Source organism: Aquipuribacter nitratireducens (assembly GCF_037860835.1).
GTDB classification, from domain to species: Bacteria; Actinomycetota; Actinomycetes; order Actinomycetales; family JBBAYJ01; genus Aquipuribacter; species Aquipuribacter nitratireducens.
The window spans coordinates 172,308-500,123 of the sequence record NZ_JBBEOG010000003.1 but is presented as its reverse complement, the minus strand read 5'-3'; the positions used below and the strand labels follow the sequence as shown (position 1 = coordinate 500,123).

Annotated in this window: 307 protein-coding genes, 1 tRNA gene, 1 pseudogene and 2 riboswitches (1 of these 311 cut by a window edge); of the genes and pseudogenes, 162 read left to right on the top strand and 147 right to left on the bottom strand. The window is 75.3% G+C overall.

The genetic code is table 11. The annotated features are described in order from the left end of the window. The first annotated feature begins 864 nt into the window (after window positions 1-864). The 6 genes and pseudogenes from WAB14_RS08625 (at window position 865) to WAB14_RS18225 (ending at window position 3,469) form a co-directional block, all read left to right on the top strand. Entirely contained in the window at window positions 865-1,161 is a 297-nt protein-coding gene (locus WAB14_RS08625; protein WP_340269155.1) for a type II toxin-antitoxin system Phd/YefM family antitoxin, read from the top strand. Beyond that, a complete protein-coding gene (locus WAB14_RS08620) occupies window positions 1,158-1,445 on the top strand; it encodes a type II toxin-antitoxin system RelE family toxin (RefSeq protein ID WP_340269154.1) in 288 nt (95 codons plus the stop codon). Before WAB14_RS08625 ends, WAB14_RS08620 begins: the two co-directional genes overlap by 4 nt. Window positions 1,446-1,583: 138 nt before the next feature. Next, the gene (locus tag WAB14_RS08615; RefSeq protein WP_340269153.1) at window positions 1,584-1,904 is read left to right on the top strand and encodes a nucleotidyltransferase family protein; all 321 of its coding nucleotides are present in this window, start codon (window positions 1,584-1,586) and stop codon (window positions 1,902-1,904) included. Next, entirely contained in the window at window positions 1,901-2,221 is a 321-nt protein-coding gene (locus WAB14_RS08610; protein WP_340269152.1) for a HepT-like ribonuclease domain-containing protein, read from the top strand. The genes WAB14_RS08615 and WAB14_RS08610 overlap by 4 nt, the downstream gene beginning before the upstream one ends. A 183-nt stretch (window positions 2,222-2,404) precedes the next feature. Then, window positions 2,405-2,967 (top strand): annotated as a pseudogene (locus tag WAB14_RS08605) (recombinase family protein). A gap of 106 nt (window positions 2,968-3,073) precedes the next feature. Further along, window positions 3,074-3,469, top strand: coding sequence for a DUF6572 domain-containing protein (locus WAB14_RS18225; protein WP_377002418.1), 396 nt, complete (start codon window positions 3,074-3,076; stop codon window positions 3,467-3,469). Window positions 3,470-3,579: 110 nt separating this feature from the next. On the opposite strand, the gene WAB14_RS08600 is transcribed toward WAB14_RS18225, so the two are convergent. Continuing rightward, the gene (locus tag WAB14_RS08600) at window positions 3,580-4,647 is read right to left on the bottom strand and encodes a hypothetical protein (protein ID WP_340269151.1); all 1,068 of its coding nucleotides are present in this window, start codon (window positions 4,645-4,647) and stop codon (window positions 3,580-3,582) included. An 18-nt stretch (window positions 4,648-4,665) separates the two neighbouring features. Between WAB14_RS08600 and WAB14_RS08595 the strand changes: the two genes are divergently transcribed. Together WAB14_RS08595 and WAB14_RS08590 are read left to right on the top strand one after the other, a co-directional pair. Next, window positions 4,666-4,917 (top strand): type II toxin-antitoxin system Phd/YefM family antitoxin, encoded by a 252-nt coding sequence (locus WAB14_RS08595; protein ID WP_340269150.1) that lies wholly within the window; start codon window positions 4,666-4,668, stop codon window positions 4,915-4,917. Beyond that, the gene (locus WAB14_RS08590; protein ID WP_340269149.1) at window positions 4,914-5,294 is read left to right on the top strand and encodes a type II toxin-antitoxin system VapC family toxin; all 381 of its coding nucleotides are present in this window, start codon (window positions 4,914-4,916) and stop codon (window positions 5,292-5,294) included. The genes WAB14_RS08595 and WAB14_RS08590 overlap by 4 nt, the downstream gene beginning before the upstream one ends. Before the next feature lie 168 nt (window positions 5,295-5,462). Here the strand turns inward: WAB14_RS08590 and WAB14_RS08585 are convergent, their stop codons facing one another. Next, on the bottom strand, window positions 5,463-5,900 hold the full coding sequence (locus WAB14_RS08585) for a VOC family protein (protein ID WP_340269148.1): 438 nt from the start codon (window positions 5,898-5,900) through the stop codon (window positions 5,463-5,465). A gap of 477 nt (window positions 5,901-6,377) precedes the next feature. Next, window positions 6,378-7,208, bottom strand: a complete 831-nt coding sequence (locus WAB14_RS08580) for an alpha/beta fold hydrolase (RefSeq protein ID WP_340269147.1) — start codon at window positions 7,206-7,208, stop codon at window positions 6,378-6,380. A 46-nt stretch (window positions 7,209-7,254) separates the two neighbouring features. Between WAB14_RS08580 and WAB14_RS08575 the strand changes: the two genes are divergently transcribed. Continuing rightward, window positions 7,255-7,890, top strand: a complete 636-nt coding sequence (locus WAB14_RS08575; RefSeq protein ID WP_340269146.1) for a TetR/AcrR family transcriptional regulator — start codon at window positions 7,255-7,257, stop codon at window positions 7,888-7,890. A gap of 203 nt (window positions 7,891-8,093) precedes the next feature. On the opposite strand, the gene WAB14_RS08570 is transcribed toward WAB14_RS08575, so the two are convergent. Both WAB14_RS08570 and WAB14_RS08565 read right to left on the bottom strand, forming a co-directional pair. Further along, window positions 8,094-8,711, bottom strand: coding sequence for a dihydrofolate reductase family protein (locus WAB14_RS08570; protein WP_340269145.1), 618 nt, complete (start codon window positions 8,709-8,711; stop codon window positions 8,094-8,096). Window positions 8,712-9,032: 321 nt separating this feature from the next. Next, complete coding sequence (locus WAB14_RS08565) at window positions 9,033-9,413, bottom strand: VOC family protein (protein WP_340269144.1); 381 nt, start codon at window positions 9,411-9,413, stop codon at window positions 9,033-9,035. A gap of 109 nt (window positions 9,414-9,522) precedes the next feature. Between WAB14_RS08565 and WAB14_RS08560 the strand changes: the two genes are divergently transcribed. After that, window positions 9,523-9,993 (top strand): hypothetical protein, encoded by a 471-nt coding sequence (locus tag WAB14_RS08560; RefSeq protein WP_340269143.1) that lies wholly within the window; start codon window positions 9,523-9,525, stop codon window positions 9,991-9,993. A gap of 43 nt (window positions 9,994-10,036) precedes the next feature. Here the strand turns inward: WAB14_RS08560 and WAB14_RS08555 are convergent, their stop codons facing one another. Then, window positions 10,037-10,900, bottom strand: coding sequence for an alpha/beta fold hydrolase (locus WAB14_RS08555; RefSeq protein ID WP_340269142.1), 864 nt, complete (start codon window positions 10,898-10,900; stop codon window positions 10,037-10,039). Between the two features lie 34 nt (window positions 10,901-10,934). Then, window positions 10,935-11,774: a GNAT family N-acetyltransferase gene (locus WAB14_RS08550; protein WP_340269141.1), complete on the bottom strand. Its 840-nt coding sequence runs from the start codon at window positions 11,772-11,774 to the stop codon at window positions 10,935-10,937. Window positions 11,775-11,918: 144 nt separating this feature from the next. Here WAB14_RS08550 and WAB14_RS08545 point away from each other — a divergent pair, with 144 nt between their 5' ends. Together WAB14_RS08545 and WAB14_RS08540 are read left to right on the top strand one after the other, a co-directional pair. Further along, complete coding sequence (locus WAB14_RS08545; RefSeq protein WP_340269140.1) at window positions 11,919-13,265, top strand: glutamine synthetase family protein; 1,347 nt, start codon at window positions 11,919-11,921, stop codon at window positions 13,263-13,265. Between the two features lie 9 nt (window positions 13,266-13,274). Continuing rightward, the gene (locus tag WAB14_RS08540) at window positions 13,275-16,349 is read left to right on the top strand and encodes a bifunctional [glutamine synthetase] adenylyltransferase/[glutamine synthetase]-adenylyl-L-tyrosine phosphorylase (protein WP_340269139.1); all 3,075 of its coding nucleotides are present in this window, start codon (window positions 13,275-13,277) and stop codon (window positions 16,347-16,349) included. A gap of 21 nt (window positions 16,350-16,370) precedes the next feature. Here the strand turns inward: WAB14_RS08540 and WAB14_RS08535 are convergent, their stop codons facing one another. Next, a complete protein-coding gene (locus tag WAB14_RS08535; protein ID WP_340269138.1) occupies window positions 16,371-17,621 on the bottom strand; it encodes an EAL domain-containing protein in 1,251 nt (416 codons plus the stop codon). Between the two features lie 198 nt (window positions 17,622-17,819). Here WAB14_RS08535 and WAB14_RS08530 point away from each other — a divergent pair, with 198 nt between their 5' ends. From WAB14_RS08530 to WAB14_RS08515, 4 genes are all read left to right on the top strand, one after another. Continuing rightward, window positions 17,820-19,406 (top strand): methyl-accepting chemotaxis protein, encoded by a 1,587-nt coding sequence (locus tag WAB14_RS08530; protein ID WP_340269137.1) that lies wholly within the window; start codon window positions 17,820-17,822, stop codon window positions 19,404-19,406. A 55-nt stretch (window positions 19,407-19,461) separates the two neighbouring features. Continuing rightward, entirely contained in the window at window positions 19,462-19,881 is a 420-nt protein-coding gene (locus tag WAB14_RS08525) for a YjbQ family protein (RefSeq protein ID WP_340269136.1), read from the top strand. Between the two features lie 234 nt (window positions 19,882-20,115). Then, window positions 20,116-20,295, top strand: coding sequence for a hypothetical protein (locus WAB14_RS08520; RefSeq protein ID WP_340269135.1), 180 nt, complete (start codon window positions 20,116-20,118; stop codon window positions 20,293-20,295). A gap of 61 nt (window positions 20,296-20,356) precedes the next feature. Further along, window positions 20,357-20,881, top strand: a complete 525-nt coding sequence (locus tag WAB14_RS08515; protein ID WP_340269134.1) for a flavodoxin family protein — start codon at window positions 20,357-20,359, stop codon at window positions 20,879-20,881. 13 nt (window positions 20,882-20,894) lie between these two features. Here WAB14_RS08515 and hutI read toward each other — a convergent pair whose 3' ends face one another. The 3 genes from hutI to WAB14_RS08500 are packed head-to-tail and all read right to left on the bottom strand — an operon-like array spanning window position 20,895 to window position 24,678. After that, on the bottom strand, window positions 20,895-22,070 hold the full coding sequence (gene hutI, locus WAB14_RS08510; protein WP_340269133.1) for an imidazolonepropionase: 1,176 nt from the start codon (window positions 22,068-22,070) through the stop codon (window positions 20,895-20,897). Next, window positions 22,067-23,446 carry a formimidoylglutamate deiminase gene (locus WAB14_RS08505; RefSeq protein ID WP_340269132.1) on the bottom strand — a complete coding sequence of 460 codons (1,380 nt, stop codon included), beginning with the start codon at window positions 23,444-23,446 and terminating at the stop codon, window positions 22,067-22,069. The genes hutI and WAB14_RS08505 overlap by 4 nt, the downstream gene beginning before the upstream one ends. Then, complete coding sequence (locus tag WAB14_RS08500; protein WP_340269131.1) at window positions 23,443-24,678, bottom strand: allantoate amidohydrolase; 1,236 nt, start codon at window positions 24,676-24,678, stop codon at window positions 23,443-23,445. The genes WAB14_RS08505 and WAB14_RS08500 overlap by 4 nt, the downstream gene beginning before the upstream one ends. Window positions 24,679-24,699: 21 nt before the next feature. Between WAB14_RS08500 and WAB14_RS08495 the strand changes: the two genes are divergently transcribed. Beyond that, window positions 24,700-25,188 carry an aminoacyl-tRNA deacylase gene (locus tag WAB14_RS08495; protein ID WP_340269130.1) on the top strand — a complete coding sequence of 163 codons (489 nt, stop codon included), beginning with the start codon at window positions 24,700-24,702 and terminating at the stop codon, window positions 25,186-25,188. 49 nt (window positions 25,189-25,237) lie between these two features. Here the strand turns inward: WAB14_RS08495 and WAB14_RS08490 are convergent, their stop codons facing one another. Together WAB14_RS08490 and hutH are read right to left on the bottom strand one after the other, a co-directional pair. Continuing rightward, the gene (locus WAB14_RS08490) at window positions 25,238-26,896 is read right to left on the bottom strand and encodes a urocanate hydratase (protein WP_340269129.1); all 1,659 of its coding nucleotides are present in this window, start codon (window positions 26,894-26,896) and stop codon (window positions 25,238-25,240) included. 31 nt (window positions 26,897-26,927) lie between these two features. After that, a complete protein-coding gene (gene hutH / locus WAB14_RS08485; protein WP_340269128.1) occupies window positions 26,928-28,478 on the bottom strand; it encodes a histidine ammonia-lyase in 1,551 nt (516 codons plus the stop codon). Between the two features lie 83 nt (window positions 28,479-28,561). Between hutH and WAB14_RS08480 the strand changes: the two genes are divergently transcribed. After that, a complete protein-coding gene (locus tag WAB14_RS08480; protein WP_340269127.1) occupies window positions 28,562-29,356 on the top strand; it encodes an IclR family transcriptional regulator in 795 nt (264 codons plus the stop codon). On the opposite strand, the gene WAB14_RS08475 is transcribed toward WAB14_RS08480, so the two are convergent. After that, on the bottom strand, window positions 29,334-30,179 hold the full coding sequence (locus tag WAB14_RS08475) for a sulfurtransferase (protein ID WP_340269126.1): 846 nt from the start codon (window positions 30,177-30,179) through the stop codon (window positions 29,334-29,336). The genes WAB14_RS08480 and WAB14_RS08475 overlap by 23 nt on opposite strands. 124 nt (window positions 30,180-30,303) lie before the next feature. Here WAB14_RS08475 and WAB14_RS08470 point away from each other — a divergent pair, with 124 nt between their 5' ends. The 4 genes from WAB14_RS08470 (at window position 30,304) to WAB14_RS08455 (ending at window position 34,270) form a co-directional block, all read left to right on the top strand. Continuing rightward, a complete protein-coding gene (locus WAB14_RS08470) occupies window positions 30,304-30,783 on the top strand; it encodes an Hsp20/alpha crystallin family protein (protein ID WP_340269125.1) in 480 nt (159 codons plus the stop codon). A 39-nt stretch (window positions 30,784-30,822) separates the two neighbouring features. After that, on the top strand, window positions 30,823-31,647 hold the full coding sequence (ppk2, locus tag WAB14_RS08465; RefSeq protein ID WP_340269124.1) for a polyphosphate kinase 2: 825 nt from the start codon (window positions 30,823-30,825) through the stop codon (window positions 31,645-31,647). A 125-nt stretch (window positions 31,648-31,772) separates the two neighbouring features. Continuing rightward, window positions 31,773-33,176: a hemolysin family protein gene (locus WAB14_RS08460; RefSeq protein ID WP_340269123.1), complete on the top strand. Its 1,404-nt coding sequence runs from the start codon at window positions 31,773-31,775 to the stop codon at window positions 33,174-33,176. Then, window positions 33,173-34,270 carry a hemolysin family protein gene (locus WAB14_RS08455; RefSeq protein WP_340269122.1) on the top strand — a complete coding sequence of 366 codons (1,098 nt, stop codon included), beginning with the start codon at window positions 33,173-33,175 and terminating at the stop codon, window positions 34,268-34,270. The genes WAB14_RS08460 and WAB14_RS08455 overlap by 4 nt, the downstream gene beginning before the upstream one ends. Window positions 34,271-34,290: 20 nt before the next feature. On the opposite strand, the gene WAB14_RS08450 is transcribed toward WAB14_RS08455, so the two are convergent. Both WAB14_RS08450 and WAB14_RS08445 read right to left on the bottom strand, forming a co-directional pair. After that, the gene (locus WAB14_RS08450) at window positions 34,291-34,536 is read right to left on the bottom strand and encodes a DUF2630 family protein (protein WP_340269121.1); all 246 of its coding nucleotides are present in this window, start codon (window positions 34,534-34,536) and stop codon (window positions 34,291-34,293) included. A gap of 7 nt (window positions 34,537-34,543) precedes the next feature. Then, the gene (locus tag WAB14_RS08445; RefSeq protein WP_340269120.1) at window positions 34,544-34,786 is read right to left on the bottom strand and encodes a DUF3072 domain-containing protein; all 243 of its coding nucleotides are present in this window, start codon (window positions 34,784-34,786) and stop codon (window positions 34,544-34,546) included. Window positions 34,787-34,874: 88 nt separating this feature from the next. Here WAB14_RS08445 and WAB14_RS08440 point away from each other — a divergent pair, with 88 nt between their 5' ends. Further along, window positions 34,875-35,600, top strand: a complete 726-nt coding sequence (locus WAB14_RS08440; protein WP_340269119.1) for a type 1 glutamine amidotransferase family protein — start codon at window positions 34,875-34,877, stop codon at window positions 35,598-35,600. A 19-nt stretch (window positions 35,601-35,619) separates the two neighbouring features. Here WAB14_RS08440 and WAB14_RS08435 read toward each other — a convergent pair whose 3' ends face one another. Beyond that, window positions 35,620-37,587 carry an acyl-CoA dehydrogenase family protein gene (locus tag WAB14_RS08435; RefSeq protein WP_340269118.1) on the bottom strand — a complete coding sequence of 656 codons (1,968 nt, stop codon included), beginning with the start codon at window positions 37,585-37,587 and terminating at the stop codon, window positions 35,620-35,622. 45 nt (window positions 37,588-37,632) lie between these two features. Next, window positions 37,633-38,547 carry a CPBP family intramembrane glutamic endopeptidase gene (locus WAB14_RS08430; protein ID WP_340269117.1) on the bottom strand — a complete coding sequence of 305 codons (915 nt, stop codon included), beginning with the start codon at window positions 38,545-38,547 and terminating at the stop codon, window positions 37,633-37,635. A 241-nt stretch (window positions 38,548-38,788) separates the two neighbouring features. On the opposite strand from WAB14_RS08430, the gene WAB14_RS08425 reads away from it, so the two are divergent. Beyond that, window positions 38,789-40,123, top strand: a complete 1,335-nt coding sequence (locus WAB14_RS08425) for a cytochrome P450 (protein ID WP_340269116.1) — start codon at window positions 38,789-38,791, stop codon at window positions 40,121-40,123. A gap of 4 nt (window positions 40,124-40,127) precedes the next feature. Here WAB14_RS08425 and WAB14_RS08420 read toward each other — a convergent pair whose 3' ends face one another. From WAB14_RS08420 to WAB14_RS08405, 4 genes are all read right to left on the bottom strand, one after another. Next, complete coding sequence (locus WAB14_RS08420; RefSeq protein ID WP_340269115.1) at window positions 40,128-41,819, bottom strand: long-chain-fatty-acid--CoA ligase; 1,692 nt, start codon at window positions 41,817-41,819, stop codon at window positions 40,128-40,130. Between the two features lie 9 nt (window positions 41,820-41,828). Continuing rightward, complete coding sequence (locus tag WAB14_RS08415; protein ID WP_340269114.1) at window positions 41,829-42,704, bottom strand: GNAT family N-acetyltransferase; 876 nt, start codon at window positions 42,702-42,704, stop codon at window positions 41,829-41,831. A gap of 47 nt (window positions 42,705-42,751) precedes the next feature. Beyond that, a complete protein-coding gene (locus WAB14_RS08410; RefSeq protein WP_340269113.1) occupies window positions 42,752-43,441 on the bottom strand; it encodes a hypothetical protein in 690 nt (229 codons plus the stop codon). A 76-nt stretch (window positions 43,442-43,517) separates the two neighbouring features. Further along, a complete protein-coding gene (locus WAB14_RS08405; RefSeq protein WP_340269112.1) occupies window positions 43,518-46,154 on the bottom strand; it encodes a winged helix-turn-helix domain-containing protein in 2,637 nt (878 codons plus the stop codon). A gap of 91 nt (window positions 46,155-46,245) precedes the next feature. Here WAB14_RS08405 and WAB14_RS08400 point away from each other — a divergent pair, with 91 nt between their 5' ends. Continuing rightward, window positions 46,246-47,292, top strand: coding sequence for a hypothetical protein (locus tag WAB14_RS08400; RefSeq protein WP_340269111.1), 1,047 nt, complete (start codon window positions 46,246-46,248; stop codon window positions 47,290-47,292). Here the strand turns inward: WAB14_RS08400 and WAB14_RS08395 are convergent. Continuing rightward, window positions 47,252-47,548, bottom strand: coding sequence for a DUF5808 domain-containing protein (locus WAB14_RS08395; RefSeq protein ID WP_340269110.1), 297 nt, complete (start codon window positions 47,546-47,548; stop codon window positions 47,252-47,254). The genes WAB14_RS08400 and WAB14_RS08395 overlap by 41 nt on opposite strands. 85 nt (window positions 47,549-47,633) lie before the next feature. Between WAB14_RS08395 and WAB14_RS08390 the strand changes: the two genes are divergently transcribed. The 7 genes from WAB14_RS08390 to ggt all read left to right on the top strand — a co-directional run bounded on the left by WAB14_RS08390 (window position 47,634) and on the right by ggt (window position 54,723). Continuing rightward, window positions 47,634-48,737 (top strand): M20 family metallopeptidase, encoded by a 1,104-nt coding sequence (locus WAB14_RS08390; protein WP_340269109.1) that lies wholly within the window; start codon window positions 47,634-47,636, stop codon window positions 48,735-48,737. Beyond that, window positions 48,727-50,154 carry an aminotransferase class I/II-fold pyridoxal phosphate-dependent enzyme gene (locus WAB14_RS08385; RefSeq protein WP_340269108.1) on the top strand — a complete coding sequence of 476 codons (1,428 nt, stop codon included), beginning with the start codon at window positions 48,727-48,729 and terminating at the stop codon, window positions 50,152-50,154. Before WAB14_RS08390 ends, WAB14_RS08385 begins: the two co-directional genes overlap by 11 nt. Window positions 50,155-50,208: 54 nt before the next feature. Beyond that, entirely contained in the window at window positions 50,209-50,358 is a 150-nt protein-coding gene (locus WAB14_RS08380; protein ID WP_340269107.1) for a hypothetical protein, read from the top strand. 372 nt (window positions 50,359-50,730) lie between these two features. Continuing rightward, the gene (locus WAB14_RS08375) at window positions 50,731-51,186 is read left to right on the top strand and encodes a universal stress protein (RefSeq protein WP_340269106.1); all 456 of its coding nucleotides are present in this window, start codon (window positions 50,731-50,733) and stop codon (window positions 51,184-51,186) included. Window position 51,187: 1 nt separating this feature from the next. Beyond that, window positions 51,188-51,652, top strand: a complete 465-nt coding sequence (locus WAB14_RS08370) for a universal stress protein (RefSeq protein ID WP_340269105.1) — start codon at window positions 51,188-51,190, stop codon at window positions 51,650-51,652. A gap of 66 nt (window positions 51,653-51,718) precedes the next feature. Further along, entirely contained in the window at window positions 51,719-52,672 is a 954-nt protein-coding gene (locus WAB14_RS08365; protein ID WP_340269104.1) for a DUF808 domain-containing protein, read from the top strand. Between the two features lie 266 nt (window positions 52,673-52,938). Then, window positions 52,939-54,723, top strand: coding sequence for a gamma-glutamyltransferase (gene ggt, locus WAB14_RS08360; protein WP_340269103.1), 1,785 nt, complete (start codon window positions 52,939-52,941; stop codon window positions 54,721-54,723). Between the two features lie 96 nt (window positions 54,724-54,819). Here the strand turns inward: ggt and glnA are convergent, their stop codons facing one another. Beyond that, complete coding sequence (gene glnA, locus WAB14_RS08355; RefSeq protein WP_340269102.1) at window positions 54,820-56,244, bottom strand: type I glutamate--ammonia ligase; 1,425 nt, start codon at window positions 56,242-56,244, stop codon at window positions 54,820-54,822. A 202-nt stretch (window positions 56,245-56,446) separates the two neighbouring features. On the opposite strand from glnA, the gene WAB14_RS08350 reads away from it, so the two are divergent. Next, entirely contained in the window at window positions 56,447-56,941 is a 495-nt protein-coding gene (locus WAB14_RS08350; RefSeq protein WP_340269101.1) for an RDD family protein, read from the top strand. A gap of 22 nt (window positions 56,942-56,963) precedes the next feature. Here the strand turns inward: WAB14_RS08350 and WAB14_RS08345 are convergent, their stop codons facing one another. Further along, window positions 56,964-57,683, bottom strand: a complete 720-nt coding sequence (locus WAB14_RS08345; RefSeq protein WP_340269100.1) for a DUF4191 family protein — start codon at window positions 57,681-57,683, stop codon at window positions 56,964-56,966. A gap of 21 nt (window positions 57,684-57,704) precedes the next feature. Further along, the gene (lipA, locus tag WAB14_RS08340; protein ID WP_340269099.1) at window positions 57,705-58,637 is read right to left on the bottom strand and encodes a lipoyl synthase; all 933 of its coding nucleotides are present in this window, start codon (window positions 58,635-58,637) and stop codon (window positions 57,705-57,707) included. Between the two features lie 74 nt (window positions 58,638-58,711). Between lipA and WAB14_RS08335 the strand changes: the two genes are divergently transcribed. Together WAB14_RS08335 and WAB14_RS08330 are read left to right on the top strand one after the other, a co-directional pair. Continuing rightward, window positions 58,712-59,638 (top strand): LLM class F420-dependent oxidoreductase, encoded by a 927-nt coding sequence (locus WAB14_RS08335; protein WP_340269098.1) that lies wholly within the window; start codon window positions 58,712-58,714, stop codon window positions 59,636-59,638. Window positions 59,639-59,732: 94 nt separating this feature from the next. Next, on the top strand, window positions 59,733-60,596 hold the full coding sequence (locus WAB14_RS08330) for a nucleoside hydrolase (protein WP_340269097.1): 864 nt from the start codon (window positions 59,733-59,735) through the stop codon (window positions 60,594-60,596). Window positions 60,597-60,620: 24 nt separating this feature from the next. Here the strand turns inward: WAB14_RS08330 and lipB are convergent, their stop codons facing one another. Both lipB and WAB14_RS08320 read right to left on the bottom strand, forming a co-directional pair. Then, the gene (lipB, locus tag WAB14_RS08325; RefSeq protein WP_340269096.1) at window positions 60,621-61,322 is read right to left on the bottom strand and encodes a lipoyl(octanoyl) transferase LipB; all 702 of its coding nucleotides are present in this window, start codon (window positions 61,320-61,322) and stop codon (window positions 60,621-60,623) included. Then, entirely contained in the window at window positions 61,319-61,783 is a 465-nt protein-coding gene (locus WAB14_RS08320) for a MarR family winged helix-turn-helix transcriptional regulator (protein ID WP_340269095.1), read from the bottom strand. Before WAB14_RS08320 ends, lipB begins: the two co-directional genes overlap by 4 nt. A 108-nt stretch (window positions 61,784-61,891) precedes the next feature. On the opposite strand from WAB14_RS08320, the gene WAB14_RS08315 reads away from it, so the two are divergent. After that, the gene (locus tag WAB14_RS08315) at window positions 61,892-64,423 is read left to right on the top strand and encodes an MMPL family transporter (RefSeq protein ID WP_340269094.1); all 2,532 of its coding nucleotides are present in this window, start codon (window positions 61,892-61,894) and stop codon (window positions 64,421-64,423) included. Window positions 64,424-64,459: 36 nt separating this feature from the next. Here WAB14_RS08315 and WAB14_RS08310 read toward each other — a convergent pair whose 3' ends face one another. Genes WAB14_RS08310 through WAB14_RS08295 form a run of 4 tightly spaced genes read right to left on the bottom strand, consistent with a single transcriptional unit; the run spans window position 64,460 to window position 68,553 of the window. Continuing rightward, a complete protein-coding gene (locus tag WAB14_RS08310; protein WP_340269093.1) occupies window positions 64,460-65,278 on the bottom strand; it encodes an adenosylcobinamide-GDP ribazoletransferase in 819 nt (272 codons plus the stop codon). Next, on the bottom strand, window positions 65,275-66,327 hold the full coding sequence (cobT, locus tag WAB14_RS08305; protein ID WP_340269092.1) for a nicotinate-nucleotide--dimethylbenzimidazole phosphoribosyltransferase: 1,053 nt from the start codon (window positions 66,325-66,327) through the stop codon (window positions 65,275-65,277). Before cobT ends, WAB14_RS08310 begins: the two co-directional genes overlap by 4 nt. Beyond that, window positions 66,324-67,058: a Type 1 glutamine amidotransferase-like domain-containing protein gene (locus tag WAB14_RS08300; RefSeq protein WP_340269091.1), complete on the bottom strand. Its 735-nt coding sequence runs from the start codon at window positions 67,056-67,058 to the stop codon at window positions 66,324-66,326. The genes cobT and WAB14_RS08300 overlap by 4 nt, the downstream gene beginning before the upstream one ends. 37 nt (window positions 67,059-67,095) lie before the next feature. Continuing rightward, entirely contained in the window at window positions 67,096-68,553 is a 1,458-nt protein-coding gene (locus tag WAB14_RS08295) for an FAD-dependent oxidoreductase (RefSeq protein WP_340269090.1), read from the bottom strand. Window positions 68,554-68,624: 71 nt separating this feature from the next. Between WAB14_RS08295 and WAB14_RS08290 the strand changes: the two genes are divergently transcribed. Continuing rightward, window positions 68,625-69,695, top strand: a complete 1,071-nt coding sequence (locus tag WAB14_RS08290) for a protein kinase domain-containing protein (RefSeq protein WP_340269089.1) — start codon at window positions 68,625-68,627, stop codon at window positions 69,693-69,695. Window positions 69,696-69,702: 7 nt separating this feature from the next. Here the strand turns inward: WAB14_RS08290 and WAB14_RS08285 are convergent, their stop codons facing one another. From WAB14_RS08285 to WAB14_RS08270, 4 genes are all read right to left on the bottom strand, one after another. Continuing rightward, window positions 69,703-70,593, bottom strand: coding sequence for a TIGR01777 family oxidoreductase (locus WAB14_RS08285; RefSeq protein WP_340269088.1), 891 nt, complete (start codon window positions 70,591-70,593; stop codon window positions 69,703-69,705). Window positions 70,594-70,603: 10 nt separating this feature from the next. Beyond that, window positions 70,604-72,574, bottom strand: a complete 1,971-nt coding sequence (gene sucB, locus WAB14_RS08280; protein WP_340269087.1) for a 2-oxoglutarate dehydrogenase, E2 component, dihydrolipoamide succinyltransferase — start codon at window positions 72,572-72,574, stop codon at window positions 70,604-70,606. A 47-nt stretch (window positions 72,575-72,621) separates the two neighbouring features. Beyond that, window positions 72,622-74,007, bottom strand: a complete 1,386-nt coding sequence (gene lpdA, locus WAB14_RS08275) for a dihydrolipoyl dehydrogenase (RefSeq protein ID WP_340269086.1) — start codon at window positions 74,005-74,007, stop codon at window positions 72,622-72,624. Window positions 74,008-74,075: 68 nt separating this feature from the next. After that, window positions 74,076-75,665, bottom strand: a complete 1,590-nt coding sequence (locus WAB14_RS08270; protein WP_340269085.1) for a leucyl aminopeptidase — start codon at window positions 75,663-75,665, stop codon at window positions 74,076-74,078. A gap of 133 nt (window positions 75,666-75,798) precedes the next feature. Between WAB14_RS08270 and gcvT the strand changes: the two genes are divergently transcribed. Then, complete coding sequence (gene gcvT / locus WAB14_RS08265) at window positions 75,799-76,950, top strand: glycine cleavage system aminomethyltransferase GcvT (protein ID WP_340269084.1); 1,152 nt, start codon at window positions 75,799-75,801, stop codon at window positions 76,948-76,950. Window positions 76,951-76,967: 17 nt separating this feature from the next. On the opposite strand, the gene WAB14_RS08260 is transcribed toward gcvT, so the two are convergent. Further along, window positions 76,968-78,200: a nicotinate-nucleotide--dimethylbenzimidazole phosphoribosyltransferase gene (locus tag WAB14_RS08260; RefSeq protein ID WP_340269083.1), complete on the bottom strand. Its 1,233-nt coding sequence runs from the start codon at window positions 78,198-78,200 to the stop codon at window positions 76,968-76,970. 253 nt (window positions 78,201-78,453) lie between these two features. Here WAB14_RS08260 and WAB14_RS08255 point away from each other — a divergent pair, with 253 nt between their 5' ends. Continuing rightward, window positions 78,454-78,603: a hypothetical protein gene (locus WAB14_RS08255; RefSeq protein ID WP_340269082.1), complete on the top strand. Its 150-nt coding sequence runs from the start codon at window positions 78,454-78,456 to the stop codon at window positions 78,601-78,603. A gap of 282 nt (window positions 78,604-78,885) precedes the next feature. Next, window positions 78,886-79,107, top strand: coding sequence for a hypothetical protein (locus WAB14_RS08250; protein ID WP_340269081.1), 222 nt, complete (start codon window positions 78,886-78,888; stop codon window positions 79,105-79,107). Between the two features lie 67 nt (window positions 79,108-79,174). Here WAB14_RS08250 and WAB14_RS08245 read toward each other — a convergent pair whose 3' ends face one another. Both WAB14_RS08245 and WAB14_RS08240 read right to left on the bottom strand, forming a co-directional pair. Then, entirely contained in the window at window positions 79,175-80,191 is a 1,017-nt protein-coding gene (locus WAB14_RS08245) for an aldo/keto reductase family protein (RefSeq protein ID WP_340269080.1), read from the bottom strand. Between the two features lie 45 nt (window positions 80,192-80,236). Beyond that, on the bottom strand, window positions 80,237-80,812 hold the full coding sequence (locus WAB14_RS08240; RefSeq protein WP_340269079.1) for a DUF3043 domain-containing protein: 576 nt from the start codon (window positions 80,810-80,812) through the stop codon (window positions 80,237-80,239). A 39-nt stretch (window positions 80,813-80,851) separates the two neighbouring features. Between WAB14_RS08240 and WAB14_RS08235 the strand changes: the two genes are divergently transcribed. Beyond that, window positions 80,852-82,303, top strand: a complete 1,452-nt coding sequence (locus WAB14_RS08235) for a M20/M25/M40 family metallo-hydrolase (protein ID WP_340269078.1) — start codon at window positions 80,852-80,854, stop codon at window positions 82,301-82,303. Window positions 82,304-82,371: 68 nt separating this feature from the next. Here the strand turns inward: WAB14_RS08235 and nadA are convergent, their stop codons facing one another. Continuing rightward, entirely contained in the window at window positions 82,372-83,610 is a 1,239-nt protein-coding gene (nadA, locus tag WAB14_RS08230) for a quinolinate synthase NadA (RefSeq protein ID WP_377002344.1), read from the bottom strand. A gap of 26 nt (window positions 83,611-83,636) precedes the next feature. Between nadA and WAB14_RS08225 the strand changes: the two genes are divergently transcribed. The 3 genes from WAB14_RS08225 to aat all read left to right on the top strand — a co-directional run bounded on the left by WAB14_RS08225 (window position 83,637) and on the right by aat (window position 86,021). Continuing rightward, window positions 83,637-84,827 carry a glycerate kinase gene (locus WAB14_RS08225; protein ID WP_340269077.1) on the top strand — a complete coding sequence of 397 codons (1,191 nt, stop codon included), beginning with the start codon at window positions 83,637-83,639 and terminating at the stop codon, window positions 84,825-84,827. 127 nt (window positions 84,828-84,954) lie between these two features. Next, entirely contained in the window at window positions 84,955-85,317 is a 363-nt protein-coding gene (gene erpA, locus WAB14_RS08220; RefSeq protein WP_340269076.1) for an iron-sulfur cluster insertion protein ErpA, read from the top strand. Between the two features lie 50 nt (window positions 85,318-85,367). Next, the gene (gene aat, locus WAB14_RS08215; RefSeq protein ID WP_340269075.1) at window positions 85,368-86,021 is read left to right on the top strand and encodes a leucyl/phenylalanyl-tRNA--protein transferase; all 654 of its coding nucleotides are present in this window, start codon (window positions 85,368-85,370) and stop codon (window positions 86,019-86,021) included. On the opposite strand, the gene WAB14_RS08210 is transcribed toward aat, so the two are convergent. Further along, window positions 85,916-86,245: a sulfurtransferase TusA family protein gene (locus WAB14_RS08210; RefSeq protein WP_340269074.1), complete on the bottom strand. Its 330-nt coding sequence runs from the start codon at window positions 86,243-86,245 to the stop codon at window positions 85,916-85,918. The genes aat and WAB14_RS08210 overlap by 106 nt on opposite strands. Further along, on the bottom strand, window positions 86,242-87,393 hold the full coding sequence (locus WAB14_RS08205) for a cysteine desulfurase family protein (protein ID WP_340269073.1): 1,152 nt from the start codon (window positions 87,391-87,393) through the stop codon (window positions 86,242-86,244). Before WAB14_RS08205 ends, WAB14_RS08210 begins: the two co-directional genes overlap by 4 nt. Before the next feature lie 185 nt (window positions 87,394-87,578). On the opposite strand from WAB14_RS08205, the gene ctaC reads away from it, so the two are divergent. Genes ctaC through WAB14_RS08190 form a run of 3 tightly spaced genes read left to right on the top strand, consistent with a single transcriptional unit; the run spans window position 87,579 to window position 90,732 of the window. Beyond that, the gene (gene ctaC, locus WAB14_RS08200; protein WP_340269072.1) at window positions 87,579-88,529 is read left to right on the top strand and encodes an aa3-type cytochrome oxidase subunit II; all 951 of its coding nucleotides are present in this window, start codon (window positions 87,579-87,581) and stop codon (window positions 88,527-88,529) included. Next, the gene (gene ctaD / locus WAB14_RS08195) at window positions 88,529-90,337 is read left to right on the top strand and encodes an aa3-type cytochrome oxidase subunit I (protein ID WP_340269071.1); all 1,809 of its coding nucleotides are present in this window, start codon (window positions 88,529-88,531) and stop codon (window positions 90,335-90,337) included. Before ctaC ends, ctaD begins: the two co-directional genes overlap by 1 nt. Beyond that, on the top strand, window positions 90,334-90,732 hold the full coding sequence (locus tag WAB14_RS08190) for a cytochrome c oxidase subunit 4 (protein ID WP_340269070.1): 399 nt from the start codon (window positions 90,334-90,336) through the stop codon (window positions 90,730-90,732). Before ctaD ends, WAB14_RS08190 begins: the two co-directional genes overlap by 4 nt. On the opposite strand, the gene WAB14_RS08185 is transcribed toward WAB14_RS08190, so the two are convergent. Next, complete coding sequence (locus WAB14_RS08185; protein ID WP_340269069.1) at window positions 90,722-91,447, bottom strand: HAD-IA family hydrolase; 726 nt, start codon at window positions 91,445-91,447, stop codon at window positions 90,722-90,724. The two genes, WAB14_RS08190 and WAB14_RS08185, sit on opposite strands and share 11 nt — an antisense overlap. A gap of 131 nt (window positions 91,448-91,578) precedes the next feature. On the opposite strand from WAB14_RS08185, the gene thyX reads away from it, so the two are divergent. The 5 genes from thyX (at window position 91,579) to WAB14_RS08160 (ending at window position 98,616) form a co-directional block, all read left to right on the top strand. Further along, window positions 91,579-92,268: an FAD-dependent thymidylate synthase gene (gene thyX, locus WAB14_RS08180; RefSeq protein ID WP_340269175.1), complete on the top strand. Its 690-nt coding sequence runs from the start codon at window positions 91,579-91,581 to the stop codon at window positions 92,266-92,268. A gap of 223 nt (window positions 92,269-92,491) precedes the next feature. Next, entirely contained in the window at window positions 92,492-93,379 is an 888-nt protein-coding gene (dapA, locus tag WAB14_RS08175; protein ID WP_340269068.1) for a 4-hydroxy-tetrahydrodipicolinate synthase, read from the top strand. 64 nt (window positions 93,380-93,443) lie between these two features. Next, window positions 93,444-95,129, top strand: a complete 1,686-nt coding sequence (locus WAB14_RS08170) for a ribonuclease J (RefSeq protein ID WP_340269067.1) — start codon at window positions 93,444-93,446, stop codon at window positions 95,127-95,129. Between the two features lie 81 nt (window positions 95,130-95,210). Then, window positions 95,211-97,961, top strand: a complete 2,751-nt coding sequence (locus WAB14_RS08165; RefSeq protein ID WP_340269066.1) for a DNA translocase FtsK — start codon at window positions 95,211-95,213, stop codon at window positions 97,959-97,961. Further along, a complete protein-coding gene (locus WAB14_RS08160) occupies window positions 97,954-98,616 on the top strand; it encodes an NYN domain-containing protein (protein WP_340269065.1) in 663 nt (220 codons plus the stop codon). Before WAB14_RS08165 ends, WAB14_RS08160 begins: the two co-directional genes overlap by 8 nt. An 18-nt stretch (window positions 98,617-98,634) precedes the next feature. Here the strand turns inward: WAB14_RS08160 and WAB14_RS08155 are convergent, their stop codons facing one another. Continuing rightward, complete coding sequence (locus WAB14_RS08155; protein WP_340269064.1) at window positions 98,635-100,218, bottom strand: CYTH and CHAD domain-containing protein; 1,584 nt, start codon at window positions 100,216-100,218, stop codon at window positions 98,635-98,637. Between the two features lie 39 nt (window positions 100,219-100,257). On the opposite strand from WAB14_RS08155, the gene rimO reads away from it, so the two are divergent. The 3 genes from rimO (at window position 100,258) to WAB14_RS08140 (ending at window position 102,935) form a co-directional block, all read left to right on the top strand. Beyond that, window positions 100,258-101,733 carry a 30S ribosomal protein S12 methylthiotransferase RimO gene (rimO, locus tag WAB14_RS08150; RefSeq protein WP_340269063.1) on the top strand — a complete coding sequence of 492 codons (1,476 nt, stop codon included), beginning with the start codon at window positions 100,258-100,260 and terminating at the stop codon, window positions 101,731-101,733. Next, complete coding sequence (gene pgsA / locus WAB14_RS08145; RefSeq protein WP_340269062.1) at window positions 101,730-102,362, top strand: CDP-diacylglycerol--glycerol-3-phosphate 3-phosphatidyltransferase; 633 nt, start codon at window positions 101,730-101,732, stop codon at window positions 102,360-102,362. The genes rimO and pgsA overlap by 4 nt, the downstream gene beginning before the upstream one ends. Before the next feature lie 183 nt (window positions 102,363-102,545). Continuing rightward, window positions 102,546-102,935 carry a helix-turn-helix domain-containing protein gene (locus WAB14_RS08140; RefSeq protein WP_340269061.1) on the top strand — a complete coding sequence of 130 codons (390 nt, stop codon included), beginning with the start codon at window positions 102,546-102,548 and terminating at the stop codon, window positions 102,933-102,935. 9 nt (window positions 102,936-102,944) lie between these two features. Here the strand turns inward: WAB14_RS08140 and WAB14_RS08135 are convergent, their stop codons facing one another. Both WAB14_RS08135 and WAB14_RS08130 read right to left on the bottom strand, forming a co-directional pair. Then, entirely contained in the window at window positions 102,945-103,817 is an 873-nt protein-coding gene (locus tag WAB14_RS08135; protein ID WP_340269060.1) for a DNA-formamidopyrimidine glycosylase family protein, read from the bottom strand. Beyond that, window positions 103,817-108,691 (bottom strand): Lhr family helicase, encoded by a 4,875-nt coding sequence (locus WAB14_RS08130; RefSeq protein ID WP_340269059.1) that lies wholly within the window; start codon window positions 108,689-108,691, stop codon window positions 103,817-103,819. Before WAB14_RS08130 ends, WAB14_RS08135 begins: the two co-directional genes overlap by 1 nt. Before the next feature lie 88 nt (window positions 108,692-108,779). Here WAB14_RS08130 and WAB14_RS08125 point away from each other — a divergent pair, with 88 nt between their 5' ends. From WAB14_RS08125 to WAB14_RS08110, 4 genes are read left to right on the top strand one after another with little or no spacing between them, the layout of a single operon-like run. Continuing rightward, window positions 108,780-109,022, top strand: coding sequence for a DUF3046 domain-containing protein (locus tag WAB14_RS08125; RefSeq protein WP_340269058.1), 243 nt, complete (start codon window positions 108,780-108,782; stop codon window positions 109,020-109,022). Further along, window positions 109,019-110,065, top strand: coding sequence for an App1 family protein (locus WAB14_RS08120; protein ID WP_340269057.1), 1,047 nt, complete (start codon window positions 109,019-109,021; stop codon window positions 110,063-110,065). The genes WAB14_RS08125 and WAB14_RS08120 overlap by 4 nt, the downstream gene beginning before the upstream one ends. Then, window positions 110,062-111,390 (top strand): MFS transporter, encoded by a 1,329-nt coding sequence (locus WAB14_RS08115; protein WP_340269056.1) that lies wholly within the window; start codon window positions 110,062-110,064, stop codon window positions 111,388-111,390. The genes WAB14_RS08120 and WAB14_RS08115 overlap by 4 nt, the downstream gene beginning before the upstream one ends. Then, window positions 111,387-112,358: an ABC transporter ATP-binding protein gene (locus WAB14_RS08110; RefSeq protein ID WP_340269055.1), complete on the top strand. Its 972-nt coding sequence runs from the start codon at window positions 111,387-111,389 to the stop codon at window positions 112,356-112,358. The genes WAB14_RS08115 and WAB14_RS08110 overlap by 4 nt, the downstream gene beginning before the upstream one ends. A gap of 31 nt (window positions 112,359-112,389) precedes the next feature. On the opposite strand, the gene WAB14_RS08105 is transcribed toward WAB14_RS08110, so the two are convergent. After that, window positions 112,390-113,472, bottom strand: coding sequence for an iron-siderophore ABC transporter substrate-binding protein (locus WAB14_RS08105; RefSeq protein WP_340269054.1), 1,083 nt, complete (start codon window positions 113,470-113,472; stop codon window positions 112,390-112,392). A gap of 132 nt (window positions 113,473-113,604) precedes the next feature. Here WAB14_RS08105 and WAB14_RS08100 point away from each other — a divergent pair, with 132 nt between their 5' ends. The 4 genes from WAB14_RS08100 (at window position 113,605) to WAB14_RS08085 (ending at window position 117,067) form a co-directional block, all read left to right on the top strand. Next, complete coding sequence (locus WAB14_RS08100; RefSeq protein WP_340269053.1) at window positions 113,605-114,438, top strand: ABC transporter permease; 834 nt, start codon at window positions 113,605-113,607, stop codon at window positions 114,436-114,438. Continuing rightward, a complete protein-coding gene (locus tag WAB14_RS08095) occupies window positions 114,435-115,277 on the top strand; it encodes an ABC transporter permease (RefSeq protein WP_340269052.1) in 843 nt (280 codons plus the stop codon). The genes WAB14_RS08100 and WAB14_RS08095 overlap by 4 nt, the downstream gene beginning before the upstream one ends. A gap of 198 nt (window positions 115,278-115,475) precedes the next feature. Next, a complete protein-coding gene (gene recA, locus WAB14_RS08090) occupies window positions 115,476-116,525 on the top strand; it encodes a recombinase RecA (RefSeq protein ID WP_340269174.1) in 1,050 nt (349 codons plus the stop codon). Between the two features lie 11 nt (window positions 116,526-116,536). Then, complete coding sequence (locus WAB14_RS08085; RefSeq protein WP_340269051.1) at window positions 116,537-117,067, top strand: regulatory protein RecX; 531 nt, start codon at window positions 116,537-116,539, stop codon at window positions 117,065-117,067. Here WAB14_RS08085 and WAB14_RS08080 read toward each other — a convergent pair. From WAB14_RS08080 to WAB14_RS08065, 4 genes are all read right to left on the bottom strand, one after another. Continuing rightward, window positions 116,992-118,050 carry an amino acid ABC transporter permease gene (locus WAB14_RS08080; RefSeq protein ID WP_340269050.1) on the bottom strand — a complete coding sequence of 353 codons (1,059 nt, stop codon included), beginning with the start codon at window positions 118,048-118,050 and terminating at the stop codon, window positions 116,992-116,994. The two genes, WAB14_RS08085 and WAB14_RS08080, sit on opposite strands and share 76 nt — an antisense overlap. Further along, entirely contained in the window at window positions 118,047-118,697 is a 651-nt protein-coding gene (locus WAB14_RS08075) for an amino acid ABC transporter permease (protein WP_340269049.1), read from the bottom strand. Before WAB14_RS08075 ends, WAB14_RS08080 begins: the two co-directional genes overlap by 4 nt. 75 nt (window positions 118,698-118,772) lie before the next feature. Further along, window positions 118,773-119,729 (bottom strand): glutamate ABC transporter substrate-binding protein, encoded by a 957-nt coding sequence (locus WAB14_RS08070; RefSeq protein ID WP_340269048.1) that lies wholly within the window; start codon window positions 119,727-119,729, stop codon window positions 118,773-118,775. 59 nt (window positions 119,730-119,788) lie between these two features. Beyond that, on the bottom strand, window positions 119,789-120,562 hold the full coding sequence (locus tag WAB14_RS08065) for an amino acid ABC transporter ATP-binding protein (protein WP_340269047.1): 774 nt from the start codon (window positions 120,560-120,562) through the stop codon (window positions 119,789-119,791). Window positions 120,563-120,760: 198 nt separating this feature from the next. On the opposite strand from WAB14_RS08065, the gene WAB14_RS08060 reads away from it, so the two are divergent. From WAB14_RS08060 to dapF, 7 genes are all read left to right on the top strand, one after another. Beyond that, window positions 120,761-122,179 (top strand): M28 family peptidase, encoded by a 1,419-nt coding sequence (locus WAB14_RS08060; protein ID WP_340269046.1) that lies wholly within the window; start codon window positions 120,761-120,763, stop codon window positions 122,177-122,179. 52 nt (window positions 122,180-122,231) lie between these two features. Next, on the top strand, window positions 122,232-123,764 hold the full coding sequence (miaB, locus tag WAB14_RS08055) for a tRNA (N6-isopentenyl adenosine(37)-C2)-methylthiotransferase MiaB (RefSeq protein ID WP_340269045.1): 1,533 nt from the start codon (window positions 122,232-122,234) through the stop codon (window positions 123,762-123,764). A gap of 250 nt (window positions 123,765-124,014) precedes the next feature. Then, a complete protein-coding gene (locus WAB14_RS08050; protein WP_340269044.1) occupies window positions 124,015-124,185 on the top strand; it encodes a hypothetical protein in 171 nt (56 codons plus the stop codon). Between the two features lie 49 nt (window positions 124,186-124,234). After that, complete coding sequence (locus tag WAB14_RS08045; protein ID WP_340269043.1) at window positions 124,235-127,303, top strand: helix-turn-helix transcriptional regulator; 3,069 nt, start codon at window positions 124,235-124,237, stop codon at window positions 127,301-127,303. 56 nt (window positions 127,304-127,359) lie between these two features. Beyond that, window positions 127,360-128,112: a hypothetical protein gene (locus tag WAB14_RS08040; RefSeq protein ID WP_340269042.1), complete on the top strand. Its 753-nt coding sequence runs from the start codon at window positions 127,360-127,362 to the stop codon at window positions 128,110-128,112. Then, window positions 128,109-129,059: a tRNA (adenosine(37)-N6)-dimethylallyltransferase MiaA gene (gene miaA, locus WAB14_RS08035; protein WP_340269041.1), complete on the top strand. Its 951-nt coding sequence runs from the start codon at window positions 128,109-128,111 to the stop codon at window positions 129,057-129,059. The genes WAB14_RS08040 and miaA overlap by 4 nt, the downstream gene beginning before the upstream one ends. After that, window positions 129,056-130,000, top strand: coding sequence for a diaminopimelate epimerase (dapF, locus tag WAB14_RS08030; protein WP_340269040.1), 945 nt, complete (start codon window positions 129,056-129,058; stop codon window positions 129,998-130,000). Before miaA ends, dapF begins: the two co-directional genes overlap by 4 nt. On the opposite strand, the gene WAB14_RS08025 is transcribed toward dapF, so the two are convergent. From WAB14_RS08025 to WAB14_RS08015, 3 genes are read right to left on the bottom strand one after another with little or no spacing between them, the layout of a single operon-like run. Beyond that, complete coding sequence (locus WAB14_RS08025) at window positions 129,961-130,581, bottom strand: class I SAM-dependent methyltransferase (RefSeq protein ID WP_340269039.1); 621 nt, start codon at window positions 130,579-130,581, stop codon at window positions 129,961-129,963. The two genes, dapF and WAB14_RS08025, sit on opposite strands and share 40 nt — an antisense overlap. Further along, window positions 130,578-131,573 carry a calcium/sodium antiporter gene (locus WAB14_RS08020; RefSeq protein WP_340269038.1) on the bottom strand — a complete coding sequence of 332 codons (996 nt, stop codon included), beginning with the start codon at window positions 131,571-131,573 and terminating at the stop codon, window positions 130,578-130,580. The genes WAB14_RS08025 and WAB14_RS08020 overlap by 4 nt, the downstream gene beginning before the upstream one ends. After that, window positions 131,570-132,691 (bottom strand): calcium/sodium antiporter, encoded by a 1,122-nt coding sequence (locus WAB14_RS08015; protein WP_340269037.1) that lies wholly within the window; start codon window positions 132,689-132,691, stop codon window positions 131,570-131,572. Before WAB14_RS08015 ends, WAB14_RS08020 begins: the two co-directional genes overlap by 4 nt. Window positions 132,692-132,770: 79 nt before the next feature. Between WAB14_RS08015 and hflX the strand changes: the two genes are divergently transcribed. The 3 genes from hflX to WAB14_RS08000 are packed head-to-tail and all read left to right on the top strand — an operon-like array spanning window position 132,771 to window position 137,434. Then, window positions 132,771-134,225: a GTPase HflX gene (gene hflX / locus WAB14_RS08010; protein WP_340269036.1), complete on the top strand. Its 1,455-nt coding sequence runs from the start codon at window positions 132,771-132,773 to the stop codon at window positions 134,223-134,225. A gap of 60 nt (window positions 134,226-134,285) precedes the next feature. Further along, window positions 134,286-136,388: an ATP-dependent DNA helicase gene (locus WAB14_RS08005; protein ID WP_340269035.1), complete on the top strand. Its 2,103-nt coding sequence runs from the start codon at window positions 134,286-134,288 to the stop codon at window positions 136,386-136,388. After that, entirely contained in the window at window positions 136,385-137,434 is a 1,050-nt protein-coding gene (locus WAB14_RS08000; protein ID WP_340269034.1) for an aminotransferase class V-fold PLP-dependent enzyme, read from the top strand. Before WAB14_RS08005 ends, WAB14_RS08000 begins: the two co-directional genes overlap by 4 nt. Here WAB14_RS08000 and lexA read toward each other — a convergent pair. Further along, on the bottom strand, window positions 137,421-138,137 hold the full coding sequence (gene lexA / locus WAB14_RS07995) for a transcriptional repressor LexA (protein ID WP_340269033.1): 717 nt from the start codon (window positions 138,135-138,137) through the stop codon (window positions 137,421-137,423). The two genes, WAB14_RS08000 and lexA, sit on opposite strands and share 14 nt — an antisense overlap. Window positions 138,138-138,387: 250 nt before the next feature. Between lexA and WAB14_RS07990 the strand changes: the two genes are divergently transcribed. The 3 genes from WAB14_RS07990 to WAB14_RS07980 all read left to right on the top strand — a co-directional run bounded on the left by WAB14_RS07990 (window position 138,388) and on the right by WAB14_RS07980 (window position 142,448). Then, entirely contained in the window at window positions 138,388-138,798 is a 411-nt protein-coding gene (locus tag WAB14_RS07990; RefSeq protein WP_340269032.1) for a LysM peptidoglycan-binding domain-containing protein, read from the top strand. Window positions 138,799-139,037: 239 nt separating this feature from the next. After that, window positions 139,038-139,499: a transcriptional regulator NrdR gene (gene nrdR / locus WAB14_RS07985; protein WP_340269031.1), complete on the top strand. Its 462-nt coding sequence runs from the start codon at window positions 139,038-139,040 to the stop codon at window positions 139,497-139,499. Window positions 139,500-139,568: 69 nt separating this feature from the next. Next, entirely contained in the window at window positions 139,569-142,448 is a 2,880-nt protein-coding gene (locus WAB14_RS07980) for a vitamin B12-dependent ribonucleotide reductase (RefSeq protein ID WP_340269030.1), read from the top strand. A gap of 189 nt (window positions 142,449-142,637) precedes the next feature. On the opposite strand, the gene WAB14_RS07975 is transcribed toward WAB14_RS07980, so the two are convergent. Both WAB14_RS07975 and WAB14_RS07970 read right to left on the bottom strand, forming a co-directional pair. Continuing rightward, window positions 142,638-143,141 carry a hypothetical protein gene (locus tag WAB14_RS07975; RefSeq protein WP_340269029.1) on the bottom strand — a complete coding sequence of 168 codons (504 nt, stop codon included), beginning with the start codon at window positions 143,139-143,141 and terminating at the stop codon, window positions 142,638-142,640. Window positions 143,142-143,211: 70 nt separating this feature from the next. Continuing rightward, window positions 143,212-143,922, bottom strand: a complete 711-nt coding sequence (locus WAB14_RS07970; RefSeq protein ID WP_340269028.1) for a hypothetical protein — start codon at window positions 143,920-143,922, stop codon at window positions 143,212-143,214. Window positions 143,923-144,051: 129 nt separating this feature from the next. Between WAB14_RS07970 and WAB14_RS07965 the strand changes: the two genes are divergently transcribed. After that, window positions 144,052-145,170, top strand: a complete 1,119-nt coding sequence (locus WAB14_RS07965) for a ThuA domain-containing protein (RefSeq protein ID WP_340269027.1) — start codon at window positions 144,052-144,054, stop codon at window positions 145,168-145,170. A gap of 78 nt (window positions 145,171-145,248) precedes the next feature. Here WAB14_RS07965 and WAB14_RS07960 read toward each other — a convergent pair whose 3' ends face one another. Next, the gene (locus WAB14_RS07960; RefSeq protein WP_340269026.1) at window positions 145,249-145,701 is read right to left on the bottom strand and encodes a hypothetical protein; all 453 of its coding nucleotides are present in this window, start codon (window positions 145,699-145,701) and stop codon (window positions 145,249-145,251) included. Between the two features lie 226 nt (window positions 145,702-145,927). Here WAB14_RS07960 and WAB14_RS07955 point away from each other — a divergent pair, with 226 nt between their 5' ends. From WAB14_RS07955 to WAB14_RS07940, 4 genes are all read left to right on the top strand, one after another. Continuing rightward, on the top strand, window positions 145,928-146,755 hold the full coding sequence (locus tag WAB14_RS07955; RefSeq protein WP_340269025.1) for a hypothetical protein: 828 nt from the start codon (window positions 145,928-145,930) through the stop codon (window positions 146,753-146,755). A 28-nt stretch (window positions 146,756-146,783) separates the two neighbouring features. After that, window positions 146,784-147,473 (top strand): NADPH-dependent F420 reductase, encoded by a 690-nt coding sequence (locus WAB14_RS07950; RefSeq protein WP_340269024.1) that lies wholly within the window; start codon window positions 146,784-146,786, stop codon window positions 147,471-147,473. A 136-nt stretch (window positions 147,474-147,609) separates the two neighbouring features. Continuing rightward, a complete protein-coding gene (locus WAB14_RS07945) occupies window positions 147,610-148,278 on the top strand; it encodes a HEAT repeat domain-containing protein (protein ID WP_340269022.1) in 669 nt (222 codons plus the stop codon). Beyond that, window positions 148,272-149,327: a MerR family transcriptional regulator gene (locus tag WAB14_RS07940; RefSeq protein WP_340269021.1), complete on the top strand. Its 1,056-nt coding sequence runs from the start codon at window positions 148,272-148,274 to the stop codon at window positions 149,325-149,327. Before WAB14_RS07945 ends, WAB14_RS07940 begins: the two co-directional genes overlap by 7 nt. Here the strand turns inward: WAB14_RS07940 and WAB14_RS07935 are convergent. Then, on the bottom strand, window positions 149,275-149,448 hold the full coding sequence (locus WAB14_RS07935; protein ID WP_340269020.1) for a hypothetical protein: 174 nt from the start codon (window positions 149,446-149,448) through the stop codon (window positions 149,275-149,277). The two genes, WAB14_RS07940 and WAB14_RS07935, sit on opposite strands and share 53 nt — an antisense overlap. 105 nt (window positions 149,449-149,553) lie before the next feature. Between WAB14_RS07935 and WAB14_RS07930 the strand changes: the two genes are divergently transcribed. After that, window positions 149,554-150,180 (top strand): phosphoribosyltransferase, encoded by a 627-nt coding sequence (locus tag WAB14_RS07930; protein ID WP_340269019.1) that lies wholly within the window; start codon window positions 149,554-149,556, stop codon window positions 150,178-150,180. A gap of 17 nt (window positions 150,181-150,197) precedes the next feature. Here WAB14_RS07930 and WAB14_RS07925 read toward each other — a convergent pair whose 3' ends face one another. Together WAB14_RS07925 and WAB14_RS07920 are read right to left on the bottom strand one after the other, a co-directional pair. After that, window positions 150,198-152,261, bottom strand: a complete 2,064-nt coding sequence (locus WAB14_RS07925) for a putative bifunctional diguanylate cyclase/phosphodiesterase (RefSeq protein WP_340269018.1) — start codon at window positions 152,259-152,261, stop codon at window positions 150,198-150,200. Window positions 152,262-152,642: 381 nt separating this feature from the next. Beyond that, window positions 152,643-153,470 carry a DNA-formamidopyrimidine glycosylase family protein gene (locus tag WAB14_RS07920; RefSeq protein ID WP_340269017.1) on the bottom strand — a complete coding sequence of 276 codons (828 nt, stop codon included), beginning with the start codon at window positions 153,468-153,470 and terminating at the stop codon, window positions 152,643-152,645. A gap of 147 nt (window positions 153,471-153,617) precedes the next feature. Between WAB14_RS07920 and WAB14_RS07915 the strand changes: the two genes are divergently transcribed. Further along, window positions 153,618-153,791 (top strand): hypothetical protein, encoded by a 174-nt coding sequence (locus WAB14_RS07915; protein ID WP_340269016.1) that lies wholly within the window; start codon window positions 153,618-153,620, stop codon window positions 153,789-153,791. Here WAB14_RS07915 and WAB14_RS07910 read toward each other — a convergent pair. After that, entirely contained in the window at window positions 153,778-154,467 is a 690-nt protein-coding gene (locus tag WAB14_RS07910) for an NAD(P)H-binding protein (RefSeq protein WP_340269015.1), read from the bottom strand. The two genes, WAB14_RS07915 and WAB14_RS07910, sit on opposite strands and share 14 nt — an antisense overlap. 33 nt (window positions 154,468-154,500) lie before the next feature. After that, complete coding sequence (locus tag WAB14_RS07905; protein WP_340269014.1) at window positions 154,501-155,100, bottom strand: hydrogenase maturation protease; 600 nt, start codon at window positions 155,098-155,100, stop codon at window positions 154,501-154,503. A 137-nt stretch (window positions 155,101-155,237) separates the two neighbouring features. On the opposite strand from WAB14_RS07905, the gene WAB14_RS07900 reads away from it, so the two are divergent. After that, a complete protein-coding gene (locus WAB14_RS07900) occupies window positions 155,238-156,392 on the top strand; it encodes an AI-2E family transporter (protein ID WP_340269013.1) in 1,155 nt (384 codons plus the stop codon). On the opposite strand, the gene WAB14_RS07895 is transcribed toward WAB14_RS07900, so the two are convergent. Then, window positions 156,366-156,626 carry a GlsB/YeaQ/YmgE family stress response membrane protein gene (locus WAB14_RS07895; protein WP_340269012.1) on the bottom strand — a complete coding sequence of 87 codons (261 nt, stop codon included), beginning with the start codon at window positions 156,624-156,626 and terminating at the stop codon, window positions 156,366-156,368. The genes WAB14_RS07900 and WAB14_RS07895 overlap by 27 nt on opposite strands. A gap of 137 nt (window positions 156,627-156,763) precedes the next feature. On the opposite strand from WAB14_RS07895, the gene WAB14_RS07890 reads away from it, so the two are divergent. Continuing rightward, window positions 156,764-157,843 carry a WD40/YVTN/BNR-like repeat-containing protein gene (locus WAB14_RS07890; RefSeq protein ID WP_340269011.1) on the top strand — a complete coding sequence of 360 codons (1,080 nt, stop codon included), beginning with the start codon at window positions 156,764-156,766 and terminating at the stop codon, window positions 157,841-157,843. A 35-nt stretch (window positions 157,844-157,878) separates the two neighbouring features. Then, the gene (locus tag WAB14_RS07885) at window positions 157,879-158,157 is read left to right on the top strand and encodes a MoaD/ThiS family protein (protein WP_340269010.1); all 279 of its coding nucleotides are present in this window, start codon (window positions 157,879-157,881) and stop codon (window positions 158,155-158,157) included. Between the two features lie 70 nt (window positions 158,158-158,227). Here WAB14_RS07885 and WAB14_RS07880 read toward each other — a convergent pair whose 3' ends face one another. The 4 genes from WAB14_RS07880 to WAB14_RS07865 all read right to left on the bottom strand — a co-directional run bounded on the left by WAB14_RS07880 (window position 158,228) and on the right by WAB14_RS07865 (window position 163,287). Then, a complete protein-coding gene (locus WAB14_RS07880; RefSeq protein WP_340269009.1) occupies window positions 158,228-159,916 on the bottom strand; it encodes a hypothetical protein in 1,689 nt (562 codons plus the stop codon). A 45-nt stretch (window positions 159,917-159,961) separates the two neighbouring features. Next, window positions 159,962-160,843, bottom strand: coding sequence for a M14 family zinc carboxypeptidase (locus WAB14_RS07875; RefSeq protein ID WP_340269008.1), 882 nt, complete (start codon window positions 160,841-160,843; stop codon window positions 159,962-159,964). A 171-nt stretch (window positions 160,844-161,014) separates the two neighbouring features. Further along, on the bottom strand, window positions 161,015-161,965 hold the full coding sequence (locus tag WAB14_RS07870; protein WP_340269007.1) for an alpha/beta hydrolase: 951 nt from the start codon (window positions 161,963-161,965) through the stop codon (window positions 161,015-161,017). A 104-nt stretch (window positions 161,966-162,069) separates the two neighbouring features. Beyond that, complete coding sequence (locus WAB14_RS07865) at window positions 162,070-163,287, bottom strand: pyrophosphate--fructose-6-phosphate 1-phosphotransferase (protein ID WP_340269006.1); 1,218 nt, start codon at window positions 163,285-163,287, stop codon at window positions 162,070-162,072. Between the two features lie 133 nt (window positions 163,288-163,420). Here WAB14_RS07865 and WAB14_RS07860 point away from each other — a divergent pair, with 133 nt between their 5' ends. From WAB14_RS07860 to metX, 13 genes are all read left to right on the top strand, one after another. After that, window positions 163,421-163,654, top strand: a complete 234-nt coding sequence (locus tag WAB14_RS07860) for a hypothetical protein (RefSeq protein ID WP_340269177.1) — start codon at window positions 163,421-163,423, stop codon at window positions 163,652-163,654. Window positions 163,655-163,766: 112 nt separating this feature from the next. Next, entirely contained in the window at window positions 163,767-164,090 is a 324-nt protein-coding gene (locus WAB14_RS07855) for a hypothetical protein (protein WP_340269005.1), read from the top strand. Between the two features lie 51 nt (window positions 164,091-164,141). Then, window positions 164,142-164,939 carry a matrixin family metalloprotease gene (locus tag WAB14_RS07850; RefSeq protein WP_340269004.1) on the top strand — a complete coding sequence of 266 codons (798 nt, stop codon included), beginning with the start codon at window positions 164,142-164,144 and terminating at the stop codon, window positions 164,937-164,939. Between the two features lie 48 nt (window positions 164,940-164,987). Further along, window positions 164,988-165,947: a proteasome assembly chaperone family protein gene (locus WAB14_RS07845; RefSeq protein ID WP_340269003.1), complete on the top strand. Its 960-nt coding sequence runs from the start codon at window positions 164,988-164,990 to the stop codon at window positions 165,945-165,947. Continuing rightward, window positions 165,944-166,411: a pilus assembly protein CpaE gene (locus tag WAB14_RS07840; protein ID WP_340269002.1), complete on the top strand. Its 468-nt coding sequence runs from the start codon at window positions 165,944-165,946 to the stop codon at window positions 166,409-166,411. Before WAB14_RS07845 ends, WAB14_RS07840 begins: the two co-directional genes overlap by 4 nt. 80 nt (window positions 166,412-166,491) lie before the next feature. Further along, complete coding sequence (locus WAB14_RS07835) at window positions 166,492-168,738, top strand: PAS domain S-box protein (protein ID WP_340269001.1); 2,247 nt, start codon at window positions 166,492-166,494, stop codon at window positions 168,736-168,738. Window positions 168,739-168,777: 39 nt separating this feature from the next. Next, window positions 168,778-170,583: a DUF885 domain-containing protein gene (locus WAB14_RS07830; protein WP_340269000.1), complete on the top strand. Its 1,806-nt coding sequence runs from the start codon at window positions 168,778-168,780 to the stop codon at window positions 170,581-170,583. Between the two features lie 135 nt (window positions 170,584-170,718). Next, window positions 170,719-171,087 carry a YkvA family protein gene (locus tag WAB14_RS07825; protein ID WP_340268999.1) on the top strand — a complete coding sequence of 123 codons (369 nt, stop codon included), beginning with the start codon at window positions 170,719-170,721 and terminating at the stop codon, window positions 171,085-171,087. A gap of 85 nt (window positions 171,088-171,172) precedes the next feature. Then, window positions 171,173-172,426, top strand: a complete 1,254-nt coding sequence (locus tag WAB14_RS07820) for a DUF4192 domain-containing protein (RefSeq protein WP_340268998.1) — start codon at window positions 171,173-171,175, stop codon at window positions 172,424-172,426. A gap of 191 nt (window positions 172,427-172,617) precedes the next feature. Further along, the gene (locus WAB14_RS07815; RefSeq protein WP_340268997.1) at window positions 172,618-173,295 is read left to right on the top strand and encodes an RNA polymerase sigma factor; all 678 of its coding nucleotides are present in this window, start codon (window positions 172,618-172,620) and stop codon (window positions 173,293-173,295) included. Beyond that, on the top strand, window positions 173,280-173,804 hold the full coding sequence (locus WAB14_RS07810) for a hypothetical protein (protein WP_340268996.1): 525 nt from the start codon (window positions 173,280-173,282) through the stop codon (window positions 173,802-173,804). Before WAB14_RS07815 ends, WAB14_RS07810 begins: the two co-directional genes overlap by 16 nt. A 111-nt stretch (window positions 173,805-173,915) precedes the next feature. Further along, a riboswitch (SAM riboswitch) is annotated at window positions 173,916-174,028 on the top strand. A gap of 29 nt (window positions 174,029-174,057) precedes the next feature. Next, window positions 174,058-175,380, top strand: coding sequence for a bifunctional o-acetylhomoserine/o-acetylserine sulfhydrylase (locus WAB14_RS07805; protein WP_340268995.1), 1,323 nt, complete (start codon window positions 174,058-174,060; stop codon window positions 175,378-175,380). Between the two features lie 14 nt (window positions 175,381-175,394). Further along, window positions 175,395-176,597 (top strand): homoserine O-acetyltransferase MetX, encoded by a 1,203-nt coding sequence (gene metX, locus WAB14_RS07800; RefSeq protein ID WP_340268994.1) that lies wholly within the window; start codon window positions 175,395-175,397, stop codon window positions 176,595-176,597. 49 nt (window positions 176,598-176,646) lie between these two features. On the opposite strand, the gene WAB14_RS07795 is transcribed toward metX, so the two are convergent. Continuing rightward, window positions 176,647-177,129, bottom strand: a complete 483-nt coding sequence (locus tag WAB14_RS07795) for an NUDIX domain-containing protein (protein ID WP_340268993.1) — start codon at window positions 177,127-177,129, stop codon at window positions 176,647-176,649. 143 nt (window positions 177,130-177,272) lie between these two features. Between WAB14_RS07795 and WAB14_RS07790 the strand changes: the two genes are divergently transcribed. The 8 genes from WAB14_RS07790 (at window position 177,273) to WAB14_RS07755 (ending at window position 186,004) form a co-directional block, all read left to right on the top strand. Continuing rightward, window positions 177,273-177,659 carry a universal stress protein gene (locus WAB14_RS07790; protein ID WP_377002417.1) on the top strand — a complete coding sequence of 129 codons (387 nt, stop codon included), beginning with the start codon at window positions 177,273-177,275 and terminating at the stop codon, window positions 177,657-177,659. Next, window positions 177,656-178,234 carry an HhH-GPD-type base excision DNA repair protein gene (locus WAB14_RS07785; protein ID WP_340268991.1) on the top strand — a complete coding sequence of 193 codons (579 nt, stop codon included), beginning with the start codon at window positions 177,656-177,658 and terminating at the stop codon, window positions 178,232-178,234. Before WAB14_RS07790 ends, WAB14_RS07785 begins: the two co-directional genes overlap by 4 nt. A gap of 225 nt (window positions 178,235-178,459) precedes the next feature. Further along, window positions 178,460-180,133: an RNA polymerase sigma factor gene (locus tag WAB14_RS07780; RefSeq protein ID WP_377002416.1), complete on the top strand. Its 1,674-nt coding sequence runs from the start codon at window positions 178,460-178,462 to the stop codon at window positions 180,131-180,133. Window positions 180,134-180,168: 35 nt separating this feature from the next. Beyond that, complete coding sequence (locus WAB14_RS07775; protein ID WP_340268989.1) at window positions 180,169-181,281, top strand: hypothetical protein; 1,113 nt, start codon at window positions 180,169-180,171, stop codon at window positions 181,279-181,281. Further along, a complete protein-coding gene (locus WAB14_RS07770) occupies window positions 181,278-182,603 on the top strand; it encodes a hypothetical protein (RefSeq protein WP_340268988.1) in 1,326 nt (441 codons plus the stop codon). Before WAB14_RS07775 ends, WAB14_RS07770 begins: the two co-directional genes overlap by 4 nt. A 91-nt stretch (window positions 182,604-182,694) precedes the next feature. Further along, entirely contained in the window at window positions 182,695-183,921 is a 1,227-nt protein-coding gene (locus WAB14_RS07765; RefSeq protein WP_340268987.1) for a hypothetical protein, read from the top strand. Window positions 183,922-183,966: 45 nt separating this feature from the next. Next, the gene (locus tag WAB14_RS07760) at window positions 183,967-185,118 is read left to right on the top strand and encodes a hypothetical protein (protein WP_340268986.1); all 1,152 of its coding nucleotides are present in this window, start codon (window positions 183,967-183,969) and stop codon (window positions 185,116-185,118) included. A gap of 142 nt (window positions 185,119-185,260) precedes the next feature. Beyond that, entirely contained in the window at window positions 185,261-186,004 is a 744-nt protein-coding gene (locus WAB14_RS07755; RefSeq protein WP_340268985.1) for a hypothetical protein, read from the top strand. Window positions 186,005-186,033: 29 nt separating this feature from the next. Here WAB14_RS07755 and WAB14_RS07750 read toward each other — a convergent pair whose 3' ends face one another. Next, the gene (locus WAB14_RS07750) at window positions 186,034-186,543 is read right to left on the bottom strand and encodes a DUF456 domain-containing protein (protein ID WP_340268984.1); all 510 of its coding nucleotides are present in this window, start codon (window positions 186,541-186,543) and stop codon (window positions 186,034-186,036) included. An 89-nt stretch (window positions 186,544-186,632) separates the two neighbouring features. Next, window positions 186,633-186,839, bottom strand: a complete 207-nt coding sequence (locus WAB14_RS07745) for a DUF7455 domain-containing protein (RefSeq protein WP_340268983.1) — start codon at window positions 186,837-186,839, stop codon at window positions 186,633-186,635. A 201-nt stretch (window positions 186,840-187,040) separates the two neighbouring features. Between WAB14_RS07745 and WAB14_RS07740 the strand changes: the two genes are divergently transcribed. Beyond that, window positions 187,041-189,173, top strand: a complete 2,133-nt coding sequence (locus WAB14_RS07740) for a DNA gyrase/topoisomerase IV subunit B (protein ID WP_340268982.1) — start codon at window positions 187,041-187,043, stop codon at window positions 189,171-189,173. Window positions 189,174-189,512: 339 nt separating this feature from the next. Next, entirely contained in the window at window positions 189,513-190,214 is a 702-nt protein-coding gene (locus WAB14_RS07735; RefSeq protein WP_340268981.1) for a GNAT family N-acetyltransferase, read from the top strand. A 27-nt stretch (window positions 190,215-190,241) separates the two neighbouring features. On the opposite strand, the gene WAB14_RS07730 is transcribed toward WAB14_RS07735, so the two are convergent. Continuing rightward, window positions 190,242-191,225 carry a sucrase ferredoxin gene (locus WAB14_RS07730; protein ID WP_340268980.1) on the bottom strand — a complete coding sequence of 328 codons (984 nt, stop codon included), beginning with the start codon at window positions 191,223-191,225 and terminating at the stop codon, window positions 190,242-190,244. After that, the gene (locus tag WAB14_RS07725) at window positions 191,222-193,606 is read right to left on the bottom strand and encodes a DNA gyrase/topoisomerase IV subunit A (protein ID WP_340269173.1); all 2,385 of its coding nucleotides are present in this window, start codon (window positions 193,604-193,606) and stop codon (window positions 191,222-191,224) included. The genes WAB14_RS07730 and WAB14_RS07725 overlap by 4 nt, the downstream gene beginning before the upstream one ends. Before the next feature lie 130 nt (window positions 193,607-193,736). Between WAB14_RS07725 and WAB14_RS07720 the strand changes: the two genes are divergently transcribed. The 4 genes from WAB14_RS07720 to WAB14_RS07705 are packed head-to-tail and all read left to right on the top strand — an operon-like array spanning window position 193,737 to window position 199,057. Next, complete coding sequence (locus WAB14_RS07720) at window positions 193,737-196,418, top strand: bifunctional acetate--CoA ligase family protein/GNAT family N-acetyltransferase (RefSeq protein WP_340268979.1); 2,682 nt, start codon at window positions 193,737-193,739, stop codon at window positions 196,416-196,418. Between the two features lie 25 nt (window positions 196,419-196,443). Further along, window positions 196,444-197,109: a DUF5998 family protein gene (locus WAB14_RS07715; RefSeq protein ID WP_340268978.1), complete on the top strand. Its 666-nt coding sequence runs from the start codon at window positions 196,444-196,446 to the stop codon at window positions 197,107-197,109. Beyond that, the gene (locus tag WAB14_RS07710) at window positions 197,106-198,236 is read left to right on the top strand and encodes an alkaline phosphatase family protein (RefSeq protein ID WP_340268977.1); all 1,131 of its coding nucleotides are present in this window, start codon (window positions 197,106-197,108) and stop codon (window positions 198,234-198,236) included. The genes WAB14_RS07715 and WAB14_RS07710 overlap by 4 nt, the downstream gene beginning before the upstream one ends. A gap of 23 nt (window positions 198,237-198,259) precedes the next feature. After that, on the top strand, window positions 198,260-199,057 hold the full coding sequence (locus WAB14_RS07705) for a thymidine kinase (protein ID WP_340268976.1): 798 nt from the start codon (window positions 198,260-198,262) through the stop codon (window positions 199,055-199,057). 9 nt (window positions 199,058-199,066) lie between these two features. Here WAB14_RS07705 and sepH read toward each other — a convergent pair whose 3' ends face one another. After that, the gene (sepH, locus tag WAB14_RS07700) at window positions 199,067-200,200 is read right to left on the bottom strand and encodes a septation protein SepH (protein ID WP_340268975.1); all 1,134 of its coding nucleotides are present in this window, start codon (window positions 200,198-200,200) and stop codon (window positions 199,067-199,069) included. A 167-nt stretch (window positions 200,201-200,367) separates the two neighbouring features. On the opposite strand from sepH, the gene WAB14_RS07695 reads away from it, so the two are divergent. The 3 genes from WAB14_RS07695 (at window position 200,368) to WAB14_RS07685 (ending at window position 202,803) form a co-directional block, all read left to right on the top strand. Then, window positions 200,368-201,522 carry a ferrochelatase gene (locus WAB14_RS07695; RefSeq protein ID WP_340268974.1) on the top strand — a complete coding sequence of 385 codons (1,155 nt, stop codon included), beginning with the start codon at window positions 200,368-200,370 and terminating at the stop codon, window positions 201,520-201,522. Further along, window positions 201,509-202,357: an inositol monophosphatase family protein gene (locus WAB14_RS07690; RefSeq protein WP_340268973.1), complete on the top strand. Its 849-nt coding sequence runs from the start codon at window positions 201,509-201,511 to the stop codon at window positions 202,355-202,357. The genes WAB14_RS07695 and WAB14_RS07690 overlap by 14 nt, the downstream gene beginning before the upstream one ends. Window positions 202,358-202,509: 152 nt before the next feature. Continuing rightward, window positions 202,510-202,803 carry a DUF4193 domain-containing protein gene (locus WAB14_RS07685; protein ID WP_340269172.1) on the top strand — a complete coding sequence of 98 codons (294 nt, stop codon included), beginning with the start codon at window positions 202,510-202,512 and terminating at the stop codon, window positions 202,801-202,803. Window positions 202,804-202,834: 31 nt separating this feature from the next. On the opposite strand, the gene WAB14_RS07680 is transcribed toward WAB14_RS07685, so the two are convergent. Further along, complete coding sequence (locus tag WAB14_RS07680; protein WP_340268972.1) at window positions 202,835-203,338, bottom strand: DUF3093 domain-containing protein; 504 nt, start codon at window positions 203,336-203,338, stop codon at window positions 202,835-202,837. Between the two features lie 81 nt (window positions 203,339-203,419). Between WAB14_RS07680 and dut the strand changes: the two genes are divergently transcribed. Genes dut through WAB14_RS07660 form a run of 4 tightly spaced genes read left to right on the top strand, consistent with a single transcriptional unit; the run spans window position 203,420 to window position 205,763 of the window. Then, window positions 203,420-203,947: a dUTP diphosphatase gene (gene dut / locus WAB14_RS07675; RefSeq protein WP_340268971.1), complete on the top strand. Its 528-nt coding sequence runs from the start codon at window positions 203,420-203,422 to the stop codon at window positions 203,945-203,947. Continuing rightward, window positions 203,944-204,678, top strand: a complete 735-nt coding sequence (locus WAB14_RS07670; RefSeq protein ID WP_340268970.1) for a DUF3710 domain-containing protein — start codon at window positions 203,944-203,946, stop codon at window positions 204,676-204,678. The genes dut and WAB14_RS07670 overlap by 4 nt, the downstream gene beginning before the upstream one ends. A gap of 9 nt (window positions 204,679-204,687) precedes the next feature. Beyond that, a complete protein-coding gene (locus tag WAB14_RS07665; RefSeq protein WP_340268969.1) occupies window positions 204,688-205,065 on the top strand; it encodes an OB-fold nucleic acid binding domain-containing protein in 378 nt (125 codons plus the stop codon). Beyond that, window positions 205,062-205,763, top strand: coding sequence for a DUF3159 domain-containing protein (locus tag WAB14_RS07660; protein ID WP_340268968.1), 702 nt, complete (start codon window positions 205,062-205,064; stop codon window positions 205,761-205,763). The genes WAB14_RS07665 and WAB14_RS07660 overlap by 4 nt, the downstream gene beginning before the upstream one ends. 127 nt (window positions 205,764-205,890) lie before the next feature. Here the strand turns inward: WAB14_RS07660 and WAB14_RS07655 are convergent, their stop codons facing one another. Then, the gene (locus WAB14_RS07655; RefSeq protein WP_340268967.1) at window positions 205,891-206,568 is read right to left on the bottom strand and encodes a potassium channel family protein; all 678 of its coding nucleotides are present in this window, start codon (window positions 206,566-206,568) and stop codon (window positions 205,891-205,893) included. Then, complete coding sequence (locus tag WAB14_RS07650; protein ID WP_340268966.1) at window positions 206,565-207,230, bottom strand: potassium channel family protein; 666 nt, start codon at window positions 207,228-207,230, stop codon at window positions 206,565-206,567. Before WAB14_RS07650 ends, WAB14_RS07655 begins: the two co-directional genes overlap by 4 nt. A gap of 32 nt (window positions 207,231-207,262) precedes the next feature. Between WAB14_RS07650 and WAB14_RS07645 the strand changes: the two genes are divergently transcribed. The 10 genes from WAB14_RS07645 (at window position 207,263) to ribH (ending at window position 220,986) form a co-directional block, all read left to right on the top strand. Further along, window positions 207,263-209,290: an APC family permease gene (locus WAB14_RS07645; protein WP_340268965.1), complete on the top strand. Its 2,028-nt coding sequence runs from the start codon at window positions 207,263-207,265 to the stop codon at window positions 209,288-209,290. After that, window positions 209,287-210,690: a class I SAM-dependent RNA methyltransferase gene (locus tag WAB14_RS07640; protein ID WP_340268964.1), complete on the top strand. Its 1,404-nt coding sequence runs from the start codon at window positions 209,287-209,289 to the stop codon at window positions 210,688-210,690. Before WAB14_RS07645 ends, WAB14_RS07640 begins: the two co-directional genes overlap by 4 nt. 87 nt (window positions 210,691-210,777) lie before the next feature. After that, a complete protein-coding gene (locus WAB14_RS07635; protein ID WP_340268963.1) occupies window positions 210,778-213,615 on the top strand; it encodes an aconitate hydratase in 2,838 nt (945 codons plus the stop codon). A 242-nt stretch (window positions 213,616-213,857) separates the two neighbouring features. Then, on the top strand, window positions 213,858-215,006 hold the full coding sequence (locus tag WAB14_RS07630) for a sugar ABC transporter substrate-binding protein (RefSeq protein WP_340268962.1): 1,149 nt from the start codon (window positions 213,858-213,860) through the stop codon (window positions 215,004-215,006). 108 nt (window positions 215,007-215,114) lie between these two features. Continuing rightward, window positions 215,115-215,918 carry an ATP-binding cassette domain-containing protein gene (locus WAB14_RS07625; protein WP_340268961.1) on the top strand — a complete coding sequence of 268 codons (804 nt, stop codon included), beginning with the start codon at window positions 215,115-215,117 and terminating at the stop codon, window positions 215,916-215,918. Continuing rightward, window positions 215,915-217,123 (top strand): sugar ABC transporter permease, encoded by a 1,209-nt coding sequence (locus tag WAB14_RS07620; protein ID WP_340268960.1) that lies wholly within the window; start codon window positions 215,915-215,917, stop codon window positions 217,121-217,123. The genes WAB14_RS07625 and WAB14_RS07620 overlap by 4 nt, the downstream gene beginning before the upstream one ends. A gap of 71 nt (window positions 217,124-217,194) precedes the next feature. Continuing rightward, window positions 217,195-217,322, top strand: a riboswitch (FMN riboswitch). A gap of 118 nt (window positions 217,323-217,440) precedes the next feature. Then, a complete protein-coding gene (gene ribD, locus WAB14_RS07615) occupies window positions 217,441-218,502 on the top strand; it encodes a bifunctional diaminohydroxyphosphoribosylaminopyrimidine deaminase/5-amino-6-(5-phosphoribosylamino)uracil reductase RibD (protein WP_340268959.1) in 1,062 nt (353 codons plus the stop codon). Then, complete coding sequence (locus WAB14_RS07610) at window positions 218,502-219,128, top strand: riboflavin synthase (protein WP_340268958.1); 627 nt, start codon at window positions 218,502-218,504, stop codon at window positions 219,126-219,128. The genes ribD and WAB14_RS07610 overlap by 1 nt, the downstream gene beginning before the upstream one ends. Beyond that, window positions 219,125-220,477, top strand: coding sequence for a GTP cyclohydrolase II (ribA, locus tag WAB14_RS07605; RefSeq protein ID WP_340268957.1), 1,353 nt, complete (start codon window positions 219,125-219,127; stop codon window positions 220,475-220,477). Before WAB14_RS07610 ends, ribA begins: the two co-directional genes overlap by 4 nt. Continuing rightward, window positions 220,474-220,986, top strand: a complete 513-nt coding sequence (gene ribH, locus WAB14_RS07600; protein ID WP_340268956.1) for a 6,7-dimethyl-8-ribityllumazine synthase — start codon at window positions 220,474-220,476, stop codon at window positions 220,984-220,986. Before ribA ends, ribH begins: the two co-directional genes overlap by 4 nt. A 6-nt stretch (window positions 220,987-220,992) precedes the next feature. On the opposite strand, the gene WAB14_RS07595 is transcribed toward ribH, so the two are convergent. Genes WAB14_RS07595 through WAB14_RS07580 form a run of 4 tightly spaced genes read right to left on the bottom strand, consistent with a single transcriptional unit; the run spans window position 220,993 to window position 226,326 of the window. After that, entirely contained in the window at window positions 220,993-222,549 is a 1,557-nt protein-coding gene (locus WAB14_RS07595; RefSeq protein WP_340268955.1) for a peptide ligase PGM1-related protein, read from the bottom strand. Beyond that, window positions 222,546-223,697 (bottom strand): response regulator, encoded by a 1,152-nt coding sequence (locus WAB14_RS07590; protein WP_340268954.1) that lies wholly within the window; start codon window positions 223,695-223,697, stop codon window positions 222,546-222,548. Before WAB14_RS07590 ends, WAB14_RS07595 begins: the two co-directional genes overlap by 4 nt. Continuing rightward, a complete protein-coding gene (locus WAB14_RS07585; RefSeq protein WP_340268953.1) occupies window positions 223,694-224,074 on the bottom strand; it encodes a response regulator in 381 nt (126 codons plus the stop codon). Before WAB14_RS07585 ends, WAB14_RS07590 begins: the two co-directional genes overlap by 4 nt. Then, window positions 224,071-226,326, bottom strand: a complete 2,256-nt coding sequence (locus tag WAB14_RS07580; RefSeq protein WP_340268952.1) for a hybrid sensor histidine kinase/response regulator — start codon at window positions 226,324-226,326, stop codon at window positions 224,071-224,073. The genes WAB14_RS07585 and WAB14_RS07580 overlap by 4 nt, the downstream gene beginning before the upstream one ends. 176 nt (window positions 226,327-226,502) lie before the next feature. On the opposite strand from WAB14_RS07580, the gene WAB14_RS07575 reads away from it, so the two are divergent. From WAB14_RS07575 to WAB14_RS07560, 4 genes are read left to right on the top strand one after another with little or no spacing between them, the layout of a single operon-like run. Then, the gene (locus WAB14_RS07575) at window positions 226,503-229,028 is read left to right on the top strand and encodes a bifunctional FO biosynthesis protein CofGH (RefSeq protein WP_340268951.1); all 2,526 of its coding nucleotides are present in this window, start codon (window positions 226,503-226,505) and stop codon (window positions 229,026-229,028) included. A 36-nt stretch (window positions 229,029-229,064) separates the two neighbouring features. Beyond that, complete coding sequence (locus WAB14_RS07570) at window positions 229,065-229,328, top strand: phosphoribosyl-ATP diphosphatase (protein WP_340268950.1); 264 nt, start codon at window positions 229,065-229,067, stop codon at window positions 229,326-229,328. 14 nt (window positions 229,329-229,342) lie between these two features. Then, window positions 229,343-230,236 carry an ATP phosphoribosyltransferase gene (gene hisG, locus WAB14_RS07565; RefSeq protein WP_340268949.1) on the top strand — a complete coding sequence of 298 codons (894 nt, stop codon included), beginning with the start codon at window positions 229,343-229,345 and terminating at the stop codon, window positions 230,234-230,236. Beyond that, a complete protein-coding gene (locus WAB14_RS07560) occupies window positions 230,233-230,700 on the top strand; it encodes a PH domain-containing protein (RefSeq protein WP_340268948.1) in 468 nt (155 codons plus the stop codon). The genes hisG and WAB14_RS07560 overlap by 4 nt, the downstream gene beginning before the upstream one ends. A 6-nt stretch (window positions 230,701-230,706) precedes the next feature. On the opposite strand, the gene WAB14_RS07555 is transcribed toward WAB14_RS07560, so the two are convergent. From WAB14_RS07555 to WAB14_RS07530, 6 genes are all read right to left on the bottom strand, one after another. After that, window positions 230,707-231,942: an osmoprotectant NAGGN system M42 family peptidase gene (locus WAB14_RS07555; protein WP_340268947.1), complete on the bottom strand. Its 1,236-nt coding sequence runs from the start codon at window positions 231,940-231,942 to the stop codon at window positions 230,707-230,709. Then, window positions 231,939-233,720: an N-acetylglutaminylglutamine synthetase gene (gene ngg, locus WAB14_RS07550; protein WP_340268946.1), complete on the bottom strand. Its 1,782-nt coding sequence runs from the start codon at window positions 233,718-233,720 to the stop codon at window positions 231,939-231,941. The genes WAB14_RS07555 and ngg overlap by 4 nt, the downstream gene beginning before the upstream one ends. Window positions 233,721-233,727: 7 nt before the next feature. Beyond that, window positions 233,728-235,539, bottom strand: a complete 1,812-nt coding sequence (locus WAB14_RS07545; protein WP_340268945.1) for an N-acetylglutaminylglutamine amidotransferase — start codon at window positions 235,537-235,539, stop codon at window positions 233,728-233,730. A gap of 5 nt (window positions 235,540-235,544) precedes the next feature. Beyond that, complete coding sequence (locus WAB14_RS07540; protein WP_340268944.1) at window positions 235,545-236,012, bottom strand: helix-hairpin-helix domain-containing protein; 468 nt, start codon at window positions 236,010-236,012, stop codon at window positions 235,545-235,547. Window positions 236,013-236,045: 33 nt separating this feature from the next. Beyond that, window positions 236,046-237,356 (bottom strand): GNAT family N-acetyltransferase, encoded by a 1,311-nt coding sequence (locus WAB14_RS07535; protein WP_340268943.1) that lies wholly within the window; start codon window positions 237,354-237,356, stop codon window positions 236,046-236,048. Between the two features lie 63 nt (window positions 237,357-237,419). Next, window positions 237,420-238,103, bottom strand: a complete 684-nt coding sequence (locus tag WAB14_RS07530) for an AAA family ATPase (RefSeq protein ID WP_340268942.1) — start codon at window positions 238,101-238,103, stop codon at window positions 237,420-237,422. Window positions 238,104-238,173: 70 nt separating this feature from the next. On the opposite strand from WAB14_RS07530, the gene WAB14_RS07525 reads away from it, so the two are divergent. Next, on the top strand, window positions 238,174-238,566 hold the full coding sequence (locus WAB14_RS07525) for a hypothetical protein (protein ID WP_340268941.1): 393 nt from the start codon (window positions 238,174-238,176) through the stop codon (window positions 238,564-238,566). Window positions 238,567-238,576: 10 nt separating this feature from the next. On the opposite strand, the gene WAB14_RS07520 is transcribed toward WAB14_RS07525, so the two are convergent. Further along, the gene (locus tag WAB14_RS07520; RefSeq protein ID WP_340268940.1) at window positions 238,577-238,981 is read right to left on the bottom strand and encodes a PPOX class F420-dependent oxidoreductase; all 405 of its coding nucleotides are present in this window, start codon (window positions 238,979-238,981) and stop codon (window positions 238,577-238,579) included. Between the two features lie 17 nt (window positions 238,982-238,998). Between WAB14_RS07520 and WAB14_RS07515 the strand changes: the two genes are divergently transcribed. The 3 genes from WAB14_RS07515 to WAB14_RS07505 are packed head-to-tail and all read left to right on the top strand — an operon-like array spanning window position 238,999 to window position 241,548. Beyond that, on the top strand, window positions 238,999-239,409 hold the full coding sequence (locus tag WAB14_RS07515) for a hypothetical protein (RefSeq protein ID WP_340268939.1): 411 nt from the start codon (window positions 238,999-239,001) through the stop codon (window positions 239,407-239,409). Further along, a complete protein-coding gene (locus WAB14_RS07510) occupies window positions 239,406-240,155 on the top strand; it encodes an SDR family oxidoreductase (protein WP_340268938.1) in 750 nt (249 codons plus the stop codon). Before WAB14_RS07515 ends, WAB14_RS07510 begins: the two co-directional genes overlap by 4 nt. A gap of 40 nt (window positions 240,156-240,195) precedes the next feature. Then, window positions 240,196-241,548, top strand: coding sequence for an HNH endonuclease (locus WAB14_RS07505; protein WP_340268937.1), 1,353 nt, complete (start codon window positions 240,196-240,198; stop codon window positions 241,546-241,548). Window positions 241,549-241,587: 39 nt separating this feature from the next. Here WAB14_RS07505 and WAB14_RS07500 read toward each other — a convergent pair whose 3' ends face one another. Next, the gene (locus WAB14_RS07500) at window positions 241,588-242,154 is read right to left on the bottom strand and encodes a dihydrofolate reductase family protein (RefSeq protein ID WP_340268936.1); all 567 of its coding nucleotides are present in this window, start codon (window positions 242,152-242,154) and stop codon (window positions 241,588-241,590) included. Window positions 242,155-242,196: 42 nt separating this feature from the next. On the opposite strand from WAB14_RS07500, the gene WAB14_RS07495 reads away from it, so the two are divergent. Together WAB14_RS07495 and WAB14_RS07490 are read left to right on the top strand one after the other, a co-directional pair. Then, window positions 242,197-243,492 (top strand): competence/damage-inducible protein A, encoded by a 1,296-nt coding sequence (locus WAB14_RS07495; RefSeq protein WP_340268935.1) that lies wholly within the window; start codon window positions 242,197-242,199, stop codon window positions 243,490-243,492. Between the two features lie 68 nt (window positions 243,493-243,560). Next, window positions 243,561-243,971 (top strand): DUF2695 domain-containing protein, encoded by a 411-nt coding sequence (locus tag WAB14_RS07490; protein ID WP_340268934.1) that lies wholly within the window; start codon window positions 243,561-243,563, stop codon window positions 243,969-243,971. A gap of 11 nt (window positions 243,972-243,982) precedes the next feature. Here WAB14_RS07490 and WAB14_RS07485 read toward each other — a convergent pair whose 3' ends face one another. From WAB14_RS07485 to WAB14_RS07475, 3 genes are read right to left on the bottom strand one after another with little or no spacing between them, the layout of a single operon-like run. Further along, entirely contained in the window at window positions 243,983-246,346 is a 2,364-nt protein-coding gene (locus WAB14_RS07485) for an ATP-binding cassette domain-containing protein (RefSeq protein ID WP_340268933.1), read from the bottom strand. Continuing rightward, entirely contained in the window at window positions 246,343-247,053 is a 711-nt protein-coding gene (locus WAB14_RS07480) for a Type 1 glutamine amidotransferase-like domain-containing protein (RefSeq protein WP_340268932.1), read from the bottom strand. The genes WAB14_RS07485 and WAB14_RS07480 overlap by 4 nt, the downstream gene beginning before the upstream one ends. A 53-nt stretch (window positions 247,054-247,106) precedes the next feature. After that, on the bottom strand, window positions 247,107-247,832 hold the full coding sequence (locus WAB14_RS07475; RefSeq protein WP_340268931.1) for an SDR family oxidoreductase: 726 nt from the start codon (window positions 247,830-247,832) through the stop codon (window positions 247,107-247,109). Window positions 247,833-247,880: 48 nt separating this feature from the next. Between WAB14_RS07475 and WAB14_RS07470 the strand changes: the two genes are divergently transcribed. Then, window positions 247,881-248,237: an ArsR/SmtB family transcription factor gene (locus WAB14_RS07470; RefSeq protein ID WP_340268930.1), complete on the top strand. Its 357-nt coding sequence runs from the start codon at window positions 247,881-247,883 to the stop codon at window positions 248,235-248,237. Further along, window positions 248,234-249,337: a cation diffusion facilitator family transporter gene (locus WAB14_RS07465; RefSeq protein WP_340268929.1), complete on the top strand. Its 1,104-nt coding sequence runs from the start codon at window positions 248,234-248,236 to the stop codon at window positions 249,335-249,337. Before WAB14_RS07470 ends, WAB14_RS07465 begins: the two co-directional genes overlap by 4 nt. Here the strand turns inward: WAB14_RS07465 and WAB14_RS07460 are convergent. Together WAB14_RS07460 and WAB14_RS07455 are read right to left on the bottom strand one after the other, a co-directional pair. Then, a complete protein-coding gene (locus WAB14_RS07460) occupies window positions 249,292-249,837 on the bottom strand; it encodes a hypothetical protein (RefSeq protein ID WP_340268928.1) in 546 nt (181 codons plus the stop codon). The genes WAB14_RS07465 and WAB14_RS07460 overlap by 46 nt on opposite strands. Next, window positions 249,834-250,787, bottom strand: coding sequence for an aldo/keto reductase (locus tag WAB14_RS07455; protein WP_340269171.1), 954 nt, complete (start codon window positions 250,785-250,787; stop codon window positions 249,834-249,836). The genes WAB14_RS07460 and WAB14_RS07455 overlap by 4 nt, the downstream gene beginning before the upstream one ends. A gap of 69 nt (window positions 250,788-250,856) precedes the next feature. On the opposite strand from WAB14_RS07455, the gene WAB14_RS07450 reads away from it, so the two are divergent. The 3 genes from WAB14_RS07450 (at window position 250,857) to WAB14_RS07440 (ending at window position 253,526) form a co-directional block, all read left to right on the top strand. Further along, window positions 250,857-251,678 carry a glycerophosphodiester phosphodiesterase family protein gene (locus WAB14_RS07450; RefSeq protein WP_340268927.1) on the top strand — a complete coding sequence of 274 codons (822 nt, stop codon included), beginning with the start codon at window positions 250,857-250,859 and terminating at the stop codon, window positions 251,676-251,678. A gap of 4 nt (window positions 251,679-251,682) precedes the next feature. Next, window positions 251,683-253,071, top strand: a complete 1,389-nt coding sequence (locus tag WAB14_RS07445) for an MFS transporter (RefSeq protein WP_340268926.1) — start codon at window positions 251,683-251,685, stop codon at window positions 253,069-253,071. A 110-nt stretch (window positions 253,072-253,181) separates the two neighbouring features. Then, window positions 253,182-253,526, top strand: coding sequence for an RNA polymerase-binding protein RbpA (locus WAB14_RS07440; RefSeq protein ID WP_340268925.1), 345 nt, complete (start codon window positions 253,182-253,184; stop codon window positions 253,524-253,526). A 64-nt stretch (window positions 253,527-253,590) separates the two neighbouring features. Here the strand turns inward: WAB14_RS07440 and WAB14_RS07435 are convergent, their stop codons facing one another. From WAB14_RS07435 to kamD, 6 genes are read right to left on the bottom strand one after another with little or no spacing between them, the layout of a single operon-like run. Further along, a complete protein-coding gene (locus tag WAB14_RS07435) occupies window positions 253,591-254,370 on the bottom strand; it encodes a polyprenol monophosphomannose synthase (protein WP_340268924.1) in 780 nt (259 codons plus the stop codon). Further along, on the bottom strand, window positions 254,367-256,097 hold the full coding sequence (lnt, locus tag WAB14_RS07430; RefSeq protein ID WP_340268923.1) for an apolipoprotein N-acyltransferase: 1,731 nt from the start codon (window positions 256,095-256,097) through the stop codon (window positions 254,367-254,369). Before lnt ends, WAB14_RS07435 begins: the two co-directional genes overlap by 4 nt. Beyond that, window positions 256,094-256,990 (bottom strand): ATP-grasp domain-containing protein, encoded by an 897-nt coding sequence (locus WAB14_RS07425; protein WP_340268922.1) that lies wholly within the window; start codon window positions 256,988-256,990, stop codon window positions 256,094-256,096. Before WAB14_RS07425 ends, lnt begins: the two co-directional genes overlap by 4 nt. After that, complete coding sequence (gene kal, locus WAB14_RS07420) at window positions 256,987-257,370, bottom strand: 3-aminobutyryl-CoA ammonia lyase (protein ID WP_340268921.1); 384 nt, start codon at window positions 257,368-257,370, stop codon at window positions 256,987-256,989. Before kal ends, WAB14_RS07425 begins: the two co-directional genes overlap by 4 nt. Next, entirely contained in the window at window positions 257,367-258,152 is a 786-nt protein-coding gene (kamE, locus tag WAB14_RS07415; protein WP_340268920.1) for a lysine 5,6-aminomutase subunit beta, read from the bottom strand. Before kamE ends, kal begins: the two co-directional genes overlap by 4 nt. After that, window positions 258,149-259,759, bottom strand: coding sequence for a lysine 5,6-aminomutase subunit alpha (kamD, locus tag WAB14_RS07410; protein ID WP_340268919.1), 1,611 nt, complete (start codon window positions 259,757-259,759; stop codon window positions 258,149-258,151). Before kamD ends, kamE begins: the two co-directional genes overlap by 4 nt. Before the next feature lie 146 nt (window positions 259,760-259,905). Between kamD and WAB14_RS07405 the strand changes: the two genes are divergently transcribed. After that, on the top strand, window positions 259,906-260,346 hold the full coding sequence (locus WAB14_RS07405) for a CHRD domain-containing protein (RefSeq protein ID WP_340268918.1): 441 nt from the start codon (window positions 259,906-259,908) through the stop codon (window positions 260,344-260,346). Window positions 260,347-260,369: 23 nt separating this feature from the next. Here the strand turns inward: WAB14_RS07405 and WAB14_RS07400 are convergent, their stop codons facing one another. Together WAB14_RS07400 and kdd are read right to left on the bottom strand one after the other, a co-directional pair. Then, window positions 260,370-262,046 (bottom strand): amidohydrolase, encoded by a 1,677-nt coding sequence (locus WAB14_RS07400; RefSeq protein WP_340268917.1) that lies wholly within the window; start codon window positions 262,044-262,046, stop codon window positions 260,370-260,372. Continuing rightward, window positions 262,043-263,095, bottom strand: coding sequence for an L-erythro-3,5-diaminohexanoate dehydrogenase (gene kdd / locus WAB14_RS07395; protein ID WP_340269170.1), 1,053 nt, complete (start codon window positions 263,093-263,095; stop codon window positions 262,043-262,045). Before kdd ends, WAB14_RS07400 begins: the two co-directional genes overlap by 4 nt. Window positions 263,096-263,178: 83 nt before the next feature. On the opposite strand from kdd, the gene WAB14_RS07390 reads away from it, so the two are divergent. Next, on the top strand, window positions 263,179-264,579 hold the full coding sequence (locus WAB14_RS07390) for a KamA family radical SAM protein (RefSeq protein ID WP_340268916.1): 1,401 nt from the start codon (window positions 263,179-263,181) through the stop codon (window positions 264,577-264,579). A 7-nt stretch (window positions 264,580-264,586) separates the two neighbouring features. Here WAB14_RS07390 and WAB14_RS07385 read toward each other — a convergent pair whose 3' ends face one another. The 3 genes from WAB14_RS07385 to WAB14_RS07375 all read right to left on the bottom strand — a co-directional run bounded on the left by WAB14_RS07385 (window position 264,587) and on the right by WAB14_RS07375 (window position 268,746). Then, the gene (locus tag WAB14_RS07385) at window positions 264,587-265,054 is read right to left on the bottom strand and encodes an Lrp/AsnC family transcriptional regulator (RefSeq protein ID WP_340268915.1); all 468 of its coding nucleotides are present in this window, start codon (window positions 265,052-265,054) and stop codon (window positions 264,587-264,589) included. Window positions 265,055-265,079: 25 nt separating this feature from the next. Next, window positions 265,080-267,329 carry a peptidoglycan recognition protein family protein gene (locus tag WAB14_RS07380; protein WP_340268914.1) on the bottom strand — a complete coding sequence of 750 codons (2,250 nt, stop codon included), beginning with the start codon at window positions 267,327-267,329 and terminating at the stop codon, window positions 265,080-265,082. 193 nt (window positions 267,330-267,522) lie between these two features. Next, window positions 267,523-268,746, bottom strand: a complete 1,224-nt coding sequence (locus WAB14_RS07375) for an acyl-CoA dehydrogenase family protein (RefSeq protein WP_340268913.1) — start codon at window positions 268,744-268,746, stop codon at window positions 267,523-267,525. A 117-nt stretch (window positions 268,747-268,863) separates the two neighbouring features. Between WAB14_RS07375 and WAB14_RS07370 the strand changes: the two genes are divergently transcribed. Next, window positions 268,864-269,814, top strand: a complete 951-nt coding sequence (locus tag WAB14_RS07370; protein WP_340268912.1) for a 5'-3' exonuclease — start codon at window positions 268,864-268,866, stop codon at window positions 269,812-269,814. Here WAB14_RS07370 and WAB14_RS07365 read toward each other — a convergent pair. From WAB14_RS07365 to WAB14_RS07290, 16 genes are all read right to left on the bottom strand, one after another. After that, the gene (locus tag WAB14_RS07365; protein ID WP_340268911.1) at window positions 269,804-272,581 is read right to left on the bottom strand and encodes a DEAD/DEAH box helicase; all 2,778 of its coding nucleotides are present in this window, start codon (window positions 272,579-272,581) and stop codon (window positions 269,804-269,806) included. The two genes, WAB14_RS07370 and WAB14_RS07365, sit on opposite strands and share 11 nt — an antisense overlap. A 10-nt stretch (window positions 272,582-272,591) precedes the next feature. Continuing rightward, the gene (locus WAB14_RS07360; RefSeq protein ID WP_340268910.1) at window positions 272,592-273,590 is read right to left on the bottom strand and encodes a diacylglycerol kinase family protein; all 999 of its coding nucleotides are present in this window, start codon (window positions 273,588-273,590) and stop codon (window positions 272,592-272,594) included. Further along, window positions 273,587-274,522, bottom strand: coding sequence for a twin-arginine translocase subunit TatC (gene tatC, locus WAB14_RS07355; protein ID WP_340268909.1), 936 nt, complete (start codon window positions 274,520-274,522; stop codon window positions 273,587-273,589). Before tatC ends, WAB14_RS07360 begins: the two co-directional genes overlap by 4 nt. A gap of 56 nt (window positions 274,523-274,578) precedes the next feature. After that, on the bottom strand, window positions 274,579-274,881 hold the full coding sequence (tatA, locus tag WAB14_RS07350; RefSeq protein ID WP_340268908.1) for a Sec-independent protein translocase subunit TatA: 303 nt from the start codon (window positions 274,879-274,881) through the stop codon (window positions 274,579-274,581). A 30-nt stretch (window positions 274,882-274,911) separates the two neighbouring features. Continuing rightward, a complete protein-coding gene (locus WAB14_RS07345; RefSeq protein ID WP_340268907.1) occupies window positions 274,912-275,088 on the bottom strand; it encodes a hypothetical protein in 177 nt (58 codons plus the stop codon). Between the two features lie 38 nt (window positions 275,089-275,126). Next, a complete protein-coding gene (locus tag WAB14_RS07340) occupies window positions 275,127-275,444 on the bottom strand; it encodes a hypothetical protein (RefSeq protein ID WP_340268906.1) in 318 nt (105 codons plus the stop codon). A gap of 178 nt (window positions 275,445-275,622) precedes the next feature. Then, window positions 275,623-277,758: a helix-turn-helix transcriptional regulator gene (locus WAB14_RS07335; RefSeq protein WP_340268905.1), complete on the bottom strand. Its 2,136-nt coding sequence runs from the start codon at window positions 277,756-277,758 to the stop codon at window positions 275,623-275,625. A gap of 95 nt (window positions 277,759-277,853) precedes the next feature. After that, window positions 277,854-278,870, bottom strand: a complete 1,017-nt coding sequence (locus tag WAB14_RS07330; protein ID WP_340268904.1) for an FKBP-type peptidyl-prolyl cis-trans isomerase — start codon at window positions 278,868-278,870, stop codon at window positions 277,854-277,856. 61 nt (window positions 278,871-278,931) lie between these two features. Beyond that, window positions 278,932-280,323 (bottom strand): Pup--protein ligase, encoded by a 1,392-nt coding sequence (pafA, locus tag WAB14_RS07325; RefSeq protein WP_340268903.1) that lies wholly within the window; start codon window positions 280,321-280,323, stop codon window positions 278,932-278,934. A 21-nt stretch (window positions 280,324-280,344) separates the two neighbouring features. Beyond that, window positions 280,345-281,046 carry a proteasome subunit alpha gene (gene prcA / locus WAB14_RS07320; protein WP_340268902.1) on the bottom strand — a complete coding sequence of 234 codons (702 nt, stop codon included), beginning with the start codon at window positions 281,044-281,046 and terminating at the stop codon, window positions 280,345-280,347. Then, window positions 281,043-281,900, bottom strand: a complete 858-nt coding sequence (prcB, locus tag WAB14_RS07315) for a proteasome subunit beta (RefSeq protein WP_340268901.1) — start codon at window positions 281,898-281,900, stop codon at window positions 281,043-281,045. The genes prcA and prcB overlap by 4 nt, the downstream gene beginning before the upstream one ends. Next, complete coding sequence (locus WAB14_RS07310; protein WP_340268900.1) at window positions 281,897-282,091, bottom strand: ubiquitin-like protein Pup; 195 nt, start codon at window positions 282,089-282,091, stop codon at window positions 281,897-281,899. Before WAB14_RS07310 ends, prcB begins: the two co-directional genes overlap by 4 nt. 110 nt (window positions 282,092-282,201) lie before the next feature. After that, the gene (dop, locus tag WAB14_RS07305; protein WP_340268899.1) at window positions 282,202-283,758 is read right to left on the bottom strand and encodes a depupylase/deamidase Dop; all 1,557 of its coding nucleotides are present in this window, start codon (window positions 283,756-283,758) and stop codon (window positions 282,202-282,204) included. A 405-nt stretch (window positions 283,759-284,163) separates the two neighbouring features. Beyond that, a complete protein-coding gene (gene arc / locus WAB14_RS07300; protein ID WP_377002414.1) occupies window positions 284,164-285,741 on the bottom strand; it encodes a proteasome ATPase in 1,578 nt (525 codons plus the stop codon). A gap of 214 nt (window positions 285,742-285,955) precedes the next feature. Further along, window positions 285,956-286,849 (bottom strand): tRNA (adenine-N1)-methyltransferase, encoded by an 894-nt coding sequence (locus WAB14_RS07295; protein WP_340268898.1) that lies wholly within the window; start codon window positions 286,847-286,849, stop codon window positions 285,956-285,958. Then, window positions 286,846-288,027 carry a site-2 protease family protein gene (locus tag WAB14_RS07290; RefSeq protein ID WP_340268896.1) on the bottom strand — a complete coding sequence of 394 codons (1,182 nt, stop codon included), beginning with the start codon at window positions 288,025-288,027 and terminating at the stop codon, window positions 286,846-286,848. The genes WAB14_RS07295 and WAB14_RS07290 overlap by 4 nt, the downstream gene beginning before the upstream one ends. Before the next feature lie 64 nt (window positions 288,028-288,091). Between WAB14_RS07290 and WAB14_RS07285 the strand changes: the two genes are divergently transcribed. The 3 genes from WAB14_RS07285 to WAB14_RS07275 all read left to right on the top strand — a co-directional run bounded on the left by WAB14_RS07285 (window position 288,092) and on the right by WAB14_RS07275 (window position 292,477). After that, entirely contained in the window at window positions 288,092-288,949 is an 858-nt protein-coding gene (locus tag WAB14_RS07285; protein WP_340268894.1) for a RecB family exonuclease, read from the top strand. 127 nt (window positions 288,950-289,076) lie between these two features. Beyond that, window positions 289,077-289,880, top strand: coding sequence for an ABC transporter ATP-binding protein (locus WAB14_RS07280; protein ID WP_340268892.1), 804 nt, complete (start codon window positions 289,077-289,079; stop codon window positions 289,878-289,880). After that, window positions 289,880-292,477 (top strand): ABC transporter permease, encoded by a 2,598-nt coding sequence (locus tag WAB14_RS07275; RefSeq protein ID WP_340268890.1) that lies wholly within the window; start codon window positions 289,880-289,882, stop codon window positions 292,475-292,477. The genes WAB14_RS07280 and WAB14_RS07275 overlap by 1 nt, the downstream gene beginning before the upstream one ends. A 3-nt stretch (window positions 292,478-292,480) precedes the next feature. On the opposite strand, the gene WAB14_RS07270 is transcribed toward WAB14_RS07275, so the two are convergent. From WAB14_RS07270 to metH, 8 genes are all read right to left on the bottom strand, one after another. Next, entirely contained in the window at window positions 292,481-293,254 is a 774-nt protein-coding gene (locus tag WAB14_RS07270; protein ID WP_340268888.1) for an LmeA family phospholipid-binding protein, read from the bottom strand. A 17-nt stretch (window positions 293,255-293,271) separates the two neighbouring features. After that, entirely contained in the window at window positions 293,272-294,300 is a 1,029-nt protein-coding gene (locus tag WAB14_RS07265; protein ID WP_340268886.1) for an ABC transporter ATP-binding protein, read from the bottom strand. After that, entirely contained in the window at window positions 294,297-295,340 is a 1,044-nt protein-coding gene (locus tag WAB14_RS07260) for an ABC transporter ATP-binding protein (protein WP_465251627.1), read from the bottom strand. Before WAB14_RS07260 ends, WAB14_RS07265 begins: the two co-directional genes overlap by 4 nt. A 5-nt stretch (window positions 295,341-295,345) precedes the next feature. Then, the gene (locus WAB14_RS07255) at window positions 295,346-296,314 is read right to left on the bottom strand and encodes an ABC transporter permease (RefSeq protein WP_340268884.1); all 969 of its coding nucleotides are present in this window, start codon (window positions 296,312-296,314) and stop codon (window positions 295,346-295,348) included. A gap of 1 nt (window position 296,315) precedes the next feature. After that, entirely contained in the window at window positions 296,316-297,350 is a 1,035-nt protein-coding gene (locus WAB14_RS07250) for an ABC transporter permease (RefSeq protein WP_340268882.1), read from the bottom strand. A gap of 49 nt (window positions 297,351-297,399) precedes the next feature. Continuing rightward, entirely contained in the window at window positions 297,400-299,106 is a 1,707-nt protein-coding gene (locus WAB14_RS07245; protein WP_340268880.1) for an ABC transporter substrate-binding protein, read from the bottom strand. A 106-nt stretch (window positions 299,107-299,212) separates the two neighbouring features. Next, a complete protein-coding gene (locus WAB14_RS07240; RefSeq protein ID WP_340268878.1) occupies window positions 299,213-299,950 on the bottom strand; it encodes an HAD family hydrolase in 738 nt (245 codons plus the stop codon). A 14-nt stretch (window positions 299,951-299,964) separates the two neighbouring features. Next, on the bottom strand, window positions 299,965-303,471 hold the full coding sequence (metH, locus tag WAB14_RS07235) for a methionine synthase (protein WP_340268876.1): 3,507 nt from the start codon (window positions 303,469-303,471) through the stop codon (window positions 299,965-299,967). A 62-nt stretch (window positions 303,472-303,533) separates the two neighbouring features. Here metH and WAB14_RS07230 point away from each other — a divergent pair, with 62 nt between their 5' ends. Further along, window positions 303,534-304,391, top strand: coding sequence for a PAC2 family protein (locus tag WAB14_RS07230; RefSeq protein ID WP_340268874.1), 858 nt, complete (start codon window positions 303,534-303,536; stop codon window positions 304,389-304,391). Between the two features lie 27 nt (window positions 304,392-304,418). Here WAB14_RS07230 and mshC read toward each other — a convergent pair whose 3' ends face one another. Genes mshC through WAB14_RS07210 form a run of 4 tightly spaced genes read right to left on the bottom strand, consistent with a single transcriptional unit; the run spans window position 304,419 to window position 307,831 of the window. Next, complete coding sequence (gene mshC / locus WAB14_RS07225) at window positions 304,419-305,669, bottom strand: cysteine--1-D-myo-inosityl 2-amino-2-deoxy-alpha-D-glucopyranoside ligase (RefSeq protein WP_340268872.1); 1,251 nt, start codon at window positions 305,667-305,669, stop codon at window positions 304,419-304,421. Window positions 305,670-305,696: 27 nt separating this feature from the next. Further along, window positions 305,697-306,530 carry an SCO1664 family protein gene (locus tag WAB14_RS07220; protein WP_340268870.1) on the bottom strand — a complete coding sequence of 278 codons (834 nt, stop codon included), beginning with the start codon at window positions 306,528-306,530 and terminating at the stop codon, window positions 305,697-305,699. Then, complete coding sequence (locus WAB14_RS07215; RefSeq protein ID WP_340268868.1) at window positions 306,500-307,057, bottom strand: DUF3090 domain-containing protein; 558 nt, start codon at window positions 307,055-307,057, stop codon at window positions 306,500-306,502. The genes WAB14_RS07220 and WAB14_RS07215 overlap by 31 nt, the downstream gene beginning before the upstream one ends. A gap of 9 nt (window positions 307,058-307,066) precedes the next feature. Further along, window positions 307,067-307,831, bottom strand: coding sequence for an MSMEG_4193 family putative phosphomutase (locus WAB14_RS07210; RefSeq protein ID WP_340268866.1), 765 nt, complete (start codon window positions 307,829-307,831; stop codon window positions 307,067-307,069). Window positions 307,832-307,875: 44 nt separating this feature from the next. Between WAB14_RS07210 and WAB14_RS07205 the strand changes: the two genes are divergently transcribed. Then, window positions 307,876-308,334: a DUF1232 domain-containing protein gene (locus WAB14_RS07205; protein WP_340268864.1), complete on the top strand. Its 459-nt coding sequence runs from the start codon at window positions 307,876-307,878 to the stop codon at window positions 308,332-308,334. On the opposite strand, the gene WAB14_RS07200 is transcribed toward WAB14_RS07205, so the two are convergent. Then, window positions 308,312-309,130 carry an undecaprenyl-diphosphate phosphatase gene (locus WAB14_RS07200; protein ID WP_340269167.1) on the bottom strand — a complete coding sequence of 273 codons (819 nt, stop codon included), beginning with the start codon at window positions 309,128-309,130 and terminating at the stop codon, window positions 308,312-308,314. The genes WAB14_RS07205 and WAB14_RS07200 overlap by 23 nt on opposite strands. After that, window positions 309,130-310,221: an LLM class F420-dependent oxidoreductase gene (locus WAB14_RS07195; protein ID WP_340268862.1), complete on the bottom strand. Its 1,092-nt coding sequence runs from the start codon at window positions 310,219-310,221 to the stop codon at window positions 309,130-309,132. The genes WAB14_RS07200 and WAB14_RS07195 overlap by 1 nt, the downstream gene beginning before the upstream one ends. Before the next feature lie 35 nt (window positions 310,222-310,256). On the opposite strand from WAB14_RS07195, the gene WAB14_RS07190 reads away from it, so the two are divergent. Beyond that, on the top strand, window positions 310,257-311,183 hold the full coding sequence (locus tag WAB14_RS07190; protein ID WP_340268860.1) for an aldo/keto reductase: 927 nt from the start codon (window positions 310,257-310,259) through the stop codon (window positions 311,181-311,183). A gap of 6 nt (window positions 311,184-311,189) precedes the next feature. On the opposite strand, the gene WAB14_RS07185 is transcribed toward WAB14_RS07190, so the two are convergent. Continuing rightward, window positions 311,190-311,603 carry a DNA primase gene (locus WAB14_RS07185; RefSeq protein WP_340268858.1) on the bottom strand — a complete coding sequence of 138 codons (414 nt, stop codon included), beginning with the start codon at window positions 311,601-311,603 and terminating at the stop codon, window positions 311,190-311,192. Window positions 311,604-311,706: 103 nt separating this feature from the next. On the opposite strand from WAB14_RS07185, the gene WAB14_RS07180 reads away from it, so the two are divergent. Beyond that, entirely contained in the window at window positions 311,707-311,910 is a 204-nt protein-coding gene (locus WAB14_RS07180; RefSeq protein WP_340268856.1) for a DUF5703 family protein, read from the top strand. 10 nt (window positions 311,911-311,920) lie between these two features. On the opposite strand, the gene WAB14_RS07175 is transcribed toward WAB14_RS07180, so the two are convergent. Both WAB14_RS07175 and WAB14_RS07170 read right to left on the bottom strand, forming a co-directional pair. Beyond that, on the bottom strand, window positions 311,921-313,231 hold the full coding sequence (locus WAB14_RS07175; protein WP_340268854.1) for a M20/M25/M40 family metallo-hydrolase: 1,311 nt from the start codon (window positions 313,229-313,231) through the stop codon (window positions 311,921-311,923). A 34-nt stretch (window positions 313,232-313,265) separates the two neighbouring features. Further along, window positions 313,266-314,078: a hypothetical protein gene (locus WAB14_RS07170; protein WP_340268852.1), complete on the bottom strand. Its 813-nt coding sequence runs from the start codon at window positions 314,076-314,078 to the stop codon at window positions 313,266-313,268. 176 nt (window positions 314,079-314,254) lie between these two features. On the opposite strand from WAB14_RS07170, the gene WAB14_RS07165 reads away from it, so the two are divergent. After that, a tRNA-Leu gene (locus tag WAB14_RS07165) sits at window positions 314,255-314,338 on the top strand. 67 nt (window positions 314,339-314,405) lie between these two features. Here WAB14_RS07165 and WAB14_RS07160 read toward each other — a convergent pair. Next, window positions 314,406-316,013, bottom strand: a complete 1,608-nt coding sequence (locus WAB14_RS07160) for a glycosyltransferase family 39 protein (RefSeq protein ID WP_340268850.1) — start codon at window positions 316,011-316,013, stop codon at window positions 314,406-314,408. A 114-nt stretch (window positions 316,014-316,127) separates the two neighbouring features. Here WAB14_RS07160 and WAB14_RS07155 point away from each other — a divergent pair, with 114 nt between their 5' ends. Both WAB14_RS07155 and WAB14_RS07150 read left to right on the top strand, forming a co-directional pair. Then, window positions 316,128-316,793 carry a class I SAM-dependent methyltransferase gene (locus WAB14_RS07155; RefSeq protein ID WP_340268848.1) on the top strand — a complete coding sequence of 222 codons (666 nt, stop codon included), beginning with the start codon at window positions 316,128-316,130 and terminating at the stop codon, window positions 316,791-316,793. Next, window positions 316,790-317,176 (top strand): SRPBCC family protein, encoded by a 387-nt coding sequence (locus WAB14_RS07150; protein ID WP_340268846.1) that lies wholly within the window; start codon window positions 316,790-316,792, stop codon window positions 317,174-317,176. The genes WAB14_RS07155 and WAB14_RS07150 overlap by 4 nt, the downstream gene beginning before the upstream one ends. An 18-nt stretch (window positions 317,177-317,194) precedes the next feature. On the opposite strand, the gene WAB14_RS07145 is transcribed toward WAB14_RS07150, so the two are convergent. Next, on the bottom strand, window positions 317,195-318,094 hold the full coding sequence (locus tag WAB14_RS07145; RefSeq protein ID WP_340268844.1) for a LysR family transcriptional regulator: 900 nt from the start codon (window positions 318,092-318,094) through the stop codon (window positions 317,195-317,197). 102 nt (window positions 318,095-318,196) lie between these two features. On the opposite strand from WAB14_RS07145, the gene WAB14_RS07140 reads away from it, so the two are divergent. Then, the gene (locus tag WAB14_RS07140; RefSeq protein WP_340268842.1) at window positions 318,197-318,427 is read left to right on the top strand and encodes a hypothetical protein; all 231 of its coding nucleotides are present in this window, start codon (window positions 318,197-318,199) and stop codon (window positions 318,425-318,427) included. Here WAB14_RS07140 and WAB14_RS07135 read toward each other — a convergent pair. Genes WAB14_RS07135 through WAB14_RS07110 form a run of 6 tightly spaced genes read right to left on the bottom strand, consistent with a single transcriptional unit; the run spans window position 318,402 to window position 324,155 of the window. Further along, window positions 318,402-319,256 carry a TrmH family RNA methyltransferase gene (locus WAB14_RS07135; RefSeq protein ID WP_340268840.1) on the bottom strand — a complete coding sequence of 285 codons (855 nt, stop codon included), beginning with the start codon at window positions 319,254-319,256 and terminating at the stop codon, window positions 318,402-318,404. The genes WAB14_RS07140 and WAB14_RS07135 overlap by 26 nt on opposite strands. Continuing rightward, on the bottom strand, window positions 319,253-320,035 hold the full coding sequence (locus WAB14_RS07130; RefSeq protein WP_340268838.1) for a sulfite exporter TauE/SafE family protein: 783 nt from the start codon (window positions 320,033-320,035) through the stop codon (window positions 319,253-319,255). Before WAB14_RS07130 ends, WAB14_RS07135 begins: the two co-directional genes overlap by 4 nt. Window positions 320,036-320,071: 36 nt before the next feature. Continuing rightward, window positions 320,072-321,655 carry a cryptochrome/photolyase family protein gene (locus WAB14_RS07125; protein ID WP_340269166.1) on the bottom strand — a complete coding sequence of 528 codons (1,584 nt, stop codon included), beginning with the start codon at window positions 321,653-321,655 and terminating at the stop codon, window positions 320,072-320,074. Window positions 321,656-321,684: 29 nt separating this feature from the next. Continuing rightward, complete coding sequence (locus tag WAB14_RS07120; RefSeq protein WP_340268836.1) at window positions 321,685-322,824, bottom strand: SPFH domain-containing protein; 1,140 nt, start codon at window positions 322,822-322,824, stop codon at window positions 321,685-321,687. Further along, the gene (locus tag WAB14_RS07115) at window positions 322,821-323,309 is read right to left on the bottom strand and encodes an NfeD family protein (protein ID WP_340268834.1); all 489 of its coding nucleotides are present in this window, start codon (window positions 323,307-323,309) and stop codon (window positions 322,821-322,823) included. The genes WAB14_RS07120 and WAB14_RS07115 overlap by 4 nt, the downstream gene beginning before the upstream one ends. A 24-nt stretch (window positions 323,310-323,333) precedes the next feature. Continuing rightward, entirely contained in the window at window positions 323,334-324,155 is an 822-nt protein-coding gene (locus WAB14_RS07110; protein ID WP_340268832.1) for an ABC transporter ATP-binding protein, read from the bottom strand. A 35-nt stretch (window positions 324,156-324,190) separates the two neighbouring features. Between WAB14_RS07110 and WAB14_RS07105 the strand changes: the two genes are divergently transcribed. Then, window positions 324,191-324,991 (top strand): hypothetical protein, encoded by an 801-nt coding sequence (locus tag WAB14_RS07105; protein WP_340268830.1) that lies wholly within the window; start codon window positions 324,191-324,193, stop codon window positions 324,989-324,991. Here the strand turns inward: WAB14_RS07105 and glgA are convergent. Beyond that, the gene (glgA, locus tag WAB14_RS07100; RefSeq protein WP_340268828.1) at window positions 324,975-326,192 is read right to left on the bottom strand and encodes a glycogen synthase; all 1,218 of its coding nucleotides are present in this window, start codon (window positions 326,190-326,192) and stop codon (window positions 324,975-324,977) included. The genes WAB14_RS07105 and glgA overlap by 17 nt on opposite strands. 36 nt (window positions 326,193-326,228) lie before the next feature. Here glgA and glgC point away from each other — a divergent pair, with 36 nt between their 5' ends. Together glgC and WAB14_RS07090 are read left to right on the top strand one after the other, a co-directional pair. Then, window positions 326,229-327,479 (top strand): glucose-1-phosphate adenylyltransferase, encoded by a 1,251-nt coding sequence (glgC, locus tag WAB14_RS07095; RefSeq protein WP_340268826.1) that lies wholly within the window; start codon window positions 326,229-326,231, stop codon window positions 327,477-327,479. After that, window positions 327,476-327,816: the beginning of an LLM class F420-dependent oxidoreductase gene (locus WAB14_RS07090; RefSeq protein ID WP_340268824.1), read on the top strand. It continues 466 nt past the right edge of the window; 341 of the gene's 807 nt are visible here — the first part of the coding sequence; the start codon lies at window positions 327,476-327,478; its stop codon lies off the right edge, out of view. Before glgC ends, WAB14_RS07090 begins: the two co-directional genes overlap by 4 nt.

Sequence of the window (327,816 nt, the reverse complement as noted above, 5' to 3'; positions counted from 1 at the left end):
GTGTCGACGAGCGCCGCGAGCTGGTCGAGGCACACGTGGTACCCGGCGGCGACCTTGTCCGCCCCGGGGGCCTTGGTGCCGACGCGAACGGGGAGCGCGAGGTCGGTCCCGCCGTCGACCGGCGTGAGGTCGAAGGGTGAGCAGCTCGTCGTTCCACAGCCAGACGAAGCGGCGCGGCGGGTCCCAGGTGAGGATCCATTGCGGCACAGCCGACGCCCGCCCGCGGCGCGAGCGCTGTTCGCGCCCCTGGCCTGGTCCGGTGCCGCATCATGGCGCGGTGGACGGCGTGTGGTCGGTCGTCGGGAGCGCCTTGGCGGCGTGCACCGTCGTGTTCGCCGTCTTCGGGCTGCGTGCCCTCAACCGCACTTGGCCGCACTACGGGCGGCGACCCGATAGGGCGACACAGCGACGCGTCTGGGCTGCGCTCCGTCGAGGCCAGCTCCCCGACGCCGACGACCCCGATCGTGAGGTCGCCATCAGCTCAGCCCGCTCGGGAGCGAGCTTGTTCTGGCCGGGGCTCATGATGGCCGGCATCGCGACCACTCGAGTCGTACCCAACCGGCCCCACGTCCTCACGGGCCCGGTCGACGTCACCCTCACGGTCGTCATGTTCGCCACGAGCGCCGTCATGCTCTCCTCGGCATGGAGATGCCGACGCCTACTCCGCCAGTTCGACGTGCGGGACCTGCTGGGGGCTCCGCCCTCAACAACACCCGGGCCTTCGATCAAGGGTGGTTAGCACCGTCTCCAACGGGCGTCTCTGGCACCGCACGCGCGACCATCCCGCACCGGCGCGCGTTCCGCGCGACCAGTCCCAGGCGGTCGTGGTGGACAGGGCGTCCTACAGTGGTCACACTTGTGACTATGACGCCGTCGACGTCCATGTCCCTGGCTGAGGCCAAGGCGCATCTGTCCGAGGTCGTCAGCCGTGTCGGCGCCCAGCACGAGCGAGTACTTGTCACCGTTCACGGCACCCCCTCGGCCGTGCTCATCGCCCCGGCCGACCTCGAGTCACTGGAAGAGACGATCGCCGTACTCTCCGACGGGGACGCCGTCGCCCGCCTGCGTGCTTCCGAGACCGAGCTCGCCGCCGGCCTCGGGGAGTCCGAGGCCGACCTCACCGCCTCCATGCACGCCCGTCGGGACCCAGCCCCCTCGTGAGCCCGTCGTCCGAGGACGACCGCTACACCTTGGTCATTGCCCCGACCGCCCGGCGACAACTGACCGAAGTCCTGCCCGAAGCAGCGGCCTTCGCCGCCTACGAGTTCATCATCGGCCCGCTGCTGGATAACCCCCACCGGGTGGGCAAGCCGCTGCGGCCACCACTTCAGGACCGCCACAGCGCCCGCCGCGGGACCTACCGCGTCGTCTACCGGATCGACGAGCACGAGCACACGGTGTCCGTCCTGGACATCGCACACCGCCGCGACGCCTACCGCCCCTGAACGTGTCGGTTCCCCGAAGTCGTACCCAGGAAGTCGTGAGCGACTCCACCATCCGGGGATCGTTCAGCGGCGACGGGTCTTGGCCGAGGGGGTCGCGCTTTCCCGTGCTCGGTTGCGGCACGTGGCTACCCTCGGAACATGAGCGAGCCGAATGCTGCAGCACGGCGGCTTCAGGCTGTTCTGGCCGCACACCGCGTGCACGTGGACGACGTCCTGCACCGGTACGGGGCGTCCAACCCGCGAGTGTTCGGGTCCGTGGCGCGCGGCGACGCTCACGACGACAGCGACCTCGACCTGTTGGTCGATCTTGCTCCCGGCCTCGGTAACGAGCTGCTGCGCGTGTCTGGTCTCGCTGAGGACCTGAGCAAGCTCCTAGGCGTCCATGTCGACGTGGTGGCGCCCCCGCTGCTGCGCGACACGGTATCGGCCACCGCGTTGGCTGACGCGGTCCCCGTGTGACCCGATCCGAGTCGGCTCGCCTTGACGACATCGCAGCCGCCATCGCCCGCTGCCTGGCCTACCGCGAGCACCTCGACTCCGATGAACTGGGCGCGATGGCGTACGACGCAGTGCTGCGGAACCTCGCGGTCATCGGTGAGGCCGTGAAGGGGCTTCCCGAGGACTTCAAGGCCGAGAATGCGGACGTTCCGTGGTCGTCGTTTGCGGGGCTGCGGAACGTCGTCGTGCACGAGCATTTCCGCGTGGACCCCGACTTGGTCCGCGACATCGTCGACGACCAGCTGTCGACGCTCCTGGCGGTCGTCACCCACAGCTGACACGTACGGGAAGCGGACGACCGGCGGTCCCGGTAGTAGGTCGACTGTCTCCTGCCACGGTCGGGCGTAGCCCGATGCCCGAGCCGCCCGCGCCCTGGCGGTGTCGGCCGAGCCCCACTCGGGAGGTGCGTCATGAACGCGCTGCTCATCGGGTAGGCCCGCTGCTCCACCGAGCAGCAGGACCTGACGGCGCAGCGGCAGGCACTGGCCGTCCTTGGTGTTGCGACCATCGGATCTATGTCGACCACGGCCTGACCGGCACCAACCGGGAACGACTGGGACTGCGGGAGGCACTGGCCGTGTGCCGGGGCGGTGACACCCTGGTCGTGACCGAACTCGAGCGCCTGGCCCGCTCGCTGCCCGACGCCCGGGCCATCGCCGACGAGCTCACCGCACGGCAGATCAGTCTGTCCCTCGGCGGGTCGGTCTACGACCCCACCGACGCGGTCGGACGGCTGCTCTTCAACGTCCTCGCGATGGTCGCCGAGTTCGAGTCCGACCTCATCCGTCTGCGCACTCGGGAGGGCATGAGGATCGCGAAGGCGAAGGGACGGCTACGGGGCAGGCAGTCGAAGCTCAACCGTCGCCAGGAAGCGCACCTCGTGTCCCTGGTGCACAGCGGGGAGTACAGCACCGCGGAGATCGCCGACCTCTTCGGCATCGGCCGCTCCACCGTCTACCGCGCCCTCCACCGGCAACGCGCCGAGGCACGAGCCGGACTCACGACGGCGGCATCACAGGGCTGACGCCAGATGGTGCCGGCGTCCCGCCGATCACACCGCTGCGGGACGTCGGCGCCCGCGCGGCTCCCCGCGCGCTCCCGCTCACCGCCGTCCCGTTGGACGGTCGTCTATCACGACCCGCTCGAAGCAGCCAGCGCGCACCGCGGGCGACCTACTCTTCCCTTGTGCGCTTCGGAAGACGAAGGACTTCACCTTCGACCCACTGAAGGTCGACCTGGTCGCCGAAGCGGCCGACCGGGTGACGGAGCTCATCGTCGTGCAATCAAGTCCCTGGACCGGCTCCGATGCTCAGATCCGATCGCTGCAGGACAAGGTGCACACGTACGTCTCCTTCCCTCTCGATGGCGAGATGGCCAGGCGGTTCCCCGAGTCGGTGGGGCGCCCTTGGCGCATCGTCATCAACAGCCTGAGCGGCGCCCCGGATGCCCGGACGCAGTCGGTTCTGGACATGCTTGCTGTACGGCTGCCTCGCCATGGAGGGTCCCTCCTCGTCCGTGTCAACTGACGCGCGCTCAGCAGCGCGCTTCGCTGTTCCATCCACGCTCCTCTTCCGCGGTGCGGACGCGACGTCGACTACCCCGAGACGCGATACTTAGCCGAACGCCGAGCACTCCCTCAACCGGCCGGTACGAGCGCGGACGTGACCCTCACGACGCCCGCGCCGTAACGGTCGTCGAGTTCTGACTGCAGGGATCCGTCGTCGTAGGTGACCGTGACGTCGACGGCACCTGTCACGACGTCAGCGCTGGAGCCCAGGACTCCGTCGCGGGTGGACACCTCGTCCTGGATGGCTCGCAGCTCGCTCTCGGTGCGCTCGGCAGTGGTCACGCACAGCGGGCCGTCCCACAGCTGTCGCAGCTCGGCCTCTGCGTCGGCCGGGTCACCGGTGACCCGGACGTTGACGATCGGCGGGACGACTCCTGTGTCCGGGTCGTCAGCCAGCGCCTGGTCCAGTTCCATGGGGTCCCTGGGGTCTCGCTGCGTCACCCACCCACCGGCGTAGTCCGGGCGCCGCTGGGCCGCCTCGAGGACGCCGTTCTCCGTGCCCATCGGCACAAGGTCGCTCGGCCACCCTTCGGCGGGCTCCATGCACGGTGAGCCGAATTCCACGTCGCGGGCGCCGCTGGACTCCTCGATCCACTCGTCGGCTGGAAGCGCGTCGGTGACCGTCAGCTCCGTGCCGTCGAAGGTGCCGGTGACGGCGAAAACACCGAACCGAACTCCCGCGGCCTCCTCGTAGGCGCCCTCGTGGTCGGCCCAGTCCCACCCGATGGCACGTGGCCCCCCGCACTGCGGCGGCAAGGACTCCGCGACGCCACCGAGGCAGACGACCGCCCCGTCGCCATCATCGATCACGGTCACCGGATACCGCGTGGCGACCGGGCCGCCCGACATCACCGACACCGCGGAAGGCGACCCGGCGCTGCCCCCGACACCCGTGGGGGTGGCCGGGTCTCCGCACCCAGCCAGCACCAGCGCCGCAGCCACGGCACCGACGACACCCCGCCTCATGCCGCTTGGACGACCGCGCCCCGCTCGTGGTTCCACCACACGACGGTCACGCACCTTCGCACCCACGCCGATGGGAGGAGCAGCTGACAAGCCCACGGCTCGGCGCGTGATCGCCGGATGACGATCCCTGATCGGCGAGGGGCAGACGAAGGGCGCCCCTCGCGGTAGCACTTGTGCAACACTAGAGCGGTGACCACGATCGGGCTGCGCGAGCTGCGCCAGCAGGCTTCTGACCTGTTGCGTCGCGTCGAGGGCGGGGAACAGGTCCTCATCACAGTCGCTGGACGACCCAGTGCTCGTCTGGTCCCGGTGAGACCGCGGGCCTGGCAGTCGTGGACCGAGGTTGCCGACGTCTTCGACGGGCCCGCCGATCCGCAGTGGGACACCGACCGCGACCGTCTCGACGGCGAGCTCCTCGACCCGTGGGACCGCGCCCGGTGAGAGCCCTGCTCGACACCTCCGTCGTCATCGCCACCGACGTCGCACCCTTGGAAGGCGAGCTGGCAATCAGTGCCGCCACGTTGTCCGAGCTGCACTTCGGTGTCCTGGTGGCCACCGATCCGGCCGTGCGGGCCGAGCGGCTGCGTCGCTTGTCGCGGCTGCAGCAGACCTTCGACGCGCTGCCGGTCGACGAGGCGGTGGCGGCCAGCTACGGCCGCCTCGCCGCCGCGGTCGTGGCGGCCGGGCGGCAGCCCCGAGCGCGGACGATGGACCTGCTCATCGCCGCGACAGCTCACGCGCACGATGCCCGGCTCTACACCCGGAACGTCGCTGACCTGCACGGGTTGGAGGACATCCTCGAGATCGTCGGCGTCTGACCCGCCGGCCTTGCCGGCCGGTAGCCGATCGTCACTGGCACGCTCCGCCGTGCAAGCCTCTGGCTGCGTTCTGGAAGCGCAGCATGACGGTGGCTAGCGCCTGACTGCGGCATCCCGGGGGACCCGTACCGGCGGGCGCGACTGGGATGGCCGGGTCGCGGCGGGTGATCAACTCGGCTGGAGCTTCTGGGCCAGCATCACGATGATGCCGCTGGGTCCGCGGACGTAGGTGAGCCTGTAGATCTTCCCGTAGGTCGCGACACCGCGCAGGGGGCGGCAACCGTGTCGTGCCGCGATGCGGAGGCTGTGCTCGAGGTCATCCACCGAGAAGGCGACGCGGTGCATCCCGATCTCGTTCGCCAGCGTGGGTTCCGTCTCGATCGGGTCCGGGTGGATGTACTCGAAGAGCTCGAGCCGGCCATCGCCGTCCGGCGTCTCCAGGAGAGCGATCTTGGCGTGGTTGCCGTCGAGGCCGACGGCGGTGTCGGCCCACTCACCACTCACCTCGTCACGGCCGAGGACGGTCAGCCCGAGGTCGGTGAAGAAGGCAATCGTGGCCTCGAGGTCTCGGACGGCGATGGCGACGTTCTCGAGCTTGATGGGCATGGTCGGCACGCTAAGCCCGTACGGAAGCCGGATGAGGATCGTCGCGCGGGACCCGCGCAGAGGGATCGGCTACCGGCGGCTTTGGGCAGTCTCTTCGAGAGTCGCGCGCAGGACCGGGCTACTCCCGGCCGCTCAACGGCCGCGCCGCATGCGCTTCTTGCGCCTGCGCCGGAGCGGCCGTTCCTTCTTCGCCGCCGCCTCGGCCACTCACATCGCGTGAGCGGGGTCGCCGTCCCGCTCTCCGCAGGCTCGGGTCCGGCCAGCGGCGGTTAGCCCACCGCGCCCACTCCCACAGCGCGCCGATCGCGAGGACGACCGCGACCAGAGCGACGATCCAGGCAGTGCGGGACTCGTCCCCAACAGCGGTTGCATCCCACGGACTGTCGGGGTCGTACACGACCTCGACCTCGTCGCCGAGCTCCAGATACTCGGATGGCTCGTCGGTCAGCTCGCGCGAGCAGGCGTCGAACGGGGGCTTCAGCTGGTGTGTGTGGTGCGTGCGGTGAGGAACTGGGCGAAGGGTTCGACGAAGGCGGGCCGGGCGATGTTCATGGCGTTGTGGGACGCACGTGGGATGCGCAGAGCGGACCCATCCGGCAGTGCTGCGGCGAGCGCCTCGCAGACGTCGCCGAAGTAGGAGGCGCTCCTGGCGCCGTGGGCCAGCAGCGTGGTGGCGGTGATGCCGGCGTAGGCCTCGGCGGGGGCGTCGTTCGCGATGATCTGCCCGACCTCGGTCTCCACCGTCGGCAGCTGTTCCCGCATGCGTCGGCCGACCGGCGTCCGCACGAACAGGCGGAGGACCGCAATCTGCAGCGGGAGCGGCAGTCGCGCGGCAGCTCCGTCGGGGTCCGCCCCCGCGCCCACCAGCGCCATCGCCCGCAGCGTGTCGCCGGAGCGCATCGCCTGCCGGTACGGCTCGAACCACGCCGTCGCGACCGATCCGTCGATCGAGATGCCCGGGTCGTAGACAGCCAGGCGCTCCACAGGCAGGCGGAGCGCGGCGCGCGCCGCCACGAACGCTCCGCCGGAGTGCCCGATCACGCGCGTGGCACCGACGTGGTCCAGCACGCGTGCGAGGTCGTCGACGTCGACCTCCACGGTGTGGCCCGGTCCGAGAGGTGGAGCGCCGGGCCGGCCTCTTCGGTCGTACAGGTGCACCGAGCAGTGCTCCCCGAGGGCGCGGGCGAACCGCTCGTACTCACGGGAGTCAATGCCACCGCCGTGGAGCACGACCACGGGAGGGCCCTGCCCGACCGAGCGGACCCGGAAGCTGCCGCCGCGCCCGTCGGACACCCACTGGTCCCGCACGCCGCTCTCCTTACTGTGAACGCTGTGCACAGTTTATGGTGACGGCGTGAGCGTGAGCAAGCCGACTGCGCGGCAGGGTCGGCGGGGACCCGCGCCAAGCCGCTCCAAGAGCGAGGTGGGCCGGGCCGCGGTGCAGCTCGCCGACCGTTCCGGCCTCGCCGCGGTGAGCATCCGCTCCGTCGCCGAGCAGGTCGGGCTGACCCCGACCGCGCTCTACCGCTACGTCGGTTCCAAGGACGACCTCGTCGAGGCCATGGTCGACCTCGCGCTGGAGGACCTGTCCCTCTCGATGCCGACGGGCGACATCACGGAGGATCTGACCGATCTCGTCCGCGCCCAGGTGGACGTCATGCGGGCGCACCCGTGGCTGGTCGAGACCCTGCCCACAGTCCGGCCGGGACCCGCCGCGGTCGCCGTCCTCGAGGCAGGGCTCCAGATCCTCGCCGATGAACCTGCGACCAGCACGGCGAAGCTCGAGCTGCTCGGGATGCTGACCGGCGCCGCATCCCTCTTCGCACGCGCGACGACCAGCCCACCTGCGGGAACCGTGGAGGCTCTTGCGGCCGCGGCACGCACACACCCGCACCTCGCCACCGCCTTCGCCGACTCGCGCCCGCCGGCTGCCGATGGAGATCTCCTGAGCAGAACGGTCGACGCCCTGGTGCTGGGCCTCCTCCGCTGAGCCCGGCCAGGGCGGCCACGGACCTCGACACGACCGCAAGACGCCGCGAACTCGGCGTCACCGACGCGGCACAGTCGGACGTGACGCCGTGGCGTCGCCCACGGCGATCGCTCGCGCGGAAGCGACCTCGCCCGTCATCGGCCACAAGCTCCCCTTGGACGATCCCTCGGTGGGTGCGCCGTCGTGCGGCGGAGCCCGGTCGGTCAGCGTGCCACCCGGTAGGTGGCGACCACGGCGCCTCGTTCCGAGGCCCAGGTCTGCTCGACCTCCAGCGTCACGTGGCTGCCCTCGAAGAGCCTGGCGCCGGAGCCGAGTACGACCGGGATGGTGGTGAGCACGAACCGGTCGACGAGCCCGGCCGCGGTCAGGTCCCGGACCAGCGCCAGACTGCCCAGGACGACGAGCTCCCCCTCACCGTGCTCCTTGAGTGCGGCGACGGTCTGGGTGGCCTCACCCACGAGGCGGTGGCTGTTCGGGTGGGGCAGGTCGACGGTCGCGTCCCGGGTGGCGACGTGCTTCGGCGTGGTCCGCAGCAGCTCGGTGAAGGGGTTGTCGTCCGGGGTGCTGAGCCAGTGCCCGACGAGCTGGTCGTAGGTGCGGTGGCCGAGCAGCATGGCGGCGGCCGGCTCACCGGACATGGCCCGTTCCATGGCTTCGGGGTCGGAGGCGAGGTGCTGGAACGCCCACCCGCCGTGCTCGAAGCCTCCCCGGCGGTCTTCCTCTGGGGACGCGGGCGCCTGGGCGACGCCGTCCAGCGAGACGTTCTCGACGACGGTGATCGTGTGCATGCCGGGTCGACCGAGCTGGGGCGCAGAACTCATCGCCGCATCGACGTACCGCCCAGGCGCACCCGGCTCACGAGGCGGAGGGTCAGCGGTCGGGACCTGGGCCAGACGTCCACGAGGCAGCGTGGCCACACGGTTCCGGCCGCCGATCGGCAACTGACCATCGGGCGACGGTCAGTCGACGTGCTGGCAGGGACAGGCGAGCGAACCCGGTCGAGCAGCTCGGGGAGGAACCGGCCAGGGTCGATGATGGGACCGTGGTGTCCCTCCCTCGCGGCTGGCGCTGCGCGTCGCGTGGTCTGGGCACTCCCGGTCCAGCAGACGATGCCCATGCCTCGCGCAGGGCTCTCCGGGTCGTCATCCGGTCGTGATTCGCCAGTAGTAGCCGGCCGGGTCGAGCAGGCGGAAGTCGACCAGCCCCCACGGTCGTGCGGTCAGGTCCTCGTCGAGGGGCCAGCCGGCGCCGACCGCCCGGTCGCGGGCTGCGACCAGGTCGCTGACCTCGTCGCCGACCTCGAGGACGAGCTCGACCCCGACCGGTGGACGTCGGTGATCGACGTCGACCGCCTCCTCACGCCGAGCAAGCCCCACGTGGACGGTGCCGCGTTCCAGCGCGACGTAGGGCGAGGCCGACGACCGCTCGTCGCGTTCGACCGTGAAGCCGAGGACGTCGACGTAGAACGTGACGGCGACGTCGAGGTCGCCGGGGAACAGCTCGCAGCGCATGCGCTCCACCATCACGACAGACTCCCAGCCACCGGTGGCCGCCCTGGGACGTGGCCGTGGCGATGACGGCGCCCCTACGCTGGTGCCGGTCGCGGCGGACGGACGGGGGCAGATGGACACGGTGACCGTGCGCATCCTGGGGCTGCCCCTGGACCTCGCCGAGCGCGCTCAGGAGCACCACGACGGCCTGGCCCGTGAGATGGCACTCATCTCGTTGGGCGTGAGCCGGGCGGGGGCCGACGACAGCGGACTGCCGGCGCGGTTCCTCGAGGTGGTGAGGAGCGTCACCACCGACGTCACGCCCTTCCGGGCGCTGCGGGAGGAGCGCATGGCGGAGGCGCGTGCGAGAGGGGAGACGTCCGTCGACATCGTCTACGAGGCGCCGACCGCGCTGGCGGAGGCGGTCGAACGTCTCCGCGCGCTGCAGGCGGAGGTCGACGCCTACTGCCGCCAGGGCAGGTACCTGCTCACCCTCGAGACACCCCCGGACGTCCTCGCCTACCGCATGTGGCTGTTCGACGAGTTCACGGGGCAGATCGCGGGTCGCCCGCCACGCCGGTGGGTGGACACCACCGCCACGCCCACCGCCTGACGGCGGTATGGGCGGCGCGGGAGCCGTCCGCCGCTCGCGGCCCTCAGCGAGGGAGGTCGCGGCCGCCGTCGGCCACGCGGGCGACGCTCGTCGCGATGGCTGGGTCGAACAGCATCGTGGCGTGGGTGGCCTGCGCACGTTCCCACGTGAGGCGCGGGAGGAGCCGTGCGGCCGCAGCCACCGCCCGGTCGGACAGGAACGGCCCGCGGGCCTCGTCGGCGCCGTGCACGGCCGCGACCAGGTGGACCGGGGCCGCGGTGCGCTGCAGCAGCGGCAGGTGCGGGGGTCTGCAGAGGCTGTCGACGGCGTCGGCCACGACGCGGCGGGGGTCCAGCGCGGGGCGCAGCGCCCCCTCGTGGGGACGGAGGACGGCCTCCGACCACGCGTGGAGGCCGTCGCGCAGGTCCGCTCTGCCGGCGGCCGCCCGGCCCTCCGCCGCCGCGGTGTAGGCCTCGACGTCCTCCCAGTCGCGGACGAGGCGCCTCATCTGGAGACCCACGAGGGTCCTCACGACGAGGGGCCGGTGCAACGGCGAGCGCTCCGGCGCGGCGCCCCCGTCCAGCAGAACAGTGCCCACTGCCCGGTCCCCGAGCCCGGCCACGACGAGCGGCGCCAGGAACGCGCCCATGGAGTGACCGACCACCACGACCCGCTCGAGCCCGAGGTCGTCCGCCACACGCAGGACGGCCGCCGCGAGCCCTGGCAGTCCCGGTGCCGCCCGCACGTCGACCGACGCACCGCGACCGGGCAGGTCGGGAGCGACCACGCCCGAGGCGAGACGACGGGCCAGGTCCGCCCACACCGCTGACGTGCTGGTCAGGCCATGCAGGGCCAGCACCACCGGGTCGCGGCCCGACGAGGACCCCCAGCGGCGGACACCGAGGCCGGCCACGGCGTCCACGTCCACCGCGCGAGCGTAGGCCCGCGCGGTCCTGTCGTCGTCAGGCCCGCTGCACCACCCACTGGTCCTGGACCAGGCCGAAGCCGCAGCGGCTCAGCACCCGCGACGAGGTCGAGCCGACCGAGGCGGTGGCGGCGGCGAGGTCGCAGCCGGCTGCGGCGGCGAGGCGGAGCCGGTGCCGGACCAGCGCCGTCTGCACGCCCCGCCCGCGAGCCGACGGGACCGTCGCCGCCGCTCCCAACCACCCCGTGCGTGTGCCGGCGTCCTCGACGACCCACAGCGAGCCGCAGCCGACCGGCTCCCCGTCGAGCGTCGCGAGCAGCTGTGTGGCCCCGGGGGAGGAGAAGTCCGCGGCCATGAACTCGTCGCTCGTGGTGCGGTCGCCGCCCGCCCGCAGCGTCTCGTCGACCATGACGTCCGCGGCGCACGCGGCCAGCGCGGTGTCGTCTCCCACCGCGACGACCTCCACCGAGCGCCCACCCGGCCCGGGCGACGGCGGGTCCGCGACGACGTCCCGCACGTCGACGGCGAGCACGGAGCGACACCAGGCCGGGACGAAGCCCGCCGCCCCCAGCGCGGCGACCGTGGTCGCCGGGGCCCACGACGACACCTCCACCGCAGGCGTCAGGCCCGCGTCCGCGTAGTGCCGCACGATGGCCTCGACGTCGACGGGACCCAGCTCCTCGAGCGTCACCCCGACCGCGCGGTTCACGTACCGCCGTGGGCCAGTGACCACCAGGCAGCCGCTCCCGAGAGGCACGGCGGTCGGGACGGGCTCCGTGCACCCCGTCGCGACCAGCCCGTCGACCAGCGTGCGGACGACGGCGACCTGGACCGCCTCGAGCCGCCGGATCGTGTCGATGGTCGGCACGGTACCCACGAGCCCCAGTGTGTCGGGGAGGGTCGGGCGGCAGAAGGACCGGCGGGCGGATCCCGGGACCCGCTCGACGGAACGGCCCGACGGCGCGGGCGACGCGGACCGGGCGCTGGGGTGCGGAGCCGGGCGACGCACTACGGTCGGGCCATGGACCGCCAGCAGGAGTTCGTCCTCCGCACCGTCGAGGAGCGCGACGTCCGCTTCGTCCGGTTGTGGTTCACCGACGTCCTGGGCTCGCTGAAGTCCGTCGCCGTCGCGCCCGCCGAGCTCGAGGCCGCCTTCACCGAGGGCATCGGCTTCGACGGCTCGACGATCGAGGGCCTCGCGCGCGTCATCGAGTCCGACATGCTCGTGCGCCCGGATCCCTCGACGTTCGCCGTCCTGCCGTGGCGCGGCGGCCCGGACGGCCGCCAGGGGACCGCGCGCATGTTCTGCGACGTCCTCACCCCGGACGGCGAGCCCGCTCCGCAGGACCCGCGCCACGTCCTCAAGCGGACGCTCGCGCGCGCCGCCGAGGCGGGTTTCGCGTTCTACACGCACCCGGAGATCGAGTTCTACCTCTTCGAGAAGGACCTCGACGCCCAGGGCGTGCCGGTGCCGGTCGACCAGGCCGGGTACTTCGACCACGTCCCGGCGGGCGTGGCGCACGACTTCCGCCGCGAGGCGATCACGATGCTCGAGGCGCTCGGCATCTCGGTGGAGTTCTCCCACCACGAGAACGGGCCCGGCCAGAACGAGATCGACCTGCGCTACGCCGACGCCCTCAGCACCGCCGACAACATCATGACCTTCCGCACCGTGGTGAAGGAGGTCGCCTTCAGCCAGGGCATGCAGGCCTCCTTCATGCCGCGCCCGCTCGCCGGCATGCCCGGGTCCGGCATGCACACGCACCTGTCGCTGTTCTCCGGCGAGGCGAACGCCTTCCACTCCGACGGCGCGGAGTACCAGCTGTCCCAGGTCGGCCGTTCCTTCATCGCGGGTCTCCTCGCGCACGCCCGGGAGATCACTGCCGTCACCAACCAGTGGGTGAACTCCTACAAGCGGCTGTGGGGCGGCAGCGAGGCGCCCTCCTACGTGTGCTGGGGCCACAACAACCGCTCCGCCCTCGTCCGCGTGCCGATGTACAAGCCGAGCAAGGGGCAGTCGACGCGCGTGGAGTACCGCGCACTCGACCCGGCGGCCAACCCCTACCTCGCCTTCGCCGTCATGCTCGCGGCGGGCCTCGACGGCGTCGAGAACGACCTCGAGCTGCCACCGGGCGCCGAGGACGACGTGTGGGGCCTGACGGACGCGGAGCGGCGCTCCCTCGGCATCGACCCGCTGCCGGGCAGCCTCGCCGAGGCCGTCTCGGTCATGGAGGCCTCGGAGCTCGTCGCCGACACCCTCGGCGAGGGGGTCTTCGACTTCTTCCTCCGCAACAAGCGGCAGGAGTGGGACGACTACCGGCGGGAGATCACCCCGTTCGAGCGGCGCCGCTACCTGCCCATGCTCTGAGGCGGGCGGGTGAGCACGAGCGGCGGTGACCGCGCGGCGTCGCTGCGCGCCCAGGTCGCGCGGCACGGGTTCACCGACGTCGACCGGGCCCTCGCACGGCTGTCGGAGCTCGCACGCTCCGACGAGGGCGCCCTCGGGCTCGCGGAGCTCCTCGCCGACACCGCCGACCCCGACCTCGCGCTCCTCGGTCTCGTCCGGCTCGCGGAGGTCGCCGACGGCGAGCTCGTGGGGCGCCTGCGCGACGTCGCCGTCGACGACCGGGAGGCACCCCGGCACGACGCCGGCGACCTGCCGGCCTCGGCCGCCGCCGGGTCCGCGGGCCCCCTGCGGCGCCTGGTCCGGGTGCTCGGGGCGAGCCGGGCCCTCGCCGACCACGTGGTGCGCCACCCCGCGAGCTGGCGCCTCGTCGCCGACGACGCGCTGGCTGTGGGCGCCGAGGAGCGCAGGGACCGGCTGCTGGCGGCCGTCGACGGGCGGACCGGCGACGACGCCCGCGACGCCCTCAAGGTCGCCTACCGCGACCAGCTCCTCGCCGTCGCCGCCGCCGACCTGTGCGCGCAGGACGCCACGGCGGTGCTGCCGCGCGTGGGGGAGTGCCTCGCCGACCTCGCCGACGCGGCGCTGGCCGCCGCCCACGACCTCGCCGGCCGCGAGGTCGCCCGCGCAGACCAGGTGCGCCTCGCCGTCGTCGCGCTCGGCAAGACCGGCGCCCGCGAGCTCAACTACATCAGCGACGTGGACGTCCTCTACGTCTGCGAGCCGCACCCCGACGGCGACCTCGACGACTCCCGGGCCCAGGCGGTCGGCTCGCGGCTGGCGGCCGCCATCGGCCAGATCTGCGGCGGTGTCACCTCCGCGGGCTCCCTGTGGCAGGTCGACGCGGCCCTGCGCCCGGAGGGCAAGGCGGGGCCGCTGACGCGCTCCGTCGCCAGCCACGTGGCGTACTACTCCCGCTGGGCCGAGCCGTGGGAGTTCCAGGCGATGCTCAAGGCACGCGTCGCCGCCGGCGACGCCGAGCTGGGGGAGCGCTGGCGCGAGCAGATCTGGCCGCTCGTGTGGCAGGTGACCGAGCGCGAGGGCTTCGTCGAGGCGTCGCGGGCCATGCGGCGCCGGGTCGTCGAGCACATCCCGGCGAAGGAGGCCGACCGCCAGCTCAAGCTCGGCCGCGGCGGGCTGCGCGACGTCGAGTTCTCCGTCCAGCTGCTCCAGCTCGTCCACGGCCGCACCGACTCCCGCGTGAGGGCGCCGAGCACGCTCGTCGCGCTGGAGGCGCTGACCGCGCACGGCTACGTCGGACGCGACGACGGGGCGGAGCTCGACCGGGCCTACCGCTTCCTCCGCGTCCTCGAGCACCGCCTGCAGCTGCAGCGCCTCGCCCGCACCCACGTGCTGCCGGACCGGCCGGAGGGCTGGCGGCGTCTCGCCCGCCTCGTGCTGCGCCCCGGCGCCGATGCCGACGACCTGCGCGAACGCTGGGCCGAGGTCAACCGCGCGGTCACGCGGCTGCACGAGAAGCTCTTCTACCGTCCCCTGCTCACGGCGCTCGCGTCGCTGTCGACGGACGAGGTGCGGCTGACGAGCGCGGCGGCCTCCTCGCGGCTGCAGGCCCTGGGTTACCGGGACCCGGCGGGGGCACTGCGGCACATGGAGGCACTCACCGGCGGGGTGTCGCGGCGGGCCGCGATCCAGCGCACGTTGCTGCCGGCGATGCTCGGCATGTTCGCCGACGGCGCCGACCCCGACGCCGGTCTCCTCGCCTTCCGGCGGATCAGCGACGAGCTGGGGACGACCCACTGGTACCTCAAGATGCTCCGGGACTCCGCCGGCGCGGCGCAGCGCTTCGCGCAGGTCCTCGCCTCGGGCCGGCTCGTCGCGCAGCTCATGGAGCGCTCCCCGGGCACGACGGCCCTGCTCGACACCGACGAGCGGCTGCGTCCGCCGGCGCCGGAGTCCCTGCGCGCGGAGGTGCTGGCCGTGGCCGGACGGACGGCCGGTGCCGAGGAGGCCGTGACGGCGGTGCGCGCCGTCCACCGGCGCGAGCTCGTGCGGACGGGCGTGGCGGACATCGTCGGCCTGCTCGACGGCGACGGCGTCGGCCGCGCGCTGGCCGCGAGCGCCGCCACCGCCGTCGAGGCCGCCGTCCTGGTCGCGGCCCGGGACCGGGCCGCCCGCGACGGCGCCGTCCCCGACGAGCTCGAGGACGTCCTCGACCGGCTGCCCACGCGGCTGCTCGTCGTCGGTCTCGGTCGCCTCGCGGGGCAGGAGGCGAGCTACGCGAGCGACGTCGACGTCGTCGTGGTGCACGAGCCGCGGGACGGCGTGGGCGTCGAGGCAGCGAGCGAGGCCGCGAAGGACGTCGTGACGCGGGCGCGGCAGCTGCTCCGCGCGCCGTCGGGCGAGCCCGCGATCGAGCTCGACGCCGGGCTGCGACCGGAGGGCCGGCAGGGCGAGCTCGTCCGCACCCTCGACGCGATGCGGTCCTACTACGGGCGCTGGTCGGTGCCCTCGGAGCACCAGGCCCTGCTGCGCGCGGTCCCGCTCGTCGGTGACGCGGGTCTGGCCGACCGGTTCCGGGAGGTCATCGACCCGCTCCGCTGGCCGGCGGGCGGGCCGTCGGCGGAGGCGGTGCAGGAGATCCGCCGCATCAAGGCACGGGTGGAGTCCGAGCGGCTGCCCCGCGGCGTCGACGCCCGCCGGCACGTCAAGCTCGGACGCGGCGGCCTCACCGACGTGGAGTGGACCGTGCAGCTGCTCCAGCTGCGCCACGCCCACGACGTCGAGGACCTGCGGACGGCCTCGACCCTCGAGGCGCTGCACGCCGCCCGGGACGCGGGCCTCGTCGGCGACAGCGACGCGGAGACCCTCGAGTCGGCGTGGCGGATGGGCTCGCGCCTGCGGGACGCGCTCACGCTGTGGCGCGGGCGCCCGACGGACGTGCTGCCGACGGACCGGCGGGACCTCGACGGCACCGCGCGCCTCATGGGGTACGACGCGGGTCGCGCGTCGCACCTGGAGGACGACTGGCTGCGGATCGCCCGCCACGCGCGCAGTGTCGTGGAGCGGGTGTTCTTCGGCTGGACGTGACGGACCCGCGGGACCCGGTGCTCAGGCGCTCGCGAGGGGTCGCGCGTCGACGGGAGCGGACTGCGCCGGCACCCGTGCGGTCGGCTGGTCGCCGGCCAGCGGCCGGTCGACGAGCTCGGCCGAAGGGACCGCGCGGCCCCAGTACCAGCCCTGCCCGTAGCCCACGCGCAGCTCCTGCAGCACGTCGGCGTCGACGCGCCGCTCCACGCCCTCGGCCACCACGACGGCACCGAGGCCCGCGGCGAAGTCGACGAGGGAGCGCACGAGGCTGCGGAGCACCCCGTCGCCCGCGACCCCGTCCACGATGCTCCGGTCGAGCTTGATGACGTCGGGCTCCGTGACGACGATGTGCCGCAGGGAGGAGAACCCGGCCCCGACGTCGTCGATCGCCAGGCGCATGCCGCGCCGGCGCAGCGGCGCCAGAGCGGCGCGCAGCGCGTCGTAGTCCTCGACCGGGTCGTGCTCGGACAGCTCGAGGAGCACGCGGTGCAGCGGCATCCCGTCGAGCAGGCGCAGCAGGCGCGGGGTCAGCAGGGTCGCGGGGGAGACGTTCATCGAGACGTAGCCGGAGACGTCGTCGAGGTGGGCGGCGGCGCGTCGTAGCGCGAGGAGCTCGAGCCGGTCCCCCTTGCCGACCTCGTGCGCCTGCGCGAAGACGACGTCCGGCGGGAGCCGCCAGTCGGCCGGGAAGCGGCTGAGCGCCTCGGCGCCGACCCGGTTGCCGGTCACGAGGTCGACGATGGGCTGGAGCAGGACGCGGGGTCCGCCCGCCTTCTCCACGGGCCGCAGGCGCTCGAGAACGGCGTCGCGCTTCTCGGCCGCCCGGACCTCCGGCTCGACGATGACCGACGCCGCCTGCGCGAGCACGTCCATCAGGGCCTTGTCCCGGGGCGTGAGGTCGGGGTCGCTCGTGAGCCCCGCCGCGCAGAACGTGCCGTACACGGTGCCGTCGCTGAGGGTGACGGGCACCGACACGAAGCTGCGGACGCGGGGCACCCACGCGGCGGGGGTCCGCATCGCGCCCGGCACCTTGGTGACGTCCGGCATGACCGGGGGCAGCTCGCCGTCGAGGATGCGTTGGCAGAACGACGTCGACTGCAGCTGGACGACCTTCTCCGGAAACAGCACCGGGGTGTCGCTCTCGACGACCTCGAGGTGCTGCAGGCGCCCGTCGAGACGGCTGAGGAACGCCGTGGAGAGGCCGAGGCTGTCCTTCGCCGTGCGCAGCAGCCCGGCGACCTGCTCCTCCGCAGGGGTACGGCGTCTCGTCACCCCTCTGCTATCGGTGGTCGACGGTCCGGTCCTGACCCGTGGGGGTGGCCCGGTCGTGTGGTCACCCGACCGGCGTAGAGCGACAGCAGAAGGGTGATTCCGTAAACGAGAGACCGGAACCCTACGGTCGACCGACTGGTGGTCGATCGTCGGGAGGTCCGGCGCGCGCTCGGCGCGCCACTGCCCGGAAGGCTGCTCATGACCACGTTCCGCGACCTGTCGGTCGGCACCAAGGTGTTCCTCGTCGGCGGCGTCGGGCTGCTCGCCCTCGTCATCGCCGGCGCCACGAGCTTCGTGGGGGCGCTGCGGATCGGTCACGACGCCGACGCCGTCCTCCAGATCCAGGAGACCAACGAGCGGCTCGGCGTCCTCAACATGTTCCAGAGCGACGTCCAGGTGGCCCAGCGGGGGATGCTGCTCGCGACGGACGACACCCAGCGCGCCGACGCGGCCGACCAGCTCGCGGCCACGGCGGCCGCCGCCGAGGCGACGTGGGCGGAGATCGACGACTACGACATCGGCGCCGAGGACGCGGCGACGGTCGCGGCGCTCCACGAGGAGTACTCCACGTACCTCGCCGACGTCGACGCGGTGATGGGGGAGCTGGCCGTGCTCGACCCCGCGTCGGCCGAGGCCGCCGACGTGCTCCGACGGGAGGCGGAGCGGGCCCAGACGCTGCAGGGCCACATCGACGAGGTCGTCGCCCTCCTCGACTCCCACCGGGTCGAGGTGCAGGCGGACCTCGACGCGACGATCCGCTCGATCGAGGTCACTGTCGTGGCCGTCACCCTCGTCGCAGCCGTCGTCCTCGTCGTCGCGAGCCTCGGCATCTCCCGCACCATCACCCGCCCGCTCGCGCAGGTCGTGGCGGCCCTGCAGGCCGTCGCCCGCAGGGACCTGACCGTCGAGGTCGACATCCGCACGCGCGACGAGGTCGGTGTCATGGCCGGCGCCCTGCGCGAGGCGATCGGTGGGGTCCGCGGCGCGGTGTCGACGCTCGCCGACTCCGCGACGACGCTGTCGGCGGCGTCGGAGGAGCTGTCGGCGGTGTCGACGCAGCTCGGGTCCAGCGCGGAGGAGACCTCGACTCAGTCCGGCCTCGTGTCGGGCTCGGCCCACGAGGTGTCGGGGTCGGTGCAGACGATGTCGGCGGCGACCGAGCAGATGAGCGCGTCCATCGCGGAGATCTCCGGTCAGGCGTCCTCGGCCGCCCACGTGGCCGCCGAGGCGGTCGGCACGGCGGAGGACACCTCTCGCGCGGTGCGGGCCCTCATGGCCGCGAGCGCCGAGATCGGCGAGATCGTCCGCACCATCACGTCGATCGCCGAGCAGACCAACCTCCTCGCGCTCAACGCGACGATCGAGTCCGCGCGGGCGGGCGAGGCGGGGAAGGGCTTCGCCGTCGTCGCCACCGAGGTGAAGGAGCTCGCCCAGGAGACGTCCCGCGCCACCGTCGACATCACCGCCAAGATCGACGGCGTCGAGGCCCTCACCCAGCAGGTCAACGACTCGATCTCGCGGATCGCGGACGTCATCCGGCAGATCGACGAGAACCAGACGACGATCGCGGCGGCCGTCGAGGAGCAGTCGGCGACCACCGCCGAGATCAGCCGGCACGTCGGCGAGGTCGCCACGGGCTCGGCACGGATCGCGGACACGACCGCCGCGATCTCGCGGAGCGCGACGAGCACCGCCGAGGGCGCGGCCTCGACCCAGCAGTCCGCGGGCGACCTCGCCGCGCTCGCGGCGCGGGTGAAGGACCTCGTCACGCAGTTCCGGTACTGAGTCCCGGGCTCGTGCCCGGGTGAGGCGACCGGAGCGGGTCGCTAGCGTGTCGCCGATGAGGTCCGAGCTGCTGCACGTGCGGACGGGGTCGCGGGTCGTCACCGACCTCACCGACGACGTCGTCCGGTTCTGCCGGTCCGGTGGCGACGACGTCGGGTCCGGTGACGGGCTGGTCCACGTCTTCGTGCCGCACGCGACGGCGGGTGTCGCGCTCCTCGAGACGGGCGCCGGCAGCGAGCCCGACCTCGAGCGCGCGCTCGAGCGCCTCCTGCCGCGCGACGACGGCTGGCAGCACCGGCACGGCTCGCCAGGGCACGGCCGCGACCACGTGCTGCCGGCGTTCGTCTCCCCGTCGCTGTCGCTGCCCGTCCTCGACGGCCGCCCGCAGCTCGGCACGTGGCAGAGCGTCGTCCTCGTCGACACCAACGCCGACAACCCGGACCGCCAGGTGCGGCTCAGCTTCCTGCCCGGCTGAGGCGTCTCGCCCGTCTCGACCGTCTCGGCCGCGTCCCGGCCCACGGCCGAGCAGTGCTCGGCACGGACGCGCGACGATCGAACGTGTGTACGACCGGTGTGCCATGCTGGTGGGGTGTCCGGCGGCCTCGACAGACGTCCTCCGGGGTCGGCACGCTCCCTCGCCGAGCGAACGGGTGCGGCAGCCGCGGCGCCGGCACCCGGCTCGGCGCCGCGTCCCCGGGAGCAGCCTCCGGTGCGGCACTGCTGGGTCGTCGACCCGACGGGGGCGCGTGCCCCGGGGCTCCTCGTCGAGTGGCGCCGCAGCCAGGGGTGGGAGGGGCGGGTGGCGTACGTCGTCGACGACGGCGGCGAGGCGACGCTCGTGGAGGCGTGGGTGCCCGCCGAGCAGCTCGAGCGCCGGAGGGGGCCCTGAGGACCAACGTCCCACGGCAGGGCCGGGCCGGGGCGCGACCATGGACCCGGAGGTGGTCAGGGTGCGCGCACTGGTGGTCTACGAGTCGATGTTCGGGTGCACCGAGCAGGTCGCGCTGGCGGTGAAGGACGGCCTGCGCGACGCCGGCGCCACGGTCGAGGCGGTGGAGGTGTCGCGGGCCCCGAGCCCCGGCGCGCTCCGCGAGGGCGCGGTCGACCTCCTCGTCGTGGGCGCCCCCACGCACGCCCTCGGTCTCAGCCGGCCCGAGACCCGCGCCGACGCCGCCGGCCGCGGGCGTCCCCTCGTATCGCGCGGACAGGGGGTCCGGGAGTGGCTGGCCGCAGCCGAGGGCTGCGACGTCGCGGCCGCGGCGTTCGACACGCACGTGCGCCGGCCCCGGGTGCCGGGTCACGCGGGCCGCGCCGCGGACCGGCGGCTGCGTCGGCTCGGGTGCCGGCGCGCCGCACGTCCCGAGAGCTTCGACGTCGAGGACGTCCAGGGCCCCCTGTGCGACGGCGAGGTCGAGCGGGCGCACGCGTGGGGTGTCGGGCTCGCCGCCTCCGTCGACTCCCTTCGGCCCCGCTGAGCGCCGCGGCGGGTCAGAGCACGAGGCCCCGGGCCAGCGGGACGCCCGGCCGGTAGGCGAGGTGCACGTACGACGGCGCGTCGAGCACGGCGAGGTGCGCGCAGGACCCGACCCGCAGGACGCCCACGTCGTCGCGACGCAGCGCGCGGGCGGCCCCGGCGGTCGCGGCGTGCACCGCCTCGGCCGGCGTCAGACCGCACTCGCGCACGGCGAGCGCCACCACGAACGGCACCGACGAGGTGTTGCTCGTGCCGGGGTTGCAGTCGGTCGCGAGCGCGACGACGACACCCGCGTCGAGGAGGCGCCGCGCGTCCGGGTAGGGGTGCCCCGTCGAGAACTCGACCCCGGGGAGCAGCGTGGCGACCGTGTCCGACCCGGCGAGGGCGTCGACGTCGTCGGCGTCGAGGTACGTGCAGTGGTCGACGCTCGCCGCCCGGAGCTCGACCGCGAGGCGCACCCCCGGCCCGGGCGCCAGCTGGTTGCCGTGCACCCGCAGCCCGAGCCCGGCCGCGCCGGCGGCGAGCAGCACCGTCCGGGCCTCGTCGGCGTCGAACGCGTGAGCGCTCGCCGGCTCGCAGAAGACGTCGGCCCACCGGGCGTGCGGCGCGCACGCCGCGAGCATCGTCCCGGCCGCGAGCGCGACGTAGTCGTCGTGGTCGGCGCCGGCGGGCACGACGTGGGCGCCGAGGTACGTCGTCTCCTCCGTCACCTCGCGGGCCAGTCGCAGCAGCCGGGCCTCGTGCGCGACGTCGAGGCCGTAGCCGGACTTCACCTCCAGCGTCGTCGAGCCCTGCCGACGCGCCTCGGCGACCCGCGCCGCCAGCAGCCGCCGCAGCGTCGCGTCGTCCGCGGCGCGCGTCGCGGTGACCGTCGTGGCGATCCCGCCGCCGTCGTAGCGTGCGCCCGTCGTGCGGGCGACGAACTCCGCCGACCGGTCCCCGGCGAACACGAGGTGGGTGTGGCTGTCGACGAAGCCCGGCAGCAGCGCCCGGCCGCCGAGGTCGCGGCGCCGGTCCGCGGGCGGGGCGGCCGAGGCAGGACCCACCCACGCGACCCGCCCGTCGGCGACGACGAGGGCCGCGTCGTGCAGGAGCCCGAGCGGTGAGCCGTCGCCGAGCGTCTGGTCGTTCGTCACGAGCTCGCCGACGCCGGTGAGGAGCGTCGTGGGCGACGCCGGGACGCGGGTCACGACCCCAGCCTGTCGTCGACCGCGGCCACCGCGTCGACCAGGAGGCGCCCGACGTCGCCGAGCACGTGTTGCCCGTCGACGACGACGTCGTGTCCGTCGACGACCACGCGGTCGACGTCCGCGGCGGTCGCCACCATGACGACCTGCGCCGGGGCGCCGCCCGCGGTCCGGGGAGTGTCGGTGCGGACCACGACGAGGTCCGCGCGAGCGCCCACCTCGAGCCGCCCCGCCTCCGGCCAGCCGAGCCGGTCGTGCGCGGTGGCCATCGCGAGGAGGTCCCGGGGGACGAAGCGACCGCGACGACCGGACGTGAGCCGTTCGTGCTCCTCGACGCCGCGCGCCTCGCCGAGGAGGTCGGCGGCCACGTGCTGGTCGGCGCCCACCGACAGCGGGCTGCCGGCGTCGGCGAGCGCACGCGCGTGGCCGGGACCGTCGGCGAGGTCGCGCTCGGTGCTCGGGCACAGGCACACCCCGGTGCCGCTGCCGCCGAGGGCCGCGACGTCTGCCGCGTCCAGGTGGGTCGCGTGCACCACCGTCGTGCGCGGTCCCAGGGCGCCCCCCGCCGCCAGCAGGCCGACCGGGCCCACCCCGTACGCGGCGCGGCACGCCGCCACCTCCGCGGGCTGCTCCGCGACGTGGGCGTGGAGCACGCCCGCCGACGTGGTGGCGGCGACGGCCGCGACCGTGCCGAGCGCCTCACGCGGCACCGCCCGCACCGAGTGGGCCGCCGCCCCGACCCGGGCCGTCGCGGTAGTCGGCACCTCGACGACGCGCGCCGCCCACGCGTCGACGTCGACGTCGGCGAAGCGACGCTGGACCCCGGCCACGGGCTCGGGCCCGGCCGGGCCGAGCCCTCCGGCGAGGTAGCAGGTGTCGAGCAGGGTGAGGCGGACCCCCGCATCGACCGCCGCCTGCCGCAGTGCCGCGCCCATGGCGTCCGCCTCGGCGTAGGGGCGCCCGGTGGGGTCGTGGTGGAGGTAGTGGAACTCCCCGACGCACGTGACGCCGGCGAGGGCGAGCTCGGCGTACGTCGCGCGGGCGAGGTCGAGGTAGAGGTCCGGGTCGAGGACGGCGGCGACGTCGTACGCACGCTGCCGCCACGCCCAGAAGTCCCCGGGCCGACACGGGTCCGAGGCGTCGACGAGGTGCGTGCGCCCGCGCAGCGCCCGGTGGAACGCGTGCCCGTGCCCGTCCGCGAGCCCGGGCAGCACGACGCCCCGGAGCCGTTCGGCGTCGGGCCCGGCCGCGGGCTGCGAGCCGACCTCGGGCTCCACGCGCGTGAAGCGCCCGTCGACGCTCTCGAGGAGCACGTCCGCACGACAGCCGTCGGGCAGCCACGCGTGCTCGGCGTGCCAGCGCCGGACGGTGCCGCTCACGTCGCGCGCCCGGCGACGGTGCCGGCAGCCGCCCGAGGAGCGACGAGGTCGACGAGCACGTCGGTGAGCGCCGCGACGCCCGCGAGGCAGTCGGCCTCCTCGGCGTGCTCGGCGGGGGAGTGGGAGACCCCGGTCGGGTTGCGGACGAACAGCATCGCGGTGGGCACCCCGGCGGCGGCGAGGACGCCGGCGTCGTGACCGGCGGCGGTCCCGAGGAGCGGTGCGTCGCCGAGCAGGCCGGAGAGCCGCCGCGCCAGCGCCGGGTCGAACGTCGTGGCCGCCGTCCACGACTCCTCCGTGACCCCGTCGGCCGGACGCAGGCCCCCGGTGGCGTCGGCGACGAGGGCCCGGACGGCCGTCTCGTCCGGTCCCCGCGCGTCGAGCCACGCCTCGACGGCGCCGGGGACGGCGTTCGCCGAGCCGGGGCGGACCTCGAGCCGCCCGACGGTGGCCACGCAGCCGTGCCGCTCGGCGGCGCCGCGCGCGTCCAGGACGAGACGCGCCGCACGCACGAGTGCGTCGTCCCGGTCGTCGAGCCGGGTGGTGCCGGCGTGGTCCGCGCGTCCCGTGAGGCGCACCCGCCAGCGCCCGTGGGGGTCGATGCCCGTACCGACGCCGACGGCACGTCCGAGGTCGACGAGACCGCGGCCCTGCTCGACGTGGAGCTCGACGAACGCGCCGACCCGGGCGAGGGCCGCCGGGTCCGACCCGAGCGAGGCCGGGTCGTGGCCGGCCGCGCGGTACGCCTCCGCGAGGGTCGTCCCGTCGTCGTCACGGAGCCCGCGTGCCCGGTCGGGGTCGAGGGCCCCGGTCAGGAGGCGGGAGCCCGCGCACGCCACACCGAAGCGGGCGCCCTCCTCGTCGGCCATGACGACGACACCCACCGGGCGGGACGGCGCGGCGCCGCGGTCCCGGAGCGCATCCAGCGCCGCGAGGGCCGACACCACCCCGAGGGGGCCGTCGAACGCGCCGCCGTCGCGGACCGAGTCGAGGTGGGAGCCGAGCACCACACCGGGCTGCCCGGCGCGGGCGGCCGCGTCCGGGTCGCCCCACCACGCCCACAGGTTGCCCGCCCGGTCCTGGCAGACGTCGAGGCCACGTGCCGAGGCCTCCCCGACGAACCACTCGCGCAGGACGGCGTCCACCGGGGTCCACGCGAGCCGTGTGTAGCCGCCGCTCCCGGTGTCGCGGCCGACCGGCGCGAGCGCGTCCCACGTGCGGAGGAAGGTCACGGTTGCCTACCCTCGGCGCTCGTGAGCGACGTGCCGTCCGAGGGCGAGCAGAGGGCCGTGGCCGCCGCCGACGCGCTGGGCCTGCGGTACCGGGTGGTGCGCCACGGCCCGGTGCGGTCGCTGGCCGAGGCGGCGGCGGCCCGCGGCGTCGCTCCCGCTGCCGTGGTGAAGACGCTCGTCGTGCGCCGCGGCGACGACGACGTCCTCCTCGTGCTCGTGCCCGGCGACCGGGAGATCTCGTGGCCGCGGCTGCGGGCGCTGCTCGGGGTGAACCGCCTGTCGATGCCGGACGCCGCGGCCGCCCGTGACGCGACGGGGTACGAGCGGGGGACGATCACCCCGTTCGGCGCCACGCGCGCGTGGCCCGTCGTCGCCGACGCCGCCCTCGCCGGGGCCGGCGAGGTCTCCCTGGGTGCCGGCGCCCACGGCGTGGCGCTGCTCGTCGACGCCGACGCCGCCATCGCGGCCCTCGGCGCGCGGGTCGCGGACGTCAGCGACCCGGTCGCCTGAGCCCGTCGCCCGGGACGACCTGAACCGCTGCGGTCCGGTCGGGCCGGCCTCACACGCCCTCCCGCAGCGGCACGCGCACGCCGTGCGCGGCGGCCGTCGCGTCGGCCTCCGGGTAGCCGGCGTCGACGTGGCGGACCACTCCCATGAGGGGGTCGTTCGTGAGGACGCGCTGCAGCTTCTGCGCCGCCAGCGGCGTGCCGTCGGCGACGCTCACCTGCCCAGCGTGGAGGGACCGACCGATGCCGACACCGCCGCCGTGGTGCAGGGACACCCACGTGGCGCCGCTCGAGGCGTTGACGAGCGCGTTGAGCAGGGGCCAGTCCGCGACGGCGTCGGACCCGTCGGCCATGCCCTCGGTCTCCCGGTAGGGGGAGGCGACGCTGCCGCAGTCGAGGTGGTCCCGCCCGATCGCGAGCGGCGCGGTGAGCTCCCCGCTCGCCACCATGGCGTTGAAGCGCTCGCCCGCGGCCGCGCGCTCGCCGAGCCCGAGCCAGCAGATCCGCGCGGGCAGGCCCTGGAAGGCGATCCGCTCGGAGGCCGCCTCGAGCCAGCGGTGGAGGCGCTCGTCGTCGGGGAACAGCTCCGCGACGGCCCGGTCGGTCGCGGCGACGTCGGCGGGGTCCCCGGACAGCGCCGCCCACCGGAACGGGCCCTTGCCCTGGCAGAACAGCGGACGGATGTAGCGGGGCACGAACCCGGCGACCTCGAACGCCCGCTCGCAGCCGCCGAGGCGCGCCTCGGACCGGATCGAGTTGCCGTAGTCGAAGACCTCCGCGCCGGCGTCCTGGAAGGCGACCATCGCCTCGACGTGGCGTGCCATGGACTCCCTCGCCCGGTCGGTGAACTCCTCCGGCTTCGCCGCGGCGTAGTCGTGCCAGTCCTCGAGCGCGACGCCGCTCGGCAGGTACGACAGGGGGTCGTGGGCGCTCGTCTGGTCGGTGACGACGTCGACGTCGACGCCGCGCCGCAGCAGCTGCGGGAGCACGTCGGCGCAGTTGCCGACGAGCCCGACCGACAGCGCCCGGCGCTCGGCCCGCGCGGCGAGGCACCGCGCGACCGCGGCGTCGAGGTCGGCGGCGACCTCGTCGAGGTAGCGGTGCTGGACCCGACGGTGCAGCCGCGCGGGGTCGACGTCGACGACGAGGCAGACGCCGCCGTTGAGGGTGACGGCGAGCGGTTGCGCGCCGCCCATGCCGCCGCAGCCGCCCGTGACCGTCAGCGTGCCGGCGAGGGAACCGCCGAACCGCTGGTCGGCGACGGCGGCGAACGTCTCGAACGTGCCCTGGACGATGCCCTGCGTGCCGATGTAGACCCACGAGCCGGCCGTCATCTGCCCGTACATCGTGAGGCCGAGCTGCTCGAGGCGGCGGAACTCCGGCCACGTCGCCCAGTCGGGCACGAGGTTGCTGTTCGCGATGAGCACGCGCGGCGCCCACTCGTGGGTGCGGACGACCCCGACGGGGCTGCCGGACTGCACGAGGAGCGTCTCGTCCGCCTCGAGCGTCGTGAGGGTGCGGACGATGGCGTCGTAGGCCGCCCAGCTGCGCGCCGCGCGCCCGGTGCCGCCGTACACGACGAGGTCGTCGGGGCGTTCGGCGACCTCCGGGTCGAGGTTGTTCATGAGCATCCGCAGCGGCGCCTCGGTCTGCCAGCTGCGGGCGGTGAGGGTGCTGCCGCGGGGGGCGCGGACGGGACGGGGACCGGTCATGGGTGTCCTCCTTCGGGACGGCGTGGGCGGCTCAGCGGAGGGTGCCGACGACGGCCGCCGCGTCGGCGACGGGCCGGCGGGCCCGGACGTGGTCGGTGGCGGCGAGCAGCTCCGGCGACAGCCACCGGTCGGGCCCGGGGCCCGGCACCGCCTCGCGCAGGCCGCGCAGCACGGCCGCGGTGCCCGGGGCCGGCTGCAGCGGGGCGCGGAGCTCGAGCCCCCGGCAGGCCACGACGAGCTCGACGGCGAGGACCTGCGTGAGGCCGTCGAGCGCGCGGCGCAGGTCGCGGGCGGCCGACCAGCCCATCGACACGTGGTCCTCCTGCATGGCGCTGGAGGGGATGGAGTCGACGGACGCCGGTGCCGCGAGCCGCTTGAGCTCGGACACGAGCGCCGCCTGCGTGTACTGGGCGATCATGAGCCCGGAGTCGACGCCCGGGTCGTCGGCGAGGAAGGGTGGCAGCCCGTGGCTGCGGGCGGCGTCGAGGAAGCGGTCGGTGCGCCGCTCGCTCATGCTCGCGACGTCGGCGACCACGATCGCGAGGAAGTCGAGGACGTAGCCCAGCGGCGCCCCGTGGAAGCTGCCGTTGGACTCCACCCGCCCGTCGGGCAGCAGGACGGGGTTGTCGACGACGGCGCCGAGCTCCCGCTCCGCGACGGCCCGGGCGTGGGCGAGGGTGTCCCGGGCGGCGCCGTGCACCTGCGGCGCGCAGCGCAGCGAGTACGCGTCCTGCACGCGCGTGCACTCCGGCGTGCGGTGGCTCGCCATCACCGCGGAGCCGGCGAGGAGACGGCGGAGGTTGTCGGCGCTGTCGAGCGTGCCAGGGTGCGGTCGCATCGCGACGACGTCCGCGGCGAAGGCGGCGTCGCTGCCGAGCAGCGCCTCCACCGACAGCGCCGCCGTGACGTCCGCGGTGCGGAGCAGCGCGGTGAGGTCCTCGCACGCGAGCAGGAGCATCCCGAGCATCCCGTCGGTGCCGTTGAGCAGGGCCAGGCCCTCCTTCTCCCGCAGCACGACGGGCGCGATCCCGGCCGCGGCGAGCGCCTCCCCGGCGGGGTGGAGGACGCCGTCGGCGTCGCGGACCTCGCCCTCGCCGGCGGCGGCGAGCGCGCAGTGGGCGAGCGGGGCGAGGTCGCCGGAGCAGCCGAGGGAGCCGTGCTCGCGGACCACCGGGGTGAGCCCGGCGCTCAGCATGGCCGCGTACGTGCGCGCGGTCGCCGGCTGGGCCCCCGTCGCCCCCGTCGCGAGGGTGGCGAGCCGCAGGAGCACGAGGGCGCGCACCACCTCCGGCTCCACCTCCGGACCCGTCCCGGCGGCGTGGGAGCGCACGAGGGAGGCCTGCAGCTGGGCGCGCCGCTCGGCGGGGATGTGACGGGTGGCGAGGGCCCCGAAGCCGGTGGAGACCCCGTAGTGGGGCGCGGGGTCGGAGGCGAGGGAGTCGACGACGGCCCGTCCGCGCGCCATCGCGGCCTCCGCCTCGGCGGACAACCGCACCGGCACCCCGTCGCGGGCCACCGCGACGACCTGCGCCGGGCTCAGCGGACCCGGTCCCACGACCACCTCGTCGAGCGTCTCCTCCACCCCTCCATGGCAGCGGGTGCGTGCGCCCCCGCGCGAGGGCACGGCGAGCACTATCGTCTCGTATCCCAGACAGGAGGCGGCTCGTGAGCCAGGTCCCGGCGGCGGCGAACGTCCTGTCCGTGCTGCGGTGGCTGGCCGCACAGGCCGCGCCCGCCCCGGCCGCCGCCATCGCGCGCGGTACCGGTCTGCCTCGCTCCACGACGTACCACCTGCTCGCCGAGCTGGCCCGGCAGGGCTTCGTCGTCCACCTCGCCGAGGAGCGGCGATACGGCCTCGGCGTCGCCGCCTACGAGCTCGGCCACGGCTGGTCCCGCCAGGCCCCGCTCGAGCGGCTCGCGCGCGCACCCCTGCACCGCCTCGTCACCGCGACAGGCCACACCGGGCACCTCGCCGTGCTCCACGGGAACGAGGTCGTCTACGTCATCGAGGACCGCGCCCCGCGCCGCGCCCCCCTCGTGAGCGACGTCGGCGTGCGGCTGCCGGCGCACCTCACCGCGACCGGGCGCGCCGTGCTCGCGGCCCTGCCCGCCGCGCACGTGCGCGCCCTGTTCCCCGACGGCGACTTCGTCACCCGCCACGGCGCCGGCCCCACGACGCTGTCCGCGCTGCGGGCGCTGCTCGTCGCGGTGCGCGCGCAGGGGTGGGCGGAGGAGGACGGCGAGGTGACGCCCGGGTTCGCCTCCGTCGCCGCCCCGGTCCTCGACGCCGCCGACCACCCCGTCGCGGCGGTCGCGCTCACGTTCCCGGCCGCGGAGGTCGACCCCGCGGCCAGGTCCGTGCTGGCGCGGGAGGTCGTCGGCACGGCGGGCGAGGTGCAGCGCCGGACGCGCGGCGAGGCGGTGGTCGGTGCGGTGGTCAGTGCGGGGCGGCGCCGGTGACGACCGTGCGGTCCGGGTCCCGCGACCAGCCCGAGAACGAGGCCGGCCACAGCCGCCCCGGTGGGAGCCCGGCCTGCTCGCGGACGAGGAGCGTGAAGCACGCCGTCACACCGGAGCCGCACGAGGCGACGACCGGGGTGCCCGGGCCGGCGCCGACGGCCGTCATGGCCGCACGCAGCTGCTCGACGGGACGGAGGCGACCGTCGTCGTCGAGGGCGTCGGTGGCCGGCAGGTTCCGTGCGCCCGGCACGTGGCCCGCACGGGGGTCGACCGGCTCGCTCTCGCCCCGGTAGCGGGCCGGGGCGCGGGCGTCCAGGAGCACCGGCCGCCCGCCGGCGCCGAGGTCGGCGACCTCGGCGGTCGAGGCGAGGAGGTCCTGCGGCCACGGTCGCACCTGCGGCGACGTGCGAGGGCGGTGGACCTCGCCGGTCTCGAGCGGGCCGGGCCACGCCTGCAGGCCGCCGTCGAGGACGGCCGCGCGCCGACCGGTGGCACGCAGCAGCCACACGAGCCGCGCCGCGACCGTCCCGCCCGCGTCGTCGTAGGCGACGACCGTGTCGTCGTCGTCGATCCCCGCCTCGGCGAGGCCGCCCGCGAACCGGGCGGGGCTCGGCAGCGGGTGCCGGCCCTCGGTCGGTGCCCCCGGTCCCGCGAGGTGCCGGTCGAGGTCGACGAACACCGCGCCCGGCAGGTGCCCGGAGAGGTAGGCGTCGCGCCCGGAGCGCCCGTCGAGGTACCAGCGGACGTCGACGAGGACCGGCTGCAGGCCGGACAGGTCCGTCGCCGCGACGAAGGGAGGCGGGCCGGTGACGTGGACGGGCACGACGTCGACCGTAGCCCCGGCCGGGACGTTCGTCCCTGCCCGCGCCGCCCCCGCCGGGCGGAGGATCGTCGTGGGCGTCCGCGCCTCGCGGGCGCCGCGACGAGGCGACCGGAGGAGCACGACCATGGACACCACCACGACCCCGCAGGACACCCGACCCGGTCAGGACCTCGCCCGCCGGCTGTGGGCGGGTTTCCCCTTCCTCGGCGACATGTGGCCCTTCGACGACACGGCGATCACCGGTGACGCGACGTCGGGCGAGGGCGCGACCGGCGGCATCCGGGTCGAGGAGATGCTCGACAACGGCCTGCTCGTCATCCGCGCCGAGCTGCCCGGCATCGACCCGGAGAACGACGTGGAGGTCACCGTCGACGACGGGATGCTGTCGATCCGCGCGCAGCGGGAGGAGCGGCACGAGGAGCGCGACAACCGCACCCGTCGCAGCGAGTTCCGGTACGGGACCTTCGTGCGCCGGGTGCCGCTGCCGCGCGGGTCCTCCGCGGACGTCGTCTCGGCGAGCTACCGCGACGGCATCCTCGAGGTGCGCATGCCCGCACCGAGCCCCAGCCGGACACCGCGACGCGTCGAGGTGGAGCGCGCCTGAGGTCGGCCCCGTCGCCGTCGGCGCTCGGTAGCCTCAGGCATGGGCTCGGGACGGACGACGGCGGCGGGGGCGGCGCGGCTGCCGAAGAAGCGGTACGAGAAGGAGCTCTTCCGGCTCCAGGGACGTCTCGTCGAGATGCAGGAGTGGGTCCGCGCGACCGGCAAGCGCCTCGTCGTCGTCTTCGAGGGGAGGGACGCCGCGGGCAAGGGCAGCACGATCACCCGGGTCACCCAGTACCTCAACCCGCGCGTCGCCCGGGTGGTGGCGCTGCCCGCGCCGTCGGACCGCGAGCGCAGCCAGTGGTACTTCCAGCGCTACGTCGCGCACCTGCCGACCGCCGGGGAGATCGTGCTGTTCGACCGGTCCTGGTACAACCGCGCGGGCGTCGAGCGCGTCATGGGCTACTGCTCCGACGCGGAGTACCATCGCTTCCTCCACCAGTGCCCGATCGTCGAGCGGATGCTCGTGGAGGACGGGATACTCCTGCGCAAGTACTGGTTCTCCGTGAGCGACGAGGAGCAGGAGGCGCGGTTCCGGTCGAGGCTCGACGACCCGATGCGGCGGTGGAAGCTGTCGACCACGGACGTGGAGTCCATCACGCGCTGGGAGGAGTACTCCCGGGCGAAGGACACGATGCTCGTCCACACCGACATCCCCGAGGCGCCGTGGTGGGTCGTCGACAGCGACGACAAGCGCCGCGCGCGCCTCAACATGATCCACCACCTGCTCGACAGCCTCCCGGTCGAGCCGGTGGAGCCGCCCCACCTCGTCATCCCGCCGCGCCCGGAGCCCACCGGCTACCGCCGTCCCCCCATGGAGCAGCAGCGGAAGGTGCCCGACCACGCGGCGACGCTGCTCGGCTGAGAGCCGGGCGCGGGCTCCGTATGCTGTGCGGTCATGGACCCCGAGTCACATCCCAGGCGCCGTGACCGCGTCGGTGACCGCACCGGCGCCCGTCACGGCGGGCCGGAGGGGTGGGAGCGCACCTGATGGACGTGGTGCTCTCGCTCCTTGTCGGCCTCCTCGTCGTCCTGCTCATCACCGCCGCGACCGGCTACTTCGTCGCCCAGGAGTTCGCGTACGTCGCGGTCGACCGCTCGGCGCTCGCCGCCCAGGCGGCCGCCGGGGACGCCACCGCCCGGCGGACCCTCACGATCACCCGCCGCACGTCGTTCATGCTGAGCGGTGCGCAGCTCGGCATCACCGTGACCGCGCTGCTCGTGGGCTACGTCGCCGAACCGCTCATCGGGCAGTCCCTCGGCACCGTGCTCGGTGGCGTCGGTGTGCCGCCCGGTGTCGGGGTCGCGGTCGGGACCGTGCTCGCGCTGCTCGTGTCGACGGTCATCCAGATGCTCTTCGGCGAGCTGTTCCCCAAGAACCTCGCGATCGCCCGGCCCGAGCCGGTCGCTCGGTGGCTGTCGCGCTCGACCGCGGTCTACCTCGCGGTCTTCGGCTGGCTCATCTGGGTGTTCGACCAGGCGTCGAACCTCCTGCTGCGCCTGCTGCGCATCGAGCCCGTGCACGACGTCGAGCACTCCGCGACCGCGCGGGACCTCGAGCACATCGTGCAGGAGTCCCGCGAGACCGGTGACCTCCCGGTCGAGCTGTCGATGCTCCTCGACCGCGTCCTCGACTTCCCCCGTCGCGACGTCGAGCACGCGATGATCCCCCGCCTTCGCGTCGACGCGGTCGGACCGCAGGAGACCCTTCACGACCTGCGCGTGCGCATGGCCGCGGGGCACTCCCGCTACCCGGTCCTCGACGCGGACGGCGACGTGCTGGGTGTCGTCCACCTCGACGACGTCCTCGAGACCGACCGGGCGCACCTCACGGCCGGCGACCTCATGCGGCCCGCGCTCGTGGTGCCGACCCTCATGACGTTGCCCGCCGCCGCCCACGAGCTGGGGACGACACGCAACCAGCTCGCGTGCGTCGTCGACGAGTACGGCGGGTTCGCGGGGGTCCTCACCCTCGAGGACCTCGCGGAGGAGCTCGTCGGGGAGATCACGGACGAGCACGACGAGGAGGAGCCGCCGAGCGCGGAGGAGACCGCGGAGGGCGGCTGGCTCGTCGACGGCGACGCCCACGTCGACGAGGTCGAGCGCCTGCTCGGCACCGACCTGCCGCGAGGGGACTACGAGACGCTCGCGGGCCTCGTCATCGCCGCGACCGGGTCGCTGCCGGAGCCCGGCGAGGTCGTCGAGCTCCCGCTGCCGGAGGACCCGGGCGAGCTCGTCCACGGCGACGTGGTGCCGCCGCGGCTGCTGCGGGCGGAGGTCGTCGAGGTCGAGCACCGCGTGCCCTCGTCGGTCCGTCTCGACCTCGTCGAGCCGGAGCCCGTGGGTGACGACGCGGCGGGCACCGACGACGTCGAGGGAGAGGAGGACCGGTGAGCAACCCGGCCGTCGTCGCCGTCGCGACCGTCCTCATCATCGCCGCGAGCGCGTTCTTCGTCGCGGTCGAGTTCGCCCTGCTCGCCGCCAAGCGCCACCGCCTGGAGGACGCGGCTCCCGAGAGCGCCGCGGCCCGGGCGGCCCTGCGCTCCTCCGCGGAGCTCACCGTGCTCCTCGCCGGCTCGCAGCTGGGGATCACCGTCTGCGCGCTCGCCCTCGGCGCCATCACGAAGCCCGCGGTCCAGTACTCGCTCACCCCCCTCATCGAGGGGTGGGGCGCCCCGCCGTGGCTCGCCGACGTCGCAGGCTTCGCCCTCGCGCTCGTCGTCGTGACGTTCCTCCACCTCGTCGTGGGGGAGATGGCGCCGAAGTCGTGGGCGATCGCACACCCCGAGCGCTCGGCCATCCTCCTCAGCCTGCCGATGCGGGCGTTCATGTGGCTGACGCGCCCCCTGCTCACGGCCCTCAACGACGCCGCCAACTGGTGCGTGCGCCGGGTCGGGGTCGAACCGGCCGCCATGGTCGCGACCGGGCACACCCCGGACTCGTTGCGCCAGCTCGTCGAGCACTCGGCCAACGTCGGCGTCCTCGACCCCTCCTACTCCGACCAGCTGCGGGGGGCCCTGGAGCTGCAGGACCTGCTCGTGCGCGACCTCGTGCGCCCGGACGCCCGGCCCACCTCCGTCGGATCCGGCGCACGGGTCGCCGAGGTGCAGGAGGCGAGCCGACGCTCGAGCCACCTGCGGATCCTCGTGCGGGACGGCGACGCGGTCACCGGTGTGATCCACGTCCGGGACACCCTCGCGCTGCCGCCCGACGCCGGGGTGGAGGGCCTCGTGCGGGCGCCGCTGGAGATCGCCGCCGACACCCCCGTGCACGAGGCGCTGGCGACGATGCGGGACACCAGCACGCACCTGGCGGTCGTCGTGGACGACGGGGGCTTCGCCGGGGTCGTCACCCTCGCCGACGTGCTGCGCCGGCTCGTGCCGGAGGTGGCGCAGGTCGTCGAGCGGGGTGCCGGCCGGGCGGGTCTGCACCAGCTCGGGCAGGGTCTCGCCGGGGCCCGCGTCGCCCGCGCCCCCCACCAGGGTTGAGGGTCCCCACACGCCCCGTGCTACTGGCGGTAGCGCTCGACGACCTGCTCCGGGCGGGCCTCCGCGTCGTCGGGGTCCTCCCCGGCGGCACGCCGGGCGCGACGCTGCCGCAGCAGGTCCCAGCAGCGGTCGAGGGCGACCTCGAGCCGCTCGACCTCCGCCTGCTCCTGCTCCGGTGTCAGCTCGTCCCGTTGCGCCGCCTCACGGGCCTCGTGCTCCGCGCGGACGATCCGGCCGATCTCGGCGAGGACGTCCTCGTCCCTCACGGCCTGCTCACCCCTGCCCGCCGCGCCCGGTGCTGCCCTGGAGCTCGTCGATGAGCTCCGAGGCCTCCGCCTTGGTGAGGCCCTCGGGCACGTCCCGCCCGGCCTCGCGCGCGAGGGTGGAGAGGTAGCTGAGCTGGGGGCCGGTCGCGGGCTCACCGCCCGTGGCCCACTGCTCGACCGGCTTCTCGGCGCTCGTGCCGGGGTCCGGGGTGGCAGCTCCGTCAGGTCCGTCAGGTGTCGCGTCGGTCATGCACCGAACGCTAGGCGCGGCCTCCGACACCTGCCCCTCGGCGCGGGGCAGACTGCGTCCGCCGCGCACCCGACACCCGGAGGTCACCGTGCTCGTCCAGCTGATCGGAGGCGGGTGGGACGACGCCGCCCGACCCGGCGTCTACGGGCCGCTCCTCGACGTGGCCGGCTCCGGCGCGCGGGTCGCGTGCGTCGTGCTCGACGAGGGCGACGGCCACGAGCAGTTCCGGCGCTGGGAGCGGGTGCTGCTGGACACCGCGCGCTGTGAGCCGGTCCCGGTCCTCGTCCCGCCCGGGGGGCTCCTCGACGTCGCCGACCTCGGCGACGCGGACGCGCTCCTCGTGTGCGGGGGGCTGACACCCGCCTACGCCGACGCACTGGTGCCCGCGGCCGGGGAGCTGCGGGCGTGGCTGGCGGCGCGGGACCGGCCGTACGCCGGCTTCTCGGCCGGCACCGCGGTCGCCGGTGAGCACGCCCTCGTCGGCGGCTGGCGCGTCGACGGCGTCCCGGTCTGCCCCGAGGACGCGGGCGAGGACCTCGACGAGGTGGGCGTCGTCGCGGGCCTCGGGCTGGTGCCGGGCTCGTTCGACGTCCACGCGAGCACGTGGGGGACGCTCGGTCGCGCGGTCGCCGCGGTGGCGTCCGGGCGAGCGCGGTCCTGCGTGGCCGTCGACGAGGGGACGGCCGTCCAGGTCGTCGACGGGGACGCCCGGGTGGTCGGCACCGGGGCGGCGTGGGTCGTCGCACGTGCCGCGGGCGGGTCGGTGGCGGTCACCCGCGTCACCGCGGGCGGCAGCGTCCCCCTCGGCGCCTGACGCGGACCCCCACGACCGGTCAGGCGTCCTCGCCGGCCACCTGCAGCAGGCGACCGGGCACCCCGAAGGCGTCGACGAGCTCCCGCGCGTGCGGACGCAGCGCGCCGCACGCCTCGTCGACGAGCCGCGTGAGCTGCCGGGCCGTCGCCCCGCTCATGCGACCGTGCTCGAGGAACCACGCCTTCTCCTGCTCGAGCAGGGAGAGGGCGAACAGGTCGCAGACCTGCTCGAGGACGGCCGCCGCGGCAGCGTCCTCGCAGCGCTCGATCCCCGTGACGAAGGCCTCGAGCTGGACCCGGTCGAGGTGGGCGCGGGCCGCGGCGAGCATGTGCGGCTGCGCGGCGTTCGTCGCCTCGAACGCGTCGCCGTCGCCGGAGCGGGCGTGGCGCACGCGGCGGGCGAGGCCCTCCACGACGTGGCGCTCCCGGTCGACCAGCAGCGCGAGCTGCTGCGCCCGGTCGGTGACGTCCGGCTCGCGGCCCGGCTGCGGCAGCACGTGCCGGGCCCGGTCGAACAGACCGCTCACCACGGTGCGGGCGAGCCCGAGGGTGTCGAGGTCCTCCACCCGGTCCTTGTAGGCGGCGAGGAGGCCCTTGGCCACGAGCTGCAGGAGCACGGTGTTGTCGCCCTCGAAGGTCGTGAACACGTCGGTGTCGGCCCGCAGCCCCGGCAGCCGGCTCTCCGCCATGTAGCCGGCGCCGCCGCACGCCTCGCGGCACGCCTGGATCGTCGTGGTGGCGTGCCACGTCGTGGCGGCCTTGAGCCCGGCCGCGTGCACCTCGAGCCTGCGCTGCTCGTGCTCCGGCAGGCGGGTGGCGGCGGTGGTGCCGGCGAGGCCCGCGACGAGCTCGGACTGCGCGAAGGACAGGGCGTACGTGCGGGCGAGGGCGGGCAGCAGCCGCCGCTGGTGGGCGAGGTAGTCGAGCAGGACCACCTCCTCGCCGTCGGGGCGGCGGAACTGGGCCCGCTCCTCGGCTCGCCGCAGCGCGATGACGAGCGCGACCTTCGTCGCGGTGGCGGCCGCGCCGCCGATCGTGATGCGTCCCTTGACCAGCGCCCCGATCGTGGTGAAGAACCGGGCTGCGGACGACTCGATGTCGCTGGAGTAGGTGCCGTCGCCGGCGACGTCCGCGAAGCGGTCGAGCAGCGCGGTACGGGGGACCCGGACGTGGTCGAAGGCGATGCGACCGTTGTCGACGCCGTTGAGGCCGGCCTTGTGCCCGTTGTCGGTGATGCGGACACCGGGGACGACGGATCCGTCGCGGTCCCGAAGCGGGACGAGGAGCGCGTGGACGCCGTGGCGCTCACCGGCGGTCTCCAGCTGGGCGAACACGACGGCGAGGTGGCCGTCGCGTGCCGCGTTGCCGATGTACGTCTTCTCCGCGTCGGCGTCCGGGGTGTGGACGACGAACTCCTCGGTCGAGGGGTCGTACGTCGCGGTGGTCCGCAGGCCCTGGACGTCGGAGCCGTGACCCACCTCCGTCATCGCGAAGCAGCCGAGGACCTCGAGGTCCATGAGCGCCCGGAGGAGCTCCTCGTGGTGGCGGGTCGTGCCGAGCGCCTGGACGGCGCCACCGAACAGGCCCCACTGGACCCCTGCCTTCACCATGAGCGAGAGGTCGCCGAGGCCGAGCATCTCGTAGACGACGACCGAGCCGTCGATGTCGTCGTGGCCACCGTGCCGGGCGTCGAACCCCAGTCTCTGGTGGCCGAGCGCGGCCAACCGGCGCAGCCCGTCGAGGGTGTGGACCCGGTGGGCCTCGTCGTCCGTGTGCAGACGGGGGGCGAACCAGTCGGCGTCGAGCTCCCGTCGCAGCCGCTCCCGCAGGGCGTGGCGGTCACCGTCGAGCGCCTCCCGGAGCGCCTCGGCGCGCGGCCCGCGTAGGGCCGGTGCCGCCGGGGCGTCCGGCGCGCTGGACGCCGTCCGCTCCTCCGGCGCGTCCGGCTCGTGGGGAGTGGGTCGCGGTGGGGACGTCGTCGTGCTCACGCTGCTCCTCGCCGGGTACCGGTCGGTAACCTTCGAGACCGTAGGTTACCAGCCGGTAACCGGGGCCTCCACCGCACGGTCCGCGCGGCGGCGCACGAGCGCCCACGACACGGCGCCGAGGGCCAGCAGCACCGCGGAGCCGACGAGGCCCAGCGGCCCTGCCAGGACGGGGTGGGCGCCCGGGGTGACGAGGAGGACGAGGGGAGCGAGGGCGTTCACCATCCCGTGCGCCGCGGCGACCGGCAGGACGCTGCCGGTGAGCTCGCGGAGCGCGGTGAGGCACAGGGACAGGGCGACGCAGAACAGGACCATGGCGGCCACGCCCGCGACCGGGTACCCCGGGTAGTTGTAGCCCTGCAGGACCACCGGTGCGTGCCACAGGCCCCATGCCGCGCCGATGGCGAGGTTGGCCCGGACCGGGCCGAGGTGCCGCAGCTGCTCCCACATGAGGCCGCGCCAGCCGTACTCCTCGCCCATGGCGACGAGCCCGTTGACGGTCCAGCCCGCGACGAGGGCGCCCCAGACGCCCGCGAGCAGCAGGACGGCGAACGGCGGAGGTGGTCCGGCCGCGGCGACGGCGGCCTCGCCGAGGAGGGCGGCGGCGCCGGCGACCATCTCCTCCCCGGTCGTCGCGACGGAGCCGACGGCGTCGACCCCCACGAGGTCGGCGGCCGCGGTGAGGACGAGCAGCAGTCCCACGAACGTGACGACGAGGACCGCGGGCGCGAGGAGGAACACGACGACGGCGCGCCAGCCGCCGTGCGGCAGCCGGAAGCGCTCGCGGACGAGCCCGCGCTCGGCGACGAGCGCCGCGACGAACGGCGACGGCATGTAGAGCAGCGCGAGGGCGAGGACACCCGGGACCGAGTCGAGCGACACGTCGGCCCACCACAGCCCCAGCCCCACGATCGTCGCCCAGCCTCCGGCGATCACGAGGAACCTCGTCAGTGTCGGGGTCACGGTCGTCTCCTTGGTCGAGGCAGCGGACCCGCTCGGGCCCGGCGCGGACGTTACGGCGCCACCGGCGCGCCGTCCTCGTCCTCGAGCAGGGTCACGCGTCCTCCTGGAGGAGGACGTCCCTGCCCCGGAGGAGTGACGCCGGAGGGTGCCGAGGAGCATCCTGGTCCGGCTCGACCGGGAGGGGGTCGCCATGCCGTCCACGTCAGCACCTGCGCACGTCCCACCTGGCCACGTCCCGCGGGTGCCGACCCCCCGGGTCGCCGGCCACCCGGTGATCGGATCCGCCCTCACGCTCCGCCGCGACCCGCTGGGGACGCTGACGGCGGCCGAGCGGGTGGGTCCTGTCGTCCGCATCGACGTCGGCCCGCCCGGCTGGCGGCAGGTGCTGCACGGGGTCTTCCACCCCGACGGCGTCGAACGGGTGCTCGTGGCGGACCCCCACCGGCTCACGAAGCAGTCGCCGATGTACCAGGAGCTGCGCCGCGCGCTGGGCGACGGTCTCTTCACGAGCGAGGGGGAGCGCTGGAAGCGGCAGCGGCGGGTGCTCGCCCCGGCACTGACGCGGCGGCGCGTGCTCGGCTCCTACGCCCCCATGGCGGTGACGGAGATGACCCGGGTCGCCGACCGGTGGGCGGCGGCCGCGGACGCCGGGGAGACCGTCGGCGCGCGCGACGACATGGTCGACTTCACCGTCCGCTTCATCGGGCGGGTCCTCGTCGGCGCCGACGTCGAGTTCGCGCTGCCCGTCGTCCGCTCGACGGTGCCCGCCCTCAACCGGTCGATCATGCGTCGCGGGCTCGCCGCCCACCGTCTCCCGTTCGCCGTGCCGACCCCGACGAACCGGCGCATGGCCGCGGCCGTGGAGGAGAACGAACGCCTCGTCGCCGAGCTCGTGCGGCGCCGCCGTGCGGCAGCTGAGGGCGACGACCTCGTGGGGCTGCTGCTGCGCACCGGCGAGCTCGACGACGCCGAGGTCGCCGACCAGGTCATGACGTTCCTGTTCGCCGGCCACGAGACGACGGCGACGACGCTCGCCATCGCGCTCCACCGGCTCGCCGTCGACCCCGTGCTCCAGGAGGCGCTGCGCGCCGAGGTGGACGCCGTCGCCGGCGACCGTCCCCCGACCGCGGCCGACCTGCCGGGGCTCGTGGGGACCGACCACGTGGTCCGGGAGGTGCTGCGCCTGTGGCCGTCGGCACCGTCGACGGCCCGGGTCGCTCCGGTGGAGGACGAGGTGCTGGGTCACCGGATCCCCGCCGGGGCGACGGTGCTGCTGTCGCCGTACGCCACCCAGCGCTCCGCCCGCTGGTGGCCGGAGCCGCAGCGTTTCGACCCCGGGCGCTTCGCCGACCCGCTGCCGGGTGGGCACCGGTGGGCGTGGTTCCCGTTCGGCGCGGGCGCGCACGCGTGCGTCGGGATGCACCTCGCCCTCATGGAGGCGGTGCTCGGGCTCGCGACGCTGCTGCAGCGCGTCGAGTGGACGACCGAGGAGACGTCGGTCGCCACGGACGTCGGGATCGTCCTGCGTCCCGCGGGTCCTGTCCCGCTGGCCGTGCGCCGCCGTCGTCGGGAGTGACGCGTCAGTCGTCGGCGAGCAGCCGGTCGCAGACCTCCCGGCGGAGCACCTTCCCGATCTGCGAGCGGGGGAGGTCCTCGCCGACGACGACGCGTCGCGGCACCTTGTAGCCGGCGAGCCGCTCGCGGCAGCCCACCCGTACCGCGTCGGGGTCGAGGTCCACGCCGTCGTCGGCGACAACGGCGAGCACCACCTGCTCACCGCCGTCCGGGCCCGGCAGCCCGACCGCGGCGGCGTCGGCGACGCCGGGGACCGCCCTCGCAGCGGCCTCGACCTCGGAGGGGCAGACGTTGAAGCCCCCGGTGATGATGAGCTCCTTGGTCCGGTCGACGACGGTGACGAAGCCGTCGTCGGAGCACGTGACGACGTCCCCGGTGCGCAGCCAGCCGCCGTCGAGGAGGACGCGCGCGGTCTCCTCCGGTCGACGCCAGTAGCCGGAGAAGACCTGCGGGCCCCGGACGAGCAGCTCTCCGGCCTCGCCGGGAGGGAGGTCACGGGAGGGGTCCTCCCGGTCGACGACCCGGATGTCGGTGGAGCGGAACGGCACGCCGATCGTGCCGGGTCGGCGCGCCTGCGACACCGGGTTGCCGAGGGTCACGGGAGAGGTCTCCGTCATGCCGTACCCCTCGACGAGCAGCCCGCCGGTGAGCCGTTCCCACCGCTCGGCCGTCGCGGTCGGCAGGGCCATGGCGCCGGAGATGCCGTAGCGCACGGACGACAGGTCGACGCCGCGCTCCGCGGCGCGCTCGGCGAGCCGCTCGTACACCGGGGGCACGGCGGGCAGGAAGGTGGGGGCGCGTCGTCCGACGGCGTCGAGGACCTGGTCTGCGTCGAAGCGGGGGAACAGGATGAGCGTCGCGCCGATGTGGACGGCGAACGTGAGGCACAGCGTGAGCCCGTAGGCGTGGAACAGGGGGAGGACCGCGTAGATCGTCTCCTCGCCCTCGCGCAGGCCGGGCACCCACGCCCGGCCCTGCAGGGCGTTGGCGAGCAGGGTGCGGTGCGTGAGGACCGCTCCCTTCGGGGTGCCGGTCGTCCCGCCCGTGTACTGCAGCAGCGCGGTGTCACCGGACGCCGGACTCGGTGTCCCGGCGTCGAGTGGCGTCGAGTCGCGCAGCAGGTCGTCCCAGCGCAGCGCGCCGGGCGCCGGGCCCGTCATGGCCTGGCGGGTGGCCCGTGCCCGCGGCAGGGGGAGGCGGAGGGCGAGGCGGCGGGTCCACGGCAGGGCGCGGGTGAGGTCGACGGCGACGACCCGCCGCAGCGACGTGCCCTCACCCGCCTCCCGCACGGCGCCGGCGACGCGGTCCCAGACGACGGCGGTGCCCGCTCCGGAGTCGGCGAGCTGCTGGTGCAGCTCGCCGGCCGTGTAGAGCGGGTTGTGCTCGACGACGACCGCGCCGAGCCGCAGCACCGCGTAGAAGGCGACGACGTGCTGCGGGCAGTTCGGCAGCACGAGCGCGACGCGGTCACCGGGCCCGACGCCGAGGTCGCGGAGACCGGCGGCGGCCGCGGCGACCTCGTCGAGGAGCGCCGTCCACGTCGTCGTCGCGCCGAAGAAGTCGAGGGCGACCTGGTCGCCGTAGCGCTCGGCGGCCCGCCGCAGCAGGTCGTCGAGCGGCACGTCCGGCACGTCGACGTCGGCGGGGACCCCCTCCGCGTAGGCGGCGAGCCAGGGACGCTCCGCGGTGGACGTCATCCCGAGACCCTACGGTCGCCCGCCCGGCTGCGCCCTGCCTCGCGCGCCCCGCCACTCCCCGGCGAGCATGCCGTACCCGACACCGTCGTACCACTGGCCCGAACGGTGGAGCGACTCCTGCACCGTGTGGCTCTCCCGTCGCATCCCGACGCGCTCCATGAGCCGCCACGAGGCGTCGTTCGCCGCGAAGCACCGGGCGTGCACCCGGCGCAGCCCGAGCTCCTCGAAGCACACGCGCAGCACGGCCTCGACCGCCTCCGTCGCGTACCCGCGGCCGCGGACTGCGGGATCCAGCACCCAGCCCAGCTCGGCCTGGACTCCCCTGGCGGCCGCGGCGACCTCCGCCTGCGCCCAGGCGTCCTCGACGCGCAGCATGAGGTCGCCCACGACCTGAGCGCCCGCCGACACGACGATCGTGGCGGCGAGCCGCTGCGGGTCGACGAAGTCGCGTGCGTAGGACTCCCGGTCCAGGGGCGCCCGCGTGATCCAGCGGGTCACCTCGTCGAGCCGCCGGTACCGCCAGGTCGCCGCCACGTCGCGGGGCGCCGCGGGGCGCAGCTCCAGCCGGAGGGTGCGCACGGGCCAGACGATGCCGTCGAGGGGGCGTGACACGGTCGGATCCTGGCAGGACCGCCGCTGGGCGACCGCGCCGTGCGGCGGCTGGGGTGGTGCAGCGGTTCCGACGCGGAGCCCGGCGACGGTCGCGCCGGTGTCGCGGAGCCGCCCCAGCAGCCCGTGGAGCGCCGCCTGGTCGACGAGGGTGCCGGACAGGACCGTCGAGCCGTCCGGGTCGTGGTGCACGTCGAGACCGTCGAAGCACGAGGCCCAGGGCGCGTCGAGCCGACCGGTGACCCGGATCCGGACGTGCGGCGACGAGCCGTCCACGGCGGGTCTCATCTCGGAGCGGACCGGGCGAGCGGCGGGTCGGACGCTCATCGTGGGCCCGCGACGCGCCCGCCGCGGACCAGGACGGCCGGGTCGACCGGAGCGGCTGCGGAACGGGTCGACCGCCACAGCGACCAGCCGAGTCCGAGGAGGGCCGCGCCGGCCGGGACGGCGAGGGCGCGGTCGAGGGCATGGGGCAGGACGGGCACCGCCAGCGTCGCGACCGTCGCCGCGACGAGGAGCCACGCGGCCCAACGGGCGAGGACGCGGGCGCGCACCTGCGCGATCCCGAACACGAGGCCGCCGAGGAGGTAGCCCGCGCCCTGGACCGCGTTGACCACGGGCCAGCTGCCGGTGTCGGCGGAGGTCGTCCCGCCGGTCGCGATGGTGAGGACGCCGTCGACGTACTCCGGTGCGCTGCCGGCGACGGCCGGCAGGACGTACCCGGCGACGAAGGCCACGGCACCGATCACGAGGTAGCCCGCCGAGAGGAGCAGGTACCCGACGAGCCCGAGGACGCCCGCCTCGCGGACCTGCCGGAGGTAGAGGCCGGTGACGCCCGCGAGTGCGAGCACGGCCATCAGCACCTTGGTGCTGTTGCGCACGACGAGCTCGGTCGTGGTGATCGTCGTGGCGTCCATGTGGGGGTGGGCGACCTGCACGGCGACGAAGAGGACGCCCGAGGCACCAGCGGCGACGGCGGCGGCCCGGAAGAGGGCGGGGGTGGTGACGGTCATGGTCGGCTCCTGTCCGGTGCCCGGGCGGTCGCCCGAGTGTGACGGGGACCGTAGGAACCGAGCAGGTGAGCGGTCGTCACCACATGTGGTGATCCTGCTGGTGATCTGCCTGGTGATCCGTCCGGCCGGGCGTGGGCGGCCGCCTCAGCAGACCGACCTCGTGGGCGCGCCGCACTGCGGCGGCGCGGCTGCTGACCCCGAGCTTCGTGTAGATCCGTCGGGTGTGGGTGCGGAGGGTGTTGAGGGAGACGTGCAGCGTCCTCGCGATCTCCGGGCCGCTCAGCTCGCCGCGGAGCAGCCTCAGGACGTCCAGCTCCCGGGCGCTGAGCGGCTCCGGCAGCCCCCCGTCCCGCTGGTCCCGCGACGACCGGTCGTCCGGGGCGCCGTCGCGGGCGGGCGGCGATCCGAGGAGGTCCTGGAGGTCCCGGACCTCGCGTGCGTCCCCGTGACGTCCGTCGGCCACGGCGGTCTCGTGCAGCCGCGACAGCAGTGCAGCCGCCGCCGGCAGGTCCGCGTCCAGCCCCGCGCGGGCCCGCGCGAGGTGGAACGCGACGAGGGCGAGGTGGTCGCGGAGGCGCAGGTGGACGGGGTCGTCGGCGAGGGTGACCCCTCGGGCGGCCACGACGGCCGCGGCCGCGCCGAGGTCACCGGCCGCGAGCAGGACCCGCACCCGGGAGGCCGCGACCGGGTGGACGTCCGGGTGGAAGCCGGCGCGGTACGCGGTTGCCGCCTCGTCGAGGAGCCGCAGGGCGGAGGCGTGGTCCCCGCGGGCGGCCCGCACCTCGGCGCTCACCTGGGCGAACCGGTGCCTCGCCTCCGTTCGCGGGGTCTGCGTGCGCAGCGTCGCCGCGGACGCGAGGTGCGAGTCGGCGGCGTCGAGGTCACCGTCGCGGAGCGCGAGGGCCGCGAGCGCCACGTGGAGGTCAGGTGCCGTCCGCGCCCCCGGTACCGATCCGTCGGTGGCCACCCGGAGCGCGGCCTCCAGACGTGCGCGGGCCGGGGCCGCCCGACCGGCCGCGACCTCGATGTCGGCGAGGACGAGGGTCCCGTCGAGGGCGTCCACGAGGTTCCCGGCTGCGCGGAGGCTGTCGACCGCCTGCGCGAACATCGCGAGCCCGGTCCGAGCGTCGCCCTCGGCCCACGCCGCGAGGGCGACGAAACCGGACGCCGCTCCCCGGACGAGGTGGTCGTCGGACCGGCAGAGGTCGAGCGCGAGTCGCGCGTGGTGGGCGGTGCCGGTCACGTCGCCCCTCGCCTGCGCCAGGGAGGCACGGAAGACCTCGAGCGTGGCCGGTGCCGCGAGGAGCTCGTCCGTCGCCGCCCACGACGCGGCGACGTCACGGTCGCGTGCGCCGGCCGCGAGCGCCTCGTCCGCCTCGTCGAGCCGACGGGCCACGAGGTCGAGGTCGCCGGCGACCATGGCCGCCCAGCCGGCGAACATGCTGAGGACGGGGTTGCCGCGGACGACGTCGCGGGGGAGGGCGGCGAGCCACTGCAGGAGGAGCCCGTCCTGCCGCGTGCGCCGCACCTCCGGCAGCGCGAGCTCGACGAGCCTCGCCGCACGGACGTGGTCGCCGGCCGCCAGTGCGTGCCCGACCGCGTCGGGCAGGTGGCCGTGGGAGGCGAACCACTCGCCGGCACGCCGGTGGAGACCGGGCACGAGGTCGGCGTGGTCGGAGCGGAGCCGAGCTCGCAGGACCTCGGCGAACAGGTGGTGGTAGCGGTACCACGTCCGGGTCGTGTCGAGGGGGACGACGAAGACGTTGTCGCGCTCGAGCTGTTCGAGCGTCCGGGCCCCGGTCCGCTGCCCCGTGATCGCGTCGCACAGGGACCCGGTCAGCCGGTCCGCCACCGAGGTCAGCAGCAGCAGCTCGCGCCGGTCGGGGGACTCCTTCGCCAGGACCTCGTCGAGGAGGTAGTCGACGACGAACCGGTCGCTCCCGGTGAACGACCGCACGAACCGGTCGACCTCGGTCTCCGCGGCGCCTCTCACCGACAGCGCGGCCAGCTGCAACCCGGCGGCCCACCCCTCGGTGCGCTGCGTGAGGGCGACGGACTGCTCGGGCGTGACGGGCGTCCCCATCACGCGGTGGAGGAAGTCGTACGCCTCCGCTGCCGTGAGACGCAGGTCGGCGGTCCGCAGCTCGGTCATCTCCCCGCGGCTGCGGAGCCTCGAGAGCGGGAACGGCGGGTCCGCCCGGGTGCTCACGACGATGTGCAGACGAGGCGGCGGGTGCTCCAGCAGGTGCGTGACGACGTCGTGGACGGCGGCTGCGCCGACGAGGTGGTAGTCGTCGAGCACCAGGACCCACCGCCGCTGGGGCGTCCGCGCGCCCTCGACCGCCACGGTGTTGACGAGCTGTGCGGCCGCCTGGACGGGTGAGCCCTCCGCCGCCAGCGTCGCCAGGTCCCCCGCGTCGAGGCCGACCCGACGCATGGTCGCGGCCACGTGGGCGAGGAAGCGGATCGGGTCGTCGTCGCCGGCGTCGAGCGACAGCCAGGCGGTCCGGACGTCCACGTCCGAGTCGGTGAGCGCGGCCAGCCACGCCGCGACCGTCGTCGTCTTGCCGAAGCCCGCGGGGGCGGCGACGAGCACGAGCGGGTGCTCGGCCCGGACGGCGGACGTGAGGAGGTCGTGCGCGCCCGGGCGAGGCACCAGCGAGCGGCGACGGCGCGGCGCGAACAGCTTCGTCTCCAGCACCGGGACCGGCACGTCGGCGATGGTAGGGCCGGGACGGGACGTAGGTCTCGGGTGCCCCGCCCCGGCGACCTGCGACGCTGGGGGACCGGCACGGAGGTGCGTCATGGGCAGGGTCCGGTCGTCCGACACACCGGCGATCGCCGCGCCCCGCACGGGAGGGCGTCGCGAGGCGGTGGACGTCGTCGTCGACGTCCTCGTGGGGCACGGGTTCGTGGCGAGGGAGGACCGTGACGCCGCCGTGCGCGTCGCGCGCGAGGCCGGCACCGGCGCCCGATCGGGCCGCCGGTGGTGGGCGGAGATCGCCGGCTACGTCGGCGGCGCGCTCGTCGTCGCGGCCGCCGTGCTGTTCGTCGCCCAGGAGTGGCCGGACCTCACGCGCACGGGGCGGGTCCTCGTCCTCGCGGTCACGGCCGTGGCGCTCGTCGCGACGGCCGCCGGTCTCGTCGCGAGCGGTGGGGGTCGCGGCGCGGTGCTCGCTCCGGCGGAGGCCGCCCGCCGGCGCCTCGTGGGCGCGGTGCTGCTCGGCGCCGCCGCGGCGACGGGGTTCGCGGTGGGGCTGCAGGTCGCGGGGACGGCCGTGGGGGCGCGTGACGCCGACGTGCCGCCGTTGGTCGGCGTCGTGACCGCGCTGGTCGTGGCGGTGGCGGCGTACGTGTGGGTGCCGGGGACGGTCGGGCAGCTCGGGGTGGCCGCCGCCGCCGTGGCGCTCGTGCCCCTCGCGCTCGAGGTCGTCGACGCGCAGGAGGCGCTGCCCGTCGGGATGACGTTCCTCGCGGTCGGGGTCGTCGTCCTCGTCGTCGCGGAGTCCGGGTGGTGGTGGGACACGACGGTGGGTCGGCTCACCGGCGTCGCCCTCGTGCTGGTCGGGGCGCAGTCCCCGCAGTTCGACCCCGAGCCGTGGCCGGGGCACCTCGCCACCGCACTCGTCGCCGTGGCCGGCTTCGCGCTCTACCGGCGGCTGCAGCAGTGGCCGTACCTCGCGCTGGGCGTCGCGGGCGTCACGCTCGTCGTGCCCGAGGCCGCCCTGCACTGGACGGACGGCTCGCTCGGCGTCTCCGGCGGGCTCCTGCTGGCCGGGCTGACGCTGCTCGTCGCCGCGGTCGTGGGGCTCAGGCTCCGGGGTGGCGGCGCAGCAGCCGCGCGAGGTTGACCGTCCAGCCGACCCCGAAGACGGTCGGCACGAACAGCCGCGGCTCCTCGGCGTCCCACAGCCGGTGCCGTACCCGCTCGAGCGTCGGTCGGCGCAGCTCGTAGGGCACCTCGACGGGCACCGTGCCGTGCCAGGTCCGCTCGGCCTTCGGCCGGCGCAGCTGCTGCCGCACCGCGGCGACGAGGAGGATGACGGAGACGACGGTCAGGAACCCGTCGCCACCGGAACGCTTCTTCGGGGACTCACCGGTGCTCATGAGCGCCCAGCCTGACGTGCGACACCCACGCCGTCGAGGGACGAACGTCCCGTCCGCGGCGCCTCCTCGCCCTAGCCTCGGCCCCGTGCGGGACGTGGGGACGGCGGCGGTGACCCTGCTCGCCGAGCTCGTCGGCATCGACAGCGTCAACCCGGGCCTCGTGCCCGGTGCGGCGGGGGAGGCCCGCATCGTCGAGCACCTCGAGGGTCGCCTCCAGGTCGCCGGCTTCTCGACGACCGTCGTCCCCGCCGCCGGTCGGGACGACCGCCCGAGCCTCGTCGCGGTCGCGCCCGGCGACCCGGGCACGCCGACCGTCCTGCTCAACGGGCACCTCGACACCGTCGGCGTCGCCGGCATGCCGGAGCCGTTCACCGCCCGCGTCGACGGGGACCGCCTCCGAGGGCGGGGGGCCGCCGACATGAAGGGCGGGGTGGCGGCGCTGGTCGCCGCGGCCGAGCACCTGGTGGCCGGTGGGACCCCCGTGCGGCCGGTGCTCGCCCTGGTGGCCGACGAGGAGGACGCGAGCCTCGGCAGCGAGGCCGTCGTCGCCGCGCTGCCCGTGCTGGGCGTCCGCCCGGACGTCTGCCTCGTCGCCGAACCGACCGACCTCGCCCTCTGCCGGTCCGTCCGCGGCTTCGCCGTCGTCCGGGTCGCCTTCACCGGGCGCGCCGCCCACAGCTCCCAGCCGGAGCAGGGTGTCAACGCCGTCACGCACCTCGGCCGGCTGCTGCACGCCGTCGACGCCCACCCGGACCTCATGGTGACGACCGCCCGCGGCGGCACCTCCGCCTTCGTCGTGCCGGACCACGCCGAGTGCCTCGTCGAATGCCGGACGCCACCGGAGCAGGGCAGCGCCGACGCCCTGGCCGAGGTGCGCGCCCTGCTGCGCACGGAGTGGCAGGCGGCGGCCTCGCTGCTCGCGCACCGGGACGGGTGGCGCCTGGACGGCGCGGGACCTGCCGCCGACCTCGCGCGCCGCCTCGGCGCGGCCCTCGGGACGGAGCCGACGTTCGACGCGCCCTACTGGCTGGAGGCGCCGCTGTGGCAGGAGGTGTGCCCGACGGTCGTGTGCGGGCCCTCGGGCGGCGGGCTGCACGCCGTCGACGAGTGGGTCGACCTCCGCCAGGTCCGGGCCTTCGCCGCGGCGCTCGTCGACGTGCTGTCCGGCTGGGGGTCCCGTGCCGACTGACCCGCGCGGTCTGCGGGAGGACGCGCCGCTGCTCGACGCCTGGCTCCGGTTCCGCGAGCGGCCTCCCACGCCGTTCACGATCCCCGGGCACAAGCAGCGCACCGACCTCGTCGGGGACGTCGTCGCGGGCGACGTCCCGCTGTACGCGGGGCTCGACACGATGAAGCTGACGGGCGGGCTGCTCGCCGACGCGGAGGCGCGCGCGGCCCGGCTGTGGGGGGCCGACGTCTGCCGGTTCTCCACCGGCGGGGCGACGCACGCCAACCAGGCCGTCGCGCTCGCGGTCGCGGGCGACGGCGACACCGTCGTGGTGAGTCGCACCCTCCACCGCTCGCTCCTGCTCGGACTCGTGCTCGCGGGCCTGACGCCGGTGTGGGTGCGGCCCGACGTCGACGCCGCGACCGGGCTGCCGCTCGGGGTACCGGCGGAGGCGGTGCGCCGGGCACTGGAGGCGCATCCCGAGGCACGGGCGGTGTTCGTCGGCGACCCCTCGTACGTCGGCACGGTCGGCGACGTCGGCGGGCTCGCCGCGGCCGCGCACGCCCACGCGGTGCCGCTCGTGGTCGACGCCGCGTGGGCCGCGCACTTCGGCTTCCACCCGGAGCTCCCCCGGCACGCCCTCGACCTCGGCGCGGACGTCGTCGTGACGAGCGCCCACAAGACGCTGCCCGCGTGGAGCCAGGCCGCGCTCGTGCTCGCCCGCACGGAGCGGGTCGACGCCGCCCGCCTCGACGCGGGCGTCGAGGCCACGGCGACGACGAGCCCCGCGGGAGCGGTCCTCGCGAGCACCGACGCCGCCCGCGCCCTGCTGGCCCGCGACGGGGAGGAGCTGCTGGGGACCGCGATCGCCGCCACGCGAGCCGCCCGCGACCGGCTCCGAACCGTCGACGGCCTCGTCGTGCTCGACGGCTCCGCGGTCGACCCGCTCAAGCTCACCGTGCTGCTGGCCGGGACGGGAGCGGACGGGAACGCCGTCGAGCGGGACCTCCTCGACGCCGGGCTGCCGGTCGAGTCCGCCGACCGCGACGTCCTCGTGGCGGTCGTGTCGCTGGCGGACACCTCCGACACCCTCGACCGGCTCGCGGACGCCGTCGCGCGGTCGGTCGAGCGGAACCGTCGCCTGCCGCGGGACGTCGTCGGCGCGGCCGTCTACCAGGTGGAGCCGGAGCCGGTCGTGCCGCCCCGCGAGGCCTTCTTCGCCGCGTCCGAGGTGGTGCCGCTGCCGGCGGCGGTCGGGCGCGTGAGCGCGGAGCTCGTGGCCCCGTACCCGCCGGGCATCCCGGTCCTGGCGCCGGGGGAGCAGGTGACGGCGGCGAGCCTCGACGCGCTGGCCCACGCACGGCGCAGCGGCGTGCGGATCGCGTACGCCGCCGACCCGACGCTCTCGACGCTCCGCGTGGTCACAGGCGTGGAGTGACGTGTACCGGGGTACTGCCGGTCCACGACCCGGACCACAGGAGGACCCATGGGCATGATCGGACGACTTCTCGGCACGGCCCGGCGCACGGCGTCGACCGGCGGCGGCACGGCGCGTCGCCGCCCGCGCGGCACCACGGGCACGACAGGCGCGACGCGGGGCGGCGGGCTGCTCAGCGGGCTGCTGCGACGCAAGGGGCTCTGACCCCGACCGGGACCGCCCGTCGCCGCTCGCACAGGGTGGCGGCCGGGCGGTTCCGGTGCCCGGATGAGGGGGTGCTCCGGTGGCACGCGAGCACCTTCCGGCTCGACGGCGAGCCGGTCGCGGGCCCGCGGTGTCGCCGCAGCCCCGCTTCGAGGTCCGCGAGGACGACGGCCGGGTGCAGGTCCGCGTCGTCACGCCGCCGGGAGTCGACGCGAGCTGAGCCGCCCGGGTGCACGACCGGCGTACCGGGCACACGGCCCGTCCCGCCGGCCGATGCGGGACCAACGTCCGTGGCGCTCCCGCCGTGCGGGGGCAGGCTCGACGGTGTCGGGTCCCCGCCGGGACGCACGCGTCCACGGAGAGGAGCGGACGATGGAGTACCGCACGGTGGTCGTCGGCTACGACGGGTCGGACGACGCCGAGAGGGCGGTCGACGCGGCCGCCGACGAGGTGAGCGAGGGCGGGACCGTCCATGTCGTGACGGCCTTCGTGCCGTCGCCGGTCGGTGACGTCCTGCTGCCCACGGAGCTGGTCGGTGCCGGGCCCGTCGCCGGTGACCCGCACGGCGTCGAGGCAGCCCGGCAGCGCGTCGCGCTCAAGCGGCTGCGGCGACAAGGGGTCGCGTGCGAGGGGCACCTCGTGCCCGACGGCGCCGCCGCGGCGATCCTCGACGTCGCCCGCCGCGAGCACGCCGACCTCGTCGTCGTCGGTGGTCGTGGGCGAGGCGGCTCCCGGCGGTTCGTCCGCGGGAGCGTCGCGGCTCGCGTGGCGTCGCACGCCCCGGTCAGCGTCCTCGTCGTGCACGAGCCGCGAGCCGAGGGGGACTGACGTGGTGGCGTACCGGACCGTGGTCGTGGGCTACGACGGCTCACCCGACGCCGACCGGGCGGTGGCCGCGGCAGCGGACGAGGTGGCGGACGGCGGCACGGTCCACGTGGTCACCGCCTACCACCCCGTTCCGGTGAGCGACGTCATGCGTCGCCTCGACGAGCTGCCCGAGGAGTACCGCTGGGTGTGGGACCCCCACGCGACCGAGACCGAGCGGCAGCAGGCCGCGCTCGCACGGCTCCGCGCGCACGGGGTCGGCTGCGTCGGCCACGTCGTCGCCGACGACCCCGCGAAGGCCGTCCTCGACGTCAGCGAGCGCGAGCACGCCGACCTCGTCGTGGTCGGCGGCCGCGGCCTCGGCGCGGTGCACCGCTTCCTCCGCGGCAGCGTCTCGGCGCGGGTCGCCGCCCACGCGACCACGAGCGTCCTCGTGGTGCAGGACGCGCGACCTGCGGCTGATGGCTGACTGACGCCCTACGCTCCCGTCACGCGGGTCGGTCGGTGACGGCCCGCAGGAGCGGGAGGAGATGCCGTGCCGGGTGGACTCGTCGCGCTGCTCGACGACGTGGCCGCGCTCGCGAAGCTCGCGGCGGCGTCCGTGGACGACGTGGGGCTCGCTGCCGGGCGGGCCAGCGCGAAGGCGGCCGGTGTCGTCGTCGACGACACCGCCGTGACACCCCGCTACGTCCACGGTCTCGCGGCACAGCGCGAGCTGCCGATCATCGGCAGGATCGCGCGAGGCTCCTTGATCAACAAGGTGCTCGTCATCCTGCCGGTGGCGTTGCTGCTCAGCCAGTTCCTCCCGTGGCTGCTGACCCCGATCCTCATGCTCGGCGGCCTCTACCTGTCGTACGAGGGGGCGGAGAAGATCTGGGAGAAGCTCGCCCACCACGAGGCTCCCGCTGCGCCGGCCGCGGCGGTGGGCCCGGACCACGAGGCCACGGTGGTGCGCGGCGCGGTCCGGACCGACTTCATCCTCTCCGCGGAGATCATGGTCATCGCGCTCGACGAGGTGGCCTCGGAGCCGCTCGTGTCGCGTGCGGTGATCCTGCTCGTCGTGGCGCTCGGCATCACGGCGCTCGTCTACGGGGTCGTCGCCCTCATCGTGAAGATGGACGACTTCGGGCTGCGCCTCGCGGAGCGCGAGAGCGCCGGCGCCCGACGCGTGGGCCGCGGCCTCGTCGCCGGCATGCCGAAGGTGCTCGCGCTGCTGTCGACCGTCGGCATCGTGGCGATGCTGTGGGTCGGTGGCCACATCCTGCTCGTCGGGCTCGAGGAGCTCGGCGTGCCGTGGCCGTACGACGTCGTGCACACCGCGGAGGAGGCCGTCCGCGAGGCGACGGGCGCCGTCGGTGGCGTCCTCGCGTGGCTGACGAACACGCTGGGCTCCGCACTGCTCGGGGCGGTCGCCGGTGCCGTCCTCGTCGCGGCGATGACAGCCGTGAGGCGGCTCCGGGGCGGACGTGGGGGGCAGCCCGCCCACTGACACCGGAACGCGCGGACGCTTGTGTCGATCCAGCGCGGCCGGCACGCGGGGCCGATGCCGTTGGGTCCGGTTTCCGTACGTCGTGGCGCGGCGGGTGTCGGTGGCGTGGCCGTTGGGTCCGGTTCCCGGACGTCGTGGCGCGGCCACCGCCGATCCCGAGCGCGGAGTCGCCCTCAGCCCCGACGCGCGCCCACCACCCTGGGCAGCGCTCCGGATCGCGGCTAACGTCCCATTCGCCCCGAGACGGCGCGACGAGGAGGTCGGCGATGACAGTCACGCGACGAACGGTGTCCGGTGCCACAGCCGTGGTGATGGCGGTGGGAGCGCTCGCCCTCACCTCTGCCCCCGCAGGTGCGCGACCACCCGCGCCGACGGACGGTCCGGTCACGACACAGCGGGAGATGGTCGTGACGGCCAACCCGCTCGCCACGGCGGCCGGCGTCAAGGTGCTGCGGCAGGGCGGGACCGCGGCCGACGCCGCCGTCGCGGTACAGGCGGTCCTCGGCCTCGTGGAGCCGCAGTCGAGCGGGCTCGGCGGCGGTGCATTCGCCGTCTGGTACGACGCCGACACCGGCGAGGTCACGACGTACGACGCCCGGGAGACGGCACCGATGGCGGCGACGGAGGACCGTTTCGCGGGGCTCTCCTTCGTCACGGCCTGGCAGTCCGGACTGTCCGTCGGCGTGCCCGGCACGCCGATGCTCATGGAGACGCTGCACGACGAGCAGGGGCAGCGGCCCTGGCCGACGCTCTTCACCGACGGCATCCGGCTGGCCCAGGGCGGCTACGCGGTGACGGACCGCACCGCGGACCAGGTGAACTCGCTGCTGGCGCTCAACCCCAGCTGCACGGACCGGCTGTTCTTCCGGGACCCCACGGCCTTCGAGTACTTCACGAACGGCAGCGCGACCGACTGCGCCGCCGTGCCGGCCGGCACGCGCGTGCAGAACCCCGACTACGCCGACACGCTCCGAACGCTGCGATCGCAGGGGGCCGCCGGCTTCTACACCGGCGACCTGGCCGACGCCGTCGTCGAGGCCGTCACGACCGACCCCGCCATCCCCGGCGACATGACGCTCGCAGACCTGGCCGCGTACGAGGTCGTCGAGCGGGAGCCGGTGTGCCACGACTACCGCGGCCACGAGGTGTGCGGGATGGGGCCGCCGTCCTCCGGCGCGCTCGCCGTGGGCCAGATCCTCGGCATCCTGGAGAACGTCGACCTGGGCGAGGACCCGCTGGGCGAGGAGTTCGTCCACCTCTTCGCGCAGGCCGGACGCCTCGCCTTCGCCGACCGGAACCTCTACGTCGGCGACACGGACTACGTCACGGTGCCGGTCGAGGGCATGCTCGACGAGGACTACCTCGCCTCCCGCGCCGCGCTCATCACCGACATGGACATGGGCACCGCCGCGCCGGGGACGCCGCCGGGGGAGTTCGACCCGACCGCGCCGCAGACGAACGACGAGGGCGCCGGCACGAGCCACGTCTCGATCGTCGACCGGTACGGCAACGCCCTGTCGATGACGACGACCATCGAGTCGTCGTTCGGTAACGGGGTGATGGTCCCCGGTGGCGGGTTCCTGCTGAACAACGAGCTCACCGACTTCAGCTTCGCCCCGGTCGGTGCGGACGGCGTCCCCGTCGCCAACCGCGTGGAGCCCGGCAAGCGGCCGCGCAGCTCGATGTCGCCGACGATCGTGTTCGACCCCGCGGGCGACCTCGAGCTCGTCACCGGGTCGCCCGGCGGGTCCTCGATCATCGGCTACACGGCGCAGTCGATCGTCAACGTCCTCGACTTCGGCCTCGACCCGCAGACCGCCGTCGACGTGCCGCACCACCAGAACCGCAACGGCGCGACGAACCTCGAGGCGCCGATCCCCGGGGTGACGCTCGACTACGACGTGGAGGCGCTCGCCGCCGCGCTCGAGGCTCGCGGGCACCCCGTGAGCATCGGGACGCTGACGAGCGGCCTGTCGGTCATCCAGGTGACGGACGACGGGCTGGTCGGTGGTGCCGACCATCGCCGCGACGGCACGGTCGGCGGTCGCTGACCGCAGCGTCCGCCCGGAACGCGGCGGAGCGGGCCCCGTGAGGGACCCGCTCCGCTGTGACGCCCGTCGAGGTCGGCAGCGCGCCGACACCCGACCTCAGATGTCGTAGTACAGCTCGAACTCGTGGGGGTGCGGCCGCGACTGGATCGGCAGCACCTCGTTCTCGGTCTTCCACTCGACCCACGTCTCGATGAGGTCGGAGGTGAAGACGTCGCCCTCGGTGAGGAAGTCGTGGTCCTCCTGCAGGGCCCTGAGGACCTCGGGCAGCGTCGTCGGCACCTGCGGGATGTTCGCGTGCTCCTCGGGCGGCAGCTCGTAGAGGTCCTTGTCGACCGGGGCCGCGGGTTCGATGCGGTTCTTGATCCCGTCGATGCCGGCCATGAGCATGGCCGCGAACGCGAGGTACGGGTTGCTCGAGGGGTCGGGCGCCCGGAACTCGATCCGCTTGGCCTTCGGCGAGGAGCCGGTGATCGGCACGCGGATCGCCGCAGAGCGGTTGCGCGCGGAGTACACGAGGTTGACGGGTGCCTCGAAGCCCGGCACGAGGCGGTGGTAGCTGTTGACGGTCGGGTTGGTGAACGCCAGCAGTGCGGGGGCGTGGGCGAGGATGCCGCCGATGTACCAGCGGGCTGTGTCGGACAGCCCGCCGTAGCCGGACTCGTCGAAGAACAGCGGCTCGCCGTCCTTCCACAGCGACTGGTGCGCGTGCATGCCCGAGCCGTTGTCGCCGAAGACGGGCTTCGGCATGAACGTCGCGGTCTTGCCGTGCTTCCACGCCGTGTTCTTGATGACGTACTTGAACTTCATGAGGTCGTCGGCGGCGTGGAGCAGCGTGTTGAACTTGTAGTTGATCTCCGCCTGACCGGCGGCGCCGACCTCGTGGTGCGCACGCTCGACCTCGAGACCGACCTGCGTCAGCGTGCGGACCATGTCGTCGCGCATGTCGGCGAAGTGGTCGGTAGGGGAGACCGGGAAGTACCCGGACTTGTACCGGGTCTTGTAGCCGCGGTTGCCACCCTCCTCCTGGCGCGCGGTGTTCCACTGCGCCTCGATGGAGTCGATCTCGTAGTAGCCGGTGTTCTGCTTCGTCTCGAACCGCACGTCGTCGAAGACGTAGAACTCCGCCTCGGGGCCGAAGAACGCGGTGTCGGCGATGCCGGTGCCCTTGAGGTACGCCTCGGCCTTCGCGGCGACGACACGCGGGTCACGGCTGTACGGCTCGCTCGTGAAGGGGTCGACGATCGAGTGGGTGATGACGAGCGTCTTGGCGCTGCGGTACGGGTCGACGTAGGCGGTCGCGGGGTCCGGGATGAGCTTCATGTCGGACTCGTGGATCGCCTGGAAGCCGCGGATGGACGAGCCGTCGAACATCTGCCCGTCCTCGAACGCCGAGGCGTCGAAGGCGGCGGCGGGCATCGTGAAGTGCTGCATGATGCCGGGCAGGTCGCAGAAGCGGACGTCGACGAACTCGACGCCCTCGTCGGCGATGTACTTGAGGACCTCGTCGGCGGAGCTGAACATCTGATCTCCTGTCGCAGGCGGTGCTCGGGCAGGGTGCACACCGGACGGCGTGCGCAGCGGGTTCGCGGGGCACGGTACGGATCACGGCGTCGACCGGCACGCTAGACACGGGCGGTGTCGCCACCGTGTCCCGTGTGTTTCGGGCACGTGACGAGCGGCGGGCGCCCGTCACAGCCGTGTGACGGCTCCGTAGGCTGGACCGGTGGCGACCGGACGGGACGGCAGCGCGGACGGCGACGGGGACGACGGGTCCGCCCGACGGGGGGCCCTCGGTGGCTGGCTGAGCGGACCCGGGGGGCCGCGCGAGAGCACGCAGGCGTACCCGGGTCAGCGTCTCGGGCGTCCGGCGGAGGGACCGGGCTCGGTCGCGGGCGTCGGGCGCCGTGCCCTCGCCCTGCTCGTCGACTGGCTCCTCGCCGTCCTCGTCGCGGGGGCGTTCCTCGACGGCCTCGGCTCCTTCGGTCCGCTCGTGGTGTTCGTCGTCGTCCAGGTGCTGCTCGTCGGGACGATCGGCACCGCGGTGGGTCACCGCGTGCTCGGCCTCGTCGTCGTGCGACCGGACGGTTCGGCCGTGGGTCCGCTGCCGGCGCTGGTCCGCACGCTCCTGCTCGCGCTCGTCGTGCCCGCCGTGGTCCTCGACGAGGACTCCCGCGGGTTGCACGACCGCGCAGCGGGGACCGTCGTCGTGCGCCGCTAGCCGGCCTCGACGCCGAGGGGCGTCAGCGGCCCCGCATCGCGCGCCGGTCGGCGCGGGCCCGGTAGGGGTCGATCCCCTTCGGCACGGCGGCGCGGAGGCCGCCGAGCGCCTGCATCCGCTTGACGACGGCGCTCACCTCGGCGCCGGTGAGGGTGCGCGGCATGCGCATGAGCCGTCGCGACACCTTGCGCAGCGGCGTCTGGTCGGGGCCGTTGCCGACGTGGACCACGTGCACCGGCACGCCGGACGCCACGCGGGAGTGCCGCTTCTTCTCCGACTCCGCGAGGCGGAGCGTCCGCGGCAGCGGACCCTCGACGAGCAGGACGATGCCCGGCTTGCCGACGGCGCGGAACACGAGGTCACCGGTGCGCGGGTCCGCCCCCACGGGCTCCTCCGACGTCGTCCACCCGCGCCGCAGCTGCTGCATGACGATGGCCGTGGCGCCCTGCCGTCCGTCGACCTGCGCGAACAGCGCCTTGTCGGCCCGGCGGGTGAGGACGAACAGCCCGACGAGCAGCGCCGTCAGCACCGCCGTGAGGACGCCCATGACGGTCGTGAAGACGCTGCCGGCCACGACCAGCGTGAGGACCACGCCGACGGCGAGCACGACGAGCGCGGAGCCGATCACCCACAGCGGCGCCGCCTTGTCGTACTGGGTCGTGAGGCGCCAGACGGCGGCGAACTGCTTGAGTCGGCCCTGCTTCTTCGGGGCGTCGGCGGCGGGGAAGTCCTTGCGGGCCATGGCCCCGAGGATAGGGGCGGCTCAGGCGACGGCGGAGCGCGCCGCCAGCGCCTCCCGGTACAGCCGGCCCGCGCGGTAGCTCGAGCGGACCAGGGGACCGGACATGACGCCGAGGAAGCCGATCTCCCGGGCCTCGTCCTGCAGCTCGACGAACTCCTCCGGCTTCACCCACCGCTCGACGGGGTGGTGGCGCGGCGTGGGACGCAGGTACTGGGTGATGGTGATGAGGTCGGTACCGGCCTCGTGGAGGTCCCGCAGCGCCTGCGACACCTCCTCGCGGGTCTCGCCCATGCCGAGGATGAGGTTCGACTTCGTCACCAGCCCCGCGGCGCGACCCTGCGTGAGGACGTCGAGGGAGCGCTCGTACGTGAACGCCGGTCGGATCCGCTTGAACACCCGGGGCACGGTCTCGACGTTGTGGGCGAACACCTCGGGTGCGGCGTCGAAGACCTGCTGGAGCAGCTCCGGCACGCCGTTGAAGTCGGGGACGAGGATCTCGACGCCGGTGTCGGGGTTGAGGGTGTGGATCTGCCGGATCGTCTCGGCGTACAGCCACGCACCGCCGTCGGGCTGGTCGTCCCGGGCGACGCCGGTGACCGTCGCGTACCGCAGGCCCATCGTCTGCACGCTCTCCGCGACGCGCCGCGGCTCGTCGCGGTCCAGCGGCTCCGGCCGGCCGGTGTCGATCTGGCAGAAGTCGCAGCGCCGGGTGCACTGCCCGCCGCCGATGAGGAACGTCGCCTCGCGGTCCTCCCAGCACTCGAAGATGTTGGGGCAGCCCGCCTCCTGGCACACCGTGTGGAGGCCCTCGTCCTTCACGAGCTTCTGCAGCGCGGTGTACTCGGGGCCGGTGCGGACCCGCGTCTTGATCCACGACGGCTTCTTCTCGATGGGGACGGAGGCGTTGCGCGCCTCGACCCGCAGCATGCGACGACCTTCGGGGGCGACAGTCACGCGTCCCACGGTACGCCGCGTCGCGACCGCGTCCTGCGGCGCGGTGCGCCGGCGCATTCCATAGGCTCCCGCGCATGGAGCTGCGCGTGTTCACCGAGCCCCAGGAGGGCGCCTCGTACGAGGACCTCCTCGCGGTCGCCCGCACGGCCGAGGAGTGCGGGTTCGGGGCGTTCTTCCGCTCCGACCACTACCTCGCGTTCAGCGGCGACGGCCTGCCCGGCCCGACCGACGCGTGGGTGACGCTCGCGGGGCTCGCCCGGGAGACCTCGACGATCCGCCTCGGCACGCTCGTCACGGCGGCGACGTTCCGGCACCCCGGCCCGCTCGCGATCTCCGTCGCGCAGGTCGACCGGATGTCGGGCGGGCGCGTCGAGCTCGGTCTCGGCGCCGGCTGGTTCGCGCGGGAGCACGAGGCGTACGGACTGGACTTCCCGCCGGTGAAGGAGCGCTTCGACCGCTACGAGGAGCAGCTCGCGGTCGTGACGGGTCTCCTCGGCACCCCGCTCGGGGCGAGCTTCTCCTACGAGGGCGAGCACTACCGCGTCGTCGACAGCCCCGCGCTGCCCAAGCCCGCGCAGGAGCACGTGCCGGTCATCGTGGGCGGCGGCGGGAAGCAGCGGACCCCGCGCCTCGCCGCGCACCACGCCGACGAGTTCAACATGCCGTTCGCCGCGCTCGACACCGTCGAGGCCCAGTTCGGGCGGGTGCGCGCCGCGTGCGAGGCCGTCGACCGCGACCCCGCGACCATGACGTTCTCGGCGGCGCTCACGGTCGCCGTGGGCGCCGACGACGCGGAGGTCGAGCGGCGAGCGGTGGCCGCCGGCGGCACGGCGGAGCGGCTGCGCGCCGACGGCGTCGCCGGCACGCCCGACGAGGTCGTCGAGACCCTGCAGCGGTGGGCGGCGATCGGGTGCGAACGCGTGTACCTGCAGGTCATGGACCTCCACGACCTCGACCACCTGCGGCTGGTGGCCGAGGAGGTCCTGCCGCGCGTGCGGTGAGCAGCCGGCCGCTGACCGTCGTCCTCGACGTCGACACGGGCGTCGACGACGCCCTCGCCCTGCCGTCGCCGAGCCGGCCCTCGACCTGCGGGCCGTGACGTGCGTCGGGGGCAACACCGACCTGCCCGACGTCCTCGCCAACACGACGGCCGTGCTCGCCGCGGCCGGTGCGGACCTCCCCGTCCACGCCGGGCTCGCGCACCCCGGCGGCGGGCCGGCGGTCGAGGTCGGCGAGCGGTGGCAGGGCGCCGACGGGCTCATGGGCTGCCGGCCGGCCCCGGACGCGTCACGCGGGCGTCCACCGCTGGCGGTTGTCGAGGAGCGCGCGACGGACGCGCTGGCGCGGCTGGCCGTCGAGGGCGGCCTCACGCTGGTCCCGCTCGGTCCCCAGTCGACCGTCGCCGACCTCGCGCGGGCACACGAGGCTGCCTTCGCCCGGCTCGGCCGCATCCACTTCATGGGCGGGAGCGGCAGCGGGGGCAACGTCACCCCCGCCGCCGAGTTCAACGTCCACCACGATCCCGCGGCCGCCGACACGGTCCTGCGGACGGCGGGCAGGTGCGGCGTACCGGTCACGATGTACGGGTTGGAGGTGTTCGGCCGGGTCCGCGTTCCCCCCGACCGGGTCCGCGCGCTGAGCGAGGCCGCGCACCCCGCGCTCCGGCTGGCCGGTCGCCTCCTCCTCGCCGCCGCGGCCAAGGAGGGCGCGCCGGACGCGACCATCGGGGACGCGGGCGCCGTCGCCGCCCTCGCGCGACCCGATCTCGTCACCGTGCGGCGCAGGCCCGTCGCCGTGCAGGTGGACGGCGGTCCCGCCCGGGGTCAGACCGTCGTCGACCGACGGGCGTCGGGCCCACCGGCAGGGGAGGGGTGGACCGACGTGGACGTCGTCGAGGACGTCGACGGGGCCGCCCTGGCGGCGTGGTTCGTCGACACCTTGGAGGCGTTCTTCGGCTGAGTCCGGGAGGCCCGTCCTGCCGGCTCAGCCGGCCGGCAGGACCGCGAGGACCTCGCGCTCGACGAGAGGCAGGACCGCCTCCACAGTGACCCGGCGGCCGAGCTCCTCGCTCAGCGAGGTCACGCCCGCGTCCGGGATGCCGCACGGGACGATCGGTGCGGCCCACGACAGGTCGCAGTCGCAGTTGAGCGCGAACCCGTGCATCGTCACGCCCCGCGCCACCCGGATCCCGATCGCCGCGACCTTGCGGTCGCGACCGCGCGGGCCGGGGGAGCCGTCGCCCCGGACCCACACCCCGGAACGCCCCTCGACCTGCTCGGTCGCGAGGCCGAGCGTCGCGCACACGGCGATGAGCGCGGTCTCGAGCCGCCGCACGTACGCGACCACGTCGACGGGCTCCGGCAGGCGCACGAGCGGGTAGCCGACGAGCTGTCCCGGACCGTGCCACGTGATCTTGCCGCCGCGGTCGACGTCGACGACCGGGGTGCCGTCGATCGGTCGTTCGTGGGGGGCGGTGCGCTTGCCGGCGGTGTAGACGGCCTCGTGCTCGAGCAGGAGCAGGCGGCCCGGTCCACCGTGGACGACCTTCTCGTGCTCCTCGCGCTGGCGCTGCCAGCCGTCGAGGTAGGGGACCAGGCCGTCGAGCCGCTCGACGAGGACGCGTGCCGAGGGAGCGGCTGCGTCGGTGGCCGCGGTCGTGGTGCTGGTCGTGATCGGGGCGCTCACGGCTCCATCGTCGCACCGAGGAGCGCGACGAGCGCCGCGCGGAAGTCCGCGAGGTCGCAGTGCTCCGCGACGACGTCGTCGACGATGCGCAGGTCGAGACCGGACCCGGCGACGTCGACGAAGGCCGCGCGGCCGGCGTCGGTGAGCCGGACGAGGCGGCGACGCCGGTCCGCCGGGTCCGGGGACCGCTCGACGTGTCCCGCCCGCTCGAGGCGGTCGAGGGTCCGCGACATCGTCTGGTCCTCGACCTTCGTGCGCGCCGCGACCTCGTGCTGCGACAGCGGCTGCTGCAGCAGGTGCGCGAGGACCCCGAAGCCGGCGTGGGTGAGGCCGTGCGCGGCGAGGCCCTCGTTCCAGCGCTGCTCGACGAGCCGCGCCGCCGTCGACAGCAGGCGCCCGGTCGCCCACGTCGTGACGTCGTCGTCGCCCGGTGCCGCCGCGGCGGCCGCAGGGTCTGGCACCGACGTCACCACAGGTCGCACGCTAGCCCCGTCGGCCTCGGCGTGCCGGGTCGGTCCCACCCCTATATCGTACGCCTGCTGATGGTTCGCAGACGAAAGGACACTGTCGTGGCCGACGGCAGCCCCGCCCACCGCGCCGCCCCGGCGGCGGCCGAAGCGGCACCGCCCGCCCCCACGTCCCGCGTCCGCTGGCTCGTGCCCGCGGTGCTGCTGCTCGTGTGGCTCGCGGTCGCGAGCGTCGGCGGACCCTTCCAGGGCCGCCTCGCGGAGGTGCAGGAGAACGACGCCGCCGCGTTCCTGCCGGACGGCGTCGAGTCGACGCTGGTCACGGAGCTCGCCGAGGGCTTCCGCGACGACGCGACCTTCCCCGCCTTCCTCGTCGTCGAGAGCACGGACGGCGAGCCGCTCGGCCCGGAGGAGCTGCAGGCCGTGGGGGACCTCGCCGCCGGTGTCCCCGACGAGCCCGTCGTCGTCGGGACGACGGACGACGACCTCGCCGACGCCGTGGTGGGCGACTTCCTCGCCCTCCCGGACGCCGGGGCGGCCCCGGCCGGCCCACCGGGAGCGGGCCCGCTGCCGCTGGTCCCCGCGGCGGACGGCGAGGCCGTGCTCGTCCTCCTCCCGTTCGACGCCGACGCGGTCGAGGAGCAGCTCGCCGACGGTGAGAGCGCGCTGCCCGTCGTCGTGGAGGCGCTCCGGGAGGCCGACGACGAGGCGCTGCCCGACGGTCTCACCTCGTACGTCGCGGGTCCGGCGGGCACCCTCGCCGACTTCACCGCGGCGTTCGGCGAGATCGACGGGATCCTGCTCGGGGTCGCGCTCACCGCCGTCCTCGTCATCCTGCTGCTCGTCTACCGCAGCCCCGCGCTGCCCTTCCTCGTCATCCTGTCGTCCGTCTTCGCCCTCGCCGCGGCCAGCGTCGTGGTGTACGTCCTCGCGCGGGAGGGCGTCGTCGACCTCAACGGCCAGAGCCAGGGGATCCTCTTCATCCTCGTCGTCGGTGCCGCCACCGACTACGCGCTGCTCCTCGTCGCCCGCTACCGGGAGGAGCTGCGCCGCACCGACGACCGCTACGCCGCCATGCGGACCGCCTGGCGCCGCGCGGTCGAGCCGGTCGTCGCCTCCGGCGCGACGGTCATCCTCGGCCTGCTGTGCCTGCTGCTGTCCGACCTCGGCAGCAACCGGGGCCTGGGGCCCGTCGCCTCCGTCGGCATCGTCACGGCGATGCTGTCGGCCCTCACGTTCCTGCCGGCCGCGCTCCTCGTCCCCGCGCCCGTCATCGGGCTGCTGGCGGTGGCGGCGGGGGCAGGCGTCCCGGCCGCGGTGACCGCGCTCTCGGGCGGGTCGGCGACCGCGGTCCTCGCCGCGGCGGTCGTCGGTGCCGTCGTCGCCGTCGCCGTCGCGGTCCTCGTGGGGCTCCGGCTGCGCCGACGTCGCCGGGCGCGGGCCGCGGCGGGGGAGCCGACGGGCGCCGGGCGCTGGGTCTTCTGGCCGGCGGAGCCGCACCTGGGGGAGGTCGGACCGGAGGGCCGCGGCGTGTGGGCGCGGGTCGCGGGCCTCGTCGGGCGCCGACCCCGCCGCGTGTGGGTGTCGACCGTCGTCGGCCTCGGCGCCCTGGCGGCGTGCCTGCCGCTGCTCGACGCCACCGGGGTCGCCCAGTCCGACGTGTTCCTCGTCGAGGTCGAGTCCGTCGCGGGCCAGGACGTGCTCGCGGAGCACTTCCCGGCCGGGGCGGACTCCCCGACCCTCGTCCTCGCCGACGAGGTCCTCGCCGACGACGTCCTCGACGTCGTCCGTGCGGACCCGGGCGTCACGTCCGCCGACCTGACGCGCGCGCCGGGGTCCGACCCGACGCAGCCCGGCGAGCCCGTCGTCAGCGACGGCCGCGTGCAGGTGGAGGCGGTTCTCGCCGACCCGGCGGACTCCCTCGCCGCGCAGGACACCGTCGAGCGGCTGCGGGAGGACCTGGACGCGGTGTCGGAGGAGGCACTCGTCGGCGGGTCCACGGCGCAGCAGCTCGACGTGCTGCAGGTGTCGACGGCCGACCTCTACCGGATCATCCCGGTGGTCCTCGGGGTGATCTTCGTCGTGCTCGCGCTCCTGCTGCGCAGCATCGTCGCGCCGGCGCTCATCCTCGCCGCGAACATCCTGTCCTTCGCCGCGACGCTCGGCGCCGCGGCCCTCGTCTTCACGTACGTGCTCGGCTACCCCGGTGCGGACCCGGCGGTCCCGCTCTTCGGCTTCGTCTTCCTCGTCGCGCTCGGGATCGACTACTCGATCTTCCTCATGACGCGGGTGCGGGAGGAGTCGGCGCGCGTCGGCACCCGGCCCGGGATCCTGTCCGGGCTGGCGGTCACGGGCGGGGTCATCACGTCGGCGGGCGTCGTCCTCGCGGCGACGTTCGCGGCCCTCGGGGTGCTCCCGATCCTCTTCCTCGCCCAGATCGCGTTCATCGTCGCGTTCGGCGTCCTCCTCGACACCCTCGTGGTGCGCTCGCTCCTCGTGCCGGCGCTGTCGTACGACATCGGGCGGCGGGTGTGGTGGCCGCACCGGCTGTCACGGGCTGACGCGCCGGGGGAGCAGGTGGCCGCCGGGCACGGCAGGCACGTGGAGGAGCCGGAGCCCGTCGCCGCCGGCTGAGGGAGGCGAGCCGGGCGCCGTCGCCCGTCGCGCCCGTCAGGTCGCGGCGAGCACGAGGATCGCCGCGAGGAGGGCGACCTCCACCCCGGCGCCGAGCACGTCGCCGGTGAGACCGCCGAGACGCCGGGTGCCGTGCCACGCCACGGCACCCGCCGCCGCGGCCGCGGCGACCGGCACGAGCACGGCGGGAGCGGGGCCGAGCCCGGCGACCGCTCCCACCGCGCCGCACAGCAGGAGCGGCACGGGCGCGAGCGCGACGGGGACGCTGCCGACGACGGCCGCGCCGAGACCGCCGGAACGGGCAGGGCGCAGGCCCCGCACGCACAAAAGGGCGAGGACCGCGCGGGACGCCGCCCACGCCAGGACGAGCTGCGCTCCGGACCACCACGGCGCCGCACCCGAGGCGACCCCGGCGACGACGGCGCCCACGCCGAGCACCTGGCCGCCGAGGACGAGCACGAGCACGGTCGCGCCGGCAGGCCCGACATCGCCCCGCCGCATCACCTCGAGGGCGCGCTCGGCGGTACGACCGGCCACCAGGCCGTCGGCGGTGTCGGCGAGGCCGTCGACGTGGAGGAAGCGCGTGAGGAGCACCCCCGCGCCGACACCGGCCACCCCTGCGGGCGCGGCGGGCACCCCGAGCAGGACGAGCAGCGTCGCGGTCGCCGCGACACCCAGCCCGACCACGGCGCCCGGCAGGACGGCCGTCACCATGGCGACGGCCGCGGCGTCCCGGTCGACGCTCCTCGGCGCCGGGACCTGCAGCACGGTGAGGGTCCCGAAGCCGAGCCGCAGCCCGTCGACCACGTGTCCGGAGCGCCCGCGCGACCCGGCACGCCCGCTGCGGCGGCTCACCCGGGCAGCACGTCGGCGAGGAGCGCCGTCTCGGCGAGCAGGGTCGCGGCCGAGCTCAGCAGCGGCAGGGCGGCGAGCGCCCCGCTGCCCTCGCCGAGACGCATCCCGAGGTCGAGCAGGGGGTCCAGGCCGAGGGCGACGAGGGCGGGGGAGTGCGCGGGCTCGGCGGAACGGTGCCCGGCCGCCCACCACGCCGCTGACCCGGGGGCCGCCCGCTCCGCGGCGAGTGCCGCGGCCGTGACGACGACCCCGTCGAGCAGGACGGGCGTGCGGCGGCGGGCCGCCCGCGCGCACAGACCCGCCATGGCGGCGAGGTCGGCACCCCCCAGCCCACCCAGCAGCCGCCGGGGGTCGTCGCCGTGCGCGTCGCGGGCGCGGGTGACGGCGGCCGTGACGACCTCCCGCTTGCGTGCGAGGGCGTCCCCGTCGACGCCCGTCCCCCGCCCGGTGAGGACAGCGGGGTCGCCGTCGAGCAGCGCGCACACGAGCGCCGCCGCCGGCGTCGTGTTGCCGATGCCCATGTCCCCGACGAGGAGGAGGTCGGCGCCCGCGTCGACGGAGGCGTCCGCGAGCGCGGCGCCCGCGGCGAGCGCGGCGTCGGTCTCCTCGGGGGTGAGTGCGTCGTCGGTGTCGATGCTGCCGGAGCCGCGCCGCACCTTGTGCGCAGTGAGGGCGGGGTCGGTGCCGGGCGGCCAGTCGGTGTCGACGGCGAGGTCGTGGGTGTGGACGTGGACGCCGAGCTGCCGCGCGAGCACCGTGGCCGCCGCGCCGCCGTCGAGGAACGCCCGCACCATGAGGGGGGTCACCGCGGCGGGGAACGCCGACACGCCCCGCGCGACGACGCCGTGGTCGCCGGCGACGACGTGGAGGTCGACGCGCCGGGGCGCCGGGGGCACCGGCACCCCCCGCACGCCCGCCCACCAGACGGCGAGCTCCCCGAGCCGGCCGAGGGCGCCCGGCGGTGTCGCGAGCGAGGCGAGCCGCTCACGGGCGGCGGCCGCGGCGGCCGCGTCGGGCGCCGGGACGTCGGTGGCGTCGGGCGCCCTCACGCCGGCAGCCGGCGCACGTCGAGCGGCTCCTCGACGGCCGTGCCGTCCGGTCCCCGCTCCACGACGTAGGCGCCTGCGCCGGGACGCTCCGCGACGGCCTCGACGAGGGCGGTGCCCCGGTAGACGAGCCCGACGCCGTCGTCGGTGCAGTACGTGCGCCCGAGGGTCCCGTCGCCGACGAGGGCGTGGACCAGGGGACGGCGCCGCTCCTCCGAGTCGTAGTGGACGCCGTTGGCGTACGGCAGGAGCCCGAGCGCGTCGGTCACGGGGTCGAGGTCCGGGCCGAAGGAGTCGGTGGTGCCGCCCGTGTGCCAGCAGATGGAGCCCGCGCTCACCCCGCCGAGGACCACACCGGCCTGCCACACGTCACGGAACACCCGGTCGAGGCCGTGGGCGCGCCAGACGGCGAGGAGGTTCACGACCGAGCCGCCGTTGACCCACACCACGTCGGCGTCGTGCAGGTGCCCGGGCGCGTCGTCGACGCTCGGCATGGGGAACAGCGCGAGGTTCGTGAGGTCCACCCCGGCGGCGCGGCCGGCCTCGCTCGCCCACTGCTGCCAGTGCGCCTGGTCGCCGCCCGCCGTGTGGAGCACGGTCACGCGGGGGGTGCGGCCGTGCGCGCCGGACAGGTCGAGGCAGTGGTGGAGCAGCGGGCCGAAGGCGAGGCGGGTGCGGTGCCCCGGCACCCACCCCCCGGACGTCGCGACGATGGTGGGGGCGTCGGCGGGCACGGGCGGTCCTCCTGCGGGTCGGGTCGGGTGGGGGGGCTCAGCGGGGCGGCGTCAGGCCGAGGTGGCGGACGACCGCCGCCGCGCCCCGCCGCCCCGACACCAGCGCCCCCTGGATGGACGGGGTGTCGCGGTGGTCGCCGACGACGAAGCGCCCGTCGGTGAGGTCGACCGGGCGCCGCACCGCGAGCGGGGGCTCGGCGCGGGGCAGGGCCCTCGGCACCTCGTGCACCGCCACCTCCTCGCCGAGGAGCGCCGGCGGGACACCCAGGACGCGCGCCGCCTCTCCCCGCACGTGCGCGAGGGCGGCGGCACGGTCCTCACCGAGCGTCCCGAGGACGCTCGTCGCGACCAGGTCGCGGCCGCCCCGCAGCGGCGCCGGGAGGTACGACGGGGCGCTGCGTGACACGACGACCGTGTTCACCAGCCCGAGGCGGCGCCGGTGCGCGCCGCCGCCGTCGACGTGGAGGTACGGCGCCCGCCGTCCCAGCGGCAGGGGCTCGGGCGTGAGGTGCCAGACGGTCGTGAGGGCGCGCTCGCCCGGGGCCGGGCGCTGCAGGAGCGCTGCGGTCGTCGAGGCCTCGGCGGCGAGCACGACGCAGCGGGCGCGCAGCTGCTGCTCCCCGGCCGCACCGGTCACGGGCCCGTCGGCGGTCGACGTGCTGAGGGTCCAGGCGTCCCCCGTCGGGGTGACGGCGTCGACGCGGACGCCGGTGCGCACGGTGTCCGGCGGCAGGAACGAGGCGACGGTGTCGGGCAGTGCCTGCATGCCCCCCGCGGGCAGTCCGGGGGGACGCCCCAGCGCGGCGAGGACGAAGGAGCGGAGGACCAGGTCGACGTAGCGGCGCGAGGTGGAGCCCTCGGCGTCGGCGAGGGTGCCGGTGAGGAACGGCTCCACCACCTGCCGGCGCAGCGGGCCGGTCAGCCCGGCGCGGTCGAAGGCCTCGTGCCAGCCCACGTCCGGGGCGTCCTCCAGGCGCCGCACCGGCGAGAGCACGGCCCGCAGCGCGAGCCGCACGACGCCGAGCAGGTCGCGGGCGTCCAGCAGACCGGAGCGGAGCATGCCGGGCAGCGCGGCCGGCTCGCGGACGGGGTCGGCGAGCAGGGTCGTGCCGGTGCCCGGCCTGGTCGTCGCCACCCCGGCGGGCAGGGCCTGGAGCCCCAGGTCGTCGACGTCGAGGAACCACGGCAGGACGGGGTAGGCCGGGTTGAGCAGCTGGAATCCGCGGTCGGCGTAGACCCCGTCGGTGCTGTCGGTGCGCACCCGGCCGCCGACCGCGTCGCCTGCCTCGAGCACGACGACGTCGAGCCCGGACCCCATGAGGCCGCGCGCGGACGCGAGACCCGCGAGACCTGCGCCCACCACGACGACGTCGGCGGCGGCCGGGACGCCGGACCGCGCCACGTGCGCGACGGGGCCGCCCGGCGCGTGGACCGAGGGGACCCCCGGCGCGCGTACCGAGCCGGGGCCGCCGGGGGCGGAAGGGTCGGCTGGCACGGAGTGCACGGTAGCCGGAGGCCTGTGGACGACGCCTGCGGGGAGGGCCCCACCCGTGGTGGGCTGGTCCCGTGGTCGGGCAGGGCGGGACGCGGGCCGGTGGCGCGAGGGTCGTGGGGACGCTGGCGGCGCGGCTGTCCGCGCGTGGCTTCCTGCCCGCGCGCGAGGTCGGCGACCTGGTCGTCGCGGTCGCCGAGGCCCTCGCCGTGCTCCACGCACGAGGCGCCGCGCACGGCGCCGTCCACCCCGGAGGCGTCGTGCTCGACAGCGCCGGACGACCGCGTCTCGCCGTGGCGCGGGCGGTGGCCGGCACCGGTGGTGGTCCGACGGGCTACGCGGCTCCTGAGTCGCTCGCGGGCACGGGAGCGACGCCACCCGCCGACGTGTACGCCCTCGGGGCGGTCGCGTGGGTCGCCCTGACCGGTGGGCCGCCACCACCGGCGGCCGAGGACCGGCTCCCGCTTCGGCTGCTGGCCCCCGAGTGCCCGGACGCGCTCCTTGTCGCCATCACCGCCGCGCTCGATCCGGACCCGGCGCGTCGCCCGACCGCCGCCGAGCTCGCGCGTGCCGTCCGGGGACCGGCGCCGGCGCGCCCGCGTCACCGACCACGGGGTCAGGAGCGGACGCGACCGACGTCCCCGAGGCGGGCGGGACCCGGCGCGCTGGTCGCGCCGGGCGCCGGCGGTGTCCTCGCAGCGCTCGTGCTGGCGCTGGTGCTCGTGGCGCCGACGCTCGCGGGTGACGCCCCCGGTCCTTCCCCGGAGGTGGGCGCCCCGGAGGTGGGCCTCCCGGCGGCGTCGGATCCGTCGGTGCTGCACGCGCGGGTGCGCACGCTCGTCGCGCAGCGCGAGGCCGCGCTGCGCGGCGGGGACCTCGCCGCGCTCGCGGACGTCCACGCGTCGGGCTCGGCGGGCCTGGCGGCCGACCGGCGGGTCCTCGCGGGCGGTCCTGTCGCCGTCCGGTTCGACGTCGTGTCGGTCGTCCCGGTGCCCTCCGACGCAGCCGACGGTACGAGACAGGTCGTCGACGTCGAGCTCGTCACCCGCCCCGCCGCCGGGCCGGCGCGTCGAGAGCTCGTGCGGCTGGTTCTGGGCGCCACCCGCGGTGACCGGTGGGTCCTCGTGGCGGTGGGGCGGCGGTGAGGTGCGGCTACTGCTCGACGAGCCAGCGGGCCGCGTTGTCGAGGTCGGCGTGGACGAAGTCGAAACCCGCCTCGGACAGCACCTCGGGAACCATCCGCTGGCTCGACGTGACGTCGTCGGCGAACTCCCCGAGCACCACCCGCAGCGCGAAGCCGGGCACCGGGACGACCGTGGGACGACCGAGCGCCCGGCCGACCGCGCGGGTGACGTCCCCGTTGCGCGCGGGACTGGGCGAGCCGAGGTTGACGGGCCCGGCGACGTCGGCGTCGAGGAGGAACTCGATCGCGCGCACCTCGTCGAGCAGGGTGATCCACGGCCACCACATCCGGCCGTCGCCGATGGGTCCGCCCACACCGGCGCGGAGGATCGGCAGCAGCCGGCCGAACGCGCCGCCGCCCCTCGCCATGACGAGCCCCGTGCGCAGCAGCACGGTGCGGATCCCGGCCTCGCTCGCGGGCAGGGTCTCCGCCTCCCACGCCTGCACGACGTCGCTGAGGAAGCCGTCGCCCTTCGCGGAGCCCTCGAGGAGCACCTCCTCGCCGCGGTCCCCGTAGTAGCCGACCGCCGAGCCGGAGAGCAGGACGCCCGGCGCGGGGTCCAGCTGCGTCATCGCCCGCACGATCGTCCGGGTGCCGTCGACCCGGGACCGGAGGATCGTCTCCTTGTAGGAGTCGGTCCAACGGTGGTCCCCCACGCCGGCGCCGGCGAGGTGGACCACCGCGTCCGTGCCCGCGAGGCCCGCGAGGTCGACCGTGCCCCCGGCGGGATCCCAGCGGACCTCGTCCGGGGCCCGGACGTCGCGTCGGACCAGGCGGACGACGTCGTGCCCGGACGTCCGCAGGGCCGGGACGAGCGCCGAGCCGATGAGGCCCGACGCCCCCGTGACCGCGACCTTCACCGCGCGCGGCTCACAGCCCGAGCGCGGACTCGAACGCGCCCTCCTCCAGACGGCCCTTGACCGCGGAGAGGAAGCGGGCCGCGTCGGCGCCGTCGACGATGCGGTGGTCGTAGGACAGCGCGAGGTACACCATCGAGCGGATCGCGATGGAGTCGTTGCCCTCGCTGTCCTTCACCACCGTCGGGCGCTTGACGACCGAGCCGGTGCCGAGGATGCCGACCTGCGGCTGGTTGAGGATCGGCGTGTCGAACAGCGCGCCGCGGCTGCCGGTGTTGGTGAGGGTGAACGTGCCGCCGCTGAGCTCGTCCGGGCTCACCTTGTTGTCGCGCGTGCGGGCGGCCAGGTCGGAGATCTTCCGGGCGAGCCCGGCGATGTTGAGGTCGCCGGCGTCCTTGATGACCGGCACCAGCAGGCCCCGCTCGGTGTCGACCGCGACGCCCAGGTGCTCGGCGCCGTGGTAGACGATCTCCTCGCCGTCGATGCTCGCGTTGACGACCGGGTACTGCTTGAGGGCCTCGACCGCCGCGAGGGCGAAGAACGGCAGGAACGACAGCTTGACGCCCTCGCGCTCGGCGAAGCGGTCCTTCGCCCGCGCGCGCAGCGCCGCGACGCGGGTGACGTCGACCTCGACGACGGTGGTGAGCTGGGCCGACACCTGCAGCGACTCGACCATCCGCTGGGCGATGACCTTGCGGAGCCGGCTCATCTTCTCGCGGGTGCCGCGCTTGGGGGACGCGGCGGCCGTCGGCTTCGGGGCCGAGGCGGCCGGCTGCTCCGCCTGGGCCGCCGGGGCCTCCGTCGTCTCCTGCCGCTGCGCCGCCGGCTCAGGCGTGCGGGCGGCCTTGTCGGCGGCGTCGGCGGCCGCGAGGACGTCCTGCCGGCGGATGCGCCCACCGACGCCGCTGCCGGTGACGCTCGACAGGTCGACGCCGCGCTCGGCGGCGAGCTTGCGGACGATGGGGGTGATGTAGCCGCTCTGGTCCCCGCCGCCGACGGCCGTCATGCCCTGCGACCCGGAGCCGGCGCCCTCGGACGTCTGGCCGGCCGGCGAGGTGTACTGCGCGGCGGCGGAGTCCTCGGCCGTGGGGCCGCGGTCGCCCTCGCCGGCGGCGTCCGCCGCCTGCTCCTTCGCCTCGGGCGTGCCGGGCGTCTGCTCGGGGCTCGCCTCGGCCGCGGCGTCCTCGACGTCGGCCGCGGGCTGCTCCGGCTCGGGTTCCTGCTCCTGGGCGGACGGCTCCTCCCCGCCCGACGAGTCGCTTCCGCCCGACGAGTCGCCTCCGGCCGACGGGTCACCGACCACGACGAGCGCCGCCCCGACCTCGGCGGTCTCGTCCTCCTGGACGAGGATCCGCAGGACCGTGCCCGCGACGGGGGAGGGCACCTCGGTGTCGACCTTGTCCGTGGACACCTCGACGATCGGCTCGTCGACGTCGACGGTGTCGCCCTCCTGCTTGAGCCAGCGGGTGATGGTGCCCTCGGTGACGCTCTCCCCGAGCGCGGGCATGACGATCTCCGTGCCGCCGTCGCCCTCCTGCGTGTCCGCGTGCGGCTTCTCCGCGGGGGCGTCCGCGGCGGCGCTCGGCGCCTCCGCGGGCTCGTCGGCGTCCTCCTGGGCAGCGGCCTCGTCGCCGGGGCCACCGTCGCCGGCGTCCTCGGTGGCGGGCTCCGCGTCGCCGCCGTCATCCTCGCTCGCGCCACCGTCACCGGTGTCGTCGCCACCGCCGTCGCCCCCGGAGGCCTCGGACTCCTCGCCGATGACGGCGATCTGCGCGCCGACCTCCGCGGTCTCGTCCTCGGGCACCGAGATCTCGAGCAGCACCCCGGCGACGGGGGACGGGATCTCGGTGTCGACCTTGTCGGTCGCGATCTCGACCAGGGGCTCGTCCTGCTCCACCCGGTCGCCGACCTGCTTGAGCCATCGCGTGACCGTCCCCTCGGTGACGCTCTCGCCGAGGGGCGGCATGTTGACCGGGTTCGCCATGTCTGGTCGTCCTCCGTGGGTGTGGTGCGGCGGCTGTGGGGTCGGGGTCAGGCGTGGGAGTGCAGCGGCTTGCCGGCGAGGGCGAGGTGCGCCTCGCCCATCGACTCGTTCTGCGTCGGGTGGGCGTGGACGAGGGAGGCGACGTCCTCGGGGTAGGCCTCCCAGCTCACGATGAGCTGCCCCTCGCCGATCTGCTCGCCCATGCGGGCGCCGACGGCGTGGACGCCGACCACCGGGCCGTCCTTCTCGCGGACGAGCTTGACGAAGCCCGCCGTGCCGAGGATCTGGCTCTTGCCGTTGCCGCCGAGGTTGTACTCGTACGTCGCGACGTTGTCGTCACCGTACTTCTCCTTCGCCTGGGCCTCGGTGAGACCGACGCTCGCGATCTCCGGCTCGGAGTACGTGACCCGCGGCACCTCGACGTCGACGACCGGTGCGGGGTCGAGCCCGGCGATCTCCTCCGCGACGAAGATGCCGTGGGCGAAGCCGCGGTGCGCGAGCTGGAGGCCCGGGACGATGTCGCCGACGGCGTACACGTTCTCCACGCCCGTGCGGAGGCGCTCGTCGGTGGGCACGAAACCGCGCTCGACGGTGATGCCCGCGTCCTCGTAGCCGAGGCCCTCCGTCACCGGGCCGCGCCCGACGGCGACGAGCAGGAGGTCGGCGCGCAGCTCGTCGCCGTTCTCCAGCGAGACGGTGACGCCGTCGTCGTCCTGCGTGGCGCCGGTGAACTTCACGCCGGTCCTGAAGGAGATCCCCCGCTTGCGGTACGCCCGCTCGAACGCCTTCGACACGGCCTCGTCCTCGGCCGCGACGAGCCGCGGCAGCGCCTCGACGATCGTCACCTCGGCGCCGAAGGAGCGCCACACGCTCGCGAACTCCACGCCGATGACGCCGCCGCCGAGGACGACGACCTTCTGGGGGACGTGGTCGAGCGCGAGCGCGCCGTCGCTCGTGATGATGCGCCCGCCGATCTCCAGCCCCGGCAGCGTGCGGGCGTAGGAGCCGGTCGCGAGCACGACGTTGCGGCCGCTGAGGCGGCGGCCCTCGACCTCGACGGTGTGGGCGTCCGCGAGGCGGCCCGTGCCCTCGACGTAGGTGATCTTCCGGCTCTTCACGAGGCCCTGGAGGCCCTTGTACAGCCGGCCGACGACGCCCTCGCGGTACTTCGTGACGGCGGGCACGTCGACGCCCTCGAGGGTCGCCTTCACGCCGAAGTGCTCGGAGTCCCGCGCGGCGTCGGCCACCTCGGCGGCGTGGAGCAGCGCCTTCGTCGGGATGCAGCCGCGGTGCAGGCACGTCCCGCCGAGCTTGTCCTTCTCGACGAGCGCGACGCTCATGCCGAGCTCGGCCGCGCGGAGGGCGCAGGCGTAGCCGCCGCTGCCACCGCCGAGGATGACGACGTCGAACTGGTCGGTGTCCTGGTCAGGCACTGGGGCTCCTCGTTCCCCGCCCCGCTGGGGCGGCTGTGCTCCGGGCGGTCGGTGACAATCCAACCACCTCAGGCCGAGCGGTTCTCCAGGAGGCGCACGAGCGTGGCGACGGCCGCGCCGGTGCCCCCCTTGTGGACGTGGTCGAAGGCGCCGCCCTCGTTGAAGCCGGGCCCGGCGATGTCGACGTGCGCCCACGGCAGGTGGTCCTCCCCGCCGGTGGGGACGAACTCCTTGAGGAACACGCCGGCGGTGAGCATCCCGGCGTCGCGCTTGCTCGAGATGTTGGCGATGTCGGCGACCGTGGAGTCCATCGTCGGCCGCAGGTGCTCCGGCAGCGGCATCGGCCACATCTCCTCGCCCGCGACGTCGGCGTTGGCGACGACCTCGCTGCGCAGCGCGTCGTCGTTGCCCATGACACCGGACACCCGGCTGCCGAGGGCGACGACCTGCGCGCCGGTGAGGGTCGCGACGTCGACGAGGGCGTCGGGACGGGGCGAGAGCTCCGTCGCGGTGACGATGGCGTCGGCCATGACGAGACGGCCCTCGGCGTCGGTGTTGAGGACCTCGACGGTGCGCCCGCCGTACATCGTGATGACGTCGCTGGGACGCTGGGCGCCGCCTCCGGGCATGTTCTCCGCGAGGGCGAGGTAACCCGTCACCGCCACGGGCAGCTGCAGCCGCGCGGCCGCGACGACCGTCGCGAGGACGGCCGCGGCCCCGGCCATGTCGGCCTTCATGCCGGGCATCGACGCGGGCGGCTTGAGCGAGATGCCGCCGGTGTCGAACGTGATGCCCTTGCCGACGAGGGCGACGTGCGCCTTCGCGCGGCTGGGAGAGTACGACAGGGTGACGAGCCGCGGCGGCCGCGACGAGCCCTGCCCCACGGCGAGGATGCCGCCGTAGCCCTTGCGGGCGAGCTGCTTCTCGTCGAGGACGCTCGCCTTGACCGGCAGGGAGCGCACGGCCTCCTCGGCGCGGTCGGCCAAGGTGCCGGGGTGCAGGTCGAGCGGCGGCGTGTTGACGAGGTCGCGGGCCAGCGCGACGGCCTCGGCGGTGACGACGCCCTGCTCGAGGGCCGACTTCGTCGCCTTGTCCCGGCGGCCGCCGGCGTGGACGAGCACCTCCCGCACGCCCTTCGTGCGTCCGTCGTCGTCCTTGCTGCCCTTGCCGGCGCTGTCGCGGGTGGCGCCCTTGGCGAGACCGGACTTGTAGGCGGTGAAGCGGTACCCGCCCAGCAGGGCGCCCTCCGTCACCGCGCGGACCTGCTCGGCGCCCTCCGACGGCAGCACGACGAGGACCGTCGACGCCTTCGAGACGGCGCGCACCGCGGCGCCCGCGGCGCGACGCAGGACGTCCGTCGACGGGGCGTCCTCGTCGTCGGTGCTCCCGAGCCCGACGAGCACGACCTGGTCGACCTCGAGCCCCTCGACGCCCGGCAGCCGCAGGGTCGTCGAGGCGGAGCCGGTGAAGTCGAGCGCCGCCGCGGCGGCCTCGAGGGCGTGGACGCTGTCCGACGGGAGGTCGTCGACCGCGACCGCGGCGCCGTCGGAGGTGCTCACCATGCCGACGACGGCGGCGTCCGCCTCGACCGCCGACAGCTTCTTCGTCGTGAGGGCGGCGGTGGGGACGGTCGGGTGCGGGGCGGTGGCGGGGCTCACGGGGCTCCTCTCCTCGTCCCGCGCGGCGCGGGACGTGCGGCGTCTCGGCGGCTGCCCGTACCGCGACGCGCCTGCAGGGGGGGCGCCGCCGCAGGGCACGGGGCTGACTGCGGGGTGAGACTACGGTGCCCGCGTGGTCGACACCTCTTCTGCCCTGGTCCGTCCGCCGCTGCACGCCGCCCACGAGGCGGCCGGTGCCCGCCTCGCGGAGTTCGGGGGGTGGCTCATGCCCGTCGAGCACGGCGCCGGCACCCTCGCCGAGCACGCCGCGGTGCGCGAGCGGGTCGGTCTCTTCGACGTGTCGCACCTCGGCACGGTCCTCGTCCGCGGCGACGGCGCGCTCGCGCACGTCGACTCCGTGCTGAGCAACGCGCTGTCGCGCATCGAGGCGGGTCAGGCGCAGTACACGCTGTGCCTCGACGAGTCCGGGGGGATCGTCGACGACCTCATCGTGTACCGGGTCGCCGACGACGACCTCGTCCTCGTGCCGAACGCCGCCAACGCCGCGGAGGTGGTGCGGCGGCTGCGCGACGGGGCACCGGCCGGCGTCGAGGTCGTCGACGTCCACGGGGACGTCGCCGTGCTCGCCGTCCAGGGCCCGCGCAGCGACGCCGTCCTCGCGGCGGCCGGGCTCCCGCACGGCCACGACTACATGTCGTTCGTCGTCTCCGGCGACGCGACGGCGGGTGCCGAGCGGACCGTCGTGTGCCGGACGGGGTACACGGGGGAGCGCGGCTACGAGGTCCTCGTGCCCGCGGCCCGCGCGCTCGAGGTGTGGGAGCGCCTCCGCGAGGCGGTCGCCGCCGAGGGCGGCCTGCCGGCGGGGCTCGCCGCCCGCGACACGCTGCGGACGGAGATGGGCTACCCGCTCCACGGCAACGACATCTCGCGGGACGTCAGCCCCGTGCAGGCGGGGCTCGGCTTCGCCGTCGGCTGGCGCAAGGAGCGGTTCACCGGCCGCGACGCCGTCGTCGCGGAGAAGGAGTCCGGCCCGGCGCGTCGCGCGACCGGCCTCGTCGCGACCGGACGCGGGGTGCCCCGCGCCGGCATGGCCGTCCACGTGCCCGCCGCCGAGGGCGGCACGGCACCGGCCCTGGGCCCGCGGGTCGGCACCGTGACGTCCGGGACGTTCTCCCCGACGACCCGCACCGGCATCGCGCTCGCGCTCCTCGACACCGCCGCAGGACTGTCCGACGGCGACGAGGTGGTCCTCGACGTCCGCGGGCGCGTGCTGCCGTGCCGCGTGCAGCGCCCGCCCTTCGTGCCGTCGCACGTGCGCGACTGAGTCGCGCCGGCCTCAGGTCAGGGCTCCTCGGGCTCCTCGGGCTCCTCGGGCTCCTCGGGCTCGTCGGGCTCGTCGGGCTCGTCGGCCCCGTCGGGCGTCTCGAGCTCGTCCGGCTCTTCCGGCTCCTCGGGCTCGACCGGTTCGTGGACCGGCCACGCGGCCTCTGTCGTCACGGTGCCGAGCGCGACGGCGACGGCGCTGCGGAGCAGCTGCGCGGCGAGCACCCCCGCGAGACCGCTGCCGGCCCGCACCCCGAGGTCGAGCACGGGTGTCATCGCGAACGTCTCGAGGGCGCGGTGGACCGCCGGCTCGTCGGTCCGCTCGGCCACGAGCCACCACTGCCGGGCGACGGGGGCGACCCGGTTCGCGAGCACGCCCGCCGCCACGGCGAGGGGCCCGTCGAGGACGACAGGGACGCGGCGGGCCGAGCAGCGCAGCAGGAGCGCCACGGCGGCCGCCAGGTCGGGCGAGCCGACGGTGCACAGGACGCTGGCGACGTCCCGCGGACGGGCGCGGGCGCGGCGCAGGCCCTCCCGCACGACCACGGCCTTGCGCATCCACGCGGTGTCGTCGACCCCGCTCCCACGCCCGACGACGTCGAGCACCGGTCGGCGGAGCACCGCCCCCACGGCCGTCGCAGCGGTCGTCGTGGTCCCGACACCGACGTCGCCGAGGACGACGAGGTCGTGACCCTCGGTGAAGAGATCGTCCGCGAGGTCGGTCCCGAGGGCGAGTGACCGCTCGAGCAGCGCCTCGTCGAGGGCGTCCTCGACGTCGAAGGGGCGGGCCCGTGGGCCGCGGGGGCCCGCGACGTCGACCTCGACGACACGCACCTCACCGGGCAGCAGGGCGGCAGCGGCGCTGACGGCGGCGCGGCCGTCCCGGACGGCGCGGGCGGCGACGGCGGTGTGACCGAGGGGCAGCGCCGACACGCCCCGCGCCGCGACGGCGTGGTCCGCGGCGAGCACGACGACGCCGACGCGTCCGGGGGGTGGGGCCGTGGGCTCGCCGGTCACCCCGGCCCACCAGACCGCGAGGCGCTGCAGTGAGCCGAAGGAGTCGGGCGGGCCGAGCAGGTCGTCCAGACGACCCCTCGCCCGCTGCTCGGCCCCCCGCGACGGCGGGCGCAGGTCGCCGACGAGCTCCTGCAGCGCCGCGGCGGCCGTGCGGGGAGGCTCGGCGTCCTCGGCGAGAGCCTCCGCGCGCGTGGGCGGCTCCGGCTGGGGCTCGACCGGCGTGTCGCTCGTCACGGCCCAGAGTGTGCCCGGCGACGGCGCCCCTGCCGTACGGGCCCCGTGTTCACGGGCCTCGGCCCGGGGCGGCGGGGCCTCACTCTTCCCCGACACGGCGTCCGCGCCAAACGTCGGGTTCGTCACAGGATTGGAGTGTGCGTCCGAATGGGTAGCAGTTCTAGTGTTCCCAACCGCCGTCGCCGACGGCTCCCGGGCATGCCCCGGGCACGCGCACTTTTCGGGAGGAAACATGCGCAGGACCATCTCCGGTGTGGCCGTCGCCACGCTCGCCAGCGCCACCCTGCTCGCCGGCTGCGCCGACGACGGGGCGACCACCGACCCCGCGGTCGACGACCCGGCGGTCGAGGACACGGCCACCATGATGGACGACATGGCCACCATGGAGCCCACCGACGGCTGAGCCGTCGCCACGTCGTCCGCCGGGCCCACGTGCCCGGCCGTGACGGCCCACGAGCCCGAGGCCGGGCAGGACGCCTACGTCCTGCCCGGCCTCAGCCGTTCCCGGGTCAGGTCCGTGGCCATGGGGTCCGGTTTCCGGACGTCGTGGTGAGCGGGGCCGGGCGTGCGACGCCGTGTGGTCCGGTTTCCGGACGTCGTGGTGAGGGAGGACGGCCGACCGACGCCCGGCGGTCCGGTTCCCGGACGGTGTGGCGCGGCGGCCGCCCCCCGCTAGCGTGACGACATGAGCGCTGGTCCGTGGTCCTGGCGGTACGAGGCGACGGGCGGGACGGTGCTCGACGACCCCTCGCTACCGGCGGCCGCCTTCCCCTCGCAGGCCGAGGCGGAGTCGTGGGTCGGTGAGACGTGGCGGGAGCTCCTCGACGCCGGTGTGGACGCCGTCAGCCTGCTCCACGGCGACGAGGTCGTGTACGGGCCGATGAGCCTGCACCCCGCCGAGGGCTGACCGGGACGAGCGCCCCGGCCCGCCCCCGACGGGGCGGTGCTGGTCCGCCGTGGCTCAGCGCCGTCTCTCAGGAGGCGACGCTGCGACCTCGCGGCATGCCCTCGCGCGTGCGCGCCGGGTCGGTCTCGACGACGTCGCCCAGGACCTCGTCGATGCGGGCCATCACCTCGGCCGGCAGCGTGACGCCGGCCGCCTTGACGTTCTCCGTCACCTGCTCCGGCCGCGACGCGCCGATGATGGCGGCGGACACGTTGTCGTTCTGCAGCACCCACGCGACGGCCAGCTGCGCCATCGAGAGGTCGACCTCCTCCGCGATCGGCTTCAGCCGCTGGACGCGCTCGAGGACCTCGTCCCGCATGAACCGCTTGATCATGTTGGCGCCGCCCTTCTCGTCGGTGGCGCGGGAGCCCTCGGGCAGCGGCTGGCCCGGCACGTACTTGCCGGTGAGCACGCCCTGCGCGATCGGTGACCACACGATCTGCCCGAGGCCGAGCTCGCGGCTCGTGGGGACGACCTCCTCCTCGATGACGCGCCACAGCATCGAGTACTGCGGCTGGCTCGAGACGAAGGGGATCCGCAGCTCGCGCGCGAGCGCCGCCCCGGCGCGGATCTGGTCGGCGGTCCACTCGCTGACGCCGATGTAGTGCGCCTTGCCGGAGTGGACGATGTCGGCGAACGCGCTCATCGTCTCCTCCAGCGGCGTGGTGACGTCGAAGCGGTGCGCCTGGTAGAGGTCGACGTAGTCGGTCTGCAGCCGCCTCAGCGACGCGTCGATCGACTCCATGACGTGCTTGCGGCCGAGGCCGGTGTCGTTGTGGCCCTTGGGCCCGGTGGGCCAGTAGACCTTCGTGAAGATCTCGAGGCTCTCGCGGCGCTCCCCCTTGAGGGCCTCGCCGAGGACCGTCTCCGCGGCGGTGTTCGCGTACACGTCGGCGGTGTCGAAGCTCGTGATGCCGGCGTCGAGGGCGGCGCGCACGCACGCTCTCGCCGCCTCGTTCTCGACCTGGGAGCCGTGGGTGAGCCAGTTGCCGTAGACGATCTCGCTGATGACGAGGCCGCTGCGGCCGAGGTGTCGGTAGTCCATGCGTCAATCACACACGGACGCCGACCGGGACGCGAACCCGGGGGGTCAGCTGCGCGGCGTGCCGCCGTGCGCGACCTTCGGCACCGGGCGGCGCATGCGCCGCATCTGCGTCGCGCGCATCACCGCGTACATCCGCAGCCCGCGCTCCTGCGCCGCCGCGTCGCCGAACCGCTCCGCGACGGCGGTCTTCACCGTCCGCGCCAGCAGGAAGCAGTCGAGCACGAGCACCGCGAGCACCGTGTACATCGCGATCGCGGCCACGACCGTCGTCTGCGGGAGCACCGAGAGGAACAGCACGACGAACGCCACGGGCAGGAAGTACTGCCCGACGTTGCGACGGCGGTCGACGAGGTCGCGCACGTACCGCCGGACGGGCCCGCGGTCGCGGACCGGCAGGTGCCGCTGGTCCTCGGTCTGGTAGGCGTCGAGGACGCGGGCCTGCTCCGCGCGCCGTTCCTCGCGCGCCCGCTTGAGGGCGAGCTTGCGGTCGTTCTGCACGAGCGGGCGGCGGTTGGCTGCCTCCGCCGCCGCGCGCTTCGGGGTCGGCCGGCCCTTGGCCCCGGGACGCTGCTCCACGGGCGAGGAGTCCTGGGTGGGCGTCTTCGAACCACGGCCGAACATGCGATGAGGATATCCGGCGGGCCGGTACGGTCTCGCCTCGTGCCCGAGCCGACCCGCCAGCCACAGTCCAGCCCGCTGCGACCCCCGGCGGCCGACGTCGTCGAGGCGACGCGCGAGCGCGTGGCCGGCCTCGTCACCGGCACCGTCGAGACCCTCGAGCGGCTCGTCCGCATCCCGTCGGTGAGCGCGGCGGCGTTCGACCAGGCGCACGTCGAGGCCTCCGCCGATGCCGTCGCGTCGCTGCTGCGGGACGCCGGCATGCCCGACGTCGAGGTGCTGCGCGCCCCGCGGCCCGACGGCACCCCGGGCGCCCCCGCCGTCGTCGCCCGCCGGCCGGCGCCACCCGGGGCGCCGACCGTCCTGCTGTACGCCCACCACGACGTGCAGCCCCCGGGGGAGGCGTCACGCTGGACGAGCCCGCCGTTCGAGCCGACGCGGCGCGGGGAGCGGCTGTACGGGCGGGGCGCCGCCGACGACAAGGCCGGGATCTGCGCCCACCTCGCGGCCGTGCGCGCCCACCTCGCTGCGCACGACGACGGCGGCGGTGTGGGGCTCACGGTCTTCGTCGAGGGGGAGGAGGAGGTCGGCTCGCCGTCGTTCCAGGCCTTCCTCGCCGAGCACGCCGGGCTGCTGCGCGCCGACGTCCTCGTCGTCGCGGACTCGACGAACGCGGCGGTCGGCACCCCGGCGGTCACGACGACGCTGCGGGGCCTCGTCCAGGCGGTGGTCGAGGTCCGGACCCTCGACCACGCCCTGCACTCCGGGATGTTCGGCGGAGCCGTCCCCGACCCCGCCGTCGTCCTGCTGCGGCTCCTCGCCTCGCTCCACGACGCCGACGGCGGCGTCGCGGTGCCCGGTCTGGGCGACATGCCCCCGCACGCGCGGGCGGCGGCCGCCGCGCAGTCGCCGTACCCCGCGGAACGGTTCCGCGAGGAGGCGGGAGTCCTCGAGGGCGTCGCGCTCGCCGGCGCGGGCGACGACGACGTCGCGGAGCGGGTCTGGGCGGGACCGGCGGTGACGGTCATCGGGCTCGACCTGCCGTCCGTCGAGCACGCGTCGAACACCGTCCAGCCGGTGGTCCGGGCCCGGGTGTCCGTCCGGGTACCGCCCGGTGCGGACCCCGCGACGGCGTTCGACGCCCTCCGGCAGCACCTGCTCGCGCAGCCGGCGGGCGGCGCCCGCGTCGTCGTCGAGAGCGAGGAGCAGGGTCACGGCTTCGCCGCCGACACCGCGACGACCGGGTACGCGGCGGCGCGCTGGGCGCTCGGGACGGCGTGGGGCAGCGAGCCCGTCGACATCGGGGTCGGCGGCTCCATCCCGTTCATCGCCGACCTCGACCGCGTCATGCCGGGGGCCGCGGTCCTCGTCACCGGGGTCGAGGACCCGGACTCGCGGGCGCACGGCATCGACGAGTCCCTCCACCTCGGCGAGTTCGCGAGGGTGTGCCTCGCCGAGGCGCTCCTCCTGGAGGCGCTGACGCCGCGGGCCTGACGCCGCGGGCCTGACGCCGCGCGACCGACGCCGCGCGACCGACGCCGCGCGACCGTCGGCCCCGACGCTCAGTCGCGGGCCGTCGGTCCGGGCAGCGCGAGCATGCGGTCGAGGCCCACCTTCGCCCAGCGGGCGGTCTCCTCGTCGACGACGACCCGGTTGACGACCCGCCCGGCGGCGAGCGACTCCAGCGCCCACACGAGGTGCGGCAGGTCGATGCGGTTCATCGTCGAGCAGTAGCAGACGTCCCGGTCGAGGAAGTGGACGTCCTTGTCGGGGTGGGCCGCCGCGAGCCGCTTGACGAGGTTGAGCTCCGTGCCGACGACCCACGACGAGCCCGGCTCGGCCCGCTCGATCGTGCGGATGATGAGCTCGGTCGACCCGACGACGTCCGCCCGGGTCACGACCTCGTGCCGGCACTCGGGGTGGACGAGCACGTTGATGCCGGGCACACGCTCCCGGTAGGCGTCGACCGCCTCGGCGCTGAAGCGGCCGTGCACCGAGCAGTGGCCGCGCCACAGGATCATCCGCGCGCGCTCGAGCTGCTCGCGGGTGAGACCGCCACCCGGCCGCCACGGGTCGAAGACGACGCAGTCGTCGAGAGAGAGGCCGAGGGCGAGCACGGCGGTGTTGCGACCGAGGTGCTGGTCCGGGAGGAACAGGACCTTGCCCGAGGTCGGGCCCTCGGCCTCCACCCCGCCCACCTGCTCGAAGGCCCACCGCAGGGCCTGCTCGGCGTTGCTCGAGGTGCAGACGGTGCCGCCGTGGCGGCCGGTGAACGCCTTGATGGCCGCGGAGGAGTTCATGTACGTCACGGGGACGGTCCGCTCGGCGACGCCGGCGTCCTGCAGCACGCGCCACGCGTCCTCGACCTGCGTGATCGCGGCCATGTCCGCCATCGAGCAGCCGGCCGACAGGTCCGGCAGGACGACGGCCTGCTCCGGACCCGTCAGCATGTCGGCGCTCTCGGCCATGAAGTGGACGCCGCAGAACACGACGTACTCCGCCTCCGGCCGGGCGGCGGCGTCCCGGGCCAGCGTGAACGAGTCACCGGTGACGTCGGCGAAGGCGATGACCTCGTCGCGCTGGTAGTGGTGACCGAGCACGAAGGCCCGGTCGCCGAGCTCCGCGCGGGCGCGCTGGGCCCGGGCCACGAGGTCGGGGTCGGAGGGGGCGGGCAGGTCGCCGGGGCACTCGACGCCCCGCTCGCTCGCGAGGTCCCGGCCGCGCCCGAGCAGCAGCAGCGACCCCGGCACGGCGGGGGTCGGCAGGGCCGTGGCGGTGGTGCCGGTCGTGGTGCTCGTCACGCCGTCAAGTGCAGCACACTGCCGGGGTGCGCGTGGTCATGGCCCCCGACAGCTTCCGCGGCACCCTCAGCGCCCCGGAGGCGGCGACCGCGCTCGCCGCCGGGTGGCGCCGGCACGCTCCCGACGACGAGGTCGTCGAGCTCCCGATGTCCGACGGCGGTCCCGGCTTCCTCGACGCGGTGCGGGCGGCGTTGCCCGGCGAGCTGGTGCCGTGCACCGTCGGCGACCCCGACGGGCGCGACGTCCCCGGGGCCGTCCTGCTCGTCGGTCCCGCCGACGACCCCGCCGGTGTCCTCACCGTCTACGTCGACACGTCCCAGGCGGTCGGGGAGCACCTCGACCGCGGCAACGCGTCACGCGCTGTCGCGTCCCGCACGAGCCGCGGGGCCGGGCAGCTGCTCGCCGCCGCCCTCGCGCTGCGACCGGAGCGCCTGGTGGTCGGGGTCGGCCGCGCCGGGGTGCTCGACGGCGGCGCCGGTGCCATCGCCGCGCTGCTCGGCGAGGGCACAGGTGACGCCCCCGGTGACGACGTGCGCGCCGTGGCGGACGGCGGCCTCGTCGCCGCCGCCGCCGCGGACGGCGCCGCGCTCGCCGGGCTCCGTGACCTGCGTGACCGGCTCGCCGGGGTTCACCTCGTCGTCGCGACCGACACCGACGCCCCGCTCGTCGGTCGGCACGGCCCCGTCCGGGGCGCCGGCCCCGCCCTCGGGCTGCGGGGGGACGACCTCCGCTCCGCCGAGGCCGCGATGACGGCGTGGGCGACGGTCCTCGTCGACGCGCTCACCGCAGCCGGGGCCGCCGACCCCGGCCGGCTCGTCGCCCTGCCGGGCGCCGGCGCGGGTGGTGGGCTCGGCGCGGCTCTCCTCGCGCTGGGGGCGGAGCGCGAGCCGGGCGCGAGCGTCGTGGCCGAGGTCGCGCGCCTGCCCGAGGCCGTCGCCGACGCGGACCTCGTCGTCACCGGGGAGGGGGCCTTCGACTGGGACTCGCTGCGCGGTCGGGTCGTCGGCGCGGTGGCCGACGTCGCCGGGAGGCACGGCGTCCCCGTCGTCGTCGTCGCGGGGCAGGTGCTCGTCGGCCGTCGCGAGCTCGCGGCAGTGGGGGTCGAGTCCGCGTACCCGGTCGCCGCCGAGCCGCGCCACGTGCCGGCCGCTATGGCCGACCCCGCCGGCACGCTCGCCGCCCGTACCGAGCGTGTCGCGCGGACCTGGCACCGGTGAGGGGCTGGGGCGCGCCGCACCCGGGCGGGCGGGGGAACACGCGTGCGCCCCGTAGCATTGGACCCATCGGGAGGCGGCGCCACGGCGTGCCCCCGGACCGCAGACCCCGGCCACCCAGGAGCCGAACATGACCGACACCACCGCCACGACCGGCGCCACCGCCACGCACGAGGTCACCCTGACCGACGTCGCCGCCGACAAGGTGAAGGCGCTGCTGGCCCAGGAGGGCCGCGACGACCTCCGGCTGCGGCTCGCGGTGCAGCCCGGCGGCTGCTCGGGCCTCATCTACCAGCTGTACTTCGACGACCGGCAGATGGACGGCGACGCCGTCCGCGAGTTCGGTGGCGTCGAGCTCGTCGTCGACCGCATGTCGGTGCCGTACCTCGCCGGCGCGACCATCGACTTCGCCGACACGATCGAGAAGCAGGGCTTCCAGATCGACAACCCGAACGCGCAGGGCTCCTGCGCCTGCGGCGACAGCTTCCACTGAGCCACCCCTTCGACAGGGCGCTCGAGCGCGCCCCCGACGGCCAGGACCTGGTGTGCGTCGGGGGCGCGCTCGCGTCGGGGCTGCTGCTCGACGGCTACCGCCGCGGCCTGTTCGCGATGGGGGTCCGGCTGCGCCGCCGCGAGGTCCTCGGCTGGTTCTCCCCGGACCCGCGCGGGGTCCTCGAGCCCGCAGCGGTCCACGAGTCGCGGTCGTTGCGGCGCAGCTCACGCCGGTTCGAGACGCGGGTGGACTGCGCCTTCGACGAGGTCGTCGCGGCGTGTGCGGACCCCGCCCGGGACGGCGCCTGGATCGACGGGCGCTACGCCCGCGCCTACCGGGAGCTCTACGACGCGGGTCTCGCGCACTCGGTCGAGACGTGGGCCGGGGGCCGGCTCGTGGGCGGTCTGTTCGGGGTGGCGCTGGGCGGTCTCTTCGCGGCGGAGTCGAAGTTCCACCGCGAGACCGACGCCTCCAAGCACGCCGTCGTCGCGCTCTGCCGGCTCCTCGCCGCCGACCCGACGGGGCCGCGGCTCGTCGACGTGCAGTGGAGCACCCCGCACCTGGAGACCCTCGGGGTGACCGAGCTGACGCGGTCCGGCTACCTCGCCCGCCTGCCGGCGCTGCTCGCGACGCCGTCGCCGGCCGGTCTGTCGAGGCCCGGTCCGGTCGAGGTGCCGCCGCCCAGCCGGACCACGACCTCGTAGGTCTCCTCCTCGCCCTCCCGGACCTCGAGCACCGTGTGCCCTCGCAGGCGCGCCCAGGCCGGGACGTCGTGGCGGACCGCGGGGTCGGTCGCGACGACCGCGGCCACCGTCCCGGGCGCCAGGTCCCGGACCGCCGCCGCGAGCCGCAGCACGGGCAGCGGGCAGCGCAGCCCGCGCGCGTCGACGGTGAGGTGCGGGAGGTCGGCGGAGTCGGCGGTGCTCACAGCGACTCCGCACCGAGCTCGCGCCGCAGCTCCGCCACGACCTCCGCCAGGGCGGGCGCGAACCGGTCGAGGACCGCCGGGTCGGTGCCACGGGGCACGGCGACGCGCACGTTGCCGTGCGTGAGGGCCCCGACCGCGGCCAGAACGTGGCTCGGCCGCAGCGTGTCCGCGGTGCACGCCGAGCCCGACCCGACCCGGAACCCGACCGCGTCGAGGCGGCGGACGAGCTCCTCGCCCGGCACGTAGAGGGCCGAGACCGTCAGCACGTGGGGGAGGCGGTGCCCCGCCGACCCGACGACGTCGGTGCCGGGCACCTCGGCCACCCGCTCGCGCAGGCGAGCGACGAGGGCGTGGCGGGGGTCCGCGTCGCCCAGTGGTCCCGCCTGCAGGGACTGCAGGGACACCGCGGCGGCCAGCGCGGCCGGGACGTCGACGGTGCCCGGGTGCTCGCCGGGCCGCTGCGAGGCGCCTGCCTCACCGGGACCGCTGCGCCGCCAGCGGACGCCCGGGCGCAGGACGAGCAGCGCCGCACCCGGGACCGACCCCCACGCCCGGGGCGAGCCGACGAGGACGTCCCAGGCCCCGGGAACGGGCACGTGACCCAGCGAGGCGCCGGCGTCGACGAGCAGCGGCACCCCCTCGCGCCGGCACAGCGCGTGGACGGCCTCGAGGTCCTGCAGCGTGCCGATCTCCTGGTTCGCCTGCTGGACGCACGCCAGCCGTGCCCCCGGCAGGGCGTCCGCGAGGGCGTCGAGGTCGACGCGCCCGTCGCGGTCGACCGCCACCTCACGGACCTGCCCCGAGAAGCGGGCCGCGTGGTGGACGGCGGAGTGCTCCACCGCGCTGACGACGACAGGGCCGTCCGCGGCTGCCGTGGGCGCCGAGCAGCCGAGGACCGCGGCGTGCAGCGCGCGCACGTGGTCCGGCGGGAGGCCGACGAGCGCCCCCGGATCGCCCACCAGCTCCGCGAGGGCGGAGCGCACCTGCCCGAGGACGAGCCGGGCCCGCGCACCCGTGCCGTGCAGTCCCCGCTCGTCGGCCCACGCGTCGTCCAGGGCCACGCGCCACGCGTCGACCGCGACCGGGAGGGGAGGTGCCGCCGTCGCCGTGTCGAGGTCGACCGGGTCGGACGTCGTGCCGGACGTCATGACCCCGACGGTACGACCGCGGGCCCGGACCACCGGGATCGTGACCGCCGGACGAGGGCGGCGAGCCCCACCGTGGTGGCGGAGGGGCCGCGGGGTAAGGTGCCTCGGGAGGTGGCCCGCCGTCGGGTCGCGCCCACAGCAGAGGGCCCCGTGCCCGTCGAACAGGAATCCCGGGGAAGGCGCCAGTGACGACAACTCGCTCCGCGGCCGTTCGGTTCCGCGCAGCCCGGGCCGGGCTCGCCGCGGCCGCCGTGCTCGCGCTCAGCGGCTGCTCGGCGGACCAGCTGAGACGCGGCTACCTCCCCGCCGAGAGCGTGGGGGCCACCAACAACACCCCGATGATCCAGACGCTGTGGAACGGCTCGTGGATCGCGGCGCTCGCCATCGGGGTCATCGTGTGGGGCCTCACGGTGTGGTGCGTCATCGCCTACCGGCGGCGTGCCGGCGACCCCGAGGTGCCGCCGCAGTTCCGCTACCACCTGCCGCTCGAGGTCATGTACACGGCCGTGCCGCTCATGATGGTCGCGGTGCTCTTCTACTACACGGCCACGTCGCAGGCGGCGATCCTCAGCACCGAGGAGGAGCCCGACCACACCGTCGAGGTGATCGGCAAGCAGTGGTCGTGGGACTTCAACTACGTCGAGGAAGGTGTCTTCGAGACCGGTGTCCAGGCGGACCTCGACGGTGAGGAGGGTGCCGAGGAGCGCATCCCCACCCTCGTGCTGCCGGTCGACGAGCGCGTCGAGTTCGTCCTCTACGCCCGCGACGTCAACCACTCGTTCTGGATCCCCGCGTTCCTCATGAAGATGGACACCATCGCCGGCCGCGAGAACCGCTTCCAGGTCGTCCCGACCAAGGAGGGCCGCTTCCAGGGCAAGTGCGCCGAGCTGTGCGGGGAGTACCACTCCGAGATGCTCTTCAACGTCGAGGTCGTGTCCCGGGGCGAGTACGACGAGTACCTCGAGAGGTTGCGTGCGCTCGGACAGACGGGCCGCCTGTCGACGGACCTCAGCCGCAGCGGGCTCACCGGCGAGGTGGGCGGCAGCGTGACCGGCGACCGCGACGACCCAGGGATAGGCGACGCGCCCGATCCCGCGCCCGATGACAGTGAGCTCGGGATCGAGGAGGACTCCTGATGGCCACCGTCCAGGGCGTCGCCTACCGCGACGCGCAGTCGGCCGGGACGCCGCTCCCGGTCGCGAAGGAGCGAGGCCTCGGGCGCCTCCTCGCCGACTACCTCACGACGACGGACCACAAGAAGATCGGGACGCTGTACCTCGTCTCGTCGTTCTTCTTCTTCGTCATCGCCGGCATCATGGCGCTCGCTATCCGCGCGGAGCTCTTCTCCCCGGGTCTTCAGGTCGTGGAGTCGAAGGAGAGCTACAACCAGCTCTTCACGATGCACGGCACGATCATGCTGCTGCTGTTCGCGACGCCCCTCTTCGCGGGTTTCGCCAACTGGCTGCTGCCGCTGCAGATCGGCGCGCCGGACGTCGCGTTCCCGCGCCTCAACGCCTTCGCGTACTGGCTGTACCTCTTCGGCGGCCTCATCGCCGTCTCGGGCTTCCTCACGCCGCTCGGCGCCGCCGGGTTCGGCTGGTTCGCCTACACGCCGCTGTCGACCGAGGCGTACTCGCCGGGTCTCGGCGCCGACCTGTGGATCTTCGGCCTCGCGCTCGGTGGCTTCGGCACGATCCTCGGCGCCGTCAACTTCATCACGACGATCATCGGGATGCGCGCCCCCGGCATGGTGATGTTCCGGATGCCGATCTTCAGCTGGAGCACGCTCATCACGAGCGTCCTCGTGCTGATGGCGTTCCCGCCGCTCGCCGCGGCGCTGCTGGTGCTCGGCTCGGACCGCAAGCTCGGCTCGGTCGTCTTCGAGGCGGAGAACGGCGGCGCCATCCTCTGGCAGCACCTGTTCTGGTTCTTCGGCCACCCCGAGGTCTACATCATCGCGCTGCCGTTCTTCGGCATCATCAGCGAGGTCATCCCCGTCTTCAGCCGCAAGCCGCTGTTCGGCTACAAGGGCATGGTCTTCGCGATCATCGCCATCGCGGGCCTGTCGGTGGCGGTGTGGGCCCACCACATGTACGTCACGGGCGCGGTGCTCCTGCCGTTCTTCGCCTTCATGACGATGCTCATCGCCGTGCCGACCGGGGTGAAGTTCTTCAACTGGATCGGGACGATGTGGAAGGGCTCGGTGACGTTCGACTCCCCGATGCTCTGGGCCATCGGCTTCCTCGTGACGTTCCTCTTCGGCGGCCTGACCGGCATCATCCTCAGCTCGCCGACGCTCGACTTCCACCTGTCCGACAGCTACTTCGTCGTCGCGCACTTCCACTACGTCGTGTTCGGCACCGTGGTCTTCGCGATGTTCGCCGGCTTCTACTTCTGGTGGCCGAAGTTCACCGGCTCGATGCTCAACGAGGGCCTCGGCAAGCTGCACTTCTGGCTCACCTTCATCGGCTTCCACACGACGTTCCTCGTGCAGCACTGGCTCGGCGTCGAGGGCATGAGCCGGCGCTACGCCGACTACCTGCCGGAGGACGGCTTCACGCTGCTCAACCAGGTGTCGACCGTCGGTGCGTTCGTCCTCGGCGCCGCCACGCTGCCGTTCCTCTGGAACGTCTACATCACCGCGGTCAAGGGCGAGAAGGTCACCGTCGACGACCCGTGGGGCTGGGGCGCGTCGCTGGAGTGGGCGACGTCGTGCCCGCCGCCGCGCCACAACTTCACGGCGCTGCCGCGGATCCGCTCCGAGCGGCCGGCGTTCGACCTCGCGCACCCGGAGGTCGCGGCCGCCGACAAGGCGTTCGCCGACAAGACCGTCCTCGAGCAGGTGCTGGGCGACAGCGACGTCGACCGGGGCGACAGCCCACCGGCCGGCGCCCGGAGCGCGACGCCGAGCCACCGACGCGACGACGAGGGGGGCCGCAGGTGAGGGTCGAGACCTGGGTGTTCGGGTCGGGCACGTTCTTCTTCGTGCCGCTGGCCTTCGTCTACGGGCTGCTGTCCGGCTGGGAGGCCGTCGGCTTCACCGCACTGCTGCTCACCGGCGGCCTCGCGGCGATGGTCGGGCTGTACCTCTACCTCGTGTCGCTGCGGGTGGACGCCCGCCCCGAGGACGACGCGCGGGGCGAGGTGGCGGACGGGGCGGGTGACCTCGGGTTCTTCAACCCCCGGAGCATCTGGCCGATCCTCGTCGCGACGGCGGCCGGGGCCGTCTTCCTCGGCCTCGCCGTCGGGTGGTGGCTGTTCTTCATCGGCTGCGGGATGCTCCTCTTCGCCTCCCTCGGCCTGCTGTTCGAGCACTACACGGGCGACTTCAGGCACTAGGCCGGACGCCGGGCACCACCCCGTCCTCCGCGTCCAGCCACGTCACGTACGACAGGTCGGGCACGACGAGGTCGGCGTGGAGCTCGTCGGCCTCGTGGGTCGTCGTGACGGCGAGGGTCGCCATGCCGGCCGCCCGCGCGGCGGCCAGCCCCGCGGGCGCGTCCTCCACCACGAGGCAGCGGGACGGGTCGACGCCCAGTCGGGCGGCGCCGGTGAGGAACGGCTCCGGGTGCGGCTTGCCGTGGCGGACGTCGTCGGCCGTCACCACGACGTCCGGGACGACGACGCCCGCCGCCCGCTGCCGCGCCAGGGCGAGCGGCCCGGTGCACGACGTCACGATCGCCGAGCGCCCCGCCGTCCTGGCGAGCGCGTCGTGCGCGCCCGGGAGTGCGACGACGCCCTCGACGTCGGCCACCTCGAGCTCGGTGATGCGGGCCAGGCCGGCCACGTGGTCGGTCTCGGGGAGCAGGTCGGCGACGATGTCACGCGCCGGGCGCCCGTGGCCCGCGGCCGCCTGCAGCGCCTCCACCGTGACGCCGTACTCGTCGGCCAGGCGCAGCCAGCAGCGGACGACCGAGGCGGTGGAGTCGACGAGCGTGCCGTCCATGTCGAACAGGACGGCGGCGAAGGCGCGGCCCGTGAGACGGGCCGCCGGCGCGGTCGGGTCGGTCGCGGCGCGGGGACGGTGCGGGGCGAGGGGGACGGTGGGCTGCACGGCCCCATCCTCGCAACCCGCGGCGCACTAGCGTGTCCGGCGTGGCCGACGCCGAGCTCCCGCCGACCGTGACCCCCGACGACCCCGACCTCGACTCCGAGCCCGGGCCCGCGATCGTGCTGCGCTCCGACATGGACGTCGAGCTCGTCAAGCACTCCGCGAGGGACGCCGACGTGCTCTTCGCCGCGCGGGTCTCGACGAAGGGGGAGGGGAGCCTCGCCGACGTCGACGCCGACCCCGAGCGCTCGGCCGGCCTCGTCCGCTACCTCATGCGGGACCGGCACGGCAGCCCCTTCGAGCACGCCGTCATGACGTTCTACGTGAGCGCGCCGCTCTTCGTGTTCCGGGAGTTCCAGCGGCACCGGATGGCCTCGTACAACGAGGAGAGCGGCCGCTACCGGGAGATGCGGCCGGTGTTCTACGTGCCGTCGCGGGAGCGCAACCTCCAGCAGGTCGGCAAGCCCGGGGCCTACGACTTCGTGCCCGGCACCGACGAGCAGCACGCCGTCGTCACCGAGGCGACCCGCGAGACGTACCTCACCGCGTGGCGTGCCTACGAGCGGATGCTCGAGGCCGGGGTGGCGCGCGAGGTCGCCCGTATCGTGCTGCCGCTGAGCCTGTACTCCTCGATGTACGTGACGGTGAACGCCCGGTCCCTCATGAACTTCCTCTCGCTGCGCACGAAGCGGGAGGACTCGACGTTCCCGTCGTTCCCCCAACGGGAGATCGAGATGGTCGCCGAGCAGATGGAGCGGGAGTGGGCGGCTCTCATGCCCGTCACGCACGCCGCCTTCGACGCCAACGGCCGGGTCGCCCCCTGACGCCCCCCACGCAGACGCACACCTCCCGCTCGCAGGTCGACACGGACGCAGACGGACGGGTGTGAGGCAGGTCACGTGGGCGGCCCTGTAACGCGGTCGGCCGCTCCGGCGATGACCCCCCCGAACCGCGGTGCCAGCCGGACCCCCCGAGCGACTGGTGCCGCGGTTCTCCGCGTCCCGGGGGAGCGTCGGCTGCCACCGCGTCACGGTTAGGCTCCCCCGCATGGTCGCGCGCCCCTTCGGAGCCCTCCTCACCGCGATGGCGACCCCCTTCCGGGACGACGGCGGGCTCGACGTCGAGGCCGCCGCGGCGCTGGCCGAGCACCTCGTCGACGCCGGCACCGAGGGCCTCGTCGTCAACGGCACCACGGGGGAGTCGCCGACGACGACGGACGAGGAGAAGCGCCGGGTCGTCCAGGTGGTCGTCGAGGCCGTCGGGGACCGGGCCCACGTCGTCGCCGGCGTCGGCACCAACGACACGGCGCACTCCTGCCACCTCGCCCGTGAGGCCGCCGCGGCCGGCGCCCACGGCCTGCTCCTCGTGTCGCCGTACTACTCGCGGCCCTCGCAGGCGGGCCTGATCGCCCACGTCACGACCGTCGCGGACGGCACAGGGCTGCCCGTCATGCTGTACGACATCCCGGGGCGCACGGCCGTCGCCTTCGCCACGGAGACGCTGCTCCGTCTCGGGGAGCACCCGCGGGTCGTCGCGGTGAAGGACGCCAAGGGCGACCTCCAGGCCGCCACGCGGGTCATGCGCGGCAGCGACCTCGCGGTGTACTCCGGCGACGACGGACTCACGCTGCCGTACCTCGCCGTCGGCGGGGTCGGTGTCGTCGGCGTCACGACCCACCTGGCGGCGCCCGCCTACGCACGACTCGTCGCGGCCCACGACGCGGGCGACACGGCGACCGCGCGGGCGGAGCACCACGCGCTGCAGCCTCTTGTCGACGCCGTCATGACCCGCATGCAGGGCGCCGTCGCCGTCAAGGCCGCGCTGCACGCCCTCGGGCACCTGCCGTCGCCGGCGGTACGGCTGCCGCTGGTGGTCCCGGACGAGACCGAGCGGGCGGGGCTCGTGTCCGCCCTCGGCGACGCCGGGCTGCTCTGACCGACCACCCGGGCCCGCGGGGCGTCCGGTCGGGCGTGTCGCGGTCCGCCACTAGGCTCGCCCCGTGCTGCCAGCCCGTACCGACCTGCCCGCTCCGCCCCCGCTCGCACCCGGCACCACCCGGGTGGTCCCGCTCGGCGGGCTCGGGGAGATCGGGCGGAACATGGCGGTGCTCGAGCACGACGGGAAGCTGCTCGTCATAGACTGCGGCGTGCTGTTCCCCGAGGACGACCAGCCCGGCGTCGACCTCATCCTCCCCGACTTCCAGTACATCGCCGACCGGCTCGACGACGTCGTCGCGGTCGTGCTCACCCACGGCCACGAGGACCACATCGGCGCCGTGCCGTACCTGCTCCGCCTCAAGGCCGACATCCCCGTCGTGGGCTCCCAGCTCACGCTCGCCTTCGTCGAGGCGAAGCTCAAGGAGCACCGCATCACCCCGCTCCAGCTGACCGTCGCCGAGGGCGTGACGGAGCAGCTCGGGCCGTTCTCCTGCGAGTTCCTCGCCGTGAGCCACTCCATCCCGGACGCGCTGGCCGTCGCCGTCACGACGAGCGCCGGCACGATCCTCCACACCGGCGACTTCAAGCTCGACCAGCTCCCGCTCGACCGGCGGATCACCGACCTGCGGCACTTCGCCCGCGTCGCCGAGCGCGGTGTCGACCTGCTGATGATCGACTCCACGAGCGCCGACGTGCCGGGCTTCACGCTCCCCGAGCGCGAGATCGGGCCCGTCCTGTCCCACATCTTCGCGCGGGCGCAGAAGCGCATCGTCGTCGCGAGCTTCGCCAGCCACGTGCACCGCGTCCAACAGGTCCTCGACGCGGCCGCGGAGCACGGCCGCAAGGTCGCGTTCGTGGGCCGCTCGATGGTGCGGAACATGGGTGTGGCCCGCGACCTGGGCTACCTCGACGTGCCCCCGGGCGTCCTCGTCGACATCAAGCAGGTGGAGGACCTGCCCGACTCGAAGGTCGTCATCATGTCGACCGGGTCGCAGGGCGAGCCGATGGCGGCGCTGTCGCGCATGGCGAACGGCGACCACCGGGTGCAGGTCGGTGCCGGGGACACCGTCGTCCTCGCCTCCAGCCTCATCCCCGGCAACGAGAACGCCGTCTACCGCGTCATCAACGGCCTCACCCGCCTCGGCGCCGACGTCGTGCACAAGGGCGTCGCGAAGGTCCACACCGGCGGGCACGCCACCGCGGGGGAGCTGTTGTACGTCTACAACCTCGTCCGGCCCGCGAACGTCATGCCGGTGCACGGCGAGCCTCGCCACCTCACGGCGAACGCCGCGATCGCGCGGCTCTCCGGGGTGCCCGCGGACCGCGTCGTCGTGGTCGAGGACGGCCACGTCGTCGACCTCACCCACGGGGTCGCGCGGGTCGTCGGGGCGGTCGAGTGCGGGTTCGTCTACGTCGACGGCTCGACGGTCGGCGAGATCACCGACGCCGACCTCAAGGACCGGCGGATCCTCGCGGAGGAGGGGTTCGTCTCCTGCTTCGTCGTCGTCGACCACGAGAACGGCCGGGTGGTGGCCGGCCCGCACGTCCACGCGCGCGGCTTCGCCGAGGAGCAGACCGTCTTCGAGCAGGTGACGCCCCGCATCGAGAAGGCGCTCGTCGACGCGGTCACCAGCGGGGCCACCGACCAGCACCAGCTGCAGCAGGTGGTGCGGCGGACCATCGGCCGCTGGGTCAACGAGCGCTACCGCCGCCGCCCGATGATCGTCCCGGTCGTGCTCAGCACCTGAGCCGGCGCCTCCGCCGCGAGGACCCCACCGCGGCGGCGTGTGCACCGCCGCCGCCCGTCCGCCCGCGCGTACGGTGACGGGGTGGCCCGCACGTCGTCCTCGACCCGCTCCTCGGGAGCGCGCCCGACCGCGCGCTCCGGCAAGGGCTCGAGCACGGGCAGGTCGCGCACCTCCACCCCCCGCAAGCCGGCGAAGGGGGGCGGGCGACCGGCGGCGCGTCGCGGCACGGGCGGTGGCGGCGCTCGTGCCGGCCGCGTCCTGCTGGCCCTGCTCCTGCTCCCCGGAAGGCTCGTCGGCTCGCTCGTGAGGTCCGTCCACCGCAGCACCGCGGAGCTCGACCCCGCCCACCGCCGCGACGGTGCGGGCTTCCTCCTGCTCGCCGCCGCCGCCGTGGTCGCGGCGGGGGAGTGGTTCACCCTCGACGGGGTCGTCATCGACGCGGTCCACTGGCTGACGGCCGGCGCCCTCGGCCGGGCCGCCCTCGCACTCCCGCTCGTGCTCCTCGTCCTCAGCCTCCGGCTCTTCCGGCGCCCCGACGACGAGCACGGCAACGGGCGCATCGGCATCGGTCTCGTGTTCGTCGGCGCCGCCTGCGCCGGGGTCCTCCACCTCGCCGCCGGCCTGCCGACCCCGTCCGAGGGCGTCGAGCGCCTCTACGCGGGCGGCGGGGTCGTCGGCTTCGTCGTCGCCGACCCGCTCGAGGCCGCCGTGTCGGTGTGGCTCGCGGTCCCCCTGCTCGTGCTGCTGGGCGGCTTCGGCGTCCTCGTCGTCACCGCCACGCCGTTGCACGAGGTGAGCGGCCGCGTGCGGGACGCGCTCGCGTGGCTCACGGGCAGCACACGGGGCACGGGAGCGGACGCCGCTGACGACGGTGACCCCGCCGACGACGCCGACGACGCGGTGCGCAGCGGTCGCCACGGGCAGGACGTGGCCCCCGCCCCCGAGCCGCGCCGGTCCCGGCGCCGCAAGGGTGCGGACGACGCGGCGACGGCCGACCGTGGTGGCCGCCTCCTCGACGGCCGCTCCGACGGGCGCGCCGACGACACCCCGTACGACTCCGCCGCCGTGGTCGGTCGCGGCGACAGCCCGGTCGGCGCCGGACCCGACCCGGCCCCCCAGCCCGTCCCCGGGCCGGCCCCGGCCGCGGCGAAGGCGGGCGACCGCGTGCCGCCCGAGCCGACGGGACTGCCCGAGCGCGCCGAGCAGCTCGTGCTCGCCGGGGACGTCGTCTACACGCTGCCCGACGTCGCCCGCCTCCACGCCGGCACCCCGCACCGCTCGCGGACCGTCGTCAACGACGACGTCGTCGCCGCGCTCACCGACGTCCTCGCCCAGTTCCAGATCGACGCGGCCGTCACCGGGTACACCCGGGGGCCCACGGTCACCCGCTACGAGGTCGAGCTGGGTGCGGGCGTCAAGGTGGAGCGGGTGACCGCGCTGTCGCGCAACATCTCCTACGCCGTCGCGAGCGCCGACGTCCGGATCCTCTCGCCCATCCCCGGCAAGTCCGCCATCGGCATCGAGATCCCCAACGCCGACAAGGAGACCGTCTGCCTCGGCGACGTGCTCCGCTCCGACGTCGCACGGCGCAGCAGCCACCCCATGACGATCGGCGTCGGCAAGGACGTCGAGGGCGGCTACGTCGTGGCGAACCTCGCGAAGATGCCGCACATGCTCGTCGCGGGGGCGACCGGCGCGGGCAAGTCGTCGTTCATCAACTCGATGATCACGTCGGTGCTCGTGCGGGCGACGCCGGACGAGGTCCGGATGGTCCTCGTCGACCCCAAGCGGGTCGAGCTCACCGCGTACGAGGGCGTGCCGCACCTCATCACGCCCATCATCACGAACCCGAAGAAGGCCGCCGAGGCGCTGCAGTGGGTCGTCGCGGAGATGGACCACCGCTACGACGACCTCGCGAGCTACGGCTTCCGGCACATCGACGACTTCAACAAGGCCATCCGCACCGGCGCCGTGCAGCCGCCGCCGGGCAGCGAGCGGCAGCTGCAGCCGTACCCGTACCTCCTCGTCATCGTCGACGAGCTCGCCGACCTCATGATGGTCGCGCCGCGGGACGTCGAGGACTCCGTCGTCCGCATCACGCAGCTCGCGCGCGCCGCCGGCATCCACCTCGTCCTCGCGACGCAGCGGCCGAGCGTCGACGTCGTCACCGGCCTCATCAAGGCGAACGTGCCGAGCCGGCTCGCCTTCGCGACGAGCTCGCTGGCGGACTCCCGGGTCGTCCTCGACCAGCCCGGCGCGGAGAAGCTCATCGGACAGGGCGACGCCCTCTTCCTGCCCATGGGCGCGAGCAAGCCGATGCGCGTCCAGGGGGCGTGGGTCACGGAGTCCGAGGTCGCCGAGGTCGTCGCGCACGTCAAGCAGCAGCTGCAGCCGGTGTACCGGCCCGACGTCACGGCGCCCGCGGCGAAGAAGCAGGTCGACGAGGACATCGGCGACGACCTCGAGGTGCTCCTGCAGGCGGCCGAGCTCGTCGTCACCACCCAGTTCGGCTCCACCTCGATGCTGCAGCGCAAGCTGCGCGTCGGCTTCGCGAAGGCGGGACGCCTCATGGACCTCCTCGAGTCGCGTGAGGTCGTCGGGCCCAGCGAGGGCTCGAAGGCACGGGACGTGCTCGCCCGCCCCGACGACCTGCCCGAGGTGCTCGCGCGCCTGCGGGGTGAGGACGGCGGGGGCGGACCGTCGGACGACGCCGGCTCGCGCGACCGCTACGACGGTGACCCCGTGGGGGACGCCGCGGCGGCCCGGGTCGTCGACGAGGCGGACCTCGACGAGGAGTCCGAGGACGCGTGGGAGCTGACCGGCCGTGGCTGAGCACGCACCGGACCCCGTCGACGAGCGGCACACCCCCGAGTTCCCGCTCCCGCCGGGCGACGGCCCGCTCGACGTCCTCGTGTGGGACGCCCCGAACGTCGACGCCACACTCGCGCAGGTCATCGGGGCCAAGCCCACCGCGGCGAACCGTCCCCGCTACGACGCCATCGCCCGCTGGCTCGTCGACACCGCCGGGGACCACGAGGTCGAGGGCGCCGTGTTCGCCAACGTGCCGCCCGCGGCCGCGCACGGCATGCGCGGGTGGGTGGAGGCGGTCCGGGCCATCGGCTTCGCGGTGTTCGCCAGACCGAAGCTCGTCGACCGCGACGACGTCGACCTCGACATGCTGGCCCACGTCCGGCACCGTGCCGCCTCGGGCCGGCTCGCACGGCTCGTCGTCGCGAGCGGCGACGGGCGCAACTTCCTCGAGCCCCTCGAGGAGCTCGCGGGCCACGGGGTCGACGTCACGGTCCTGTCGTTCTTCGAGGTCGCGGGCTACGCCGCGCAGTCCCCGCTGCTCCGCTTCCTCGACCTCGAGGAGGTGCCCGGTGCCTTCCTCGAGCCCCTCGACCGGACCCGGCTCGACGCCCTGCCCGAGTCCGGTGCGTGGCTGCGTCCGACCCGCTCGCTGCGTGAGGTCGCGGGCGAGCACTGACCAGCCCGTCGACGCGGGTCAGCCCGGCCAGCGCCGGGCGGCCTTCCGCAGCCGGCGCAGGGCCCGCACGAGCGCCGGGTCGTCGGGGTCCAGGCCGGCGGTACGGGCGTGCTCGAGCCCGGCCAGCAGCCCGTAGCCGAAGGTGTTCTCCCCGTCGGCGTGTGCGCGCAGGGCCATGTCGCGCAGGCGGTCCGTGGCGACGACGGCGTCCTGGTGCTCGCCGAGCAGGTCCTGCAGGTCCTCGGCCCGCGAGGCGAGGCGGGCCGCCTTCTTCCCGTGGACGCCGGTGAGCGCCTCGCCCGCGTACCGCACCCGCTTCGCCGCCTTCCGGACCTCGTGGAGGGCGGCGTCCCGTTCGGGCCCGACCTCGGCCGGTACCCGGCCGAGGCGGTCCTCGAGCCGCCGCACCGCCTTCCGCGCCCGGCGCCGCGTGCCCTTGCGGGCCGGGTCGTCGGCCCGTCGGCCGCGCGGCGGGTCGAGCACGAGCGCCTCGAGGCGGTCGAGCAGGTCGGCGTGCTCGGGCGCGTCGAGCGCGGCCACGGCGACCTCGCGCTCCCGCTCGTAGCCGCCGTCGAGGTCGGCCTGCAGGCGCGCGGCCACCGGTCCCGGGACGAGCTCGGGTGGCAGCCCCGCGAGCCGACCCTGCAGGCGGGCCGACAGCACCTCTGCGTCGCGGGCGCCGCCGAGGGCGGAGCCCAGGTCCTTGAGCCGGTCCCGCACGGGCTCGGTGACGTCGCGGTCGAGCTGCGGCCGGAACGTCGCGAGCGTCGAGCGCAGGCGCCGGGTGGCGACCCGCGCCTTGTGGACGGAGTCGGGGGAGTCGAGCCGGACGTGGGGGTCCTCCTCGACGAGCGAGCGCACGTGCTCGCCCACGGCGACGAGCGCGACGTCGAGCGCCGTCCGCGGCGACCTCCGTGCGTCGTCGTCCCCGGTGGCACCGACGGCGGGGCGCGCGCCCGCGGCGCCGAGGGCCCGCGCCAGCTTCGACGGCGACGCCGCCGGCTCCGCGCCCGCGTCCCGGAGGAGGCTGACCGCGGCCGCGAGCAGGTCCCGGCCTCCGGAGACGAGCTCGACCTCCACCTCGTGCCAGACCACGACGGCCGGGTGCCCGGGAGCGACGAGGACGTCCGCGACCTCGGCGGTCACCTCGTCGTCGGCGATCTCCGCGAGCACGCGGGCGTCGTGGTCGAGGAGGTGGATCTCGGTCCGCCGGGTCCGCAGCACGGCGACCGGACCGATCCCGGCCCCGCGGTGCCGGGACCGGGTGAGGTCGACGAGCCGGTCCGGCACCCCAGCGGCGTCGTCCCCCAGGGGCTCGTGCACCTCGGTGCGGCTGTCCTCGCGGCCCGGCAGCTTGAGGTGCCAGCCCTCGTCCGCCCCGCCGGTACGTCGCCGCAGGGTGGCCCGTGACCGGGCCAGCCGCAGGTCCGTGGTGTCGTGGTACGTCGCGACGAGCTCGACGGTGCCGGGGCGGTCGACTCCGGCCACCCCGGGCAGTGCGAGCAGCCCCGCGTCGTCGTCGAGCAGCGCCGCGACGGACGCGCCCGCCTCGTCCGTCACCGCGAGCTTCGTCTCCACCTCGGTGTGGCTGCCGACCGCCATGGCACGATCGTGCCCGACGTCGCGCCTAGGCTGGGAGTCGTGGAGCGGACGGCCGAGCGCAGGGTGGCGATCACGAGCCTCGGGTGCGCGCGGAACGACGTCGACTCCGAGGAGCTCGCCGGGCGGCTGCTCGCCAACGGCTGGACGCTCGTGCCGGACCCGGCCGACGCCGACGTGGCCGTCGTCAACACGTGCGGCTTCGTCGAGCAGGCGAAGAAGGACTCCGTCGACACCCTGCTCGAGACCGCGGACCTCAAGGGCTCCGGGCGGACGCGGGCCGTCGTCGCCGTCGGCTGCCTCGCCGAGCGGTACGGCCAGGAGCTGGCCGACTCCCTGCCGGAGGCCGACGCCGTCCTCGGCTTCGACTCCTACGCCGACCTCCACCGGCACCTGCAGGACGTGCTCGACGGGCAGCGGCCCGCGAGCCACGTGCCGCGCGACCGCCGGACGCTGCTGCCGCTGGCGCCCGCCGCGCGGCAGGCGTCGCGTCCGGCCGGGACGACTGTCGGCACGTCGGTCGCCGGATCGACCGCCGGCGCGCCGCGGTCCGGGCCGCCGGTGCTGCGGGCCCGGCTCGACGACGCCCCCTGGGCGCCGCTGAAGATCGCCAACGGCTGCGACCGGCGGTGTGCCTTCTGCGCGATCCCCGCGTTCCGCGGCTCCTTCGTCTCCCGCCGCCCGACCGAGGTGCTCGACGAGGCACGGTGGCTCGCCGAGCGCGGCGCCCGTGAGCTGTTCCTCGTCAGCGAGAACACGACGAGCTACGGCAAGGACCTCGGGGACCTCGACCTGCTCGAGCGGCTGCTGCCGGAGCTCGTCGCCGTGCCCGGCGTCTCCCGCGTCCGGGTGTCCTACCTCCAGCCCGCCGAGCTGCGCCCCGGGCTGCTCAGGGCCATCGCGACCACACCCGGGGTGGCGCCGTACTTCGACCTGTCCTTCCAGCACGCCGCGCCCGGCCTGCTGCGGCGCATGCGTCGCTTCGGCGGGTCCGAGCACTTCCTCGCCCTGCTCGACCGGGTCCGGGCGCACGCACCGACCGCGGGTGCCCGCTCCAACGTCATCGTCGGGTTCCCGGGCGAGACCGAGGCCGACGTCGAGGAGCTCGTCGCGTTCCTCGGGGCCGCCCGGCTCGACGCGGTCGGGGTGTTCGGCTACTCCGACGAGGACGGCACCGAGGGGGAGCGGCTCGACGGTCACGTCGACGACGCCGAGGTGGCGGCCCGCGTCGCCCACGTCAGTGCGGTCGTCGACGAGCTGGTCGCGCAGCGCGCGGAGGAGCGGGTCGGTGAGGACGTCGAGGTGCTCGTGGAGGAGGCGGTCGACGAGGACGCCCCCGCGCACGCCGGTGCGCAGCACCACGTGGTCGGTCGTGCGGCCCACCAGGGGCCCGAGGTCGACGGCACCACCACCGTCGTCCTGCCGGTCGGTGTGCTGGCCGTGCCCGGCGAGCTCGTCCGCGCGCGGGTCGTGGCCGCCGAGGGCGCCGACCTCGTCGCGGCGGTGGAGCAGCGGTGAGCGGGCGGCGGGTGGTCGACCGGGGCTCCTTCGGGCGCAACGCCAACCTGCCCAACGCCCTCACGCTCCTGCGCATCCTCCTCGTGCCCGTCTTCGCGTGGCTGCTGCTCGCGGACGGCGGCGACGACACGAGCCTGCGCTGGTGGGCGGCCGTCGTCTTCGTCGTCGCGGCCGCGACGGACCGGCTCGACGGGTGGCTGGCGCGCCGGCAGGGCAGCGTCACGACGTTCGGCATCGTCGCGGACCCGATCGCCGACAAGGCGCTCACGGGGGCCGGGTTCGTCGGGCTCAGCCTGCTCGGCATCCTGCCGTGGTGGGTGACGGCGGTCGTCCTCGTCCGCGAGGTCGGGGTGACGGTGCTGCGCGCCGTCGTGATCCGGCACACCGTCGTCCCGGCCAGCCGCGGCGGGAAGCTCAAGACCGTGCTGCAGACCGTCGCCCTCGCCCTGCTCGTGGCGCCGCTGCCGGAGCTGCTGCGGTACGCGGGGTGGGCCGTCATGGTCGCAGCGGTCGTCGTCACCGTCGTCACCGGCGTCCAGTACGCGGTCGCCATCCTCGGCGCGGCCCGCCGGCACCGCGCCGAGGTGCGCACCCGGGCGCGGGAAGCGGCGGAGCGGCGCCGGCGTTGACGACCGTGCGGGGCCCGGTCCTGGCGCCCGCACGGGTGTTCACACGATCGTGATGTGCCCGACGCGACCCCTCCGGCGACGGGGAGGTACCGTGGAGCGACCAACCGCAGACGCGGGTCCGTCCCGAGACGACCGGGACGGACGCACCGCACGAGGCCGATCCGGCCGGGAAGGGAGGTCGTCATGGTCCTGCTCCGCGAGGAGATCGGCGACGTCCTGCGCGGTGCCCGGCAGCGCCAGGGCCGCACGCTGCGCGACGTGTCCTCGAGCGCCCGGGTCTCGCTCGGCTACCTCAGCGAGGTCGAGCGCGGGCAGAAGGAGGCCTCGTCCGAGCTCCTGCTCAGCATCTGCGAGGCCCTCGACGTCCCCATGTCGAGCGTCCTGCGGTCGGTGAGCGACCGCGTGGCGGTCTCGGAGTCCCTGGCCGCCCGGCTCGAGGCCGGCGCCGGTGTCCCGGCGACGCAGGGCGCGCGCACGGCGCGCACGGGCGAGCCCGCGGTCGACGCCATCCGCAAGACGGTCATCCCCGCACCGGTCGCGAGCGACGACGAGTCCCTCGCGCCCGTCGCCTGAGCCGGCAGGTCACGGCCGGTAGCGGGTGCGGCCGCGCGTCGGGGGCAGCAGCACCGACAGGGGCACCGGATCCGGCGCCGGCCCACGCTGGCACCGCGGGCACCAGTACGCGACCCGCTCGCGCCCGGCGTCACCCGTCGCGGCGGTGAGGACGGGCGTCCCGCAGCGCAGGCAGCGCCGCTGCTCGAACACCCAGTGGTCGCGTCCGCGACGCAGGTCCCCGGTGGTGCTCTGCTGCCACCGGCCGCGGTTGGCGTGCAGCAACCGCGCCGCCACCGCGACGACCTGCGCGGCGGAGCTGCCGTGGTGCGGCAGGTCCCCGACCGGGGTGAACGGGGTGACGCCCGCGACGAAGCACGTCTCGGCGCGGTAGAGGTTGCCGACGCCCGCGAGGACCCGCTGGTCGAGCAGGGCGTCGCCGACCTCCCGCTCGGGAGCGGCGAGGAGGTTCACGGTCGCGGCGGTCGGGTCCCACCCCGGCCCGAGGACGTCCGGTCCCAGGTGCCCGACGACGTCGTGCTCGCGGTCGGTGGGGAGGAGCTCGACGACCGGCAGGCGGTACCCGACGGCCGCCGTCCCCTCGACCCGGAGCACGACACGCACCTGCCAGTCCGGGCCGCCGCCCCACCGGCGCCCGTCGGGGTACAGGTGCCAGGACCCGTCCATGCGGAAGTGCGTGTGGAGGGTGACCTCGCCGCCGGGGCCCCCGGCGAAGCGGGTGAGCAGGTGCTTGCCACGCGCCTCGACCCCGGTGACGGTGCTGCCGGCGAGGTCCGTGGTCGCGAGCTGCGGCACCCGGAAGTCCGAGGCGAGGAGCACACGACCGGCCAGCGCCTCGTGGAGGCGCCGGGCGGCGAGCCAGACGGTGTCGCCCTCGGGCATCAGCCGGCCCGCAGGCCCCGCGGGGTCGCGCGGAACCCGGCGGCCTCGAGGGCCCGGGCCACGGGGGAGCCTGCGTCGAGCACCCCCTCACCGTCGGCGCGGACGACCGTGACGCGACCGAGCTGCCCGTCGCTCACGTGGCCGACGAGCGCGGCGGCGGCCGCCTCGAGGACGGACTCGTCGTCGGTGTAGGTGAGGAGGCTCCGCGCGCCGCGCTCGAGGTAGAGCGCGAGGGCGCCGGCCACGGTCACGACGACCGCCCCGGCCTTGCGGCCGGCCCGGTGCCCCTCCCGCTCCGGCCACGGGAGGGCGGCCCCGTAGACGTTCGCGGGGTCGGTGGCGGCCAGCACCAGCGCCTGGCGCCGGAGGTCGCGTGCGGGGTCGGTCCCCGCGCGCACGTCGGGGGACGCCTCGCCCTCGCTCCCGGCCCGCAGCCGGTCGACGGCGCCGACGGTGGCGAACTGGGCGGCACCGAGACCCTCGACGAAGTAGCCGCGCCGGACCCGCCCCGCCTCCTCCATCGCGGCGAGGACCCGGTACACGGCGGCGAAGCCGCCCGGGACGTCCTCCGCGACGACGCTGCCGCGCGTCACGACGCCGTACCGGTCGAGCAGGAGGTCGGCCAGCGCCGTCGCCCGGACGGTCGCCGCCGTCGCGTCGGTCGGTGCGCCTGCGGCGCGGGTCTCCGTCGGCACGAGAGCCCAGCGTCCCGCTCCCTGCGGCGGCGTCGGCGCGCTCCCGAGGCCACCGCCGAACGGGCTCGTGAGCCCACCCGCCCCGGGACCCCGCAGCCTCGGCCGGCCCCCGCGCCGCACGCGCGACGACGTCCGCGTGCCTGCGCGGCGCGGCCCCACCGGTACCCGGGCCCGCAGCGGGGCGAGGGTGTCGTTCGTCACGAGCCCGGCCCACACGAGCTCCCACAGGAGGTCGACGACGGCGCCGTCCGGCAGCTGCGCGGCCTCGGCCAGCCTGCGGAAGAAGAACGCCCCGCCCCCGGACAGCAGGTCGAGCACGCGCTCACGGGCTGCCGGGTCGGAGGCGGTCGGCACGTCGTCGGAGGGGTCCGCTGCGTCGTCGGGGCCGGTCCCGCCGGCGCCGCCGACCGCCAGCGGCAGCGTGAGGTGGGCGGTGCGGGCCGGGTGCAGCGACACCCAGCCGTCACCGCCGGGCAGCGCCCCGTGCCCGGTCCACAGCACCTCGCCGCTGGAGGTCAGCTCGTCGAGCATGGCGGGGGCGTAGTCGCTCACCCGTGCGGGCAGCACGAGCTGCTCGAGGGCGCTCGCGGGCACCCGTGCGCCCGCGAGCTGCTCGACCGCGCGCAGCAGTCCGTCGACGCCCCTCAGCCCCCCGCGCGCGGGCCCGGACGCCACGTGCTGCCAGGCCGGCACGAAGCGGGCGAGCTCGACCGCGGTGACCGGCTCGACCTCCTGGTGCAGCGCCGCGAGCGAGCGACGTCGGAGCACCCGCAGCACGCCCGCGTCGCACCAGTCGACGTCCTCGACCGCGCCGCCCGCGGCGAGGGGGCGGATCTGCCCGGACGTCACCCGGCCGGTCTCCTCCAGGCGGCGCAGCGCCGTGCGGACCACGGCGACCCCGAGGGCGAACCGGGCCGCCACCTGCTCGGCGGTGAACGGCCCGTGGGTGCGGGCGTGACGTGCGACGAGGTCCCCGAGGGGGTCCGGGCCGGCCTCGAGGAACGCCTCGGGCAGCCCGACCGGCAGGGCGACCCCGAGCCCGTCCCGCAGGCGGGCGGCGTCCTCCACCGCTGCGTGGTGCTCGTCGCCGCCGATGCGCACCCGTACGGTGCGACGGGCGTTCTCGAGCGCGGCGAGCCGGTGCTCGGCGGCGGCCGGGTCGTCGCAGCGGGCGGCGACCTCGGCGGTCGTGAGGGGGCCGAGCACCCGCAGGAGGTCGGCGACCGCCTCGGTGTCGCCGGCACGCCGGTCGGTCGCGGTCCGCTGCAGCTGCGCCTCCAGCGTCTGCACGGCGTCCGGGTCGAGGAGGTCCCGCAGGGTCGCGCCGTCCCCGCGGCCCAGCAGCTCACCGAGCAGCTGCGGGTCGAGCGAGAGCGCGGCGGCGCGGCGCTCGGCGAGCGGGGAGTCGCCCTCGTAGAGGAACTGCGCGACGTAGCCGAACATGAGCGAGCGCGCCATGGGCGACGGCGTCGTCGTCTCGACCTCGACGACCCGCACCCGGCCCGCGGCGACGTCCTGCATGAGGGTCCGCAGCCCGGGGACGTCGAAGACGTCCTGCAGGCACTCGCGGACTGTCTCCAGCACGATCGGGAAGCTGGGGTAGCGGCGGGCGACGTCGAGCAGGGAGGCGGCCCGCTGTCGCTGCTGCCACAGGGGCTGGCGCCGCCCGGGGGTGCGCCGCGGCAGGAGGAGCGCGCGCGCGGCGCACTCCCGGAACCGGGACGCGAAGAGCGCGGACCCGCCCACCTCCTGCGTGACGACGTCCTCGACGTCGTCCGGGTCGAGGACGACGAGCTCCGCGACCTCGACCCCGTGCACCTCCTGCGCGAGCGGCCACGCGCCCCCGCCCGTGTCCCACGGGTCGCCGCCGTCCGGGCCGTCGTCCGCGCCGCGGGTGCCCCAGCCGCCGACCTCGACGTCGGGAAGCCGGAGGACGATCCCGTCGTCGCCGTGCATCGCCTGGACGTCGAGGCCGTGCCGCTCCCGGAACCGGGCCGCCAGCGCGAGCGCCCACGGCGCGTGCAGCTGGGCGCCGTAGGGGGAGTGCACGCACACCCGCCAGTCGCCGAGCTCGTCCCGGAAGCGCTCGACGAGGACGGTCCGGTCGTCCGGCACGTGCCCCGTGGCCGCGCGCTGCTCCTCGAGGTAGGCGAGGAGGTTGTCGACCGCCCACGCGTCGAGCCCCGCGGCCCGTGCCCGCTCGCGGGCCGCCGCGGGCGCCGCGCCCGCGAGCTCGCGGACGAACGCCCCGACGGCCCGGCCGAGCTCGGCGGGGCGCCCGGCGGCGTCGCCGTGCCAGAACGGCAGCCGCCCCGGCTGACCGGGTGCAGGTGTGACGAGCACCTGATCGCGCGTGATGTCCTCCACCCGCCACGAGCTCGCGCCGAGGGTGACGACGTCCCCGACCCGCGTCTCGTACACCATCTCCTCGTCGAGCTCCCCGACGCGACGGCCCGGGCCGTCGCCGCCGGCGAGGAACACCCCGAAGAGGCCCCGGTCGGGGATGGTGCCGCCGGACGTGACGGCGAGCCGCTGCGCCCCGGGGCGGCCGTGGAGGGTGTCGGTGACGCGGTCCCACACGAGCCGCGGCCGCAGCTCGGCGAACTCCTCGCTCGGGTAGCGGCCCGCGAGCATGTCGAGGGTCGCCTCGAACGGCCCGCGCGGCAGGTCGGCGAAGGAGGCCGTCCGGCGCACGAGGGCGTACAGGTCGTCGACCTGCCAGTCGTCCATCGCAACCATCGCGACCACCTGCTGGGCCAGGACGTCGAGGGGGGAGCGGAGGACGTGGAGGGCCTCGATCTGCCCCGACCGCATGCGCTCCGCGACGACGGCCGCCTGGACGAGGTCGGAGCGGTGCTTGGGCAGGACGATGCCGCGGGACACCGCCCCGACCTGGTGCCCTGCCCTGCCCACGCGCTGCAGCCCGCTCGCGACGCTCGGCGGGGACTCCACCTGCACGACGAGGTCGACCGCGCCCATGTCGATGCCGAGCTCGAGGCTCGACGTGGCGACGACGGCGGGCAGCCGCCCCGTCTTCAGGTCGTCCTCGATGAGCGCGCGCTGCTCCTTGCTCACCGAGCCGTGGTGGGCGCGGGCGAGCACCGCGGGCGCCCCCGCCGAGGCCCCCGCCTGTCCCATCACGTCGGCGGGCGGGCCGGACCGCGGGCCGTCCTCGTCGTCCGTGTCGCCCTCGGGCGCGTGCTTGTCGACCCACACCTCGTTCAGCTGCGCCGTCACGCGCTCGGCGAGCCGCCGGGAGTTCGTGAAGACGAGCGTGGCGCGGTGGTCGTCGACGAGGTCGACGACCCGGGAGTGGATGGCCGGCCAGATGGAGGTCCGCTGCTCCTCCCCGGCGGCGGAGCCGACGACCTCTCCCGTCGGGGCACCCAGGTCGGCCATGTCCGGCACCGGCACCTCGACGGCGACGTCGAGGACCTTGTCCGACCGCGGCTGCACCACCCGGACCGGCCGCCCCCCGGACAGGTACCGGGCGACCTCGTCGACGGGTCGCACGGTCGCGGAGAGACCCACCCGCTGCGCGGGCCCCGGCAGGAGGGCGTCGAGCCGCTCGAGGGACACCGCGAGGTGCGCGCCCCGCTTGGTGCCCGCAACGGCGTGGACCTCGTCGAGGACGACCGTCCGCACCCCGCGCAGCGACTCCCGAGCCCGCGAGGTGAGGAGGAGGAACAACGACTCCGGTGTCGTGATGAGGACGTCCGGGGGGCTCTGCGCGAGCCGGCGCCGCTCGTCGGTCGGCGTGTCGCCGGACCGGACGCCCACCCGGACGTCCGGGACCGGGAGCCCGAGCCGCCCCGCGCTGCCGCGGATGCCGGTGAGCGGCGACCGCAGGTTGCGCTCGACGTCGACGGCGAGGGCCTTGAGCGGCGACACGTAGAGGACCCGGCACCGCAGGGCCGGCTCCGGGACCGGCTCGACCGCGAGCCGGTCGAGGGCCCACAGGAACGCGGCGAGGGTCTTGCCGGACCCCGTCGGGGCCACGACGAGGGCGTCCTCGCCGCCGCTGACGGCCTCCCACGCACCGAGCTGAGCCGGCGTGGGCGCGGCGAACGCCGCCGCGAACCAGTCCCTCGTCGCGGGCGAGAACCGGTCGAGGACGGCGGCGGGGTCCGGCCCCGCCGACTCCCGGGTCGACGCGGCCGACGAGGCACGTCGGGGCACGTCGTCATCATGGGCGACGGCACCGACAACCGCGCCCGCACGGGTGCACGGCCTGCTGGCCGGCACCGGGGCGTGGTAGGAACCTCGGGTGAGGCTCAGCGAGTTCCGGACGCTCACGCACGAGGAGTTCGGTCGGGCGCTCGCCGACACGCTCGTGAGCGACCTCGTGCTCGCGCCGTTCGACGCGACGGCCGCGCAGGCCCTCGAGCGCGGCGAGGACCCCCGACGGGTGTGGCTCGCCCTGTGCGACGCCATGGACGTGCCGCCCGAGCGCCGGCTCGGTCGCGACCGTCGCCGCCGCGGCAGCGGTGTGCGCGGGGGCGCCGCGTGAACGCCCCGGCGGAGACCCCGGCCCTCCACGTGGCGGCCGTGCTGGAGGACGCCGTCAACCGCGTCGCCGTCGGTGTGCTGCGCCGGCGCGGGTGGGTGCCCCACGCCCAGGTCCACCGCGGCTACGGCGCCGCCGCGGGGGTGCCGGCACCGCACGGCGTGCCGTGGGTCCGTGTCTTCGGACGCATCCTCATGGCCCGGGGCCAGGACCCGTACCGCGCGTGGGTGCGCACCCGCGGCTGGCGCAGCTTCATCACCGCCCAGGTGGAGCACGCCCCGGTCGTGGTGGAGGTCGGCGGGCACCGCTTCGACGTGCGCGCGGACCGGGCCGGCCTCGTCGACGCCGTCCTGTCCGTCGACCTGCCGCCCGGCCGCCACCCCGTCGTCATGACGCCGCAGGGCGGCGAGCCCGGCCGGGGGGAGGTCGTGGTGGTGGGGCGCGAGGCCGACGTCGGCCTCGTCAGCGACATCGACGACACGGTCATGGTGACGTGGCTGCCGCGGCCCTTCATCGCGGCGTGGAACACGTTCGTCCGGCACGAGACGGCGCGCGCGGAGGTGCCCGGCATGGCCGAGCTCTACCGCGAGGTGGCCCGGCGTCACCCCGGCACCTTCGTCGTCTACCTCTCGACGGGGGCGTGGAACACCGCGCCGTTCCTGCGCCGGTTCCTCCGCAAGCACGGCTTCCCGGTCGGCCCGCTGCTGCTCACCGACTGGGGACCGACGAACACGGGGTGGTTCCGTTCCGGGCGCGAGCACAAGCTGAGCGCCCTGCGCCGGCTGCGGATCGAGATGCCCCACCTCACGTGGCTGCTCGTCGGCGACGACGGACAGCACGACCCCGACATCTACTCCACCGTCGCGAGGGAGGCCCCCGAGGCCGTGCGTGCCGTCCTGCTGCGGGAGCTGAGCCCGGCCGAGCAGGTCCTGTCCCGCGGTCTCACCCCGCCCGAGAGCGACGAGGGGGCCGGGCCGGTGCCCGTGCTCCACGGCGGCGACGGGCACCGACTCGCCGAGCGCCTCGACGCGGTCGGCCGGTTGTGAGCACCGCCCCGGGGGTCGGCCCGCCCGACCTCGCCGGGGCACGACCGCGTGTCCCGCACCGACGGCAGGTCGTCGTCCTGTCCGCCGCCCAGGTCGCCATCGGAGTGGGCGTCGCCGTCGGCATCGCGGCGGGCAGCCTCCTGGCGCAGGACGTCGCGGGCTCGACCTCTCTCGCCGGCCTGCTCCAGACGGCCGCCGTCCTCGGGGCCGCGCTGCTCGCGGTCCCGCTGGCGCGGCTCGCCGCCCGCCGCGGCCGGCGGACGGCGCTGGTCGCCGGGCTCGGCCTCGCGGTCGCCGGTGCCCTGGGGACGGTCGGGGCCGCCGTGATCGGCTCCTTCGCCCTCCTCCTGCCGGCGGCGGGGCTGTTCGGCGCCGGGACCGCGGTGGGGCTGCAGGCGCGCTTCGCGGCGACGGACGGCGTGGTCGCCGAGTCCCGCGGCCGGGCGCTGTCGACAGTGGTGTGGGCGACGACCGTCGGCGCCGTCGCCGGCCCCAACCTCGCCGGTCCCGCCGGGGCGCTCGATCGCGGGCTCGGTCTGCCGGCGTACTCCGGAGCGTACGTCCTGTCGGCCGTCGCCTTCGCGGCCGCGGCGGGGGTCCTCGCGGTGGGACTGCCGAGGCACCGGCCCGGTGAGGAGGTGCTCGCGGCACCGCGCGACGGGGCAGGTGACCGGGTCGGCGACCGGTCCGGCTCGTCGACCGTCGCGGTGCTGCGCGCCGTGTGGCACGTGCCCGAGGCCCGTCTGGGTGTCGTCGCGGTCGCCGCCGCCCACGCCGTCATGGTCGGCGTCATGGTGATGACGCCGGTCCACCTCGGCGGGCACGGGGCGAGCCTGCAGGTCGTCGGGTTCGTCATCAGCGGGCACATCGCCGGCATGTACGCGGCGAGCCCGCTCTTCGGCTGGCTCGCCGACCGGGCGGGCCCGAGAGCCGGTATCGGCACGGGCCTCGCGCTCCTCGTCGCCGCGCTGGTCGTCGCCGGTGGCGGGGGAGCCGTGGGCGACGGCCCGCTCGGTCACGGCGCGGTCGGCGCCGGGCTGGTGCTGCTCAGCCTCGGCTGGTCGTCGTGCCTCGTCGCGGGCTCCGCGGCCCTCGCGCGCGCCTTCGACGGCGACGACCCCCGGGCCCGCACGCTGCAAGGCGCCTCCGACCTCGTCATGGGCGTCGCCGGGGCCGGCGCCGGCGCCGTGTCGGGGCCGGTGCTCGCGCTGCTCGGCTACCCCGGCCTGGTCGTCGTGGCGGCCGCGCCGCTGGCCGCGGTCGCGGTCCTGCTCGCGCGCCGGCCCGGGGCACCCGACCTCGCGCCGTACTCTGCTGCGCCGTGACGGCGACGGGGGACGAGGCCATCGACGGGGACGGGGACGCGGCACCGGTCCTGGTCCACGGACGCGGCGTCCGGAAGGTGTACGGCGACTTCGTCGCGGTCGACGGCATCGACCTCGACGTCCGCCGGGGCGAGTCCTTCGGGATCCTCGGGCCCAATGGCGCCGGCAAGTCGACGACCATGCGGCTCATCGGCTGCGTCTCGGACCCGACGGACGGCGAGCTGCGCGTGCTCGGGCTCGACCCGCGCCACGACGGCCCGCGCATCCGGGCCCGCCTCGGGGTCGTCCCGCAGCGCGACACGCTCGACGAGGAGCTGACCGTCCGGGAGAACGTCCTCGTCTACGGCCGCTACTTCGGCCTGTCGCGCGCGGCGGTCCGCGCGAAGGCCGACGAGCTCCTCGACTTCGTCCAGCTCGCCGACCGGGCGGACTCGGTCGTGGAGCCGCTGTCCGGCGGGATGAAGCGGCGTCTCACCATCGCCCGCGCCCTCGTCAACGACCCCGACGTGCTCCTGCTCGACGAGCCGACCACCGGGCTCGACCCGCAGGCGCGGCACGTGCTGTGGGACCGGCTGTACCGCCTCAAGCGGGAGGGCGTGACGCTCGTGCTCACCACGCACTACATGGACGAGGCGGAGCAGCTGTGCGACCGGCTCGTCGTCATGGACGGCGGGCGGTACGTGGCCGAGGGCAGCCCGCAGGAGCTCATCCGGCGCCACAGCACGCGAGAGGTGCTCGAGGTCCGCTACCGCACGGACGACCACGAGCCGTACGCGCAGCCGCTGCGCCCGCTCGCGGAGCGGGTCGAGGTGCTGCCGGACCGGGTCCTGCTGTACGTCGACGACGCCGACGCGACCGCGTCGGCCGTGCTCGGTGCGGGCCCGGAGCGGCCCATGTCGCTGCTGCCGCGCCGTTCGAGCCTGGAGGACGTGTTCCTCCGGCTCACCGGCCGGACCCTCGTGGACTGAGCGAGGGCCCGGCCGGTGAGCCCCGGGAGGCTCAGCCGGCGGCGGCGGCCTGCGCGGCCTCGGCCGCCTCGACGAGCTCCGCGACGTAGGTGTCGAGGGCGTACGGCAGTGACAGCGCCGTCGGCGGGGACACCGACGCGACCACGTCCTGACCCACGACCTGCGCGACCGCGCCGCTGCCGACCTGGGGGAGCGACTGCGCGTACGGCTTGTCGAGGAAGGCCTGCGCCTGCTCCTCGGAGTCGGCGTAGGCGAGGAGCACGTCGCTCTCGAGGCCACCGACGAGCTCGGGGCTCAGCGTGTAGAAGAACGTCGACTCGCCGGTCGACAGCTCGCTGACGCTCGGGGCGACCTCCATGCCGAGGTCGGTGAGGAACTCCACGCGCGGGTCGGCGGGCTCGTACACGTAGAAGGCGTCCGGCGTGTCGACGACGGCGGCGACGCTCGTGCCGTCGAGGACGGGGTTCGCCTCGGCCGCCGCCTCGACCTGCGCCTCGATGTCGGTGAGCACCTCCTCCGCCTGCTCGCTGCGGCCCAGCGCCTGCCCGACGGTCGTCACGACGTCCCGCCACGGCGTGGACCACGCGGCGTCCGGGTAGGCGACGACCGGGGCGATCTCCGACAGGGTGTCGTACTCCTCCTGCGTGATGCCGGAGTAGACGGCGAGGATGAGGTCGGGCTGCGCGGCGGCGACCTGCTCGAACGGGACGCCGTCGGTGTCGGGGACGAGCGTCGGGGTGTCGGCGCCGAGGGCGTCGAGCTCCTCCGCCACCCACGGCAGCACCCCGTCCTCGTTGCCGCCGTAGGCGGCGAGGGGGATGGCGACCGGCGCCACGCCCACGGCGAGGGCCGCGTCGGTGGAGCCCCAGCCCCACGTGACGACTCGTTCGGGTGCGCTCTCGACGGTGGTCTCGCCGAACGCGTGCTCGATCGTCACGGGAAACGCGTCAGCGGCAACAGCGGCGTCGGCGGCGTCCGCGACCGCGGCGTCGGTCGCCACGGCGTCGGTGCCGGCCGGGTCGGGATCCCCCGACCCGCACGCGGCGAGAGCGAGGGCGGCGAGGGGCAGCAGCGCCGCAGCGCGGGCGCGGCGGGCGAGGGTCTGCACGGTCATCGTGAATTCCGATCGTCGAGAGTGCTGTAAACAAGCGAGGGAAGGTTTACCACACCCAGGCCGGCTCATCGGGGAGAGCCCGCACGGCGACCCCGCGCTAGCCTTCGCGGCGATCGGTGAGTGGAGGGTGCGATGTCGGCCGAGGGGGCGCCGGGAACGATCCGGCGATCGCAGTCGCCGACGCCGTCGCACCCGACCCGGCTGCTGTGGTGGCGCGCCGCCGCCTACTGGTTCGTGCTGTCCCGGGCCTGGTGGCGTTCCCTCGTCGCCCGCTCGGTGCTCGAGCCGCTGCTGTACCTCGTCGGCCTGGGCTTCGGGCTCGGGACGCTCGTCGACGCCGGCGGGGACGCCCCCGGCGGCGTGCCGTACGCCGCCTACGTGGCCCCGGGCGTCCTCGTCGCCTCCGCCATGCAGTCGGGCTTCGGGGAGTCGGCGTGGCCGGTCCTCGGGGCCATCAAGTGGCAGCGGCAGTACCACGCCCAGCTCGCCTCGCCGCTTCGGGTGCGCGACGTGCTCGTCGGGCACATGGTCTTCATCGCCGTCCGCCTCGCCGTCACGATCGTGCCGTTCTTCGCCGTCATGGCGGCGCTCGGACTGGTCGCGTGGCCGTGGGCCCCGCTCGCGGTGCTCGTGGGGCTGCTCACGGGCACGGCGTTCGCCCTCCCCATCGCGGCGTACTCCGCGACGGTGTCGAACGACACCTCCTTCGCCCTGCTCCTGCGCTTCGCCCTCATCCCGATGTTCCTGTTCGCCGGGGTCTTCTTCCCCGTCGCGGACCTGCCGGGCCTCCTGCAGCCCGTCGTGTGGCTCACGCCCCTGTGGCACGGTGTCGAGCTCGCCCGCGCCGCCACGCTCGGTCTCGCGCCGGCGCCGCTGGTCGTCGCGGGCCACGTCGCCTACCTCGTCGCGTGGGTGGTCGCCGGCCTGCTCGTCGCGCTCCGCACGTACACCCGGCGGCTCACGTGAGCGCGCCCGTCGTGCCGCCGACCCGGCCCCCGGTGCCGGCCTACGGCGTGCTGGGTCGCCTGCTCCCGAGCGGCCCGCCGCCTCGCGCCATGAGCCTGCTCGAGCGGAACATGCGGGCCTACCGCCGCGCGTGGCTCCTCCTGCTCTCGGGGTTCGTCGAGCCCGTCATGTACCTGTTCGGCCTCGGGATCGGTCTCGGGCAGCTGGTCGGCGACGTCACGACCGACTCCGGTCGCCTGGTGCCGTACGCGCTCTTCGTCGCTCCGGCGCTCATGGCGAGCGCGGCGATGAACGGCGCCGTCTTCGACTCCACGTTCAACGTCTTCTTCAAGCTGAAGTACTCGCGGCTGTACGACTCGGTGCTCGCCACGCCCCTGGGGCCGCGCGACGTGGCGGTGGGGGAGACGTCGTGGGCGCTCGTGCGGGGCTCGCTGTATGCCGCCGCCTTCTTCGTCGTGCTCGCCCTCGCCGGCCTCGTGCGGACCCCGTGGGCGCTCCTCATGCTGCCGTCCGCGCTGCTGGTCGGCTGGGCGTTCGCGAGCGTCGGGATGGCGGTGACGACGTACATGCGCAGCTGGCAGGACCTCGACGTCGTCCAGATCGCGATCGTGCCGCTGTTCCTGTTCTCGGCGACCTTCTACCCGGTGTCGACGTACCCGACCTCGGTGGCGTGGCTCGTGCAGCTCTCCCCGCTCTACCACGGCGTCGCCCTGCTGCGGGGGTGCGCGCTGGAGGACCTCGGCTGGGGGCTGCTCGGGCACGCGGCGGTGCTCGTCGGGCTCGGTCTCGCCGGGGTGGCCGTGACGGAGCGACGGCTGCGGTCGCTGCTCCTGCGGTAGGTCTTCCGGTGGTCGATGGCGCGACACGCCGCACGTGTCGCGTCCCGCGTCGAACACGTGTTCGTCCTATGGTTGCCGTGTCCACAGCGCCTGAGGCGGGCCGGTCGTCCACAGCCGGAGCCACCGTCGAGGGTTGTGTCGGAGGCGGTGCCTAGCGTCGTCTCCGTGCCCAGCAGACGACCCGCACGAGGTGACCAGATGCCCGCACCCGCACCCGGTGGCGACCGCGAGAAGGCGCTCGCGACCGCCCTGTCCCAGATCGACAAGCAGTTCGGCAAGGGCTCCGTCATGCGCCTCGGCGACGAGGCGCGCGCCCCGATCGACGTCATCCCCACGGGGTCGATCTCCCTCGACGTCGCCCTCGGCATCGGCGGCCTGCCGCGCGGGCGGGTCGTGGAGGTGTACGGGCCGGAGAGCTCCGGAAAGACCACCGTGGCCCTCCACGCGGTCGCCAACGCGCAGAAGGCGGGCGGGATCGCGGCGTTCGTCGACGCGGAGCACGCGCTCGACCCGGAGTACGCACGCAACCTCGGCGTCGACACCGACGCCCTGCTGGTGTCCCAGCCGGACACCGGCGAGCAGGCGCTCGAGATCACGGACATGCTCATCCGGTCCGGGGCCCTCGACATCATCGTCATCGACTCCGTCGCGGCCCTCGTCCCGCGGGCGGAGATCGAGGGCGAGATGGGTGACAGCCACGTCGGTCTCCAGGCCCGTCTCATGTCGCAGGCGCTGCGGAAGATCACCGGCGCCCTCAGCCACTCGAAGACCACGGCCGTCTTCATCAACCAGCTGCGCGAGAAGGTCGGCGTCGTCTACGGCTCGCCCGAGGTCACCACGGGCGGCAAGGCCCTGAAGTTCTACGCATCGGTCCGTCTCGACGTCCGACGCATCGAGACCCTCAAGGACGGTTCGGAGCCCGTCGGCAACCGGACCAAGGCCAAGATCGTCAAGAACAAGCTCGCCGCGCCGTTCAAGCTCGCCGAGTTCGACATCCTCTACGGCACGGGCATCAGTCGTGAGGGCGGGCTCATCGACATGGGCGTGCAGCACGGCTTCGTCCGCAAGGCCGGCGCCTGGTACACGTACGAGGGCGACCAGCTCGGGCAGGGCAAGGAGAACGCCCGGGCGTTCCTCCGCGACAACCCCGACCTCGCCGACGAGCTCGAGAAGAAGATCAAGGAGAAGCTCGGTGTCGGCGCGAAGGTCGACAGGCCCGCCGTCACCGACGTACCGGTGGAGTTCTGAGCCGGCACCGCATGACCCACGACGGCGCGCGCCCCTCCTCGGACGGCTCCTCGCCCGAGCCGCCCGAGGAGGTGGCCCGCGCCGTCGTGCTGCGTCAGCTCTCCTTCGGGCCCCGCACGCGCGCCCAGCTGCGGGAGAAGGTCCTCGCGAAGGACGTGCCCCCCGACGTCGCCGACGCCGTGCTCGACCGCATGGGCGAGGTCGGGCTCATCGACGACGAGCAGTTCGCCCACGACTGGGTCCGCTCCCGGCACCGCAGCAAGGGGCTGTCCCGGCGGGCGCTCTCCCACGAGCTGCAGCGCAAGGGCGTCGACCGCGCGCTCGTCGACGACGCCCTCACGCAGCTCGACGGTGACGACGAGCGTGCCGCAGCCACCGCGCTCGTCGAGCGGCGACTGCCGTCCCTGCGAGGACTCGACGAGAGACGCGCCGCCAACCGCCTCGTCGGCATGCTCGCGCGCAAGGGCTACCCGCCCGGGTTGTCGGGTGAGGTGGTCCGCCAGGCCCTCCGGTCGTCGGGGCCGACCGAGTTGGCCGACTGAGTTGGCCGACTGGCGGGAGACCGCCTGCTCAGCGCGCCGGGCCGTGCCCGGACGCGTCGCCCGTGCCCGGACGCGTCGCCCGCGTCGGTGCGCCGGTCGTCCGCCGTCGTGGCGTCGGCCACCTGGTCGGCGTCGACGTCGAGGTCGCTGCTCACCTTCGACCGGGACTCGCTGAGCTTCCGCTCCACGTACGTGGCGAGCCGGCTGAGGAGGACGTTGATCGTCACGAACAGGATGATGAGGAGGATGGCGACCTGCAGGGGGTTGCCGAAGAAGTTGCGCAGCTGCTCGCCGATGCGGAGCAGCTCCTCGGGGCCGGTGAGGATGATCCCGGCGAGCGACGTGTCCTTGACGATGACGACGAGCTGGCTGATGAGGGCCGGCAGCATGAGCCGGAACGCCTGCGGCATCTGGATGGTGAGGAGCGTCTGCCGCTTCGTGAGACCGATGGCGAGCCCGGCCTCGCGTTGGCCCCGTGGCAGCGCGGCGACTCCGGCTCGCAGGATCTCGGCGATGACGACGCTGTTGTACAGCGTGAGCCCGATGACGAGCTGCCAGAACGTGTCGAGCCCCACGCCGAGCGCAGGCAGGATCTTGCCGGAGAAGAAGATGAGGACGACGACCGGCGTGCCGCGCAGGAGCTCGACGAGCACGACGACCGGCAGACGGCCGCCGCGTCCGAGCATGAGCCGCGTGGTCGTGACGGCGACCCCGATCGCGAGGCTCAGCGCGATCGCCGCAGCCGCGGCGAGCAGGGTGTTCCTGATGCCCGTACCGACCCGGCCCCACACGGTGACGAAGTCGTCGTCACCTGGCCAGAAGAGCGGCGACCACAGCTCGGGCGAGAACTGACCCTGCTGCCCCAGCCGCCACGCCGCAGCGGCGAGCAGCCCGAGGATGACGGCGATCGAGACCACGGAGATGATGCGCGACCGTCGGCGGGCCCTCGGGCCCGGGGCGTCGTAGAGGACGCTCGTGCTCATCGGACGATCGCCACCTTCCGCTCGAGGAGCCCGAGCAGGGCACCGGTCGGCAGCGTGATGGCGAGGTAGCCGACCCACACGCCGAGGAACACGACGGACACCGCGAAGCCCTGGGCGCTGATGAGCCGGTTCCCGACGCTCAGCAGGTCACCGCCCACGCCGAAGACGCCGAGGATGGCCGAGTTCTTCTGCATGGCGATGATGACGCTGCCGAGCGGTGGCACGACCGACCGGAACGCCTGCGGCATGATCACCTGCCCGAGCGACTGGCCGAAGGTCAGCCCGATGGAGCGGGCGGCCTCCGCCTGACCGGCCGGCACGGCGTTGATGCCCGAGCGGATCGCCTCGCACACGAAGCCCGCCGTGTAGAGCGACAGCCCGAGGACCCCGAGCCAGAAGAACTCCGCGTTGAAGCCGAGCGCCGGGAGCACGAAGGCCGTGAAGAAGAGCATGACCGTCAGCGGGCTGTTCCGGACCAGCGCCACGTACAGCGAGCCGAACCGCTGCAGCGGGGGAGCCGGGGAGACCCGCATCATCGCGAGCACCGTGCCGAGCACCAGGGAGCCGACGAGGGCGAACACGATGATCTCGAGCGAGCGGAGGAAGCCCTCCCAGAACAGGTCGATGTTGTCGACCAGCACACTCACGCGGCGTACTCCTCTCGGCCGGACACGTTCAGCAGCGGGTGGCGCGGCCGCGACCGCGCCACCCGCCGTGTCACATCAGGAGCAGGGGTCGGGCTCGGGGAGCGTCGGCTCCTCGGAGCCCTCGATCGCGCCGGCCGTGGCGTTCCACGCCTCGACGTAGGTCCCGGCCTCCTCGGCCGCCGCCAGGGTCTCGTTGATGAACTCGCAGAACTCGACGTCGCCCTTCTCGATGCCGACGCCGTACGGCTCCTCCGTGAAGGTCTCGCCGGCGATGGCGTACGCGCCGTCGCTCTGCGACACGAAGCCGAGGAGGATGACGTTGTCGGTGGTGACGACGTCGACCTGGTTGTTGTCGAGGGAGTCGACGCACTCCTGGTACGTGGAGAAGAGCGTCAGCTGGTCGTCGGAGGCGAGGTACTCGCGGATGTTCTCCGAGGGGGTCGAGCCCTCGACGGAGCAGACGCGGATCGACTCGTCGGACAACGCCTCGGGGCCGGTGATCTCCGACTCCTCGCCCGCGCGGACCATGAGGGTCTGGCCGGCCTCGTAGTACGGCCCGGCGAAGGTGATGCGCTCACGACGCTCGTCGTTGATCGTGTACGTGGCGACGACCATGTCGACCTGGTCGGTCTCGATGACCTCCTCGCGGATGGCCGACGGCGTCTCGACCCACTCGATCGAGCCCTCGTCGATCCCGAGCTCACCGGCGATGATCTTGGCGATCTCGACGTCGAAGCCCTCGGGGGTGCCCTCGAGGTTCGCCAGGCCGAACAGCGGCTGGTCGAATTTCGTGCCGACTCGGATGCTGCCGGCCTCGGCGAGCTCGGCCATGGTCGTGCCCTCGGCGAAGTCCCCACCGCCCGCGGCGGCGTCGGTGGCCTCGGCGCCGGCGTCGGTGGCCTCGGCCCCCGCGTCGGTCGCGCCGGCTCCGGCGTCGGTGTCGGTGGTGTCGTCCCCGCCGCCGCAGGCGGCGAGGACGAGGGCGGCGACGCTCAGCGCGGCGATGCCGGTGAGCGGGCGGCGTGCGTTCATGGGTTCCCTCCCGGGATGTTCGGGGCGTGGGCTGGGCCCCCGCCGGTGTGGTGCGGGGATCAGTGGGTGAGGATCTTGGACAGGAAGTCCTTCGCGCGGGCGGAGCGCGGGCTCGTGAAGAACGTCTCGGGCTCGGCCTCCTCGACGATCTCGCCGTCGGACATGAAGACGACGCGGTTCGCCGCCTTGCGCGCGAAGCCCATCTCGTGGGTGACGACGATCATCGTCATGCCCTCCTTGGCCAGCGAGGTCATGACGTCGAGCACCTCGTTGATCATCTCGGGGTCGAGCGCCGACGTCGGCTCGTCGAAGAGCATGACCTTCGGCTGCATCGCGAGGGCACGCGCGATCGCGACGCGCTGCTGCTGACCGCCCGAGAGCTGCGCGGGGTACTTCTTGGCCTGGTTGGCGACGCCGACGCGCTCGAGGAGCTGCATCGCCGTCTTCTCCGCCTCGGACTTCTTGACCTTGCGGACCTTCGTCGGCCCGAGGGTCACGTTCTCGAGGACGGTCTTGTGGGCGAAGAGGTTGAACGACTGGAACACCATGCCGACGTCGGCACGGAGCCGGGCCAGCTCCTTGCCCTCGTCGGGCAGCGGCTCCCCGTCGATGGTGATGGAGCCGGACTCGTACGTCTCGAGCCGGTTGATCGTCCGGCACAGCGTCGACTTGCCCGAGCCGGACGGCCCGATGACGACGACCACCTCGCCGCGCTTGACGGTGAGGTCGATGTCCTTGAGGACGTGGAGGTCGCCGAAGTGCTTGTTCACGTCGTCGACCACGACGAGGGGCGCGCCGACAGCCGCAGCGGGGGAGGCCTCCTGATCGGGCATGACGGGCAACCTAGACCGATCGGACCGTGCCGGGCCATGCAGCAGGGCCGACGTTGCCGATCCGTGACCTGGCGCGTCGCAGCGAACGGGTGATGACGGGACGTCTCGCGACAGATGCGGGTGAGCCATTGTCAACCGCGCATAACCGACCGTACGTTCAGCCCGCATCCACCCCACCGCGACCCCGGAGGTCCGCCCGTGTCGACCGAGCCCAGCCCCGATCCGTCCCTCCTCCCCACCCTGACCCGCCGCAGCGCGCTCGCGGCGCTCGGCGGCGCCGCTGCGACCGCGCTCGCCGCGCCCGCCTGGGCCGTGGACGCCGTCCGACCCGGCGCCGTGGCAGCGCCCGCCCTGACCGCACGCGACCGGGTCGTCGTCCAGCGGGTCTCCGCTGCCCGCGCGATCGAGCACATCGTCGAGCTGTCGGAGGGCGTCGGGCCGCGCATCGGCGGCACGCCGTCGGAGCGTGCGGCCGCCGACTACCTCGCCGGTGTCCTCGACTCCTACGGCTACGACGTGCGCCTCGAGCCGTTCCCGGTCGCAGACAAGTTCCTCGCCGAGGTCATGGGCAGCCCCGCCCTCGACGGCGACATCTGCTGGCAGGCGGGCGCCTCGCCGCAGGCCGCGCTCGACACGACGGTGACCGGTCCGGTCGTGGACGCCCTCGACGGCACCGGCGGTGGGGACCTCAGCGGTGCCGTCGTGCTCGTCGACACCCCCCTGGGCGTGTCGACCGCGGTCCGCACGCAGCGCGTGCAGGCCGCGGTCGCCCGCGGCGCCGCGGCCGTGCTCGTCCTGCCGGCCGACCCCACCGACCCGATCCGCCGGGCCCAGGCCGCGTCGGTCGCGCTGTCCACCCCGGTCGCCGTGCCCGTCGTCGGTGTCGCCACCGTGCAGAAGTACCGCCTGCGGGAGGCGCTGGCCCGCGGCCCGATGACCCTCACCGTGCGCACCCAGGCGTTCCGTGGGCTCACCTCCCACAACGTGCTCGCCGAGCGGGCCGGGAGGGGACGCCCCGACGGCAGCCGCCCCGCGCTCATGGTCTGCGCGCACTACGACTCCGTGATCGGCGCCCCCGGCGCCAACGACGACGGTTCCGGTACCGCGCTCACCGTCGAGATCGCGCGAGTCATGCGGTCGCTGCCGACGGAGGCCGACCTGCGGTTCTCGTTGTGGGGCTCGGAGGAGCAGGGGCTCATCGGCTCCCGCTTCCACGTCGCGCAGCTCGACCAGGCCGAGCGCGACCGCCTGCTCGGCGTCTACAACAACGACATGGTCGCGACGAGCTGGGACCCGGCGACGCGCTACTGGGTGCTGTCGTGGGACGGCTCCGCCAACGTCATCAACCAGTCGGTCATCGCCGCCGCCGAGCGTCTCGGCTACGCACCGTCGCTGTCGCCGGTCACCACCCGTGGCGCCAGCGACCACCAGTCCTTCCAGGAGCGGGGCATCGCGAGCAGCAACTTCTCGTGGCGCGGGGAGGCCTCGCCCGCGCTGCTGGAGCCGCCCTACCACTCGCCGGAGGACACCGTCGCCAAGAACATCTCCCCGGAGCGCATGCAGGTGAGCCTCGAGCTCATCGGCTCCGCGCTCTACGAGCAGGCCCGCGCGGTCTGAGCCGCTCGACGCGTCCGGGCGGGGGTGCACGTCGCCGTACGCTGGTGCCGCCATGACCAGCAGCACGAGCACCCCCGCGCCGGCCGTCCGCACCTACCACGTGCGGACGTTCGGCTGCCAGATGAACGTCCACGACTCCGAGCGCCTCACCGGGCTCCTCGAGGAGGCGGGCTACGTCGCCGCCGACGCGGACCTCGTCGCCCGCGAGGGCGCCGACGTGGTGGTGCTCAACACGTGCGCGGTCCGGGAGAACGCCGACAACAAGCTGTACGGCAACCTCGGCCACCTCGCCCCCGTCAAGCAGCGTCGCCCCGGCATGCAGATCGCCGTCGCCGGCTGCCTCGCCCAGAAGGACCGTGGCGAGATCGTGCGGCGGGCGCCGTGGGTCGACGTCGTCATCGGCACCCACAACCTCGGGTCGCTGCCCGGTCTCCTCGAGCGGGCCCGGCACAACGCCGAGGCGCAGGTCGAGATCCTCGAGTCGCTCGAGGTGTTCCCCTCGACGCTGCCGACGCGGCGGGAGTCCGCCTACGCCGCGTGGGTGTCGATCAGCGTCGGGTGCAACAACACGTGCACCTTCTGCATCGTCCCGAGCCTGCGTGGCAAGGAGAAGGACCGCCGGCCCGGCGACGTCCTCGCCGAGGTGGAGGCGCTGGTCGGCGAGGGCGTCGTCGAGGTCACGCTGCTGGGGCAGAACGTCAACAGCTACGGCGTCGAGTTCGGGGACCGCCTCGCCTTCGGCAGGCTGCTGCGCGCCGTCGGGGCGGTGCCCGGCATCGAGCGGGTCCGCTTCACGAGCCCGCACCCCGCGGCGTTCACCGACGACGTCATCGACGCGATGGCCGAGACGCCGACGGTGATGCCGCAGCTCCACATGCCGCTGCAGTCCGGCTCGGACCGGGTGCTGCGCGCCATGCGGCGCTCGTACCGCTCCGAGCGGTTCCTCGGCATCATCGACCGGGTCCGCGCCGCCATGCCGGACGCCGCGATCAGCACCGACATCATCGTCGGCTTCCCCGGCGAGACCGAGGAGGACTTCCTCGCGACGCTCGACGTCGTGCGTCGTGCGCGTTTCGCCAACGCCTTCACCTTCCAGTACTCGACGCGACCGGGCACCCCGGCGGCGGACCTGCCGGAGCAGCTGCCGAAGGCCGTCGTGCAGGAGCGGTACGAACGCCTCGTCGCGCTCCAGGAGGAGATCTCGTGGGCGGAGAACCGGGCCCAGGAGGGCCGCCGCCTCGAGCTCCTCGTCGCCGAGGGGGAGGGCCGCAAGGACGGCGTGACCGCGAGGCTGAGCGGGCGGGCCCCGGACAACCGCCTCGTGCACTTCGCCCCCCACCCCGCACCCGGGGCGGAGCCGGCGGAGGGTGACATCCGGCCCGGGGACGTCGTCGAGGTGGAGGTGACGTACGGCGCCCCGCACCACCTCGTCGCGGACGCCGGCGTGCTGTCGGTGCGGCGCACCCGTGCCGGCGACGCGTGGGAGGCCCGCCAGGCCCGCCCTGCCGGCACCGACGGGGGGAGCGGCCCGGGTCCCGTCACGGTCGGGCTCGGCATGCCCCGGGTCGGGGTACCGACCGGTTGACCCACCAGGACCTCGGGCCCCTCGGGGCCCCGAGGCCCCCTCAGCCACCCCTCAGGCGCTCGCCGGACGACCTCAGGGCGGCGGCCGTCCGGCCGCCGGGCCCTCAGGTCGCCGACAGGGCGACTCAGGCCGCCTCGCCTTCTGCGACGCGCAAGGGCGGCGTGGTCGTCCGATCCGCCGGGCCGTCTCTGAGACCGACTCTGGTAGTGCCCGGGAGGAACGACCTCCCGGGGAACCGGAGGAGGCCACCGTGTCGCACGACCTGATGACCGTGGGGATGCTCGCCGACGCCGAGCTCGCCTACCGCCGCGAGCGGCTCGCCCGCGACGTCGCATCCGCCCGCGGCCTCGTGTCCCGGCTGATCGCCCGCCGTCGGGCGCGCGTCGCACGGCGGGACGAGGACCTCGTCCTCGCCGCGTGACGGGTGAGTGCTCTCGTCCCGTGTCGGGGGCGCCTGCCACGATGAGGCGGTGTCCCGCCTGAGCCTCGACGCGCCGCTGGTCGGACGGGCCGACGAGCTCGCCCGGCTCCTCGACCGCTTCGAGCAGGCCGCGTCCGGACGCCCGGGCGCGGTCCTGCTCGCGGGCGACGCCGGGGCCGGCAAGACGCGCCTCGTCGAGGCCGTCGCCGAGCGGGTCGCCGGCGTCGGGGCGCTCGTGCTGCGCGGGCACTGCGTCGACTTCGGTGCCGCCGGCCTGCCGTACCTCGCGTTCGCCGAGGCGCTCGGCGACCACCTCTCCGCCACCGGGGCCGTGCTGCCGGAGGCGCTCGCGCCCCTCCTCGGCGCCGCGGCGCCGCCGGCGACCCCGGCACCGCCGCCGCTGGACGCCGTCGCCGACGCCACGGCGGTGGAGGTCGGCCGGCTCAGGCTCTTCGAGGCCGTCGCCGCGCACCTCGGCGGGCTGTCGCGGCAGCAGCCCCTGCTGCTCGTCGTCGAGGACCTCCACTGGGCCGACCCGTCCTCCCGGGACCTCCTGCGCTACCTGCTGGGACGCATGCGGCGCGAGCGGGTGCTGGTCGTCACCACCTACCGCAGCGACGACCTCCACCGCTCGCACCCCGTGCGCGGTCTCCTCGGTGAGCTCGCGCGGCTGCCGCACGTCGAACGGGTCGAGGTCCGACCGTTCGACCGGCCGGGCATGGCCCGCTTCCTCGCGGTGCTCGCCGGTCGGGACGTACCGGCCGGGACCGTGCAGCGGGTCCTCGACCGCTCGGAGGGGAACGCGTACTTCGCCGAGGAGCTGTTCGCCGCCGGCGACCGTCCCGGCGTGCCCGACGGCCTCGCCGACGTGCTGCTGGCCCGCCTCGAGCGGCTGTCGCCGCGCGGGCGGCAGGTGGCGCGCGTCGCGTCGGTCGGCGGTCGCCGGGTCGACGACACCCTCCTCGCGGCCGTGAGCGGGCTGCCGCGGGACGAGCTCGACGACGCCCTCCGCGAGGCGGTGTCCGCGCAGGTGCTGCGCCCCGAGGGGGAGCGGTTCGCGTTCCGGCACGCCCTCCTGCAGGAGGTCGTGTACGACGACCTCCTGCCGGGAGAGCGGCGCCGCTGGCACGGGGAGTACGCCGCGGCCCTCGTCGCGGCCCTCGACGACGCCACGACCGGCGGTCCGGCCGCCGTGGGGGGCAGCGCCGCGGAGCTCGCCCACCACGCGCTCGCGGCGCACGACCTCCCCACGGCGCTGTCGGCGTGCGTCCGGGCGGCCGACGAGGCGGTGGACCGGCTCGCGCCACGGCAGGCGCTCGCCCACCTGGAACGGGCGATCGAGCTGTACGACGCGGTGCCCGACGCGGCCGCCAGGCTCGGTCAGGACGACGTCGACCTGCACCGCCGCGCCGCGGGGCTCGCGAGCCGCTGCGGCCAGGTGGAGCGTGCCGTGGCGCTGGCACGGGGGGCGCTGGACCGTGCGCACGCCGCAGGCGACGCCCACCGTGAGGGCACCCTCCAGCACCGCCTCGCCCAGCACCTCATCGCCGCCGAGCGGACCGAGGAGGCCCTCGAGCACGCCCGGGCCGCGGTCGCCCTGCTCGACGTCGACGGCACGGCGACCGACGCGGTCGTCCGCGAGGGGCCGCCCCACGTCGTCCGCGACCGGGCCTGGGCGCTGGCCGGCCTCGCGCGCGCCCTCATGCTCGCCGGGGCCCCGCAGGCCCGGCAGGCGGCCGAGCGGGCCCTCGCCGTCGCCGTCGAGGCCGGGCTCACCGACGTCGAGGCCGACGCGCTCGCGACGGTCGCCGTCTCGGTCGCCGACGACGTCGCGGGCGCCGGCGACCCGGAGGCGGTGGAGCGGCTCGCCGACGAGCGCCTCGTCCAGGCGGTCCAGCGGTCCCGCTCCGCGGGCGACCTGCTGACGGAGCTGCGCGCCTCGGTCAACCTCGGCTGGTCCCGGCACCACCGCGGCGACCTCGAGGGCGCCCTCGCGGTGGCCGACGACGCCGTCGAGCGAGCCGGGGCGGCGGGGCTGCTGTGGAGCCCGCTCGCCGTCGAGCTGCGGGTGCTGCGCCGCCTCGCCCGGTACATGACGGGGCGCTGGCGCTCCCGTCCGGAGGCCGACACCGACCTCGCGCCCGACACGCCCTCCGCCCGGCTCGCGGCGATCGACCTCTACGTCGCCGTCGGCCGCGGCGACGAGGCGGCCGACGCCGCCGTCGAGCGGCTCGTTCCCCTGCGCGGGCTCGACCTCGGGGTCCAGGTCGTCGTCGACGGGTGCCTCGCCGAGCTGCGCCGCTGGCAGGGGCGCCCCGAGGAGGCCGCCGACCTCGCCCGGGCGGGACGTGACGAGCTCGCCCGCGCGGCCGGTGAGGACCACCTCGGTCTCGTGTGGTTCGGCGCGGTCGAGGTGGCCGCCCTCGCCGACGTCGCCGAGGAGGCGCTGCTGCGCCGGGACGAGACCCGCGCCGGCGCCCTCGCCCGGCGGGCGGAGCGCCGTGCGGCGGCCGTCGAGGAGCTCGTCGCGCGCGCCGACGCCGACCCCCACCCGCGGTCCCGCCCCGGCCTGGAGGCGCTGGCGTGGCGGGCCCGCCTGCGTGCGGAGCTCGCCCGGCTCGGCCCGGACCCCGTGCCCGCGTGGCGGGAGGCGGTGACGGCGTTCACCTCCCTCGGTCACCCCTTCGAGGCCGCCCGCTGCCACCTCGGCCTCGCCGCAGCCCTCCTCGCCTCCGGCGGCCGTGTCAGCTCACGGGACGAGGTCGAGGCCCTCGTCGCGCAGGTCCGCGGCGTCGCGACCGAGCTGCGGGCGACCCCCCTGCTGGACCGCGCCGACGCGCTGGCCCGCCGGGCCGGGCTCGCCGGTGGCGCCGAGCCGGAGCTGCCGCACCCGCTGACGGCCCGCGAGCGCGAGGTCCTCGGCCTCGTCGCCCACGGCCTGACGAACCGCCAGGTCGGCGCCGCGCTCTTCATCAGCGAGAAGACCGTCTCCGTGCACCTGTCGAACCTCATGGCGAAGCTGGGGGCGGGCAGCCGCACCGAGGCGGTGTCCCTCGCCCACCGCGGGGGCCTGCTGCCCGTGGAGCCGCACGGCCGTCAGGGGGACGGACAGGGCTGACAGGGCCTGACAGGGCTGACACGGCCCGGCGCCGCCCGCCCGGCTACCGTGACGCGGTGCCCGTGACCGCCGCCTGCCTGGTCCCGGCGGCGCCGGTCCTGCTGCCGTGGTTGACGGGCACCGCCGTGCCCGAGGTCGCGCCCGTCCGGGACGCCGTCCACGAGGCGCTCGACGTCCTCGACGGCTGTGACCGGGTCGTCCTCGTGGCGACGCAGGTGCCGGGGACGCTCGCCGGGTTCGGCTCCCCGCTCCCGCCGCCGGTCCCCTCCCGCGCCCGCGGGTCCTGGCCGCACGAGCTCGGCCACGCGCTGCTCGACTCACGACCCGGTCACGACGCCGCCCCCGACTGGCGCCCCGGCCGGGAGGAGACGTCGTGGGACCGGGTCGGGCCCGACCCCGCCGCGTCCGCGGCCTGGTGCGCGGCGCAGGACGCCCGGCCCGGCACGACCGGGCTGCTCCTCCTCGCCGACGGCTCCCGCACGCGCGGCCCCCGGGCCCCCGGTGGGGACGACCCCCGGGGGGAGACCGTCGACCGCTCCCTCGCGCGAGCGGCCCGTGCGGGCCGTCCCGTCCCGGCCCGGACGCGCGCCGTGGCGCCGGAGGTCGGCGCCGACGCGTGCCCGGCCGTCGACCTCCTCGCGCACCTCGCCGCGTTGCCGGCGCTGCCCCTGGCGCCCGTGGTCACCGGTCCGGGTCGCGCCCGGGCCGCCCACGACCCGGTCCCGACGACGCGCCCGCGGGCCCGGGTCCTCCTGGCGGCGGCCCCCCTCGGCGTCGGGTACCTCGTCGCGGCGTGGCGCGCCCGGTGACCCCCGGTCCGGTGCTCGCCGTCGTCGGGGCCACCGCCACGGGCAAGTCGGACGTCGCCGTCGCGCTCTGCGAGGCCCTCGACGGGGAGGCGGTCAACGCCGACTCCATGCAGGTGTACGTCGGCATGGACGTCGGCACCGCGAAGCTGACCGGGGTGGAGCGCCGGGGCGTCCCGCACCACCTCCTCGACCTGTGGCCGGTCACCCGGCCCGCAGCCGTCGCCGAGTACCAGCGGCTCGCACGGACCGCCTTCGCCGACGTCCGCGCGCGCGGGCGCGTGCCGGTCCTCGTCGGCGGGTCCGGGCTCTACGTGCGCGCCGCGCTCGACGACCTCCGCTTCCCCGGGACGGACCCAGCCGTGCGTGCCCGGCTGCAGGCCGAGGCCGACGAGGCGGGTGCGCTCGCCATGCACGAGCGGCTGCGGGTCGTCGACCCGGCGGCGGCCGCCGCCATCCTCCCCGGCAACGTCCGGCGGACCGTGCGCGCCCTCGAGGTGGTCGAGCTCACGGGTCGCCCGTTCAGCGCCTCGCTGCCGGCGCCCGGGGCGGCCTCACGTGCCGTGCCCGCCGTCGTGGTGGGTCTGCGCCGGGACCGGGGCGACGTCGACCGGCGCATCGCCGCCCGCGTCGACCGGATGTGGGAGCAGGGGCTCGTCGCGGAGGTCGAGCACCTGCGGGGGCTGGGTCTGGAGGACGGGCCGACCGCCTCCCGTGCGGTCGGCTACGCCCAGGTGCTCGACCTGCTCGCGGGGCGCCTCGACGAGGCGGAGGCCCGGGCCCGCACGGTGTCGGCGACCCGGCGCCTGGTCCGGCGCCAGGAGTCGTGGTTCGGCGCCGACCCGGATGTCGCGTGGGTCGACGTCGGCGAGGGCGACACCGTCGAGGACCTCCTCGCGCGGGTCCGCCCCGAGGTCGAGCGCCGGCTGCAGGGGATGATGGGCCGGTGACGTCCCCCCTGCGAGCCGACGGCCTGCACGCCGTCAAGGCCCACGGCACCGGCAACGACTTCGTCGTGGTCGTCGACCCCGACGACACGTGGCCGCTCGACCCGGCGGTGGTCCGCGCCCTGTGCGACCGCCGCACCGGCGTCGGCGCCGACGGGGTGATCCGCGCCGTCCGTGCGGACGTCGAGGGCCGCGACGGCTGGTTCATGGACCACGTCAACGCCGACGGCTCGCTCGCGGAGATGTGCGGCAACGGGGTCCGGGTCCTCGCCCACGGCCTCGTCGACGCCGGCCTCGTGCCCGCCGACGCGGGCGAGGTCCCCGTGCTGTCGCGCGCCGGTGCGCGCCCGGTGCGGCTGGTCGCGGGTGGCTACCCCGTCTACGCCGTCGACATGGGGCCCGTGACCGTGGCCGACGACGTCGTCGCCGTCACCGTGCGGCAGGGCGAGCGCGTGCGGCGGCTGCCCGGCCTGGCCGTCGACGTCGGCAACCCGCACGTCGTCGTCGACGTCGGCGCCGCCGCGGACGTCCTCGACGCCGACCTCACCGTGCGGCCGGGCCTGGAGCCGGAGCCGTCGCACGGGGCGAACGTCGAGCTGATCGGGGCGGTCGGGCGCGGGGAGGACCCGCACACCGGTTACCTGCGGATGCGGGTCCACGAGCGGGGGGTCGGGGAGACCCTCTCGTGCGGCACCGGCGCCGTCGCGGCCGCCGTCGCGGCTGCGTCCCGCCACGCGCACCGCCGCTGGACCGTCGACGTACCGGGCGGACGTCTCCGGGTGCGCCTGCGCCACCGCGAGGGTGTGGGGCTCGTCGGGTCCGAGCTGGCGGGCCCGGCCACCGTCGTGGCGAGGCTCGTCGTCGACCATGGCTGGCTGGCGCGGGCGCAGGAGCCCGCACCGGCTCAGGATGAGACGGAGCGGGAGACGACGAGCACCCGGTAGCCCTTGCTGCTCGCGGTCCGCGCGGTCCGGAACCCCACGGGCAGGGTGTGCTCGAGCCAGCGGTGCAGGGAGTCCGCTCCGAGGTTGCGCTGGACGACGAGCTCGGCGTGCCCGCCGGGGGCGAGCCGGGGGAGCCACTGCTGGAGGAGCGCGTGGAGGGCGTCCTTGCCGACGCGGATCGGCGGGTTCGACCAGATAGCGGCGAACGCGACCTCGTCCGGGACCGCCTCCGGCGCGACGACCCGCACGTTCGTGAGGCCGGTCGCGGCCGCGTTGGCCTCCGTCAGCTCACGTGCGCGGGGGTTGACGTCGACGGCCCACACCGTCGCCGCGGGGCAGCGCCGGGCAAGGACGAGGGACAGGGGCCCCCAGCCGCAGCCGAGGTCGAGGTGGTCGCCGTGGCCGGGCACCGGCCCGGCGTGCCGCAGGAGCACCGCGGTCCCGGGGTCGAGTCGCTCGCGGCTGAAGACGCCGTCCGCCGTCTGCACCCGCGTCGGCACCCCGTCGAGGTCGACGTCGAGGTCGTGCCGCCGTCCCGTCCCGGCCGGGGCGGAGAAGTAGTGCTGGGTGCGGTCGGTCACGGGCCCAGGGTGCCGCCCTCCGGCTCCGCCACGCCAGCGAGCAGCACCACCGACGTCACGTACACGGCGTACGCGACGAGCAGGAGCCCGCCCTCGACGCGACTCAGTCGCGTCCCCGTCAGCGCCATCACGAGGACGGCGACCGTCGCCGCCACCATGACGGGCAGGTCGACCCGCAGCGCGGTCCCCGCAACCGCCACGCCCACCGGGCTGAGGACCGCGGACAGGCCGAGCACCGAGCCGAGGTTGAACACGTTGCTGCCGAGCACGTTGCCGAGCGCGAGGTCGCGCTGTCCCCGAAGCACCGCCACGAGGGACGTCGCGAGCTCCGGGAGCGACGTCCCGACCGCGACGACCGTGAGCCCGACGGTGAGCTCGTCGAGCCCGAGTGCCGCGCCGACCCCGAGCGCGCCCCGCACGACGAGGTCCGCGGCGACGACCAGCACGGCGACGCCCGCCACGACGAGCCCGAGGTGCCCGAGGAGCCGCGTCATCGCCCCCGGCCCGCGGGGGCCGGCGTCGTCCGGCCCCACGGGCGGGTCCGGTCCACGTGCAGTGCGGCGCCGGACGGCCCGCACGACGTGGACGACGAGGGCACCGACGAGAAGCAGTCCGTCGAGGCGTGAGTAGCGCAGGTCGAGGGCGAGGACGACCGCGAGCGCGGACAGGACGAGCAGGGGCAGGACGTCGCTCCGGACGACCCCCGGCCGCACGACGAGCGGGGCGACGACGGTGCTCGCCCCGAGGACGAGGAGGAGGTTGGCGACGTTGCTGCCGAGCACCCCGCCGAAGGCGAGGTCCGGCTCGCCGCGGAGCGTCGCGTCGAGCGCCACGGCCAGCTCCGGCGCCGAGGTCGCGAACGACACCAGCGTGAGCCCCACGACCAGCGGGCCGAGACCGAGCCAAGCCCCCAGCCCCGAGCCGCCGCGGACCAGGAGCTCACCGCCCGCCGCCAGCCCGAGCAGCCCGACGGCGAGGAGGACGGCCGTCACGACGGGGGCGGGTCGGCCCGTCCGGTGCGTCGACGCCGCCGCAGCACCCGCACCTCCGCGACGACGAGCACCGCGAGCGTGAGGGCCGTCAGCGGCAGCAGGAACGACAGCACCACCCCGCCGAGCACGGGCAGGGACTCGTGGCCCGTGGCGTCGAGCACGAGGTAGACGACGTAGACCGCGTAGTAGGCGACGAAGACCGCACCCTCCCACCGCGCCACGGCCGCGCCCGTGAAGACGACCGGCAGCAGGGCCAGCGCCACCACGACCATGACGGGCAGGTCGAGGGCCAGCGCGCCGTCGCTCACCGGGACGCCGCCCGGGCTGATGACCGCGGCGAGGCCGAGCACGGCCCCGAGGTTGAAGACGTTGCTGCCGACGACGTTGCCGACCGCGAGGTCCCGCTCGCCCCGGACGGCCGCGATCACGGACGTCGCGAGCTCGGGGAGCGAGGTGCCGACCGCGACGACCGTCAGCCCCATGACGAGGTCGCTGACACCCAGTGCGGCGCCGATGCCCGTCGCGGCCCCCACCAGCAGGCGGGCACCCAGCACGAGCAGCCCGACGCCGACGACCACGAGGAGGACGTCGACCCCGACCCGTCGTGCGCTGCGGGCGGGACGCCGGACCGGTGCCTGCGTCGTGCCGGCGCTGCGCCGTTCCGTGCGCCGGGACGCGACGACGAGCCACGCGGTGTAGGCGAGCAGCAGCGCGACGAGCACCACCCCGTCGAGGCGTCCGATCCCGCCGTCGAGCGCGAGGACGAGCGCCAGCACCGAGAAGCCGATCATCACCGGGACGTCCTGCCGCAGCACACCCGTCGCGACGGCCAGCGGCAGCACGAGCGCCGACAGGCCCAGGACGAGCAGGACGTTCGCGATGTTGCTGCCCACGACGTTGCCGACGGCGAGCTCGGGGGAGCCGGCGAGCGTCGCGTCGAGGGTGACGGCGAGCTCGGGGGCGGACGTCGCGAACGAGACCACCGTGAGGCCGACGACGAGCGGGGACAGCCCGAGCGCGAGGGCGAGCCCCCCGGCGCCGCGGACCAGGAGCTCGCCGCCCACGACCAGCACCACGAGACCACCGAGCAGGGACAGGATCGTGAGGGCGTCGACCACGCCACCAGCCTGCCGTGGCAGGCGCCCGCCCGGTAATCCGCTGGGTCGCGAGGGCGTCGCGTGAGAACCTGGCACCGAGATGGCACGCACACGAACCGACGCGACCGTGACCGGCGCCCCCCACACCGAGCCCGACCCGAGGCCCGCACCCGAGCTGGGCCCCGACGGCGAGCAGCTCGACCTCGCCGACCGGCAGGCGCTGCGCCGCGTCGCCGGGCTGTCGACCGAGCTCACCGACGTCACCGAGGTCGAGTACCGGCAGCTGCGCCTCGAGCGGGTCGTGCTCGCCGGGCTCCAGACGTCCTCCGGCGCCGGGGAGGCGGAGGTGTCGCTCGGCGAGCTCGCCGCGCTCGCCGAGACGGCCGGCTCCCAGGTCCTCGACGCCCTCCTCCAGCGCCGCGACACCCCGGACCCCGCGACGTTCCTCGGCTCCGGCAAGGCCGCCGAGCTCCGCGACGTCGTCGCCGCGACCGGCGCGGACACCGTCATCTGCGACGGCGAGCTCAGCCCCTCCCAGCGACGCGGCCTCGAGGACGTCGTCAAGGTGAAGGTCGTCGACCGGACGGCGCTGATCCTCGACATCTTCGCCCAGCACGCGAAGAGCCGGGAGGGCAAGGCCCAGGTCGAGCTCGCCCAGCTGGAGTACCTGCTGCCGCGACTGCGCGGCTGGGGCGAGTCGATGTCCCGGCAGGCGGGTGGTCGCGTCGCCGGTGGTGCGGGGATCGGCTCGCGCGGCCCGGGGGAGACGAAGATCGAGCTCGACCGCCGCCGCATCCGCACCCGGATGGCGAAGCTGCGCCGCGAGATCCGGGACATGCGGACCGCCCGGGAGACCAAGCGCGGCAGCCGTCGCCGCAACGGCGTCCCGTCCGTCGCGATCGCCGGCTACACGAACGCCGGGAAGTCGAGCCTGCTCAACCGGCTCACCGGGGCGGGTGTGCTCGTCGAGGACGCCCTCTTCGCGACCCTCGACCCCACGGTGCGGCGCGCCGAGCTGCCCGACGGGCGCGCCGTCACGCTGTCGGACACCGTCGGGTTCGTCCGTCAGCTGCCCCACCAGCTCGTCGAGGCGTTCCGCTCGACGCTGGAGGAGGTCGCCGAGGCCGACCTCGTCGTCCACGTCGTCGACGTGTCGCACCCGGACCCGGAGGGCCAGCTCACCGCCGTCCGCGAGGTCCTCGCCGAGGTCGGGGCGCACGACATCCCCGAGGTGGTCGCCCTCAACAAGTGCGACGTCGCCGACACCGAGGTCGTCGACCGGCTGCTGCGCCGGGAGCGTCGCTCGGTCGCGGTGTCGGCGCGCACCGGAGCGGGCGTCGCGGAGCTCCTCGAGCGCGTCGCCGCCGACGTGCCGCGGCCGGACGTGGAGGTCGACGTCGTCGTGCCGTTCACGCGCGGGGACCTCGTGAGCAGGGTGCACGCCGACGGCGAGGTCCTCGACGTCGAGCACGGCCCCGACGGCACGCGCCTGCGGGCCCGGGTGGACGAGGCCCTGGCCGCCGCGCTCGACGGGGCGGCCCAGCAGGACCGCTGACGTCCACAACCGGCCGGGTGCGGCGCCTCGGGACCCGACGCGCCCAGTAGGGTCACGCCGGTGAGCGAGGCGTCGGTGCAGGAGGCCGAGGCCACCGACCCCGCCTCCGAGAGCGTCGACGCCGAGGCGGCCCGTCTCCTCGGCGCGCTGGTCCGCGCGACCGGCGGCACGCCGCGGGAGGGCCAGGAGCGGATGGCCCGGGCGGTCGCCGCGGCCGTCGAGGACAGTCGCCACCTCCTCGTCCAGGCCGGGACCGGCACCGGTAAGTCGTGGGGCTACCTCGTGCCGGCGGTCGCCGCCGCGGTCCGCCGCGGCCAGGGGGTCGTGATCGCGACCTCGACCCTCGCCCTCCAGGGACAGCTCGTCCGCCACGACCTGCCCCGCCTCGCCGACGCGCTCGAGCGCGAGCTCGGTCGACGACCCACGTGGCAGCTGGTGAAGGGCCGGAACAACTACGTCTGCCGTCACCGGCTGGCCGGCGGTGGCGAGGAGGAGGACGACGCGCTGTCCCTCTGGGGCAGCGACGACCTCGGCGCCGGTCCCCGCACCAGCCTCGAGGTGCAGGTCGCGCGTGCCCGCGCGTGGGCGGAGACCACCGACACCGGCGACCGGGACGACCTCGTCCCCGGGGTGAGCGACCGGGCCTGGCGCGCGGTGTCGGTGTCGGCCCGGGAGTGCCTCGGCGCCCAGCGCTGCCCCGAGGCGGGGGAGTGCTACAGCGAGGCGGCACGCATCCGGGCGCGCACCGTCGACGTCGTCGTCACCAACCACGCCCTGCTCGCGATCGACGCGATGGAGGGCCTCCAGACCCTGCCGCCGCACGACGTCGTCGTCGTCGACGAGGCGCACGACCTCGTCGACCGCGTCACCGCGACCCTCGCGAGCGACCTCAGCGCGGGCGTCGTCCGCACGACCGCCGCCGCCGCACGCCGTGCCGGCGCCGCCGCCGGTGACGTGCGCGACCTGGAGGACGCAGGGGAGGCACTCGACCGGGCGCTCGGGGCGCTGCCGCCCGGCAGGCTCCCCGACGGCGCCCCCGCGTCGCTGCAGGACGCACTCCTCCTCCTCGCGACCGCGGCCCGCGCGGCCCTCCGCTCGCTCCCCAAGGACAAGGGGCCCGACGCCGCCGCCGGCGCGCAGGCCGGACGCGCCGCGCTGCTGGAGGTCGCAGGGACGGCGGAGCGGATGGCCGGGGTGCCGCTGGTCCGTCGCGCCGAGCCCGAGACGGACGAGGGGAGCGACGAGCCCGGCGAGGAGGACGCCGCACCGCCGGACGCGCCGGCCGGGACCGACGTGGTGTGGGTCGAGAGCGACGAGCGTCGTGGGCACGTCGTCCACGCGGCGCCCCTCAGCGTCGCGGGGCTGCTGCGCAGCCGGCTGTTCGACTCCCGGACGGTGGTCGCGACGTCGGCCACGCTCGTGGGGCCCGGTGGCTTCGACGCCCTCGCCCGACGCCTCGGCCTCGGCCGGGGCGGCTGGCGGGGCCTCGACGTCGGCAGCCCGTTCGACTACGGCCGACAGGCGATCCTCTACGTCGCCGCCCACCTGCCGGCGCCGGGCCGGGACGGGCACGGGGCACCGCTGTGGGACGAGCTCGTCGCGCTCGTCGAGGCGGCGGGCGGACGCACCCTCGGACTGTTCTCCTCCCGCCGTGCGGCGACCACCGCCGCCGAGATCGTGCGGGAGCGCACCGACCTGCCGGTCCTGTGCCAGGGCGACGACGTCGTGCCGACGCTGGTCCGGCAGTTCGCCGACGACCCGCGTGCCTGCCTCTTCGGCACGCTCGGCCTGTGGCAGGGCGTCGACGTGCCGGGCCCGTCGTGCAGCCTCGTCGTGCTCGACCGCGTCCCCTTCCCACGGCCGGACGACCCGCTCGCGCAGGCTCGCACCGAGGCCGTCGAGGCGACCGGCGGCAGCGGCTTCATGACCGTGTCCGTCGCGCACGCCGCGACCCTGCTCGCGCAGGGCGCGGGACGACTCGTGCGCAGCAGCGACGACCGGGGTGTGGTGGCCGTCCTCGATCCCAGGGTGGCGACGAAACGGTACGGGCAGGCGCTCCTGTCCGCCCTGCCTCCGATGTGGCGGACCACGGACCGAGCCACCGCTCTCGCCGCGCTCCGCCGACTCGACGGGGCCGCCACCCGGACCGGGACGACGGCATGAGCCACCCCGGCCTCGGGGCCTGGGACGCGGTTCCGGGCTACCTCAACGCGAGCACCCTCGGGCTCCCGCCGCGCCGGACGGTCGCCGCGCTCCGTGCCGCCGTCGACGACTGGCAGGGCGGACGGGCCAGCGCACCGGACTACGACGCGGACGTCGACGCGTCGCGACGCCTCTTCGCGGACCTCGTCGGGGTCCCGCCGGGCTGGGTCGCGGTGGGCTCGCAGGTGTCGGTCATGGTCGGGGAGGTCGCGGCCCACCTGCCGGACAGGTCGAAGGTCGTCGGGGTCGAGGGCGACTTCGGCTCGGTCCTCGGGCCCGTCGAGGCCCAGGCCCGCCGCGGCGTCGAGCTCGTCACCGTGCCGCTCGACCGCCTGCCCGACGAGATCGCCCGCGCCCGACCGGACGCCGTCGTGTTCTCCCTCGCCCAGTCCGCCGACGGGCGCCTCGCTGCCGCCGACGACGTCGTGACGGCGGCCGCCGACATCGGCGCCCTCACCGTCTGCGACACGACGCAGGCGACCGGCTGGCTGCCGGTGGACGCCGGGCGGTGGGACGTCACCGTGTGCAGCGCCTACAAGTGGCTGTGCGCCCCGCGGGGCGCCGCGTTCCTCACGGTCCGACCGGAGGCGTCGGAGCGTCTGTCGGGCCACAACGCCGGCTGGTACGCGGGCGACGACGTGTGGGCCTCGGTGTACGGCCCCGGGCTACGGCTCGCGCGCGACGCCCGTCGCTTCGACGTGAGCCCCGTCTGGCTGGCCTGGGTGGGCGCCCGGACGTCGCTCGAGGCTGTGCTCGAGGTGCCGGCGGAGGTCCGGCACCGGCACGGGCCCGCCCTCGCCGACCAGCTGCGGACGCTCCTGGGCGAGTCCCCACAGGGCCGCCCGGTCGTCTCCGTCGACGACCCAAACGGCGGTCTCGTGCGACGGCTCGTCGCGGCCGGGTGCTCGGTCGCGTCCCGGGCCGGTCGCGCACGGCTGTCGTTCCACCTGTGGAACGACAGCGCGGACGTCGCCCGGGCGGCCCAGGCGCTCCTCACACCCGCCTGAGGACCGCCGTCACCTTGCCGAGCACGGTCGCGTCGTCTCCCGGGATAGGCGTGTACGCCGGGTTGTGCGGCATGAGCCAGACGTGGCCGTCCCGCTTCCGGTACGTCTTCACCGTCGCCTCGCCGTCGATCATCGCCGCGACGATCTCGCCGTTCTCGGCGACGGGCTGCTGCCGGACCACGACCCAGTCGCCGTCGCAGATGGCGGCGTCGACCATCGAGTCGCCGACCACCTGCAGGAGGAACAGCACCCCGTCACCCACCACCTGCCGGGGGAGGGGGAAGACGTCCTCGACGACCTCCTCCGCGAGCACCGGACCGCCCGCGGCGATCCGGCCGACGAGCGGCACCATGCTCGCGCTCGGCAGGGCGCTGCCCTCGTCGTGCGCCCCGGAGCGCCACGTCCGCTCCGGCGCCTCCTCCACGACCTCGGCCCGCACGTCCCCCGTCGGGGCGGGCCGGCGGCGACCGTCGTCGGGGTGGACGACCTCGATCGCCCGCGGCCGGTTGGGGTCCCGACGCAGGTAGCCCTTGCGCTCCAGGGTCGCGAGCTGGTGCGCGACGCTGCTGGGGGAGGTGAGACCTACCGCCTCACCGATCTCGCGCATCGAGGGCGGGTAGCCGCGTCGCTGGACCGCCTCACGGATGGTCTCGAGCACCCGGCGCTGCCGTTCGGTCAGCCCCTCGAGGTCCGTCGTTGCCATGTGCTCCTCCGCTCCGCGACCGGCTCCGCGCCGGTTGTGTCCGACCCCTGTCGTTGGCTCGGTGCGTGCTCCCCAGCCGACGTGATCGACGCTATGGCGTCGAACACCTGTTCACAAGCACCCCGCCGCGCGTGTCGCTCGCAGCGCGCCGCGCTTCGAACATGCGCTCGACAATGTCTCGACCTCAGGTTAACGTACAGGTGTTCGACACGGCCAGGACGACCGAACACGCGTCCACCCAGGAGGACTCATGACCAGCACCGCCACCCTTCGTCACCACGAGCTCCGCGGCCTGCGGCTGACCCGTCGCGGGCGCCGGCTCGTGCGAGGGCTCTCGTGGGGCCTCACCACCGTGGCGGTCGCGCTCTCCGTCCTCCTCGTGTGGATGGCCGTCGCGACCGGCGTCGCCCCCGGCGCCTCGGCCGGTGACGGGCGGCCGGGTGTCGTCTCCGGTGCGCCGGGATCGGTGGGGTCGGTGGACCTCGACGAGCTCGCGCCGGTGCCGGTGAGTGTCCGACCCGGCGACACGCTGTGGGCGCTGGCGCGCGAGCACGCGCCCCACCGCGACCCCCGCTCGGTCGTGCACGACGTCGTCGCACTCAACGAGCTGTCGTCCACGGCGGTGGCAGTGGGGGACCGCCTGCTCGTCCCCACCCGCTGAGCCGGCCGGGTCGCGGCGGGTCGCACGACACGTCCGGCGAGTTCCAGGAGACCGCTTGCGTTGTCGGTTGCCGGTGTTACGGTTGGCACAACATCTAGTAGTTACACGGATGTCGTTCGTCCACATCTGGTCCACACCGTGTCCACACCGACACACCGGGTATCAACAGGCGGCACACAGGTCGGTCCACAGCCGACCAGGGTGAGCCGCCGGGGGTCGCGGCGGGAGAGGAGCTCCACATGCGGTGCCCGTTCTGCCGCAACGACGACTCCAGGGTCGTCGACTCGCGGACCACCGACGACGGGACGGCCATCCGCCGGCGCCGTCAGTGCCAGGACTGCGACCGCAGGTTCACGACGCTGGAGTCGGCGAGCCTCATCGTCGTCAAGCGCTCGGGGGCCACCGAGCCGTTCTCGCGCGACAAGGTCCTCGTCGGCGTCCGTAAGGCCTGCCAGGGGCGTCCGGTCACCGAGGACGACCTCGCCCTGCTCGCCCAGCGGGTGGAGGAGGCCGTGCGGCAGACCGGCCTCGCCCAGATCGACGCCCACGACATCGGCCTCGCGATCCTCGGTCCACTCCGGGAGCTCGACGAGGTCGCCTACCTCCGCTTCGCGAGCGTCTACCGCGCCTTCGACTCGCTCGAGGACTTCGAGCAGGCGATCGCCCTGCTGCGCGTCGAGCGCGAGCAGCACACCACCTGACCCACCGCACGATCCGCACCGCACCCACGAGCACCGAGCCACCGACCACCACGCACCAGGGGAGCGCCCATGACCGAGACCGCCTCGCAGCGTCAGAAGAAGCCGGCCGCGCGCGGCATCACCGTCGAGCGGGTGTGGACCACCCCCGGGGTGCACCCGTACGACGAGGTGACGTGGGAGTCCCGCGACGTCGTCCAGACCAACTGGAAGACCGGCGAGACGATCTTCGAGCAGCGGGGGGTCGAGTTCCCCGACTTCTGGTCGGTCAACGCGTCCTCGATCGTCACGACGAAGTACTTCCGCGGCGCCGTCGGCTCGGAGTCGCGCGAGCGGAGCCTCCGCCAGCTCATCGACCGGGTCGTCCTCACGTACACGAAGGCCGGCAAGGACCACGGCTACTTCGCGACCGACGACGACGCCGAGGTCTTCGAGCACGAGCTCACGTGGATGCTGCTGCACCAGGTGTTCAGCTTCAACAGCCCGGTGTGGTTCAACGTCGGCACCCCGGCCCCGCAGCAGGTGAGCGCGTGCTTCATCCTCGCCGTCGACGACACCATGGACTCGATCCTCAACTGGTACCGCGAGGAGGGGCGCATCTTCAAGGGCGGCTCCGGGGCGGGGCTCAACCTCTCCCGCATCCGCTCCTCGAAAGAGCTGCTGAGCTCCGGCGGCACCGCGTCCGGCCCCGTGTCGTTCATGCGCGGTGCCGACGCCTCCGCCGGCACCATCAAGTCCGGCGGCGCCACGCGCCGCGCGGCGAAGATGGTCGTGCTCGACGTCGACCACCCCGACATCGAGGAGTTCGTCGAGACGAAGGCGCGCGAGGAGGACAAGATCCGCGCGCTGCGCGACGCCGGCTTCGACATGGACCTCGGCGGGCGCGACATCACGAGCGTCCAGTACCAGAACGCCAACAACTCCGTCCGCGTGTCCGACGAGTTCATGCGGGCCGTGGAGAACGGCACCGACTTCGGTCTACGGGCCCGGGGCACTGGCGAGGTCATCGAGTCCGTCGACGCCCGCTCGCTGTGGCAGAAGATCGCGCAGGCGGCGTGGGAGTGCGCCGACCCCGGCATCCAGTACGACGACACCATCAACGACTGGCACACCACGCCGGAGTCCGGTCGCATCAACGCGTCCAACCCGTGCAGCGAGTACATGCACCTCGACAACTCCAGCTGCAACCTCGCGAGCCTCAACCTGCTCAAGTTCCTCACGAGCGAGGGCACCTTCGACGCCGAGCAGTTCGCCAAGAGCGTCGAGCTCGTCATCACCGCGATGGACATCTCCATCTGCTTCGCCGACTTCCCGACCGACCCGATCGGCGAGACGACGCGTGCCTTCCGGCAGCTCGGCATCGGCTACGCCAACCTCGGCGCGCTGCTCATGGCGTCGGGTCTCGCGTACGACTCCGACGGCGGTCGTGCGCTCGCCGCGAGCATCACGAGCCTCATGACGGGGGTGTCGTACAAGCGCTCGGCGGAGCTCGCCGGGGTCGTCGGGCCGTACGACGGTTATGCGCGCAACGCCGAGGCGCACAAGCGCGTCATGCGCAAGCACCAGGCCGCGAACGACGCCATCCGCACCCTGCACCCGATGGACAAGGCGGTGCACGCCGTCGCGACCACGGCGTGGGCGGAGGGCAACAGGACGGGGGAGGAGAACGGCTGGCGCAACAGCCAGGCCAGTGTGCTCGCCCCCACGGGGACCATCGGCTTCATGATGGACTGCGACACCACGGGCATCGAGCCGGACTTCTCCCTCGTGAAGTTCAAGAAGCTCGTCGGCGGCGGGTCCATGCAGATCGTCAACCAGACGATCCCGCGGGCGCTGCGCAAGTTCGGCTACACCGAGGAGACCGTGGAGGCGATCGTCGCGTACATCGCCGAGCACGGTCACGTCGTCGACGCACCCGGCCTGCGTCCGGAGCACTACGAGGTCTTCGACTGCGCCATCGGCACGCGCTCCATCAAGCCCATGGGCCACGTGCGGATGATGGCCGCGGTCCAGCCCTTCCTGTCCGGCGCCATCTCCAAGACGGTCAACATGCCGGAGGAGGCGACGGTCGAGGAGGTCGCCGAGGTCTACTACGAGGGGTGGAAGGCCGGGCTCAAGGCCCTCGCCATCTACCGCGACAACTGCAAGGTCGGCCAGCCGCTGAGCAGCGGCTCCTCGGCCAAGGAGTCCGGCACCCCGGCCGCGACCGAGGAGGTCAAGGTCGAGTACCGGCCGGTCCGCCGGCGCCTGCCGAAGAAGCGTCCGGCGAACACGACGTCCTTCACGGTCGGCGGCGCCCAGGGCTACATGATCAGCTCGTCGTACCCGGACGACGGCCTCGGCGAGCTCTTCCTCAAGATGAGCAAGCAGGGCTCGACGCTCGCGGGGATGATGGACGCCTTCTCGATCGCGGTGTCGATCGGCCTGCAGTACGGGGTCCCGCTCGAGACGTACGTCGAGAAGTTCACGAACATGCGCTTCGAGCCTGCCGGCCTCACCGACGACCCGGACGTGCGCATGTCGGCGTCGATCATGGACTACGTCTTCCGCCGTCTCGCGCTCGACTACCTGCCGTTCGAGACCCGGTCGGCACTGGGCATCCACACCGCGGAGGAGCGTCAGCGGCAGCTCGAGACGGGCTCCTACGAGCCGGTCGACGAGTACGACGCCGACGACGACGGCGAGTACGACGCGGACGTCCTCGCCCAGTCGGCGCCCGTCGAGCCGGCGCGCAAGGTCGAGGCGGCGACGGCGTCGCCCGCCCCGGCACACGCAGCACCGGCCGCGGCGACTCCGCTGCCCGCACAGGTTCACTCCTCGGCCGAGCTGATGGAGGCCATCCAGGGCCGCACGCAGGACAGCCCCATGTGCCTGACCTGCGGGGTGAAGATGCGTCCCGCCGGCTCCTGCTACGTGTGCGAGGGCTGCGGGAGCACGAGCGGCTGCAGCTGATGCTCCTCTGACGCGACACGCCGACCGTCAGCGAGTCGGACCGACCGGTCGCCCCGGTCCCTGAGCGGGACCGGGGCGTCCGGCGCTCCGGCAGCCCTCCCGTCGCGCCGAGGGACAGCCGAGCTCCGGTGGGCCGAGCGAGCCGGGCCAGCGACTGCACGTGCGTCGTCGCGTCCCGGCGGCGGCGCCTCAGTGGAGCAGCGCCTTGAGGACGACGAGGACGAGCCCCAGCAGACCGGCCAGGGCGGCGTCGAGAAACAGTCGCGCCCCCGTGAGGCCGCCCGACCTGCCGGCCCGTAAGCCGGTGAGGAAGAGCAGTACCGCGTTGACCAGGAGCGTGATTCGGACTGCGAGGGCCGTGTCGACGGTCAGCACGGCCTCGATCGCCAGGCACAGCAGCGGGATGCCGCCGGCGGCCACGAGGGGCCAGCCGTCGCGCACGATCGCGGTCGTCTCGGCGCGGGTGAGCGGTCTCCCGGCCTGGGCACGGGCGGCGTTCCAGTGCACATAGCTCTCAGCGGCCCAGTAGACGGCGAGCGTCGCTCCGAGGACGACACCGACGCGGAGCAGCCGGTAGTCGTCGGACACGGTGACGAGCACCGAGCCCACGAGGATGAGGCCGTACAGGTGCGCCGCCCGACGGCGGTGGAGGTCGCCCGCCGGGCGGACCTGGACGGCGGCGTCCCCGTGCATCACCCCATCGTGGCAGCGCCCGCCTTCCGCCGGGTAGGCCGACGCCGTGGCCCGCTCGCTCGGCCGACGGTCAGTCGTCCTCGTGCCCGTCTTCGCGCCCATCGCCACGGAACTCCAGCGGCACGGAGTCGCGGTCGCCGTCCTCGGCGAGGAACAGGTGGACGTGCTCGCCACCGGCGTCGAGGGCGAGCCCGTCGAGCCGGGCGGCGGCGGCGAGCCACAGGTCGACCGCGGAGGTGCGCTGCGCCGTCAGGGTCGCAGCGCGATCCTCGCCGTCCGCGTCCCCCGCGGCGGTCACGGCGTCGTCCAGGAGCTCGACAGCACCGATGAAGGCCTGGCGGGTGAGCGCCTGGTCGTCGGTCCCGCGGCCCGTCGCCTCCAGCGCCTCGCGAGCCGCCCCGAGGTCGGCACGCCAGCCGGCCAGCTCGTCGGATCCGGCTGCCGCGGCCGTCGCGGCGCCCGGCGGGGCGACGTCCGCCAGCCCGCGCAGCACTCCCTCGACGTCCCCGTGCGCGATCGTCGCGGCGTCGACGAGGTCCGCGACGAGCACGGCGCTCTCCTCCCGCTGCGCCTCGGCGAGCTCGGCGGCCACCGCCTCGATCGAGCCGGGCTCGGGCGAGGGGGGCCCGGCTGCGGGCACCACGTCGTCGCCGGGTGCGACCGCCCCGACGAGCAGCACGGCGGCCGCGCCGAGGGCGAGACCGGCGACGAGGGCTCCGACCACCCGCCCTGGGCGGGCCTCGCCGTCGCGCGGGACACGGGGCGTCGTCGCTCCGGTCATGACCCGGACCACCTCCTCGATCCCTGAATAGTTTGTCGACAGGACATTGCAATTCGGCTTCCGCCATCCTACGTTCAAAAGTGGTCGTCGAAGCCGACGACTTTCATCACAGGAGGCAAGGAGGCCCCCATGCCCGTTCACCGCAGGCTCACCGCAGCGGCTGCCGCTGTCGGCGTCGCCGCGCTGGCCCTCCCGCTCGTGGCCGCCGGCCCGGCGAGTGCGGAGACCGACGACTACGAGGTGCTCGTCGTCGGCAAGACCCTCGGGTTCCGCCACAGCAGCATCGACGAGGCGACGAGCGCCATCATCGCCCTGGGTGAGGCGAACGGCTTCACCGTCGACGTCTGGGACCCGCCGGTCGGCTGGTCGCCGGGCCAGCCCGAGCGGACGCTCGAGAGCACGCCGTTCACCAGCGCCGCCGACCTCGAGCAGTACGCGACGGTCGTCTTCGTCTCGACCGTCGACGGGACGAACAACCTCGACCCGGCCCGTCCCACCCTGCTCGACGCCTCGGAGCTCGCGGCGTTCCAGGGCTACATCCGCGGCGGTGGCGGCTTCGCCGGCGTGCACGCCGCAACCGACTCCATGCACACCATCCCCTGGTACAGCGAGCTGACCGGCGGCAGCGCGCGCTTCGTCGGTCACCCGCGTCAGCAGGTGGCGACCCAGGTCGTCGAGGACCGGACGCACCCGTCGACCGACCACCTCGACGCCACGTGGACCCGCTTCGACGAGTGGTACAACTTCAACGTCTCCCCGCGCCCCGACGTGCGGGTGCTGACGAACATCGACGAGACGACGTACGACCCGGGCCGTTCCGCCATGGGGACGGACCACCCGCTCGCCTGGTGCCACAACTTCGAGGGCGCCCGGTCCTGGTACACCGCGGGCGGGCACACCGAGGCCTCCTACACCGAGCCCGCCTTCCTCGAGCACCTGCTCGGGGGGATCGAGTGGTCGGCCGGGGCGGTCGACGGCGGTGGCGACTGCGTGACGTGGCAGGAGGTCGACGGGCTCATCGCCGACCTCGTCGACGACGGCAGCGTCGACGCGCACGCCGCCGGGCAGATCACCAAGCAGCTCGAGCGCGCCCGGGTCCTCGCCGACGACGGTGCGAACGAGCAGGCGGCGGAGCGGCTCGCGGCCGCGGCCGCCCAGGTGCGGGCGCACGTGAAGGACGAGGACGCCAACGCCCTGCTGGCGGAGAAGGTCGCCGACCTGCGGACGTGGCAGGCCGCCGTCGGCTGACGCCCTCCGTGGACGACGGCCCGCAGGTCACGACCTGCGGGCCGTCGTGCAGGTCTGCCTGCCCGTGACCCCGTGGGCTCAGGTCGCCGGGGCGCGCAGGCACGTGAACGACGTACGGTCCACCACCAGCCCCTGCGCGCTCTCGACGACGACGAACTGGACCTTGAACCGGGCACCGGTGTCCGGGTTCGCGACCACCGCCTGCTCACTGATCACGAAGGTGCTCGGCGTGGCGACGGCCGTGAAGGTGTCCCTGCCGACGTAGCCGTCCGACGTCGTGATGTCGATGTGCCCCTTCTCGAGCGTCATGGTCTCGTGCTCGTGCGCGGCGGCGTCGAGCTCGAAGGACACCGTCATGAGCGTCCCCGGGTCGCAGGGGTCCTGTTCGACGAGCGAGTAGCTGATCCGGAACCGCTCCGGGGGGTCCGCTGCTGCGGGCGGTGTGACGGCGACGAGCATGACCCCCGTCGCGAGAGGTGCTGCGAGGACCGCGGCGGCCTGTCGTGCGACGCCGGCGTGGTGGCTGGGCATGGTCGTTCTCCTTCCGGTCGGGCGGCACCGGCCGACCGTCCGCTGCCGTCGCGGTGAGGGGACGACCCGACGCTAGGGAGCGGGCGGCGGGGCGGCCCAGGTCGACAGGGCAGGTTGAGTAGACCCTGGGCGGTGGTTGAGTAGCGGGCGCCCGCGCGAGTACGTCCTGACCCCGCCTGCTCGGTCGCGAGCGGCGGGCCCGGTGCCCGTCCGGCATCCTCGTGGGGTGGCACAACCCAACGACGGGTCCCCGGTCGCCGACGCCTGGCGCGACGCCGCTGCCGACGCGGCGCACCGCATCGACAGGGAGCGCGGAGTCGTCGAGCCCTGGTCCGTCGACGTGCTCGACGGCGACGTGGTCGTGCAGTACGGGGACCTGCGGGTCGCGACCGGCGGTGCGACCGGTGTCGCGCCCGCGCAGCTGCACGCCGTGCTCGACCACTGGGTCGCGTGGCAGCGTGAGGGCGGCCCCGGGTCGTGGCTGGTGCGCGACGAGGAGGAGCTCCTCGAGCGTCGCCGGCTGGTCGACAGGAGCGTGTCGGTGTACCGCGAGGCGGCCTCGCTGGTCGCCGCCGACCTCGCCCGCACGCTCGGCGAGGTGACGGTGTGGACGGTGGTCGCCGCCGAGCACGTCACGGAGCGGCCGGACGCCCCGCAGGCCGGACGTCCACCGGTGCCCACGATCGAGGTCGCCGTCGAGACCCTGGCAGGAGGGGGGGTGTTCGGGGTCGCGCCGCTGGAGGCACCGTCGCTCCGCGCCGCCGTGGCGGCCCTCTTGTCCGCGGGGGAGGACCATCTCGCCGAGATCGTGCACGGTCGCTGGCCGAGGTGCGCGGAGCACAGCGCGCCCATGGCACCGGGCGACGCCGCCGGACCCGTGCCGTGGACGTGCGCGGCGGGCGGTCACGTCGTCGCCGAGGTGGGTCGCCTGCGAGGGGAGCACGTCCTCGTCGCAGCGCAGGCTCCCGCCGTCGAGGAGCCCGCCGGGCTCCGACTCCTGCCGCGCGGCGGGGACGCGCCCGTCGCAGCACCAGGGGGTCCCCGCCGGGAATGAGGTAGCGCCGGCCGTTGCTCGCTCGGACATGACCACGTGGGGCTTCATCGGCAGCGGGAACATCGGCAGCACGGTCGCGCGCCTGGCGGTCGCGGCGGGCCACGAGGTCGTCATGAGCAACAGCCGGGGTCCGCACACGCTGGCCGACCTCGTGGCCGACATCGGCGACGGCGCGCGCGCCGGGACGACCGAGGAGGCCGCGACGGGCGCTGACGTGGTCGTCGTCACGATCCCGCTGTCCGCCTACCGGGACGTGCCGACCGGGCCCCTGGCCGGTTCGGTCGTCATCGACACCATGAACTACTACCCCGAGCGCGACGGGCGGTTCCCCGCGCTGGACGACGAGGCCACGACGACGTCGGAGCTGCTGCAGGAGCACCTCGCGGAGTCCCACGTCGTCAAGGCGTTCAACAACATCTACTTCGAGCACCTCGGAGCCCTCGCCCGGCCGGCCGGCGCCGAGGACCGCAGCGCCCTCGCGATCGCCGGCGACGACGAGGCCGCGAAGGCGACCGTGGCGCGCCTGCTCGACGAGATCGGCTACGACACGCACGACCTGGGTCCGCTCTCGGAGGGGTGGCGGACCCAGCGCGACACGAGCGCCTACGGCACGGTGTACGCGGCGGACCCGTCGGACTGGTCCAAGGGCCCGCGCCCGGTCGGCGTCGACGAGCTCGCGACCGCTGCCGCCGGCGCCCGGCGCTACCGCGACATGTGAGGAGGCGGTTGCGGGGGTCGTCGTCCCGGCGCCGACCATCGCGTGCCGCGAGGGAGACCCGTGCGCAGAGCTGACGGGCGGGACCGCCGGGACGCCGACTTGACCCTGTCACCCTGACAACGTCTTCCCTGGGGTCATGCCTGAACTGCGGACCCTGGCCGCCACCACCCCCTCCGCGCGGCTGGCCGCTGCCATGGCGGCAGGGGCGCGACCTCACCCCGACCTGATCGAGCCGCTCGTGCAGCGGTGCTCGGTGGAACCCGACGCCTACGTCCGCGACATGCTGTCGTGGGCGCTCATCCGTCAGGACCGCAGCACCGTCGTCGACCGGCTCCTCCGCGAGGTGGGCTCGCCCGTCGCCCAGGCACGCAGCCAGGCGCTCCACACGCTGTCGAAGCTCGCCGACGTCCGGGCCTGGCCGGTGGTGACGCGCCGGATCCTCACCGACCGGGACGACGACGTCGCCCGGGCCGCGTGGCGGGCGGCGATCACCCTGGTGCCAGAAGGTGACGAGGACGACCTCGCCGCGGTCCTCGCGTCGCAGCTGGGGCGCGGAGACCGGGACGTACGGCTGAGCCTGAGCCGTGCCCTCGTCGCCCTCGGGGCGAGCGCCACGGAGGTGGTGCGGCGTGCGAGCCGCTCCGGGGACGACCGCGTCCGAGCGCACGCGCTGGCGACGCAGCGTCTGGCGGAGGACCCCTCCGCCGATAGCGAGGTCGCCGTCGCCCAGGCCCGCAGGGTCGTGGCGCTGCACGGTGCGCCGGTGCCGCCCCGGCCGGACGGTGACACCCTTCACTTGTGCTGATCGGCGAGGTGGCGCGGCGCTCCGGGGTGAGCGCCCGGATGCTGCGCCACTACGACCGGCTCGGTCTCGTGACGCCGTCCGGGCGGACAGCGGGCGGCTACCGGCGGTACTCCGACGGGGACCTCGAGCGACTGCTGTGGGTCGAGGCGCTGCGCTCGCTCGGCCTCCGGCTGGCAGAGGTCGCCGCAGCCCTGCAGCGCCCCTCGTTCTCCCCCGGACCGGTGGTCGAGCAGCTGGTGGCGCAGGTCGAGGAGCGACTGGAGCGCGACACGGAGCTGCTGCACAGGCTCACGCGGCTTCGCGACAGCACCCCGACAGACTGGGACGACGTGCTCGCGGCTACCGCTCTGCTCCGGGGTCTGGACGCACCCGACCCGTCGACCCGGCAGCGCCTCGCGCTGTCGCTCGATCGACCCGCGCCCGTGGAGGTCGCCGTCCTCGTCGAGGCCCTGCTCACCGAGCCCGACCCGCACGTCGCGGGAGCGCTCACGTGGGCGCTCGCGCGCTCGGGCGACGTAGCCGTCCGGCCGCTCGAGGCCGCGCTCGTCGAGGAGGCGGACGATCGCCGGCGCCGGGCGGTGACCGCGCTCGGGGCGATCCGATCGACGGCAGCGACGGAGGCGCTCGCCCGCCTCGACGGACACGTGGACCCGGCGGTGGCCGCCGCTGCGGTCCTCGCCCGGGGCAGGCGCGGGGACCGCGAGGTCGTGCCCGCGCTCGTGCGGCTCGTCCGCGACGGCAATCGCGACGTCGAGGCGGCGGAGGTGCTCGCCCGGCTGGTGGACCCCGACGGCGTGAGCGAGGACGACGACGTGGTGGCGACAGTGGTGCAGGAGCTGGTCGGAGCGCCCGTGGCGGCACGGCGCCGTCTCGCGGCAGCTCTCTTCGAGCTGCCCGTACCCGCGGCGGAGGCGGCCGCGACCGCGCTGCGTGACGACCCCGACCGCGGCGTCGCGGTCACGGCTGCCGCGCTGCTGGCGGGCCGCGACGCGACGGTCAGGGGAACTCGGCCGTCGGGGACGCGGCCGGGTCCGCCGTCCCCACGTTGAGCGGCACACCCGTCTCCGCCTCGCCGGGGTCCCCGTCGCCGGCGCAGCCGCTGAGGAGCGCGGCCGAGGCCGCGAGGACGGCGACGGCACGGAGAGCGAGGGCTGGGCGGTCGGTGCGCATCGCTCGACCGTGCCACAGGCGCACACCCTCCACCCCTGCTCGCGAGGTCCGCGACCGTTTCACCGGATGCGGGTCGTGCACGAGACTCGGACGCGGAGGTGCGACATGCGCTACCGGGACCGGACCGACGCGGGGGAGCGGCTGGCGGGCGCCGTCGCGGATCTCGCGCTCGAGGTTCCGGTCGTCCTCGCCCTGCCGCGCGGCGGGCTGCCAGTCGCCGTGCCCGTCGCAGCGGCTCTCGGGACGCGCGCGGACGTGCTCGTCGCGCGCAAGGTGACGCTCCCGCACCAGCCGGAGGTCGCGCTCGGGGCGGTCGCCGAGGGCGCCGGGGACCCGTACCTCACGCGGGAGGGGCGGTCGCTGCCCACGGAGGTGCGAGCGCGCGCCGTCGACGAGGCCCGCACGGAGACGGGCCGCCTGGCCGCTGCGTACCGCGGCGACCGGCCCCTGCCGGACGTCGCCGGACGGGACGTCGTGCTCGTCGACGACGGGCTCGCGACGGGCGCGACCGCGGCCGCGGCGCTGCTGCGGCTGCGCGAGGCCCGGCCGCGTCGGCTCGTCCTCGCCGTCCCCGTCGGCCCGCCGGATGCCGTCCGCGCACTCGGCGACCTCGCCGACGACGTCGTCTGCCCCCTGGTGCCGCCCGACCTCCGGGCGGTGAGCCTCTGGTACGACCGGTTCGACCAGACGACCGACGCGGAGGTGACGGCGCTTCTGTCGGTGCCCGGCTGACGGGGCGCCGGAGACGCTCAGCCCGTGGTGCGGTGGAGCCGCCGCGGTTGCGGCAGCAGCGCCAACGTCCCGCTGGCGCGGGCCCACCCGGGCAGGGCCGCACCGGCGCTCACGAGCATCGACTGGATCGCGCGCGCCGAGACCGGTCGCGAGAGGTAGTACCCCTGGAGCCGGTCGCAGCCGAGCGCGGCCAGGCGGGCCGCGACGGCCTCGGACTGCACGCCCTCGGCGACGGTCTCGATGCCGAGGTTCGCCGCGAGGTCGACCATGGTCTTGACGAGGACGTCGTCCCGACGGCCCGACGCGAGGTCCTCGACGAAGCTGCGGTCGATCTTCAGCTCGTCGACGGCCATGTCGGTGAGCCGGCGCAGGGACGAGTGCCCGGTGCCGAAGTCGTCGATCGACAGCCGCACCCCGACCTGACGGAGGCCCTCGAGGACCACGTCCGCCCGCTTCTCGTCGACCAGGAGGCTCGTCTCCGTCACCTCGACGACGAAGGAGCCGGGCGGCAGCCCGTTCTGGGAGAGGATCGCGCTGACGCGCTGGGGCAGGGCGAGGTCGGACAGCTGCCGCGCGGAGAGGTTGACGGCGACGTCTACCGGGCTGCCCGCCGCACGCCACATCGCGGCGTCACGCGCCGCGGTCCGCAGGACGTGGTCGAAGACCTGGTCGATGAGCCCCGAGTTCTCCGCGAGGCTGACGAGGGTCGACGCCGGGATCGGGCCGAGGTCGTCCTCGTGCCAGCGGACGAGCGCCTCGACGCAGCGCAGCCGTCCGTCGGTGGCGTCCAGCTGCGGCTGGTAGGCGACCTCGAGGCGGCCGGCGCCCACGGCGTCGTGGAGCCGGGTGAGCAGCGTGAGCTTCTCGTGGTCGGTGCCGTGCTGCAGGGGCTCGTACACCGAGAAGCGGGCACGCTCGGCCTTGGCCGCGTACAGCGCGATGTCGGCGTGGGTGAGGAGGTCGCCGGCCTCCGTGCCGGTGTCGAGGACCGCCACGCCGATCGAGCCCTGCACCGCGAGACGGGTCCCGCCGACGTCGACGGGCGTCCGCATGGCGTCGAGGATCCCCGCCGCAGTGGACTCCGCGACGATGCGGGCGTCAGCGCCGGTGCCGGTCACGAGGACGGCGAACTCGTCCCCGCCGAGCCGGACGACGTGCGCACCAGCAGGTGCGATCGACGACAGGCGGGTGGCGACCTCGACGAGCAACCGGTCCCCGACCTCGTGACCGAGGGAGTCGTTGACGTCCTTGAAGTGGTCGAGGTCGATGAGGAGGATCGCGGCGGTGCCGGGCGACCGGTGCGGCAGCCGGGACATCCGGGCCTGCAGGCTGGCGCGGTTGCCGAGGCCGGTGAGGGGGTCGCGCATCGCCTGCTGCTCGCGCAGCGCCGCCATCTGCGCGCTGCGCCGGACGGCGAGGATGGGCAGGCCCACGAGCGGCAGCATGATGATCGCGTGCTCGGCGACGAGGCACGTCAGGAGGGCCATGCCGACGAGCACCACGCTGGTCTCCGTGGTGAAGCGCAGGTCGTCGACGAGCGCCCGCTCGACCGGGATGGCGCTCGACAGGGCGACGACGATCCCGACGAGCACGTGGTTGAGGAACGTGAAGGTCACCCCGGCCGCCACGGCTGCGCCGAGGGTCGCGGCGTCGAAGCCGCTGTATCCGCCGAGGACCGCCTCGCCGGACAGCGCCGACCACACGAAGCGCGCCCCCAGCAGGCACAGCGCGTACTGGCCGGCGTTGAACGCCATCTGCAGCGGCGGGCGGTGTCGACGGGCGTCGTCCAGCAGGACGGCCGCGAGGTGGGCCACGAGGACGACCGAGAGCGGTCCGAGGACGACGAGCGCGACGGCGAAGGTCGTCGAGATCGTGACGTTGGACGTCGTCGCGTCACCTCGGGCGACGGGGATGGGGAACAGCTCTCCGAGGACGAGCGCCGCCACGAGCACGAGGAGGGGCAGCGGGTGGACCGGCAGCTGCTCCAGCGGCGGGTGTGCGACCACGACGACCGCCGCGCCGGCGACCCCCACGGTCGCGACACCCCACGCGTAGAGCGGCAGCAGCCACGCCGGACGCACGACAGGAGCGGGGCGGACAGCCGCCCCGCTCCCGTCGGTCCCGCTGCGGGATCTCACCTCGATGTCACCACTTGTAGCCGGGCGCGGTGGCCGCGTCCTCGGCCGTGGGGTCCTGCACGGTCACCCCCACTTGATGCCGGCGCCGGCCGTCGCGACGAGCGCGACGATCGGGGCGGTGGCGACGACGACCTTGGCCGCCGTGCGGCGGAGCTGGGTACGCGACATCCGTGTCTCCTCTCGACGAGCGGCACCCTGCCGCCACGACAAGTAGTTCATCGATCACACACAGTTCGTGTTGCACCTCCGGGCACGACTCACCCACGCGGCGTAACGGCGTCTCCGCAGGTCACGGCCCGTGCACGCATCCGTCACAGATCCTTGTCAGGGGACGTTTCCGGGCGAAGGCCCCGGCTGGCACCGGGGGCACCACCACGTGCGCCGACGCTCGGCGTCGCCCGGGACCTCCGCGACGACACGGACGACGGTCCCGCACCGCAGGCAGGGTCGCCCCGCGCGACCCGCGACCCAGTGGTCGCGGCCGGGCCTCGGGTCGCCGGTCGTGACCTGGGCCGTCCGCCGGCCGGTCAGCGCGCCGGACACGGAGAACCGCAGCAGGCGGTGGGCGAGGTCGACGAGCGGTGGCAGGTCGACGTCACGGACGGGGGTCCACGGCGAGCGACCGCGGAGGAAGCACAGCTCGTTGGCCCAGAGGTTCCCGATCCCGGCGAGGTTGCGCTGGTCGAGCAGCGCCGCCGCGAGCGGGCGGTCCGGGTCGGCGGACAGCCGCCGGACGGCCTCCGCGGCGTCCCAGTCCTCTCCGAGCAGGTCGGGGCCGAGGTGGCCGACCACCTCGTGCTCCCGGCTCGTCCGCACGAGCTCCACCACCGGCATGCGGAGGGCGTACGCGGTCTGGCCGTCGCTCGTGTCGAGGCGGACGCGGACGTCGGGCCGGAGCCGTGCCGGCAGGTGCTTCCCCGGCCTGAGGACGGTCCACTCACCGTCCATCCGCAGGTGCGTGTGGAGGGTGACGTCCCCCGCCACGCGCGTCAGCAGGTGCTTGCCGCGGGAAACCGTGTCGAGCACGCGGCGTCCCGACAGGTCGGCCGTCGCGTGCTGCGGCACCCGGAAGTCCGAGGCCGACAGCGTCAGTCCGCTCAGCCGGGCGTCCAGCCGACGCGCGACCCGCCACACGCTGTCGCCCTCCGGCACCACGCAAGGCTACGGTGCGCCCGGGGAGGGGGGGTGTCGGTGGGGGTACCGAGGGGACGCGCGCCGTCCGGGATCGCCGTCGTGCCGGGGAGCACGCGGAACGTCCCCTAGGGCAGCGGCGACGGCGTCCGGCTCGACCTGGAGCTGGTGTCGGAGTCACGCGCGACGGTCGGTCGGCAGCAGGCGGAGCTCGTCGTCCGGCAGGACGGTCAGGAGGGCTACCGGCTCCGGGGGCCGCTGGAGCTCGAGGACCGCGGGATGTCGGCGCTGTTCCGCGGTGGGGGACCGACGTCGGTCACCGTCGACGTCACGTGCGGCTGAGGATCCCCTCGAGCGCCGTGCCGAGGTCGTCGTCGCCGGCGACGACCCCGACGACGGCCGGGGCCACCACCTCCCCGTCGACGAGCCGGCCGAGAAGCGCCGCGCACAGCGCGGCGACGTCGGCCCGCGGGACCGAGCCGTCGACGTCGCCGGTCGTGAGGTGGAGCCGGCCCGTCGCCGCCTCGTCGGTCAACGACCCGGGCCGTACGGCGACCGCGGCGAGGCCGGGACGGGCGAGGACGTCGTCCTCGGCGGCCGCCTTCGCCTGCAGGTAGGCGAGGAACACGTCCCCGACGTCGTCGGGAAGGGCACCGTCCTGCATCGCGCCGACGCCGGTGCTCGACACGAGCACGTACGGGCGCACCCCGGCCGCCTCGGCGCCGTCGGCGAGGAGGACGGCCGCGCCGCGGTCGACGGTGTCCTTGCGGGCGGCGCCGCTGCCGGGTCCGGCGCCGGCGGCGAAGACGACGGCGTCGCAGCCCTGCGCGACGGCGGCGACGTCGTCGGCGCCCGCGCGCTCGAGGTCGACGACGACACCGCGGGCCCCGTCGGACTCCAGGTCGGGGACCTGCCCCGGGTCGCGGACGAGCCCGACGACCTCGTGGCCGTCGGCGCTCAGGTGGCGGGTGAGCAGACGGGCGATCTTTCCGTGGGCACCGGCGACGAGAACTCGCATCGCCCCATCCTGGCCCCGGACCCCGCCGGACGCTCAGCCGGTGCGGGACCCCTGCCGCAGGACGTGCTCCGGGCGCATCTCGTCGGGCAGCGCGGGGGAGCGGCGACCGGTGAGGCGTTCGAGGACCGACAGGACGAAGCGTGCCGCGGGCCTCACGCACGCCTCGACGTCCCCGGTGAGACCAAGGCGCTCGTCGGCGTCGACGACCTCGCAGCCGACGAGCACCGTGCGCGGGACGAGACGCTTCACCGCGCTCACGAGGGGTCCCGGGTCCCGGGTCTCGGCGTCGAGGTCGTGCCGGACCGTCACGGTCCGGCGGGCGTCGAGGTCGACGACGCGCAGGGCGCCGGGGCAGCCCCGCTCCGGCAGCGCGTCGAGGAGCACGAGCGCGTCCCAGCCGTCCCGCAGGTCGGCGAGCAGCCGCTCGGAGTCCGTCCCGTAGTACTCGACGTGGGTGCGGGGGGCCAGGTCCCCGGCCGGCAGGGCGCGCAGCACGTGGGCGCCGAAGCCCTCGTCGCCGTGGGCCGTGTCGCCCAGCGCGGCGACGAGAACCCGGGGCGAGGGCGTCGGGTCCGCGTGCTGCGCGGGGCCCGGCGACGCGACCGGACCGACGCCGGCGACTGTGACGGCCATGGGAGCCTCCTCGCTCTGCTGCCTCCACGCTAGGCCGGTGCCCGTCCCCCGGGCAACGCCGCGCACGCGCCGGCGAACGGATCCGCCCGCCTGCGCGCTGGGTGGTGGGTGCTGGTGACACGGGGTAGGTACGACACGTGAGCAACGCGGACCCCACCCCTCGCCGTCCCGTCCTGCCGGCACCGGCGTGGCTCGTGCGCGCCGCCACCGTCGCCGGGCTGTCGGCGGTCGTCGGCGCCGCGGCGTGGCTGCTCGGCCAGCTCGTCTCCGCGCTCACCCTCCTCGTCGTCTCGCTCGCGGTCGGGGCGCTCGTGGCGGGTGTCCTCGCGCCGGCGGTCGACAGGGCGGCCGAGCGACGCGTCCCCCGGTGGGTGAGCGCGCTCACGGGCGTCCTCGTGCTCCTGGCCGTGGGCGGTGGACTGGGCTGGCTCGTGGGGGAGCGGGTGGCCGACCAGGTGCCCGAGCTGCGGGACAGCCTCGGCCAGGCGGTCGAGCGGCTGCCGGCGCCGCTGCAGCAGGGCATCCCGAACGAGCTGACCCCGGGGGCGGCGACAGGGGGAGCCGGCGGCGGGAGCGAGGGCGCCGGCGGGAGCGAGGGCGCCGGCGGGAGCGAGGGCGCCGGCGGGAGCGAGGGCGCCGGCGGCGGCGAGGACGGCCCCAGCCCGACCGACGCGCTGTCGGCCGTCGCCGGTGCCTTCGAGGTCCTCGTCGCGGTGTTCCTCACCCTCGCCTTCGCGTTCCTCTTCCTCAAGGACGGCCCGCGCATGTGGCGCTGGGCCCTCGACCGGGTCCGTCCCGGGACCCGGGAGAGGGTCCGTGAGGCCGGCGACGCCGCGTGGGGCACGGTCGGCTCGTACGTCCGGGGTCTCACGGTCGTCGCGCTCTTCGACGCCGTCGGCATCGGGCTCGGCCTCCTGCTCCTCGGCGTGCCCCTCGTGCTGACGCTCGCCGTCCTCCAGTTCGTGCTCTCCTACGTCCCCACCATCGGGGCGCTCGTCGCGGGTGCCGTCGCCGTCGCGGTCGCGCTCGTCGACGGGGGCCTCACGACGGCGGCCCTCACCCTGCTCCTCGTCGTCGTCGTCCAGCAGGTCGGCAACGACGTCGTCGAGCCGTGGGTGCTGGGTCGCCGGCTGCGGCTGCACCCCGCCGTCGTCCTCGCCGCCGTCACCGCCGGCGGCCTGCTGTGGGGCATCGCCGGCGCGTTGCTGTTCGTGCCGCTCACCGCGGCAGCGGCGGCCGCCGTGCGGGCGGTGTCAGGACACGAGTCAGGCGGCGGGCTGTCGCCGTCGTGACCACCAGCCCCAGACGACGAGGACGACGACCGCGCCCACGACGGTGCCGATGATGCCGCTGGGACGCAGGGCCAGCCCGTCGCCCGCGAGCAGGCTGGCGCCGAGGCCCCCGACGAACGAGCCGAGGACGCCGGCGACGAACGCCTGCGGCCACGCCACCGTGCCGCGCCCCAGGAGCACCCACGCGATCCAGCCGGTGACCATTCCCCAGAGCAGAACGCCGATGATGAGCACGGTCGACCCTTTCCGGACGGAGCGGACAGGAGCAAGAGCGCCCCGGCCGTCCGGGGGAGCCTGGCTCATCCGCCCGTTCGCCGGTAGGGGTCGCGCGACCACCGATGAGTCCGGGCCGCCGTGACGGTCCACCGGTCATGACGACCCTTCTCGCGATCGGCACACGCAAGGGCCTGTGGCTCGCCACCACCGACGACCGGCGCACGTGGCAGCTCTCCGAACCGCACCTGCTCATGCACGAGGTGCCCGCGGTCGCCCTCGACACCCGTGGTGGTCGCACCCGCCTCCTCGTCGGCACCCGCTCCGAGCACTGGGGCCCCACCGTCGTCCGCAGCGACGACCTCGGCGCGACGTGGCAGGAGCCCGACCACGGGGCCATCCGCTTCCCCGACGACACCGACGCCGCGCTCGAGCGCGTGTGGCAGATCCGTCCCGACGCGGCAGAGCGCCCCGGAGTCGTGTGGGCCGGGTGCGAGCCCATCTCGGTGTGGCGGTCCACCGACGGCGGCGAGCACTTCGACCTCGTCCGCGGCCTGTGGGACCACCCGCACCGCTCGGAGTGGGGCGCGGGCTACGGCGGGGCCGCCGCGCACACGGTGCTGCCGAGCCCTGTCGACGACACCGTCCACGTCGCGATGAGCACCGGCGGGGTGTACCGCAGCGACGACGGCGGCGCGACGTGGGCGCCACGCAACACGGGGATCTCCGCGTACTTCATGCCGGGACCGGAGCCGGAGTTCGGCCAGTGCGTGCACAAGGTCGCGCGCGACGCCGAGGACCCGCGGCGCCTCTACGCCCAGAACCACCACGGCGTGTACCGCAGCGACGACGCCGGCGACACGTGGCACTCGATCGCCGAGGGGCTCCCGAGCGACTTCGGGTTCGCCGTCCTCGCGGACCCCCGCACCGGCGGCCGCGTGTGGGTCGTCCCGCTCGTCGCCGACGCCGAGCGGGTGCCACCCGGCGGTCGACTCGCCGTCCACCGTTCCGACGACGCCGGGCGCACGTGGACAACCTGCGGTGACGGGCTGCCGGACGGGCACTGGAACGCCGTGCTGCGCGACGCCGCGTGCGTCGACGACGACGACCCGACGGGGGTCTACCTCGGCAGCCGCTCGGGTGAGGTGTGGGCGTCGCGCGACGGCGGTGACGGCTTCGTGCGTGTCGCGGACGGCCTGCCGGACGTCCTGTGCGTGCGCGCCGCCCGACTGCCGTGACCGGCGCGGGCCCACCGGCTGCGACGACGGTGCGCGTGCGGGTGCCGAGGGCCCTCGCGGCGGACCTCGGCGGGGCGCGGGAGACCGACCTCGTCGTGACGGCGGCGGGGCCGGTCAGCGTGCGCGAGGTCCTCGACGTGCTGGCGCAGCAGCACCCGGCCCTGGCCCGTCGCGTCCGCGACGAGCGCGGCGAGCTGCGGCGCTTCGTCAACGTCTACGTCTCGGGCGAGGAGGTGCGCCGCCTCGACGGGCAGGCCACCGCGGTGCCCGCGGGCACGACCGTGGAGGTCGTGCAGTCGGTCGCCGGGGGCTGAGGCCGCGGGGCCCACGCGGACGCGCCGCCGTGCCGGGTCCGCGGCACGGCGGCGCGTCGCGGCAGGCGGGTCAGCGCCAGAGCGCCTCGGCGACCTGCGTGAACATGCCCTTCGGGTGGTCGCGGTAGAGCGGCTCGGTGCCGAACAGGGTGACGTCGGCGCCCGCGGCTGTGCCGCTCACGACGACGGGCTGCCCGGCGAAGGCCGACGACCCGATCCAGTGCCCGGAGAGGAGGAACTCGCCCTCGGCGAGCTCCTGGTCGACACGCACCCCGGCGCCCACGCTGCTGAAGACGCGCGGGGAGCTGACGAACGAGACGTCGATGGCGTCACCGGTCACCGGGCTGTCCGGCGTGTTGACGACCGCGACGGTGCCGTTGGCGTCACCCCGGGCCGCGGTGACGGTGACGTCGAGCAGACCTGCGGCGGCGTTGAACGCCGCACCGCCGGAGCCGCGGCCCACGACCGTGCCACCGTCCGCGAGCCACGCGGTGAGCGCGGCGCGTCCGGCCGGGGTCAGCGTCGCCGGATTGAGCGTGGTCGCGGGGTTGCCGCCGCTGGACCCGACGTAGAGCGCGTCGAGGTCGGCGAGGTCGACCGCCCCGCTGTCGACGAGCGCGCTCGTCACCGGCACCACGTCGAAGCCCATCTCGCGCAGCGCGAAGGCCTCGTCGGCCGGGCCGCTGAGACCGACGGTGAGGCGGTCGACCGGGGTCGCGAGACCCACCTCGGCCGCCGAGGCCGCACGCACGTCGAGCCCGGCGCCCTGTGTCACCTCCCGCACCGTCGCGGCGTCGCCGCGGACGACGAAGGTGCCGTCGTCGAGCCGGCCCACCGCGAGCCCGTCACCGGCGAGCGCGTTGACCGCGGCGACACCCTCGACGGAGTCGACGGTGAAGGCGTACCCGGCCCGCCGACCGGCGGGGAAGCTGCCGGTCGGGACGGTCGAGGAGACGTCGACGAGCTGGTTCCCCTGCAGGTCCCCCGTCTCGACGACCTCGACGGTGGCGCCCCACAGGTCCCCGAGGCTCCACCCGGAGATGTCGTACATCGTGGGGAAGTCGAGGGTGACGTCGCGGCCCTCGTCGAGGATCGTGTTCGCCAGGCCGCGCTTGGCCTGGTGCATGTCGACGACGTACGTCCCGGCCTCGTAGCGGACCCCGCCGATCCGGACCGGCGCCTTGGCGACCGTCACCTCGACGTCGTTGTCGACGAGGAACTCCACGAGCCGCGACGCGGCCGTCTCGCTGCGCTGGTCCTCGCCGGCCGGCAGCACGTACGCGCGCGGGTACTCCTGCGCGTACGTCTCGCTGTGGTCGTAGGCGGTGCCGTCGGGGAAGACGCCCTTGGCGGCCGTCTCGATCGCGAGCGGGTCGTCGATCGGCCGGGAGTCCTCGCCGGCTGCGCCGCGGCGGAAGAGCTCGATCTGGTCGGCGAGGATGGCCTCGTCGTTCGCGTTGGCGTACTCGAAGTTGCCGAGGATCGTCGCCCGGGCGATCGCGGTGTTGAGGCGGGTGCGCTCGTGGCGCTCGGCCACGGACAGCGCCGAGCTGCGCGGGTTGTACGGGAACTCGATCGTGTGACCGACCGCACCGTGGTACATCGCGTACATCGGCGTGAAGATCGGCGGCCAGTCGTCCCAGCCGTCGGAGAAGTCGCGGTAGGGGATGAGCACCTGCGACCACGGTGCCCCCGTGGTGCCGTTGGTGGCTCGCGGCCGGAACTCGTCGCCGAGCTCCTCGAGGACCTTCGCCTCCATCGACAGCGCGTTGCGCAGGGCGTGGCGGATGTAGAGGTCGTACTCCTAGTTCTCCCCGTGCGGGCCGGTGGTGGGCTCGATGAGGGTCTGGTTGACGTAGCCGTGCTGGTCGAGGAACGTCAGCGGGTTGTAGCGGATGATCTGGTCCCGGGCGACGCGGACCTCCGGCTGCGACTGGGTGATGAAGTCGCGGTTCATGTCGAAGCCGTTGGCGTTCGCGCGGGTCGCGGCGACGCGGCCGTCGGGGTTGAGCGAGACGAGGAACGCGATGACGTGGTCCTCGACGAGCGACGTGGTGAACGCGTCCGTCCCGAACGCGAGCTCGTCCATGACCTGGAAGGAGGCGTCCGTGCCCTCCCACTCGTTGCCGTGGATGTTGTTGTTGACGAACAGCGGCGTGCGCCACTCGTCGTAGCCGCCGGCGGCGAGCAGCGCCGCCGCCGCGTCGGGGTCCTCGGTGCGCAGGTCGGACAGCTCCTGCCAGTCGTCCCACTCCGAGTCGGTCATCTCCTCGGTGATGACGACGAGGTGGAGGTCGCGACCGAGGGAGCTCTGCCCGACCACCTCGACGCTCACCCGGTCGCTGGCCTGCAGGGCCCGCAGCTTGGGCGCGAACTCGTGGTACGGGGTGAGGTTGAGCGGGATGGCCAGGTCGGCGGAGTTGACCGGCACGTCGACGATGACGTCGTTGCGCGGTTGGGCGGGGAGGTCGGCGGCACCGCGCTGGGCGGCCTGCCCGATGGACGCCGTGCCGCCGGAGCGGCCCTGCGACCGGACGGCGGCGAGGTCGGGTCCGGAGGGACCCCGGTCGTCGGGGCTGCGGACCGCGGCGCCCGCGTCGGGGTCGGCCGCGGGTGCGGCTGAGGCGGCAGGGACGAGGGACAGCGCGAGCGCGCACGCGACTGACGTCGCGAGGGCACCCGGCACCCATCTGCGGGATGACATACGGGGCGTTCTCCTCGGGTCGTGGTCCTCCGCCGACGCCTGCGGCGGCGGGGACCGGCTGGGGTGGCGTCATCCTTCACCGGACGGTCGGTGAGCGACAAGGGGTCACCGGGACCACGGGGCGAAGTTGACGCAGACGTAACAGGCGACCCCTCAGCCCTCGGCGAGGGCCTCGCGCAGGAACGCCGCGACCTCGCCGAGCGCGTGGCGGGCCCGCTGCCGCCCGAGCCCCGCCGTCGACAGGAACCCGTGGACCGCGCCGGGGTGGTCGGTGGCGCGCACGGGCACACCTGCGGCTCGCAGGCGGGCCGCGTAGGCGAGCCCCTCGTCGCGCAGCGGGTCGTGCTCGGCGGTGAGGACGTGCGTCGGCGGCAGCCCGCGCAGGTCGCGGTCCCGCAGCGGTGAGACCCGGGGATCGGCCGGGTCCGTGCCGGTGCCGTCGAGGTAGAGCCCGACGAAGCGGCGGAGGTCCTGCGCTGTGAGGAACGGGGCGGTCGCGTTCCGTGCCACGGACGGCGAGGTAAGCGTGGCGTCCAGGGCCGGGTACACGAGGACCTGGGCGGCGAGGACGGGGTCGCCGGGAGCGGGCTCGTCGCGGAGGCGGGCGGCCGTCGCCGCCGCGAGGTTGCCGCCGGCGCTGTCGCCGACGAGGCAGAGGCTCCCGGTGCGGAGCCTCGCCCCCGCACCGACCCGCCCGGGCTCGGCCGCCGTCCACCGGACGGCGTGGACGCAGTCCTCGAGCCCGGCGGGGAAGGGGTGCTCGGGGGCGAGCCGGTAGGCGACGGACACGACGACCGCCGGCACCGCCAGGGTGAGCGCCGCGACCCACCAGGGCGTCGGCTCGACGTCGCCCAGGGCCCACCCACCGCCGTGGAGGTGGACGACGACCGGCAGCTCCGTCCCCACCTCGACCGCGCCGGGTGCGGGGGAGTGGACGACGAGCCGCACGCCGTCGGGGGAGGCCGGCCCCGGTGCGGTGCGGAGCGAGTGCCGCCGCACCCCCGCGGGCGGTGCCCCGTAGACGGCGTCCCCGACGAGGCGCAGCGCGGCGGCGACGGGACGGAGACGCAGCCCGGGCTCGCGCGCCCGCGCGAGGGCGCCCACGTCGGCCGGGGCGCCGACCGCGCCGAACCGGCGCCCGACCCGGTCGAGGGCCCGGACGACGGGGCCCGGGGGCAGCGACAGGGCCGGCGCGGGTCCCGCCCTGTTCAGGCGGCCTGCCCGATGTCCCGCAGGAGCTGCCGGAACCACTCCGTCGAGGTGTCGAACGCCTTGCCGCCGGCGATCCGCTCGAACTCGATGGCGCGCAGGCGCCCGCCCTGCTCCTCGTCGTGACCGACGACCCCGCCCTCACGACGCAGTGCGCACTCCACGGCGAGGTCGGTGCACGACTTGATGAGGCGCAGGTCGTCGGCGTTCGGCGCCGCCGAGCGGGAGAAGTAGCCGGACTTCTGCACCATCGTCTTCTCCGCGCCGATCCGGGCGGCGAACTGCTTGGCGAACCACGCCCCGGGGTTGATGGTGTCGATCTTCACGTGGCCGAAGGGGTCGCGGGCGACCGCCTCCCCGGCGCGCTCGAGCTCGGCGACGATCGTCTGCACGCCCGCGCCCTCCGAGACGAAGAGGTTGACGCAGCCGATGTCGTCCATGACGGCACGCAGCCGCTCCGACTCCTGCTCGACGTCGAACTCCAGCTCGGGCAGGTAGACGCCGTGGACGTCCCAGCGCCGGGGGTCGTTGCCGAAGCCCGGGACGAAGCGCTGGGTGGCGAGCCACTCGCGGTGCGCCGCGGCCGTCGCGGCCGTGAGCCAGCCGCAGCCGCGCCCCATGACCTCGTGCACGACGAGCATCCGCGGGTTCGAGGAGTGCTCGGCGAGGACGTTGCGGGCGAACACCGCCCCCTGCTCCGCCGCCGTCCACGCGCCGAGGGACTGCCGGATGGGCACGACGTCGTTGTCGATCGTCTTCGGCAGGCCGACGACCGTGAGGTCGTAGTCGTGCTCGGCGAGGTAGGCGGCGAGGTCCGCAGCCGTCGTGTTCGTGTCGTCGCCGCCGATGGTGTGGAGGACGTCGACCCCGTCGGCGACGAGCTGGTCGGCGGCGACCTTGAGCGCCTCCTCGCCCTCGGCCACGAGGCCGCGCTGCACGAGGTCGGCGAGGTTCGTCAGCTTCACGCGGCTGTTGCCGATGGGGCTGCCGCCGAAGCGGTGGAGCAGGTGCGCGTCGCGGCGGACCTCGTCGGTGACGCGGACGGAACGACCGGAGAGCAGGCCGGCGTACCCGTCGAGGTAGCCGATGATCTCCACCTCGGGCGCGATCTCCGTGTAGCGCTCGACGAGCCCGCCGACGGCGGAGGACAGGCAGGGCGCCAGCCCGCCGGCGGTGAGCATGGCGACCTTGCGGACGGGGGCGTGGTGCTCGGGCACGGGGAACCTCCAGGCGGCACGGGGTCTCTCGCCCGCGACCCTAGTGCGCGCACCAAGATCCACGGGCGGGCGGTCCGCGGACGGGAGAGGCTGGGGACGAACCGGACACACACCGACCCGATCAGGAGGCACCGTGACCGACACCGACGTGCGCGACGGACAGACCACGAACATCGCCGACTTCGGCCGCGAGATGTGGTCCTTCCTCACCGGCAAGGGCGCGAGGATCGACTACACGTTCGTCGACATGACCGTCGAGGTGCCGCGCGAGACGGGACCGCAGTCCCCCCGCGCCGTGTGGAAGCTCGACGGCACCCTGCGCATCACGACGCAGGACAACGACGGCGGCGGGGCGAGCCCTGCCTGACCGCCTCTCGCTCGGCGCCGACCTCACCGTCGCCGTCACGGCGGCCGACGGCAGCGAGGGCACCGTCCGCCTCACGGGCGACGGGGGCCCGCTCCGGGTCGAGGTGACGGGCGTGCGGGCGCTGCGGCGGTCGCTGCCCCGCAGCGAGGTCGTCGCCGGGGCGGGCCCCCGCCAGGTGCTCGCCGCCGTCGACGACGTCCTGCGCCGGGTGACCGACGCGGCGCCCGTCGGCGTCCGTCGCGACCTGCTCGCCACCGACGTCGACGTCGTCGTGGGCGGGCGGCTGCTCGCCCGACGCCGGCAGGGGCGCTGGGCCCCCAGCCCGACCGTGGCCGCGGGGGCCGGCGCGACCGCGGCGGCGGCCGTCGGCGTCGTGACGGGCGTGCTGCTCGCCGTCGTCGCGGTGGTGCGGCGGGTGCTTCGCCCACGCGGGTGAGCCGGCACGCCCCCGCTGCGGCGGCGTGAGGTCGTCCCCGATGCTCCAGGGGTGAGGGGCGCTGCGGTCGTCGTCGCCTCCCTGGCCGTCGTCGCCGCCGTCCTCCTCGGGGCGACGCTGGCCGGCGGCCGGGTCGGCATGCTCGCGGAGCCCGGCGTCCCCGCCGACGCGGCCGCCGCTCCGCTGCGGCTGCCGCCGGACGTCGTCGACCCGGGTGGGTACACGTTCATGGCGACGCTGGGGGACGTCCCCGGCGGCGAACCGGTCCGGTGGGACCCGTGCCGTCCCGTCCACGTCGTCGTGCGCCCCGACCGGGAGCCGGCCGGCGGGCGGCGGGCGCTGGAGGTCGCCCTCGACGAGGTCGGCCGGGCCACCGGGCTCGTCTTCGTCGTCGACGGTGAGACCGACGAGCCGCCCGCCGCCCAGCGCGCCGTCGTCGACCGCGCCCGCTACGGCGACCGCTGGTCGCCCGTCCTCGTGACGTGGACCGACGCGGCGGAGCACCCGCCGCTGGCCGGCGCCGCCGGCATGGCCGGGCCCCAGGGGTGGCGCTCCGGCGGCCACGAGCGCTGGGTGTCCGGCACCGTCGCGCTCGACGCCGCGTGGTTCGCCGCGAGCCTGCCGGAGGAGCTCGGGCGCCGCCGCGCCGAGGCCGTCCTCGTCCACGAGCTCTCCCACCTCGTCGGGCTCGGGCACTCCGCCGACCCGTTCTCGCTCATGTCGCCCGCCTACCAGTCGGTCTACGACCTGTCGACGGCGGACCGCGCCGGGCTCGCCCGGCTCGGCGCCGGTCCGTGCGAGCAGGTCGGCGACGGGACCACCGCGCGGGATGCCCCCGCGGCGCCGTAGCGTTGTCGAGGGGCGGACATACCCACGACCCGGAGACGGAGGCCCCAGGTGCACCCGGCACGCGACGAGAACGGCCTGCTCACCTACGCCGACGGCGTCGGGGAGCCCGACGGCGTCCACGTGCCGGAGGGGCTCGTGCTCGTCCACCACCTCGCCGGGTTCGTCGACGCCGGCAGCGCCGCGAGCACCGCGGTCGAGGCGCTGCTCGAGGGCCACCGGCGGACCGACGTCGCCGAGCTCGACGCCGACGTCCTCGTCGACCACCGCAGCCGCCGGCCCGCCATGGGGTTCGACACCGACCGCTGGACGTCGTACGAGGCGCCGCGGATCACCGTGTCGCTGCTCGAGCGCCCCGACGAGCCCGGGCAGTCCCTCCTGCTGCTGCACGGCGTCGAGCCGGACTACCGCTGGGAAGCGTTCACCGGCGCCGTCGTGGGTCTCGTCCGGGACCTCGGCGTGCGCCTCGTCGTCGGTCTGTCGGCCATCCCGATGGGGGTGCCGCACACGCGTCCCGCCGGGGTCATCACCCACGGCACCCGCGCGGAGCTCGTCCGCGGGCGACGTGCCTGGGTGGGGCAGGTCCGGGTGCCGGGGCACGTGGGGGGGCTGCTGGAGTACCGGCTCGGCCAGTCGGGGCTCGACGCGATGGCCTTCACGGTCAACGTCCCGCACTACGTCGCGCAGGCCGACTACCCCGAGGCCTCGGCGGTGCTGCTCGAGCACCTGCAGCAGGTGACCGGAGTCGCGCTCGACGTGTCGGCGCTGCGGGCGCGTGCGGTGACGACCCGCGCCGACATCGACGCGGAGGTGGCGAAGAGCGCGGAGGTCGCCGCCGTCGTGCAGGCCCTCGAGGAGCAGTACGACTCCCTCGCGGCGAGCGCGGCCGACGACCTCCGCAACGACCTGCCGGACGCCGACGAGCTCGGCGCGGAGCTCGAGCGGTTCCTGGCGGAGCGCGAGCCCGGCGGCGGCGCCGGCGGCGCCGCGGGACCGGAGGGCTTCCGGTGAGCCTGCGCGCCCTCGACTCCGCCGAGCTCCTGCCGGTCGCCACGGCGCGACGGCTGCGCGAGGCGGGCCTCGGCTGGCGCCCGACGGCGGGCGACCGCTTCGTGCTGCCCGACCGCGGCATGGACGACGACGTCTTCGTCGTCTCCGACATGGTCGCGGACGTCCACGACTTCCCCTCCGGGGCCGTCATCGGCTTCAACGGGACGGTCGAGTGGGCGCTCGACAGCGTCGGGAGCGAGCAGGCGCTGTGGCTGCCCCTGGAGGAGCAGCTGCGCCGCCTGCTCGGCGGCACCTTCCGTCGCCTCGACCGCGACGCGTCCGGCGACGCGTCCGGCGACACGACGCGGTGGGTCGTCACGGTGTCGCTGCCGGGCGAGACGGAGCAGCGCGACGTCGCCGCCGCGACCGCGGTGGAGGCGTACGCGGAGGCCCTCCTCCTGCTGCTCGGCCGCGTCACCGACTAGCCGCGACGGCCCTGCGCCCGGACGGGCGGTGGCCCGGCGGGAGCCTCAAGGCCGCGACGGCCACGACCGACGTGGTGCGGGTGAGCGAACCGACCGTCGTCCCGCTCGTGCGCCCCCGGCGCGACCGCGCCCACGACGTCCCGCCGGCCGTGCCGGGTGCCGTCGCGGGGGCGGCGCCCCAGCGGTCCCCGGGCGAGGGGGACACGGCGGCGGGCGGGTCCGCCGCGGACGCCACCGTCGACGCGCTCGGGCTCGGACTGCTCCTGCACGACGCCGTCGGTCGGGTCACCGACCTCGACGCCAGCGCCGCGGCGGTGCTCGGCGTCGCCGTCGACGACGTCATCGGCATGACGTGGCACGACCCCGCGTGGGGTCTGCTCCGCGAGGACGGCCGTCCCATGGCCGGTCACGAGCACCCCGTCATGCAGGTCCTCGCCGACGGCACCCCCCGCCGCGGCGCGGTCGTGGGGCTGCGCGTCCGGCCGCGCCCGGGCGACGGCACGCCCCCCGCGGATCCCGTCGTGCCCGGTCCGCGCGCGGCCGAGTCCCCGCGGGGCGCGGACCGGGACGTGCGCTGGCTGCGGCTCGACGTCGCCCTCGTCGACGCACCCGGCGGGCGGGTCCAGGTCGCGGCCCTCGTCGGCGACGTCACCACGGACGTGGACGCCCGCCTCACCGTCGCCGTCGAGACGCTGCGCACGCGCCGCCTGCTCGCGCCCGAGCGGGACGTCGTCCTCCGGGTCTCCCGCTGGGGGAAGGTGCTGGGGGCCGGTGACGCGTGCGAGGACGTCCTCGGCCGCACCGCCGACGACGTCGTCGGCTGCTCCGTCGTGGAGTTCGTCAGCCCGGCCGACCGGCCCGCGGTCAAGGCCCGCTTCGACTCCCTCGCCCACGGCGAGGGGGCCGTGCTGCGGGTCCGCGTCCGCCGACGCGGCGGCGAGCGCCGCTGGACCCGCCTCGGGATGCGCTGGGTGGACGCCGACCTCTCGGAGGCGCACGTCGTCCTCGCCGACGAGCACGACGCGGTCGTGGCGTCGGCCGAGGCGGAGGAGCTGCGCGCCCACCTCACGACCGTCAGCCTCACCGCCCACGAGACGATCGGCCTGCACGGCGCCGACGGCACCTTCACGTGGGTCTCCGAGCGCGCCGCGCAGGACCTCGGCTGGGAGCCGGAGGACCTGCTGGGCCGCCCGCTGCACGCGCTCGTGCACCCGGACGACGTCGCGCGGGTCGACGGCGCCCACGGCAGCGCCGCCGCCGGCGACGCCGTCGCGGTCCGCTACCGCTTCCGCGGCGCGGACGACGAGCACCGGCTCGTCGAGACGGTCCTGTCCGGCCGGCTCGACCCGGCCACCGGTCGGGTCGTCGAGCTCCGCTCCGCGACCCGCCCCGCCGAGGACCTCGTCGACGCCGAGCGCCGCCTCGACGTCGCGGAGGAGCTGTTCCGCCGCAGCGTCGAGCAGTCGCCGGTCGGCACCGCGGTCCTCGCCCCCGACGGCTCGTGGCGTCAGGTCAACGACGCCCTCGTCCGCGCCCTCGGCCAGGCCCGCGGCGTCCTGCTGCGGCGACGCCACGACGAGCTGCTGACGGGGACGTCGCGGGAGGACGTGCGCGCCGGGCTCGTGAGCGTGGCGGCGGGTGAGCGCGACACGTGGCACGGCGCGGCGGAGTACCTCGGGGGCGACGGCGACGTCGTCCCGGTCCGGCTCGCGGTGTCCGCGGTGCGCAGCGCCGAGCACGAGCTCGTGTGCCTGCTGCTCCACGTCGTGGCGGGCGCCGCGACGGAACCCGACGGGCGGCCCCTCGCCCGCGCACTCGGCACGGACGAGCTGACGGGGCTGCGCCAGCCCGAGGTCGCGGCGGACCGGCTCGTCAACGCGCTCGAGCGATCCACCCGCACCGGACGGTCCGTCGGGGTGCTGTGGTTCGCCCTCGACGGCCTCGACGACCTCGTGGCCGCCCACGGCCGCGCCGCCGGGGACTCCGTCGTCGTGGAGGTCGCCGGCCGTCTGCGTCGCACCCTGCGCCTCGGCGACACCCTCGCACGCGTCGGCCAGGACGCCTTCCTCGCCGTCTGCGAGGACGTCCACGAGCTGGAGATCTCCAAGGTCGCGGCGCGCGCCACGGCCACGGTCGACGTCCAGGCCCCGGGCACCGGCCGGGGGAGGGTCACCGCGAGCGTCGGTGCGGCGGCCCGGGCCTGCGCCGGGAGCGAGGACCCGGTCCAGGTGGCGGAGGAGCTGCTCGCGTCCGCCGACGCCGCCGCCCGGCAGGTGCGGCTGCGCGGGGGAGCGGGCTGGCACCACACCCGGCACACGTTCGTCTGAGCGTGTCGCCACGGAGGCGCCGTGCTTGCATGAGCCCCCGTGACCTCCTCCGGACCGACCGCCCCGCCCGCCACCGCGCCCACCGCGGCCCGCGGTGAGCCGACGGCGCCCGACGGGTCCCGGGCCGTGCGCGACCTGGCGGAACGCTTCGTCGACGCCCTCACCCGCCTCGACCCCGCCCTCGCCACACAGCTCGGCAGCGACCCCCTCGCCGACGGTCTCCCCGACCTGTCGCCGGCGGGTGCCGACGCCGCCGAGGACCTGCGACGAAGCACCCTCGCGCGGCTCGACGCGCTGGAGGCCGCGGGTGCGCCCGACGACGCCGCCGAGCGCCGGTGCGCGGCGCTCCTGCGGGACCGGCTCGAGACCGCGGCCGCCGAGCACGCCGCGGGGGAGCACCTGCGCGACGTCGGCGTCCTGTTCAGCCCCGTGCAGCGCGTGCGCGCCGCCCTGCTCGCCATGCCGGTCGACGACGAGGCGGCCGTCGCCGCCGCCGTCCACCGCACGTCGCGGGTGCCGACCGCGTTCGCCGGCTACGTGCGGAGCCTCGAGGCCGGGGTCGCGGCCGGGCTGGGCGCGGGACCGGCTCAGGTCCGCGACGTCGTCGCGCAGCTCGACAGCTGGGCGGCGGTGGCCGGCGGGCGCGGCTGGTTCGCCGACCACCTCGAGGGCCTCCTCGCGGGTCTCGACGCCGCCGGGCGAGGTCCGTCCCCGGCCCTGCGCCGCGACGCCGAGCGCGCCGGTGCCGACGCCCTGGCCGCCGTCCGTTCCCTGCGGGACCACCTCTCCGAGACGTACCTGCCCGCCGTCGCCGCGACGCCGGACCCCGTGGGCCGGGAGCGCTACCTGCTGGGCGCGCGCCGCTGGACCGGCGCGGACCTCGACCTCGAGGAGGTGTACGCGTGGGGCTGGCGGGAGCTCGCCGCCGTCCACGCCCGCATGGTCGCCGTGGCCGAGGAGGTGCTGCCCGGGGCCACACCCGCGGCGGCGATGGCCCACCTCGACGCCCACGGTCCCGCCGTCGACGGGGTGGAGCCCGTGCGCCTGCACCTGCAGGCGCTCATGGACGGCGCGATCGAGGACCTCGACGGCACCGTCTTCGACATCGAGGGTCCCGTCCGCGTCGTCGAGGCGCGGATCGCCCCGCCGGGGTCCGCCGCCGCCCCGTACTACACCCGCCCCAGCCTCGACTTCGCCCGACCCGGCCGCACCTGGCTGCCCACCCTGGGACGGGAGCGCTTCCCCCTGTGGGACATCGTGTCGACCTGGTACCACGAGGGCGTTCCCGGACACCACCTCCAGCTCGCGCACTGGACGAGCCGCGCCCGCGACCTGTCGTCCTTCCAGCTGAGCGTCGGGTCGGTGTCCGCGGCGACGGAGGGCTGGGCGCTGTACGCGGAGACCCTCATGGACGAGCTCGGCCACCTCCGCGACGCCGGCGAGCGGATGGGCTACCTCAACGCCCAGGCGCTGCGGGCCGTGCGGGTGGTCATCGACATCGGGATGCACCTGGGCCTGCACGTCCCGCACGACCAGCAGGGGCTGCCGGTGGTGGCGGCCGGGGAGGTCCTCACCCCCGAGGTGGCGGGGCTGCTCCTGGCGGAGCGGACCCGTCTGCCGGCGGAGTTCCGCCGCTCCGAGGTCGTGCGGTACCTCGGCATGCCGGGGCAGGCGATCAGCTACAAGCTGGGGGAGCGCGCGTGGCTGGCGGGGCGTGCCCGCGCCGCGGCCGCCGCGTCGGCCCGAGGCGGGCAGCTGGACCTGCGGGCCTGGCACGCCGCCGCGCTCGACCTCGGTCCCCTCGGGCTCGACGACCTCGAGCCGGAGCTCGCGGTCCTGGGCTGAGCAGGCCGGGCCGAGCGAGCCGAGCCGAGCGAGCCGGGCCCAGCGAGCCGGGCACAGGACGGGGCGCTCGTGCGTTGAGGTGACGTCAGGACGACGACCGGTCAGGCTGACCGGGGCGGACCACGGAGGCAGGCGATGACAGCAGCACGGACGGGCAGGACGGGTCGCGCGGCGGCGCTCGGAGTCCTCCTGCAGGCACTGCGGGGCGGGGGCCGGTACAGCCTCGTGCAGCGGCTGCGGGCGCTGCCGCGCCTCGTGTCGGACCTGCTCCGCGGGCGGTACGGGGACGTCGACCGGTCCCGTCTCGTCGGCGTCGGACTGGGACTGCTGTACGTCCTCTCGCCGGTCGACGTCCTGCCGGAGGTGCTGCTCGGTCCGCTCGGTCTGGCCGACGACGCCGTCGTCACCGCCTGGCTGGCCGGCGCGGTCCTCGCCGAGGTCGACCGGTTCCTCGACTGGGAGCGCACGCGCGAGCGGGTCGTCCGGAGCACCGTCGTCGGCTGAGGTCGGCCGTCCACAGGCCCGGCAGGTCGTCCACAGGCGGATGCGGGCCTGCCGCGGCGTGCGGGGGCGAGGCCACTGTCGGGGCATGGCCGACGACGACAGCACCGACCCGCACACCTCCGGACGGACCTCCGGCGGCGACCACGGGGACCCGACGGACGGTCCTGTGCGCATCACCCGCCCCGACGGCCTGGTGGCCGCGATCCCGTACCTCCTGGGGCACCGGCCCACGCGGTCGCTCGTCGCGGTCGGGCTCCACGGCCGCGAGGTCCGCCTCGCCGCCCGGGTCGACCTCGCCGTCGGGGGGCCTCCGGGCACCCCCGCACCGGGGTGGCCCCACCTGGCCGGTGTCCTCGTCCGCAACCGGTGCACCGCCGTCCTCGTCGCCGTGTACGCGGACGACGACGCCGAGGAGGTCGCCCGCCGTGACGCCGGTGCCCTCGACGCGCTCGCCGAGACGGTCCGCTCCGGGCTCCGGTCCGTCGCCGGCGCCCCCGACCTGCTCGACCTCGTCCACGTAGGGCCGACGCGGTACCGGTCCCTGCTGTGCGACGACGCCGCATGCTGCCCACCGGGCGGCCGGGACACCGACGGACTCGCGTCCCACCCGGTGGCCGCCGCGTTCGTCGTGGGGGGCCGCACCTTCGCCGCGGACCGCTCCGCGGTCGAGCCGGAACCGGATCCGGCGTCGCCCGTCGACCTCGCGACCGCCGCGGCCGCCCACCGGCGCGCCGTCCGGGCGCAGCGCTCACGTCCCGGAGGCGCCGGACCGGATCCCGTGGGGCGGGCCGAGCTCCTCGAGGAGTGGCTGGGGCACCTGCCCGCGCCCCCGCCACCGGAGTCGACCGGACGGCTCGTCGGGGCGTGGCGTGTGGACCGCGGGCTGCGCGACGCCTGCCTCACCGCCCTCACCCCGGCCGGCCCCGGCGGGGCCCGCGACCTGCTCGCGGGCCGGGACACCCACCACGTCCTCGACCGGGCAGCCCACCTCGGCACCACCGGGCTCGACGCCGCGGGCGTCGTGCTGCGGCGCATGGCGTCGCTGTCGGCGCCGCTGGGACGGGCGGTCGTCCTCGCCGGTCACGCGTGGCTGGCCTGGACCGCGGGCGACGGCACCCGCGCGCTCGTGCTCGCGGAGCGGGCCCTGCGCGACGACCCGCGCCAGTCCCTCGCCGCCCTGGTCCTGCAGTGCCTCGACCACGGCCTCGGGCCGCACCCCGTGACGGATCACGAGACCGACCCCGCGGTGCCCCCCGGGGTGGAGCCCGGGAGGGCCTCGGTGCCGAGCGCGGGCGAGGCGCGGCAGGCGGGCTGCGGGCTCGACGGCAGCGCGGCGTGAGCGCCGCCGACCCCGGGCGCCCGAGCCCGGGCGGGCGCGTATCAGGGCAGCCGCCGCACCCTCCTCCCTGCGTGCGCGGACCGTCCGCGCACCGGCCGGCCAGACCCTGGCCGCGCCGACGGCCGACCACTAGCGTCGGGGGACGGGTGACCGCGCGGCCGCGGCACCCGAGCGCAGGAGGAGGCAGACCGGTGCCCGACACCCCCACAGCCGAGTCGGACCTCGAGGTCCGGGCGGTGAGCGTGCCCGGCGCGCGCGGCGGCTCGCGGTCCGCGGACGGCGACGAGGCCCCCCGGCCGCGTCACGTGCTCGCCGACAAGGCCGCCGACCTCATGCGACGGTGGTCGCACGGCGACACGACGGCGTGCGACGAACTCGTCGCCCTGCTCACACCGACCCTGTGGCACACCGCGCGCGCCTACCGGATCGAGGCGGTCGTCGCCGAGGACGTCGTCCAGAACGCCTGGGTGGCGCTGGCCAGGCGTCGCTCCTCGCTCCGCGACCCGCAGGCGGTCCTCGCGTGGCTGCTCGTCACCGTGCGACGGGACGCCGCCCGCGCGGCCGCGGCCAGGCGCGGCTCGGTCGACGACGCGGAGCCCGTGCTCCTCACCACGCCCGACCCCGCGCCCGGTCCCGCCGCACAGGTGGTCGACGCGGACCGGCGCCGACGCCTGTGGCAGGCGGTGGCCGGCATGCCCGAGCGGTGCCAGCGCCTGCTCCGCGTCATCGCGTTCGCCGACCGGCCCGACTACGCCGCGCTGTCGGCGGACCTCGACATGCCGGTCGGCAGCATCGGCCCCACCCGGGGCCGCTGCCTGAAGAAGCTGCGCCAGCGGCTGGGTGAGGAGGGGTCGTGGACCACGACGTGACGAGCGCCGCGCGAGCCGGGGACGGGGACCCCGCCGAGCTGCACGCAGAGCTGCGGCGCATGTGGGAGGCCCTCGACGCCCCACCGGACGGCCTCGTCGACAGGGTGCGGTTCGCGCTGCAGGCCGACGCCCTCGCCGGCGACCTCGACCTGGAGCTCATGCGCCTGCAGCAGGAGGGGCTCGCGGTCGCGGCTGCGCGCGGCGACGACGTCCGCACCGTGACCTTCGGGAGCCGTGCGCTCACCGTCATGCTCGCCATCAGCGAGGTCACGGGCGGGCACCGGGTCGACGGGTGGGTGGCGCCGGGCGGCAAGCGGCGGCTCGAGGTCCGGACCTCGGCGGGCACCAACCTCACGGCGTGCGACGAGTCGGGTCGCTTCACCCTCGACGTCGTCCCGCCCGGCCACCTGCAGCTCGTCCTCGCCAGTGACGACGAGGGCGGGCCGGGACAGGCGAGCGAGGACCCGCGCGTCCTCGCCGGGGTGGTGACCCCCGCGCTCACGCTGTGAGCACTGCGCGCGGCAGGTCGGCAGGCCCTGCGACGCCACCGGCGTCCGGGATGCGGGACGACGGGGCGGGTCACCCGGTCCCGCCGGGACCGGTGCCGTACCCTGCACCCAGGTCATGAGCGCCAGCGCCAAGCCCCGGCTCGCTGGCCGGCAACCCTCCTCCGCGGTGGGGTGCCCCGGGTGAGGACCGGGCCGTCCCCGACCGGTGGCGGCAAGCGCGGGCCCGAGGGGCCCCCGTCCACGGGAGGTCACCATGTCGAACCACAGCTCCTGGTCCTTCGAGACCCGCCAGATCCACGCGGGCCCCGGCCCCGACGCGGCGACCGGCGCGCGGGCTCTGCCGATCTACGCGACGACGTCCTACGTGTTCGACAGCACCGAGCACGCGGAGAACCTCTTCGCGCTCAAGGAGCTCGGCAACATCTACACGCGGATCATGAACCCCACCCAGGACGCGGTCGAGCAGCGCGTCGCGAGCCTCGAGGGTGGAGCCGCCGCGCTGCTGCTCGCCAGCGGGCAGGCCGCAGAGACCATCGCCCTGCTCAACGTCGCCGAGGCGGGCGACCACGTCGTCTCCAGCCCCCGGCTGTACGGCGGCACGTACAACCTCTTCCACTACACGCTGCCGAAGCTCGGCGTGCAGGTGTCGTTCGTCGAGGACCCCGACGACCTCGACTCCTGGCGCGCCGCCGTCCGGCCGCGCACCAAGGCGTTCTTCGCCGAGACGATCTCCAACCCGTACCAGGACGTCCTCGACATCGAGGGCGTCGCCGCGGTCGCCCACGACGCAGGCGTCCCCCTCGTCGTCGACAACACCGTCGCGACGCCGTACCTCGTCCGCCCCCTGGAGTGGGGCGCGGACGTCGTGGTCCACTCCGCGACGAAGTTCCTCGGCGGGCACGGCACCGCGATCGCGGGCGTCGTCGTCGACGCAGGCCGCTTCGACTACGGCCGCGACCCCGAGCGCTTCCCCGGCTTCAACCAGCCGGACCCCAGCTACAACGGCCTCGTCTACGCCCGCGACCTCGGCGAGGGCGGTGCCCTCGGGGCGAACCTGTCGTACATCCTCAAGGCGCGCGTGCAGCTGCTGCGGGACGTCGGCGCCGCCGTCAGCCCGTTCAACGCCTTCCTCGTCGGCCAGGGTCTGGAGACCCTGAGCCTGCGCATGGAGCGCCACGTCGACAACGCCCGCGCGGTCGCCCACTGGCTCGAGGGCCACGACGACGTCGAGCGCGTGGCGTGGGCCAGCCTGCCGAGCAGCCCGTTCCACGCACTCGCGGAGAAGTACGCCCCGCGCGGGTCCGGCTCCGTCCTCGCGTTCGAGATCGCGGGGGGCGTCGAGGCCGGGCGGCGTTTCGTCGAGGGCCTCGAGCTCCACAGCCACGTCGCGAACATCGGCGACGTGCGCAGCCTCGTCATCCACCCGGCCTCGACCACGCACAGCCAGCTGAGCGTCGACGAGCAGCGCGCGAGCGGGGTCACGCCCGGTCTCGTGCGGCTCTCGGTGGGCCTGGAGCACGTCGACGACATCCTCGCGGACCTCGAGGCGGGCTTCCGGGCCGCCAAGGGCGCCTGAGCGGGGCCCGGCGCGTGGTGGCGTGGCGGGAGGGCGACCCCCCCGGCGGACGGCGCTTCGTCGACGTGGGCCCGCTCGACCTCGAGGCCGGCGGCTCCCTGCCGGGAGCGAGGGTCGCGTACGAGACGTGGGGCACGCCCAGGCGCGGGGCGGACGGCACCGTCGCCAACGCCGTCCTCGTCGAGCACGCCCTCACGGGCGACTCCCACGTCGTCGGCCCGGCCGGCCCCGGGCACCCCTCGCCCGGCTGGTGGGACGGCGTCGTCGGTCCGGGTCTCGCCGTCGACACCGACCGCTGGTTCGTCGTGGCCGCGAACGTCCTCGGCGGCTGCCAGGGCACCACCGGGCCCGCCTCGCCCGCCCCGGACGGCCGGGCGTGGGGCAGTCGCTTCCCGCACGTCTCGGTGCGCGACCAGGTGGGTGTCGAGGCGCGCCTGGCCGACGCGCTCGGCGTGCGCCGGTGGTCGCTCGTCGTCGGCGGCTCGATGGGCGGGATGCGGGCCCTGGAGTGGGCGGTGGGCCTGCCGGGGCGCGTCGAGCGCTGCGTCGTGCTCGCCAGCTGCGCCGCCGCGTCCGGGGACCAGCTCGCGTGGTGCGCCCCCCAGCTCGCCGCCATCACCGGCGACCCCGCCTGGCGGGGCGGGGACTACCACGACGGGCCCGACGAGGGCCCCGTGACCGGTCTCGGCGTGGCACGTCGCATCGCGCACGTGACGTACCGCTCGCGCTGGGAGATGGACACGCGTTTCGGCCGCGACGCGCAGGACGGCGAGGACCCGCTGGTCGGCGGCCGCTACGCCGTCGAGTCCTACCTCGACCACCAGGCCGGCAAGCTCGCCCGCCGCTTCGACGCCGGCAGCTACGTGCTCCTCACGCGCGCGATGAACGGCCACGACGTCGGTCGCGGTCGCGGCGGGGTCGCCGCGGCGCTCGGACGGGTGCGGGCGCGGACCACGGTCGTGGGCGTCGACTCCGACCGGCTGTACCCCACCGAGCAGCAGGAGGAGCTCGCGGCCCTGGTGCCGGGAGCGCGCTACGTCCTCGTGACGTCGCGCTTCGGCCACGACGGCTTCCTCGTGGAGACCGCCCAGGTCGCGCGCGCCCTCGCCGACGCGCTCGCCGACGCCGACGCCGACGACAGCGGTGACGACAGCGGTGACGACAGCGACGACGACAGCGCCGGGGAGGCCGCCGCGCCGTGCGGCGTCGCCGGCTGAGGACGACCGCGCGTCGGGTGCCGACCGCGCCTCAGGTGCCGACGGCGCGTCAGGTGCCGACCGCGCGGCGCGCTGCGGCGGCCAGCCGGTCCCAGTCCCGCGCGAGACCGTGGTGCAGCGGCAGCTGCGGGCGCTCGTCCACCGGGCGCCACGCCAGCGCCTCGGTCTCGGCGTTCGCCGCCCCGAGGGCGGCGCCGGCGGCGACGACCCCCACGACGTAGTCGTAGCGCCAGTCGCCGTGGTCGGTCCCCGTGACCGTCGCCGCGACCACGACGTCGGCGGCCTGCACGCCCGCCTCCTCGACCGCCTCGCGCAGGGCGGCGGCGACCACGTCCTCGTGGCTGTCCCGCGCCCCGCCGGGTACCGCCCACGTGCCACCGTCGTGCACCCAGCCCGCCCGGTGCTGCAGGAGCACCTCCGCTGCGCCGTCGTCGCGCGCCCGCACGAGCACGAGCCCCGCGGCGCCGTGCCGGCCCCAGTGGCGGGCGCCGCAGCGGCAGGAGACCCAGCCGTCGCCGTCGCGTCCCGCCACCCGGGCAGCGTACGTCCGCCGACGCCGCCGGGTCCGGGACGGTCGGTGGCGCGCGCTGCCGCCGAGAGGGCTACGGTCGCCGGTACGGTCACCGCGTGACCGCGGTCGCCGGCCACCCGGCCGGTGCGGGACCTGGAGGTGACATGGCCGTCGTCGTCGGCTACCTGCCGAGCAAGGAGGGGCGGGCCGCGCTCGCCCACGGCGTCGACGCCGCCGTGCGCCACGGTGCGCGGCTCGTCGTGGTGAGCAGCCGGGAGGACACGACCGACGCGGTCCAGGCCGACCTCGAGCCGCACGTGGGCCGGCTGGGGGAGCGCGGGCTCGCGTACGAGGTCCGGCACCTGCCGCGCAGCAGCGACCCGGCCGACGACCTGCTCGGTGTCGCCGACGAGGTGGGCGCGACGGTCATCGTCATCGGGCTGCGCCGGCGGTCGCCCGTCGGCAAGCTCATCCTCGGGTCCAACGCCCAGCGGATCCTCCTCGACGCCACGTGCCCGGTGCTGGCGGTGAAGGGCGAGGACGGGCCGTGACGTCCCTGCGGCTGACGGGGGACGAGCGCGCGGACGCCCTGCTGTCCCGCGACCCGTTCGCGCTGCTCGCGGGCATGCTGCTCGACCAGCAGATCCGGATGGAGACCGCGTTCGCGGGGCCCGCGCGCATCCTCGAGCGCCTCCCGGGCACCCCCGACCGCCTCGACCCGGTCGCCCTCGCGGGCATGCCCGAGGCGGACCTGGCCGCCGTCATGGCGGGGCCGCCCGCCGTCCACCGCTACCACGGCTCCATGGCGCGTCGGCTGCAGGCGCTCGCGCGGGTGGTGCGAGACGACTACGACGGCGACGCCGCCGCGCTGTGGCGCGACGTCGACGACGGGGCGCAGCTGCTGCGACGGGTCCGGGCCCTGCCGGGCTTCGGCGACCAGAAGGCGCGGATCTTCGTCGCACTGCTCGGCAAGCAGCTCGGGGTGCGCCCGGACGGGTGGCGGGAGGCGGCGGGCGAGTACGGCGAGGCGGACGTCCACCGGTCGGTCGCCGACGTCGTCGACGACGCGAGCACCGCCCGGGTGCGGGAGTTCAAGCAGCAGCGGAAGGCCGCCTCGAGAGCCTGACGACGACGGAACACCGAGGACGTCCGGCGCGTTCCCCTGGGTGCACGAGGAGGGGCCTGCGTCGCCGAGCGCCACGGGCGTAGGACTACAATGGTAGGTCTGGTCGTCGCGGTCACGGACGGCGCCAGGACCCCCCTGACCGTAGTCGACGAAGGGCTGTGCGTGTCGTCGGAGCACGAGAACCGTTCCCTGCAGGACATCCTGCGTCATCCCGCCATCGAGCGCATGCGCGCCCGGATCGTCAGCGGCGCCCCCGTGGAGCCCGGTGACCTCCGACAGGTGGTGGTCGACGCGCAGGTCCCGTCGGGTCGGATCAAGGGGGTCATGGCGGAGCTCGTCTCGGCCGGGCTCGACATGGGCGCCCTGGGGCAGCAGCTGCCCGCCCCGCGGCGCCGCAAGGCGGTCGCGGCGGCGCGTACTCGCACGCCGTCCACGACGGCGACGATCGATGACGGGACGGTGGGCATGACCAGCACGACCGCGACGGGCGAGGGCGGGACCGCCGTCCTCGACGACGAGCCCGGTACCTCCGCACCGGCGAAGAGGACGGCCGCCAAGAAGGCCGCCGCGAAGAAGCCGGGTGCCAAGCCCGCGGCCACGAAGGCCGCGAAGAAGACCGCCGCGAAGAAGGCGGCCGCTGCGCAGCCCTCCGACACGGCGGCCCCTGCCGGCTCCGACACGGCGGACGACGAGGAGACCGTGGAGGTCGAGCCGGACCTCGCCGACGTGTCCGACGACGACGCGGCCGAGGCCGGCGACGTCGAGGACGGCGACGACACCGAGGACGGCGACGACACGGACGCCGCGACCGAGGCCACGGACGACGACTCCGACGACGAGGCCGACGGGGACTCCGACGCCGTGGCCGCTCCCGCGGCGGCCGGTGCGGCCCCGGCGTCCGCGTCCGGTACGACGCCGCCCTCCGAGGCGTTCGTCATCACCGCCAAGGACGACGACGACCCCGCACCCACCGTGGTGCAGGCGGGCGCGACGGCCGACCCGGTCAAGGACTACCTCAAGCAGATCGGCAAGGTCGCCCTCCTCAACGCCGAGCAGGAGGTCGAGCTCGCCAAGCGCATCGAGGCCGGGCTGTTCGCCGAGGAGCGCCTGAGCCACGAGGGCGCGACCCTCGACAGCCGCCTCAAGCGCGAGCTGTGGTGGATCGCCGAGGACGGCCGACGCGCCAAGAACCACCTGCTCGAGGCCAACCTGCGTCTCGTCGTCTCGCTCGCCAAGCGCTACACCGGCCGCGGCATGCTCTTCCTCGACCTCATCCAGGAGGGCAACCTCGGCCTCATCCGCGCCGTCGAGAAGTTCGACTACACCAAGGGCTACAAGTTCTCCACGTACGCCACCTGGTGGATCCGGCAGGCCATCACCCGGGCGATGGCGGACCAGGCCCGCACCATCCGCATCCCCGTCCACATGGTCGAGGTCATCAACAAGCTGGCGCGCGTCCAGCGCCAGATGCTGCAGGACCTGGGCCGCGAGCCCACGCCCGAGGAGCTGGCGGTCGAGCTCGACATGACGCCGGAGAAGGTCGTGGAGGTGCAGAAGTACGGCCGCGAGCCGATCTCCCTCCACACCCCGCTCGGCGAGGACGGCGACAGCGAGTTCGGCGACCTCATCGAGGACTCCGAGGCCGTCGTGCCCGCGGACGCGGTGAGCTTCACGCTCCTGCAGGAGCAGCTGCACTCGGTCCTCGACACCCTGTCCGAGCGCGAGGCGGGTGTCGTCAGCATGCGGTTCGGTCTCACCGACGGGCAGCCGAAGACCCTCGACGAGATCGGCAAGGTCTACGGCGTCACGCGCGAGCGGATCCGGCAGATCGAGTCCAAGACCATGTCGAAGCTGCGCCACCCGAGCCGGTCCCAGGTCCTGCGCGACTACCTGGACTGATCCGGGACGACGAGCGGGCGAGCCCGGAGCACGCCGTGCCGACGCGAGAGGCCCGTCACCACACGGTGACGGGCCTTCTCGCGTCCCGGGGCGCGACGCTGCTGCTCCTCCTCGCGGTCGTCCTCGTGGCGGTCCTCGCCGTCCGCGACGGGACGGCACGCGAACGCACGGACTCGGCCGCGACGGACGCCGGGCGCGTCGACCTCGCCCCGGTGGCGGCGCTCCCGGTGTGGCCCGCGCCCCTCGGCACCCCTGTCGCGGGACTCCCGGACGGGCTCGCCGTCGGTCCGGTCGACGCCCGCGGCTGCCGCGCGCTGCTCCGGGACGCGGACGGCGGACTGGGCGCCCCCGTGGGCTGGGTCGTGGCGGACCGCGTCGCCGCCGTCTCCCTGCACCGCCGCGGCGGCAGCGGGGAGGCGGTCCCGCTCGCGGGCGTCCTGCCCGCCGAGGCGCTCGCGGCGCTCGACACCGCGACCGCCCACGCGAGCCGCGACGTCGTACCGGTCCACCGCCACGACCTGCGGCTGCTCGTCACCCGGGACGAGGTGCGGGACGGACGGCTGACGCTCGTCACGAGCGACCTCGGCGCCGGGCACGGACCGGCGTGGGCCGAGCTCCGCCGTCCCTCGGCCGGACGGTGCGCGCTCGACCCCGCGACGGGCCGGACGATCGGGACGGCGGACGACGTGCCGCTCGCCGACCCGGGCGGCTGGAAGGACCTCCGCGTCGACGAGCCCGTGCCCGCCGCCGTCGCCCGCGACCTGGGGGAGCCGGAGGTCCGCGGCTCCTGCACCCTCCTGCGCCCCCGCCCCGACGGCCGCTACGCCACCGGGGCCTCCGTCGTGCTCGTCGCCGACGGCGTCGTCCGGGCCGTGGGGCTGCGCGCCGGTGGCCTCGCGGGCGTCATCTCCGTCGGCGACCGGCCCGAGCGGCTGCGAGCCACCCTGCCCGACGCCGTGGGCGCCGCGGAGCTGCGCGCCATGCGCGACAACGGCGGCGTGTCCGTGCGGCTCGGTCCCGGCAGGGGCGTCGTCGTGGGCGTCGACCGCCCCACCGCCGTCGTCCCCGGGGTGGACTCGCCCGCCCCCGGACCGGAGCTGCTCGTGAGCTCCGTCCTCGTCGGTCGCGAGTGCGGGTCCGCGGCGTGAGCCCGCGACGCGGCCTGCTCGCCGTCCTCGTGGTGTCCGCCGTGCTCGTCGGGGTGCTGGTGGTCCGCGGAGGGAGCGCGGTGGCCCCCGGGGACCTCGCCGCCCTCCGTGCCGAGCCCTCGAGCAGCCCGGTGCCGAGCGAGCTCGGCCGTCGCGGCGACCCGGACGTCCTCAGGGTCGACGCCAACGGCGTGCCGGGCCTGCGGCTCGGTCAGGCCGTCCCCGACAGCCTCGTGGGTCCGCTCACGCTGCCCGATGGGACGCTCCTGCCGTGCGAGGAGGCGAGCCCGTTCGTCATGCGCTCCCGCACCCACCCGGTCCTCGCCCGCGGCGGCTACCGCGCGACCGGCTGGGTGCAGGACGGGCTCGTCACGTCGGTCCGGCTGACGACGGACCTGGTGCCCGACGAGAACGCCGACGACGTCGACACGTGGCTCGGCGTCACCATCGGCTCCCCGGTTGCCGCGGCCGCCGAGCTCCCGGGCGCCCGGACGCACGTCGAGCGCCCCTTCGGCCGCTCCGGGCCCCTCGCCACCGTCGTCGTGGTGCCGCTCCCGGGCGATCGCGAGGCCGTGGTCGCCGCCGTCAGCGCGGGCCTGCAGAGCTGGTCGACCCAGTTCGAGGCCGGCCCGCTCGGCGACGAGGTGTCTCTGGACCCGGACCCCGCCGCGGCGCGCGTGACGAGCATCGAGCTCCGGACCCGCGCCGCCCGGGTCTGCGACTTCGACCCGCTCCTCGAGTGGTACGACCGGTCGTTCGAGGGCGAGCCCGGTCTCGTCGTCGACGGGGCCGGCGGTCACGTGCGGGTCGACGGCACCCGCTTCCGCCTCGGCGAGGTGGCCGACCTGGCAGCTGCCGGGTTCCGCGCGCAGCGGCTCGAGTCCGAGGGCCCCTGCGTGCGGTGGCGGGCCGAGGGCGACGCCGTCACCGCCACCACCGTCGACGGCCGGCTGACGGCGATCGCCTCGGCCGTGCTCCGGGACGCCGCGGCGCACGAGGGTGACGGCGGTCCGGGGCCTCGCGACGGGTTCGCGTGGCCGGCTCTCGGGATCGGCACCGGCAGCGCGGCCTCGGACGTGGCGGGGGCGGCGCGCCGGGAGCTCGGGCCGGGCGCGGTGCGTCCGGTGGCCCGCTCCGCCGGTGGGCCGCTCACCGTGCGCCTCGCCGGCGACGGAGACGCCGACGTCCCGGACGTCCGCGTCCGCCTCGAACTCGTCGAGGACATCGCGCTCGTGGGGGACGTCGACCAGCCGGTCTTCGGCTCCGACCCACGCATCGACGGCGTCACGCTCGTCCTGGCCGGCGCGGACACCACCTGCTGACCGACGAGAGGTGCGTGGCACCATGCCCCTCGGGGGTGGCGTCGTGGAGGATGGTCGACCGGCCGCAGCGGGCCGAAGGAGCGTGCTGGCGGTGTCGGCGCTGGCGATCGTGCTGCTCGTCGGTGTCGTCGTGGTCCGGGGAGAGTCACCCGTCGGCGACACGACACTCGCCGCGCCCCCCACGACCGGGCCGACACCGTCGGCGAGCCCGGCCCCACCGGATGTCGACGCCGTCGAGCTCACCGCCAACGGCGTGCCGCTGCTGCGCCTCGGTGCCGCCCCCGGAACCGGGGTCGAGGTGCCGCCGGGGGACGGGCCGGACCCTCGGCCCCCGGCGCTCCGACACTGCGACTTCGCCTACCTCAGCGGCATCGACGCCACGACGACCGGCACCACGACCGGTCCCGAGTCCGCCGTGCTGCGGCTCGGGTCGCGGCACTCGGTCACCGCCTGGACCGTGGGCGGTCGCGTCGAGGGGCTCACCGTCCAGGCGTGGGACCGGCCCGAAGCGCCCGACCCGGTGCTGGCCACGTGGCTCGGCGTGACCATCGGCTCGCCGATGAGCGACGCCGCCGCCCTTCCGGGAGCACGGACCGAGCGCGTCCGCCCCTGGCCCGAGCAGCCTGCGGTCACCGTCGTCCGGGTGCCGCTGCGAGGTGGTGGCACCGAGCTCGTGGTGGGCGACGCGACACCGTTCGAGGACAGCGACAGCCCCGACGACGTGCCCGCGCGCGGCCGTGTGAGCCGGCTCGTCCTCCAGACCGCGACCGGGCGCAGCTGCGCGGAGGAGTCGGCGGTGTGGGAGTCGACCCGGCCCGCCGGCGACGCGCCCGTGACCGTGACCGACGTCGGGGTCGACGGCATCCGGCCGGGTGCCGACGCGACGGCCCTCGTCGCGGCCGGTGTGCTCGACGACGCCGGGGAGGCGTTCGACTCCTGCGAGCAGCGGGAGTCCGCGGCTCACCCCGGCGTCAGAGCGCTCGTCCGCGACGGCACGGTGGTCCGGGTGTTCCTGCCGGACCCCGTGGAGGTCGCGGGCACGCGGTTGTCCGGGCTCACGCTGCGGGAGCTGCTCGAGTCGCCGGTCGCGGACCTCGTCTCCGCGGACCCGGGCGTGCCGGGGCAGTCACTCGGCGAGGGGGGCACGAGCTGGGGACAGCCGGTGTACCTGCACGTCGCCGACGGCGTGGTCCTCGAGGCGTCGCTGCAGCCCGGGTGGCGTCCGGTGAACGGGCTGGGCTCATCCCTCGCCGGCGGCCCGCTCCGGCTGCAGGCCGGGACCCTCGTGGATGACGACCCGTACTCGGTCGACTGCTGAGGCGCCCGACCTGACGCCCGCGCGCGCCGGTGCGACCCTGAGGTCGTGACGGCGACGCGACGGCCGGCCCGGCGGTGGGTGGTGCTGCTCGTCGCCGCCGGCGTCGTCCTCGCGACGGTGCTGCTCGCTCGTGGGGGCACCGCGGTCGATGACGCCGTCGTCGCGGAGGTCCGCGCCTCCGCGACCGCCACGCGCGCTCAGTCCGGTGAGCCCGGGCCCTCTGCCCCGGCGGCGCCCGCCGTCGTCCCGGACGGACGGGTCGTCCTCCGCGCCGACGGTGTCGACGGCCTGCGGCTCGGCATGAGCCGCCAGGAGGTCGTGAGCGCCGGCTTCGTCGTCGGCGGCCGCTCCTACGGCCCGTGCACACCCGTCGTGCCGGGGCTCGCCGACCGTGGCCCGGGGCAGGGCGTGCGCGCGTGGCTCGTCGACGACCGGGTGGCGGCGGTCACGGTCGACGACCGGGTCGGGGACGCCGCGTCCTTCCTCGGCCCGGGACCCGGCGACCCGTTCGCGGACCTCGACGGGGTGCCCGGGGTCCTGTTCGGCGACCTGCGCGTCGCCGTGCCGTGGCAGGCGGCACCGTTCCGCGTCGACGTCGCGTGGGTGCGCCCGACGAGCGACGTGCGGGTCGCCTTCGTCGACACGAGGGGCGACGGCTCGGTCGGCCACGTCGAGGTCCGCACGAGCGCGGCGGCGGACTGCGCCCGGCTCCAGCGCGACGCCCGGGCGGCCGACGCGGCCGCCCTACCCGTCCTCGACCCGAGCGGGTGGGGCGAGGTCCGCCTCGGGCGGCCGCTCGCGGAGGTCCCGGACACGGTCCGCCTGCAGCGGGACGCCGTGACGGGGCAGGGCTGCGAGCTCGTCCTCGCCGACGACGAGCCCGGGCTCGTCCTCGTCGTCCTGCGGGACGGCGTCGTCGTCGCCGTCACCGTCGACGAGGGCGAGGTCGTGCGCGGCGCCCGCATCGGCGACCCCGCGGAGGACGTCCGCGACGCCGTCGGGCCCTCCACCTCCTACCTGCTGCAGTTCTGGGAGCAGGGGCTGTCGGCCGACTGGCAGGTCCCCGACGGCGCGGGCGACAGCGTCCGCGTGGTGCTGCGACCCGCCCTCGAACGGGTGCCGGTGCCCGACGTCGACGCCGTGCTCGTCGGGCCGCGGCCCGTGCTCGGCTCCGTCGAGCTGGGGGACGGCTGCTGACCGGGGGAGAGGTGGCGGTTCCCGGGGACAGCGACGACCGCCGGGTGGTAGAACGTGCTCGGCCACCCGGGGACGGTGGCCCCGGGGGGCGCGCACCACTGGCGGATGCGCGAGACCGGTCGAGGACGAGGACTTCGCTGCCATGACCGTTCGCCCGATCGCCCTCCGCGCCGCCGCCGTCACCGCGGCAGCCGCGCTCGCCTCCGCGGGGCTCGTGCTCGCCGCCGGACCCGTCGTCGCGTCGGTCCCCGACGACGACCTGTGCGACCGTGCGCTCGAGGACGTCGAGGCGGAGGTCGGGGACATCGACAGCGCCGAGTTCGCCGCTCTGGTCCGGGTCCAGGACGAGTTCAGGACGGCGGTGGAGCCCCTCAGCGACGAGGTCAACGAGCTCGACGGCGCCATCGCAGGCTTCGACCTCGCGGCGGAGGAGGAGCTGCTCGCCGACGCCGAGGCGGGTCTGGCGGAGCAGCAGGACGTGCTCGCGCAGGCCCGGCAGGACCTGGTGACCGCCGAGGAGGGCGGGGACCCCGACGCCGTCGCGGCGGCGGAGCAGGCCGTAGCGGCGGCCGAGGCGGCCGTGACGGAGCTCGAGACCGAGGTGGCGCAGCGCACGGAGACCATCGCCTCCGCCCTCGAGACGGAGCAGCGCCTCGACGAGACCCTCGCGCAGATCGGCGCTCTCAGCGACGCGTACACCGAGGGACTGGCCGACGTCCTCGGCGTCCCCTTCGCCGTCATCGCCCGGTGGACCCAGGGGGGTGACAACGTCATCGGCGTCATGATCGAGGCGTGCCGCGCGGAGGGCGTCCCGGCCGACAGCGACGACACCGACGACGCACCCGTCGCGACGCCCGTCCGGTCCCGCGCGGACTTCACGGGCTGAACGGCTCCGCCCGCCGCCGGGAAGTCGCTTCAGGTCAGCACGACGACGAGCACGAAGAGCACGACGCTCGTCACGCCGGCGGCGAGCTCGATGGCCTGCGACGTCACGACCGCGACGACGGCCTGCCACGTCGAGCCGAGCGAGCGCCCGAGGTGGCGGGCCCGGTAGGACTGCACGAGGTACACGGCGCCGACGAAGAACAGCGGCAGCCCGACGACCGGCACCACGAAGAACCCCACCACGCCGGCGAGGCCCGCCACGAGCAGGACCCACGACGGGATCCCGGCGGCCAGCAGGCGCTTGCCGGGGACGTAGTACTGGAGCACGGCGGCGGCCGCCCACAGCACGAGCGAGACACCGAGGGCGGCCCAGCCCCAGGGGTCGCGGTCGTACAGCGTGAAGCCGAGGAACGCGGCGTTGACGAGCGCGAGCCCGGGGAGCACGGGCACGACGATCCCCACGAGCCCGACGAGCATCGCGAGGAACGCGAGGGCGACCGCCCACTCGCGGGGGTCGAGGAGGTCGGCGACGTCGGCCACGGCACGTCACCCTACGCACGACGAGGGGCACCCCGGCTCAGCCGGGATGCCCCTCGTGCGGTGTCGCGCGGCGGTCGGCCGCCGCGCCCTCAGCTGTCCGAGTCCTCGGTCAGCCGGGTCGTCTCGTCGTGGACCTCGGCGCCCTGCGCCTCGAGGGTGGGGGCGAACTGGCGGCCGTGGTGGCCGCAGAAGAGCAGCTCGCCGCCGCCAGGGAGGGTCGCCTTGACGTACGCCTGCGCGCCGCAGCGGTCGCAGCGGTCGGCGGCGTTCAGTGCCGGGGCCGTCAGTGTCGTCATGGTGCTGGTACCGCCCTTCGGGGGGAGCCGGATGCAGCGGGCTGCACCGGGGAGGGGTGGAGCGTCGGTCGGTTCTCCTCGTGGCTGTCGTACGTCACAACCATGCCCGCTGTATCGGCGTTCCCACGGCACATCTGTTCCGCTGCTGGCGAAACGGAGTGGGACGACAGCCGTTCGGCCCCTCCTGGGTACCGTGAGCCGGTGAGCCAGACGACGACCCGCAGCCGCTCCGGGGCCGAGGAGCCGTCGTACACCGCCCGCCACCTGTCGGTCCTCGAGGGCCTGGAGGCGGTCCGCAAGCGCCCCGGCATGTACATCGGGTCGACCGACACCCGCGGCCTCATGCACTGCCTGTGGGAGCTCATCGACAACTCCGTCGACGAAGCGCTCGCCGGTCACGCGACCCGCGTCGACGTCGTCCTGCACCCGGACGGCTCCGCCGAGGTCCGCGACGACGGGCGGGGGGTGCCGGTCGACACGGAGCCGCGCACCGGGCTCAGCGGCGTCGAGGTCGTCTACACGAAGCTCCACGCCGGCGGGAAGTTCGGCGGTGCCTCCTACGCCGCCTCCGGCGGCCTGCACGGGGTCGGTGCGAGCGTCGTCAACGCGCTGTCCTCGCGTCTCGACGTCGAGGTCGACCGCGGCGGCCGCACCCACGCGATGAGCTTCCGGCGCGGCGAGCCGGGGGAGTTCGACGACACCGGCGGCCGCACCCCGGACAGCACGTTCGCCGCGTTCACCGACCGGTCGCGGCTGTCCGTCGTGGGGAAGGTCGCGAAGGCGCGCACCGGCACCCGGGTGCGGTTCTGGCCGGACCCGCAGGTCTTCGTCCGCGGCGCCGGGTTCGAGCGCGACGGTCTCGTCGGCCGGCTCCGGCAGACCGCCCACCTCGTCCCCGGCCTCACCCTCGCCGTCACCGACGAGCGGGGCGTCGAGGGCGGCGACGAGCCGTGGCACGAGGAGTTCCGCTTCGACGGGGGGATCGGCGAGTACGTCGACTACCTCGCCCGCGGGGAGGCCGTCGCCGGTACCTGGCGGCTGCAGGGCGCCGGGGAGTTCACCGAGACCGTCCCGGTGCTCGACGCCACGGGCCACCTGGAGTCCCGGGAGGTCGACCGGGTGTGCGAGGTCGACGTCGCCGTGCAGTGGGGCAGCGGCTACGACACGACGGTCCGGGCGTTCGTCAACGTCGTCGCCACCCCACACGGCGGCACGCACCTCACCGGGTTCGAGCAGGCCCTGCTGAAGACGGTCCGCGCGCAGGTGCAGGCGAACGCCCGCCGTCTCAAGGTCGGGGGCAAGGACGGCTCCGAGCGGGTGGAGAAGGACGACGTCCTCGCCGGCCTCACGGCCGTCGTCGCCGTCCGCCTGCCGGAGCCGCAGTTCGAGGGCCAGACGAAGGAGGTCCTCGGCACGCCCGCGGTCCGCCAGATCGTCGCGAAGGTCGTCGAGCGCGAGCTCACCGACCTGCTGACGTCGACGCGGCGGGAGCACAAGGCGCCCGCGGCGGCGCTGCTCGACAAGGTCGTCGGGGAGATGCGCGCCCGGGTCGCCGCCCGCGTCCAGCGCGACAACCAGCGGCGCAAGAACGCGTTGGAGTCCTCGAGCCTGCCGACGAAGCTCAAGGACTGCCGCAGCAGCGACGTCGAGCGCAGCGAGCTCTTCATCGTCGAGGGCGACAGCGCCCTCGGCACGGCGATGAGCGCCCGCAACTCCGAGTTCCAGGCGCTCCTGCCCATCCGGGGCAAGATCCTCAACGTCCAGAAGGCGTCGGTCGCGGACATGCTCCGCAACGCGGAGTGCGCGTCGATCATCCAGGTGATCGGCGGGGGCTCCGGGCGGACGTTCGACCTCGACGCCGTCCGCTACGGCCGGGTCGTCGTCATGACGGACGCCGACGTCGACGGCGCGCACATCCGCACCCTGCTCCTCACGCTCTTCTTCCGCTACATGCGCCCCCTCGTCGACGCCGGCCGGGTGTACGCCGCCGTCCCGCCGCTGCACCGGGTCGAGGTCGGCAGCGGGCAGGGCAAGGAGGTCCGCTACACGTACTCCGACGCCGAGCTCGCCCGGGTGGTGCGCGAGGCGGAGCGGAAGGGCCGCCCGGTCAAGCAGCCCGTGCAGCGGTACAAGGGTCTCGGCGAGATGGACGCCCAGCAGCTCGCGGAGACGACGATGGACGTCCGTCACCGGACCCTGCGCCGGGTGCGGGTGCAGGACGCCGAGGCCGCGGAGCGGGTCTTCGAGCTCCTCATGGGCTCCGACGTGGCACCCCGCAAGGACTTCATCGTCACCGAGGCCGACCGTCTCGACCGGGACCGCATCGACGCCTGAACAACTCCCTGGCGGGGCGGGCGACGGACTGCCATGCTCCGCGCTCGTGCCCACGATCCCCGGACCCGTCGCCGGCCTGACGTTCCGACGGGGCCGCCCCGACGACGTCGACGGCGTCTTCGCGTGCGTCGTCGCCGGCTACGCCGCCGACGCCCCCCAGGAGAGGGAGACCCGCGAGGACGTCGCCGACCTCTACGACACGCCGTGGTGGGACCCGACGACGGCGTCCCTCGTCGCGGAGGACGCCGGCGGGACCGTGCGGGGCTGGGCGGAGGTGTACGACCGGCCCGGGCAGGTCCGCACCCGCCAGGTCCTCCTGTACGGCGGCGTCGACCCGGCGTGCCGGGCCGTGGGGTCGGCCGGGCCCTGCTGGCGTGGCAGGTGGCGCGGGGCCGGGAGCTCGTCGCGCCCGACGTCGGCGGGGACCGCCCCGTCTTCCTCCGCACGTACGCCGAGGACCACCTCACCGACCGCTCGCGCCTGCTGCGGGCCGCGGGCTTCGACGCGCGTCGCTTCGCGGTGTCGATGCGCCGCGACCTCCGCGACCCGCTGCCCGACGTCCCCCTGCCCGACGGCCTGCGGGCGGTCGAGCTGGACCCCGCCGACGACGTGCTCGTCGACGGGGTCCGCCGCGCCCACAACGAGGCGTTCGCCGGGCACTGGGGCAGCGAGCCGTTCGAGCCGGACGACTGGCGCCGCCGCGTCCTCGTCGGGCCGGGCAGGCGCCCCGACCTCTCGCGCGCCGTCCTCGACGGCGAGCGCGTCGTCGCGTACGTCGTGAGCGGCACGTACCCCGACGACTGGGCGGCGCAGGGCTGGACGGAGGGCTGGGTCGACCTGCTCGGCGTCGTCGACTCCCACCGCGGCACCGGCCTCGGCCGCCACCTCCTCGTCGCAGCCATGCGGACCTACGCCGGCGAGGGCCTGGAGTACGCGGGGCTCGGCGTCGACGTCGAGAACCCGAGGGCCCTCGGGCTCTACACCGGGCTCGGCTTCGAGGAGCGGGGCCGGGAGACCAGCTGGGGGCTCGACGTCACCTGACGGCCGGGCGCCCGCGACAGCCCCGGCTCAGCCGCCGAACCACACCCCGGGCTGCGGGTCGGCGTCCACGTCGGCGTGCCAGACGGCTACCGGGCTGGGCTCCGCCTCGCACGAGCTGGGGCGGAGCTCGTCGGTGACCTCCTGCTTCACCCGCACCCGGAACGTGCGGCCACCGGTGTGCCGCAGGAGGACGAGCGTCGCCGCGGGGTCCTCGGGGTGGGGGCCGCTCCCGTCGACGTGGACGTCGTCCGGTCCGGCGTTCGTCGCGACGACGGCGAGGTGCCGGCGCACGGCGGCCTCGGCGACCTGCTCGACGGGCGGGTACGTGGACCGGCCCCGGTAGCCCTCCACGACGTGGCGCCCGGCGAGCTGGTCGTCGACGGCGTGGGCGAGGACGGCCGGGTCGGGGCCGAGACCGCCGAGCAGCACCCCGTGGGGCAGAACCGCGGCGGTGGGCGCGAACCGGTGCCCCCCGAGGTGGCTGGACTCCCACACGAGGACGCGCTCCCGGGGGAGCCGGTGCGCGAGCAGCGCGGCCGCGGGTCGTCCGGCGAGGGCACAGCACCGGTCGCGCGCGCCGTTGGTGCACACGAGGACCGCTGGTCGTGTCTCGCGGCGCCCGACGCCCGGGTCGCGACCCTGGGCGAGCAGTGCGACCGCGCCACCGTCCGGGGCGACGAGGCGGGCGAGCGCCGCCTCCTGCTCGTCGGGACCGACCGTCCGCAGCCACGCGCGACCCGGCACGGTGCCTGCGAGCACGAGCCCGACGTCCGGGACGGGGTGGCCAGGCACCGGTCGCAGCAGCACCGGTCGGACCCGCGGGACCCGCTCGAGCGCCCTCGCGAGCTCCTCGGGCACCCGGTCGATGGCCCGCCGGGGCCACGCCCCCGGCAGGACGATCCCCACCCACGCCACCGCGTGCGGGGCCGTCCCCTCCACCGGCTCGCCGACCGCGGCGGCGAGCACGCTGCACCGGGCGGGGACCTCGCCCTGGGTCCCGCCCGCCGTCACAGGGGCACGCCGCCGAGCAGCACGACGCTGCCGGCGGGACGCGAGCCGGAGCCGTCCCGGCGCGGGTCCGCCTCCGGCAGGGGGACGGGCGCGCCCGTGGTCCCGGCCGCGAGCGCAGGACCCGGCCCCACCCAGGCCGCGACGAGCGCGTCCTCGCCCTTGAGGAAGCGGTGCGCTCGCACCCCACCCGTGCCCCGGCCCTTCGCGGGGTAGGCGGCGAACGGGCTCACCTTCACCGACGACGCGGGGCTGCCGGGCAGCGCGCCCGAGGCCCCCGCGGCGGTGGCGACGACGTGGTCCTCCGCCGCCGCGGGCACCGCCGTGGCGGCGAGCACGCGGGCGCCCGCGGCGAGGCGCATGCCCGCCATGCCGCCCGCGGCGCGTCCCTGCGGTCGCACCGCGGCGGCGGCGAAGCGCAGCAGGCTGGCGTCGTCGGCGACCACGACGACCTCGTCGTCGTCCGCGCACGGGAAGGCTGCGACGACCGCGTCGCCGTCGGCGAGCCGGACGACCTCCCAGTCCTCGCGGCCGGGCGGCACGTCCGGGACGACGCGCTTGACGACGCCCCGCACGGTGACGAGGCCGAGCGGGGTGGCCTCGGCGAGCGCGACGAGACCCACCACGGCCTCGCCGGCCGCGAGGCCCGCCGCCTCGCTCACCGACACGCCCCCGGACAGGCTCACGGGGGAGGCCGTCGGCGGCAGGGCGGGCAGGTCGACGACCGGGACCCGCACGCAGCGCCCGAGGCTCGTGACGACCCCGACCTCGGCGCGGCTGGTCGTCAGCACCCCGGCGCGCACGACGTCGTGGCGGCTGCGCTCCCGGGGCCCCTCGGGCCGCACGAGCGGGGAGTCGTCGGCGGTGCGCGCGAGCAGGCCCGTCGCGCCCAGCAGCACCCGGCACGGCGTGTCCGGCACCTCGAGGTCGACCGCGGCGGCCCGACCGCGCGGCTGCGGCACCTCGCCCTCGAGCAGGACGGTCCGTCGGGGCGTGCCGTGCTCGGCGGCGACGGCGTCGAGCTCGTCGGCGACGGTCTCGCGGAGCCGCTCCTCCGAGCCCAGGAGGGCGCGCAGGCCGTCGATGCGCTCCCGGAGCTCGTCCCGCCGCTGCTCGAGCTCGAGGGTGGAGAAGCGTGTGAGGCGGCGCAGCCGCATCTCGAGGATGTGCTCGGCCTGCGCCTGGGACAGGTCGAAGACCTGCATGAGCCGCTCGCGCGCGGCGCCGGAGTCGTCGCTCGTGCGGATGACCTGGATGACCTCGTCGATGTCGAGGACGGCGACGAGCAGGCCCTCGACGAGGTGGAGGTCGCGCTCGGCGACGTCGAGCCGGTGCCGCGTGCGGCGGCGGACGACGTCGAGACGGAAGTCGACGTACACCTCGAGGAGCTCCCGCAGCCCCAGGGTGCGGGGCCGGCCGTCGACGAGCGCGACGTTGTTGACCGCGACCGTCTCCTCCAGCGGCGTGAGCCGGTACAGCTGCGCGAGGACCGCGTCGGGGTCGAAGCCGGACTTCAGCTCGACGACGACCCGCAGGCCACGGCGGCCGTCGGAGAGGTCCTGCAGGCCCGCGATGCCGTCGACCTTGCGGTTCTTCACCGCCTCGCTGATCTTCTCCACGAGCCGCTCGGGCCCGACGCCGTACGGCAGCTCGGTGACGACGAGCCCCTTGCGCCGGGCGGTCACGGCCTCGACGTCGACCCGGCCGCGCAGCCGGAACGTGCCCCGCCCGCTCTCGTAGGCCTCGCGGACGCCGTCGAGCCCCACGACGATCCCGCCGGTGGGGAAGTCCGGTCCCGGCACGTAGCGGGCGAGCTCGGCGAGCGTCGCCTGCGGGTGCCGGACGAGGTGCCGTGCGGCGGCGACGACCTCCCCGAGGTTGTGCGGCGGCATGCTCGTCGCCATGCCGACGGCGATGCCGCTCGCGCCGTTGACGAGGAGGTTGGGGAAGGCCGCCGGCAGCACCTCCGGCTGCTGCAGGGAGCCGTCGTAGTTGTCGACGGTGTCGACGACGTCCTCGTCGAGGCTCGCCGTCAGCAGGGGAGCCGCGGGCGCGGGCCGGGCCTCGGTGTAGCGCGCGGCGGCGGGTCCGGCGTCGAGGGAACCGAAGTTGCCGTGCCCGTCGACGAGGGGCAGCCGCATGGTGAACGGCTGCGCGAGCCGGACCAGGGCGTCGTAGATCGCGCCGTCGCCGTGGGGGTGGAGCTTGCCCATGACCTCGCCGACGACACGGGCGCTCTTGACGTGGGGCCGCTCGGGCCGCAGTCCCATGTCGGCCATCTGGTAGACGATGCGCCGCTGCACCGGCTTCAGGCCGTCCCGGGCGTCCGGCAGGGCACGGGAGTAGATGACGGAGTACGCGTACTCGAGGAACGCGCCCTGCATCTCGTCCTGCACGTCGATGTCGACGACGGTCCCGATCTCGTCCGGGCCCGGCTCGGGCAGCTCGGGCTCGCCTCGCCGGCGTCGTGCTGGGCTCACCCCCCGATCGTGGCAGACCGGTAGCGTCGACCAGGTGAGCGACCCGGCGGCCGCGCCCCCGTACCCGGGGCACTGGGAGGCCGACGTCGTGCTGCGCGACGGCGGCGTGGCGCACGTGCGCCCGATCCGCCCCGACGACGCCCCCCGCATCGAGCGCTTCCACGCCCAGCAGAGCCCGCGGTCGATCTACTTCCGGTTCTTCGCCCCGATGCCGCGCATCAGCGCGGCCGACCTCGCCCGGTTCGTCACCGTCGACCACGTGCGTCGTGTCGCGCTGGTCGCGACGGTCCGCGACGAGATCATCGGCATCGGCCGGTACGAGGGTCTGGGGGACCACCCCGACTCCGCCGACGGGCCCGTCGAGACCGCCGAGGTCGCCTTCAACATCTCCGACGCCCACCAGGGCCGGGGGATCGGCTCCGTGCTGCTCGAGCACCTCGCGGCCGCGGCACGGGAGAACGGGGTCCGCCGCTTCGTCGCCGACGTCCTACCGGCGAACCAGAAGATGCTCGGGGTGTTCCGGGAGGCCGGGTACGAGGTCTCGCACCACCTCGACGACGGTGTCATCGAGGTCGGCTTCGACATCGACGCGACCGCCCGGTCGCTCGAGGTCATGGCGGCGCGCGAGCACCGCGCGGAGTCCCTCAGCATGCGGGCGCTGCTCAACGCGCGCTCCGTCGTCGTCGTCGGCGCGAGCCGGGACCCGGGCACCGTGGGGGCCCGCATCCTCGCCGCGCTCGTCGACGGCGGCTTCACGGGCCCGGTCCACGTGGTGAACCGGGAGGCGCTCGAGCTCGGAGGCGCCCGCGCGTACCACTCGGTGGAGGAGGTGCCGGGCCCGGTCGACCTGGCGGTCGTCACGGTCCCGGCGGACGGCGTGGCCGACGTGCTGTCGCAGTGCGTCGACCTCGGCGTCAAGGGCGCCGTCGTCGTCTCGGGCGGCTTCGCCGAGGTGGGGGAGGAGGGGGTGGAGCGGCAGCACGAGCTCGTCCGCCTCGCCCGGGCCAACGGCATCCGCATCATCGGTCCGAGCAGCTTCGGGATCATCAACACCGACCCGGGCGTCCGGCTCAACGCCTCGGTCGCCCCACGGCTGCCGGTCGCCGGCGGCCTCGCGCTGTTCTCGCAGTCCGGGGCGCTCGGGGTCGCCGTGCTGTCGAGCGCAGAACGGCGCGGGCTCGGGGTGTCCTCGTTCCTGTCGGCCGGCAACCGCGCCGACGTGTCCGGCAACGACGCCATGCAGTACTGGCTCGACGACCCCCGCACCGCCGTCGTCGGGCTGTACCTCGAGAGCGTCGGCAACCCGCGGAAGTTCTCCCGCATCGCCCGACAGCTCGCGCGGAGCAAGCCGACCGTCGTCGTCAAGAGCTGGGTGAGCGAGTACGGCGTCCCGCCCGGGCACGACGTCCGCCGCAGCGGGGCGCCGCCGCAGGCGTTCGACGCGATGCTGCGGCAGGCGGGTGTCATCCGCACCGAGAACCTCCACCAGCTCTTCGACGTCGCGCAGGTCGTCCTCCACCAGCCGCTGCCGGCGGGGGAGCGGGTCGCCGTCGTGGGCAACTCCCCGGCCCTCAACGCCCTCGCAGCGGGCGCGTGCGGCTCGTGGGGCCTCACCGTCGCGGGCGAGCCGCGGGCGGTGCGCGCCGAGGCGGACGCCGAGGAGTTCGCGGTCGCGCTGGAGGAGGTGTACGGCCGCGACGACGTCGACGCCGTGGTCGCGACCTTCATCCCGCCCCTGCAGGCCGACTCCGACGAGGTGCAGGAGGTGCTGCAGCGACGGGCCCACGGCTCGGGCCGCACGACCGTCGCGTGCTTCATCGGCCCCCGCCTCGTCGGCTCGCCCGACACCGGCCTCGCGCCGGTGCCGGCGTACCCGCTGCCCGAGGACGCCGTCCGCGCCCTCGCCGCCGTCGTCCGCTACGCGCAGTGGCGCCGCCGCGAGACCGGTCCGCTCGTCGACCCGCCCGACGTCGACGTCCGCGCGGCCCGCACCCTCGTCACCGACGTCCTGCGGGACGCCCCGGCGGGACGCGACCTCACCCGCGCGGAGGTCGTGGCCCTCCTGTCCTGCTACGGGGTCGGGATGTGGCCGACCCGGGAGGTGGTCGACGCCGACGGCGCCGCGGCCGCGGCCGCCGAGGTGGGCTACCCCGTGGTCCTCAAGGCGGCGGCCCTGCGGCACCGGCTCGACACCGGCGGGATCCGGCTGTCGATCGCCGACGAGGCCGAGCTGCGCGCGGACGTCGCCGAGATGTGCGTCGAGCTGGGGGACGCGGAGGGGCCCCCGGTCCTCCTCGTGCAGCACATGGCCCCGCGCGGGGTCTCGACCGTCGTCACCACCGCGGAGGACCCGCTGTTCGGGCCGATCGTGTCGTTCGGGCTGGCCGGCGACGCCATCGACCTGCTCGGTGACGTCGCGCACCGCATCCCCCCGCTCACGACCACGGACGTCCACGACCTCGTGCGCGGCGTGCGCGCCGCGCCTCGCCTGCTCGGGCACGGCGGTCGCCCGCTGGTCGACGTCGCCGCGCTGGAGGACGTCGTCGCGCGGGTGTCGCGCCTGGCCGAGGACCTGCCGCAGGTGGCGTCGCTGCGGCTGCAGCCGGTCCACGTCCACGGGGACGGCGCGGCCGTCCTCGACGCGACCGCCCGCGTCGCGCCGCCGCCCACCGCCCGGGTCGACGGACCGCGCCGCACGCTGCTGCCGCTGCCCTGACGCCGGTAGGTGGCAGGATGCCCGGGTGCGCGAGACCCGACCGAGAGGACCCCGCCGCCACGACGGCACCGGCCCGGAGCTGCCCGCGGCGCTGGTGCGGGCGGTCGAGCGCGCCGGCTACTACCCGGCGGTCGTCGCCGACGTCGTGCGGGTCGCGCTCGCGGGCGAGGAGGCCCTCGAGCACTTCGTCCACCCGGAGACGACCTTCGACGAGGGCGACGAGGTGCGCCGCCACGTCACGGTGCTCGTGCTCACCCCCACCCGCCTCATCGTCGCCCACGCCGACGACCACACCGAGGGCGACGGCCGGACCACCCCGCCGGGGCACCCGGAGCAGGTCCCCGCGGCCGCCACGGGCCGCACGTACGCGATGGCGAGCACGGAGGCCGTCCCGCTGGACCGCGTGACGGCCGTCGTCGTCACGCACGTCGTCGACCGCCCCGAGCGGTACCGGCCCGGGGGGCTCCCGCGCGAGGTGACCCTCGGCGTCGCCTGGGGCATCGCGAGCCGGGTCGACCTCGAGCCCGCCGCGTGCGCGGACCCGGAGTGCGAGGCGGACCACGGCTACACCGGCAGCGTCACCGGCGACGACCTCTCGCTCCGGGTCAGCGCCGACGCCGAGGGGCACGACGCGGTCGAGGAGGCCCTCCGCTTCGCCCGCGCCCTGTCGGCCGCGACCTCGGGCCGGTGAGCGACCCCGCCCCCTCGCTGGCCAGGCTCCTGCCCGGCGTCGCGGGGGCGCTGGAGGCCGACGGGTTCGACGTCGACCCGGCGCTGGGCCTGGGCCGCTGGCCGCGCGTGTGCACCGTCCTCGTCGACGGTCTCGGCGCGCGGCTGCTCGCCGAGCGCGGCGGCCACGCCCCGGCGCTGCGCCGGGCGGCGCAGTCACAGCCGGACGGCGCCGCCACGGAGCTGCGGACGACCGTCCCGTCGACGACGGCGACGGCGCTCGCGACGCTCGGCACCGGCTGCCACCCCGCCGCGCACGGGCTCGTCGGCTACCGTGCCTTCCGGCCCGGCGGGACCGGTGTCGTCAACCACCTCACGTGGCCGGCCGACGTCGACCCCGAGGAGTGGCAACCGCACCCCACGGTCTTCGAGCGCGTCCTCGCCACCGGGGTGCCCGTCACGATGGTCGGGCCGAAGCAGTTCGCAGGGTCCGGACTCACCCGCGCGGCGCTGCGGGGTCCCCGCTACGTCGCCGCCGAGAGCCTCGACGCGCGCGTCGCCGCCGCCGCCCGCGCCCTGCGCGCCACGCCCCGCGCCATGGTCAACGTGTACTGGGGGGACGTCGACAAGACCGGGCACGCCCGGGGCTGCGGCTCGCACGAGTGGGCCGGGGAGCTCGAGCGCATCGACGCGGGGCTCGCCGCGCTGCGCAGGCTGGCGCCCGCCGACGCGGTCGTCCTCGTCACCGCCGATCACGGCATGGTCGACTGCCCCCCGCAGCGCCGCCTCGACGTCGCCGAGCACCCCCACCTGCGGGAGGAGGTCCTCGCGACGGCGGGCGAACCCCGCCTCGTGCAGCTGCGGACCGGGCCCGGCGCCGCCGAGCGCGTCGCCGGGCGCTGGGCCGACGCCCTCGCGGGCCGCGCGGAGGTCCGCGTCCTCGACTCGGCGGTCGCCGCCGGCTGGCTCGGGGGCGAGCCGGGGTCGCGCGTCCGGGCCCGCGTGGGGGACGTCCTCGTGGCGGCCCACGGTGACCTCGCCGTCGTCGACAGCGAGCGCGACGAGGCCTCCCTGCTCGGCATGGTCGGCCAGCACGGGTCCGTGACCGACGTCGAGACCGCCGTCCCGCTGCTGCGGCTGCTGCCGTGACGGGCCCGGTAGCGTCGGCGGGCGTGGCCGAGCTCGTCTTCTTCTGCGGGACGATGGACTCCGGCAAGTCGACCCTCGCCCTGCAGGTCGACCACACCCGGGCCGCGCGGGGCCTGCAGGGGATGCTGTTCTCGCGGCGGGACCGCGCCGGCGAGGGCAGGGTGTCGAGCCGGCTCGGCCTCGACCGCCCCGCCCGCGAGGTCGCGGACGGCACCGACCTCTGGCAGGTCGTCGTCGACGCGCGTCTGGCGGGCCGACGGGTCGACTACCTCGTGTGCGACGAGGCGCAGTTCTACACGGCCGAGCAGGTCGACCAGCTCGCGCGGGTCGTCGACGAGCTGGGCGTCGACGTCTTCGCCTTCGGGATCACGAGCGACTTCCGGGCGCAGCTGTTCCCCGGTTCGAAGCGACTCGTCGAGCTCGCCGACCGCGTCGAGGTGCTGCAGGTCGCGGCACTGTGCTGGTGCGGGCGACGGGGCACCCACAACGCGCGCACGGTCGACGGGCGCATGGTCGTCGACGGCGCGCAGGTCGTCGTGGGCGACGTCAGCACCGACGGCGACCGGTCCGTCATCGCCTACGAGGTCCTGTGCCGCCGCCACTTCATGCGGCGGATGACCGCGGCCGCGGCGGGGGCGGGCACCCTGTCCCCGGACGTGCTGCCGTGGGCGGCGGAGGAGGCCGGGTCCTGCCCCATCGACCCGGGCGCCCAGCTCGTCGCACAGGCCGAGGCGGAGCGCCGCCGCCGGGAGCAGGAGGCGGAGCGCCGGGCGGCGACGCTGTGGGAGGGGTATCCCGCCGCGCCGCGCGCCGGCGGCTGACGGGCCCCCTCAGCCGTCGCGCTTCGCCCCGAACACGATCTCGTCCCAGCTCGGCACGGCCGCGCGGCGCCGCCGGGGCCGCTTCGCCGGGTCCGGCTCGGTTCCCGTGCGGGCCGCCTCGAACGACGACGCCGCAGGTCGGCGCCGGTCGGCCGGGGCCGAGGAGGGTCGGGGGAGCGGCGCGGGCAGCGGCACGTCGAGGTGGAGCTCGCTGAGCAGGTCCGGCTCGATGCTCGGGCTCGCGGGAACGTCCCCGGAGCCCTCCACCGGCTCCGCGGTACCGCCCGCACGGACGAGCCCCAGCGGGCGACGGGTGGTGGTCGCGGGCGCCGGCCCGTCGCCGGGCGCGGCCTCCTCGTCCGTTCCCTCCGCCTGCTCCGCCTGCTCCACCACCGGTGCGGGCCGCTCCTCGGCGGCGTCCCGCCCGACGCCCAGGGCGTCGGTGGCCAGGACGGGTCGGCGACCCCGCTGACGCGCGAGGGTGTCGAGCAGCTCGACCGTGCCACCGCGCGGGCGTCCGGTCCCCGGCGCGGGGCGCTCGACGTCGAAGACGGTCTCCCGCACCGCACTGAGGCGCCGTCGGCGTTCCGCGCCGGTGAGGCGCTCCGCGGCGGCGTCGGCGGCCTCGAGGGAGCGGGTGGCGGTGTCGAACACCCACGTCGCCTCCTGCACCGTCCCCGCGCTGCGCGAGCGGGCGACGACGTGCCAGCGGGTCCCCTCCACCTTGCGGGAGTCCCAGCGGACGTCGTCGACCGACCCGCCGTCGGCGCCGAGCTCGTCGAGGACGACCCGCTCGAGAGACGAGCCGGGGTCGCCGCGGTCGACGAGCGCGGCCCGCGCGACCTCGCTGACGTGGGCGCGCTCGGCGAGCACCGGGCCCTCGAAGCGGCGCACGTAGTCGACGTCGAGACCGGTCTGCGACGCGACCTCCTCGGCGTCGGCACCGGCGCGGATGCGCGCCTGCACCTCGCGGGGGCCGGGCCGCGGGGTCCGGTCGTCCGGGCCCGGGGTGGGTGCGGGGCGCGTGCGGCGCACCGCCGTCCGGACCTGCTCGTCGACCTCGAACCGGAACCGGCGCCCGTCGCCCGTCATGAGGACGAGCTCGCCGTCCGGGGCGACCTCGACCAGTCGCAGGGTGTCCATGCCTCGCCTCCGTCCCGCGGGACCGCCGCACCGAGGCCTCGCGGCGGGCCGTCCCGTGACCTGCACTGTGCCACCGCTGCGGCTCGCGGCGACGCAGGCCGGGCGCGTGTCGGGCGGACGGGTGGCCCGGCGTGCCGCCCGGGCGCCGCCCGGGCGAGAATCGGCCCGTGGACCCCGACGCGACGCCGAGCCCTGCGGACCTGCGCCCCTACGACGCGCTCCTCCTGCTCTCCTTCGGGGGGCCGGAGGGCCCCGACGACGTCATGCCCTTCCTCGAGAACGTGACGCGCGGGCGCGGCATCCCCCGGGAACGGCTGGAGGCCGTGGCCGAGCACTACCTCCACTTCGGCGGGCGGAGCCCCATCAACGACCAGAACCGCGCCCTCCTCGCCGCCCTGCGCGCCGAGCTCGACGCCCGCGGCGTCGACCTGCCGCTCGTGTGGGGCAACCGGAACTGGGAGCCGTACCTCACCGACACCCTCCGCGAGGCCCACGACGGCGGGGCCCGGCGCGTGCTCGCCGTCGTCACCTCCGCCTACAGCTCGTACTCCGGCTGCCGGCAGTACCGCGAGGACATCGCCGCGAGCGTCCTCGCGCTCGCCGCCGAGGGGCGCGCCGTCGCCGTCGACAAGGTGCGCCACTACTTCAACGTGCCGGGCTTCGTCGCGGCGAACACCGACGCCGTCGAGTCCGCCTACCGCTCGCTGCCCGAGGGCCACGACGACGCCCGCCTCGTGTTCGTCACCCACTCGGTCCCCGACGCGATGGAGGACGCCTCCGGTCCCGACGGGGGCGCGTACAGCGCGCAGCACCGCGACGTGTGCGCGAGCGTCGCCGGCGCCGTCGGTGAACGGCTCGGTCGCGAGGTGGCGTGGGACCTCGTCTACTGCTCCCGCTCCGGCCCGCCGACGCAGCCGTGGCTCGAGCCGGACGTCAACGACCACCTGCGGGCCCTCCACGAGGGAGGTGCCCGGGCGGTCGTCGTGTCCCCGATCGGCTTCGTCTCCGACCACATGGAGGTGAAGTTCGACATCGACACCGAGGCGCAGGAGACCGCCGACGAGCTCGGCCTCGTCATGGCCCGGGCCGCCACCGTCGGCACGGCACCCGCCTTCGTCCGGGGGCTCGTCGACCTCCTCGTGGAGCGCGCGGCCGTGGCGCGCGGCGAGGACCCGCAGCGCCCCGCGGTCGGGCCGTGGGGACCCAGCCACAGCGTGTGCCCGGTCGGCTGCTGCGCGAACCTCCGCACCCCGGACCGGCCCGCGGCGTGCGGGGAGGACTGGCAGCAGCCCGCCGTGGCCGGTGAGCGTGCCGGCGCCTGACCCGGAGGGGCTGCGGGCGCTCGCGCGCAGGCTCGCCGCGGAGACCGGCGACCTGCTGCGCGAGCACCGGCGCGCCGTCGCCGGGGACGTCGCGGTCGCGCGGACGAAGTCCAGCGGGACCGACGTCGTGACCGCGGCCGACGAGGCGGCGGAGGCGCTGCTGAGGGAGCGGCTGGCGGAGCTCCGGCCCGACGACGCCGTGCTCGGGGAGGAGGGCGGCGCCAGCGAGGGCCGGTCCGGGCTCACGTGGGTGCTCGACCCCCTCGACGGCACCGTCAACTACCTCTACGGCATCGGCGCGTACGCGGTGAGCGTCGCCGTCGTCGCGGGTCCCGGCGACCCGGCGGTGTGGCAGCCGCTCGCCGGGGCGGTGCACGACGTCGCGCGCGACGAGACCTTCTCCGCCGCCGCCGGACACGGCGCCGACCTCGACGGCGCACCGCTGCGGACGTCCGGCTGCACGGACCTCGAGGTGTGCCTGCTCGGCACCGGCTTCTCCTACCGGCCGGAGGTCCGCGACGAGCAGGCGAGGCTCCTGGCCCACCTCCTGCCGCGGGTGCGGGACGTCCGCCGGATCGGCTCGGCGGCGCTCGACCTCTGCGCCGTCGGGGCCGGGCGACTCGACGCCTACGTCGAGCGGGAGCTCAACCCGTGGGACCACGCCGCGGGCGCGCTCGTCGTGGCGGAGGCGGGCGGGACCGTCCACGGGCCGGACGGGGGGCGCCCCTCCCGCGAGCTCGTCGTCGCGGCCGCGCCCGGCGTCGCCCACGCCCTCGACGTGCTGCTCCGCGAGGCGGAGGCCGCCACGGGCGTCAGGGCGGCCGGACCCGTCTGACCCCCCGCCGTGGTGGACGACGCCCCGGTAGGGCACAATCGCGCGCCGCGAGACGTCGCGGGCATGAACTGCCGCGCCGCGACGTTGGCGTGACAGCCCCGGACCGGGGAGCAGGTTCCCGGCCCACCCGACCGTGGAGTGTGACGACGCCAGTGGCGACCGACTACGACGCACCGCGCAAGACCGACGACGACTCCGAGGACTCCATCGAGGAGCTGAAGGCGCGCCGGGGCGACACGAAGACCGGGCAGGTCGACGAGGACGAGGCGGAGGCCGCCGAGGGCTTCGAGCTCCCCGGCGCCGACCTGTCCAACGAGGACCTGTCCGTCCAGGTCCTCCCGCCGCAGCAGGACGAGTTCACGTGCGGCTCGTGCTTCCTCGTGCACCACCGCAGCCAGCTCGCCGGCGAGAAGGACGGCCTCCCCATCTGCAGCGAGTGCGCCTGAGGCGCACGCACCAGGACGTCGCCGGGGCGGGTCACCCCGCCCCGGCGGGCCCCGTCGCAGCGGCCAGCGCCGCGGCCAGCCGCTCCGGACGACGGGTGCTCACCAGCCAGTAGGGCACCGGGTCGCGGGGGTCGGTGACGGGGACCCGGACACCGCTCGCGACCCAGCCGCGGATGCAGCGGTGGGAGCGCGCGTCCAGGCCCGGCCCGAGCTCGTGCCGCATGGTCGGGGCGTCGAGCGGGACCGCGGGACCGAGCGCGACGACGGGGATGCGGGCGTCGCCCGCCTGCAACCACAGTCCGGCGCCCGGCGCGGGCTCGACGACCCGCACCACAGGGCTCCACCACGCGAGGAGCGCCGCGACCGCCCCCAGCGCGACCACGGCGACGACGCTGGCGGCGACGAGGTCCGTCGCCGGCACGAACACGACGCCGAGCGTGAGCGCGACCAGCGCCCCTCCGCCCCACACCCACGGCGCGGGCCACAGCCGCTCCCGGAACCGCTCCTGCTCCGCCTCGGACACGGCCTCCACCACGACACAGAGCGTGCCAGGCCGTCCGCGGGCACCACCGACGGGGTCCGAGGCCCCCGCGCCCGGTGGCTAGGCTCTGTCCCCGTGCCCGGCGACCGCAGCGACCAGCGCCACGAGGTCGTCGTCCTCGTCCGCCGCGACGCCGGCGTGCCGCTGCCCGCGCGCGCCCGCCCCGGCGACGCCGGGCTCGACCTCGTCACCACCGAGGACGTCGTGCTCGCCCCCGGGCGGCGCGCGACCGTCGGGACCGGCGTGGCGCTCGCCCTGCCCGACGGTGCGGCAGCCTTCGTGCTGCCGCGCTCGGGGCTCGCCGCCCGCCACGGCGTGACGGTGCTCAACGCCCCCGGCACCGTCGACGCGGGCTACCGCGGCGAGGTGCGCGTGACGTTGCACAACACCGACCCCGACGACACGGTGGAGCTGCGCGCGGGGGAGCGTGTCGCCCAGCTCGTCGTCGTCGACCTGCCGGGGGTGCGCCTCGTCGAGGTGGACCGGCTGCCCGGCTCCGCGCGCGGCGACGGCGGGTTCGGCTCCACCGGGCGCGGCCCGCTCGAGCCCGCCGGCCCGGCCCACCCGGCCGCCGACCGCACCCGCACCCGAGGAGACACGTGAGCCCGTTCTGGAGCCGGTCGACCCGGCCCGACCCCAGCGTCCCCGAGCCGGCGCCCGTCCCGGTGTCGCCCGGGACCGGTCCGCTCGACGCCGCCGACCCCGCCGCACCCACCGAGGGCATGCTCGACCTCGGGGCGCTGCGCCTCGTCGCGCGACCCGAGCTCAAGGTCCGCCTCGACGTCGACAAGGCGACGCAGCGGGTCGCCGCCGTCACGGTGCAGGCCGAGGCGTCCAACGTCCAGCTGACGGCGTTCGCCGCCCCGCGCAGCAGCGGGGTGTGGGACGAGGTCCGCCCCGAGATCGCCAAGGCCGTCGCCGCGGGCGGCGGGCGCGTCGAGGAGCGGGAGGGCAGCTTCGGCACCGAGCTCGTCGCCCAGGTCCCGACCCAGCTGCCCGACGGACGCAAGGTCCTGCAGGTGCAGCGCTTCTGCGGCGTCGACGGCCCGCGGTGGTTCGTCCGGGCCGTGTTCTCCGGTCCCGAGGTCCTCGCGAGCGCCGGCGCCACGCTGCCCGACGAGCTCGCCGCCCGCGGTCGCGGCGACCTCCTCGAGGAGGTCGTCCGCACGGCGGTCGTCGTCCGCGGGAGCGAGCCGATGGCGCCCCGCGAACCGCTGCCCCTCCGCCTCCCCGAGGGCGCCCGGCCGGCCCGTCCCGCACCGCCGGTACCGCCGGACGGGGGAGCCGACGAGGAGACCGGCGACTCGTCGGACGCCGCTCCCGAGCAGTCGTAACCTGGACCCATGACGACAGACCGCGCCTGGCGCCGGGCCCTGGCGTCGCTCACCCGCAGCGACGACGAGCTCGCCGCGCGCCGGCAGGCGGAGGCCGTGGGCCGGCTCGGGGGGACCCCCGTGGTCGACCTGCCGGGCCGCTGCCGCGCCACGCTGTGCGGCACGCTCCGGTCTGTGACCGTCGAGCCCGCCCCGGCCTCCTGCCACCTCGAGGCCGAGCTCTTCGACGGCTCGGGCACCGTCCGGCTGCGCTGGATCGGTCGCAGCGCCATCCCCGGGGTCGAGCCGGGCCGCCAGCTGCGCGTCACCGGCACGGTGTCCCGCTGCGACGACGGCAGCAAGGTCATCTACAACCCGGCGTACGAGCTCCTGCCGGCGCGCACGTGACGCAGGCCGAGGTCCCGACCACCGTCGAGGCCGTCGTCCGCACCGAGCTGCTCAAGGCGCTGGGGGGCTGGCGCGGCACCGTCGAGGCGGCGGTCCCCATCGTCGTGTTCCTCAGCGCGTGGGGGCTCACGTCGCAGCTGCGCACCTCGGTCGTCGCGGCCGTGGCCGCCACGGCGGTCTTCGTCGTCGTGCGGCTGCTCCAGCGCCAGACCCTCACGCACGTGCTGTCCGGGGTGTTCGGGGTCGTCGTCTCCGCGCTCGTCGCCGTGCGGACGGGGGACGCCGGGGACTTCTTCCTGCCCGGCATCCTGTACAACGCCGGCCTCGCGGTCGTGTTCTCCCTGTCGATGCTGAGCGGCTGGCCCGTCGTCGGGCTCCTCTTCGGCGCGGTGACCGGTGACGTGGCCGGCTGGCGCGCCCGACCGGCCGTGCGGCGGCTCTTCCAGCGGCTGACGGCGGTGCTGCTCGCGAACTACGTCATCCGCGTCGTCGTGCAGCTCCCGCTGTACCTCGCGGGCTCGGTCGTCGTGCTCGGCGCCACGAAGGTCGCCCTCGGCTGGCCGCTGCTCGGGCTCAGCGTCCTCGTCATCGGGGGGATGCTCGCCGCCGGGCGCACGCCGCTGACCGAGGAGGAGGCCGCCGCGCTCGCCGAGCGCCGGGCGCAGGAGGCCGAGGCCCCCGGACGCGCGCCCGCCTGAGGCCAGCATCCGCGCCCCGATCCCTGCGGCACAGGGGTTGTATGGGCCGAAGTGGCCGTTTCCGCGCCCCGATCCCTGCGGCACAGGGGTTGTGGACGCCGGACGGGGCGCGAACCGCGGGCGCGCGCTACGCCTGGTCGCCGCGCCAGGTGGCGAGCAGCGCCGCGAGGTCGGCCTCCTGCTCGGGGGTCGTGAGGATCATGAGCTCGTCGCCGGCCTCGACGGTGTCGTCGCCCGAGGGGGCGACGGGCCGGTGGTCGCGGACGATGCACGTGATGACGGTGTCCGCGGGCAGCGACACCGTCCGCAGCGGCGTCCCGGCGACCGGCGAGGCCGCGGGCACCGTGAACTCGAACAGCGACGCGGAGCTCTGCTGCAGCTGGAACAGCCGCACCATCTCGCCGACCTCCACGGCCTCCTCGACGAGCGCCGTCATGAGGCGCGGCGTCGACACCGCGACGTCGACCCCCCAGCCGCTGTCGAACAGCCACTCGTTGCGGGGGTTGTTGACCCGCGCGACCGTGCGCGGCACGCCGTACTCGGTCTTGCCGAGGAGGGACACCACGAGGTTGGCCTTGTCGTCGCCGGTCGCCGCGACGAGGACGTCGCACGTGTCGACGCGGGCCTCGTCGAGGGACTGGATCTCGCACGCGTCCGCGTAGAGGAACTCGGCGCGCTCGAGGGTGTCCTTCATGCGGTCCGCCTTCGACAGGCGGTCGACGAGCAGGACCTGGTGCCCGTTGTGGATGAGCTCCCGGGCGATGGAGCGCCCGACGCTCCCCGCCCCGGCGATGACGACCCTCACGCCTCCACCTCCGCCTCGGCGGCGGCCGCGTCGATCGCGGCCCGGCGGCGCGCGAGCTCCACCGCCGCGAACACCCGGTCACCGTCCTGCAGGACCGTCCCGGTCGCCGGCAGCAGCGCGTGCCCGAGCCGGGTGAGGTACGCGACCCGCGCACCGGTCGCGCGCTCGAGGTCCTCCAGCGGGCGCCCGAACCACGATCCGTGGGGACCGAGCTCCACGAGCGCGACCCGGCCCGCCTCGTCCTGCCACAGGGCGCTGCTGTCGGTGGGCAGCAGCTCGGCGATGATCTCCCGGGACGTCCACGGCACCGTCGCGACCGTCGCGATGCCGAGCCGGCGGTACACCTCGGCGCGGCCCGGGTCGTAGATGCGCGCGACGACGCGCTGCACCCCGTAGGTCTCGCGGGCGACCCGGGCGGCGATGATGTTGGAGTTGTCCCCGCTGCTGACGGCGGCGAAGGCGTAGGCCTCGTCGACCCCGGCGCGCAGCATGGTGTCGCGGTCGAAGCCGATGCCGGCGACGGTCCGCCCGGAGAAGTCCGGCCCGAGCCGACGGAACGAGTCGGGGTTCTGGTCGACGACGGCGACCGAGTGGCCCTGCTCCTCCACGTCGTGCGCGAGCCGGGCCCCGACGCGCCCGCAGCCCATGACGACGAAGTGCACGGGGCCACGGTAGCGGGGCCTAGCATCGGCGCGTGGCCTCGCTCCTCGCCGTGCCCAAACGGATCCTGCTCGGGCGCGCGAGGCCCTCCAGCAGCGCCGATGACACCCTGCTGCCCAAGCGCCTGGCCCTGCCGGTGTTCGCCGCCGACCCCGTCTCCTCGGTCGCGTGGGCGACGCAGGAGATCCTCGTCATCCTCGCCCTCGGCGGCACCGCGCTGCTCGTCCTGGCGCCCGAGGTCGCCCTCGCCGTCTGCGTGGTCATCGCCATCGTCGTGGTGTCGTACGGCCCGCTCGTGCGCGCCTACCCCGGCGGCGGCGGCTCCTTCGCCGTCGCCTCGCGGAACCTCGGTCCCCGGGCGGGGCTCGTCGCCGCCGCGTCGCTGCTCGTCGACTACACCCTCACGGTCGCCGTGGCCGTCGCCGCCGCCGTCGACAACCTCGTGTCCGCCCTCCCGGTGCTCGACGACGGCCGGATCCCGCTCGCGGTCGCCTCGGTGCTCGTCGTCGCGGCGGTCAACCTGCGCGGGCGCCGCGAGGCCGGCTGGTCCGCGATGGTGCCCGTGTACGGGTTCGTGCTCGCGGTCGCCGTCCTCGTCACGGTCGGCCTCGTGCGGTGGGCGGGCGGGGAGGGCCCCGTGGCGGTGAGCGCGGACTTCGATGTGGACCGCGGCACGGACCTCACGGCCGTCGCCCTCGCCCTCGTCGTCCTCCGCGCGTTCGCCAGCGGCGGGGCGGCCCTGGCCGGGGTCGACGCCACCGCGAACGGCGTCCCCGCCTTCCGGGCGCCCAAGGGGCGCAACGCGGCCGTGACCCTGCTCGCGGTCGGCGGGCTCAGCATCGCCCTCATCGCCGGGGTCGTCACCCTCGCCGTCGTGAGCGGGGTGACGGTGACGCGCGACCCGTGCGACCTGCAGGGCCTGCCGGTGCCGTGCGAGGAGTACACGCAGCAGAGCGTCCTCACCCAGCTCTCGCAGGCGGTCTTCGGCGCCGGGAGCGTCGGCGCGGTGCTCGTCACCGTCGCGACCGTCCTCGCGCTCCTCACCGCGGCCAACAGCGCGTTCAACGGCTTCCCGCTGCTCGCCGCCACCCTCGCCGAGGCGGGCTACCTGCCGCGGCAGCTGGCCCGTCGCGGTGACCGCCTCGCCTACAGCAACGGCATCCTCGCCCTCTCGCTCGGCGCCGTGACGATGCTCCTCGTCCTGGAGGCCCGGGTGGGTCCGCTCCTCGACCTCTACCTCATCGGCCTCTTCACGAGCTTCACGCTCGCCCAGCTCGGCATGGTGCGCCACTGGCGGCTCCGGCAGGGCCGCAGCCGCCGCACGCGCCGCTGGGTGCCCCGGCTCGGCACGGCCGTGGCGGCCGTGGCGGCGACGTGCACGGGCCTCACGCTCCTCGTCCTCGTGGTGGCGAAGGTCCCCAACGGCGCCTGGGCGACGCTGCTCGTCGTCGCGGCCCTCGGTGTCGGCATGCACCGGGTCCGCGGTCACTACGACCTCGTGTCCCGCGAGACGGCGATCCCCGCCGACGAGGCGCCCGAGACCATGCCGGCACGCGTCCACGCCGTGGTCCTCGTGTCGCGGCTGCACCGCCCGACGACCCGTGCGCTCGCCTACGCGCGCGCCACCCGCCCCTCGACGCTCGAGGCGGTGACGGTGGCCGTCGACCAGGAGGCGGCGCGGGAGCTGAGCGAGGAGTGGGCCCGGCGCAAGGTCCCCGTGCCGCTGCGGGTGCTCGACTCGCCGTACCGGGAGGTCGCGAAGCCCCTCGTCGAGCACGTGAAGGCGGTCCGGGCGAAGGGTCCGCGGGACGCCGTCACGGTCTTCCTCCCCGAGTACGTCGTCGCGCACTGGTGGGAGGCGGTGCTCCACAACCGGTCCAACCTGTGGCTGCGGGCGCGCCTCGCGGCGACGCCGGGCGTCATGGTCGTGAGCGTGCCGTACCAGCTGCGCAGCAGCATCGAGGAGGGCGACCTCGCCGCCAGGGCCGCCGCCGACCGCAGCCTCGTCCAGGAGGCGTCGCGCGCGGGTGCGGCGGACCGCGACATCGAGCGGCACCCGTGACGGAGGCGGTCCCGGAGCTGCTCGAGCTCACGGCCGGCCCCGTCGCGCACGGCGGGCACGTCGTCGCGCGCGTCGGTGACGACCCGGCCGGTCGCGTCGTCTTCGTCCGGCACGCGATCCCGGGCGAGCGGGTGCGCGTCCGCCTCACCGAGGCCGACCCCGCGGCGCGCTACTGGCGCGGCGACGCCGTGGCGGTCCTCGAGGCCTCGCCGGCGCGGGTCGAGCCGCCCTGCCCGTACGCGGGGCCGGGCCGCTGCGGCGGCTGCGACTTCCAGCACGTGCGGCTCGACGAGCAGCGCCGCCTCAAGGCCGCCGTCGTCACCGAGCAGCTGGCCCGCCTCGGCGGCACGGACGTCGAGGCCGCGACCGGGCACCCGCTCGTGGTGGCGGCGCTGCCCGAGCCGGGGCGCGAACCGGGGGAGGAGACCGGCCTCGGCTGGCGCACCCGCGTGCGCTACAGCGTCGACCCGGCCGGTCGCGTCGGCTTCCACCCCCACCGCGAGCACACGGTCCTGCCGGTCGAGCGCTGCCCGCTGGTCGCCGACGACGTCGACGCGACCGGCGTCACGCGACTGCCCTGGCCGGGCGTCGCCTCCGTCTCGGTGCAGGCGGGGGAGGACGGGGCCGTCGTCCGCGCCGACCCGCCGCGACCGTCGAGGGGGTCCGGACGGGACCGCCGGCAGCACCGGGGCGGCGGCGCAGGGACCGCCGCCCGGCCACCGCGGCTGCCCCGTGTCGACGCCCTCGGCCTCGTGCTCGGCGGGGGGCACCGGGTCGCCGGGCGCACGTGGGTCCGCCACGACGTCGCGGGGGTCGGCACCTTCCGGGTGTCCGGGGACGGGTTCTGGCAGGTGCACCACGCCGCGGCCGACACGCTCGTGCGGCTGGTCCGGGAGCTCGCCGCGACGCGTCCCGGCGACACCGTCCTCGACCTCTACGCGGGCGCCGGTCTGCTGAGCCTCGCCCTGGCGGCCGACACGGGCGACAGCGGTCGGGTCGTGTCCGTCGAGTCCGACCCCCGCGGCGCCGCGGACCTGCGGCGCAACGCCCACGACCACCCGAACGTCACCGTGGTCGAGCGCCGGGTCGAGGCCGCGCTCGAGCAGGACGAGCAGGACGAGCAGGACGAGCACGAGCGGGCGGGCGTGCCGTCCGCCGCGGACGTCGTCGTCCTCGACCCGCCACGGGCGGGGGCCGGCGCCGCCGTCCTCGACCGGGTGCGCGCGCTCGGTCCGCGGCGCCTCGTCGTCGTCAGCTGCGACCCCGCGGCCCTCGGCCGCGACACCGGGCTGCTGGCGGCGCGCGGGTACCGGCTCGCGGACCTGCGGGCCCTCGACGCGTTCCCCATGACGCACCACGTCGAGTGCGTGGCGCTCTTCCTCCCCGAGGAGCCCACCTGATATCTTGACGTCAAGAGACCTCGTCCGACGCCCGTCCCACGACTGGGGCAGGATGGACGGACGCACCGACGCCTGGAGGGACCGCCCATGAGCGCAGGCCAGAACCCCGACAGCTTCTCCTCCCGCGACACCCTGGAGGTGGGGGAGGAGCGCTACGACTACTACCGGCTCGACGCGGTCGAGGGCGCGCGGGACCTGCCGTACAGCCTCAAGGTGCTGCTGGAGAACCTCCTGCGCACCGAGGACGGCGCGAACGTCACCGCCGACCACGTCCGCGCCCTCGGAGCGTGGGACGCCGAGGCGGAGCCCGACACGGAGATCCAGTTCACGCCGGCCCGCGTCGTCATGCAGGACTTCACGGGCGTGCCGTGCATCGTCGACCTCGCGACGATGCGTGAGGCCGTCGTCGACCTCGGCGGCGACCCCGCGCGCATCAACCCGCTGGCACCGGCCGAGCTCGTCATCGACCACTCCGTCATCGTCGACAGCTTCGGCACGCCGGAGTCCCTGTCGCTCAACATCGAGCTGGAGTACGAGCGCAACCGGGAGCGCTACCAGTTCCTCCGCTGGGGCCAGACGGCCTTCGAGGGCTTCAAGGTCGTGCCGCCCGGCACCGGGATCGTCCACCAGGTCAACCTCGAGCACCTGGCCCGAGGCGTCATGACGAAGGACGTGGACGGCGCCACCGTCGCCTACCCCGACACCCTCGTCGGGACCGACTCCCACACCACCATGATCAACGGGATCGGGGTGCTCGGCTGGGGCGTCGGCGGCATCGAGGCCGAGGCCGCGATGCTCGGCCAGCCCGTGTCGATGCTCATCCCGCGGGTCGTCGGGTTCAAGCTCACCGGCTCCATCCCCACCGGCGTCACGGCCACCGACGTCGTCCTCACGATCACCGAGATGCTGCGGCAGCACGGCGTGGTCGGGAAGTTCGTCGAGTTCTACGGCGAGGGCGTCGCGGCCGTGCCGCTGGCGAACCGGGCGACGATCGGGAACATGAGCCCGGAGTTCGGGTCCACGTGCGCGATCTTCCCCGTCGACGAGGTGACGACGCAGTACCTGCGCCTCACCGGCCGCAGCGAGCAGCAGGTCGCGCTCGTGGAGGCGTACGCCCGCGCCCAGGGCCTGTGGCACGACCCGTCGGCCGACGGCTACGTCGAGCCGCGCTACAGCGAGTACCTCGAGCTCGACCTCTCGCAGGTCGTGCCGAGCATCGCCGGGCCCAAGCGCCCGCAGGACCGCATCGCGCTCAGCGACGCCCGGGACGCCTTCCGCCTCGTGCTGCCGGACTACGCCGACCACGAGACGGACGAGGGCCAGACGAGCCTCGCCGACGAGGCGTCCGCCGAGAGCTTCCCCGCCTCCGACGCCCCGGCCGTCAGCGCCGAGGCCGCGCACGAGGAGCCCGCGCAGGGCGGCGCCCGGCCGCCGGCGCAGGGGCGGGTGTCGAAGCGGGTCCCCCTCACCCTCGCCGACGGCACCGAGACCGAGCTCGACCACGGCGCCGTCGTCATCGCCGCGATCACGAGCTGCACGAACACGTCGAACCCGTCGGTCATGGTCGGGGCGGCGCTGCTGGCGAAGAAGGCCGTCGAGAAGGGCCTCGCCCGCAAGCCGTGGGTCAAGACCTCCCTCGCGCCCGGCTCCAAGGTCGTCATGGACTACTACGAGAAGGCGGGGCTCACGCCGTACCTCGACAAGCTCGGCTTCAACCTCGTCGGGTACGGCTGCACGACGTGCATCGGCAACTCCGGGCCGCTGCCGAGCGAGGTGAGCCAGGTCGTGCAGGCCAACGACCTCGCCGTCGTCAGCGTGCTGTCCGGCAACCGCAACTTCGAGGGCCGGATCAACCCCGACGTCAAGATGAACTACCTCGCCTCGCCACCCCTGGTCGTGGCGTACGCCCTGGTCGGGACCATGGACTTCGACTTCGCCGCCGAGCCCGTGGGGCACGACGAGTCCGGTGCGCCCGTCATGCTCGACGACATCTGGCCCTCCCCGGAGGAGGTGCAGCAGGTCATCGACTCGACGATCGACGAGGGCATGTTCGCCTCCGGCTACTCCGACGTGTTCGCCGGTGACCGCCGCTGGCAGGAGCTCCCGACCCCCGAGGGCGACACGTTCGCGTGGGACGCGGGCTCCACCTACGTGCGCAAGCCCCCGTACTTCGACGGCATGGCCGCCGACCCCGCACCGGTCCAGGACGTCCACGGCGCCCGGGTGCTGGCCCTGCTCGGCGACTCGGTGACGACGGACCACATCAGCCCGGCCGGTGCGATCAAGCCCGGCACCCCGGCCGCGCAGTACCTCGACGAGCACGGGGTCGAGCGCAAGGACTACAACTCCTACGGCTCCCGCCGCGGCAACCACGAGGTGATGATCCGCGGCACCTTCGCCAACATCCGGCTGCGCAACCTCCTGCTCGACGGCGTGAGCGGCGGCTACACCCGCGACTTCACGGCGGGCGGCGAGCAGGCGTTCATCTACGACGCCGCGCAGCACTACGCCGAGGCGGGCACGCCCCTCGTCGTGCTCGCAGGCAAGGAGTACGGCTCGGGCTCCAGCCGGGACTGGGCGGCGAAGGGCACGGCGCTGCTGGGTGTTAAGGTCGTCATCGCCGAGAGCTTCGAGCGCATCCACCGGTCGAACCTCATCGGGATGGGCGTGCTGCCGCTGCAGTTCCCCGAGGGCGAGTCGGCGACCTCGCTCGGCCTCGACGGCACCGAGACCTTCGACGTCACGGGCGTGGAGGGCCTCAACGACGGCGCGACCCCGCGGACCGTACGCGTGACGGCGACGAAGGAGTCGGGCGAGACCGTCGAGCTCGACGCCGTCGTCCGCATCGACACGCCGGGGGAGGCGGACTACTACCGCAACGGGGGGATCCTGCCGTACGTCCTCCGCAGCCTCGTCGGGGCCTGACACGACGTCCCGCGGGGCCCACACGGGCCCCGCGGGACGCGGCCACCGGGCATACCGGGCGCGATTAGTTGTGTGACCGAACCGTTATGCAGCGGTGCTGGCCACGGGCCATGTACGCGCTTACCGTTCGGGACACCCATCCGGGACCCCGAGGGCCGGTCCGGGCTGCTACCGCGAGCGACGCCGCTCGCGGGCGCAGCGGCCACGCCCGCGGTGCACTGTCGCACTAGGAGGCTCGACCCATGAGAAGTACCCGTGCAGTGGTGGCCGCGACCGGTGTCGCGCTCGCCCTCGTCGCCAGCGCGTGCGGCGGCGGCGACGACGGCGGCACGACCGACGACGCGAGCGTCGACGCCGGCGGCGGCGCCGCGACGGACGCGGCGACCGACGACGCCGCAGGCGGCGGCTCGGCCGAGGGCGCCAGCGTCGGCGTGATCCTGCCGGACTCCGCCAGCTCGGTCCGGTGGGAGACCGCCGACCGCCCGTTCCTCCAGGAGGCCTTCGAGGCGGCCGGCATCGAGGCCGACATCCAGAACGCCGAGGGCGACGCCCAGCAGTTCCAGACCATCGCCGACGGCATGATCAACGCCGGGGTCGACGCGCTCCTCATCGTCAACCTCGACTCCTCGAGCGGCGCGACGGTCATCGCCGACGCGCAGGCGGCGGGCATCCCCGTCATCGACTACGACCGGCTCACCGTCGACGGCAACGCCGACTACTACGTGTCGTTCGACAACGTCGCGGTCGGCACCACCATCGGCGAGGGCCTCGTCACGTGCCTGCAGGAGGACGGCGTCACCGAGGGCGACGTCGTGCTCCTCAACGGCTCGCCCGACGACAACAACGCGACCCTCTTCAAGGAGGGCTACGAGGCCGCGATCACCGAGGCCGGCTACGGCATCGCCGACGACCAGGCCGTCCCCGGCTGGGACAACACCCAGGCCGCCACGATCTTCGAGCAGATCTTCACGAACACCGGCGGTGACTTCGTCGGTGTCGCCGCTGCCAACGACGGCCTCGGCGGCGCGGTGATCTCCGTCCTCGAGCGCAACGGCCTCGCCGGCCAGATCCCTGTCACCGGGCAGGACGCCACCGACGAGGGCCTGCAGCGCGTGCTGCAGGGCACCCAGTGCATGACGGTCTACAAGGCCGTCCGCGCCGAGGCCGAAGCCGCCGCGGAGCTCGCCATCGCCCTCATCAACGGCGACACGGCCGCGGCGGACGAGCTCGCCACCGGCGACGTCAGCGGCGTCCCGTCGGTCCTCCTCGAGCCCCAGGCGATCTACCAGGACAACGTCCAGGACGTCGTCGCCGACGGGTTCACCACGGCCGAGAACATCTGCACCACCGAGGAGCTCCAGGCCGCGTGCGAGGAGTTCGGGGTCGGCTGACCCACCGCTGGTGACGGGGGCCCGGGCACTGCCCGCGGCCCCCGTCCCCGCGTCCCGCGAGGGACACCTCCGCACCACACAACCCACGACGGTCGAGGAGGACCGAGGATGGCGCCAGAGGACGCGGGATCGGGCACACCGGTGCTCGAGCTCCGCAAGGTGGACAAGCACTTCGGGGCGGTGCACGTGCTGAAGGGGGTCGACTTCGAGGCCCACCGGGGGGAGGTGACGGCCCTCGTCGGCGACAACGGCGCCGGCAAGTCGACGCTCGTCAAGTCGGTCGCGGGCATCCACGCCTTCGACGCGGGGGAGTACCTGTTCGAGGGCCGGCCGGTGAAGGTCGAGAACCCCAAGCAGGCGAACGCGCTGGGGATCGAGGTCGTGTACCAGGACCTCGCGCTGTGCGACAACCTCGACGTCGTCGCCAACATGTACCTCGGCCGCGAGAACCGGACGGGCATCACCCTCGACGAGGCGTCGATGGAGAAGTCGGCCCGGGAGACCCTCGACGGTCTCTCGGTACGGACCCTGAAGTCGGTCCGCACGAAGGTGTCGTCCCTCTCGGGCGGGCAGCGGCAGACCGTCGCCATCGCCCGTGCCGTGCTGTGGAACAGCAAGGTCGTCATCCTCGACGAGCCGACGGCCGCCCTCGGCGTCGCGCAGACGGAGCAGGTCCTCAACCTCGTGCGGCGGCTCGCCGACCGCGGCCTCGCCGTCATCCTCATCAGCCACAACATGAACGACGTCATCAAGGTCGCCGACCGGGTCGTCGCCCTCTACCTCGGTCAGACCGCGGCGCAGATCAAGGCGAAGGACACGACGACGGCGCAGATCGTCGAGCTCATCACGAGCGGCCGCAGCGGCGACATCGGGCTGCGCGACGCCGACGCGGAGAACGGTGGTGCAGCGTGAACGCGCTCAAGGAGGCCTTCGGCGCCTACGGGGCGCGCGTGCGCTCCGGCGACATCGGCATGCTCAGCTCGGTGCTCGGCATCGTCGTGCTGTTCCTGCTCTTCACGATCGCCCGGCCCGGGGTGTTCAACACCGCCTTCAACTTCGGCAACCTGCTCGCGCAGTCCGCGGCCGTCATCTTCATCGCCATGGGGCTCGTGTTCGTCCTGCTCCTCGGCGAGATCGACCTGTCGGCCGGCTTCACGGCCGGCACGGGTGCCGCCGTCCTCGCGGTCCTGGTCACCCAGCAGGGCTGGCCGCCGTACCTCGCGATGCTCGTCGCGGTGCTCGTCGGCACGCTCATCGGTCTCACGCTCGGGTCGATCGTCGCCTTCCTCGGCATCCCGTCGTTCGTCGTGACCCTCGCGGCGTTCCTCGCCCTCCAGGGCGTCATCCTCCTCGTCATCGGCAGCGGCGGCACCATCCCGGTCCGCAACTCCGAGGAGGTGCGGGCCCTCATGAACGCCAACATGTCCATCGCCGGAGGGTGGGTCTACCTCGCGCTCGTCGTCGGCTTCTTCGTCGTCATGGGCCTGCTGCGACGTCGAGCCCGGTCGCGGGCCGGCCTGGACCCGGGCCCGGCCGCCACGTTCTGGGCCGGCGCCGTCGGGCTGCTCGTCGTCCTCGGCATCGTCGTGCTCGTGCTGAGCGGCGAGCGCTCACCCAACCCGGCGGCGACGTCCATCCGGGGCGTGCCGTACATCCTCCCCATCACGACCGTCGCCCTCATCGGCCTCAGCCTCCTGCTCAACCGCACGGCCTTCGGCCGGCACGTCTACGCCGTCGGCGGCAACAAGGAGGCCGCCCGCCGCGCCGGCATCAGCGTGCAGGGGATCACGATCCTCTGCTTCATGATCTCCTCGAGCCTCGCGGCGTTCGGCGGCATCCTGCTCGCCTCGCGACTCGGCGGTGTCGACCCCGGCACCGGCGGTGCGCAGACCCTGCTCTTCGCCGTCGCGGCGGCCGTCATCGGCGGCACCTCCCTGTTCGGCGGTCGCGGTTTCATCGCGAGCGCCGTCCTCGGTGGTCTCGTCATCGGCATCATCCAGAACGGGCTGCCGCTCGTGACGAGCGAGTCCGGTATCCAGTTCGTCGTCACGGGTCTCGTCCTGCTGCTCGCGGCGAGCGTCGACGCGATCTCGCGCAGACGCAGCACGAGCGGCTAGGCGCAGCGGCGAACCGCCACGGGCGGGCGGGCGGGAGCCCGCCCGCCCGTGGCATGCTGGTGTCGACACACAGCGTGCTCCGGGGTCGGTGCAATTCCGAACCGGCGGTGACAGTCCGCGACCCGACCGCAGCCAACGGCCGGTTGACCTGGTGGAACTCCAGGACCGACGGTGAGAGTCCGGATGGGAGGCGCGCGCTGGCGTGGCCGCGACCCGGCGCCCGCGAGGGCCCGAGGAGCGGGCCGCGTCGTCGGTGCACCCGCACCACCGTCCCCCGGAGCCCGCGCAGCAGCGGACGGACGGGACGGCAGCAGGCGATGACCACCGGGGCCACGACGGCGCACGAGGACGAGGCGATGCGGCGCGCCCTCGCGCTCGCCGCGCACGGTCCCGCGCACGGCCCCAACCCCCGCGTCGGGTGCGTGCTCCTCGACGCCGACGGCCGGGTCCTGGGGGAGGGCCACCACGAGGGCGCCGGGACGGCGCACGCCGAGGTCGCCGCCCTCGCCGACGCGCAGCGCCAGGGCCGCGACACGCACGGGGCCACCGCGGTCGTCACGCTCGAGCCCTGCAACCACCGGGGCCGGACCGGGCCGTGCAGCCGCGCGCTGCTCGCCGCCGGCGTCCGACGCGTCGTCGTCGCCGTCGAGGACCCCGACCCCCGGGCCGCCGGGGGCGCGCGCACCCTGCGCGCCGCCGGGGTCGAGGTCGTCGCCGGGCCCCACCGCGACGAGGCCCTCGCCCTCACCCGGTACTGGCGGCACGCCGTCAGCACGGGCAGGCCCTTCGTCACCCTCAAGTGGGCCGCGACCCTCGACGGCCGGGTCGCCGCGGCCGACGGCACGAGCCGCTGGCTCACCGGTGTCGCCGCCCGCGCCGACGTGCACCGTCGCCGGGCCACGGCCGACGCCGTCCTCGTCGGCACGGGGACCGCGATCGTCGACGACCCGTGGCTCACGACGCGGGACCCCGCCCGGCCCACCGAGCCGCTGGCGCGGCAGCCCCTGCGGGTCGTGCTGGGGGAGCGGGGCCTGCCGGCCGGCGCCCGCGTGCTCGACGACGCCGCCGAGAGCCTCCAGCTGCGCACCCGCGACGTCCCCGCCGCTCTCGCGGCGCTCGCGGAGCGGGAGGTCCGCCACGTGTGGGTCGAGGGCGGACCGACCGTGGCCGCCGCGTTCCTGCGCGCCGGGGTGGTCGACGAGGTCGTCACCTACCTCGCGCCCGCGGTCCTCGGCAGCGGGCCCGCCGCGGTCGGCGACCTCGGCGTCCGCACCGTCGCCGACGTACCCCGTCTGCAGCTCGTCGACGTCGCCCGGCTCGAGGGCGACGTCGTCGTCGTGTCCCGACCCGTCCCACCACCCGTGGAGGAGAGCGCCTGATGTTCACCGGCATCGTCGAGGAGCTGGGGGAGGTCGTGGCCCTCGAGCAGGGGGCGGAGTCCGCACGGCTCACCGTCCGCGGCCCGCTCGTCACGTCCGACGCCCACCACGGGGACTCCATCGCCGTCGACGGCGTGTGCCTCACCGTCGTCGCCGTCGAGGCGGGCTCCTTCACCGTCGACGTCATGGCCGAGACGCTGCGCCGCACCGCCCTGGCGGGGCTCGCACCCGGCCGCCGGGTCAACCTCGAGCGGGCGCTGCGGGCCGACGCGCGGCTCGGCGGTCACGTGGTGCAGGGGCACGTCGACGGCGTCGGGCACGTCGTCGCGCGCGAGCCGGGAGAGCGGTGGGAGGTCGTCCGCGTCGCGCTGCCCGAGCCGCTGCGTCGCTACGTCGTCGAGAAAGGGTCGATCGCCGTCGACGGGACCTCCCTCACGGTGTCGGCGGTGCTCGACGACGCCTTCGAGGTGTCCCTCATCCCCACGACGCTCGCCGCGACGACGCTCGGTCTGCGCGCGGTGGGCGACCCCGTCAACCTGGAGGTGGACGTGCTGGCGAAGTACGTGGAGAAGCAGGTCGAGGACCAGGTCCGAGCCCGGCTCGCGGCGCTGGAGGTGACGCCGTGAACGGCCCGGCAGGTCTGGCGGGCATCGACGTCGCCGTCGCCGAGATCCGCGCCGGCCGCCCGGTGATCGTCGTCGACGACGCCGACCGCGAGAACGAGGGCGACGTCGTGATGGCGGCCGCCGCCGCGACCCCGCGCTGGGTCGGGTGGACGGTCCGGCACACGAGCGGCTACCTGTGCGCCCCGATGCCGCCGGAAGTCGCCGACCGGCTCGGGCTGCCCCTCATGTGGCCGGACACCGAGGACCCGTTCCGCACCGCCTACACGGTGAGCGTCGACGCGCGCGAGGGCGTGGGGACCGGGATCTCCGCCACCGACCGGGCGCGGACGCTGCGGGTGCTCGCCGACCCGTCGAGCGGGCCGCGGGACCTCGTCCGGCCCGGGCACGTCCTGCCGCTGCGGGCACGCGCGGGCGGGGTGCTCGAGCGGAACGGGCACACCGAGGCGGCTGTCGACCTCTGCCGCGCCGCAGGCCTGCCGCCCGTCGGGCTCATCGGGGAGGTCGTCGACGACGAGGGCGAGCTGCTGCGCCTGCCCCAGCTCCTCGCGCTCGCCCGCTCCGAGGGGCTCGTCGTGTGCAGCATCGCCGACCTCGTGGCGTGGCGCCGCGCCGGTGGCGGCGCCCCGTCGGAGGCCCCCGCCGCACCCGTCCCCGTCCCGACGCCGGAGCAGGCGCGGGTGCGCCGCGTCGCCTCGGCGGACCTGCCGGCCCGCACCGGTGTCTTCCGGGTGCACGCCTACCGCGACGTGCTCACCGGCCACGAGCACCTCGCGATCGCCGCGTCCGGTCCGTCCGGCCCGGCCGGTCCCGGCGACACCCCCGGTCGGCGGGCCGTGCTGGTGCGGGTGCACTCCGAGTGCCTGACCGGCGACGCACTCGGCTCGCTGCGCTGCGACTGCGGACCGCAGCTCGAGGCCGCCCTCGCACGCATCTCGCTCGAGGGCGGGGTCGTCGTGTACGAGAGGGGCCACGAGGGCCGTGGCATCGGCCTCGCCGCGAAGGTCGCGGCGTACTCGCTGCAGGACGCGGGGCTCGACACCGTCGACGCCAACACGGTGCAGGGCCTGCCCGCCGACGCCCGCGAGTACGGCGCGGCCGCGGCGATCCTCTCCGACCTCGGGGTGTCGGAGGTGCGGCTCCTCACGAACAACACCGACAAGGTCCAGGCGCTGCTCGACGGGGGCATCGACGTGGTCGAGCGCGTGCCGCTCGTCGTCGGCACGCGGCCGGAGAACGTCGGCTACCTCGCCGTCAAGCGCGACCGGATGGGTCACGTCCTGCCCGGCGCCCTCGACGACCTCGGCACCGGGAGCAGCAGCAGCACGAGCAGCCAGGGAGGCACCGCATGAGCGGGGACGGCGCACCGAGCACCATCGTGACCGAGGGCGCGGGGGCGGGCCTGCGGGTCGCCGTCGTGGCGGCGAGCTGGCACGAGGAGGTGATGGGCGGCCTGCTCGCGGGTGCCCGTCGGGCGCTCGCCCACGCGGGCGTCACCGACGTCGTCGAGGTCCGCATCGCCGGCTCGTTCGAGCTGCCCGTAGCCGCGGCGACCCTCGCGCCGGACGTCGACGCCGTCGTCGCCCTCGGGGTCGTGGTGCGCGGCGGCACGCCGCACTTCGACTACGTGTGCCAGGCGGCGACGTCCGGCCTCACCGACGTCGCCGTCCGCACCGCGACGCCCGTCGGCTTCGGGCTCCTCACGTGCGACACCGTCGAGCAGGCGCTCGACCGCGCCGGCCTGCCCGGGTCGCGGGAGGACAAGGGCGCCGAGGCCGCCGAGGCTGCCGTCAGCACCGTTCTGGGACTGCGGACGGCACGGCGGGGGAGCCGGGGGAGCGTGGGGTTCGCCGCTGGCTGAGCCACCTCAGCCGGGCAGTGGCACGGCGCGAGCGGCCTCCGCCGCCTCCGCGAGGAGCGCCTCCTCCGTCCGTCGGAACAGCGCCTGCGCCTGCTCAGGGGTGTCGCCTACCGCGGTGACGCCGACCCGGCCCACCTCGGTGACGCACGTCAGCATGTGGAGGACGACGCCGGTCCTCGTCGACTGGTCGAAGTGCAGTCCCTGGTCGGTGACGACGTCGAGGAGGTCGTCGACCGTCAGGGCGCGCAGCAGCGGCGACTCGAGGTGGTCGGTCGCGACGAGGTGCTTCGGGGCGCCACTGTGCGTGCGGTACGACGCGTCGCGCCAGTCGTACGTGCCGTCGGTGAGGTACTGCAGGGTGAGGAACGGGTGGGTCGTGCCGCCCTTTCGCAGGTTGAGCTCGATCGCGTAGGGCTGCCACGGCTCGCCCTCGCCGTCGCGGACGACGACGAAGTCGACGGCGAACCGGCCGAGCACCCCGAGCGCCGAGAGGCGCTCGGCCACCCGCAGGGCCGGTTCGCTGATGGCGCGCGCGTACGCCGGGTCGGCCGGGAACACGCAGCCGAGGTAGCTCTGCCCGCTCTCGCCGCCGAGCATCTGGTCGTGCGTCGACAGCAGCTCGACCTCGCCCCCCGGCAGCACCCGCAGCTGCACGCTCGGGCTCAGCAGGTCGCGTCCCACGATGCGCTCCTCGACGATCCCGCCGCCCGCGAGCTGGCCGAGGTACTCCTCGAGCGCGAGCCCGGGGGCCTCCAGGCGCATGCCGAGCACCCGCTCCCGGAGCGCGCTCGGCAGGTCCGCGTCGTCCGCCGGGGGTAGACCGCGGAGGTCGACGAGCGCGTTGCCCCTGCCGGAGACCCCGTCGTCGAGCTTGACGACGACCTCCTGCAGGCCCGGGCGGCGCGCGCGCATGCGGACGAGCGCGGCGACGACCTCGTCGACGTCGTGGACGGCCTCCTCCCCGAGGGGGTACGCGATACCGACCGCCTCGAAGAGGCGACGGCAGCCGGTCTTCGTGCCGAACGGCAGGAGGCGCGGGTCGGCGCCGTAGACCGGGATCCCCAGGGACAGCGCCACGTCGCGTTCGAGCGACGTCGTGTTGTACGGGACGAGGTGGCTGCGGGCCGGGTTCGGGAGCGCGTCGCGGACGCGCTGCAGCGCGCGCGGCCGCGCGAGGAGCTTCTCGCTCAGCGGCCGGGGGGAGGCGTCCCCGAGGGCGATCATCGTGAGCCTCGGCAGGGCCTGGCTGCGGACGACGCCGGGCAGCAGCCCGAGGTAGTAGTCGACGACGGCCGTCGGGATGGGCATCGACGTCACGTAGACCAGCCGCAGGCGCGGCTGGCGTAGCAGGAGCAGCAGGAACAGCGACCGCTCCTCCATGGCCTGGAGCACCGCCGACGGCGGCGGCGTGCCGGAACGGTCGACGCTCACCGACGGCACGACGACGACGGACTCGTCGCCGTGGCCCTGCCGCATGTCCCGCCACACGTCGACCATCCGCGCCTGCAGGGCGTCGTAGCGCTCGTAGCGCTCTGCCTCGCCGAGCTGCTCGAGCACCGTCATCCCGACACCTCCACCACCTCGAACACCCGGACCGGCTGCCGGAAGCCCTTGAGCACGACGTCGTCGACCTGGTCGAAGCGGGCGAGCCCGTCGACGTCGGCGGTGACGCGCTGGCTCACGAGCACCTGCCACGCCGCGGCCTCCCCGCACAGGCGCGCCGCGAGGTTCGTCACCGACCCGATGGCGGCGTAGTCCTGACGGCCCTCGAAGCCGACCTGGCCGAGCGTCGCGTAGCCCTGGGCGATGCCGACGCCGAGCGCGAGGTCGTGCCCGCGTCGCGCCCACTCGGCCGCGAGGACGCGCACCCGCTCCCGCATGGCCAGCGCCATGGCGAGCGCCCGCGCGGCGGCGTCGTCCTGCTCCACGGGGTCGCCGAAGAACACCATGATCCCGTCCCCGGTGAAGCGCTCCAGCGTCCCCCCGTGCGCGTGGACGAGCTCCCCGAGGGCCCGGTGGTAGGACGCGAGGACGGCCATGACCTCCTCCGGCTCGTTCGCCTCGGCGAACGGCGTGAACCCCCGGAGGTCGCAGAAGACGACGACGATCTCCCGTCGGTGGCTCGCGAGCACCTCGTCGCCCGCCTCGAGCACGAGCTCCGCGACCTGCGGGGCGAGGAAGCGGCGCAGCCGGTGCAGGCGCTGCAGCTCCGCCACCTGGGTGCGCACGCGGCCCTCGAGCTCGCGGTTCCAGCACGCGAGCTCCTCGGCCTGCCTCGCCAGCTCCTCCGCCTGGCGGGCGACGGTGACGTGGTACCGCCTCACCCGCGCGAGGGAGGCGATCCGGGCGAGCAGCTCGTGCGTGTCGAACGGCTTCGTCACGAAGTCGTCGGCGCCCGCCCGGAGCGCCTCGACCCGCTGCTGCTGCCCGCTCGCCGTCAGCATGACGACCGGGAGGAACGCCGTCCGTTCGTCCGCCCGCAGCCGCCGGCACGTCTCGTAGCCGTCCATGCCCGGCATGAGGACGTCGAGGAGGACGACGTCCACCTCGCGGTGCGCGAGGAGGGCGAGGCAGTCCCGCCCCGACGGCGCGCACAGCACCTCGTAGCCGCGGGGCGTGAGGACGGCGTCGAGCAGACGCAGGTTCGGCAGCTGGTCGTCGACGGCGAGGACGACGACGGGCTCCTCCTGCTGGGCCGGCGCGGCGCTCACGTCAGCCGCCCGTGCGCGACGAGGTCCCCGACCTGCTCCGGCAGCCGCCGCACGTCGAGAGGCTTCTCGAGGAAGCCGTCGAACCCCGCGGCCGCCACCGCCGCGCGGTCGCTCGCCATGACCGACGCCGTGACGGCGACGACCGGGACGTCACCGCCCGGCTGGGTCCTGAGGAGGCGCAGCGCCTCGGTCCCGTCGATGCCGGGCAGCTGCAGGTCCATGAGCACGACGTCGGGGTGCGTGTCCCGGCACACGCGCACTCCGTCCTCGCCCGTCGCCGCCTCGACGACGTCGAAGCCGGAATGGACGAGCACGTCCCGGACGAGCTTGCGGTTGAGCCGGTTGTCCTCGACGACGAGGACCCGGCCGCGCGTCACGACGCCCCCGCGAGCACGGGCTCGAGCGCGCGGAGGAACGGCTCGCGGTGCAGCGGCTTGACGAGGTACGCGGCGGCGCCCATCGCGAGCCCGCGGGCGCGCTCGTCGACGACCGACGCCACCACGACGGGGATGTCCCGGGTCGTCGGGTCGGCCTTGAGCGCCGCGATGACCTGCCATCCGTCGAGGACCGGCAGCCGGATGTCGAGGACCACCGCCTGCGGCCTCGCGCGCCGGACGGCGTCCAGTCCCGCGGCCCCGTCCTCGGCACGCAGCACGAGCGCACCCGTCCCGCGGAGGTAGGCGCCGATGAGCTCCTGCGACGCCCGGTCGTCGTCGACCACCACCACGACCCGCTCGCCGTCCCCGGAGACCGACAGGGCGTGGGGGCCGGTGGCGTCGCGCGACCCGGGACGCCGCAGGGGGAGGGCGACCGTGAACGTGCTGCCGACACCGACCTCGGAGTGCAGGGACAGCCGTCCGCCGAGCAGCTCGACGATGCGACGGCTCAGCGTGAGCCCGAGGCCCGTGCCCTCCTCCTTGGGCGCCCCGCGCCGGCCCTGCTGGAACGACTCGAAGATGCGGTCACGGTCCTCCGGCGCGATCCCGATGCCGTCGTCGCGCACCGCGACGACGAGGTCGTCGTCGTCCAGCGACACCCCGACCTCGACGTGCCCGCCGTCGCCGGTGAACTTCACGGCGTTCGAGAGCAGGTTGACGAGCACCTGCTTGACCCGCAGCTCGTCGGCCTCGAGCCGGTCCACGCCGTCGGCGACCGTCAGCGTGAGGCTGATCCCGTGGGCGTCCGCCCTCGAGCGGACGAGCTGCATGGCGCTCTCGACGGTGTCGCGCACGGCGAACACCGCGTAGTCCATCTCCATCTGCCCGGCCTCGACCCTCGACAGGTCGAGGATCTCGTTGAGCAGCTCGAGGAGGTGCTGTCCGGAGGAGTGGATGTCGTGGAGGTACTCCTCCTGCCGCTCGGTCAGGTCGCCGAAGAGCCGGTCGAGGAGGACCTCGGAGAACCCGATGACCGCGTTGAGCGGCGTCCGCAGCTCGTGGGACATGCTCGCGAGGAACTCGGACTTGTGGCGGCTCGCGACCTCGAGCTCCGCGGACTTGACGGCGAGGGCGCCGAAGAGGCGCGCGTTGACGATCGCGAGGGTCGACTGGCCCGCGAAGGTCTCGACGAGCTCCCGCACCTCCGCCGAGAAGGCGCCGGGCTCCCGCCGCCGCACGACGAGGGCGCCCACCAGCTCGTCCCGGCGCACCATCGGGACCGCGAGCACCGACCGCCAGCCGTGGTCGTGCAGGGCGAGCAGGTGCGGGTCGAGCGGTTCCTCGACCGCCCGCAGGTCGGGCACCTCCACGGGACGGCCGTCGTGGGCCGCGCGCCCGACGAGCGTGCTGCGGCGCTGGATGACGGTGGACTGCAGCCGCCGCAGCAGCGCCTCGTCGGTCCCGACCGCGGCACGGACGGAGAAGGCGTCGCTCGACCCGTCGTACTGCATGATCGAACCGCCCGCGCAGCCGGCGAGCCGCACGGCGTGGTGGAGCACCGTCGCGAGCACCTCGTCGAGGTCGAGGCTCGACGACACGAGCTGCCCGACCTCCCCGAGGGTCTCCAGCTGGTCGACCTTGCGGGCCAGCTCGAGCCGTCGCTGCTCGAGGTCGGCGAGCAGCCGGACCTGCCGGACGGCGACCGCGGCCTGGTCGGCGAAGGCGGTGAGGAGGTCCGTCTCCGTCTCGTCGAAGGCCCGGGGGCGATCGAGCCGCCAGGCGGACACGACACCCACGACCTCGTCGCCCACGATCATGGGCGCCGCCATGAGCGTGCGGAACCCGGCGAGGCGCTGCAGGTCCTGCCTGGCGTACTCCGGGTCCGCCAGCACGTCGACGACCTGCACCGTGCGGCGCCCGAGCGCCGCACGACCCAGGACACTGCCCGACGACAGCTCGACCGGGCGTCGGGTCAGCTGCCGGGTGAGCTCGGGGCCCGCCCGCCCCGCGCTGCGGTACAGCCGGAAGACGCGTCCGTCGAGGAGCCACAGCTGGACCGTGTCGGCGCGGGCCAGCGCGAGCGCCCTGTCGACGACGACGTCGAACACCGCGTCCGCGGTCGCCCCACGCCCGCCGAGCGCGCGGAGGACCTCGTCGGTCGCCTCGAGGCGTGCCTCGGCGTCCAGGAGGCGGTCCCCCAACGACGTGTCCGGGCGCGCGGCGGTGGACGCGGCGTCACGGTCGTCGACCACGCCCACCTCCACCACGGAGAAGCAGGCGACCAGTGTGCTCGTGCCTGGTGACGCAGGGCAATGGTGGAGGGCGGTCGTGCGGCTCGGCTCACTCCGCGTGAGCAGTGGCTCGCTCCTGGGTCATGACGCCGGCCGGCCGCCGGTGCACCGGCGGACCGCGCGCGTAGCCTGCTCCGGTGACGTCCGTCGCCGTCCCGTCCGTCCCCCCGACCCCTCGTGAGGTCGAGCGCGCGGTACGCCGTGCCGTCGACGGCAAGGCCCTCGACGCCACCGAGGCGACCGCCCTCCTCCACGCGCGCGGCGACGCGCTGACGGCGCTGGCCGAGCCGGCGGGCCGGGTGCGCGACGAGGCCATGGCGCGCGCCGGTCGGCCGAGCACGGTGACGTACTCCCCGAAGGTCTTCATCCCCCTCACGCGCCTGTGCCGGGACCGCTGCCACTACTGCACGTTCGTCACCGTGCCGCACCGCGTGCCGTCGGAGTACCTCGAGATGGAGGAGGTACTCCGGATCGCACGGGACGGCGCGGCCGCGGGGTGCCTCGAGGCCCTCTTCACCCTCGGCGACCGCCCCGAGGAGCGCTGGCCCCAGGCACGGCGCTGGCTCGACGAGCGCGGGTACGACTCGACGCTCGCCTACGTCCGCGCGTGTGCCGTCGCCGTCCTCGAGGAGACGGGCCTGCTGCCGCACCTCAACCCCGGCGTCATGAGCTGGCAGGAGATCCAGCGGCTCAAGCCGGTCGCGCCGTCGATGGGGATGATGCTCGAGACGACCGCCACGCGGCTGTGGTCCGAGCCCGGCGGGCCGCACTTCGGCAGCCCCGACAAGGACCCCGCGGTGCGGCTGCGCGTCCTGGAGGACGCGGGTCGTCTGGCTGTCCCGTTCACCACGGGCGTGCTCCTCGGGATCGGGGAGACGGCCGCGGAGCGGGTCGACGCGCTGCTCGCGATCCGCCGCGTCGCGCGCGAGTACGGCGCGACCCAGGAGGTCATCGTCCAGAACTTCCGGGCGAAGGAGCGGACGGCCATGCGGGCGGTGCCCGACCTCGACCGGGAGTCGTACCTCGCGACCGTCACGGTGGCCCGGCTGCTCCTCGGCCCGACCGTGTCGCTGCAGGCACCGCCGAACCTGTCCGACCCCGCCGACCTCGCCGAGCTCGTGCGCGCCGGGGTCGACGACTGGGGCGGGGTGTCCCCGGTGACGCCGGACCACGTCAACCCCGAGCGGCCGTGGCCGCAGCTCGACGACCTCGCCCGCTGGACCGGCGAGGCCGGGTTCGCGCTGCGCCCGCGGCTCACGGTGCACCCCGCCTACGTGAGGGCGGCGCTGCACGACGGCGCCCCGTGGCTCGACGAGCGGGTCCGCCCCCACGTCGAGGCGCTCGCCGACCCTGTCACGGGGCTGGCCCGCGAGGGCGTCCGCGCCGTCGGCCGGCCGTGGCAGGAGCCGGACGGCGGCCTCGTGACGAGCGGGCGCGCCGACCTCCACACGGCGGTCGACACCGAGGGGCGTACCGGTGACCGCCGCGGCGACTTCGACGTCGTCTACGGCGACTGGCAGGCGGTGGGGGAGCGCGTCCACGCTCCGGCCGTGTGGGGCACGGGCGACGCCGCCGAGGCGCTGCGGCGGGCGGCCGACGACCCCGCGGGCCTCGCGGACGAGCAGTACCTCGCCCTCCTGACGAGCGACGGCGCCGAGCTCGACGCCCTCGCCCGCCTCGCGGACGACGTCCGCCGGTCGACGGTCGGGGAGGCCGTCACGTACGTCGTCAACCGGAACATCAACGTGACGAACGTCTGCTACGTCGGCTGCCGCTTCTGCGCGTTCGCCCAGCGCCGCACCGACCCCGACGCCTACACGCTGTCGCTGGAGGAGGTGGGGCGCCGCGCGGCCGAGGCGCAGGCGCTCGGTGCCACCGAGGTGTGCATCCAGTCCGGCATCAGCCCGGACCTCGGCCCGGGCGCGTACGCCGACATCGTCCGGGCGGTCCTCGCCGCGGCGCCCGGGATGCACGTCCACGCGTTCAGCCCCATGGAGGTGGTGTCTGCGGCCTCCCGGGCGGGCGCGAGCGTCCGCGAGTGGCTGGAGGAGGTGAAGGACGCGGGGCTCGGCTCCATCCCCGGGACCGCGGCGGAGATCCTCGACGACGACGTCCGGTGGGTGCTCACCAAGGGCAAGCTGCCGACGAGCGCGTGGCTCGAGGTCGTCGAGACCGCCCACTCCCTCGGCATCCCGAGCAGCTCGACGATGATGTACGGCCACGTCGACCACCCCCGCCACTGGGTCGCGCACCTGCGCACCCTCGCGGGCGTGCAGGACCGCACGGGCGGGTTCACGGAGTTCGTGCCGCTGCCGTTCGTCCACCACAGCTCGCCGATCTACCTCGCCGGGATCGCCCGGCCGGGGCCGACGCTGCGCGACAACCGCGCCGTCCACGCCGTCGCCCGGCTGCTCCTCCACGGTCGCGTCGACCACGTCCAGACGTCGTGGGTGAAGCTCGGCGTCGACGGCACCCGGGCCATGCTCACCGGGGGAGCGGACGACCTCGGCGGCACGCTCATGGAGGAGACGATCAGCCGGATGGCCGGCTCCGCGCACGGCTCGGCGAAGACCGTCGAGGAGCTGACGGCCATCGCGGCCGGGATCGGGCGACCCGTGGCCCAGCGGACGACCACCTACGGCCGGCTCGAGACCGCCGCGTGACCGCCGCCTGACCGCCGGCGCCTAGGCTGTCCCCACGTGAAGACGTTCGAGGACCTGTTCGCGGAGATCAGCGACCGGGCCGTCACCCGCCCCGAGGGCTCGGGCACGGTCGCCGCGCTCGACGCCGGCGTCCACGCCATCGGCAAGAAGGTCGTGGAGGAGGCCGCCGAGGTGTGGATGGCGGCGGAGTACCAGGGGCCCGAGGAGCTCGCCGAGGAGGCGAGCCAGCTGCTGTACCACCTGCAGGTGCTGCTCGTGGCCAAGGGCCTCACCCTCGACGATGTCTACCGCTACCTCTGAGGAGCCCTTGCGCGATGAGCACGACGAGCACCACGAGCACCGACGGCAGCACCCTGCGCGTGGCCGTCCCCAACAAGGGCTCCCTGTCGGAGGCCGCGCACGACATCCTCGCCGAGGCCGGGTACCGCCGCCGCCGCGACCCCAAGCAGCTGCGCATGGTCGACCCGGACAACGACGTCGAGTTCTTCTTCCTCCGTCCGCGCGACATCGCCGTGTACGTCGGCAGCGGCACGCTGCACGTCGGCATCACCGGGCGGGACCTCATGCTCGACTCCGGCGCACCGGCGCAGGAGGTGCTCGCGCTCGGCTTCGCCCGCTCGACCTTCCGCTTCGCCGCACCCGAGGACGGTCCCCGTTCCGTCGAGCAGCTCGCCGGCACGCGTGTGGCCGCCGCCTACCCCGGCCTGGTCCGGCGCTGGCTCGAGGGCCGCGGCATCGAGGCGGGCGTCGTCGGTCTCGACGGCGCCGTGGAGTCCGCCGTGCAGCTCGGCATCGCCGACGTCATCGCCGACGTCGTCGAGACCGGCACGACGCTGCGCAACGCCGGGCTGCAGGTCTTCGGCGAGCCGCTGCTGGAGAGCGAGGCCGTGCTCGTCGTGCCCGACGGCACGCAGGCCGGCCAGACCCGGCACCCCTCGGTCGACGTCCTCGCCCGGCGGCTCACGGGGGTCATGACGGCCCGCCGGTACGTCCTCATCGACTACGACGTCCGCAACGAGCTCGTGGAGAAGGCGGCGTCGGTGACGCCCGGCCTGGAGTCCCCGACCGTGTCGCCCCTCCACGACTCCGGCTGGTCCGCGGTCCGGGCGATGGTGCCGCGGGCGGACACGAACCGGGTGATGGACGAGCTGTACGACGTGGGCGCCCGCGCCATCCTCGTGACGGAGATCCACGCCTGCCGGCTGTGAGCGGCGACGGGCCGGAGCAGCAGCGGCAGCGCGTCCACCGCCCGCTGCGCCCGCGGTGGGGTCGGTGGGTGCCGTACGGCGTCGCCGTCGCGTGGGTCGTCGTCTTCGGCGCCCTCGCGGCCGGCTACCCGCCCTACCCGGGGATCGGGGTCGGGGACCGGGTCGGCTTCCTCACCCTGGCCGCGGCCGGCGCGTGGCTGCTCCACCGCTTCGGCGGCGTCGCCGTGCTGCCCGACGAGGCAGGCGTCGTCGTCCGCAACGTCCTCACCACCCGGCGCCTGGAGTGGGCGGAGGTCGTCGGCGTCCGCTTCGGGCGGGACTCGACCTTCGCCCGGCTCGACCTGTCGGACGGCACGACCCACACCGTCCTCGGCATCCAGAGCGCCGACGGCGCCCACGCCGGGCACGCCGCCGTGCGGCTCGCGACCCTCGTCGAGCTGCACGGGCACGAACCGCGCGACTGAGCGCGCTCAGGCCTGGCCGGCCTGCCGGCGCTCCGCCTCGCTCAGCCGCCGGTCGACCTCCGTCGGCTCGACCGGCGTCGGCTGCACCGCCGTCGAGGGGAAGTCGTCGAGGGCGCCGCTCTCGTGCACGTCCCAGTCGGCGAACGTGAGGTCGCCCTGCAGGTAGACCGCGAGCAGCTCCGCGAGGTGCTGGAGACCGTCGAGGTGGGTGCGCTCGTGCCCGTGGGAGGAGTCGAGCCCGAAGCCGAGCAGCGCCGTGCGCGCCTCGACCCCGGACTCGACGGCCGGGGCGGCGTCGGAGCGGTACACCCGGTAGACGTCCCGGACCGCGGGGATGCCGTGCTCGTCGGCGAGGGCGAGGAGGCGCCGCGTGAGGTGGAAGTCGTGGGGACCGGTCGAGTCCATCATCCCGACGCTCACCGACTCCTCCCGCGACTGCTGCCCGGGCGCGACGACGCCGTTGTCCACCGCGACGATCTCCGCGGTGCCGGAGTCGAAGCCGTGCGTGGCACCGTGCCCGACCTCCTCGCCGATGGTGACGAGCAGCCGTGCGGTCACCGGCGGGGTGATCCCGGCGTCGGTCACCGCCTTGAGCGCGGCGAGGCACGCCGCCAGGCCGGCCTTGTCGTCGAGGTGGCGGGACTTCACGTAGCCGAGCGGGGTGATCTGGGGGGCGGCGTCGAGCGCGACGAAGTCACCGACCTGGATGCCGAGCGCGAGCAGGCCCTGCACGTCGTAGACGGGGGCGTCGATGCGGACCTCGACCTCGTCCCACCCGATGGCGAAGGTGTCGATCTCGTCGCCGTACGTGTGGCCGCTCGACTTCAGGGGGAGCACGGTGCCGGTGTACGTCCGGTCGGGCTCGTCGGTGAGGATCGTGACGTGCGCGCCCTCGGCGAAGCGCGCCGAGTGGGTGCCGACCTGCATGACCTCGAGGCGGCCGTTCTCCTTGAGCCGCTTCACCATCGTCCCGATCGTGTCGGCGTGGACGACGACCGCCCGGTTCACGTCCTTCCGGCGTCCCGGCAGCGTCGCCCGCAGCACCCCGCGCCGGGTGATGTCGAGCTCGACGCCCATCTCCGCGAGCAGGTCCCCGACGCGCTGCATGACGGCGTCGGTGCGCCCCGAGGGGCTCGGGATGCACAGCAGCTCGAGCATGACGTCGCGCAGGTACGCGGTGTCGACGGGCAGCTTCGTGGCGGTGGCGCTGACACGGCGCAGCGCGGCGGTGGGACGACTCACCCCGGCATCGTCGCAGACCTGCCGGGCTGCGCGGTCCCGGGGAAGAGCAGGTCGACGAAGCGCTGCGCGGTCGGCCGCGGCTCGTGGTTCGCCAGCCCGGGACGCTCGTTCGCCTCGACGAACACGAACCCGTCGTCGGCGCCCACGTCGGGCACGAGGAAGTCGACGCCCGTCACGGGGATGCCGATGACCCGCGCGCTGCGCAGGGCGGCGTCCCGCACGGCGGGGGAGAGGTCGTCGGTGCAGTCCTCGATCGTGCCGCCGGTATGGAGGTTGGCCGTGCGGCGCACCTGCAGGTGCTCCCCGCGCGGCAGGACGTCGTCCATCGCGTGCCCGGCCGCCCGGACGACCGCCTCGGTGGTGGCGTCGAGCGGGATGCTCGACTCGCCGCCCGTCGCACGCTCCCGGCGGCGGGACTGCGCCGCGACCAGCGTCTCGATCGTGTCCCGCCCGTTGCCCACGACCGTCGCGGGCCGACGGACCGCAGCGGCGACGACCTCGTCGTCGATGACGAGGACCCGCAGGTCCTCACCGGGGACGAGCTCCTCCAGGAGCACGTCGGGGCACAGGGCGTGGGCGGCCGCGACGGCCTCGCGCAGCTCCTCGACGCCGGACACCCCGACGGTGATGCCCTTGCCCTGCTCCCCGCGCGCGGGCTTGACGACGACGTCGCCCATCTCGCGCAGGAAGGCCTCCTCCGCCTCGCCGACCGCCCCGGCCACGACCTCGTGCCCTCGTGCGACGGGCACGCCCGCCCGCTGCAGGAGCCGGCGCGTCACGCGCTTGTCGTCGCAGCGGCTCATGGCGACCGCACTCGTCAGCTCCGACAGGGACTCGCGCGTGAGGACCTGCCGGCCGCCGTGGGTGAGACGCATCTCGCCCCAGCGCCCGTCCGTCACCTCGACGCGGATCCCGCGCCGCAGCGCCTCCTCGGCGATGATCCGGGCGTAGGGGTTGAGGTCGTCGATGCTGTCGGGCCGAGGAGCGAACAACGGCTCGTTGATCGGGTTCTTCCGTTTCACGCAGACCGACGCGGTCCGCACGAATCCGAGCTTCTCGTACAGGGCGAGGGCGGAGGTGTTGCTCGCGAGGACCGACAGGTCCATCCACGAGCGGCCGCGGGCCTGGTAGCGCTGGGCGAGCGTGCGGGTGAGGGCCTCGCCGACCCCGGGGATGCGGGACTGCGGGTCGACGGCGAGCGCCCACAGGCTGCTGCCGCCGTCGGGGTCGTCGAACGCGAGGACGTGGTCGACCCCCGTCACCGTGCCGACGATCTCGCCCGTCGTCGTGTCCTGCGCGACGAGGTACGTGAACGTGCGGGTGCGCTGGTTCGCCCACAGGACGTCGACGTCACCGGTCACCATGCCGACGCTCGCGCAGATCCGGTTGGCCTCCAGCAGCTCCTCGCGCGCCCCGACCGTCCGCACGAGGAGACCGCGCGGCGGGGTGGTCTGCCGCCGGTAGCGGTGCAGCGGCAGCCGCAGGGTGTAGCTGGGGTCGATGAACAGCTCGGTCGGAGCGAGCCCGACGAGCACCTGCGGGTCCGGCGGGTAGATGCAGATGTCCCGCTCGCCGGTCTCCTCGCTGCGCAGCACGTCGAGGATGCCCGTGAGGTCGTGGAACGTCTGGCCGAACACGAGCCGGCCCCATCCCATGTCGACGAGCACGTCGCGCTGCATGTCCCGTCGCAGGTGCTCCGGGACGGGGCTCCACGGCTGGGACGTGATCCCCGGACGGCCGCGCAGCCCGGCGACCCGGGGTCGACGACGGCTGCTCATCGTGCGCTCACCCCACCCCGTGCGCCTGCAGCCACCACTCGAGGAGACCGAGCTGCCACAGCTTGTTGCCCCGCAGCGGCGTGAGCTCGGCGTTCGGGTCGGCCATGAGCTGGTCGACGTAGTCGTCGCGGAACAGCCCCCGCCGCCGCGCGGCCGGGTCGTGGAGGGCGTCGCGGACCACGTCGAGGACCTTGCCCTGCAGGTGCGTGATCGCGGGGACGGGGAAGTACCCCTTCGGCCGGTCGATGACCTCGCGGGGCACGACGCGACGTGCCGCCGCCTTGAGCACGCCCTTGCCGCCGTCGGCGAGCTTGTGCTCCGGCGGACAGGCGGCCGCGAGCTCGACGAGCTCGTGGTCGAGGAAGGGCACGCGGGCCTCCAGCCCCCACGCCATCGTCATGTTGTCGACGCGCTTGACGGGGTCGTCGACGAGCATGACCTCGGTGTCGAGCCGCAGGGCGGCGTCGACGGCGGTGTCGGCCCGGCCCTGGGTGAGGTGGTCGCGGACGTAGGAGAACGAGGGCCCGTCGGCGCCGGCCCCGCCCATCGCCTCGTAGACGGCGGGCGTCACGACCTTGCCCATCGCGGCGTGGTCGCGGTCGAAGAACGCCTTCGCGTAGGCCTCGGGGGCGTCCTCGACGCGGAGGCCCTGCAGCGGCGGGTACCAGTGGTAGCCGGCGAAGACCTCGTCGGCGCCCTGGCCGGACTGGACGACCTTGATGTGGCGGGACACCTCGCGGCTCAGCAGGTCGAAGGCGACGACGTCGTGGCTCACCATCGGCTCGCTCATGTTCATGATCGCGTGCTCGAGGCTGCCGGCGAGCTCGTCGGAGCCGACCCGGATGCGGTGGTGGTTGGTGTCGAAGCGCTCGGCGACGACGTCGGAGTAGCGGAACTCGTCGCCCTCCCGGCCGGCGACGGCGTCGAAGCCGATGCTGAAGGTCGCGAGGTGCGCCTGCCCCTGCTCGGCGAGCAGCCCGACGACCAGGCTGGAGTCGACGCCACCGGACAGCAGGACGCCGACGGGGACGTCGGCGACCATGCGTCGGCGCACGGCGGTCCGCAGCGCCTCGATGGTGGCGTCGGTCCAGTCGTCGAAGTCCCAGCCGGCGTGCTCGTCGCGCCGGGTGTAGTCCGGCGTCCAGTACCGGGTGTCGGTGTGGCTGCCGTCCGGCTCGTACACGCGGACGGTCGCCGGCGGCATCTTGCGGACGCCGTTCAGGATGGTGTGCGGGGCCGGGACGACGGCGTGCCACGACAGGTAGTGGTGGAGCGCGACGGGGTCGATGCTCGTGTCCACGTCCCCGCCCGCGAGCAGCGCCGGGACGGTCGAGGCGAAGCGCAGCCGGTTGCGGGCGCCGGTGCCGCGGGAGAGGTAGAGCGGCTTGATGCCGAGCCGGTCCCGGGCGACGACGACCCGGCCGGTGTCCCGCTCGTGGATGACGATGGCGAACATGCCGAGGAGGCGGTCGACCCACGACAGGCCCCACTCGGCGTACGCCTTGAGGACGACCTCGGTGTCGGAGGTCGAGAAGAAGCGGTGGCCGAGGCCCTCGAGCTCGGCCCGCAGCTCGCGGTAGTTGTAGACCATGCCGTTGAAGACCGCGGCGAGACCGAGGTCGTTGTCGACCATCGGCTGCGCCCCGCACTCCGACAGGTCGATGATCTTGAGCCGACGGTGGCCGAACGCGACGCGGCCCTGGGACCACACCCCGGCGCCGTCGGGACCGCGGGGCGTCATGACGTCGGTCATGCGGGCCACGGCCGCCACGTCGGCGGTCGAGGAGTCGAAGGTGATCTCGCCGCTGATGCCGCACATGGCGTCTACCCTTCCAGACCCTCGCGGCGGGGGCCCGGGGGCGTGCGGTCGCCCGTGAGCTCCCGCGCCTGGCCGGGCCAGGTGGCGAGCGTGGGGGAGCGTCGCAGGCCGGCGGCGGCCAGCGCCGCCGCCAGGTCGTCGGTGCTCGCCGCCGCGAGGGCGTCGAGATCGCTGATGCCGGCGGCGGCGAGCGCCGCGGCGCTCTTGGCGCCGATCCCCTGGACACGCAGCAGCGGGCTGCCGGCGCGCGCGGCGCGGACCAACGGTGCCGACACCGGTGCCTGCGGTGCAGGCGCCGCCGCCTGCGGCGCACGGGCCACGGGCGGGGGCACGGCGCCCGTCGTCGCGGGGCGGCGGCGCCGGTGGAGGAGCAGCCACCCCGTGAGCGCCGCGAGGCCGCCGAGGGCGGCGACGAGCAGCAGTGCGGGCAGGTGGCGGGACCGGGTGCGGCGCGGGCGTCTCCGTGCGGTCACGCGTCGAGCCTGGCAGAGGGGCGGGACCTTCGCTCAGAACCCCTGGACGCCCGCGAGTGCGACGGGGGCCACGTGGGCCAGGCGCTCGAGCAGGGCGACGCCGCCGGGGCGGTGCTCGTCGAGCCCGCCGGCGGCGGCGAGGAGCGGGAGCGGTCGCACCCCGGTCGCGACCGCGGGGACCGCGTGGACCGGCAGGGTGAGGTCGGGCAGGGCGTCGGTCGGCACCACCTCCGCGTGACCATCCTCGTCGACGTCCAGCCGCCACGTGCCCCCCGCCGGGCCGTCCGGGTCGACCACCTGGAGCACGAGCCGGCCCGGTGCGGACCAGCGACGGGTCGAGAGCAGGGCGGGCGTGTCGAGGACCCGCCACCAGTGCCCGTCACGCACCGACGCCCGCACGGCGCGACCGTCCACGGGCAGGTGCCGCAGCAGGTCGGCGGGGGAGCGGTGCTCCGCCGTCACCGAGCGGACGAGGTCGAGGTCGAGGACGAACCGCCACAGCACCGCCGCGACCCGCGGGTCGAGGGCCGTGAGGTCGTGGACGGTCGCGGTGTAGGCGGGGCCGCCGTCCTCCCAGCGCTCGTCGAGCCCGACGCGCGCGTACCCGTCGACCGTGCCGTCCTGTCCCTCGTGGACCACGCGCAGGCGCGGGGGGCGCGCGGTGTCGGCCTCCGGCGCGGGGATCCGCTCGAGGAGGCGCAGCCACCCGACCTCGTTGCGCCCGACGGCGCCGGGCATGCGCAGCCGGGCCGCCTCGAACAGGTCGGGTCCGACGTCGAGGAGGTCGTCGTCCTCGACGAGTCGCAGCCGCCCCGGCGCGGCCGTCGACGCCACCGACCACGAGCGTGCCTGCGGCACGGCGACCGTGAGGTCGGCCACCTCGCTCGCGACGCCGTAGCCGTAGCGCCCGTAGATCGCGGACTCGCTGGCGAAGAGGGTCGCGACGACTGCGCCGGTGGCGCGGGCGTGGTCGAGGCAGTCGCGCATCAGGGCGGTGAGCAGGCCCCGGCGACGGTGGGTGGGGGACACGCTCACGGTGCTGACGAGCTCGCTCGGCACCGAGCGGGCGTCGAGCGGGTCGTGCCCGGTGAGGGCACCGCCGGGGACGGTGCTGCTGCCGCGCCACGACCGGAACGTCGCCACCCAGCGCCCGCCGTCCTGCACGCCGGTGAGACGCTGCCCTCGCCACGTCGGCAGCACCGCCTCGAGCTCCGCGCGGGTGCCGCGCGACACCCCGAACACGTCGGCGAAGGAGTCGCGCCAGCTGCGCGCGGCGTCGACGTCGTCGAGGTCGGGGGAGAGGATCGCCGTCGCGCGCTGGTCCGTCGCGTGCTGGTTCGTCACGCATGGTGACGCTAGGCCCTGCCCCCGCCCGCCGTCACACCTCTTTCGCCGACTCGCCCCGCGTCAGTGACCGAGCGGCGGGTGCGGCATGCGGCCGTCGGGCCCGAGGACCACGTGCGCGCCGGTGTGCGGTCCCTCCCGGCGGACGTACTCCTCCTCCTGTCGGGCCCAGCGGTGCCAGTGCGGCCGGTACGTGTCGCCGTCGCGCGTCATCGCGCGCTCGTGCCGGACGTGGGCGGGAACCTCGAGCCACACCACGAGGTCGGCCCTGGCGCGCGCGGCGGTCGACGCGGCGCCGACGCCCTCGACGAGGACGACGTCGCGCGGTCGCACCGTCACCGCGGGCCCGGGCGTGCCGCTCGACCAGCGCCACGTCGGGTAGCTGACCGCGCGACCGGCGCTCAGCAGGGGCAGGACGTCGTGCGCGAGCATCCGCACCGCGGCGTCGAGCCCGTCCCACCCGGGGTAGATCCCGTCCATGTGGACGACCGTGACGTCGACGTCCGACTGCCGCAGCGCGCGGGCGAGGTGCCGCGCGAGCGTCGTCTTGCCGCTGCCGCTGCGCCCGTCGACGAGGACGACGGCCGGGGGTCGGTCCGCGTGGTCCTGCACCGCGGCGAGGACCTTCGGCAGCAGCACGGCGGTGCCGCGGACGGCGCCGGAGCGCGTGCGGCGCTCGGCGTCGATGGCGGCGTCGACGGCGGCGTCCGCCACCGCGTCGTCCTCGTCCGCCCCGGCCCCTACCACGGGTCCCACGGTAGGGGGCGAGAGCGGGTGCCGGGGGCCGGGGTGGGATGCTCAGACGCGTGACCGAGCGATGATCGACCCCGTCGTGGCGGTGCTCGTCGCGGTCTCGGCCGTCGTCGCCGTGTGGGCCGTGCGGGCCGCGCGCCGGGACCGGCCGCCGAGCAGGCGCCTGCTGCAGGTCACCGCCGGCGTCGAGGTCGTGCTCGTCGTCCAAGCGGTCGTCGCCGTGGTCGGGATGGTGCGCGGCGTCGGGCCCGAGGGCTCGACGGTGCTGTTCGTCAGCTACCTCGTGACGGCGGTGATGGTGCTGCCGCTGGCCCTGCTGTGGGCCCTGGTCGCCGAGCCGGACCGGTGGAGCAGCGCCGTCGTCGCGGTCGCGGCCTTCACCGTCGGGGTCATGGTGATCCGGCTGTGGGACCTGTGGGTGGGCGGGGTGCAGATCGGGGCGCCGCCGGGTGCGTGACGCCCTGGCCTCAGGAGGACGGCGGCCGGTCGCGCAGCACGAGCCCGACACGCTCCCGCGCGGAGGTGCGGCCGAGGAGGCGCGCCAGGCGCATCTGCCACCCGTACTTGCGCAGCAGCGCGCCGGTGACCCGGGCGAGGTACTCCGGACCCTCGACGACGACCGCGCTCGCCGCGAGGTCGGGTCCCGTCCTCCGGCCGCGCATGTCGCAGGAGGCGAGGAGGACCTCCGGGTTCCGACGGGCGCGGCGGACCTTCCACGAGTCGCGGTCCGTGATCACGACGAGCGCGTCGCCGTCCGGCGCCGCCCACACCGGCGTCGCCTTCGGCCGGCCGTCGCGCGTGAACGTCGTGAGGAGCACGAAGGAGGACGTGGCCAGGTCACGGATGCCGGAGGGGTTCCGGGGTGTGCCCATGACGGGAGGCTAGGCCCATGAGCAGCGGCGCCAGGAGGGCACGGCCCACGCGCAGCGGACCGGGGCGCCTCCTCGTCGCCGTCTACGCCGTCCTCGCCGTCGGCGCGACGAGCCGCTCTGTGTACCAGGTGCTCGTGAAGTTCGACGAGGCGCCGATCGCGTACGTGCTGAGCGCCGTCGCGGCGCTCGTCTACGTCGTCGCGACGGTCGCGCTCGCGGTCGACCGCCCGGCCGCCCGGCGCGTGGCGTGGGTGGCCGTCGGCACCGAGGCGGTCGGGGTGGTCGTGGTCGGCACCGTCAGCCTCGCGCGACCGGCCCTGTTCCCGGAGCCGACCGTGTGGTCCGACTTCGGGCTCGGGTACCTCCTGATCCCGCTCGTCCTGCCGTTCCTCGGGCTGTGGTGGCTGCGCCGGACGGGACGGCCGTGACCGGCGACGAACCGCAGGTCCTCGTCGTCACGGGCGGCACCCGCGGCATCGGCGCCGCGGTTGCGGCCCGCGCGGTGGGGGCCGGGTACGCGGTCTGCCTCTCCTACGCCGGGGACGACGACGCGGCGGCGGCGACGGCCGAGTCGCTGCGGGCGGTCGGCGGCGCCGTGCGGACGCTGCGCGCGGACGCACGGGACCCCGGCACGCCCGCCCTCCTCCTCGACGCCGCGGCCGAGCTCGGGGCGGTCACAGGGGTCGTCGCCAACGCCGGGGTGACGGGCCGCCTCGGCCGGCTCGCCGACAGCGACGCCGAGGGGCTGCGGCGCGTGGTCGACACGAACGTCGTCGGGACGCTGCTCCTCGCCCGCGAGGCGGTGCGGCGATGGGAGGCGGACGCGACGCCCGGCGTGCTCGTCACCGTCTCGTCGGTGGCGGCGACGAGCGGCGCGCCGGGGGAGTACGTCGGGTACGCGGCCTCGAAGGCCGCCGTGGAGGCCCTCACGGTCGGCCTGGCCAAGGAGGTCGGCCCCGCCGGCATCCGCGTGTGCTGCGTCTCGCCCGGCACGACCCGCACGGACATCCACGCCGCTGCGGGGGAGCCCGGGCGGGCGGACCGGGTCGCTCCCGTCGTGCCGCTGCGTCGTGCGGGGGAGCCCGACGAGGTGGCGGCGGCCGTCATGTGGCTGCTGTCCGGGGAGGCCTCGTACGTCAGCGGCTGCGTGCTCCGCGTCGCGGGTGGCCTCTGAGGGCTTGCCGGGCAGCCGAAGGTCGACTACTATCGAACACGTGTTCGATCGACAGGCGGTGACCGTCGGAGCGATCCTCGCTGTCGCGCGCCGACTGGCCGAGCTCGACGACGGCGTCGACGACGAGGCGCTCGTCGAGCGCCTCGGGGCGCTGGAGGCGCTCAAGGCCGCCGCGTCCGCGGCGCAGGCACGGGCCGCGGCGGCCCTGGACGCATCACAGCGGCAGCAGCAGCGACTGACGGGGGTGCCCGCCGCCGAGCGGGGGAGAGGCGTCGCCGCGCAGGTCGCGCTGGCGCGCCGGGAGTCGGCTCACCGCGGCGGCCGCCTCCTCGGTCTGGCCAAGGCCCTCGTGCACGAGATGCCCGGAACCTTCCGCGCCCTCCAGGCCGGTCGGATCAGCGAGTGGCGCGCGACCGTGCTCGCCCGCGAGACCGCGGTGCTCAGCCGCGAGGACCGGGCCGCGGTCGACGAGGAGCTCGCCGGCTCAGCCGAGGCGCTCGCGCGGCTGGAGGGCATGGGGGACCGGGAGGTCGCAGCGGCGGCGAAGCGGATCGCGTACCGGCTCGACCCGCGCTCGGTCGTGGCCCGCGCGAGGCGCGCCGAGGGGGAGCGCTGCGTCACCATCCGACCCGCGCCGGACACGATGGCGTACGTCACCGCCCTGCTCCCGGTGCAGCAGGCGGTGTCCGTCCACGCCGCCCTGCAGCGCGCCGCCGACGCCGCGCGCGGCCGACCGGGCGGCGACGAGCGCTCTCGCGGTCAGCTCATGGCCGACGCCCTCGTCGAGCGCGTGCTCGCCGGCGCTGCGGCAGCGCCTGGGACCCCGAGGGTGCCGGACGTCGCGGTCCGGCTCGTCGTGACCGACCGCACCCTGCTCGCCGGCGGCGACGAGCCTGCCGCCCTCGAGGGGCACGGACCGGTGCCCGCGGGGTGGGCCCGAGAGCTCGTGGCCGGCACGGTGGAGGCGGGCGCGCGTGTCGCGCTGCAGAAGGTGCTGCTCGACGACCTCGGTCGGCTCGTCGCCATGGAGTCCCGTGGTCGCTTCGCGACGCCCGGACTCGCGGCTGCGGTCCGCCTCCGCGACGGCGGCACGTGCCGGACCCCCTGGTGCGACGCACCCGTGCGGCACGTGGACCACGTCGAGCGCCACGCCGAGGGCGGTCGCACCCGGCTCCAGGACCTGCAGGGGCTGTGCGAGGCGTGCAACCAGGCCAAGGAGGCCGCGGGCTGGCGGTCCCGCGTCGACGAGGCGACGGGAACGGTCGTCATCAGGACGCCGTCGGGTGTCGAGTACCGCTCGGTGCCGCCGCCGCTGCCCGGGGCGCCACCCACCACGGCAGAGGGGAGCCCGATCGAGGCCCACCTCGCTCTGGTGGTCGGCCTCGCCGCGTGAGCCGGAGGCCTTGCCCTCAGCGACGTGACATAACGTGCATTATCGGTGCTGCACGCGATAGCGACAGAGGACGACGTCACCCTCGAGCTCGCGTGTCTCGACGAGGTCGAGTGCGACCCGTGCGTCGAGTGTCGTGAAGAACGGCGTGCCGCCGCCCACGAGGACCGGTGCGGTGAGGAGGACGTACTCGTCGACCAGGCCGGCACGCATGGCCGCCGCCGCCAGCGTCGCACCGCCGATGTCCATGGGGCCGCCGCCCTCGGTCTTCAGCCTCGCGATCTCGGCGAGCGTGTCGCCGGTCACGAGACGCGTGTTCCAGTCGACGGCCGTGACCGTCGAGGAGAAGACGACCTTCGGCATGTCCCGCCAGCGGCGGGCGTACTCGCGCTCCGCCGGGGTCGCGTCGGGCTGCTCGTCGGCGTGCGGCCAGTACGAGCTCATCGACCGCCACAGCCCCGCTCCGTACAGCGCGAGGTCGGTGGCGGCGACCCGGTCGGACCAGTACCGGAAGAGCTCGTCGCTCGGCACGCTCCAGCCGAGGTCGCCACCAGGGGCCGCGACATAACCGTCGAGGCTCACGTTCATCGCGTACGTCAGCGTCCGCACCTCATCACCCTGCCAGCCGGTGGACCACCTAGGGTCGGCGACATGGCGCGAGCGGCGGTCGTCGTCACCGGCACGGAGGTCCTCACCGGACGGGTCCCGGACGCCAACGGCCCCTGGCTCGCCGAGCAGCTGCGGGGCCTCGGCGCCGACATCGGTGCGGTCGTGACGGTCGGCGACCGCCCTGGGGACCTCGCGTCGGCTCTCCGGTTCGCCGCGTCGGGCCACGACCTCGTCATCACCTCCGGCGGTCTGGGCCCGACCGCCGACGACCTCACCGTGGCCGTCGTCGCCGACGCGCTCGGCCTCGGTATCGGCCTCGACACTGCCCTCGAGACCCGCATCCGTGCCGTCGTCGACCGCATCGCGGCGGCGCGGGGCTGGACGACGCCCGAGAACGAGCTGGCCGCCGGCACCCGGAAGCAGGCGCTGGTGCCCGAGGGCGCGGCGGTGCTGGAGCCGGTCGGCACCGCCCCTGGCCTCGTCGTCGCCGACCCCCGGGGCGGACCGCCGGTCGTCGTCCTCCCCGGTCCCCCCTCGGAGCTGCAGGCGATGTGGCCGACAGCGCTCGACGACCCGCGTGTCCGGGCGGCGCTGGGGCTCGACGACGGCGCCGAGGCGCTGCACGAGCGGACCATCCGGATCTCCGGGCCGCCCGAGGCCGAGCTCGCCGGGCTGCTGCGCGAGCACGAGCAGCGGCACGGCCGCCTCGAGGCGGCCGGCCTGGAGGTGACGACGTGTCTCCGCGACGGCGACCTCGAGGTCGTCACCCGCTTCCGACCCCGCGCCTCCCCCGCCTACGACGCGCTCGAGCACGCGGTCCTCGGTCGCTTCGCCGACAGCGTCTACTCCACCGACGGGGCGACGGTCGACGAGGTCGTCGCCGCGGGCCTGCGGCGACACGGCTGGACCGTCGCCACGGCGGAGTCGTGCACGGCGGGCCTGCTCGCCGGCCGGCTCGCGGACCTGCCCGGGTCGTCGGAGTACCTGCTGGGTGGTGTCGTCACCTACTCCGACGCCGCGAAGACGACCCACCTCGGGGTCCCGGCCGACCTCATCGCCCGCCGGGGGGCCGTGAGCGCGAACGTGGCCCGGGCGATGGCCGAGGGGGTGCGGCAGCGCTTCGGGTCCACGCTCGCGGTCGCGGTCACAGGGATCGCCGGGCCCGGCGGCGCGCGGCCGGGCAAGCCGGTCGGCCTCGTGCACGTCGCTCTCGCCGGCCCCGACGGGACCGGGACCCACCGGTTGCACCTCACGGGTGACCGCGCGCACGTGCGCGCCCGCACCGTCACGCGGTGCCTGCACCTGCTCCGTGCCGCGGTGGGTGGACCCGGGGACTGAGGCCGGGGGCGACGACCACTCCCCTGTGGCACGAGTTGTGTCCGACCTGGCTCGTACACCCTGTACCCATGAGCGACGACACGATCACCACCGCCGAATCCCACGTCCACGCCGCTGCCCTCCGGCTCACCACCCCGCGCGACGGGGAGTGCCTCGTCTGCTTCCTCGACCGGCAGGTCGCAGCCTTCGGCTGCCACACGGACCTCCGCTTCGCCCGGCTCTACCGCGACACCGTGGCACCGCGAGCCAGGGGCCTGGAGACACGTCTGGGTCGCGGCGGCGGCTTCTGCGACTGCGAGTGCCTGATGAACACGTTCGAGCCCGCACGCTCGCTGTGGGTCGAGGTCCCGTACGCCGAGGACCCGGACGGTCGCTACGAACCGGACCGGCAGCCCCCGGCCACCATGCCGACGTGCGCCGGAGTCGCCCCCGGCACGGTGCAGCCCTGCGCCAACTGGACGACGCGGCGCCGGTGGTGAGAGACGGGTCCTCAGCCGCCGACGTACGCGGCCAGGTGCTCCGCCGTCAGGGTCGAGCGCGTGGCGACGAGGTCGGCGGGCGTCCCCTCGAACACCACGCGCCCGCCGTCGTGCCCGGCGCCCGGTCCCAGGTCGACGATCCAGTCGGCGTGCGCCATCACGGCCTGGTGGTGCTCGATGACGACGACGGACCGACCGGCGTCCACGAGCCGGTCGAGCAGCCGGAGGAGCTGCTCGACGTCGGCGAGGTGGAGACCGGTCGTCGGCTCGTCGAGGACGTACACCTCCCCCTTCTCCCCCATCTGGACGGCGAGCTTCAGCCGTTGCCGCTCGCCCCCGGACAGCGTCGTCAGCGGCTGCCCGAGCGTGAGGTAGCCGAGACCGACGTCCGCGAGCCGTTCCACGACCGTGTGAGCAGCCGGGGTGCGCGCCTCACCGGTCCGGAAGTACTCCTCCGCCTCGGCGACGGACATCGCGAGCACGTCGGCGATGTGCCGTCCCCCGAGCGTGTACTCCAGGACCGCGGCCTGGAAGCGACGCCCCTCGCAGTCCTCGCACGTCGACTCCATCGTCGCCATCACCCCGAGGTCGGTGAAGATGACGCCGGCGCCGTTGCACGTCGTGCACGCGCCCTCGGAGTTGGGGCTGAACAGCGCGGGCTTCACGCCGTTCGCCTTCGCGAAGGCCTTGCGGACGGGCTCCAGCAGACCCGTGTACGTCGCGGGGTTGCTGCGCCGCGAGCCGCGGATGGCCCCCTGGTCGACGACGACGACTCCGTCGCGCCCGGCGACCGAGCCGTGCACGAGGGAGCTCTTGCCGGACCCCGCGACGCCCGTGACGACGCACAGCACGCCGAGCGGGATGTCGACGTCGACGTCCCGGAGGTTGTGGGTCCGGGCCCCTCGCACCGGCAGCGTCCCGGCGGGGGCACGGACGGACCGCTTGAGCGCCGCGCGGTCGTCGAGGTGGCGCCCGGTGACGGTGCCGCTGGCGCGCAGCCCCTCGACCGTGCCCTCGAAGCACACCGTCCCGCCGTCGCTCCCGGCGCCCGGGCCGAGGTCGACGACGTGGTCCGCGACGGCGATCGCCTCGGGCTTGTGCTCGACGACGAGGACGGTGTTCCCCTTGTCCCGCAGGCGCAGCAGGAGCTGGTTCATGCGGGCGATGTCGTGCGGGTGCAGGCCGATGGTCGGCTCGTCGAAGACGTACGTGACGTCGGTGAGCGAGGACCCGAGGTGGCGGATCATCTTCGTCCGCTGGGCCTCTCCCCCGGACAGCGTGCCGGAGGGCCGCTCGAGCGAGAGGTACCCGAGGCCGATCTCGGTGAAGGAGTCGAGCAGGTGCTGCAGCCCGGCGAGCAGCGGCGCGACCGTCGGCTCGTCGAGGTCACGCACCCAGTCGGCGAGGTCGGTGATCTGCAGGGCGCACACGTCGGCGATGTTGCGGCCGGCGATGCGCGACGAGCGCGCCTCGGGGGCCAGCCGGGTGCCCTCGCAGTCGGGGCACGCGGCGAAGGTGACGGCCCGCTCGACGAAGGCGCGGACGTGCGGCTGGAGGGAGTCGACGTCCTTCGACAGCATCGACTTCTGGATCCTCGGGATGATCCCCTCGTACGTGAGGTTGACGCCCTCGACCTTGATCTTCGTCGGCTCGCCGCGGAGCAGCGTCTCCCTCTGCGCCTCCGTGAAGTCGCGGATCGGGGTGTCCATGGGGAGTCCCACGCCCGCGAACAACCGCCCGTACCAGCCGTCCATGCTGTAGCCGGGCACCCGCAGCGCCCCCTCGGACAAGGACCTCGAGTCGTCGTAGAGGGCGCTCACGTCGATGTCGTCCACGCGCCCCATGCCCTCGCAGCGGGAGCACATGCCGCCGAGCCGGGTGAACGTCGCCTTCTCCGCCTTGCTCTTCCCGCCCCGCTCGACGGTGATGGCCCCGCTCGCCCGGACGGACGGCACGTTGAACGAGTACGCGTTCGGCGGCCCGATCTGCGGCTGACCCAGACGGCTGAAGAGGATCCGCAGGAGGGCGTTGGCGTCGGTGACGGTGCCGACGGTCGAGCGCGGGTTGGCCCCGATGCGCTCCTGGTCGACGATGATCGCGGTGGTGAGGCCCTCGAGGACGTCGACGTCCGGGCGCGCGAGGGTCGGCATGAACCCCTGGACGAAGGCGCTGTAGGTCTCGTTGATGAGGCGCTGGGACTCCGCGGCGATGGTCCCGAACACGAGCGAGCTCTTCCCCGAGCCGGACACCCCGGTGAGGACGGTGAGGCGCCGTTTCGGCAGGTCGACGTCGACGTCGCGGAGGTTGTGGACCCGTGCGCCCCGCACCCGGATGAGGTCGTGGCCGTCCGCCGGGTGGGCCGTGGTGGCGCTCACGCCGCCACGACCTCCTCGAGCGGCTGGCTGCGGTGCGCCAGCACCCGGCTGCGGCCCCCGAGGAGCACCCGCGGGCCGCCCTGGCCGACCGCGCGCACCGACCCCTCGTGGACGAGCACCCCGCCCGCCTCGGGCAGGCCCCAGCGCAGCCCGTCGGGGTCGTCGGGGTCCCGCCAGCCGCGCCGGTCGCGCCCGTCGTCGTGGACGAGGGCGAGGCCCGGCACCAGTCCGAGACCGACGGCGACCGTGGGCTCGCCCGTCGCCCCGGTCCTCCTGTCGGGCAGCACGGTGCGCTCGCAGAGGACCATGGCGCCGGCGGACGCCCCGGACAGCGCGACGCCCGAGCGGTGCGCGTCGGTGAGCGCGCCGGCCAGGCGGCCGCCGTCGGCGCGGAACGCATCGAGCAGCCGCGACGGGGAGCCCCCCGGCAGCACGACGAGCCCGGCCCCGGCGACGGCCGCGAGGCACTCCTCGAGGTCCACCTCCGGGTGGGGGGTCACGACGACACGGCGGCGCACGAGGTCGGCGTAGTAGCGCCGCGCCCGCGACGCGGCCCGGGCGTGGTCCACCCCGGGCGTGGCGGCGCCGAGGACCACGACGACGTCGCCGTCGGGCGCCTCGCGCACGAGCTCCAGGTCCATGGCCCTGCACGCCGGCTGCATCTCGCCCCCGCCCTGCAGCAGGACCGCTCCCGCGATGTCTGCCATGCCCCGGAGCCTCGCGCAGACGGCCCGGCGGCTCAAGTGCCGCGCCGCAGCGCTCAGGGGCGGACGCCCCACCCGCCGTCGACGTCGATCGTCTGGCCCGTGACCCACGCCGCGTCCTCCGACAGCAGCCACGCGACGGCGGGGGCGATGTCCGCGGGAGCGCCCCAGCGCCCGCCCGGCATTCGCTCGGCCACGACCGCGCGGGTGGTCTCGTCGGCGTAGCCGGTGTCGACCGGACCCGGGTTCACGCAGTTGACGGTCGCGCCGAACCCGGCGGCCGTCGCCGCGAGGCTGGCGGTGACCCCCTGCACCGCGGCCTTCGACACGGCGTACGCGATCTCGTCGGGCATCGGCCGCTGGTGCACCCCCGTCGTGAAGAGCACGACCCGCCGGGCGCCGGCGGCGAGGGCGGCCCTGACGAGCAGCAGCGTCGCCCGCGTGTTGACCGCCCAGCAGCGGTCGAGCTCCTGCGCGTCGGCAGCCATCAGGTCGCCCTCGGAGGAGCGGGCGTGGACCGCCACGAGCGCGTCGAGGCGGCCGTCGCGGCCGACGTGCTCGGCCACGACCCGTGCCGGCACCGCGGCGTCGGCGAGGTCGGCGGTCGCGTAGTGGGCGAGGTGCTCCGTGGGCGCCGGCTCCCCCACCCCCCACGGCCACTCCTCGTCGTGCGCGGGCCACCCCGTCGCCGACACCCGCCAGCCGGTGGCGGCGAGGTGCGTCGTGACCTCGGCGGCGATGCCGAGGCGCCGGCTGAGGCCGGTGACGAGGACGGACCGCACCCGCGCGAGCCTAGGCGCCGGGACAGGACGCTGTGCCATAGTCTGCGTGTGCGCGTAGATACGCAGACAGCAGTCCCTCGGCAGGACCACCACCACGACGTCGACCTCGACGACGTCGGCGCCCGCTCGGCGGCGCAGGTGTTCGCCCTGCTGAGCGACCCGACGCGGCTGTCGCTCGTCTGGCACCTGCGGGCCGATGAACGGTCGGTCACCGAGCTCGCGCAGCTCGTGTCGCGGCCCGCCGCGTCGGTCTCGCAGCACCTCGCGAAGCTGCGGCTGTCGGGTCTGGTCGCCACCCGCCGCGAGGGCACGACCGTCCACTACCGCCTCGCGGACGAGCACGTCGGGCGCCTCGTGGTCGACGCGCTCTCGCACGGGCAGCACTCGGACGAGGGGGACCGGTGAGCGACCACGACCACGCGCACGACCACGACCACGCGCACCCGGCCGGAGTCCTGCGCCGGGCCTGGGCCGCGGTGACGCACGCCGTCCGGCCGCACAGCCACGACCACGCCGACTCCGTCGACAGCGCTCTCGTCACCTCCGCCGCCGGCATCCGCGCGACCAAGATCTCACTCGTCCTGCTCGGCGTCACGGCGCTGCTGCAGCTCGTCGTGTACGCGTTCAGCGGCTCGGTCGCCCTGCTCGCCGACACGATCCACAACCTGTCGGACGCCTTCACGTCGGTGCCGCTGTGGATCGCGTTCGTGCTGGTGAGACGCCCGGCGTCCCGCCGGTTCACGTACGGGCTGGGGCGCGTGGAGGACCTCGCGGGCATCCTCATCGTCCTCTTCATCGCCGCCTCCGCCGTCGTCGTCGCGGTCGAGAGCCTCCGGGCGTTCGCCGACCCCCGGCCCTTCACCAACATCTGGGTCGTCGGTGTCGCCGGCGTCATCGGCTTCCTCGGCAACGAGGCGGTCGCCGTCTACCGCATCCGGGTCGGGCGGCGCATCGGCTCGGCCGCGCTCGTCGCCGACGGCAACCACGCCCGCACGGACGGCATCACGAGCCTCGGGGTGCTCGTGAGCGCCGTCGGTGTCGGGCTCGGGTTCCCCCTCGCCGACCCGCTCGTCGGCCTCGCGATCACCGTCGCGATCCTCGTCATCCTCGTGGGCGCCGCCCGGGACGTGCTGCGGCGGCTCCTCGACGCCGTCGACCCCGCGCTCGTCGACGACACGGAGGCGGTGCTGCGGACCGTCGACGGCGTCCGGGAGGTCGAGGCCGTCCGCATGCGCTGGACCGGTCACCGCATCCGTGCGGAGGCCGACATCGCCGTCGACGGCGACCTCGACCTCCGCACCGCGCACGACATCGCGGAGAACGCGCGGCACGAGCTGCTGCACCGGGTCCGCGGCCTCGACGACGTCTCGGTCCACGTGAGCCCGGAGCACGTCGAGGGCGGCGACGACCCGCACGCCCTCACCCACCACCACCGCACGGTGTGCGAGCAGCCGCCGGCTCAGCCCGGGGCGTCCCGCTCGAAGCGGAGCGTGCCGCCGACGTAGCCGCCGGGGCTCCGCGCACCGGGGCGGAAGCCGGCCCGCCCCAGGAGCCGGGCGACCCCGGTGTCCCGCGCGGGCGCGGCCACCGACACCGGCACGGTGTCCGGCAGGGCCGCCAGGAGGGTGGCGAACGCGGCGCGTCCCCGGCGCGTCCCCGGCACGACGACCCGGACGACGTCGAGCGTTCCCCCGCGCTCCCGCCACCCGAGCATCCCGAGGACGGGGTCGGCCGGGGCGCCGACCCACACGGCCCCGGCCTCGACGGGGTCGGCGCCGTCGCCGGCCGGGAGGTCGACGTGCAGCGGCACGACCTCGGGGCCGGCCAGCGCCTCCACCCGGCGCCGGGCGGACGCGACCGACGTCTCGTCCTCGGTGCGCTCGAGCAGCGCGAGGGCCGTCCGGGCGCACACGAGCGCCTGCGACCGCCGGCCCGCGGCCTCCCGGGCGGCGGAGTCGTGCAGCCAGCGGCGCGCCCGCTCCGCCGGCCCGGGCGGTTCGGTCACGGGCGTCCGCTGATGTCCTCGAGCTCGGCGAGGTCCGCCGCCGTCGGCTCCCACAGGCCCGCCCGGACGTTGGCCCGTACCTGCGCCGGCGTGCGCGCACCCGCGATGACGCTGCCGACCGCAGGCTGCGCCGCGAGCCCGCCGAGCGCCACGGTGAGCAGGTCGAGATCCCGCTCCTCCGCGAAGCGGGTGAGGGCCTCGATGGTGTCCCAGTCCGCGCCCTCCAGCCTCGCGGCCATCCGCGGCGAGGACAGCCGGGACCCCTCGGGCGCCGCCTGGCCGCGCGAGTACTTGCCGGTCAGCAGCCCGGACGCCAGTGGGTAGTACGGCAGGAGCCCGACCCCGACGTGCTCGCAGGCGGGCACGAGCTCGGCCTCGGCGGAGCGGTCGAGCAGGTTGTACGCGTTCTGCGCCGACACGAACCGCTCGGTGCCCAGCGACTCCGCGGCGCGGTCGGCGTCGACGACCTGCCACGCGGCGAAGTTCGAGGAGCCGACGTAGCGGACCTTGCCCTCCCGGACGAGGTCGTCGAGCGTCGACAGCGTCTCCTCGACCGGCGTCGCGGGGTCCGGCGTGTGCATCTGGTAGAGGTCGATCCAGTCGGTGCGGAGCCGCCGCAGCGACCCCTCGACGGCCCGGCGCACCGCGGTGCGGGACCCGTGCGCGTCGTCCCACGCCGGTGCGTCGACGCGCCCGTCGGGGTGACCGAACTTCGTCGCGAGGACCGTGCCGTCGCGCCGGCCGACGAGCGCCCGTCCCAGCAGGTCCTCGCTCTCCCCCGGCGTCGAACCGTAGAGCTCGGCGCAGTCGACGAAGGTGACGCCCGCGTCGAGGGCGGCGTGGACGACGTCGCGGGTGGCGTCGGCGTCGATGCGGGCGCCGAAGGTGTTGCCGCCCAGTCCCACGGTCGACACGACGAGACCGGAGTCCCCGAGCCGGCGGTACGTCATGTCGGGCAGGTCGTCCCGCGTCGTCATGCCGGCGACGCTACGACAGCCTCCGCGCCCTAGCCTGGCGGGGTGAGCGGCAGGCTCCCCCACCCCGCGCTGGCCGGCCCCCCGCTCGCCTTCGCCCACCGCGGGCACACCCCGACGGCGCACGACCCCGACGGCTCGCACGCGTGGGAGAACACGGTCGCGGCGTTCGAGGCGGCCGTCGCCCTCGGCATCACCCACCTGGAGACCGACGTCCACGCGACCCGGGACGGCGTCGCCGTCGTCCTCCACGACCCCGACCTGCGGCGGACGACCGGTCGCCCCGGGCGTGTCGAGCGGCTGACCTGGCGGGAGGTCGCGACGTACCGGGTCGCGGGGCTGCACGCCGTGCCCCGCGTCGAGGAGGTGCTGGAGGCGCTGCCCGGTGTCGTCCTCAACGTCGACGTGAAGGCGGCCGCCGCGGCCGTCCCGCTGGCCGACGCGGTGCGGCACGCGCGGGCCGAGGACCGTGTCGTCGTCGCCGCGTTCGACGGGCGACGGGCTCGCGCGGCGCAGCGGGCCGCCCCGGGCGTCGCCCGCTCCGCCGGCACGGCGTCGGTGGCGGCGACACGCCTCGCGACCGAGGTGGCCCGGGTCTCGGCGCCGGCGGCCCGGGCGCTGGTCCGGGCGACGCTCGCGGGTGCGGACGCCCTCCAGGTACCGCTGCGGGCGCGCCGCGTCGAGGTCGTGACACCGCTGCTCCTCGACGTCGTCCACGAGGTCGGCGCGCAGGTCCACGTCTGGACCGTCGACGACCCCGCGGAGATGCACCGGCTGCTCGACCTGGGGGTGGACGGCCTGATGAGTGACAGGGCGGACGTCCTCGCGCGTGTCATGAACGGACGGGGGCACGGGCGGGCACTATGAGCCCGTGCCGCCCCCGGGTCCCCTCGTCGACCCGGTCGCCCGTCGCCGGGAGCAGCGCGGCTGGTACTTCTACGACTGGGCGAACTCCGCCTACGTCACGACCGTCGGGACCGTCCTCGTCGGGCCGTACCTCACCGCCGTGGCCACCGCGGCCGCGTGCCCCGACCTCACCGAGGGCGAGGAGTGCCGGGGCACGGTCGCGCTGCTGGGCGTCCTCGACGTCAGCCCCAACAGCCTCGTCGCGTTCCTCATCAGCATCTCCACCGTCGTCATCGCGCTGCTGCTGCCGTTCGTCGGCGCGATCGCCGACCGCTCCCCACGCAAGCGGGTCCTGCTGGCCCGGCTCGCGTGGGCCGGTGCCGCGTTCGCGGCCTGCCTGTTCCTCGTCACCGGGGACCGGTGGGCCCTCGGCGCCACGCTGCTCGTGCTCGGCAACGCGTGCCTCGCGGCGTCCCTCACGGTGTACGACGCGATCCTCGTCGACATCGCGACGCCCGACGAGCGCGACAGGGTCTCGAGCCGGGGGTGGGCGCTGGGGTACCTCGGCGGCTTCCTCCTCCTCGTCGTCAACCTCGGCCTCGTCCTCGGGGCGGGCGCGCTCGGCGTCCCCGACGGCCTCGCGGTCCGCATCAGCCTGCTGTCGGCCGCGCTGTGGTGGGCCGGCTTCACGGTCGTGCCGTACCTGCGCCTGCACGACCGCCCGCCCACCGACGTCGTCGGCGGTCGCGAGCAGGGGGTGCTCGGCCTCGTGCGCGGGTCGCTGCGCCAGCTCGGCGACACGGTGCGGGAGGCGCGCCGCTACCCCCAGACGCTGCTGTTCCTCGGGGCGTACGTCCTGTTCAACGACGGGGTCCAGACCGTCATCGCGGTGTCGAGCATCTACGGCTCCGTCGAGCTGGGGTTCGCGACCGAGCAGCTCATCGTCGCGATCGTCGTCGTGCAGGCCGTCGCCTTCCTCGGGGCCCTCGTCTTCGGGCGCGTCGCCGCGGTGCTCGGCGCGAAGCGGACGATCCTCGTGAGCCTCGTGGTCTGGACGGTCGTCGTCGGGCTCGCCTACCTGCTGCCCGAGGGCCGGTTCGGGCTCTTCGTCGCCCTCGCCGCGGGCATCGGCCTCGTGCTGGGCGGCACGCAGGCCCTCAGCCGCTCGCTGTTCAGCCAGCTCGTCCCCTTCGGCAAGCAGGCGGAGTACTTCAGCCTCTACCAGGCCGCCGAGCGCGGCACCTCGTGGTTCGGCACCCTGACGTTCGGCCTCGTCCAGCAGCTCACGGGCTCGTTCCGGCTCAGCATCCTCGCCGTCGTCGGGTTCTTCGTCGTCGGCGGCCTCCTCCTCGTGCTCGTCGACGTGCGCCGCGGCATCGCCGACGCCGGGAACGAGGCCCCGCGCGTCGTGTGAGGCAACGCCCCGCCGCAGGAGAACCGGAACAGGGTGCATCCGCAGGGCGTTCCCACGACGTACACCAGACAGACCCACCGCGGGTCGTCATCGAGAGACGGAGGTGCGTGATGGCCGAGCGCAGCCTGCGAGGGTCCCGACTCGGGGCCATGAGCATGGAGTCCGACGCGGCGGTCGAGCCCGCCCCGCGTCAGCCTGCAGAGTACCTGTGCCCCAACGGGCACACGATCGTCGTCCCCTTCTCGACCGAGGCGGAGCCGCCGGCGCTGTGGGAGTGCCGGTGCGGGGCCGAGGCCCTGCTGCGCGACGCGACGCGTCCGGACCCGAAGCCGGTCCGCCCGCAGCGCACGCACTGGGACATGCTCCTCGAGCGGCGCACCATCGCCGAGCTCGAGGTCCTCCTCGAGGAGCGGCTGTCGCTCCTCCGCGAGGGCAAGCTGCCCCGCTCCGCCTGAGAGACGTCCCCGGGGTCTGGGGACACCCGGACGCGCCCTAACGCGCGTCCTCGGCCGCGCCGGCTCACCGTGGGGAGCCGGCGCGGCTGTGCGTCCGGCGCGCCGCGCGACCTCCCAGGAGGGACCGCAGCTGGGAGGAGCGGTACCCCGCGCCCCACACGGTGACCCGCCACAGGGCCTCCCGCACGATGTCGCCGGACATCTTCGACACGCCCTCGGAGCGTTCGGCGAACGTGATGGGGACCTCGACGACGGTGAGCCCGGCACGGACGGCACGCCACGCGAGGTCGACCTGGAAGCAGTAGCCGGCGGACGCGACGTCGGCGAGCGGGATCGTCCGGAGGGCGTGTGCCGTGAAGGCGCGGTAGCCGGCCGTCGCGTCGCGCACGTGCGTGCCGAGGGCGACGCGCGTGTAGAGGTTGCCGCCGCGCGAGAGGGCCCGCCGCGACAGGGGCCAGTCGACGACCTCGCCGCCGTTGACCCACCGCGACCCGATCGCGAGGTCGGCGCCCGCGGCGACGGCGTCGAGGAGGCGCTGCAGCTGCTCGGGGGCGTGGGAGCCGTCCGCGTCCATCTCGCAGACGACGTCGTAGCCCCGTGCGAGGGCCCAGTCGAACGCCGCGAGGTACGCCGCACCCAGTCCCGCCTTGCTCGTGCGGTGGAGCACGTGGATGCGGGGGTCGGCGGCGGCCCGCTCGTCCGCGTAGCGCCCCGTGCCGTCCGGGCTGCCGTCGTCGACGACGAGCACGTCGACGTCCGGCTGCGCCGCGCGGAGCCTGTCGAGGAGCCGCGGGAGGGACTCGATCTCGTCGTACGTCGGCACGCAGACGACGGTTCGCGTCACGGTGCGTCTCCCTCCCCGGTGGCCGGCTCCCCCACGGTCTCGGCACGTCGGGGGGCCGGCTGGAGCGAGGCGACGCCGTGGGCGAGGACGAGGAGCAGCGCGACGGCGACGAGGACGAGCTCGGGCACCAGGCCGAGCAGCGTCGCCGGGGTGCTGCCGCTGCGCAGCTGCACCTCGTCGAGGAGGACGTCGGGCTCGAACGTCCCGGTCCGGCGACCGGTCGAGCCGTCGACGTCGACGACCGCGCTCGTCCCCACGTTGCTGATGTGGACGAGCTGCCGGCCGTGCTCGACGGCCCGGACCCGTGACATCGCGAGCTGCTGGAGGTTCTCGTCGGTGTCACCGAACGTCGCGTTGTTCGTCGGGACGACGAGGAGGTCGGCGCCCGCCGCCACCTGCCCGCGCATGACGTCGTCGTCGACGACCTCGAAGCAGATCGCGGGACCCACCAGGGCGGGACCCATCCCGAGCGCGGCGTACCGGTCGCCGGGGGCGAAGTCCGTGACCTGGTCGACGAACGGGGAGAACCGGCGGAAGAAGTCGCGGTAGGGGATGTACTCCCCGAACGGCGCGAGGGACCGCTTGACGTAGAAGCCCGCCTCGTCCGGGTCGGGGTCGGGGTCCGCCGGCTCGACGTCCGCGGGACCGACGGGCTCGGCCCGGAAGCCGGTGCCGGGCTCCCACACGAGCATGGCGTTCGTGATGTTCTCCCCCGGCCCGCGCAGGACGGCGCCGACGAGGACGGGGACCCCGACGGCGTCGGTGGCCCCGCTGATGACGTCGGCCGCGTCGGCGTTCGCGAGCGGGTCGATGTCGGAGGCGTTCTCCGGCCACAGCACGAGGTCGACGGGTGCGACCTCGCCGGCCTCGATGCGCGCGGCGAGGGTGAGGGTGCCCTCGACGTGGTTGTCGAGCACCGCGCGGCGCTGGGCGTTGAAGTCGAGCCCCGCCTGCGGCACGTCCCCCTGGACGGCGGCGATGCGCGCCGTGCCGTCCTGGGGGCGCAGCGTGCTCCCGGCGGCCGCCGCGCCGGCGGGCACGGCGAGGCCGACGACGACGATCGTCGCGACGGCGCCGGCGAGGGCGCGCCGGCCGGCGGGGAGCCGGCGCGCCGCGAGGAGTGCGAGGACGAGCAGCGCGGCGGCGACGGCCACGACGGCGCCCCCGAGCAGCGGCGCCCCGCCGAGCGCCGCGACGGGCAGCAGCGGGCTGTCGGCCTGGGAGAACGCGAGCCGGCCCCAGCCGAACCCCCCGAAGGGCCACCGCGACCGCAGGGCCTCCGCCGCGACCCACACGGCGGCCGCGAGCAGCGGCAGGCTCCACAGCAGCCGACCGGCGCGGGCCTCGGCCACGCGCCACGCGAGCACCCAGCCGGGCACCGCCAGCCCGAGGAGCGCGCCCTCGAGCGTCGCGAGCGCGAGCCACGGCAGCGGTCCGACGTAGATGCCGCTCCACTGCAGCTGCGGGAGCATGAACCCGAGGCCGAGCAGGAGCCCGTACCCCGTGGCGGGCCCGAGCGCGCGGCCGCGTGCGACGAGGAGCCCGGCCGCCACCGCCGGCAGGGCGAGGGGCCACGCGCCGACCGAGGGGAAGGCGGTGTCGAGCAGGACGCCCGCCACCACCGCGAGGGGCACGGCGACCGGCCACGGCACCGTCGGTCGCGGCACGGGTCCCGGCGCGGGTGCGGCCGCGGCGCTGCCGGGCACGGTCGTGCTCGTCGCGCTCACGCGGGAAGGGTACGCACCCGTTGGGCCAGCGCCCGCGCCCAGGCACGTGTCGAGGCGCCGCTGTCGTCGGCGACGAACCACAGCGACGGCTCGGTGAGCTCGAGCTCGAGCAGCACCGGCTCGCCGTCGGGGCCCGGCACCGTGTCGACGCGGGCGTACAGCAGGGGCGCGTGGGCGGGGAAGCGCGCGGCGAGCCACGCCGTCACGTCGGCCGCGAGGCGCCGCTGCGCCGGTGTGGCCTCGCGGGCGCGGATGTCCTCGACGGCGTAGAGGCCGGGGGTCGCCTCGGCCTCGGCGTGGAGGAGCTGGCCCTTGCGGAAGACGTGGGAGACGACGCCGTCGACGACCACGAGGCCGGTCTCCCCGTCGGTGTCGACGGCCTCGAGGTACGGCTGGACGAGGACCGGGCGGCCGGCGCGGAGCAGGTCGGCGGCGTGGTCGGTGGCGGCACGGGGGTCACCGTGGCGGCGGGTGTCCTTGCTGCCGGCGCTCACGGTCGGCTTGACGACGACCGTCGCGGACTCGGCGAGCGCGGCCGCGACGACGTCGTCGAGGCGGTCCTGCTCCCCCGGACGCACCGTGGTGGACGGCGCGACGGGCAGACCTGCCGCCGCCAGCTCGTCGAGGTACGTCTTGTCCGTGCTCCACGCCAGCACATCGGCCGGGTTCCACAGCGTCGGGACCGTCCCCGACCACGCGAGGAACTCCTCGCGCCGCGTCGCGTAGTCCCACGTGCTGCGGACGACGGTCGGCGCGGACCAGTCGGCCGACGGGTCGTCCCACACCTGGTAGCGGACGTCGAGCCCCACCTCGGCCATCGCGGGCAGGGCGAGGTGGTCGTCGGGGTCCCCGTCGGGCAGCTCGGCGCACGTGGCCCACACGACGGTCGTCACGGGACGACGACCGTGCCCGTCGCGCGGGTGACGACGAGCGGCGGGTCGAGCGCCGCGGACGCCGACGGGGACACCTCGGGACGCGCGCGGCACACGACGCGCGCCTCGAACGCCACCTCGCGGCTGCGGCGGCCCACGCGGACGAGCTCGGCGCTCACCTCGAGGACGTCGCCGGCGCGGACCGCGTCGAGGAAGCGGACCTCGGCGTACCCGGCGAACAGGCCCTCGTCGCCGTCGGTGCGGATGCACAGCTCGGTGGCGACGTCGCCGAACAGCTTCAGCGAGAACGCGCCGTCGACGAGCCCGCCGCCGTAGTGGGCGTCGCCGTGGTGGACGTAGCGGCGGTGGGTGACGGTGGTGCCGACCCGGGGGTCGCTCATGCGGGGGCCTCCTGTCCTGCCGGGCCCCCCGAGCGCCCGGCGACGGCGTGGACGAGGTAGCTCGCGACCTCGCCGGGGGTGGTGCCGCGACCGAAGACGCGGTCGACGCCGAGGGCCGCGGCGCCGGTCTCGTCGAAACGCGGTCCGCCGACGACGAGCAGGGGCCGGCGCGTGGCGGGGAACGCCTCCCGGAACGCCGCGGACATCGTCGTCGTGTTGTGGACGTGGGCGTCCCGCTGGGTGACGACCTGGCTCACGAGGACGGCGTCGGCCCGCTCGGCGCGGGCTCGTTCGACGAGGTCGGGAACCGACACCTGGGCGCCGAGGTTCACGACCTTCATCTCGCGGTAGTACTCGAGGCCCTTCTCCCCCGCCCACCCCTTGACGTTGAGGATGGCGTCGATGCCGACGGTGTGGGCGTCGGTGCCGATGCAGGCTCCGACCACGACGAGCTTGCGCTGGAGCGCGTCGCGGATCGCGGCGTTCGTCTCCTTCGGCGTGAGCAGCGGGTACTCGCGCTGGACGACCTCGACGGCCGCGACGTCGACGACGTGCGACACGGGGCCATAGACGACGAAGAACGTGTACCGGTCCCCGATCCCCTTGGCGTGGACCACCATCGGCTGGTCGATGCCCATGCGCCGCGCGAGCTGCGCCGCGGCGCCCTCCGCCCGCTTGCCCGGCGGGAGCGGCAGCGTGAACGACACCTGGACCATGCCGTCGCCCGTCGTGTCGCCGTACGGGCGGACCACGGGCGGGACGCCCTCGGGCAGCGCGCTCACGCGAGCACCTCCTCGTGCACCGGCACGCCGCCCTCGAGGAGGTCCGACACGGGGTTGACGTAGTCGTCGGCGCGCACGACGACGCCGTCGAGGCCACGGCCGCCGTCGGCCGGGCGGCGCATCCCGCCGAAGGTCCCCTCCGCGATGGCGGCGAGCAGCCCGCCGTCGGTCGCCGTGATGCGCTCGAGGAGGTCGACGGCCTCGCCGAGGACCTGGCGGGCGCGGGTCGCGACGAGCCCGTCGGGGGCGGGCACGAAGTCCTCCCCCAGCCGGCCCGCCGCGCGCTGGACGTAGCGGACGTTCTGCAGGGCGAGGTCGCGGTCGGACAGCCACGGCGTCACGACGGCCTCCGTCATCATCCCGACGAGGAGGATGTCCTGGTCGGTCATCGACCCGACGAGGTTGAAGAACCCGTCGAGGAGGTAGCCCCGGAACACGTCCCCGGTCATGTGCCGGGTGGGCGGCATCCACTTGAGCGGCGCGTCGGGGAACAGGGTCCGGGCGAGCAGGGCGTGCGCGAGCTCGAGGCGGAACGACTCCGGCACCTCCGGGTCGATCTCGAACGCGTGGCCCAGACCGAGCAGGTGGTCGGGCAGCCCGGCCTCGTGGGCGAACGTCTCGTTGAGCAGCTGCGACACCGTGACGGTGTGGGCGGCGTCGACGGCGTCCGCGGTCGTGAGGTAGTTGTCCTCGCCGGTGTTGATGATGATGCCGGCGCGGGCGTGCACCTGGCGGGAGAAGCGTTGGTCGACGAAGGTCCGCAGCGGGTTGATGTCGCGGAAGAGGATCCCGTACATCGAGTCGTTGAGCATCATGTCGAGGCGGTTGAGACCGGCGAGCGTCGCGATCTCCGGCATGCAGAGGCCGCTCGCGTAGTTCGTGAGCCGCACGTAGCGGCCGACCTCGTGCGACACCTCGTCGAGAGCGGCCCGCATGATGCGGAAGTTCTCCGCCGTGGCGTACGTCCCGGCGTAGCCCTCCCGGGTCGCGCCCTCGGGCACGTAGTCGAGCAGCGACTGCCCGGTCGAGCGGATGACGGCGATGACGTCCGCCCCGGCGCGGGCGGCGGCCTGCGCCTGCGGCACGTCCTCGTAGATGTCGCCGGTCGCGACGATGAGGTAGATCCACGGCCGCTGCGGCGGGTCGCCGATGCGGGCGACGAGCTCGTCGCGGTCGGCGCGGGCCGCGTCGACGCGCGCGACGCCGGCGGCCGCCGCCGCGCGCGCCCCCGTGAGCGCGTCCCGGCGCGCACTGCCCCCGGGCAGGTCGAAGCGGACGGCGCCGGCCGCCGCGCGCTGCGCGAGGCGGGTGAGGTCGGGGGCCTCGCCGCGGGCGAGGGCGTCCCACACCGGGAGGGCGACGCCCTGCTCGAGCCCGACGCCGGCGCGGACCGCGTCGACGAGGTGGTTCGCCCACGGGATGCCGTCGGGGTCGGCGCCCTCGAGCCCGGCCATCCGGAGCACGGCTCGCTCCACGCTGACGGTCGTGCGGGTGCGCGCGAGGTCGACGACCGGCGCAGCGGCCCGCACCGCGAGGCTGCGGGCGTGCGCGACCACCGTGGGGTCGAGGTCGAGACGCGGGCGGTGGCGCTGCGGGGACGGGTTCACGCTCGTGCTCCTGCTCCGGGTGGTGCGGACGGGGTGCGGGCGGCTCTGGCGCGCCACGACGGCACGGAGGACGCTCGTGCTCGGGACGCGCGGCCCGACGAGGACGCCGGGCCGTCAACGCCCCCTTCGCAGAAGGAGACCCCCCCATGCGCCGATCCCTCGCCCTCGTGGCCGCCGCGGCCGCCGCGGCCGCCGCCGCTGTCGCGCTGTCCGCTCCCGCCGCCGCCGGCGGCCGTCCCTTCGACGTCGACCTCCTCGGTGCCGCGGAGGTGCCCGGACCGGGCGACCCCGACGGCTCCGGGACGGCCGGGCTCACGATCAACCCCGGCCGCGGCGAGGTCTGCTACACGATCACCGTGGCCGACGTGGACCCGGTCCTCGCCGGCCACATCCACGTCGGGACGGCCGACGTGGCCGGCCCGGTCGTGGTGAACCTCGCGCCGCAGGTCGTCGACGGCACCGCGCGCGCGTGCGTCGCCGTGGACCGCGACCTCGCCCTCGCGATCATCCGCGACCCGGCGGGCTACTACGTCAACCTCCACAACGCCACCTACCCGGCGGGGGCGCTGCGCGGCCAGCTGGGGTGAGCGAGCGCCACGGCACCGGCGGGTCATGCGCCCGCCTCGATGAGCTCGCCGGTGTCGTGGCGGGTCCGGCCCGCGACGACCGTGCGCAGGCACCGCGGCCGTAGGGACCCGGGGCCGAGGTCGGGCAGGGCGGGCACCCGGGAGCGGGGGTCGGTGCTCCACGCCTGGATGCGGTCGTCGGGCGCCTGGACGACGAGCTCGCCGGCCTCCCACACCGCGAGGTCCGCGGGCGCGCCCGGCACGAGGACACCGGCGGCGTCGGCGAGGTGGCGGTCGTCGAAGGCCGCCCGGTGCGCACCACGGGTCGACGCGGCGAAGGCGGCGCGGGCGCTGATCCGCTCGGCCTCGTCGTGGTGGAACGCCGCCGCCGCGACGGTCCCCCACGGGTCGAGGGGCGTGACCGGGGAGTCGGAGCCGAAGGCGAGCGGGATCCCGGCGGCGGCGACGGCACCGACGCGGTTGAGACGGCGGTGCGCCCCGAGCCTGCGGGCGTAGAGGCTGTCGTCGCCGCCCCACAGCGCGTCGAACAGCGGCTGCATGCTCGCGACGACGCCGTGCCGTGCGAGGGCGGCGACCTGTGCGTCGTCGGCGGTCTCGACGTGCTCCAGCCGCACCCGCGACGTCGCGAGCCGCGCCCCCCCGAGCCGGTCCGCAGCGCGGTCGAGCGCCTCGAGCACGGTGTCGAGGGCCGCGTCGCCGATGACGTGGAACCCCGGCTGCACCCCTGCCCCGACGCACGCGACGAGGTGGTCGGCCATGACGTCGGCGGACAGGTACGCGTGGCCGGCGTGCGTCGGGTGCGCCGGGTCGTTGTCGGCGTAGGGCTCGCGGAACGCGGCGGTGCGCGACCCGATGGAGCCGTCGGCGGAGAGGTCCCCGGCGAGGCCGGCGAGCCGGACGCCCGCGGGCAGGCCGAGCCCGGCGACGAGGGCGCGGGCGTGGTCGGCGTCGGTGGCGGCCTCGCCCCAGTACGGCACGACCCGCGCCCCGACCTCCGCGGCGACGCCGACGAGCACCCGCAGGTCGTCGGGACCGCCGATGAACGGCCCCGACATCTCGTGGAGCGTGCCGATCCCGGCGGCGAGGGCGGCCCGCAGGGCGGCCTCGTGGGCGGCGGCCCGCACCCCGGCGGGGACGTCGCGCGCGTGGGAGCGGGTGAGGTGGTGGGCGTCCCGCTCGACGCGCGCGCTGCCGTCGTGGCCCGGCAGGCCGGCGGCTCCGGCCTCGTCGACGAGGCGGCGGGAGACGAGCGCGGAGTGGACGTCGACCCGGCTGAGGTAGACGAGCGCCCCCGGGGCCGCCCGCTCCAGCTCCTCCGACGTCGGCGGTCGGCCCTCGGCGAGGAGGGTCTCGTCCCAGCCGTGGCCGAGGACCCGCTCGCCGGGGTGCGCAGCGGCGAAGGCGGCCACGGCGTCGAGCAGCGCACCCACCGACCGGACACCGGTGAGGTCGACCCCGGTGGCGAGCAGGCCGGTGTCGAAGCAGTGGACGTGGCCGTCGACGAACGCCGGGGTCACGAGAGCACCGGCGAGGTCGACGACCCGGTCGTCCGCGCCCAGGCCACCCGCGAGGGAGTCCGCGGCCTCGTCGCCGCCCACCCACGCGACGGTGCCGTCCTCGACGAGGAGGGCCTGGGCGTACGGGTCGGCGGGGCTGTAGACGGCGCCGTGGCGGTACAGCGTCCTCGTGGCTGTGCTCATGCGCCCATCCTCGCGCCGAGCAGCTGCTGCACCCCCGCCGAGTCCCGGTACAGCGTGAGGGCGAGCTCCGCGTGGCCGGGCGTGTAGCCGTTGCCGACGAGCATGGTGACGTCGGCGGCGAGCCCCTCGGCGCCGAGGGCGGCGGCGCTGAACGACGTCGCCATGGAGAAGAAGACGACCGTGCCGCCGTCGTCGGTCGCGAGGACGGCGCCGTGCTCGCAGCCGGGCACGTCGACGCAGACGACCGTGACGTCGGCGCCGTGCCCGTCGAGCGCCCCGCGGACGGCCTCGGCCGCGGCCAGGGGGTCGGTGGCGTCCGCGAGGACGACGTCGTCGGCCAGGCCGGACGCGCGCAGGCGCGTCGCCTCCTCCTCGACCGGCACGAGCCCGACGAGCCGCCCCGCGCCGGCAGCCCGCGCCGCGGCGAGCGACAGGGCACCGGACTTCCCGGCCGCCCCGAGGACGGCGACGTCGGCGCGCAGCCCGCGCCCGAGCCGGTCGCGGACGACCCGGTCGACGAGGGCCGGGGCTCCGCACACGTCCATGACCGCGAGCACGGTCTCCTCCGGCAGGTCGTCGGGCACGACCGCCGCGATGCTGCGCGAGAAGAGGATCGCGTGGCCGCTGGTGGGGACCTGCTCACCGCGGCCGTCCCACCGCTCCAGCCCGTCCCCCAGCGCGAGCGGGGTGAGCGTGAGGCTGACGAGCGTCGCGACCCGCTGTCCGACGCGCAGCCCGAGCGGGCTCTGCGGGCCGACCTCCTCGACCGTGCCGAGGAGCATGCCGCCGGACCCGGTCACGGGGTTGTGCATCTTCCCGCGGCTGCGGACGATCCCCAGCACCTGCTGACGGACGGCGTCGGGGTCGCCGTCGGCGGCCCGACGCAGCTGGTGGGCGCTCGCCGCGTCGAGGTTGAGACGGTCGACGCGGACGCGCACCTCGCCGGGCCACAGCGCGGGGTCGGTGTCGAGGCGCTGGGCGGCCTGCGGCAGGACGCCTGCGGGCTCGAGCACGCGGTGCGCCCCGACCGGCGACTCGGGAACCGTCATCTCACGCACGAAGGGCAGCGTAGACGCAAACATCCGTCGTCTGGTGCATGACGGACCGAAGATTCGCCTATACGCTGCCGTCTGTGAGCCTGCAGCCGTACTCCTACGCCCGCCGTCCCCTCGTCGAGCCCGACTGGCGTCGTGTCCCGGGGTGGCGCGACGTGACGGACGAGCAGTGGCGGGACGTGCAGTGGCAGCGCAGCCACTGCGTGAAGACGGCCGCGCAGCTGCGCGACGTCATGGGCGACCTGCTGACCGACGACGTCTACGACGACCTCGTCGCCGACCAGCAGCAGCGGGCGACGATGTCGATGCTCCTGCCCCCGCAGATGCTCAACACGATCGTCCCGGGCACCGGGGACGAGGGCGTGCCGGCCGCGGGCGCGGCCTGGTCCGAGGCGTTCCGCGCCGACCCGGTGCGCCGCTACATGCTGCCGCTGCTCACCGACCGGTTCACCGAGTGGGCGTCCCACCCGTTCGCCAGCCGCGACTCCCTGCACGAGCACGACATGTGGGCCGTCGAGGGCCTCACCCACCGGTACCCGACGAAGGTCCTCGCGGAGATCCTCCCGACGTGCCCGCAGTACTGCGGTCACTGCACCCGCATGGACCTCGTCGGCACGTCGACCCCGCAGGTCGAGAAGCTGAAGTTCACGCTCAAGCCCGCGAACCGGCTGCAGGACATGCTCGACCACCTGCGCCGTTCCCCGCAGGTCCGCGACGTCGTCGTGTCCGGCGGGGACGTCGCGAACATGCCGTGGCCGCGCCTGGAGGCGTTCCTCGACGAGCTCCTGCGGATCGACAACATCCGCGACATCCGCCTCGCGAGCAAGGCGCTCATGGGCCTGCCGCAGCACTGGCTGTCCCCCGCGGTCGTCGAGGGGGTCACGCGGGTCGCGGGCACGGCTCGCGCCCGCGGGGTGTCCCTCGCGATCCACACCCACGTCAACGCCGCGTCGTCCCTCACCCCGCTCGTCGCGGAGGCGGCACGGACGATGCTCGAGGCGGGGGTGCGCGACGTCCGCAACCAGGGCGTCCTCATGCGGGGCGTCAACGACACCCCCGAGGCGCTGCTCGACCTCTGCTTCGGCCTGCAGGACGAGGCGTCGATCACGCCGTACTACTTCTACATGTGCGACATGATCCCGGCGGCGGAGCACTGGCGGACCTCGCTCGCGGCCGCCCAGGACCTGCAGCACGCGATCATGGGCTACCTGCCGGGGTTCGCGACGCCGCGGATCGTGTGCGACGTGCCGTTCGTCGGGAAGCGCTGGGTGCACCAGGTCCACTCCTACGACCGGGTGCGCGGCATCAGCGAGTGGACGAAGAACTACCGGACCTCCGTGGAGGCCGACGACCCGGACGCGCTCGAGCGCACGTACCCGTACTACGACCCGATCGACACCCTGCCGGAGGACGGCCGGCGGTGGTGGGCGGAGCGGCAGCGCCTCGACGCCGGGCTCGGCAGCCTCGTCGCGACCTGAGCCCACGTCACACGCGTGGCGGCCGGTCCTCGTACGGCGTGCTGAGGACGACCGTCGTCCGCGTCGACACGCCCGCCTTCTGACGGATCGTCGTGAGGAGGTCCTCCAGGTGCGGCGGGGTGTCGACCCGCACCTTGATGAGGTAGTTCGCCTCCCCCGCGACCGCGTGGATCGCCTCGACCTCGACGAGGTCCCGCAGCCGCTCCGGAACGTCGTCCGGGGCGGACTGGTCGAGCGGGGTGAGGGCGATGAAGGCCGTGAGCGGCAGGCCGAGCGCGGTCGGGTCGAGGACCGCGCGGTAGCCGCGCACGACACCGCGCTGCTCGAGCCGGCGCACGCGGTGGTGCACCGCCGACGTCGACAGCCCGGTGAGGCGGCCGAGGTCGGTGTACGACATGCGGCCGTCCTCCGCGAGGGCCCGGACGATGGTCCGGTCGGTCTCGTCGGTGAACGGCCGCACGTCGGGGAGGCTCACCCCCCGCAGCCTAGCCAGCGCCGGGTCAGCGGGCGCGGACCACGGGGTCGCGGTAGCGGGGCCCGTCGGTGCGCGCCGCCGTCCCGGACCAGCCGAGCTGCCGGGCGGTGCCGTTGGCGGCGAGGTCGAGGAGCAGCAGGCGGCCCGAGGTCCGGTCGTGCAGGACCAGCTCCGCGCCGGCGGTGCGGTCGACCTCGGCCGGGGACAGCGTCGACCAGCCGGCGTCCCACCGGTACCCGGTGCGACGGACGAGCGCCGCGCCGGCGGCGACGTCGAGCAGGGTGCCGGTCCCCGTGGCGGCGTCGTAGGTGAGGACCTCGGAGCGCTCGGTGCCGTCGACCTCCAGGCCCACGACCGTCGAGAGCCCGCTCGCCCACTGCTGGGAGGACAGCGTCGTCGAGAGGCGCCCCGTGCCGAGGTCGACGACCGCGTGCCGGCCGGTGGCGGCGTTGTACACGCCCACCTCGGCCCCGGCGGTGCCGTCGGCCTCGAGCGCGGTCACCGAGGTCCAGCCCCGGCTCCACGTGCTGGTGCCGAAGGTCGCGCTGGAGGCGACGGGCGAGAGCCGGACCACGCGCTGCGCGCCGGTCGTCGCGGAGTAGAGGAGCAGCTCCGAGACGGGGTTCCCGTCGACCTCGACGGGGACGATGCTCGTCCACGCCGTCGACCAGCCCGCCTCCAGGACGATGCGCGACTCCCCCTTCGGCGAGGTGTCGACGACCACGGCACGGCCGGTGTCCCGGTCGTACAGCAGCGTCTCGTCGCCCGGGGTGCCGTCGAGCTCCGCGGGCACCACGAGGTCCCAGCCGAGGGTCCACCGCGTGGTGGACAGGACGCTCCGCGAGCCGGTGTCGGCGACGTCGAGGACGGTGCGCGTGCCCGGCGCCGCCGGGGTGTAGGCGAGGAGCTCCTGGCCGGCGCCCAGGTCGACCTCCAGCGGCACGACGATCGCCTCCCGCAGGTCGGCGTCGAGCGGCGCGCTGGTGGGGACCGGGAGCGGCGCCGGCGGGGTGGTCGACACGGTCGGGGTGGGGGTGGGCGCCGCGGTCGGCGTGGCCGTGGCGGTCGGCGTCGGCGACGGCGACGGGGTCGCCGTGGCGGTGGGGGCGGGGGTCGTCGACGGCGTCGGTGTCGGGGTGGGCGCGGCGGCACGGACGTCCGCCGACGTCTGCGCGGCGACGCTGCGGACCGTGCCCATGGCCGCGTAGAGGTGCGTGCCCGGGCACGCGGTGAGGCCGACGTCGCGGTGACCGAAGACGGCCGGCAGGGTCACGGTCGTGCCGGAGGGCCAGCGCGCGGTGCTGCCGCCGGCGGAGGTGAGGCTCACGGTCCCGGTCGCGGTGCGACCGAAGAGGCCGAGCTTCCAGCCCAGCACCTCGCCGATCGTCCGCACCATCACGGCGGGGGCCGACGCGGTCTCGTAGTTCCCCAGCGCGGACACGCCGACGGTGCGGTCGTTGAAGCCCCCGGCGTGGGCGCCGCGGACCGCCTTCGTCGTGCCGCCGTAGCGACCCTCGAAGACCGTGCCGTACTTGTCGACGAGGAAGTTGTAGCCGATGTCGCACCAGCCCAGCGTGCCCGTGTGGTAGAGGTAGATCCCCTTGACGATGCCCCTGCTCTGCGAGGCCGTGTAGGAGTTCGTGCCCGCCGTGTGGTGCACGGTGCCGGCGAGCAGGGTGCTGGAGTAGCTGGGGCTGCAGCGGCGCTTCGACTCGTCCGCGCCCCACTGCGAGCGCGTGACGACCGCGGGCGCGCCGCTGGCGGCCCCGGCCCCGGACAGGGGCTCGGCGGCGGGCGCGGCGTCGCTCCCCGGGTCGATGAGCACGGCCTCGAGGTCCTCGGGCTCCTCCCCCGCGGCGCTGCGGACGCGCACCTGCACGCCGTCCGCCTGCGCCGTGACGAGGGGCTCGGTCGCGGTGACGTCCGCGGCGAGGAGCGCCTCCTCGGTGCCGGGGTCCGGTGCGGCGTCGTTGACGTCGAGCGGCGTCCAGCCGGTCCAGCCGTCGGCCTCGCGCACCCGGACCTCGACCGTCGTCGTGGCGGGGTCGGCGCTCCCCTCGGCCCACGTCACGCCCATGACGCTGAAGTCGTCGGTGGGCATCGGGTCGGTGACGAGGGTGTCCGGCTCGAGCGCGCTGGCCCGGGCCCCCGTCAGGGGCACGGTCGTCTGCCGCTCCGGCCGGTCGGGCCCGAGCGCGGGAACGCCCGACACGTCGAAGACGAGCAACCCCCCGACGATCGTCACGACGGCGGTGGCGGCGAGTGCTCGGCGCACGAGGAGTCCTCCGGGGCGGGGTCGGCGCGGGCCTGCCGGGAGGTCGCGGTGTGCGCGTCCTCCGTCGTGCCCGCGCTGCACCCATCGGCCCCCACGGCGGCCCGCTTGACCCCTTCGGGCGTGCCGACCGCCGCCCACCCGCCCGGGCGTCACCCGGGCGGGCGAGCGTGCCGTCACGCCGGGTGACGGCCCGTCAGGAGCGGGCGAGCGCCCCGGCGACGACGACCCGCTGCACCTGGTTGGTGCCCTCGACGATCTGGAGCAGCTTCGCCTCTCGCATCAACCGCTCGGCACGGTGGTCGCGGACGTAGCCGGCCCCGCCGAGCACCTGGACGGCGTCGGTCGTGACGCGGACCGCCGAGTCGGTGCAGAACGTCTTCGCCATGGACGCGGTGGCCCGGACCCGGTCGGGCTCGTCGCCGGCGTCGAGGAGGCGGGCGGCCTCGAGGTAGAGCGCGCGGGACGCGGTGACCGCCGTCGCCATGTCCGCGAGGAGCCAGCCGAGGCCCTGGTTGTCGATGATCGCGCGACCGAACTGGCGGCGGTCCTTCGCGTAGGCGACGGCGTCCTCCAGCGCCGCCTGCGCGACCCCGACGGCGACCGCGGCGATGCCGAGACGACCGGCGTCGAGCGCCCGCTTCGCGATGGTGAAGCCGTCGCCCTCGGCGCCGAGGAGCCGGTCGGCCCCGACGCGGACGTCGTCGAGGAGGACCTGGGAGGTGCGGGAGGCGTCGAAGCCCATCTTGCGCTCGGGCGCCGCCGCGCTGAGCCCCGGCGCGTCACCGGGCACGAGGAACGCGGAGATCCCGCTGCCCGACGGGCCCTGTCCGGACTCGGGCCGGGGCGAGGTGCGCGCGAAGACGGTGTAGACGTCGCCCATGCCGCCGTGGGTGATCCACGCCTTGGTGCCGTGGAGCCGGTAGCCCGCCTCGGCACCCTCGCCGCTGCGCTCGGCCCGCGTGCGCATGGCGGCCGCGTCGGAGCCGGACTCGTGCTCCGACAGGCAGTAGCCGGCGAGCAGCTCGCCGCCGAGCAGGTCCGGCAGCCAGCGCTCCTGCTGCTCGCGGGTGCCGGCGGTCGCGACCGCGTTGCACGCGAGGACGTGGACGCTCACGCCCATGGCGATGCTCGCCCACGAGCGGGCGAGCTCCTCGACGACCTGCAGGTAGACGGTGTACGGCCGGCCGCCGCCGCCGAGCTCCTCGGGGTAGGGCAGGCCCAGGAGCCCGCTCTTGCCCAGCAGGCGGTAGGTGTCGCGCGGGTACTCGTGGGCGGTGGCCGCCCGCTCCTCCGCCTCGGCGGCCCGGGGGGCGAGCTCGGCCTCACCGATCTCGCGGGTGAGCTCGAGGAGGTCGGCGGCGTCCTCGTCGGGCAGCACGCGTGCGGGAGCGGGGAAGGGTCGTCGTCGACCGGTCACGGGGGTGCGTCCTCTGGGTGTGAGGGCCCGGGCCGGACGACGGGGTGGGACGGCCGGTGCGGGCTGCGGGGCGGGTAGGTGCCCGCCAGGCTAGCGCGGGCCTGCCAGCATGGGCCCGTGAGCGCGCTGCTGGCCGTCGACGCCGCGACCCTCTACTTCCGGGCCTTCCACGCGATCCCCACGTCGGTCGCCGCCCCCGACGGCTCCCCGGTGAACGCCGTCCGCGGCTACCTCGACATGACGGCCCACCTGCTCCAGCGGTACCGCCCCGACGCCTACGCCGCGTGCTGGGACGCCGACTGGCGCCCGGCGTTCCGCACCGACCTGCTCCCGGCGTACAAGGCGCACCGGGTGCTCGAGGCCCGCCCGGAAGGCGACCCCGACGTCGAGGAGGCGCCCGACGAGCTCGCCCCCCAGGTGCCGCTCCTCGCGGCGACGCTCGCGCTGCTCGGCCTGCCGGTCGTCGCCGCGCCGGGGCACGAGGCCGACGACGCGTGCGCCACGCTCGCCCGCCGCTGGCCGGACGAGCAGCGCGGTCCGGTCCACGTGGTGTCCGGCGACCGGGACCTCCTCCAGCTCGTCGACGACGCGCGCGGCGTCGACGTCGTCTACGTCGGGGGCGGGGTGCGGGACGCCCCGGTCTACGACGAGGCCCGGCTCGCGGAGAAGTACGACGTGTCCGGCGGCCGCGGCTACCTCGAGATGTCGCTGCTGCGCGGCGACCCCTCCGACGGCCTTCCGGGCGTCGCCGGCATCGGCGAGCGCACCGCGGCCGAGCTGCTGCGCCGCCACGGTGGGCTCGCCGGGCTGCTCGAGGCCGTGCGGGACCCGGACTCCAGCCTGAGCCGGGCACGGCGGGCGAGGCTGGCGGAGGCCGCGGACTACCTCCACCGGGCGCTGCGGGTGGTGCGCTGCGTCGACGACGCCCCGCTCGAGCCGGACGACCTCGCCGGTCTCGTGCTCGGTCCCGAGCCGGACCCGGCCGCCACGGACGCCCACGCCGAGCGGTGGGGCCTCACCGGCGCCGTGGGACGGCTGCGCGGGGCCCGGACCGGCCTCAGCCGCTGAGGCTGTACTCGACGACGCCGCGGCGCACGCCCGCGAGCGCCTGCGCCGCGGCCGCGCGCAGGGAGGAGTCCCGCGGCGCCGCCTGGTGGACCTGGTCGAGGAGGTCGACGGTCTGCCGGCACCAGCGGACGAAGTCGCCGGGGCTGAGGTCGTTCTCGCGCAGGACCGTCTCCAGCGGGCGGCCCTGCGCCCAGCGGTGGACGGCGGCCGCGAAGCCGGCGTCGGGCTCCCGCAGCGGCGGCAGGCGGTGCCGCCGCTCGACGTCGGTGACCTCCGACCACAGCCGCACCGTCGCCGTCCACGCGGCCGCGGTGCCGCGCCCCGGCAGCCGGGGGTCGACGCCCTCGGTCTCGCGGCGGGCCTCGAACGCGAGCGTCGACACGACGGCGGCGAGGGAGGGCCCGTCGAGCCCGTCCCACACACCGGTGCGCAGGCACTCGGCGACGAGCAGGTCCGACTGCGTGTAGATCCGCTGCAGCGCCCGCCCCGCGGGGGTGACGGTGTCCCCGTCGAGGTAGCCCAGCTCCGTGAGGACGTCGCACACCCGGTCGAAGGTCCGGGCGATGACGGCGGTGCGACCCTCGACGCGGCGCCGCAGCTCGGCGTGGCGCTGCTCCAGCTCGTCGCGGCGCTGGGCCCACCGGGCGTGGTCCTCGCGGTCGGCGCAGCCGTGGCACGGGTGGGCGCGCAGCTCCCGGCGCAGCCGGACGAGCTCGAGCTCCCCCGGCTGGTCCGCCTCAGGAGCGGTGCTCTCCCGCGGCGGTCGCGTCGTGCCGCCGCCGACCTGCGCGAGGGCGTTGCGGAGGCTGCTCGCGAGGTCGCGGCGGGCACGCGGGTCGCCGGGCTCGAAACCCTTCGGCACCCGCACCGTCGTCACCACCCGGACCGCGGACGGGAACTGGACGGCGTCGAGCCGACGGACCTGCCGCTGCTCGGTGAGCACCGTCGGCCGGGGGCCCTGCGCGGACAGGCCGGGGTCGAGGACGACCGCCCAGCCGCGCTCGCGGCCGCTCGGGACGGCGATGACGTCGCCGCGGCGCAGCCGCTCCAGCGTCGCCTCCGCGTCGGCACGACGGACCGCCGACGCCCGGCGCGACAGGTCCTTCTCCAGCGCGGAGACGCGCCGCCGCAGCCGGTGGTAGGCCTCGAAGTCCCCGAGGTGGCAGGTCATCGCCTCGGTGTAGCCCTCGAGCGCCTCCTCCTGCTTGCGCAGCTGGGTCGCGAGCCCGACGACGGCGCGGTCGGCCTGGAACTGGGCGAAGGAGGTCTCCAGGACGCGCCGGGCCTCCTCGCGCCCGACCTGCTCGACGAGGTTGACCGCCATGGAGTACGTCGGCGCGAAGCTCGAGCGCAGCGGGTACGTGCGGGTGGAGGCGAGACCCGCGACGTGGTCGGGGTCGAGGCCCTCGTGCCACAGGACGACGGCGTGACCCTCGACGTCGATGCCCCGGCGGCCCGCGCGGCCCGTCAGCTGCGTGTACTCCCCCGGCGTGACGTCGACGTGCTGCTCGCCGTTCCACTTGACGAGCTTCTCGAGCACGACCGAGCGGGCGGGCATGTTGACCCCGAGCGCGAGGGTCTCGGTGGCGAACACGACCTTGACGAGGCCGCGCCGGAACAGCTCCTCCACGGTCTCCTTGAAGACCGGGAGCAGGCCGGCGTGGTGGGCGGCGATCCCCCGCTCGAGGCCCTCGACCCACTCCGACCAGCCGAGCACCCCGAGGTCGGCGTCGGGCAGCGCCGCGGTCCGCTCCTCCGCGAGGAGGCGGATCTCGCGGCGCTCCTCCGACGTCGTGAGGCGCACGCCCCACGCGAGGCACTGCCGTACCGCGGCGTCGCAGCCGTTGCGGCTGAAGATGAAGTGGATGGCGGGCAGGAGGCCGTCGGCGTCGAGCGCCTCGACGACCTGGGCCCGCGACGCGCTCGGGCGGCGTCGCGGCCTCGCCCCGCCGCGCGGCGGTCGGCCGCGGTGGCGTCGCTGGAACCGGGTGTCCTCGCGCGCGAGCGCGACGAGCTCGGGGTTGACGAGGTGCCGGTCCTCCCCCGGCAGGCCGAGGACCGGGTCGCCCTCGGGGTCGACGAACAGGTCGTGGAGGCGGTCCCCCACCATGACGTGCTGCCACAGGGGCACGGGCCGGTGCTCGGAGACCACGACGCGGGTGTCGCCTCGTACGGTCGCGAGCCACTCGCCGAACTCCTCGGCGTTGCTCACCGTCGCCGACAGCGACACCACCTGGACGTCCTCGGCGAGGTGGATGATGACCTCCTCCCACACCGCGCCGCGGAACCGGTCGGCGAGGTAGTGGACCTCGTCCATGACGACGAAGCCGAGGCCGTCGAGGGTGCGGCTGCCCGCGTAGATCATGTTGCGGAGCACCTCGGTCGTCATGACGACGACGGGCGCCTCCCCGTTGACCGACACGTCGCCCGTGAGCAGGCCGACCGCGTCGGCCCCGTGCACCGCGACGAGGTCGGCGTACTTCTGGTTGCTCAGCGCCTTGATGGGGGTCGTGTAGAACGCCTTGCGGCCGGTCTCGAGGGCGAGGTGGACGGCGAGCTCCCCGACGACGGTCTTGCCCGCGCCCGTGGGCGCGGCGACGAGCACGCCGTGCCCGGCGGCGACCGCCTCCATCGCCTCGACCTGGAACGGGTCGGGGTCGAACCCGAGGCCCGCGACGAAGCGCCCGAGCGGTGAGCTCTCCGCCTTCCGGCGGCGGCGGGCCGCGGCGAACCGCTCGGCCGGGCTGAGGTCGGCCGAGCTGCTCATGCCTCCCAGGTTAGGCGGCGCGGGGCGTGAGGACCGCGACGGCACCCGGCACCGCGGTGAAGCGCCGCGGCAGCTCGCCGAGCCGCTCGCCGTCGCCGTAGGCGACGATCCGACGCGGGTGCCGTCCGCCCGCGTCGACGTGCACCTCGACCGTGCGGGCGCGCCGCACCTCGACGGCGTCGACGTCGACGTGCGTGCCGTCGTACACCTTCGGGAACAGCCGCACGAACCGCGGGAGGGACACCGGCGTGACGACGACGACGTCGAGGAGGCCGTCGTCGGGCGTCGCGTCCGGCGCGATCCGCATGCCGCCGCCGTAGGAGCCCGTGTTCGCGACGGCGACCAGCAGACCCTCGGTGCGCCACTCCTCGCCGTCGAGGACCAGCCGGTACGGCACGGGGCGGAACACCGGCAGCTCCCGGGCGATGGCGAGGTTGTACCGGGCGGCGCCGCGGGGCCAGCGCCAGCCGTTGGCACGCTCGTTGACGACGGCGTCGAAGCCGGCGGCCACGACCCCGCCCACCCAGGCGGGGCGCTCCTCGGCCGAACCCGGGTCGTCGACGCGGACGGCGTCGAAGGGCGCGACCCAGCCCGCGCGCAGGCACGCGTCGAGGGTGTCGACGGCCGCCACCGGGTCTCCCGGCAGGCCCCACGCGCGTGCGATGTCGTTGCCGGTGCCGGCGGGCACCACCCCGAGCGGCACGCCGGTGTGGGCGACCGCTCCCACCCCGAGGTGGACCATGCCGTCCCCGCCGACGACGACGAGGGCGTCGGGACGGTCGGCGCCGGTCGCCCCGACGGCGTCCGCGGCGGCCCGTGCCGCCGCGCTGCCGTCGGCGGCGCTCACGTCGTGGACGTCGTGGCCGAGGGCGCGCAGCCGCTGCGTCGCGGCCCGCCCGAGCGCGGCGCCACGGCCGGCACCGGCGCTGGGGTTGACGAGCAGCGCGACGCGGGCGCCGGGGGTGCGGGGCCGGTCCCCCGCGGGCCGCGGCGCGGGCTCGGCGCTCACGTCGCGTCGGCGCGGTGGACGTCGCCGCCACGGCCGTCCGCGGCGCCGAGGGGCGGCGGGTCGTCGAGGGCGGAGGCGTGCTCGATGCCCGGGGCCTCGCCGAGACCGGTGGCCGCCTCGACCCCGTCGGCGTCCTCGATCGCGGAGGCCTCCTCGTCGTCGAGCCCGCGGGTGCCGGAGCGCCGGGCCCGACGCCAGTCGACGACGGAGGCGATCCCGACCGCGAGGAGGTAGAGCGCGAGCATGGGCCCGGTGAGGGTGAACATCACCCAGATGTCGGGCGTGGGGCTCGCGATGGCGGCGAAGACGAGGGTGACGACGACGGCGAAGCGCCAGCCGCGCAGGAGCGTGCGGCCCTCGACGAGACCGGCGAGGTTGAGCGCGACGAGGACGACCGGCAGGAGGAACGCGACGCCGAAGAAGAGCGCGACCCGCGTGACGAACGCGACGTACAGGCTGAAGTCGAAGAAGCTCCCGACCTGCTCCGGGTTGAGGCTCGTGAGGAAGATGAAGGCGTTGGGCAGCACGAACCACGCCAGCGTGACCCCGGCGAGGAACAGCGGCACCGACGCCGCGAGGAAGCCGACGGAGTACCACCGCTCCTTGCGCGTGAGCCCCGGGGTGATGAACGCCCACAGCTGGTAGATCCACACCGGGCTCGACCCGATGACGCCGATCCACAGCGACATCTTCACGCGGACGTCGAAGGCCTCCGTCGGGGAGGCGAACCGCAGGTCGATCGGCTGGTCGTTCGCCTCGGCGGCGACGACGATGGGACGGACCAGCTCCTCGACGAGGGTCGGGTACACCACCCAGCCCACGACGCCCATCGCGACCACCGCGATCCCGGCCACGACCAGGCGGTTGCGCAGCTCCACGAGGTGGGCGCGCAGGGGCATCCGCCCCTCGGGGTTGCGGGCACGCCGGAGCACGTCGGACCTCCGTCAGTCGACGCCGGCGCCGCGACGCGGCGCCGGACGGTGGGGGCTCAGGCCTCGCGGCGGGCGTGGTCGGCGTCGGAGGTGCTCGGGCTCGTCCGCGGCGGGTGCTCCTCGTCGACGACCCGGCCCTCGAGGGCCTCGGGCTCGTTCCGCGTCGACGCGGTGGACGACGTGGACGAGCCCGACGGCGCGTCGTCCTTCTTCATCTCCTTGACCTCGGACTTGAAGATGCGCATGGAGCGGCCCAGCGAGCGGGCGGCGTCCGGCAGGCGCTTGGCCCCGAAGAGCAGGACGATCAGGAGGATGATGACGACCAGCATGAGCGGGTTGTCCACGAGGTTGCGGAACATGGGTGCCTCCGTCGGTTGGTGCGCACCACTCTACGTGCCGGGGGGGTCCTCCGGAGCCCTCCCGCGACCCGCCTCCTCCGCGCGGCGCACGGCCTCGTCGACCTCGGCGAGCAGCCGGCCCCCCTTGCGCACGACCTCGCGGCCGTGGAGGAACAGGTAGCCGCCGCCGAACAGCACGATGACGGCGCACACGAGGACCCACAGCACCGCTCCACCGTAGCGGCGGGGTGCGGCGCGGGCGCCCTTCAGAGGGTCGCGGACTCCCCGGACGGGCGACCCTGGCTCGCCTGCGCGACGGCTGCGAGCAGGTCGGCGCTCTCCAGCCACAGGCAGAAGTCGAGCAGGTCGTCGTGGGACAGGACCGGGCCGTCGTGCGGCTCGAGCACCTCGGCGGGGATGACCCACCGCTCGGGCACGACGCCGCCGCTGCTCAGCAGCGCGACCACGTCGGTGCCGGCGTGCTTGCGGACCTCGTCCCCGCACGTCGAGCACGAGAAGCTGTAGAAGCTGCGGGCCTCCACGGAGCACACGACCAGCCGCACCTGGCGCGGGGTGAGCTCCACGTCACCGCACGATGGGCACGACGCCTTGATGACTGTCATCTTCACCCTCCTCACCGGGCGAGCCCGGTCGTCCGCCGGGTTCTTGTGAGAGGTCGTTCGGCACGACCGCCGGAGAACTTGAACGCGGCTGCGCGCACGACGTGACCGGGGGTCGCCCGGACGGCCCAGCCCGGACGGGTCAGCGGCCGGCGGGGACCGTGACGGCCGCGTCGAGGGCCGCTGCGGCGGCCGCGGCGACGTCCCGGCGCAGGCTCCGCGGCGCGAGGACCTCGAGCGCACCGCCCAGGCGCAGGGCGAGCCGGACCACGCGACCGGTGTCGGCGACCTGCAGCCGGACGTCGGTGACGAGGGGCTGCCCCTGGCGGACGACGACCTCGACGGGGTACTGCTCGGCGACCCACTCCGCGCCGCGGCGCAGCCGCAGCCGCACGGGCCTCCCGTGCTCCGCGACCCACGCGCGGGACGGCGCCCCATCGCGGTCGCCGCCGGGGTGCGCACGGACCGGCTCCTCGAGCACCGTGGCGTCGACGACCCGGTCGAGGCGGAACGAGCGGACGTCGTCGGCGCGGTAGCACCACGCTTGCAGGTAGGGCCGCCCGCCGTCGACCACGACGCGGACGGGGTCGACCTCGCGGTCGGTGAGCTCGTCACGGGCGGCCGACAGGTACCGCAGCCGCAGCCGGCGGCCCTCGCGCAGCGCGCGGGCGACGGTGTCCGCGTGCGCCGGGGGCCCCCACGGGTCGGCCACCACCTCCAGCAGCGGCTCGGCGTCGCCCGTGAGGCGCTGCAGCGTCCGCGTGGCCCGCCCGAGGGCCTCGCGGTCGTGGGGCCCGGGCACGTCGGCGAGCAGGCGGAGCCCGAGGAGGAGCACGACTGCCTCCTCCCCCGTCAGCCGCAGCGGGCGGGACAGCGTGTCGGCGTTGCCGATCCGCACGACCCCGCCCTCCCAGTCGGCCTCGATGAGGTCGTCGGGCAGGTGCCCGGGTGTGCCGCAGACGAAGAGGAGCTGGAGGTCCCGGACGACCTGCTGCTCGCTCACCTCGAAGTGGGCGGCGAGCTCGGCGAGGCCGATGCCGTCCCGGTCGAGGACGAACGGCACCATCGCGAGGAGCCGGGACAGCCGGTCCGTGGCGCCGGGCGTCCACGACGCCTCGGCCGTCGGGCTCGCATCGGCGGCGGCGCCGTGAGGGGTGTCCGGGTCCGCGTCGTCGTGGGCGTCGTCGTCGGCGTCGTGGTCGGCCTCCCGGTCGGCGTCCGGCTCGGTGTCCGCGGCCGGGGCGTGCCGGTCGAGCACCGCCTGCCACGTCGCCGCCACCGCCTCGGCGAGGGGCGCGGGGGCGACGACCGTGGCGTCGGCACCGCAGGCCGCGACGGCCTCCACGAGCCAGCCGGGCGGCCGGGGCCCGTCCTCGTGCGCCCACCCCGTCCACGGCACCCGAAGGAGGCCGTCCGGACCGGCGGGGGCACCGGCACGCTCCGCGAGGGCCCGTAGGCCCCCCGCCCGGCCGGGCCGCACCCGCACGAGCGCCTCGTACCGGGGACCGTCGGGTCGGACGGGGTCCGGGGAGAGCACGTGCACCGTGTCGGCGACGGCGGCGGCGACCACCTCCGGCGCCGGGGGGCTGATCGGTGGGCCGCCCCGGACGGTCGTGACCTCGCCCTCGATGCGCCCGAGCCGGAACACCCGTGGGGCGGCGCGGTCGTGGTCGAAGCCGAGGAGGTACCAGGTGCCGCCCCGCAGCAGGAGCCGCCAGGGGTCGACGGTCCGCGCGGCGACGGCCCCGTCGGGGCGGCGGTAGCGGAACCGCACCCGCCGGTGGGCGCGCAGGGCGGCGTGGAGCGGGTCGAACGCGCGGTCGACGGCCCGGACACCCGCCTCCACGAGCCCGGCCGCGGCCCGCACGGCGGCGCTCTCGGCGGCGAGGTCGTCGTCCGCCCCCACGGCGCGGAGCTTCGTGAGGGCGCGTGCGGCGGGCGCGGCGAGCGCCGCCTGCTGCCACACGCGGGCCGCGAGCGCGAGGACGGCGACCTCGGCGGCGGTGAAGGACACCGGCGCCAGGTCCCAGGCCTGCGCGTCGATGCGGTAGGCGTCGTCGGCGTCGACGAGGACGTCGCTCGCGACCGTCACGACGGGGACCCCGAGCTCGCGGAGGTCCTCCTTGTCCCGCTCGAACATCCGCTCGAAGGCGGCGTCGGAGGGGCTGCCGGCGTACTGCGGGACGGCGGCGCGGATCTCCTCGCGCCGCATGCCGCGCCGGGTCGCGCGGAGCGCGATCACGAGGTTGAGGAGCCGCTCGGTCCGCCGCGCCGACATCGTCCACCTCCCCGGGCCGCGGCCGGGGAGCGCCCCGACCGCGCGGGCAGGCTACTGCCTCGCGCGGTCGGGGTGGCGTCCCGTGTGCTCCCTGGTCAGGCGGGCGGTGCGGTGGCCGCGAGGACGTCGACGACGAACACGAGGTCGGCGTCACCCGGGATCGTGGGTGGGCTGCCCTCGGCGCCGTAGCCCTGCTCCGGCGGCACCTGCATGACGACGCGGCTGCCGACCGGCACGCCCACGAGGCCGTCGCGCCAGGCGGGGATGAGGTTGTCGAGCGGGAACGTCGCGGCGGTCCCGCGGTCCCACGAGGAGTCGAACACGGTGCCGTCGGAGGCGAGGACGCCCTCGTAGTGGATGGTGACGGTCGAGCCCGCCTCCACCGGCTCCCCCTCGCCCTCGATCAGCGTCGTGACGACGAGCTCCTCGGGAGCCTCCACGCCGCTGACGTCGAGGCTCTCGACGTCGCCGGCGTCGTCGGTCGTGACCGACGGCACGCCCTCGGGCGGCTCCACGACCTCGCCCTCGGCGCGCTCGGGCACGACCCCGAGGACGTCCATGACGAAGACGATCGTCTCCGCGCTCGGGTCGGCGCTGGCCCCCTCCGGCGGCTCGGGCGGGGCGACGGCGGCCACCACGCGCGAGCCGTCGGGGATGCCGACGAGCGCGTCGATGATGCCGGGCGCGGCCTGGCCCTCGCCGAGCGGGAGGCTGATGGGGGCGGCGTCACGGCTGCTCTCGAGCTGCTCCCCGCTGCTGCCGGAGAACACCCAGTAGTCGAGCGTCACCGTGTCCTCGCTCGTCAGCTCCTCGCCGTCGCCCTCGTCGAGGACGGTGCTCGCGGACTCCTCGACCTCGAAGGGGGTGTCGAACTCGACGGTGGGGACCTCGCCGTACGCTCCGTCGACGCTGACGCCGGACAGGTCGCCGGAGCCGCCGGCGTTCCCGCCCGCCGCCCCGCTCGCGTCGTCGGTCGCCTCGCCGGAGCCGCACGCGGCGACACCGACGGCGAGGAGCGCCGCCGCACCGAGGACGAGGGGGCGGGAGGCGCGGCGGGCGCCGCTGGACAGGGGGTGGGCTGGGGGGGCCGTGGTCGGCCGGCTGCTGGACATCGGGACCGAGCCTAGGCCGCGAGGCTGGGTGCTCCCTGACAGCGGGTGACCCGGGCCCTGCTCACATCCCGGCGATGAGCCGTTCGACGCGCTCGTCGACGCTGCGGAACGGGTCCTTGCACAGGACCGTGCGCTGCGCCTGGTCGTTGAGCTTGAGGTGGACCCAGTCGACCGTGAAGTCGCGGTGCCGCTCCTGCGCGGCGCGGACGAAGTCGCCCCGCAGCCGCGCGCGGGTGGTCTGCGGTGGCACGACGGTCGCCTCGAACACCTCGACGTCCCGGGTGACCCGCTCGACGAGACCCCGCCGGGCGAGGAGGTAGTACAGGCCGCGCTGCCGGTTGATGTCGTGGTAGGCGAGGTCGAGCCGGGCGACGCGCGGGGAGTCCAGCGACAGGTCGTGCTTGTCCATGTAGCGCTGGAGCAGCCGGAGCTTGACGACCCAGTCGATCTCGCGCTCGACGAGCGACAGGTCGTCGGTCTCGACCGCGCGCAGCGCCCGCTCCCACAGGTCGAGGACCTGCTTGAAGGTGCCCTCGCTCGTGCCGCTGCCGGTCGCGGTCGCGGCGGCGACGCCGCCGGACTCCACGAACTGCTTCGCCCGCTGCAGGTACTCGCTCTGGATGTCGAGCGCGGAGGCGGTGCGTCCGCTCGCGAGCCGGACCGCGCGTCGTCCCGTGAGGTCGTGGCTGATCTCCCGGATGGCGCGGATCGGGTTCTCCAGCGTGAGGTCGCGGACCGGGTGGCCGCTCTCCACCATGCGGAGGACGAGGTCGGCGGCGCCGACCTTGAGCAGGGTGGTCGTCTCCGACATCGAGGAGTCCCCGACGATGACGTGGAGGCGCCGGTAGTGCTCGGCGTCGGCGTGCGGCTCGTCGCGCGTGTTGATGATGGGCCGGCTGCGGGTGGTCGCGCTGCTCACGCCCTCCCAGATGTGGTCGGCCCGCTGCGACAGGGAGTACACCGCCCCGCGCGGGGTCTGGGTGACCTTTCCGGCGCCCGCGACGAGCTGGCGGGAGACGAGGAACGGGATGAGGGTGTCCGACAGCCGGGAGAACTCCCCGTGCCGGCTCACGAGGTAGTTCTCGTGGCAGCCGTAGGAGTTGCCGGCGGAGTCGGTGTTGTTCTTGAAGAGGAAGACCTCGCCGTTGACGCCCTCCTCGCGCAGCCGCTGCTCGGCGTCGGTCGCGAGGCCCTCGAGGATCCGCTCGCCGGCCCGGTCGTGGACGACCAGCTCGCGGACGTCGTCGCACTCGGCGGTCGCGTACTCCGGGTGCGAGCCGACGTCGAGGTACAGCCGCGAGCCGTTGCGGAGGAACACGTTGCTCGAGCGGCCCCACGAGACGACCTTGCGGAACAGGTACCGGGCCACCTCGTCGGGGCTGAGCCGCCGGGTGCCCTCGAAGGCGCACGTGACCCCGAACTCCGTCTCGAGACCGAGGATGCGCCTGTCCATGCACCGACGGTACGCGCTGCCTCAGCCGCCCGACAGGGCGACGCGCACCTCGTCCACCGACGGGCGGCGGAACGCCCGGCGCGGTCGGCCGCGCTGCAGGACCGCCACCTCGAGCTGCTCCGGGGGCACCTCGCGGCCCGTGCCGTCCGGGCCCGGGGCCTGCTGGAGCGCCGCGACGGCGAGCCGGACGGACCCGGCCAGGTCGAGGTCGGCGGACCAGTGGTCGTGCAGGTGGGCGGTGACCTGGTCGGCCGCCGCGCCCATCGCGACGAACCCGTGCTCCTCCGTCACGGAGCCGTCGTACGTCAGGCGGTACAGCTGGTCGTCGGCGGCCTCGACACCGACCTCCGCGACGACGATCTCCACCTCGTATGGCTTCGACTCCTGCGTGAAGACCGCGCCGAGGGTCTGGGCGTAGGCGTTGGCGAGGCCGCGGGCGGTGACGTCGCTGCGGTCGTAGGAGTAGCCGCGCAGGTCGGCGTAGCGCACCCCGGCGACCCGGAGGTTCTCGAACTCGTTGTACTTGCCGACCGCCGCGAAGGCGATGCGGTCGTAGATCTCCGACACCTTGTGCAGCGCCCGCGACGGGTTCTCCCCGACGAAGGAGACGCCGTCGGCGTGGGCGACGACGACCACGGGCCGCCCTCGGGCGACGCCCTTGCGCGCGTAGTCCGCCCGGTCCTTCATCAGCTGCTCGGGCGAGACGTAGAACGGCTGGCTCACAGCGGGGTCCCCCCGACCTCGGGCACGGCCCCGCCGGAGCGGGCGCCGGCGCGCCTGCTGGCGACGAGCTCCTCGACGAGGGCCTCGACCCCGGTGTCGTCGAGCTCGCGGTAGCCGTCGGCGTCGACGACGGCGACGACGGGCCAGATGCGTCGGACGACGTCCGGCCCGCCGGTGGCGGAGTCGTCGTCGGCGGCGTCGAACAGCGCCTCGACGGCGACGGACGCCGCCTCCCCCGTCGTGATGCCGGGCCGCCACCGCTTCTTCAGCGACCCGCGGGCGAAGTAGGAGCCGGAGCCGATGGAGTGGTGCTCGGACTCCGCGTAGCGCCCGCCGGTGGCGTCGAAGCTGAAGATGCGCCCGCGGCCGGTGGCGAGGTCCCAGCCCGCGAACAGCGGGACGGCGGCGAGGCCCTGCAGGGCCATCCCGAGGTTGCCACGGACCATGCCCGCGAGGCGGGTCGCCTTGCCCTCGAGGCTGAGGGTCGTGCCCTCGAGCTTCTCGAAGTGCTCGAGCTCGACCTGGAACAGCCGGATGAGCTCCAGCCCGATCCCGGCGGCCCCGGCGATGCCGATGGCGGAGTGGGAGTCCGCGGCGTGGACCTTGACGATGTCGCGGCTCGCGATGACGTTGCCCGCGGTCGCCCGCCGGTCCCCCGCCATGACGACGCCGTCGCTGCACGCGAGGGCGACGATCGTCGTCGCGTGCGCCGTCGGCGGCGTCGCGACGCTGCCGGGCGGCGGGGCGAGCTGCCGCAGCGCCTCGGGCGCGTGCCGGCCGAGGAACTCCACGAAGGAGCTGGTGTCGGGGGCGAGGAACGCGGCCGGCAGCCGGCCCGGCACGTCGGGGATCACTGACCGCCCTTCTGGACGAACCCGCGCACGAACTCCTCGGAGTTGGTCTCGAGCACGTCGTCGATCTCGTCGAGCAGGTCGTCGACGTCGCTGGCGGTGGGGGCGTCGGTCGTGCTGGTCGGGACCTCGACCTCGTCGACCTCGTGCTCGTCGCTGCGCCGCTGCTGGCGCTGCTGCTCCTGACCGGCCACGCGTCCACCTCCTCGATCGGGTGCCCCGGTCGCCCGTGCGCCGGTGCCTCCGCCAGCGTACGGCGGGGGCCGGACACGCACCGCGGCGACCCGCGAACCGGGCCCCGGCCTCACGTGGAGGTGAGGGCGTCTACGAGGTCGCGGGCCGTGGCGCTGGCGTCCAGCAGGGCGCCGACGTGCTCGCGCGTGCCCCGCAGCGGCTCGGGGGTCGGCACGCGCTGCAGGGCGCCCCGACCCGGCACGTCGAAGATGACGGAGTCCCAGCTCGCGGCGGCGACGGCGCTGCCGTACCGGGCGAGACACTGGCCCCGGAACCACGCGCGGGTGTCCTCCGGCGCCTCGTCCACGGCCCGCGCGACCTCGGCGTCGTCGACGAGCCGGTCCACCTGGCCGCGGGCGACGAGCCGGTGGTAGAGGCCCTTGTCGGGCCGCACGTCGGCCCACTGCAGGTCGATGGCGGCGAGCCGCGGGTGCCCCCACGTGACGCCCTCCCGTGCGGCGAACCCGTCGAGCAGGCGCAGCTTCGCGACCCACTCGACGTCGCGGTGGCACAGCGCCGGGTCGCGGCCGAGACGGGTGAGGACGTCCTCCCAGCGGCGCAGGACCTCCTCGGTCTCCCGGGCCGCGGTCGCGTCGTCCGGTTCCCGCTCGGCCGTGTGGGCCCGCGCGGCCTCGAGGTAGGCCCACTGCACGTCGAGGGCGGTGACCTCGCGCCCGTCGGCGAGCCGCACCTTCGCCTGCACGGTCGGGTCGTGGCTGATGTCGTGCAGCGCGCGGACGGGGCTCGCGAGGTGCAGGTCGGCGGGCAGCGTGCCCGCCTCCACCATGTCGAGGACGAGCGCGGTCGTCCCGAGCTTGAGGAAGGTCGCGGTCTCGAACAGGTTCGCGTCGCCGAGGATGACGTGGAGGCGGCGGTACCGGTCCGCGCTGGCGTGCGGCTCGTCGCGCGTGTTGACGATCGGCCGCTTGAGCGTCGTCTCGAGCCCCACCTCGACCTCGATGAAGTCCGCGCGCTGGCTGATCTGGTAGCCCGGGACGCTGCCGTCCGGCCCGATGCTCACGCGGCCGGCGCCGGTGACGACCTGGCGGGTGACGAAGAACGGGACGAGGCCGCTGACGAGGTCGGCGAAGGGCGTGGCCCGCTGGACGAGGTAGTTCTCGTGGCAGCCGTAGGAGGCGCCCTTGGAGTCGGTGTTGTTCTTGTACAGCCGCACCTCGCCGAGCCCGGGCGTGCTGCCGACCCGGGTCGCAGCCTCCTGCATGACCCGCTCCCCCGCCTTGTCCCACACGACAGCCGCCCGGGGGCCGGTGACCTCGGGCGAGGAGTACTCGGGGTGGGCGTGGTCGACGTAGAGGCGGGCGCCGTTGGTGAGGACGACGTTCGCGGTCGCGGGGTCCTCGAGGTCGGGCATCGCGCCGCCGTGCGACGCGGCGACGTCCGTGAGCTGGCTCGGGTGGGCGGCGGCACGGCTCATGTCGTGGCCCCGGGCGTCGCGCAGCGGGGCCTCGTCCTCGTAGTCCCAGCGCGCCCGACCGACGCGGCTGCCGGGGCGCGTGGCGAAGGCGTTGACGACCTGGCTCGACAGGACCATGGGGTTCTGGTCGGGGCGCCCCGGGGCGAGGATGCCGTACTCGGTCTCGATCCCCATCACGCGCCGCGTCGTCACCGCGTCAGGCTACGGGGCGGCGGGCCCCCCGAGTCCTGCGGCACAGGGGTCGTGGACGCGAACTGGCCCGCTCCGGCGCTCCGATCCCTGCGGCACAGGGGTCGTGGACGCGAACTGGCCCGCTGCGGCGCTCCGATCCCTGCGGCACAGGGGTTGTGGCGGCGCGCCGCCCGTTCCGGTCGGAGGTCGAGCATCTGCTCCCGCTCGCAGCGGGCGCACGCCGTGTACGGCGGCACCCCGGGCTTCCTCACGACCTTCCAGCGGTGCAGACCCACTCAGCACAGACCTCGACGAGCAGCCACGGCAGGCTCCTTCGGCAGGCCGCCGCACCCCGTCGTGGGCGCAGTCGACCGTGTCGCGCGTCCTCCCACCCGGGACCCGGTCACGGACGACCGATCAGGCTGCCTACAGGTACTGCCCCGTGGACTGCACCGTGTCGATCGAGCGGCCGGGCTCCGTGCCCTGCTTGGACTGGATGAGCGTGCGGATGAAGACGATCCGCTCGCCCTTCTTGCCGGAGATCCGCGCCCAGTCGTCGGGGTTCGTCGTGTTCGGCAGGTCCTCGTTCTCCTTGAACTCGTCGACCACGGCGGCGAGGAGGTGGTCCATCCGGATGCCCTTCTGACCCGTGGTCAGGAGGTCCTTGATGGCCATCTTCTTCGCCCGGTCGACGATGTTCTGGATCATCGCCCCGGAGTTGAAGTCCTTGAAGTAGAGGACCTCCTTGTCGCCGTTGGCGTACGTCACCTCGAGGAACTGGTTCTCCTCGGTCTCGGTGTACATCCGCTCGACGATGCGCTGGATCATGTCCTCGACGCACGCGACGACGTTGCCGCCGTGGGCGCCGAGGTCGTCGGCGTGCAGCGGCAGGTCGGCGGTGAGGTACTTGCTGAAGACGTCCTTCGCGCCCTCGGCGTCGGGCCGCTCGATCTTGATCTTCACGTCGAGCCGGCCGGGCCGCAGGATCGCCGGGTCGATCATGTCCTCGCGGTTGGAGGCGCCGATGACGATGACGTTCTCCAGCAGCTCGACGCCGTCGATCTCGCTGAGCAGCTGGGGCACGATCGTGTTCTCGACGTCGCTGGAGACGCCGGATCCCCGGGTGCGGAACAGGGAGTCCATCTCGTCGAAGAACACGACGACCGGCGTGCCCTCGCTCGCCTTCTCCCGCGCCCGCTGGAACACCAGGCGGATGTGCCGCTCGGTCTCCCCGACGTACTTGTTGAGGAGCTCCGGGCCCTTGATGTTGAGGAAGTAGCTGCGGGCGGCGTTGCCGTCCTCCCCGCGCGTGCGGGCGACCTGCCGCGCGAGACCGTTCGCGACGGCCTTCGCGATGAGCGTCTTGCCGCAGCCCGGCGGGCCGTACAGCAGGACGCCCTTCGGCGCCTTCAGCCCGTGCTCGCGGAACAGGTCGGGGTGGAGGAACGGCAGCTCGACGGCGTCGCGGATCTGCTCGATCTGCGAGCCGAGGCCGCCGATGTCGGCGTAGTCGATGTCGGGGACCTCCTCCAGCACGAGGTCCTCCACCTCGGCCTTCGGCACCCGCTCGTAGGCGAAGCCCGTGCGCGTGTCGACGGTGAGGGAGTCCCCGATCCGCAGCGGCTGACCCAGCAGCGGTCCCGCGAGGCGCACGACGCGCTCCTCGTCGGCGTGCGCGGTGACGAGCGCCCGGTCCGGCAGCAGCAGCTCCTTGACGCTGACGAGCTCGCCGACACGCTCGAACCCGGTGACCCCGACGATGTTCATCGCCTCGTTGAGGACGACCTCGCGGCCGGGCTGGAGCTCGGCCTGCTCGACGGCGGGCGTGACGGCGACCCGCAGCTTGCGCCCCCCGGCGGTGATGTCGGCGGTGCCGTCCTCGCCGACCTCGACGAGCGTGCCGTAGGAGGCGGGCGGCTGCGCGAGCCGCTCGACCTCGCTGCGGAGCGACACGATCTGGTCACGGGCGTCACGGAGGGTCTCGGCGAGCCGCTCGTTCTGCATCGAGACCCGGGACAGCTCGGCGCGCGCGCGCACCACCTCGTCCTGCAGGCGCTCGGCCCTGCCGCGCTCGTACCGTTCGCGCTCGGTGTGCTCGTCCACGGGCTCCTCCGGTGTCGTCGTGCCACGAGGTGCCTCCTCACGGTAACCCGCGGGCCCGACGGGCGTCCCGAGGCCGCACGGGTGCTGCCCCGTGTCGTGCGTCACCCGTCGCGCGTCACCTGCCCCAGCCGGGGTCCTCCTCCGTGAACTGCGAGGGCGCGGGCCGGCGGCGCCGCTTGGGCGCGGTCACGCCGTCCGCCATCCGTCGCGTGCTGAGGAGGAAGCCCGTGTGACCGACCATGCGGTGCTGCGGGCGCACCGCGAGGCCCTCGAGGTGCCAGCCGCGGACCATCGACTCCCACGCCGACGGCTCGGTCCAGCAGCCCGCCTCCTTCGCCGCCTCCGCCGTGCGGGACAGCTGCGTGGCGGTGGCGACGTAGACGACGAGCACGCCACCGGGGCGCAGGGAGCGCGCGACGGCGGGCAGGCACTCCCACGGCGCGAGCATGTCGAGCACGCAGCGGTCGACCCGGACCGGCGCGTCCGTCCCCTCCGCGGCGTCGAGCACCTCGACGAGGTCGCCGACCTCGAGCCGCCACGCGGGGTGGGGGCCACCGAAGAACTGCTCGACGTTGCCGCGGGCGATGTCGGCGAAGTCCTGCCGCCGCTCGACCGACACGACGCGCCCCTCGTCGCCGACCGCCCGGAGCAGGCTCATCGTGAGGGCGCCCGAACCGACCCCCGCCTCGAGGACGTGCGCCCCGGGGTGGAGGTCGCCCATGTGGACGACCTGGCCGGCGTCCTTCGGGTAGACGACCGCGGCACCGCGGGGCATCGACAGGACGTAGTCGCTGAGCAGCGGACGCTGCGCGAGGTACTCCAGGTCGGCGGTCGAGCGCACGACGCTGCCCTCGGGACGGCCGATGAGGTCGTCGTGGGCGATGGCGCCGCGGTGGGTGTGGAACACCTTCCCCGGCGACAGGGTGATGGTGTGGAGCTTGCCCTTGGGGTCGGTGAGCTGGACCCGGTCCCCCTCGCGCAGCAGCCCGGTCCGGTGCGCCTCCCTCACCGCAGGCCCATCGCGGCGGCGAAGTCGTCGGGCAGCACGCGCGCGGTCGGGCGACCGGTGTCGTCGACGAGGACGACGCCGGCACCGCCGGACCGGGCGAGCGCCTCGACCGTCGCGACGGCGCCGAGGCGGGCGGGCACGACGGAGGCGGGGGCGACGTGGAGCCCGACGGCGGCGGCGGGCGTCGAGGGGCGGAGGTGGAGCGGCACGTCGGTGACGCTACCGCCGGGGACGACGGCGACCGGACGCCCGAGCGGGTCGACGAGGACGACCTCGCGCGGCTCCGCCCCGCCCTGGGCGGCCACGACGTCCGCGACGCTCGCCGTCGCGGGCACCGCGACGGCGGCCCGGGCGACGGCGGCGAGGTCCACCTCGGCCGCCCGGCGCCGGAACCGGGCGACGGTCAGGGACGCGCTCGCGCCCTGCCAGAGGAACCCGGCGAGGACGACGACCCAGACGACCGTGAACAGCGACGGCGGCGCACCGAGGAGCAGCGGGCGCCCGACGCCCCACGCGACGAGCGCGACGGCGACGGCCCGCCCGGCCCAGCCGGCGACGACGGCGCCGGTGTCCTGCGAGCCGCTGACGCGCCACACGAGGGCCTCGAGCACCCGGCCGCCGTCGAGCGGCAGACCCGGGACGAGGTTGAACAGGCCGAGGACGAGGTTGACGAGCGCGACGGCGGCGAGGAGGAACCCGACGACCGCGGCGACCGACACGACGTCGTCGGCCGGCGCGGCGGGGACGAGCGCCCGTGCGGCGGACGCGACCCCGGCGAGGACGAGGTTGGCGAGCGGTCCGACCACCGACACGACGGCGCTCGTGCCCGGTGTCGCGGGTCGGCCGAGCGAGGTGTGCCCGCCCCACAGGTCGACGACGACCTCCTCCACGTGGAGGCCCGCCCGACGCGCCGCGACCGCGTGCGCGGCCTCGTGGACGAGCACCGAGGCGGCGAGGAGGACCGCGAGCACGACCGCGACGAGGTAGGCGGCGGGCACGGGCAGCCCGGTCGCGCGCGCGGCGACGGGACCGAACAGCACGGTGACGGCGACGGCGATGACGAGCCACGACGCCGACAGCAGGACGGGGACACCCGCGACCGTCGCGACCCGCACCCGGCGCCGCGGACGGCGTCCTCGGCTCCCCCGGTCGGTGCGTCCGGTCGTCACCTCTCCCACCCCCGGATCGTACGGGCGGGTCGCTGCCGGGGTTCTGTCCGGGCCGCTGCCTACCGTGTGTCCCGTGTCCAGCACCCGGGTCGGCGCGCTCTCCCCGTCGCGCGCCGGTGACTTCAAGCAGTGCCCGCTGCTGTTCCGCTTCCGCTCCGTCGACCGCCTGCCGGAGCGGCCCTCGAGCGCGGCGGCCCGGGGCACCGTGGTCCACCGCGCCCTCGAGCTCCTCTTCGACGCCCCGGCGCCCGAGCGCACCCCCGAGCGGGCGCGGACCCTGCTCGAGCCGGCCCTGCGCGAGCTCGTCGCCGAGCGGCCCGAGGTGGCCGACGTGCTCGGCGGCCCCGAGGGGGAGTCGCGGTGGCTGGAGGAGGCCGCCCGGCTCGTCGAGACGTGGTTCCGCCTCGAGGACCCGCGCCGTCTCGAGCCCGAGGGCCGCGAGCTGTACGTCGAGCACCAGGTCGCCGAGGACCTCGTGCTGCGGGGCATCGTCGACCGGGTCGACGTCGCACCCGACGGCCGCATCCGGATCGTCGACTACAAGACCGGTCGCGCCCCCGGGGAGGCGTTCGAACAGCGCGCCCTGTTCCAGATGAAGTTCTACGCGCTGCTGCTGTGGCGCACGCGGGGGCGGGTGCCCACCCGCGTCCAGCTCGTCTACGTCGGCGGCACCGGGCAGCGGCTGCCGCTCGACGTCGACGAGCACATGCTCGCCGCGTTCGAGCGCACCCTCCTCACCCTGTGGCGGGCGATCCGCGAGGCCGCGGAGACCGGGGACTGGCGCCCCCGACCCAGCCGCACGTGCGAGTGGTGCGACCACCGCGAGCTGTGCCCCGCCTGGGGCGGCACCCCACCGCCGCTGCCGCCCGACGCGCTCGACCGGGTCCTCCGCCTCGTCCCGGCCGAGCGCGCGGGCACCGACGACGGCTAGCCCCGGGGGGCACCAGGGGGTGCCCGGACGCCCGGACCGGGGGCAATCCCGATGGACCTCACCCCGGGTCAGGGTGGTTCGCTTGTCGCACGACCCCGCCCCTCCCCCTGACGAGACGGACGCCGCCGTGAGCGAGACCGCGCAGACCACCGACCTCCCCGCCCAGCAGCCCGAGGACCAGCCCCACGGCCGGCACGCCGCCCCGGCGCCGCCCGTCGCCTCCGCCCGGGGCCTCACGAAGGTCTACGGCAGCGGCGAGGCCGCCGTCCACGCCCTCGCCGGTGTCGACGTCGACTTCGTCCGCGGCGAGTTCACCGCGATCATGGGCCCGTCGGGGTCGGGCAAGTCGACCCTCATGCACTGCATGGCGGCCCTCGACAGCCCCACCTCGGGCACCGTCGTCGTCGACGGGGTCGACGTGTCGACGCTCGGCGACTCCGCCCTCACCCGGCTGCGGCGCGACCGGATCGGCTTCGTCTTCCAGTCCTTCAACCTCGTGCCGACGCTGAGCGCCGCGGAGAACATCACGCTGCCGCTCGACATCGCGGGCCGCAAGGTCGACCGGGAGTGGCACGACACGGTCGTCGGCATCCTCGGCCTCGGCCCGCGGCTGTCGCACAAGCCCAACGAGCTGTCCGGCGGCCAGCAGCAGCGGGTCGCCGCGGCGCGGGCGCTCGTCGGCCGGCCCGCGATCGTCTTCGCCGACGAGCCGACCGGCAACCTCGACTCCCGCTCGTCCGCCGAGGTGCTCGGCTTCCTGCGCCGCAGCGTCGACGACTTCGGGCAGAGCATCGTCATGGTGACCCACGAGCCGTCCGCCGCGGCGTACGCCGACCGGGTCGTGTTCCTCGCCGACGGGCGTGTCGTCGACGAGATGCGCTCCCCGACCGCGGAGTCGGTCCTCGACCGCATGAAGACGATGGACGCCTGATGCTCAGGGTCACGCTCGCCAACGTCCGCGGGCACGTCGTCCGCCTCCTCCTCACGTGCCTCGCCGTCACGCTCGGCACGGCGTTCGTCGCCGGCTCCTTCGTCCTCACCGACTCCATCGACCGCACCTTCTCCGCCATCTTCGCCACCGCCGACAGCACCGACGCCGTCGTGCGTCTCGAGGGCGCAGGCCCCAGCGGCGACGCCGCGGCCACCGCCGAGGGAGCCGGCGCGGGCACGGGCGCCCAGGCCGGACCCGACGAGGTTGCGTCCCTGCCCGGGCTGCCGCTGGAGCTCGCCGACGACATCGAGGCCGTCGACGGTGTCGAGCGGGCGGTGCCGGCCCTCACCGGCAGCGCCGTCCTCCGCGGCGCCGACGGCACGGCCGTGCGCAGCGGCGGTGCCCCCGCGCTCGGGTTCGCGTGGGACCCCCTCGACCCCTCCGTCCGCCTGCTCGACGGGCGCGGCGCGGAGTCGCCCGACGAGGTCGTCGTCGAGACGACGACCCTCGAGCAGTCCGGTCTCGCCCTCGGCGACGAGACGGTCGTCGTCGTCAACGGCACGCCCTTCGACGTCACCGTCGTCGGCGAGGCGACGAACGACACCCCGACCGCGGGCGCCGCGATCGTCCTCGTCGAGCAGGACCTCGCCCGCGAGCAGTTCGCGCCGACCGGGGTCGTGCCGAGCATCACCGTCACAGCCGTCGACGGCCTCACCCAGGAGGAGGTCGTCGACCGGGTCGCCCCGCTCGTGCCCGACGGCGCCGAGGTCGTCACCGGTCAGCAGCAGGCCGACGAGACGCAGGAGACCCTCGCGACGGCGCTCGGCTTCATCACGACGTTCCTCCTCGTCTTCGCCGGTGTCGCCCTCTTCGTCGGGGCGTTCATCATCTTCAACACGTTCTCCATGCTCGTCGCCCAGCGCACCCGCGAGCTCGCCCTCCTCCGGGCCATCGGCGCGTCGCGAGGGCAGGTCGTCCGCTCCGTGCTCGGCGAGTCGGTCGTCGTCGGCCTCGTCGGCTCGCTCGCGGGCCTGGGGATCGGCATCGGGCTGGCCGCAGCCCTCCAGCAGCTCATCGGCGGGCTCTTCGGCCTCGAGCTCGAGCGGCTACCGGTCGAGCCGCGGACGGTCGTCGCCACGCTGGTCCTGGGGGTCGCCGTCACGGCGCTCGCCGCCGTGCTGCCGGCGCGGCGTGCCTCCGCGACCGCCCCGGTGGCGGCGATGCGCGACGAGCAGGCGCTGCCGCGCGGGGCGGTCCGCCTGCGCGCGGTGCTCGGTCTCGCCGTCGCCGCGGTCGGCGCCGTCGCGATGGCGCTCGTCCTCACCGACACCGTCGACACGCAGCCGCTCGCCGTGCTGGGGGCGGGTGTCACGGCGGTCTTCCTCGGCGTGGCGGCCGCGAGCCCGGCGGTGTCGAAGCCGGTCGTGTGGCTCGTCACCGCGCCGTTCGCGGGCCGCGCCGTCGGGCGGCTCGCGCAGCGCAACGGGCTGCGCAACCCCCGCCGCACCGCCGCCACCGCGAGCGCGCTCATGGTCGGGCTCGCGCTCGTCGGCGCCGCGTCGGTCCTGTCGAGCTCGGCCGCCGCGAGCGTGTCGGACATCATCGACGACGAGTTCACCGGCGACCTCGTCGTGAGCGACGGGGGGCAGCCGAGCATCCCCGCGACCGTCGCCGACGCCGTCCGGGACGTCGACGGCGTCGAGGCCGTCCTCGAGCTGCCGTTCACGGCGGCCACGGTCGACGGCGAGGACGGGTTCGGCATGGCGGTGGACCCCGCGACGCTGCCGGGTCTCGTCGAGCTCACCACCGTCGAGGGGAGCCTCGACGCGCTCGGTGACGGGGTGTGGCTCACCGAGTCGCGCGCGGACGAGCTCGGTGCAGCGGTCGGGGACACCGTCACGGTCGCCGTCGGCAACGGGGCCGCGGCCGAGCGCGAGGTGCTCGCCGTCTACGAGGACTCCCAGCTCGTCGCGGCCGACGTGCTCGTCTCCGACGACGTGTACGCCGCGGGCGTCGACGGGGTCCAGGCCGGCGGACCGGGTGGCGGCGGGGGCGTGCAGTACGTCCTCGTCGACGTCGCCGACGACGCCGACCTCGCGGCGGTCGAGGCCGCCGTCGCCGACGTCGCCGCGGACTTCCTCACGCTGTCGGTCCTCGACGCCGACGAGTTCACGTCGGAGCAGACCGCACAGATCACCACGGTCCTCGGCCTGATCTACGCCCTGCTCGGGCTCTCCCTCGTCATCGCGACCCTCGGCGTGATCAACACCCTCGCCCTCTCCGTCGTCGAGCGGACCCGGGAGATCGGGCTCCTGAGGGCCATCGGGCTCACCCGGGCCCAGCTCCGCCGCACCGTCACCATCGAGTCGGTGGCGACGACCGTGTTCGGGGCGCTGCTCGGCGTCGCGCTCGGGCTCGCCTTCGGCGTCGCGTTCCAGCGCGCGGTCGCCGACGACGGCCTCGAGGTGCTCGCGGTCCCGTGGGCGACGATGACGGTCGTGCTCGTCGGGTCGGCGGTCGTGGGTGTCGTCGCGGCGCTCCTGCCCGCGTGGCGGGCGACCCGGGTCGACGTGCTGCGGGCGATCACGACGGAGTAGCGGTCACGACAGGGCCACGGCTCCGGGGACGAGCACGACGTCCTCCCCCGACAGCTCCGCCCGGAACCCGTCGTCCACCACGGCGACCTCCTGCAGGACGAGCCCCTCGGGCAGCCCCTCGACCTCGGTCTCCACCTGGACCGCGGCCCGGGCGACCGCGGCGACGCCGCGGTTGAGCACCCCGCCGAGGCCCTCGACCTCGACGTCGGTGGGGGCGAGGACGAGACGGCCGCCGACGACGTCGACGGTGCCGGTGGCCCGCACCTGCCACTGCCTGCCGAGCAGCTCCACCGGCAGGGTGACGGCCGCGTCGCCGTCGGCACCCTCCGCTGCGGGCCGGACCGTGGCGTCCGGCCCGACCTCGGCGGCGACGACGTCGAAGGGCACGGTCGCGGTGACGTCGACCACGGCGGCTCTCGCCTCCTCCGGACCCGAGCGCAGCCCCTGCCCCGTGGCGCGGACGTCCCCGAGCACGGAGCCGGGCAGGACGACGCTCGCGGCGTCGAGCGTGAACTGCCCGAGCCACGTCTCCTCGTCCCCCAGGTCGTCCGGGGCGGCGGTCGGCACGGCCGGGACCGGGTCCGCGCCCTGCTGCGCCGCCGACCCGCCCGTCGGCGCGCCGGCGGGCTCGCTGACGACGGCGAGGGTGACGACCAGCGCCACCACGAGCACGACGAGGGTGACGAGTGCCCCGAGCAGTGCACCGACGAGCCGGTCGTGTCGTCGGCGCGAGCGCGCGTCTGCGACGGAACCGCTGGCCTGCTCCTCGGGGTCCATACCGGGGCAGTACCCGCTCAGGCGGCGGTGCTCTCCTTCGGACGGATCGTGCCGGCGGCGATCTCCTCGGCGTAGTGGCACGCGACCCGGTGCCCGGGGGCGACCTCCCGCAGCCCGGGCCGCTCGCTCGTGCAGCGGCCGGGCTGGACGAAGGGGCACCGCGTGGAGAACCGGCAGCCCGCCGGCGGGTCCGCGGGCGAGGGCAGGTCGCCGGTGAGGAGGATCCGCTCGCGCCGGTCCTCGACCTCCGGGTCCGGCACGGGGATCGCCGACATGAGGGCGAGCGTGTACGGGTGCCGCGGCGCGGCGTACAGGGTGTCGCTGTCCGCCTCCTCGACGAGCCCGCCGAGGTACATGACCCCCACGACGTCGGAGACGTGCCGCACGACGGCGAGGTCGTGGGCGATGACGACGTACGTGAGCCCGAGGGCGTCCTGCAGCTCCTCGAGGAGGTTGACGACCTGCGCCTGGACGGACACGTCGAGCGCCGACACCGGCTCGTCGGCGACGACGAGCTCGGGCCGCAGCGCCACGGCTCGCGCGATCCCGATGCGCTGCCGCTGGCCGCCGGAGAACTCGTGCGGGAACCGTCCGGCGGCGGACGCGGGCAGACCGACCTGGTCCAGCAGCTCCCGGACGCGGGCGCCGTAGCCGCCCGACCCGGCCGTCACCCCGTGCGCCTTCAGCGGCTCCGACAGGGCCGCCTCGACCGACTGGCGCGGGTCGAGGCTGCTCATGGGGTCCTGGAAGATCATCTGCATGCGGGAGCGGGCCCGCCGCAGCCGCTCCCCCGACAGCGCCGCGACGTCCTGGCCGTCGAAGAGGACCCGGCCCCGGGTGGGCCGCAGCAGCCGCAGGACGGCGCGCCCGAGCGTGCTCTTGCCGCAGCCGGACTCCCCGACGAGCCCGTACGTCGAGCCGCGGCGCACCGACAGGGACACGCCGTCGACGGCCTTGACGTGCCCGACGACGCGGTCGCGGACGATGCCCCGGACGATCGGGAAGTGGACGGCGAGGTCGTCGACCTCGAGCAGGGCGTCGCTCACGAGTCCTCCGGGGTCGCGACGGGGTGGACGCAGCGCACGCCGTGCCCGCGGACGCTCTCCATGGCGGGCGGGCCGCCGAGGCAGGCGTCGTCGGAGCGGGTGCACCGCGGTTCGAACGCGCAGCCGGTCGCCCAGTCCCGGGTGAGGGTCGGCGAGCCCGGGATCGGCCGCAGCGGCACGCCGCGCGGGGTGTCGAGGCGGGGCACGGACTCCAGCAGACCGTGCGTGTACGGGTGCTCGGGGCGGGCGAACAGCTCCCGCCGGGCCGCGGACTCCACGAGCCGCCCGGCGTACATCACGTGGACGTCGTCGCACATCCCGGCGACGACCCCGAGGTCGTGGGTGATGAGGACGAGGGCCGTGCCGGTCTCGGCGACGAGGCCGCGGAGCAGGTCGAGGATCTGGGCCTGGATCGTGACGTCGAGCGCGGTCGTCGGCTCGTCGGCGACGAGCAGCCGCGGGGAGCACGCGAGGGCGATCGCGATGAGCGCGCGCTGCCGCATGCCCCCGGACAGCTGGTGGGGGTAGTCCGTGAGCCGGCGCTGCGCCTCGGGGATGCCGACGCGCCGGAGCAGGTCGACCGCCTCGTCGCGGGCCTCGGCCCTCGTCATGTCCCGGTGCCGCCTCAGGACCTCCGTCACCTGCACGCCGATCGTGACGACGGGGTTGAGCGACGACATGGGGTCCTGGAAGACCATCGCCATCTCGGCGCCGCGCAGGGACCGCCGCCGGTCGTCGGACAGCCCGAGCAGCTCCTCGCCGTCGAAGCGGACGCTGCCCGACACCTCCACCCCGCGCTTCGGCAGCAGGCCCATGAGCGCGAGGGAGGTGACGGACTTGCCGGACCCGGACTCCCCGACGAGGCCGACGCTGCGCCCGGCGGGCACGTCGAAGCTCACCTGGTCCACGGCGGTGACGGGCGGGCGACCGCGGCGGGTGAACCGGACCCGCAGGTCGCGGACCTGCAGGAGGGGCCCGTCCGAGGGCGACGACCGTCGCCCGACCGAGCCGTCGGCACGGGTGGCGCCGGCGCTGCTCACACCCCTCACCTCCGGTACTTGGGGTCGAGGGCCTCGCGCATCGACTCCCCGAGCAGGGTGAAGCCGAGCGCGGCGAGGACGATGGCGAGGCCGGGGAAGAACGCGAGGTGCGGGGCCGAGGCGAGGAAGCGCTGCGTCTCGGCGAGCATGCGGCCCCACTCGGGGATGCGGGGGTCCTCCCCCGACAGGCCGAGGAACGCCAGCGCCGCCGCGTCGATGATCGCGGTGGCCAGGGTGAGGGTCCCCTGGACGATGACGGGCGACAGCGAGTTCGGCAGGACGTGGCGCACGACGACGTCGCGGTCACGGACCCCGAGGCTGCGGACCGCGACGACGTAGTCGCTGCCGCGCTGGGCGAGCATGGCGCCGCGCAGGAGACGCGTGAAGATCGGGACGTTGACGACGGCGATCGCGATCATGACGGACTCGAGCGACGGCCCGAGCACGGCGGCCACGGCGATGGCGAGGAACAGCGACGGCAGGGACAGCATGACGTCGACGAGGCGCATCACGGCGGTGTCGACCCAGCCGCCGAACGCGCCCGCGAGCATGCCGAGGAGGATGCCGACGACCGCCCCGGCCAGGGTGGCGACGACACCGACGAGCAGGGACTGGCGGGCCCCGTAGATGACCCGGCTCAGCTCGTCGCGCCCGAGGCTGTCGAGGCCCATGGGGAACTCGGCGGAGGGACCGGGGATGGTGGTCGGCGTGACGGCACCGACGCGCTCCCCCGGGTCGTAGGGCGCGAGCCACGGCGCGAACACGGCGACGAGGACGAACCCGACGACGAGGACGGCCCCGACGAGGGCGAGCGGGTCCCGCACGACGCGGCGCAGCGCCTCGCGGCCCAGGGACGTGCCCTCGTGGCCGCCGGCCTGGACCGCGGCGGCCTGGGGTGTGTCGACGGACCGCTCGGCGACGGGCCCGGGGTCGCCGGGGTGCTCGGGCTCACGGCGCGGTGCGGGTGCGCTCATGTCAGTGGCCTCCCGAGGGGCTCGCGCTCATCGTCGCCGCGCGGATGCGGGGGTCGATGAGGCCGTAGGCGATGTCGACGAGGAGGTTCGTCACGACGACGATGACGGCGATGACGAGGATGAACCCCTGCACCACCGCGTAGTCGCGGTTGGTGATGGCGTCGACGAGGAACGAGCCGACGCCCGGGAAGGCGAAGACGGTCTCGGTGAGGACCGCGCCGGCGAGCAGCAGGCCGACCTGCAGCCCGATGATCGTGACGACGGGCAGCATGGCGTTGCGCAGGACGTGGCGGCGGTTGACGGTGCTCGCGGCGAGCCCCTTCGCGTCGGCGGTGCGGACGTAGTCCTCGCCGACGACGTCGAGGACGCTCGCCCTCGTGATGCGGGCGATGATCGCGAGCGGGATGGTCGCGAGGGCGACGGCGGGGAGCACGAGGTGGAGGAACGCGTCCCACGCCACGTCGGGGCGGCCCACGAGGAACCCGTCGAGGACGTAGAAGCCGGTCGGGTGGTCGGTGAAGATCCGCGGGTCCTGCCGCCCGGAGTCCGGGAACCAGCCGAGCCGCACGCTGAACGCGTACTTGAGGATGTACCCGAGGACGAAGACGGGGATCGTCACCCCGATGAGGGAGAACAGGACGGCGCCGGAGTCGACCCACGTGAGGTGGCGCCGGGCCGCGACGTAGCCGAGCGCGATGCCGAGGGTGACGGCGATGACGAGGGCGAAGACCGTGAGCTCGATGGTCGCCGGGAACAGCCGCGCGAGCTCCTCGCTCACCGGTCGCCGCGTGGTCGTCGAGACGCCGAGGTCGCCCTGCAGCACCCGGCCCATGTAGGCGGCGTACTGCTCGAGGACGGGGCGGTCGAAGCCGTAGAGCTCGTTGAGACGGGCGACGGCCTCGGGTGTGGCGCGCTCACCGAGCAGGGCCTGCGCCGGTCCGCCCGGCAGGGCCCGCACCCACGCGAAGAGCAGCAGGCTGAGCCCGAGCAGGATCGGCACGAGCAGCAGCAGGCGCCGGACGACGAAACGGAGCACGCCGGTCCCTTCACGACGGAGGTGTCACGGGCAGGGGTGGGTCAGGACGTCACTCGGCCGGCTCGACGGAGACGACGGCGAAGTCCTCGTTCTGCACGGGGCTCGGGACGAAGCCCTCGACCCCGGGCCGGAACGCGAGCGCGGGCTCGGTGCTCGCGTAGGGCAGACCGGGCAGGTCGTCCATGATGATCCGGTTGGCCTCCTGGTAGAGCTCCGCCCGGGCGTCCTCGTCGGTCTCGGCCTCGGCCTGGTTCAGCAGGTCGCGCAGCTCCGGGTTGTCGTAGCCCCACTCCGGGCTCTCCGCCTGGAAGAAGGTGCCGACGAAGTTGTCCGGGTCACCGAAGTCGCCGGTCCAGCCGAGCAGGTACATCGGTGCCCCGCCGGACAGGGCGGCGTCGAGGAAGTCGGGGTTCCACGGCGCGCCGATCGGGTTGACGGTGAAGCCGACGGCCTCGAGGTCCTCCGCGATGAGCTGGAAGTTGGCCGTGGGGTCCGGCATGTACGGCCGGGAGACCTCGGTCGGGTACCAGAAGTCGATCGTGAGGTCCGTGACGCCGGACTCCTCGATGAGCTGCCGGGCGCGCTCGGGGTCGTAGTCGTACGTCGTGACGTCCTCGGCGTAGCCGAACACCGACTCCGGCATGAACTGCGTCGCGACGGTCGACCCCTCGGGGTAGTTCGTCGAGATGATGTTCTCCCGGTCGATCGCGTGGGCGATGGCCTGGCGGATCTGCGGGTTGTCGAGCGGCGGCGTCGTCTGCTGGAAGCCGATGTAGCCGACGTTGAAGGCCGGCCGGCGCAGGATCTGGTAGCCGGCGTCCTCCAGCGCCTGCACGTCGGCGGGGTCGACGAGGTCGTAGCCGTCGATGCCGCCGGACTCCAGCGCCTGCCGACGGGCGGGGCCGTCCGCGATGGGCCGGAAGACGAGGGTCTGGACGATGGCGGGGTCGCCCCAGTAGTCGTCGTTGCGGCTGAGGACGAGCTGGCTCCCGCGCTCCCACGACTCGAACTGGAACGGCCCGGTCCCCGTCGGGTGCTCGGTGCCGTACGTGCCGGTGAACTGCGGCTCCTCGGCGGATCCGCCGATCTCGTCGGCGCCGTACTCCTCGAGCGCGGCGGGGCTCGCGATGGAGAACGCCGGCAGCGACAGCGCCGACAGGAACGTCGACGACGGGCGCGTGAGCGTGATGGTGGCCTCGAGGTCACCGGTCGCCTCGCACGAGGCGTAGAGGCTCTCGGGGAGGGACTCGTCCTCGTTCTCCGCGTAGCCGCCCATGACCGTCTGCCAGTAGTAGGAGACGTTGCCGGACTGCTGGATGCCGGAGAAGTTGTACCAGCGGTCGAAGTTGTAGCAGACCGCCTCGGCGTCGAACGGCTCGCCGTCGTGGAAGGTGACGCCCTCGCGGAGCTGGAAGGTCCACTCGAGGCCGTCGTCGCTCGCCTCCCACTCGGTGGCGAGCTGCGGGACGATCTCCGTGCCCCCGGGCTCGGTGGTGACGAGCCCCTCGAAGATCGAGCGGACGACGCGCAGCGACTCGCCGTCGCTCACGTAGGCGCCGTCGATGACGACGGGGTCGGCGGACGCGCCGAAGACGAGGACCTCCTCGCCGCCGCCCTCCCCGCCGCCGGCCTCGCCGGAGGCGTCGTCGGTGCTCGTGCCGCTGTCGCCGGCGCAGGCGGCGAGGACGAGGGCCGCGGCGACGCCGACGGCCCCCAGTCGCGTGGCGCGCACGGCGCGCCGGGTGGTGGACCGCATGGGACTCCCCTGGATAGCGCGGGACCTCGGTCGGCCCCGAAGACGGACGACGGTGAACCTAACCCCGCCGCGCCCCGCAACGACGCACGTCGGCGTCACATTTGCGTCACGAAACGACGACGCCCGCCGGGTCCGCGTCGTCGATCGTGCGGCCGGCGGCCACGTGCGCGAGATCGGCCAGCCCTATCCGGCGGAGGTCCCGGACGCGGCTGCGCCCCGGCGCGTCGTCGAGCGGCACGTGGAGCGGCACGGCCACGACCCGGCAGCCGGCGGCCTCGGCCGAGGCCACGCCGGGCACGGAGTCCTCGAGGGCGACGCACCGGGAAGGGTCGACACCCAGGCGCGCGGCGGCGGTGAGGAACGGCTCGGGGTGGGGCTTGCCGTGGACGACGGCGTCACCGGTGACGACGGTCGTGAACGTACCGGGCGGCAGCGCGTCGACGACGGCCCCCGCGAGGTCGGCGTACGACATCGTGACGAGCGCCGCGGGCACACCGGCCGCGACGCACTCCTCGAGGAGCTCGCGGGCGCCGGGCCGGAACGGCGGCGCGCTCCGGACGGCCGCGACCATCCGCACGAGCAGGGCGTCGACGACCTGCTGGGGGGACAGGCGGATGCCCGTGCGCTCGACGATCGTCCGGCCGCTCACGATCAGGGGGTTCCCGACGAGGGAGAGCCCGTCCTCGAGGGTCCACCTGCCGCCGTGCTCCGTGACGAGGTCGGTCTCGGCGCGCAGCCACAGCGGCTCGGTGTCGACGAGGGTGCCGTCCATGTCCCACAGGACGGCGGCCGGCAGCGGCGGGGAGGTCGAGGAGGCGGCCGAACCGGCGGTCGAGGACGTCACGTGGGCCGAGCCTGTCAGGTCGCGTTGAAGTACTTCGCCTCGGGGTGGTGCACGACGATCGCGTCCGTCGACTGCTCCGGGTGCAGCTGGAGCTCCTCGGACAGCTCCACCCCGATGCGGTCCGGGCGCAGCAGCCGGACGAGGTCGCGGCGGTGCTCGAGGTCGGGGCAGGCGGGGTAGCCGAAGGAGTAGCGCGAGCCGCGGTAGCCCTGGTCGAGGATGCCCTGGAGGTCGCCCGCGTCGTCCCCGGCGAGGCCGAGCTCCTCCCGGACCCGGGCGTGCCACCGTTCCGCGAGGGCCTCCGTCAGCTGGACCGACAGCCCGTGGAGCTCGAGGTAGTCGCGGTAGGCGTCCTTCGCGAACAGCTCGGCCGTCGCGTCCGCGACGCGGGGGCCCATCGTGACGAGCTGGACGCCGAGGACGTCGGCGCGGCCGTGCTCGGCCACCCACGCCCGGTCCTTGTGGAAGTCGGCGAGGCACAGCCGGCGGTCCCGGCGCTGGCGGGGGAAGCGCCAGCGGACCACGACCTCGTCGAGGGCGTCGCCCTCGTGGCCGGCGAGCACGCACAGGTCGTCGCCGTCGGCGGCGACCGGGAGGTAGCCGTACACGACGCCGGCCTCGAGCAGCCCCTCGGTGCGGACCCGGTCGAGCCAGGCCCGCAGCCGCGGCCGGCCCTCGGTCTCGACGAGCTCCTCGTAGGACGGCCCGCCGTCGGCGCGCGAGCCGCGCAGCCCCCACTGGCCGAGGAAGGTCGCCCGCTCGTCGAGGTAGCCGACGTAGTCCGCGACGGGGATGCCCTTGACCACGCGGGTGCCCCAGAACGGCGGGGTGGGGACGGTGACCTCGGGGTCGACGTCGCTGCGCGGGGCCCGCTCGCCCTCCGGCACGGGCTCGACGGCGCCCGGACGGGGCCGCACGCGGCGGGGGCGCGGTGCGGGCAGGGCGTCGCGCTCGCCCCGCTTCACCTGCATGACGGCGTCCATGAGGCGCAGGCCCTCGAAGGCGTCGCGGGCGTAGCGGACCTCGCCCTCGTAGACCTCGGCGAGGTCGTTCTCCACGTAGGCCCGCGTGAGGGCCGCCCCGCCGAGCAGCACGGGCAGGTCGGCGGCGATGCCCCGCGCGTTGATCTCCTCGAGGTTCTCCCGCATGACGACGGTGCTCTTGACGAGGAGCCCCGACATGCCGAGCACGTCGGCGCGGTGCTCCTGGGCCGCGCGGAGCATCTCCGCGACGGGCTGCTTGATGCCGAGGTTGACGACCGTGTAGCCGTTGTTCGTGAGGATGATGTCGACGAGGTTCTTGCCGATGTCGTGGACGTCGCCCTTGACCGTCGCGAGCACGATGGTGCCGCGCCCGGAGTCGTCGGTCCGCTCGATGTGCGGCTCGAGGTGCGCGACGGCGGCCTTCATCACCTCGGCGCTCGTGAGGACGAACGGCAGCTGCATCTCGCCCTTGCCGAACAGCTCCCCGACGACCTTCATCCCGGCGAGGAGGTGGTCGTTGATGATGTCGAGCGCGGCACGGCCCTGGGCGATCGCCTCGTCGAGGTCGGCCTCGAGCCCGTTCCGCTCACCCTCGACGATCCGCTGCGCGAGCCGCTCCCCCAGCGGCAGCTGCAGGAGCGCCGCGGCCCGCTCGGCGCGCTGGTCCGCGGCGCTCACGCCCTCGAACAGCTCGAGGTAGCGCTCGAGCGGGTCGTAGCCGGGCCGGCGCCGGTCGTGGACGAGGTCGAGGGCGACCTCGAGCTGCTCGGCGGGGATGCGGCTCAGCGGCAGGATGCGCGACGGGTGGACGATCGCGGAGCTGAGCCCGGCCTTGACGGCCTCGTGGAGGAACACGGAGTTGAGGACGGCGCGGGCGGCCGGGTTGAGGCCGAACGACACGTTCGACACGCCGAGGGTCGTCTGCACCGAGGGGTGGCGCTGGGTGAGGGCGCGGATGGCCTCGAGGGTCTCCAGCCCGTCGCGTCGCGTCTCCTCCTGCCCCGTCGCGATCGGGAAGGTGAGGGTGTCGACGACGACGTCCTCCTCGCGCATCCCCCACCGGTCGGTGAGGTCGGCGAGGAGCCGCTCGGCGACGGCGACCTTGTGCTCGGCGGTGCGCGCCTGGCCGGTCTCGTCGATCGTGAGGGCGACGACGGCGGCGCCGTGCTCGACGACGGCGCGCATGGTCCGCTCGAAGCGGCTGCCGGGACCGTCGCCGTCCTCGTAGTTCACGCTGTTGACGACGCAGCGCCCGCCCGTGAGCTCGAGCGCGCGCTCGACGACCTCGGGCTCGGTCGAGTCGACGACGAGGGGCAGCGTGCTCGCGGTCGCGAGCCGCCCCACGACCTCGACGGCGTCGGCGACGCCGTCGCGCCCGACGTAGTCGACGCAGACGTCGAGCAGGTGGGCGCCGTCGCGGGTCTGGCCGCGCGCGATGTCGACGACGTCGTCCCAGCGCGCCTCGAGCATCGCCTCGCGGAACGCCTTGGAGCCGTTGGCGTTCGTGCGCTCCCCGATCGACAGGTAGCTGACGTCCTGCCGGAACGGGACGTGCGTGTAGAGGCTCGCGACCCCCGGCTCCGGTCGCGGTCGCCGTCGCGCCGGCCGGCGGCCCCCCACCCGGTCGACGACGGCGGCGACGTGCTCGGGCGTGGTGCCGCAGCAGCCGCCGACGAGCGCGACCCCGAGCTCGCCGGTGAACAGCTCGTGGGCGTCGGCGAGCTCGCCCGGTGCGAGCGGGTAGCGGGCCCCGTCGGCGGCGAGGACGGGCAGCCCGGCGTTCGGCATGACGGACAGGCCCGCGTCGGCGTGGCGGGACAGGTGCCGCACGTGCTCGCCCATCTCCGCGGGTCCGGTCGCGCAGTTGAGTCCGACGCCGTCGACCCGCAGCCCCCGCAGGACGGTGAGGGCAGCGGGGGTCTCGCTGCCGAGCAGCATCGTGCCGGTCGTCTCGACGGTGACCTGGACGTACACCGGCACGCGCAGCCCGAGCGCCGCCATCGCGCGGCGGGCGCCGACGACGGCCGCCTTCGCCTGGAGCAGGTCCTGGACCGTCTCGACGAGGACGAGGTCGACACCGCCCTCGAGCAGGCCACGGGCCTGCTGCTCGTAGCCGTCGCGGAGGGCGGCGAAGGTCGTGTGCCCGAGGCTCGGCAGGCGGGTGCCCGGCCCGACCGACCCGATGACCCAGCGCGGCCGACCCGGCGTGCTCCACGCGTCGGCGGCGTGCCGGGCGATGCGGGCCCCTGCGAGGGACAGCTCGTGGACCCGGTCCTCGATGCCGTACTCCCCGAGGTTGCCGAGGTTGGCGCCGAACGTGTTCGTCTCGATGCAGTCCGCGCCGGCCTCGAGGTACGCGTCGTGGACGCCCCGCACGATGTCGGGCCGGTTGACGTTGAGGACCTCGTTGCAGCCGTCGTGGCCGTCCATGTCGTCCAGCGACGGCGCGGCCGCCTGGAGCATCGTGCCCATCGCACCGTCGGCGACGACGACCCGCTCGGCGAGCGCGGCCACGAGCGAGGTGGCGCCGGAGGTCATGCCGGGGAGTCTAGGTGCGTACGCTGGCGAGCCCGTCGCCCAGAGCCCGGCAGGAGGTGCCCATGCCCGACGTCGACCCCGCGGTCGGTGGAGGCGGTCCCGGTGGCCCGGAGGAGTCCCCGCTGCTCGTCGCGGCCTTCCGCGGCTGGAACGACGCCGCCGACAGCGCGAGCGACGCGGTGAGCCACCTCGTCGAGGCGTGGGGCGCGGAGGTCGTCGCCGAGCTCGACCCGGAGCCGTACTACGACTTCCAGGTCAACCGCCCCGAGGCGGTGGTCCTGGAGGACGGCTCGCGGGGGCTGGAGTGGCCCGGCACCCGCGTGCTGCGCGCGCGGGTCCGCGAGCGCACGGTCCTCCTCGTCGACGGCACGGAGCCCTCGACCCGGTGGCGCTCCTTCGCCCGCGAGCTGCTCGACGTCGCCCGGGGCCACGGGGTCCAGCGCCTCGTGACGCTCGCCGCGCTCCTCACCGACGTGCCGCACACCCGGCCGATCCCCGTGAGCGCGACGGTGCAGGACCCGGCCCTGGCCGAGGCGTGGGGCCTCGACGTGTCGACGTACGAGGGTCCCACCGGCATCGTCGGCGTGCTCCAGCACGAGGCCGCGGCGAGCGGGCTGCCCGGGGTGTCGCTGTGGGCGGCGGTCCCCCACTACGTCGCGCAGCCGCCGAACCCGAAGTCGACGCTCGCGCTGCTGGGGCGCCTCGAGGACCTCACGGGCCTGTCGAGCCCCGTGTCGGAGCTGCGGGAGGAGGCCGACGCGTGGCAGCGGGGCGTCGACGAGCTCGCGCAGGAGGACGAGGAGATCGCCGAGTACGTCGCCCAGCTCGAGGAGGCGCGCGACACCGCCGACCTGCCCGAGGCCAGCGGCGAGGCGATCGCGCGCGAGTTCGAGCGCTACCTGCGCCGCCGCGACCGCTGAGCGGGCCGCGACCTCACCGGCGCCGCGCTACAGCCGCACGCCGAGGAGCCCGTCCGCCGCCCGCGCGACGAGCCCCGGCGCGCCGAGCTCGACCGGGCCCTCGCCCCGCTCCTGCCGCTCGCACCACGCGTCGACGGCCCGCAGCGCCGCGGGGGCGTCGAGGTCGTCGGCGAGGGCGTCGCGCACCGCGGCGAGGGTCGAGTCGGCCTCGGGGCCGCCCTCGTGCGACACGGCGGCCCGCCACCGGTCGAGCCGGGCGACGGCGCGCCCGGCGTCCGCGTCCTCCCACGTCCAGTCCTCGCGGTAGTGGTGGGCCAGCAGGGCGAGCCGCACCGCGGCGGCGGGGACACCTGTCGCGACGAGTCGGTGGACGAACTCGAGGTTCCCCTTCGACTTGCTCATCTTCTCCCCGTGCAGCCCGACCATGCCGGCGTGCGCGTAGGAGTGCGCGTACGGGCGGATCCCGAGCGCGTGGGCGTGGGACGCGCCCATCTCGTGGTGGGGGAAGACGAGGTCGCTGCCGCCGCCCTGGACGTGGACGGGCGCCAGCCGGTTCGTCGCGATGGCGACGCACTCGACGTGCCAGCCCGGTCGGCCCGGCGGGAGCCCGTCGACGTGCCACGACGGCTCGCCGGGGCGCGCGCCGCGCCACAGCAGCGGGTCGAGCGGGTCCTTCTTGCCCTCGCGGTCGGGGTCGCCGCCGCGCTCCGCGGAGAGAGCGAGCATCCGCTCGCGGTCCAGCCCGGACACGGCCCCGAAGTCGACGTCGGCGCCGACGTCGAAGTAGACGTCGGCCGGTGCGGCCGGGTCGTCCGGCTGCGGCACCCGGTAGCCGGCACCCGCCTCCTCCAGCCGTCGCACGAGCGCGCCCACCTCGTCGACGACCTCCGTGACACCCACGAGCGCGTCGGGCGGGAGGACGGCCAGGGCGGCCATGTCGTCGCGGTACACGTCGAGCTGGCTCTCGGCGAGCTCCTGCCAGTCCACCCCCGTCTGCGCGGCGCGCTCGAGGAGGGGGTCGTCGACGTCGGTGACGTTCTGCACGTACGTGACGTCGAGGCCGGCGTCGAGCCACGACCGGACGAGCAGGTCGAAGGCGACGTACGTGGCGGCGTGGCCGAGGTGCGCGGCGTCGTAGGGGGTGATGCCGCACACGTAGAGCCCGGCCCGCCCCGCCGTCACGGGGGCCGCCGCGCGTCCGGTCGCGGTGTCGTGGAGCCGGACGGGCCGGCCGGTGCCGGGCAGGGCGGGACGGGACGGCGGCGGCCAGGACCTCACGACCGACCAGCCTACGAGGCGCCCGCCTCAGAACGCGGGCCAGGGGATGGCGGGCCAGCGCCCGCCCGGTCCCGGCATCTCCCCGGACTCCAGCAGGGCGCAGGCGCGCTCGAGGGTCGCGGCCACCTCCTCGTCGCGCAGGTGCGTCGCCAGGGAGTCGCCCAGCGCCCCGCCGAGCCGGCCGAGGAGCTGCTCGACCGCGACCCGGTCCTCGCCCGCGAGCGGTTCCCCCGCCCAGCCCCACAGGACGGTCCGCAGCTTGTCCTCCACGTGGAACGTCAGCCCGTGGTCGACACCCCGGACACCGCCGTCGAGGGCGTGGAGCACGTGGCCGCCCTTGCGGTCGGCGTTGTTGACGACGACGTCGAGCACCGCCGTGCGCCGCAGCCCGGGCACGTCGGCGTGGCACAGCAGGACCGGCTCGCCCGCGACCCCCTCGGCCTCGAGGACCGTCCACCAGCCCTCCGGCACGGCGTCCGGGGCGACGACGTCGACGAGCGCGTCGTCCTCGCGCTCCTCGACCCACAGCTGGATGCTGCCCCGGCCGAACGGCGCCTCCTCGCGCATGACCGTGAGCGGCACGGTGCCCCAGCCGAGCGCCTCGGACACGAGGTGGGTGGCGACCTCCCGGTCGGCGAGGGTGCCGTGCGGGAAGTCCCACAGCGGCCGCTCGCCGCGGACCGGCTTGTACACGGCGCGGGCGACGGCGCCGTCGAGGGCGACCTCGACGAGCAGCGTGGCGTTGGACGCCGAGACGATGCGACCCAGCACGCTGACCTCGCCGTGGCGCAGCAGCTGCTCCGGCGAGGGCCCCTCCCCCGGTGCGCTCGTCAGCGCCGGTACCCGTTGGCGCGGGGGCACACGTGGCCGCCCGGGTCGAGCGGGTCGCCGCAGAACGGGCAGGACGGCCTGCCCGCCTGGACGACGGCCTCGGCGCGCACGACGAAGGCGCGGGCCGCGGCGCCGTCGAGGGCGACCCGGAGCATCCCGAGGCTGGGGTCGGCCTCGACCGCCTCCGTCGGGTCGCTCACGCCCTCGGCCTCCGTGATCTGGAGGGCCTCGATGACGACCCGCTCGCGCTCGGAGTCCCACGCGAGGCTCATGACCCCCACGCGGAAGTCCTCCTCGATGGGCGCCTGCAGCGGCTCGGTGTCGACGCTGCCCTCGGGTGCGAGGGCCGGCACGGCCGCGGCGCCGCCGCTGCGGGACAGCACGAGGTCGAGGAGCTCCTCGATGCGCTGCGCGAGGACCTGCACCTGCTGCTTCTCCACGGCGACGGAGGTGACCCGGCCGGGGTCGACCGCCTGCAGGAAGAACGTGCGCTGACCGGGCTCGCCCACGGTCCCGACGACGAATCGCCGGGGACCGTCGTAGTCGTAGACAGGCACGGAACGACCCTAGCCCGACCGTCCGGGCGCGGCCGGGTCGGCTCCGGCGCCGCTGCCGGCGCCCCCGCCGACCACGGCGTCGCTGCTCGCCGCGGCGCGCCGACCCCGCCGCCGCCTCGGCGGCACGAGGCCGTCCGTCGGGGCGCCGGTGTCGTTGCTGCGCAGGACGAACGGGCGTGTGGCGGTGTACCGCACGACGCTGAGGGACGCAGGGTCGACGACGACGCGCTGGAACGCGTCGAGGTGCATCCCGAGCGCGTCGGCGAGGACCGCCTTGATGACGTCCCCGTGGCTCACCGCCACCCACACCGCCGCGTCGCCGTGCTCGGCCCGGACGCGCGCGTCGGTCTCGCGGACGGCGTCGAGGGCACGCGCCTGGACGTCCCGCAGGCTCTCACCGCCGGGGAACACCGCCGCCGACGGGTGCTGCTGGACCACCGCCCAGTGGGGCTCCTTCGCGAGGTCGCGCAGCGAGCGGCCGGTCCACTCGCCGTAGTCGCACTCGCTGAGCCGGTCCTCGACGACGACGGCGGGGCGGTGGCGGTGCCGTCCCCTGGGGCCGTCGACGGCGCGCAGCGCCTCCGCGGTCGCGACGCAGCGTTCGAGCGGGCTCGACACGACCGCGACGACGGGGACGGGCGCGAGACGCTCCGCGAGGGCCTGCACCTGCTGCCGGCCGGTGTCGTCGAGGGTGACCCCGGGGGTGCGGCCGGCGAGGATCCCGGACGTGTTGGCGCTGCTGCGCCCGTGGCGCACGAGCAGGAGCGTGGGCACCGCCCGAGCGTACGGGGAGGGGTCCGGCGCGCGAGGATGGGTCCGTGCCGGGCGCAGCGGAGGCGACGGGGTGGGGGCTGGTCGCCGCCCTCGTCGTCACCCTGCTCGCCGCGCTGCTCGTCGCGGCGCTCGTCGGCTGGGCGCTCCTCGCCGTCGTCCTGTGGCGGAGCGGCGCGGCCCGTCCCGACCTCGCCGCCGTCGTCCGGCTGCTGCCCGACGTCGTGCGGCTCATCGGGCGGCTCGCGCGGGACCGGTCGCTGCCGCGTCGCGTCCGGCTGCTCCTGTGGCTGCTCGTCGGCTACCTCGCCTCCCCCGTCGACCTCGTCCCGGACGTCGTCCCGGTCCTCGGTGCGCTCGACGACGTCCTCGCCGTGCTGCTCGTGCTGCGGGCCGTCGTGCGTGCCGCGGGACCGCCCGCGCTGCAGCGGCACTGGCCCGGCACGCCGGAGGGCATGGCGGCGCTGGGCGCCGTGGTCGGGCTCAGGCCTGCAGGGCCCCGGTGAGCAGCAGGACGTAGATGAGCGCCGCGAGCCCGATGCGGTAGGCGACGAAGAGGCCGAAGCCGCGGGAGGAGATCCAGCGGAGGAACCAGTGGATCGCGACGAGCGCGACGCCGAGCGCGACGACGGTCGCGAGCAGCGTCGGCCCCCACGCGACGGGGGTGCCCTCCTCCCCGATCTGCTGCAGCTCGTAGAGGCCGGAGCCGAACACGGCGGGGATGGCGAGGAGGAAGGAGTACCGGGCGGCGGCGGCGCGCGTGTACCCGAGCAGGAGCCCGGCGGTGATGGTCCCGCCGGAGCGCGACACCCCGGGGACGAGCGCGAGGGCCTGGGCGAGCCCGAACAGGATGCCGTCGCGCCACGACAGCTCGGTGAGCGGCTTGGCGTCGGCGGCACGCCGGTCGGCCCACCACAGGACGAGGGCGAACACCCACAGCGTCGTCGCGACGAGCCACAGGCTGCGCGCCTCGTCGCGGATGAGGTCCTGGAGGAGGAAGCCGAGCACGCCGATGGGCACGGACCCGACGATGATGAGCCACCCCGTGCGGGCGTCGGGGTCGTCGCGCGGCACCCGGCCGACGAGCGACAGCGACCACGACCGCACGATCCGCCAGATGTCCCGCGCGAAGTACAGGACGACCGCGGTCTCGGTGCCGAGCTGCGTGACGGCGGTGAAGGAGGCGCCCGGGTCGGTCCCGAGGAGACCGCCGACGACCCGCAGGTGGGCGCTGGAGGAGATCGGCAGGAACTCGGTGAGCCCCTGGACGACCCCGAGCAGCAGCGCCTCGAGGTAGCCGATCACGCGGCCCGGCCCGACGCCTCGAGGGCCGCCGCTGCGCCGCGCAGCATGGCGAGGCGGGTCCCGAGGTCCGGGGCGAAGGGGGTGACGTTGACGGTCGTGACGCCGGCGTCGGCGAGGGCGGCGAGACGCTCCGCGACCCGGGCGCGCGGGCCGAGGAGGCTGGTGGCGTCGACGAGCTCGGTCGGCACCGCGGCCGCCGCCTCGCGCGGGCGGCGGTCGAGGTAGAGCTCCTGGACCTGCTCGGCCGCGGCGTCGTAGCCCATCCGGCGCGCCAGCGCGTTGTAGAAGTTCTGCTGCCGGCTCCCCATGCCGCCGACGTAGAGCGCGACGTACCCGCGGACGGGGTCGGCGGCGGCTGCCACGGCGTCGTCGCCGCGCTCACCGGCGCCGTCGGGTGTGAGGACGAGCGGCAGGGTCGCGGACACGTCGAAGCCGGCGAGGCCGTCGTGCCCCGCGGCGCGGCGGCCCTCCTCGATCCGCGCGAGGGAGTCCCCGACGTGCCCGGGGCTGACGAAGAGCCCGAGCCAGCCGTCGGCGAGCTCCCCGGTGAGCCGGAGGTTCCGCGGGCCCAGGGAGGCGAGGTAGAGCGGCACGTGCTCCCGCACGGGCGTGACGGTGAGCCGCAGCGCCTTGCCCGGCCCGTCGGGCAGCGGCAGCGTGAGGTGCCGACCCTCGTAGGCGACGGGCCGGCGCGCCAGGGCGAGGCGGACGACGTCGACGTACTCGCGGGTGCGGCCGAGGGCGTCGTCGAAGCGGACCCCGTGCCAGCCCTCCGACACCTGCGGCCCCGACACCCCGAGCCCGAGGCGGAACCGGCCCTGCGACAGGGTGTCGAGGGTGGCGGCGGTCATGGCGGTCATCGCGGGGGTGCGGGCGGGGATCTGCATGACGGCGCTGCCGACGCCGATCCGCTCGGTCTGCGCCGCCACCCACGCCATGACGGTCGGCGCGTCGGAGCCGTAGGCCTCCGCGACCCACACGACGTCGTAGCCGAGCCGGTCGGCCTCCTGCGCGAGCACGAGGTTGGAGGCGTCGTCACCGGTCCCCCAGTAGCCGAGGTTGAGCCCTAGCCGCAGTCCAGACCGCACGCGGGCACCCTAGGGGACGGCCCTAGGGTGCAGGCGTGGAGCACAGGGCGGTCGGGGCGAGCGGCCTCAGCGTGTCGGCGCTGTCGGTGGGGACGCTCCACTGGGGGGCCGACACCGACGAGCACGAGGCCCGCGAGATCCTCGAGGTGCTCCTCGAGGCGGGCGGGACCACGCTCGACACGACCGCCGGCATCGGTGTCGGCGAGGAGGTGCTCGGTCGCCTCCTCGGCGACGTCGTCGCGCGCGAGCACGTGCGGGTCGTCGCGAAGGCGGGCGTGGACGGCGAGCTCGTCGCGCCGCGGGTCGACCCCTCCCGGGGCCGCCTCATGGCCTCCCTCGACCGCACGCTGCGTCGGCTCGGGACGGACCACGTCGACCTGTGGCTCGTGCAGGCGTGGAGCCGCCACGTGCCGCTGGAGGAGACGCTGTCGGCGCTGGAGTGGGCACAGCGCAGCGGTCGCGCCCGCTACACCGGGGTGAGCAACTACTCCGGCTGGCAGACGGCCCGCGCGGCGACCCTCGCGCCCGAGCTGGTCGCGACGAGCGTCGAGTGGTCGCTGGTGGCGCGCGGCCCCGAGCGGGAGGTCGCGCCGGCGGCCGCGGCGCTCGGGCTCGGCGTGCTCGCGTGGGCGCCGCTCGGCCGCGGCGTCCTCACCGGCAAGTACCGGGGCGGCACCCCGGCCGACTCCCGTGCCGCGGCCGCGCACCTCAGCGGCTTCGTCGCCCCGCACCTGACGGCTCGTGCGCGCCGGGTGGTCGAGGGCCTCGTGACCGCGGCGGACGGCCTGGGCTGCTCGCCGCAGGAGCTCGCGCTGGCGTGGCTGCTCGGCCACGACGTGGTCGCGAGCGCCGTCACCGGCCCCCGGACCGCCGCGCAGCTGCGGGGCACGCTGGGAGCGGTCGGCCTGCCGGTGCCGGAGGAGATCGTCGCGGTGCTCGACGAGGTGTCCGACCAGGCCTGAGCCCGGTCAGAGCCGGCGGGCCGCGTCCGCCTCGTCGAGGTCGTCCTCGTCGAGGTCGTCGTCGAGGTCGTCCTCCTCGTCGTCCTCGAGGTCGTCCTCGTCGTCCTCCGCTTCGTCCTCCTCGTCGTCGAGGTCGTCGTCGAGGTCGTCCTCGTCGTCGAGGTCGTCGTCCTCGTCGCCCTCGTCGTCCTCGTCGTCCTCGTCGTCGCCCTCGTCGTCCTCGTCCGTGAGGTCGAACGGCGTGACCTCGTCGAAGGCGTCGAACAGCGCGTCGTCGTACGCGACGAAGGCGGCGGCGAGCTCGTCGTAGGCGGCGACGACCGTCGGGTCCAGCTCGGAGCGCCGGGAGGCCGCGGCCTCGAAGTGCCGCTGCAGGGCCGCGACGAACTGGTCGAGGGCGGCGCGCGCGTCGGACGACATGAGCAGACCGTAGCGCCGGGCGGCTCCTCGACGTCAGCGGGGCGCGTGTCGGACCCGGCAGGTCGTCCACACCGGGGCCGGTGCCGTGTGCACAATCGTCGTGATGACGACGCTCACCCGCACCCCGCAGTTCCAGTACCGGGTCCTCGTGGTCGGCCGCGGGGTGGACCGCGCCGCCGTCCGGCAGCAGCTGACGGACGAGGCCGAGTACGGCAAGTGGGAGCTCGCGCGCACGCGCGTCTACGTCGGCGGGGCCCGGAAGATGTGGCTGCGCCGACGGGTGATGCGGGTGGAGCGGACGATCTGAGGACGGTCCCTCAGCAGGTCGTGAGGAAACGACCGAGGGTCCGCGCCCCGAACCGCAGGGCGTCCACGGGCACCCGCTCGTCGGTGCCGTGGAACAGCGCGGCGAACTCGAAGCCGTCGGGCAGGCGGAGCGGGGCGAAGCCGAACCCCCGGATACCGAGCCGGTCGAAGTGCTTGTTGTCCGTCCCGCCCGACAGGCAGTACGGCAGGACGGTGCTGCCCGGGTCCTCCGCCTGCAGCGCCGCGGTCATCGCGTCGACGAGGCTCCCGTCGGCCGACGTCTCCAGGGCCCGGTCGTGGTGGACGACCTCGACCGCGACGTCCTCCCCGGCGAGCTCGCGGACCGTCCGCAGGACCGTCTCCTCCTGACCAGGCAGGAAGCGGCAGTCGACGAGCGCGCTCGCCCGGCCGGGCACGACGTTGTGCTTGTAGCCGGCGTCGAGGACGGTCGGCGTCGCCGTGTTCTGCGTCGTCGCGCGGACCCACCGCGCGGTCGTGCCGAGCGCGGCCTCGAGGGCCTCGGGGTCGTCGAGGGGCAGCTGCCGTCCCGTGAGCCCGGCCCAGCCCTCGGCGAAGGCTCGGACCGCGTCCGGCGGCTCGAAGGGCCACCGGTGCCCGCCGATCCGGGCGACGGCCGCCGCCAGCCGGGAGACGGCGTTCTCGTCGTGCACCTGCGAGCCGTGCCCGGGGCGGCCGGTCGCGACGAGCCGGAGCCAGAGGATGCCCTTCTCCGCGGTCTGCAGGAGGTACGCGCGGGTGCCGTCGACGTCGAGGGAGAACCCGCCGACCTCGCTGACGGCCTCGGTGACCCCGTCGAACAGCTCGCGGCGGGTCTCGACGAGGTGACGGGCCCCCTTCATGCCGCCCGCCTCCTCGTCGGCGAGGAACGCGAGGACGACGTCGCGGGCCGGGCGCTCGCCGCGGCGGGTCATGGCGAGGACGTTGGCGAGGACCATCGCGTCCATGTCCTTCATGTCGACGGCGCCGCGCCCCCACAGCTCGCCGTCGACGACCTCGCCGCTGAAGGGGTGGACGCGCCAGTCCTCGGCGACCGCGGGGACGACGTCGAGGTGGCCGTGGAGCAGCAGCGCCGGCCGGGACGGGTCCGCGCCGGCCCACCGGGCGACGACGCTCGCCCGCCCGGGCTCGCTCTCGACGAGCTCCGGCTCGAGACCGGCGTCGGTGAGGAGCCCGGCGACGTGCTCGGCCGCTTTCCGCTCCCCCGGCCCGGAGCCGTCGCCGTAGTTCGAGGTGTCGATCCGCAGCAGGTCCGCGCACAGCGGTGTGACGAGGTCCTCGGCGGTCGGCGGGGTCGTCGTCATGCGCGCCACCCTAGGGACCGCGGGAGCGCGGGGCTCAGCGGGTGCGGGCGTTCACGGTGCGCCTCAGCTCGTCACGGGCGTCGGCGACCGTCTGCGCCGCGTCCGGCAGACCCGGCTGCTCGACCCCGCTCGCCCGCAGGGAGACCTCGGTGTCGACGGCGTCGCGCAGCCGCAGCAGCGCCTCGCTGAGGGCGTTGAGGTCGTCGGTGCGCTGGGGCTTCTTCTCGTCGTTCGCCGCGGCCCACACCCGCCGGTCGAGGTCGTCGAAGCGGCGCTGGCCGTCCTGCCAGCGGGTGACGAGCTGCTGGGGGTCGAGCGAGCGGTCCTGGACGGCGGGCACGACCCGCTCGTCGAGCCAGCGCGCCTCGCCCGTCAGCTCGTGCCACAGCGCGGCCCACTGCAGCTCCTGCTGCTTGAGCCGGCGCAGGACGACGGTCGCCGCCACGAGCGCGAGGACGAGGAGGACGAGCACGACCCACACCCACCCGGGGATGCCGTCGACGACGTCGGCGACGAGGCCCGGCTCCTCGCTGGCGGTGGGTGCCGGCACCGCGGACGCCGTGTCCTCCGGCGCGGGTGTCGGGGCGGCGCTCGGTGCCGGGGCCGCCTGCCCGTCGTCGGTCGGGGCGGGCGCGACCGTCTCCGCCGGGGGCGCGGCGGTGTCCTCGCCGTCGCCGGGCAGGCCGGGCAGCTCGGTCGGGAGGTCGCTCGGCAGGACCGTGGGGATGCCGATGTCCGTCGGCAGCTCGGTCGGGAGGCCGGGGGTGCCGCCGGGCAGCCCGCCGCAGCCACCGGACGCCGCCAGCGTGGTCGCCGCGACGACCAGCACGAGCCTTCTCGGGACCATCTGCTCGCCTCGCCTCCCCGGGGCACCACCGCCCCGACCGTGTGCCTCGCCGGCTGCCTAGCCAACCCCACCCTGCCGCACGCGTCCGGGACCTGCAGGTGTGCCCGGTGTTTCGCGTGCGTGCTATGTTTCCGCTCGCGCTCACGGGCCGCTCGGCGGCGGTGGGCAGCACCTCTGTCCGGGTGGCGGAATTGGCAGACGCGCTAGCTTGAGGTGCTAGTCCCCGAAAGGGGGTGGGGGTTCAAGTCCCCCCTCGGACACACACCACGGTGAGGCCCCGGGCTCCTGCCCGGGGCCTCACCGCGTTGCAGGGCCGTGTGCCCGCGGTCAGCCGCCGAGCCGGCGGCAGGGGTGGCAGAAGGTCGACAGGCCGACGTACCGGAAGTCCCGCCACGCCTCGGTCCAGGACCGGCGCAGCCCGTCGCACACGACGACCGCCGTGCCCTGCTCCTCGTTCGGCACGCCGGTCCCGGAGTCGAGCCGGCCGACGGGCTCGCAGCGCCGGAACGTCCGGTCGAGGACGTCGAGGAGGACGGCGTCGCCCCCGCCGGCCCGGTCCGGGTCCTGGACGAGCACCACCGCGGTGCGGGCGGCGGCGGGTGGCGGCCCGGCGGCGTGCAGCGCGTTGTGGCCGGAGTACACCGGCGGCAGGTCGAGCGCCGGTCCGTACCGGTCGAGCGCCCCCGCCTCGCCGTAGTTCTCCGTCAGCACCACGGCGTGCGCCCGCTGCTCCGGCGGCAGCGTGTCGACGACGTCGGCGACCTGCTGCGCGTAGCGCGGCCACCCGACCTGGTCGCCCACGGCGGGGTTGAGCGCCGGCACGCCGGACCCGGCGAGCAGCGGCACCGGCAGCAGCGGCAGGGCGACGACCGCCGACGTCGCGACGTTGACCGTGAGCAGCCGGGTGAGGCGCCGCCCACGCAGCCACGGCAGGAGCCGCGGGAGGGGGTCGTCGGCGAGCACGACCGCCCCGGCGCCCCACAGCACGAGGAGGAAGCCGGTCGTGTAGTAGAACTGCCCGCCCACCGCGAGGAGCAGCGCGAGCGCGAGCACGTACGCGGGCGCGAGGGCCCGCACCGGACGCCAGCGCGGCAGGCGACACAGCGCGACGAGCCCGGCCCCCCACACCAGGGCCCCGGGTGGGCCGAGCACGAGGAGCTGGCCGGGTACGACGAGCCAGCGCGCCGAGCCGCCGGTGAGCGAGCCGGCCATGTCGAGCTGCGGCAGACCCGCGAGGAGCTGGTACGCGACCGTCGGGGAGCCGACGGCGAGGGCGGTGAGCGCCCCCAGCCACGGCCAGCGGGTCGCGAGGGTGCCCCGCGGCCCGGCGAGCAGCAGCCCCGCCGCCAGGGACGCCAGCAGCAGGACGACGAGCAGCTTGTTGGCGAGAGCGACGCCGGCGACGGCCCCGGCGACGACCCACCACCCGGGTCGTCGGCGCAGCTGGGCCCGCGCGACGAGCAGCGCGACGAGCACCCACAGCGGCCAGTCGGTGGACGCGGTGAGGAGCACGTGCCCGCTGATGAGCGGCGAGGCGGAGACCGCCCCGAGGGCGGCGACGACCTGCGCGCGCCCGGACCCGCCGAGCTCGCGGGCCAGGAGCGCGAGCAGGACGGCGAGCCCGCCGGCCGCGAGGGCAGCGGGGACCCGCATCGCCCACACGCTGTCGCCCAGCAGGGCGGTCGCGGCGCGGGCGACGAGGGGGGTGAACGGTGGTTGGTCGACGTAGCCCCACGCCGGGCGCTGGGCGAGCAGCCGGAAGTACAGCTCGTCCCGGTGGTAGCCGTAGCGGCCCGCCAGCGCGAGGAGGGCGGCGACGAGGAGGACCGGCACGGCACCCGCGGCCCATCCCGACAGCCGGTGCCGGCGCAGCGGGGACTGCCCCTCCGCCTGCGACGCCGACCCGGGCAGGGAGTCACGGGCGGTGAGGGTCACCCGCGACCGGTACCCGGCAGCCCGGACCGCACACCCCGCCGTCCGACGCCCGCTCCCGTCGCCCCGTCAGGGGTCGGTCGGCCGTCGCAGGGCGCCGTGCGCCACCATGGGCGGATGCGGTCGGGTGAGAGGACGGGGCCGACGGCCCCACCGTCCGCTGCCACGGACCGCTGGGACGCGCTCGCCGCGGTGTACCGCGTGCAGGAGCCGCTCGAGGCCCGCAGCCTCGCGGTCCTCCTCGACGCCCTGACGGTGCGGGCGGAGGAGGCCGTGCTCGACGTCGGCACCGGCACCGGGGCCGTCCCGCGCGCCCTCGCGCGGCGGGGCCGCCCCGCGGAGGCCACGACGGTCGCCGTCGACAGCAGCCCGCGGATGCTCGCGCTCGCGGCCCGCGTGGCCGGGGTCGAGACGCGACAGGGCGACGCGACCGGGCTGCCCGTCCCGACAGGGTCCGTCGACGTCGCCACGGCGGCCTGGCTCCTCCACGTCCTCCCGGCCCCCGACCGGGTGCGGGCGGTGGCCGAGCTCGTGCGCGTGCTGCGCCCCGGCGGGCGCCTGGGGCTCGTCGTGCCCGCGGCGCCGCGCAGCCCCGGGCAGCGTCTCCTCCGGGCCGCGGCGCTGCGGGCCGCGGGCGGGCTCGGCGCGTTCCGCGTACCGGAGGACCTGCCGGCGCTGCTCGCCGACCACGGCCTCCGCGTGCGCCGGCACCGACGCACGGGGCTCGGCTACCTCGCCGACGTCGTGGTCTGCACGCGTGAGCCCGGCAGGGGCGTCGGGTGAGACCGGCCCGGGCGAGGGCGCGGGGCCCGGTCCCGCCGCACGAGGCGTGGCAGCGCTACGCCCGCCCCGAGCGCTGGCCGGAGTGGTCGCCGCAGGTGCGCGGGGTCGAGGCCGACTGCGACGTCCTCGCCGCGGGCGCCGCCGGGAGGGTGCACAGCCTCTTCGGGACCGAGGTCCGCTTCGTCGTCCTCGACGTCGACCACGCCGCGATGACGTGGACGTGGCGGGTGCGGGCCGGTCTGCTCGGCATGGTGCTGGAGCACCGGCTGCTCCCCACCGACGACGGCGGGACGCTCGCGGAGGTCCTCATCCACGCGCCGTGGCCCGTCGCCCGGCTCTACCGGGTCCCCGCGACCGTGGCCCTGTACCGGCTCGTCCACTGAGGGGAGCCGGCCGGCGGCTCACCCGAAGGCGACGGCCACGTGGCCCCGGCGGGCGACGTCCGCCACGTGGTCGAGGAAGAGGCGGGCCGAGGGCAGCAGCGAGCCGTCCTCCCGCCACGCCAGGCCGACGTCCCGCGTGGCACCGAGGTCGGTGAGCGGCAGCACCTCCGCGCGACCGTCGAGCGCCGAGGCGGGGACCAGCGCGACCCCGGCGCCCGCCGACACGAGCCCCTGCACGGTCGCGAGGTCGCTCACCTCGAAGCGGACGTCCCACTCCTCCGCGCCCTCGGGGCGCGCCCGGGCGAGGAGCGCGTCGCACAGGTCACGGAACGGCGAGGGTGCCGCCAGCAGGACCAGGGGCTCCCCCAGGACCGACGCGAGACCGACGCGCCCCGCCCCGGCGAGCCGGTGGGCGGCCGGCACCGCGAGCAGCACCGGCTCGGTGAGCAGCCGCTGCCAGCGGTGGGACGAGCCCGCGGGGCGGGCGCTCACGAGCGCGACGTCGACGTCGGGCCCGGTCGCGGGCTGCCCCGGTCCGGCGGGCTCGAGGACGAGCCGCACGCGGGGATGACGCTCCCCGAAGCCGCGGAGGAGCTGGGGCAGGAGCCACGCCCCGAGTGAGCGCTCGAAGCGGACGTGGACGGTGCCGCTCTCGGGGTCGGCGAGGGCGGCGACCGCCGCGAGGCCGTCGTCGAGCTCGTGGAGCGCGGCGTCGACGTGCCGCTTGAGGACGGCGCCGGCGCGCGTCATGCGCAGCGTCCGACCGGTCCGCACGAGCAGCCGCTCCCCCACCTCGCGCTCGAGCCGGGCGAGCGCGCGGGACACGCCGGGCTGGGAGACGTGCTCGGCGGCGGCGACGTCGGTGACGAGCGCGCCGTCGGCGACCTGCTGGAACCAGCGGAGCGCGTCGACGTCCATCACATGACTCTAGTGCATGGGTCACTGCTCTACGTGTCATTGGACGTATAGCGGCTGTTCAGCGCACCATTGAGCCACCGTCGACCACCGAAGGAGCGCACCATGACGACCCTGACCCTCGACCGCCTGCCCCGCCCCCTCACCGGCCTCGGGACGCGGCTGCGTGAGACCCTCGCCCAGCGCGCCGAGGAGCGTCGCCTCGTCGCCGAGCTCGCCGGCTACATGAGCGCGTCGGCCCGCGAGGACCTGCTCGCCGCCGTCGACCGCGCCGAGGCGCAGGGCACCGACGTCTCCTACACCCGCTGGCTCATGTCGCGGGCCGGGGTCGCCTGACCCCACCGTCCGGTCGCGTGGCCCAGAACGCGACGGCGGCCGCGGCGGCGACGTTGAGGGAGTCCACACCTCCCGCCATCGGGATGCGCACCACCCGGTCCACGGCGGCGACGGTCGCCGGGCGCAGGCCGTCGCCCTCGGTGCCGAGCAGCCACGCGAGCCGCTCCGGGGCCGCCCCGGCGAACGCGTCGAGGTCCTCGGCGCGCTCGTCGAGCGCGAGCGCGGCGGTCGTGAAGCCGAGCCGTCGCAGGACCTCGAGCCCGCCGGGCCAGGGCTCGACCCGGGTCCACGGGACCTGGAAGACCGTGCCCATCGACACGCGGACGCTGCGCCGGTAGAGCGGGTCCGCGCAGCGGGGCGTCACGAGAACGGCGTCCACGCCGAGCGCTGCCGCGCCGCGGAACACCGCGCCCACGTTCGTGTGGTCGACGACGTCCTCCAGCACCGCCACGCGTCGCGCCCCGGCGACGACGTCGGCGACGGGACGCAGGGCGGGACGGTGGACCGACGCCAGCGCGCCCCGGTGCAGGTGGAAGCCCGTGATCGCCTCGAGCAGCGCTTCCTCGGCGACGAGGACGGGCGCAGCCTGCGCGGCCGCGGCCGCGAGCACGTCGTCGATCTCCGGGAGCCAGCGCGGCGCCACGAGGACCGAGCGCAGCCGGTGGCCCGCCCGCAGCGCCCGGCGGATCACCTGCGTGCTCTCGGCCATGAACAGGCCCTCGGTGGGCTCCCTCACCGTGCGGAGCCGGACGTCGGTGAGCGAGGTGTAGTCCCGCAGGCGCGGGTCGTCGAGGTCCTCGACGCGCGTGACGCGCGGGTCGTCGCTCACGGCAGCACGAGCGCGACGATGGCGACGACCCCGACCACGACGATGACGCCGCGCAGCACGAGCGGCGGCAGCCGGCGTCCGACCCGCCCGCCGACCAGGCCGCCGAGCAGCGCCCCCGCGGCCACGGCGCCGACCAGGGGCCACACGACCTCCTGGGGCGCCACCACGACGAAGACGACGGCGGCGACGAGGTTGACCACCCCCGCCAGCACGTTCTTCAGGGCGTTGATGCGCTGGACGTCGTCGTCGACGACCGCCCCGAGCGCGCCGATGAGCAGGACGCCCTGCGCGGCCCCGAAGTAGCCGCCGTACACGCCCGTGAGCGCCGTCACGGGCACGGCGGCCGCGAGGTGGTCGTGGTGCACGGTCGTGGTGCCCCGCGCCGCCGCGGCGCGCCCGCGGCTGCGCCGCACCCAGCCCTGCAGCCGGGGCTGGAGCAGCACGAGGACGAGGGCGAGGCCGATGAGGGCCGGCACGACGGCGGCGAACACCGACTCCGGCAGCACGAGCAGGAGCAGGGCCCCGGTCACGCCCCCGACGACGCTCGCCGGCACGAGCACCGCGACCCGGCGCCGCTGGCCCCTCAGCTCCCGCCGGTACCCCCACGCGCCGGCGAACGACCCCGGCACGAGACCGAGGTTGTTCGTGATGTTCGCGCTCACCGGTGGCAGGCCGAGGGCGAGGAGGACGGGGAAGGAGAGGAGGGTGCCGCTGCCGACGACGGCGTTGATGAACCCGGCCGCCGCGCCGGCGAGCGCGGCCAGCAGCAGGTCGAGCACGAGCGGTGACGGTACTGCAGCGCCCCGGGCCCGCCCTCAGGGGGCGTCGCCACCCCGGCGGCGCTCCTGCTCGAGCAGCGCGTCGCGGTCCTTGAGCCGGTCGAGGCCCGCGACGGCGCGCGAGGTCCGCGGGTTGCCCGCGAGCCGCTCCCGGTTGGCGTCGACGAACGCCCAGTACCCGGCCGTGAAGGGGCACGCGGTCTCCCCCACCCGCACCTTCGGGTCGTAGGGGCAGCGGCCGCAGTAGTCCGACATGCGGTCGATGTAGGCACCGCCGGACGCGTACGGCTTCGTCGCCATCACCCCGCCGTCGCCGTGCAGGGACATGCCGACGACGTTCGGCACCATCACCCAGTCGTAGCCGTCGACGAAGGCCCGGTGGAACCAGTCGGTGACGGCCCTCGGGTCGTAGCGGTGCTGCAGCGCCCAGTTCCCCAGCACCATGAGCCGCGGGATGTGGTGCGCCCAGCCCTCCTCGCGGACGCTGCCGAGCACGTCGGACAGGCAGGCCGCCCGCACCTGCCCGCCGGCGTCGAGGTCGGCGAACCACTCCGGCAGCGCCCGGCGCGCCTGCAGCGCGTTGCGACGGCGGTAGTCCTCGCCCTGCTGCCAGTACAGGTGCCACACGTAGTCCCGCCACCCGACCACCTGGCGGACGAACCCCTCGACGCTCGCGAGCCGGGCGCCGTGCCGCAGCCGGCCCACGGCGTCCCGGGCGACCCGCACGGGGTCGAGGAGACCGAGGTTGAGCGGCGCCGACAGCAGGGAGTGGGCCATCCACCGGTCACCCGCCAGCATGGCGTCCTCGTAGGGCCCGAAGGCGTCGAGGCGGTGGGCGAGGAAGTGCCGCAGCGCGCGGCGCGCCTCGTCGTGGGTGACGGCGAAGCGGCGGGGGCCGTCGTCGCCGAGGAACGTGACGCCGTCGTCGCGGGCCATGCGGTCGAGGTCGTCGCGCACCTCCGCGTCGACGTCGTCCTCCTGCGGCCACCACGGCTCCCGCAGCGCCTCGGTCGCGGGCGCGTCGGAGGCGACGAGCGTCGTGGCGCCCCGCGGCGGGGGCTCCCGGTTGTCCTCGTCGAAGGACCAGCGTCCGCCGACGGGCTCGCCGTCGGCCTCGACGAGCACGCCGAGGCGGCGCCGCGAGCGGCGGTACCAGTCGTCCTGCAGCAGCCGCCGCTCCCCGCGGTCGGCGACCCAGGCGGCGAAGTCGCCGTGCCCGGAGGCGAACCCGCGCGGGGCGAGGACCCGGACGCTCCCCGCGCCCGGGCCGACGTCACCCGCGGCGAGGCGGCGGACGAGGCGCCGCGCCGCCCACGTCGTGGGGTCGCACACGCTGACCGGCCGCTCCGGCGAGACGCCCGCCTCGGCGAGCCCCTCGACGTACGTGTCGGCCCGCACGTGCCGCGCCCGGTCCCCCAGCTCGGCGGCGCGGTGTCGCAGCGCCGACAGGACGAGGTGCGCCTTGCGGCGGTGGAACGCGCGGCGCCGGAACACCGAGGTCGCCTCGACGAGCACGACGTCGCCCCCGTCCCTCGCGTCCGGCGCCGCGTCGTCGAGGAAGTGCGGGCCGAGCTGGTCGGCGAAGCACCACCGCGTCGACCCGGGGTCCCGCTCCGGCAGGTCCGGGTCGACGAGCGGGGGCAGCTCGCTCAGGCGTCGCCCCGCGGCGGCTCCGACCCGTCAGCGGGCGACGGGGAGGCAGGAGGTGCCGGGGGCGCGGGCGGCGCGGCGCCCCCGCCGGGTCCGCGCCGGGTGGTCTGCTCGGCGCGCTCGGCGTCCCGCGTCGCGCCCGCGGCCTCCGCCTTCGCGCGCTCGAGGGCCTCCGCCGGGTCCTCGAGCACCGGGGCGCCGATGTCGCCGAACGCGTCGTCGCCCATCGGCTCGCCCTTGTAGCCGCCGGTGTCGCGGCCCTGGCCGCCGAGGGCGCGTCCGATGCCGGACAGCGCCTCGGTGAGCTCGCTGGGGACGATCCACATCTTGTTCGACTGCCCGCGGGCGATCTGGGGCAGCACCTGCAGGTACTGGTAGGCGAGGAGCTTGTCGTCCGGGTTGCCCTTGTGGATGGCCTCGAACACCTGCTGGATGGCGCGGGACTCGCCCTGCGCCTTGAGGATCGCCGACTGGGCCTGGCCCTCGGCGGTGAGGATCGCCGACTGCTTCTCGCCCTCGGCGGTGAGGATCGCCGACTGCTTGACGCCCTCCGCGGTGAGGATGGCGGCGCGGCGGTCGCGCTCGGCGCGCATCTGCTTCTCCATCGAGTCCTGCACGCTCGCGGGCGGGTCGATGGCCTTGAGCTCGACGCGGTTGACGCGGATGCCCCACTTGCCGGTCGCCTCGTCGAGGACGCCGCGGAGCTGGCCGTTGATCTGGTCGCGGCTCGTCAGCGTCTGCTCGAGGTCCATCGAGCCGATGACGTTCCGCAGCGTCGTCACCGTCAGCTGCTCGATGCCCTGGATGAAGTTCGCGATCTCGTACGTCGCGGCCTTCGGGTCGGTGACCTGGAAGTAGATGACGGTGTCGATGCTCACCACGAGGTTGTCGCTCGTGATGACCGGCTGCGGCGGGAAGCTGACGACCTGCTCGCGCAGGTCGACGGTCGCCCGCGGCCGGTCGATGAACGGCACGAGGAAGTGCAGCCCGGCGTTGAGGGTCTTCTGGTACTTGCCGAGCCGCTCGATGATGACGGCGGTCGCCTGCTGGACGATGCGGACCGCCCGGATGATCGTCGTGGCGACGACGATGACGACGAGGACGAGGACGATCGTCGTGAGGATCTGTCCGAAGGTCACGGGTGCTCCGATCTCGGGGGGCTGGCGGGCGGGGCGGCCGGGTCGGGCGACACGACCGCGGTGGCGCCCTCGATGCGGACGACGACGACGTCGGTGTCGGCCGGGATGGTGGCGCTGCGGTCGGCGGAGCGGGCGCTCCACGTCTCGCCCGCGAGCTTCACCTGCCCGGATCGGTCGTCGACGGCGGTGAGGGTGAGGGCGCGCCGCCCGGGCAGGGCGTCGGCGTTGGTGGGGACGTCCGGGTTGGACCGCACGGCCCACCGCTTGATGGCGGGCCGCACGAGCACGAGCCCGACGAGGCTCACGACGCTGAACGCCGCCACCTGCCACCCGAAGCCGAGCCCGAGCGCCGCGAGGACCGCGGCGGCGAGGGCGCCCGCCACGAGCATGGCGAAGACGAAGTCGAGGCTCGTGAGCTCGAGCAGCCCGAGCACGAGCGCACCCGCGACCCACAGCACCCACTGCGACTCCCGCAGGACGTCCACCGCAGCCCCCCTTCCCCGTCGGTCTCAGCGCGCGGCGCGCGCGCTCCAGCGGCCGTCGTCCACCGAGACCTCCAGCGGCAGGCCGAACGTATCCGACAGGGCGGCCGCCGTCAGCACGAGCTCGATCGGTCCCGCCGCCACCACCTCGCCGCCGCGCAGGAGGAGGACGTGGTCGAAGCCCGGCGGGATCTCCTCGACGTGGTGGGTGACGAGGACGGTCGTGGGGGCGGAGTGGCTGGCGGCGAGGTGCGCGAGGCCCGTCACGAGGTCCTCGCGACCGCGCAGGTCGAGGCCCGCGGCCGGCTCGTCGAGCAGGAGCAGCTCGGGGTCGGTCATGACCGCACGGGCGACGAGGACGCGCTTGCGCTCCCCCTCCGACAGCGTGCCGAAGGTCCGGTCGCCGAGGCCGCTCACCCCGAAGGCGTCGAGGAGGGCGTCGGCCCGGTCGGCGTCGACCTGCTCGTACGGCTCGCGGAAGCGACCCACGACGCCGTGCGCGGCGGTCAGCACGACGTCCCGCACCCGCTCGCGGTCGGGCACCGTCGCGGCGAGGCTCGCGCTGCTGAGCCCGATCCGGGGCCGCAGCTCGAAGACGTCGACCTCCCCGAGGGTCTCCCCGAGGATGGTGGCGCGCCCCGAGGAGGGGTAGCTGCGGGCGGACAGGATGTCGAAGAGCGTCGTCTTGCCCGCGCCGTTCGGACCGAGCACGACCCAGCGCTCGCCGTCGCCCACCGTCCAGTCGACGTCGCGGAGCAGGTGGCTGCCGGAGCGGACGACCCCCACGCCGTCGAGGTCCACGACGGGCGGGACGGGCGCGACGGGAGGGTCGGCGGCGGCGTCCGGCATGCGGGTCACGGTAGCGGGACGCCTACCCTGCCCTCGTGACCCTCCCCCGCCCGGCGTTGCTCGCCGCCTGGGCCGGCGCCGTCGCCGCCGGGCGCTGCGGCGCCGCGGACGCCCTCGCCGCGGTGACGGGGTCCGACGAGCCGCACACGGTCGCGGTCGAGCTCGGCGCGACCCCGCCCGCCGGGCTCCCCCTGCCGGACCCCGGGTACCTGTCGGACCTCCTCGTGCTCCTGGCCGCCGCGGGCGAGGAGGCGCCGGTCCGCGTGTCGTGCGCCCTCCCCGCGCCCGGGGACGTGCGCGGCGTGCCGGGCCCCGCCGCCGTCCTCGCCGCCGCGGTCGAGGCCGGCGGCTGCGTCGTCGTCGACGGGCTGCCGGACCGGGCCGGTCCCGCAGGTCTCGCGCTCGTGCCCGAGGTCGAGGAGTTCGGCCCGGAGGGCGACGTCGGCGCCCACGTGACGTGGCGCGTCCACCGCACGGACCGTCCGGCGTCGCCGGTCCACACGAGCGTCGCCGAGGCCGACCGCGAGTTCCGCTCGGCGCTCGCGGAGGCGACGGACGCGATCGAGCGCCTCGACGTCGCGTCGTGGCGCGACGACCCGGCCGCGGCGCTCCGCCAGGGCGGTGCGACGTCGCAGCGGCTGCCCGGCACGCTGCCGCCGCGCGCGCTCCGGCTGCTCACCCGCGCCGAGCACGTCCTCGCGATCCTCGACGCCGCCGCGGTCGACCCGGGCGGGACGGTGTCCGGCTGGGAGGCGGCCGAACGCGCGGCCGCGCTCGCCGGGCTGTCGCGCGCCGCCCGCGGCGCCGTGGTCGCGGCGGTCAGCCTGCCCGGCTGAGCGCCTCCTCGTAGACGGCGACGGTCCGCTCCGCGACCGTGTGCCACGAGAACTCCGCGACGGCCCGCTCGCGCCCGGCGGCCCCGCGCCGGCGGGCCTCGGCGGGGTCGGCGACCGCGTCGACGAGGGTGCGGGCCAGGTCGGCGACGAAGCGGTCGGGGTCGACCGGCGTCCCGGTGCCGTCACCCACCTGCTCGATCGGCACGAGCCAGCCCGTGCGGCCGTCGTCGACCACCTCGGGGATGCCGCCGGTCGCGGTGCCGACGACCGCGGCGCCGCACGCCATGGCCTCGAGGTTGACGATGCCGAGCGGCTCGTACACCGAGGGGCACACGAACACCGTCGCGTGGCTCAGCACCTGGCACACGTCGGGGCGCGGCAGCATCTGCTCGACCCACACCACGCCGTCGCGGCCCTCCCGGAGGGTGTCGACGAGGCCACGGACCTCGGCGGCGATCTCCGGGGTGTCCGGGGCACCGGCGAGGAGGACGACCTGCACCTCCGGCGGCAACGACGCGCACGCCCGCAGCAGGTACGGCAGGCCCTTCTGCCGGGTGATGCGACCGACGAAGACGACGGCGGGGCGGCCCGGGACCATGCCGAGCCGCTCGACGACGTCGGTGCCCTCGTCGCGCTGCCAGTCGTCGGCGTCGATCCCGTTGTGCACCACGGGCACGCGCTCGGGCTCGAGGAACGGGTAGCTCGCGAGGATGTCGGCGCGCATGCCGGCGCTCACGGCGATGACGGCGTCCGCGTGCCGGTACGCGGTCTCCTCCGCCCACGAGCTGATCCGGTAGCCGCCGCCGAGCTGCTCGGCCTTCCACGGCCGCATCGGCTCGAGGCTGTGCGCGGTGACGACGTGCGGCACCCCGACCAGGCGCGCGGCGAGGTGGCCGCCGAGGTTGGCGTACCACGTGTGGGAGTGCAGCAGCTGCGGCGCGCGGCCGGCGGCGGTGGCGGCGTCGACGGCCGCGGCCACGCGCAGGTCGACCCCGAGCGTCCGCAGCGCGGCGTTCGCGCCCGCGAGGTCCGGCGGCTCGACGTGACCGTGCACGCCGGGTCCGGGCTCCGGCTCGCCGAACGCGTGGACGTCCACCTCGTGGCCGGCGGCGCGCAGGGCCCGCACGAGCTCGACGACGTGAACCCCCGCCCCGCCGTAGACCGCCGGGGGCCACTCCTTCGTGATCACACCAGTGTGCACTGCACACACGCTAGGGCAGACGGCTAGGGTCGGGCCATGGCCCGACGGAGCGGCAGCAAGGTCCTCGCGATCGTCCTGGCGGGGGGTGAGGGCAAGCGGCTGATGCCGCTGACCGCGGACCGCGCCAAGCCGGCCGTCCCGTTCGCCGGCAACTACCGCCTCATCGACTTCGCCCTGAGCAACGTCGTGAACTCCGGCTACCGCAAGGTCGTCGTGCTCACGCAGTACAAGTCGCACTCCCTCGACCGCCACATCTCCCAGACGTGGCGGCTCACGACGCTGTTCGGCAACTACGTCGCGCCCGTGCCGGCGCAGCAGCGCCTCGGCAAGCACTGGTACCTCGGCAGCGCCGACGCGATCCTCCAGAGCCTCAACCTCGTGAACGACGAGCGACCGGACTACGTCGTCGTCGTCGGCGCCGACCACGTGTACCGGATGGACTTCTCCCAGATGGTCGACGCCCACATCGAGACCGGCGTCGGCTGCACGGTCGCGGCCATCCGCCAGCCGCTGTCGCTCGCCGACCAGTTCGGCGTCATCGAGATCAACGCCGAGCGGCCCGACCGGATCGCGCGCTGGCGGGAGAAGCCGACCGACGCCCAGGGCCTGCCCGACTCCCCCGACGAGGTCCTCGCCTCCATGGGCAACTACGTCTTCACCACGGAGGCGCTGGTGGAGGCGGTGACCGCCGACGCGGAGACCGAGGGCAGCAAGCACGACATGGGCGGCGACATCGTCCCGCGCTTCGTCGACGCCGACGACTGCGGGGTCTACGACTTCATCCGCAACGACGTGCCCGGCTCCACCGACCGCGACCGCGACTACTGGCGGGACGTCGGCTCGATCGACGCCTTCTACGAGGCCCACATGGACCTCATCTCGGTGTACCCGGTGTTCAACCTCTACAACTACGACTGGCCGATCATCACCGCGCAGACGTACTACCCGCCCGCGAAGTTCGTGCACGGCTGGCAGGGCCGCATCGGCCACGCCGTCAACTCCATCGTCTCCCCCGGCTCGGTGGTGTCCGGCGCCTTCGTGGAGAACTCGGTGCTGAGCCCCAACGTCTACGTCCACTCGTGGGCCACGGTCAGCGACTCCGTCGTCATGGACAGCGTCCAGGTGCACCGCCACGCCGTCGTGCGCCGCGCGATCATCGACAAGAACTGCGTCATCGGCGAGGGCGTCCGCATCGGCATCGAGCCGGACGAGGACCGGGCGCGCGGGCTGGTCGTCACCGACTCCGGCATCACGGTGCTGCCCAAGGGCACGGTGCTCGACCGGTGAGCGGCGGGGAACGCGGCCGCGCCGACGACCGGCCCGTCCGCATCGGGGTGCAGCTGCAGCCGCAGCACGCGACGTACGACGAGATCCGCCGGGCGGTCGACGCCGCCGAGGCGGCCGGGGTCGACGTCATCTTCAACTGGGACCACTTCTTCCCCCTGTACGGCGACCCGGACGGCGCCCACTTCGAGTGCTGGACGATGCTCGGTGCCTGGGCGGAGCAGACCGAGCGCGCCGAGATCGGCGCGCTCGTCACGTGCGTCGGCTACCGCAACCCCGACCTCCTCGCGGACATGGCCCGCACGGTCGACCACATCAGCGGCGGGCGGCTCGTGCTCGG

Coding starts and splice junctions, on each gene's coding strand:
- WAB14_RS07805 (WP_340268995.1), top strand. CDS start 174,058: ATGTCGAACCACAGCTCCTGGTCCTTCGAGACCCGCCAGATCCACGCG.
- WAB14_RS07935 (WP_340269020.1), bottom strand. CDS start 149,448: ATGCGCACCGACCGCCCAGCCCTCGCTCTCCGTGCCGTCGCCGTCCTC.
- tatA (WP_340268908.1), bottom strand. CDS start 274,881: ATGTTCCGCAACCTCGTGGACAACCCGCTCATGCTGGTCGTCATCATC.
- WAB14_RS08240 (WP_340269079.1), bottom strand. CDS start 80,812: ATGTTCGGCCGTGGTTCGAAGACGCCCACCCAGGACTCCTCGCCCGTG.
- WAB14_RS08335 (WP_340269098.1), top strand. CDS start 58,712: ATGGAGCTGCGCGTGTTCACCGAGCCCCAGGAGGGCGCCTCGTACGAG.
- nrdR (WP_340269031.1), top strand. CDS start 139,038: ATGCGGTGCCCGTTCTGCCGCAACGACGACTCCAGGGTCGTCGACTCG.
- WAB14_RS07155 (WP_340268848.1), top strand. CDS start 316,128: ATGCGGTCGGGTGAGAGGACGGGGCCGACGGCCCCACCGTCCGCTGCC.
- WAB14_RS08000 (WP_340269034.1), top strand. CDS start 136,385: ATGAGCCACCCCGGCCTCGGGGCCTGGGACGCGGTTCCGGGCTACCTC.
- ppk2 (WP_340269124.1), top strand. CDS start 30,823: ATGGGCTCGGGACGGACGACGGCGGCGGGGGCGGCGCGGCTGCCGAAG.
- sepH (WP_340268975.1), bottom strand. CDS start 200,200: ATGGACACCCTGCGACTGGTCGAGGTCGCCCCGGACGGCGAGCTCGTC.
- WAB14_RS08410 (WP_340269113.1), bottom strand. CDS start 43,441: ATGACCGTCACCACCCCCGCCCTCTTCCGGGCCGCCGCCGTCGCCGCT.
- WAB14_RS07230 (WP_340268874.1), top strand. CDS start 303,534: ATGCCCGACGTCGACCCCGCGGTCGGTGGAGGCGGTCCCGGTGGCCCG.
- WAB14_RS08490 (WP_340269129.1), bottom strand. CDS start 26,896: ATGACCGGTCCCCGTCCCGTCCGCGCCCCCCGCGGCAGCACCCTCACC.
- WAB14_RS08065 (WP_340269047.1), bottom strand. CDS start 120,562: ATGCCCGATCAGGAGGCCTCCCCCGCTGCGGCTGTCGGCGCGCCCCTC.
- WAB14_RS07405 (WP_340268918.1), top strand. CDS start 259,906: ATGCGCCGATCCCTCGCCCTCGTGGCCGCCGCGGCCGCCGCGGCCGCC.
- WAB14_RS08080 (WP_340269050.1), bottom strand. CDS start 118,050: ATGAGCACGAGCGTCCTCTACGACGCCCCGGGCCCGAGGGCCCGCCGA.
- WAB14_RS07965 (WP_340269027.1), top strand. CDS start 144,052: ATGCCCGTTCACCGCAGGCTCACCGCAGCGGCTGCCGCTGTCGGCGTC.
- WAB14_RS07145 (WP_340268844.1), bottom strand. CDS start 318,094: ATGGACGTCGACGCGCTCCGCTGGTTCCAGCAGGTCGCCGACGGCGCG.
- WAB14_RS08565 (WP_340269144.1), bottom strand. CDS start 9,413: ATGGTGGAGCGCATGCGCTGCGAGCTGTTCCCCGGCGACCTCGACGTC.
- glnA (WP_340269102.1), bottom strand. CDS start 56,244: ATGTTCAGCTCCGCCGACGAGGTCCTCAAGTACATCGCCGACGAGGGC.
- sucB (WP_340269087.1), bottom strand. CDS start 72,574: ATGGCGAACCCGGTCAACATGCCGCCCCTCGGCGAGAGCGTCACCGAG.
- WAB14_RS07635 (WP_340268963.1), top strand. CDS start 210,778: ATGAGCGCAGGCCAGAACCCCGACAGCTTCTCCTCCCGCGACACCCTG.
- metH (WP_340268876.1), bottom strand. CDS start 303,471: ATGACCTCCGGCGCCACCTCGCTCGTGGCCGCGCTCGCCGAGCGGGTC.
- arc (WP_377002414.1), bottom strand. CDS start 285,741: ATGCAGAACGAGCGGCTCGCCGAGACCCTCCGTGACGCCCGTGACCAG.
- WAB14_RS07545 (WP_340268945.1), bottom strand. CDS start 235,539: ATGTGCGGCATCAGCGGCGAGATCACCTTCGACTCCTCGACCGCCGAC.
- erpA (WP_340269076.1), top strand. CDS start 84,955: ATGACCGACACCACCGCCACGACCGGCGCCACCGCCACGCACGAGGTC.
- ribH (WP_340268956.1), top strand. CDS start 220,474: ATGAGCGGGGACGGCGCACCGAGCACCATCGTGACCGAGGGCGCGGGG.
- glgC (WP_340268826.1), top strand. CDS start 326,229: ATGGCCCGACGGAGCGGCAGCAAGGTCCTCGCGATCGTCCTGGCGGGG.
- WAB14_RS08585 (WP_340269148.1), bottom strand. CDS start 5,900: ATGCCCATCAAGCTCGAGAACGTCGCCATCGCCGTCCGAGACCTCGAG.
- ngg (WP_340268946.1), bottom strand. CDS start 233,720: ATGAGCAGCCGTCGTCGACCCCGGGTCGCCGGGCTGCGCGGCCGTCCG.
- WAB14_RS07950 (WP_340269024.1), top strand. CDS start 146,784: ATGACCACGTGGGGCTTCATCGGCAGCGGGAACATCGGCAGCACGGTC.
- WAB14_RS07945 (WP_340269022.1), top strand. CDS start 147,610: ATGCCTGAACTGCGGACCCTGGCCGCCACCACCCCCTCCGCGCGGCTG.
- WAB14_RS08525 (WP_340269136.1), top strand. CDS start 19,462: ATGAGGTCCGAGCTGCTGCACGTGCGGACGGGGTCGCGGGTCGTCACC.
- ggt (WP_340269103.1), top strand. CDS start 52,939: ATGACAGTCACGCGACGAACGGTGTCCGGTGCCACAGCCGTGGTGATG.
- miaB (WP_340269045.1), top strand. CDS start 122,232: ATGACCAGCAGCACGAGCACCCCCGCGCCGGCCGTCCGCACCTACCAC.
- WAB14_RS07825 (WP_340268999.1), top strand. CDS start 170,719: ATGACAGCAGCACGGACGGGCAGGACGGGTCGCGCGGCGGCGCTCGGA.
- WAB14_RS07755 (WP_340268985.1), top strand. CDS start 185,261: ATGACCGTTCGCCCGATCGCCCTCCGCGCCGCCGCCGTCACCGCGGCA.
- WAB14_RS07400 (WP_340268917.1), bottom strand. CDS start 262,046: ATGAGCACAGCCACGAGGACGCTGTACCGCCACGGCGCCGTCTACAGC.
- WAB14_RS08445 (WP_340269120.1), bottom strand. CDS start 34,786: ATGACCGACGCGACACCTGACGGACCTGACGGAGCTGCCACCCCGGAC.
- WAB14_RS07960 (WP_340269026.1), bottom strand. CDS start 145,701: ATGCCCAGCCACCACGCCGGCGTCGCACGACAGGCCGCCGCGGTCCTC.
- WAB14_RS07725 (WP_340269173.1), bottom strand. CDS start 193,606: ATGCAGGGCGCGTTCCTCGAGTACGCGTACTCCGTCATCTACTCCCGT.
- WAB14_RS07520 (WP_340268940.1), bottom strand. CDS start 238,981: ATGGGCACACCCCGGAACCCCTCCGGCATCCGTGACCTGGCCACGTCC.
- WAB14_RS07665 (WP_340268969.1), top strand. CDS start 204,688: ATGACGACAGACCGCGCCTGGCGCCGGGCCCTGGCGTCGCTCACCCGC.
- WAB14_RS08105 (WP_340269054.1), bottom strand. CDS start 113,472: ATGACCGTGCAGACCCTCGCCCGCCGCGCCCGCGCTGCGGCGCTGCTG.
- WAB14_RS08100 (WP_340269053.1), top strand. CDS start 113,605: ATGTCGGCCGAGGGGGCGCCGGGAACGATCCGGCGATCGCAGTCGCCG.
- hflX (WP_340269036.1), top strand. CDS start 132,771: ATGGCACGCACACGAACCGACGCGACCGTGACCGGCGCCCCCCACACC.
- recA (WP_340269174.1), top strand. CDS start 115,476: ATGCCCGCACCCGCACCCGGTGGCGACCGCGAGAAGGCGCTCGCGACC.
- WAB14_RS08375 (WP_340269106.1), top strand. CDS start 50,731: ATGGAGTACCGCACGGTGGTCGTCGGCTACGACGGGTCGGACGACGCC.
- WAB14_RS07930 (WP_340269019.1), top strand. CDS start 149,554: ATGCGCTACCGGGACCGGACCGACGCGGGGGAGCGGCTGGCGGGCGCC.
- WAB14_RS08380 (WP_340269107.1), top strand. CDS start 50,209: ATGATCGGACGACTTCTCGGCACGGCCCGGCGCACGGCGTCGACCGGC.
- WAB14_RS07595 (WP_340268955.1), bottom strand. CDS start 222,549: ATGACGGTGCTCGAGCAGCTCGGCGAGGCAGAGCGCTACGAGCGCTAC.
- WAB14_RS07780 (WP_377002416.1), top strand. CDS start 178,460: ATGCGCGCCCGGATCGTCAGCGGCGCCCCCGTGGAGCCCGGTGACCTC.
- WAB14_RS07180 (WP_340268856.1), top strand. CDS start 311,707: ATGACGACGCTCACCCGCACCCCGCAGTTCCAGTACCGGGTCCTCGTG.
- WAB14_RS08250 (WP_340269081.1), top strand. CDS start 78,886: ATGAGCGCTGGTCCGTGGTCCTGGCGGTACGAGGCGACGGGCGGGACG.
- WAB14_RS08345 (WP_340269100.1), bottom strand. CDS start 57,683: ATGGCCCGCAAGGACTTCCCCGCCGCCGACGCCCCGAAGAAGCAGGGC.
- hisG (WP_340268949.1), top strand. CDS start 229,343: ATGAGCACGACGAGCACCACGAGCACCGACGGCAGCACCCTGCGCGTG.
- WAB14_RS07490 (WP_340268934.1), top strand. CDS start 243,561: ATGAGCGACGACACGATCACCACCGCCGAATCCCACGTCCACGCCGCT.
- ribD (WP_340268959.1), top strand. CDS start 217,441: ATGACCACCGGGGCCACGACGGCGCACGAGGACGAGGCGATGCGGCGC.
- WAB14_RS07175 (WP_340268854.1), bottom strand. CDS start 313,231: ATGACGACGACCCCGCCGACCGCCGAGGACCTCGTCACACCGCTGTGC.
- WAB14_RS07365 (WP_340268911.1), bottom strand. CDS start 272,581: ATGAGCAGCTCGGCCGACCTCAGCCCGGCCGAGCGGTTCGCCGCGGCC.
- WAB14_RS07455 (WP_340269171.1), bottom strand. CDS start 250,787: ATGACGTACCGCCGGCTCGGGGACTCCGGTCTCGTCGTGTCGACCGTG.
- WAB14_RS07245 (WP_340268880.1), bottom strand. CDS start 299,106: ATGCGGTCCACCACCCGGCGCGCCGTGCGCGCCACGCGACTGGGGGCC.
- WAB14_RS08085 (WP_340269051.1), top strand. CDS start 116,537: ATGACCCACGACGGCGCGCGCCCCTCCTCGGACGGCTCCTCGCCCGAG.
- WAB14_RS08245 (WP_340269080.1), bottom strand. CDS start 80,191: ATGGACTACCGACACCTCGGCCGCAGCGGCCTCGTCATCAGCGAGATC.
- WAB14_RS07980 (WP_340269030.1), top strand. CDS start 139,569: ATGACCGAGACCGCCTCGCAGCGTCAGAAGAAGCCGGCCGCGCGCGGC.
- WAB14_RS07255 (WP_340268884.1), bottom strand. CDS start 296,314: ATGAGCGCACCCGCACCGCGCCGTGAGCCCGAGCACCCCGGCGACCCC.
- WAB14_RS07970 (WP_340269028.1), bottom strand. CDS start 143,922: ATGACCGGAGCGACGACGCCCCGTGTCCCGCGCGACGGCGAGGCCCGC.
- WAB14_RS07270 (WP_340268888.1), bottom strand. CDS start 293,254: ATGGACCCCGAGGAGCAGGCCAGCGGTTCCGTCGCAGACGCGCGCTCG.
- lexA (WP_340269033.1), bottom strand. CDS start 138,137: ATGGCAACGACGGACCTCGAGGGGCTGACCGAACGGCAGCGCCGGGTG.
- WAB14_RS07275 (WP_340268890.1), top strand. CDS start 289,880: ATGCTCAGGGTCACGCTCGCCAACGTCCGCGGGCACGTCGTCCGCCTC.
- WAB14_RS07495 (WP_340268935.1), top strand. CDS start 242,197: ATGGCGCGAGCGGCGGTCGTCGTCACCGGCACGGAGGTCCTCACCGGA.
- WAB14_RS07110 (WP_340268832.1), bottom strand. CDS start 324,155: ATGCCGGACGCCGCCGCCGACCCTCCCGTCGCGCCCGTCCCGCCCGTC.
- WAB14_RS07525 (WP_340268941.1), top strand. CDS start 238,174: ATGATCGACCCCGTCGTGGCGGTGCTCGTCGCGGTCTCGGCCGTCGTC.
- WAB14_RS07515 (WP_340268939.1), top strand. CDS start 238,999: ATGAGCAGCGGCGCCAGGAGGGCACGGCCCACGCGCAGCGGACCGGGG.
- WAB14_RS08400 (WP_340269111.1), top strand. CDS start 46,246: ATGGGCAGGGTCCGGTCGTCCGACACACCGGCGATCGCCGCGCCCCGC.
- WAB14_RS07745 (WP_340268983.1), bottom strand. CDS start 186,839: ATGACGACACTGACGGCCCCGGCACTGAACGCCGCCGACCGCTGCGAC.
- kdd (WP_340269170.1), bottom strand. CDS start 263,095: ATGACGGTTCCCGAGTCGCCGGTCGGGGCGCACCGCGTGCTCGAGCCC.
- WAB14_RS07330 (WP_340268904.1), bottom strand. CDS start 278,870: ATGTCCAGCAGCCGGCCGACCACGGCCCCCCCAGCCCACCCCCTGTCC.
- WAB14_RS07910 (WP_340269015.1), bottom strand. CDS start 154,467: ATGCGAGTTCTCGTCGCCGGTGCCCACGGAAAGATCGCCCGTCTGCTC.
- ctaD (WP_340269071.1), top strand. CDS start 88,529: ATGGCCACCGTCCAGGGCGTCGCCTACCGCGACGCGCAGTCGGCCGGG.
- thyX (WP_340269175.1), top strand. CDS start 91,579: ATGGACGTCGAGCTCGTCAAGCACTCCGCGAGGGACGCCGACGTGCTC.
- WAB14_RS08155 (WP_340269064.1), bottom strand. CDS start 100,218: ATGGCGGTCGGCAGCCACACCGAGGTGGAGACGAAGCTCGCGGTGACG.
- WAB14_RS08070 (WP_340269048.1), bottom strand. CDS start 119,729: ATGAACGCACGCCGCCCGCTCACCGGCATCGCCGCGCTGAGCGTCGCC.
- WAB14_RS07140 (WP_340268842.1), top strand. CDS start 318,197: ATGACGACCCTGACCCTCGACCGCCTGCCCCGCCCCCTCACCGGCCTC.
- pafA (WP_340268903.1), bottom strand. CDS start 280,323: ATGGACAGGCGCATCCTCGGTCTCGAGACGGAGTTCGGGGTCACGTGC.
- WAB14_RS08135 (WP_340269060.1), bottom strand. CDS start 103,817: ATGCCCGAGGGCGACACCGTCTGGCTCGCCGCCCGGCGCCTCCACGAG.
- WAB14_RS07790 (WP_377002417.1), top strand. CDS start 177,273: ATGGCCGTCGTCGTCGGCTACCTGCCGAGCAAGGAGGGGCGGGCCGCG.
- WAB14_RS07170 (WP_340268852.1), bottom strand. CDS start 314,078: ATGGTCCCGAGAAGGCTCGTGCTGGTCGTCGCGGCGACCACGCTGGCG.
- WAB14_RS08460 (WP_340269123.1), top strand. CDS start 31,773: ATGGACGTGGTGCTCTCGCTCCTTGTCGGCCTCCTCGTCGTCCTGCTC.
- WAB14_RS07990 (WP_340269032.1), top strand. CDS start 138,388: ATGACCAGCACCGCCACCCTTCGTCACCACGAGCTCCGCGGCCTGCGG.
- WAB14_RS07625 (WP_340268961.1), top strand. CDS start 215,115: ATGGCGCCAGAGGACGCGGGATCGGGCACACCGGTGCTCGAGCTCCGC.
- WAB14_RS08570 (WP_340269145.1), bottom strand. CDS start 8,711: ATGAGTTCTGCGCCCCAGCTCGGTCGACCCGGCATGCACACGATCACC.
- WAB14_RS08615 (WP_340269153.1), top strand. CDS start 1,584: ATGAGCGAGCCGAATGCTGCAGCACGGCGGCTTCAGGCTGTTCTGGCC.
- WAB14_RS07185 (WP_340268858.1), bottom strand. CDS start 311,603: ATGTCGTCCGACGCGCGCGCCGCCCTCGACCAGTTCGTCGCGGCCCTG.
- WAB14_RS07440 (WP_340268925.1), top strand. CDS start 253,182: ATGGCCGAGCGCAGCCTGCGAGGGTCCCGACTCGGGGCCATGAGCATG.
- WAB14_RS08545 (WP_340269140.1), top strand. CDS start 11,919: ATGGACCGCCAGCAGGAGTTCGTCCTCCGCACCGTCGAGGAGCGCGAC.
- WAB14_RS08625 (WP_340269155.1), top strand. CDS start 865: ATGACGCCGTCGACGTCCATGTCCCTGGCTGAGGCCAAGGCGCATCTG.
- WAB14_RS07975 (WP_340269029.1), bottom strand. CDS start 143,141: ATGCACGGGGACGCCGCCGTCCAGGTCCGCCCGGCGGGCGACCTCCAC.
- WAB14_RS08140 (WP_340269061.1), top strand. CDS start 102,546: ATGGTCCTGCTCCGCGAGGAGATCGGCGACGTCCTGCGCGGTGCCCGG.
- dapA (WP_340269068.1), top strand. CDS start 92,492: ATGGTCGCGCGCCCCTTCGGAGCCCTCCTCACCGCGATGGCGACCCCC.
- WAB14_RS08420 (WP_340269115.1), bottom strand. CDS start 41,819: ATGACGTCCACCGCGGAGCGTCCCTGGCTCGCCGCCTACGCGGAGGGG.
- WAB14_RS07890 (WP_340269011.1), top strand. CDS start 156,764: ATGACGACCCTTCTCGCGATCGGCACACGCAAGGGCCTGTGGCTCGCC.
- WAB14_RS07480 (WP_340268932.1), bottom strand. CDS start 247,053: ATGGCAGACATCGCGGGAGCGGTCCTGCTGCAGGGCGGGGGCGAGATG.
- kal (WP_340268921.1), bottom strand. CDS start 257,370: ATGAGCGACCCCCGGGTCGGCACCACCGTCACCCACCGCCGCTACGTC.
- WAB14_RS07905 (WP_340269014.1), bottom strand. CDS start 155,100: ATGGCCGTCACAGTCGCCGGCGTCGGTCCGGTCGCGTCGCCGGGCCCC.
- WAB14_RS08530 (WP_340269137.1), top strand. CDS start 17,820: ATGACCACGTTCCGCGACCTGTCGGTCGGCACCAAGGTGTTCCTCGTC.
- WAB14_RS07335 (WP_340268905.1), bottom strand. CDS start 277,758: ATGTCGGCGCGGCGGACCGAGCGGCTCCTCAACCTCGTGATCGCGCTC.
- WAB14_RS07880 (WP_340269009.1), bottom strand. CDS start 159,916: ATGGAGGCGAAGGTCCTCGAGGAGCTCGGCGACGAGTTCCGGCCGCGA.
- WAB14_RS07630 (WP_340268962.1), top strand. CDS start 213,858: ATGAGAAGTACCCGTGCAGTGGTGGCCGCGACCGGTGTCGCGCTCGCC.
- WAB14_RS07820 (WP_340268998.1), top strand. CDS start 171,173: ATGGCCGACGACGACAGCACCGACCCGCACACCTCCGGACGGACCTCC.
- WAB14_RS07610 (WP_340268958.1), top strand. CDS start 218,502: ATGTTCACCGGCATCGTCGAGGAGCTGGGGGAGGTCGTGGCCCTCGAG.
- WAB14_RS08470 (WP_340269125.1), top strand. CDS start 30,304: ATGGACACCACCACGACCCCGCAGGACACCCGACCCGGTCAGGACCTC.
- WAB14_RS08205 (WP_340269073.1), bottom strand. CDS start 87,393: ATGACGTCCGGCACGACGTCCGACCCGGTCGACCTCGACACGGCGACG.
- WAB14_RS08395 (WP_340269110.1), bottom strand. CDS start 47,548: ATGAGCACCGGTGAGTCCCCGAAGAAGCGTTCCGGTGGCGACGGGTTC.